The 461,373-nt window shown below is 48.0% G+C and carries 379 protein-coding genes, 6 tRNA genes, 4 pseudogenes and 2 riboswitches (2 of these 391 running past the window's edge); of the genes and pseudogenes, 181 read left to right on the forward strand and 208 right to left on the reverse strand.

The genetic code is table 11. The features are described 5' to 3' along the window. Nucleotides 1-159: the 3' end of a threonine/serine ThrE exporter family protein gene (locus tag ACO6V5_RS15925; protein WP_422136793.1), read on the forward strand. 630 nt of this gene lie to the left of the window's left edge; the window shows 159 of its 789 coding nt (coding positions 631-789); its start codon lies off the left edge, out of view; its stop codon occupies nt 157-159. Beyond that, a complete protein-coding gene (locus tag ACO6V5_RS15930; protein WP_422411417.1) occupies nt 159-653 on the forward strand; it encodes a threonine/serine exporter family protein in 495 nt (164 codons plus the stop codon). The genes ACO6V5_RS15925 and ACO6V5_RS15930 overlap by 1 nt, the downstream gene beginning before the upstream one ends. Before the next feature lie 18 nt (nt 654-671). Here the strand turns inward: ACO6V5_RS15930 and ACO6V5_RS15935 are convergent, their stop codons facing one another. Next, entirely contained in the window at nt 672-935 is a 264-nt protein-coding gene (locus ACO6V5_RS15935; RefSeq protein WP_422136791.1) for a hypothetical protein, read from the reverse strand. 65 nt (nt 936-1,000) lie between these two features. Between ACO6V5_RS15935 and ACO6V5_RS15940 the strand changes: the two genes are divergently transcribed. Continuing rightward, nucleotides 1,001-2,617: a VRR-NUC domain-containing protein gene (locus ACO6V5_RS15940; RefSeq protein WP_422411419.1), complete on the forward strand. Its 1,617-nt coding sequence runs from the start codon at nt 1,001-1,003 to the stop codon at nt 2,615-2,617. Nucleotides 2,618-3,386: 769 nt separating this feature from the next. Here the strand turns inward: ACO6V5_RS15940 and ACO6V5_RS15945 are convergent. Then, nucleotides 3,387-3,611, reverse strand: coding sequence for a hypothetical protein (locus tag ACO6V5_RS15945; RefSeq protein WP_422411421.1), 225 nt, complete (start codon nt 3,609-3,611; stop codon nt 3,387-3,389). A 539-nt stretch (nt 3,612-4,150) separates the two neighbouring features. Beyond that, nucleotides 4,151-4,225 (reverse strand) — tRNA-Arg (locus ACO6V5_RS15950). A gap of 534 nt (nt 4,226-4,759) precedes the next feature. Here ACO6V5_RS15950 and ACO6V5_RS15955 point away from each other — a divergent pair. Next, nucleotides 4,760-5,419, forward strand: coding sequence for an RING finger domain-containing protein (locus tag ACO6V5_RS15955; RefSeq protein ID WP_422411423.1), 660 nt, complete (start codon nt 4,760-4,762; stop codon nt 5,417-5,419). 370 nt (nt 5,420-5,789) lie between these two features. Beyond that, nucleotides 5,790-6,239, forward strand: a complete 450-nt coding sequence (locus ACO6V5_RS15960) for a c-type cytochrome (RefSeq protein ID WP_422411425.1) — start codon at nt 5,790-5,792, stop codon at nt 6,237-6,239. Between the two features lie 31 nt (nt 6,240-6,270). On the opposite strand, the gene ACO6V5_RS15965 is transcribed toward ACO6V5_RS15960, so the two are convergent. The 3 genes from ACO6V5_RS15965 to ACO6V5_RS15975 all read right to left on the reverse strand — a co-directional run bounded on the left by ACO6V5_RS15965 (nt 6,271) and on the right by ACO6V5_RS15975 (nt 8,175). Continuing rightward, a complete protein-coding gene (locus ACO6V5_RS15965; protein ID WP_422411427.1) occupies nt 6,271-7,209 on the reverse strand; it encodes a universal stress protein in 939 nt (312 codons plus the stop codon). Between the two features lie 127 nt (nt 7,210-7,336). After that, nucleotides 7,337-7,951 (reverse strand): LysE family translocator, encoded by a 615-nt coding sequence (locus ACO6V5_RS15970; protein WP_422136785.1) that lies wholly within the window; start codon nt 7,949-7,951, stop codon nt 7,337-7,339. Then, the gene (locus tag ACO6V5_RS15975) at nt 7,951-8,175 is read right to left on the reverse strand and encodes a PhzF family phenazine biosynthesis protein (RefSeq protein ID WP_422136784.1); all 225 of its coding nucleotides are present in this window, start codon (nt 8,173-8,175) and stop codon (nt 7,951-7,953) included. Before ACO6V5_RS15975 ends, ACO6V5_RS15970 begins: the two co-directional genes overlap by 1 nt. A gap of 202 nt (nt 8,176-8,377) precedes the next feature. On the opposite strand from ACO6V5_RS15975, the gene ACO6V5_RS15980 reads away from it, so the two are divergent. The 5 genes from ACO6V5_RS15980 to selD all read left to right on the forward strand — a co-directional run bounded on the left by ACO6V5_RS15980 (nt 8,378) and on the right by selD (nt 12,795). Further along, nucleotides 8,378-9,775: a PLP-dependent aminotransferase family protein gene (locus ACO6V5_RS15980; protein WP_422136783.1), complete on the forward strand. Its 1,398-nt coding sequence runs from the start codon at nt 8,378-8,380 to the stop codon at nt 9,773-9,775. A 12-nt stretch (nt 9,776-9,787) separates the two neighbouring features. Continuing rightward, on the forward strand, nt 9,788-10,312 hold the full coding sequence (locus ACO6V5_RS15985) for a DUF2878 domain-containing protein (RefSeq protein WP_422136782.1): 525 nt from the start codon (nt 9,788-9,790) through the stop codon (nt 10,310-10,312). A 217-nt stretch (nt 10,313-10,529) separates the two neighbouring features. Continuing rightward, complete coding sequence (locus ACO6V5_RS15990; protein ID WP_422136781.1) at nt 10,530-11,015, forward strand: hypothetical protein; 486 nt, start codon at nt 10,530-10,532, stop codon at nt 11,013-11,015. A 216-nt stretch (nt 11,016-11,231) separates the two neighbouring features. Then, nucleotides 11,232-11,558, forward strand: a complete 327-nt coding sequence (locus tag ACO6V5_RS15995) for a hypothetical protein (protein WP_422139818.1) — start codon at nt 11,232-11,234, stop codon at nt 11,556-11,558. A gap of 184 nt (nt 11,559-11,742) precedes the next feature. After that, entirely contained in the window at nt 11,743-12,795 is a 1,053-nt protein-coding gene (selD, locus tag ACO6V5_RS16000; RefSeq protein WP_422411431.1) for a selenide, water dikinase SelD, read from the forward strand. A 694-nt stretch (nt 12,796-13,489) separates the two neighbouring features. Here the strand turns inward: selD and ACO6V5_RS16005 are convergent. Then, the gene (locus ACO6V5_RS16005; RefSeq protein ID WP_422136778.1) at nt 13,490-13,735 is read right to left on the reverse strand and encodes a hypothetical protein; all 246 of its coding nucleotides are present in this window, start codon (nt 13,733-13,735) and stop codon (nt 13,490-13,492) included. 167 nt (nt 13,736-13,902) lie between these two features. Further along, complete coding sequence (locus ACO6V5_RS16010; RefSeq protein ID WP_422136777.1) at nt 13,903-14,334, reverse strand: secondary thiamine-phosphate synthase enzyme YjbQ; 432 nt, start codon at nt 14,332-14,334, stop codon at nt 13,903-13,905. A gap of 73 nt (nt 14,335-14,407) precedes the next feature. Here ACO6V5_RS16010 and ACO6V5_RS16015 point away from each other — a divergent pair, with 73 nt between their 5' ends. The 3 genes from ACO6V5_RS16015 to ACO6V5_RS16025 all read left to right on the forward strand — a co-directional run bounded on the left by ACO6V5_RS16015 (nt 14,408) and on the right by ACO6V5_RS16025 (nt 15,694). After that, nucleotides 14,408-14,860, forward strand: coding sequence for a hypothetical protein (locus tag ACO6V5_RS16015; RefSeq protein ID WP_422136776.1), 453 nt, complete (start codon nt 14,408-14,410; stop codon nt 14,858-14,860). Between the two features lie 142 nt (nt 14,861-15,002). After that, nucleotides 15,003-15,242 (forward strand): type II toxin-antitoxin system VapB family antitoxin, encoded by a 240-nt coding sequence (gene vapB / locus ACO6V5_RS16020; protein ID WP_317143578.1) that lies wholly within the window; start codon nt 15,003-15,005, stop codon nt 15,240-15,242. Then, nucleotides 15,239-15,694 carry a PIN domain-containing protein gene (locus ACO6V5_RS16025; RefSeq protein ID WP_422136775.1) on the forward strand — a complete coding sequence of 152 codons (456 nt, stop codon included), beginning with the start codon at nt 15,239-15,241 and terminating at the stop codon, nt 15,692-15,694. Before vapB ends, ACO6V5_RS16025 begins: the two co-directional genes overlap by 4 nt. Before the next feature lie 66 nt (nt 15,695-15,760). Here the strand turns inward: ACO6V5_RS16025 and ACO6V5_RS16030 are convergent, their stop codons facing one another. The 7 genes from ACO6V5_RS16030 to ACO6V5_RS16060 all read right to left on the reverse strand — a co-directional run bounded on the left by ACO6V5_RS16030 (nt 15,761) and on the right by ACO6V5_RS16060 (nt 29,870). Beyond that, complete coding sequence (locus tag ACO6V5_RS16030) at nt 15,761-16,987, reverse strand: hypothetical protein (RefSeq protein WP_422136774.1); 1,227 nt, start codon at nt 16,985-16,987, stop codon at nt 15,761-15,763. Nucleotides 16,988-17,178: 191 nt separating this feature from the next. After that, nucleotides 17,179-18,459 carry a hypothetical protein gene (locus ACO6V5_RS16035; protein WP_422136773.1) on the reverse strand — a complete coding sequence of 427 codons (1,281 nt, stop codon included), beginning with the start codon at nt 18,457-18,459 and terminating at the stop codon, nt 17,179-17,181. Nucleotides 18,460-18,667: 208 nt separating this feature from the next. After that, on the reverse strand, nt 18,668-19,891 hold the full coding sequence (locus tag ACO6V5_RS16040) for a hypothetical protein (RefSeq protein WP_422411435.1): 1,224 nt from the start codon (nt 19,889-19,891) through the stop codon (nt 18,668-18,670). A gap of 202 nt (nt 19,892-20,093) precedes the next feature. After that, nucleotides 20,094-21,314 carry a hypothetical protein gene (locus ACO6V5_RS16045; RefSeq protein WP_422136771.1) on the reverse strand — a complete coding sequence of 407 codons (1,221 nt, stop codon included), beginning with the start codon at nt 21,312-21,314 and terminating at the stop codon, nt 20,094-20,096. 185 nt (nt 21,315-21,499) lie between these two features. Beyond that, nucleotides 21,500-22,708, reverse strand: a complete 1,209-nt coding sequence (locus ACO6V5_RS16050) for a hypothetical protein (RefSeq protein ID WP_422411437.1) — start codon at nt 22,706-22,708, stop codon at nt 21,500-21,502. Nucleotides 22,709-22,895: 187 nt separating this feature from the next. Further along, complete coding sequence (locus ACO6V5_RS16055; protein WP_422411439.1) at nt 22,896-25,478, reverse strand: WD40 repeat domain-containing protein; 2,583 nt, start codon at nt 25,476-25,478, stop codon at nt 22,896-22,898. Between the two features lie 516 nt (nt 25,479-25,994). Beyond that, complete coding sequence (locus ACO6V5_RS16060; protein ID WP_422442147.1) at nt 25,995-29,870, reverse strand: WD40 domain-containing protein; 3,876 nt, start codon at nt 29,868-29,870, stop codon at nt 25,995-25,997. A gap of 104 nt (nt 29,871-29,974) precedes the next feature. On the opposite strand from ACO6V5_RS16060, the pseudogene ACO6V5_RS16065 reads away from it, so the two are divergent. The 4 genes and pseudogenes from ACO6V5_RS16065 to dinD form a co-directional block, all read left to right on the forward strand. Further along, nucleotides 29,975-30,179: pseudogene (locus ACO6V5_RS16065) on the forward strand (IS3 family transposase); the annotation flags it as partial. A 229-nt stretch (nt 30,180-30,408) separates the two neighbouring features. Then, nucleotides 30,409-30,771, forward strand: a pseudogene (locus ACO6V5_RS16070) (transposase); the annotation flags it as partial. Between the two features lie 810 nt (nt 30,772-31,581). Further along, nucleotides 31,582-31,725 (forward strand): hypothetical protein, encoded by a 144-nt coding sequence (locus ACO6V5_RS16075; protein WP_422413508.1) that lies wholly within the window; start codon nt 31,582-31,584, stop codon nt 31,723-31,725. Between the two features lie 41 nt (nt 31,726-31,766). Then, complete coding sequence (gene dinD / locus ACO6V5_RS16080) at nt 31,767-32,636, forward strand: DNA damage-inducible protein D (RefSeq protein ID WP_422413510.1); 870 nt, start codon at nt 31,767-31,769, stop codon at nt 32,634-32,636. Between the two features lie 290 nt (nt 32,637-32,926). Here the strand turns inward: dinD and ACO6V5_RS16085 are convergent, their stop codons facing one another. From ACO6V5_RS16085 to ACO6V5_RS16105, 5 genes are all read right to left on the reverse strand, one after another. Further along, entirely contained in the window at nt 32,927-34,177 is a 1,251-nt protein-coding gene (locus tag ACO6V5_RS16085; protein WP_422136741.1) for an ammonium transporter, read from the reverse strand. A gap of 232 nt (nt 34,178-34,409) precedes the next feature. After that, complete coding sequence (gene glnK, locus ACO6V5_RS16090) at nt 34,410-34,748, reverse strand: P-II family nitrogen regulator (protein ID WP_422136740.1); 339 nt, start codon at nt 34,746-34,748, stop codon at nt 34,410-34,412. Nucleotides 34,749-35,222: 474 nt separating this feature from the next. Continuing rightward, the gene (locus ACO6V5_RS16095) at nt 35,223-35,585 is read right to left on the reverse strand and encodes a hypothetical protein (protein ID WP_422136739.1); all 363 of its coding nucleotides are present in this window, start codon (nt 35,583-35,585) and stop codon (nt 35,223-35,225) included. Between the two features lie 25 nt (nt 35,586-35,610). Next, on the reverse strand, nt 35,611-35,874 hold the full coding sequence (locus ACO6V5_RS16100) for a hypothetical protein (RefSeq protein WP_422136738.1): 264 nt from the start codon (nt 35,872-35,874) through the stop codon (nt 35,611-35,613). Nucleotides 35,875-35,922: 48 nt separating this feature from the next. Next, nucleotides 35,923-36,948 (reverse strand): serine hydrolase domain-containing protein, encoded by a 1,026-nt coding sequence (locus ACO6V5_RS16105; protein WP_422136737.1) that lies wholly within the window; start codon nt 36,946-36,948, stop codon nt 35,923-35,925. Nucleotides 36,949-37,086: 138 nt separating this feature from the next. Between ACO6V5_RS16105 and ACO6V5_RS16110 the strand changes: the two genes are divergently transcribed. From ACO6V5_RS16110 to ACO6V5_RS16125, 4 genes are all read left to right on the forward strand, one after another. Then, nucleotides 37,087-37,350, forward strand: a complete 264-nt coding sequence (locus ACO6V5_RS16110; RefSeq protein WP_422413513.1) for an accessory factor UbiK family protein — start codon at nt 37,087-37,089, stop codon at nt 37,348-37,350. A gap of 290 nt (nt 37,351-37,640) precedes the next feature. Then, nucleotides 37,641-38,042 carry a hypothetical protein gene (locus tag ACO6V5_RS16115; RefSeq protein ID WP_422136735.1) on the forward strand — a complete coding sequence of 134 codons (402 nt, stop codon included), beginning with the start codon at nt 37,641-37,643 and terminating at the stop codon, nt 38,040-38,042. 87 nt (nt 38,043-38,129) lie between these two features. After that, nucleotides 38,130-38,849 (forward strand): hypothetical protein, encoded by a 720-nt coding sequence (locus ACO6V5_RS16120; RefSeq protein ID WP_422413182.1) that lies wholly within the window; start codon nt 38,130-38,132, stop codon nt 38,847-38,849. A 145-nt stretch (nt 38,850-38,994) separates the two neighbouring features. Next, nucleotides 38,995-40,506 (forward strand): YifB family Mg chelatase-like AAA ATPase, encoded by a 1,512-nt coding sequence (locus ACO6V5_RS16125; protein WP_422136733.1) that lies wholly within the window; start codon nt 38,995-38,997, stop codon nt 40,504-40,506. A gap of 115 nt (nt 40,507-40,621) precedes the next feature. On the opposite strand, the gene phnW is transcribed toward ACO6V5_RS16125, so the two are convergent. Next, nucleotides 40,622-41,764 (reverse strand): 2-aminoethylphosphonate--pyruvate transaminase, encoded by a 1,143-nt coding sequence (gene phnW, locus ACO6V5_RS16130; RefSeq protein ID WP_422413184.1) that lies wholly within the window; start codon nt 41,762-41,764, stop codon nt 40,622-40,624. Between the two features lie 284 nt (nt 41,765-42,048). Between phnW and phnR the strand changes: the two genes are divergently transcribed. The 8 genes from phnR to ACO6V5_RS16170 all read left to right on the forward strand — a co-directional run bounded on the left by phnR (nt 42,049) and on the right by ACO6V5_RS16170 (nt 50,101). After that, the gene (phnR, locus tag ACO6V5_RS16135) at nt 42,049-42,774 is read left to right on the forward strand and encodes a phosphonate utilization transcriptional regulator PhnR (protein WP_422136731.1); all 726 of its coding nucleotides are present in this window, start codon (nt 42,049-42,051) and stop codon (nt 42,772-42,774) included. Between the two features lie 99 nt (nt 42,775-42,873). After that, entirely contained in the window at nt 42,874-43,542 is a 669-nt protein-coding gene (locus ACO6V5_RS16140; protein ID WP_422136730.1) for a phosphonatase-like hydrolase, read from the forward strand. A gap of 16 nt (nt 43,543-43,558) precedes the next feature. Next, nucleotides 43,559-44,692, forward strand: a complete 1,134-nt coding sequence (locus ACO6V5_RS16145) for a TIGR03364 family FAD-dependent oxidoreductase (protein ID WP_422413187.1) — start codon at nt 43,559-43,561, stop codon at nt 44,690-44,692. Between the two features lie 298 nt (nt 44,693-44,990). Next, a complete protein-coding gene (locus ACO6V5_RS16150) occupies nt 44,991-45,458 on the forward strand; it encodes a DUF29 domain-containing protein (protein WP_422136728.1) in 468 nt (155 codons plus the stop codon). Continuing rightward, nucleotides 45,451-45,939 carry a DUF29 domain-containing protein gene (locus ACO6V5_RS16155; RefSeq protein WP_422442145.1) on the forward strand — a complete coding sequence of 163 codons (489 nt, stop codon included), beginning with the start codon at nt 45,451-45,453 and terminating at the stop codon, nt 45,937-45,939. The genes ACO6V5_RS16150 and ACO6V5_RS16155 overlap by 8 nt, the downstream gene beginning before the upstream one ends. A 249-nt stretch (nt 45,940-46,188) precedes the next feature. Beyond that, nucleotides 46,189-47,211 carry a putative 2-aminoethylphosphonate ABC transporter substrate-binding protein gene (locus ACO6V5_RS16160; protein WP_422139794.1) on the forward strand — a complete coding sequence of 341 codons (1,023 nt, stop codon included), beginning with the start codon at nt 46,189-46,191 and terminating at the stop codon, nt 47,209-47,211. 87 nt (nt 47,212-47,298) lie between these two features. After that, on the forward strand, nt 47,299-48,357 hold the full coding sequence (locus tag ACO6V5_RS16165; protein WP_422413190.1) for a putative 2-aminoethylphosphonate ABC transporter ATP-binding protein: 1,059 nt from the start codon (nt 47,299-47,301) through the stop codon (nt 48,355-48,357). Next, on the forward strand, nt 48,323-50,101 hold the full coding sequence (locus ACO6V5_RS16170) for a putative 2-aminoethylphosphonate ABC transporter permease subunit (protein ID WP_422473648.1): 1,779 nt from the start codon (nt 48,323-48,325) through the stop codon (nt 50,099-50,101). Before ACO6V5_RS16165 ends, ACO6V5_RS16170 begins: the two co-directional genes overlap by 35 nt. Before the next feature lie 92 nt (nt 50,102-50,193). Here ACO6V5_RS16170 and ACO6V5_RS16175 read toward each other — a convergent pair whose 3' ends face one another. Further along, nucleotides 50,194-50,988, reverse strand: a complete 795-nt coding sequence (locus ACO6V5_RS16175) for a DUF1028 domain-containing protein (RefSeq protein ID WP_422413194.1) — start codon at nt 50,986-50,988, stop codon at nt 50,194-50,196. A gap of 131 nt (nt 50,989-51,119) precedes the next feature. Here ACO6V5_RS16175 and rep point away from each other — a divergent pair, with 131 nt between their 5' ends. The 4 genes from rep to ACO6V5_RS16195 all read left to right on the forward strand — a co-directional run bounded on the left by rep (nt 51,120) and on the right by ACO6V5_RS16195 (nt 62,414). After that, on the forward strand, nt 51,120-53,132 hold the full coding sequence (gene rep / locus ACO6V5_RS16180; RefSeq protein ID WP_422136722.1) for a DNA helicase Rep: 2,013 nt from the start codon (nt 51,120-51,122) through the stop codon (nt 53,130-53,132). Between the two features lie 170 nt (nt 53,133-53,302). Further along, complete coding sequence (locus ACO6V5_RS16185) at nt 53,303-56,077, forward strand: hypothetical protein (RefSeq protein ID WP_422136721.1); 2,775 nt, start codon at nt 53,303-53,305, stop codon at nt 56,075-56,077. A 292-nt stretch (nt 56,078-56,369) separates the two neighbouring features. Then, entirely contained in the window at nt 56,370-58,979 is a 2,610-nt protein-coding gene (locus ACO6V5_RS16190) for a hypothetical protein (protein ID WP_422492127.1), read from the forward strand. A 39-nt stretch (nt 58,980-59,018) separates the two neighbouring features. Continuing rightward, on the forward strand, nt 59,019-62,414 hold the full coding sequence (locus ACO6V5_RS16195; protein WP_422492128.1) for a hypothetical protein: 3,396 nt from the start codon (nt 59,019-59,021) through the stop codon (nt 62,412-62,414). 184 nt (nt 62,415-62,598) lie between these two features. On the opposite strand, the gene ACO6V5_RS16200 is transcribed toward ACO6V5_RS16195, so the two are convergent. Further along, nucleotides 62,599-62,811: a hypothetical protein gene (locus ACO6V5_RS16200; protein WP_422136718.1), complete on the reverse strand. Its 213-nt coding sequence runs from the start codon at nt 62,809-62,811 to the stop codon at nt 62,599-62,601. Nucleotides 62,812-63,009: 198 nt separating this feature from the next. Here ACO6V5_RS16200 and ACO6V5_RS16205 point away from each other — a divergent pair, with 198 nt between their 5' ends. Beyond that, nucleotides 63,010-68,730, forward strand: a complete 5,721-nt coding sequence (locus tag ACO6V5_RS16205; protein ID WP_422413204.1) for a hypothetical protein — start codon at nt 63,010-63,012, stop codon at nt 68,728-68,730. Between the two features lie 185 nt (nt 68,731-68,915). On the opposite strand, the gene ACO6V5_RS16210 is transcribed toward ACO6V5_RS16205, so the two are convergent. The 6 genes from ACO6V5_RS16210 to ACO6V5_RS16235 form a co-directional block, all read right to left on the reverse strand. Continuing rightward, complete coding sequence (locus tag ACO6V5_RS16210; RefSeq protein ID WP_422413202.1) at nt 68,916-70,295, reverse strand: hypothetical protein; 1,380 nt, start codon at nt 70,293-70,295, stop codon at nt 68,916-68,918. Nucleotides 70,296-70,449: 154 nt separating this feature from the next. Continuing rightward, nucleotides 70,450-71,067: a LysE/ArgO family amino acid transporter gene (locus tag ACO6V5_RS16215; protein WP_422136715.1), complete on the reverse strand. Its 618-nt coding sequence runs from the start codon at nt 71,065-71,067 to the stop codon at nt 70,450-70,452. A 208-nt stretch (nt 71,068-71,275) separates the two neighbouring features. Beyond that, a complete protein-coding gene (locus ACO6V5_RS16220) occupies nt 71,276-72,118 on the reverse strand; it encodes a DUF547 domain-containing protein (protein ID WP_422413200.1) in 843 nt (280 codons plus the stop codon). 498 nt (nt 72,119-72,616) lie between these two features. Continuing rightward, nucleotides 72,617-73,201, reverse strand: a complete 585-nt coding sequence (locus ACO6V5_RS16225) for a 5-formyltetrahydrofolate cyclo-ligase (RefSeq protein ID WP_422413198.1) — start codon at nt 73,199-73,201, stop codon at nt 72,617-72,619. A 492-nt stretch (nt 73,202-73,693) separates the two neighbouring features. After that, on the reverse strand, nt 73,694-74,317 hold the full coding sequence (ssb, locus tag ACO6V5_RS16230) for a single-stranded DNA-binding protein (RefSeq protein ID WP_422136712.1): 624 nt from the start codon (nt 74,315-74,317) through the stop codon (nt 73,694-73,696). 90 nt (nt 74,318-74,407) lie between these two features. After that, on the reverse strand, nt 74,408-75,748 hold the full coding sequence (locus ACO6V5_RS16235; RefSeq protein ID WP_422412935.1) for an MFS transporter: 1,341 nt from the start codon (nt 75,746-75,748) through the stop codon (nt 74,408-74,410). 252 nt (nt 75,749-76,000) lie between these two features. Between ACO6V5_RS16235 and ACO6V5_RS16240 the strand changes: the two genes are divergently transcribed. Further along, complete coding sequence (locus ACO6V5_RS16240) at nt 76,001-76,951, forward strand: hypothetical protein (protein WP_422136710.1); 951 nt, start codon at nt 76,001-76,003, stop codon at nt 76,949-76,951. Nucleotides 76,952-77,229: 278 nt separating this feature from the next. Here the strand turns inward: ACO6V5_RS16240 and ACO6V5_RS16245 are convergent, their stop codons facing one another. Both ACO6V5_RS16245 and ACO6V5_RS16250 read right to left on the reverse strand, forming a co-directional pair. After that, nucleotides 77,230-77,985: an SDR family NAD(P)-dependent oxidoreductase gene (locus ACO6V5_RS16245; protein ID WP_422137065.1), complete on the reverse strand. Its 756-nt coding sequence runs from the start codon at nt 77,983-77,985 to the stop codon at nt 77,230-77,232. 13 nt (nt 77,986-77,998) lie between these two features. After that, a complete protein-coding gene (locus ACO6V5_RS16250) occupies nt 77,999-78,706 on the reverse strand; it encodes a TSUP family transporter (protein ID WP_422136709.1) in 708 nt (235 codons plus the stop codon). Nucleotides 78,707-78,931: 225 nt separating this feature from the next. On the opposite strand from ACO6V5_RS16250, the gene ACO6V5_RS16255 reads away from it, so the two are divergent. Beyond that, nucleotides 78,932-80,245: an aspartate aminotransferase family protein gene (locus ACO6V5_RS16255; RefSeq protein WP_422412933.1), complete on the forward strand. Its 1,314-nt coding sequence runs from the start codon at nt 78,932-78,934 to the stop codon at nt 80,243-80,245. Nucleotides 80,246-80,316: 71 nt separating this feature from the next. On the opposite strand, the gene ACO6V5_RS16260 is transcribed toward ACO6V5_RS16255, so the two are convergent. Continuing rightward, entirely contained in the window at nt 80,317-81,837 is a 1,521-nt protein-coding gene (locus ACO6V5_RS16260) for a PLP-dependent aminotransferase family protein (RefSeq protein ID WP_422412931.1), read from the reverse strand. 165 nt (nt 81,838-82,002) lie between these two features. Between ACO6V5_RS16260 and ACO6V5_RS16265 the strand changes: the two genes are divergently transcribed. The 4 genes from ACO6V5_RS16265 (at nt 82,003) to ACO6V5_RS16280 (ending at nt 85,157) form a co-directional block, all read left to right on the forward strand. Then, complete coding sequence (locus ACO6V5_RS16265) at nt 82,003-82,866, forward strand: transporter substrate-binding domain-containing protein (RefSeq protein WP_422136706.1); 864 nt, start codon at nt 82,003-82,005, stop codon at nt 82,864-82,866. A gap of 109 nt (nt 82,867-82,975) precedes the next feature. Further along, nucleotides 82,976-83,617: an amino acid ABC transporter permease gene (locus ACO6V5_RS16270; protein ID WP_422136705.1), complete on the forward strand. Its 642-nt coding sequence runs from the start codon at nt 82,976-82,978 to the stop codon at nt 83,615-83,617. 15 nt (nt 83,618-83,632) lie between these two features. Beyond that, nucleotides 83,633-84,298 carry an amino acid ABC transporter permease gene (locus tag ACO6V5_RS16275; RefSeq protein WP_422136704.1) on the forward strand — a complete coding sequence of 222 codons (666 nt, stop codon included), beginning with the start codon at nt 83,633-83,635 and terminating at the stop codon, nt 84,296-84,298. Beyond that, nucleotides 84,291-85,157 carry an amino acid ABC transporter ATP-binding protein gene (locus ACO6V5_RS16280; RefSeq protein WP_422136703.1) on the forward strand — a complete coding sequence of 289 codons (867 nt, stop codon included), beginning with the start codon at nt 84,291-84,293 and terminating at the stop codon, nt 85,155-85,157. The genes ACO6V5_RS16275 and ACO6V5_RS16280 overlap by 8 nt, the downstream gene beginning before the upstream one ends. 109 nt (nt 85,158-85,266) lie before the next feature. Here the strand turns inward: ACO6V5_RS16280 and ACO6V5_RS16285 are convergent, their stop codons facing one another. Further along, the gene (locus ACO6V5_RS16285; RefSeq protein ID WP_422136702.1) at nt 85,267-85,986 is read right to left on the reverse strand and encodes a riboflavin synthase subunit alpha; all 720 of its coding nucleotides are present in this window, start codon (nt 85,984-85,986) and stop codon (nt 85,267-85,269) included. Nucleotides 85,987-86,263: 277 nt separating this feature from the next. On the opposite strand from ACO6V5_RS16285, the gene uvrA reads away from it, so the two are divergent. Together uvrA and ACO6V5_RS16295 are read left to right on the forward strand one after the other, a co-directional pair. Further along, nucleotides 86,264-89,098: an excinuclease ABC subunit UvrA gene (uvrA, locus tag ACO6V5_RS16290; protein ID WP_422136701.1), complete on the forward strand. Its 2,835-nt coding sequence runs from the start codon at nt 86,264-86,266 to the stop codon at nt 89,096-89,098. A 236-nt stretch (nt 89,099-89,334) separates the two neighbouring features. Next, the gene (locus tag ACO6V5_RS16295) at nt 89,335-89,778 is read left to right on the forward strand and encodes a bactofilin family protein (RefSeq protein WP_422136700.1); all 444 of its coding nucleotides are present in this window, start codon (nt 89,335-89,337) and stop codon (nt 89,776-89,778) included. A gap of 136 nt (nt 89,779-89,914) precedes the next feature. On the opposite strand, the gene ACO6V5_RS16300 is transcribed toward ACO6V5_RS16295, so the two are convergent. From ACO6V5_RS16300 to rpsL, 42 genes are all read right to left on the reverse strand, one after another. Next, nucleotides 89,915-90,439: a zinc ribbon domain-containing protein gene (locus ACO6V5_RS16300; protein WP_422136699.1), complete on the reverse strand. Its 525-nt coding sequence runs from the start codon at nt 90,437-90,439 to the stop codon at nt 89,915-89,917. Between the two features lie 41 nt (nt 90,440-90,480). Next, nucleotides 90,481-90,933: a hypothetical protein gene (locus ACO6V5_RS16305; protein ID WP_422136698.1), complete on the reverse strand. Its 453-nt coding sequence runs from the start codon at nt 90,931-90,933 to the stop codon at nt 90,481-90,483. Between the two features lie 106 nt (nt 90,934-91,039). After that, nucleotides 91,040-91,615, reverse strand: a complete 576-nt coding sequence (locus tag ACO6V5_RS16310; RefSeq protein WP_422136697.1) for an IS607 family transposase — start codon at nt 91,613-91,615, stop codon at nt 91,040-91,042. 369 nt (nt 91,616-91,984) lie between these two features. After that, nucleotides 91,985-93,283, reverse strand: coding sequence for an amino acid permease (locus tag ACO6V5_RS16315; RefSeq protein ID WP_422136696.1), 1,299 nt, complete (start codon nt 93,281-93,283; stop codon nt 91,985-91,987). 168 nt (nt 93,284-93,451) lie between these two features. Then, complete coding sequence (gene rplQ / locus ACO6V5_RS16320) at nt 93,452-93,838, reverse strand: 50S ribosomal protein L17 (protein WP_422136695.1); 387 nt, start codon at nt 93,836-93,838, stop codon at nt 93,452-93,454. A 73-nt stretch (nt 93,839-93,911) separates the two neighbouring features. Beyond that, the gene (locus ACO6V5_RS16325) at nt 93,912-94,913 is read right to left on the reverse strand and encodes a DNA-directed RNA polymerase subunit alpha (protein ID WP_422136694.1); all 1,002 of its coding nucleotides are present in this window, start codon (nt 94,911-94,913) and stop codon (nt 93,912-93,914) included. A gap of 31 nt (nt 94,914-94,944) precedes the next feature. Continuing rightward, on the reverse strand, nt 94,945-95,565 hold the full coding sequence (gene rpsD, locus ACO6V5_RS16330; protein ID WP_257254923.1) for a 30S ribosomal protein S4: 621 nt from the start codon (nt 95,563-95,565) through the stop codon (nt 94,945-94,947). A 16-nt stretch (nt 95,566-95,581) separates the two neighbouring features. Then, a complete protein-coding gene (gene rpsK / locus ACO6V5_RS16335; protein WP_034841784.1) occupies nt 95,582-95,971 on the reverse strand; it encodes a 30S ribosomal protein S11 in 390 nt (129 codons plus the stop codon). Between the two features lie 52 nt (nt 95,972-96,023). Further along, entirely contained in the window at nt 96,024-96,380 is a 357-nt protein-coding gene (rpsM, locus tag ACO6V5_RS16340; RefSeq protein WP_422136693.1) for a 30S ribosomal protein S13, read from the reverse strand. Between the two features lie 381 nt (nt 96,381-96,761). Further along, nucleotides 96,762-96,875 (reverse strand): 50S ribosomal protein L36, encoded by a 114-nt coding sequence (gene rpmJ, locus ACO6V5_RS16345; RefSeq protein ID WP_079253874.1) that lies wholly within the window; start codon nt 96,873-96,875, stop codon nt 96,762-96,764. A 49-nt stretch (nt 96,876-96,924) separates the two neighbouring features. Continuing rightward, on the reverse strand, nt 96,925-98,250 hold the full coding sequence (gene secY / locus ACO6V5_RS16350) for a preprotein translocase subunit SecY (RefSeq protein ID WP_317143664.1): 1,326 nt from the start codon (nt 98,248-98,250) through the stop codon (nt 96,925-96,927). After that, the gene (gene rplO, locus ACO6V5_RS16355) at nt 98,251-98,685 is read right to left on the reverse strand and encodes a 50S ribosomal protein L15 (protein WP_422410028.1); all 435 of its coding nucleotides are present in this window, start codon (nt 98,683-98,685) and stop codon (nt 98,251-98,253) included. A gap of 1 nt (nt 98,686) precedes the next feature. Then, on the reverse strand, nt 98,687-98,869 hold the full coding sequence (gene rpmD, locus ACO6V5_RS16360) for a 50S ribosomal protein L30 (protein ID WP_252177315.1): 183 nt from the start codon (nt 98,867-98,869) through the stop codon (nt 98,687-98,689). 3 nt (nt 98,870-98,872) lie between these two features. Then, nucleotides 98,873-99,385, reverse strand: a complete 513-nt coding sequence (rpsE, locus tag ACO6V5_RS16365) for a 30S ribosomal protein S5 (protein ID WP_252177316.1) — start codon at nt 99,383-99,385, stop codon at nt 98,873-98,875. A gap of 11 nt (nt 99,386-99,396) precedes the next feature. Then, nucleotides 99,397-99,747 carry a 50S ribosomal protein L18 gene (gene rplR, locus ACO6V5_RS16370; RefSeq protein WP_257253596.1) on the reverse strand — a complete coding sequence of 117 codons (351 nt, stop codon included), beginning with the start codon at nt 99,745-99,747 and terminating at the stop codon, nt 99,397-99,399. Between the two features lie 12 nt (nt 99,748-99,759). Beyond that, complete coding sequence (rplF, locus tag ACO6V5_RS16375; protein WP_422136692.1) at nt 99,760-100,293, reverse strand: 50S ribosomal protein L6; 534 nt, start codon at nt 100,291-100,293, stop codon at nt 99,760-99,762. A 12-nt stretch (nt 100,294-100,305) separates the two neighbouring features. Next, nucleotides 100,306-100,698, reverse strand: coding sequence for a 30S ribosomal protein S8 (gene rpsH / locus ACO6V5_RS16380; protein ID WP_422136691.1), 393 nt, complete (start codon nt 100,696-100,698; stop codon nt 100,306-100,308). A 29-nt stretch (nt 100,699-100,727) separates the two neighbouring features. After that, entirely contained in the window at nt 100,728-101,033 is a 306-nt protein-coding gene (gene rpsN / locus ACO6V5_RS16385) for a 30S ribosomal protein S14 (RefSeq protein ID WP_422136690.1), read from the reverse strand. A 15-nt stretch (nt 101,034-101,048) separates the two neighbouring features. Then, nucleotides 101,049-101,588, reverse strand: coding sequence for a 50S ribosomal protein L5 (gene rplE / locus ACO6V5_RS16390; protein ID WP_257253585.1), 540 nt, complete (start codon nt 101,586-101,588; stop codon nt 101,049-101,051). An 11-nt stretch (nt 101,589-101,599) separates the two neighbouring features. Beyond that, nucleotides 101,600-101,917 carry a 50S ribosomal protein L24 gene (gene rplX / locus ACO6V5_RS16395; protein WP_257253580.1) on the reverse strand — a complete coding sequence of 106 codons (318 nt, stop codon included), beginning with the start codon at nt 101,915-101,917 and terminating at the stop codon, nt 101,600-101,602. 11 nt (nt 101,918-101,928) lie between these two features. Beyond that, a complete protein-coding gene (rplN, locus tag ACO6V5_RS16400) occupies nt 101,929-102,297 on the reverse strand; it encodes a 50S ribosomal protein L14 (protein WP_062268071.1) in 369 nt (122 codons plus the stop codon). Nucleotides 102,298-102,401: 104 nt separating this feature from the next. Further along, a complete protein-coding gene (gene rpsQ, locus ACO6V5_RS16405) occupies nt 102,402-102,665 on the reverse strand; it encodes a 30S ribosomal protein S17 (protein ID WP_422136689.1) in 264 nt (87 codons plus the stop codon). A 2-nt stretch (nt 102,666-102,667) separates the two neighbouring features. Beyond that, nucleotides 102,668-102,859 carry a 50S ribosomal protein L29 gene (gene rpmC / locus ACO6V5_RS16410; RefSeq protein WP_252177324.1) on the reverse strand — a complete coding sequence of 64 codons (192 nt, stop codon included), beginning with the start codon at nt 102,857-102,859 and terminating at the stop codon, nt 102,668-102,670. After that, a complete protein-coding gene (rplP, locus tag ACO6V5_RS16415) occupies nt 102,859-103,272 on the reverse strand; it encodes a 50S ribosomal protein L16 (RefSeq protein ID WP_034841748.1) in 414 nt (137 codons plus the stop codon). The genes rpmC and rplP overlap by 1 nt, the downstream gene beginning before the upstream one ends. Nucleotides 103,273-103,283: 11 nt before the next feature. Beyond that, nucleotides 103,284-103,985 carry a 30S ribosomal protein S3 gene (gene rpsC / locus ACO6V5_RS16420; protein ID WP_422136688.1) on the reverse strand — a complete coding sequence of 234 codons (702 nt, stop codon included), beginning with the start codon at nt 103,983-103,985 and terminating at the stop codon, nt 103,284-103,286. Between the two features lie 11 nt (nt 103,986-103,996). Continuing rightward, complete coding sequence (rplV, locus tag ACO6V5_RS16425) at nt 103,997-104,332, reverse strand: 50S ribosomal protein L22 (RefSeq protein WP_317143670.1); 336 nt, start codon at nt 104,330-104,332, stop codon at nt 103,997-103,999. 11 nt (nt 104,333-104,343) lie between these two features. Then, complete coding sequence (gene rpsS, locus ACO6V5_RS16430; protein ID WP_252177327.1) at nt 104,344-104,622, reverse strand: 30S ribosomal protein S19; 279 nt, start codon at nt 104,620-104,622, stop codon at nt 104,344-104,346. Between the two features lie 21 nt (nt 104,623-104,643). Further along, the gene (gene rplB / locus ACO6V5_RS16435) at nt 104,644-105,471 is read right to left on the reverse strand and encodes a 50S ribosomal protein L2 (RefSeq protein WP_252177328.1); all 828 of its coding nucleotides are present in this window, start codon (nt 105,469-105,471) and stop codon (nt 104,644-104,646) included. Between the two features lie 11 nt (nt 105,472-105,482). Next, entirely contained in the window at nt 105,483-105,779 is a 297-nt protein-coding gene (rplW, locus tag ACO6V5_RS16440) for a 50S ribosomal protein L23 (RefSeq protein WP_422136686.1), read from the reverse strand. Continuing rightward, the gene (gene rplD / locus ACO6V5_RS16445; protein WP_252177330.1) at nt 105,776-106,378 is read right to left on the reverse strand and encodes a 50S ribosomal protein L4; all 603 of its coding nucleotides are present in this window, start codon (nt 106,376-106,378) and stop codon (nt 105,776-105,778) included. Before rplD ends, rplW begins: the two co-directional genes overlap by 4 nt. A 12-nt stretch (nt 106,379-106,390) precedes the next feature. Further along, nucleotides 106,391-107,029, reverse strand: a complete 639-nt coding sequence (rplC, locus tag ACO6V5_RS16450; RefSeq protein WP_422136685.1) for a 50S ribosomal protein L3 — start codon at nt 107,027-107,029, stop codon at nt 106,391-106,393. Nucleotides 107,030-107,130: 101 nt separating this feature from the next. Beyond that, on the reverse strand, nt 107,131-107,445 hold the full coding sequence (gene rpsJ, locus ACO6V5_RS16455) for a 30S ribosomal protein S10 (protein WP_034841731.1): 315 nt from the start codon (nt 107,443-107,445) through the stop codon (nt 107,131-107,133). Nucleotides 107,446-107,997: 552 nt separating this feature from the next. Further along, nucleotides 107,998-108,534: a hypothetical protein gene (locus ACO6V5_RS16460; RefSeq protein WP_422410018.1), complete on the reverse strand. Its 537-nt coding sequence runs from the start codon at nt 108,532-108,534 to the stop codon at nt 107,998-108,000. Between the two features lie 600 nt (nt 108,535-109,134). Then, the gene (locus tag ACO6V5_RS16465; RefSeq protein ID WP_422410016.1) at nt 109,135-109,713 is read right to left on the reverse strand and encodes an HD domain-containing protein; all 579 of its coding nucleotides are present in this window, start codon (nt 109,711-109,713) and stop codon (nt 109,135-109,137) included. 22 nt (nt 109,714-109,735) lie between these two features. Then, complete coding sequence (locus ACO6V5_RS16470; RefSeq protein ID WP_422410014.1) at nt 109,736-110,794, reverse strand: TauD/TfdA family dioxygenase; 1,059 nt, start codon at nt 110,792-110,794, stop codon at nt 109,736-109,738. A 57-nt stretch (nt 110,795-110,851) separates the two neighbouring features. Beyond that, complete coding sequence (locus ACO6V5_RS16475) at nt 110,852-111,856, reverse strand: putative 2-aminoethylphosphonate ABC transporter substrate-binding protein (protein ID WP_422136681.1); 1,005 nt, start codon at nt 111,854-111,856, stop codon at nt 110,852-110,854. Between the two features lie 251 nt (nt 111,857-112,107). Beyond that, nucleotides 112,108-112,398, reverse strand: coding sequence for a helix-turn-helix domain-containing protein (locus ACO6V5_RS16480; protein WP_422136680.1), 291 nt, complete (start codon nt 112,396-112,398; stop codon nt 112,108-112,110). Then, nucleotides 112,379-112,726, reverse strand: coding sequence for a type II toxin-antitoxin system RelE/ParE family toxin (locus ACO6V5_RS16485; RefSeq protein ID WP_422136679.1), 348 nt, complete (start codon nt 112,724-112,726; stop codon nt 112,379-112,381). Before ACO6V5_RS16485 ends, ACO6V5_RS16480 begins: the two co-directional genes overlap by 20 nt. 240 nt (nt 112,727-112,966) lie before the next feature. Then, nucleotides 112,967-114,160, reverse strand: coding sequence for an elongation factor Tu (gene tuf / locus ACO6V5_RS16490; protein WP_257254328.1), 1,194 nt, complete (start codon nt 114,158-114,160; stop codon nt 112,967-112,969). 100 nt (nt 114,161-114,260) lie between these two features. Next, on the reverse strand, nt 114,261-116,363 hold the full coding sequence (fusA, locus tag ACO6V5_RS16495; protein WP_422136678.1) for an elongation factor G: 2,103 nt from the start codon (nt 116,361-116,363) through the stop codon (nt 114,261-114,263). An 18-nt stretch (nt 116,364-116,381) separates the two neighbouring features. Then, nucleotides 116,382-116,852 (reverse strand): 30S ribosomal protein S7, encoded by a 471-nt coding sequence (gene rpsG, locus ACO6V5_RS16500; RefSeq protein ID WP_252177337.1) that lies wholly within the window; start codon nt 116,850-116,852, stop codon nt 116,382-116,384. A 136-nt stretch (nt 116,853-116,988) separates the two neighbouring features. Further along, a complete protein-coding gene (rpsL, locus tag ACO6V5_RS16505; RefSeq protein ID WP_034841716.1) occupies nt 116,989-117,363 on the reverse strand; it encodes a 30S ribosomal protein S12 in 375 nt (124 codons plus the stop codon). 308 nt (nt 117,364-117,671) lie between these two features. Between rpsL and glpX the strand changes: the two genes are divergently transcribed. Continuing rightward, entirely contained in the window at nt 117,672-118,682 is a 1,011-nt protein-coding gene (gene glpX / locus ACO6V5_RS16510; protein ID WP_422136677.1) for a class II fructose-bisphosphatase, read from the forward strand. Between the two features lie 148 nt (nt 118,683-118,830). Here glpX and ACO6V5_RS16515 read toward each other — a convergent pair whose 3' ends face one another. Then, complete coding sequence (locus tag ACO6V5_RS16515) at nt 118,831-119,415, reverse strand: RING finger domain-containing protein (protein ID WP_422410009.1); 585 nt, start codon at nt 119,413-119,415, stop codon at nt 118,831-118,833. Between the two features lie 210 nt (nt 119,416-119,625). Between ACO6V5_RS16515 and ACO6V5_RS16520 the strand changes: the two genes are divergently transcribed. Further along, the gene (locus tag ACO6V5_RS16520; protein WP_422492207.1) at nt 119,626-119,784 is read left to right on the forward strand and encodes a fructose-bisphosphatase class II; all 159 of its coding nucleotides are present in this window, start codon (nt 119,626-119,628) and stop codon (nt 119,782-119,784) included. Nucleotides 119,785-119,930: 146 nt separating this feature from the next. Here ACO6V5_RS16520 and ACO6V5_RS16525 read toward each other — a convergent pair whose 3' ends face one another. After that, complete coding sequence (locus tag ACO6V5_RS16525; RefSeq protein ID WP_422136675.1) at nt 119,931-120,509, reverse strand: RING finger domain-containing protein; 579 nt, start codon at nt 120,507-120,509, stop codon at nt 119,931-119,933. Between the two features lie 145 nt (nt 120,510-120,654). Between ACO6V5_RS16525 and ACO6V5_RS16530 the strand changes: the two genes are divergently transcribed. Beyond that, nucleotides 120,655-120,879, forward strand: coding sequence for a fructose-bisphosphatase class II (locus ACO6V5_RS16530; RefSeq protein WP_422410007.1), 225 nt, complete (start codon nt 120,655-120,657; stop codon nt 120,877-120,879). Nucleotides 120,880-121,024: 145 nt separating this feature from the next. Here ACO6V5_RS16530 and ACO6V5_RS16535 read toward each other — a convergent pair whose 3' ends face one another. Then, entirely contained in the window at nt 121,025-121,600 is a 576-nt protein-coding gene (locus tag ACO6V5_RS16535; protein ID WP_422410005.1) for a hypothetical protein, read from the reverse strand. 177 nt (nt 121,601-121,777) lie between these two features. On the opposite strand from ACO6V5_RS16535, the gene ACO6V5_RS16540 reads away from it, so the two are divergent. Together ACO6V5_RS16540 and ACO6V5_RS16545 are read left to right on the forward strand one after the other, a co-directional pair. Then, complete coding sequence (locus ACO6V5_RS16540; RefSeq protein WP_422410003.1) at nt 121,778-122,191, forward strand: hypothetical protein; 414 nt, start codon at nt 121,778-121,780, stop codon at nt 122,189-122,191. A gap of 128 nt (nt 122,192-122,319) precedes the next feature. Then, the gene (locus ACO6V5_RS16545) at nt 122,320-122,676 is read left to right on the forward strand and encodes a YgiW/YdeI family stress tolerance OB fold protein (RefSeq protein ID WP_422136672.1); all 357 of its coding nucleotides are present in this window, start codon (nt 122,320-122,322) and stop codon (nt 122,674-122,676) included. Between the two features lie 99 nt (nt 122,677-122,775). On the opposite strand, the gene ACO6V5_RS16550 is transcribed toward ACO6V5_RS16545, so the two are convergent. Beyond that, entirely contained in the window at nt 122,776-124,488 is a 1,713-nt protein-coding gene (locus ACO6V5_RS16550) for a choice-of-anchor I family protein (RefSeq protein ID WP_422410001.1), read from the reverse strand. Between the two features lie 528 nt (nt 124,489-125,016). On the opposite strand from ACO6V5_RS16550, the gene ACO6V5_RS16555 reads away from it, so the two are divergent. Next, nucleotides 125,017-125,331, forward strand: a complete 315-nt coding sequence (locus ACO6V5_RS16555) for a helix-turn-helix domain-containing protein (RefSeq protein WP_422136670.1) — start codon at nt 125,017-125,019, stop codon at nt 125,329-125,331. A 109-nt stretch (nt 125,332-125,440) separates the two neighbouring features. On the opposite strand, the gene nhaA is transcribed toward ACO6V5_RS16555, so the two are convergent. Next, nucleotides 125,441-126,844: a Na+/H+ antiporter NhaA gene (nhaA, locus tag ACO6V5_RS16560; RefSeq protein ID WP_422409998.1), complete on the reverse strand. Its 1,404-nt coding sequence runs from the start codon at nt 126,842-126,844 to the stop codon at nt 125,441-125,443. Nucleotides 126,845-127,266: 422 nt separating this feature from the next. Between nhaA and ACO6V5_RS16565 the strand changes: the two genes are divergently transcribed. After that, on the forward strand, nt 127,267-127,794 hold the full coding sequence (locus ACO6V5_RS16565; RefSeq protein ID WP_422139766.1) for a hypothetical protein: 528 nt from the start codon (nt 127,267-127,269) through the stop codon (nt 127,792-127,794). A gap of 116 nt (nt 127,795-127,910) precedes the next feature. After that, nucleotides 127,911-129,278, forward strand: coding sequence for a Fic family protein (locus tag ACO6V5_RS16570; RefSeq protein WP_422442139.1), 1,368 nt, complete (start codon nt 127,911-127,913; stop codon nt 129,276-129,278). Between the two features lie 228 nt (nt 129,279-129,506). Here ACO6V5_RS16570 and rpoC read toward each other — a convergent pair whose 3' ends face one another. From rpoC to birA, 15 genes are all read right to left on the reverse strand, one after another. After that, nucleotides 129,507-133,718 (reverse strand): DNA-directed RNA polymerase subunit beta', encoded by a 4,212-nt coding sequence (rpoC, locus tag ACO6V5_RS16575; RefSeq protein WP_422136666.1) that lies wholly within the window; start codon nt 133,716-133,718, stop codon nt 129,507-129,509. A gap of 64 nt (nt 133,719-133,782) precedes the next feature. Continuing rightward, nucleotides 133,783-137,859 carry a DNA-directed RNA polymerase subunit beta gene (rpoB, locus tag ACO6V5_RS16580; protein ID WP_422136665.1) on the reverse strand — a complete coding sequence of 1,359 codons (4,077 nt, stop codon included), beginning with the start codon at nt 137,857-137,859 and terminating at the stop codon, nt 133,783-133,785. A 477-nt stretch (nt 137,860-138,336) separates the two neighbouring features. Beyond that, entirely contained in the window at nt 138,337-138,714 is a 378-nt protein-coding gene (gene rplL / locus ACO6V5_RS16585; protein ID WP_422136664.1) for a 50S ribosomal protein L7/L12, read from the reverse strand. Nucleotides 138,715-138,846: 132 nt separating this feature from the next. Then, entirely contained in the window at nt 138,847-139,377 is a 531-nt protein-coding gene (rplJ, locus tag ACO6V5_RS16590) for a 50S ribosomal protein L10 (protein ID WP_317143700.1), read from the reverse strand. A gap of 345 nt (nt 139,378-139,722) precedes the next feature. Beyond that, a complete protein-coding gene (rplA, locus tag ACO6V5_RS16595) occupies nt 139,723-140,418 on the reverse strand; it encodes a 50S ribosomal protein L1 (RefSeq protein WP_422136663.1) in 696 nt (231 codons plus the stop codon). Continuing rightward, nucleotides 140,418-140,852, reverse strand: coding sequence for a 50S ribosomal protein L11 (gene rplK, locus ACO6V5_RS16600; RefSeq protein WP_252177357.1), 435 nt, complete (start codon nt 140,850-140,852; stop codon nt 140,418-140,420). Before rplK ends, rplA begins: the two co-directional genes overlap by 1 nt. 173 nt (nt 140,853-141,025) lie before the next feature. Beyond that, nucleotides 141,026-141,559: a transcription termination/antitermination protein NusG gene (gene nusG, locus ACO6V5_RS16605; RefSeq protein WP_317143703.1), complete on the reverse strand. Its 534-nt coding sequence runs from the start codon at nt 141,557-141,559 to the stop codon at nt 141,026-141,028. A gap of 9 nt (nt 141,560-141,568) precedes the next feature. Beyond that, nucleotides 141,569-141,940: a preprotein translocase subunit SecE gene (gene secE / locus ACO6V5_RS16610; RefSeq protein ID WP_422136662.1), complete on the reverse strand. Its 372-nt coding sequence runs from the start codon at nt 141,938-141,940 to the stop codon at nt 141,569-141,571. Between the two features lie 60 nt (nt 141,941-142,000). Further along, nucleotides 142,001-142,076 (reverse strand) — tRNA-Trp (locus ACO6V5_RS16615). Nucleotides 142,077-142,224: 148 nt separating this feature from the next. Next, nucleotides 142,225-142,300, reverse strand: a tRNA-Thr gene (locus ACO6V5_RS16620). 17 nt (nt 142,301-142,317) lie between these two features. Further along, nucleotides 142,318-142,391: transfer RNA gene (locus ACO6V5_RS16625), tRNA-Gly, on the reverse strand. Nucleotides 142,392-142,461: 70 nt separating this feature from the next. Further along, nucleotides 142,462-142,545 (reverse strand) — tRNA-Tyr (locus tag ACO6V5_RS16630). A gap of 105 nt (nt 142,546-142,650) precedes the next feature. Then, entirely contained in the window at nt 142,651-143,349 is a 699-nt protein-coding gene (locus ACO6V5_RS16635; protein ID WP_422139761.1) for an SPOR domain-containing protein, read from the reverse strand. Between the two features lie 107 nt (nt 143,350-143,456). Continuing rightward, nucleotides 143,457-144,209, reverse strand: coding sequence for a type III pantothenate kinase (locus tag ACO6V5_RS16640; RefSeq protein WP_422409992.1), 753 nt, complete (start codon nt 144,207-144,209; stop codon nt 143,457-143,459). Then, nucleotides 144,206-145,168, reverse strand: coding sequence for a bifunctional biotin--[acetyl-CoA-carboxylase] ligase/biotin operon repressor BirA (gene birA, locus ACO6V5_RS16645; RefSeq protein ID WP_422409990.1), 963 nt, complete (start codon nt 145,166-145,168; stop codon nt 144,206-144,208). The genes ACO6V5_RS16640 and birA overlap by 4 nt, the downstream gene beginning before the upstream one ends. 470 nt (nt 145,169-145,638) lie before the next feature. On the opposite strand from birA, the gene ACO6V5_RS16650 reads away from it, so the two are divergent. Both ACO6V5_RS16650 and ACO6V5_RS16655 read left to right on the forward strand, forming a co-directional pair. Then, entirely contained in the window at nt 145,639-147,006 is a 1,368-nt protein-coding gene (locus tag ACO6V5_RS16650) for a WD40 repeat domain-containing protein (RefSeq protein WP_422409988.1), read from the forward strand. Nucleotides 147,007-147,199: 193 nt separating this feature from the next. After that, on the forward strand, nt 147,200-148,252 hold the full coding sequence (locus tag ACO6V5_RS16655) for a pyridoxal phosphate-dependent aminotransferase (RefSeq protein ID WP_422136656.1): 1,053 nt from the start codon (nt 147,200-147,202) through the stop codon (nt 148,250-148,252). On the opposite strand, the gene ACO6V5_RS16660 is transcribed toward ACO6V5_RS16655, so the two are convergent. The 5 genes from ACO6V5_RS16660 to ACO6V5_RS16680 form a co-directional block, all read right to left on the reverse strand. Further along, nucleotides 148,253-152,812 (reverse strand): HAD family hydrolase, encoded by a 4,560-nt coding sequence (locus ACO6V5_RS16660; RefSeq protein WP_422442137.1) that lies wholly within the window; start codon nt 152,810-152,812, stop codon nt 148,253-148,255. It lies immediately after the preceding gene. Between the two features lie 87 nt (nt 152,813-152,899). Continuing rightward, nucleotides 152,900-154,627 carry a phosphomethylpyrimidine synthase ThiC gene (gene thiC, locus ACO6V5_RS16665; RefSeq protein ID WP_422136654.1) on the reverse strand — a complete coding sequence of 576 codons (1,728 nt, stop codon included), beginning with the start codon at nt 154,625-154,627 and terminating at the stop codon, nt 152,900-152,902. Between the two features lie 50 nt (nt 154,628-154,677). After that, a riboswitch (TPP riboswitch) is annotated at nt 154,678-154,782 on the reverse strand. Between the two features lie 65 nt (nt 154,783-154,847). After that, nucleotides 154,848-155,516: a phosphohydrolase gene (locus tag ACO6V5_RS16670; RefSeq protein WP_422411806.1), complete on the reverse strand. Its 669-nt coding sequence runs from the start codon at nt 155,514-155,516 to the stop codon at nt 154,848-154,850. Then, complete coding sequence (locus ACO6V5_RS16675; RefSeq protein WP_422136652.1) at nt 155,513-156,343, reverse strand: phosphodiesterase; 831 nt, start codon at nt 156,341-156,343, stop codon at nt 155,513-155,515. Before ACO6V5_RS16675 ends, ACO6V5_RS16670 begins: the two co-directional genes overlap by 4 nt. A gap of 97 nt (nt 156,344-156,440) precedes the next feature. Continuing rightward, entirely contained in the window at nt 156,441-156,956 is a 516-nt protein-coding gene (locus ACO6V5_RS16680) for a GNAT family N-acetyltransferase (protein ID WP_422136651.1), read from the reverse strand. 250 nt (nt 156,957-157,206) lie between these two features. Here ACO6V5_RS16680 and ACO6V5_RS16685 point away from each other — a divergent pair, with 250 nt between their 5' ends. Beyond that, entirely contained in the window at nt 157,207-158,553 is a 1,347-nt protein-coding gene (locus tag ACO6V5_RS16685) for a PhoPQ-activated protein PqaA family protein (RefSeq protein WP_422411804.1), read from the forward strand. Between the two features lie 95 nt (nt 158,554-158,648). Here the strand turns inward: ACO6V5_RS16685 and ACO6V5_RS16690 are convergent, their stop codons facing one another. Beyond that, nucleotides 158,649-159,074 carry a hypothetical protein gene (locus ACO6V5_RS16690; RefSeq protein WP_422136649.1) on the reverse strand — a complete coding sequence of 142 codons (426 nt, stop codon included), beginning with the start codon at nt 159,072-159,074 and terminating at the stop codon, nt 158,649-158,651. Between the two features lie 84 nt (nt 159,075-159,158). On the opposite strand from ACO6V5_RS16690, the gene ACO6V5_RS16695 reads away from it, so the two are divergent. Continuing rightward, entirely contained in the window at nt 159,159-159,578 is a 420-nt protein-coding gene (locus ACO6V5_RS16695; RefSeq protein WP_422136648.1) for a hotdog fold thioesterase, read from the forward strand. 78 nt (nt 159,579-159,656) lie between these two features. Here the strand turns inward: ACO6V5_RS16695 and tal are convergent, their stop codons facing one another. From tal to ACO6V5_RS16715, 4 genes are all read right to left on the reverse strand, one after another. Beyond that, on the reverse strand, nt 159,657-160,607 hold the full coding sequence (gene tal / locus ACO6V5_RS16700; protein WP_422411801.1) for a transaldolase: 951 nt from the start codon (nt 160,605-160,607) through the stop codon (nt 159,657-159,659). A 221-nt stretch (nt 160,608-160,828) separates the two neighbouring features. After that, on the reverse strand, nt 160,829-161,392 hold the full coding sequence (locus ACO6V5_RS16705; RefSeq protein ID WP_422139754.1) for a hypothetical protein: 564 nt from the start codon (nt 161,390-161,392) through the stop codon (nt 160,829-160,831). Between the two features lie 122 nt (nt 161,393-161,514). After that, nucleotides 161,515-161,958 (reverse strand): YbaN family protein, encoded by a 444-nt coding sequence (locus ACO6V5_RS16710; protein WP_422136645.1) that lies wholly within the window; start codon nt 161,956-161,958, stop codon nt 161,515-161,517. Beyond that, entirely contained in the window at nt 161,951-162,331 is a 381-nt protein-coding gene (locus ACO6V5_RS16715; RefSeq protein ID WP_422136644.1) for a hypothetical protein, read from the reverse strand. Before ACO6V5_RS16715 ends, ACO6V5_RS16710 begins: the two co-directional genes overlap by 8 nt. Nucleotides 162,332-162,503: 172 nt before the next feature. Here ACO6V5_RS16715 and ACO6V5_RS16720 point away from each other — a divergent pair, with 172 nt between their 5' ends. From ACO6V5_RS16720 to ACO6V5_RS16730, 3 genes are all read left to right on the forward strand, one after another. Next, a complete protein-coding gene (locus ACO6V5_RS16720; RefSeq protein WP_422139753.1) occupies nt 162,504-164,159 on the forward strand; it encodes a hypothetical protein in 1,656 nt (551 codons plus the stop codon). Nucleotides 164,160-164,209: 50 nt separating this feature from the next. Beyond that, a complete protein-coding gene (locus tag ACO6V5_RS16725) occupies nt 164,210-164,731 on the forward strand; it encodes a hypothetical protein (RefSeq protein WP_422411798.1) in 522 nt (173 codons plus the stop codon). A gap of 179 nt (nt 164,732-164,910) precedes the next feature. Next, the gene (locus ACO6V5_RS16730) at nt 164,911-166,443 is read left to right on the forward strand and encodes a PhoPQ-activated pathogenicity-related family protein (RefSeq protein ID WP_422411796.1); all 1,533 of its coding nucleotides are present in this window, start codon (nt 164,911-164,913) and stop codon (nt 166,441-166,443) included. Here ACO6V5_RS16730 and ACO6V5_RS16735 read toward each other — a convergent pair. The 5 genes from ACO6V5_RS16735 to ACO6V5_RS16755 all read right to left on the reverse strand — a co-directional run bounded on the left by ACO6V5_RS16735 (nt 166,428) and on the right by ACO6V5_RS16755 (nt 171,359). Then, entirely contained in the window at nt 166,428-167,012 is a 585-nt protein-coding gene (locus ACO6V5_RS16735; protein WP_422411794.1) for a disulfide bond formation protein B, read from the reverse strand. The two genes, ACO6V5_RS16730 and ACO6V5_RS16735, sit on opposite strands and share 16 nt — an antisense overlap. Nucleotides 167,013-167,032: 20 nt before the next feature. After that, a complete protein-coding gene (locus ACO6V5_RS16740) occupies nt 167,033-167,308 on the reverse strand; it encodes a DUF5993 family protein (protein WP_422492129.1) in 276 nt (91 codons plus the stop codon). Between the two features lie 93 nt (nt 167,309-167,401). Continuing rightward, nucleotides 167,402-168,412 carry a tryptophan--tRNA ligase gene (locus ACO6V5_RS16745; RefSeq protein WP_422136639.1) on the reverse strand — a complete coding sequence of 337 codons (1,011 nt, stop codon included), beginning with the start codon at nt 168,410-168,412 and terminating at the stop codon, nt 167,402-167,404. Between the two features lie 181 nt (nt 168,413-168,593). Then, nucleotides 168,594-169,517 (reverse strand): hypothetical protein, encoded by a 924-nt coding sequence (locus ACO6V5_RS16750; RefSeq protein ID WP_422442135.1) that lies wholly within the window; start codon nt 169,515-169,517, stop codon nt 168,594-168,596. Nucleotides 169,518-169,985: 468 nt separating this feature from the next. Further along, nucleotides 169,986-171,359 (reverse strand): MATE family efflux transporter, encoded by a 1,374-nt coding sequence (locus tag ACO6V5_RS16755; RefSeq protein ID WP_422411789.1) that lies wholly within the window; start codon nt 171,357-171,359, stop codon nt 169,986-169,988. A gap of 191 nt (nt 171,360-171,550) precedes the next feature. On the opposite strand from ACO6V5_RS16755, the gene mutM reads away from it, so the two are divergent. The 5 genes from mutM to ACO6V5_RS16780 all read left to right on the forward strand — a co-directional run bounded on the left by mutM (nt 171,551) and on the right by ACO6V5_RS16780 (nt 175,955). Further along, complete coding sequence (gene mutM / locus ACO6V5_RS16760) at nt 171,551-172,366, forward strand: bifunctional DNA-formamidopyrimidine glycosylase/DNA-(apurinic or apyrimidinic site) lyase (RefSeq protein WP_422139747.1); 816 nt, start codon at nt 171,551-171,553, stop codon at nt 172,364-172,366. 64 nt (nt 172,367-172,430) lie between these two features. Beyond that, nucleotides 172,431-172,533, forward strand: a riboswitch (TPP riboswitch). Between the two features lie 80 nt (nt 172,534-172,613). Next, a complete protein-coding gene (gene thiD / locus ACO6V5_RS16765) occupies nt 172,614-173,432 on the forward strand; it encodes a bifunctional hydroxymethylpyrimidine kinase/phosphomethylpyrimidine kinase (protein WP_422411787.1) in 819 nt (272 codons plus the stop codon). Between the two features lie 10 nt (nt 173,433-173,442). After that, nucleotides 173,443-174,228: an ABC transporter ATP-binding protein gene (locus ACO6V5_RS16770; RefSeq protein WP_422411785.1), complete on the forward strand. Its 786-nt coding sequence runs from the start codon at nt 173,443-173,445 to the stop codon at nt 174,226-174,228. Next, complete coding sequence (locus tag ACO6V5_RS16775; RefSeq protein ID WP_422411783.1) at nt 174,225-174,977, forward strand: ABC transporter permease; 753 nt, start codon at nt 174,225-174,227, stop codon at nt 174,975-174,977. Before ACO6V5_RS16770 ends, ACO6V5_RS16775 begins: the two co-directional genes overlap by 4 nt. Nucleotides 174,978-174,998: 21 nt before the next feature. Continuing rightward, nucleotides 174,999-175,955 (forward strand): ABC transporter substrate-binding protein, encoded by a 957-nt coding sequence (locus tag ACO6V5_RS16780; RefSeq protein WP_422136632.1) that lies wholly within the window; start codon nt 174,999-175,001, stop codon nt 175,953-175,955. A 62-nt stretch (nt 175,956-176,017) separates the two neighbouring features. On the opposite strand, the gene ACO6V5_RS16785 is transcribed toward ACO6V5_RS16780, so the two are convergent. From ACO6V5_RS16785 to xerC, 4 genes are all read right to left on the reverse strand, one after another. Then, on the reverse strand, nt 176,018-176,614 hold the full coding sequence (locus ACO6V5_RS16785; RefSeq protein ID WP_422136631.1) for a hypothetical protein: 597 nt from the start codon (nt 176,612-176,614) through the stop codon (nt 176,018-176,020). A gap of 102 nt (nt 176,615-176,716) precedes the next feature. Further along, nucleotides 176,717-177,334, reverse strand: a complete 618-nt coding sequence (locus ACO6V5_RS16790; protein WP_422136630.1) for a hypothetical protein — start codon at nt 177,332-177,334, stop codon at nt 176,717-176,719. Between the two features lie 155 nt (nt 177,335-177,489). After that, nucleotides 177,490-178,197: an HAD family hydrolase gene (locus ACO6V5_RS16795; RefSeq protein ID WP_422136629.1), complete on the reverse strand. Its 708-nt coding sequence runs from the start codon at nt 178,195-178,197 to the stop codon at nt 177,490-177,492. Continuing rightward, on the reverse strand, nt 178,197-179,210 hold the full coding sequence (gene xerC, locus ACO6V5_RS16800) for a tyrosine recombinase XerC (protein WP_422136628.1): 1,014 nt from the start codon (nt 179,208-179,210) through the stop codon (nt 178,197-178,199). The genes ACO6V5_RS16795 and xerC overlap by 1 nt, the downstream gene beginning before the upstream one ends. Before the next feature lie 159 nt (nt 179,211-179,369). Here xerC and ACO6V5_RS16805 point away from each other — a divergent pair. The 10 genes and pseudogenes from ACO6V5_RS16805 to ACO6V5_RS16850 form a co-directional block, all read left to right on the forward strand. Continuing rightward, a pseudogene (locus ACO6V5_RS16805) lies at nt 179,370-179,507 on the forward strand (RING finger domain-containing protein); the annotation flags it as partial. A 3-nt stretch (nt 179,508-179,510) separates the two neighbouring features. Beyond that, nucleotides 179,511-179,942, forward strand: a complete 432-nt coding sequence (locus ACO6V5_RS16810) for a hypothetical protein (protein ID WP_422137151.1) — start codon at nt 179,511-179,513, stop codon at nt 179,940-179,942. A 292-nt stretch (nt 179,943-180,234) separates the two neighbouring features. Continuing rightward, entirely contained in the window at nt 180,235-182,196 is a 1,962-nt protein-coding gene (locus ACO6V5_RS16815) for an RING finger and CHY zinc finger domain-containing protein (protein WP_422442134.1), read from the forward strand. 239 nt (nt 182,197-182,435) lie between these two features. Then, complete coding sequence (locus ACO6V5_RS16820; protein WP_422413519.1) at nt 182,436-185,300, forward strand: RING finger domain-containing protein; 2,865 nt, start codon at nt 182,436-182,438, stop codon at nt 185,298-185,300. Nucleotides 185,301-185,471: 171 nt separating this feature from the next. After that, nucleotides 185,472-188,822, forward strand: a complete 3,351-nt coding sequence (locus tag ACO6V5_RS16825) for an RING finger domain-containing protein (RefSeq protein WP_422413517.1) — start codon at nt 185,472-185,474, stop codon at nt 188,820-188,822. Nucleotides 188,823-189,180: 358 nt separating this feature from the next. After that, complete coding sequence (locus tag ACO6V5_RS16830) at nt 189,181-192,471, forward strand: hypothetical protein (protein ID WP_422473584.1); 3,291 nt, start codon at nt 189,181-189,183, stop codon at nt 192,469-192,471. Nucleotides 192,472-192,739: 268 nt separating this feature from the next. Then, the gene (locus ACO6V5_RS16835) at nt 192,740-195,565 is read left to right on the forward strand and encodes a CHY zinc finger protein (protein ID WP_422492130.1); all 2,826 of its coding nucleotides are present in this window, start codon (nt 192,740-192,742) and stop codon (nt 195,563-195,565) included. Nucleotides 195,566-196,099: 534 nt separating this feature from the next. Beyond that, entirely contained in the window at nt 196,100-198,955 is a 2,856-nt protein-coding gene (locus tag ACO6V5_RS16840) for a CHY zinc finger protein (RefSeq protein ID WP_422492131.1), read from the forward strand. 267 nt (nt 198,956-199,222) lie between these two features. Beyond that, on the forward strand, nt 199,223-202,960 hold the full coding sequence (locus tag ACO6V5_RS16845; RefSeq protein ID WP_422413760.1) for an RING finger domain-containing protein: 3,738 nt from the start codon (nt 199,223-199,225) through the stop codon (nt 202,958-202,960). A 241-nt stretch (nt 202,961-203,201) separates the two neighbouring features. After that, entirely contained in the window at nt 203,202-206,495 is a 3,294-nt protein-coding gene (locus tag ACO6V5_RS16850) for an RING finger domain-containing protein (protein ID WP_422442131.1), read from the forward strand. A gap of 309 nt (nt 206,496-206,804) precedes the next feature. On the opposite strand, the gene ACO6V5_RS16855 is transcribed toward ACO6V5_RS16850, so the two are convergent. After that, nucleotides 206,805-206,933, reverse strand: a complete 129-nt coding sequence (locus ACO6V5_RS16855; protein ID WP_422139738.1) for a hypothetical protein — start codon at nt 206,931-206,933, stop codon at nt 206,805-206,807. A gap of 75 nt (nt 206,934-207,008) precedes the next feature. Here ACO6V5_RS16855 and ACO6V5_RS16860 point away from each other — a divergent pair, with 75 nt between their 5' ends. The 3 genes from ACO6V5_RS16860 (at nt 207,009) to ACO6V5_RS16870 (ending at nt 214,430) form a co-directional block, all read left to right on the forward strand. Next, nucleotides 207,009-209,042, forward strand: coding sequence for a hypothetical protein (locus ACO6V5_RS16860; RefSeq protein ID WP_422412596.1), 2,034 nt, complete (start codon nt 207,009-207,011; stop codon nt 209,040-209,042). 214 nt (nt 209,043-209,256) lie between these two features. Further along, nucleotides 209,257-209,979: a CHY zinc finger protein gene (locus ACO6V5_RS16865; RefSeq protein ID WP_422412598.1), complete on the forward strand. Its 723-nt coding sequence runs from the start codon at nt 209,257-209,259 to the stop codon at nt 209,977-209,979. 314 nt (nt 209,980-210,293) lie between these two features. Then, nucleotides 210,294-214,430, forward strand: a complete 4,137-nt coding sequence (locus ACO6V5_RS16870; protein WP_422412600.1) for a CHY zinc finger protein — start codon at nt 210,294-210,296, stop codon at nt 214,428-214,430. Nucleotides 214,431-214,472: 42 nt separating this feature from the next. Here the strand turns inward: ACO6V5_RS16870 and ACO6V5_RS16875 are convergent, their stop codons facing one another. The 4 genes from ACO6V5_RS16875 to lptM all read right to left on the reverse strand — a co-directional run bounded on the left by ACO6V5_RS16875 (nt 214,473) and on the right by lptM (nt 217,568). After that, a complete protein-coding gene (locus tag ACO6V5_RS16875; RefSeq protein WP_422136615.1) occupies nt 214,473-215,216 on the reverse strand; it encodes a DUF484 family protein in 744 nt (247 codons plus the stop codon). Continuing rightward, a complete protein-coding gene (gene dapF, locus ACO6V5_RS16880; protein WP_422136614.1) occupies nt 215,213-216,043 on the reverse strand; it encodes a diaminopimelate epimerase in 831 nt (276 codons plus the stop codon). Before dapF ends, ACO6V5_RS16875 begins: the two co-directional genes overlap by 4 nt. Before the next feature lie 10 nt (nt 216,044-216,053). Further along, nucleotides 216,054-217,322: a diaminopimelate decarboxylase gene (lysA, locus tag ACO6V5_RS16885; protein ID WP_422412603.1), complete on the reverse strand. Its 1,269-nt coding sequence runs from the start codon at nt 217,320-217,322 to the stop codon at nt 216,054-216,056. 123 nt (nt 217,323-217,445) lie between these two features. Then, nucleotides 217,446-217,568, reverse strand: coding sequence for an LPS translocon maturation chaperone LptM (gene lptM / locus ACO6V5_RS16890; protein WP_422136612.1), 123 nt, complete (start codon nt 217,566-217,568; stop codon nt 217,446-217,448). A 168-nt stretch (nt 217,569-217,736) separates the two neighbouring features. On the opposite strand from lptM, the gene cyaY reads away from it, so the two are divergent. Further along, complete coding sequence (gene cyaY, locus ACO6V5_RS16895) at nt 217,737-218,060, forward strand: iron donor protein CyaY (RefSeq protein ID WP_422136611.1); 324 nt, start codon at nt 217,737-217,739, stop codon at nt 218,058-218,060. Between the two features lie 152 nt (nt 218,061-218,212). On the opposite strand, the gene ACO6V5_RS16900 is transcribed toward cyaY, so the two are convergent. Both ACO6V5_RS16900 and tenA read right to left on the reverse strand, forming a co-directional pair. Continuing rightward, nucleotides 218,213-219,343: a porin gene (locus ACO6V5_RS16900; protein WP_422412605.1), complete on the reverse strand. Its 1,131-nt coding sequence runs from the start codon at nt 219,341-219,343 to the stop codon at nt 218,213-218,215. A gap of 585 nt (nt 219,344-219,928) precedes the next feature. Continuing rightward, nucleotides 219,929-220,615 (reverse strand): thiaminase II, encoded by a 687-nt coding sequence (tenA, locus tag ACO6V5_RS16905; RefSeq protein ID WP_422136609.1) that lies wholly within the window; start codon nt 220,613-220,615, stop codon nt 219,929-219,931. 105 nt (nt 220,616-220,720) lie between these two features. Here tenA and ftnA point away from each other — a divergent pair, with 105 nt between their 5' ends. Next, nucleotides 220,721-221,236, forward strand: coding sequence for a non-heme ferritin (gene ftnA / locus ACO6V5_RS16910; RefSeq protein WP_422139730.1), 516 nt, complete (start codon nt 220,721-220,723; stop codon nt 221,234-221,236). A 69-nt stretch (nt 221,237-221,305) separates the two neighbouring features. On the opposite strand, the gene ACO6V5_RS16915 is transcribed toward ftnA, so the two are convergent. Continuing rightward, nucleotides 221,306-221,740 carry a sensor histidine kinase gene (locus ACO6V5_RS16915; protein WP_422136607.1) on the reverse strand — a complete coding sequence of 145 codons (435 nt, stop codon included), beginning with the start codon at nt 221,738-221,740 and terminating at the stop codon, nt 221,306-221,308. A 136-nt stretch (nt 221,741-221,876) separates the two neighbouring features. Between ACO6V5_RS16915 and ACO6V5_RS16920 the strand changes: the two genes are divergently transcribed. Both ACO6V5_RS16920 and ACO6V5_RS16925 read left to right on the forward strand, forming a co-directional pair. Then, nucleotides 221,877-222,452 carry an IS607 family transposase gene (locus tag ACO6V5_RS16920; RefSeq protein WP_422136606.1) on the forward strand — a complete coding sequence of 192 codons (576 nt, stop codon included), beginning with the start codon at nt 221,877-221,879 and terminating at the stop codon, nt 222,450-222,452. Nucleotides 222,453-222,474: 22 nt separating this feature from the next. Further along, nucleotides 222,475-223,578, forward strand: coding sequence for an RNA-guided endonuclease InsQ/TnpB family protein (locus ACO6V5_RS16925; protein ID WP_422492208.1), 1,104 nt, complete (start codon nt 222,475-222,477; stop codon nt 223,576-223,578). 48 nt (nt 223,579-223,626) lie between these two features. Here the strand turns inward: ACO6V5_RS16925 and ACO6V5_RS16930 are convergent, their stop codons facing one another. Then, nucleotides 223,627-225,156: an amino acid adenylation domain-containing protein gene (locus tag ACO6V5_RS16930; RefSeq protein ID WP_422413333.1), complete on the reverse strand. Its 1,530-nt coding sequence runs from the start codon at nt 225,154-225,156 to the stop codon at nt 223,627-223,629. A gap of 421 nt (nt 225,157-225,577) precedes the next feature. Here ACO6V5_RS16930 and ACO6V5_RS16935 point away from each other — a divergent pair, with 421 nt between their 5' ends. Together ACO6V5_RS16935 and ACO6V5_RS16940 are read left to right on the forward strand one after the other, a co-directional pair. After that, nucleotides 225,578-227,080 carry a catalase gene (locus ACO6V5_RS16935; RefSeq protein ID WP_422413331.1) on the forward strand — a complete coding sequence of 501 codons (1,503 nt, stop codon included), beginning with the start codon at nt 225,578-225,580 and terminating at the stop codon, nt 227,078-227,080. A gap of 59 nt (nt 227,081-227,139) precedes the next feature. Beyond that, nucleotides 227,140-227,661, forward strand: coding sequence for an ankyrin repeat domain-containing protein (locus tag ACO6V5_RS16940; protein WP_422413329.1), 522 nt, complete (start codon nt 227,140-227,142; stop codon nt 227,659-227,661). Nucleotides 227,662-227,797: 136 nt separating this feature from the next. Here ACO6V5_RS16940 and ACO6V5_RS16945 read toward each other — a convergent pair whose 3' ends face one another. Continuing rightward, entirely contained in the window at nt 227,798-228,493 is a 696-nt protein-coding gene (locus ACO6V5_RS16945) for an RING finger domain-containing protein (protein ID WP_422136602.1), read from the reverse strand. 107 nt (nt 228,494-228,600) lie between these two features. Continuing rightward, entirely contained in the window at nt 228,601-229,254 is a 654-nt protein-coding gene (gene elbB / locus ACO6V5_RS16950) for an isoprenoid biosynthesis glyoxalase ElbB (RefSeq protein WP_422136601.1), read from the reverse strand. A 188-nt stretch (nt 229,255-229,442) separates the two neighbouring features. Here elbB and ACO6V5_RS16955 point away from each other — a divergent pair, with 188 nt between their 5' ends. The 7 genes from ACO6V5_RS16955 (at nt 229,443) to pgi (ending at nt 237,717) form a co-directional block, all read left to right on the forward strand. After that, a complete protein-coding gene (locus tag ACO6V5_RS16955) occupies nt 229,443-230,645 on the forward strand; it encodes a retroviral-like aspartic protease family protein (protein ID WP_422136600.1) in 1,203 nt (400 codons plus the stop codon). 547 nt (nt 230,646-231,192) lie between these two features. After that, nucleotides 231,193-232,674, forward strand: coding sequence for a polynucleotide adenylyltransferase PcnB (gene pcnB, locus ACO6V5_RS16960; protein WP_422136599.1), 1,482 nt, complete (start codon nt 231,193-231,195; stop codon nt 232,672-232,674). A gap of 20 nt (nt 232,675-232,694) precedes the next feature. Further along, nucleotides 232,695-233,192 carry a 2-amino-4-hydroxy-6-hydroxymethyldihydropteridine diphosphokinase gene (folK, locus tag ACO6V5_RS16965; protein ID WP_422136598.1) on the forward strand — a complete coding sequence of 166 codons (498 nt, stop codon included), beginning with the start codon at nt 232,695-232,697 and terminating at the stop codon, nt 233,190-233,192. 220 nt (nt 233,193-233,412) lie between these two features. Further along, complete coding sequence (gene panB / locus ACO6V5_RS16970; protein ID WP_422136597.1) at nt 233,413-234,207, forward strand: 3-methyl-2-oxobutanoate hydroxymethyltransferase; 795 nt, start codon at nt 233,413-233,415, stop codon at nt 234,205-234,207. Between the two features lie 122 nt (nt 234,208-234,329). After that, nucleotides 234,330-235,190, forward strand: a complete 861-nt coding sequence (gene panC, locus ACO6V5_RS16975; RefSeq protein ID WP_422413323.1) for a pantoate--beta-alanine ligase — start codon at nt 234,330-234,332, stop codon at nt 235,188-235,190. 81 nt (nt 235,191-235,271) lie between these two features. Further along, nucleotides 235,272-235,799 (forward strand): hypothetical protein, encoded by a 528-nt coding sequence (locus tag ACO6V5_RS16980; RefSeq protein WP_422413321.1) that lies wholly within the window; start codon nt 235,272-235,274, stop codon nt 235,797-235,799. Between the two features lie 274 nt (nt 235,800-236,073). Continuing rightward, nucleotides 236,074-237,717, forward strand: a complete 1,644-nt coding sequence (gene pgi / locus ACO6V5_RS16985; RefSeq protein ID WP_422414117.1) for a glucose-6-phosphate isomerase — start codon at nt 236,074-236,076, stop codon at nt 237,715-237,717. Between the two features lie 624 nt (nt 237,718-238,341). Here pgi and ACO6V5_RS16990 read toward each other — a convergent pair. After that, nucleotides 238,342-239,325: a transposase gene (locus ACO6V5_RS16990; protein ID WP_422442127.1), complete on the reverse strand. Its 984-nt coding sequence runs from the start codon at nt 239,323-239,325 to the stop codon at nt 238,342-238,344. Between the two features lie 264 nt (nt 239,326-239,589). Here ACO6V5_RS16990 and ACO6V5_RS16995 point away from each other — a divergent pair, with 264 nt between their 5' ends. Further along, nucleotides 239,590-241,404, forward strand: coding sequence for an F-box/WD repeat-containing protein (locus ACO6V5_RS16995; RefSeq protein WP_422412239.1), 1,815 nt, complete (start codon nt 239,590-239,592; stop codon nt 241,402-241,404). Between the two features lie 126 nt (nt 241,405-241,530). Here ACO6V5_RS16995 and ACO6V5_RS17000 read toward each other — a convergent pair whose 3' ends face one another. After that, nucleotides 241,531-242,397, reverse strand: a complete 867-nt coding sequence (locus ACO6V5_RS17000) for a hypothetical protein (RefSeq protein ID WP_422412241.1) — start codon at nt 242,395-242,397, stop codon at nt 241,531-241,533. A gap of 92 nt (nt 242,398-242,489) precedes the next feature. Beyond that, a complete protein-coding gene (locus ACO6V5_RS17005; RefSeq protein ID WP_422412243.1) occupies nt 242,490-242,639 on the reverse strand; it encodes a hypothetical protein in 150 nt (49 codons plus the stop codon). A gap of 558 nt (nt 242,640-243,197) precedes the next feature. Here ACO6V5_RS17005 and ACO6V5_RS17010 point away from each other — a divergent pair. From ACO6V5_RS17010 to ACO6V5_RS17025, 4 genes are all read left to right on the forward strand, one after another. Continuing rightward, a complete protein-coding gene (locus ACO6V5_RS17010) occupies nt 243,198-243,899 on the forward strand; it encodes a hypothetical protein (RefSeq protein WP_422412245.1) in 702 nt (233 codons plus the stop codon). A 19-nt stretch (nt 243,900-243,918) separates the two neighbouring features. Then, complete coding sequence (locus ACO6V5_RS17015) at nt 243,919-244,950, forward strand: hypothetical protein (RefSeq protein WP_422412247.1); 1,032 nt, start codon at nt 243,919-243,921, stop codon at nt 244,948-244,950. Nucleotides 244,951-245,053: 103 nt separating this feature from the next. Continuing rightward, a complete protein-coding gene (locus tag ACO6V5_RS17020; RefSeq protein ID WP_422412249.1) occupies nt 245,054-246,055 on the forward strand; it encodes a 5'/3'-nucleotidase SurE in 1,002 nt (333 codons plus the stop codon). A gap of 9 nt (nt 246,056-246,064) precedes the next feature. After that, nucleotides 246,065-246,700: a hypothetical protein gene (locus tag ACO6V5_RS17025; protein WP_422412251.1), complete on the forward strand. Its 636-nt coding sequence runs from the start codon at nt 246,065-246,067 to the stop codon at nt 246,698-246,700. A gap of 101 nt (nt 246,701-246,801) precedes the next feature. Here ACO6V5_RS17025 and ACO6V5_RS17030 read toward each other — a convergent pair whose 3' ends face one another. The 7 genes from ACO6V5_RS17030 to ACO6V5_RS17060 form a co-directional block, all read right to left on the reverse strand. Continuing rightward, nucleotides 246,802-250,425, reverse strand: a complete 3,624-nt coding sequence (locus ACO6V5_RS17030) for a hypothetical protein (RefSeq protein WP_422412253.1) — start codon at nt 250,423-250,425, stop codon at nt 246,802-246,804. 32 nt (nt 250,426-250,457) lie between these two features. After that, complete coding sequence (locus ACO6V5_RS17035) at nt 250,458-252,236, reverse strand: hypothetical protein (protein WP_422412255.1); 1,779 nt, start codon at nt 252,234-252,236, stop codon at nt 250,458-250,460. Between the two features lie 48 nt (nt 252,237-252,284). Continuing rightward, a complete protein-coding gene (locus ACO6V5_RS17040; RefSeq protein ID WP_422412257.1) occupies nt 252,285-253,562 on the reverse strand; it encodes a hypothetical protein in 1,278 nt (425 codons plus the stop codon). 41 nt (nt 253,563-253,603) lie between these two features. After that, nucleotides 253,604-255,148: a hypothetical protein gene (locus ACO6V5_RS17045; RefSeq protein ID WP_422492132.1), complete on the reverse strand. Its 1,545-nt coding sequence runs from the start codon at nt 255,146-255,148 to the stop codon at nt 253,604-253,606. A 116-nt stretch (nt 255,149-255,264) separates the two neighbouring features. Next, nucleotides 255,265-256,680, reverse strand: coding sequence for a hypothetical protein (locus ACO6V5_RS17050; RefSeq protein ID WP_422136586.1), 1,416 nt, complete (start codon nt 256,678-256,680; stop codon nt 255,265-255,267). A gap of 48 nt (nt 256,681-256,728) precedes the next feature. Next, nucleotides 256,729-257,592: a hypothetical protein gene (locus tag ACO6V5_RS17055; RefSeq protein ID WP_422136585.1), complete on the reverse strand. Its 864-nt coding sequence runs from the start codon at nt 257,590-257,592 to the stop codon at nt 256,729-256,731. A gap of 47 nt (nt 257,593-257,639) precedes the next feature. Then, nucleotides 257,640-258,734, reverse strand: a complete 1,095-nt coding sequence (locus ACO6V5_RS17060; RefSeq protein WP_422412261.1) for a hypothetical protein — start codon at nt 258,732-258,734, stop codon at nt 257,640-257,642. Between the two features lie 264 nt (nt 258,735-258,998). Here ACO6V5_RS17060 and add point away from each other — a divergent pair, with 264 nt between their 5' ends. Further along, nucleotides 258,999-259,994, forward strand: a complete 996-nt coding sequence (gene add / locus ACO6V5_RS17065) for an adenosine deaminase (RefSeq protein WP_422136583.1) — start codon at nt 258,999-259,001, stop codon at nt 259,992-259,994. 30 nt (nt 259,995-260,024) lie between these two features. Here add and ACO6V5_RS17070 read toward each other — a convergent pair whose 3' ends face one another. Beyond that, the gene (locus tag ACO6V5_RS17070; RefSeq protein ID WP_422412264.1) at nt 260,025-261,035 is read right to left on the reverse strand and encodes a 2-hydroxyacid dehydrogenase; all 1,011 of its coding nucleotides are present in this window, start codon (nt 261,033-261,035) and stop codon (nt 260,025-260,027) included. Nucleotides 261,036-261,488: 453 nt separating this feature from the next. On the opposite strand from ACO6V5_RS17070, the gene ACO6V5_RS17075 reads away from it, so the two are divergent. Continuing rightward, nucleotides 261,489-262,076, forward strand: coding sequence for a hypothetical protein (locus tag ACO6V5_RS17075; protein WP_422412266.1), 588 nt, complete (start codon nt 261,489-261,491; stop codon nt 262,074-262,076). A 109-nt stretch (nt 262,077-262,185) separates the two neighbouring features. Here the strand turns inward: ACO6V5_RS17075 and ACO6V5_RS17080 are convergent, their stop codons facing one another. Next, entirely contained in the window at nt 262,186-262,398 is a 213-nt protein-coding gene (locus ACO6V5_RS17080) for a hypothetical protein (protein ID WP_422136580.1), read from the reverse strand. A gap of 546 nt (nt 262,399-262,944) precedes the next feature. After that, nucleotides 262,945-263,136: pseudogene (locus ACO6V5_RS17085) on the reverse strand (2-hydroxyacid dehydrogenase); the annotation flags it as partial. A 153-nt stretch (nt 263,137-263,289) separates the two neighbouring features. Here ACO6V5_RS17085 and ACO6V5_RS17090 point away from each other — a divergent pair. Both ACO6V5_RS17090 and ACO6V5_RS17095 read left to right on the forward strand, forming a co-directional pair. Then, nucleotides 263,290-263,667 carry a CidA/LrgA family protein gene (locus ACO6V5_RS17090; RefSeq protein WP_422136579.1) on the forward strand — a complete coding sequence of 126 codons (378 nt, stop codon included), beginning with the start codon at nt 263,290-263,292 and terminating at the stop codon, nt 263,665-263,667. Then, a complete protein-coding gene (locus ACO6V5_RS17095; protein WP_422410435.1) occupies nt 263,643-264,386 on the forward strand; it encodes an LrgB family protein in 744 nt (247 codons plus the stop codon). Before ACO6V5_RS17090 ends, ACO6V5_RS17095 begins: the two co-directional genes overlap by 25 nt. A 36-nt stretch (nt 264,387-264,422) precedes the next feature. Here ACO6V5_RS17095 and ACO6V5_RS17100 read toward each other — a convergent pair whose 3' ends face one another. The 6 genes from ACO6V5_RS17100 to ACO6V5_RS17125 all read right to left on the reverse strand — a co-directional run bounded on the left by ACO6V5_RS17100 (nt 264,423) and on the right by ACO6V5_RS17125 (nt 272,412). Continuing rightward, a complete protein-coding gene (locus ACO6V5_RS17100) occupies nt 264,423-266,654 on the reverse strand; it encodes a TonB-dependent receptor (protein WP_422410433.1) in 2,232 nt (743 codons plus the stop codon). Nucleotides 266,655-266,753: 99 nt separating this feature from the next. Continuing rightward, on the reverse strand, nt 266,754-268,760 hold the full coding sequence (locus ACO6V5_RS17105) for an iron ABC transporter permease (RefSeq protein ID WP_422410431.1): 2,007 nt from the start codon (nt 268,758-268,760) through the stop codon (nt 266,754-266,756). Beyond that, complete coding sequence (locus ACO6V5_RS17110) at nt 268,760-269,665, reverse strand: iron-siderophore ABC transporter substrate-binding protein (protein ID WP_422410429.1); 906 nt, start codon at nt 269,663-269,665, stop codon at nt 268,760-268,762. The genes ACO6V5_RS17105 and ACO6V5_RS17110 overlap by 1 nt, the downstream gene beginning before the upstream one ends. Next, on the reverse strand, nt 269,665-270,495 hold the full coding sequence (locus tag ACO6V5_RS17115) for an ABC transporter ATP-binding protein (protein WP_422139700.1): 831 nt from the start codon (nt 270,493-270,495) through the stop codon (nt 269,665-269,667). The genes ACO6V5_RS17110 and ACO6V5_RS17115 overlap by 1 nt, the downstream gene beginning before the upstream one ends. Nucleotides 270,496-270,723: 228 nt before the next feature. Further along, a complete protein-coding gene (locus tag ACO6V5_RS17120; protein WP_422410426.1) occupies nt 270,724-271,110 on the reverse strand; it encodes a hypothetical protein in 387 nt (128 codons plus the stop codon). A 6-nt stretch (nt 271,111-271,116) separates the two neighbouring features. After that, on the reverse strand, nt 271,117-272,412 hold the full coding sequence (locus ACO6V5_RS17125; protein ID WP_422410424.1) for an MFS transporter: 1,296 nt from the start codon (nt 272,410-272,412) through the stop codon (nt 271,117-271,119). Nucleotides 272,413-272,522: 110 nt separating this feature from the next. On the opposite strand from ACO6V5_RS17125, the gene ACO6V5_RS17130 reads away from it, so the two are divergent. From ACO6V5_RS17130 to ACO6V5_RS17150, 5 genes are all read left to right on the forward strand, one after another. Continuing rightward, nucleotides 272,523-274,436 carry an IucA/IucC family protein gene (locus tag ACO6V5_RS17130; RefSeq protein ID WP_422442122.1) on the forward strand — a complete coding sequence of 638 codons (1,914 nt, stop codon included), beginning with the start codon at nt 272,523-272,525 and terminating at the stop codon, nt 274,434-274,436. A 117-nt stretch (nt 274,437-274,553) separates the two neighbouring features. After that, entirely contained in the window at nt 274,554-275,573 is a 1,020-nt protein-coding gene (locus tag ACO6V5_RS17135) for a GNAT family N-acetyltransferase (RefSeq protein ID WP_422136570.1), read from the forward strand. Next, on the forward strand, nt 275,570-277,378 hold the full coding sequence (locus tag ACO6V5_RS17140) for an IucA/IucC family protein (RefSeq protein ID WP_422139696.1): 1,809 nt from the start codon (nt 275,570-275,572) through the stop codon (nt 277,376-277,378). Before ACO6V5_RS17135 ends, ACO6V5_RS17140 begins: the two co-directional genes overlap by 4 nt. Further along, a complete protein-coding gene (locus ACO6V5_RS17145) occupies nt 277,375-278,667 on the forward strand; it encodes a lysine N(6)-hydroxylase/L-ornithine N(5)-oxygenase family protein (RefSeq protein WP_422139695.1) in 1,293 nt (430 codons plus the stop codon). Before ACO6V5_RS17140 ends, ACO6V5_RS17145 begins: the two co-directional genes overlap by 4 nt. Before the next feature lie 2 nt (nt 278,668-278,669). Continuing rightward, nucleotides 278,670-278,930: a hypothetical protein gene (locus tag ACO6V5_RS17150; RefSeq protein WP_422136567.1), complete on the forward strand. Its 261-nt coding sequence runs from the start codon at nt 278,670-278,672 to the stop codon at nt 278,928-278,930. Nucleotides 278,931-279,108: 178 nt separating this feature from the next. Here the strand turns inward: ACO6V5_RS17150 and ACO6V5_RS17155 are convergent, their stop codons facing one another. After that, a complete protein-coding gene (locus tag ACO6V5_RS17155; RefSeq protein WP_422442118.1) occupies nt 279,109-280,677 on the reverse strand; it encodes a hypothetical protein in 1,569 nt (522 codons plus the stop codon). 327 nt (nt 280,678-281,004) lie between these two features. Here ACO6V5_RS17155 and ACO6V5_RS17160 point away from each other — a divergent pair, with 327 nt between their 5' ends. Then, complete coding sequence (locus ACO6V5_RS17160) at nt 281,005-281,259, forward strand: hypothetical protein (RefSeq protein ID WP_422136565.1); 255 nt, start codon at nt 281,005-281,007, stop codon at nt 281,257-281,259. An 11-nt stretch (nt 281,260-281,270) separates the two neighbouring features. Here the strand turns inward: ACO6V5_RS17160 and ACO6V5_RS17165 are convergent, their stop codons facing one another. Beyond that, nucleotides 281,271-282,149, reverse strand: a complete 879-nt coding sequence (locus tag ACO6V5_RS17165; RefSeq protein ID WP_422136564.1) for a hypothetical protein — start codon at nt 282,147-282,149, stop codon at nt 281,271-281,273. Nucleotides 282,150-282,233: 84 nt separating this feature from the next. Next, nucleotides 282,234-283,610 (reverse strand): aspartate/glutamate racemase family protein, encoded by a 1,377-nt coding sequence (locus tag ACO6V5_RS17170; protein WP_422442116.1) that lies wholly within the window; start codon nt 283,608-283,610, stop codon nt 282,234-282,236. A gap of 404 nt (nt 283,611-284,014) precedes the next feature. On the opposite strand from ACO6V5_RS17170, the gene ACO6V5_RS17175 reads away from it, so the two are divergent. The 3 genes from ACO6V5_RS17175 (at nt 284,015) to ACO6V5_RS17185 (ending at nt 287,574) form a co-directional block, all read left to right on the forward strand. Continuing rightward, nucleotides 284,015-284,614 carry an outer membrane protein gene (locus tag ACO6V5_RS17175; RefSeq protein WP_422410414.1) on the forward strand — a complete coding sequence of 200 codons (600 nt, stop codon included), beginning with the start codon at nt 284,015-284,017 and terminating at the stop codon, nt 284,612-284,614. Between the two features lie 420 nt (nt 284,615-285,034). Beyond that, complete coding sequence (acs, locus tag ACO6V5_RS17180) at nt 285,035-286,960, forward strand: acetate--CoA ligase (protein ID WP_422410412.1); 1,926 nt, start codon at nt 285,035-285,037, stop codon at nt 286,958-286,960. 257 nt (nt 286,961-287,217) lie between these two features. Continuing rightward, entirely contained in the window at nt 287,218-287,574 is a 357-nt protein-coding gene (locus ACO6V5_RS17185) for an AAA family ATPase (protein ID WP_422492209.1), read from the forward strand. 316 nt (nt 287,575-287,890) lie between these two features. On the opposite strand, the gene ACO6V5_RS17190 is transcribed toward ACO6V5_RS17185, so the two are convergent. The 5 genes from ACO6V5_RS17190 to ACO6V5_RS17210 all read right to left on the reverse strand — a co-directional run bounded on the left by ACO6V5_RS17190 (nt 287,891) and on the right by ACO6V5_RS17210 (nt 294,271). Then, the gene (locus tag ACO6V5_RS17190; protein WP_422136559.1) at nt 287,891-288,340 is read right to left on the reverse strand and encodes a YaiI/YqxD family protein; all 450 of its coding nucleotides are present in this window, start codon (nt 288,338-288,340) and stop codon (nt 287,891-287,893) included. A 74-nt stretch (nt 288,341-288,414) separates the two neighbouring features. Continuing rightward, nucleotides 288,415-289,791 carry a sodium-dependent transporter gene (locus tag ACO6V5_RS17195; protein WP_422139690.1) on the reverse strand — a complete coding sequence of 459 codons (1,377 nt, stop codon included), beginning with the start codon at nt 289,789-289,791 and terminating at the stop codon, nt 288,415-288,417. Nucleotides 289,792-290,104: 313 nt separating this feature from the next. Continuing rightward, a complete protein-coding gene (gene yciH, locus ACO6V5_RS17200) occupies nt 290,105-290,416 on the reverse strand; it encodes a stress response translation initiation inhibitor YciH (RefSeq protein ID WP_422136557.1) in 312 nt (103 codons plus the stop codon). Nucleotides 290,417-290,715: 299 nt separating this feature from the next. Then, the gene (locus ACO6V5_RS17205) at nt 290,716-292,731 is read right to left on the reverse strand and encodes a GMC family oxidoreductase (protein ID WP_422410409.1); all 2,016 of its coding nucleotides are present in this window, start codon (nt 292,729-292,731) and stop codon (nt 290,716-290,718) included. A gap of 487 nt (nt 292,732-293,218) precedes the next feature. Beyond that, the gene (locus ACO6V5_RS17210) at nt 293,219-294,271 is read right to left on the reverse strand and encodes a DUF2333 family protein (RefSeq protein WP_422136555.1); all 1,053 of its coding nucleotides are present in this window, start codon (nt 294,269-294,271) and stop codon (nt 293,219-293,221) included. 463 nt (nt 294,272-294,734) lie between these two features. On the opposite strand from ACO6V5_RS17210, the gene ACO6V5_RS17215 reads away from it, so the two are divergent. Beyond that, nucleotides 294,735-294,811: transfer RNA gene (locus ACO6V5_RS17215), tRNA-Ile, on the forward strand. Between the two features lie 340 nt (nt 294,812-295,151). Next, complete coding sequence (locus ACO6V5_RS17220; RefSeq protein WP_422136543.1) at nt 295,152-295,565, forward strand: hypothetical protein; 414 nt, start codon at nt 295,152-295,154, stop codon at nt 295,563-295,565. A gap of 64 nt (nt 295,566-295,629) precedes the next feature. Here ACO6V5_RS17220 and ACO6V5_RS17225 read toward each other — a convergent pair whose 3' ends face one another. After that, nucleotides 295,630-295,893, reverse strand: coding sequence for a hypothetical protein (locus tag ACO6V5_RS17225; RefSeq protein WP_422410407.1), 264 nt, complete (start codon nt 295,891-295,893; stop codon nt 295,630-295,632). Nucleotides 295,894-296,209: 316 nt separating this feature from the next. On the opposite strand from ACO6V5_RS17225, the gene ACO6V5_RS17230 reads away from it, so the two are divergent. Beyond that, complete coding sequence (locus tag ACO6V5_RS17230; RefSeq protein WP_422139673.1) at nt 296,210-296,470, forward strand: type II toxin-antitoxin system RelB/DinJ family antitoxin; 261 nt, start codon at nt 296,210-296,212, stop codon at nt 296,468-296,470. Between the two features lie 2 nt (nt 296,471-296,472). Further along, nucleotides 296,473-296,742, forward strand: coding sequence for a type II toxin-antitoxin system YafQ family toxin (locus ACO6V5_RS17235; protein ID WP_422139672.1), 270 nt, complete (start codon nt 296,473-296,475; stop codon nt 296,740-296,742). Between the two features lie 51 nt (nt 296,743-296,793). Here ACO6V5_RS17235 and ACO6V5_RS17240 read toward each other — a convergent pair whose 3' ends face one another. After that, complete coding sequence (locus ACO6V5_RS17240) at nt 296,794-296,988, reverse strand: hypothetical protein (RefSeq protein WP_422139671.1); 195 nt, start codon at nt 296,986-296,988, stop codon at nt 296,794-296,796. Nucleotides 296,989-297,579: 591 nt separating this feature from the next. On the opposite strand from ACO6V5_RS17240, the gene ACO6V5_RS17245 reads away from it, so the two are divergent. Beyond that, the gene (locus ACO6V5_RS17245) at nt 297,580-299,274 is read left to right on the forward strand and encodes a hypothetical protein (RefSeq protein ID WP_422410404.1); all 1,695 of its coding nucleotides are present in this window, start codon (nt 297,580-297,582) and stop codon (nt 299,272-299,274) included. Further along, nucleotides 299,271-299,639, forward strand: a complete 369-nt coding sequence (locus tag ACO6V5_RS17250; RefSeq protein WP_422410402.1) for a nuclear transport factor 2 family protein — start codon at nt 299,271-299,273, stop codon at nt 299,637-299,639. Before ACO6V5_RS17245 ends, ACO6V5_RS17250 begins: the two co-directional genes overlap by 4 nt. 10 nt (nt 299,640-299,649) lie before the next feature. On the opposite strand, the gene ACO6V5_RS17255 is transcribed toward ACO6V5_RS17250, so the two are convergent. Both ACO6V5_RS17255 and ACO6V5_RS17260 read right to left on the reverse strand, forming a co-directional pair. Further along, on the reverse strand, nt 299,650-301,929 hold the full coding sequence (locus ACO6V5_RS17255; protein WP_422410400.1) for a TonB-dependent hemoglobin/transferrin/lactoferrin family receptor: 2,280 nt from the start codon (nt 301,927-301,929) through the stop codon (nt 299,650-299,652). Nucleotides 301,930-302,055: 126 nt separating this feature from the next. After that, on the reverse strand, nt 302,056-303,099 hold the full coding sequence (locus ACO6V5_RS17260) for an endonuclease/exonuclease/phosphatase family protein (protein ID WP_422410398.1): 1,044 nt from the start codon (nt 303,097-303,099) through the stop codon (nt 302,056-302,058). Between the two features lie 313 nt (nt 303,100-303,412). On the opposite strand from ACO6V5_RS17260, the gene ACO6V5_RS17265 reads away from it, so the two are divergent. Further along, the gene (locus ACO6V5_RS17265; RefSeq protein ID WP_422136539.1) at nt 303,413-304,498 is read left to right on the forward strand and encodes an outer membrane beta-barrel protein; all 1,086 of its coding nucleotides are present in this window, start codon (nt 303,413-303,415) and stop codon (nt 304,496-304,498) included. A gap of 48 nt (nt 304,499-304,546) precedes the next feature. On the opposite strand, the gene ACO6V5_RS17270 is transcribed toward ACO6V5_RS17265, so the two are convergent. Beyond that, nucleotides 304,547-305,056 (reverse strand): copper resistance protein NlpE, encoded by a 510-nt coding sequence (locus ACO6V5_RS17270; protein WP_422136538.1) that lies wholly within the window; start codon nt 305,054-305,056, stop codon nt 304,547-304,549. A gap of 795 nt (nt 305,057-305,851) precedes the next feature. On the opposite strand from ACO6V5_RS17270, the gene ACO6V5_RS17275 reads away from it, so the two are divergent. The 7 genes from ACO6V5_RS17275 to ACO6V5_RS17305 all read left to right on the forward strand — a co-directional run bounded on the left by ACO6V5_RS17275 (nt 305,852) and on the right by ACO6V5_RS17305 (nt 312,621). Continuing rightward, nucleotides 305,852-307,903 (forward strand): TonB-dependent hemoglobin/transferrin/lactoferrin family receptor, encoded by a 2,052-nt coding sequence (locus ACO6V5_RS17275; RefSeq protein ID WP_422410396.1) that lies wholly within the window; start codon nt 305,852-305,854, stop codon nt 307,901-307,903. A 122-nt stretch (nt 307,904-308,025) separates the two neighbouring features. Continuing rightward, on the forward strand, nt 308,026-308,718 hold the full coding sequence (locus tag ACO6V5_RS17280) for an energy transducer TonB (protein ID WP_422136536.1): 693 nt from the start codon (nt 308,026-308,028) through the stop codon (nt 308,716-308,718). 57 nt (nt 308,719-308,775) lie between these two features. After that, entirely contained in the window at nt 308,776-309,462 is a 687-nt protein-coding gene (locus tag ACO6V5_RS17285) for a MotA/TolQ/ExbB proton channel family protein (protein ID WP_422136535.1), read from the forward strand. Then, nucleotides 309,459-309,887 (forward strand): ExbD/TolR family protein, encoded by a 429-nt coding sequence (locus ACO6V5_RS17290; protein WP_422136534.1) that lies wholly within the window; start codon nt 309,459-309,461, stop codon nt 309,885-309,887. Before ACO6V5_RS17285 ends, ACO6V5_RS17290 begins: the two co-directional genes overlap by 4 nt. Next, nucleotides 309,884-310,777 carry a heme/hemin ABC transporter substrate-binding protein gene (locus ACO6V5_RS17295; RefSeq protein WP_422136533.1) on the forward strand — a complete coding sequence of 298 codons (894 nt, stop codon included), beginning with the start codon at nt 309,884-309,886 and terminating at the stop codon, nt 310,775-310,777. The genes ACO6V5_RS17290 and ACO6V5_RS17295 overlap by 4 nt, the downstream gene beginning before the upstream one ends. A 21-nt stretch (nt 310,778-310,798) precedes the next feature. Then, nucleotides 310,799-311,848: a FecCD family ABC transporter permease gene (locus ACO6V5_RS17300; RefSeq protein ID WP_422136532.1), complete on the forward strand. Its 1,050-nt coding sequence runs from the start codon at nt 310,799-310,801 to the stop codon at nt 311,846-311,848. Beyond that, nucleotides 311,848-312,621 carry a heme ABC transporter ATP-binding protein gene (locus ACO6V5_RS17305; RefSeq protein WP_422136531.1) on the forward strand — a complete coding sequence of 258 codons (774 nt, stop codon included), beginning with the start codon at nt 311,848-311,850 and terminating at the stop codon, nt 312,619-312,621. Before ACO6V5_RS17300 ends, ACO6V5_RS17305 begins: the two co-directional genes overlap by 1 nt. Before the next feature lie 506 nt (nt 312,622-313,127). Here the strand turns inward: ACO6V5_RS17305 and ACO6V5_RS17310 are convergent. The 8 genes from ACO6V5_RS17310 to ACO6V5_RS17345 form a co-directional block, all read right to left on the reverse strand. Beyond that, a complete protein-coding gene (locus ACO6V5_RS17310; RefSeq protein WP_422442114.1) occupies nt 313,128-313,370 on the reverse strand; it encodes a hypothetical protein in 243 nt (80 codons plus the stop codon). Nucleotides 313,371-313,491: 121 nt separating this feature from the next. Then, a complete protein-coding gene (locus ACO6V5_RS17315) occupies nt 313,492-316,524 on the reverse strand; it encodes a hypothetical protein (protein ID WP_422411986.1) in 3,033 nt (1,010 codons plus the stop codon). A gap of 162 nt (nt 316,525-316,686) precedes the next feature. After that, a complete protein-coding gene (locus ACO6V5_RS17320) occupies nt 316,687-321,609 on the reverse strand; it encodes a hypothetical protein (protein ID WP_422411984.1) in 4,923 nt (1,640 codons plus the stop codon). Between the two features lie 326 nt (nt 321,610-321,935). After that, nucleotides 321,936-326,861, reverse strand: a complete 4,926-nt coding sequence (locus ACO6V5_RS17325) for a hypothetical protein (protein ID WP_422411982.1) — start codon at nt 326,859-326,861, stop codon at nt 321,936-321,938. A gap of 210 nt (nt 326,862-327,071) precedes the next feature. Further along, on the reverse strand, nt 327,072-331,964 hold the full coding sequence (locus ACO6V5_RS17330; protein ID WP_422411980.1) for a hypothetical protein: 4,893 nt from the start codon (nt 331,962-331,964) through the stop codon (nt 327,072-327,074). Between the two features lie 220 nt (nt 331,965-332,184). Beyond that, nucleotides 332,185-337,050 (reverse strand): hypothetical protein, encoded by a 4,866-nt coding sequence (locus tag ACO6V5_RS17335; protein ID WP_422442112.1) that lies wholly within the window; start codon nt 337,048-337,050, stop codon nt 332,185-332,187. Between the two features lie 185 nt (nt 337,051-337,235). Next, nucleotides 337,236-342,170, reverse strand: a complete 4,935-nt coding sequence (locus ACO6V5_RS17340) for a hypothetical protein (protein ID WP_422442110.1) — start codon at nt 342,168-342,170, stop codon at nt 337,236-337,238. A 211-nt stretch (nt 342,171-342,381) separates the two neighbouring features. Beyond that, nucleotides 342,382-347,283, reverse strand: coding sequence for a hypothetical protein (locus ACO6V5_RS17345; RefSeq protein ID WP_422442109.1), 4,902 nt, complete (start codon nt 347,281-347,283; stop codon nt 342,382-342,384). 374 nt (nt 347,284-347,657) lie between these two features. On the opposite strand from ACO6V5_RS17345, the gene ACO6V5_RS17350 reads away from it, so the two are divergent. After that, entirely contained in the window at nt 347,658-348,320 is a 663-nt protein-coding gene (locus ACO6V5_RS17350; protein WP_422136522.1) for a hypothetical protein, read from the forward strand. 40 nt (nt 348,321-348,360) lie between these two features. Here the strand turns inward: ACO6V5_RS17350 and ACO6V5_RS17355 are convergent, their stop codons facing one another. Next, on the reverse strand, nt 348,361-350,925 hold the full coding sequence (locus ACO6V5_RS17355; protein ID WP_422413662.1) for a hypothetical protein: 2,565 nt from the start codon (nt 350,923-350,925) through the stop codon (nt 348,361-348,363). A 754-nt stretch (nt 350,926-351,679) separates the two neighbouring features. Between ACO6V5_RS17355 and ACO6V5_RS17360 the strand changes: the two genes are divergently transcribed. Then, nucleotides 351,680-353,221, forward strand: a complete 1,542-nt coding sequence (locus ACO6V5_RS17360) for an ankyrin repeat domain-containing protein (protein WP_422413664.1) — start codon at nt 351,680-351,682, stop codon at nt 353,219-353,221. 133 nt (nt 353,222-353,354) lie between these two features. Then, a protein-coding gene (locus ACO6V5_RS17365; RefSeq protein ID WP_422136519.1) for an IS630 family transposase occupies nt 353,355-354,415 on the forward strand; the annotation gives its coding sequence in 2 pieces (ribosomal slippage) (nt 353,355-353,775 and nt 353,775-354,415; 1,062 coding nt in all). Nucleotides 354,416-354,438: 23 nt separating this feature from the next. Here ACO6V5_RS17365 and ACO6V5_RS17370 read toward each other — a convergent pair. Then, nucleotides 354,439-355,017 carry a hypothetical protein gene (locus ACO6V5_RS17370; protein WP_422413666.1) on the reverse strand — a complete coding sequence of 193 codons (579 nt, stop codon included), beginning with the start codon at nt 355,015-355,017 and terminating at the stop codon, nt 354,439-354,441. A 222-nt stretch (nt 355,018-355,239) separates the two neighbouring features. On the opposite strand from ACO6V5_RS17370, the gene istA reads away from it, so the two are divergent. Together istA and istB are read left to right on the forward strand one after the other, a co-directional pair. Next, entirely contained in the window at nt 355,240-356,793 is a 1,554-nt protein-coding gene (istA, locus tag ACO6V5_RS17375) for an IS21 family transposase (protein WP_422441836.1), read from the forward strand. A gap of 10 nt (nt 356,794-356,803) precedes the next feature. Next, complete coding sequence (istB, locus tag ACO6V5_RS17380) at nt 356,804-357,562, forward strand: IS21-like element helper ATPase IstB (protein ID WP_422414320.1); 759 nt, start codon at nt 356,804-356,806, stop codon at nt 357,560-357,562. 3 nt (nt 357,563-357,565) lie between these two features. Here the strand turns inward: istB and ACO6V5_RS17385 are convergent, their stop codons facing one another. From ACO6V5_RS17385 to ACO6V5_RS17400, 4 genes are all read right to left on the reverse strand, one after another. Next, nucleotides 357,566-358,972 carry a hypothetical protein gene (locus ACO6V5_RS17385; RefSeq protein WP_422442107.1) on the reverse strand — a complete coding sequence of 469 codons (1,407 nt, stop codon included), beginning with the start codon at nt 358,970-358,972 and terminating at the stop codon, nt 357,566-357,568. 179 nt (nt 358,973-359,151) lie between these two features. Beyond that, complete coding sequence (locus ACO6V5_RS17390) at nt 359,152-360,669, reverse strand: IS1182 family transposase (RefSeq protein WP_422132798.1); 1,518 nt, start codon at nt 360,667-360,669, stop codon at nt 359,152-359,154. 192 nt (nt 360,670-360,861) lie between these two features. Beyond that, entirely contained in the window at nt 360,862-362,379 is a 1,518-nt protein-coding gene (locus ACO6V5_RS17395) for an IS1182 family transposase (RefSeq protein ID WP_422137198.1), read from the reverse strand. A gap of 55 nt (nt 362,380-362,434) precedes the next feature. After that, complete coding sequence (locus ACO6V5_RS17400; RefSeq protein WP_422442105.1) at nt 362,435-363,187, reverse strand: hypothetical protein; 753 nt, start codon at nt 363,185-363,187, stop codon at nt 362,435-362,437. Between the two features lie 345 nt (nt 363,188-363,532). On the opposite strand from ACO6V5_RS17400, the gene ACO6V5_RS17405 reads away from it, so the two are divergent. From ACO6V5_RS17405 to ACO6V5_RS17420, 4 genes are all read left to right on the forward strand, one after another. Beyond that, nucleotides 363,533-363,766, forward strand: a complete 234-nt coding sequence (locus tag ACO6V5_RS17405; protein WP_422136516.1) for a TA system antitoxin ParD family protein — start codon at nt 363,533-363,535, stop codon at nt 363,764-363,766. Between the two features lie 153 nt (nt 363,767-363,919). Continuing rightward, nucleotides 363,920-364,315, forward strand: coding sequence for an IS607 family transposase (locus tag ACO6V5_RS17410; protein WP_422136515.1), 396 nt, complete (start codon nt 363,920-363,922; stop codon nt 364,313-364,315). Between the two features lie 106 nt (nt 364,316-364,421). Continuing rightward, nucleotides 364,422-365,360: a zinc ribbon domain-containing protein gene (locus ACO6V5_RS17415; RefSeq protein WP_422136514.1), complete on the forward strand. Its 939-nt coding sequence runs from the start codon at nt 364,422-364,424 to the stop codon at nt 365,358-365,360. Nucleotides 365,361-365,403: 43 nt separating this feature from the next. Continuing rightward, on the forward strand, nt 365,404-367,038 hold the full coding sequence (locus tag ACO6V5_RS17420; protein WP_422442104.1) for an IS1634 family transposase: 1,635 nt from the start codon (nt 365,404-365,406) through the stop codon (nt 367,036-367,038). A gap of 223 nt (nt 367,039-367,261) precedes the next feature. Here the strand turns inward: ACO6V5_RS17420 and ACO6V5_RS17425 are convergent, their stop codons facing one another. The 5 genes from ACO6V5_RS17425 to ACO6V5_RS17445 all read right to left on the reverse strand — a co-directional run bounded on the left by ACO6V5_RS17425 (nt 367,262) and on the right by ACO6V5_RS17445 (nt 373,929). Continuing rightward, nucleotides 367,262-369,949, reverse strand: a complete 2,688-nt coding sequence (locus ACO6V5_RS17425; RefSeq protein ID WP_422442102.1) for a hypothetical protein — start codon at nt 369,947-369,949, stop codon at nt 367,262-367,264. 215 nt (nt 369,950-370,164) lie between these two features. Continuing rightward, nucleotides 370,165-370,629, reverse strand: coding sequence for a coiled-coil domain-containing protein (locus ACO6V5_RS17430; protein WP_422136511.1), 465 nt, complete (start codon nt 370,627-370,629; stop codon nt 370,165-370,167). Between the two features lie 301 nt (nt 370,630-370,930). Further along, nucleotides 370,931-372,892: a BCCT family transporter gene (locus tag ACO6V5_RS17435; protein ID WP_422136510.1), complete on the reverse strand. Its 1,962-nt coding sequence runs from the start codon at nt 372,890-372,892 to the stop codon at nt 370,931-370,933. A 411-nt stretch (nt 372,893-373,303) separates the two neighbouring features. Continuing rightward, nucleotides 373,304-373,747, reverse strand: a complete 444-nt coding sequence (locus ACO6V5_RS17440) for an RING finger domain-containing protein (RefSeq protein ID WP_422413605.1) — start codon at nt 373,745-373,747, stop codon at nt 373,304-373,306. A 53-nt stretch (nt 373,748-373,800) separates the two neighbouring features. Beyond that, on the reverse strand, nt 373,801-373,929 hold the full coding sequence (locus ACO6V5_RS17445; RefSeq protein ID WP_422136508.1) for a hypothetical protein: 129 nt from the start codon (nt 373,927-373,929) through the stop codon (nt 373,801-373,803). An 80-nt stretch (nt 373,930-374,009) separates the two neighbouring features. Here ACO6V5_RS17445 and ACO6V5_RS17450 point away from each other — a divergent pair, with 80 nt between their 5' ends. Both ACO6V5_RS17450 and ACO6V5_RS17455 read left to right on the forward strand, forming a co-directional pair. Next, on the forward strand, nt 374,010-374,516 hold the full coding sequence (locus ACO6V5_RS17450; protein ID WP_422136507.1) for a DUF29 domain-containing protein: 507 nt from the start codon (nt 374,010-374,012) through the stop codon (nt 374,514-374,516). Further along, entirely contained in the window at nt 374,509-375,003 is a 495-nt protein-coding gene (locus ACO6V5_RS17455) for a DUF29 domain-containing protein (protein WP_422413608.1), read from the forward strand. The genes ACO6V5_RS17450 and ACO6V5_RS17455 overlap by 8 nt, the downstream gene beginning before the upstream one ends. A gap of 37 nt (nt 375,004-375,040) precedes the next feature. Here the strand turns inward: ACO6V5_RS17455 and ACO6V5_RS17460 are convergent, their stop codons facing one another. Then, on the reverse strand, nt 375,041-375,943 hold the full coding sequence (locus ACO6V5_RS17460) for a hypothetical protein (protein ID WP_422136505.1): 903 nt from the start codon (nt 375,941-375,943) through the stop codon (nt 375,041-375,043). Nucleotides 375,944-376,162: 219 nt separating this feature from the next. On the opposite strand from ACO6V5_RS17460, the gene ACO6V5_RS17465 reads away from it, so the two are divergent. After that, entirely contained in the window at nt 376,163-376,552 is a 390-nt protein-coding gene (locus tag ACO6V5_RS17465; protein ID WP_422413610.1) for a hypothetical protein, read from the forward strand. Between the two features lie 600 nt (nt 376,553-377,152). Here ACO6V5_RS17465 and ACO6V5_RS17470 read toward each other — a convergent pair. After that, nucleotides 377,153-377,599, reverse strand: a complete 447-nt coding sequence (locus ACO6V5_RS17470) for a hypothetical protein (protein WP_422413612.1) — start codon at nt 377,597-377,599, stop codon at nt 377,153-377,155. Nucleotides 377,600-378,047: 448 nt separating this feature from the next. Between ACO6V5_RS17470 and ACO6V5_RS17475 the strand changes: the two genes are divergently transcribed. Next, nucleotides 378,048-378,596, forward strand: a complete 549-nt coding sequence (locus tag ACO6V5_RS17475) for a hypothetical protein (RefSeq protein ID WP_422412161.1) — start codon at nt 378,048-378,050, stop codon at nt 378,594-378,596. A 155-nt stretch (nt 378,597-378,751) separates the two neighbouring features. Continuing rightward, the gene (locus ACO6V5_RS17480) at nt 378,752-379,369 is read left to right on the forward strand and encodes a hypothetical protein (protein WP_422412163.1); all 618 of its coding nucleotides are present in this window, start codon (nt 378,752-378,754) and stop codon (nt 379,367-379,369) included. A gap of 197 nt (nt 379,370-379,566) precedes the next feature. Here the strand turns inward: ACO6V5_RS17480 and ACO6V5_RS17485 are convergent, their stop codons facing one another. The 4 genes from ACO6V5_RS17485 to sfsA form a co-directional block, all read right to left on the reverse strand. After that, nucleotides 379,567-380,754 (reverse strand): FAD-dependent oxidoreductase, encoded by a 1,188-nt coding sequence (locus ACO6V5_RS17485; RefSeq protein WP_422412165.1) that lies wholly within the window; start codon nt 380,752-380,754, stop codon nt 379,567-379,569. A 26-nt stretch (nt 380,755-380,780) separates the two neighbouring features. Further along, nucleotides 380,781-381,926, reverse strand: coding sequence for a DegT/DnrJ/EryC1/StrS family aminotransferase (locus tag ACO6V5_RS17490; RefSeq protein ID WP_422136496.1), 1,146 nt, complete (start codon nt 381,924-381,926; stop codon nt 380,781-380,783). Next, on the reverse strand, nt 381,923-382,861 hold the full coding sequence (locus ACO6V5_RS17495; RefSeq protein WP_422136495.1) for a Gfo/Idh/MocA family protein: 939 nt from the start codon (nt 382,859-382,861) through the stop codon (nt 381,923-381,925). Before ACO6V5_RS17495 ends, ACO6V5_RS17490 begins: the two co-directional genes overlap by 4 nt. A gap of 153 nt (nt 382,862-383,014) precedes the next feature. Next, on the reverse strand, nt 383,015-383,749 hold the full coding sequence (gene sfsA / locus ACO6V5_RS17500; RefSeq protein ID WP_422139644.1) for a DNA/RNA nuclease SfsA: 735 nt from the start codon (nt 383,747-383,749) through the stop codon (nt 383,015-383,017). A gap of 346 nt (nt 383,750-384,095) precedes the next feature. Between sfsA and dksA the strand changes: the two genes are divergently transcribed. The 3 genes from dksA (at nt 384,096) to ACO6V5_RS17515 (ending at nt 386,428) form a co-directional block, all read left to right on the forward strand. Beyond that, entirely contained in the window at nt 384,096-384,539 is a 444-nt protein-coding gene (dksA, locus tag ACO6V5_RS17505; protein ID WP_422136493.1) for an RNA polymerase-binding protein DksA, read from the forward strand. A gap of 134 nt (nt 384,540-384,673) precedes the next feature. Further along, entirely contained in the window at nt 384,674-385,591 is a 918-nt protein-coding gene (gluQRS, locus tag ACO6V5_RS17510) for a tRNA glutamyl-Q(34) synthetase GluQRS (RefSeq protein WP_422139643.1), read from the forward strand. Nucleotides 385,592-385,654: 63 nt separating this feature from the next. Continuing rightward, nucleotides 385,655-386,428 (forward strand): hypothetical protein, encoded by a 774-nt coding sequence (locus tag ACO6V5_RS17515; protein ID WP_422136491.1) that lies wholly within the window; start codon nt 385,655-385,657, stop codon nt 386,426-386,428. A gap of 13 nt (nt 386,429-386,441) precedes the next feature. On the opposite strand, the gene ACO6V5_RS17520 is transcribed toward ACO6V5_RS17515, so the two are convergent. Both ACO6V5_RS17520 and ACO6V5_RS17525 read right to left on the reverse strand, forming a co-directional pair. Continuing rightward, the gene (locus ACO6V5_RS17520; protein WP_422412169.1) at nt 386,442-386,762 is read right to left on the reverse strand and encodes a type II toxin-antitoxin system RelE/ParE family toxin; all 321 of its coding nucleotides are present in this window, start codon (nt 386,760-386,762) and stop codon (nt 386,442-386,444) included. Next, a complete protein-coding gene (locus ACO6V5_RS17525) occupies nt 386,759-387,001 on the reverse strand; it encodes a type II toxin-antitoxin system ParD family antitoxin (RefSeq protein ID WP_422136489.1) in 243 nt (80 codons plus the stop codon). Before ACO6V5_RS17525 ends, ACO6V5_RS17520 begins: the two co-directional genes overlap by 4 nt. Before the next feature lie 139 nt (nt 387,002-387,140). On the opposite strand from ACO6V5_RS17525, the gene ACO6V5_RS17530 reads away from it, so the two are divergent. The 4 genes from ACO6V5_RS17530 to ACO6V5_RS17545 all read left to right on the forward strand — a co-directional run bounded on the left by ACO6V5_RS17530 (nt 387,141) and on the right by ACO6V5_RS17545 (nt 392,548). Further along, a complete protein-coding gene (locus tag ACO6V5_RS17530) occupies nt 387,141-387,317 on the forward strand; it encodes a hypothetical protein (protein WP_317143910.1) in 177 nt (58 codons plus the stop codon). Beyond that, nucleotides 387,307-390,318 (forward strand): ATP-binding protein, encoded by a 3,012-nt coding sequence (locus tag ACO6V5_RS17535; RefSeq protein WP_422412172.1) that lies wholly within the window; start codon nt 387,307-387,309, stop codon nt 390,316-390,318. Before ACO6V5_RS17530 ends, ACO6V5_RS17535 begins: the two co-directional genes overlap by 11 nt. Next, nucleotides 390,315-391,697 carry a sigma-54-dependent transcriptional regulator gene (locus ACO6V5_RS17540; RefSeq protein ID WP_422136487.1) on the forward strand — a complete coding sequence of 461 codons (1,383 nt, stop codon included), beginning with the start codon at nt 390,315-390,317 and terminating at the stop codon, nt 391,695-391,697. The genes ACO6V5_RS17535 and ACO6V5_RS17540 overlap by 4 nt, the downstream gene beginning before the upstream one ends. A gap of 257 nt (nt 391,698-391,954) precedes the next feature. Continuing rightward, nucleotides 391,955-392,548, forward strand: a complete 594-nt coding sequence (locus ACO6V5_RS17545; RefSeq protein ID WP_422136486.1) for a hypothetical protein — start codon at nt 391,955-391,957, stop codon at nt 392,546-392,548. Between the two features lie 8 nt (nt 392,549-392,556). Here ACO6V5_RS17545 and ACO6V5_RS17550 read toward each other — a convergent pair whose 3' ends face one another. The 4 genes from ACO6V5_RS17550 to ACO6V5_RS17565 form a co-directional block, all read right to left on the reverse strand. Continuing rightward, entirely contained in the window at nt 392,557-392,907 is a 351-nt protein-coding gene (locus ACO6V5_RS17550) for a hypothetical protein (protein WP_422136485.1), read from the reverse strand. An 8-nt stretch (nt 392,908-392,915) separates the two neighbouring features. Then, nucleotides 392,916-394,502 (reverse strand): hypothetical protein, encoded by a 1,587-nt coding sequence (locus ACO6V5_RS17555; RefSeq protein ID WP_422412175.1) that lies wholly within the window; start codon nt 394,500-394,502, stop codon nt 392,916-392,918. Between the two features lie 238 nt (nt 394,503-394,740). Next, the gene (locus ACO6V5_RS17560) at nt 394,741-396,219 is read right to left on the reverse strand and encodes a dihydrolipoyl dehydrogenase family protein (RefSeq protein WP_422136483.1); all 1,479 of its coding nucleotides are present in this window, start codon (nt 396,217-396,219) and stop codon (nt 394,741-394,743) included. A 2-nt stretch (nt 396,220-396,221) separates the two neighbouring features. Then, nucleotides 396,222-396,908, reverse strand: coding sequence for a TVP38/TMEM64 family protein (locus ACO6V5_RS17565; RefSeq protein ID WP_422136482.1), 687 nt, complete (start codon nt 396,906-396,908; stop codon nt 396,222-396,224). A gap of 208 nt (nt 396,909-397,116) precedes the next feature. On the opposite strand from ACO6V5_RS17565, the gene hemB reads away from it, so the two are divergent. Beyond that, the gene (gene hemB, locus ACO6V5_RS17570) at nt 397,117-398,115 is read left to right on the forward strand and encodes a porphobilinogen synthase (RefSeq protein WP_422136481.1); all 999 of its coding nucleotides are present in this window, start codon (nt 397,117-397,119) and stop codon (nt 398,113-398,115) included. Between the two features lie 121 nt (nt 398,116-398,236). Continuing rightward, nucleotides 398,237-400,411: a polyphosphate kinase 1 gene (ppk1, locus tag ACO6V5_RS17575; protein ID WP_422136480.1), complete on the forward strand. Its 2,175-nt coding sequence runs from the start codon at nt 398,237-398,239 to the stop codon at nt 400,409-400,411. 76 nt (nt 400,412-400,487) lie between these two features. Here ppk1 and ACO6V5_RS17580 read toward each other — a convergent pair whose 3' ends face one another. Next, complete coding sequence (locus ACO6V5_RS17580) at nt 400,488-401,288, reverse strand: carbon-nitrogen hydrolase family protein (RefSeq protein WP_422139636.1); 801 nt, start codon at nt 401,286-401,288, stop codon at nt 400,488-400,490. Between the two features lie 428 nt (nt 401,289-401,716). Next, a complete protein-coding gene (locus ACO6V5_RS17585; protein ID WP_422132667.1) occupies nt 401,717-402,730 on the reverse strand; it encodes an IS110 family transposase in 1,014 nt (337 codons plus the stop codon). Nucleotides 402,731-403,222: 492 nt separating this feature from the next. On the opposite strand from ACO6V5_RS17585, the gene ACO6V5_RS17590 reads away from it, so the two are divergent. Both ACO6V5_RS17590 and ACO6V5_RS17595 read left to right on the forward strand, forming a co-directional pair. Then, on the forward strand, nt 403,223-403,996 hold the full coding sequence (locus ACO6V5_RS17590) for an NRDE family protein (protein ID WP_422136478.1): 774 nt from the start codon (nt 403,223-403,225) through the stop codon (nt 403,994-403,996). A gap of 205 nt (nt 403,997-404,201) precedes the next feature. Next, nucleotides 404,202-404,633, forward strand: a complete 432-nt coding sequence (locus ACO6V5_RS17595) for a hypothetical protein (protein WP_422136477.1) — start codon at nt 404,202-404,204, stop codon at nt 404,631-404,633. A gap of 82 nt (nt 404,634-404,715) precedes the next feature. Here ACO6V5_RS17595 and ptsP read toward each other — a convergent pair whose 3' ends face one another. Together ptsP and rppH are read right to left on the reverse strand one after the other, a co-directional pair. After that, nucleotides 404,716-406,992, reverse strand: coding sequence for a phosphoenolpyruvate--protein phosphotransferase (gene ptsP / locus ACO6V5_RS17600; RefSeq protein ID WP_422411714.1), 2,277 nt, complete (start codon nt 406,990-406,992; stop codon nt 404,716-404,718). A gap of 220 nt (nt 406,993-407,212) precedes the next feature. Continuing rightward, nucleotides 407,213-407,713: an RNA pyrophosphohydrolase gene (gene rppH, locus ACO6V5_RS17605; protein ID WP_422136475.1), complete on the reverse strand. Its 501-nt coding sequence runs from the start codon at nt 407,711-407,713 to the stop codon at nt 407,213-407,215. Nucleotides 407,714-407,973: 260 nt separating this feature from the next. Between rppH and ACO6V5_RS17610 the strand changes: the two genes are divergently transcribed. The 3 genes from ACO6V5_RS17610 to ACO6V5_RS17620 all read left to right on the forward strand — a co-directional run bounded on the left by ACO6V5_RS17610 (nt 407,974) and on the right by ACO6V5_RS17620 (nt 410,646). Beyond that, nucleotides 407,974-408,630 (forward strand): HAD family hydrolase, encoded by a 657-nt coding sequence (locus ACO6V5_RS17610; RefSeq protein ID WP_422411716.1) that lies wholly within the window; start codon nt 407,974-407,976, stop codon nt 408,628-408,630. A gap of 146 nt (nt 408,631-408,776) precedes the next feature. Beyond that, nucleotides 408,777-409,535: a tryptophan 2,3-dioxygenase family protein gene (locus tag ACO6V5_RS17615; protein ID WP_422139632.1), complete on the forward strand. Its 759-nt coding sequence runs from the start codon at nt 408,777-408,779 to the stop codon at nt 409,533-409,535. Next, nucleotides 409,525-410,646 (forward strand): aminotransferase class V-fold PLP-dependent enzyme, encoded by a 1,122-nt coding sequence (locus ACO6V5_RS17620; RefSeq protein ID WP_422139631.1) that lies wholly within the window; start codon nt 409,525-409,527, stop codon nt 410,644-410,646. Before ACO6V5_RS17615 ends, ACO6V5_RS17620 begins: the two co-directional genes overlap by 11 nt. Here the strand turns inward: ACO6V5_RS17620 and ACO6V5_RS17625 are convergent, their stop codons facing one another. Beyond that, nucleotides 410,647-411,840: a class I SAM-dependent rRNA methyltransferase gene (locus ACO6V5_RS17625; RefSeq protein ID WP_422411719.1), complete on the reverse strand. Its 1,194-nt coding sequence runs from the start codon at nt 411,838-411,840 to the stop codon at nt 410,647-410,649. Between the two features lie 333 nt (nt 411,841-412,173). Between ACO6V5_RS17625 and ACO6V5_RS17630 the strand changes: the two genes are divergently transcribed. The 8 genes from ACO6V5_RS17630 (at nt 412,174) to ACO6V5_RS17665 (ending at nt 417,050) form a co-directional block, all read left to right on the forward strand. Further along, nucleotides 412,174-412,494: a hypothetical protein gene (locus ACO6V5_RS17630; protein WP_422136470.1), complete on the forward strand. Its 321-nt coding sequence runs from the start codon at nt 412,174-412,176 to the stop codon at nt 412,492-412,494. Nucleotides 412,495-412,594: 100 nt separating this feature from the next. Further along, on the forward strand, nt 412,595-413,407 hold the full coding sequence (locus ACO6V5_RS17635) for a phytanoyl-CoA dioxygenase family protein (RefSeq protein ID WP_422411721.1): 813 nt from the start codon (nt 412,595-412,597) through the stop codon (nt 413,405-413,407). 86 nt (nt 413,408-413,493) lie between these two features. Next, nucleotides 413,494-415,071 carry a hypothetical protein gene (locus ACO6V5_RS17640; RefSeq protein WP_422411723.1) on the forward strand — a complete coding sequence of 526 codons (1,578 nt, stop codon included), beginning with the start codon at nt 413,494-413,496 and terminating at the stop codon, nt 415,069-415,071. Nucleotides 415,072-415,314: 243 nt separating this feature from the next. Continuing rightward, nucleotides 415,315-415,665 (forward strand): hypothetical protein, encoded by a 351-nt coding sequence (locus tag ACO6V5_RS17645; RefSeq protein ID WP_422136467.1) that lies wholly within the window; start codon nt 415,315-415,317, stop codon nt 415,663-415,665. Nucleotides 415,666-415,692: 27 nt separating this feature from the next. Then, nucleotides 415,693-415,905, forward strand: a complete 213-nt coding sequence (locus ACO6V5_RS17650) for a hypothetical protein (RefSeq protein WP_422139627.1) — start codon at nt 415,693-415,695, stop codon at nt 415,903-415,905. A 106-nt stretch (nt 415,906-416,011) separates the two neighbouring features. Beyond that, a complete protein-coding gene (locus ACO6V5_RS17655; protein WP_422136466.1) occupies nt 416,012-416,194 on the forward strand; it encodes a HipA family kinase in 183 nt (60 codons plus the stop codon). A 228-nt stretch (nt 416,195-416,422) separates the two neighbouring features. Then, nucleotides 416,423-416,815, forward strand: a complete 393-nt coding sequence (locus ACO6V5_RS17660; protein ID WP_422411726.1) for a hypothetical protein — start codon at nt 416,423-416,425, stop codon at nt 416,813-416,815. After that, a complete protein-coding gene (locus ACO6V5_RS17665) occupies nt 416,808-417,050 on the forward strand; it encodes a DUF6364 family protein (protein ID WP_422411728.1) in 243 nt (80 codons plus the stop codon). The genes ACO6V5_RS17660 and ACO6V5_RS17665 overlap by 8 nt, the downstream gene beginning before the upstream one ends. A 157-nt stretch (nt 417,051-417,207) precedes the next feature. On the opposite strand, the gene ACO6V5_RS17670 is transcribed toward ACO6V5_RS17665, so the two are convergent. Together ACO6V5_RS17670 and ACO6V5_RS17675 are read right to left on the reverse strand one after the other, a co-directional pair. Then, the gene (locus ACO6V5_RS17670; RefSeq protein WP_422411729.1) at nt 417,208-417,876 is read right to left on the reverse strand and encodes an N-acetylmuramoyl-L-alanine amidase; all 669 of its coding nucleotides are present in this window, start codon (nt 417,874-417,876) and stop codon (nt 417,208-417,210) included. A 138-nt stretch (nt 417,877-418,014) separates the two neighbouring features. Then, the gene (locus ACO6V5_RS17675) at nt 418,015-418,326 is read right to left on the reverse strand and encodes a hypothetical protein (protein WP_422136462.1); all 312 of its coding nucleotides are present in this window, start codon (nt 418,324-418,326) and stop codon (nt 418,015-418,017) included. 175 nt (nt 418,327-418,501) lie between these two features. Here ACO6V5_RS17675 and ACO6V5_RS17680 point away from each other — a divergent pair, with 175 nt between their 5' ends. Together ACO6V5_RS17680 and fliO are read left to right on the forward strand one after the other, a co-directional pair. Then, the gene (locus ACO6V5_RS17680) at nt 418,502-418,663 is read left to right on the forward strand and encodes a hypothetical protein (RefSeq protein WP_422136461.1); all 162 of its coding nucleotides are present in this window, start codon (nt 418,502-418,504) and stop codon (nt 418,661-418,663) included. Then, on the forward strand, nt 418,660-419,124 hold the full coding sequence (fliO, locus tag ACO6V5_RS17685) for a flagellar biosynthetic protein FliO (protein ID WP_422136460.1): 465 nt from the start codon (nt 418,660-418,662) through the stop codon (nt 419,122-419,124). Before ACO6V5_RS17680 ends, fliO begins: the two co-directional genes overlap by 4 nt. Nucleotides 419,125-419,149: 25 nt before the next feature. Here the strand turns inward: fliO and ACO6V5_RS17690 are convergent, their stop codons facing one another. The 4 genes from ACO6V5_RS17690 to ACO6V5_RS17705 form a co-directional block, all read right to left on the reverse strand. Then, nucleotides 419,150-421,246 (reverse strand): neutral/alkaline non-lysosomal ceramidase N-terminal domain-containing protein, encoded by a 2,097-nt coding sequence (locus ACO6V5_RS17690; protein WP_422136459.1) that lies wholly within the window; start codon nt 421,244-421,246, stop codon nt 419,150-419,152. A 321-nt stretch (nt 421,247-421,567) separates the two neighbouring features. Then, a complete protein-coding gene (locus ACO6V5_RS17695) occupies nt 421,568-421,912 on the reverse strand; it encodes a hypothetical protein (RefSeq protein WP_422136458.1) in 345 nt (114 codons plus the stop codon). Nucleotides 421,913-422,398: 486 nt separating this feature from the next. Then, the gene (locus ACO6V5_RS17700; protein WP_422136457.1) at nt 422,399-424,885 is read right to left on the reverse strand and encodes an ABC transporter permease; all 2,487 of its coding nucleotides are present in this window, start codon (nt 424,883-424,885) and stop codon (nt 422,399-422,401) included. Continuing rightward, nucleotides 424,882-425,625: an ABC transporter ATP-binding protein gene (locus ACO6V5_RS17705; protein WP_422136456.1), complete on the reverse strand. Its 744-nt coding sequence runs from the start codon at nt 425,623-425,625 to the stop codon at nt 424,882-424,884. Before ACO6V5_RS17705 ends, ACO6V5_RS17700 begins: the two co-directional genes overlap by 4 nt. A gap of 139 nt (nt 425,626-425,764) precedes the next feature. Here ACO6V5_RS17705 and ACO6V5_RS17710 point away from each other — a divergent pair, with 139 nt between their 5' ends. The 12 genes from ACO6V5_RS17710 (at nt 425,765) to ACO6V5_RS17765 (ending at nt 442,205) form a co-directional block, all read left to right on the forward strand. Beyond that, a complete protein-coding gene (locus ACO6V5_RS17710; protein ID WP_422136455.1) occupies nt 425,765-426,361 on the forward strand; it encodes an arylesterase in 597 nt (198 codons plus the stop codon). Nucleotides 426,362-426,593: 232 nt separating this feature from the next. Next, nucleotides 426,594-427,763, forward strand: coding sequence for a hypothetical protein (locus ACO6V5_RS17715; RefSeq protein WP_422411730.1), 1,170 nt, complete (start codon nt 426,594-426,596; stop codon nt 427,761-427,763). A gap of 356 nt (nt 427,764-428,119) precedes the next feature. Beyond that, on the forward strand, nt 428,120-429,100 hold the full coding sequence (locus ACO6V5_RS17720; protein ID WP_422136453.1) for a hypothetical protein: 981 nt from the start codon (nt 428,120-428,122) through the stop codon (nt 429,098-429,100). Nucleotides 429,101-429,554: 454 nt separating this feature from the next. After that, nucleotides 429,555-430,562, forward strand: a complete 1,008-nt coding sequence (locus ACO6V5_RS17725) for a hypothetical protein (RefSeq protein WP_422411731.1) — start codon at nt 429,555-429,557, stop codon at nt 430,560-430,562. A gap of 72 nt (nt 430,563-430,634) precedes the next feature. Next, a complete protein-coding gene (locus ACO6V5_RS17730; protein ID WP_422136451.1) occupies nt 430,635-432,110 on the forward strand; it encodes a hypothetical protein in 1,476 nt (491 codons plus the stop codon). Between the two features lie 216 nt (nt 432,111-432,326). Beyond that, nucleotides 432,327-433,613, forward strand: coding sequence for a hypothetical protein (locus tag ACO6V5_RS17735; protein WP_422411732.1), 1,287 nt, complete (start codon nt 432,327-432,329; stop codon nt 433,611-433,613). A 218-nt stretch (nt 433,614-433,831) separates the two neighbouring features. Continuing rightward, nucleotides 433,832-434,800: a hypothetical protein gene (locus tag ACO6V5_RS17740; protein WP_422136449.1), complete on the forward strand. Its 969-nt coding sequence runs from the start codon at nt 433,832-433,834 to the stop codon at nt 434,798-434,800. Nucleotides 434,801-435,025: 225 nt separating this feature from the next. Beyond that, a complete protein-coding gene (locus ACO6V5_RS17745) occupies nt 435,026-436,174 on the forward strand; it encodes a hypothetical protein (protein WP_422492134.1) in 1,149 nt (382 codons plus the stop codon). A gap of 234 nt (nt 436,175-436,408) precedes the next feature. Further along, a complete protein-coding gene (locus ACO6V5_RS17750) occupies nt 436,409-437,602 on the forward strand; it encodes a hypothetical protein (protein ID WP_422411573.1) in 1,194 nt (397 codons plus the stop codon). A 565-nt stretch (nt 437,603-438,167) separates the two neighbouring features. Then, a complete protein-coding gene (locus ACO6V5_RS17755; RefSeq protein ID WP_422411575.1) occupies nt 438,168-439,184 on the forward strand; it encodes a hypothetical protein in 1,017 nt (338 codons plus the stop codon). 226 nt (nt 439,185-439,410) lie between these two features. Further along, entirely contained in the window at nt 439,411-440,601 is a 1,191-nt protein-coding gene (locus tag ACO6V5_RS17760; protein WP_422136445.1) for a hypothetical protein, read from the forward strand. Between the two features lie 389 nt (nt 440,602-440,990). Further along, nucleotides 440,991-442,205, forward strand: a complete 1,215-nt coding sequence (locus ACO6V5_RS17765; RefSeq protein WP_422136444.1) for a hypothetical protein — start codon at nt 440,991-440,993, stop codon at nt 442,203-442,205. Nucleotides 442,206-442,302: 97 nt separating this feature from the next. On the opposite strand, the gene ACO6V5_RS17770 is transcribed toward ACO6V5_RS17765, so the two are convergent. From ACO6V5_RS17770 to ACO6V5_RS17790, 5 genes are all read right to left on the reverse strand, one after another. Beyond that, the gene (locus tag ACO6V5_RS17770; RefSeq protein ID WP_422139614.1) at nt 442,303-443,364 is read right to left on the reverse strand and encodes a patatin-like phospholipase family protein; all 1,062 of its coding nucleotides are present in this window, start codon (nt 443,362-443,364) and stop codon (nt 442,303-442,305) included. Continuing rightward, entirely contained in the window at nt 443,364-443,753 is a 390-nt protein-coding gene (locus ACO6V5_RS17775) for an acyl-CoA thioesterase (RefSeq protein WP_422139613.1), read from the reverse strand. Before ACO6V5_RS17775 ends, ACO6V5_RS17770 begins: the two co-directional genes overlap by 1 nt. Before the next feature lie 130 nt (nt 443,754-443,883). Then, complete coding sequence (locus ACO6V5_RS17780) at nt 443,884-446,187, reverse strand: MlaD family protein (protein WP_422136441.1); 2,304 nt, start codon at nt 446,185-446,187, stop codon at nt 443,884-443,886. Further along, complete coding sequence (locus tag ACO6V5_RS17785; RefSeq protein WP_422136440.1) at nt 446,184-446,837, reverse strand: paraquat-inducible protein A; 654 nt, start codon at nt 446,835-446,837, stop codon at nt 446,184-446,186. The genes ACO6V5_RS17780 and ACO6V5_RS17785 overlap by 4 nt, the downstream gene beginning before the upstream one ends. Beyond that, entirely contained in the window at nt 446,834-447,472 is a 639-nt protein-coding gene (locus tag ACO6V5_RS17790; RefSeq protein ID WP_422136439.1) for a paraquat-inducible protein A, read from the reverse strand. The genes ACO6V5_RS17785 and ACO6V5_RS17790 overlap by 4 nt, the downstream gene beginning before the upstream one ends. 170 nt (nt 447,473-447,642) lie before the next feature. Here ACO6V5_RS17790 and ACO6V5_RS17795 point away from each other — a divergent pair, with 170 nt between their 5' ends. Next, entirely contained in the window at nt 447,643-448,401 is a 759-nt protein-coding gene (locus ACO6V5_RS17795; protein ID WP_422136438.1) for a DeoR/GlpR family DNA-binding transcription regulator, read from the forward strand. A gap of 112 nt (nt 448,402-448,513) precedes the next feature. Next, entirely contained in the window at nt 448,514-449,518 is a 1,005-nt protein-coding gene (gene pdxA / locus ACO6V5_RS17800; protein WP_422136437.1) for a 4-hydroxythreonine-4-phosphate dehydrogenase PdxA, read from the forward strand. Here pdxA and ACO6V5_RS17805 read toward each other — a convergent pair. Both ACO6V5_RS17805 and ACO6V5_RS17810 read right to left on the reverse strand, forming a co-directional pair. Further along, a complete protein-coding gene (locus ACO6V5_RS17805; RefSeq protein ID WP_422411580.1) occupies nt 449,413-449,868 on the reverse strand; it encodes a hypothetical protein in 456 nt (151 codons plus the stop codon). The two genes, pdxA and ACO6V5_RS17805, sit on opposite strands and share 106 nt — an antisense overlap. Continuing rightward, on the reverse strand, nt 449,852-450,235 hold the full coding sequence (locus ACO6V5_RS17810; protein ID WP_422136435.1) for a hypothetical protein: 384 nt from the start codon (nt 450,233-450,235) through the stop codon (nt 449,852-449,854). The genes ACO6V5_RS17805 and ACO6V5_RS17810 overlap by 17 nt, the downstream gene beginning before the upstream one ends. A gap of 181 nt (nt 450,236-450,416) precedes the next feature. Here ACO6V5_RS17810 and ACO6V5_RS17815 point away from each other — a divergent pair, with 181 nt between their 5' ends. After that, entirely contained in the window at nt 450,417-452,771 is a 2,355-nt protein-coding gene (locus ACO6V5_RS17815; RefSeq protein WP_422411582.1) for an autotransporter domain-containing protein, read from the forward strand. A gap of 160 nt (nt 452,772-452,931) precedes the next feature. After that, on the forward strand, nt 452,932-453,504 hold the full coding sequence (locus tag ACO6V5_RS17820; protein ID WP_422136433.1) for a BPSL1445 family SYLF domain-containing lipoprotein: 573 nt from the start codon (nt 452,932-452,934) through the stop codon (nt 453,502-453,504). On the opposite strand, the gene ACO6V5_RS17825 is transcribed toward ACO6V5_RS17820, so the two are convergent. Next, nucleotides 453,485-454,363 carry an SMP-30/gluconolactonase/LRE family protein gene (locus ACO6V5_RS17825; RefSeq protein ID WP_422136432.1) on the reverse strand — a complete coding sequence of 293 codons (879 nt, stop codon included), beginning with the start codon at nt 454,361-454,363 and terminating at the stop codon, nt 453,485-453,487. The two genes, ACO6V5_RS17820 and ACO6V5_RS17825, sit on opposite strands and share 20 nt — an antisense overlap. Nucleotides 454,364-454,714: 351 nt before the next feature. Here ACO6V5_RS17825 and alr point away from each other — a divergent pair, with 351 nt between their 5' ends. Beyond that, a complete protein-coding gene (gene alr / locus ACO6V5_RS17830; RefSeq protein WP_422136431.1) occupies nt 454,715-455,812 on the forward strand; it encodes an alanine racemase in 1,098 nt (365 codons plus the stop codon). 254 nt (nt 455,813-456,066) lie between these two features. Continuing rightward, nucleotides 456,067-456,555: a winged helix-turn-helix transcriptional regulator gene (locus ACO6V5_RS17835; RefSeq protein ID WP_422136430.1), complete on the forward strand. Its 489-nt coding sequence runs from the start codon at nt 456,067-456,069 to the stop codon at nt 456,553-456,555. Here the strand turns inward: ACO6V5_RS17835 and ACO6V5_RS17840 are convergent, their stop codons facing one another. Then, entirely contained in the window at nt 456,556-456,912 is a 357-nt protein-coding gene (locus tag ACO6V5_RS17840; protein WP_422139607.1) for a PilZ domain-containing protein, read from the reverse strand. A 502-nt stretch (nt 456,913-457,414) separates the two neighbouring features. Here ACO6V5_RS17840 and ACO6V5_RS17845 point away from each other — a divergent pair. The 5 genes from ACO6V5_RS17845 to ACO6V5_RS17865 all read left to right on the forward strand — a co-directional run. After that, nucleotides 457,415-457,759 carry a DMT family transporter gene (locus tag ACO6V5_RS17845; RefSeq protein WP_422411586.1) on the forward strand — a complete coding sequence of 115 codons (345 nt, stop codon included), beginning with the start codon at nt 457,415-457,417 and terminating at the stop codon, nt 457,757-457,759. Nucleotides 457,760-457,852: 93 nt separating this feature from the next. After that, nucleotides 457,853-458,737: a LysR substrate-binding domain-containing protein gene (locus tag ACO6V5_RS17850; RefSeq protein WP_422411588.1), complete on the forward strand. Its 885-nt coding sequence runs from the start codon at nt 457,853-457,855 to the stop codon at nt 458,735-458,737. Nucleotides 458,738-458,843: 106 nt separating this feature from the next. Beyond that, a complete protein-coding gene (locus ACO6V5_RS17855; RefSeq protein ID WP_422411590.1) occupies nt 458,844-459,728 on the forward strand; it encodes a carbohydrate ABC transporter permease in 885 nt (294 codons plus the stop codon). A gap of 10 nt (nt 459,729-459,738) precedes the next feature. Next, the gene (locus tag ACO6V5_RS17860; protein WP_422139605.1) at nt 459,739-460,659 is read left to right on the forward strand and encodes a carbohydrate ABC transporter permease; all 921 of its coding nucleotides are present in this window, start codon (nt 459,739-459,741) and stop codon (nt 460,657-460,659) included. Nucleotides 460,660-460,665: 6 nt separating this feature from the next. Further along, a protein-coding gene (locus ACO6V5_RS17865) for an extracellular solute-binding protein (RefSeq protein ID WP_422411592.1) crosses the window boundary here: on the forward strand, nt 460,666-461,373 show its 5' portion. 573 nt of this gene lie beyond the right edge of the window; the window shows 708 of its 1,281 coding nt (coding positions 1-708); it begins with the start codon at nt 460,666-460,668; its stop codon lies off the right edge, out of view.

Consider the following 461,373-nt stretch of genomic DNA (forward strand, 5'->3'; position numbering starts at 1 on the left):
TTTTTGATTCCGGGCGTGCCGCTGATCAACAGTATTATTGATCTCATGCATGGCTATATTATTGTCGGACAGGCACGCGCCACGCAGGGCATTGTTATCGCATTTGCCATTGCCACAGGTATCGTCATCAGCTCCGCACTGTTGGGAGTTCATCAATAATGAGCGGCTTGCTGTTAGAAAAGTGTCTTTGGGCTGCTCTGGTCGCCATGGGCTATGCTGCGCTGTTCACTTCGCCTATTCGGGCATTCTGGGCTTCAGCTTTTCTGGCTGCCCTGGGATACGGGCTGAGAGGTGTAGCCCTGCAGTTTGGTCTCGATTTACTGACATCCACACTGCTGGCATCATGCACCATGGGCTTGCTGTCGATTCAGTTAGCACATTGGGTGCACACGCCTACTACTGTTTTTATGGCACCCGCTGTTATTCCGATGGTGCCGGGCGTCTATGCCTATAGAAGCATTATGGGGCTTATGGAGATGAGCCAGGCCACCACCTTCTCAAGCGATCTTTTAATGCAAACCGTCAGCTATGGGTTGAATACACTATTTATTCTTTTATCCCTCGCCGTCGGCGTCACCATTCCATCTCTGCTCTTTAAGAATCGCAGTGTCAAAGACATCCGTTTCCTGAAATCCCGTCGCACAAGAGTCTAATTTCTCATAAGTAGCTGGTTAAGTTGTCATCCAGGGAGTGTCAGGCAGTTTATCGAGATTCTGCTCATATCTGTTCAGATTGAAAGTCGCATCATTTTGAATCACATCGATAATCTCGACCGAAAGGGCGCAGGCAATATAGTCCATGGCTTCCTGTCTATCCATACCCGTCATGGTCAGCCTGAGCAGTGTCTCTTTAACCCTTGTGGGGTTATTCCCGGTCAGCTGGTTTTCTACGATTTCCAGCAAATGCGCCTCAGTGACCAGATCATCATCAATCATGGCAGTTTTCCGATTATTAAATGGGGTAATCTTAGCGTTTTACCTTATCGATTGGCAGCCTGACGATGACTGAAATGGTTGAAATTCGGGAAGACTATTATCTAACCAACTTCCTGTCACTGCTGGATTTTGTTAATCATCATTATGAAGACCTGTTGGTGGATGATGAAAATAGTTTTCTCAGCTGTTTCCATGCTGCCTCTGAACCTGCCCGGCGTCTCTATGTACGTCTGATTTGCAGAAAGGGCCCCTTGTTCCGCTCAGACTTATTGAAGTATCCGGAAATATTGGCCATAACCCCGGCAGCCCGTGAGCTTGAGAAGCTGGGGCTACTGGCTGTTAATCCTGATATTAACGTCTCGGAACTGGTTCAACTTGGCACCAAGCCAGAGCTCTTGAAGTGGTTCAGCTCAGTCAGTGGCATTGCTTCGAAGTTGAAAAGACCTGAACTTGTTGAACGGATTGTGGCTGAAGTCTCTCAGTCACCCGATCTGCCTTTTGATATTTATAAGCCTCTTTTCGCCGAACAGGTTCAGAATCTACAATTCCTGTTTTTTGGTAATCTCCATCAGAATCTGACCGAATTTGTGCTGCAAGACCTGGGACTTTATAAGTTTGAAAATTACCCTCTGGAAAAAAGCAATCGACTATTCAAAACCCGGCAGGAATTAAACGACGCTTTACAACTATCTAAGTTAGGCATTCTCGCTTATGAAGCAGAGTTTGATAAAGACTCTCAAGCCCTTTGCCATTTACAAAATGAACTCCCCGCCCCACCTGCCAGCCCCATTCTAAAAAGACGCTTCAGCCGCCTGGTCAACCGGATCGCCAGAGAATTGGAGCGTAAAGAACGGTTCGATGAAGCTCTGAGCCTGTTTGCACAATCAAACCTGCCGCCAGCTCTGGAAAGAATGGCTCGTATCCACCAAAAGCTTGGAGAGATAAAGGCCAGCGAAACGATTTGCACCCATATTCTGAAACAACCTGCCAGCGATATGGAGCTGGAGTTTGCCAAACGATTCATCAGAAAATTAAGGGGGGAGAAAACCTTACGAAAACAATCCCGTTTTTCTGAAAAACGCCTTTCCCTACCTGATAGCAGCGAAAGGGTTGAATTTCAGGTGCAAAAACACTTTCAGAATAATGGCTGGAAAACATTCTATGTAGAAAATACTCTGATCTGTGGGCTGGCAGGTCTGCTGTTCTGGGACATTCTGTTTGCCGATATTCCAGATGCCTTTTTTCATCCTTTCCAGAGTGCGCCTGCTGACTTATCGACCCCCGACTTTTACCGTAAACGACAGAATTTGTTTGAAAAAAGATTCAGACAACTGAAAACGTCTGATGTGACCCGGGAGGCTCTGACTATTTATCAACAAAAGCGGGTCATTTCCAACCGTTTAATCTATTGGCCCGGGCTTTCAGAAGAGTTAATCACGCTTGCCTGCGACCTGATACCCTGGCCTCACCTGAAAGCCATGCTGGAAAAACTGGTTTTCGACTTTGCCCATAATCGTACTGGCTTTCCCGACTTGATTCTTTTTCAGCCAGAAACCCGGGAGTATCGATGGGTAGAAGTAAAAGGCCCTGGTGACCGACTTCAGGACAATCAGAAACGCTGGCTTTCATTTTTTTCCGAACACGATATACCGGCTGAAGTTATGTATTTGGATTGGCAGTAGTCAGAATGGTGTCATGACCATCGCCGAGATCAGCCTCTTTGGCTACAGCACACTAACACTTGACCGACTTTCCTTTTATCGTGGTCAGGCTTAAATGCTTTTTCAGAGTCCGGTTTCTGAAAAGATTTCCTCTTCCCCGTCCGACGCTGAGGTATTTCTTTGATAAGCTGGTGGAGGGTTTGCAGGTGCAGTTAGGGTGGATCGACTGTCTCTTTCTTCATAGGGTGGCGGTTGCATTGAAATAATGGGCGGATAAGAATGGCTACCGGCATCTTCATCAGCCCGGAGTAAACCCTGAAGCACGGGAGTACTTCCAGGCTGGTCTGTTACTGGCAAATGTCTGCGACAAACATCATCTGCCTCAGTTATACGACGACACCGGATACTGCAGCCATCGTTCCGATATGCACTGACAGCTAGGTAAGTCAGGCAACCAATACTGGAGCCAGTAATGCCACCGATAATAAGTCCTGTGGGACTGGTTACGCTTCCAATAGTGGCAATACTCCCTATAAGGCAACCAACAGCACCTCCAAGGCCTGTAGAAATTCCAGTACAAATCCCGTGTCTTCGAGCACTTTGCAACGTCGGGTCCTGGCAAATACATTCTACTATTGTTGCACTTCCTGCTACCTGCATAACATCCTACCCCCATTAATGGTCTGTGTTGTCATTATTTATTAGGCAAAAGTGTCTGAAAAAAGTTCCTCAGTTTTTGTCAGAAAACATCCAGAGCCTGTGAGAGTGAGTTAATACTTTAAATGCTTTTTCAAACCGTAGTTTCTGAAGAAGTTTCCTCTTGCCCATCCGACGCTGAATCATGTCTTTGGTAGGGTGGCGGAGGATCTGCAGGTGTGGTCAGGGTGGCTCGACTGTCTCTTTCTTCATAGGGTGGCGGTTGCGTTGAAACAATGGGCGGATAAGAATGGCTACCGGCGTCTTCATCAGCACGGAATGACCCCTGAAGCATGGGGTTACTTCCGGGTTGGTTCATTACTGGCAGGTGTCTGTGACAGGCGACGTTTGTCTCAGTTATACGACGGCAGCGGATAGTGCAGCCTTCAGTCCTGTATGCACCAAAAGCCGCAGAAGACAGGCAACCAACACAGCAACCAGTACAGCCTCCGATAAGACATCCTGAGATTGCGCGAGCCACCGCACCCCCAGCCAAGCCAGCAATCAGACCTCCAAAACATCCAGAAGTTACACCAAGAATGCCGTGTTTTCGAGCAGTTTCCGGCGTTGGGTCTGGGCAAATACATTCTAATATTGTTGCACTTCCTGATACCTGCATAACACCCTACCTCCATTAATGATTTATGTTGTTAATACTTTATTGGACTAAGGTGCATTAAAAAAGTTCCACAGTTTTTGTCAGAAAAATGAATTTTTCTCTCTGTCAACAATCACGGAGCAGCGGGGATCATTGCTTAGTGCCAGACAGGCACAGTCTCTGATATGTGATGCATGGGAATAGCGTGACGGAACCCGGAAAGGTTCATTATTCGGTGTCAACAAGGACAATCAATGAAATGGCGCTCTCGTAGGGAATCGAACCCCAATCTCAGCCTCCGGAGGGCCGCGTGTTATCCGTTACACCACGAGAGCATCGTCTGGCGTAGCCTCGACGGGGCTGAGGCAGGTTAGAATCCCTGTCCAGCTGAGCTACGACTGTTTGAAAGCCAATTGACTTCAGGGCTTTCAGCGGAGGCCAATATTACTGATCAGCTTCCTGCCTGTCTATGGCTTTTTGCCGCAAATACGGTTTTAGACACTGGTATCTCAAGCTGAACAGGTTTTGGCGGATTCGTCAACTGTCAGCTAATAACCTTTCCTGGCAGCCGGGGTCCTGCATGCATAAGCGTGTCTTGTCTGGTGGAAATACCTGTGACCAACCTTTTTTGCTTTTTCAAACGCCCTATCCGAGGTGACGTAAGATTCAGCATTTGCCATGAACTCAGGGAACTGATGGGAAAAGATGAAATCTGATCTGGACGAACATGACACTGCCTTCTATACATCAAGCACAAATCTCAAAGCAGCACTTAATCACAAATTCAGGGACTGCCAAGTAGATGCATTCCTGTGGATTTTTTTGTGACGCTTGCTCTCTTTATTAAAATCAAAATGGTGTAGCTGTTTATGCGCTTGTTTATTTTTTTAGTTTTCAACTTAATTTTAACAATAGGGTACGCTGACGTATGTCCAATTTGTCTGCATGAAATTATCAGTGGTCAGCAAAGTACCAGCCTTTGTTGCGGACATGATTTTCATAAGGATTGTATAGAGACATTGCGATCAAATCATCGTGATCTGTTATGCCCGGTTTGCAGGCAGCGATCCCGAGTACACCATGGTGCAAGTTCGGGAGATCATAGTGTTTGTTTTGGGCAAGAACCTGCGGTTGAGGCACTTTCCAGACCAGAGCTTCAGGCAAATATGATTGTCGAGCTACAAAACAAACCGGCTAGTCCTAAGTTATTATCTGCAGCAGCTCTATTTGTACAATCACAACTCCATTGTCCACCAAGAGACGATAATGACAGAAGATTATACAAAACATTACTTGATTTGTTCTTTCAGCGTTTTTCAGAGTTAAGCGAAGCCGATCGGTGGAAATCAGTAGAAGCTTTTCGAATGATAATGGATATAACATGCAAGCCAGAGACACAGACTCAGACAGAGAATCAGACAGAGACAGAGACTCGGACAGAAACTCAGACTCAGACAATGACAGTGACAGTGACAGAGACAGAGACAGTGACAGAGGCAGAGACAGAGACAGAGTCAGAGACACAATGACAGCTGATTTTATTTAGCAAAATCGCCGTCAACCCTCGCCCAATCGAGGGTGTCGCAAATAAAGAAGCACCAATGTTTATATTTCGACAAATAGTTCAATACAATCAATCTGTTAAACAATTAGCTGATATGACAAACGTTTTGTTCTATAATCCGCGTTGCTTAAAAACAATTCGGTTGCTGGCGGTGCCCTGAGCACACAATAATAAGATCATCTCAATGGTTTATTCAGGTCCACCAGATCTAACCATAAGCAGCATAAGCGTTGAGATGCCTGACGTAGCCAAGTGCCACTGGCCAATTACAGTAAATTGTGCCACTGACTCATTACATGGTGCCGCAGGCCTTTGTCGATATAGGGGATAAGTGAGTGTCTCGGGTAACTCAAATACGTACGTTAATTGCCTTGGTCGGAGGCCTGTTTTCCGTCCTGGCGTTCGCCAAGCCTGTTGAGCTGGATGATATTTCCCGTAAAGAAGTAGCCGAGCGCATCGCTCCTCTTGGCTCTGTGTGTCTTGAAGGTGAAGAGTGTGCTGCCAATGTCGGCGCCACTGCCAGCACCGCCAGTGGTCCTCGTTCCGGTGAGCAGATCTTCAACCAGTTCTGTACTGCCTGCCATACTTCCGGTCTGCTTGGCGCTCCCAAGAAAGGCGACAAGGCTGTCTGGGAAACCAAACTGGCTGCAGCGGGTGATTTCAGCAAGCTGCTGGGTAATGCCATCAAAGGTGTCGGCAGCATGCCTCCAAAAGGAACCTGCGGAGATTGCTCTGACGAAGAGATCAGCAACGCCATTGAATTCATGAGTGGTCTCAAGCCCTGATACGCTTCAGTGTTGTCAGCTTCGCTGGCTCTCAGGCCAGTGGACTGACAAAGCCTTCCGGCTTAACAGCCAGAATTGAACAGTAGATATTGTTCAGAATATTCTCAGCCGTATTCCCCATCAGTACTCCACGGGCATGACGGCTCAGAGTTCCCATAACGATCAGATCCACATTAATTTCGTTGGCCAAATTCTCTATTTCTCTGGCAGCGTTGCCTTTCAACAGGTGTACTTTTACCCTGTCAGATTCAGGATCAATGCCCGCATCAACCAGAGTCTTATCCAGTCTCTGCTGATAGCGCTGATGAGTGCTCTCCTGAAGATCATAGATCTCCTCATCACCCAACATCCTCAATGCAGGCTGGTTCAACGGCAGGTTCCAGACTGTCACTATATGCAGCTCAGCGTCTTCCTGACTGCTGAGATAGTGACCATGAAGGAGCAGATTTCTATTCAGGGCCACCGCATCAGAGTCCGGGTCACCGACATCGACCGCTACCAGAATCTTGCCGGTGAAATCAGGTAGCTGATCCCTGCAGGCCATCATCAATACAGGGACCGGACATTTTCTTAGCAGCGCCAGGTCATTACCTGTTAACTGATTACGAACCAATGCCCCAGAGGGATCTGCAAGCTTGATAACCAGGTCTACACCAAATTCTTCAATTAAACCCGCAATAAGTTGTCTTGGCTTGCCAGCAACAATATGAACTTCGGCTTCGATGCCTTCTTCCCACGCCAGTTGCCTGAACTTCTCGGCATCCAGTTCCAACTGCTTTCTCATGGCAGCCTCCAGCTTGCTTTCCAGAGGTATGAACTGAAGCTTGCGCATAATTTCCAGGCTTTGATCAAAAAAGACCATGATAAGTCTGGCGTGGTTATCAGCCACCAGCCTGAAGGCCTGTCTTAACTCGAGCTCGCTGGTATGACTTCTGGTAATGGCCACCATAACGGTCTTGAAAGCATGCATAGTCAACCCCATACAGTTCGCATCGGGCTTGTCGAATTACGTGCCGCCATCCTGCGACAAGCTCAGAACGAACGAAGTGTGTATATCAGTTCCTGGCTGCACCGGAAGCAAGACTCCAGAAAACGCCTCAGATCATCTCACCAATAACCGGAATAATAGACAGCACCAGTAAAAGCGCCATAGTGATGTTAAATGCCCTTTGATAAGACGGCTGTTGCAACACCTTTTTCAGACGAACACCAAAAAATAACCAGACGCCTACGCAGGGAATCGCAGCGACCAGAAAGGCCAGGGCAATGACAATCACTTGCAGAAATACATCTCCGGACACTGTTGTATAAGCAGCCACGGCACCTGTCGCCATAATCCATGCCTTCGGGTTTACCCACTGAAACAGGGCTGACTGTATAAAAGTCAGTGGTCTGGACTTGCCGCCATTTAAATCGGCAGGTGCAGACTTTGCGATGAGCCAGGCAAGGTATAGAAGATAAGCGACACCCAGAACCTTGATAATATCGTGAAGCACTGGAAAAAGATCAAACACCGCCCCCAGCCCCAAACCCACAAACAACACCATCAGAGGAAAGCCAAGACAGATGCCCAAAAAATGGGGGATGCTCTGTCGGGTGCCATAATTCATCCCCGAGGTCATGATCATGACATTATTGGGTCCCGGAGTAATCGTACTGGAAAAAGCAAAAGCCAGCAGGGGCCACAAAACGATGCTCAACTCGCCACTCATTATGAAACTCCCGATACTGTTATCTGGCCTTTGAGGAAGAGTACAGCGGCTCCACGCAGCAACACCCTGTCCTCAACCCATTCACACCCCAGCTCCCCCGTTCTTCGGGAAATCTGTTCAGCTTTGAGTGTTCTTTTGCCCAATAGTCCAGACCAATAAGGAGTTAGCATAGTATGAGCTGAACCGGTGACCGGATCTTCTTTATGAATGGGAAGCACTTTCATTATTTGTTCCTTTCTTCGGTTGTCCGATCAAAAACGATTTGGACTCTCTTGTTTTTTTTGCCTTTACTTTCAACCGGCATAAATTGTCACCATACAATTTTATTTTTATTTTGCTTTTTTCATTTGATTGCAGTTTATAGGCTGCTTAAAATGGTTCAATCCTTTTATTGTCACCATGACAATCATGTAAATAGCTGAATCTATGATCGACTGGCAACCTGATCTGGATCGTTTTTCCGGTCCCAAATACAAAGCGCTGGCTGACGCTATAGAAGAAGCCATAAAGGAGGGCAAGCTAAACAATGGCGACCGGCTGCCCACACATCGCTCTCTATCTGAGCAACTGGGTGTCACCATCGGGACAATTACACGTGGCTACGCTGAAGCTGAACGACGGCGGCTTATCATCGCAAGAGTGGGAAGTGGTACATTTGTTCTTGGCAAGGTCTGGGAAAAAAGAGATTTCTCTATTCCAGAGCCCCGGGAATCCGACCTGATCGACCTTAGCCTCAGCTTGCCCGTCCCGGCCAACCGAGAGCAAACCCTGGCCAGGAGCCTAAGTTCAATAGCCGAAAAATGGCAACAATTGTCGCCTTTACTGGATTACCATCCGGAAACGGGCATCCCCCGGCACCGTGAGACCATAGTTCGCTGGATGGGCTATCACGGAATGAAAGCGGCGCCAGACAATATTCTGATAACATCCGGTGGCCAGAACGCTAACATGCTTACCCTCCAGGGTCTCATGAGGCCCGGAGATGTTATCGCGTCAGAATATCTGACCTACCGCGGATTTATTAATGCCGCCAGACACTGGCAGCTTCGCCATATGGGTTTGGCCATGGATCGGCACGGTCTGACGCCTGAGGCGCTGGAGCAATGTTGTGATCAATTCAAACTCCGTCTTCTCTACCTGACGCCAAACCTTCAGAACCCGACGGCCACTTTAATGCCACTGGCCAGGCGTCAGGAAATTCTGGACGTTGCTGCTGCGCACAACCTTGTGATTCTTGAAGACGATGTGCAGTTTATTCCACCTGAAAACCGCTTACCGTCTCTCTATAGCCTTGCGCCGGAACGAGTGGTGTACACTTCAAGTTTTTCCAAATTCCTGGCGGGAGGGCTGAGAGTCGGTTTTATTTGCAGCCCGAAAGACTTGAACCTCAAAATCAGAATTGCCATGCAAAACAATTATTGGAGCGCACCGCCACTGATGTCAGAAGTGGTAACGGAATGGATTGACTCCGGGGAAGCCCGGCAACTGACAGACTGGCAGCGGGAAGAAATCCTGCACCGGCAGGACATTCTGAAAGAAACTATCGGGCACCTTGATATTCAGTCACAGCCTTATAGTTTTTATGCCTGGCTGAGACTGCCAGAACCCTGGCGGGCAGAAACATTTGTCCAACAGCTGGAAAGTAAAAATGTTAAAGTGTTGCACTCTGAAGTTTTTGCGGTTGGCAGCTCGGCTGCGCCTCAGGCCGTGAGAATCTGTATCAGTAGTCCATCATCAAGAGATCAACTCAAAAGAGGACTGGAAACCATCAGCGAACTTCTGGCCTCTGACCCCAAACCTGTTTTCAGACCCATTGTCTTTTAAATGGTTTTTTAGATGAAACAACTGAATACTTTCTGGCTTAACAGTGGCCTGGCTTTGGCAGGCTGGCTGGTGTGCATGACAACCCGATCAACCTGGGCTGTTGCCGCAGCAGTCATCATTCTGATAGTACACTTCTCTACCTACGGCTCATGGAAAAAAGAGCGGGAGATTATGTTTATTACCCTGATTCTCGGTAGCGCCCTGGACAGTGTGATGAGCAATATAAGCGTTCTTCAATTTGCCGGTGAGAGTCGAATTCTTCCGCCATGGCTGGCTTGTATCTGGATAATGCTGGGACTGACCATCCGTCATAGTCTGAGCTGGTTAGGTAAAAGCAGACTGACAGGCAATCTGTTTCTTATTATTTTGAGTGCAGCACATTACTTCCTGTTGTTACAGTTTACCTATGTATCTTCCTGTCTGCCCACATGGCAGGCAGTGGCTATTCTTTCAATATCCGCAACAATAATTATTAATATTATTCTGACATTCTCTGATGTCTGGTGGGAAAAATATCGTCTCCAGAACCCGAAATAATCTCACCTGTTATTGAGTCTGAAAAATCACTGCTATCGAATTGCTGCCACAGAAACAGGCTCAAAAAGAGTCTGCTCTCAAATACGCTTACATAAAAGTATCACTTTAGTTACATAAACTATTGTAATATGCCGTCATTTCTGTGTAGCCTGACAACATTTCCGGGCGATGAGCTCTAGATGACATAGTGCGCGAAAATAAAAAAGGAAAGTATTTGATGACCGTCTCAGCCCCCCCTGTTAATGCCAGCAACTTTCTGACTCAAAAGGCAGCTGATATGAAGTCCTGGTTCGAGTCCGGGACCCAACCCATAGAAGGCCTGAATGTTCGTAAAATGCCGGCCCGTGCAGAGCCTCTTGAATACATAGCGAGCGCGGGAAAAACCAAAAACAAGGCTCGCTTCAAACTGATTGTCAGTAAGAACTTTAAGCTTTGGTCGATGGATCTTGAAATGAGTTTTTTCTGCCAGCCCTGGCTAAGCAATGACGGCATAGCCAACCCACCTGGTTTACTTTTCTCAGTCATTGATGACGAAGGTACGATTCACCCCATTGAATACCTGCCGACAGTGTTCGATTATGAAGAAGAGGATATGAATGCACCACAATGGTTCAGCTTCTGGATTCAAAAAATTCTGAAAAGACCTTCAATCAAAATTGTCTTTGCCTATAAACAACTGATTTTCTCTGAGCTTGATGACTAAAGCGCCCTTTCATTTACCATGATACGCCCAGAAACAATAATAAGAACCGGAGCCTGCTTTGAATAATTCATAACAAAAGGCTCCTTTCTTTTTATTTCCGGACGGGTGAAAAATATCTGCTATTACTTAATAAAAACAGGCAGAGCCTTCTTACTCCGAAAATACTGGATTAGTAACATACGTTTTTCTGCCATCTAACTTTTTGGAAGGAAAATAATGAATCGTTTACTCCTGCTTTTCTTCACTGCTTCACTATCACTCTTCTCATATTCAGAATTCAGTCACTACACTCATCGCTGGGTTGCCGTATTTGACTCAGGTATTGTTAAAAGCTGCGATGCAGAACTACTGATCGAAAAGCTGGACAAACTCTCTTCAGAGGTGACGATATCACTGGTACGCCCCTTCGGATCCTGCGGTATTGTTTTTCTTTCCGATTCATCGCTGGATATTGAAAGCCTGACTCAGCAGGACCCATCCATTCGATATATTGAACCAGATGGCCTTAACCAAATTCTGCCGGAAATGACACCCATTAATTAGCAACAAAACATAAGAGAACGATAATTAAAACAATTCCCTTCTAAAGAGTGATGACAGCACTAACAACCTGGTAGCCTGTTATCTGGCATTGATTCCCTGGACTCCGGCTCTCCCACTGCTTGCTTCTACTTCTATTAGTGCTAAAGTGCATGATTTTTCCATTTTATCCCTCTTGAGCATTTTAATGACCTCCCAGTACACCAACAACATCAAGCTGACTGAATACAGCCATGGTGCAGGATGCGGCTGCAAAATTTCGCCACAAATTCTCGATGGCATTCTAAAAACCAACCTTCAGCTGCCTGACTTCCCCGGACTGATTGTCGGTAACTCCAGCAAGGACGATGCCGCTGTTTTTGACCTCGGAAATGGTGAAGGCGTGATCAGCACCACTGACTTTTTCATGCCTATTGTTGATGATCCCTTCGATTTTGGACGAATCGCTGCCACCAATGCGATCAGTGATATCTACGCCATGGGAGGTAAGCCCATGATGGCTATTGCCATTCTGGGCTGGCCAGTGAATAGGCTGCCCCCTGAAATTGCCGCAAAAGTTGTCGATGGCGGTCGTCGGGCTTGTGCTGATGCCGGTATTCCTTTGGCAGGTGGGCACAGCATTGATGCACCGGAGCCTATTTTCGGACTGGCGGTCACTGGCAAAGTACCGCTAGAGCAGCTCAAGCGCAATGACCAGGCCCGGGCAGGTAGCAAGCTTTACCTTACCAAGCCTCTTGGTGTCGGTATTCTCACCACAGCCCAGAAGAAAAAGCTGCTCAGGGACGAACACAGCCACCTGGCTCGTGATGCCATGTGCACACTTAACAAAATTGGCTCAGAGCTGGCGCAATTACCGGGTATCAGTGCCATGACCGATGTCACAGGATTTGGTCTGCTGGGTCATCTGATTGAAGTCTGTGAAGGCAGCGAAGTAGCGGCCAATATCAGAATGAGCGCTCTACCACTACTCCCCCACGTCAGTGAATACCAACTACAAGGTTGCATTCCGGGCGGTACTGTACGCAATTTTGACAGTTATGGGCATAAAGCCGGGATCATCATAGAAGAGCAAAAACAACTCCTGTGTGATCCACAGACCAGTGGTGGCTTACTGGTCGCTGTGGACAGGGAAAGCGAAGAAGCGTTTCTGGCCATCACCCGGCAGCATGGTCTTTCACTGGAGTCTATTGGTGAGCTGGAAGAATATTCAGAGGGCCCTTTAGTGAGGGTTCAGATATAAGAGGATCGAGTAGGAGGCGGGGTTGCCCCCGCCGTCCTTTCACACCACCGGGCATACGGTTCCGTACCACGGCGGTTCCTGTAAACTCAGCTTTCGTTGTAATACGTCGCCTGCTGTCCAATAAACACCCAACCCAAGCTTCAGATACTGTCTTCCACTCTTTCGGATTTAAAGGCCTCTTTCGAGCATCTGTTCTAAACAGGCAGAGATCGCTTACTTCACATCATTTACAGGTTCAGCCCTTCAGTTTGCGGCAACAAACCTACTATGGAGTCTGCTGACTTCTGTTTTCCCATCCCAACACCTCACGATGCCGGTAGCCTGAGGCAGGAGAACAGATCTCCCGAGGTAATGCGCGTGACCTTCCCACTTATACCCGCCGCATCTACGTCCGCAGTTTCCATGCAAGTATTGGGCTTTGAAGATAATGGCCTTCTTACCCACTACGACCGCCTACTATGCGATTCCTGTTCGTCGGGTCAGTGTTTTGCCTTCAGCTTTCTTCAGATTCCACCTCACGATGGACACCCTTGCCGTTCGGCTAATCATTCCCCTTGCCGGGCTGATAGAGGACTTTCACCTCCAAGTCATCCAGCCGCCACCACGCGTACTGGAACAGCGCCGTTTGGCGCTACGCGCCATACTCGGCGCACCGCCAAAAAAAAGCCCGACAATGTCGGGCTTAAAAATCGGTTTAAATTGTACGGTTACCGTATTCGCTCGAAGGTTTTTTGGGCGGATCAGCAGTAACGTTTGATGGGACCTCTTCTATTTCACCACCGGACTTAAGAAAGGCCTCTACCTGAGCGTTAAGACTCTCTCTGAGTTTTTTCCGGGATTCAACTGTGCGTTGATCAGCGGGTTCGTCTCGACTCCCCAGATAACTGATATCAACCCCGTCAAAACCAGCAGCAGCTTTTTTCGGCGTTTTCCGTGCCATAGCTATTTCCTCTTGGATACTGGTCAATGGAGCAATCTGTGCTCCAACCCATATTTTAAGACTTTAGTTCCGATTTTTTTTAGTTATAGTCCAGCGTTGGTAAAACGCCAGTCGGTTCGAGTCCTCCATTGATATACTGCTGTTAAAAAAGACCAATGAAATTATAATTACCTATATAGACGGCCTTGTAAAGTCGCAATCAAGCGACGTTTTCCGCCGCGCTTTTTGTGCTCTCCTAACCAGAGTCCCTGCCAGGTCCCGAGATTAAATCGGCCCCCGGTAACAGGTATCATCACACTGGCACCCCACAAGCTTGATTTTATATGGGCCGGCATATCATCAGCCCCCTCAAGAACATGGCGATAGTAGTCGGCACTATCCGGAATAGCTTGAAGGGAAAATGTTTCCATATCATGACGAACATCCGGATCTGTATTCTCATTCAGAGTAAGGGACGCGGATGTGTGCTGAATAAAGATATGAGCCAGACCCACCTGATAGAGTGAAAGCTCGGGAAGCTTTGACTCCAGCTCATCAGTGATAAGATGGAAGCCCCTGTCTTTTTCCGACAGTTGAATCAGTTTCTGAAACCAACTCATATCAAGTCTTCTCCTGTTTTGCCGAACTGCATTGGGCATTAAGCCCTTTTGGATAGCTTAACAGGCCTGTTTAATGATTCAGAGATTTTGGTTTGCTTTCATACTGCCTCTTTCTTTTCTGACAGCACTGTCTCACGCCAACGATTTGAATAACTTTGGCTGTGACTTTCTTGCTATGCAGGCTTTCTATATGGAAGAACTGGGAGTCAGTGGTGTCACTATTGTTCATCTGACACAAAAAATGGATAAGCCCGAAATAAAGGGCTTTACCAAACAGCTCGGGCCGAAAAAGTACCTGATAGCCTTGGCAGAAGGACTCGAACCCAGTGAAATAAGAGTCACCATGGCTCATGAACTGGTGCATGTCCGGCAGCTGGAAGAAGGCTCAATCGAAAACAGTGAGTTTAAAAAGCATTATCTGGACCGAAGCTTCGAAGATGAAGCCTTCCGGCTAAGCCTGCCATTAGCTGCCCAATTCTACACCAGCCATTCATGTAATGATGAAAATCAGGCAAAGCAACACTGAACGAAGGGGTAGTAGAGTATTTTCCAGCTCAGGGGCGTCGATAGTTGCGCCGTCTATTGATGACAACCTCTCCGAACTTATTGATCTACCCGCTGTTATAGTCTACTTTTTGGATATACAAAATATATATACAGGACTAAACATGGAAACCAGTGTATTTAGAAACAACCGTTCACAGGCGGTCAGAATCCCCAAAGAGCTTGAGCTGCCAGAAGGCACAAATCGTGTCAGGATCTCCAAACGTGGAGAATCTATACTGATCACTCCGATAAAAGGAGACTGGGACTCATTCTTTCAGATGGTTGATGAAAACGCTGTTGAGTTTGAGCGTCAGCCTCAACCCGACATGCAGGCCAGAGATCTGGGGGATTGGGGCGAATGAAATATATGCTGGATACCAACATGGTTATCTTCGCTATGCAAAAAGACGACCCCAGGCAAGTACGCCAAAAGATAACCAGCCACAATGGTGATATGTTCATTTCCTCAATCACCTATGATGAGCTGATGTTCGGTGTTTATAACTCAGACAGCGAAAAACGAAAGCAGACCAAAATCATTATACTAAACGAGTTTCTCATGAGGGTGTCCATTTTGCCCTTTGATGAAAAAGCCGCCGATCACTCAGCCAATATCCGGCAACACCTTTGCTCAAAAGGCCAGCAAGTCGGCGTATACGACAATCTCATTGCGGGTCATGCCCGAAGTCTTGGCATGACATGCATCACCAACAATACCCGTGAATTCGCCAGGGTACCCTCTCTGCTCGTGGAAGACTGGACCAATGTAAAAACACAAAAAACCAGCAGAAAAAGGTCATTGAGTTCAAACTGATCTACGAAAGAGCCTTGTGTAACTGCCAGAGTTCACCGCTGATTCAATTGCTAAAAGTTGAGTCTGTCAGTTGAACAGGGTCGAGAGATAATCCAGAGGCGCATAGAACTTTTTCCACTGAGTCCAGCCGGTCTCTGAAAAGCCTTCTTCCATTGGATAGCCATAAACGACGTAGTTTGAAAGACTGTTGATGAGAGCGAAGGTCAATGCAGGCACCAGAGTGACACCGGCTCTGATAAATGGGTTGTTTGAGGTTATCTTCGAACTGCCGAACATAAGCAGGACTCCAACTCCGCCCACAGCTGAGGATCCGAGTCCGACTCCGAATCCGGCTCCTAATCTGGCCAAGGCTCCGGCTGAGGTCGTGGCACTGGCTATGGCTCCAGCTACGGCCCCGGCTTCGGCTCCAGCGCCGGCTCCGGTTATAGCTCCGACTTCTGCTCCGGCTCCTGCTATGGCTCCGGCTCCGGCAAAAGTTCCTGCTAAAGCTGCGATTCCGACTCCGGCTAAGGCTAAGGCTCCAGCTTCAGCCTTTAACTGTTCCCCCGCATCAATTGTTAACAATGAAAAAATTCCCGAGAGGCTACCCGCAATTGCTGCGCTGACAGCGGAAGCAAGAGTCGCTTTTGCCGGACTGAAGCCTTTATAGATCATGGCTTCATAGGCGACAGCGCCTGCCATAATCCCATTGACCACAGACAATGTCGTGTACCCTCCAGCCGCATACCATTCAGTTGTAGTATTTCTCACGCTCATTTTTCTTAGAATTACCGCCGAAAAAGCGCTGGCTCCAGTTCTTAATAATGCTTCGGACGCAAGGTAGATCAGGACTGTAACAGGTATCTTCCCACTCGTTTTCGTTATAGCCGCATAAGCTGCCATTACAGCACCGGCAAAATATAGGGGTTTCCACCAGCGCTGCTCCAGGGGCCAGGGAGACACATGCCCAGCCAGCGCCACTTCGGTGCTGGTCATCAGGGGGGCCAGCTGCAAACAAAAATCCGTTTTCAACTTCTCCAGCTCCTTTGTATCCGATTCAGCCAGATCATATTTACTAGAAAGCCCCGAGACTATTCCCGCTGTTTTACACACACCCCACCAGATACCCAGGTTGAGCAGGGTAGACAGAGAGAATCCAGCAATGTTTACCGTTAACTCAAGCCCGTTTGCCACCAGTGCGGTGTCATTTAAAGGCTCAAGAAAATCAAAATCATTTTGTAAGGGGGGACTGGCCTGTGCTGTCGTATAAAGCAAACACAAAACTAATGGACACAGGTTGAATGGCTTTCTCATGGTGATTTACCAGATGCAGCTACTGAACCGGAAATATAGACCTTTATCAGAGCTATGGATGACAAAATTCTTAACTCCAACGTGCGCTGCAGATAAGGCAACTAACACATAATGAGGCTCTTTTACCGTGTTCTTCTCACCAAGGCTGATGGTTTAATTCCTGTCAACCTCAGGGGCACTTCAAGCGTCTGTCATCTAAACAGGGTCGAGAGATAATCCAGAGGCGCATAGAACTTTTTCCACTGAGTCCAGCCGGTCTCTGAAAAACCTTCTTCCAGTGGATAGCCATAAACGACGTAGTTTGAAAGACTATTAATAACAGCGAAGGTCAATGCAGGCACCAGGGTGACACCGGCTTTGATGAACGGGTTGTTTGAGGATATCTTCCAATTGCCGAACATTAGCAAGGCTGCGACTCCACTTAAGGTAAGGGTTCCGGCTCCGATTCCGCCTGAGATTCCATTACTAACTTCTGCTGAGGCTCCAGCTCCGAGTCCGGCTACGGCTCCGGCTCCGGCTCCGATTCCGGCCAGGGTTCCTGCACATGCTCCTCCACCGGCAACAGCTCTGACTACAGATTCGATTGTGGCTGTGGGTATAACTTCAGCTCCGAATCTGGCTAAGGCCAAGGCTAAGACTCCAGCCCCGAGTCCGGCTATGGCTCCAGCTTCGATTCCGGCTAAGGCTCCAGCTACGATTATGGTCAGGGCCTGCGTCTGTCCGTCCACATCAATTGATAGCATTGAAATAACTCCCGAGAGGGTACCCCCAATCGCTGAGCTGACAACAGAAGCAAGAGCCGCTTTTGCTGGACTGAAGCCTTTATGGATGATGACTTCATAGGCGACAGAGCCCGCCATAACCCCATTCATCGCAGAAAATATCATGTATTCCCAAGCGGCATACCTTTCAGCTTTAATATCCCTCACGTTCATTTTCCTTAGAATTAGCGTCGAAATAGCGCTGGTTCCAGTTCTTGATATCGCTTCGGACGCAAGGTAGGTCAAAACTGCGACAGGTATGTGCTTCCTCGTTTTCGTAACACTGGCGTAAGCTGCCATTCCTGCACCGGCAAAATACAGGGGTTTCCACCAGCGCTGCTCCAGGGGCCAGGGAGATACACGCCCGGCCAACGCCACTTCGGTGATGGTCACCAGGGGGGCCAGCTGCAAACAGAAATCCGTTTTCAACTTCTCCAGCTCCTTTGTATCCGATTCAGCCAGATCATATGTGCTTGAAAGCCCGGAGACTATTCCCACTGTTTTGCATACACCCCACCATATACCCACATTGAGCAGGGTAGACAAAGAGACTCCGGCAATGCTTGCCGTTAACTCAAGTCCGTTTGCCACCAGTGCGGTGTTATTTAAAGGCCCAAGAAAATCAAAATCATTTTTTAAGGGGAGACTGGCCTGTGCCGTCGTATAAAGCAAACACAAAAGCAAAGGAAACAGTTTGAATGACTTTCTCATGGTGACCTGCCAGATACAGTTACTGAACGGGAAATATAGACTCTTAACACAGCTACGGATGACAAAATCCTTAACTACAACGTGCGGTGCAGATAAGGCAGCAAACACATATTGAGGCTCTGCTAATGAGGTCTCACCACAGCCTGATGGTCTACTTCCTGTTAACCTCAGGGGCGCTTCGAGTAAATGGATTTGAAGGTTGAATCTGTCAGTTAAACAGAGTCGAGAGATAATCCAGGGGCGCATAGAACTTTTTCCACTGAGTCCAGGCGGTCTCTGAAAAACCTTCTTCCAGTGGATAGCCATAAACGGCGAGGTTCGAAAGACTATTGATAACAGCGAAAGTCAACGCGGGCACCAGAGTGACACCGGCTTTGATAAACGGGTTGTTTGAGGTTATCTTCCAATTGCCGAACATAAGCAAAGCTGCGACTCCGCTAAAGGTAAAGGCTCCGGCTGTGACTCCGGCTCCGATTATGCCTCTGATTACTGCTGAAGCTGAAGCCCCACCTCCGATTCCGGCTATGGCACCCGCACATGCTCCTGCTCCGGCTATAACTGCGACTACAGCTTTGATTCCGGCTGCATCTCCGGCTATGGCTCCAGCTCCGGCTATGGCTGTGGCTCCAGCTCCGGCTATGGCTCCAGCTACAATTCCGGCTAAGGCCTGTGCCTGTGCGTCTACCTCAATGGTTAATACTGAAATAACTCCCGAGAGGGCACCTGCAATCGCTGAGCTGACAACAGAAGCAAGAGCCGCTTTTGCTGGCCCAAAGCCTTTATGGATGATGGCTTCATAGACGACAGCGCCTGTCATAATCCCATTGATCAAAGACAACAATGAGTATTCCCAGGAGGCATACGTTTCAGTTGTAATATTCCTCACATTCACTTTTCTTAGAATTAACGCCGAAATAGCGCTGCCTCCAGTTCCAGATACCGCTCCGGACGCGAGGTAGGTCAAGACTGCGACGGGTAAGTGCTCCCTGGTTTTCGAAGCAATAGTGGCGTAAGCTGCCATTCCTGCACCGGCAAAATACAGGGGTTTCCACCAGCGCTGCTCCATGGGCCAGGGAGACACATGCCCGGCCAGCGCCACCTCGGTGGTGGTCACCAGCGGGGCCAGCTGCAAACAGAAATCTGTTTTCAACTTCTCCAGCTCTTTTGTATCCGGTTCAGCCAGATCATATGTGCTTGAAAGCCCGGAGACTATTCCCACTGTTTTGCATACACCCCACCATATACCCACATTGAGCAGGGTAGACAAAGAGACTCCGGCAATGCTTGCAGTTAACTCAAGTCCGTTTGCCACCAGTGCGGTGTTATTTAAAGGCCCAAGAAAATCAAAATCATTTTTTAAGGGGAGACTGGCCTGTGCCGTCGTATAAAGCAAACAGAAAAGTAAAGGAAACAGTTTGAATGACTTTCTCATGGTGACCTGCCAGATACAGTTACTGAACGGGAAATATAGACTCTTAACAGAGCTAAGGATGACAAAATCCTTAACGTGCGGTGCAGATAAGGCAGCAAACACATATTGAGGCTCTGTTAATGAGGTCTCACCACAGCCTGATGGTCTACTTCCTGTTAACCTGAGGGGCGCTTCGAGTAAATGGATTTGAAGGTTGAATCTGTCAGTTAAAGAGAGTCGAGAGATAATCCAGAGGCGCATAGAACTTTTTCCACTGAGTCCAGGCGGTCTCTGAAAAACCTTCTTGCAGTGGATAGCCATAAACGGCGAGGTTCGAAAGACTATTGATAAAAGCGAAAGTCAACGCGGGCACCAGAGTGACACCGGCTTTAAAAAGTGGGTTGTTTGAGGTTATCCTGGAACTTTCCAACATAAGCAAGGCTGCGAATCCGGCAAAGGTAAAAGATCCAACTTCGGCTCCAACTAAGGCTACTAATCTCTCTCTGAACCCGGCAGGAGCTGCGGCTGGAACTGCGCCTGTGGCTGTGGCTGTCGCTGCGGCTGAAGCTGCAGCTGTGACTGTGAGTAAAGCTGCGGCTCCGGCTCCTAATCCTGCTCCTGCTCCGAGTCCGATTCCTGCTCCGGCTACAGCTCCGGCTAAAACTCCAATCCCGGCTTTGGCTAATGTCTCTCCGCCCACATCAATTGTTAACAATGAAATAATTCCCGAGAGGCTACCCGTAATCGCTGCGCCAACAACAGAAGCAAACATTGCTTTTGCTGGCCTGATACCTTTATGGATCATGGCTTCATAGACGACAGCGCCTGCCATAACCCCATTAATCAGAGACAATATTGCGTATTCCCCAGCCGCATACCATTCAGTCACCATATCCCTTACGCTCATTTTTCTTAGAACTAATGTCGAAATAGCGCTGGCTCCAGTTCTTGATGCCGCTTCGGATGCAAGGTAGATCAAGACTGCGACAGGTACGTGCTTCCTCGTTTTCGTACTACCGGCGTAAGCTGCCATTCCTGCACCGGCAAAATACAGGGGTTTCCACCAGCGCCGTTCCAGGGGCCAGGGAGACACATGCCCGGCCAGCGCCACTTCGGCGGTAGTCACCAGGGGGGCCAGCTGCAAACAGAAATCCGTTTTCAACTTCTCCAGCTCCTTTGTATCCGATTCAGCCAGATCATATGTGCTTGAAAGCCCCGAGACTATTCCCGCTGTTTTGCATACACCCCACCATATGCCCACATTGAGCAGGGTAGATAAAGAGACTCCGGCAATGCTTCCCGTTAACTCAAGCCCTTTTGCAACCAGTGCGGTGTCATTAAAAGGCTTAAGAAAATCAAAATCATTTTGTGAGTGGGGGCTGGCCTGTGCCGTCGCATAAAGCAAACATAAAAGCAATGGAAACAGGTTGAATGACTTTTTCATGGTAATTTTCCCAGTACAGCTAATGAACGGGAAATATAGACCCTAAACGGAGCTATGGATGACAAAATCCTAAGGCAGCAGACACATAGCGAGGCTCTGTTACTGAAGTCTCATCACGGCCTGATGGTCTGCTTCCTGTTAGCCTCAGGGGCACTTCGGGTAAATGGAATTGAAAGTTGATTCTGTCAGTTAAACAGAGTCGAGAGATAATCCAGGGGCGCATAGAACTTTTTCCACTGGGTCCAAGCTGTCTCTGAAAAGCTTTCTTCCATTGGATAGCCATAAACGGCGTAGTTTGAAAGACTGTTGATAACAGCGAAAGTCAACGCAGGCAACAGAGTGACACCGGCTTTAATAAGCGGGTTGTTTGAGGTTATCCTGAAACTGCCCAACATAAGCAAGGCTGCAACTCCGCCAAAGGCAAAAGCTCCAGCTATGGCTCCAGCTGCGGCTTCGACTCCTGCTCTGAAATCGGCTTTGGCTATGACTGTAGCCGTTGCTGTGGCTTTGGCTATGGCTGCGGCTATGATTGTGGCTTTGGCTGCGGCTGCGGCTACAGCTCCGACATCTGCTCCGATTCCGACTACTACTCCGGCCAGAGCTCCAACTAGAACTCCGGTCCCGGCTTTGGTCTCTGTCTGTCCGCCCACATCAATTGTTAATAATGAAATAAAACCCGAGAGGGTACCGGCAATCGCTGCGCTGACAACAGAAGCAAGAATCGCTTTTGCTGGCCTGAAACCTTTATGGATCATAGCTTCATAGGCGACAGTACCTGCCATAACCCCATTAATCACAGACAATATTGGGTATTCCCCAGCCGCATACCAATCAGTTACCACTTCCCTCAGGCTCATTTTTCTTAGAGCTAACGCCGAAATAGCACTGGCTCCAGTTCTTGATACCGCTTCGGACGCAAGGTAAATCAAGACTGCAACAGGTATGTACTCCCTCCTTTTCGAACTGGCAGCATAAGCTGCCATTCCTGCACCGGCAAAATACAGGGGTTTCCACCAGCGCTGTTCCAGGGGTGAGGGAGATACATGCCCGGCCAGCGCCACCTCTGCGATAGTCACCAAGGGGGCCAGCTGCAAACAGAAATTCGTTTTCAACTTCTCCAACTCCTTTGCATCCGATTCAGTCAGACTGTGTGTGCTTGAATGCCCGAAAGCTATTCCTGCTCTTTTACATACACTCCACCATATACCCACATTGAGCAGGGTAGACAAAGAGACTCCGGCAATGCTTTCTGTTAACTCAAGCCCGTTTGCCACCAGTGCGTTGTCATTAAGAGGCTTAAGAAAATCAAAATCATTTTGTGAGGGGGGGCTGGCCTGTGCCGTCGTATAAAGCAAGCACAAAAGTAACGGAAACAGGTTGAATGACTTTCTCATTCTGATTTGCCAGATACAGTTCCTGAACGGGAAATATAGACTCTAAACGGAACTATGGATGACAAAATAGACATTCAGGGCCAGTCGTTTTATACGCCTTCTGTAGTTTTTATTATCCGGTGATGTCGAGTTAGGTAGCCGACTCAGTGTCTGTGGAGACTTTTTATGTCTCAAACACCGGAAATGATCATAATTCGGGGAACAAATCCGTGACATTCTTCACGGGAACTGGTTGTCTGCTTTTGAGCTTCTTAACGAACACGGTAGCTGAAACCGCTGCAACGAAGACAACACCCACCGCGATAAGCCCAATACCCCAGTCCGGGATTTCTGCTCGTGATAAAGGGGGAAGGTTCTTTGGGTTGTAGTTTTGAAGACCCAGAGAAAGCACCTGCATACGGACATGCCGGATACCCTTCTCAATATCAGCGTCTGCAATTGCCAGATAGGCGTTATTGCCCACAAAAATCGGGCGCATCGACTTTGTTGCCGGGGTCTTGAATGCGGTGTCAAAATGATGGACATTGACCTGATTTTCATAAGTAATGACAGACAGTTGTCCATTACTGTTGTAAATAATAGCGTGCAAATAATGGTCTGAAGTCACCAGTCTGACGATTAAAAACGAACCAGGTTTTCCTGAAGGAAAACGAATCACATCGTCTATAATATGAGCACTGTCCATCACTCCAGTGTCAGTCGCCACCCGGCGAATGGAGAGTTTCTCTTTCTCAGGGCTGAATACAGCAACGTAAACATGGTCCTTTTGAATCAGAATGTCCTGCCGGATGTTGTCACTTTCAATGTTTGTGTCAATTACTATCTCTTTGCCATTGTATCCAAAAGAGAAAGCGGGATTGAGTTGTTTTTTTTCGAACTGTCTTATAAATACAGGATAGGGCGCATTTTTACCGCCACTGATGCCCGTTACATAAAGGTGCTTGCCATCTGGAGAAACCCTCAAAAAAAGTCCTCGTTCCTCATCGCTCTTAAAACATTTTTTAGGAAACGTGAGTCCTTGTTGATGATAACTGCTCATCAACAGTTTGTTATTAATTTTTCCTGTTAAATACATGACACCCTGATGATGAGCGGTATCATTAATTTGAACCCCTTCAGGAAATACCTTGTCGTGTACGCTGAATCGTGCCCGGTATCCCTGGCCAGCAATTAACGGAAACTCCAATAGAACCGTTTTTCCAGACGTTGGCGTTGCAATAATGTCAAGGTGAGAACCTGTAGTTTCGTGAATAACCTGTCCAGCCAGAGACTGATAGGAAGCCAACCTTCTGAAACTGCTGGCAGAGGTTGTGTAAGTCACAATACCACACAGACCAAATTGTTTATCCAGTTCAGAGCCTTTATAACGTGCCAGAATAATCCTTTTGGGATCCGACTCAGGCTGAATAACAACGTATATCTGCTGATTTGCAGCATCATACGCTTGAAACTGGGGTATTCCTCCTGGCGGTGAGCAGCCAGCCGAAAGGCTGGGTGCATTTGTATTGTGAGGCAGAGTTGTATTCGACGATAAAGTTTTGTTCAGCAGTGAATTTGCTGACGGAGATTCCGAAATGATCGTAGAAGTCGTGGTCAGTTTTCTGGTTGACAGACGTGTAGAGGGTGATGTTTTCGCTGATGCTCTTATACCGACCTGATAAATCCAGACCTTTTGGTCTTCCCCACCGGCTGCCAGCAGGGTACCGTCGTGGTTGTAGGCAACGCTCTGTATATCGCTTTTCGCATCGGAGATGGTGTGCAGGAGGCGAGCTGGTTTCGACACGTCATATATCCTAACCTTTCGATCACCTGACCCAACTGCGAGTCGGGTGCCGTCGTGATTGAAGTCGATGCTCATGATCCAGTCTCTCGCAACGGACAGAACTTGCGGCGGAATGGTCAGGTTATTCGGGTTATAAATCCTGACCTTATTCCAGACCTTTCTATCACTTCCCCCAGTTGCCATCTGAGTGCCGTCGTAGTTGTATTTAACGCTCCGTACCTGACCATTTGACTCGTGCAGAGTATGGGGGAGAATGGACAGATTCCTCGGATAATAAACCCTGACCTTTTGATCTTTCCCTCCCACTGCCAGCTGGGTGCCATCGTGGTTGTAGTCAACACTCATTACCCAATCATTTGCATATGGCAGTATTTTCGGGGAAATGGACAGGTCATTCGGGTCATAAATCCTGACCTTGTGATCTTGCCCACCCACTGCCAGCTCGGTGCCGTCGTGGTTGTATTTAACACTGCGTACCGCTTTTGTCGCATCGGACAGGGTAGCAAGGGGGGAGGACGGGGACACTGGGTCATAAATCCTGACCTTTTTATCATTCCCCCCGGCTGCCAGCCGGGTGCCGTCGTGGTTGAAGGCAACAGTCCTGACCCAGTCTTTAAAATCGTGCAGGGTATGCAGCAGTCTGGGCCTCGCCGGGTCACTCATATCAAAGATTTGTACGGGGCCTGAAGAAGGGCATTTGGGATCAGCACTGCCGGAACCCATTCCCACAGCCATGAGCGTACTGTTCTTATTCCATGAGACACTCATAACCCTGTGGGGCCCACAATAACTTGGTGGGACAACGCCTCCTGTGGGTGTTGGAGCGGTCGTTACCGGCAACATGTTCGGATCTATATTAATCTCGTGGATCAGTAAAGGTTGCATTGTTGGCCGGGCAATAACGGCCGTTTGAGCAACTGCCTGCATACAGCTTGTTGCCAATAAGATAACCAAACCCGCAATAGAACAGCTCTTTGCAATGCCCATAACCACTCTCCAGAATTCCAGCTTGGTGATCTGAGGCAATGAAAATGGACACAAAATTCACTGCCGCCCGGTTAAAAAACAGGGAAAGATGTGAGGTGCCTGACGCTGTCGGTCAGCGGTAAAATAACAGTTGCCGAGACAGCTATTTCAGAAAACAGGAACAATAGACGTGAGTCTCAGTGGGTGTTGGCGCTTCAATCAGCTCTTCAACATCTTCTGCTAAACGCTGTATCTTACGACGACTTTCAGATAGGTAGCTATCAATCCATTCATTTCCAGATGTTAATGTTGCTGTACTGTGATTACTGGATCCTCGTAAGCACATCCTTCAAAAAAAATCACCATTATCGGTATGGATAAATATATACGATTTCATGCGGAAGCGTTGCTGACCCTATTTGCTGATAATGGGCTTTGATACGCTGTACAGGAATGTCAGGTGTCTTCTCGTTAATCCCAGAGGATCATCAGCGGGTTGATCTGGTTGCCAGAGTGTTTGGTGGTTATTAATGATCATCACTCTTGGAGCGCATTCGTGGCATCACTTACTGGAACGGGTGGTTTCCTCCTGTACTTCTTATGGACTAAGACTGAAACCGCGACAACCAGGACCACAACAACCACTGTAATAAGCCCAATACCCCACTCTGGGAATTCTCCGGGGGGTGAAGGCGACAGGTTCTCAAGATGCAGAGAAATCACCTGCATCCGGACATGCCGGGTACCCTTCTCAATATCGGCGTATGCAGCTGCCAGATAGGCGTTATTGCCCACAAAAACCGGGCGCATTGACCTTGTTGCCGGGATCTTGAATGCGGTGTCAAAATGATGGACATTGACCTGATTTTCATAAGTAATAACAGACAGTTGCCCATTACTGTTGTAAATAATGGCTTGCAAACAATTTTTCGCAGTCACCAGTCTAACGGTTAAAAACCTACCAGATGTGCCTGAAGAACAACGAATCGTATCGTCAATAATAAAAGCGCTATCCATTTGTCCATTGTCAGTGGCGAACCGACAAATGGAGAGTTTCTCTGATGCTGGGTTGAATACGGCAACATAAACATGGTTCTTTTGAATCAGAATGTCCTGCAGACTGTTGTCACTTTCAATGTTTGTGTCAATTACTATCTCTTTGCCATTGTATCCAAAAGAGAAAGCGGGATTGAGTTGTTTTTTTTCGAACTGTCTTATAAATACAGAATAGGGCGCATTTTTACCGCCACTGATGCCTGTTACATAAAGGTGCTTGCCATCTGGGGAAACCCTCAAAAAAAGTCCTCGTTCCCCATCGCTCTTAAAACATTTTTTAGGAAACGTGAGTCGTTGTTGATGATAACTGCTCATCAACAGTTTGTTATTGATTTTTCCTGTTAAATACATGACACCCTGATGATGAGCAGTATCATTAATTTGAACCCCTTCAGGAAATACCTTGTCGTGTACGCTGAATCGTGCCCGGTATCCCTGGCCGACAATTAACGGAAACTCCAACAGAACCGTTTTTCCAGACGTTGGCGTTGCAATAAGGTCAAGGTGAGAGCCTGTAGTTTCGTGAATAACCTGTCCAGCCAGAGACTGATAGGAAGCCAACCTTCTGAAACTGCTGGCAGAGGTTGTGTAAGTCACAATGCCACACAGACCAAATTGTTCATCCAGTTCAGAGCCTTTATAACGTGCCAGATTAACCTTTTTGGTATGCGACTCAGGCTGAATGACAACGTATATCTGCTCATTTTTTGCATCATACGCTTGAAACAGGGGTATTCCTTCTGGCTGCGGGCAACTACCCGGCAGGCTTGGCGCTTTTGTATTGTGAGGCAGGGCTGTATACGACGATGAATGCGTGATCAGCGTTGAATTTTCTGATGGAACTCCCGAAATGGTTGTAGAAGCAGTGGCGAGTTTACTGGTTGAGTGACTTGCAAAGAACGAAGCAGTGGTTAGTTTACTGGTTGAGAGACGTGTAGATGACGATGTTGTAGCTGACGCTCTTATATCGAAACGATAAATCCTGACCTTTTCATCTTCCCCCCCAACTGCCAGCAGGGTGCCGTCGTGATTATACTCAACGCTCCGTACATCGTTTTTCGCATCAGAGATGATGTACAGGGGGCGTGTTGGATTTATTGCCTTGGACGCAATGGGCGGGGGCAGTTTGGTGTGCAGGAGGTCAGATGTATTCGACATGTCATATATCCTAACCCTTCGATCACCCGACCCAACTGCGAGCTGGGTGCCGTCGTGATTGAAGTCGATGCTCATGATCCAGTCTCTCGCATCGGACAGAACTTGCGGCGCAAAGGTCAGGTCATTCGGGTTATAAATCCTGACCCTATTCCGTGCCTTATTATCACTTCCCCCAGTTGCCAGCTGAGTGCCGTCGTGATTGTATTTAACGCTCCGTACCTGACCGTTTGAATCCTGCAGAATGCGCGGGAAAATGGACAGATCCCTCGGGTCATAAACCCTGACCTTTTTATCTCTCCCTCCCACTGCCAGCTGGGTGCCGTCGTAGTTGTAGTCAACACTCATTACCCAATCACTTGCATCGGACAGAGTGTGCGGGGAAATGGACAGGTCATTCGAGTCATAAATCCTGACCTTTTGATCTTGCCCACCCACTGCCAGCTGGGTGCTGTCGTGGTTGTATTTAACGCTGCGTACCGCTCCTGTCGCATCAGACAGGGTAGCAAGGGGGGTGGACGGGGACACTGGGTCATAAATCCTGACCTTTTTATCATCCCCACCGACTGCCAGCCGGGTGCCGTCGTGGTTGAATGCAACGGACCTCACCCAGTCTTTAAAATCGTGCAGGGTATGCAGCATTCTGGGCCTCGCCGGGTCACTCATATCAAAGATTTGTACGGGGCCTGAAATAGGGCATCCGGAACCGCCGGAACCCATTCCCACAGCCATGAGCATACTGTTCATATTCCATGAGACACCCATAACCCTGTGAGGCCCACAATATCTTGGTGGGACAACGCCTCCTGTGGGTGTTGGAGCAGTCGTTACCGGCAAAACGTTCGGATCTATATTAATCACATGGATCAATAGAGGGCGCATGTTTGTAGTACCAGACGTTGTTGGCTGGGTTGTATACGACGATGAAGGTCTGGTCAGCGTTGAATTTCCTAATGGAGATCTCGAAATGGTTGTAGAAGCAGTGGTAGGTATACTGGTTGAGGGACGTGCAGATGGCGAAGCAGTTGTGAGTTGACTGGTTGAGGGACGCGCAGATGACGATGTTGTCGCTGGCGCTCCTGTAGCGACCTGATAAATCCTCACCTTTCCATCTTCCGCCCCAACTGCCAGCAGGGTGCCGTCGTGGTTGTATTCAACGCTCCGTACAACATCTGTCGCATCAGAGAGGGTGTACAAAACGCCAGGCAGATTCAACATGTCATATATCCTGACCTTATGATCAGCCGACCCGGCGGCGATTCGGGTGCTGTCGTAATTGAAGTCAATGCTCATGACCTTGTCTGTCGCACCCAACAAAGTATACTTCGTGCTGGCCAGGTTCTTTGTGTCATAAACCCCAACCCTTTTTTCCGGCCTTCCAAGATCACTTCCCCCAATTGCCAGCAGCGTCCCATCGTGGTTGAATTTAACGCTCCGCATTTGACCAAGCCAAGGGATCTTAGCTTGCGGGGCAATGGACAGATCCCTCGGGTCATAAACCCTGAGTCTGTAGTCTCTTGATACCGTTGCCAGTTCGGTGTCGTCGTGGTTGTAGTCAATGTCCATTACCCAGCCTCGTGAATCGGTCAGAATTGTCGGGCGAATGGACAGGTCCCTTGGGTCATAAATCCTGACCTTTTGATCGTTCCCACCCACTGCCAGCTGAGTGCCGCCGTGATTGTATTTAACGCTGCGAATCGGGCCTGTCGCATCGGACAGGGTAGCAAGGGGGGCGGACGGGGACACTGGGTCATAAATCCTGACCTTTTTATCATCTCCCCCGACTGCCAGCCGGGTGCCGTCGTGGTTGAAGGCAACAGCCCTCACCCGGTCTTTAAAATCGTGCAGGGTATGCAGCAGTCTGGGCCTCGCCGGGTCACTCATATCAAAGATTTGTACGGGACCTGAAAAAGGGCATCCGGAACCGCCGGAACCCATTCCCACAGCCATGAGTGTACTGTCCTTATTCCATGAGACACTCATAACCCTGTGGGGCCCACAATGTCTTGGTGGGACAACGCCTCCTGTGGGTGTTGGAGCGGTCGTTACCGGCAACATGTTCGGATCTATATTAATCCCGTGGATCAGTTGAGGTTGCATTGTTGGCCGGGCAGTAACGGCCGTTTGAGCAAATGCCTGCATACAGCTTGATGCCAATAAGAGAACCAAACCCGCAATAGACAAGCTCTTTGCAATACCCATTGCCATTCTCCAGAGTTCTGTCTACCGACACTTCACTTCGTGGTCGAGGAAGCCAGTAGGGTTTAAAAACCTTTAGAAACATCCTCTACAAAAACGAATGAGAGCAAAGTAAGAGTCGTAAAGTTGATTGCTGAAATAATGCTTGCGTTGAAAGCTACTTTCATTCTTTGAAAGTAGAAACGCAGCTTTGTATGCCTATGATGAATGGGGCAGCAGATGCGTCAGGCGGTGTTTGAATATATTGAAATTGATTATAGTCGGACGCGTCAACACAGTTTTAACGGGTATGTGAGCTCTGAAAAATATTAATAGCCAGAAGCAGTTTAATCCGGCGTCACTTATATACTGTCTCAGATCAAGTGTTCTCCGGAACATAAAAAAAGACCTCGGTCGCACAACACCTGAAGTATTGTTGCCGAGGTCTTGTTTGTCAGAGTTGTGCTGGATTAATAGGATAAGTGCAATCGACTGAAATTTCAGATTTGAGTCAGCTGCTGGTACATTTCGTAGCTCTCACACTCAGAAATGGAAGTCACGAATGAGTACACAAACCAGACAATACAAGCAGCTGACTCTTGGTCAACGATACCAGATTCAAGCACTCCGTGGAAAAGGCCATTTGCAAAAAGAAATCGCAATGGCAGTTGGCATCAGTGAGGGCGCTCTGTCGCGGGAGCTCAGCCGTAATTCTTCTACTCACGGCTACTGTGCTGAGAGTGCTCATGCACTGGCTTGTAAAAGAAAAAAATCAGCCAGAAAGTTCAGCAAAACAGATGAACGATATATGCCCATCATCGAGAAAGGATTGCTCCTTGGCTGGTCACCTGAAAACATCAGCAAGCGGATGCACGTCGAACTGCCTGAGATTGCCCTGAGTCATACGACTGTTTATAGCCGTATCGCGAACGCCTCTTGAAGTCTACACCGGGCAGTCGATTGCACTTATTGCTTGAATCCAGCGTTAACCTTGGATTTCCCTGGTTTTCTACGGTACATAAAAGAGACCTCGGTCACACAACACCTGAAGCATTGTTGCCGAGGTCTTTTTTGTCAAAGTAGCTGTTTTATGTCATTACTACTTTTTTTGTCAGGACATGGTTGCACCCACATGCACTGTCGGTACTACCATATCGTGACAAAAGCAGCCCCCATAAACTAAGGACTGCAGCAGGGATAAAACTTCATTTGTCATAAGAATAACAGCCATCTCATGACAAATAATTCACTTTACAGCCATAGCACGACAATTGCTTACCCCGATAGCGATCTACCTGCACGGTAGGTTATGTGAAATCAGGGTAAGCTTCGATACCTCATTCTTTGCCAACTGCCTGACCGGCAGGTCACACAAAGACGAAGTTTACGAGGTCACCGACAACTTTGCCAACTGCCTGACCGGCAGGTCACTGGAGGGAAAATGCAGATAACCCTCACAGCTCAAGAGGATAGGCCAATAATCCACAAAACACCCTTTTTTAGTCCGATCAAAAAAATTCTAAATAAAACAACCAGCTACAAGCCTTGTTTATTTTTGGTAAAAGTCAGATCCGGCACCGTCCCTCATGCACACTCATGATTTGCTAACCCATAACTGGTATAACCATCACAACATATATTTGATTCTTGTTCGTTCAGCATTAGCCAGCATTAACCGAACCCTCTGAGTGAACAGAAAATAATCGTCAATTATCTTGATGCTGAAAATAAAAAGATGAAAAAACAGCTGAGGCTGGCAGAAAAAACCATCGCTCAGTTGACAGAATACCGCACAGCCCTGGTTACCGCTGCCGTCACTGGGAAAATCGACTTGCGAAACGTCAAGATTGAAAGCACTGTAGACTCTGCTGAGCAATAATACCCAAAGCATTTTTTATAACTTAATCGAAGGTTACCACTATGAACAAAGCGCTGATTTCCCAGCTAACCAACCGATTCGAGGAAATTACCCACACATTAGCCGATGCAACCATAGAGTTCTGGTATGCACGGGAGCTGATGTCTGAGCTGGGGTATGACCGCTGGGAAAACTTCACCAAGGTTGTAGATAAGGCCAGAGCTGCCTGTGAAAACTCAGGAAATCCTCAAGACGACCATTTTCTTGACGTCACGAAAATGGTTCAGTTGGGCTCCAGTGCACAGCGCCCTGTTGCTGATGTTATGCTGACCCGCTATGCCTGCTATCTGGTTGCCCAGAATGGCGACCCCCGTAAAGAATCCATTGCCTTTGCCCAAACCTATTTTGCTCTTCAGACCCGAAAACAGGAGGTTCTGGAAGAACGTTTACGGCTTCAGGATCGACTGGATGCCCGGCAAAAGCTCAGGGAATCTGAAACCGAGCTTTCGAGAAATATCTATGAGCGGGGCGTTGATGAACGGGGTTTTGGTCGTATTCGGTCAAAAGGTGATGCCGCCCTGTTTGGAGGCAACAACACCAGAAACATGAAACAAAAGCTGGGTATGCCTGAGAAGCGGCCACTGGCTGATTTCCTGCCTACGGTGACCATTGCAGCGAAGAATCTGGCCACCGAAATTACCAACCACAATGTCACTGAGCATGACTTGCAGGGAGAGCGCCCCATTACGCAAGAACATGTTCAGAACAACCGAAGCGTTCGCACAATGTTGCAGGAACGTGGCATTACACCAGAAGAGTTGCCACCAGAAGAAGATATCAACAAATTGTCTCGTCGCGTGAAAAGCAATGAACGTAAGTTAATCAAGGAAAATCGGCTGCCCAAACCTGCCCGGCAGACTGATAAAAGCTGAATTTGATATTAAGAGAGTGTTTTGCGACACCCACATTTCTAATGGGTATGTTAGTTCTGAAAAAGATGAGTAGACAGAAGCAGTTTAATCCGGCGTCACTTTTATACTTTCTCAAATCAAGTGTTCTCCTGTACATAAAAAAGACCCCAGCTAAACAACACTGAAAGTATTGTTGCTGGGGTCTGGTATGTCAAAGTTGCTTGTATCTATGTCATTTTTATCTGTTTTATGTCATGAGATGCTTGTAGCGACACACACGGCGACAGCTTTTTTTAATCACCTGCATCTTATCACTGTTTACCCATAAACTCGGGATAAGCTTCCATACCACATTCGGTCAGGTCAGCACCTTCATACTCTTCTTCTTCAGTAATACGCAGACCAAGTATCTGCTTGATAGCAGCCCAGACGATCAGGGAAGAGAGGAATACCCAGGCGAAGATTGAACCGATACCCAACAGCTGGGCGCCGAAAGTTGCACCGTCGTTGGTCAGCGGTACTGCCAGCAGACCCCAGATACCTACAACACCGTGTACTGAAATGGCACCCACTGGATCGTCGATGCGCAGTTTATCCAGTGCCAGGATGGCCAGAACAACCAGAGAACCACCAACGCCACCGATCAGAGTCGCAGATACTGCGGTTGGTGTCAGCGGCTCAGCGGTAATGGATACCAGACCGGCCAGAGCACCGTTCAGAGCCATAGTCAGATCAGCCTTACCGAACAGGACACGGGCTATGATCAGAGCAGCAATGACACCACCAGCAGCACCAGCGTTAGTGTTGACAAAGATCTGGGCGACAGCGTTCGCACTTTCAACATCAGACAGTTTCAGCTGAGAACCACCATTGAAACCGAACCATCCCAGCCACAGAATAAAGGTACCCAGAGTAGCGAGTGGCAGGTTGGCACCGGGGATCGCATTAACAGCACCGTCTTTACCGTACTTGCCTTTGCGTGCACCCAGAAGCAGCACACCTGCCAGAGCGGCAGCAGCACCAGCCATGTGCACAACACCGGAACCTGCGAAGTCCTGGAAGTTAGCTTCGTTCAGGAATCCACCGCCCCATTTCCAGAAGCCCTGAACGGGATAGATGAAGCCAGTCATGAAGACCGCAAACAGCAGGAAAGACCAGAGTTTCATGCGCTCTGCAACCGCACCGGAAACGATCGACATTGCAGTCGCTACAAAGACCACCTGGAAGAAGAAGTCTGAACGTACAGAGTAGTATGGCGCATCATCACCACCCGCAGTTACCGCTGCAACCGTGTTTTCAGTACCAATCAAAGAGCCAAGGACCGGCAGGATACCGCCTTCATTGGTTCCAGGGTACATAATGGCGTAACCACAGAGCAGGTACATGGTAGAGGCAATCGCAAACAGGGCGATATTCTTTGTTAGAATTTCAACGGTGTTTTTAGAACGGACCAGACCGGCTTCGAGCATGGCAAAACCGGCTGCCATCCACATTACCAGCGCACCGGACATCAGAAAGTAGAAAGTATCGAGTGCGTACGACACTTGAGCCAGATTTTCCACAGGGCTCCTCCCAAAAAAGTTCAGCAGATAAGTAGTCTTTTGCTACGGCATTTGTGCCCTGAAAACAGTCTCCTCAACTCGGAAACTGTTTCCACATTAGCTATTTTTATTCTTGCGAATGTCGTCTGGTGCTTTTAGTGTATCTGCAACAAACGACGAAGTTTTTTTATTGTTGTGCATGCACCCTGAGAACCATCAATTTCCTGACTATGGTCTCTTGCTGCTCTGCACATCAAACAGCGTCTTCGCCAGTTTCGTTAGTTCTGATCCGAATCGCCTGCTCCAGATTAGTAACGAAGATCTTCCCGTCACCAATCTTTCCTGTGTTGGCAGCTGAAGAAATGGCTTCGATCACCTGATCCAGCAAGTCATCTGCAATGCCGACCTCCAGCTTAACCTTGGGCAGAAAATCAACCACATATTCAGCTCCACGATAAAGCTCAGTATGTCCTTTCTGTCGACCGAACCCCTTAACTTCGGTGACAGTGATACCCTGAACACCAATCTCGGACAAAGCCTCTCGCACGTCGTCCAGTTTGAATGGCTTAATGATGGCTGATACCAACTTCATAAAAGCTCTCCTGAGTGAATCCTGTTGGCCAACAGGGAAAATCCGGACATTGTTATTGTGATCCGCGCTCCCAGCCCTGAATATTCAGCTGATCTAGATTCCAACTGAGTTTGGTGGCTTACATGCAGACAATGTGCCAAATTTTGAAAATAACCTGATAAACGGGTCTTTAGAGTAAAAAAGGCCCATTTCCGTTCACTTGTTAAATTTCATGCACCAACAAAGCCCATCTCTAACAATTCTCGCACTTAAATCGCGCACTCTTCTGATGCAATGGATCAGCCTCTGTCTCTCATACAAAGCCTGGCTAGCTACTTGGGGAACATCGCCGTAACCGCAAAGCGGAACCCCCAACCTTCAGCGCCCTGTTCTGGCGCATCAGCCCAGTAACGCACACCAGCTGCAAAGCTCACCGGTAGCTGGCCTATGCGAACTACTTTTGACAGCACAGCATTTACTGGAATATTCCATTGACTATTCTCCCAATCGTAAGTGCTTTCGGATTGTAGCGTATATGTCCAGCCTTTTTGGGTGCAGGAGAGAAGTACCCGATTGCGAACCGCTGTTACCTGCCACATCATTTTGTTCGATCAAAGGTAGAATGGTTCTGGACACGATATTCCAATTATCATTCATCTCGATGGGTATAACAGGCTGTATATTAACAGTTACTCTGTGCCCGTCTTGAGGACCAAAGCCCGTATCATAATTGGCTTGCACGGGCACACTGATCAAATCAGCGACAGGGTTGGTTAATTTTTTTGCCAGCTCATTGTCGTCACAATAACCTGACAGGCAGAGAATCAGGCTTAAACACGATGACAGAAACTTAAACATAACGACAGTAGACTTTTAAATTACTCTAATCCAGGTACAGGCTGACTCTTCGGCTGAAAGCTTCCATCGGAATTTCCGTAAAGTCGGTAGCAAACCAGACTACTACATTATCTCTGGAAGGTGACACATATAAGCCCTGGCCATTCATACCACTCTTATAGAGGTCACTATCAGCGAATACAGCATCCCACTGATAACTATTAAATAGTGGTGCATCTCTGAACTCTTCTGCCAGCCTGGGCCCAAGTGCGCCTTTCAAATAGTTATCGCGTTCTCCTGATGTTTGCATACGTTTCAGCATTTTTTCTGAAACAATGCGTCTATCGCAAAGCTTCTTCTAACTCGGGGTAAACAACATGCCAAAACGTGCCATATCATCTAAACGAGAGCTGACCAGGCCATGAATAATGGCATTACCCTGCGGACTTAAACCAACTGTTGCATCGCCCGCCATGCTCGCTTTGGACCAAATCCGCTCAGCAACAACCTCTGCCAATCTTTTTTGTGTGATTTCCTCAATTACCAAACCCAACATCTGTGTATTAGCGGATGAATACTCAAAAGCCGTGCCCGGCTTTTTCAGATAAGGAATCGCGAATAAGGCATCGTCGTGGGTGTAAACTTTTCCGTCATCAGCGGGCAAACCAACCTCTGCTCTCACAAAGGCGTTGTAAGGGGTATCACCGCTACGTGTTGCGGGACTTTCCTCTAAATTGAGGCCCGACTGCATATTCAACACATCAAATAGTTTCACTTTCCCCCAAGCTGTACTTTTTGCTTTGGGTAGATAGTCTGCCACGGTTTTCTGTAGATCAATACGCCCTTCCTCTTCCAGCAAAGCGATGAGCGTGCCGACGATCAGTTTTAAATTCGACATCCACACATGGCGGTCGTTCTCTCTAATGCCGGGGTATTGCTGGTAGACAATTTCGCCGTTTTTGACAACCAGAACGCCCTGAACCGGTGAATGCTTATCCAGGATCACTTGCTCGAATGTAGTGGATTCGCCGTCTTTTTTGAGTGCGATTTCAGCAATTGATTTCCTGGCATTTTCATTAAGCCTGACCACCCCTCCATCATGGTAAATCATGGCTTGCGGAAGAAACTCACCCAAGTGCAAATAAGAGTAAGCACCCGATTCGGTAATATTTAGAAACTTGCTCAAGCTCCACTCATTATGCAACCGTCGTGCATCGGTCAGGCTATAACCATGTTTGATTGCGTGCACCGAGAAATCTTCGGTTGGCGTGGCGTAGGCGTCGTCTCTGTTACCCGCTGCGCTGACACTGTTTGAGAGGATAAGGCTTACGAACAGAGAGAACCAGCCGAGGGCAGATACAAGTTTGATTTGAGTCTTTGGCATAAGCCAAATCCATGAGTTCACCAAGTCAATGTTCATGAATTAACCAACAATTTAGCACATAAAAGCAGACACGGCGAAATAGCTGCTTGTGGTATCATCACTGCCGGTTTTAAATCACAGCAATTGCAGGAATAATCGATGATCGATAAAGCCTCCCTTATCGGTAGTATTGCCGGCAAAGCAGGACAGGTTCTGGGTGGGCAGAAAAGCCAGACCCGGGAAGATATTGAGCACAACATCAAGGCAATGGTGAGCAGTGCTCTGGCCAAATTTGAACTGGTCAGCCGTGACGAGTTTGATGCCCAGGTCGCGGTTCTGAAGCATACCCGTGAAAGACTGGAAGCCCTCGAAAAGAAAGTGGCCGAATTGGAAAAAGCTGGATCGTCCGACGGTTGCTGCTGATGTCATTGGCCGTTCTTGCCCTGAGAACGGCTGCCCCACGCACTGCCAGATTTTACTCTTCACTGACACTTTTCATTGTATAAAAAAATAATTTAAATCAATAAGTTAACTCGAAATCAAAATTATCCCCCTCGGTAGTTATCCCTATAGAGATACTACTTTCTTCGCTATAGCATTGCTCTACAAATTAAGATGACTGCCTCAACTCCATTTGGTAGCAATGGCCATATCCCTACAAAGACAGGATGGCCTCAAGGACAAATAGTGAAAATTTCAGGAGAACAATCACTATGAAACGCGCACTTTCAATGTTTACTCTGCTGATGACCATGGTGATGTCTGGCTTTGCACAGACTGCATCTGCGGCTGGCTGGGAGCTTCTGGGCGAAAAGAAAGTCAGTCGTCGTGCAGAAGTAGACACCATCCGTGTTGGTCTGAGAGACGGTGCTTTCAAGCGTCTGCAGTTCAAGGTCAAAGGTGCAGACGTGGATTTCGACAAAGTGATTGTTCACTACGAGAACGGTCAGAGCCGTGAAGTAGCCATCCGCAGCAAAGTCAGAAAAGGCGGTAGCTCCCGCGTCATTGACCTGCCCGGCAAAGCAAGGGCCATTGAAAAAGTAAGATTCTATTACGACACCGAAGGAACCGGACGCGTTCAGGCCAGTGTTCTGCTGATGGGTAAGTCTGCCTGATAACAGACAACCGAGAAGTGGCAGCTGAACGACTAAGCTTCCGGGTCTGGAGCCATTGAGCTTCAGACCTCTCTGGAGAGAACCCATATGATAAAACGACTGTTTACGTTTTTAGTTTTACTCACCACTTTTTCACCGGTCTCAACAATGATCCATGCAAGCCCGGACAATAATGATCGGGATGAAATCCGTGAAGAGCGCCGTGACGACCGTCAGGATAATCGTGAAGAGCGTCGAGACGACCGTAAGGACAATCGCGAAGAACGTCATGACGACCGTCAGGATAATCGTGAAGAGCGTCGAGACGACCGCCAGGATAACAGAGAAGACAGAAGAGATGATCGTCAAGACCACCGTCATAATGGCTGGGATGGCCCAAAGGTCATTAAGAACAACCTGGTCGTTGTAGCCCCTAGAAAAAGGGTGATCAGAAACAATATTGTCGTGGTAAGAAACTATGGTAACTCATACTACGGCTATGGCCATTACCACGATGACAACGATGCCTACAAATGGCTGGCGTTTACGGCCATCACGCTGAAAATTCTCGACAACATCAATGAAGCGGCGCAGCGTGCTCACGAAGAAGCACAGATCAAAGCCACTACAGCGCCTGTCGGTGAAAAAATCATCTGGGATGAAGGCGATGCCTCCGGCTATGTTGTTACTACCAAAGAAGGCAAAAGTGCCTCCAGCGGTCTGGTTTGCCGTGAATTTCAACAGTCCATTACAGTAGGTGGTCAAACTGAGGATGCCTGGGGTCAGGCTTGCCTGCAGGAAGACGGTTCCTGGAAAATCATTAACTGACCTCTGCACCGGCCAGCCTGCTGGCCGGGCAATTCTGCCAGCAAATCTCTGAATCACTGCTATTCTCAACCCTTCAGCTTTGCAAAGGCATTCCATTCCGGTGTGCCAAAACAACAAAAACAAGCACAAAAAGAAGGGAGTGTTTATGTCGCGGCTCGCTGTTGTTCAAACCCGCGCCAAAACTGGTCTGGACGCACCTGCGGTATCGGTTGAAGTGCATTTGTCGGCAGGTCTGCCAGCTCTGAATATGGTCGGTCTTCCGGAAGCTGCTGTTCGTGAAAGTAAAGACAGGGTAAGAAGTGCCATCCTCAACAGTGGCTTTGAGTTTCCGGTTTCCCGTATTACCGTTAATCTGGCACCCGCTGATCTTCCCAAAGAAGGCGGTCGCTTTGATCTGCCTATCGCTCTGGGTATTCTGGCGGCATCGGGCCAGCTCAAACCTGAGTCTCTGGAAGGTTACGAGTTTCTTGGTGAACTGGCCCTCTCAGGCGCGCTGAGACCGATCACCGGCTCACTGCCAGCATCCATAGCCTGCAGCCAATCGGCTCACACACTGCTGCTTCCCCAAATGAATGCACAAGCGGCAGCCCTTTGCCCTGATGCCAGAGTGTTGGGAGCAGAAAACCTGCTGGGCGTCTGCGCTCATCTCACCGGTAATCAACATCTTACAGAAGCCACCTGCAACAGGAATGAATCCCCTGTCGATTATCCCGACCTGCTGGATGTAAAGGGGCAACAACAGGCTAAACGAGGTTTGATGACGGCGGCCGCTGGTGCTCACCATCTGATTTTCTACGGTCCTCCGGGAACCGGCAAAACCATGCTGGCCAGTCGCCTGCCCGGGATTCTTCCCGAGATGAATGACCAGGAAGCTCTGGAAGTGGCCGCCATACATACTTTGTCTTCCTACAGCCAGCCCCCTTCATGGAAGCAGCGACCCTTTCGCAACCCCCATCATACCGCTTCAGCCGTCGCCCTGGTGGGTGGTGGCAGTCAGCCCCGACCAGGAGAGATTTCCTTTGCTCACAATGGTGTCCTGTTTCTGGATGAACTGCCGGAGTTTCAAAAGGTAGCCCTGGAAGTACTGAGAGAGCCCCTGGAAACCCGGGAAGTGGTTATTTCCCGAGCCAAAGGTCAGGCCAGCTTCCCTGCCGGCTTTCAGTTGATTGCCGCCATGAACCCCTGCCCCTGCGGATATCTTGGAGACCCACAGAAAGCCTGCCAGTGTTCTGCCGAGCAGGTCAGACGTTATAAACGAAAACTGTCAGGTCCTTTACTGGATCGCATTGATTTACAGATAGAGGTTTCCAGTCAGAAAACGGAGCGACTTTTTGAAAACCCGCCCGAAGATGAAAACCTGTCAACTGAAAAAATACGTCAACAGGTGATTCAGGCAAGGTCTATCCAGCAGCACAGGCAGGGGAAACCCAACGCCCGATTGTCTGCCAGCGAGATGGATGAATACTGTTCACTGAATAAGCAAGAACAGGATTTTATGACCCGGCTGTGTGACAAACTGGGTTACTCAGCCAGAGCCGTACACCGAATACTGAGAGTGGCCCGAACTCTGGCGGATATTGATGAGGACAAAGACATTCAACAGAAGCATCTTGCTGAAGCGGTGCATTACAGAAAGCTGGATCGTGAACCAGGTTAACCGATAACCTCTCTTTGTTATGAAGCTGTTTTTTCAATCTCTGGCTATCAGCTCAGCGGCTCAGGCAGATCATCTATCAGTCAGCGCTTACTTTCAGGTTCACACCCTGACAGTATTACTGTTCCTGCCAGTACATGCTTTCGGAAACGGCTTTAATCAATCGGCTGATGTCTTCCGGATACACTTCCCCGATATTGCCAATTCTGAAACAGTCAGCATCAGAGACTTTACCGGGATAAATGACGAAACCTTTCCCTTTCAGCTGCTCATAAAAGCGGAGGAATTCATAATCGGGGTGCTCGGGGGAGTAAAATGAAGTTATAAACGGAGAGTGCAGTTCAGTGTCTAACAGGCACCGGAAGCCCAGCTCACTCATACCCTGGACGAGCAAACGCTGATTGCTGGCGTAGCGCTTGTGACGGGCAGCAATGCCCCCCTCTTCAATCAACTCTGCCAGGGCTTGATGGAAAGCCCTTACGGTGTGGGTGGGAGAAGTAAAACGCCACTTACCGTGATTCTTTTCCATGCATTGCCACTGATCATAGAGGTCCAGAGACAGAGAGCGGGCCAGGCCTTTGCATTGGGACAAAAGAGTACGACGAGCTATAACAAAGCCAAAACCGGGTACGCCCTGAATACACTTGTTGGCAGAGCTGATCAGAAAATCAATACCCAGCCCGGCAAGGTCAATCGGCACACCGCCGAAGCTGCTCATGGCATCAACAATCAGAATACAGTCGTGTTTCTTCACCACCTGTGCGACTGCTTCAACAGGGTTCAGCATGCCTGTTGTGGTTTCACAATGAACAATGGCGACATGAGTGATGGCTTTATCTTCAGAGAGTACCTGATCAATTTCCCCCGGCGTCGGCGGATTAATCTCACCACAATTCAGAACACTGTGGGGAATATTCAGATACTCGGCAATCTGGGCAATACGGGCACCGTAAGCCCCATTGTTAATGACCAGTAATTTCCCTTCATCAGAGATAACCGACCCGACGGTTGCTTCTACCGAAGCAGTACCACTACCCTGCATGAGAACGGCGGTGTAGTCATCAGTATCCGAGGCCAGTTTAATCAGCTGACTGCGGATCTCTTCAACCACGCCAAGGTTGTAATCATCGTCCCAGGTACACCAGTCACGCAGCATCGCTTCTCGGACACTGGCAGAGGTTGAGAGGGGTCCCGGAGTCAACAGAAGATAAGGATTTTCCAGGCTCTTTTCTTTCACAGTGGGCACTTCTTTTGTAGACATGACTTTAATGAGACACCTGTAGAAACAGAAATTTCAATCGTCTGGTATATACCAATTGGTACAAAATCATGATGGAGACACTTTTTTCTGTAAATACCCAGCGACCACTCTTCATAAAAATTTCACATTCATACCAGTCTGGAAACAACAGCTAAAAGAGCTCCCCCCAACGTCAGTCAAGCAAATAGTTAATTGTCATAAAAGCGATCATTTAATTGTCATAAAAGTCGTTTAGTATGGTCTATACCAGTTGAAAATCCATTGACCCTTAGAGAATAGTATTTATGGGACAGGGAAAAAATCAGTATCAAATCATTCGCACGGCCCTGAACGAGCAGATAGAAAGCGGGGCATTAAAACCGGGAAGCAAGCTACCCTCGGAGCGATTGCTGAGTGAAAAATTCGGTACCACCCGCATTACTCTCAGAGAGTCATTGTCATCACTGGAAGCCGACGGACTGGTCTATCGAGAAGATCGCAGAGGCTGGTTTGTTTCTCCGCAAAGAGTGACCTATGACCCTACGGTGAATGCTAACTTTCATACCATCGTTACCCGCCAGGGCAGAGTACCCGGTACCCGGATGATCCATGCTGAACGGGTACCAGCACCGCCCAGGGTTCAAAAGCTACTTCAGATCCCAGCTCTGACCCCTGTGTATCGGCTGCAACGCCTTCGTTCAGTGGATGGGCGAAATGTCCTCTACGTTGAAAATTACATGAACCCTGCCTACTTCCCGGATCTGCTCAAGCATGATCTGTCTCGATCACTCTCCGATATCTATCAGGAGCATTATAACCGCCAGTATGCCCGGGTCAGTTTCAGGTTGTACCCGGTAGGCCTGAATGCCGAGGCTTCTTTGCACCTCAAGGTCACCACGGGCAGTTCCGGTTTGTTGGTTGAGCGAACAAACTACGATCAATCGAATGTCTTGATTGACTGTGACTTTGAGTATTGGCGGCAGGATGCGGTGGTTATAGCCGCTGACACCACTGTGAGCCCCATGACTTGAGAGTCATTAATACCTGCTGGTGCCAATGGTATGAGCCATTTTCTTACTGAACGTCCAAACCCTTTAATTTCCGAATCTGAAAAATGAGAAGAGGTCACAATGAACAAAATTCAACTCGCGGTTTTTGATATGGCTGGTACCACGGTCAATGAACACAACGTCGTTTACAAAACCGTTCAGAAGAGTCTTGTCGACGCAGGCTACGATTTCACTCTGGACGAAGTCCTTGAGCATGGCGCAGGCAAAGAGAAGCATCAGGCCATAAAAGATACCCTGTCGTCCAAAGGCTTTGACCACTCGGACTCGGAACAAATCTTCCAGTCCTTTAAAAAACAACTGACACGGGCCTATGAAGAACTGGCAGTCACCTCTTTTGACGGCGTCCCCGAACTTTTGAAAGAGCTGCGGGCAAGAGGCATCAAGGTCGCACTCAACACCGGCTATAGCCGACAGGTAGCAACAGGCCTGCTGAAAAAGATGAACTGGCTGCCCGGGGTCGAATTCGACACCCTGATCACTGCGGATGATGTAACAAACGGCAGACCAGCACCGGACATGATTGAGCTGGCCATGGAGAAAACCGGTATTCACGACAGTTCACAGGTACTTAAAGCCGGAGATTCAGCCATTGACATCGAGGAAGGAAAAAACGCCCACTGCGGTATCACGGTTGGCGTGACTACAGGCGCCCAGACCCGGGAGCAACTGGCAACAGCCGCTCCAACGCTGGTGCTCGACAGCCTGGCCGATATCCTTAAGCACATTTGAACACAGGGAGACACCTTTGAAATACGATTTAATGGTTGTCGGTGCAGGTATTCTTGGCACTTTTCACGCCTTCGCTGCTGCGAAGCGGGGGTATAAGGTACTGCTGGTTGAAAAAGACAGTCAACCGGTACAGGCCACCGTCAGAAACTTTGGCATGGTTGTTCCATCCGGCATGACAGCAGACCTGCTGCCGACCGCCCTGGACTCTCTGAGCATTTATCAGACCCTGCAAGATCAGTTTGATATTTCAGCCCGAAGAAATGGCAGCTGGTATATAGCCTCCGATGACCAGGAGTTGGCCATGTTGCAGGAGCTACACCAACGAAATCAGCAAACGGGCTACCCTTCATCGCTGCAAAGTATAGACGAGGTTATACGTGCCAATCCTGCCGTCAAGAAAAGTTATGCAAAAGGTGCCTTGTACTTCCCGGAGGAATTCAGTGTTAACCCCCTGCAACTGATTTACCGCATCATTGAGTTTATTCAGCAGGAATACACCGTTGAATACCGACCCAACACCCAAATCATCAGCATGGAAACCGGGCAGGATGAAGTCATCAGTATGGATTCAGCTGGTGAGCAATACCGGGCTTCAAAAGCGATAGTCTGTAACGGGCATGATTTCAAAACCCTGTTTCCATCACGCTTTCTCAACAGTGATATTGAGCTGGTCAAGCTCCAAATGATGCGTACCAAACCACTGAAGAGCGTCAGTCTCAATGGCAATTTGCTTTCGGGCAGGACTATCAGACGCTATGAGAGCTTTCGCAACTTGCCTTCCTGGAGTGCCGGAGAAAAAGACCCAGAGCTGGATAAGTACGGGATACATATTCTGTTCAAACAGGAGCTTGACGGGTCCATCATCATTGGCGACTCACACGAGTACGCCGATGCCCGCGAGGCAGAGAAACTCTCCTTCACAATGAATCAATCCATCAATGAACGGATGCTGACAGAAGCCAGAAACATTGTTGAGCTTCCTTGCTGGGATATCGCGGAATATTGGGCAGGTTATTATTGCCAGAGTAAAACCGATCACTACTACCAGGATCATATAGACGACAAAATTCATTTTCTCACGGCCATCGGTGGCAAGGGCATGACCCTGGCTCCCGGCATTGCAGAAAAGAATATTGAAAACATCCTTTGACATCCTCCCTGTCGTAAAGAGGGTGTCGCACAACTCCAAAAACTCGTTCCCGTGCTGGTCCGTGGGAACCAGAGTTTTGCGACACCCTATTAAAGTACGGGGTTTTACGCTCATTCGATAAATCTTTCAGCAAACCCATCATTTCTTTGTGATATTGACGGTTCTCCCTGGCATCAATGACCAAATTGACCAGCCCAAAACCACGGGCAAAGCCCCGGCAAAAGCATCTGTGCTTTAGCAATTCATTTTGATTCCCCTATGTTATTTGCCTACAGTGGTAGGGCAATGGAGGTGATTTATGGAAAACTTGTATGACACTGATTTCTACACATGGTCTTATCGACAAGCCGAGCTTATCAGGCAAGGCCGTTTCGATGAACTTGATATGGACAACCTGGTCGAGGAAGTTGAGGACATGGGTAGAGCCCGTTATCGTTCAGTACAGAGCCGTTTGTCTCAATTACTCATGCACTCGCTTAAATGGCAGATGCAGCGTAAAAAAAATGATTTGCATGAGATGGATCAATGGTTCCGAAGCTGGTCAACCAGTATCAGTAAACAACGTATTGCCATTGAGCATGAGCTTGAAGAAAATCCCGCTCTCAATAGTAAACTGGACGAGATTTTGCCAAAAGCCTATCAGTACGCCCGAAAGCTTGCTGCCAACGAGATGCAGTGCAGACCCGACGCTTTCCCGTCTGAGTGCCCATGGACCTATGACGAAATCATGGAAGATGGCTGGCTGCCGGAGGCTGATGATGACTGATTTATACAAAACCGACTACACCGCCTGGCTAAGCCAGCAACGGGAGCTGCTGGCTCAGCGACAATTTCACAAACTCGACATTGACAATCTGTTGGAGGCGATGGAGTACGAAATGGGCAGTACCAGAGATACTCTTGAGTCTCATTTATCGGTATTGGTTTTACATCTTCTCAAATACGATTATCAGAAACGGATTCTGAAAGATTTGTGGGTAGAGGATAAGGTTGTCCAGACGTGGATGCCAAGTATCTACAATTCCAGAGCAGCGATTGAAAAGCAAATTTCAAAACACCCTCATTTACAGCCCATGATCGTGGAGTTATTGGCGGGTGCATATTCCGATGCTTGTCGGCAAGCAGTTAAGCAGATGAATAATTACGCTCGCAGTGAAAGCCAGAAGCTGAGCAAAAAAAGCTTTCCCGGCCAATGCCCATGGACCTTTGAACAGATCACAGATGACGACTGGCTGCCCGGCGACTAAAGCAGCGCAGCAGCCCCAATCCCCGCCACCGTAATAATGGTGCCAAAGACCCCGCCCTGGTTCTGGGCACTCTGCCGAACCGCCGCCTGATTGCACAGCCTCCGACGACCAGGAGTTGGCCATGTTGCAGGAAGCTGTCACAGAGTCGAAAAAGATCTGTAATATTTTAGTCATTTCTCTCTCGTAGAATCGCGATATCCCTTCTGGTCTTAGCCAGAACAAAATGATTATCCGACTGGAGAGAGCTCCATGAAAAAACACCTGACAGCCCTGACCCTGGCAACAACTTCAATTTTCAGCGCTTCATCTTTCGCTGCATCTCCTGTGGAATTGACGGTTTATACTGCTTTTGAGACCGACATTCTGAATCGCTACAAGAAAGCCTTTGAGCAGGATAATCCCGATATCAGCATCAAATGGGTACGGGACTCTACCGGTATCATGACCGCTAAACTGCTGGCAGAAAAAGATAACAGCAGGGCAGACGTCGTATGGGGTCTGGCCGGTTCCAGCATGGCACTGCTGAAGGACGAAGGCGTACTGGGCACCTACAAGCCCAGAGGTCTGGATCAAATCAAGACTCAGCTGGTTGATCCTGATGCCGCTAAAGCCTGGTTTGGCAACCAGGCCTATTTCAATGTCATTTGCTACAACGAAGCGGTAGCCGCAGCCAAAAAACTGCCCAAGCCTCAATCCTGGCAAGACCTGCTTGATCCGGTCTATCAGGGCCAGATTGCCATGCCTAACCCGGCCTCTTCCGGCACTGGCTATATGCAGGTTTCCGCCTGGCTGCAGAGCATGGGTGAAGACAAAGGCTGGGCCTATATGGATAAGCTGAACAACAACATGTCCCAATACACTCACTCAGGTTCCAAGCCCTGTGTTCAGGCTGCCATGGGTGAAGTGGCTATTGGTATTTCCATGGCAGTTCGTGGAGCTCAACTGAAAAGCCAGGGCGCGCCACTGGATCTGATTCTGCCAAAAGGTGGCATTGGCTGGGATGTGGAGTCAGTGGGTCTGGTTGCAGGTACCGACAAGGCTGCAGCTGCAAAAAAACTGATCGACTGGTCTCTCAGCCAGGAAGCGAATGAGCATTATGTAGAGGCTTACCCCGTTGTCGGTCACAAAGACGTCCGTAAAGAAGTACCTAACTATCCAGATGTAGAAAGCGCCATGGTGGATCTGGACTTTGGTGAAATGGCCAGTGAGCGTGAGACTGTACTTGCTGAGTGGTCCAAGCGTTTCGATCATATGTCCGAACCCAAGTCGTGATATCACACTAGTTACACAGAAAGTGCCGTTTATTCCCCAACGGGAATAAACGGCTTTTCAGGTTTGGAGCTTTAGGAAGTTAACGCTATGAAACCCTTTCTCACCATCGAAAACCTGGGGAAACGCTTCGGCGATTTCACCGCTCTCAAAGAGATTTCCCTGTCCGTTAATAAGGGTGAATTCATCTGTTTTCTCGGCCCCTCGGGTTGCGGAAAGACGACGCTGTTGAGAATGATTGCCGGATTGGAAGCCTGTAAACAGGGAGAGATCTGGCAGGATGGCACCAACATAACAGCACTCCCACCTGAACAAAGAGACTTCGGCATTGTCTTTCAATCCTATGCCCTGTTCCCCAACCTGAGTGTTTCAGAAAATATCGGTTTTGGTTTGAAAAACCAGGGTCAATCCAAACGTGAAGTTGAGGGCAGCGTGAACCAATGGCTGGATATTATCGGCCTGCAGGATTCCGGCCCCAAATTTCCCTCTCAGCTTTCTGGCGGTCAACAACAGCGTGTAGCACTAGCAAGGGCTCTGGCACTCTCTCCGGGGTTGTTGTTGCTCGATGAACCCCTCTCGGCCCTGGATGCCAAAGTCAGAATCAAGTTGCGGGAAACGATCTGTAAGCTGCAAAGAAAACTGGGCATTACCACCATTATGGTGACCCATGACCAGGAAGAAGCCATGGCTATGGCTGATCGCATCGTGGTGATGAATCACGGAAACATAGAACAGATAGGCACACCGGAAGAAATTTACAAACAGCCAGCCTCTCGCTTCGTTGCTGAATTTGTTGGCGCCATGAACTTTCTGGAAGGTGATACCAACAAAAAGAATCAGGTCGTACTGGCCAACCAGCCACTCTCTCTGCCAGTGACTGAGTCAACAACGAGAAAAGTGATTCTGGGGATTCGTCCGGAAGACCTGAGCTTCAGTGAAGGTCAGTCTGCTTTGCCAGTCAGTGTTGAAAGTCTGGAGTTTCAGGGCTCCTTTGTTCGTGCAGAGTGCAGCCCTGTTGGCTGGAGCAGTGAGCGACTGATTAAAGTCGATGTACCTGTCCACCAGCTGGCTGGCCTTAAGCTGGAACCGGGGAGCCAGAATCGGTTGTCCCTGAGTGAAAAACATATCCATGTCTTCCCTGCAGCATGATGAGCCCGCTTTAAATATGAGTCTATCTACACACACCCCAGCGGATGCAAACTCTCCAGCACTGGGCCGGAAGCCTCTGCTGCCAGCCATCAGCAGGGATCAATGGATTCTTGGGCTGGTCATCGGAGCGGTTGCTCTCTATCTGATCATTTCACTGCTTCTGCCACTCCTGGCCATGCTGGCAAGAAGCGTTCAGGACAGCAGTGGGACGTTTATTGGTCTGAGTTACTTTGCTGAGTATCTTGGCAACCCGGCCCTGAGTCATTCCATTGGCAACACGCTGAAAGTCGGTGTTATTGTTACGACAATAGTCGTTAGCTTGTCATTCCTGTTTGCTTACGGACTGACACGAACCCAGATGCCTTTGAAACCGCTCTTCAAAGTAATGGGCATGTTACCCATACTGGCACCTTCCCTATTGCCTGCCATCAGTATGATTTATCTGTTTGGTAATCAGGGGGTGGCTGTAGACCTGCTGTTTGGTCACTCTATTTATGGTCTGCCCGGTATTGTTATGGGTCTGGCTTTCTGGACCTTTCCCCATGCACTGCTAATTCTTACCACGGCGCTTTCAACATCCGACGCCAGACTCTATGAAGCAGCTCGCTCCATGGGTACCTCTCCATTCAGAACGTTTACAACAGTCACGCTTCCAGCTGCCAAGTTTGGTTTGATCAGCACGGTCACTGTCGTATTCACCCTGGTCGTAACCGACTTTGGTGTCCCGAAAGTGATTGGTGGCCAATATAACGTACTGGCTACCGACATCTATAAACAGGTCGCCGGTCAGCAGAACTTTGCCATGGGCGCTGTCATCAGTGTGCTTTTGCTGATACCCGCTCTATTGGCTTTTGTGATTGATCACAGAGTGCAGAAAAAACAGAAGGAATTGTTTGGCGCTCGCTCAGTCAATTTCCAGCCCGAGCGAAACCCCGTGAAGGACAGCATTTTCTTCCTGCTCTGTAGCCTGGTCTCTCTGGCCATTTTGGCCGTGGTGGGCATGGCGATTTATGGCTCATTGGTCACTTTCTGGCCCTGGAATATGGAGCTATCCTGGAACAACTATCAGTTTGAAAGGTTCAGTGCCAATGGCTGGGAACCCTATTTCAACTCTCTGGAAATGGCGTTCTATACGGCTATTGCCGGAACCCTGATTATTTTCATTACCGCTTACAATGTGGAAAAAAGTAAGTTACCCCCCATACTAAGGCACTTTATCCACATTATGGCCATGTTGCCGATGGCAGTACCCGGTATGGTGCTGGGTCTGGGTTATATCTTCTTCTTTAATCAGGCCGGTAATCCGCTGGGTATACTCTATGGAACCATGGCTATTCTGGTTATCAACACCGTGGCCCACTATTTCACTGTCGGGCACCTGACGGCATTGACCGCTCTGAAGAAGTTACCCGCCGAGATCGAACAGGTAGCCGCATCACTCAAGATTCCACAGTATAAAGCTTTCCTGAAAGTATCCCTGCCGGTCTGCACGCCTGCTTTGCTGGATATAGCGATCTACCTTTTCGTCAACGCCCTGACCACCACGTCGGCTGTTGTTTTCCTTTACTCCACGGATACTATGCTGGCTTCCGTTTCTGTAATGAATATGGAAGATGCCGGACAAACAGGCCCGGCCGCAGCCATGGCGGTTTTGATTCTGGCAACCGCAGCCTGCGTCAAGATAGCTCATATGACGTTGGGTAAATTGCTATTGAACAGAACCCAGAAGTGGAAGCACTCCTGAAGCACTCAAAACTCGCTGGTCTGTGGGAACGTGATTGATTCGTTCCCACGATGAAGCATGGGAAGCAGAATATTTTTACGACGGGGAGGATATCAAAGGTCTTGATGCACCTGCTTCCCGGAAATAGATGCTTTCCATTTGTCAAACTGAGCCTGAAGCTCATTGATCGGATCGACACCTGCGGGAACGGACGCTACGCCCAAATCGACGTAGTAGTTCTCTTCGGTGTCATCAGGTCGGGCAACCACCAAAAAAGAGAATAATGAGGAAACCCCTTTAGAAGAACAGCGGCGATCGGCACCAGCAAAATTAGCGCCCTGTATGGCGGCCATGAGTTTATCAGCCAGACTGCCCTGGGTACCGTTAAAACTATCTTCCATATTATCCAATACTGCTTCATGTAATAGAGAATTTCCCAGAATCACATAATGGTTTCCCGTACGATGTCCATCTGCAATAAAGACATCTTCTCCCGTAAAAGCAGCAGACCGTGGATGATTGGCAGCATCAAAATCGACAATGCCGTACTGCCGGGCGGATGGGAATTGATCCACGTCATTGGCCTTTAGCCAGCGAATGATTTGCTCGGGACTCATACCCTCATCCATCTTTTTGCTGGCATTTTGCTGATTGACTTCGTGGTAAAAAGCCTGGCTGACGATGACACCTTTGCCCGGATGCAGTCGTGATAAAAAATCGGCTTCCGTACGCTGGAAGGCGCTTAGAGGAGAACAGGTTGCCCCGGCAGCCCCAACTTCTCTGGTAACAGGGTCAACGGCAACAATAGAAAAAGTACCCTGAGCAGTTAAAGAGACTGACAGCAGTGACAGCACACTGAAAATAAAACGAAATTTCATAGGCTCAAAAACCACTTGAATTTTTGTCATTGTTATATTGATCCTGTGACCAGAATGGTGCCAGAGAGCCTTTATGTCAATTTTAAAACAGACAACGGTACAGCCAGATTCCTGATATACTGATCCTCTCAGCTCAAGACACAACACCAAAGCGACCCCCCGTGCACAGACTCAACGACCGACAGGCCGAAGCCGTGAAATACATTGATACCCCTTTGCTGGTTCTGGCCGGTGCGGGCAGTGGCAAAACCAGTGTGATCACCACCAAAATCGCTTACCTGATTCAGGAATGTGGTATCAATGCCCGCAATATCATTGCCGTGACCTTCACCAACAAGGCCGCACGGGAAATGAAAGAGCGTGTCGGCAAACTGGTCAAGGGCAGGGCCTCCTACGGTTTGACGGTTTCAACCTTTCACAACCTGGGGCTCAACCTGATCCGCAAAGAATGCAAGACGCTGGGATACAAGCCGGGCTTTTCCATTTTTGATGCCCAGGATGCCCACGCTCTGATAGGCGAATTGATGCAGCGGGAAATGGGATCAGACGAAGAGAGCGTTGATGCCGTCCAGCACATGATCTCCAACTGGAAGAATGACCTGATTCTGCCCCCACAGGCCATGGCCAATGCCCGTCAGCCCAACGAGCAACTCGCTGCTCGGGTTTATGAACATTATAACCGCACGTTAAAAGCCTTTAATGCGGTCGATTTTGATGATTTGATTCTGCAACCGGTCATGTTGTTCCGTGAGCATCCGGAAGTTCTGGAGCGCTGGCAGAACAAAACCCACTATGTGCTGGTCGACGAATATCAGGATACCAATGGTGCTCAGTATGAGTTGATCAGTCGACTGGTAGGAGACCGGGGCAAACTCACCGTGGTAGGTGACGATGATCAGTCCATTTACGCCTGGCGTGGTGCCCGTCCTGAAAACCTGGCACTGCTCAAGGACGATTATCCTTCGTTAAGAGTTATCAAGCTCGAGCAGAATTACCGCTCCACCAGCCGTATCCTGAAAGCGGCCAATACCCTGATTGCCAATAATCCCCACGTGTTTGAAAAAACGCTGTGGAGCGAACTGGGCATGGGGGAGACTATTCGGGTTATTCGATGCCGTAATGACGAGATGGAATGTGAACGCATTGCTACCGAAATACTGACCCAGAAACTAAAAAACGGTACCCACTGGAAAGATTACGCGGTGCTGTATCGAGGCAACTTCCAGTCTCGCTTGCTGGAAATGAAGCTTCAGCATCATCAAATTCCTTACCGCATCAATGGCGGCACTTCATTCTTCGCCCGCGCTGAAGTCAAAGACATGATGGCTTATCTCCGACTGCTGGTGAATCAGGATGATGACAACGCCTTCCTGCGTGTTGTCAACATCCCCCGTCGGGAGATAGGCCCTGCTACGTTGGAAAAACTGGGCAATTACGCCGGTACTCACAACCTGAGTTTGTACGCTGCTTCGCAGGAAATGGGTCTTCAGGAAGACCTGTCGCCCAAGTATGTCGAGAAGCTACGCAACTTTACCCAGTGGCTGGATTCGGTATCCCGCCGCTGCCAGACCGATGAAGACCCCATTGCCGCCATCCGTGAAATGATTAACGACTGCGACTATGAAAACTGGCTGATGCAGACCACAGCAACGCCTGCAGGGGCAGAGAAACGCATGGGCAATGTCTGGTTCCTGATTGACTCACTGCAACAGACTCTCGAAAGAGGCGACGAAGATGCTACGGTTGAAGATGCCATCGCCCGACTGATTCTCAGAGATATGATGGAACGGCAGGAAGAGGAAGAAGATAACGACAAGGTACAACTGTTAACGCTTCATGCTTCCAAGGGGCTTGAGTACCCCTATGTATTCATGATGGGTATGGAAGAGGACCTTCTGCCCCACCGTACCAGCATTGAAGAAGACAATATTGAAGAAGAACGACGACTGACTTACGTCGGCATCACCCGCGCCAGAAAGACTTTGACCATGACGCTGGCAGGGCAGCGAAAGCAGTACGGTGAAATCATTGATACCACACCCAGTCGTTTCCTCGACGAACTGCCACAGGAAGACCTGGAATATACAGGATTCGGCGAGAAGGCCAGTAAGGAACAGAATGCCCTGACCGGTAATGCAGCTCTGGCGATGTTACGCAGCCGGTTGAGCGACTGAATAGCAACAGCAGCCCGCCTTAAAAACCATTCGGATTTTTCTTCTGCCAGCTTCAAGGCGACTCTGACCCAGTCAATGGGGTGCCTGGAATCTTTCTGCATGATGACGCCCCGTAGTCTATACATACAGACTCGAGTGGTTGTTATCATTATTCTTATCGCAGTACCCGTATGAATAGAAGCCTGACTGTCGGTGAAAGATCGTCTTTGCTATTAGTGTCGCTTGTCGCCTGTTTTCCGGACTGCAGCAGTTGGGCTGACACTGTCGAGCTGAACAATAATAATTTCAATCAATACCTGAATGCTGACCATCCGGTCAAAGGTGACTATCAGTTAACCAGTAATATTGACCTGAGCCAATTTCTCTGGAAACCCATCGGCAATGCGTCCGTTCCGTTTTCTCTCACTCTGAATGGCAACGGCCACGTTATTTCCGGACTCAAGGTTTCAACTTCAACCGATAACACGACCTCAGGCTTTTTCGGGTCACTGCAAAACAGCACCATCAGGCAGATCCTGCTTAAAGAGCCAAAAGTGACCAGTACCGGATTTACAAGCCCGGCAGGTGCCCTTGTGGGAGAGTTGAAAGGCAGCAGGATTGAAGAAGTAGTCAATTATGACGGAGCCGTCAAAACCATTGGTTCTCTCAGTCATGCCGGAGGTGTAGCGGGCAGTGTTACTGATAGCATTATACACGACAGCGTAAACACCGGAACCGTTATCACGACCGCAGATGCCAGCGCAGGCGGTATCGCCGGATTGGCGGTTCAGGCATCGTCCCTGTCAAATAACCTGAATACCGGAAAAATAGCCTCCAGAAATTTATATGCCTCACCTGCCGGTGGCATTGTCGGAGCTCTGAGAAACAACAGCATTGCTAACAACAATGTCAATACCGGTGAAGTTAATGTTGGCTTTAGCCAATTTTCCGGGGGGGTTGCAGGAGAAGCACAAACAGCCAAGGTATTACATAACCTCAACACTGGAAAAATATCTTCAGATTATTCGAGAGCCTACTCCAGGTTAGTTGGAAGCGTAAGTGGAAGCAGTGGCGGAATAGTGGGGCATGCTTGCGGGCAAACCCTGGTCAGCAAAAATCTCAATACGGGTAGCATTTCTACAAAGCGTTGGCGTACCTACGCAGGTGGAATAGCAGGAGACGTGATCAACGCGCCTGTTGTTCAAAATGTCAATGTCGGAACTGTCAGGACTCACGGCAATCAGGCATCTGCCGGAGGAATTACCGGGGAAGCGATTGGTACAAGCGTTCAGGACAACCTGAATGCCGGAGCAGTCATAACGAAAGGCGTTAATGGCCACGTAGGTGGTATTACCGGGGCTGCGGCCCACTTGGCCTCAGTTTACAATAATGTCAATACGGGGCGGGTTGAGGCACAACAGGGAGCGTGGTCCTATGTCAGTCCTGCAGCCGCAAGAGTGTACCGGGCAGGTCCTATTGAGCATAACCTGGATACTTTCACAAAGTACCAATGGACCAGTGAGACATTCAGTGGACGTAATAAAGGTGTCGTAAGACTATCGAAAAGTGCTCTCAAATCAAACCTGACCGGATTGAACAGCACGCTCTGGAATGCCGGTAATGAATCGCAGCTGCCGATGCTCAAAGGCATTAACATCCCCTACCGTGAGCTGGCCCGAATAAGTGGTAACAAATTCCCAACAGCTCTGAGTGAGTTTGCAGACCCCGGTGGTCTTTCAAATGCCACCTCTTTTAATCCTGATGTCTGGAACGCTCGGGATGGTTACTTACCCTTTCTACACGTTTTCTCCAAATCACAAGCCTTATTAGCCGGGATTGACTGCACACAAGAAGGATTTGACTGCAGTACAGACAATGACATCTCGCAGACTCCAACATCCACACAGCCTTTGCCACCCCATTCGCCCGGCCTCTCAAGTCAATGCCCGCCACCAGAAGGCACACCGCTCTTGCAAGCCTATGACCCGGAAAACCAGCATATATACGTTGTGATTAAGGCTGAACCGTCTTCTGAATCGGCTCCTGGAGGTATAATTCTGGCACGCTATAAGGGCCCTGAACTGGATCAACAATTTGGTTTGTGCGGCATTGTGACTTATACAACCTCTAGCCCCCACGCCAAAATACTGAGCTCATACCCGTCTCTGTCAGCAAAGGTTATTCACAAAACCACAGGCTCTTCCCTCAATATTATTGCAACAACAAAGTCAGGAAAAACGACCCTGTTCGAGTTCCCGTTAACGGCCAACCAGAGATACCGATTGCAATTCAACGTAAAACTAAATCCCGCTGCTGCTTCTGAAAACGATGATAAAAAGTTGATAACCGCCAGTAACATTGACACGGTCAACTCTCGGCTGGACATCCTGATACAAAAAGACCAGACCTACGTTGCCACATTCAGTCCCGGAGAAGAGAAACTTTCTATTCGTCGGTTTGCCGCTGACAGTGGAGAAATGGATAGTACTTTTATTATTGATGACTGGATTGATTTTTCTTCCCGCTCCCCGGATTCACCTACAACCGTCAGGCTGATGACAACGGAAGATTATCTGCACGCCATTATTTACAACAGCGATGGACAACTGTCTGTATTTACTTATGAAGATCAGGTCAACGTCCATCGTTTTGACACCAGATTTAAACCTGCGGCAGCAGAGTCTATGCGCCTGGTATTTGTAGGCAATAAAGCTTACCTGGCCATTGAAAACCCTGATACTGAGGAAGGCGGTCGGCAGGTTCAGATGCAAGAAATCTCTCTGGGCATTGAAAACTTCAATCGTCAAAAACCCTGTGTCGCATTACGGTCTTCGGAATCGTCTGCGGTGATTTCTGACTGGCGGACTGAGCTTATTGCAGCAGGCGCTGTAGTGGCTACTACGGCGGTTGCAGTCATCCTTATCATTAACAAGTTTAAAAGGTCAGGAATGCGAACACGTAAGTAGCGACCCTGAGAAAACGGGCAAATACAAAGTCAGTCGGCATGATGACTCTGAATAGTCTACATTAACGTACTTATTATCATTATCTCTATGGTAGTTCTGCAATGAATAAAAGCCTGATAAGAGATCAAAATCGGCAAAGCCTGACTATAAAAAAAAATCCTTTGCACTATTACTGTCACTTGTCGTCTGTTTCTCAAACGGAAACAATTGGGCCAGCACTATTGAGCTGAACAATAATAATTTCAGAGAACATCTGAATGCCGACCACCCGGTCGAAGGTCACTATCAGCTAGTGAGTGATATTGACTTGAGCCAATTCACTCCCTGGAAACCCATCGGCAACACCTCCATTCCGTTTTCTCTCACACTGTATGGCAACGGCCACGTTATTTCCGGACTCAAGGTTTCAACGTCAGCCGATAACACAGCCTCAGGCTTGTTCGGGTCACTGCAGAACAGCACCATCAGGCAGATCCTGTTTAAAGAGCCAAAAGTGAGCACTGTCGGATTTACAAGCCCGGCAGGTGCCCTTGTGGGAGAATTGAAAGGCAGCAGGATTGAAGAGGTGGTCAATTATGCCGGAATCGTCAGAGCGAGCGGTCCTGGTAGTCATAGCGGAGGTTTGGCGGGCAGTGTTTCTGATAGCGTTATACACGACAGTGTAAATACTGGCACCGTCCTGACGATCAGAGCTGCCAGCGCAGGTGGTATCGCTGGCTGGGCCGATCAGACATCTTCCATATCTAATAACCTGAATACCGGAAAAATAACCTCCAGAATTTTATATTCCTCCTCGCCTGCCGGTGGCATTGTCGGAACCCTGAAAAACAACAGTACTGCTAACAACAATATAAACACCGGTGAAATTAATGTTGGCTATACCGAATATTCCGGTGGGATAGCAGGACAAGCAGAAGCATCGGAGGTATTACATAACCTGAATACCGGAAAAGTTGCCTCGGATTATTTGCGAAGCTTCTGCTTCTGCTGCGGGGAAGGTGGTAGCAGTGGTGGAATAGTGGGACATGCCTCCGGGCAAACTCTGGTCAGCAAAAATCTCAATACGGGTAGCATTTCTACAAAGTATTGGCGTACCTATGCAGGTGGAATAGCCGGGGATGTGGTCAAGGCTCCTGTTGCTCAAAATGTCAATGCCGGAACTGTCACTACTCAAGGCCCTCAGGCATCCGCCGGGGGTATTACCGGAGAAGCTGAAGGTTCTAGCGTAAGGGACAACCTGAATGTCGGAGCAATCACAACGAAAGGTGTTAGTGGTCATATAGGTGCTATTTCCGGGGCAGCCACCCTTTCAGCCACAGTGTGCAACAATGTCAACACAGGGTCCGTTGAAGCCCAGCGAAACTTCAGCTACGTAAGCGGGGCCGCAGCAAGAGTTTGGAAGGCAGGTCGTATTGAGCATAATCTGGATACTTTCACAAAGTACCAATGGACCAGTGAGAGAGGCAGTGGACGTAATAAAGGTGTCGTAAGACTATCGAAAAGTGATCTCAAATCAAACCTGACCGGATTGAATAGCACGCTCTGGAATGCCGGTAATGAATCGCAGCTGCCTATGCTCAGAGGCATTAACATCCCCTACCGTGAACTGGTCCGAATAAGTGGTAACAAATTGCCGACAGTTCTGAGTGAGTTTGCAGACCCCGGTGGTGTTTCAAATGCCACCTCTTTTAATCCTGATGTCTGGAACGCTCGGGATGGTTACTTACCCTTTCTACACGTTTTCTCCAAATCACAAGCCTTATTAGCCGGGATTGACTGCACACAAGAAGGATTTGACTGCAGTACAGACAATGACATCTCGCAGACTCCAACATCCACACAGCCTTTGCCACCCCATTCGCCCGGCCTCTCAAGTCAATGCCCGCCACCAGAAGGCATACCACTCTTGCAAACCTATGACCCGGAAAACCAGCATATATACGTTGTGATTAAAGCTGAACCGTCTTCTGAATCGGCTCCTGGAGGTATAATTCTGGCACGCTATAAGGGCCCTGAACTGGATCAACAATTTGGTTTGTGCGGCATTGTGACTTATACAACCTCTAGCCCCCACGCCAAAATACTGAGCTCATACCCGTCTCTGTCAGCAAAGGTTATTCACAAAACCACAGGCTCTTCCCTCAATATTATTGCAACAACAAAGTCAGGAAAAACGACCCTGTTCGAGTTCCCGTTAACGGCCAACCAGAGATACCGATTGCAATTCAACGTAAAACTAAATCCCGCTGCTGCTTCTGAAAACGATGATAAAAAGTTGATAACCGCCAGTAACATTGACACGGTCAACTCTCGGCTGGACATCCTGATACAAAAAGACCAGACCTACGTTGCCACATTCAGTCCCGGAGAAGAGAAACTTTCTATTCGTCGGTTTGCCGCTGACAGTGGAGAAATGGATAGTACTTTTATTATTGATGACTGGATTGATTTTTCTTCCCGCTCCCCGGATTCACCTACAACCGTCAGGCTGATGACAACGGAAGATTATCTGCACGCCATTATTTACAACAGCGATGGACAACTGTCTGTATTTACTTATGAAGATCAGGTCAACGTCCATCGTTTTGACACCAGATTTAAGCCTGCGGCGGTAGAATCTATGCGCCTGGTATTTGTAGGCAATAAAGCTTACCTGGCCATTGAAAACCCTGATACTGAGGAGGGCGGTCGGCAGGTTCGGATGCAAGAAATCTCTCTGGGTCTTGAAAACTACAATCGTCAAAAACCCTCTGTCGCTTTATGGTCTGCAGAATCGTCTGCGGTGATTTCTGACTGGCGAACTGAGCTTATTGCAGGAAGCGCTGCAGTCGCTACAACGGCGGTTGCAGTCGTCCTGGCCATCAACAAGTTTAAAAGGTCAGGAATGAAAACCCGTAAGTAGCGACCCTGAAGAAACGGGCAAATAACAAGGCCAGTCGGCATGATGACTCTGAGTAGTCTATATAAACCTACCTATTATCATTATCTCCATGGTATTGCCGCAATGGATAAAAGCCTGATAAAAGATCAAAATCAGGCAAAGCCTGACTATCAAAAAAAATTCTCTGTACTATTACTGTCACTTGTCGTCTGTTTCTCAAACGGAAGCAATTGGGCCAGCACTATTGAGCTGGACAATAATAATTTCAGGCAATATCTGAATGCTGACCACCCGGTCAAAGGTTGCTATCGGTTAATCAGTGATATTGACCTGAGCCAAATTGTCTGGAAACCCGTCGGCAATAAATCCGTTCCGTTTTCCCTCACTCTGGAAGGCAACGGACATGTTATTTCCGGCCTCAAGGTTTCAACTTCACATTATGGCACTGCCACTGGCTTGTTCGGGTCACTACAGAACAGTGTCATCAGGCAGATCCTGATTAAACGGCCAAAAGTAAGGAGTTCCAGATTTGTGAGCCCGACAGGTGCGCTTGTGGGAGACTTGAAAGGCAGCATAATTGAAGAGGTGGTTAATTATGCCGGAACGATCAAAACGACCGGTTACGGCAGTGACGCCGGCGGTTTGGCGGGCAGTGTTTCTGACAGCGTCATACGCGATAGTGTAAACACCGGCACCGTCACCACAATTTTTGGAGGCAGCACAGGCGGAATCGCCGGATTGGCCAATCAGACATCATCTGTTTCAAATAACCTGAATACCGGAAAAATAATCTCCGGATTTTGGCATTCCTCACCCGCAGGTGGCATTGTTGGAACACTGAAAAATAACAGTACTGCTAACAATAATATGAATACCGGCGGGGTCACTGTCAGATATACCGAAAATTCCGGGGGAATTGCAGGAAAGGCAGAAACGGCCAGGGTATTAGATAATCTTAACACCGGAAAAATGTCCATAAATTCGAGATTAGTCGACGCTATAAAAACAGGAGGCAAGGGCGGAATAGTGGGGCAGGCCTCCGGGCAAACCATGGTCAGCAGAAACCTCAATACTGGCAACATTTTTTCAGAGTATGTTCCAACACATGTGGGTGGAATAGCGGGGCAAGTGGACGAGAGTTCTGTTGTTGAAAATGTAAATGCCGGGACTGTCAGTGCTGGCGGCTCAGTGGGAGGTATTGCCGGAGGTACTGAAGGTGGAATCATTCGGGACAACCTTAATGCCGGAGCAATTAAATTATCTGATATTGGTGGCTATGTCGGTGGTATTGCCGGAAAGGCCAGCTTTTATTCGACCTCGCTTTACAACAATGTCAATACGGGGCCGGTTGAAGCTCAGGAAGGAAGTCTCTATCTGAGCGGGGCAGTGGCAAGAATCTGGATGACAGATCGTATTGAGAATAACCTGGATACTTTCACAAAGAATCAATCGGCTAGTTTAGGTGATGATGGACGAAATACAGGAATCAAAAGACTGTCAAAAACTGCTCTCAAATCAGACCTGAGTGGTTTGAACAGCACACTCTGGAATGCCGGTGATGCAACACAGCTGCCGATGCTCAAAAGCGTTAACACCCCTTACCGTGACCTTGCCCGAATAGATGGTACCCAACAGACAAATAACCAGTTTCCCACCGTCCTGAATGAGTTTGCTGATCCTGGTGGTGAGACAGATGCTACCTCTTTCAATCGTACTATCTGGAACGGACGGGATGGTTATTTACCGTTTCCAAAAGTTTTCTACAAACCACAAACACTACTGGCTGGAATTGATTGCACACAAGGAGGATTTGACTGCCGCGAGGATAAGAACATAGTGACAACTCCGTCGGTTACACCATCGTCGTCTGCTCGGCTCTCAACCCTTTCGTTAGGCACTGCTTCCAAACCCCATAGCTTATCGGATTCGGAGTCAGCGTCAGAAGCTTCATCTCCAGCCCAATCGTCATCTGCACAGCAGTCAATCAGCGAATTGGACACTACACTTGAGGCTCGTACTTTACCTGATTCGGAGTCACCATCAGAAAAATTATTGCATACAGCCTTACCTGATAGTACATCCTCCACAACCCATTCAGCCAATCCGCTGGATAACTGTCCGCCACTGAAGGGCACACCTCTCTACCAGGCGTACGACCCGGTAACCCAGCGGATATACGTTGTCATCCAGCCTGGAACACATTATGAAGAACTTTCGGAAGGGGTTATTCTGGCACGCTATAAAGGCACCGAACTGGATAAACAATTTGGTTTGTGCGGCGTTATGAAATACACCCCCTCTGACAACCACGCCATAATGCTGGATCCCTCCCGGTCATTGGTAGGACAGGTTATTCAGGAAACAACTGGTTCCTTCCTTAACCTTGTTGCAACAACAGATTCAGGAAAAACGACTCTGCTCGAGTTCCCGTTAAGTGCTATCCAGGGATACCGGGCGCAATTCACCGTTAATAACGACTTATTCCCTGAAAATCTGCAAATTAATGATGCTACTCATCATCAGGGTTTCATGTATTTAACTGGAACAGTCGATGACAACATATTTATTGGCCATTACCACCAGCAGCAGCTCTTTTATCCTATAGATTATGCCGAAAGCAGTGGCCAATATGATGAGGAACAAGGGCTTAGTCTAAGGCTTTCCCCGGATGGTGAACGCCTTTATGTAACGGGCAAAAGTGATAGAGATACATCCTATCAACTGTTTATCAGGCAGTTCGATAGTAGTCAACTAAGCCCCATTGCCACTTTTGGAGACAGCGGGAAAGAGATAATACCCACCAATAACATCGACAGAGTCAATATTCAGCAGGATATCCTGATACAAAAGGACCAGGTCTACGTTGCAACATTTAGCCCTGAGAAAGAGCAACTGTCTATTCGCCGGTTCGCCACTGAAAATGGCCAGATGGATAGTGCTTTTATGATTGACGATAGCGTTGGCTTTCCTTCCCGCACATCGGGTTCGTTTGCAACTGTCAGGTTGGTGACAACGGAAGATTATTTGCACGCCATTATCTACACCAGTGATGGACAAATGTCTGTAGTTACTTATAAAGATCAGGCCAACATTAATCGTTTCGATACCACATTCAAACCGGCAGCAGTAAAGTCTATGCGACCGGTTTTTGTGGGCAATAAAGTCTATTTGTCCGTTCAGGATTATGAGAGTGAGAAGGGGAGTCGGCATGTTCAGATGCAGGAAATTTTTCTGCATCCTGGAAACTACAACCATCAAAAAACCCCTGCCGCTATATTGTATAAGGAATCGCCATCGTCCTCCGGATTGTCCAGAAAATCATCCGGAAAACTTTCTGCAGCAGTTTTTGGTTTGGGAATCGGGCTTATTACAGCGAGCACTGTGATGACTGTAACGATTGCAATTGTGATAGCCATTAAGACCCTCAAGAAACAACTGCCTCCATCAGCAATATAAATGCAACTTCCAGACGCTTTTATCAAGGATCATCCGTATAACAAAAGCTGCCTGATATGTTCCTGCATAATGACTCCTCTTAGCAAAATCGTCGTAAACCCTCGCCCAATCGAGGGTGTCGCAAAAGCCCAACAACTCGTTTCCACGCTCTGTGTGGGTGTCGCAAAACTTCAACAGCTCGTTCTCATGCTCTGAAGTCGTCATTCCCGCGAAGGCGGGAATCCAGCGCCAACGGTGGATCTCTGGCTTCTCGGGGATGACAAGGCCAGGGGGACACCGGGCAGTATGGTTCTGGTGGAGAGTCAGTGTGGATTCCCGCCTTCGCGGGAATGACGAGAATGAAGTCGGCAATGACGGGAGTCAGCGAGTTCCCACGCCGGAGAGAGTTTTGCGACACCCTCGATTGGGCGAGGGTTTACGACGATTTTGCTAACATTGGCATGAACCGTGACTGATGAGCTGAACAGGATTTTATTACGGATCGTCTGGATAACAAAATCTGCTTGCCATGCTTGCTCATGATGACCCCTTATAGTCTATAAATACAAATGAGAATACGAGTAGTTATCATCATTATTTTTATGGTAATGCTTCCATGAGTACCAACCTGATAGAAAATCAGAATTGGCGTAGCCTGCCTATCAACAAAAAGCCATCTTTATTATTACTGTCACTTGTCGTCTGTTTTCCAGACTGGAACAGTTGGGCCGGCACGATTGAGCTGGACAATAATAATTTCAATCGATATCTGAACGCCGACCACCCGGTCGAAGGTCGCTATCGGTTAATCAGTGATATTGACTTGCGCCGATTCAGGCCCTGGGAACCCGTCGGCAATAAATCCATTCCGTTTTCTCTCATTCTGGATGGCAAAGGCCACGTAATTTCCGGCCTCGAAGTTTCAACCTCGTTAGATAACACGGCCTCAGGCTTGTTCGGGTCGTTGCAGAATAGCGTTATAAAACAGATCCTGCTTAATCAGCCAAAAGTGACCAGTTCCGGAACGAACAGTCCGTCAGGTGCGCTTGTGGGAGAGTTGAAAAGCAGCAGGATTGAAGAGGTGGTTAATTATGCCGGAACCATCCAAACGGGGGGTCTTCACAGTCATAGCGGAGGTATAGCGGGCAGTATTTCTGATAGCGTCATAAGGGATAGTGTCAACACCGGCACCATTTTCACAACCGGAAGCGCTATCTCAGGGGGTATCGCTGGATTGGCCGATCAGGCATCTTCTGTTTCAAATGACCTGAACACCGGAAAAATAGCCTCCAGAAACCTCTATTCTTCTCCCGCCGGTGGCATTGTCGGAATGCTGAAAAGGAATAGCTTTGCTAATAACAATGTGAATACCGGTGAGGTTAATGCTGGCCATACTGAAGATTCCGGAGGGATTGCAGGGCAGGCAATAGCGGCCAGTGTCTTACAAAACCTGAACACCGGAAAAATTGCCTCCGACTACCTGGACGGCACCTCCTACCGGGGAGGTGGTAATGTGGGTGGAATAGTAGGGCAGGCCTCAAGCCATACCCGCGTCAGCAAAAACCTTAATACAGGCAGTATTTCTGGAAAATATTACTCCAAGGTGGGAGGAATAACCGGCCAGGTAATAAACGCTCCGGTTGTTCAAAATGTCAATGTCGGCCCTGTCACTACTGATGGCAAATATGCCTATAGCGGAGGTATTGCTGGAAAAGCCAGAGGTACAAGCATTCACGACAACCTAAATGCCGGAGCTGTTATAGGGAAAGATTATTACAGTCCAGTCGCTGGTATTTCAGGGACGGCCCAACGGGCCTCAGTTTACAATAATGTTAATACGGGTCTGATTAAAACACATTATGAACGCAATAAAAGTGCGGCAGTCGCAACCAATTACGACGCAGCCCGTATTCAGAATAATCTGGATACTTATACAAAGTATCACCCGGCTTCCGAATGGAGTGGATATAACACGGGTGTCGAGAGGATATCAAAAGCTGATCTTAAAGCAAACCTGAGCGGTTTGAGCAGCGAGCTCTGGAATGCCGGTGATGCAACACAGCTGCCGATGCTCAAAGGCGTTAACACCCCCTACCGAGACCTTGCCCGAATCAATGGGACCCGACAGGCAAACAACCAGTTTCCTCCCGTCCTGAATGAGTTTGCCGACCCTGGTGATGTCGCCAATGCTACCTCTTTCAATCGTACTGTCTGGAACGGTCAGGATGGCTATTTACCGTTTCCAAAAGCTTTCTTTGAACCGCAAACACTACTGGCCGGAGTTGATTGCACACAAGGGGGATTTGACTGCAGCAAAGAAATGCTTACTCAATCACCCACGGACAGTACTCTGAGTTCTGAGTCACCATCAGAAGCTTCAAACGCTATACCCTTGTCATCCGCGCAGACGTCAACCGGAACATTGATCACGGCTTCTGTGGCTCGTACTTCCCCTACTTCTGAGTCACCGTCAGAAGAAGCTTCATCTACTATCCCACCGTCAACGGCACAGCCAACAACCAGCGAAATGACCATGGCTTCTGTGGCTCGTACTTCCCCCACTTCTGAGTTACCGTCAGAAGCTTCATCCACTGCCCCACCGACAACGGCACAACCAACAACCGGCAAACTGACCACAGCTTCTGTCGCTCGTACTTCACCTACTTCTGAGTCACCATCGGAAGAAGCTTCATCCACTGTCGCACCGTCAACGGCACAGCAAACAACCGGCGAATTGACCACAGCTTATGTCGCTCGAACTTCATTCACATCTGAATCACCGTCGGAAGAAGCTTCATCCACAGTTCCATCGTCAACGGCGCAGCCAACAACCAGCGAACTGACCACGGCTTTTGTCGCTCGTACTTTGCCCACATCTGAGTCACCGTCGGAAGAAGCTTCATTTACCGTCCCATCGTCAACGGTACAAACAACAACCGACGAACTAAACACGGCTTCTGTCGCTCGTACTTCGTCCACTTCTGAGTCACCGTCAGAAAAAGCTTCATCGACTGTTCCTTCGTCAACGGCACAACCAACAACTGGCGAATTGACCACAGCTTCTGCCGCTCGTACTTCGTCCACTTCTGAGTCACCATCAGAAGAAGCTTCGTCCACTGTTCCATCGTCAACAGCAGAGCCAACAACCAGCGAACTGAGCACGTCTTTTGTAGTTCGTACTTCACCCACTTCTGAGTCATCATTGGAAGCTTCATCCGCTGTACCATCGTCATCGGCACAGCCGAAAACCAGGGAACTGACAACGGCTTCTGTAACTGGTACTTCACCAACTTCTGGGTCATCTTTGGAAGCATCATCCGCTGTCCCTGCATCATCGTCACAGCCATCAACCAGCGTGGCCAGGACTATTCAGCTAGACAATAATAATTTCAATCAATATCTAAATGCCGACCATCCGGTCAAAGGTCACTATGAGTTAATCAGTAATATTGACCTGAGCCGATTCACTCACTGGGAGCCCGTTGGCAATAAATCCGTTCCGTTTACTCTCACTCTCATTGGCAACGGCCACGTGATTTCCGGCCTTGAAGTTTCAACATCAGCAGATAACACTACAGCAGGCTTGTTCGGGTCACTGGAGAACAGCACCATAAGACAGATCCTGCTTAACCAGCCAAAAGTTACCAGCTCCGGAGATGCAAGCCCGACCGGCGCACTGGTGGGAGAGATGAAACAGAGCCGGATTGAAGAAGTGGCCAGTTCTGCCGGAGTCATCAAAACGAGCGGTTCCGGCAGTCATGCCGGTGGGATAGCGGGCAGTGTTTCTGATAACAGCATCATACGCGACAGCCTCAACACCGGAACCGTAATCACAACCGGAATTGCCTGCGCTGGCGGCATCACTGGACTCGCCGAACAGGCATCCGTCATTTCAAACAACCTGAATACCGGAAAAATAACGCCCAGAAACTTACATGACTCACCTGCCGGCGGCATTGTCGGCAGACTTAAAATCAGTAGCCTTGCTTATAACAATTTGAATACCGGTGAGGTTAATGTCGGCCATACCGAAAATTCCGGAGGCATTGCCGGAGAAGCCGAGGCAGCCAGAGTCGTACAAAACCTGAACACTGGAAAAATTGCTTCCGATTATTTGGACGGCACTTCCCAACGGGGGGGTGGTAATGTTGGCGGAATAGTGGGGGAGGCCTCGAGCCATAGCCTCGTCAGCAACAACCTCAATACAGGGAGTATTTCTGGAAAATATGGCTCCCACGTGGGTGGCATAACAGGGCGAGTAGTCAAGACTCCTGCTGTTCAAAACGTCAATGTAGGACCTGTCACTACTGACGGCAAATTTGCCTATAGCGGAGGTATTGCCGGAAAAGCCAGAGGTGAAAACATTTATGACAACCTAAATGCTGGAGCGGTCGTAGGAAGAGGCAGGAGCAGCCCAGTCGCTGGTATTTCAGGAACAGCCCGCGGGGCCAACGTTTACAATAATGTAAACACCGGGTTGATTAAAACATATTATTATGACAACCGAAAAAGTGCGGCAGTAGCAAACATTCGCAAAGCCGGACGTATTGAGAATAACCTGGATACTTTCACAAAGAATCGCAGTGTTCTTACTTTCGTCGAATGGGATGGATATAATACAGGCGTCGTGAGAGTACCGAGAGACGTCCTAAAATCAAACCTGAGTGGTTTGAGCAGCGAGCTCTGGAATTCCGGTGATTCATCACAGCTGCCGATGCTCAAAGGCATTAACGCCCCCTACAACGAACTTGTCCGAATAAACGGTACCAAACAGGCAAACAACCAGTTTCCCAGGGCCCTGAATGAGTTTGCAGACCCTGGTGGTAACTCAAATGCCACCTTTTTCAGTCGTACTATCTGGAACAGTCAGGATGGCTATTTACCTTTCTTAAAAGCTTTTTTCGGAGCACAAACATTATTGGCCGGAATTGATTGCACACCAGGTGGGTTTGACTGCAGCGAGAAAAAGGAGACAACTCCGTCGGCTTCATCATCGTCATCAGAAAAGCCATCAGCCAGCCTGTCGGATAACTGCCCGCTACCGGAAGGCACACCTCTCTTTCAGACCTATGACCGGGAGAACCAGCGCATATACGTTGTCATTCAGCCTGAGTCACATGAGCCTTCCGGGATTATTCTGGCACGCTACCAGGGCACTGAACTGGATAAACAATTTGGTTCATGCGGCACTGTGAAATACACAACCTCTGTCAACCAGGCCAAAATACTGGATTCTTACCAGTCTCTGACAGGGCAGGTTATTCATGAAACCACAGGTCCTCATCTTGACATTGTTGCAACGACAACGTCAGGAAAAGCGACTCTGCTTGAGTTCCCGTTAACTGCGGCCCAGAGAGACCAGGCACGACTCAGGGTCCGCAAGAACCTGTTCCCCGACAATGTTCAAATTAATGATACCGCTTATCATGAGGGTGTCATGTATTTAACAGGAAGCATCGATAACAGCCTGTTTGTTGGCCGTTACCTCCAGCGACGGCTCTATTTGCATGAAAAGTATCCTGAAGATAAGGAAGAAGGACTTTTTTTAAGACTCTCCCCAGATGGCAAACGTCTTTATGTTGCTGGAAAAAGTGATCAGGATGCGCCCCATCCTCTGTTTATCAGAGAGTACGACAGTAACCAACTAAACCCCGCTGCCTCTTTTGGAAACAATGGCAAAGAGATAATGGCCACCAATGACATTGACACGTTCAACAGTCAGTACATCCTGATACAAAAAGACCAGTCCTACGTTGCCGTATTCAGCCATGAGGGAGAGAAACTTTCTATTCGCCGGTTCACCACCGAAAATGGACAGATGGACAGTGCTTTTATTATTGACGACAGGATTGATTTTTCTTCCCGCACAAAGGGCTCAACAACAACTGTCAGGCTGATACCAAGAGACGATTTATTACATGCCATTATTTACAACAGTGATGGACAAGCGTACGTAGTTACTTATCAAAATCAGGTTAACGTCCATCGTTTCGACACCACCTTCACACCTGCAGCAGCAAAGTCTATGCGCCCGGTTTTTGTGCGCAATAACGCCTATCTGGCCGTTGAAAATACCAATATTGAGGAGGGTAGACGGCTTGTGCGTATGCAAGAGATTTCTCTGGAGATAGAAAACTACAACTACCAAGTATCCCCTATCGCTTTCTCGTCTGAGAGATCGACTGAAGGAATGAGTGGCCTGGGAATCGGGTTTATTGCAGCCGGCAGTGTGACTGTTGCAACAATTGCAATCATCCTGGCCATTAAGAAGTTCAAAAGGCAGAGATTTGGATCAGGGACAGAAACTCACGAATTACTATCTTTGGATAAATTTTAGATAATTGACAGACAGGACGGCCCCGTAACGAGGATGGCAGAAAACTGATAATTAAAATCCGGTTTTGCAAGCAGAACAGCGAACTATTTGACGAACAAAAGCAGATTTTCACCAATTTACTGCCACCACACGACTGCATGAACACGGAGCCAGAGCAACGCAGGAGCAGTTGCCGGGTAAGGCAGCTATTCCTGGCCAAGCTCCAAATTGCCCTCCTTGTAGACATACTTCCCGGCCAGCTTGATGCCCGCTTTCGCCAGAAGCTGACGGTATTCCAAAGGTTTCAACCAGACAATCCGCTTAAAATCCTCCTCGCCCAGAATCTCATCAAGTGCCTCTTTCATCCGCACAGTCTGACCCAACGGAAACTCTCCTACCATCAACAGAGGCAAATTGGCGCCTTCCTTGTCCTTGCCAATTCCCAGTTCACCCAGCCCGTCTACCACTCTTTTGATGGCTGGAATAAAGGTATCCCTGGCACATCGGGTTAATGCGTTTTGACCGGCATACCAGTCTTTTTCATTGACACCCTCTGGCACTGTATTCTGTTGCAGCACCCAGAAGCCGACATAGCCGGCTTCATTTTTCTTATCTTTCAAGCGAACAAACAGGTGATTAAACTTTCTGGTTGGCAGGGTGGTATTCAATCGCTCCTGTTCCTTTTTGCTATAGCCCAGAACAGGATAGGCCAGATAATCACCTTTAGGTGCCCGTCCATAAACGTCAACGGTTGGCATAGCATTCATGGCTTTCAGAACCGGTACATGTTTCAAATCCAGTGTGTCAAAATCACTGGCTGTGCAGGCTGCTGGCAGCTGATCGAGGAAGAACACCTGGATGGCTACGCCATACTCATAACCCCCACCCTCACTGTCGTAGCTCACCCGATCATAGCGCATAACACCATCCCGAATTTTGTAACCAATGGCGTAGGTGGTCAGTTGAATAAAATCCAGATCCCTTAGCTCTGTCTTTTCACCCACTTTCTGTCTGGCCAGTTTCGCCATCAGACGGGTATCTGAATCCATTTGTAAATGCTTATCGGGGGGCATCTGGAAATGACGAAGCTTCAGAACTTCTTCCATGTTCTCGCGAATGTACTGCTCTTTCAGAACTAACCTGCCACCGACCACAACGGCTCTTTTGTGATGGTCATTATATCCGGCAATACCGACGTAAACGGCATCAAGCCCGATTTCGTCGTCATCTTTCAGCTCAGGCCAGTGGAAGCGAGCCGATTTCCTGAGATTATCAAGAGCATTAGCGAACAGAACTGTTTCCGAGTCACGGAACGCCAGATTGCCCGGATGACCCATACCGGTGAGTGAAGCCTCATAAAAGTCTTCTTTACCAGATGACTCGCTGTAACTGACATGGACCGGAGAGGCCACAGAGCTGGCCAGTACCTTCTCTGGATTATTTGCCGAAGCCAACACCATGTTGACCTCGGCATTGCTTTCATAGACCACCAGCACCAGATTGTCTGAATAGGTCTTGGCAAAGGATAGTGAAGAGAACAAACTGAGAGAGATCAAGACAACACTGCCTATAAGCCTGAGCTTCATCGGATCAACCCCTTTTTTAGCAAACCTTACAGCAGGGACACTGCTGTATCAGCGAACCGCAGCACTTCTGTGCAAACGTCATTAAAAAAAGCACCTGATCATCAAAATAGCCAATGAAATGAAACCCGGAAGCATAATTGTTTAGACAGAAACGTTATAAAATATTGGTCAGATCCATTTGCAGCAGACTGAGGGCAATGCTGAACATGATCAGACAAATCACCAGATCAATGATTTTCCATGCTTTTGGACGGGCTAACAGGGGTGCCAGCTTCACAGCACCAAACCCAAGACCATAGAACCAGATAAGCGATGCGGTGATAGCTCCCAGTACAAAATAACCACGCTGATCACCGTATTGAGCACCAATACTGCCCAACAAAATGACCGTATCAAGATAAACGTGCGGATTCAGCAGAGTGACCGCCAGAGTCGAAAACACAATACCCCGAATAGACTTTTGCACCTGCCCTTCTGCTTTGAGTTGCCCGGTTTTGAAACTACGCTTCAGTGACATCAGGCCAAATCCAGTCAAATAAGCAACACCCGCCCAGCGGGCTACTTCAAGCAGTGTGTTATTACTTTGGATAAGTGTACCAAGACCCATGACACCGGCCAGTATCAATAAGGCATCGCAGACTGCACAAATTGTGGCAACCAGGATAGGTGACTCTCGACGTAAGCCCTGAGCCAGCAAAAATGCATTCTGACTGCCAATAGCTATGATCAAGCCGCCGCTTAATAGCAACCCATTCAGATAAATTTCCAGCATTGCCTACTTTCTTAAAGCGCGTTAAGTACCTAACCAGTTGGTTTTGCATATTCTGGACGGCGGCTTTTTCCATCCTTCTGCGTTCCAACTCTGGTTGCGTAGCTATGGCTACGCGCCCGTCGTTGCGCCTTGAAGGATGAAAAAATCCACTCGCCAGAATATGCAAAACCAACTGGCCAGGTACTTGTACATTCAACAGAGCGACCCACTATGGCCCATTCAAACCCCAATCATAGTGATGATCTAAATCCCCTTTGTACTGCTGAAGCCTGGTGCGCAGATCAGGTTTGGCGTATTTCACCAAGTGGGCGATCAAAGATTGGTCATTCCCACCGAAGTCGACTTTATACCAATGATAGATACTTGAGACGAGCAGTTCGCCATCGTCAAAGGTCACGCCGCGTTCGTGGTTGACGTAATCGGTTGCGGCGGCTTCAAGCAGTGTTTCTGTGTTTTCTGAGGTGAAAGCTTTTGCGGCAATATTCGGGCAACTGTAGCTGGCGCAGTTGACAGCGTAATGGATGCGTGCTTCGCTCCAGATGGGTCTCAGGATATTGTGCTCAATGTTGTTGAGCGTGAGTTTTTTACCTTGAATTTGGGTGATATCGTCGTTCCAGGGGCCAAAGCCGAAGAAACTTTTGCCAAGCTCAGTAATACTATCCACGGGGTAGTTTTCAAGAATCAATTCCACCGTGAGCGCATTGTAGAGGTTCACCCAGTAAGCGAACTGCTCTTGCTTTGAATAGCTGCGGGGGTCAAGCGCGGTCATTTTTTTCAGGTAGTTTTGCAACCGCGATCTGTCGGCTTTGGAGACTTTGCCGTAATTGAACAGGTTCACGCCGGAGGCATGTTTGATGTCCAAGTATGTGTCGAGGGTATGTTGCCAGTCGCTGTGATCGATGACAGCTTTATTGCTTTCGTCGCTTTTATTCCAGAAAGGAATCAACTCAGATTCAGGGGCCGCATGCACGACACTGACGCTCATGAGCATGCCAAGAAAGCCGAACAAACTCAGCAAAACGAGTTTGGTAGATTGGGTAAAAAATTTCATTGAGATGCTCCTTTTGCCTCAGCATAACATTTGATTTATCAGGCGGACAAAACCCTCACTCGCGCCATTATAAAGTGGTGAATAACAACTCAGTGTCACGCAGTGCTCCGAAGGTCTGCCCATGGCAAGCGTTGAGAGACAGGCTAAGTTTTGAGACATACGACTCAATACCAATACTAAGATGAAGCCCCTGTCTATCATTCGCTTGCAGTTAACACCTCTTTATGCGAAATTCACCAACGCTTGAAAAAAGCAATTGATGCCCATAGCGATTAAAATAAAAGTCGCTTTTGATGGCAAATCAATGACTGGCTGGCTTCCCCGTGTTCAAGACGGCCAAGAATAATAATTAAAATAAAGTGGAGTTCTGAAGAAAATGGTTAACCCAAAACCCAGTTCAATCAGCCTTTTATTAGCTGTCTTTATCGTCGCCGTGTTAACAACAGCAGCGACTTCGACTCTGATCTGACAAGCTGATGGCTTAGGCCAGGGAGTGGCTTACTGAACTTTCTCACCATATAGCTGCTTTTCTGTTGCAATGCTCTTCATTGGAACATCCCAGTCCGCCGCCGGAATTGAACTGACTTTCTGACACTCATGCGCTAACCCCATCAGTATCGGTTTACTGCGGTTTTCCAGAAAGGCAAAAGTCCGGTCGTAATAACCCGCTCCCATGCCAAGACGATTGCCCTGCTCATCAAACCCGGTGAGCGGCATAAGCACCAGATCCAGTGCTTCTGCCTTAACGGTTTTTTCAAGATCCAGTTCCGGTTCGGCAATCCCGTAACGGTTCTCTACCATCCGGGTATTGGGTCTGTAGAGCTGGAAATACATCTTTTCAGGCTGCTCCTGATCCAGAACCGGAAGATAGCAGAACTTATCCTGCTCCCAGATCGCTTCGGCGATAAATCCGGGATCAATTTCACCATCATTAGCCAGATACAGAGCGATATGCTGACTGTGCCGAAAAGCCTCACTGTTACACACGACAGAGGATAATTTCTTTGCCGCAGTAAGTTGCTGTTCAGCCGACAGGGATTGACGACTGCTTCGTAACTGCTTGCGCAGGCTGGCTCGATCCATCTGAGATGACACCCGACATTGTTCTGTTGGAGCAATATTGTCTACTGCTGAAAGGAAATACTCAATGATTGAAATGGATGATGCCTGTCAGAAATCAGCGACTGCCTCTCCAGAAAAGGCAAAAGGCCGCTGATTTCAGCGGCCTTTTGCTATGTTCAGTTCCTGACTAGGAGCCTGACCGAGAATAGCGCCCGTAGCGAGGACGGCAGAAAATTGAGGATGAAAATTCGGTTTTGTGAGGAGAATAGCGAGCTATTTGACGAACAAAAGCGGATTTTCAGACCAATTTGCTGCCGCCGCAGTAGGGCAGTCTATTCTCGGTCAGGCTCCTAGCAGCCTGTCGGACTTAAGCGTCCGTAGCGAGGATTGCAAGAAATTGAGGATAAAAATCTCTGTTTCTGAGGAGAATAGCGAGCTATTTGACGAAGAAACAGGGATTTTTAGACCAATTTATTGCAACCACAGTAGGACAGTCTTAAGTCCGACAGGCTGCTAGAACGGAATATCATCATCAAAGTCGTCAAAGCCACCTGCTGGCGCAGTCTGAGGCTGTTGCTGAGGTTGCTGCTGCGGAGCAGGACGCTGTTGAGGCTGATGTTGCTGAGGCTGATGTTGCTGAGGCTGATGCTGCGGCTGCTGTGGAGCGGCTGCAGGCGCCTGCTGTTGCATCGGCTGCTGGGGTGCATTGTATTGTTGCTGAGGAGCAGGCTGTTGTGCAGCTCTTGGCTGGAACTCGCCACCACCCGCAGGCATAGCCATTCCGTCCTGACGGCCATCCAGCATTTGCAGCTGGCCACTGAAACCGTCAACAACAACTTCTGTCGTGTACTTATCCTGCCCGGACTGATCCTGCCACTTACGGGTCTGCAGTTTACCTTCAATGTAAACCTTGGAACCCTTGCGCAGGTATTGCTGAGCAATTTCAGCCAGCTTGCCGAAAATGACCACCCGGTGCCATTCGGTTTTTTCCTGTGGCTGGCCGGTGTTACGATCTTTCCAGGACTCACTGGTCGCAACACTCAGGTTGGCTACAGCGCTGCCATTCGGGGTAAAACGGACATCCGGATCATTGCCCAGGTTGCCGATCAGAATGACCTTGTTAACACCTCGTGCCATCAGTTTCTCCAGTAATTTTTAACATGAACCCTTTTCATCCTCACAGGAATGAAAACAGGCTCCTGGTTGTCGCTTTCTCATTCATTTATGTCAGCACTCACCGTATTGGCGCAGCGCGGTCATATCCACTATTTTTCTGTCCACCTTAAGATAGGCGGTTCTCTCACTGTCCAGGACAGTCACTTCCTCAACCCCGGGAATAATGGCCAGTTCCCTGCCAATAGCACGGGCATCCAGGCTCATGGAGGAGTCGAGGGCCATCACCATACTGCTGACATAAGGAGGTTGCTTCATGGTAACAGACAATAACCACCAGAGTGCAGTAGGGATTGCACAAACCATCATGACACCGGTCGCTCCCCAGTACTGAAAGGCGAGTCCACCAAGGCTTCCACCCAGAGCAGCCCCCAGGAACTGACTGGTTGAATATACGCCCATGGAGGTTCCCCGGGTGCCTGCCGACGATAATTTACTGACCAGAGAAGGTAGTGTAGCTTCCAGAAAATTGAATGCAGCAAAAAACAGGAATATTCCCAGCAAAACACTTTCGGCACGCCACATACCGGCAATGGCTGCCAGCAGGACAGTGACAGCGCCAACAAAGCACTGTTTCAGGCGACGTTTGGCTTCACTGAAAATAATCACCGGTACAATCATCACAAAAGAGACCGAGAGTGCCACCACGTAAATCCAGCCATGATTTTCCCGGGCCATCCCAAGGGTGTCTTCCAGCATCTGAGGCAGGAATACGAACAGGGCCATCAAGGTGAAATGCAGGGTAAAGATACCGGCCATCAACCTGAGCATTTCCCGATTACCTATAACATTGCCCACATCTTTGATACTGACTTTGGTGTTCAGATCAGTCCGGGTCACTACCGGAGTTGGCACCATGAACAATAGAATCAGAATGCTCAATCCGGCCATTACAGCATTACTGCCAAAAAGCCCCTCCAGCCCCCACCAGTCGGCAAAAAGAGGGCCCAGTAACATGGCGATGCAGAATGAGAATCCGATACTGATACCAAATACCGCCATGGCCCGGGTACGGTACTGCTCACGGGTCAAATCAGCCAGAAGTGCGGTGACAGCCCCGGATACCGCACCAGCACCCTGAAGAATCCGACCGAAAATGACTCCGTGAATAGAGTCGGCCTGAGCGGCAACCAGACTGCCCAGCATAAAGATCATCATACCGGCTATGATAACCGGCTTGCGCCCGAACCGGTCTGACATCCAGCCAAAGGGAATTTGCAGAGCCGCCTGGGTTAATCCATAAGCACCAATCGCAAAGCCGGCCAGGGCTGGAGTGGCCCCCTGCAGGTCTTCGGAATAAAGGACCAGAACAGGCAGTACCATAAACAGGCCAAACATCCTGAATACAAACACCAGTGACAGTGAGACCGTTGATTTCAGTTCCTGCGGAGACATTCCTGACTTCTTATATAACATTGCAAGCGGCTTATTTTATCAGGAAAAACTTTTGAAGAAAGGAGTCGCCGAAAGACAATATGCCCATTGGATTTAAAAATAGAAAAAAAAACTTACATTTACCTGCAACTTCCCGAAAATCAGCTATTTTTAATCGTTCCGGTGGAATCATTACAACCATGAACAAGAAGTCTGCCAGACCTGAGGCCGCTTACAGGTAGCCCAAGCAATAAAAAAAGAGGATTGATCAACATGATATACCCTGCCCGACGCTTCGGTCATTTACCACTTTTCATGATGGCGGTAATTGCTTTCACATTGGCAACTCCCAAGCCAGCAGAGGCCGCTAACGACAGAACGCTTCGCTATGCGCTTCTTTCCTCTGGAGTGGTTTTTGTGGGCGGTTTGCTGCTGTTAATTGAGACTTCCTATTCAGGTGGTTCAAACTACTCCGGGGATGTTGAAAATCAGGAGCACTCGTTGCAATTGCCCGTCATCACCTACAAAAAGGAGGCGGCGTTAAAAAACCATCACTCCGTTGATGTCAGGCTTGCCCCTTCGGTAGACCCGAAAGGCGAAATAATCGAATTTAAAGGGACCCTCTTGCAACTGAAGGGCACAAAAAAAGCGGCTGTCTGTAACCCCATCCTGGAAGTCAAAGAGGTGAATAAAAACCTATTAAAAGATATTCACGACCAATGCAACGCCTGGTTCAGCAGAAACAATATGGTATTTCCCCATGAAGTCAGTGGTATTGATCTGGCAGAAGCCTTTAATGTTGCGCTTCCGGAAATGGTATACAGAGCCAACATTCTGACCCTCACTCCCTATCAGGTAGCGCTGAAACCCAATCACAAAGAAGCTACCAAAGAAGATATGAGTTATTTCAGCATAGCGATGAGCGACTTCGAGCCTAACCAGTACTTTAAAACCTGTTATCACTATCCAAGAAACGCCGGCATGAACCCTCCGATGATCGACTCTGCAGGCGAACTGGTTTTCAAACTGCCAAAACAGGGCGTTACTCATCTGCATCATGACGGACACAACGAGTATTTCATAGCGACTCGCCTGTCCAGCAGCCAGGCTAAATTTGCCTATGCCTGGAAGCTTGGCTCTCCCTGGCCACCTATGCCCAGACCAGTCAGATTAACTCCGGCAACCAAAGACATTCTGCCCATTCATGTCCTTGATCACGAGTAACCCGAAAACAAAGTCAGTTCAGTTTAAGTGCATGCACGGTATTGTCATAGACAGTCTTCAGCCCCGATCATCAAGAAGGTGTCGCAAAAGCCTCATCAATATTGGGGGCTTTTTTATCCCCCCCTACTGAGGGTGTCGCAAAAGGGTATGGTCAGCAGGATATATCAAGATCGTCGTTCCCGCGCAGGCGGGAACCCACCACGAACAGTGGATCTCCGCCTTCGCGGAGATGACGGTTTGAAGCTTGAAGCGTTTTAATTGACCTTTTGCGACACCCTCTACTGATCACGGTCGATAGCAAATGGAGACCAGGCCTGACGTGTTGGCATCACCTCAACACGGTTGATATTGATGTGTTCCGGCAAGGTTGCGATGTAGAACATTTGCTCGGCAATATCTTCTGCGCTCAAAGGCGTGGTGCCACGGTACAGGTTATCAGATGCCTCCTGGTTTCCCTTGGTACGAACCAGGGTGAATTCGGTCTCTGCAATGCCTGGCGACAGGTCCGTAACACGCACACCTGTCCCCTGCAGATCACACCTCAGGTTATAACTGAACTGCTTAACAAATGCCTTACTTGCACCATAAACATGGCTTCCCGGATAGGGCCATTGACCTGCAATCGAACCTACATTGATGATAGTAGCGCCTGCCCCAGACTTGATTAAGGCAGGCAGCAGTGCATGCGTGACATTGACCAGGCCAGTAACGTTGGTGTCTATCATGGTATGCCAGTCATTAAGATCAACCTCGGGTGCTCCCTGGGGAGCCAGTGCCAGTCCTGCGTTGTTGACCAAAGCCGTTACTGCTGAAAATTCCTCTGGCAACGACGCTACTGCTTTCTTGACGGCTTCTGAATCGCGTACATCCAGTTGCATCACATGCACAGGAACATCCAGTGTCTCCCTGAGGTCCAAAAGTCTCTCTAAACGACGCCCCGAAAGAACCAGCGACCACCCCTCTTTGGCAAATCTGTGTGCAGCAGCTTTACCAAAACCAGAGGTCGCGCCAGTAATAAATGCGATTTTCTTCATCATGTTTTCCTTGTTAAATCATGATTGTGAGCAGTGCCAACATCATCAAAATGGGCGCTACCGTGTTTTTTGGTGATGAATCCGGGTATAAATCAAACAACTTCTTTCCCAATAAACTGCCCAGCATGGCAACAGGAAAAAGAACCAGGCTGAACTGAACAGACCGGGCCGAGATAGCATCGACATAAAGCAAACCCAACAGTGATGTCGCTGAACTCAGGATAAAAAACAGTATCGCCGTTGCTCTGATTTCACTGGCCTTTAACGACAGGTTTAACAGATACAAAACCAGTGGTGGACCGCCCGCTGAAGCCGTTGTCATGCCAAAACCTGACAATGCACCAGCAAGCATGGCATAGCGATGGTTAAGCCAGGTGAACCGCAGATCAAACATGATCAAAGTACCGGCAATCAATGAGAAGCCTGCAATCATCATCTTCAGTTCATGTGCAGATATGACCGAAATAAACAAAAGCGAGACCGGTATTGCGCCTAGCATGCCCAGTGAAAGCATGGTCAGCAGACGTCGATTAACCTGCTTCCTGGCGCCCGGCAACAGACACAGACTACTGAGCAGATCGAGTGTCAGAGCAATAGCAATGGCATCAAAGGGGGAATAGACAAGACTCAGGCACAGGGCAGCAATAATGGCAAATCCAAAGCCACTGTAACCCCTTACCAACCCGGCAAACAAAACAAATACCGTTGCTAAGCCCATCATCAATTCCGTTAAACATTACACATTGCTTCTGAAGGCCATCAATGTAATCAGCCCACGACCTATCCTATAGAGCCAGTTTTTCAGATTGTCTGAGTCAGTAGCGCCAACAGCCGCCCTGACACAAGGCTTTTTTTAAACTGTCCCTACATCCTTTTTTATGTTTCTCGCCAAGATAACTGCAAATCACAAACAAAGACTCAATCCTTACCCCACTGGAGAATTAAAATGGATGTATTGGGATCAGATGTATCAAATCATCATGTCGTGGAATTGGATAAACATGTATTCCACTCTTGGTCGGTACAAGAGTCAGCAACACCGGTAGCCATTGCCGGTGCACAGGGATCTAGCCTTTGGGATTTCGAAGGAAAGCAGTACCTGGATTTTAGTAGCCAGTTGGTGAACACCAATATTGGGCATCAGCACCCAAAGGTGATTGATGCCATCAAGGCCCAGGCTGAATCTCTGGTGACCATAGCTCCGGCAACAGCAAACCTTGCCCGGGGTGAAGCAGCCAGGCGCATACTGGATAGAGCACCGGCTAAGTTCAATAAGGTGTTTTTTACTAACGCTGGTGCTGATGCCAATGAAAATGCGATTCGCATGGCAAGACAATTTACCGGTCGTGACAAGGTGCTTTCTGCCTACCGCTCATACCATGGCAATACCGGCTCAGCGATCGCTGCCACAGGTGATTTTCGTCGTGTACCCAATGAATACAGCCGCGGGCATGTACACTTTTTTAACCCTTATCTTTATCGCACCGAGTTCAATGCAAAGACGCAAGAACAGGAATGTGAGCGAGCTCTGCAGCACCTGAAACGAGTGATTGAATGCGAAGGACCAGATTCCATTGCCGCCATTCTTCTGGAGACAATCCCGGGCACAGCAGGCTTTCTTTTACCACCGGAAGGCTATCTACAAGGGGTTAGAGATCTGGCCACCGAACATGGTATACAACTGATCTTCGACGAAGTGATGGTGGGATTTGGTCGCACTGGCCGCTGGTTTGCTTTTGAGCACTTTAACGTTATTCCGGATCTGATCACCTTTGCCAAAGGGGTTAACTCAGGCTACGTTCCTGCTGGCGGCGTTGTTGTAAGCGAGCCAATATCCGAATATTTCAAGAGCCACTTCTTTATGGGCGGCCTCACCTATTCTGGCCACCCACTGGCCATGTCCGCCATTGTCGCAACTCTGGATGCAATGGAAGAGGAAGGCATTGTTCGCTATGCCGATGAGGTAGGAAACACGGTTTTGGGACCCGCATTAATCGACCTGATGGAAAAACACAACAGCATTGGCGACATTCGTGGCAAGGGCATGTTCTGGGCTCTGGAGCTGGTCGAAGACAGGACAACACGAGAGCCTTTAAGCAATGAGAAAATGGCCTCCATTAAAGCCAGATTAACCGACAAGGGCCTACTTTCTTTTATAGTGAACAACCGTATTCACGTAGCGCCGCCTCTTATCATTAAACCCAATGAGATTGCCCAGGGTGTGGCCATTATTAGCCAGGTACTCTCGGACTTTGATTAAAACCTGAACAAAAAACGCCAGGACAATGGTCTTGGCGTTGACACCTCCAAAAGGAAAAATCTATATAAAGCCTAACCTTCCAGGGCGCTTGCCAGTTGTTCAACCCCGGGGGTAATGAGCGCCTTATCGATGGCATGAAAGCCAAGCCTGAAAAAACTATTGGTTTCAGGGTTAGCTTGTTCCTGCCCCATGAAATGCGAATATCCTGTTTCTATCAGAACCCCCCGTTGAGATGCTCTGGACGCCAGTCGCTGACTGCTTATTCGGTCGGGTGTTTCTAACCACAACGCATTGCAATAGTTACCCTTGGCCAATCGCTTACAATCGGGAAGATAGCGCTCAACCGCTTCATTAATCTCGTGCCAGCGCTGGCGTGTATTGTCTTTGAAACGTCGCAGGAAGCTATCGTAATAACCCTGTGAGATAAAATGCGCCATTTCCATTTGCACCCGGCTTGGCGGGTGGCGATACATTAAACGACGCAGTGTTCGTAACTCATAGATCAACTCTTCCGGAGCAACGATATAACCAAGGCGTAGACCAGGTGCCAATGTCTTGGAAAAACTACTGACGTAGACAACACGGTTGTCTTTATCCAATGCCTTTAGTGCAGGCAAGGGGTTCCATTCGGAGTTGCTGTCTGAGTCGTAATCATCTTCTATAATGATGGCGTCACTCTTTTGCGCTAATTGCAAAAGGTCATGTCGGCGTTGCTTACTCATGGTCACGCCCGTTGGAGCCTGATGACTCGGTGTAACATAGAAATAATCACACTTGGATGACAGCTCGTTAAGCACCAGCCCGCTCTGGTCAACAGTATGCGGATGAAGCTGTGCCCGGGCCAAACTAAAAATATTGTTAGCTTCTTTATAGCCAGGGTTTTCCACCCCTACTCGAGTGTGTTTATCCATTAACATCCTGGATAGCAAATAGAGCGCGTTCTGTGAGCCAACGGTAATGAGAATCTCATCGCTCCTGGCGTGAATGCCTCGCTGTGGGAGTACCCGGGTTCGGATCTGCTCTACCAATAACTCTACATCCTTATCAACTTTGTCACACAGCCAGCTATGATCTTTCGGGTCTGCTATCACCTTACGAGTGGATTCTCGCCACTGCGCCAGAGGAAAATCTTGAATGCTTGGTTGCCCATAGATAAAGGGATATTGATAACAGCTCCAGTGGGAGGGTTTAACTATACGGGGGAAAGCATCTGTAGAAACCTTGAATCGACGGCTCCAGTTTGCGGCATTGGCAGGGTTGTCTGCCTCAAAATGGTTCAACTCCTGTTCCACCTCTTCAAGTCTGGTGGAATATTTTTCCGACAGGTAATAACCGCTTCTTGGCTTACTTATCAGGTAACCGTCATCTGACAGTGCTTCGTAGACCAGTGACACAGTATTGCGTGACACCTTCAATTGACTTGAAAGCTTACGGCAGGAAGGCAGCGCCTCATCGGCAGAGAACACACCTTCGAGTATTGCTTTAACAAGATACTCTCTTACCTGCTCCTGCAAACTTCTCTTCGAATCAAACTCAATGAAACAGCTGTAATTTATCCCCATGGAGTCAACCTTTTGGATATTTTTATTCATTGCATTCGATTCACCACAGCAAAAAGCAAGCCAATATACTTAATTAGTCGTATTTATCTTATATTCTAACCACTGTCCCAATCAGCACGGAAAATTGGCTCTAACCCAACTATCTATCTCATCTCTAAAGTGAAGGCGTTCACAAATCACAGCAAGTAACAAATTATGAGACATGGAATAAAACTTAGAAAATGGGTAGCCGTTGCCGCAGCAACGATGACTATAGGCATGTCCAGTATGGTTGTTGCCGATGAGTCGCCATCTTTTGCCAGCAAGGGAATAAAGGTTGCGACAGAGGATAACTACTCTCCGTTCAACTTTATCGATAAAGGCAAGCCAACCGGGATAAATAAAGATCTTCTGGATGAACTGCGCGACTACTCCGACTTTAAAGTAAAGCAGGAGATTCTGCCCTGGACAGGTCTTCTGGCATCCGTTTCCGCAGGTCAGTATGACCTTGCCCTTACCGGTGCAATCATTACTGACGCTCGCCTCAAAGCATTCGATTTCACCCCACCCATCGCCTCCGCACAGCACTATTTCGTCGCCCGGGCAAAAGACGACAGCGTAAACACGATTGCAGATCTGGATGGAAAAACAGTTGGCTTGCAGGCAGGCAGCGCACTACTGGAAAGGCTTCCCGAATTGAAAACCATGCTTGAAGCCCAGGATAAGAAACTAGGAAAAGTGGTTGAGTATCAATCATACCCTGAAGCCTACGCCGACCTGGCAAATGGTCGCATCGATTACGTGATCAACAGTATCGTCAATATAAATGAGTTGGTAAAAACCAAGCCCAAGGTATTCAAGAAAGGTGAAGCTGTATCCGGCCCCGGCTTTGTAAGCTGGCCTGTACCCAAAGACAACCCTGAACTGCTGGCCTATCTGACCGACTTCTTTGCACACTTAAAAGAGACAGGTCGTATGGCTGAGTTGCAGGAAAAATGGTTCGGTGAATCCTTTGATGAACTGCCAACCAACGCCATCGTTTCAGTTGAACAGTACCATAAATTGACTGCAGTCCGGTAAACCACTCCTCACAGTTCAGTAATGACCAGGGCTTAAAAACGACTACTCCTATCGCCCTGGTCTTACTTAAAAAATCAACGTTAATACTGCTGCAGACAGGTAGGTATTTATGGATCACTACGGATGGATGCAATTGCTTCAGGGGGCATGGACCACGGCATGGATATCAATGGTATCCATCGCCCTGGGGGTGGTTTTCGGGCTCGTGATAGCGCTTATTCGTATGGCGAAACTGCCAATTGTCGATCAGATATTAGGTGTCTATGTCAGCTGGGCAAGAGCCACACCACTGGTGACATTAGCCTTGTTCATCTTCCTCTCTTTTCCGTCTTTTGGCATCAATCTCGATAAACACTTCTCGGCCATCTTGTGTTTAACCCTGAATACCTCTGCCTTTAATGCCGAGATCTGGAGAAATGCATTCCTTAACTTCTCCAGTGGGCAGAAAGAGGCCGCTGAAGCTCTGGGTATGCGACGACTGATCTATTTTAGGCGCATCATGTTCCCTCAAATGGTGGTCATGAGCCTGCCCGCACTGGTCAACGAGATGTCTTTCTTAATCAAAGGCAGCCCGGCGATTGCCGTGATTGGCGTTGTTGATCTGACTCGTGTTACCAACCGAATCGCAGCCGTCACCTATGAACCTCTACTTCCTATTCTGTGTGCTGGCATTCTCTATATGTGCATCATAGGTGTGCTAATCAAATTACAACAAATGGCCGAGAAAAAGGCTAACTACCTGGCTGGCTGATAATAAGGAGTAATCATGGCTGAATGGGAAATAATCTGGCAGCAAAGAGACATCTTTATTTCAGGTTTTGGTAATACTTTTATACTGTTTTTGGCGGGATCAATCGCAAGTTTCATCCTGGGTGTGACCCTTCTCTACACCTTGGAAAATGGCTCAAAAGGTGTTAAAGGCAGCGTAATCCTGATCATCAATATGATGCGCACCCTGCCCTTCCTGATTTTGGCTTATCTGCTGTATTACGGGTTGCCAGAGGTCGGAATCCGCATGGATGCCTTTACTGCGGGGCTGATCTCTTTATGCCTTTATCATGGCACCTATTTCTGCGAGATCTTCAGAGGTATTCGCAAAGGACTGGATTCAGGCTTGACGGAAGCAGCCCAGGCTTGTGGCTTCTCCAGATTCAAGACCTTTACCCGCATTATCATGCCCAATGTGCTGTTTCGATCCGTGCCGCTCATTGCCAATCAGCTGATCATCTGCCTGAAAGACACCGCCTTTCTGTGCATTATTACCGTTGGTGAGATCACAGCGGCCGCTAACAGTATTCAATCAACCTACTTTATTCCGCTTAACGCATTTATTGTGGCTATTGCCCTGTACTGGATTATCAGTATCGCCATCGAACAGGTCAGCAAAATCACACTTAATAAAGTTCAGGATAGAGGGCTAAGCCATGCTTAATGAAAAGATTCTCACCAAGCCAGTTGAAACCCCGAAAACCGCTCAGGAAAGCGCACCTGTGGTAGAACTGCCTGTCCAGTACCCAAAAACCGAATCCAATGCCCGGGATATTGTAAGGGTGGTGAACCTGTCCAAACAGTTTGATGGCATCGAGGTGCTGAGAGACATTAACCTCACCATCAAAAAGGGCGACGTTGTCAGTATTCTGGGTTCTTCCGGTTCAGGTAAGTCGACCCTGCTTCGTTGTATGAACTGGCTTGAACAACCGGAACGAGGCAGCATCCATTTGGGTGATGAGCGCATAGGTATCAATCCTGTTACCAGGAAACCGCTCAAATACAAAGAGCTCGCCAGGATTCGCGAGCGTATCGGTATGGTGTTTCAAAGCTTCAATCTCTGGCCTCATCTCACTGTGCTCAAGAATGTCATGGAAGCCCTGTTACATGTTAAGAAAATGCCAAAAGCGGAGGCGGAAAAAATCGCCAGAGTGCAGTTAGAAAAAGTTGGTATGTCCCATAAACTCGACAGCTATCCAAATATGCTATCGGGCGGTCAAAAACAGAGGGTCGCTATCGCCCGTGCACTGGCTATGGAACCAGAGGTATTGCTGTTTGATGAACCCACCTCAGCCCTTGATCCTGAATTGGTTGATGAGGTTCTGACCGTGATGCAGGCGTTATCGAAAGAGGGTTACACCATGGTGGTGGTCACACACGAAATGGAGTTTGCCAGAAACGTTTCAAGCCAGGTGGTGTTCCTGGAGAAAGGTATTCTGATTGAAAAATGTCCGCCAGAGAAGTTCTTTACCAATCCGGATTCACCTCGGGTAAGACAGTTTTTGAAGCTCGATGGCGCCTGACTCAACTTCAGCACTGAGAACAGAAAGCCCTGGATTGCAGGGCTCTCTGGCTGCTGCAAATCACTGGTTCCTCTGTTTTCAGGCCCTTTCCGGGTAGAAGTGAGCTGAATCAGCGCCGGACGTGATCTGTTTGCGCAAGGCTCGTGGTCAGTGACTCTGTTAAGTTAATATTTTTTTCTTCCATTAATGCTTCCAGTAAAGGATAAAGAGCGCCCAGTTGCTTTTCGAGCGTGTCTTTAATGGTGTCGACGATCACCTGCGTACCACGCTCAATTTCAATGTTGACCCAATCATCTGCTTTTTTAGCATTGAATGTTGTGACTCTTCGGGTCTCAGGAATCAACCAGACTTCAAAACAGTCTTTCTTCTTGTCGACATCGGATAAGGTTAGGCTGCATCCATTAATCGCTATATACCCTTTAGGGAAAATGTATTGCCCCCATTCATTGCTGTATGCAAACCGCATACGGCAGTTTCCCTCGATCTCTTCAACTTCAAGAATCTGAGCCCGAAAGTCGATGTGTCCAGAAAGAGGGTGTCCGCCAATTTCCGCCCCATCCATTGCTGCTCGCTCGACATTCACGGCCTGACCAGTGACATGATCTCCTAATGTCGTTACACGTAAGCTTTGCAAAATAACATCAAATCTGGCCAGAGTCGGACTGATAATTTCTGTTACCGTAAGACAAACGCCGTCCACCGCAACACTGGCCCCTACATTCAGCCCCTGGCAAAAGCCTTCCGGGAACTCAATGTCAAAGGTTCGGATGCCATCGTGGTCATCCACACGGCCAATTTTGGCCATGCCTTGAACAATGCCTGTAAACATTCAAATTGCTCCATTACTTTCGAATTAGTGTCAGGGTATACGTGTAAGGACTGTCAGCAGGATCTTCAACGATGTTTCTTCAGGCGAACAATATAATATCTGCAGCCAAAATATCACACGATTTTAGCTTAAAGTGCTCTGGTTTAAACTCGTAAGGATAGAAAAAGCCACCGTCCAGACAGGTGAAACCAGCTAGCCATTTACTTAACATGGGTTTGCGCAAGCAAAGCCTATATAATTGCTCCTTTGCCTGACAGATGGTACTGAGGGACTGGCTTTGGACACAATCACCGTAAGGGGTGCAAGAACCCATAACCTGAAGAACATCGATCTCGATATGCCCCGGGACAGCCTGATTGTCATTACCGGTCTTTCCGGATCAGGAAAGTCGTCCCTGGCCTTCGATACCCTTTATGCCGAGGGTCAGCGTCGCTATGTGGAATCTCTGTCTGCCTATGCACGACAGTTTCTCTCGATGATGGAAAAGCCGGATGTCGATCACATCGAGGGTTTGTCTCCTGCCATTTCCATTGAGCAGAAGTCCACCAGCCATAACCCTCGTTCGACAGTCGGCACCATTACTGAAATATACGACTATCTTCGTTTGCTTTTTGCCAGAACCGGTACACCCCGCTGCCCAGAGCATCACTTACCCCTGGAAGCCCAGACCGTCAGCCAGATGGTGGATCAGGTACTGGCATTGCCAAAAGGTACCAAACTGATGTTGCTGGCACCTGTGGTCAGGGATCGAAAAGGTGAACACCTCCATGTCTTCAGCGAACTGAGAGCCCAGGGTTTTATTCGAGCCCGCATTGATGGCATTGTCACCGACCTCGATAACCCACCTGAGCTGGACAAAAAGAAGAAGCACACTATCGAAGTGGTGGTTGATCGCTTCAAGGTAAGAGAAGATCTGCAGTTGCGTCTGGCAGAATCTTTCGAAACAGCTCTCGAACTGACCGACGGGCTGGCAGCAGTCAGCTTTATGGACGCGGAGGAGCAGGACATTGTGTATTCAGCCCGCTTTGCCTGCCCGTCTTGCGGCTACAGCATCAATGAACTGGAGCCCCGCATGTTCTCGTTCAATAACCCGGCGGGGGCCTGCACCACCTGTGATGGTCTGGGGGTCAAGCAGTTTTTTGATGAAGACCGTATTGTCCAGCACCCGGAATTAACCCTGGCGGAAGGCGCCATTCGTGGTTGGGATCGCCGCAGCGTCTATTACTTTCACCTCTTAAAGTCACTGGCTGCACACTTCGGCTTTGATATTGATACCGCTTTTGATGATCTTACTGCGGAGCAACAGACGATTATTCTTCATGGCTCCGGCGAAGAGCAGATTGATTTCAGTTACGTCAACGATCGGGGCGATGTTTATAAAAAGCGCCATCGTTTTGAAGGCATTATCCCCAACTTTGAACGCCGTTTCCGTGAGACAGAATCCCAGTCTGTGCGTGAAGAGCTTTCCAAGTATTTGAGTACCCAGCACTGCCCAAGCTGTAAAGGCACTCGTCTCCGTCAGGAATCAAGACACGTCTTTATCGAAGATGAAACACTGCCCGATCTGGTGAAACTACCGGTAGAACGTGCGCTTGCTTATTTCGAACAACTCAGTCTTCCCGGCCAGAAAGGTGAGATTGCAGAAAAAATTCTGAAAGAGATCTGTGATCGTCTGAGCTTCCTGGTGAACGTGGGTCTTAACTACCTGACACTAGATCGCAGTGCGGATACCCTCTCAGGAGGTGAAGCCCAGCGCATTCGACTGGCCAGTCAGATTGGTGCTGGCCTGGTTGGCGTTATGTATATTCTGGACGAGCCCAGTATTGGTTTGCACCAGCGAGATAACGAACGTCTACTGAATACACTGACCCGTCTCCGCGACCTGGGTAATACAGTGATTGTTGTAGAACATGACGAGGACGCCATTCGCACTGCCGACCACGTGATTGATATCGGTCCGGGTGCCGGAGTTCATGGCGGTGAAATTATTGCCCAGGGCACACCTGCCCAGATTATGGACAACGAAAAATCGGTCACAGGCCAATATTTGACTGGCACTAAAAAAATCGCGATACCTGAACAGCGTACACCAGCGGATAAAAAGAAACGACTTAAACTCACGGGCTGCACCGGCAACAACCTGAAAAATGTCACCCTGGAAATCCCGGTGGGGCTGATGACTTGTGTAACAGGCGTTTCCGGCTCAGGAAAGTCCACCCTCATCAACAGTACTCTTTATCCTATTGCTGCCCAGGTCTTGAATGCTGCCACTACTTTAACGGCATCAAAGCACAGGAAAATCAGCGGTCTGGACCACTTCGATAAATGCATCGACATTGACCAAAGCCCTATTGGTCGGACTCCAAGGTCCAACCCAGCTACCTACACAGGCATTTTTACCGCGATTCGTGAACTGTTTGCCGGAACCCAGGAAGCCCGTTCCCGTGGCTACAAGCCCGGACGTTTCAGCTTTAACGTTAAAGGGGGTCGCTGTGAAGCCTGTCAGGGCGACGGTGTCATAAAGGTAGAGATGCATTTCCTGCCTGACATTTATGTGCCCTGTGACGTCTGTAAGGGCAAACGATACAACCGTGAAACGCTGGACGTTAAATACAAAGGCAAGAATATTCATGAAGTTCTGGAAATGACCGTCGAGGAAGCTCTGGAATACTTTGAACCGATTCCTGCCGTTAAACGTAAACTGCAAACTCTGATGGATGTTGGTTTGTCGTATATTCATCTGGGACAAAATGCTACCACACTCTCCGGCGGTGAGGCACAGCGGGTGAAACTGGCCAAGGAACTTTCCAAAAGGGATACCGGCAAGACCCTGTACATTCTTGATGAGCCAACTACAGGCCTGCACTTTCACGATATTGAACAGTTACTGGCAGTGTTGCACAGGCTAAGAGATCGCGGGAATACCGTGGTAGTGATTGAGCACAATCTCGATGTCATCAAAACAGCAGACTGGATCGTCGATCTGGGACCCGAGGGAGGTGATGGTGGAGGTCAGATCATTGCCGAGGGCACGCCTGAAGTTGTGGCTGACAACGAATTTTCCCATACCGGTCGCTTCCTGAAGCTGATGCTAAAGTCACCTGATCAATAACAGAGAACCAATATCAGCCCTGACGGGCTAATGGAATTCACTCCCGTCGGATTCGACGGGAGCACTCTTTCGGATATCGATAGCGTTTACAGATTGAAGCTGAAGGCGCAATGAAGGATGATTCTCCCCTTAAAGTTTTGCCTTGAAAAAGGGTCTTCCGTTTTCAGTCAGCTGGACGCATACCACTTTTTCTTTCGTTTCGGGCATCTCGGGTTAAGCACTCTAAGGAGTTCACTATGTGGGGCAAGAACAGCTCAGAAAACAGTTTGGTCAGCAGCACCAGAAATGATGACACCATCACTCTGATAGCTGCAGGCACAGAAGTTGAAGGAGACATCCGTTTCCGTGGCATCGTTCATGTTGAAGGTAAGATCAAGGGCAATGTCAGCTCCAACGATGGCAAACTTCAACTGATTGCCGGCAGTCGTGTAGAGGGTAATATTACTGCCGCCCAAATAGTCATCAATGGTCGTGTAACTGGTGACGTTTATGCTACTGAAAAGCTTGAGCTATCAGCCGAGGCCCATGTGGAAGGCAACGTATATTACGATGTGATGGAAATCGCGGCCGGAGCTGCCATAAATGGCAAGATGGAACGTATGCACAAAAGTGGCGAACTGTTGCCCAACCCCTCTGAAGAAGAAAATGAAGTCAAGGTCAAGAAACTTGGATCTACCTGATCCTCCGAGAGGAAAGAAGACACTCTTTCCTCTTTATGAATAACCGGTGATCAACTCATCCGTTATTGCAATGAATACCACCTCTTGATTAAAACCGCAACGAGCGCAACGCTCGCTGTTATGGCTAAGGTTCAAGCTACCTTGTCAAACACTTAAGAAAGACATTTCTGGCACCGTTGATGTCACGATCAACGGTGAAGCCCTCACCCTTAATAACCTTGGAAGAACCTAATTTTTCGTCAATGGTCCCGCTCCATGATCGAGTCTTGGATGTATAGGCTTCGTTGCAATCAACTACATGCTTTCCATACTTTTTTGCGTACCACTTAAGCCGCTTTTTGAATTGGTAGTGATTGAGGTCAAGCATCTGGCGGCAGGTGTTACGGCGAATGGTGCGAACCTTCTTATCTTTGCGTGTGACCATACCTCTTGTCTCAAAGGTTGGCAAAAATACAACATCGTAGTTCGACACCAGCTCGAACGCCAGCCGGTTATGCAGATCAAGAACAATGTCATCCTTTTTGCATTTCAGCCGGTCAATTTCCCTGTTGAAATGAATAATCCGATCTCTTGCCCACTGGGGCATGTCGGGGAACTCAACGCCCTTCTGAGTGTTCAGGATTTTTTGCTTTTGACTGATCAAGCTGTCCACTTGCTTCATCAGTGGGAACAGCTTTGTTTTTGCAACCTTATCACCCGCTATCAACGCCTCTTTTTCGCTGTAGCAAGTGGCAAAGGGCGAACTCCGGGGTCAACTCCAACGCATCTAACCTTCCCTTGGATTTCGGGATTTAGCTCAATATGTTGTTGAACCTGAATGAACCAGCGACCTTTGTCGTAGGTTACGACACAAGACTTGCCAATCGCTTCTGCTGGCACATCTTCTGTCAGGTGAATCTTGCCAAGAGCCTGTACGCAGGGATTTAACCCCTTTGGCAAACGGTCAATAGAGAATGAGTGCCTGCTACCTTTGCGGCTTTTGAAACTGATTTCTGCAAAGCCCTCTTTAGCTCCCTTGAGCTTCTTGTTGTGCTTGCAGACCGCTTTGAATGTAGCCGCTGCCGCCAGTGTTCCATTATCAGAAACAATCGAGTTATAAGCCCTGCCACTTTCTTTTTGCTCCTGCTCCACTTGAGCTTTAATGGCAGGTCGCATGTTGATGAATTTTCCGCTGGCATCTTTATAGTCATCGTTGCGGAAACGCTCAACAGCAAGGTTGTACGACCTGCGATAGAGTATCAGGGCATCGTGATAGGCTTGCTTATTCTCTGGGTAAAACCTGATCTTTTTTGACGCTACTATCTTTGCGTCCTTTGCGTCTTTTAGCAGATCGCTTCCCGTAGTGGCTATTGCAGAATGAGGTAATGAAACCGATAAGCTCTTGGGTGTCGAATGACTTACTGGCGTTATCCGGGTCATCCAAAACCTCGATGTGTCCTCCCGATAATTCAACAAGCCATTTGATGAGTCCAAACCCTGATCGGGCAAGGCGATCTTTTGTGGCAACCACAATATGGGTTGGATTTCCGCACACCGCTGATTCCAGAATGGTTTGCAGTCCTTTTCGCTTAAAGTTGAAAGCACTGGCAATGTCGCTGATAAATTCTGCATCAGGGTGCTCTTTGAGTAAGATACGCTTTTGCGTGTCAATGCTGGATTTTTGCTTTCCAGAACTCACTCTTGTATAGCATATCTTCCTCTGCTGGTTAATGAATATGCGGAAGTGACCACCACTGGTTTGCTTCACTTTTTCGTAGTGACCGCTTTCGATCTTGCGCCTCATAGTTTGACTGGTTACGCCTTCAATCTTGGCTAGCTTTGTAGTTGAACCCCACAAGATAAATTCACCTTTTGACGATTTATCTTGTGTCTGGCGTAATTGATTTTGCGATTATTGCAATTTTATTTGACTGTTTATTTCGCAGCCTTTTAGGGACTGATAAAGCTTGCCGTGTCGAAGCTTAAATTCGCAGTACGAACCAATTTTTTATGGAAAAACACCTACCTGAAAAGAAAAGTATTGATCCAGATCAATTCTCTTGTAAGCGTTAATACGTATAGTACGAACCATAGGAGCAAGGGCAAACACACAATAAGAACGATTTCACAATAAGAAAAAATAATACAAGGGACCAAGTATAAAAATCATAACACTTGATATAGCCTGTTAGTATATAAAGCCAAGTTTGAGAGAACCTGGTTTTTTTTATTTTATTAGCTGTGAAACCAGAAATCCTGCCACAACAATCACACCAAAAATCACCACAAAAAAATCGTTCAAAGGCTTGCGATATCGTTTCAGAGCAGCAGACCTGTAGAGCCCTATGACCGGAATAAAGAACAGGATAATCGCCATTATGGGGGCTACTATGGCATCCATGATCATAAGAATACTCCAATCACCAACACCTGCAATCCAGCATCCCAGGGCCACCAGAAAAATACTCAAGCGTCTGGGTCTGGCAGAAGGGGTTGTTAACTCACCCGGCCTGAACCGTTCCAGCCCCACACCAATAAAGCCATTGATCACTTCAATAGTGCCGAGAAAAAAACCATAGTAAGAAGTTAAAATCGCCACAAAAGCGATAACAGGTGCCAGACTGGAAAATAAACGATTACCGGGTTGATTAGCCAGGATGGAAAGAATTGGTAGATTTTGAACTTTCGCAAGCTCAATCTGTTCTGGCGCCAGAGCCAATACACACGAAAGCACGAAGAACAATGTGATAAGCAGTAAAACCAGAGAGCTTCTGAAGTGAATCTGGTCGGTCTTGGCGATGCACTGATGAAGCTCAGGCATTTGACGCCGGTACGATCGGGCAAAGGATGGACAAACAGCCGCATGGTAGAAAGAAAATACCAGCACGGGTAACGTCAGAAGAAAGGTTTTAACGATATCCACCATGGGCACTTCCTGACGGAGAAAATCCATTCGCCATTGAGGTATCAAATACAGACTTACGCACAGAAGCACCACAGTCAGAGGAAAAACCAGACTGCTGATCAGCTTCAACATTTTCTGCTCTGAGCCACTAAACAGCGCGATCATGCCCGTGACAAGCAAAAAAACAAGCAAAGGTCTGTTTATTAGGCCTTCCCATTTGAGCTGATTTATCAGAAAACTCTCACTAACATTCGCAATGCCAATGGTATAAAGCAGCAGGACAGGAAACATCGACAAAAAACAGAGCAGCATCAACCACTGACCGACTTTATCACCAAAGTTCTCTCTAACAATACTGCTGATATCCCCATCAGGTTTCCGGGAAGACAAACAGAAACGGGTTAACCCTCTATGGGTGAGAAATATGATGGGACCACTGACCAGGGCCATGAAGAAAAGAGGCCATATACCACCACTACCGGCGACTATGGGGAGGTAAAGCAGCCCTGCACCTATGCCTGTACCTATGTGACTGAACATCCAACCTGTGTCCCTGGCGGTCCATTCTGATTTGGCGTATTTTTCTATGGAACGTTTTGCTTCAATACCCTGATTTGACATAGACCCCCCCCATTCGCAAAACTGCAATGCCTTTACAATTTAGACAATGAAAAGATGGCCTGGTTCCCCTGTGATTTTCTGCTGAATCGATTCAAAGTTGGCTTGTCATTAGGAGCCTCAAAAAAAAACCGGACACAAGGTCCGGTTTTTTTTGAAGGAGTAAAAATCTTACTCTTCAGTAGCTTCCACTTCAGCAGCTGGACGATCCAGCAGCTCGACGATAGCCATAGGTGCATTGTCACCCTTACGGAATCCGCACTTCAGGATGCGGATATAGCCGCCTGGACGCTCTTTGAAGCGAGGGCCCAGTTCGGAGAACAGCTTGCCAACAGTCTCTTTGTTACGGAGACGATCAAACGCCAGACGACGGTTGGCTACGCTGTCTTCCTTAGCCAGGGTGATCAGCGGTTCTGCAACACGGCGCAGCTCTTTAGCCTTAGGCAGTGTTGTTTTGATTACTTCGTGCTCTACCAGGGAAGCAGTCATGTTCTTGAACATCGCCTTGCGATGTGAACTGTTCCGGTTGAGCTTGCGGCCACTCTTACGATGACGCATGGCACAAACTTCCTCATTCTACCATTTGCCTTACACCCACTCTTTTGGAGTGAGTGAAAAAGCCAATGGCTGCTTAAGCAGAAATCTTGTCGTCGCCCTTCAGGCTGGCCGGTGGCCAGTTGTCGAGACGCATACCCAGGCTCAAACCACGAGAGGCCAGAACGTCCTTGATCTCGGTCAGGGACTTCTTACCCAGGTTCGGGGTCTTGAGCAGTTCAACCTCAGTGCGCTGAATCAGGTCACCGATGTAGTAGATGTTTTCTGCCTTCAGACAGTTAGCACTACGAACAGTCAGTTCGAGGTCATCCACAGGGCGCAGCAGGATAGGATCAACTTCATCCTCTTCCTTAACTGGCTCAGGCTCTGGCTCACCTTCCAGATCAACAAATACAGCCAGCTGCTGCTGCAGAATGGTTGCAGCACGACGGATGGCTTCATCCGGGTCCAGAGTACCGTCGGTTTCCAGATCAAGAACCAGCTTGTCCAGGTCGGTACGCTGCTCGACACGGGCACTTTCAACGACATAGGAGACGCGGTAAACAGGGCTATAGGTGGCATCCAGTTGCAGACGGCCAATAGCACGGGTCTCATCTTCATCCTGATGACGGCTGTCAGCAGACTCATAACCGCGGCCACGAGCTATCCTCAGCTGCATGTTCAGGTCGCCTTTCTCATTCAGATTGGCGATCACATGATCCGGGTTAACGATTTCAACATCGTGGTCCAACTGGATATCCGCAGCAGTCACAGGGCCAGCACCTTTCTTGGTCAGACTCAGTGTTGCTTCGTCACGGCCGGTCATGCGAATGGCAAGACCTTTGAGGTTCAGCAGGATGTCAATAACATCTTCCTGAACACCTTCAATCGCACTGTATTCATGCTGTACGCCGTCAATCTCAACTTCTGTCACGGCACAGCCGGGCATGGAAGAGAGAAGGATACGACGCAGAGCATTGCCCAAGGTATGTCCAAAACCACGCTCAAGCGGTTCCAGAGTTACCTTAGCGCGCGTCAGGCTAATTTCCTCGACATCAATGTGTCTAGGAGTAAGAAATTCAGTAACCGAATTCTGCATGGATGTTACACCCCACCTAACTGTCTATCCCTTACTTGGAGTACAGCTCGACGATCAAGTTTTCGTTGATGTCAGCTGACAGGTCACTCCGCTCGGGCAGCACCTTGAAGGTACCTTCCTTTTTGCTGGCATCAACCTCAACCCAGGTAGAAAACCCACGCTGAGCGGCCAGTTCAAGGGCTGCGTTGATACGCAGCTGGTTTTTAGCCTTTTCGCGGATGGCGACAACATCGCCAGGCTGAACCTGGTAGGAAGGAATGTTTACAGTCTTTCCATTCACCAGGATGGCTTTGTGGCTTACCAGCTGACGTGCTTCGGCACGGGTGGAACCGAATCCCATGCGGTAAACTACATTATCAAGGCGAGACTCAAGCAGTTGCAAGAGGTTTGCACCCGTTGCACCTTTCTTGCGATCAGCGGCCTTGTAGTAGTTACGGAACTGCTTCTCCAGTACGCCGTAGATACGACGAACTTTCTGCTTTTCACGAAGCTGTACACCGTAGTCAGAAAGACGGCCACGACGCTGACCGTGCTGACCTGGAGCAATTTCTGCTTTGCACTTTGACTCGAGTGCACGAACACCACTCTTCAGAAAGAGATCGGTGCCTTCACGACGAGACAGTTTGCACTTTGGACCAATGTATCTAGCCATTTATACCGACTCCTGCTTATACACGACGCTTTTTAGGCGGACGACAACCGTTGTGGGGGATCGGAGTAACATCAGTGATGTTAGTGATCTTGTAACCACAAGCGTTCAGTGCGCGTACAGCGGATTCGCGGCCAGGACCAGGTCCTTTCACGCAGACATCCAGATTCTTCAGACCGTATTCAGCGGCAGCCTGACCTGCACGCTCAGCAGCAACCTGCGCTGCAAACGGCGTGCTCTTACGAGAACCACGAAAACCGGAACCGCCGGCTGTGGCCCAGGCCAGAGCGTTGCCCTGACGATCGGTAATGGTCACGATAGTGTTGTTAAAAGAAGCGTGGATGTGAGCAACACCGTCAACAACCTGCTTTTTAACCTTCTTACGTGAACGAGTACCTGGCTTTGCCATATCAGAATAAATCCTGTTTCATAAGAACGGTATAACCATTCTTAATTGATACTTACTTACGAATAGGCTTGCGAGGACCCTTTCGGGTGCGAGCATTCGTCTTGGAACGCTGACCACGAACCGGCAGACTGCGACGGTGGCGGATACCACGGTAGCAACCCAGGTCCATGAGGCGTTTGATGTTCATACTGATTTCACGACGCAGATCACCTTCAACGTCCAGCTTGGCGATTTCACCACGCAGGGACTCAAGTTGCTCTTCGCTCAGATCAGCGATTTTGGCTTCTGGCTTAACGCCAGTGGTCTCACACAGCTTTTTAGCTGTGGTCTTGCCGATGCCGAATATGTAGGTCAACGAGATAACAGCATGTTTGTTATCCGGAATGTTGACGCCAGCAATACGGGCCATTCAATCGTCTCCGTTTGTTTTCTCCGTGAGTTCATCCTTGCCTGTACAGACAGGGACATTTTGAGTTCACGGTTATTTTCGCCTGTAGACTTATCAACCAACTTTGCAGCCAGTCATGCGATGTTTATCTACTTCGCCATCTATAGGCAGATAACACGGACCGGATCAGCACCTGAAGATACTGTCGGGAATGCTATAAAGCATGCCCTCCCAATCCATTGTTAGATGCTTACACAACTAACAGGTCGAAAAGCGGAAATTTTAATCCCACCAACGACAAAATACAACCGCTCATGATGCTCATGAACGGTTGTATTTATCTGTAGCCTTATGAGGTCAAGCCATAACGGCCCGGGACAACCCGAAAGACCTCATGCACAATCAACCTTGGCGTTGCTTGTGACGTGGCTCAACGCAGATGACACGAACAGTGCCCTTGCGCTTGATAATCTTGCAGTTACGGCAGATTTTCTTAACCGATGCACGTACTTTCATTATTCACTCCACCATTTCAGAGCTAGTGGCATTCGATGCAGAACCGGTGTTAGCGGATCAGGCCACCACCACCGTAGCCCTTAAGATTGGATTTCTTCAGCAGTGACTCGTACTGATGTGACATCAGGTGTGACTGCACCTGAGCCATCGTATCCATGACGACCACTACTACGATCAGCAGACTGGTACCACCCAGATAGAAAGGCACGTTAGCCGAAACTACCAGGAACTGTGGCAGCAGACATACTGCTGTCATATAGATAGCGCCAAACATGGTCAAACGAGTCAGGACACCATCAATGTAACGGGCAGACTGCTCACCAGGACGAATACCCGGGATGAATGCCCCTGACTTCTTCAGGTTGTCTGCAACATCCTTCGGATTGAAGACCAGCGCAGTGTAGAAGAAGCAGAAAAAGATGATACCTGCAGAGAACAAGACTATGTTCAGCGGCTGACCCGGACCCAGTGCCAGTGCGATATCCTGGAGCCATTCCCAGCCCTCGCCCTGACCAAACCATTGTGCAATGGATGCAGGGAAGAGCAGAAGGCTGGAAGCAAAAATGGCTGGAATAACACCAGCCATATTTACTTTCAGGGGCAAATGGCTGCTCTGTGCCGCAAACACTTTACGACCTTGCTGACGCTTGGCGTAATTGACAGTTATACGGCGCTGACCGCGTTCGATGAATACAACGAATGCAATAATTGCAATGGCCAGCAGAGCAATTGCGAGCAATGCCAGAATATTGATGTCACCCTGACGGGCGGACTCGAATGACCGCCCGATCGCACTGGGAAGGCCAGCGACAATACCTGCAAAGATCAGGATAGAGATGCCGTTACCAATCCCGCGTTCAGTCACCTGCTCACCCAGCCACATCATAAAGACGGCACCGGTTACGAAGGTGACTACAGCTACTACATAAAAGCTGATATCAGGATTGAACGCCACGCCCTGGTTAGCAAGACCTACGGTCATGCCAGTACCCTGGACGAACGCCAGCAACACTGTCAGGTAGCGGGTATACTGACTGATCTTGCGTCGACCCGATTCACCTTCCTTCTTGAGCTGTTCCAACTGGGGGCTGACCACGGTCATCAACTGAATGATGATGGACGCCGAAATGTAGGGCATGATTCCCAGTGCCAGCACCGACATACGCTCCAATGCACCACCGGAGAACATGTTGAACAGGCCAAGAATGGTCCCTTCATTTTGTTGAAACATCCGAGCCAGGGCATCAGGGTTGATGCCAGGCACAGGAATATGAGCACCGATCCGATATACCAGGATCGCCAGAAATACGAACTTGAGGCGAGAAATTAACTCGCCCAAACCGCTTTGATTCCCAACAGGTAGTGTCTTAGCCATTTAGTCCTCGATCTTACCACCAGCAGCTTCGATCGCGGCGCGAGCGCCTTTGGTAGCTGCCAGACCTTTTAGTATTACGGCCTTGTTCAGTTCGCCGGACAGTATCACTTTCGCTCGCAGGATGCTACCGTTGATGAGGTCTGCAGCCTTCAGAGCCGCCAGATCGATCACTTCGGATTCAACCTTGGCCAACTCATGCAGACGAATTTCAGCAGTGAAACGCGCCTTGCGGGAAGTAAAACCATACTTGGGCAGACGGCGTTGCAGTGGCTGCTGGCCGCCTTCAAAACCTGGTCTTACAGAACCACCGGAACGTGACTTCTGACCTTTGTGACCACGACCACCAGTCTTACCCAGACCGGAACCGATACCACGGCCAACGCGCTTGCGCTCTTTACGACTGCCTTCGGCAGGACTCAGAGTATTCAGACGCATGTTATTCTCCTTCGACCTTAACGAGGTAAGATACCTTGTTGATCATGCCGCGAACGGAAGGAGTATCTTCCACTTCAACCGTGTGGTTGATGCGACGCAGACCCAGGCCACGGACGCAAGCCTTGTGGCTTTCGAGGCGACCGTTAGTGCTCTTTACGAGCGTCACTTTGATCTTCTCAGCCATGACTTACCCCAGAATGTCTTCAACAGACTTGCCACGCTTGGCAGCAATGTCATCAGGAGAACGCATGTCGCGCAGACCCTTGAAGGTTGCGTTAACAACGTTCACAGGGTTGGTGGAACCGTAGCACTTGGCCAGTACGTTGTGTACGCCAGCCACTTCCAGAACAGCACGCATTGCACCACCGGCAATAACACCGGTACCTGCAGAAGCAGGCTGCATGTAGACCTTGGAAGCACCGTGACGGGCTTTTACAGGGTACTGCAGGGTATCACCGTTCAGGTCTACCTGGATCATGTTCCGACGGGCAGCTTCCATAGCCTTCTGAATAGCGACAGGCACTTCACGCGCCTTGCCACGACCGAAGCCTACTTTACCTTTACCATCACCAACAACGGTCAGGGCTGTGAAACCGAAGATACGGCCACCTTTCACCACTTTGGCTACACGGTTAACCTGCACCAGTTTTTCGATCAGGCCTTCGTCATTGTTTTGCGGTTTACGCTCATCTTTCGCCATGATGCCTACCCTCAGAATTCCAGACCGGCTTCACGGGCTGCATCGGCGAGAGCCTTAACACGACCGTGATACTTAAAACCGGAGCGGTCGAAAGCGACCTTGGCAACACCAGCAGCTTTAGCTCGCTCAGCAATCAGAGCGCCCACTTTTTTAGCAGCTTCAACGTTACCGGTAGCTTCGCCACGCAGCTCCTTCTCAACGGTGGAGGCAGAGGCCAGCACCTTGTCACCCTCAGGGGCAACCACCTGCGCATAGATATGACGCGGTGTGCGATGAACGCTCAGACGGTTAGCGCCCAATTCACGCATCTTCATCCGTGCACGTCGGGCACGACGCAGGCGAGCAGAATTTTTATCAATCATGATCACCTTACCTTACTTTTTCTTGGCTTCTTTACGACGAACGTGTTCGTCGGCGTAGCGGACACCCTTGCCTTTGTATGGCTCTGGGCGACGGAATTCGCGGATTTCCGCTGCAACCTGTCCAACCAGCTGCTTGTCGATACCCTTGATCAGGATCTCTGTCTGGCTTGGAGTTTCCGCAGTGACGCCTTCCGGCAAACTGTAGTCAACCGGATGAGAGAAGCCAAGGTTCAGATTCAGGCTCTTGCCCTTGGCCTGCGCACGATAACCTACACCCACCAGCTGCAGTTTCTTTTCGAAACCAGCGGTCACACCGGTCACCATGTTGTTAACCAGCGCACGGGTAGTACCAGCCAATGCACGAGAGTGCTTGGCACCGTCACGGGCTTCGAAAGTCAGGACGTTTTCTTCCTGCTTTACTTCAACGTTGGAGTGAATGCTCAGCTCCAGTTGACCTTTACCACCCTTGATGGAGATATGCTGACCATTCAACTTGATCTCAACACCGGCAGGGACTTCTACAGGGCTTTTTGCTACTCGAGACATCTGACCCCTCCCTTAGAATACGGTGCAAAGAATTTCGCCACCAACACCGGCTGCACGGGCAGCACGATCGGTCATTACACCTTTGTTGGTAGAAACAATGGCAATACCAAGACCGCCTTTCACTTTGGGCAGACCTTCTTTGCCTGCGTAAGAACGAAGACCCGGACGGCTTGCGCGCTTCAGGTTTTCAATAACAGGTTTGCCTTCATAGTATTTCAGGTCGATGATCAGAGTTTTCTGAACTTCGCCTTCTACACGTGCATCGGTTATATAACCTTCTTCCTTCAGTACTTTGGCTACAGCAGCCTTTACCTTGGAAGATGGCATTTCGACAGATGCATGTTCTGCCATTTGGGCATTACGGATACGAGTTAGCATATCTGCTAACGGGTCCTGCATACTCATTATCTATCTCTCCAGAAGATCAATCGCGCTTACCAGCTGGCCTTAACCAGACCTGGAACATCACCACGCATGGCCGCTTCACGCAGCTTGATGCGGCTCAGGCCGAATTTACGCAGGTAGCCGTGAGGGCGACCTGTTACACGACAGCGATTACGCAGACGAGATGAGCTGGCATCACGTGGCTGCTTCTGCAGTGCTACCTGAGCGTCCCACTTCTCATCTTCTGAGCTGTCAGGACTGATGATGATCGCTTTCAGCGCAGCGCGCTTCTCTGCATACTTGGCAACGGTGCGCTGACGCTTCAACTCCCGCTGCTTCATGGATACTTTTGCCATGGGCTCGTACCTTAATCAGTTACGGAACGGGAAGTTGAAGGCTTTCAGCAGTGCACGGCCTTCGTCGTCAGTCTTAGCTGTGGTAGTCAGGGTAATATCCAGACCACGCAGAGCGTCGACTTTATCGTAATCGATTTCCGGGAAAATGATCTGCTCTTTGACACCCATGCTGTAGTTGCCACGGCCGTCGAAAGACTTCGGGCTGATACCACGGAAGTCACGAACACGAGGCAGAGCAATGTCAACCAGACGCTCCAGGAATTCGTACATACGTTCGTCACGCAGGGTCACTTTAACACCGATTGGCCAGCCTTCACGAACCTTGAAGCCTGCAACGGATTTACGTGCCTTGGTAACGACTGCTTTCTGACCGGCGATTTTTTCCATGTCAGCAACAGCGTTCTCGATGACTTTCTTGTCACCGATCGCCTCACCCACACCCATGTTCAGGGTGATTTTAGTGATACGAGGAACTTCGTGAACGTTGCTCACGCCCAGCTCTTCTCTGAGCTTGGGCAGGATCTCTTCACGATATTTAGTCTTGAAGTTTGCCATTATGCCACCCCTTACGCGTCAACCGGTTGACCGGTAGACTTGAACACGCGCTGTTTCTTGCCATCTTCAGAGATAGCAATGCCAACACGGTCAGCCTTGTCGGTTTCTGTGTTCAGGATTGCAACGTTGGAAGCCTGAATTGGAGCTTCTTTTTCAACGATGCCACCAGGGGTGCCCAGTGTCGGGTTAGGCTTCTGATGCTTCTTGATCATGTTGATACCAGAAACAATCAGTTTGCCATCGGCACGAACGGTCTGCACTTTGCCGCGCTTACCTTTGTCCTTGCCAGCAATGACAATTACTTCGTCGTCACGACGGATCTTTTTCATTTCCTGCTCCCTTACAGTACTTCTGGTGCCAGGGAAATGATCTTCATAAACTGCTCACCACGCAGTTCACGAGTCACTGGCCCAAAGATACGGGTACCGATTGGCTGATTGCTTGCGTTCAGCAGAACGGCAGCATTGCCATCGAAGCGGATTACGGAACCGTCTGGACGACGAACGCCTTTTTTGGTACGCACAACAACGGCGTTCATCACCTGGCCTTTTTTGACCTTACCGCGTGGAATCGCTTCCTTAACGGTGACTTTGATGATGTCGCCAATGTGGGCGTAGCGGCGGTGGGATCCACCCAACACCTTGATACACTGTACTCGACGAGCGCCGGAGTTATCGGCTACTTCGAGTTGAGATTCTGTCTGGATCATGCTTATTCTCCAAGCCCAAACTGCAGACGGGTACCCGCCGGTCGTTGTACAACTGGCCGACCACAAGGCCAGCCACTTCCACTCAGACCCAGGGCACCGTGGCCTTATATTTGAGTAGCACGCTCATCAATGGAAACCAGTTCAAATGTCTTGGACTTAGACAAAGGACGTGTTTGCTTGATTGTGACAATGTCGCCCATACGGCAATCATTGTTTTCGTCGTGAGCGTGCAACTTGGTGGACCGCTTAACGATCTTACCGTAGAGCGGATGTTTAACACGGCGCTCAATAAGAACGGTGACGGTCTTGTCCATCTTGTCACTCACAACCTTACCGGTCAGAGTACGGACTTTCTTGTCTTCAGCCATTGTTAAATACCTGCCTTCTCATTCAACGCCGTCTTAATACGGGCGATGTCGCGTCGGGTCTGCTTCAGCAGATGAGTCTGACTCAGCTGACCCGTCGCTTTCTGCATGCGGTAGTTAAACTGGTCCCGCAGCAGTGTGACCAGCTCTTCGTTGAGCTGTTCAACCGTTTTTTCACGCAATTCAGCAGCTTTCATCACATCACGCTCCGCTTAACGAAGGCAGTTTCCACTGGCAGCTTGGCTGCAGCCAAGGCAAATGCCTCGCGAGCCAGCTCTTCGGACACACCTTCCATTTCGTACAGGACACGACCCGGCTGGATCTGTGCTACCCAGTACTCGACACTACCCTTACCTTTACCCATACGAACCTCGAGAGGTTTCTTGGAGATCGGCTTGTCAGGGAAGACGCGAATCCAGATTTTACCACCACGCTTGATATGACGGGTCATGGCACGACGTGCTGCTTCGATCTGACGAGCAGTTATGCGTCCACGGCCTGTTGCTTTCAATGCGTATTCACCGAAGCTAACAGTGGAGCCGCGGTGTGCCAGGCCGCGATTGCGACCCTTTTGCTGCTTACGAAATTTCGTACGCTTTGGCTGTAACATTACCGCGCTCCTTACTTCTTAGCCTGTCTCTTCTTAGGACGTTTGGCTGGCTCTTTAGGCTGCTTTTCAGCTTCAGCTGCCATTCCGCCAATCACTTCGCCTTTGAAGATCCATACTTTAACGCCCAGGATACCGTAGGTAGTCAGGGCTTCATAAGTTGCGTAATCGATGTCTGCACGCAGAGTGTGCAGAGGTACGCGACCCTCACGGTACCATTCGGTACGGGCAATCTCGGCGCCGCCGAGACGACCACTGATTTGCACCTTGATGCCCTTCGCGCCCAGACGCATAGCATTCTGTACAGAACGCTTCATGGCACGACGGAACATTACACGACGCTCCAGCTGACCAGCGATGGACTGTGCAACCAGCATTGCGTCCAGTTCGGGCTTGCGAACTTCTTCAATGTTGATGTGAACAGGTACGCCCATCATATTGGTAACAGCCTGGCGCAGCTTCTCAACGTCTTCGCCTTTTTTACCAATTACGATGCCTGGACGGGCAGTGTAGATGGTAACGCGAGCGCTCTGTGCTGGACGCTGGATGTCGATGCGGCTTACAGAAGCATTTTTCAGCTTCTTCTGCAGGAAATCACGAACTTCCAGATCCGTAATCAGCTTGTCAGCGTATTGCTGACCTTCAGCAAACCATACAGATCTGTGGGGCTTTACGATGCCCAGTCGGATCCCATTTGGATGTACTTTCTGACCCATGTGATCGCTCCTTAGACCTCTGCAACCTTAACCGTGATATGGCAAGACCGCTTAAGAATGCGATCAGCACGGCCCTTGGCACGTGGACGAATGCGCTTCATGGTCATACCTTCGTCAACGAAGATAGTAGACACTGTCAGCTCATCGATATCCATGCCTTCGTTGTGCTCTGCGTTAGCAATCGCAGATTCCAACACTTTCTTGACCAGCTCTGCAGCCTTTTTAGGGCTGAATGCCAGCAGGTCCAGGGCTTCACCAACAGCTTTGCCTCGGATCTGGTCAGCAACCAGGCGCGCTTTCTGGGCGGAAATGCGAGCGCCTTTGTGTATAGCAGCTACTTCTTTCATTTCTTACCCTCTTAGCGCTTCTTGGCCTTTTTGTCTGCAGCGTGACCGCGGTAGGTGCGGGTAGCAGCAAACTCGCCCAGCTTGAGGCCTACCATGTCTTCGCTAACGAAAACAGGCACATGCTGGCGACCGTTATGAACGGCGATAGTCAGACCCACCATGTTTGGCAGGATCATTGAGCGGCGTGACCAGGTCTTGATCGGACGCTTGTTGCCGCTTTCAACCGCATCTTCGACTTTCTTCAGCAGGTGAAGGTCGATAAATGGGCCTTTCTTCAAAGAACGTGGCACTGTCGTATCCTCTCTCTAGGCTTACTTCGCGCTGCGACGACGTACGATCATTTTATCCGTACGCTTGTTGGAACGAGTCTTACGACCCTTGGTCGGAACACCCCATGGTGTCACTGGGTGACGACCACCGGAGGTACGACCTTCACCACCACCGTGTGGGTGATCAACCGGGTTCATGGCAACACCACGAACGGTCGGACGCACGCCTCTCCAACGCTTGGCACCCGCCTTACCCAGAGAGCGCAGGTTGTGCTCGCTGTTAGAGGCTTCACCCAGAGTTGCACGACAGTCAGCCAGTACTTTACGCATTTCACCGGAACGCAGACGCAGGGTTACGTAAGCACCATCACGCGCTACGACCTGAGCGGAAGTACCGGCACTGCGCATCATCTGCGCACCTTTACCTGGCTTGAGCTCAACACAGTGAACTACAGAACCCTGCGGAATATTACGCAGAGGCAGTGTGTTGCCTGGCTTGATAGGAGCATCAACACCAGAGTAAAGCTCGTCACCAGCTTTCACACCTTTAGGTGCGATAATGTAACGACGCTCACCGTCCATGTACTTCAGCAGGGCGATATGAGCGGTACGATTTGGATCGTATTCCAGACGCTCAACGATAGCCGGGATGCCATCCTTGTTGCGACGAAAGTCTACGATACGGTAGTGCTGCTTGTGACCACCACCACGATGACGGGTAGTGATGCGACCAGCGTTGTTACGACCACCAGACTTGCTCTTCTTTTCCACCAGAGGCGCGTGTGGGCGACCCTTGTGAAGGTCAGGGTTTACAACCTTGACAACAAAGCGACGACCCGGAGAAGTCGGCTTGCACTTAATTACGGCCATCCTGTAACTCCTTATTCCGCGTCGGCAAAGTCAATCTCTTGACCCTGCGCCAGACTGACGTACGCTTTTTTCCAGTCTGAGCGCTTGCCCATACCGAAACGAGTACGTTTGGTCTTACCTTTAACAACCACTGTACGAACAGCATCAACGCTGACTTCGAACAGTTGCTCTACCGCTTTTTTGATTTCAAGCTTGGTTGCGTCCTTGGCTACCTTGAAGACGTACTGGCCATGCTCTTCAGCCACCACTGTCGCCTTCTCGGAAATGTGCGGACCAAGCAGAACTTTATAAATACGTTCCTGGTTCATCCCAGCATCTCCTCGAATTTCTTGATGGCTGCAACAGTCATCACGACTTTCTCATGAGCGATCAGGCTGACGGGGTCAACGCCTTGTACGTCACGTGTATCCACATGGGGAATGTTGCGAGTCGCCAGATACAGGTTCTGATCTACTTCATCAGAAACAATCAGACCCCTCTCGACATTCAGCTCCTTCAGTCTGGCTACCATCAGCTTGGTCTTTGGCGTTTCGGCACCAAGGCTTTCAACCACCACCAGACGTTCCTGACGAACCAGCTCAGACAAGATAGAACGCAGAGCACCACGATACATTTTCTTGTTCAGCTTTTGAGCGTGATCCTGTGGTTTAGCAGCAAAAGATTTACCGCCCCCGCGCCACAGTGGGCTACGGATTGTACCGGCGCGTGCACGGCCAGTACCTTTTTGACGCCAGGGTTTGCGTCCACCGCCGCTTACTTCGCTGCGGGTTTTCTGAGCACGGGTACCTTGACGAGCACCGGCCATGAAAGCAACGACAGTCTGGTGAACCAGGCTTTCGTTGAATTCAGTACCGAAGGTCACGTCAGAGACTTGAACCGTACCAGCACCTGTTACATTCAATTCCATCGTCTAATCCCCTCAGGCGCGCGCTTTAACTGCAGCTTTAACGATAACGTCAGCACCAGTAGCACCAGGTACTGCACCCTTTACCAGCAGCAGGTTACGTTCAGCATCAACGCGAACGATTTCCAGGGACTGAACAGTCACTTTCTCAGCACCCATATGCCCAGCCATCTTCTTACCCTTGAAGACACGACCCGGGGTCTGACACTGACCGATGGAACCAGGAGCACGGTGAGACAGAGAGTTACCGTGTGTAGCGTCCTGCATATGGAAGTTCCAACGCTTTACGCCACCCTGGAAGCCCTTACCTTTGGACTGACCAGTTACGTCTACTTTCTGACCCTGCTCGAACAGGTCAACTCCGATCAACTGACCCAGCTCGTAAGAAGCAGAATCGTCAACACGGAATTCCCAAAGACCATGGCCAGCCTCTACTTTTGCTTTCGCAAAGTGGCCAGCCTCTGGCTTGCGAACACGGCTGCTTTTTTTAGTACCCGTAGTCACCTGAACTGCGCTGTAACCATCAACATCCAGGCTTTTAACCTGAGTGATGCGGTTAGGATCAACCTCAATTACAGTGACTGGTACAGAAGCACCGTCTTCTGTGAAGATACGGGTCATACCGCACTTCTTACCGACTAATCCAATAGTCATTTCAACCTCTCTCGTGTACGGGGCTTTCACCCACTATGGCCGCTCATTCCAGAGCGTTACACAAAAGTTTTGTGCACACTGAATGGCTGCCCGTGCCGCTATTAACCGAGACTGATTTGCACTTCAACGCCAGCTGCCAGGTCTAGCTTCATCAGTGCGTCAACGGTCTTTTCGGTGGGCTCAATAATGTCGAGAAGACGTTTATGAGTACGAATCTCATACTGATCACGCGCATCTTTGTTTACGTGTGGAGAGATGAGAACCGTAAAACGTTCTTTTCGGGTTGGCAGAGGGATTGGACCACGCACCTGAGCACCAGTACGCTTCGCAGTATCAACGATTTCCTGCGTGGACTGGTCAATCAGACGATGATCAAAAGCCTTCAAACGAATGCGAATCTGCTGAGCTTGACTCATCTTGTTGTAACCATCTATCAATAAAGAACTAAGTCCGGTGAACAATGCCACCCAGACAAAAGAGGACGCGGAATTCTACTAAGCACAAAACTTAAAGTCAACACAAGTGCCTGACGAAAAATAATTCGACACTTGTTTCAGCCACCGCACGCGTAGTTAAGACGGCATGATAACCTAATAGAACGAGTAATGAGATAAGGAAAACTGCTAAGGAGTGTTGAGCAAGTTGCCCACCTGGCCTTTACGATCACGCTAAAAATATGTACGACAGCACTAAAGTGCTAAGGCTATATCGGACGTTAGAACTTAACTTAGCTAGCTGCCCAATTGACTGACATCTACTATTCTGCCCTCTGGAAGTGCCAGGTTCATATTTTTATTGGTTACTTTTGATCCTGGGCACAACCCATCAGTGTTTCGAAATCAGGCTCAAACAAAACTGATTTAGTTAATTAAGTGTACCCGGCAAGAGAAAACTGGAAAAACGGCGGATAAAAAAATCACTGCGGGGATCGCAGTGATTTTTGGTTTATGGTTTAGGTCGCATCAGGCTTATGCCTTTGATGTTGAAGCTTCCCCCTCATAATAAGCCACAACCCTGTCAGCAAGCTTTGATCGTTCAAAGCCATTGCCATTCGTTACATCCAGGACCGCATTGTAAACCTTTGCCATCAAATAGGGGGTAAAAAAGGCTGTCACGCTTAATCCTATAAAAGATCCAACAGTGACACCAGCAACAGCACCAGCAAACAGACCTTGTGGCCCCGCTAACGCTCCAACCGCCGCACCAATGGAACCCGCTGTGAAAGCCCCAACGGACGTGGCAGTTGGCATAACGTGTAACACTGATGCAACGCCCAGCGCCAGCGCTGACAATGCGGCCAGAGCACGATTGGTTTTTCTGGCTTGCAATGGCTGACCCTCATATCCCTTATCCCCTACAGGCACATGAGAACCCTCATTAAAGGGTGCTACGATAGCTACTTTCTTACCAGAAAGACTTGCTTCATTTTTGTCTGTTAAAGTGGCTTGAAATGGCGCTTGATACTGCCCCGCTACATCAGAATAATCGATTGTACCTAAATGCATATTACACCTCCATTTGTACAGATTTATGAGTATTTATTCCGTAATAGTTCTTTCCTCAATGAACTTGTACTGAATGATATTGGTCTGTAGCAATCTACTCAATTACATAAATGTTAGGATTACTAACATCTTAAGGGTGCAATATGGAATTAGGCTGAAACAAAACCGCTTTAGTTAATAAAGAGTACCAAGCAAAAGAGAATCAGAAGAATGAGGCACAAAAAGCAACCGCTAAAGCCAAGGGCATTCACCCCAACTTGTCGAGACCGGATTTTAACGGACTCGACTCGAATTTCTCTTTCCAGGATCACGGGATCACGGGATCAGCTCTCGAATATCTCGAGCTGATTGAAAAATGATGCGCTGAAGGACATCGATGAAGTACTGAGATGAATCAATACCTGTAAGAAGAAAACTGACAATTACGTCTAGAACACAGTGTCATTATCCCCTTCCCTCTTCTGTCCAGCAAAAAAACCAGTTCTTTCTCCGCGATGGGACACAGCGAAGGCTACACGTCAGATGCTTGGCCCTCCGTTGGCGGTATTCCTTTTTTCTTCACCTTGCAGCTCGGCTTTACGAATTTCGTCTTCGACTTTATTATATGCTCAATGTGTTATCGGGAGCAGGCATCTTAGTCATCACCAAACACTCTTCAGTCAGCTTCAGGTAGTAATCCAGATCAGGATGTTCCAGCTCGGCTTGCTTGCCCATATCATCATAAACCCGAACTCGCATAGCTTCTTTGTAATAAGGTTCCGCTTCAAAGGCAGTGACCTCCTGATCACTCATCAGACCACCTTGTACAGCAAGTGACTCCCGCGAAGCCTCGGTAAGCTTGTCGTAATAGGCAGGCTTGAGTGTGCACATGTATCGCTTTGCCTGAACATGAAGTCGAATACAGTCTGTGACCAGTGTTGGCAGATAACCTTTTAAACAACGCTCACCAATATCTTCATGAAAGCCATCAATGCCATGATCGGAAATATCTTCCGGGAGACCATGCAACAAATGACCAATATCATGAAGGAAAGCAGCAACGACTACTTCCTTTGAGCTGCCACTCTGTTCAGCGTAAAAGGCTGACTGCAACATATGATTGGCCATTGAGATATGCTCACCATAAGCAACATGACCATTCTCGATATATTGTGTGCGGATAAAATCAATAACTCTCATTTCAATAATCTTTTCTTCTGGATCAATTCATTCGCTTAAGTTCACTGCGCAGGGAATCAATATCCGCATAAGCACCCTGAAGATGTCGTTTACCCCGGGCTGGCAATTCACGACCATGCAGAACCCGCTGATTGTTGAACATCATCAATTCGCCCGGAGCCAGCTTACAGGTATATTTACAGGCTTCACTGTGAAGAAGATTCATAAAACACTGATAGGCTTCGTAGAAGTCTCTGGCTTTTTCAAATGGCAGGCGCACCGGCTGGACCGAACGGTTGTTAATACGAATACCGATGATTTCACCCTCGCAACCCAACTCAATCACCGGACCACTGCTCGACAAACTGGCGCTATCACTACTGAAGTTGTAATGCAGGGTAATTGTCGAAAGCAGAGCGAAGTATTCAGGGTGCTGCTGTCTCAGCAACTGTGCCGCATAAAAACCATCCGCCAGAGCAGTGATGCCACCCTCCGGCGCAGCCTCAAGGCAATGCAGCAATTGCAGTGTTGGCACTGGATGACGGTAAGGATTATCCGTATGAAGGCTCAGCGGCCTGGGCGTAAAGGCGAGATTTTCCGGCTCTTCTTTGCTTATTACTTCAAAATAACGGCCATAGTTGGTTTCACGGACGTAGCCAAAATGATCGACAACCTTGAGCACCTGCCCTGCCTGAGCTGGCACATTGTAGAGAAATGACAGACCGTGGGTTTCAATGGCTTGCAGCCACTGTCGTTTAATCTCAGGATCGTCTATGGCGTTGTAGTCAAAACGAATACTGTCAGCCTGCAAAGCCCCTCCCCACAAACTTGGTGTTTCAGGGACAAACGCCTCAGCGATAAGCAGACTTGCTGGATAGATTGACCGGTGACCATCCTGCCAGAGAATCTGCAAGCTTTTATCAACACCAATATCAACGACAGCTGCCGCTTCTGGCCTGATATTCATAGGCACGTCCATGACCTCAATCAGCCTTTGCCCCGACTCATGTCGGCATTGATCACAAGGACAGTTATCGCGAAGCCAGAAGTAATGAAATGGCTTATCGTGGAAAAACAGGTGATCGTTGAACAGCTCAAGCATGGCATCCCCTTAAAACCACAGCCTTACTTTTATTAAGTGTTTTGGCGATGGGTATTATTATTCTGACTTAAACTCAAACTTAGCGGACCATTCTTTAAGAACGGCATCGCGCTCATTGGCCATACGACCAAAATCAACGTCAGCCATGACAGCTTCAACATCGGGGTAATTTTTGACTTCGCCTTTCACATCCTTGTGAGCGACAACCGGGTAAACCGTGTTGTAAAGCTCATTGGCTTCTTCAGATACCGACCAGTCAGCCAGTGCTTTTGCTGCATCGGAGCTTGTATTGACCAGACCAACTGCCTCTAGATCCCAGCCAACACCCTGAGGCATCACAAGATCTATTGGTGCGCCCTGAGTTTTCAATTTAGCGCCACGCAGAGCAAATGAAATACCAATCACCGTTTCTCCCTGGGCTGCTTCAACACAAGGCTTGGAACCAGAGTGAGTGTATTTGGCAATATTTTTATCCAGAGCCTCCATATACGCCCAGCCCTTTTCTTCACCCATGGTTTGCAGCCAGGCAGCCACCTGAGTGTAACCCGTGCCGGAAGAGGCTGGATTAGGCATGATAATATGCCCTTTGTAAACCGGGTTCAGAAGGTCATCCCATTTTTCAGGTTTTGGCAGACCCAGTTTTTCAGCCTCTACGCTGTTGAAACAGATCGCATTAAAAAAAGCATCATGTCCGTACCAGGCTTTATCGCTTTCCGGATCCACCATGCCGGATTTAAGCTCGGAGACACCTTCCGGGGTATAGGCTTTAATAATGCCCTGATTTTTCAGAAGAGCCTGAGACGAAGCAGCCAGCCCCCATACCACATCAGCAGGAGTTCCTTTGCCTTCTGCCAGTATTCTGGCAGTGATTACTCCGGTAGAATCACGAACCCAGTTGATTGTGATATTCGGATGCTCTTTCTCAAAAGCCTCTTCGAATGTTGATAGCAGATCTGTTTCAAAGGCCGTGTAAACAGTCAACTCCTCAGGAGAATTAGCCAAAGAAGTGTTACTAACAACAGATACTGACGCCAGAGCCAGACCAGTCATCCATTTTTTCATAAGGTCATCTCCAACTAGAATCGACCTGAACCAACGACATTTTCTGGCATCACCTTACTCCGGATATGTTTCAATCAAATGAAACCTTTTTATCCATGCCTTAGTTATTACTCTCGAGGTTGGAAAAACGCAAGAAAGGAAGATCACAAGGAGTACCTGTGACTGAAAACGACAAAAAAACCAGATAAATGGACACCTGAAAACCAGTTGGCTGTCATCATTAAAACGACAGCATTAAACCAAGGGAAGTGTCACAAAGGAGAAAAAGTGATGTTGAGCTTGTGTCCGGTGGCTTGTGCATATTTTTTCAGCATACCCAGACTCGGGAGCGTTTTACTGTTGGCACTTTCGAGACGGCAGATACTGGTTTTCTGTGTACCTATCGCCCGGGCAATGTCTTCCTGAGTCATTCCAGCTTCCTGCCGCATTCGAATCAGTTCACGGCGGAGTGCAAAGAACTCTGCTTTTTCTTCCATCGCAGCTTGAACATCTTCGCGCTCAAGCGCCTTCTTGCGAAATGCTTTATAACTTAAGTTTGCCATGCTGCACCTCCTTCATCCGCTTATATCCAAGATCTAAGTCTCTTTTAGATGTTTTTTGAGTTTTTTTCTGAAACACATGCAAAATAACAACATGGTTTCCTTTCACACTGCAAAAAAGACCCCTGCCTATTCCTTCAGATCCATTAGCCCTAAGTTCATATAACCCACGCCCCATTGGTTTGGTATGAGGTTCACCAAGGTTTGGACCGTGAACTTCAACCTGATCAAGAAGATCAATGAAATCAGCCAGTATCCCGGCAGGCAGCTTATCCATGTCCTTGGCGACTCGATCACTGTAGAAATGGATGTGCCAAGTTAATTTTTTCATAAGGTGAGGTTAGCAATATTGTTAACCTTGTCAAGTTCAACCATTGGCAGGGACGGTCGGCAAATCGAGATAAACTAGAGGCCCGGTTGAGTTTTTTCTTCAGACAGGTGCGCCATGGTTTCGCAATTCGTTGAGATGGTTTTCACCCATCCACCAGGAAAGCCAGCGGCTTAAAGACAAAAAAACCCCGGACAAGTCCGGGGTTTTTATAGGGTGGTCTAGATTACCAGCGATTCAATATCACTCGATGATCTTGGCAACAACACCAGCACCTACAGTACGACCACCTTCACGGATAGCGAAGCGCAGACCGTCTTCCATCGCTACTGGAGCGATCAGGGTAGCTACGAAGTTAATGTTGTCACCAGGCATTACCATTTCAACGCCTTCTGGCAGTTCTACAGCACCGGTCACGTCAGTGGTACGGAAGTAAAACTGAGGACGGTAGCCCTTGAAGAATGGAGTGTGACGACCACCTTCGTCCTTGGACAGAATGTAAACTTCTGCTTCGAACTTGGTGTGAGGCGTTACAGTTCCTGGCTTGATCAGACACTGACCACGCTCAACTTCTTCACGCTTGGTACCACGCAGCAGCGCACCAATGTTCTCACCTGCACGACCTTCGTCCAGCAGCTTACGGAACATTTCAACACCGGTAACAGTAGTCTTGGTAGTCTCTTTGATACCAATGATTTCTACTTCTTCACCAACGGTGATGATACCACGCTCAACACGGCCAGTTACTACGGTACCACGACCAGCGATGGAGAATACGTCCTCGATAGGCATCAGGAACGGCTGATCGATAGCACGCTCTGGCTCAGGGATGTACTCGTCCAGGGTTTCAACCAGCTTCTTAACAGCGGAAGTACCCATTTCGTTGTCGTCTTTACCTTCCAGAGCCATCAGGGCAGAACCAGTGATGATTGGCGTGTCGTCACCCGGGAACTCGTAAGTGTCCAGCAGTTCACGAACTTCCATTTCAACCAGTTCCAGCAGCTCTTCGTCGTCTACCATGTCAGCTTTGTTCAGGAATACCACGATGTAAGGTACGCCAACCTGACGAGACAGCAGGATGTGCTCACGAGTCTGAGGCATGGGGCCGTCAGCAGCGGAACATACCAGGATAGCGCCGTCCATCTGAGCAGCACCGGTGATCATGTTCTTAACGTAGTCGGCGTGTCCTGGGCAGTCTACGTGAGCGTAGTGACGGCTAGGAGAGTCGTACTCTACGTGAGCAGTAGAGATGGTGATACCACGCTCACGCTCTTCAGGAGCGTTATCGATCTGAGAGAAGTCTTTAGCTTCGCCACCCCATACTTCTGCACATACGCGAGTCAGTGCAGCCGTCAGAGTAGTTTTACCGTGGTCAACGTGACCGATGGTGCCGACGTTTACGTGCGGCTTCGAACGTTCAAATTTTTCCTTAGCCATTTCTCTTGACCCTTAGATAAATATCAATGGTTCGGGGTAGTGATTCTCGTGCAGCATTCTAACAGCCCTTTATGCCTGTTAGAACACCGCAGATACACTATTAACCCTGATTTTTAATGACCGCTTCAGCAATGCTGGCGGGAGCTTCGGCATACTCGCTGAATTCCATCGAGTATGTAGCACGCCCCTGAGTTGCTGAACGCAGATCTGTGGCGTAGCCGAACATTTCACCCAGTGGCACCTGAGCGTTAATAACCTTACCGGAAGGTGTATCTTCCATACCCTGAACAATACCACGACGACGATTCAGGTCACCCATAACGTCACCCATGTAGTCTTCAGGTGTTACCACCTCAACCTTCATCATGGGCTCCATCAGAACAGGGTTAGCCTGTGGCGCGTATTTCTTCAGACATTGAGAAGCAGCGATTTTAAACGCCATTTCGTTGGAGTCAACATCGTGGTAAGAACCATCGTACAGACGAGCTTTCAGACCCAGCAGAGGGTAGCCGGCAATAACACCGTTCTGCATCTGCTCTTCCAGACCCTTCTGAACAGCCGGGATGTATTCTTTCGGAATAACACCACCAACAATCTCGTTGACGAACTGAAGACCTTCTTCACCTTCTTCAGCCGGAGAGAACTCAATCACAACGTGACCGTACTGACCACGACCACCAGACTGCTTGGCAAACTTGTGGTTAGCATCAACGGTAGCTTTCAGCTTCTCACGATAAGCAACCTGTGGCTTACCAATGTTCGCTTCAACCTTGAACTCGCGACGCATACGGTCAACGATGATGTCCAGATGCAGCTCACCCATACCGGAGATGATGGTCTGACCGCTCTCTTCGTCGGTATGAACACGGAAAGAAGGATCTTCCTGGGCCAGTTTACCCAGAGCGATACCCATCTTCTCCTGGTCGGCCTTGGTCTTTGGCTCAACCGCAACAGAGATTACAGGCTCCGGGAATTCCATACGCTCAAGAGTAATAACGCTGTTCATGGCGCACAGAGTGTCGCCAGTGGTCACGTCCTTCATACCGATCAGAGCAACGATATCACCCGCCAGACACTCTTTGAGTTCTTCACGGTTGTTAGAGTGCATCTGAACCATACGACCTACACGCTCACGCTTGCCCTTAACAGGGTTGTAAACGGTGTCGCCGGAATTCAGGGTACCGGAGTAACTACGGATGAAGGTCAGGGTACCCACGAATGGGTCGGTAGCAATTTTGAACGCCAGCGCAGCAAACGGAGCATTGTCGTCAGCTTCACGGGTTTCTACCGTGTCTTTACCGTCGTCCAGAATACCTTCAATGGCCTTAACTTCTTTCGGAGAAGGCATGTATTCGATAACAGCATCCAGAACGGCCTGTACGCCCTTGTTCTTGAATGCGGAGCCACCGAATACCGGAATAATTTCGTTAGCCAGGGTGCGAGCACGGATACCGGCCTTGATTTCTTCCTCAGAGAGTTCACCTTCTTCAAGGTACTTCTCCATCAGCTCTTCAGTGGACTCGGCAGCTGCTTCAACCATGTATTCGTGCATTTCTGCACAGACATCGGCCATCTCGGCAGGAATGTCTTCATAGTTGAAGGTCATACCCTGGTCAGCTTCGTTCCAGATGATCGCCTTCATCTTAACCAGATCGACAACACCTTTGAACTCGTCTTCAGAGCCAATCGTCATCTGCATCGGAACAGCATTTGCGTTCAGACGATCGCGCAGCTGATCGACTACCATCTGGTAATTAGCACCGGTACGGTCCATCTTGTTGACGAAGACCATACGAGGTACTTCATACTTGTCAGCCTGACGCCATACGGTCTCAGTCTGAGGCTGAACACCAGAGGAACCACACAGAACAACGACAGCTCCGTCCAGTACACGCAGGGAACGCTCAACCTCAATGGTGAAGTCAACGTGTCCGGGAGTATCGATAATGTTTACACGATGCTCATCAAACTGAGCATCCATACCACGCCAGAAACATGTAGTAGCAGCAGAAGTAATGGTAATACCACGCTCCTGCTCCTGCTCCATCCAGTCCATAGTAGCTGCACCGTCGTGCACCTCACCAATTTTGTGGCTCAGACCGGTGTAGAACAATACACGTTCAGTGGTCGTTGTCTTACCCGCGTCAACATGGGCACAAATACCAATATTGCGATAGCGGTCAATAGGGGTTTTACGGGCCACGACTCAATCCTCTGATACTTAGAAACGGTAGTGAGAGAACGCTTTGTTAGCTTCAGCCATGCGATGCACGTCTTCACGCTTCTTGACAGCGGCACCCTTGTTCTCGGCAGCATCCATCAGTTCGCCGGCCAGGCGAAGATCCATAGACTTCTCGCCACGCTTACGCGCAGCGTCAACCAGCCAGCGCATAGCCAGTGCTGTGCGACGGCTTGGACGAACTTCTACAGGTACCTGGTAGGTAGCACCACCGACGCGGCGGGACTTTACCTCTACCACAGGAGCGATGGACTCGAGCGCTTTTTCAAACTGCTCCAGAGGGTCCTTGCTGGTACGCTCCTGAACTTTGTCCAGTGCGCCATAGACGATTTTCTCGGCAACAGATTTTTTACCGGAAACCATCACATGGTTAATGAATTTTGCCAGAGTCTTGTTATGAAACTTTGGATCTGGCAGTACTTCGCGCTTGGCGACTACGCGTCTTCTTGGCATTGATAAGCCCTCTTTTCGGCCTTCAGGTAGCTCAGGAAAAAACTCCTGACCTTACTCTTATCAACCTACTGTTAAATTCTTGCTCTACTGAGCGTTCTCAAGTCTAGTCTCTGGACACTGGTTTCAAGCAACCAGTTCAAGACTTAGGCTTTTTGGTACCGTACTTGGAACGGCCCTGCTTACGGTCGTTAACACCCTGAGTATCCAGGCTACCGCGAACGGTGTGGTAACGAACACCGGGCAAGTCTTTTACACGACCGCCACGGATCAGAACAACACTGTGCTCCTGCAGGTTGTGACCTTCACCACCAATGTAGGAAGTCACTTCGAAGCCGTTGGTCAGACGCACACGACAAACTTTACGCAGCGCAGAGTTTGGCTTCTTGGGGGTAGTAGTGTAAACACGGGTGCATACACCGCGACGCTGTGGGCAGGCCTGCAGCGCAGGAACGTCGGTCTTTTTGACCTTACGCTTGCGAGGCTTGCGAACCAGCTGGTTAATTGTTGCCATTGGCGAACTCCAGTCGTTTCTAAGTAAGTAAGAATCAGCTGCGTCAGAGGAGTGCGCAGAAGATTCTTTGCTTCAACGGCAAAAGCCGGCGTAAAAACCGGCATCTACCAACCCCTTTCAAATACAGCTAGGGGCAATATAAAGCGGCGAAATTTTACGGAATGCTGGGAATTGCGTCAAGTCTGTGGATAACACAAATCGTGTAAAAGTGAAGCTCGCGGAGTAAAATCCCGATTATTGCGATTCACTCCGGATGTCAGAGTTGTGATAAAGTCCCGCCCATACCCTAGATCACCCTCAGGATTACCATGAAACGCGAACTGGCGATTGAATTCTCACGTGTGACCGAAGCGGCAGCCCTGGCTGGTTATAAGTGGCTTGGCAGAGGCGATAAGAATGCGGCTGACGGTGCAGCAGTTGAAGCCATGAGAGCCATGCTCAACAAAGTTCAGATGGATGGCGAGATTGTCATTGGTGAAGGCGAAATCGACGAAGCCCCCATGCTCTACATCGGAGAAAAAGTCGGCAAGGGTCAGGGCGAGAGTATTGATATTGCCGTTGATCCTATTGAAGGTACCCGCATGACTGCAATGGGTCAGAACAATGCTGTGGCCGTTCTGGCTGCTGGCGATAAAGGTTCCTTCCTGAAAGCGCCCGACATGTATATGGAAAAGCTGGTTGCCGGTCCTGGCGCGAAAAACGCCATCGACCTGAACCTTAGCCTTGAAGAGAACATCCATAATGTCGCCAAAGCACTGCACAAGCCCATAGAAAATCTGACCGTTATCACACTGGCCAAGCCTCGTCACGACAGCGCCATTGAGATGATGCAAAAAATGGGCGTAAAGGTTTTTGCCCTTCCTGATGGTGATGTAGCCGCCTCTATTCTGACCTGTATGCCCGACAGCGAAGTCGACATGATGTACTGCATCGGCGGTGCACCCGAAGGCGTAGTATCGGCAGCTGTGATTCGTGCATTGGGTGGCGATATGCAAGGTCGTCTGATGACCCGCGATCAAGCCAAAGGCGATACGCCTGAAAACAGGGCTGCCGGTGATGTTGAACGCAGCCGCTGTAAAGAAATGGGTATTGAGCCCGGCATTCTCTTGCGTCTGGATGATATGGCCAGTTCTGATAACGTGGTGTTCTCGGCAACCGGTATTACCAAGGGCGACCTGCTGGAAGGTGTTTCCCGCCAGGGTAACATCGCAGAAACCGAAACACTGGTGATTCGTGGTAAATCCCGTACGATCCGTCGTATCAAGTCTATCCACTATCTGGATCGTAAAGACGACGACATTAAGGGTGTCATCCTTTAACTTTGTTTTCCTCCGAGCCATTGTCTATTGAAAACAGAAATGGCTCCCCCTTCTTTCTATTCGCAACTGTTGTCAATTAAATCTGAGCAGCGGTGCTTGAGGGATCAGCCAGGAGAATATGCTTCAAAAAATATCTCAGCAAATCATTTTAATGATTTTTTACGAGATAATTGGCAGCAACCCCGACAACAGACACGGCAGCTAAACAGAAAACTCCAGGGATTCCCAGAACGGCATAAGTAGCAACACCACTAGCAATACCGGTAGCAACACCAGTAGCAACATCGACAGTCTTTCCACGCAGCTGAGTAGCCAAGAAAGTGTTGATAGCACCACCAACCATGGCAGCGGCGAGTGCCCCGGAAGAACGGACGTCATCTGCAATTACTCCACCTGCAACTCCTACAGTCCCGCCAGCAGCCGAAATAAAAAACGAGGGAGTTGGGTGAGCAAACGTGTAACTAATCTTGCGAATAAATTTAAGAGTTCTTTTCGAAATAGTTACCATGCGTTCCTGCAATGGAATTTTTTTTATCTGTTTTATATCACTATCAGTTAATTTTTTTAGACAGATACGGCAGCTTTGTTGTTTATTCCTTTCCAACCATTGCTGCATGCATGATTTACCAAAAGCATGTCCGCATTCTAGTTTGATACTTTTGCAATTTGTTGTGTCAAAACATATTGTGCACTTAATCTCAATAATACCATTAACTCTGCAATCACCATCCATAGCAAACCCCCCTATTATACTTTTGGCTTATTACATTATTAGATACTTATATTTGGTTTTAGTTCCTTATAAATACTTGGATTTTTAACTCGTTCTGTCATCAAGGTGTTTTTTCTCTCCCGAAAGGCGATAGATAATCCCCTTTAGGGCGATGAGGCAGAACATCAACAGGATCTTGCTTCACTGGCTGACGACACCCCGGCCACCGGTATTACCAAGGGCGACCTGCTGGAAGGTGTTTCCCGCCAAGGTAATATCGCAGAAACCGAAACACTGGTGATTCGTGGTAAATCACGTACGATCCGTCGTATCAAGTCTATCCACTATCTGGATCGTAAAGACGACGACATTAAGGGTGTCATCCTTTAACTTTGTTTTCCTCGGAGCCATTGTCTATTGAAAAACAGAAATGGCTCCTTCCTTCTTTTGTTCATGGCTCTTGTCAATTAAATCTGGCACCAGTGACTGAGGGATCAGCCAGGAGAATATGCTTCAAAATAGCTCAGCAAATCATTTTAATGATTTCTTACAAGATAATTGGCAGCAAGCTTGACAACAGACACGGCAGCTAAACTGAAAGCTGCGGGCTTTCCCATAGAGACAAAAGTAGCAACACCAGTAGCAAAACCAGTAGCAAGTTCGACAGTCAATTGACGCTCCCATTCATGAATACTCACGAAACCGCCGATAGTACAACTAATAAAAATAGAAGCGCCAATCCCAGCATCGTTCTCATCTGCAACTACTGCAGCTAAAGTTGCGGTAGCCCCGCCAGCAATCCCAACAAGAAGCGAGGGATTTGGGTGAACAAACATGTCAACAGTCATGTCAACAGTCTCGCGAATAAATTTAATAGTTCTTTCCAAAATAACTACCATGCGTTCATGCAATGGAATTTTCCCTATCTTTTTTAAATCAATATCAGTTAATTCTTTTCGACAGAAGTGGCAGTTTTTTTTGTCATTCCTTGCCAACCATTTCTGCATGCATGATTTACCAAAAGCATGCCCGCATTTTAGTTCGATGCTGTCGCATTTTGCTGTGTCAAAACATATTGCGCACTTAATATCATCAACTCTGCAATCACCATTCATAGCAAAACCCCCTATTATACTTTTTCGCTTATTACATTATTAGATACTTATTTTTGGTTTTAGTTCCTTATAAATACTTGGATTTTTAACTCGTTCTGTCATCAAGGTGTTTTTTCTCTCCCGGAAGGCGATAGATAATCCCCTTTTGGGCGATGAGGCAGGACATCAACAGGATCTTGCTTTACTGGCTGACGACACCCCGGCCACCGGTATTACCAGGGGCGACCTGCTGGAAGGTGTTTCCCGCCAAGGTAATATCGCAGAAACCGAAACACTGGTGATTCGTGGTAAATCCCGTACGATCCATCGTATCAAGTCTATCCACTATCTGGATCGTAAAGATGACGACATCAAGGGTGTCATCCTTTAACTTTGTTTTCCTCCGAGCCATTGTCTATTGAAAACAGAAATGATTCCTTCCTTCTTTTGTTCATGGCTCTTGTCAATTAAATCTGGCACCAGTGACTGAGGGATGAGCCAGGAGAATATGCTTCAAAATTGCTCAGCAAATCATTTTAATGATTTCTTACGAGATAATTGGCAGCAACCTTGACAACAGACACGGTAGCTAAACAGACAGCTGCGGGCTTTCCCATAAAGACAGAAGTAGCAATACCAGAAGCAACACCAGTAGCAATACCAGTAGCAAGTTCGACAGTCAATTGACGCTCCCATTCAAGAATACTCACGGAAACGCCGGTAGTACAAGTAATAAACATAGAAGCGCCAATCCCACCATTGTACTCATCTGCAACTAATGCAGCTACAGCTGCGGTAGCCCCGCCAGCAATCCCAACAAGAAGCGAGGGAGTTGGGTGAGCAAACATGTCAACAGTCTCGCGAATAAATTTAGTAGTTCGTTCCAAAATAGTTACCATGCGTTTCTGCAATGGAATTTGTTCTATCTCTATATCATCACCAGATAATTGTTCTCGACAGAGATGGCAGTTTATTTGGTTACTTCTTTCCAGCCCTGCCTGCGTGCATGATCTACCAGAAGCATTTCCACAATTTAGAGTGCTTGGAGTGTTGCTTTCACAATGTTTTGTATCTTGACATATTGTTCTTATATCACCGTTAAGACTATTCATATCAAAGACCTCCTATTATATTTTCAGTTGCTTTCAACAATATTAGATACTTAAATTTGGTTTTAGTTCCGTATGAATACTTGGATTTTTAACTCGTTCTGTCATCAAGGTGCTTTTCCTCTCCCGGAAGGCGATAGATAATTCCCTTTGGGTCTTAAAGCATTGCACTGAGCAGCCGTGACAGGTAGCGTTAAAACATTGACTCAATGGATTGAGCACATGTTAACGACACTGCCGCGCCTCCTTACGATTTTTTTATCGCTTCTGCTTGTCAATCTGGCCTGGGCATCGGAACCCGAGCTCTGGTATCAGAAGGTCTGGTGCGAAGGTAGAGGCGGAGAAGTTGAAGCCAGACTCGACGACGGTAGACGTGTCGATTGCATAACTGACCTTCACGCCATCGAAATGGATTTTGCCAACAAATGGCCTGAAGCCATCGGCCAGTCTCTTGCCTATGGAATGCTGACCAAAAAACAGGCTGGGATTGTGTTGATTCTGAGAAAACCATCCGACCATGAATATTGGGAACGCTTACAACAGGTTCTGGAGCACTATAAACTGCCGGTTACTACCTGGAAGCTTGGCCCCTGAAGCCACAGTTTTTTCTTTTATGAAAAAAGTTTAATGATTCACTCATCTTCCGGTTAACTGCTTTCGATTAATCTAAGCCCACCTTTTACACAAATACCCATTTCGAAAGAAAACCGGAGATTGAAACCATGAATAAGACACTATCTGCTTTCCTCGCTGCTTCAACGATCGCACTGACCACTGGCAACGCATTTGCTGAATACACCGGGCCCAGCAGCACACCCAGGATCAATGATGTTGCTTCCATCATCGAAAACCCGGTTGATGACTCCCAGGTGGAACTTACCGGTTACCTGACCAACAAAATCGACGATGAAACCTACACCTTTTCAGATGGCAACGACAGCATTCAGGTAGAGATTGAATCCAGAGACATGCCTCAGGTGCAGATCAATGAAAAGACCAAAGTTAAGATTTTGGGCGAAGTAGAAAGCGGTGCTTTTGAAACAACCGAGATAGAAGTCGAAAAAATCACCGTCATCTGAACAGAGCTTCACTTTAAACAAGGGTTGCCGGAAATTCTCTGGCAACCCTCAACCCTTTGAAGACAAAAACGATAATAATCTACCGAAAGGCACGTCTAATCAATCTACCTGATATACCAGTGTAGAACCAGAGACTTCATGACCGATTATCAATAAAGGCTTTCCAGTTGGACTGTCAGTGGCTTCTACAAACTTCATACCCTCCGGAGAAACATCCCCCGCTTTTTCTGGTTCTTTCTCAGTATCAACTGAAAAATCACGGTTGTAGACATAGCTGACAAACTTGGCTTTTTCAGGATGAGTCACGTCGTACATCAGGACACCGCCGGTTCGTTCCAGACCAATAAACGCATATTGACGTCCATCAATCTCACCCACAGCCAATGCCTCTGGCTCAGGGCCTTTGTCGTCACTGCGGTTATCACCTTTGGTTTCTTCGTCATTATTGTTGAAGTGTTTACCCAGCACAGCAGCCGTCACTTCTTCAAAGTCGCTGCCTGAGTCATAGACCAGCTCACCTGTTTCGTTCCAGATAGAAAATGAGCGTGCTCCGTAGGAGTAAAGTTCTTCAAACTTGCCGTCGTTATCCGAATCACCCAGAGTGTTGGTAATTTTCAGACGAGCCAGCTTTTTCTGGTCTTTGGCTGCTTCAGCGTTAGGATGCTCCAGGGCCACCTTAACCTTTTTGGTACGAACTTCTTCTGTGAACCCCAGGCAACCGTCTTCATCATCGTATTTCAGACCACCAGAAGCCAGACATTGAGCTTCAGAAGCAGCTTTGTACCAATAATCTCTGGCATCACCTTCGTTGGCTGTTACAACATAGGTTTTACCTTCTACGGAATAGGTAGCAATGGTATCTGGCTGATACATACCATAGACACCACTCCATTTTTGCAGATTCACACCACCGTCTTTATTGCTGGCATCCATCGCAAACTGACCATAATCCTTGTAACCAAGGGGAACAATAGAATCAATGCGAGCATTGGCAATATCAACCAATGCCAGGGCATTGTTTTCCTGCAGAGAGACGTACGCTGTTCTGGAATCATCAGAAACGGCTATGTACTCGGGCTCAAGATCCTGAGCCACAGAAGCATCACGACCAAAAACCCTGACATCCTCTGGCAGCTCACTGTTTCTGGAGTACCCCTTGTTGAAAGCAGTGAAAGTAGCATGACGTGGTTCTTCCAGTTTGCCTTCAGAGGTAACCTTGACGACACTGACTGAACCTTCCGGGTCAATTTTGTAATCCGATGAGGGTTCACCTTCGTTTGCTGTCAGCAGGTATTTTCCATCGGGCGTAAAGGTCACCATATCAGGCAGTGCACCTACAACCTTATAGTCACTGAATACAGCGCCACCTTCAGAATCGAGCTTATAAACAATGACAACGCCTTTCTTTTGTTTGTCACTATTTTCAACAGCAACAGCCAGCAGATCGCCATGAACAGAAACGCTGTTGGCGGTGCCCAGCTTCATGCCGTCAATACTGGATTCAAGATTGATCTTGCCAATTTTGAGTATATTGGAATCCATGGTCGGATTAGCCAGTGGCTGCCCCTTGAGTGATTTACCGCTGAGAATATCTACGGTTTTATCCAGGGCGTTGACAACATAGATAGATTGACTGGCTTTATGCCAGGCCACAATCTCTGCAGCCCCTTTATGGTAACTGCCAGAAGCATATCGAGCGATCGGCTCCATGGTGGGATGGGAAACTTCAACGTTTTCCTGAACCATTGAACAGCCAGCCAAAATGAAGGGAGCTGCCAGAGTGATAGCGTTGCGAGCGAGTTTCAGTTCCATTGAGATTCCTGATTTTATTCAATTTGATCAGGGCTTTTTATAACGGTTACAAATGACTATTTAATGACATTGTTGACACAAAGACGACAAAAACTGGCTTTTCTCGTCCCACCACTGGAGAGGCTATAGCATAAAGGAATACCCCGCTGTCATATTTCTCAAAAAAAATGCTACCTTGAAACGCTCTGACCATCGATAAAGGCAGTTTATGATGAGGAAGTTATTAACATTACTTTTTCTTTACTTCGTAGCATCTGCATCAGCGGCAAATGCAAATCCTAAAATATTTCAAGCAGCTGAGAAATTTATACTTTTGTGTAACGTGTTAGCATTAAAAATTATGCCTCCGGGGTAAGATGCGCTTTGCTGGCAAGGGTAAAGGCAGACGCGGTGGTTTACGAGTCATTTATTATTATCTGGATGAACATCAGCGCTTTTATCTGCTGACCCTGTACAGCAAAAATGAAATGACAGACCTGACTGCCAGTCAGAGGAAAAAGTTAAGACTATTTATGGTGGCATGGCGTAATGAGCAATCGTGATTTATTCTCGGAACTCAGCTCTGCTCTTGCTGAAGCCAGGGAGCACTCAGAAGGTAAGTTGACGCTGAGAAGCCATCAGGTAGACGATAAAGGCGAGTTGAGCATCTCACCAGATGAGATTGTCGGTATTCGTGAAACGTTTAATATGTCCAGAGGCGTGTTTGCACGCTTGCTGCATACCTCTGTCCGCACCCTGGAGAACTGGGAGCAAGGGCGCAGTGTACCCAATGGTCAGGTCGTTACCCTGCTTAGGCTGGTCCAGCGCCATCCAGAAACTCTTTCGTATATTGCGAGTCTTTGAACAACACTTTCAAGGAATTATGTTGCAATGGCGAGAGCCGTAACTATATCCCTAAAAAACAAACCCGGAGCCAACTCCGGGTTATTCGTTCTCAGATAATAGTCTGACTTCAAGCCTGCTCAGCAGTAGCCTTTTCATCAGCCTTTGGAGAAGCTTTAGTCAAACAGATAAAGCCTGCAATACCCGCGATCAGGGAGGCAATCAGAACCCCTGCTTTTGCCAGTACCAGATCATTGGGGCTGCCAGCAAATGCCAGCTCTGATATGAAGATAGACATGGTGAAACCAATTCCGCCCAGGAAGGCAACACCGACAATATGCAGGAAGTTACATTCATGTGGCAAATCACCCCATCCCAGTTTCCAGCCTACCCAGGTAGCACCGGCAATACCAATTAACTTCCCTAATACCAGACCCAGAGTAACACCCAGAGTGACGTTATTGAAAATCTCGGTATCCCCGGAGAATACATTAAAGGGTATACCGGCGTTAGCCAAGGCAAAAATAGGAATGACGATATAGGTAACAGGCAGGTGCAGACCCGTTTCTATTTTCTGCAGTGGAGCTTCTGCAAGGCGGGCACCATTACCCAGAGCCCGAACGTAAGCCAGCACTTTTTCATTTCGCAGAACATCTTCACCAGGGCGGTAACTCCGGTCAAATCGTCGAATCAGATTTTTTACCTGAAAGCTGAATGCAACTGGATCGTATTTGGGTTTTGCCGGTATGGCAAAAGCGGTAATAACACCAGCCAATGTCGCATGAATACCTGCTTCGTAGAGCTGAAACCAGAGGCCCGCACCTATTAGCAGATAAGGCAATGGACTACGAATACCGGAAGCATTGAGACCCCATAATAATGCAGTAAATCCTGCAGCCCATAGCAAAGCAAGCTGATTGATTTCGTTGGTATAGAAGACGGCAATGATCATGATAGCGCCCAGGTCATCCACAATGGCCAGGGCCACCAGGAAGGTAATCAGGCTTTTAGGAACACGACCACCCAGCAGCGCACAAGTACCAACAGCAAAAGCAATATCCGTTGCCATTGGAATGCCCCAGCCGTCTGCAGCAACACCGCTCGGGTTGATACCGGCATAGATCAGTGCGGGCACCACCATACCACCAATCGCCGCCATGATAGGCAATACGGCATGCTTGAGGTCGGAAAGCTCACCGACAAGGAATTCACGCTTGAGTTCGAGACCAACATGGAAAAAGAAAAAAGCCATCAAGCCATCATTGACCCAATGGTGAACAGACATCTTCAGACCACCGTCGCCGAATGAGACTCCGGCGTAGGTTTTCAGGATCTGTTCATAGAGGGGGTACAGATTACTGTTCGCGATCACCAGAGCGATGACAGCGCAGATCATCAGAAGGATACCGCTGGTCGTTTGACGATGGATAAATTCTTCAAAAGGCGTGAGGATGCGGTCAAATGCCACCTCCCAGCGAGCGTTATAAACCTTGCCTTTTCGACCTATAAATTTTGTGAAATTATTTCCCGCCACAGCAACTCCTCAAGAGCATCAAGCTTGACACCGTAGACTACATCATGAGGTTGTTGATGTCTCGTGAATGTTCAGTGAGTCTTTTATTGCCTGTAGTCAGTCGTCTGTTGAAGGTTTTATCTCTAAACCTCTCAAGTTTAAAAAAGAGGGCTTTTCTCCTGAGCCGGTTGCTGTTTAACACAGACATAGCAAGCTGTTTCCATCAACTCGTTCCTCAAAAAAGCATTTCTTCATATTATTACCTTTCTCGATAATTGGTAGAAAAATATAATGCCTGCTTCAGCCGCCTTATACGATCGGCTGGGCGCAGCGAATGAGCAGATAGCATTTACTATGTGACTGCTTGAATAGTGTATTTGTGCTAATGTTGATTAACTGTGATCGAGGCCGAATCAAAGTAAAATTTTCAAGAGAGAATCACAGTGAAAAGATCAATGATAATATTTTTATTTATCTCGTTTATTTCTACTGCTGCTGAAATAAAAAAGATTTCTAACAATCAATTTGAATACAAAAACAATCAAGGTGAAATAAGAAAAATTCTAATAGATAAGCCAATAGGAATGGTGAACTATATAGCTGTCATCAGGCAGGCTATATTCACAAGGTTTCTGATACGAACAAACGATGGGAACCACTATCTACACCATGAAGCCTTCGAAGTACCAGACTCTCCATTAGCTGCATATTATAAGCAGCTCAGTGACAATCAACGAACACCATTTGTTACCACGGAGGGATTATATAACCTCGCAAGTGCAGGAACATTTCTTAACTCACAACAGCCTGCAACAGAGCCCAGGCACGTAATGATCACAACCGCTCTTAGCGATGTGCAAAGAAGCAGTTCTGGCGATAAGTTATACATTCGTCCAATGCATGAAAATGACGCATTTGTCAGAGTGACGGGAGGCGTTTATTCCATTGTCTTTCAGGCTCATTTCAAATGAAATTTGCGGTCTAAGGTCAGTCTGCCTTTAAACGTCCCAGAATCTCCTTTATTTGTCCTTTACATGTCCTATAATTGTCCGAATAGGATTTTAAGGGACACATTTAAGAGACAATGATGACGTTAAGTATTGGCGATCAACTTCATGAAATCATTAAAGTTATAGAGCTGAATTCAAGTGGTCTGGCTCGAAAGGAGATCTCAGATCTACTTTCTTTTTCTATAAATAACAAGACATTACAGAGACGGTTAAACAGCCTTTGTGCTAACGGAGTTATTGCAAAAGAAGGAAACAAAAGAACAACAAAGTACTATCCGACTCATCTTTCCCGAACCGATAGTAAGAGACAAAATAAGGACAAATCGAGCTTAATTTTCAGCCCCAATAGCCAGAATGCTCTTTATTTGCTGGAAACACCGCTGCATGCCCGGACGAGAGTGTCCTATAACAGGGAATTTATCGAAGCTTATGTCCCTAACGAAACAAGTTATGTCCCTTATGACATTCGCAGACAACTATTCCTGAAAGGTAAACGCTTTGATCAACAGTTAGCCGCTGGCACCTACGCCCGTCAGATATGTCAGAGACTTCTGATTGACCTGTCTTACAACTCAAGTCGACTTGAGGGAAATACTTACTCAAAACTTGACACTCAGAAGCTGATTGAAAATGGCATTACGGCTGATGGAAAAATTCATGAAGAAACCGTGATGATTATGAATCACAAAGAAGCAATTCTGTTTCTCATTGAAAATGCAGAATTGATCAAACTCGACAGTTTTACTCTATTCAACCTGCACAACCTCCTCTCCCAGGACTTACTGGCAAATCCACAGAGTTGCGGTAACATCCGAACAGTAACCGTCGAAATAGGAAAATCAAGTTACACGCCTCTCGAAAACCCTCATATCCTTAGAGAAATGCTGGAACTGATAATGGTCAAAGCCAATAAAATAGAAGACCCATTCGAACAGAGCTTCTTTCTTCTGGTGCATCTTTCATACTTGCAGGCATTTGAAGATGTCAATAAGCGCACCTCTCGCCTGACTTGTAATATCCCATTTATCAAGCAGAATCTATGCCCTCTAAGCTTTACCGATGTCCCCCGCGATGACTATATTGCCGCACTGCTGGCAATTTATGAATTTAATGACATCAGCCCTATGCTGGATCTATTTGCCTGGGCTTATCTTCGCTCCTGCAATCAGTACGAAGTTGTCAAAAAGTCACTGGGAGAGATCGATGCCTTCCGAGTCCAACACCGACAGTTGAGAAAACAGGTCATGGGTCAGGTCATCCGCGATAATTTACACCGTCAAGATGCGGCTCAACTTATCGAACAATTCTGCCTGAACAATGGCATCGGAGATGTTGAGAGGTTTATGGCTATGACAATGACCGACCTTAACAATCTCCACGCTGGCGCTATCATTGGCCTTGGAATATCAGAAAGCCAATTTTATATCTGGCTGGCTGGGAAATAAGCAGCAGCACTCGTTCAACCAACCTGCCCTTGCTATTGGTTGTCACGAAATTGCGTTACATAGAAATAGCTTACCGTGTCTGCGTCAGAGCGTACCAAACTACAGGTAAATAAAAGCCATCGTTGAACATTTACGAGACAGCAACTGGCTCTGTGAAAATAAGAAAGGCCACTCGAAGGCAGCCTCTCTCATTTAGCTCACTGTATAAAAACAGGCGTCAGCCTATTTTTACACCTCGCCGAAGTTAAGAGCTTCAGACAGAGCCGCTTCAACTTCAGAAGCAGATACCTTGCTCGGTACTTCAAACTCAGGCTCTTCACGACCCTTACGACGTTCTTCGTGGTAAGTCAGACCTGTACCTGCAGGAATCAGACGACCCACGACTACGTTCTCCTTCAGACCACGCAGGTAGTCACGCTTACCGGTAACAGCTGCTTCGGTCAGAACTCTTGTGGTTTCCTGGAAGGAAGCCGCAGAGATGAAGGACTCAGTGGCCAGAGATGCCTTGGTGATACCTAGCAGAACCCTGTCGTACTTGGCAAGAATCTGATCCTGATCGCCCAGCTTCTCGTTTTCTTCCAGAACAGTGGTCAGTTCTAACTGGTCACCGCGGATCAGAGAAGAATCACCGGTGTCGGTCACTTCAACTTTACGCAGCATCTGACGCAGAATGGTTTCGATGTGCTTGTCGTTAATCTTAACGCCCTGCAGACGGTATACATCCTGGATTTCGTTAACGATGTAACGGGCCAGCTCACCAACGCCAAGTAGACGCAGAATGTCGTGGGGGTTCGTAGGACCGTCAGAAATAACTTCACCCTTGGTCACCTGTTCACCTTCGAACACGTTCAGGTGACGCCACTTCGGAATCAGCTCCTCATAAGGATCGCTGCCATCGTTCGGGGTGATGACCAGACGCTTCTTGCCCTTGGTCTCTTTACCAAAACCGATGGTACCAGTGATTTCCGCAAGGATAGAGTGCTCTTTGGGCTTACGGGCTTCAAACAGGTCGGCCACTCGTGGTAGACCACCGGTGATGTCCTTGTTACCGCCGGACTGCTGCGGAATACGAGCAACTACGTCACCAATTTCTACCGTCGCGCCGTCGGCCAGGTTCACCAGAGCGTTCGCAGGCAGGAAGTACTGTGCTGTTACATCAGTATTTGGCAGCTTCAGTTCTTTGCCATTAGCATCCAGCAACTGGATAGCAGGACGGATATCCTTTCCAGCAGAAGGACGATCCTTAGGATCCAGAACTTCGATGTTGGACAAACCGGTCAACTCATCCGTCTGAGTCTTGACGGTAATGCCTTCTTCCATGCCCAGAAACTTAACGGTACCGGACAGTTCGGTCACGATGGGGTGGGTGTGTGGGTCCCACTTGGCCACTATCTGACCGGCTTCTACTTCAATACCGTCCTTGACAGACAGAACCGCACCGTATGGCAGCTTGTAACGCTCACGCTCACGTCCGAATTCATCTGCGATAGCGAGCTGACCAGAACGGCTTACAGCAACTAGCGCACCGTCTTTACGCTCAACGTGCTTCAGGTTCAGCAGACGGGCGGTACCCTTGTTCTTAACAGAGATGTTGTCCTGTGCAGATGCACGGGATGCAGCACCACCGATGTGGAAGGTACGCATGGTCAGCTGGGTACCGGGCTCACCGATTGACTGGGCAGCGATAACGCCGACCGCTTCCCCTTTGTTAACCAGGTGTCCACGACCCAGGTCACGGCCATAACACTTGGAACAGATGCCGTAGCGGGTTTCACAGGTAATTGGAGAACGAACCCTGACTTCGTCAACGTTCATCAGCTCCAGGCGCTTAACCCAGGCCTCATCGATCAGGGTACCGGCAGGTACAGCGATTTCATTCTCTGCACCCGGCTTGAGTACATCTTCAGCAACCACACGACCCAGGATACGTTCACCCAGAGGTTCTACGACTTCACCACCTTCGATGTGCGGAGTCATCTGCAGACCACGGACAGTGCCACAGTCGTCTTCAGTCACTACCAAATCCTGGGCAACGTCTACCAGACGACGGGTCAGGTAACCGGAGTTCGCTGTTTTCAGAGCGGTGTCTGCCAGACCTTTACGAGCACCGTGAGTAGAGATGAAGTACTGCAGTACGTTCAGACCTTCACGGAAGTTTGCGGTAATCGGCGTTTCGATGATGGAGCCATCCGGCTTGGCCATCAGACCACGCATACCGGCCAGCTGACGAATCTGTGCAGCACTACCACGAGCACCGGAGTCGGCCATCATGTAAACGCTGTTGAAGGATTCCTGTTCTTCCTCTTCACCCTGACGGTTGATCACGGTGTCGGACTTCAGGTTGTCCATCATGCGCTTGGCCAGCAATTCGTTGGCACGGGACCAGATGTCGATCACCTTGTTGTACTTCTCACCCTGTGTCACCAGACCGGAAGCAAACTGGTTTTCAATCTCACGCACTTCTTCGTTAGCGTCATCAATGATACGGCTCTTGTCGCCCGGGATAACAAAGTCGTTAACACCGATTGAGGAACCGGAAATCGTCGCATAATGGAAGCCCATATACAGCATCTGGTCAGCGAAGATAACGGTTTCCTTGAGACCCACGTTGCGATAACAGGTATTCAGCAGACGGGAGATCGCCTTCTTCTTCATGGTCTGGTTGACCAGTTCGAAAGGCAGACCTTCAGGTACGATTTCCCATAACAGGATACGACCAATGGTAGTATCTGCCAGGAAAGCGTTGCTGTGCTCTACGCCGTCGTCGTCTTTGTACTTTTCAGCAACACGTACCTTGATACGGGCATGGAGATCAGCATGACCGGTACGGTAGGCACGCAGGGCTTCGTTTACGTCAACGAAGGCCATGCCTTCACCCCTGGCGTTAATACGGTCACGGGTGATGTAATAAAGACCCAGTACTACGTCCTGGGAAGGTACGATAATAGGTTCGCCACTTGCTGGTGCCAGAATGTTGTTGGTAGACATCATCAGGGCACGGGCTTCCAGTTGAGCTTCCAGAGTCAGAGGTACGTGTACCGCCATCTGGTCACCATCAAAGTCAGCGTTATAAGCCGCACACACCAGCGGATGCAGTTGAATCGCCTTACCTTCGATCAGAACCGGTTCGAACGCCTGGATACCGAGACGGTGCAGTGTAGGTGCACGGTTCAGCATCACCGGGTGTTCTCGGATTACATCAGCCAGAACGTCCCAAACCTCAGGGGTTTCACGCTCTACCATCTTCTTGGCAGCTTTGATGGTGGTCGCCAGACCTTTGGCTTCCAACTTGCCGAAAATGAATGGCTTGAAGAGCTCCAGAGCCATTTTCTTGGGCAGACCACACTGGTGCAGACGCAGGGTAGGACCTACGGTGATTACAGAACGGCCAGAGTAGTCAACACGCTTACCGAGCAGGTTCTGACGGAAACGGCCCTGTTTACCCTTGATCATGTCAGCCAGGGATTTCAGGGGACGCTTATTGGAACCGGTGATAGCACGACCGCGACGACCATTATCCAGCAGCGCGTCTACAGATTCCTGCAGCATACGCTTTTCATTGCGGACAATGATGTCTGGAGCATTAAGATCGAGCAGACGCTTCAGACGGTTGTTACGGTTGATTACACGACGGTAAAGGTCATTCAGGTCAGACGTCGCAAAGCGACCACCATCCAACGGCACCAGAGGACGCAGATCGGGTGGCAGAACCGGCAGAACAGTCAGAATCATCCACTCAGGGTTGTTACCTGATTTGTGGAAAGCTTCCAGCAGTTTCAGACGTTTGCTCAGTTTCTTCAGTTTGGTTTCGGAATTGGTCTGCGGAATTTCTTCACGCAGCATGTCAACTTCTTCACCCAGCTCGATGTCAGCCAACAGAGCTTTGATGGCTTCAGCACCCATACGGGCATCAAAGTCGTCACCAAACTCTTCCAGAGCCTCGTAGTACTGCTCATCGTTCAGCAGCTGGTTTTTCTCCAGGGTCGTCATACCCGGATCAATCACTACGTAAGACTCAAAGTACAGTACCCGCTCGATATCACGCAGGGTCATGTCCAATAACAGACCGATACGGGATGGCAGAGACTTCAGGAACCAGATGTGAGCAACAGGGCTGGCCAGTTCGATGTGACCCATACGGTCACGACGCACTTTCGCCAGCGCAACTTCTACACCACATTTTTCACAGATGACACCACGGTGCTTAAGACGCTTGTATTTACCGCACAAGCACTCGTAGTCCTTGACCGGACCAAAGATCTTGGCACAGAAAAGGCCGTCACGCTCAGGCTTGAACGTACGGTAGTTGATTGTTTCCGGCTTTTTAACTTCACCGTAAGACCAGGAACGTACCATTTCTGGGGAAGCCAGACCGATACGAATCGAGTCAAACTCTTCGGTTTGACCCTGGGTCTTGAGTAGATTCAGTAGGTCTTTCAAGATCGCATCTCCTCGATCCACCTGCTGGCCAGACTATGCCTGACCGGCGGATTTCACGTATTCGTTATTCGGTGTCCAGCTCAATGTCGATACCCAGAGAGCGAATCTCTTTCAACAGTACGTTGAAGGATTCGGGCATCCCGGCTTCCATTCGATGATCACCATCGACAATGTTTTTATACATCTTGGTACGCCCGGTCACATCATCAGACTTAACAGTCAGCATTTCCTGCAGGGTGTAGGCAGCACCGTAGGCTTCCAGTGCCCATACCTCCATCTCACCGAAACGCTGACCACCGAACTGGGCCTTACCACCCAGCGGTTGCTGAGTAACCAGAGAGTAGGAGCCTGTAGAACGTGCGTGCATTTTATCATCAACCAAGTGGTTGAGCTTCAGCATGTACATGTAGCCCACAGTGACAGGACGGTCAAAGGCATCGCCAGTACGGCCGTCGTGCAATTTTACCTGTCCCGTGTCGCTCAGGTCTGCCAGACGCAGCAGTTCCTTAACTTCAGACTCTTTGGCTCCATCAAATACTGAAGTAGCCATCGGTACACCGCCGCGCAGGTTGTTGGCCAGTTCCATGACTTCTTCGTCAGTGAACTTGTCCAACTCCTCAACACGTCCGCCACCCACTCCGTTATAGACCTGATCCAGGAATTCACGGATTTCAGCGACTTTCTTCTGAGACTCGATCATGCGGTTGATCTTGTGACCCAGACCGCGAGCCGCAGCTCCCAAGTGAGTTTCCAGAACCTGCCCTACGTTCATCCGAGACGGTACACCCAGCGGGTTAAGTACGATATCAACCGGATTACCTTCTTCATCATAGGGCATGTCCTCGACAGGCATGATGATGGAGATAACCCCCTTGTTACCGTGACGACCCGCCATTTTGTCACCTGGCTGAATGCGACGCTTGATAGCCAGATAAACCTTGACAATTTTCAGGACGCCAGGCGCCATGTCATCACCGGTCTGCAGCTTTTTCTTCTTGTCTTCGAAGCGCTCGTCGAGCTGTGCACGACGTTCTTTCAGCTGTTCTTTAGCCAGATCCAGCTGTTCGTTCAGGGCCTCGTCAGACATGGACAGACGGAACCACTGTTCGTGTTCCAGATCATTCAGGAATTCGTCAGTGATGGTGTTGCCCTTGCTCAGGCCAGGACCACGGTCGACAGGCTGACCACGCAGAGCTTCACGCAGACGATCGAAGGTATCTTCTTCAACGATACGGAACTCTTCGTTCAAGTCCTTGCGGTATTCGTCCAGAGCCGCCTTTTCGATGCCCTGGGCACGACTGTCTTTTTCAACGCCGTCGCGGGTGAATACCTGTACGTCGATGACGGTACCCTTAACAGAAGTTGGCACACGCAAGGAAGTATCTTTAACGTCGGAAGCCTTCTCACCGAAGATCGCACGCAGCAGTTTTTCTTCCGGAGTCAGCTGGGTTTCGCCTTTAGGAGTTACCTTACCGACCAGAATGTCACCGGCACCTACTTCAGCACCAACATGAACAATACCAGCTTCATCCAGTTTGTTCAGTGCAGACTCACCGACATTAGGAATATCAGAAGTAATTTCTTCCGGTCCCAGCTTGGTGTCACGAGCCACACAGGTCAGTTCCTGAATATGGATCGTGGTGAAGCGGTCTTCCTGTACAACGCGCTCGGAAATAAGGATCGAGTCCTCAAAGTTGTAACCGTTCCATGGCATGAAGGCTACGCGCATGTTCTGACCCAGAGCCAGCTCACCCATGTCTACAGATGGGCCGTCAGCCAGAATATCACCACGAGCGATGGTTTCACCGGCACGAACCAGAGAACGCTGGTTAATACAGGTATTCTGGTTAGAACGGGTATACTTGGTCAGGTTGTAGATATCGACACCGGCCTCACCTGGTTGCAACTCGTCGTTGTTGACACGAACAACGATCTTGGCAGCGTCAACGGTATCAATCACACCGCCACGCTGGGCAACAACGCAAACACCGGAGTCAGAAGCTACGTTACGCTCCATGCCAGTACCTACCAGAGGCTTGTCGGCACGCAGGGTTGGAACGGCCTGACGTTGCATGTTCGATCCCATCAAAGCACGGTTAGCATCGTCGTGCTCGAGGAATGGAATAAGGGATGCCGCAACGGATACCACCTGCTTGGTCGAAACGTCCATGTACTGGACTTTTTCAGGACCCATCAGAGTAAATTCGTTACGGTGACGGACGTTAACCAGCTCTTCAGTCAGGTTATTACTGTCGTCCATTTTCGCAGAAGCCTGAGCGATAACATACTCACCTTCTTCGATGGCAGAGAGGTAATCAATATCATCAGTTACCTTGCCATCTACTACCTTGCGGTAAGGAGACTCCAGGAAACCATAATCGTTAGTACGGGCATAGGTCGCCAAAGAGTTGATCAGACCGATGTTCGGACCTTCAGGCGTTTCAATAGGGCATACACGACCGTAGTGAGTCGGGTGTACGTCCCGAACTTCAAAGCCGGCACGCTCACGGGTCAAACCACCCGGGCCGAGTGCTGATACACGACGCTTGTGAGTCACCTCGGACAGCGGGTTGTTCTGATCCATAAACTGGGACAACTGGCTGGAGCCGAAGAATTCCTTGATAGCCGCTGCAACAGGCTTGGCGTTAATCAGATCCTGAGGCATCAGGCCTTCAGACTCTGCCAGACTCAGACGTTCCTTAACGGCACGCTCAACACGAACCAGGCCGACACGGAACTGGTTTTCAGCCATTTCACCCACAGAACGGACGCGACGGTTACCCAGATGGTCAATATCGTCACAGATACCCTGACCATTTCGGATGTCTACCAACGTCTTCAGAACATCAACAATATCGGTGTTGTCCAGAACACCGGAACCGATGTCTTCTTCACGACCCAGACGACGATTGAATTTCATACGACCTACAGCTGAGAGGTCATAACGCTCTGCAGAGAAGAACAGGTTACCAAACAGGGTTTCTGCTGCTTCTTGAGTGGGTGGCTCGCCAGGACGCATCATGCGGTAGATTTCTACCAGAGCTTCCAGACGGTTTGTAGTAGTGTCACTGCGCAGCGTATCGGAAATATATGAACCGCAATCCAGTTCATTGATGTACAGGGTTTCAACCTGCTTGATACCAGCTGCCAGCAGCTTTTCGTATACTTCCAGGGTAATTTCAGTGTTGCAATCAACAATGATCTCACCGGTCGCGGAATCTATAACGGTTTTGGCCAGGACTTTTCCGTAAATGTACTCAACGGGAGCTTCCAGCTGTTCAATATTGGCTTTTTTCAGCTGACGGATGTGACGTGCAGTAACACGACGCCCCTGTTCAACCAGAACATTGCCTTCACCGTCTTTAATATCAAAGCTTGCAGCTTCACCACGCAGACGCTCGGCGGCAAACTCGGTACTGACACTTTCAGCACCGATGCTGAAATCTACAGTATCGAAGAAGTAGTTCAGGATCTCTTCATTACTCATGCCCAGAGCACGCAGAAGGATCGTAGCAGGCAGCTTACGACGACGGTCGATACGCACGTAAAGCATGTCCTTGGGATCGAACTCGAAGTCCAGCCATGAGCCACGGTAAGGAATAACACGAGCGGAGTATAGCAGCTTGCCTGAAGAGTGTGTTTTACCACGATCGTGGTCAAAGAATACACCAGGAGAACGATGAAGCTGAGATACGATAACACGCTCAGTACCATTGATTACAAAGGTACCGTTCTCAGTCATGAGCGGAATTTCGCCCATGTAAACTTCCTGTTCCTTGATATCTTTGATTGCCTTGTTGGCAGAGTCTTTGTCATAAATGATAAGGCGCACTTTCACCCGCAGAGGTACTGCGTAAGTTACACCTCGAAGTTGACATTCCTTGACATCAAACGCAGGAGTACCGAGCCTGTAGCTCACGTATTCCAGCGCCGCATTTCCAGAGTAGCTTACGATTGGAAATACGGATTTGAATGCAGCATGAAGACCAATGTCTTCACGTGCGGTCGGCTCTTTTCCGGACTGCAGCAGCTTGTGATAAGAATCAAGCTGAATAGCCAGAAGATAGGGCACATTCATGACATGCGGCAGTTTGCCGAAGTCTTTGCGGATGCGTTTTTTCTCTGTATACGAGTATGCCATCAGCGTTCCCCAGCTTGGTCACCTGGTTCTGGCTTCAGACCGTCTGGCCTGGCCATCTAGGTTTATTGAGGGCGGGTGGCCCCCTTTTGATACCCAATTAAAAAACGGTGATTTCAACCGTTACCGTTGCATGAGCTTTAGCGTCCAGAATGAAAGCAGGGCTTTCATTCTGAGAATCTGACCGGAAATTGCGCTCCAACGGATCATGATCCGAGCTGTCGATTTCCGGTAAGGCTCCCACTCTGCCAATGACACTGCAACTTTCTCAGATTGATGGAGATTTACTTCGGCGGTAACACACAGTTCAGCCTGTGCCAATACCGATCTGAATCCCATCAATTTAATAAGCCATCGAACACTGCCATCCAGCATGGAACGATATAGCTCATACAACGGAAAAAGGCCGGTACCATAGAGGCACCAGCCACCTGAGTCTATTATGCAATAGGCTCTGGATATTTCAACGCTGTCGTAGAATTACTTAACTTCTACGGAAGCGCCAGCTTCTTCCAGCTGCTTCTTCAGGTCTTCAGCTTCTTCCTTGCTCACGCCTTCTTTCAGAGGAGCAGGAGCGCCATCTACAACAGCTTTAGCTTCTTTCAGACCCAAGCCAGTCGCGCCGCGAACAACCTTAATTACGTTTACTTTCTTGTCGCCAGCAGCAGTCAGAATTACGTCGAATTCAGTCTGTTCGGCAGCCGCAGCGCCAGCGTCGCCAGCAGCAGCAGGGGCAGCAGCAACTGCAGCAGCAGCAGAAACGCCGAACTTCTCTTCCATAGCTTCAACCAGCTCAACAACGTCCATTACGGACATTTCAGCGATTGCATTCAGGATATCTTCTTTAGACAGAGCCATTGTATGTCTCCAAAAATCTTTTTTGGGGTAAAACCCCGGAATTCATTAAATAAGAGAAAAAATCAGCCAGCTGGAGAGCACCCGGATTAAAGGCCTCCCACGCACTAAGGGCTTTAATGCCTGCCAAGAGGCTTAGGCGGCTTTCTTTTTCTCGTCGGCAACAGCTGCCATTACACGTGTAATGCTGCTTGGGAACTCGTTCAGAGTTCTGGCCAGCTTGGTTACAGGTGCAATCATTACACTCATCAGCATCGCGCGAGCCTGATCCAGAGTAGGCATCTTGGCCAGAACATCAATCTGTTCTGCTCCCAGAAGCTGTCCAGAGATGGACAGAGCCTTAACTTCCAGAGCATCGTTCTCTTTAGCGAAGTCCTTAATCAGACGCGCAGCAGCGCCCGGATCTTCCTGAGAGAAGGCCAGCACAGTTGGACCAACCAGAGAGTCTTGCAGGCACTCAAAATCAGTACCTTCAACAGCGCGCCTGGCCAAGGTATTACGTACAACCTTCAGGTATACGTTACCTTCACGAGCCTGCTTACGCAGTTGAGTCATCTGGTCAACCGTGAGACCACGGTAGTCCGCGATTACAGCCGACAGAGCGCTTTGTGCAGCCTCGCTGACTTCGGCGACAATCGCCTTCTTGTCTTCGAGTCCTAACGCCATTGGCTTTACTCCAAATTATGAAGTTAACACCCGGCTATTCAGCCACTGAGTAACCGGGCAGTTACAATACGGTGAAGGGTTAATAACAAAATACTGAAACAGTCTTTTGTATTGCTCACCGTCTACGCAGGAAATTAAGCGTCGATCTTTTTGTCAGGCCTCCTGGCCCAACCCTGATTTAACAGGCACAGATCTTCACACCTACGATCTTTGACGGCCTCCGAAAACCGGAGACCCCAAAGTCTTTCGGATACTGCAGATATCCTGCCTGCAGCTTTCCACTATTCGTTAACCAGCTCAGGGCTGACTCTCAGCTCCGGGCTGTTTTCAGCAAAGCTGTGAATATTAGATATTCAGGGAGCTCATGTCGATAGTCAGACCCGGGCCCATGGTAGAGGACAGAGTGACTTTCTTCATGTAAACACCCTTACTGGAAGAAGGCTTCAGCTTCTTCAATTCAGCCAGCAGTGCTTCAGCGTTCTCTTGAAGGGAGCCCGCTTCAAAATCGATTTTACCGATGCCCGCATGGATAATACCGTTCTTGTCAGTACGGAAACGTACCTGACCGGCCTTGGCGTTTTTAACCGCTTCAGCAACATTTGGAGTAACAGTACCAACTTTCGGGTTAGGCATCAGGCCGCGCGGACCCAGAATCTGGCCAAGCTGACCTACAACGCGCATCGCATCCGGAGAAGCAATAACTACGTCAAAGTTCATTTCGCCCGCTTTGACCTGAGCAGCCAGATCATCCATACCAACGATGTCAGCACCGGCTTCTTTAGCTGCTTCAGCGTTAGCGCCCTGTGTGAATACAGCAACACGAACGTCTTTACCAGTTCCTGCAGGCAGAACGGTAGAACCACGAACTACCTGATCGGATTTACGAGGATCCACACCCAGATTTACAGAAATCTCAACGGATTCTTTGAACTTAACGCTGGATACTTCCTTCAGGACGTTAGCAGCTTCTTCGAAGGAGTATGCCTTTTCAGCTACAACCTTCTCAGCTATCATCTTGGCGCGCTTGGTCATCTTAGCCATTATTCCACACCCTCCACGTTGACACCCATGGAACGAGCAGAACCAGCAATGGTGCGAATTGCCGCGTCCTCGTCTGCTGCAGTCAGATCAGGCTCTTTGATCTTGGCCACTTCCAGAAGCTGCTCACGAGTAGCAGTACCCACTTTTTCAGTGTTAGGGCGACCGGAGCCTTTCTTCAATTTCAGAACTTTCTTCAGCAGAACAGATGCAGGCGGAGTCTTGGTCTCAAAGGTGAAGCTTCGATCGCCGTATACGGTAATTATTACCGGAATCGGCATACCAGCATCCATCTCTTGAGTCTTTGCGTTGAACGCCTTACAAAACTCCATGATGTTCACGCCGTGTTGACCCAGAGCAGGACCTACAGGTGGTGAAGGATTAGCTTTACCTGCAGGCACCTGCAGTTTGATGTAAGCTTCGACTTTTTTAGCCATATCAACCTCAATAGTGGGTCTTCGCTTTAACAGTCACTTTCGGCTTCCACCAGACTGCCTCAGCTACCCGTTCAGGGCTTGCGCCCTTCAGATAAAAACCCTGCACTACTTACGCAGCACAGGGTCTTGAATTTTTTAAAGTCTGTTATGCCTCAAGACCCGCTCAAGACTGATCAAACTTTTTCAACCTGGACAAACTCCAGCTCAACCGGTGTAGAGCGACCGAAGATCATTACCGCAACATGCAGACGGCTCTTCTCGTAGTTCACTTCTTCCACCACACCATTGAAGTCCGCAAACGGCCCATCAATGACTCTAACCATCTCACCAGGTTCAAACAGCGTCTTGGGACGTGGTTTCTCAACACCTTCCTGAACACGCTGCAGTATGGCATCCGCCTCTTTTTCGGTGATTGGTGCAGGCTTGTCCGCCGTACCACCAATAAAACCCATGACCCGAGGGGTATCTTTAATAAGATGCCAGCTATCTTCGTTCATTTCCATCTGGACTAATACATATCCAGGGAAGAATTTACGCTCACTTTTACGCTTCTGACCGTTTCTGATTTCAACCACTTCTTCGGTAGGCACCAAAATCTCACCAAAGAGGTCCTCCATACCGTGAAGCTTTACGCGCTCAATCAGCGAACGCATCACCTGCTTTTCGTAGCCGGAGTAGGCATGAACCACATACCAACGTTTCGCCATTATTTATCCCTATCCAATCAGGCTGCTGATAATCCAGCCTAGCAGAGAATCAAGCGCCCACAAAATGAGCCCCATAATTACAACCACAGCTACAACAATCAGCGTGGTCTGAACAGTTTCCTGACGAGTCGGCCAGACTACTTTGCGAATCTCAACCTTAGCTTCCTTGACCAGCGTCCAAAAAGCATCACCTTTTACGGTTTGAAGCGCAACAAACCCGGCCACTGCAGCCAAGGCCACCAAAGCCAGCGCCCTGTAGAGAACAGAATACTCACCAAAGTAAACATTCCCACCAACACCAGCGGCCATCAGAACCGCAACAAGGGCCCACATGAGGCCATCCAGTCGTCCTTTAGGTGCTACTTCAGGTTTTCCACTCATCGGTTGACTATCTCTATTCGGAAAAGCTTTGCCAGAAATTATACTGACATAATATAGAAATGGCAGGCCAGGAGGGAATCGAACCCCCAACCCCCGGTTTTGGAGACCGGTGCTCTACCAATTGAACTACTGGCCTGTATCTTTGAGCAGTCTTGTGATACCTACCCCGATACAAGGACCGATCAATTATAATCGACCCCAATCAAGCTGAAAAGTCTTATTCTTTTTTAAACCCCATAAACAGAGGCAACCAACAGGAGGAATCCACCCCCCTTTACACCATATGGAGCTCTTGAGCAGATTTGAACTGCCGACCTCACCCTTACCAAGGGTGCGCTCTACCAACTGAGCTACAAGAGCACTTAAATCAGAATTAATGGAGCGGGTAGCGGGGATCGAACCCGCATCATCAGCTTGGAAGGCTGAGGTTCTACCATTGAACTATACCCGCAAAGCAGGACCTACATCATGCAGTATGCCCACTTATCAAGCCAACTTACAAGAAAGAAGACTTAGAAATCTGGTGGTGGGGGCTGGATTCGAACCAGCGAAGCTTTCGCGTCAGATTTACAGTCTGATCCCTTTGGCCGCTCGGGAACCCCACCAAGTGCTGCGCCATTCTATTCAGGAGCATTTCAATGTCAAGCCCGTTCCCTGCCAACTATGCAGAAAGCTTGTCTTGTCTAGCCGCCCTGAAGCGCAGGCGTATATTAGTGAATCGAATCGTCGGATGCAACGCTTTTGCAGTTTTTTTCCAGCATTTTCAGATCATTGTATTCGTCAGCCTGCCTCTCCCAGAAACCGACGCTTAACTTCTTTGCTTCTGAATCTGTCATCTCCAGCCAGAATGTTTCAGGCTCACGGGGTAGCCTTTTAATAGCGGGTTCATAACCCGCCTCTTGTACACGACGACTGACTTCATTCGCCGAAACTTCCTTGCTGAATAACCCCAGAGATATGCCATTAGCCAGCTCACCCTGGGTAATCACAAAACTGTCTATTCCCTGCCCCTGCAACTCTCTTAACAACCTTATTGCCGACTGCCGATTACTTCGGGGAGGAATATGCACCCAGTAGTCAGCAAGTACTGCCTCGTTGTCAGAACGCTCCCTGCTCGAAATACCCAGAGAAAAGAGTTTCTGCTGCAGATGGTCTGCTTTTGCAGAGGATTCAAAAGGCCCCACTACAAGACACTGGGCTTCAGCGACTTTCTTTGTCGTTTTTTTCTCCCGCGTTTGCACAGGGAGTTCTGATGCTACCTCAGAGAGCAGCATCAATCTTTTACCTGCCTGTACAGAAACTTCGGCACCTACGTTTACAGCCCGGTAGGGCTTATGGGACTGATGATAATAGCCCCAGACAAAATAGCCGGCATTGGCAAAGAGAAGTACCAGGACGATCCAGCGCATACTAAAAACCGAATTTTGGAAGTTAAACTCTATAAATAGCTTCTATAAACAGCTTTTATAAACAGTATGACTTCCCATTAATTTTAAATCTGGGTGATTAAAAAACATTATTGTCTTTCAAAGGCAATCGAGAGTCCATCCAGAACCAGCTCTTCAATCAGCACCTGCTCTATTTCTTCCTTTATGTGAGTTTGCAACAAAGAAGCATCGCCGCCGGTCAGAAACAAACGGGCGCCCGGCCATTTAAGACAGGTCTCATGAATGAAAGATACTGCCATAGCCAGAACACCATGGTTAATACATTCTGAAGTGACGGTTCCCAATGCTGTTGCTTCTGCAGGATGCTCAATGTTATCGAGATTGGCCGTATTGACGGCCAGAGCTTTTTTCATCAAGCGGATACCCGGAACAATGAATCCTCCCTGATGGTTTCCGTGACCATCAATCACATCCACTGTAATAGCTGTACCACAACTGACAACGATTTTAGTATTGTGCAGAGAATGAGCATGTGCCGCCAGCATGGCCAGCCACCGATCTACACCCAACCTTTCTACTTCTTTATAGATAACTGTAAGACCAGCAAAGCTTTTTCGGGTTTTAGCAATAAATGGCTCCACGCCGGTAGCTTCTGACAAAATGCGCACTAACTGCTCTAATCTTGCGTTCCCTGAGACTGTTGAAATAGCAATGGAGTCAAGAGTTCCCAACTCTTCCAGAAGCAGGGACAAGATAATCTGCCAGTCAGCATCATTATGAATGAAGCCCGATTGAGCGGAAGCACCACCGACCATCAGACGCCATTTAAGCCGGGTATTTCCGGCATCCAGCTGCAACTGTCTATCGATGAGCTCGTTCATGATTGACGTAATGACACTTCTCCACCATTAAAAATATGAAGACCAGAAACTGTCTCGAGCAGCAGCCCCCCCTGATCATCCACTCCCATATAACGCCCTGTTACGGATCGGTTAGAAGCCATTAACGTAACTTCCTTGCCACGATAGGCATCGTATTCGCACCATTGCTCCCTGAACAGTCTAAAGCCACCTTGTCCAAATCCATCGAGCAAATGAGTCAGGGTATTGATTAACTGCCCTGCGACCGCATTTCGGCTCACCGTCTTGCCACATACCCGGAAAAGATCAACAGCCGGCTGACTCACGGACTCCAGCTGCCCATCACTTAAACGGACATTAATGCCTATTCCGATCACCACATCACACTCACCCATGGGATCTCCATGGACTTCCAGTAACACACCACAGAGTTTTTTACCCTGCCAGAGAACGTCATTGGGCCATTTAAGCTTTAATTCTCTGGCTCCCAATGTTTCCAGTGCTTTTACAACGGCCAGACCTACCGCAAGACTGAGCCCTTCCAGCGAAGCCGTTCCCTCACCACTCTGCCAAAGGGCAGACAAGCTTATTGTTGACCCAAAAGGACTGCTCCATACCCGACCCCGTCGCCCTCGCCCTCTTGCTTGATACTCTGCCAGACAAAAACGGGTGACTCCGGCAGGAACCGAGCCCAGGTTACGAACAAGATCATTGGTTGATTCCGTAATAAAGCAGGTATGGACTTCAGATTTATTTCGAACGTCTACATCTATATTGCTCTGAATCTTTTTATTATCAAGAAGATCAATACCACTGCCGAGGCGGTAACCTTTACCTCGCACAGAATCCACTGCCAGGCCAAGCTCTTCAATCGCTTTCAGTTTTTTCCAGACAGCGGCCCGACTGATCCCAAGCTGCTCACCCAGATCTTCACCGGAATGAAACTGCCCGTCTGCCAACAAGCCCAGTAATTTATCCATCAACCACTCCCAACAACTGAGAGCAAATAATATGCGCTTCATTCCTGCTGCTCAAATCATTCAGACATTCAGTCTGTCTCAACAGATTCCATAAGAAGCGTCATTAAAGATGATGAAAAATTCCCACTCATAAGACGAGCCCCACAAAAGCTGTTACAGAAGTGCATTACGCTACGATTCCCGCAAACCTCTTACCAGTCACATTATTCTCAGCGGTTCTTCAGGAAATGATATTACAGAGATGTTTTTGGTGTTCTTTCATCCAGACGCTTATACTCAATCGTAAACGATCAACCCAGATACTCTTTGTTCCAATCCTGAATGAACAGCAGTTTTTTCTTCCAGAAGCCCGGAAGCGCTGCCCGCTTCTGAAGCAGCCTCGTCTCTCTATTTTCACTGTTTTCTGTCATGGCCACACCGGTTGAGGAAACTGTCCGAATTATTCAAAGCTGGAGTTCTGGAGGAAGGTAATGAACTTTGGGAAGCATCTGGCTATTGCAAGTCTTATTATCTCACTTCCGGTAAGCTGCATACAGGCTCAAAATCCGCGCTCAATTGGGCCAGGAGAAATACCTCCTCAATTATTCTATGTAATTGACATAGGTCCGAACCAGCCACAGGCAATACCCACTTCAACGCCCACTGCCACCCTGCCAACACCTTGTGGACCCCACAGCGCTTTGAGTATTGCATGGAATAAAAACAGTACGCTCATGGCTGTGGGAGTACGTTCCGGCACTAACTCCTGCGGTCTTTCAGGAAGCCTGCAAATCTTTGATATGAGTTCAGGATACCCCAGGCTCCTGCGTTTCGTGCGCGCAACAGACTTTATAGGAAGCGTTACTTTCAGTCCCGACGGCACTCTGCTGGTAACCGGAGGGGATGATGATACGGTCAATGTTTTTGAAGGAGTGAGCCCGTTCAAACACCTGCAAACCCTGATCGAAGGGCAAAGCGATATAGAAACTGTTGCCATTAACTCCAACGGCACACTGCTGGCAGCCGGGGGGAAAGATACAGATGTCAGGCTCTATGTTAAAAACAGGAGAAATCTGTTCACTTACGTGAAAACCCTGACCGATGCAAGAAACTATATACAAACAGTTGACTTCCACCCCATCAACGGCCAGCTGGCAGTCGCCGAGAGTGGCAACAGGGTAAGAATTTACAGCGGGACCAATCCTTATAACCTCCTGAAGAACTTCTTTATTCCAGGCGCCCGGTTATTAACTGTTGCCTACAGCCACGACGGCACCCTGCTGGCATCTGCGGATGATCGAAAAAAAATCAATCTTTATAATGGGACGAACCCGGGCAACCCTCTACAAACCCTTACCGCACCGAGGCGGATATTGAGCATTGCCTTCAACCGAAAAGCTACCCAACTGCTGGTTGGGCATATAAATGGATATGTGAGTATTTATGTGATCACACCGTTATCCAACGTGTTCACGGACACTCTGCCGTTCGTAAAGTCACCGCTCCCGGCACACGCTCTTGCATTCAGCCCCGACGGTAAATGGCTGTCAGTCGGTAGAACAGAGGTCGCGATATACAGGGTCGATGGTGTAAGAACGCCTACAACTCAAGCCAGCACAACTGAAACGATTACAACAGTTGTCATCACAACAGCAGTCAATACAACAGCAGTCAATACAACAGCAGTCAATACAACAGCAGTCAATACAACAGAGGCCACTACAACAGAATACTGTGAAGAACCCAGCCCGGTAACCAGAATAAAAAGTAACACCGAAATGGGTAATTCTTCGACACTCACAGCCCTTTCGCTAATCGCATTACTAACCGCCGTTCTTCAGGGCATAATACTGCAATGATGTTTTTGGAAAGCCATCTGGCCAATTAAGCCTCTGTCATGGTTGATCTTTTGGCTTGATCCGACCTTCCAGAAAACAAACAGCAAACTCATGTTATTCGGCCTGCATCCAGCTACTCGCATTATTTTCCTTGGCTTGCCAGACACGCTCTGCATATACTTGCGCCCTGAAAGAACAGGCAGGAACCTTCGTCATGAGTATTTTCAAATCCCACATTGTCCAAATGGGAGCCTACACCCCCCCTCTGGAAGGCCGGGACCCTCATGACCATCTGTTGCTGGACTTTAATGAACGTACCCTGCCCGTCTGCCCTTCAGTGAAAGAGGCCATGATTGATTTCATTCGGGCTGATCGCCTGCAGTGCTACCCATCCTATGGGAACATTGCTGCAAAGATTGCCAGATACTGCCATGTTGATACTGATCAGCTGATGATCACCAACGGCTCCGACCAGGGTATCGAACTGATCATCCGCTCAGCCTGCCGTGAAGGTGAAGAAGCCATTATTCCCCGCCCCTCATTCGCCATGTATCAGCAGGTGGCCAGGGTAGAAAACCTCAACATTATTGAGCCCTCATATTCCAGAGACAATGGTTTCCCCAGACAGGCTGTGCTTGATGCTATTTCCGATAAAACCCGGCTTATAGTGATTTCCAATCCCAACAACCCAAGCGGCACTATTGTGGCCAGGGAAGACATTCTTGAAATTGCCGCCGCTGCCCCCAACGCCGCTATTCTTGTGGATGAATGTTATTTTGAATACACGCAGAAAACAGTGGCAGATGTCGTTGAACAATACCCCAATCTGCTGATTACCCGCACCTTCTCAAAAACCTGGGGCTTACCTTCTGTTCGACTTGGTTATGTCATCAGTAATAGTGAGAATATACGAGCACTGCTGAATGTTCGCGGCCCGTACGACGTTAATCAGCTGGCAGTGGTTGCGATAGATGCAGCGCTTTCCAACCCTGGCTATACCGAACAGTATGTTAAAGAAGTGATGGAAGTCTCCAAACCCATGTTTGAAGATTTTCTGAACAGCAAAGGAATTGATTACTGGCCCAGTGTCGCCAACTTTATCTGGACATTCCCGAACAACCCGGATGAGATCGAAAAATACCTCCGGTCTCACCATATACTGGTTCGACCGAAGGCCGATGAAAGTGGTAAAACAGGCTTGAGAATTAATCTGGGCAACAAAGCCCAGACTGAGTCTCTTATCCAAACCTGGTCCCGGATAATCTGATTATTGATAGTTAATCACAGGTTTCCCCAAATGCGCAGGAGGCTGATAGCCTGTTGGTAATTTATAGTCTCGCCAATCAAAACTAGGGTTGAACTCTCTCTGCCCATCAATCATATCTCTCATTGAAGGCGATTCGTTGATATAGATCGCTGTCAAATCACCAGAATTCCAACCGTTATCATCAGCTAGCTCCTGCAGCTCGATAAATCGCTCAAAACTGATATCAGGACCTCTTCCATCTCCAGACGTGAACATTTCCCGGTCGGCAGCAAAGTCGACCCTGTAAATCATCGGTTTAGCGCCATAGAAGTGGAATGTCGTATAGGGTATGCCTCGGTCATCAGCGGCTTTTTCAACAGACTTCAGCATGTCCTGCAAGTCGTCCACCATGACGATGTGTTGTGCCGGATGCCCGGATTTGTCGAGGTAGTGATGCAAGCCCTGCTCCTTGGTTTTCAGTGGCCCCGTTTGGATTTTGATCGAGATTGCATCATCAAACAGATTTCTATCGAGTTGTGTTTCCTCAATTTTTTTTCTCAAAGAGTCTTCGTCATTGGCAGTAAGCAGAATAATTCTGGCATTGCCCGGACCCGCCTTTGTTCGGATATCCTGAATGATTTTGGCCGTATCAGGATTGACCAGACGTCTCTCTTGACGACCCTCGGCCACTAAATCTTTGGCGATCAGCGTCTCATCCAAATCGAAACAGACCAGGACCGGTTCACCGGGCTTGATATGTGCCAGCACTTCCCTGATGTCTTGTGATTTCGGCACTCTAACTGACTCACGGACTTTCAGAGCTTCTGGTAAAGCACTCGCTGCTTCAGGTACTGTGACCTCGCCAGGTGGAACCGTGACTGCCTGAGCAGCTGGAAGCTCATTCTGCCCCCAGGTCATGACCCGACGTCCCCGGCCCATCAAATTCAGCTTGATATCATCTTTGACTTCTTTAGCCCTCCCCCTGAGCGCGCGGTTTTCTGTTTTCCAGTCATTATTCGGGAATGCCTGTTTCAGGTTTCTTTCAATCTCCAGAGGATCAAGACCTAAATCGGGTCGTATCTGAGCCAGTTCCTGCGAAGCAAGCTCTATGTTATTGGCAGCAGGATCAGAAAGCCTCAACATCTCAGGCATCAATGCTTTCATGTCTTCTGCTCTGGAAACTTGCGCCTGGTCCATTCTCACCTGCAGAGAGATCAGCTGGCTGCGTTTGAGGTTCAATCCCCCCCAGAGGAAATCCCAACCCGCTTCAGAGAAACATCTGGATAGATTCGCTTCTACCTCCGCTGGACTCAATTGGAGTTCAGGTCGAATCTGTACCAATTCTCTGGCAGCCTGCTTTCGACTTTGTGATGCCGCGGGAGATAACTTCCATAAGTCGTCCATTAGTTGTTTCATTGCAGTCGACTTACTTATCGGTTGAGCATTAATCACCTGTTGCTCAGCCTTGTCGATATTAGCCTGTAGCCTCATATCGACATCGGGACCACAATACTCATTCCACTCCCGTTCCGTTGGAAAAGCTGCATTAAAGTTGGTTTCCTGAACATCCCTCATTGCCTGATCAATCTGTATATATCTGCCTCTGAGCTGTTGAAATGCCTCATAAGCCGTACGACGACTGCTTCTTTGCTCAGGTGACAGAAGCACCAGATTCTTTATCAGATCACGGCACGACTCTCGCCCTTTGTTTGGATCGAAGGCATCAAAACGATGCTTCAAAGGTTCGACTTCAGCGGGTCTTCTCAGCTGGTAGGTGCCATCCCACAAAGAAGGCCACAGCTCACGTCCCGGAGCTCTCTCCAGACCTTTGATAATTTCAACCCTGGCAGGCGCCCCATTGACATGGCTGGATAACCAGTCAGCAGCTGCTTCAATGCTGACCTGCCACTGTTCAGGTACCTTATCCAGCTGCTCAAACACGCCTATCAGATGGCCATAATTTCGATCACTGGCCAGACAGAGGTTGGTGCTGTCAATCTCCCTGTCATATTGCTCATCAGTGACAAACTCTGGAGAGTACGCCTGGACGGAGACAGTGTTGAAGTAATCTCTGGCTTCATCCGTCGGTGTTCCATCGGGATTAAGCACAGGGAACATCTGTCGGTTTTGCGCGTCCACTACGATAAATCGCCCGGATGACTTCAGTCTTTGCAGAAAGGTGTAATGACCGGCACCACCGCTTTCGCCTGATTTCAGGACAACATACCGGTCACTATCAAACGCCTCGGCTAATGGCCTTTTGGCGGCACCGGGCTGTCTCTGCTGACCTTTTTTGATGGCTTCGAAAAACTCACCGACATGATTCTGAAATTGATGGTGATGCTGTTTTTCTTCAATACCGTCGATCTGGGCCCAACCCACAATAGGCGTCGTCTCACTGTTATCAAAAGGAATCTCTATTGGCGTTGAAATGGCATGGACCTGGTTATACCCCTTGCCTCTGGCAAAATGCTCCAGAGAGTTGGCAAAGCCCTGACAATTTGAATTACCCGCTGCCTGTCTCTTATAGAGTTCGGATACAACGTTATTGAGGAGTTCAAATTCAACTTCTTCATCGGCTGAAATCAGGGTCTGCCTGTGGATTGTCAATTTATCCAGATCGGCGAGGCGATTGACTCTATCAGCGCCAAAAGTTCCAGCCGTTATCTGTCGTGTGGCTTCATCCTTATCAATCCGTCCGTACTGGTATTCAAGATCAATTTTGGAACGGTTATAACCACGGTCAATATCTTCCTTAATCTGGTTAAATGCTTCTGCCTCCGTATTCGGTTGGACATTAATGAGCATCTGTCGACGCTCTTTTTCCAGATCACGCACAGCATCCTCAAAAGAAACTGCATGAACCCTATGCTGATTAAACCGGCCACTGACAACCCGGTCGGGTTGCTGGCCGGATGGCTGTATACGATCCCACTGAGCTTTCATGGTCAGGAATTGTTGTTGAGCGTCGTCCATTTCCGGCAACTGCCATGAAGACTGCTCAGAGGGCATAGTATTCGCAGCAGAAGCTTCTGGCTGTTTTTCAGAAACAGGAGGCGGTATCGTGACTGTCTGCGGAACAACAGACGCTCCATCCGTTGTTGCAATCACCTTTTTGGCTGTTACCACAATTTTCCCGGAAAACTCACGGATGTAGTCCTGCTGACGAGGGCTTCTGTTCAAAACTCCCCGGGCCAGCCTCTCATCGGTATTTAAAAGATGAATAGCCACTGCAAGGTCTGCATCCTTTATATCCGGGTTGAATGCCCTGGCTTTTTTAAAGGCTTCCAGCTGTTCCCTAGTTGCTGGTTGCTGAGGGCCAACAAACTCCTCGCCCAATGGGCTAAAACCCATTTGCCTATAATCGTCGTCCAGCTCGTCACTGATGTCATGGGGCTTTGCAGAAGACTGTCTCAGGTAGCTATAGAATTTCTCAAGGCTGGTAAACACAGGTATTGCGTTGTCGTCCTCTACGGTCTTTGAAGCAGCCTCTGAAGCTGCCTGAACATCTTCTGCGGGGAGAACGCCGTACAGGAACTTACCCTCATTAACCGTGCGCCCCAATTCGTTGAGCAGAGGATCATTAAATTTCATATTATCCAGGCAGGCATTGACCATTTCATCGGTCATCACTTTATCCCGATAAGCCTGTTTCATATCCTGAACGGTCAAACTGTATTGTCTGTCTCCGAGAATATCCACAAATATCTGACATGCCCTGTGAACCAGCTTCTCTCTGATTTGCGGCGGAGTAATCGCAGACAGGCGCTGAGTATCAAGTGCATCACTACGGCGGGCATTCGCCCGCTCCCGTCTGGTACATCGAAGCTCTCTGGGAGGGTTTGTCTTGAAATAATCAATAGCCTGATCCATGACGTAAAAATATTGGTCCAGATCGCCAGTATGCCGGGAAGTGAACACATTTTTGCGAGTTGTATCCGTTGTTGATTGAAGTAATGTAACCCTATAAGGCTTCTCTTCATCAGGAGCCCGATGTTTCGCACATTGAATCCGGATATCGACTTTCTCGGATTCCATAAAGTCCTTTAAATGAGATTCCCAGTCATCTTTGTCTCGGGCTTTAGTGGTCAAACAGAACTTTGAGATCAGGTTTTCGACGGCTGCCACTATTTCATTGTCTGGTGCTTTTTTCAGGAGTAGCTGAACCAGCTCAACCTCAGCCTCATGCAGAACGGTCAGACTGGCCTGGTTTAAGGCTACACATTCATCATTCCAGACACTGGCCTTTCTTGGCGTAGCCGGATCTGTGATGGATACATCTCTTTTTAACAGCGGGGTTCTGGCCCCGGTGGCCGTCCGTACTTCACGACTAACGCCCACCAGCTCCGGTTTATCCATAAGCTCATTGTGTCGCTGGTAATAAATGCTTACGGAGCGACAAAAGGCATTGTACTTATCGGACGGCCCCAGAACCCAGCCGACTTTTTCCGATGACAAGCGACCATTATCAAGAATGGGGTATTTGCCTTGAACGTCTTTATTGGATTTATAGAAATCAAGAAATGATAGGGGAGAAAACGGAACCACTATGACCTCCTTGTCATTGGCATAGCTAAGCATTCCCAAAAGCTTAGCAAGCTGTGGTTACGTCACTTATTCGACAGGCGACAGAGAGTCAGCCAGAGGACTGACTCCCGAAGTTTATTTTCAGGCAGTTTCTTCCAGTTCACGGACGTCCTGGGTCATGCGCATAGGGCAGAAATCGGGTCCGCACATGGAACAGAACTCAGACTCTTTCGCACCTTCCTGAGGTAATGTCTGATCGTGATAGGCTTTGGCCGTATCAGGGTCCAGAGCCAGGTTAAACTGATCCAGCCAGCGGAATTCGAAGCGCGCCTTGGACAGGGCATTATCCCGAACCTGGGCAGCGGGATGACCTTTGGCCAAATCAGCAGCATGAGCGGCAATTTTATAAGCAATCAGACCGGCTTTTACATCATCTCTGTCAGGCAGGCCCAGATGCTCTTTGGGTGTGACATAACAGAGCATGGCGCAGCCATACCAGCCAATCATGGCAGCACCAATGCCCGAAGTAATATGGTCATAGCCGGGTGCCACATCGGTAGTCAGAGGTCCAAGGGTATAGAAAGGCGCTTCATGACAATGCTCCAGTTGCATCTCCATGTTTTCCTTAATGAGGTGCATGGGTACATGACCCGGTCCTTCTATCATGACCTGAACATCGTATTCCCAGGCAATCTTTGTCAGTTCCCCAAGGGTTTTCAGTTCGCCAAATTGCGCTTCATCGTTGGCATCGGCGATAGAGCCGGGACGCAATCCATCCCCCAGAGACAGGCTGATATCATACGCCTGACAGATCTGACACAGCTCCCGAAAATTGTCGTAGAGGAAATTCTCAGCATCATGCATCTCTGCCCACTGGCCCAGAATACCTCCACCCCGGGAAACAATGCCTGTTACCCTGTTTCTGGTTTTAGCAACATGTTCCCTGAGAACACCGGCATGGATCGTCATGTAATCCACACCCTGCTCTGCCTGTTCAATAATGGTGTCTTTCATGACCTCCCAGCTCAGGTCTTTCACCTTGCCCCTGACCTTTTCCAGAGCCTGATAGATAGGCACAGTACCGATAGGCACAGGCGAGTTCCTGATAATCCATTCACGGGTTTCATGGATGTTCTTGCCTGTGGATAGGTCCATCACCGTATCGCCACCCCAGCGAACCGACCAGAGCATCTTTTCAACTTCTTCTTCAATGGAAGAGGTCACCGCAGAATTGCCAATATTGGCATTGATCTTCACCAGAAAGTTACGCCCGATGATCATGGGCTCGGACTCAGGGTGATTAATGTTGGCCGGGATAATGGCACGCCCTTCAGCGACTTCTTTTCTGACAAACTCCGGGGTGATATGGGAGCCATCAGTGCGCCCCATACTCTCGCGAATCGCAATAAACTCCATTTCCGGAGTAATTATCCCCTTTCTGGCGTAATGCAGCTGGGAGACATTTTGGCCAGCCCTGGCCCTGCGTGGCGTTCTCAGTGCTTTGAAGCGAATATCTTGCAAGCGCAGGTCGAACTGACGGGAGCGGGCAAATTCCGAGGAGCGATCGTCGAGCAGCTCAGTATCCGCTCTCTCTTCAATCCACTGTGAGCGCAAACCAGGCAGGCCCTGATTCAAATCATGAGGAACGCCGGTCTCTGTGTAACTGCCCGAAGTGTCATAAATACGCACCGGTTCATTCTTGCCGCCACCAAAACGTTCGGGGGTATCGTGCAGGCGAACTTCCCTCATACCCACACGAATGTCTTCGCGACTGCCTGTTACATAGGTTTTTTGAGAGTTGGGAAAAGGGCGACAGGCGTCCATTAGCAACTGCCGGTCAAACCCGGACGCATTTTTCTCGCAAGCCATCGTTTCTGTATCCTTCACGTTGAGTTCATGACGGTTTCGATATAGCTTGCCGGATAGGCCATCTTGTTCCCTTCGCAGGTGTTAACCTGAGCAGGTTCTACGGATTCCGAAAAACAGCAATTCGGTCTCAGCCTGTGGCGCTCCGACAAGATTGCCGGAAAGTATAAGTAGATTTCTAAAAGGTTAATAGTATAAAGACACAAAAAAACCAAGGGTTTATTCAGCTGTAGTCGCCTGAAAGCTCCTTACACAGCTGGGTTCTGAAGGTCTGCAAAAAATCACTGTGACGTGCCGCCATTTTACGCCCGGGCTCTGTTTTCATGGTCTTTTGAATCTGTAAAAGCTTGATTTCAAAATGGTCCAGCGAGTATTGACGATCGTTCAGCGCCCTGTTTTTCCCCATGGGATCTTCGGGATCGAACAGTTTCTGGCCCAGCTTGCCGCCCGTATAAAAACAGCGGGCAATACCAATCGCGCCCAAAGCTTCCATCCTGTCGGCATCCTGAACCACTTCAGCTTCCAGTGTTTCAGGAGTGATATTAGCGGAATAACTGTGAGTTTTTACTGCATGACACACGGCAGCCGTCAGCTCTTCTGGAAAGGCCAGAGATTTCAGGCAGACTTGGGTCTTTTCAGCCGCCAGGGTGGAAGCCCTGGAGCGCTCCGGATGGTTTTTTGGCAACACCACAATGTCGTGAAAATAACAGGCAGCAAGAACCACCAGCCGGTTAATGTCAAAACGCCCCTCATCCATCAATTGTTGAGCGGTTTTCCAGACCCGCTGAAAATGGGAAATGTCGTGCGAGGCATCATCGCAGTCCCTGTCTTGCAGGTATTCGACAAAACGTTCTTCCCAGCTTTTCAGCAGTGCAGGTTCATTAAAGTTCATGATTCGGGATCCACAGGCCTTTGGTAACGTTGACAGGTTCTGCTGTTAATAGCCGGAAAATCATGCAAAAAATTGTGAGTGTGGACAACCACTCTGTCCGGGTGAATATCCACCAGATTATAAACCGGAGGCTCTGGCGAAACAGAGTCTGGCCTGGGGTTATCAAAATCAAAAGGTGTCTGGTGTACCAGTGAAGGTGGGCATGAAAAGCTGATCCCCTGCCAACTGCCTGAAACAGAGCGGTGCAAATGCCCCAGGAACAAATGCCTGATCCGTTCCTTATGGGGCTTGATCGCTGACCAGAGTGCTGCTGAGTTGATCAGATTGTCCCTGTCCATACTCGCCAACCCCGTTTCAAAAGGAGGATGGTGCATAAACAGGCAAACCGGTTTGTCTGATGCCTTCAGTTCATCTCTAAGCCATGCCAGTCTTTGCTCACAAAGAATCCCGCTGCGCTTTCTGTCATCCAGAGTATCCAAACAGATCAGGTTGACCCCTTCTGTTTCGAGCTTAAACTGGATAAAACCTTCCTGCTGCCTTGGGTGACTCGAAAAAACATCCAGAAAATTCTGCCTGTGATCATGATTGCCCATCAGGCAGTAAACCGGAAAAGGCAACCTGTCCAACTCTTCTTTCAGGGCTCTATAAGCCTCTTTCTCGCCCCAGTGTGTCAGGTCACCGGTAATAATGCAGGCGCTGGATTCCGGCACTTGCTGCACAAGTGTATCGACACAGTTTTTCAACCTTGCCTGTGGGTCAATGTCGTAATTCAACATGCCCGCCGGAACCAACTGGGGATCAGAAAAGTGTACAAATCGATAGACCATAAAATGCAATCCCGTCATTATTCTCAAGCTAAATGATCGCACGGAAAAGGTATCGCTTTAGAGGAAGTTTGTTTACTTTTTTGATGGTCTATTCAGACTAATGAGAGTGACTGAGAGCTTCTGCCGAACTCAGAGAAAACCGGGCAACCGTTAAATTACACCATCCCTCATAACCGGCCAGACTCATACCCAGTGACTCGATCACATCAAGGGCAAACTCGTTTTGGGGTGAAGCAAAAGAGATGATTTCCTTGAAGCCCAATCTTTTGAACCCCAGATCGGTCACAGCTTCAGCCGCTTCGATGACCAGCCCACGACCGCGATACTCCTGACTGAACCGCCAGCTCATCTCTATGGTATCGCCATAGGCCGAAAATCCACAGTTGCCAATCAGCCTGTTACTCTCTTTTAGAACAACTGCCCAACGAGACCAGCCTTTATGGTCAAGTTCGATCTGAAAACGCCAGAGATCGGTTTCTGCTTCGCTGGCGGGGGAGTGAATACTGTAATGCAGTTCTTGGTGAACTGCTCCAATGATATCGGCATACGGCTTTAAGTCAGCTTCTTGCCAGGTTCGCAGGATCAGTCGGGGTGTTTCGGCAACAATCAGCACATGAGACTCCAGAAACTTCATGACCAGGCAAGATAAGGTTTAGTCGATTTTTTCGCTTTAACCAGAATCTGTACCCAATTAATAAAAAGAGTACTGCTCTCTTCGACCCTGAACCGATAAAAAAAGTTCGCCAGATCGAACGTTTTTTTCCCAGACACGATAGACTGACTGCAAAGTGACTCCCGGCTGTTATTCACTCCAGAACCGCCGATGAAACTTAAAGGAACTTGAGTAACTATGAGGTCTGGCATTGAACCCTATATTTCTGGACTACCTGAATAGAAAAGACGAAAGCTTCAGCTGGCGCTGCCTTGAAACTTCTCATTGCGAAGAGTTTCCGGTCGTCTCCGTTAGCCATTTAGAACTGATTTCCCAGACTTGGCAGGAAGGCTCAGGGTTTGGCATCCTTCAGCCGGAATGGCAACACCGCCTCACACTTTACTGGCCTGAAGGAGGTTCAGAGAGTCCCTGTCTGTTAATGATTAATGGTGGATCAAGGCACGATCCATCCCTTGAACTCACTCCCTCGCATAATGTCGATGGCGCACATTTATGCCAACTCACCAAAGCCCCGGTAGCCGTTCTCAAAGATGTTCCCAACCAGCCTTTGACCTTTCGGGATGGTGTTCCCAGGTCGGAAGATGATCTTGTTGCTTTTTCCTGGCAAGCCTTTCTGGAAGATCCTGAACACAATGGTCTTATGCCCATTCAATGGCCCATGGTGAAAAGTGTTATCCGGGCCATGGATGCATTGTGCGAGTTCAGTGAAGAGATCAGTGAAAAAAAATGCTCCCGAATAAATGACTTCATTATCGCCGGGGCTTCCAAACGGGGCTGGATTTCATGGTTGACGGCAGCCGCTGACCAAAGGGTCATGGCTCTTATTCCAATGGTGATCGATACATTGAACGTACAAGCCTGCATGAATCATCATCTGAATGTTTATGGCGGCTTTGCCAGCGCTATCAGCGATTATGCAGACAGTGATCATGACATTCTGTCAAGCCTGGAATCCAAGGGTATGCAGCAATTGCTCAATGATATTGACCCCTTTGTCTACAGAAGTCAGCTTCATCTGCCTGCATTTATTGTCAACGCCAGTTGCGACGAGTTCTTTCCACCAGACTCTGCCCGTTTCTATTACCCGAAGTTATCCGAATTAACCTGGCTGAGGTATTTACCGAATGCCAGCCATTACCTGGGCCGGGACAGTGACGTAAACACCGATGAGATCATGGCTTCTGTCTTTGGTGCGCTGATCTCGGAGCAGGATATGCCCGCCATGAACTGGCAACTGCTGGATGAAGGTGGTTTGGAAATCAGAACCAGCCTTGAACCTAAATTAGCCCGTGCCTGGGTTTGCCATAACCCTGAGGCCAGAGACTTCCGAAAAGATGTACTGCAACAGGCAGGTATCCGCTATAAAGCAACCCGTATAGAACCTGTCGTCTCAATGCCCTGGACTTATCAGTTTTACCCTGCAACGCCCGAGAATGGGTGGACTGCCTTCTTTATCGAGCTGGTCTTCAACAATGCGCCTTATCCGGATCTGATCCTGACATCAGGCGTTCGGGTGACTCCTGACGTTTATCCTTAGAGCAGCCCTGACTGTTTATCCACTCGACAAAAAAGGATAACCGGACAGCCCATCAGAGATCATATATCGCAATAGCACTGAGCGATATCAGGGGGCTACTCAGACTTTTTCATATCCCGATATTCTTTCAGTTTATCCCGTAGTTCCTTGCGTGACTCTCGATAGGTTTGCATCTGCTGATCGTTGAGTACCGTCGCCAGTCTCTTATTGGTTTCATCCCTGTTTGCCTTGAGAGCCCTGGCTTTTGCAAGCCGGTCCTGATCGGTGGCCTGAATCTTTTTCACATTCTCCCTACTCTCCTTCAGGATGGCCTTTACATTGGGCTTTTGTTCATCCGTGAGATTGAGTTTTTGCTCCAGCTGACTGTATGCTTCTTCCATATTCACGGGCGCTTTGCTCGGAGCCGCTTCTACTTCGACAGAGCAAAACACCAGCAGAATGGAAACCACCGATAGACAGAAGATTATGCTTCCTGGTATCGAATGATTGTCCAGAGAATAAAAAGATGCCCCGGTTTTCATAGCAATTCCTCCAGTGAAATTGACTGCTCATACACCTTGAAGAGCAAAAAAGGTGTGTGATACATAACATGAAAGGTGCCTGCCATGTCGATATGGAAGACCCAAGCTACTCCAGAAAGCCTGAATCAGAGATGTGAAGGCAGTATGTGCAGTCATGTGGGTATCAATATAGTAGAAATAGGCGACGACTTTCTTCGTGGCACCATGCCGGTAGACGAGAGAACCAAACAGCCCCTTGGATTTTTACACGGTGGCGCATCGATGGTTCTGGCTGAGACCCTTGGCAGCATTGCAGCCAACCTCTGCTGCGCAAAAGATCAATACTGTGTCGGCCTTGAGATCAATGCCAATCATCTTAAGTCAGTCACTTCCGGACGGGTGACTGGTACCGCCAGAGCCGTTCACATTGGCAAAAGCACACAGGTCTGGGAAATCAGGATCGAAAATGAACAGGGGCGGCTCACCTGTATTTCGAGAATTACCATGGCCGCAGTCGGCAGATAAAAGTTCTGATGAAAAGCAGATACCGGGCGTTTCTGTATCTGCTTCAGGGTCTGATGTCGTGTTGTTTTGGGAAAAAAATCACAGTCTGGATTCGATCAGGCTCTCCAACTTCACCTGATCTCTGGCAAAATTACGAATGCCTTCGGCGAGTTTTTCTGTGGCCATCGCATCTTCATTCATTGCCCAGCGGAAAGCCTGTTCGTTCAGTACCACTTTTTCATGACTGGATGTGGCACTCTCCGGAGACAGCTTCCGAACAACCGTCGCTTCTGTCTTCTCCAGATCATCCAGCAGACCCGGGCCGATCGTCAGACAATCACAACCCGCCAACTCAATAATCTCAGCTGTGTTACGGAAGCTGGCACCCATGACCACAGTATTGTAGCCATGCTGCTTGTAGTAGTTGTATATGCGGGTCACAGAAACCACACCCGGATCCTCAGCCGCTTCAAAGTCACGACCTTCAGCTTTTTTGTACCAGTCAAGAATACGGCCAACGAATGGAGAAATCAGGAATACACCAGCTTCAGCACAAGCCTGAGCCTGGGCAAAATTGAACAACAGGGTCAAATTGCAACGGATGCCTTCCTGCTCCAGAACCTTCGCAGCTTGAATGCCTTCCCAGGTAGAAGCAATCTTGATGAGCAGACGTTCAGGGTCCGCGCCCTGCTCGCGGTAAAGGGCAACCAGCTCCCGAGCCTTGCCAATGGTGGCATCCTTATCAAATGATAAACGAGCATCGACTTCTGTTGAGACAACACCCGGTACGACCTGCTGGACTTCCTTACCAATCGCTACGGCCAGCCAATCACAGGCATGCCTGACCTGAGCCACTCCATCATCAGTTTTGGATTTGCCATACTCCAGAGCACTATTGAAAAGTGGCTCATAAGCAGGAAGTTCAGCCGCTTTCAGAATGAGGGATGGATTGGTTGTAGCATCTACAGGCTGATATCGACGAATGGCTTCGATATCGCCGGTGTCTGCCACTACTTTCGTCATTCCCTTGAGTTGCTCTAACTGATTCATTGGACTCTCAATCCTCACTTTTTTTTATGGCAATCGATTTCGTCAAAATAGTCAAGAACTACTCAGGGCCGTGTCTGCATTCAAGAAAAGTTCATAACAATAACGATAGGCACTCTAACAAAGCCCAATGGCCAGAGCTGATAACGCAGCCTTTCGGGCTTCCACAACTTCCTCATTGCATCCTGCGAGATGAAATGAATCCGGCACCCGGAATTTATAAATCAATTATTCTGTGAGGTGTTCTGGTGCATCATCTGGTTAACCCTGAGCTCCTGCAGCAACAGTTCAATTTGAAACTGTTCCGCTTCAATCAGAGTTTTATAACGGGCTACCACCGCATTCATCTGATCAGACAAGGTTCCTTTGGTCTTCTGATCAACACTGTTTGCAATAGACTTCGATTGAGTATTGATGTCTTTTTCCTTAACACTGTTTCGGGGCTGGCTTTTATTCTGAGGGGTCTTTTTATTGATTTTGGCCTGCAGCTGTTTCAGCTCGCTCTGCATGCGATCACGGTAGGTCCGAATGCGCTTTTGTCTCAGAGCAATACGATCTTCGATCATCCGGGCGCGGACCTTTTCGTCCATTCCCCGCAGTTTATCCATATCAAATGGCTCAAGGGGTGCCGCCAACCCCTTAAGTTCAATAGGTTTGGCATTGCTATCGCACTTTTCTTCTGTAAAAACCACAGCGCCATTTACCTGACATTTGTAAATTGGCTTCGCGTACCCTGTAACCGGAATCAATAAAATGCCGACGCCCAGCAAAAGTTTTCTCAAATCCATGATGATGCCCTGACTTAATACCTTTTCTTCACTATAGTCAGAGCCTGGAAAATGAATATCAAAACGACCTGCTCCCTTATTCTTGCCCGTGGCATGATTACAAAGATCAGTGTGCTATTGACTCACTGTTTTTGGTATCTGCGCATTAGTACCCACAGATAACTGCTCACCGCCAGTGCAATCAGTCCCAGCAATATTTTCAGAACAACCTGGGGAACCAGCCAGACTGAAATCCCTATGCCCAGCCATAATAATGCCAGAGCCCGATACCCTATTTTGGGTGAGAGTGCCCTGTCATGCAGATATTCTTTCAGGACCGGACCGAACCTTGGGTGCCCCAGCAGCCACTGATTCAATTTTGGTGAAGAGCGAACGCTGAGCCACAATGCCATCAACAGAAACACCGTCGTTGGCATCAGAGGCAACACAGCACCTATAATGCCGAGCACAATGCAAAGTACTGCCAACCCCTGATACAAGAGTCGCAACAATGGATTTCTGACCAGAAGGTTGCCTTTTTCTGTTGCTACCTGATCAGCCAAACGGGGCTCTTTACACTTACTCAAATGTCGCTTCCTGAATACGCTTAACGTACTCCAGCTCTGTGAGTTTTTTCAGAACTTCATAGTAATCCTGCTGATGGGTGTCACCGACGGCCAGATACTCGCCTGAGCGGCACTGTATTTTTCCCGGCGAAACCCGGTAAACAACCAGCGTTGGATCAATCGCCATAACCTGATCAACATACTCGATATTGTCAGGAATACAGAATTCATAGGACACTGCCGTCAAGCTGTCATCTTTACCACGCAGACCCTCCCTGTTGAGTTCATTGAGATCAAACTGGATCTTGGCCATATCCCCCGCTTTCCAACCCAGCGTGGAGCAACCACTCATAAACAGAGCCAGCAGGAGTAAAGCAGGAGTTTTCAATGACATAAGCAAAACCTTTAAAGATTAACTGCTTGACTATAGTAACTCTTTTCTCTGCTTCATGGTGGTTAATCACGAAAAGGATGCACATACGACTAACAACAGAAATAATCCACATTAGAATGATCACACAAAATATATCTATACTGATATCCTCTGCACTCAGCATCGTTAAATTATGCATTCCAATATTCTTGTTCGAGCCGCTCTGGTGATACTGATCCTGACGGCCAACAGCAGTTTTTCAGCCTCTGACTTTGAGATTTCCGAGTTAACCAGAGGGCATCAGCGGACCAGTGACTATCTGGACAGTATTCGTGACAATCGTCCACTACTCGAGACGTTCATGAATCAATTGCCAAAAGGCGGCAATCTCCATCATCGCTTCATGGGGGCCATTGAACCCAAAGAGGTCATTGATATTGCGATAGAACGAGGGTTCTGCATGTATAACAACCAGTACATGGCCCCGTGTGACTGCTGCGCACAGTCCGTGAAGGATTATGTCAGTAATGAAGAAAACCATGCAGCTCTGATCAAGCAACTTATGCTTCCAGACGGTCATGATCCCGACGAGGTTCGCAACTACTTTCTTATGGTTAAAGCCTTGTTCGATGGGATAGATGCCCGTTTCATTTCATATGTACGAAAAAAGGCCGCTGTTGATGGACTTTCCTACATTGAATCAACTGTCTACTTCGATGAAGCAAACGGGCCAGACAAGTTATTTTCTCTTATCACTCATCTTCCCACACCGAACCCTGACAGCACCCAAAGTCTGGAAGACTTTCGTGCCAGACTGAGTTCCCAGTCAGATTTTCAAACCCAGTTAAAGACCGCTGCCGGAAAGATAGCCAACGCCTTGAAAGCTTCTGACGATCATTTGAACTGCTCTCATAGTCACTCTCACCCTGCGTGTTCTGTTAGCGTCCGGTTTCTACACGAAGTACACCGGGCTGATCCCCTGCCCCAGGTTTACGCCCAGATGATCTTTGCCTTTGAACTGGCTCAATTGAGTCTCTCCGGCAACGACCATCAGGTGCTGGGCATCAACATAGCCGGATCTGAAAATAGTGATAGGGCACTGAATGATTACCTCAGTCACATGAAAATGCTGAGTTTTCTGAAAAACCACAAACAATACCCTCTGGTGAAAGAGCGTATCAGTCTTAATGCAGGAGAACTGGCCAAGGCCACGGTTGAAGATTTTTACTATCGAACCACCATGGCAGATGCTGTTCAGATCGTTCAGCCCAAACGTGTAGGTCACGGATTAAGCTTTATGGCACAGAACTGTCTGAAGCAATCTGACTCCGGTAATGAAGAATACGCCAACTGCAGTGCCGAACTGCTCAAAACCATGCTGGATAATGACATTGCTGTTGAAATTCCACTCACCAGTAACCGGCGATTGAGCGGTATCGGGGCCAACAGCGGTCACCCCTTTCCTGTTTATGTCAGCAGTAATATTGCAGTGACGCTGGCTACTGACTATCCGGGTATTCTGAAAGTCGATTTGACCAGTCAGTTTGTAGAGGCCGTCTCCAGTTTCAGTCCTGATCAGACCGGCAACAGTATTCACCTGTCCCTTGACCAGATTATTGATTTTGCACGCAACAGCCTGGAGTACAGTTTTCTGCCCGGTCAGAGCCTTTGGCTGAAGAGTGAAAGCCACGTCAGATATCAAAAAAGGGTTCCGGCCTGCCTGGATCTTGAATCAGAAGCCTGCAAGAAATTTGTTAGTGGTAATACCAAGGCGAGATTCCAGAGAGATCATGAATCAAGGCTGAAAGACTTCATGTTAACAGTACCTGTTTTGAGTAAGAAACCATAATTTAACACCCTTGAGAACTACCAGGAAACTTGCAAAACGAGAGTAACAAAATGGCAAAAGAATTCGCCTCCAGATCTCGGTTCGGCTTACTGACGCAACTGAAATTAATAACGACATTAGTGATCCTGCTGTTCAACGCAAACGCAGTAGCAAAACGTAGCTGGATAGCTTTTGTGACACCTGAAGACGGCGATCACAGACAAATCTACAGCGTTTCTTATGATAGGAATGGTGAAACTCGATGTATGCTTTATCCTCCTATGATTGACGACGGTTTCACCTTCACATGGCAAGAAGGTCAGAATCCATCATCATCACAACCCCTGGCAATCATGAACCTAAACGCCTCACCATTCAGTAAATGCGGTTGGTCGCAATCTTATCAAGACATCATCATACAGGATTCCCACAATCGCGTGGTAAAAGCCCGGTGGTACAAACAGGTAGATAAAGCTCCTTATCTATGGGTACGAGAAGACTTGGGTGATTTAATATCCAGCACTAAGTGGAGAGAGTTTGATGAAGATCATACTGACATCTACCCCGCGATAGTTGTTCAACTCCGTCATTGAAACACTACACGATCCTGTTGTTAACAGTTTTCGTCCCCCCATTCCCTTTGTCGCTAATGCTCGGCGACAAATGGAACGTTTACATTTCTGAAGATATAAACATTATTCAGAAAATAAAATGAGATTCGATCGACCCCCCTTGCGGACGACCAGGAAACTTGCAAAACAAGAGTAACAAAATGGCAAAAGAATTCATCCCCAGATCTCGGTTCGGCTTACTGACATTGCTCTGCTTCTGTCTTCTGATTCTGAGGCATCAGGTTCATGCCAGAGATCACCTGAAAGTCTCTCCCGGAAACTGTACCCCTTCTTACCTGGGTAAGCACTTTCATGACGTGCTGCCCTGCTACCTGAAGCAGAAAGATAAGAATTATCAGTGGAGTGTTTCACCAGCAACTGAAGAGCGCGTTGAGCTGGATGGAAAAGTGCTGAAGGTCAAAGTATACCCTGTCAATATGAAGTCTCTGCGCTGGACTGTTGGCGAGCAGGAAAAAGTCTCTGACCCCGTCTGGGAGCACCGGGTCATGGTTTATGTACCGGAAAAGGTCAGCGCCGACACAGCGCTGCTCAATATCAATGGCGGCACCATCCACTGGCCTGAAGGTCAGCCCGATAACAACAAGAGGTTCACCGATGCCCTGCATTTTTCCCATATAGCTGCCAGAACACGGTCAGTCGTCGTTGACCTGAAAGATATTCCAAACCAGTTCCTGCAATTTGGAGACAAAAAACCACTGAAGGAGGATGCTCTGATTGCCTATACCTGGCAAAAATTCCTCGATAACCCGAAGAAAAACTATAACTGGCCACTCCGACTGCCCATGGTCAAGGCTTCCGTCAGAGCCATGGATACAGTTCAGGCACTGATGAAAGAAAAACATATAAAAATTGACCGTTTTGTATTAGCCGGGGGGTCAAAACGAGGCTGGACAGTCTGGCTGACTGCAGCAATGGACAAAAGGGTCTCCGCCATTATACCCATGGTCATTGATGTGCTTAACCTGCAAGACAGTATGCGCCACCATTTCAATAGCTACCAGGGCTGGGCTCCGGCTATCAAAGACTATTATTCTCTGATGCACACACTCGGTACCCAACCTCTGACTCAGTTAATGGAAGTGATCGACCCCTATTCCTACCTTCCTCAGCTGGCCATGCCAAAATACATCATCAATGCCACGGGCGATGATTTTTTCTTACCCGATTCCAGCCGCTATTACTTTAATGATCTGAAAGGCGAAAAATGGTTGAGATTTCTTCCTGACCTGCGGCATTACATTCTCAGAATGGATCAAACACTGGTCAGTGAAACCATCGAATCCTTTTACGGAGCCACCATTGAAGATCGTCCCATGCCCAGGATCAACTGGGATGTCTCTAAGCAAAACCTGAAAGTGGAAGCCTCAATGCCCCCCAAAGCCATGAAACTCTGGACTGCAGAAAATCCTGAAACCAAAGATTTCCGAACCAGCCCTGACAACCCCACAGTCACCCGGTTTAAATCCGAAACACTCAAATTCCATTGCCATAAAAGCTGTCGGGCCGATGTTGCGTTAAAAGCTCCCGAAAAAGGTTGGAAAGCCAGCTTTGTAGAACTGATCTATCCCAATCCACCTTATCGTGACCTGTCATTTACTACCCGGGTGTTTGTCACTCCGGATGTTTATCCTGAGCACGGCAGCAATGCGTCTCATGGTCAGAGCCATCCATAAAACATATAACGCAGCGGATTGTCCGGGCACTGCTCAAGGCCACACTCAAAGAAGACTGAAACGATATTGGCAACAACCAGAAACACTAGAAACGCAAAGGCCAAATGGGAAAACCTTCGAATTCTTGGGTCTCTCGCTTCTGAAACCTCGTTCCTGTATGCATACAATTCAAATTGTCTGGAGTAGCCTATGACCAGTGCGATGTACACGATTAAAGCAGAGCACAGAATATACAACCAGGTATACATATGCAGCCCCAGGATAGCTTCACCATATCCTTGAGGTGTTGTCAGATGCAGTGCAATTTGCCTAAGAGAAATAAAGCTCGTCAAGACGGCTGCCAGCAGCGACAGACTGTAATGACCAGGTCGAATATGATACCTCATATTGAGCAGAAACCCTGAGGCAATGATTAGTATTCCCTGCCGCTGCAATATACAGAGAGGGCAGGGTAACTCCCCCATCACAAATTGAAACCAGAAAGCGACAACCAGAAGAAGGCAGGTGATTGTCAATTCAAAAACACTGGCAAATTTCACAAAATCATTGATCTCACTGCGAGAGTTCATGACCGATCTCCGACAGGTGTCTATAGATAAATTTCCAGGTGCTCAGAAATATGATGCATAAAAATCAATGCAATCAGAACGAGAGAAATGCTGAACAAAACGATGCCCCATCTTCGATTGAACCAGGCGACAAGCATCGCAAATAATATGAAGATAAAAGACAACAAAGCGTAAGGCATTAACCGTGCTCCCCGGCCCGACGAGACTGTTTCAGCAATGCCGCGCTGCACTGATAAGGCGTTAAAAAGTGACTTCGGGCACCAATCTCGGCAGGCTCCTGAACATGAAAGTTTCATAAGAGCATAGCTTTGTCATTCTTTATTGTCAGATAAGAAGCGTCTGTTGAAAGGACGCTCTTAAGAAAGCAAATGTCTGGCGTGGGAAAAAAATCAGGCAAAAGGACGGATACCCACCTTATTGCGAATATCCTGCAGGAACGGCACTGCTTCAGCACGGGCTTTTTCTGCACCTTTTTGCAACTCAGCTTCAATAAATGCCGGGTCAGCCATCAACGCGTTATAGCGTTCACGAGGCTCCCTGAGTACATTGTTGATGTATTCAAAGAGTTCATTTTTCAGGTCACCCCAGCCAGCACCGGCTTCGTACTGCTGCCGTTTTTCAGCCACCTCCTGTTCCGTCGCAAAGGCTGAAAAGATCTGAAACAGAGTGCAGGTTTGCGGGTCTTTAGGTTCACCGGGCTCCAGAGAGTTGGTTTTGATCTTGCGGATCAGCTTGAGCAGCTTTTTCTCTGGCACAAACAACGGGATGGTGTTGTCGTAGCTCTTGCTCATCTTGCGACCGTCAAGACCATTGAGAACCGCAGTGTTTTCACCCACCACGGCTTCTGGCAGCACAAACCTGGTTTTGTAGTGGTGGTTCATTCGACCGGCAATATCCCTGGCCATTTCCAGATGCTGAACCTGATCACGACCCACTGGAACACGGTTGGCATTGAACATCAGGATATCCGCCGCCATCAGGATCGGGTAATTGAACAACCCCATCAGCACGCCCTTGTCCGGGTCAGACTCGCCCGCTTCCTGATTGCTCTGGGTAGCTGCTTTATAGGCATGAGCACGATTCATCAGACCTTTGGCGGTCATGCAACCGACAATCCAGTTCAGTTCCATAATTTCCGGAATATCAGACTGACGATAAAAAGTGACACGATCGGTATCCAGACCCAAAGCCAGCCATGTCGCGGCAATTTCCAGCCCGGACTGGTGAATACGCTTGGGGTCACGCCCCTTGATCAGGGCATGGTAATCCGCCAGAAAAAGGTAGGACTGAATGTTTTCGTCACGGCTTTCTTCAATCGCAGGACGGATAGCACCCACATAATTGCCCAGATGCGGCGTGCCTGTGGTGGTAATACCGGTTAATACTTTGGTCTTTGTCATGGGGTCACTCATAGGCCTCACGAAGTGGCAATGGGCACTTTACTGGAAACGGGAAGGCGGCATTATAGAAGAGGCAAGGCAGGCATCTCAACCACAGGCGGCACTGCTGTCCGGTTAAACACATTCAAGCTCCATAATCAGGGGCGTCTGAAGCTTGAATATTTTTAACCGGACGAGAAGACTATTCTGATTTCTTGTGACAGCGCTTCCTACTACAAACAGGTTTTTTTGGGCAGCTCAAACCGAAGCAGAGGATATTTTCATAGAAGGTGGAACCTGAAGGGCAAGAATCCCAGGTTGTAAAAATAGAGCAACGAAAAGGATTGCAGCCATCACCATTACATAAATGGCAAGCAGGAGAAAACTGTTCAACAGTGCATGTACATCTGGGGCAGTCACCATGGAACGATGGGCTCTCGCATTTGGAGCAAAAATCGTCTTCATCGTTAGCTGCATAGCTAACTTCATTGCTACCCTCATTGCTACCTTCATCACTCTCGCTCTGGTCGTTCAAAGCTGGTCGGAAGAAGGGCGAGAAATACAAGGCACCAACAAACAACCCACATGAGTTCTCACCATTATCCGATAGCGTTTCATATCCAAATTCAAATCCTTTGCCAACGGTAGACTGCACACAGATGTCCAGGTGACCTGCGTTCTGATTTCTGTTTTTGAATACGTAATAGCTCCTGGATACGTAATAATAACCATTGTCGTTTTTTTCAATATGGGCAAATGAAGTAAGCCAGGTGGCAAGCTGCTCATAGTTTGCATCGAGCCAATCGAAGTTAGCGGTGTACTGTGTGTCCTGGACGACAACACCAAGTAGTCGCGGGTATGCACAGACAAACGAATCAGGTTCAGTTCCGGGGATGACCTTACCAATCAAATCGCCAGCATCGGCTCGAGTGTCGGAAGGCATGCACATCAGGACATCGGGATGAGCAGCCTCAAAGATATCTGTCGTTAATTCGCCAGCACCTTTCATCATGCCAGAGCTGAAATCAGCTTGCGTGTTCCCGGGACAGGTATCGGCACGAACATTGAGGGTAATTGTGGACAATAAAAGCAGCGTGAAAAAAAGCCTATGCATGAGGGGTTTCATAAATAACTCTTTTTTCATTGTTCAGTGAAACGGATGCAGGGAAAGAGTAAAAAACGTCAAGCGACTTTTTTATAGAATCAAAGTACAAGTGAACAACAAAAGTCACTTTAACCATGCACTGAAAGTCTGGGGAGTAAGAGCCTTGCTCTCGTGTTTTCGATTGGATCAGAATTCGTCAGCTTGATTCTGAGCAGCCAAGACTACGCATGCACCGACTGATAATAGCAAACCCCTGATAAGTCTGCCCAAATAGAGACATTCTCATGATGTGTCGTACTTATTCTTATTGGTTTTATCTCATCCGGCATCACACTGCCAACCCTGACAGAACAGGTGTGCACTGATTGGTAAAATTGAGACATTGTCCATATAGCTCTCAAGGCACCGGATACTGACAAGAGCCGACATTCGTCGGCCCTTTCTGACACTCAGATTGCACATTTTTCAATCAATATTCATGGCAAACGATTACGTCACAATGGCTCTCTTGCTCAGCGATCTGAAACGCAGCAGCAGGAATACAGCAGAAAGCGTCAGTGCCAGCACTAATCCGATCCAGAGACCATGGGGACCCATAGGTTCATCGGCGATAAAATCCGTCAGTCCCAGCGTATAACCCAGTGGCAGAGCTATACCCCAGCAGGCAATCAGAATAATGATCATAGGTACCCGGGTGTCTTTGTAACCCCTTAATGCACCATTGGAAGCGACCTGAATACCATCGGCGTACTGGAACAGTGCAGCAAAGATCAACAGCTGGGCAGCCAAAGCTTTAACCGCAGTATTCCGGGTATAAAGCGATGTCAGAGCATCGGCAAACGCCCACATAACAGCAGCAATCAGGGTGGCTGTCAGCAGGGTCGCTACGATACCCGAATACCCCGAGAACCTCGCGGCCTGAGGATCACCAGCCCCAAGAGCCTGACCGACCCGTATGGTGATTCCCATGGATAGACTCAACGGCACCATAAAGGCCATGCTGGCGAGATTCAATGCAATCTGGTGACCCGCGACGGTCACTGCGCCCAGTTTGCCGATAACCAGAGCGACCGCCGAAAAGATACTGGCTTCAAAAAAGATGGCCAGACCGATGGGAACGCCGAGTTTCAGGTGAGCAGCTATTCGCCCCATGTCGGGCGATTCAAAACGGTCGAACAGATTCACTTCTGTATGCTTTTGATTGAACCGGGTGTAGCAGAACATCAACAGGCACATCACCCAGAAACAGATGGCTGTTGCATAGCCACAACCTACGCTACCCATTTCCGGAAAGCCGAACTTGCCATAAATCAACACATAATTAAGCGGAATATTGATCAGCAAACCGACAAAGCTGATAAGCATGGCCGGCTTGGTAATGGAGCGCCCTTCGCAATAGCTGACCATGGTTTGATATAAACAGATCCCGGGCACACCCCAGGCCAATGCATCCAGATAAGCATCCGTCCTGGCAGCCATTTCGGCATTGACTTCCAGAACATTGAGCAATGGCATGGCATTGATCATCAACACCATACCGACCACACTTAACACCAGAGACAGCCACATGGCCTGACGAACCGGTGAAGCAATCTGGTCAATTTTTAGGGCACCAAACAGATGGGCGACAGTCGGTGTTGTCGCCATCAGGATACCTCTGATTAACAGATAAATCGGAACCCAGATACTGGAGCCAATAGCCACCGCTGCCAGATCTTCTGCAGAGTATTGACCCGCCATACTGGTATCCACAAAGCCCATACCGGTAGTTGCCAGCTGTGCACCCAGAATCGGGGCAGATAAATAAATAAGCTCTTTAAGTTCCTTGGAATATCGTTGGTATAACGTTGGGCTGGCTGTCATTTTTACTCACTGTTCTGATGTGCTTTTACCAATACTGAATCGGGGTAAAAGTTAAACCATCTTACCAGTCACATAACAACATTTGATATGGCTAATTTGCCGTGACTTTTTGGGGCCCTGCGCGGGATTTTTACCTATTTCCTTTAGCCGGTTACATCGCCTTTTGATGACATATTTGCTACTGTCGGCGGATGCCTGAATTACCTGAAGTTGAAACGACCCGAAGAGGTATTGCACCTCATATTATTGGTCACACCGTATCGGATGTTATTGTTCGCAATCCACAACTGCGCTGGCCGGTTCCGGAACATTTGCAACAGCATTTGTCCGGGCAGGTTATCCGTGCAGTCACCCGACGGGCGAAGTATCTCCTGATCAAAACCGACGCCGGAACCTTATTGGTTCACCTGGGGATGTCCGGAAGCCTGCGCATACTGAAAGAACCGCAGGAAGCCCGAAAGCATGATCATGTCGATCTGGTTTTCAGTCACGGGATAAGGCTGAGATACACCGACCCAAGAAGGTTCGGAGCGGTTCTGTGGATCGACGACGATGTTATGAAACATGACTTGTTAAGCAAACTCGGCCCGGAGCCACTCGGTGATGAATTTACAGCCCAGAGGCTTTATCTCAAATCCAGGGGGAAAAAACAGCCGGTAAAAACGTTCATCATGGACAGCCATGTTGTTGTTGGGGTCGGGAATATTTACGCCAATGAAGCCCTGTTCAAAGCAGGCATCCGGCCTGACAGGCCCTGCGGAAAAATTTCCAAAGCCCGTTACGAGCGACTAACCGAAAGCATCAAAGAGATTCTGGAAAAAGCCGTTAAACAGGGTGGCACAACACTGAGGGATTTTGTCGGAGGCGACGGCAAGCCAGGTTACTTCAAGCAGGAACTGGCTGTCTATGGACGCAAGGGTGAAGCCTGCGTGCACTGTTCAACACCTATAGTAGAGATCCGGCTGGGTAATCGCAGTACCTGTTACTGTAAAAAATGCCAGCGTTAATCTGAACCGGGATTTAACCGACCTTTTGAGGATTAGACATAGTTACAGAAACAAAATAGACTCGCACCGTTGGTTGGGGTGTTCGGAATGAATGTTTTCCGGACTGAGAGAGACCCATTGAACCTGAACCGGATTATACTGGCGTAGGAAACCGACGATTGAACGGGCTCGCTATCCCCGACAGGATTTCCCCGGCACCGTTCTTCAGATACCTTTTCTACGTCAGTTCGAAGAAGTAAACCGAACGATGACTAATGAAACACCAATTGCCCTTACCATTGCCGGATCGGACAGTGGTGGTGGCGCCGGTATACAGGCAGACCTGAAAGCCTTTTCAGCATTGGGTGCCTACGGCTGCAGTGTTATTACCGCTCTGACCGCCCAGAATACTCAGGGCGTGCAGGGTATTTTTGACGTTGAGCCTACCTTTATCCGCCAACAACTGGATTCAGTCTTTTCCGACCTTTCTATCAAGGCCGTAAAAGTGGGCATGTTGAGCCAACCAGACGTTATCACAACGGTAGCGGATAGTCTGGCTCACTACCGCCCGGCCTATCTTGTGCTTGACCCTGTGATGGTGGCTACCAGTGGTGACGTTCTGCTGCACCAGAGTGCTATTGAGACTCTCAGGCAATCACTGATTCCCAAAGCCAGTCTGATCACCCCTAATCTGCATGAAGCTGCGGTGCTTCTTGACTGCCCGGTGCCCAGAAATCCGGACCAGATGATCGATATGATTGAGCCTCTGCTGGCGCTTGGCTCCCGGGCAGTTCTTCTTAAAGGTGGTCACCTGAGTGCTAGTAATAGTGATGATAAAGCCACTGATTTTTATCACGACGGGAGCTCTTTGCACCGACTGGAATCCGACTGGATACAAACCGGTAACACCCACGGCACAGGCTGCACACTCTCCTCAGCGATCACCGCATTGCTGGCTCGTGGCTACTCCATGAGTGAAGCCATTCCGGAGGCCAAAAAGTACATTGCCCAGGCCATTGCCCATGCCGATCAGCTGAACATCGGTCAGGGTAGCGGACCTGTTCACCACTTTTACAACATCTGGTGATCCGGTCTGAATGTTTGATGTTTTAGTAAAAAATGCTGCTCTGGCTTATGGTGAAAAGGTTATTTTTAATGGTCTTGACCTGACTCTCGCAGGAGGCGAGTGGACCTGTCTGCTCGGTGGCAGCGGGGTTGGCAAGACCAGCCTGTTGCGGTTGATTGCCGGTTTATCCACAGGCCAGCCCTCTACCCCCCAAAAAAATGTCTTAACCACAGCCGGCACTGTGCTCTGCCAGGATGGCTTTTCCCTTGAAGGTCGCATTGCCTGGATGGCCCAGCAGGATCTGCTGCTGCCCTGGTTCTCAGTCATTGACAATATTACGCTGGGTGAACGGCTCAGAGGCTCTTTCTTTAGACGAACAAAAGTCCCTGCCGAAGAAATGGCAAGAGCCAGTCATATTCTCGAGCAGGTTGGCCTTGTGGATAAGTCTGACGAATTACCCCAGAACCTTTCCGGTGGACAGCGACAGCGCGTTGCCCTGGCCAGAACCCTGATGGAAAATCGCCCCCTGGTATTAATGGACGAGCCCTTCGGCGCCCTGGACGCCATCACCCGACTGAATCTTCAGGACCTTGCCTGTGAGCTACTGGCTCATCGAACGGTACTGTTGATCACCCATGACCCTCTGGAAGCCCTGAGGCTGGGCCATCGTATTTATCACCTTCAGGGACACCCCGCAAAATTAACCGAAGCCATTATGCCACCCGGTACCCCACCCAGATCATTGGCAAACAGAACCTTGCTGAGCCTGCAGGGTGAACTGCTGGAACGACTGAGACATGAGGAAGAGCATAAATGAAATTCTGGATGCCGCTGCTCAAGCCTTTTCTGGTAGTTCTCGGCCTGTTAGTCATTTGGGAAGCCATTGTCTTACTGTTTTCTATGCCGAACTATATATTACCGGGTCCGCTGGCAGTGCTGAGCAGTATGTACGACAATGCCTCTTTGCTGTGGGAACACACACTCGTCACCCTGACAGAGATGCTGCTGGGTCTGGTTCTGGGGGTTCTGTCGGGCATCCTGCTGGCTATGATTCTGGTTTATTTCGTAACACTTCGACCATGGCTTCTACCACTGCTGCTCATTACCCAGGCGGTTCCGGTCTTTGCACTGGCTCCCATACTGATGCTCTGGTTTGGCTACGGCCTGGCTTCCAAAGTAGTCATGACCATTCTGGTGATTTTCTTCCCGGTAGCCACCTGCTGCTATGACGGCTTGCGCCACACTCATCAGGGCTGGCTGGACATGGCAAAGACCATGGGCGGGAACCGTTTTTCCACACTGCGTCATATCCGCTGGCCGGCAGCCCTTCCTGCCCTCGCCTCCGGCTTGAGGGTTGCGGTTGTCGTGGCTCCCATAGGAGCTGTAGTCGGTGAATGGGTTGGCTCCAGCGCCGGGTTGGGCTACCTCATGTTGCAAGCCAATGCGCGCCTGTGGGTAGACCAGATGTTCGCAGCGCTGACGGTACTGGCTATCTGCTCTGTCGGTCTTTACTTCATGACCGATCTGGCTCTGAAAAAACTTATCCCCTGGCAACCTGCCACCTGACTCTGCTGAGGACTCATAATTTTGCTCGCACAAAAACTATTCAGAAAAGTGTCTGTTCTGCTGTCGCTTCTGTTGGCCAGCTCACTTTCATTTGCCCAACCTGTTAAAGAGCTGAACCTGATGCTGGAGTGGTTCGTCAATCCAGATCATGGGCCTATCGTGATTGCCCGGCAAAACGGCTACTTCAGGGATCAGGGGTTGAAAGTAAATATACAGGAGCCTGCTGATCCTAACCTGCCTCCCAAGCTGGTTGCCGCCGGTGATGTTGACCTCGCCGTCTATTATCAACCCAGCCTGACTCGCGGCGTCGCCAACGGCCTGCCTCTGGCCTGGGCGGGCACCCTGGTTGCGACACCTCTGGATGGACTGATTGTTCTGGAAGATGGGCCGATCCAATCCCTGAAAGACATGAAAGGGAAAACCATTGGCCTGAATATTGGCGGCAATGAGAACGCTTTTCTGGATACGCTGTTCAAACCTTACGGGTTTTCTTCAAAAGACATCAAGATGGTGAATGTTGGCTGGAACCTCTCTTCTTCCCTGATGTCAGGCCGTGTTGATGCAATTATGGGTGCTTACCGGAACTTTGAGCTGAACCAGCTGGCCATCGAAGGTCGACAGGGCAAGATGTTCTATTACGAAGAAAATGGTATCCCTCCCTACGACGAGCTGATTTTTATTGCCAACAGCAAGAAGCATGACAAGCAGGTGATCAGGAAATTCCTGCGAGCCATCGAACTGGGCACCCAGTTTATTGTCAACAATCCGCAAGCCTCCTGGGAAATTTTCAGGGATTACAGTCCCAAAAAGCTGGATAACGAGCTTAACCAACGGGCATGGTTTGATACGGTGTCACGCTTTGCTCTCAGACCCTCGGCCAGAGACACAGGGCGCTATGACCGTTTTGCCCGATTTCTCGAGGCCCATGGCGATCTGAAAAACATTCCAGAAGCTAAAGACTACATGCTGAATCTCTGATGAGCAGAGGGCAAAGCAGCTTCAGGTCAGCTGCCCTGCCTGACAGGCATCAGATAAAACAATCAAAATTCATCGTAATACCGTAATTTCCCTATCTGTTCCGGTGACTGCACCGGAACTTTAACGGCGTTGAATCTGTCGAATGCATTATTTTCTGGATTGAATACTTCATAGACAAATTCGTTACCATCAACTTTAATAACTTTGGTAATATCCAAACCACCTTTCGGGTTAATAATATTGGCTTTCGATTTAAAGTCATTTAGATCAACGTCTTTATATTTAAAATCGAATTCCAATCTTTCCCAGGTGTCTTTGGGGGAAATATGTCTAAGATCGAAGATCAACCTTTCCCCCGTGTCTTCAGGGGAAAACCATACACCAGAATAAGCTATTAATTTAAGATTCTGTTCCGGGATTTCTATAACCGTATCATATCTACCGTACAATATATCCTCACTGTAGTGTTCACCATACCCTGTAATAATGAACTTTACCGGACCTTTATAGCGCTGAGGTGGGTGGTAAGTAATATATTCGTTAAAAGGTAAATCATCTTCAGAAAGCCAAGTACCTATTATCTCGTTTTCCACTTCATCGGCGTGTAAATAAGTAAAAGACAGAAGTAGTATTATGCAAGCTGCATAGTTAATTTTCATTATCAGGTTTCTCCTATCCAAAAACATATAGACCAACGGAATATGGATTAAGTTCCAGAGATGCCTGAAAAACATTCCATCCACCAGAAACTGCATGCTGAATCACCGATGGGCAGAGGACGAACCGTTCTGAGGCCAACCGCTCTGCCTGTCAGGCCTCAAAAAAGTCAGTCGGATATCTTCGAGATGCGGTAGTTGCTTTATCTGCTCCATTGACTGACCCGGAAGTTTAACAGTTTTGAATTTGTCAAATCCCTTGCTATCTGGATTGTATTCTTCGTAGATAAATTCGTTAGCATCGACTTGTACAACTCTGGTAAGAGATAAACCTTGAGCTGGGTCTAAAATTTCTTTTCTGACTCTATGACGATCTAAATCAACGTTTTTGCTCTTAATATCAAGAATCATTTTTTCCTGTGAGTCTCTGGGAAAGAACCATAAACCACTGAAAGCTATTGCTTTACTACTGAGCATTGGCATTTCTACAACCACATCATATCTGCCGTATAATACATCCTCGCTAAAGCATTCACCACATCCTCTAATATTGAACAATGCCGACCCTCCAAACTGACAAGGTGGATGATAAGTTATATATCTATTAAAGGGTAAATTATCTCTGATAAGCCAAGTGCCTATTATCTGCTTTTCCACTTCATCGGCGTGTAAATAAGTAAAAGACAGAAGTAGTATTATGCAAGCTGCATAGTTAAGTTTCATTATCAGGTTCCTGGTATCCAAAAAAAATACAGTTCAGTGAAATATATATTAGGAATCCATAGATACCTGACAAAAAATTCCGAAGGACAGCACTGTCGTGCTGTCCATAAATTTGTGATAGATGGAATTAATTACCCGGTCAGTCAGGCGAAGACTTAATATTCTGGCTGAAGATCCTTGTCCAAAACCCTGAGCAGACCGGTTAGCGATCGTATCTCGTAATCAGGTCTGCGGTCGCCATTGAACGCCTTGTCAGCAGGATTAAACCAGACGGTTCCAATTCCCAGTGCTCCGGCACCAGCAACATCGGCTTTCAGGCAATCTCCCACATGAAGGGTCTCATCGGGAGTCACACCGGCACGCTCCATGGCTTTCAGGAACAGAGTCGGCTCTGGTTTCAGACTGTTGTAATCCTCTGCCTTGAGAGCAAAGTCAAAAAACTCACTGACCGACAATTTCCCAACATCGACATTGCCATTGGTGACCGCAGCCAGCGTATAGTCTGCTGACAGATGAGAAAGGACTGGCTGAACTTCGGGAAAACACTTCACATCATGACGCCACTCCATAAACTCCCGCATCAAGTCACCGGCAATTTCTTCCGCTCTTGATTCCGGGCAATCGCAGTCTTGCAGAATCTTCTGCAGAGAAAACCGGCGCAGTTCCGTAATCTGATATTTGAGCTGCGGATGATCCTCCAGGAGTTTGACCCGATACTCAAACACTTGCTTGGGGTTCATTCTATCGTGGGTTGCTGGCCAGTACTCACAGAGTTTTTTCCAGGCTTTCTGTTCTGCCCGAATCAGTACCGGCATGTTTTCCCAGAGCGTGTCATCCAGATCGAAAGTGATCAGCTTTATCATTATTTTTTCCTTTTGGGTTCTTTTATTGCTGAAGGCTCCTGATCTTCGGTAACTCTCTCTTCCCTATCAGACGGTTCATTAACAGAGGACGTCTTACTGACTCTCTGTGCTCTCGGATGAGCCTTATCATATACGTCGGCCAGATGTTGAAAATCAAGATGGGTATATATCTGGGTAGTGGCAATATCACTGTGCCCCAACAGCTCCTGAACCGCCCTGAGATCGCCACTGGACTCCAGCAGATGACTGGCGAAAGAGTGTCTCAGCAGGTGAGGATGCATACGCCCTGAGAGACCCCTGTCTCTGGATAGCTGACTCACACGGTTTTGCACCTGACGGGCACTGATACGATTACCCTGCTTTGAGAGAAACAGGGCCTGTGCATTTTTTTCCGGAAAAATAACTCTGACGGACAGCCATTTTTTTATAGCTTCACGCGCCTTTCGACCCACCGGCAGCCAGCGTTCTTTTTTGCCCTTGCCCAATACGATCACCTGCCTGTAATCATCCTGGAAACTATTGAGATTCAAGCCAACCAGTTCCGAGAGGCGCAGCCCCGAAGAATAGAACAGTTCCAGGATAGCCAGATCCCTGATCACTAATGGGTCATCATCCTCCTGATCAAGCAGCCTGGTGAGTTGATCGGCATCCATGGTGACAGGTAACTTTCTGCCCACCTTGGGTGCAGTGACTCTCTGGGCAGGGTTATCCGCAACCTTTCCCTGCCGGTTAAGGTAACGATAAAAACTGCGAACGGATGAAAGCAGGCGATGCAGACTCTTCTGCCCAAGGCCCTGGCCATGCAACTCTGCCAGCCATGTCCGGAGCTGACGTTCTTCAAGCTTTTGCCACTGAGTGATTCCAAGCACTTCGGCCTGCTTCAGTAATTTACCCAGATCTCTCTGATAGGCCGAGCAGGTGTGAACAGAGCTATTTTTTTCAAACTTCAGATAATCGAGAAAAGCATCAATATCCTGTTGCAGGAAACCCATGACAGAACCTTTGGTAAGCACATCTGTTCATCATTCACCAAGCCCTCTGTCCATGCAATATCGATAACGATGGTTCTTTTGCATTTTTGCGGGAAATATAGCTCGCGACCAACCTCCCGTTACCCGCAGGGAACCAAAACCAGATACAGGTGTCAAATGTTAAAACAGTGAGGTTTTCATATGAATGCTACCGAAGGTGTTAGATGTGCAATATGCCACGATTCAGTAGATTGCAGTCCCTTCAAACTAACATGCGGACATGCTTTTGGTAAATCGTGCGTACGGGTATGGATGGAAAGTTCTGACCAAAAGAACTGCCCGATGTGTAGAAAAGAATTAACTGATGACGAAATAACACAGATAAACGATCTCCCGTTATATGATCGAACTGTAAATGTTTTGAAAAAAGCTACCCCAATCTTTACCAAAACTGCTTCGTTTTATCTCAGGTTTTGCTGCATTTACGTTGCTGTTTCCGCAATTAAGTTAAAGTCTGAAGCTTTCTCAGTTTCATATATTACCAGTATTTTGAATCCTGCCGTGTCTATTCCAACAGGTGTTATCGGGGCTCTCGGGGCTGCTACTGGTGTCCCCAGAGTTTATTCAACTGCTGCTGGGGCTGCATTCGGGGCTAGTGTCATGGCTTTGGCTGTGTCTAATAATTCTTTCGTTAAAGCTTTCCCTGAACGGGTTATAGTAGGGGTCATTTCGGGGGCTTCAATAGCTTTTACATCATATAACAGTAGGAGGTGAGTTTCACTTTCATCCGCTTCGACCTTGCAGTGACTCGTGATTAAGGCAATGAACCGTACAATTATCCTGATTCGAGCGAGTGAGTGCGTTTAAGGCTCTGCGATTCACGGAAAGTACCCCGTCTGGCAATTCTGAAGTTCTTGTCTATTCTCTGTCTGTTCTACCAACATCAGTCAATAGCGTCCCTTTCTTTTTCCAGAGCAGAAAGTCAGCACAGATTGTTCCGGCGTTTTCCGTCAGACAAGAAGGGCCGGGTTGGTATTATTAACACCCGTTGTTTAGAAAGATTTGAATGCGTTTTTACCGTTTCTTCCTGGCATTTGTTCTTTTACTACTGGCTCTGGCGGTCCTGCCGTTGTGCTATTGTGCAACCATTATTGACCAAAACAATCACGATGGACACAGGGTTCGGATTGAAATCAATGATGATACAGATCTGCAGCGGGCGAGTCTGTGGCAAGTCAGTTTGCTGCTTCCGGAAGGCTTCAATAACCGAAAAAGCAGCCTTTGTTTTATGGCACCTGTGGTGCCAGCAGGTTCGAACAGTATCCCGCTATTGACCACGAACGACCCGGTTGACTATTGCTACCAGCTGACAGAGAAGCAAACACATGTCTTTCAGGATGTCTCAAAACATGCCTCTGAAAACGGCACACTGGTTCGTTTAAAACTCACGACGGAAGACAGACCAGAGTCGGCTTTTATCACCACCAATCAATCGCTGAAACCCCATACTACTTCTCATAGAGAGGGCTTAAAGGCAGGTAATGGTGGTGGAGAACCATCAGGCAAGGTATCAGATAAAGCTCCAAAGGACGAAAGTAACGACCACCAAAAAGAAAAAAAAGGTGAACCTGGAGATAAGGGGAGCGACTCACCGGGAGAAAGCAATTATGGCAGCGAAGAGGGTAATAACAGAAAAGACGGCAATGGAAAAGAAAGTGCAAAAAACACCTGGACTCAAGACCTTCAGCTAATTGCCAACCAACTCGTAGCCCTCATTGAAAGCGACGATCCCGATGCTGTTTTTATGCTAAGGCAAATACTGGATGAGCTGGACATGCCTCAGCGTTTGCAGGTTCTCGAAACAAAAAGCACAAACAGCTGTGGTAATACAGTCACGCCTCTTGAGGCAATATTGAAACTGCAGCGTTCTTTCTATGAGAACTCAACGCGCAACCGGTTTATCGAGCAGTTGATAGAAGCTACGAGCGACCAAACAAGGACTCTGGATGATTTTAACATTCTGTCTGAACTCCAACCGATCATTGCAACTGACCGGTCAATGCCCGAAGCAAACGACAATAACCTGATGATTTTGTATAAGATTGTTCAGGACTTCATCAACAGATTCAATCAATCTGACCAACAGCCATCAATAGGTCACTTTGAAAAATCTTGCTTTACTGAGTACTTCGTTCAATTACTCCTGCTTTATTCAAACCCAGTTGAATCCATTCGTGAGCTGTTAGGGAAAATGTCAGATTCAGTTATCAGACATGATATTATGAATTCTGCACAATCATTAACATTCTCCACTCCTTTTCACGCTATCCTTATACAACTTGAACAGCACCCATCGTTCCATGAATTAGAAGGCCTCTCAAATGAACTGATAAGGCAGGCGCCTGGTTCCCACTTACATAATGAGGAGGCAACCCCGTCGGGTGCAGAATTAACGACACGGGTTCAAAAAACCCGAGAGCGATTGTGCGAACATTACAACAGGCTCTGCCGTGTGAATTTTAAGTGCTGTGGTTTGTATTTCCCCTGCCACAAATGTCATAACGAGAGCGATAAATGCAAAGTGACAGATTGCAGGGCTGTTGATGCAACATGGCTTCTATGTTCTGTATGTGGATATGAAGGGACGATTACGGAGAACTCCCAGACATGTCCAAACTGTAACGAGCAAATGTCGCAATATTTCTGTGCAATATGCAAACACTTTACCGATACGGAAAAAGAACCATACCACTGCGATAAATGCGGCATTTGCCGAGTAGAAAAGGATGGAAGCTATCACTGTGATGTTTGCAATACCTGTTTACAAGACGTTCACAAATGCCGGGAAAACGCAGGCCACGATGACTGCGGCATCTGCATGGAAGATGTCTTCCGCGGTGGCAAAGTACTCCCCTGCTCCCACATAGTTCATCATGAGTGCGCCATTGCAATGATTCAAAACGAGATAAGAACCTGCCCTGTTTGCAGATACCCTCTATACAGTCCGTTGGATGAAAACAATAATTAACCGTCTGACCGGATTTAATAATCACCGTCGTGATCGCTTCATGTTTATAAGCAAGTAACCCATTTAGCAATTCAGAAATTCTTGTCTATTCTCTATTTGTTCTGCGAATAATAAGACCGGTCAATAATGTTCCTCTATTTTTCAATTGCAGAAAGTCAGCACAGATTGTCCTGACTTTTTCTATCAGACCAGAAAGTTGGTGCTGGTGTTATTAACACAAGTTATTTGGAAAGGTTTGAATGCATTTTTACCGTTTTTTCATGGCATTTGCACTTTTCTTAATGACTATGATGACTGTGCAGTTGTGCCATTCCTCCACCATCATTGAACGACACTATCCCGATGGGCGCAGAGCTCGGATTGAAATCAATAATGGCACAGATCCTCAGGGTATGAGTCAGTGGCGAATGAGTTTGCTGCTTCCGGAAGATTTCGATGACCAAAACAGCACCCTTTGCTTTAAGGCACCCGTGGTGTCAGCAGATTGGAACAGTATCGCACTATTGGTCAACAACCACTTGAGTAACTATTGCTATCAGCTGGTAATAGCCGCAAAGGAGCAAACATCCGTCTTCCAGGATGTCTCAAAACGTGCCTCTGAAAACAGCCTGCTTGTACGCTTGAAATCCAGGACGGCAGACAAACCGGAGTTGGCTTCTGTCGCCATCCACCAACTCCTGAGCGGCAAATCCCATGCTAACCCACTAACCCTTCTGGTTTACCCCGACAGGATGACTGACCCTGGGCTGGAAGTCGGCCAAACCCGAAATAGCACACTGACAATGACGGGAGACAGACTGGCTGGCAACGCAGATTTTTCCGGTGGCGGCAATGGAGGCTTCTTTTACTCGCCCCCTCCACCATGGGGAGGAGGTGGGAGACCATCAGGATTATTCGACATAGATCTGGTTGTCCTGAAACCCGTCAGCAACTGGCTAATGTCTAAGGGCAAGGACTCCAGCTCTTTTGAGAAACAGCCATACCCGGCGCGTTTGAAAATGACACGCGTTAACGCAGATGGCTCCTCCAGTGAAGCCGTTATACCCGTTGGCTGGCTTGACTTCCTGAGCACTGATCAACTGACCGATGTTAATTTCTGGAACACCCTCTTCCAGCGTGCCACCACTTCTTGCCCGGCCAGCGAAAGCCTTCAGTCGCAGCTTGGCTGTTTGAAGCGATTTCTTGAGTTCACTGTCTTGAAGACAGATCATGCTGGCGGCTTAAAGGCAGGTAATGGAGATGGAGAACCATCAGGCAAGGCAAATGATAAAGCACCAAAGGACGAAAATAACGACCATCAAAAAGAAAAAAAAGGTGAACCTGAAGATGAGAAGAGCCATTCAACCAAAGAAGGCAATGATGGCAGTGAAGAGGGTAATAACAGAAAAGACGACAACGGTAAAAAAAGTGCAAAAAACACCAGGACTCAAGATCTTCAGATAATTGCCAACCAACTCATAGCCCTCATTGCAAGCAACGATCCCGATGCCGTTTTTAAGCTGAGGCAAATACTGGATGAGCTGGACATGCCTCAGCGTTTGCAGGTGCTGGAAACAAAAGGCACAAACACCGAAGGCAACACTGCCACGCCTCTTGAGGCGATATTGGAACTGCAGCGTTCTTTCTATGAGAACTCAACGCGCAATCGGTTTATTGAGCAACTGATAGAAGCTACCAGCGAGCAAACAAGGACTTTGGATGATTTTAACATTCTGTCTGAACTCCAACCGATCATTTCACCTCACCAGACATTGCCCGAAGCTGTCAACAACAACCTGACGATTTTGTACAAGATTGTTCTGGATATAATCCACAGGGTCAATCAATCTGGCCAGCAGCCGCCCTTAGGACAATTTGAAAAATGTTGCTTTACCGAGTACCTGGTTCATTTGTTACTGTTCTATTCAAACCCAATTCAATCGATTCGTGACCTGTTAGAGAAAATACCAGACTCAGTCATGATCTGTGATATTATGTTTTTTGCAAAATCACTGACATTCTCCATCTCTTTTCGCAACGCTTTTTTACGACTTAAACAGCACCCATCGCGCGATGAATTAGAACGCCTTTCAAATGGGTTGATGTGGCGGGCGCTTACTGCTAACTCGCAACAAGTGCTTTCTATAAAGCCTGTAATCAATCACAGTGGTAATGGCTACTTACAGCAAGGAGCCAGCCCAAAACATCCCGCCCTTGCTGATGAGCAAAATCCCTCTTCCCAAAAGCGATTACAGACAAGACGTGCACATGATAATCATCAGACCAATGGGGCACAGGAACGATCCGATTTGGAAGTGTCGAGGAGAAATCAAAACGTCTTAAGTCCATATCCGATCAATGATTCCCATCTCGTCGAGCTGAAAAGACACGCTGATGAAAAAAGAGAGAAAAAAAGACAATGGATAAGACAGATAGAAAGACAACAGAAGGCAGCGGCCAGCCCGGCGATGCAGAGTAATGGCAAAGAGTGTTCTGCTTCTAACCAGCAGTCGAGCAACCATAATGAGGAGACAAACCCACCGAACGGGCAGCTAAAGACATCTGTGCAAGAAAACCGAAAGCCTTTGTGCGGTCATTACCATAGGTTATGCCGTGTAAACTTTGGTTGCTGTGCCGGGTATTTCCCCTGCCACACCTGCCATAACATGAGTGATTATTGCGAGGTTAAAGATTGCCGGGCTGATAAAGCAATAAAGCTAAAGTGTTCTATCTGTAACTACGAGGGGGACATTACGGAAGACTCCCAGACGTGCCCGGGATGCGACCAGCTGATGTCGGACTATTTCTGTGCAAAATGCAAACACTTCACCAATTTAGAAAAAAAACCGTTCCACTGTGATAAATGCGGCATTTGCCGAAAATTCAAGGATAAGTGCTTTCACTGTGATGTTTGTAATGTCTGCCTGGATAAAAGGTATCAAGACAATCACAAATGCCGGAAAAACTCAGGCCACGACGAGTGCTGCATCTGCCTGGAAGATGCCTTCTCCGGCTGCGTGATACTGCATTGCTCCCACAAAGTACATCGTGATTGCGGCGATGCAATGATTAAAAGTGGGATAACAACCTGCCCTCTTTGCAGACGCTCTCTGTACAAACCGTAATCCATATAGCAATTCTGACACACTTGACTATTCTCTGTTTCTACTACAAATAACGGGATTGACCAATGATGTTCCTTTATTTTTCAGAGCAGAACTGTTTTTGCCCATTCTGTCTATCAGATAAAGAGAACAAGTCGCAATTATTGACACAAGTTCTGTAGTGCAATTTGTATGCATTTTTACCGCCTGTTCACAGCATTTGTTCTTTCACTGCTGGCTATGGCGGTCGTGCCTTTATGCTATTGCTTAACCATCATTGACCGACACAATCCCAATGACAGGGTTCGGATTGAGATCAATGAGGGAACAGATTCTCAGGGTGTGAGTCAGTGGCAATTGAGTTTGCTGCTTCCGAAAGGCTTCAATGACCGAAAAAGCATCCTCTGCTTTAAAGCACCTGTGGTGCCAGCAGATTCGAGCAGTATCGCACTATTGGTCACGACCGACTTGAGTGACTATTGCTATCAGATAGTCATAGTGACAGGGGAGCAAACACGCGTCTTCCATGGTATCTCAAAACGGGCCTCTGAAAGCGGCACACGGGTTCGCTTAAAATCAACGACAGCAAACAGACCAGAGTTGACTTCTGTCACCAGCAATCAACCCGTCAAACCCCATACAGCTCCTCTTACCCTTCTAATCTATTCCGACAACATCACGGAAAGTGTGCTGGAAACAAGACAAACCCGAAATAACACACTGGCAATGACAGGTGACAAGCTCGCTGGCAACACAGATTTTTCCGCTGGCGGTGATGAAGGCTTCTCCTATTCACCGCCTCCACCATGGGGAGGAGATGGGAGGCCATCGGGATTATTCGACATAGACCTGGTTATCCTGAAACCCGTCATCAACTGGCTGATGTCCATGGGAAAGGATTCCAGCTCATTTGAGGAACAGCCATCTCCGGCGCGTCTGAAAATGACACGCATCAATGCAGATGGTTCTTCCAGTGATGCCGTTATAACCTTGGGTTGGCTTGACTTTCTGGACATTGAACAACTGACCGATGTTAATTTCTGGAACACCCTCTTCCAGCGTGCCGCCACTTCTTGCCCGGACAGCGAAAGCCTTCAGTGGCAGCTTGGCTGTTTGAAGCGATTTCTTGAGTACACTGCCTTGAAGACAGATCATGCTGGTGGCTTAAAGGCAGGTAATGGGGATGGAAAACCATCAGGTAAGGCATCCGATAAAGCATCAAAGGAAGAAAATAACGACCATCAAAAAGAGAAAAAAGGTGAACCTGAAGATCAGCAGAACAATTCACCGGGAGAAAGCAATCATGGCAGTGAAGAGGGTAATAACAGAAAAGACGACAATGGAAAAGAAAGTGCAAGAAACGCCAGGATTCAAGACCTTCAGGTAATTGCGAACCAACTCGTTGCCCTCATTGAAAGCGACGATCCCGATGCCGTTTTTAAGCTGAGGCAAATACTGGATGAGCTGGACATGCCTCAGCGTTTGCAGGTTATCGAAACAAAAAGCACAAACACCAGTGGAAATACTGCCACGCCTCTTGAGGCAATATTGAAACTACAGCGTTCTTTCTATGAAAACTCAACGCGCAACCGGTTTATCGAGCAGCTAATCGAAGCTACGAGCGTTCAAACAAGGACTTTGGATACTGTCAACATTCTGTCTGAACGCCAACCAATGATTCCACCTGACCGGTCAATGCCCGAAGCTGGTGACAATAACCTGATGATTTTGTATAAGATTGTTCAGGACATCATCAACAGGTTCAATCAATCTGTCCAACAGCCATCATTAGGACACTTTGAAAAATCTTGCTTGACTGAGTACTTCGTTCAATTACTCCTGCTCTATTCAAACCCACTTGAATCCATTCGTGAACTGTTGGAGAAAATATCAGATTCAGTGATAAGACGCGATATTATGATTTTTGCACAATCATTTACATTCTCCATCCCTTTTCGAGAAACCCTGATACAACTTGAACAGCACCCATCGTTCCATGAGTTAGAACGCCTCTCAAATGAACTGATGAGGCAGGCGCCCGCTTCCCGCATACTGCAAGAGCCCCCACTACTGGTGTCTTCAGTAGAGCCTGTAATCAGTAACCATGATAATACCAATGGCAGAGCCACAAACAACTCAAACAGATTCGCACACTACACCCAGCAAGTTAACAGCTACCGAAGTGACTCCGGGTCTACCGGCAGTTCCCCCGTCGTCTTGCCAGCCGATAGATACATACAGCAAGGGGCCAGGCCAAAGCTGTCTGACCCTGGTGATCAGCAAAATCCCTCTTCCCAAAAGCGATTTCAGACAGGGCCTTCTCATGGTAATCATCTCACCAACGGAGCACACAACCGATCCGATTTGGAGGCGTCTGGAATAAATCAAAACTTCTCAACTAAACATTCGACCGATGACTCCCTTCTCGTTGAGCTGAAAGGCCGCGCTCAGGAAAAAAAAGAGAAAAAAAGACAACAGACTAAAGAGTTAACTGAACAGGCTCAAGAATTACCAATAGAGAAGCAGTCTTTAACTGCAGAAGTTCAAGCGTTAAAAACAGTGATTCAGGAGCTAACTAAGTTAAAAACAATGATTCAGGAGCTAACTAAGGAGACTCAAGGATTAAGACTAGAGAATCAGGTGTTGGTTGCGATGAATGAAAACCTGATTACAAAAAATCAGGAGCTATACAAGTCTATGGACAAATCAAATACTGAAGCGCTGCATTTGAAGGAACAAATCAAAAAGTTGCACGTTGATCTCAGAAGACAACAAGAATTAGTAGACCATTTGATCCATCGATCAGATTATCAGACGGCATCGGCCAATCAGAGGGTACAAACCAATAATCTTGCGATGAACAGCAATGGCACAGTGTTTTTAGCTCCTTTCCATCCGTTGAACACCTACAATGAGAAAGCAAGCCCGCCGAAAGAGCAGTTAAAGACATCTGCACAAGAACAACGAAAGCCATTGTGCAAAGATTACCGCAGGCTCTGCTATGTAAAATTTGAGTGCTGTCAATGGTACTTCCCTTGCCATAAATGTCATAACAAAAGTGATCGATGCGAAGTTACCTCTCGAAAAGCTCTTCACACGACACTGCTTTTATGCTCTGTGTGTGGATTCAATGGGGATATTACGGAAGACTCCCAGACATGCCCGGGATGCAACGAACTAATGTCGGAGTATTTCTGTGCACAATGCAAACACTTCACCGATTTAGAAAAAAAACCATACCACTGCGATAAATGCGGAATTTGTCGAACATCTAAGGATAATGCCTTTCACTGTGATGTTTGTAATGTCTGCATGAATACAAGACTTCAAGACAGTCACAAATGCCGGGAAAACTCGAGCCACGATGAGTGCTGCATCTGCCTGGAAGATACCTTCTCCGGCGGCAGGATAATGCCTTGCAGTCACAAAGTACATCGTGAGTGCGGCGCTGCAATGTTTATAAACGGGATAAGAACCTGTCCTATTTGCAGACACCCTTTAGACGCCTGGTTTGATGAAACAATCATTAAACCATCTGACTGAATTTAATAGTCGCTACCAGCGACCGCGTCTGACTTGCATAGGGAGTTAGAACGTTCGATTGGTATAAAATGAGTTTTTAAAAATAGCAGCACCGTACTGCTACCACAGCCCGGTATCAGGCCCTGCAAGACACTTTCAGGTTGATAATGCCGAAGACTCTGATGCACATAACGAGTCACTCAAATAGCAATTCAGGAATTCTTGTCTACTCTCTGTACGTCTTACGGATAATAAAGCCGGTCAATAATGTTTCTTTATTTTTCCAGGGCAGAAAGTCAGCCCGGATTGTCCTGGCGTTTTCTGTCAGACAGGAAGGGCGGGTTGATATTAATCACACACTTAGTGCAGAAAGATTTGAATGCATTCTTACCGTTTATTCATAACATTTGTTCTTTTCCTGACGACTATGTTGGTTGTCACCTTGTGCTATTCCTCAACCATCATTGACCGACATAACCCCGGTGGGCAAAAGGTTCGGATTGAAATCAATGACGCCACAGACCCTCAGGCTGTCAATGAGTGGCAAGTGAGTTTGCTGCTTCCGGACAGTTTCAACAATCGAAACAGCACCCTCTGCTTTAAGACACCTGTCGTGTCAGCAAATCCGAACAATATTGCTATATTGATGACAAACGACCAGAGCAACTATTGCTACCAACTGTTGATACTGACAAAAGAGCAAACACCCGACTTCCAACATCTCTCTCAACAGGCCTCTAAAAATGGCACACTTATTCGCTTGAAATCCACGACGGCAGACAGACCAGAATTAACTTCTGTCACCACCAATCAACTCCTTAACGGCAAACCCCATACGACCCCATTAACCCTTTTGGTTTATTCCGACAACACGACCGGCAGTGAACTGGAAACCGGCCAAATCCGGAATAACACAGTGACATTGACAGGCGGCAAGCTCACTGGCATCGCTGATTTTCCCGGTGGCGGCAACGGTGGTTTCTTCTATTCACTCCCACCCCCACCTTGGGGAGGTGGCGGGGGGAGACCATCGGGATTATTTGAAATAGATCTGGTTATCCTGAAACCCGTCATCACCTGGCTGATGTCCATAGGCAAGGATTCTATTTCGTTTGAGGAGCAACCCACCCCGGCACATCTGAAAATGACACGGGTTAATGCCGATGGCTCTTCCAGCGAAGCCGCTATACCTGTTGGCTGGCTTGACTTCCTCAATATTGAACAACTGAACGATGTTGATTTCTGGAACACCCTCCTCCAACAGGCCGCCACTTCCTGCCCCGCCAGCGAAAGTCTCCAACGACAGCTTGGCTGTTTCAAACGATTTCTTGAGCGTAGTGCCTTGCAGACAAATCATGGCGGTGGCCTGATGGCAGCTAATGAGGAGGGGCAACCCTCTGGTAGCGCACCCAATTCGGGGCCAAAGGACGAAAATAACGATCACCAAAAAGAGAAAAAAGAAGAACCTGAAAATCAGGACAACCAGTCACCGGGAGAAGGCCATGATGGCAGCGGGAATGGCAATAACAGAAAAGACGACGATGGCGAAGAGAGTGGAAAAAATGCTACCGCTGAAGACCTTCAGGTACTTGCGAACCGGCTTGTTGCCATCATTGAAAGTAAATACCCCGGAGCAGTTTTTAGACTGAGACAAATACTGAATGAGCTGGACATGCCTCAGCGTTTGCGGGTTCTGGAAACAAAAAGTACCAACACCGCAGATACTGTCACTCCTCTTGAAGCGATACTGAAACTGCAACGTTCTTGCAACGAGAATTCATCGCGCAACCTGTTTATCGAACAGCTGATAAAGGCCACTTGCAATACAAAAAAGAATTTGAGTAAATTCAACATTCTATCTACACTCCGACCGGCCATTCCACCTGATCAGGCAGTGCTCGCAGCAGGCGACAACAACCTGTTGATTTTGAATAAAATTGTTCTGGACATAATCCACAAAGCCAATCAATCTGACCAACAGCCACCTGTGGGACAATTTGAAAAGTGTTGCTTTGTTGAGTTCTTCGCTCAATTGTTCCTGATTTATTCAAACCCGGTTGAACTGATTCGTAATCTGTTGGGGAAAATATCAGATTTAGCTTTAAGGTATGATGTTATGATTAATCCACAATCATTGACATTTCCCGCCTGTTTTTTATATAACTTCACGCAATTTCACCAACACCCATCCTTTCCTGAATTAAAGCGCCTCTTAAATGAGCTGATGAGGCAGGCACAAAACTCCCACTTACAACAAGTGCCTTCTATAGAGCCTTTCATCAGTAACAGCGATACTACCGCTAACGAAACAATTGCCAGCAGTGGAGATACAAGTACCATCCAGCGAGCTGTCTGCAACCAGAGAGCCTCTGGCTTTACCGGCAGCTCCCCTTGCTTACTGGCTGGTAGAAACCCAAAGCTGGAAGCAAGTTCAAATCAGCCTGCCCTTGTTCATCAGCAAAATGACGCTTCCCGGGAGCGATTACAAGCAGGACCTTCATCTGGTGATCTTCAAGCCACCGGGACACAGGAACGATCCGATTTGGCAGTGTTGAGGACAAATCAAAACCACTTAAGTAACCTCCTGATCGATGGACCCCTTCTCGAAGAGCTGGCAAAACACGCTCTGAAAAGACGGGTGAAAAAAAGACAACAGTTAAAACAGCTAGAAAGACAAATGAAAGCAAGGCGACAGATGTTGCCGGTCAGCTCTCCGTTGCCAAGTCATGTTCTCGCCGAGCTGGAAAGACACGCTGAGGCAAAACAAGAGCAAAAAAGACAACAGTTAAAACAGCTGGAAAGACAAATGATAGCAAGGCGACAGATGTTGCCGGTCAGCTCTCCGTTGCCAAGTCATGTTCTCGCCGAGCTGGAAAGACACGCTGAGGCAAAACAAGAGCAAAAAAGACAACAGTTAAAACAGCTGGAAAGACAAATGATAGCAAGGCTACAGATGATGGCGACCAACCCGACGTTGCAAAGCAATGGCGCAGAGCATTCTGCTTCTTTCCAGAAGTCGAGCACCCATAATGAGGAGGCAAACCCGTCGAATGAGCAGTTAAGGACGCCTTTGGAAAAAAAACAAAGGCAACTGTGCATTCATAGCCGTAGGTTATGTCGCGTAAACTTTGGGTGCTGTGAAGGTTATTTCCCATGCAACAAATGTCATAACGATAGTAAGAAATGCGACCTTACTGATCGTAAGGTTATTCATGCAATAAGGCTTCAATGTTCTCTATGTAACTATGAGGGGGATATTACGGAAGACTCCCAGACATGCCCGGGATGCAACGAACTAATGTCCGACTATTTCTGTGCACAATGCAAACACTTCACCGATTTAGAAAAAAAACCATACCACTGCGATAAATGCGGAATTTGCCGAACAGAAAAGGAGAAGTCCTTTCACTGTGATGTTTGCAATTTCTGTATGGATAAAAGTGCACAAGGCAATCACCGATGTCGGCCAGATTCAGGCCATGATGAGTGCTGCATCTGCCTGGAAGATGTTTTCCACAATTCCGTGATATTGCCCTGCACTCACAAAGTTCACCAGGATTGCGCTACGGTGATGATTACGAACAAGATAAGAACCTGCCCTGTTTGCAGATACCCTCTATCCGCTCAGTTAATTGACAGGATTTTGACCGTAATCAATAGTCGCCGCTAGCAGCCTGACCGGTACCACAACCCGGTATCAGGCTCTGCAGGATACTTTCAGGTTGATGCTGCCGAAAGCGTTGTGGCACAGAGCAATTTACCCACATAGCAATTCAGAAATTCTTGGCTATTCTCTGTTTCTACTTCGGATAACAAGAACAACCAATGGTGTTCCTTATTTTTCCATAGCGGAAAGTCAGCACAGACTGTTCTCACACACTTCATCAGGCAAAGAGGGCCGATTGGAATTGTTGTACCAGTTATATAGCGAGATTTGAATGCTTTTTTTACGCTTATTCATAGCATTTGTTCTTCCTCTACTGGCTATGGCGGTGGTGCCTTTTTGCTATTCCTCAACCATCATTCATCGACATAATCCCGGTGGGCACAAGGTTCGGATTGAAATCAATCACGGCACAGCCCCTCAGGCTGTCAGTCAGTGGCAAGTGAGTTTGCTGCTTCCGGACAGTTTCAACAATCGAAACAGCACCTTTTGCTTTAAGACACCCGTGGTGTCAGCAGATTCCAACAGTATTGCGATATTGTTGACGAACGACCAGAGCAACTATTGCTACCAACTGTTGCTAATGACAAAAGAGCAAATACCCGGCTTCCAACACCTCTCTCAACAGGCCTCTGAAAATGGCACACTTATTCGCTTGAAATCCACGACGGCAGACAGACCAGAATTAACTTCTGTCACTACCGATCAACTCCTTAACGACAATCCCCATACGACCCCATTAACCCTTTTGGTCTATTCCGACAACACGACCGGCAGTGAACTGGAAACCGGCCAAACCCGGAATAACACAGTGACATTGACAGGCAACAAGCTCACTGGCATCGACGATTTTCCCGGTAGCGGGAATGGTGGCTTCTTCTATTTACTCCCACCCCCACCCTGGGGAGGTGGCGGGGGGAGACCATCGGGATTATTTGAAATAGATCTGGTTATCCTGAAGCCCGTCATCAACTGGCTGATGTCCATTGGTAAAGATTCTATTTCGTTTCAAGAGCAACACTCCCCGGCACGTCTGAAAATGACACGGGTTAATGCCGATGGCTCTTCCAGCGAAGCCGCTATACCTGTTGGCTGGCTTGACTTCCTCAATATTGAACAACTGAACGATGTTGATTTCTGGAACACCCTCCTCCAGCAGGCCGCTACTTCCTGCCCCGTTAGCGAAAGCCTCCAATGGCAGCTTGGCTGTTGCAAACGATTTCTTGAGCGTAGTGCCTTGCAGACAAATCATGGCGGTGGCCTGATGGCAGCGAATGGGGAGGCACAACCCTCTGGTAGCGCACCCAATTCGGGGCCAAAGGACGAAAATAACGATCACCAAAAAGAGAAAAAAGAAGAACCTGAAAATCAGGAGAACCAGTCACCGGGAGAAGGCCATGATGGCAGCGGAAATGGCAACAACAGAAAAGACGACGATGGCGAAGAGAGTGAAAAAAAAACTACCACTGAAGACCTTCAGGTACTTGCGAACCGGCTTGTTGCCATCATTGAAAGTCAAGATCCCGGAGCAGTTTTTAAGCTCAGGCAAATACTGAATGAACTGGACATGCCACAGCGTTTGCGGGTTCTGGAAACAAAAAGCATCAACACCGAGGATACTGTCACTCCTCTTGAAGCCGTACTGAAACTGCAGCGTTCTTGCAACGAGAATTCACTGCGCAACCTTTTTATCGAGCAACTGATAGAGGCCACAAGCAATACAAAACATAATTTGAATAACCTTCACACTCTGTCTCTGCTTCGACCAATCATTCCACCTGACCGGGCAATGCCCGAAGAGGGCGACAACAACCTGTTGATTTTGTATAAGATTGCTCTGGACATAATCCACAAGGTCAATCAATCTGACACAGAGCCACCTATGAGTCAGTTTGAAAGATGTTGCTTTACTGAGTACTTTGCACAATTGTTCCTGGCCTATTCAAACCCGGTTGAACTGATTCGTAATCTGTTGGGGAAAATATCAGATTTGTGCTTAAGGCGTGTTGTTCTGATTAATCCACAATCATTGACATTTCCCAACCGCTTTTTAAATACCTTTATACAATTTCACCAACACCCATCGATTTCTGAATCAGAACGCCTCTCAGATGAGCTGATGGGTTATGCAAAAAATTCTCACTTACAACAGGTGCCTTCTGTAGAGCCTGTCATCGATAACAGCGATACTCTCTCTGACGAAACACTTGTCAGCAATAAAGATCCAGGTACCACCCACCAGCAAGCTGATAGCCACCAAAGAGCCTCTGGCTCTTCCGGAAGTTCCCCTTGCATACTGACTGATAGATACCCAGAGCCAGAGGCAGAGCCAGAGGCAGAGGCAGAGTCAGATCAGCCTGCACTTGCCTATCAGCAAAATAACGCTTCCCAAGAGCGATTACAGGCAGGACCTTCATCCGGTGATGATCAAACCACTAGTGCACAAGACCGATCTGCTTCTGATCAGCAGTCAAGTACCCATAATGAGGAGACAAACCCGTCGAACGAGCAATTAAAGACACCTGTGCAAGAGCGAATGCCATTGTGCAATCATTCCCATAGGTTTTGTCGTGTAAACTTTGGGTGTTGCGAAGGGTATTTCCCCTGCCCTAGATGTCATAACAATAGTAAGAAATGCGACCTTACAGATCGTAAGGATTTTCATGCAAAAAGGCTTCAATGTTCTCTATGTAACTATGAGGGGGATATTACGGAAGACTCCCAGACATGCCCGGGATGCAACGAACTAATGTCGGAGTATTTCTGTGCACAATGCAAACACTTCACCGATTTAGAAAAAAAACCATACCACTGCGATAAATGTGGAATTTGCCGAACATTTAAGGATAGGGCCTTTCACTGTGATGTTTGTGATATCTGCCTGAATACAAGGTTTCAAGACAATCACAAATGCCGAGAAAACTCAAGCCACGATGAGTGCTGTATCTGCCTGGAAGATACCTTCCACGGCTGCAAGATAATGCCTTGCTACCACAAAGTACATGGTGAGTGCAGCACTGCAATGCTTAAAAACGGGATAAGAACCTGCCCTATTTGCAGAAACCCTACAGACGCCTGGTTTGTTGGAAACAATCATTAAACCATCTGACTGAATTTAATAGTCGCTACCGGTGACCGCGTCTGACTTACATAGGGAGTTAAGTACCTAACCAGTTGGTTTCGCCTATTCTGGACGGCGGCTTTTTCCATCCTTCTGCGTTCCAACTCTGGTTGCGTAGCTAAGGCTACGCGCCCGTCGTTGCGCCTTGAAGGATGAAAAAATCCACTCGCCAGAATATGCGAAACCAACTGGCCAGGTACTTAGAACGTTCGATTGGTATAAAATGAGTTTTTAAAAATAGCAGCTCCATACTGCTACCACAGCCCGGTATCAAGTCCTGCAAGTCACTTTCAGGTTGATACTGACGAAGGCTCTGTTGCACAAAACAAGTAACACAAATAGCAATTCGGAAATTCTTGTCTACTCTCTGTTTGTCCTACGGATAATAAAACCGGTCAATAATGTTCCTTTATTTTTCCAAAGCAGAAAGTCGGCACAGATTGTCCTGGCGTTTTCTGTCAGACAGGGAAGGCGGGTTGGTATTAATAACACATTTAGTGCAGAAAGATTTGAATGCATTCTTACCGTTTATTCATAACATTTGTTCTTTTCCTGATGACTATGTTGGTTGTGACCTTGTGCTACTCCTCAACCATCATTGACCGACATAATCCCGGTGGGCAAAAGGTTCGGATTGAAATCAATCACGGCACAGCCCCTCAGGCTGTCAGTCAGTGGCAAGTGAGTTTGCTGCTTCCGGACAGTTTCAACAATCGAAACAGCACCTTTTGCTTTAAGACACCCGTGGTGTCAGCAGATTCCAACAGTATTGCGATATTGTTGACGAACGACCAGAGCAACTATTGCTACCAACTGTTGCTAATGACAAAAGAGCAAATACCCGGCTTCCAACACCTCTCTCAACAGGCCTCTGAAAATGGCACACTTATTCGCTTGAAATCCACGACGGCAGACAGACCAGAATTAACTTCTGTCACTACCGATCAACTCCTTAACGACAATCCCCATACGACCCCATTAACCCTTTTGGTCTATTCCGACAACACGACCGGCAGTGAACTGGAAACCGGCCAAACCCGGAATAACACAGTGACATTGACAGGCAACAAGCTCACTGGCATCGACGATTTTCCCGGTAGCGGGAATGGTGGCTTCTTCTATTTACTCCCACCCCCACCTTGGGGAGGTGGCGGGGGGAGACCATCGGGATTATTTGAAATAGATCTGGTTATCCTGAAGCCCGTCATCAACTGGCTGATGTCCATTGGTAAAGATTCTATTTCGTTTCAAGAGCAACACTCCCCGGCACGTCTGAAAATGACACGGGTTAATGCCGATGGCTCTTCCAGCGAAGCCGCTATACCTGTTGGCTGGCTTGACTTCCTCAATATTGAACAACTGAACGATGTTGATTTCTGGAACACCCTCCTCCAGCAGGCCGCTACTTCCTGCCCCGTTAGCGAAAGCCTCCAATGGCAGCTTGGCTGTTGCAAACGATTTCTTGAGCGTAGTGCCTTGCAGACAAATCATGGCGGTGGCCTGATGGCAGCGAATGGGGAGGCACAACCCTCTGGTAGCGCACCCAATTCGGGGCCAAAGGACGAAAATAACGATCACCAAAAAGAGAAAAAAGAAGAACCTGAAAATCAGGAGAACCAGTCACCGGGAGAAGGCCATGATGGCAGCGGAAATGGCAACAACAGAAAAGACGACGATGGCGAAGAGAGTGAAAAAAAAACTACCACTGAAGACCTTCAGGTACTTGCGAACCGGCTTGTTGCCATCATTGAAAGTCAAGATCCCGGAGCAGTTTTTAAGCTCAGGCAAATACTGAATGAACTGGACATGCCACAGCGTTTGCGGGTTCTGGAAACAAAAAGCATCAACACCGAGGATACTGTCACTCCTCTTGAAGCCGTACTGAAACTGCAGCGTTCTTGCAACGAGAATTCACTGCGCAACCTTTTTATCGAGCAGCTGATAAAGGCAACATGCAATACAAAACAGTATTTGAATAACCTTCACACTCTGTCTCTACTTCGACCAATCATTCCACCTGACCGGGCAATGCCCGAAGAGGGCAACAACAACCTGTTGATGTTGTATAAGATTGCTCTGGACATAATCCACAAGGTCAATCAATCTGACACAGAGCCACCTATGAGTCAGTTTGAAAGATGTTGCTTTGCTGAGTACTTCGCTCAATTGTTCCTTATCTACTCAAACCCGGTTGAACTGATTCGTAATCTGTTGGGGAAAATATCAGATTTGCCCACAAGGCATGTTCTTATGATTAATCCACAATCATTGACATTTCCCAACCGCTTTTTAAATACCTTTATACAATTTCACCAACACCCATCGATTTCTGAATTAGAACGCCTCTCAGATGAGCTGATGGGTTATGCAAAAAATCCCCACTTACAACAAGTGCCTTCTATAGAGCCTGTCACCGGTAAAAGCGATAATATCTCTGACGAAACAATTGTCAGCAATAAAGATACAAGTACCATCCACCAGCAAGCTGATATTAACAAAAGAGCTTCTGGCTCTTCCGGCAGTTCCCATTGCATAGTGACTGGTAGATACTCAGAGCTGGAGGCAGAGCCAAATCAGCCTGCCCTTGCCTATCAGCAAAATAACGTTTCCCAAGAGCGATTACAGGCAGGACCCTCATCTGTTGATCCAAGACCAGGGAGAGAAAAACAACAGTGGGTAGCGGCCAGCCCGGCGATGCAAAGCAATGGCGCAGAGCGTTCTGCTTCTGACCAGCAGTCGAGTGCCCATAATGAGGAGGCAAACCCGTCAAACGAGCAGTTAAAGACACCTGTGCGAAAAGAACGAATGCCATTGTGCAATCATTACCATAGGTTATGTCGTGTAAACTTTGGGTGCTGTGAAGGGTATTTTCCCTGCTATAGATGTCATAACAAAAGTAAGAAATGCGACCTTACAGATCGTCAGGCTTTTCAAGCAAAAAGGCTTCAATGTTCTCTCTGTAACTATGAGGGGGATATTACGGAAGACTCCCAGGCGTGCCCGGGATGCAACGAACTAATGTCGGAGTATTTCTGCGCACAATGCAAAGAATTCGACAATATGGAACTAAAACCATTCCACTGCCATAAATGCGGAATTTGCCGAATAAACAAGGATGAGTCCTTTCACTGTGATGTTTGTAATATCTGCCTTTATGTAAGGTATCAAAGTAATCACGAATGCCGGGAAAACTCAGGCCACGATAAGTGCTGCATCTGCCTGAAAGATTCCTTCGACGGCTGCTTGATAATGTACTGCTCTCACAAAGTACATGATGATTGCTACGCTGCAATGCTCCGTAAAGGGATAAGAACCTGCCCTGTTTGCAGACAATCTCTATACGTTCCGCCGGTTGAAAGAAATAATTAACCATCTGGCTCGATTTAATAGTCGCCGCCAGTGACCGCTTCAGTATTGCAACACGGGAAGAGGACAAGGCTCTGTGGCACAAAGCAATTAATCCATTTAGCAATTTTGACATTCTTGTCTATTATCTGTTTTTTCTACGAATAATAAGACCTTCCAGTAATGTTTCTTTATTTTTCAGGGCAGAAGGCCAGCACAGACCTTTCTGATTGTACTCTGTCAGGCAAACAGGACAGGTCCGGGTTGTTATCATAAGTTAGTGAGATTTGAATGCACCTTTACCGCTTATTCATAGCATTTGTTCTTTTCCTGGTGGCTATGGCAGTTTTGCCTTTGTGCTATTCCTCAACCATCATTGACCGACATAATCCGGGAGGGCACAAGGTTCGGATTGAGATCAATGATGGCAAAGATCCTCAGTTTGTGAGTCAGTGGCAAATGAACTTGCTGCTACCGAAGGGTTTCGATGACCAAAACAGTATCCTTTGCTTTAAGGCGCCTGTGGTGCCAGCAGATTCCAACAGTATTGCGATATTGGTGACGAACGACCCGAGCAACTATTGTTATCAACTGATGATACTGACAAAAGAACAAACACCCGACTTCCAACATATCTCTCAACATGCGTCTAAAAATGGCACGCTTGTTCACTTAAGATCCACGACGGCAGACAGACCGGAATTAACTTCTGTCACTACCGATCAACTTCACAACGATAAGCCCCATACTGCCCCTTTAACCCTTCTGACCTATACCGACAACATAAACGACAGTGGGTTGAAAACCGGCCAACCCGGGAATAACACACTGACATTAACGGGCGGCAAGCCCGCTGGCATCGGCGATTTTCCCGGTGGTGGCAACGGTGGCTTCTTCTTTTTGCCGCCCCCCCCACCCTGGGGAGGTGGCGGTGGGAGACCATCGGGATTATTTGAAATAGATCTGGTTATCCTGAAACCCGTCATCAACTGGCTGATGTCCATTGGTAAAGATTCTGCTTCGTTTGAAGAGCCACCCTCCCCGGCGCGTCTGATAATGACACGGGTTAATGCCGATGGCTCTTCCAGCGAAGCTGCTATACCTGTTGGCTGGCTCGACTTCCTCACTGTTGAACAACTGACCGATGTTGATTTCTGGAACACCCTCCTGCAACATGCCGCCACTTCATGCCCCACCAGCGAAAGCCTTATTAGGCAGCTTGGCTGTTTCAAACTATTGCTTGAGCGAACGGCCTTGAAGAGACATCATGGCGGTGGCCTGAAGGCCGCTAATGGAGATGGCCAACCCTCTGGTAGCGCACCAAATTCAAGATCAGAGGACAAAAATAACAGCCATCAAAAGGACAAAAAAGAAGCACCTGAAGATCAGAACAACAACTCACCGGGAGAAGGCAATGATGGCAGCGGGGATGGTAATAACAGAAAAGACGACAATGGCGAGGAGAGTGAAAAAAATGCCAGGACTCAAAACCTTCAGGTACTTGCCAACCAGCTTGTAGCCATCATTGAAAGTGACGATCCTGATGCTGTTTTTAAGCTGCGGCAAATACTGGATAAGCTCAACATGCCACAGCGTTTGCAGGTTTTGGAAACGAGAAGCGCAAACACCAGTGGTAATGCTGTCAGTCCTCTTGAGGCGATACTGGAACTGCAGCGTTCTTGCTATGAGAATTCATCGCGCAACCGGTTTATCGAGCAGCTGATAGAAGCCACGAGCGATAAAACACGGACTTTGAATGACCCTGACATTCTGGCTTCACTGCAACCGATAGCCCGACCACTGTCCGAAGCTGGCAACAACAACCTGATGATTTTGTACAGGATTGTTCTGGACATAATCCATAGAGTTAATCAATCTGGCCAGCAACCACCAATAGGACAATTTGAAAAAAATTGTTTTATTCAGTACTTCGTTCAATTGTTTCTGTTCTATTCAAACCCACTTGAACTTATTGGTAATCTGTTAGGGCAAATATCAGATTCAGCGGTAACCCATGAGATTATAATTGCTGCACAATCATTGACATCTGCCAGTTCTTTTTCAAATGCCTTTATACAATTTCACCAACACCCCTCGTTTCATGAATTACAACATTTCTTAAATGAACGGTTAAGAAACCCACAGCAGGGAGCAAGGCCAAAACGGCCCACCCTTTCTCATCAGTCAAATACGCCGCACCAAAAACGATTAAAAACAGAACGATCTTATGGGGATGATGACATGACTATCATTGCTTTTTGCGATGATGCATTGAAAGTGAATAAGGTGCAACATACACAAATTACTCATAATAAGTGCCCAATATGTTGTGAGCGCTTTTTACGCACAGCAGGATTAGTGAAAACACCCTGCAATCACATTTTTCACGTGCTTTGCTTGAATCTGTGGCTCCAAAAAAGGCTACCTGATCTTGCAATTAAAACTTGTCCTGTATGTCGATCAGAATTAAAAAGCTCAAAAGAAAAACTTAACAACCTTAACAGGCTATTGAATAAATACGGCAATTGTCATTTGTTAGACACTGCAGATAGAGCCGTTAAGGAATGGAATAGAACAACAAGTCATGAAGCCTTATACCATTTTGTCCAACTTTGCAGACTCAACAGTCAGGCATCAGATGATCCACGGTATGCCAATATCTTGAGAAAAATAATTTATCCCGTTATAAAAGCCAACATTCGCCATGACTCTGAGATCACGTCAGCCAGCTTCAGCCCTGATAGCCGCCAGGTGGTGACCGCCGGTGAAGATTGTACTGCGAAAATCTATGGCCATAAGGCCGATGGATCGTGGGAAGAAGAGGCCATTATTCGCCACAATGGTAAGGTCAAATCAGCCAGCTTCAGCCGCGATAGCTGTCGTGTAGTTACTGCCAGTGAGGATCACAAGGCGAAAATCCTGGGCCAAAAGGACGATGGATCATGGACAGAAGAACTCACCGTTCAACATACTGGTACGGTCAACTCAGCCAGCTTCAGCACTGATAGCCAACGTATGGTGACTGCCAGTGACGATGGTACCGCAATAATCTTTGGCCAAAAGGACGACAGGCCATGGGAAACAGAAGCCAGCATTAGCCACAATGGTCCGATCCAATCAGCCACCTTCAGCCCCGATGGTAGCCATGTGGTGACTTTCGGTAAAGATAACCTGGTGAAAATCACTGGCAGGTCGGCCAATGGAGCATGGCAAGAAAAAGTCATCATTGCCCATGATTACACGGTCAACTCAGCTACCTTCAGCACCGACAGCCGCCGTGTGGTGACCGCCAGTGGCGATGGTACGGCAATAATCTGTGCCCAACAGGACGATGGATCATGGGAAAGAGAATTGACCATTAGCCATATCGACAGCGGGGGTCCGATCATATCTGCCGAGTTCAGCCCCGATGGCCGCCATGTGATGACTGTTGCCGGGGATGACCTGGTTAAAATCTATGGCAGGCAGGACAATGGATTATGGGTAAAGAAAGCCATCATTGCCCATGAAGATCGGATCAACTCAGCCAGCTTCAGCGCCGATGGATGCCATTTGGTGACCGCCAGTTCTGATAATACGGCCAAAATCTATGGCGAAAAGACCGATGCAGCATGGGAAGAAGAAATGACTATCTGCCACAACCATAGACTCTTATCGGCCACTTTCAGCCCCGATAGCCAACATGTGGTGACTGCCAGCAGAGGCAGGACGGCAAAAATTCATAGCCACAATAATAATGGATCATGGGAAGAAAAGACCACCATCCTTCATGAAGGCTGGGTTCGTTCAGCCACCTTCAGCGCCAATAGCCGCTTTGCGGCGACCGCGAGTATCGATAGGAAGGCGAAAATCTATAGCCTGAAAGACGATGCATCATGGCAAAAAGAAATCACTATCTATCATCATGGTGCGGTATTCTTGGCCAACTTCAGCGCTGATAGCCGCTTTCTGGTGAACACCAGTTGTATTTCAGATATTGGTCGCTATCAGGAGGCTGCGATGATCACTGAACTCTGGAAGGACGAATGAAAGCAAACCGCCCTTCTCTGACTTCAAGATGTTGCGGAAGACATTGTGGCACAAGACAAGTAGTCCCTATAGCGATTCAGAAATTTTTGGCTATCCTCTGTTTGTACTGCAAATGATGAGATTGGCCAATGCCGTTCCTTTATTTTTCCAGAGCAAAAAGTCAGCACCGATTGTCCCGGCATTTTCTATCAGACAAAGAGGGCGGATTGGATATTATCGACCAGGTTACAGAGAGACTTCAGTGCAGTTTTACCGCACATTTATAGCTTTCATGGCCTTTGTCCTGTCATTACCAGCTATGGTGATTGCACCGTCAGGCTACTCTTACACCCTCATTGACCAGCATAATCCAGATGGGCACGAGGTTCGGATTCTGACCCTTCTGACCTATTCCGACAACCTGGCTGACATCGGACCGAAAACCAGCCAAACCCGCAATAACACACAGACATTGTCAGGTGGCAAGCTCGCTGGCATCGACGATTTTCCCGGTAGCGGGAGTGGCGGCTTCTCCTGCCTCGCCAGCGAAAGCTTCCAATGGCAGCCTGGTTGTTTCAAACCATGGCTTGAGCGAACGGTCTTGAAGACAAATCATAACGGTGGCCTGAAGGCAGGTAACGGCGATGGGCAGCCTTCTGGCAGAGCACCTGATCCAAAGCCAAAGGACGAAAATAATCACCATCAAAAGGAAACAAGAGAAGAACCTCAAGATCAGGAAAACCAATCACCGGGTGAAGGCCATGATGGCAATGGGAATGGCAATAACGGAAAAGACGACGATGAATCGGTGACTAAAAACAATGACTCCACTCAAGACCTTCAGGTACTTGCAAATCAGCTTATAAACATCATTGAAAGCGGCGATCCCAGTGCCGTTTTTAAACTCAGGAAAATAATGGATGAGCTGGACATGCTTCAGCGTTTGCAGGTTCTGGAAACAAAAGGCACAAACAGCAGGGATGAAAGTATCACTCCTCTTGAGACGGTACTGCAACTGCAGCGTTCTCTCGAACAGAATTCATTGCGCAACCCATTTATCGAGCAGCTGATAGAAGCCACAAGCGATAAAAAACAGACTTTGAATGACCTTGACACTCTGCCTGCACTCCAGACAATAATTCCACCGGACCCGGCAATACCCGAAGCTGGTGACAACAACCTGATGATTTTGTACAAGATTGTTCAGGACATAATCCAGAGAGTCAATCAATCTGACCAACAGCCACCTGTAGGACACTTTGAAAAACGTTGCTTTGCTGAATACTTCGTCCAGTTATTCCTGACCTACTCTAACCCACTTGAGCTTATTCATTATCTGTCAGGACAAATATCAGATTTAGCCATAAGGATTGATATTATAACCGTTGCACAATCATTTACATTTCCTGCCTCTTTTGCAGATACCTTTGCACATTTTCATCAACACCCGGCGCTTCATGAATTACAACATTTCGTAAATGAACAGTTAATTCAGCTGCGTACCGACCCTTCACCCCATGAGCCAGTAATGAGTTCTACCCCACAAGTTAATAGCTGCCAAAGTGCCTCTGGTACTGGATACTCAAAGCAGGGAGCAAGGCCAAAGCAACCCGCCCTTACTCATCAGGCAAATGGGCTGCGCCAAAAACGATTAAAGAAAAGACGATCACACGGTGGTCATTCAACTCGTCTGGCAAGTACATCATCTTTTGTCGGTGCGGATAGAGCCATGGCTGTGCCTGGCAAGAAAACAATGGATGATTATATAAATATCAATGCCTTTCGCGATAATACATTTAAAGTGGATAAGGTGAAACATGCACAAATTACTGATAATAAGTGCCCAATATGTTGTAAGCGCTTTTCACGCACAGCAAGATTAGTGAAAACGCCATGTCATCACGTTTTTCATGTGCATTGTTTAAATCTGTGGCTGCAAAAAGGGCTATCTGACCTTTCAGTTAAAACTTGTCCTGTATGTCGATCAGAATTAAATGACTTAAGAGAAAAACTTAACGACTTTATCAGTCTATTGAAAAAATACGGCAATTGTCATTCGTTAGACAGTGCAAATAGAGCCGTTAAGGAATGGAATATAACAGAAACATGTTATGAAGCCCTATACCATTTTGTCCAACTTTGCAGGCACAACAATCAGGGTCCAGATGACTCACAGTTCGTCAATATCTTGAGGACAATAATTCATCCCGTTACAAAAGCCAACATTCCCCATGACCTTGAGATCAACTCAGCCTCCTTCAGCCCTGATAGCCGCCGGATGGTGACCGCCAGTGACGACTGTACCGCGAAAATCTACGGCTATAAGGCCGACGGATCATGGGAAGAGGAGGTCACTATCCGCCACAATGGTCCGGTCAAATCAGCCAGCTTTAGCAACGACAATTGTCGCGTAGTAACTGCCAGCACAGATCACACAACGAAAATCTTTGGCCAGAAGGACGATGCATCATGGGAAGAAGAACACTGTGTTCAACATACTGGTAAGGTCAACTCAGCCACCTTCAGCGCTGATAGCCACCATGTAGTGACTGCCAGTGAAGATCGTACGGCAATAATCTTTGGCCAAAAAGACAACAGACAATGGGGACCAGAAGTCACCATTAGACACAATGGTCCGATCCAATCAGCCGCCTTCAGCCCCGATAGTAGCCATGTGATGACTGTCGGTAAAGATAACATGGTAAAAATCACTGGCAGGTTGGCCAATGGATTATGGAAAATAAAAACCATCATTACCCATGATGACGCTGTCAACTCAGCTACCTTCAGCGCTGATAGCCACCATATAGTGACTGCCAGTGACGATGCTACGGCAATAATCTATGGCCAACAGGACGATGGCTCATGGGAAAAAGAATTGACCATTAGCCATATCGACAGCGATGGCCCGATCCAATCAGCCGGGTTTAGCCCTGATGACTGCCATGTGATGACTGTTGGCAGGGATGACCTGGTTAAAATCTATGGCAGGCAGAACAATGGACCATGGGTAAAAAAAGCCATCATTGCCCATGAAGATCGGATCAACTCAGCTACCTTCAGCGCCGATGGATGCCATTTGGCGACCGCCAGTGACGATAATACGGCGAAAATCTATGGCAAAAAAACCGATGCATCATGGGAAGAAGAAATAACTATCTGCCACTACCATAAGGTCCTCTCAGCCACCTTCACCCCCAGTAGCAGACGTCTGATAACCACCAGTATCGACAGGGCAAGCAAAGAGTATTGCCAGAATGACAATGGATCATGGAATGAAGACAGCCCTACCCTTTATAAAGATTGGGTCTGTTTCCCTTCAGCCACCTTCAGCACCGATAGCCGCTTTGCGGCGACCTTCACTATCGACAGGAAGACAAAAATCCATACCCTGGAGGGCGATGCATCATCGAAAAAAGAAATCTCTACCTGTCACAGTGGTACGGTACTCTCAGCCAACTTCAGCGCCAATAGCCGTTTTCTGGTAACCACCCATTTCGTGTCATATGGTCGCCACCACTCTGCAAAAATCACTGAACTATGGAAGGAAGAATAACAGACAAGTATTTTGCCGGTTAAGAGATTGATGCTGCCGAAGGCTCTGTCGCACAAGACAAGCAATCCACATAGCAATTTAGAAATACTTGGCTATTCTCTGTTTCTACAACAAATAACAGGATTGGCTAAAGATGTTCCTTTATTTTTTCAGGGTGGAACTGTTCTGACGCACTCTATCAGGCAAAGAGTACGGGTTGGAATTGTCGACACAAGTTGTAAAGCGAGATTTGAATGGACTTTTTTCCGCTTATTCATAGCATTTGTACTTTTCCTGCTGGCTATGGCGGTTGTGCCGTTATGCTATTGCTCAACTCTCATTGACCAGCATCATCCCGATGGGCACGGGGTTCGGATTGAAATCGATGATTTCACGGATCCGCAGGGTGTGATTCAGTGGCAAATGGTTTTGCTCCTTCCGGAAGGCTTCAATGACCAAAACAGCTTCCTTTGTTTTAAAGTACCTGTGGCGCCAGCAGATTACGACAGTACCTCGATATGGGTCAGGAACAACTTGAGTGACTATTGCTATCAGCCAGTAATAGTAAGGGAAGAGCATATACCCTTCTTCCATGATGTCTCAGAACGCGCCTCTGAAAATGGCACACTGATTCGCTTAAAATCCACGACGGCAGAGAGTCCAGAGCTTATTTCTGTCACCACGGATCAACCGCTGAACGTCAAACCTCGGGCTATCCCACTGACCCTTCTGGTCTACCCCGACGAGATCACGGACAGTGGGCTGGAAACCGGACAAACCCAAAATAACACACTGTCATCAACAGGAGACAAGCTCGCTGGCAAAGCCAATTTTCCCAGTGGTGGCAACGGGGGCTTCTTCCACTTGCCTCCCCCTCCACCCGGGGGAGGAGGGAGACCAACGGGATTATTCGAAATAGATCTTGTTATCCTGAAACCCGTCATCAACTGGCTGATGTCTTTAGGCAAGGATTCTACCTCAACTGAGGAACAGCCATCCCGGGCGCGTCTGAAAATGACGCGCGTTAACGCAGATGGTTCTTCCAGTGAGGCCGTTATACCCGTCGGTTGGCTTGACTTCCTGAATATTGAACAACTGACCGATGTTTATTTCTGGAACACTCTCTTCCAACGTGCCGCCACTGCTTGCCCAGCCAACAAAAGCCTTCAGTGGCAACTTGGCTGCTTGAAACTATTTCTTGAGCAAACAGCCCTGAAAACAGATCATGCCGGTGTCTTAAAGACCGCTGATGGGGATGGAGAAGCATCGGGTGATTTACCAGATAAAACACCAAAGGACGAAAATAACGACCACCCTGAAGAGAAAAAAGGTGAACCTGAAGATCAGGAGAACAATTCACCGGGAGAAGGCAGTTATAGCAGTGGAGATGGTGACAAAAGAAAAGACAACAATGGCAAAAAAAGTGAAAAAAGCACCAGGACTCAGGACCTTCAGCTACTTGCTAACCAGCTTTTAGCCATTATTGAGAGCGACGATCCCGATGCCGTTTTCAAGCTGAGGCAGATACTGGACGAGCTGGACCTGCCCCAGCGTTTGCAGGTTCTGGAGACAAAGGGCACAAATACTGCGGGCAATACTGTCACGCCTCTTGAGGCGATATTGCACCTGCAGCGTTCTTTCGATGAGAACTCAACGCGCAACCAGTTTATCAGGCAACTGATAGAAGCTACGAGTGATCAAACAAGGATTCTGGATGATTTTAACAACCCCTCTGAACTCCAACCAATCGCCCCACCTGACTGGGCACTGCCCGAAGCAGCCGACAGTAACCTGATGATTTTGTATAAGATTGTTCTGGATATCATCCACAGGGTTAATCAATCTGACCAACAGCCACCCATAGGAAACTTTGAAAAATGTTGCTTTACCGAATACTTTGTTCAATTGTTCCTGCTCTGTTCAAACCCACTGGTACCTATTCGTGAACTGTTAGGAAAAATATCAGATTCGGGCATCAGCCGTGATATTATGATTTCTGCACAATCATTTACCTTCTCCATCTCTTTTCGCGATATCTTTATACAACTTAATCAGCACCCATCGCGCCTTGAATTAGTGCGCCTTTCAAATGAGTTGATCAAGCAGGCGCATACTATCGAGTTACTGCAAATGCCTTCACTACAAGCCTCTTCACTACAAGCCCCTTTCACAGAACCTGTAATCAGTCAGAGAGATATTGCCTTTAACACTACCACTGCAAACAATGGAAATATGCTCACCCATTCCATCCAGCAAGTTAATAGCTACCACAATGCCTCTCGCTCTACCGACAGCGCTCCTGGCTTAGCAACTGACAGATACTTACAGCAGGGAGCCAGACCAAAGCTGCCTGCCCTTGCAGGTCCCCAAAATGCCTCCTTCCAAAGGAGATCTCAGACAAGACATTCACATGGTCATCATCAATCCAACTGGGCAGACGACCGATCTGATCTGGAAGAGTTGGGAATAGATCAAAACTTCTTAATTAAACATTCGATCGATAACTCTATTCTCGTTGATCTGAAAAGACGCGCTCAGGAAAAAGAAAAAAAAAAGACAACGGATTGAAGAGTTAACTCTAGAGGTTCAAGAATTAAGAAGAGAGAATCAGGCGTTAACTTCAGAAGCTCAGGGACTAAGAAGAGAAAACCAGAATTTAACTTCAGAGTCTCAATGGTTGAGAAGAGGGCATCAGGAATTAACTGAAGAGGTTCAAGGATTAAGAAGAGAGAATCGGAGGTATTGTGATTCGCGGGCCCGTTTGGAAGAGTCAGTAGACTATGTGAACCAACAAGCACGGTATCAGACGGCAGCGGCAAGCCCGGGCTCGATAGCAAACAACGAAGCAGAGTCTCACGCATGTTACCAGCAATCAAGCCCCCTGAATGAAGAGCCAAACCCATCGAACGCGCAGTTAAATACATCTGCGCAACCAGAACGAAACTCATTATGCGGTCATTACCAGAGGTTATGCCTTGTGAACTTTGGATGCTGTGCCGGATTTTTCCCCTGCCAAAGATGTCACAACATTAGTAATGACTGCGACGTTGACGATCGCATGGCTGTTGATGGAATAAGGCTTCGGTGCTCTCTGTGTCACTATGAGGGGGACATTACAGAAGACTCACAGACGTGTCCGGGATGCAATCAGCTAATGTCGGAATATTACTGTGCAAAATGCAAACATTTCACCAGTATGAATATCACACCGTTCCACTGCAATAAATGCGGTATTTGCCGAATAAACGAGGAAGAGAACTTTCACTGCGATGTTTGCAATGTCTGTCTGGACATAAGGTTGCAAGGCAATCACAAATGCCGGGAAAACTCAGGCCACGATGAGTGCTGCATCTGCCTGGAAGATGCCTTCGGCGGCTGCCGGATACTGCCCTGCTCCCACAAAATTCATAGGGAATGCGCCATTGAGTTGGTTAAAAACGGGATAAGAACCTGCCCTGTTTGCAGAAGCCCTCTATATACTCCGTTAGTTGAAAATAGCAATTAACCCTCCGACCGGATTAAATAATCACCACCGGTAATCACTTGATGTTTATAGTGCAGGAAGGAGGGGCTATTGTGCAGTTTCTGGCGGTGCAGAGTTTGCTGCTTCCCAAGACTTTACGATAAAAGGCATGCAACCCACATAGCAATTCAGAAATTCTTGTCTATTATCTGTTTGTTCTAAGAATAATAAAACCGCTCAATAATGCTCTTTTGTTTTTCCAGAGTAGAAAGTCGGCACAGATTGTCCGGACGTTTTTATATCAGACAAGGAGGGTGGAATTGGTGTTATTAACATAATTATATAGAAAGATTTGAATGCATTTTTACCGTTTATTCATGGCGTTTGTTCTTTTCCCGCTTGCTATGGTGGTTGTGCCATTATGCTACTCCTCAACCCTCATTGACCGACATCATTTAGACGGGAGCAGGGTTCAGATTGAAATCAATGATGCTGCAGATCCGCAGGGTGTCAGTCGGTGGCAAGTAAACTTGCTGCTTCCGAAAGGTTTTAATGACCGAAAAAGCATTCTCTGCTTTAAGGCGCCTGTGACTCCAGAAGATTCGAACAGTATCGCAATATCGCTCACGAACGACTTGAGTGACTATTGCTATCAGCTACTGATAATGGAGGAAGAGCAAACACCCATCTTCCAGGATGTCTCACAGGGTACCTCTGAAAATGGCACGCTTGTTCGCTTAAAATCCACGACGGCAGACAGACCAGAGTTGACTTCTGTAACCAGCGATCAACCGCTGAAGGACGAGCCCCATATTGCTCCAATGACCCTTCTGGTCCACCCCGACAACATAGCAAACAGTGGACTGGAAACCGGCCAATCCCGAAATAACACACTGTCATCGACAGGAGGCCAGTTCACTGGCACGGGCAATTTTCCCAGTGGTGGCAATGGCGGCTTCTTCTACTTGCCTCCCCCTCCCCCCTGGGGAGGTGGTGGGGGCAGACCATCGGGATTATTCGAAATAGACCTGGTTATCCTCAACCCCATCATCAATTGGCTGATGTTTATTGGTAAGGATTCTATCTCGTTTCAGGAACAGCCGTCTCCGGCCCGTCTGAAGATGACACGCGTCAACGCAGATGGCTCTTCCAGTGAGGCCGTTATACCCATTGGTTGGCTTGACTTCCTGGATGTAAATCAACTGACCGATGTTAATTTCTGGAACACCCTTTTGCAGCGTGCCGCCAATTCTTGCCCGGCCAGCGAAAGTCTTCAGTGGCAGCTTGGCTGTTTGAAACTATTTCTTGAGCGCACAGCCCTGAAGACAAGTGGCCTGAAAGCGGGCAATGGGGATGGTGAACCTACTGGCAGGGCACCAGACAGAGAATCAAAGGACGAAAATAACTATCAACAAAAAGAACAAAGAGATGAACCTGAAGGTCAGGAGAGCAGATCACCGGGGGAAGGTGATGATAGCAGTGAAGATTGGAATAACAGAAAAGACGACAATGAAGATGAAGATGAGAATGAAGAAAACACCGGGACTCAGGACCTTCAGGTACTTGCGAACCAACTTGTCGCCATCATTAAGAGCAACGACCCCAACGCCGTTCACAAGCTAAGGCGAATACTGAATGAGCTGGACATGCCTGAGCGTTTGCAGGTTCTGGAAACCAAAAGCACAAACACCAGGGGTAATGCTGTCACTCCTCTTGAGGCGGTACTGGAACTGCAGCGTACTTACCGTGAGAACTCAGTGCGCAACCGGTTTATCAGGCAGCTGATAGAAGCCACGAGCGATGAAACACAGGCTTTGAATGACCTTGGCACCCTGTCTACAAGTGAACCGATTATTCCACCTGAGCAGGCACTGCCGGAAGCTGCCGATAACAACCTGATAATTTTGTATAAGATTGTTCAGGACATAATTGACAGGGTCAATCAATCTGACCAACAGCCACCAATAGGACAATTTGAACAATGTTGCTTTACTGAATACTTTGTTCAATTGTTCCTGTTCTATGAAAAACCGCTTGGGCCTATTCGTGAACTGTTAGGAAAAGTATCAGATATAACCACACGAAGTAATATTTTGTTCCACGCAAGGCCGTTTACATTCCCCAAGCCTTTTATAAATATTACGCAATTTGATCAGCACCCGTCGTTTCAAGAATTATTAAGCTTTTCAGATAAACTCTTGAGGCAGGTGCAATCTTACTCATCATCACAAGCGCCTTCGCCAAAAGAGTCTTCACCACAAGCGTCTTTAATCCGTAACAGAGATTATATCTCCGACGACACAACTGACGGTGCCTGCCCCGAGCCTGATGAACATCAATCCGAGTGTAACGGTGATAATACCTCCAACGAAATAATTGTCAGCAATGCAAGCCCATTCTCCGATTCAATCCAGCCTGTGGATAGCTTACAGGCAAGTTCATTCACTGATTCAGTCCAACCAGCTGATAGCTTCCAGGCAAGTTCATTGACCGATTCAGTCCAACCAGTTGATAGCTTGCAGGCAAATTCACTCACCGATTCAGTCCAACCAGTTGATAGCTTCCAGGCCAGTGCAAACACTCATTCAATCCAGCCTGCTGATAGCTTCCAGGCAAGTTCATTCACCGATTCAGTCCGACCAGTTGATAGCTTCCAGGCCAGTGCAAACACTCATTCAATCCGGACTGTTGATAGCTTTAAGGCAAGTGCAAACACTTATTTAATCCGACCCGTTGATAGCTTCCAGGCAAGCGCAAACACACATTCAATCTGGTCTGTTGACGGCTTCAAGGCCAGTTCAAACACTCTTTCACTCCGGCCCGTTGGTAGCCTCCAAAGTGCCTCTGGCGCCACCGGCAGCACCCCTAACGTACCAACAAACAGATATTTACAGCAGGGAGCAAGGCCAAAGCAGACTGCACTTACCAATCAGCGAATCGGCCCTTTCGAAAGGCGATTACAGGCAGGACGTTCACACGGTGCTTATCACGCCAGTAGGGCACGTGACCGATCCGATATGGAAGTGTCAGGGATAAATCAAGACTTCTTAAGTAAACATACGACCGATGCTTCTCTTCTCGTCGCCCAAACTTATCCCCAACCTTCTTTGCCTGCACAGATGTGGGATAGCAACGGACTGCCTTCAAATCCTTCACCGATTGCTCCGGAAAATGCATTTAATGCATTCGAAAACCCTGCCCTTTATGAACTTGGAAACTTGAATAGCAGTTTAAGAGAGTTAGAACATGCTACAAATCAATACCACTGGCTTACAGAAATGATTGAGCTGCAAAGATGCGATCAGGAGAAAGATAAAGAAAAGATTGCAAAGTTAACTGGACAAAACGAACAGTTAAGAGAATTGAACCAAATGTTAAGAACAGAGAACCAAAGATTAAGAATAGAAAATCAAAATTCAGATATAGAGAATCGAAACTTAAATGTAGAAAATCATGAATTAACGATAAAGAATCAAGAATTAAATGCAGATATTGAGGGGTTGCGAGGCTGCGTAACTTATTTTGAAGATCAAAACAGAAGCTTGAATAACCAATATTCAATATTGATGCGTGAGCTTCGTCAGCTACGATCAGCAAACCGCATGAATGATCGAACAGATCAACCTATGGCAGAGGTCTGGCCGACGATGCGAATCTCAGCCGATTTTGTTTCTCACGATCACTCGATCACTCACAATGAGCTGGAAAACTCGTCTGACTCCTCCGATTCAGGGCCACCATCTGTAAGCGATATGCCTCATGGAGAAAATCAACAGATGGCCGCAGCCAACACTTTGCAGATCATTGACTCATATTCTGCCCCTTACCAGCAGCCGTGCACCCAAAGCGGGCATGCAAACCCGCCCGATGAGCAGGCAGGCTGTTCAAACGTAGATTTACAACGGCTTCCACTGCAAGAGTCTCACGGAGCAGGGTGCCAGCATTACCGGAGATTCTGCTCTGTGGGTTTTCCTTGCTGTCCGGGGTATTTCCCCTGCCATAGATGTCATAACGAAAACAAGGATCCTTCATGTACAGCTACACATAAGGCTCTCAATGCAGTACGGCTTAAGTGTTCTCTGTGTGGATATGAGGGAGAAATTAATGAAGATTCCCAGACATGCCCCGGATGTGGAGAGCAAATGTCGGAATATTACTGCGCAATTTGCAAACACTTCACCACAGCACATAATAAACCGCATCACTGCGATAAATGTGGTATTTGCCGAATAAACTCAGATAATTCCTTTCACTGTGATGTTTGCGGTGTCTGCCTTGATAACAGGCTATTGGGCAATCACAAATGTCGGGAAAACTCAGGCCACGATGAGTGCTGCATCTGTCTGGAAGATGCCTTTAGCGGCTGCCAGATATTAGCCTGCTCCCACAAAGTCCATAAGGAATGTGCCATAGCAATGATTAATAACGGGGTAAGAACCTGCCCTGTTTGCAGGCACCCCCTATTTACTCAGGAGCATGAACACAATGATTAAACGTCTGAGCGGATTTAATAGTCGCCGCTGGCTTAGCCTCCTTCAGATAAGACGACTCAAGACGCGGCTGGTCACATCACTGAGATAACCAATGAACAGGCTGCCCATGGAAGCCCGAAAATGATTTTCATCCCGGCTGCCCAGTGCCAAAACACCCACTTTATCCGGGAAATTCAATGGCGCCAGTGCCACTGAACCGATTTCCCCATGGTTGTCCGGAAACAGGAATTCCAGTTCGCGGGACTTCATTCGGCCACAGATGACCTTTTGACCGGAAGATTGTTTATCCCTGAAGCCTGAAAGCAGATCACCCAGAATTTCATCCGCTGTATCAGGATCTTCTTCCCGGATGGTCAGATTGGCTGGTTGGCGGGTAAACAGAATCAGGGAATGAAAATCGATTTCAAAATCCTGCTCCAGACCATCTTTGAGGGTTTCAGTCGCCTGCTCAAGGTCCTGACTTTCCAGCATACCAAGCACCAGTTTGCGAGTCTGTTCGAACAGGCGATCGTTATCCCGGGCAACGTCCACCAGTTTGCCAAGCCTGCGCCGCAACTCAAGATTGTGTTTCCTGAGCAGTTGTAACTGACGTTCAACCAGTGAAATAGCTTCCCCTCTTTCATGGGGAATCTTGAGATCCAACAGCAGTTCATCCTGATTCAAAAAAAAGTCAGGATGGTTCTTCAGATACTGAATCACCTGATCTGCCGTCATAGCAGTGATCTGGTTTTCTCTGCCAGCGTTTTTCTTGTTTGAGGCTTTATCACTGGTGGCCGAGTCTGTCATATCCTTGTTTGTCCTTCGAATACCCTGGTGGCACTCCCTGTCATCATAACCGGGTGACCTTCTCCCCGCCAACGAATCAGAAGACTGCCACCGGTAAGATTAACCCGAACCTCTTCATCCAGAAGTCCTTGTAAACGACCCGCGACAACCGCCGCACAGGCACCGGAACCACAAGCCAGGGTTTCACCCACGCCTCGCTCATAAACCCGGAGGTTGATCTCTGTGGCATCCAGTACCTGCATAAAACCGGCATTACAGCGTTTTGGAAAACGACTATGGCCTTCCAGTTTGGGACCCATTGATTCAACCGGTGCCCGGTTAATATCCTCCACCTGCCATACGGCGTGAGGATTGCCCATGGAAACTGCCCCCACTATCAAACGCTCTCCGTCCACATCAAGGTCATAGGTGGTTTGCATGGATGGTGCGTTGAACGGAATCTGTTGAGGCTCCAGCACCGGAATACCCATGTCCACCGTAACATCGCCATTGTCTTCAATGGTGAGTTCCATATTGCCACCTGAAGTCTGAACACGAATGGTGTCACGTCCAATCAGTTTCTTGTCCCTGACAAAACGGGCAAAACAACGGGCACCATTGCCACATTGCTCCACTTCACTGCCGTCGGCATTGAAGATCCGATAACGGAAATCCATATCGGGATCGGTGGGCGGCTCAACCATCAGCAACTGATCAAAACCAATTCCAAAATTCCGGTCAGACAGGCTGCGGATTTTTTCCGGCGTAATGCGTATGGACTGGGTGACTCTGTCAACAACCATAAAGTCATTGCCCAGGCCGTGCATTTTTGTGAAGTGCAACAACATAGCGCAATAATTATCCTTCTGGCAGCAGTATTTCGTTGGCCCACTGGTCAGCCAGCCTTTCCCGGCGACGAACCAGATGTACCTGATCACCATCGACCATAATTTCAGCAGGGCGACAACGGGAATTATAATTGGAGCTCATTCCAAAGCCATAGGCACCGGCAGAGCGGACCGCCAGCAAATCGCCTTCAGCCACTTTCAGCTTTCTGTCTTTACCCAGAAAGTCTCCGGTCTCACAAATGGGCCCGACCACATCGCACAATAGCTCCCCTCTCTCGTCGTTGCGCACCACCGGTTCAATACCATGCCAGGCGCTGTAGATTGAAGGACGCAAAAGATCATTCATGGCCGCATCAACCACGGCGAAAGCCTTATGGTCAGACTGTTTGATCAGCTCAACTTCAGTGATCAGCATCCCTGCCTGTGCGGCAATAGATCGCCCGGGCTCAACCACAATTTTCAGGTGCTTGTGGTGCTCGTTGGCAGCCAGGTGCTCTCTCACTTGCCCCAGATATTCTGAGGGTGTCGGTGGCTGTTCGTGTTTTTCGTAGGAAATACCCAGGCCACCACCAATATCCAGATGCTTCAGAATAATACCCATTTCACGAAGCTGATCAACCAGCAGCAATAGACGATCAAGAGCATCAATAAAGGGCTCTTTGGTGGTGAGCTGAGAGCCGATATGACAGTCCACACCCACCACTTCGATATTCGCTAGCTCAGCTGCCCGCTGGTAAACGGCAGGCGCAGCCTTGATATCAATACCGAACTTGTTGTCTTTCAGACCCGTAGAAATATAAGGGTGGGTCCGGGCATCGACATCCGGATTCACCCGGACAGAAACAGCGGCCACTTTGCCCATGATTTCTGCTTCTTGCTGGATTCTTTCCAGCTCCGTTTCTGACTCAATATTGAAGCAGTGAATACCCAGTTCCAGGGCTCTTCTGATTTCATGACGCTGTTTGCCGACACCGGAAAAAACCACTTTAGAGGCTTCACCGCCGGCAGCAATAACCCGCTCCAGTTCACCAACGGAAACGATGTCAAAACCCGCTCCCAGTTTTGCCAGAACATTCAGAACCGCCAGGTTGCTGTTAGCTTTGACGGCGTAACAAATCAGGTGAGGCCACCCTTCCAGCGCCTGTTTGTAGGCTTTAAACCCTTCTTCAAACCCTTTGCGGGAATAGATGTAGGCCGGGGTACCAAACTGTTCAGCAATTTCAGTAACGGGAACCTGTTCAGCATAAAGCTCACCGTCACGGCTGGGAAACCAATCCATCAGACTGTCTTACTCTCTGTCATAAAATTTCTGGGGAGCATTATTCTACTTTTCCGGGCTTGAGGCATCCATGCACTTGAGGCATCTATGCGCTTCAGTCGCCTGTCTCTCCCCGGAGACTGATTACTCTGACCCACCATGAGTCAACTGCTGGGTGTCACCATCCTTTGGAAGATACAAATCCCCTTTCTGACCGCACCCGGCAAGCAGAAGAGTGGTGAACATGAGGGCAATAAGGGCTCTCATGAAAGGCTCCTTGTACTTTTTACCATGAGCTGAATTTGCTCAGGGCTGTGTGGATAGTCATTCACCACCAGAACAGCCCTTCTTTGAAAAGGCTGTTTCAGCAATGATCAACCGCTGAGTATAATCTGCATCAAACAGCGGCGATAGCCCTAACTGACGGATACACTGATGAACGAAAGCGAATATCATGACCTCCTGGACGACCTGATGGTCGCTATTGAAGACGCCATAGAAGAGGCAGGGCTGGATATTGATTATGAAACCGCCGCAGGCATTCTCACTCTGACCTGTGAAGACAACTCCAAGGTCATTCTGAGCCGCCAGACACCCGTGCTGCAATTATGGCTGGCCGCCAAAGGCGGCGGCTTTCACTTCGATTACGATGAAAGCAAAGAACAGTGGATTGCTGACAGCAACGGCGAAGCGTTTATGCAGGTATTGAATCGCTGTTTGAGTGAGCAGTATGGGGAGGCAGTAGAACTTACCGTTTAAGTGCTGGTGAAGCTTTAGCTTCCCTGGTTCAGGTTTCCTAAAAAACAAAAAGGCGAAACCCGGATAGAGCTTCGCCTTTTTTGACAGAGTCTGGGGAAGCAGATTGCGCCTCCTCAGATACTGCTTACTGCCAGGCTGACTGCTTCTGATGATTAGAAGTAGTAAAGAGCCTGCACAGCGTAGGTGTCGTCAAAATCTTTATTGCCAGCAGCAGCGACTTTCTCACCACGGGTGTATTCGAAAGCGAACTGCATTGGGCCAGTTTCATAGATGGCACCCACCATGTAGTCGGTGAACTGAGCGTCAGTCTTGTCACCAGTGTAGGTGTCGTCAGCAGTCAGCTGGTTGAAACCAGACTGCAGGTAGAAACCATCAACAACCTGAGGCAGGGCCAACTTACCGTACAGTTCAATACCGGTAGATTCTTTGTCCAGAGTGCCTTTGACTACAGCAGTCTTGTTTTCAAACTGACCATAGGTAGCTGCCAGGTACAGAGCTTCGTTTTCGAACTTGGCGCCAACGGTAGCAGAGGTAGACTTGTCAGAACCGCTGTAATCTGGAGAGTTAGTTGGAAGACTTGCAGGAGTATTGTCTACTTCGTTAGCGTACTTGGTTTCGTTGTAGGTAGCACCCAGAGACAGACCCATTGGCAGATCGTAGCTCAGAGCAACACCGTAGCTGGAGTCACGAGTTCCAGACTCGCCAGCCAGTGTAGTGCCACCGGTACCTTTCAGCTGGTACTGGATACCAACGTTCAGACCGCCAAAGCTGTTGCGATACTGGATTACGTCGTCAGCACGCGCAGTACCGTCAGTGTCACCATTGTCGTGTGAAGAGTCAGCATCAGTTGCCAGACCTGTACGGCCACTGTAGACACCCATAGCAGCACCACCACCGATGGCGAACTGGTCAGTCCAGCCAGATACGTCAGAGGTTACAGACCATGCTTTACCTGCAGTGAAGGCACCGTAGGTATCGTGGCTCAGGCCAACATTACCCAGACGGTTGAAGAACTGATCGTCCTGGTCGCCGTCAACAGCGTAGAAGCCCCACTCAGCAACAGCAGAACCGGTCCAGCCGCTGGAAAACTTGTGAGCGTATTTGAAGTTGATGCGTGGGCTGGCATCTTTCATCTCAGCGTCAGAACCATTGCTCTTAACGGTCTTAGCTCCGATCTTACCGCCAATTGACAGGCTGTTAACGTCATCGTTATAAACTTCCAGGGCCATTGCCTGACCGGCAACGAGGGAAGCGACTAAAGTGGCAAGCAGTTTCTTCTGCATGATCACTGGACTCCTAACTCAATGTGTTGTGTTGTGTGGATCTTTTCTGCTTTTTATATGTGATCACGAACTATTAGAAATCATTCTATGACCGAGCAGTTATATGCGGATTCTTATAAGTTATTGGACGTTCATCACATCACTAAAACTCATATACTTATTCAATTTTTGATATTGCTGAGGATTTATACTTATACGACTAAGTTCGCACGCAGTTAAAGCCACCATTAAAATAGAGATACTTACCTATTGAACTCCCCGACCTGTCTTTTTACCGTAACTATTTAGCGCAGACGGTTAAGTAAATTTTTTAAAAACCGGGTAAAAGTTGATTAAAGAAACACACTCTTTTTCGCTAAAAAAGAGACTTTACGGCTCACAAGTAAACGACAAAGATTAAATTATTAAAAAAACAGAACATTACTGCCTGTGTCAGGTATTGAATTTCGGAGAGAGTAAGGCAGATCGGCATTCAAACTAAGCAGAGCCATACAGCGGGATAAATGGATTAAAAGAAGCCTTTAGAAGCAGAAGGTTTATTTTTATCAAAGTGAACTGTTTCCAGCCCACCTTGAATAATGTTCCTTAAAAAGTCCGATTCAGCCCCATATCCCAGAAGCCAATTTCCAGACGGGTGGCCTCTCTGAAAGTACGACAGAGAGAGTCCATCCGGCCTTCAGAGAAACGGCTGGCAGCCAGTGTTTCAATCGCTTCAACCTGCCTGACAGCCCCTTGCACAAACTCCTCTCCCCCATAGGTTTGGATCCATTTCCAATAGGGGTTTCCTTCTCTTTTAGTTGCCGGGTCATTGATCAGTCTCAGACCAATCTCTGCATAGCCTACTGCACAGGGGGCGAGGGCAGTTTCCAGATCCAGAATATCACCTGCCATTCCTCGCTCCAGCACATAGCGGGTATAAGCCATATTAGCCCTGGCTTCTGGCTGACTGACCACATCCTGCTCAGTCATTCCCCACTCGGCACAGTAGTCTAGATGAAGATTCATCTCTGAGAGAATCCCGGCCACGGAGCCGGAAGCTGCCCTCATATCCTCAAGATTATCAGCCTTGTAGACCGCCAGCGCATAAGCTCTGGCGAAGTGAATCAGAAACAGATAGTCCTGCTGCAAATAATGCTTGAAGCTTTCCAGAGGCAGTGTGCCGTCCGCAATACCCTGAACAAACTCATGGTGACAATAGCGGTGCCAGTCATCAGCACAGGCTGTTTTCATTTTGCAGTAAAGCGTATCGGAATGAACAAAAGGAGAAGTCATGACTCAGTCCAGAAGCGTGTGAAAAAAGGCGAAATCATACCCTGAATGTTTAACTGGAGCACCAAGCCGTTATACTTCAGTTTTTGGCACGAACAGGTTAAAACCATGCTGACTCAAACCATGATCGACAAGCTCAACGATCAGATCAATCTTGAGTTCTACTCCTCCAACCTTTACCTGCAAATGGCTTCCTGGTGCGAAGCCCAGGGGCTTGATGGCTGCAACGAGTTTCTGCGTCGGCATGCCCGGGAAGAAATGGAGCATATGCAAAAGCTCTTTGACTATGTTAATGAGACTGGGGCAATGGCTATCATCGGTGCAATCAATGCACCTCCCCACCAGTATGAATCGGTAAGAGATATCTTCCAGCGGACTTACGAGCACGAGTGCGAAGTGACCCGTTGTATCAACGAGCTGGCGCACACTGCATTTACTGAAAAGGACTATAGTACTTTCAACTTTCTGCAGTGGTATGTAGCCGAGCAGCACGAAGAAGAAAAGCTGTTCAAAGGTATTCTGGATAAAATCGATATGATTGGCTTTGAGGGCAAGGGTCTCTACTACATCGACAATGAAGTATTGAAACTGGTAGCCTCCATGCCTCCTGTAACGGCAGCATAGACAGTGCTTTCACAGGGCAGCTTTATGGCCACGGAGGTTCCTTCATCCAATGCCTTAAGCTTGCTCTGTCTAAACAGGCAAAGTAAACCGGAAACTGGTCCCCTTTCTCAATCGGCTGGTCACCTCTATATGACTGCCATGCAACTCCAGAATTCTTTTCACGATGGCCAGCCCCAGGCCAATACCTCCGGCTTTGTTGCGATGCTCTGCGGCCAGTGATGCCTGGTAGAAACGATTGAATATTCTTGGCAGATCCTCCTCATCAATGCCTCTGCCTGTATCTTCAACCGTTACATTAACGCCCCTTGCTGTGGTACTCAGACGGATCAGGATCGAGCCATTCTGCGGAGTGTGGGTAATAGCATTTTTCAGAAGATTATCAAACACCCTCTGAATCATTCCGATATCAGCAAAAACCTGTGTCTGACTTTCATTACACTCTATGGACAGGGAAATCCCCCGTTCTTTCAGAGTCAGCCTGAAGCTCTGAACCGTGTCGTACATCAGCTCAGCCAGAAGAAAGTGCTCAAAGTCAGGCTTTTTGCTGCCTGACTCCAGCTTTGACAGTCAAATAAAATTGCAACAATCGCAAAATCAATTACGCCAGACACAAGATAAATCGTCAAAAGGTGAATTTATCTTGTGGGGTTCAACTACAAAGCTAGCCAAGATTGAAGGCGTAACCAGCCAAACTATGAGGCGCAAGATCGAAAGCGGTCACTACGAAAAAGTGAAGCAAACCAGTGGTGGTCACTTCCGCATATTCATCAACCAGCAGAGGAAGATATGCTATACAAGAGTGAGTTCTGGAAAGCAAAAATCCAGCATTGACACGCAAAAGCGTATCTTACTCAAAGAGCGCCCTGATGCAGAATTTATCAGCGACATTGCCAGTGCTTTCAACTTTAAGCGAAAAGGACTGCAAACCATTCTGGAATCAGCGGTGTGCGGAAATCCAACCCGTACTGTGGTTGCCACAAAAGATCGCCTTGCCCGATCAGGGTTTGGACTCATCAAATGGCTTGTTGAATTATCGGGAGGACACATCGAGGTTTTGGATGACCCGGATAACGCCTGTGGGCCATTCGACACCCAAGAGCTTATCGGTTTCATTACCTCATTCTGCAATAGCCACTACGGGAAGCGATCTGCTAAAAGACGCAAAGGACGCAAAGATAGTAGCGTCAAAAAAGATCAGGTTTTACCCAGAGAATAAGCAAGCCTATCACGATGCCCTGATACTCTATCGCAGGTCGTACAACCTTGCTGTTGAGCGTTTCCGCAACGATGACTATAAAGATGCCAGCGGAAAATTCATCAACATGCGACCTGCCATTAAAGCTCAAGTGAAGCAAGAGCAAAAAGAAAGTGGCAGGGCTTATAACTCGCTTGTTTCTGATAATGGAACACTGGCGGCAGCGACCACATTCAAAGCGGTCTGCGAGCACAACAAGAAGCTCAAGGGAGCTAAAGAGGGCTTTGCAGAAATCAGTTTCAAAAGCCGCAAAGGTAGCAGGCACTCATTCTCTATTGACCGTTTGCCAAAGGGGTTAAATCCCTGCGTACAAGCTCTTGGCAAGATTCACCTGACAGAAGATGTGCCAGCAGAAGCGATTGGTAAATCTTGTGTCGTAACCTACGACAAAGGTCGCTGGTACATTCAGGTTCAACAACATATTGAGCTAAATCCCGAAATCCAAGGGAAGGTTAGATGCGTTGGAGTTGACCCCGGAGTTCGCACCTTTGCCACTTGCTACAGCGAAAAAGAGGCGTTGATAGCGGGTGATAAGGTTGCAAAAACAAAGCTGTTTCCACTGATGAAGCAAGTGGACAGCTTGATCAGTCAAAAGCAAAAAATCCTGAACACGCAGAAGGGCGTTAAGTTCCTCGACATGCCCCAGTGGGCAAGAGATCGGATTATTCATTTCAACAGGGAAATTGACCGGCTGAAATGCAAAAAGGATGACATTGTTCTTGATCTGCATAATCGGCTGGCGTTCGAGCTGGTGTCGAACTACGACGTTGTATTTTTGCCAACCTTTGAGACAAGAGGTATGGTCACACGCAAAGATAAGAAGGTTCGCACCATTCGCCGTAACACCTGCCGCCAGATGCTTGACCTCAATCACTACCAATTCAAAATTCGGCTTAAGTGGTACGCAAAAAAGTATGGAAAGCATGTGGTTGATTGCAACGAAGCCTATACATCCAAGACTCGATCATGGAGCGGGACCATTGACGAAAAATTAGGTTCTTCCAAGGTTATTAAGGGTGAGGGCTTCACCGTTGATCGTGATATCAACGGTGCCAGAAATGTCTTTCTTAAGTGTTTGACAAGGTAGCTTGAACCTTAGCCATAACAGCGAGTGTTGCGCTCGTTGCGGATTTAATCAAGAGTAATAGGGCAATCTGTCTTCTATAGCTTTCAGACATTTTTCAATGCTGCTATTAGCGGGTCTGACAAATGTCACCAGTTCTTTGTCGTTTAGCTTCATGGTCACAGCCTGTTGACATAGACCCGCTGACTCGATGACGTTTGAAATAGCGTCGAGCTCTACCCTGAAGCCTTTAACCTTGACCTGATCATCAGTGCGCCCAAAGTGTTCCAGCTCGCCCTCTTCATTCCAGCGTGCCAGATCTCGCGTTCTGAACATCAGGCTACCATCGGCCATAAAAGGATCAGGCTGATAACGCTCACGGGTCAGACGGGCATTATTGATGTATCCTGCTGAAACACCTTTACCCCCGGCCCAGATCTCACCCACTTCTCCCATCGCACAGGGCTGCATATGCTCGTCCAGCACATACACCGTATTATTGGGTGTCGGTTTGCCAATAGTGAGAGCCATTGAGTGTGGGCGAAAGTGCTGGGCCGTATTGATGATGGTGGTTTCGGTTGGGCCGCAGCTGTTAATGAAGCGACATCTGCCAGCCCAGTTTTCTGCCAGTGATCTTGGGCATGGCTCGCCTGCAACAGCAACACTTTTGATTCTTTGACACTGGTCAGCATCAACTTTTGCAAGAATACTGGGAGTAGCGATGATGACATCGCACTGCTTGGCTGCTTCAGTGAAATCGTTTTCCCGGATCACCAAGGTTCCGCCATGGGCAAGACAACCCAGAATTTCCCAGGCCGCCATATCGAAAGCAATGTTCAGCAGTTGCGACACTTTATAGCCGGGCTTTATTCCCAAATTACCTGGCGCTGTCAGCAGAATATTGCAGACATTGCCATGAGTAACCCGGACACCATTAGGCTTACCGGTGGTTCCCGACGTGAAAAGAATAAAGCAATTGTCACCGTGGCTTGCAGCAGAGCGAGGCACTGTCATGGACCAGGATTGCTGATCCTCTGACTTTGGAAAATCCAGACTATCAATAGCCAGAACTCTCTGGTGGTCCCTGACAGGAATTTTCTCCACCAGATGTGACAGTGTCAGAACAATATGGATATCTGCAGAATCCATCACGTCGATCAGGGTGGATTCCGGCGTAATTCTGACATCCTGAGGCACATAGGCGGCTCCTGTCTTCAGAATACCCACCAGCCCCACCAGCATGTGAATGGATCGCTCAAGAAACAGCCCAACATTATTTCCCTGACCTATTCCCATAGTGGCCAGTTGCACAGCCAACCAACTGGCTTTTCGATTGAGTTCACCGTAGGAAATATTTTCCTGTTTGTGCTGGGCAGCAATGGCTTTCTCCTGCTTCAACGCCTGCAGCTCAAAAGCCTGATGAATAGCATGGTGCGAGATTTGTCGTTCAGGGCCCCGGCCAAAAGCCTCAAATTTCTTCTGATCAGCGGGACTCAGTCCTGCCAGCGCCTGCCGGTTAAACCTCCTATTCTGAACTGCATCTTCCAGAGATTGGTTTAGTGATAGCGAGGTCACCGGGTTGTTGTGACTTTCCATCCTCATTGTTTTTGTCTCCAGTCAAATAACACGATATTGAAAAGTGACAACGGAAAGCCTTTTGGGCTCATGGTACTTTTCACCTTTACTGCGGTTGACTGAAAACATCACAGGAAATTCTCACAGAATTATCACAGGCTTCTCACTTATTTTTAAAATTCGCTCCAATGCTCTTTTCAGATCAAAATAAGCATGGTTAAACAACCATAGATAACAATTACACAACAGACTTAAAGCCATTAACTTTCTCTATTGTCCAGATAGAGAGAAGTAACTGTCTCCTTACTCTCCCGCTTGATTCAATAAATCCAAGCTTGGTTATGATCGACTGACTCGGCTAACCATAAAAAAATCACATTTAAAAAATTCCTTTTGAAAGCATCTTCGCTGTTACAAATGCTTGCATGGAGGTTAGGAGATAAAAGCGATGAAACCGCTTGCATATTGCACATTACTTGCCCTTGCCATATCCGCCACCCTTCAGGCCGCTCCTCTGACCCGGGATAACGGAGCAGTAGTGGGTGACAACCAGAATTCATACACCGCCGGGGAGAACGGTGGTGTTCTACTCCAGGATGTTCAACTCATTCAGAAGCTCCAGCGTTTTGCCCGGGAGAGAATTCCTGAGCGTGTTGTCCACGCCCGTGGAACCGGTGTTTATGGTGAATTTAAAGCCAGTCGTGATATTTCCGATTTAACCCGCGCCGCTGTTTTCACAAAAGATGAAGTCACTCCGGTATTTGTTCGTTTTTCTACCGTAATCCATAGCAAAGGATCACCAGAAACTTTGCGTGACCCGCGAGGTTTTGCGACCAAGTTTTATACTCGTGAGGGTAACTGGGATCTGGTAGGCAACAATCTTCCGGTGTTTTTTATCCGCGATGCCATCAAATTTCCGGATATGGTCCATTCACTAAAACCGTCTCCAGTGACGAATCAGCAAGACCCGAATCGATTCTTTGATTTCTTCAGCCATGTTCCTGAATCCACTCACATGCTGACCTGGGTCTATTCCGACTTTGGCACACCGGCCAACCTGCGTCAGATGGACGGCTTTGGTGTGCATGCCTACAAATTCATTGATGCTGGCGGTGATGTTTCCTACGTGAAATTTCACTGGAAAAGTCGCCAGGGCATCAAGAACCTGACAGCCGAAGAAGCGGCAGAAATACAAAGCAGGGACTTCAGCCATGCGACACGTGATATGTATGAAGCCATTGCCAGAGGCGACTACCCGAAGTGGGATCTTTTCATAAAAGTACTCAAGCCATCACAACTGGATGACTTTGACTACAACCCACTGGATGCCACAAAGATGTGGCTCGATATCGAAGAGACCAGAGTAGGTACGATGACGCTGAACCGAACACCGGACAACTTCTTCCAGGAAACGGAACAGTCCGCTTTTGCCCCGGCCAATATTGTACTAGGGATTGAACCTTCTGAAGATCGCCTGCTACAGGGTCGGGTGTTTTCCTATGCCGATACTCAAATGTATCGTCTGGGCACCAACCATCAGCAAATTCCTGTTAACCGTGCCAAAGCAACGGTCAGCAACTGGAATCAGGACGGCGCCTCCAACCATGGCAATCAGACTTCTGACGTTAACTATCAACCCAGTCGTTTAGACCCAAGAAAGGAAGTGGCCAAAGGCCGCTACAGCTCTTTACCTGTTGAAGGCGAGTATCTGCAGCGAGCTATCGGGAAACAGTTGCCGTTTGCTCAGGCAGGTGTCCTCTATCGCAGCTTCAACAAACAGGAGCGCAAAAATCTTGTTAGCAATCTGGCTGCAGATCTTGGCAAGGTTGAAAACGAAGATGTGAAATACATCATGCTCAGTCACTTCTATCAGGCTGACAGCGAATTTGGTGAACAACTGGCAAAAGCCGTTGGCGGCAACCTGAAAACCGTCAAGAGCATGTCCAGATAACGCCACTGCAGTGGCGCTCACAAAGTGTGTGCCACTGTCTTCAAAATGAAGGTGGATCTATGCGCTTGGTTATTTTGTTTTCATGGTTTTTAGGACTCGCTGCCACTGTTCAACAGTTACAGGCTGATACTCCTGATTATCCTGTTGAAGTCAGACCATCAGCTTCTGAAAAAGTCGTTAAAGATCAGACTGCACGACAACTTACGGACTTTTTTCTGGCAGCAGCCCGTATCAACGATACAGAAGTGATTAGCACATTTGTGAAAGCTGGCTTTCCGGTAAACGCTAAAAACCAAAAGGGCTACACAGCCCTGATGGTGGCTACCTATAACGGACAGCCCGATGCTTTTAACCTGCTTTTATCAGAGGGTTCAGACCCTTGCCTTAAGGACAACAGGGGAAATACCGCATTAATGGCAGCCATCTTCCGTGGCGAGTTGAAGATGGCTTACCGGTTAATGAAAAGTGAGTGCGACCCTCGACAGCAGAACAATGTCGGCCAGACAGCAGAAGAGTTTGCCCGTGTTTTTGGGCAACAGGATATTCTTCAGGCGCTGACATCCACCAAAAACACGGAATGATTTTTTAAGGTTGAGCGGAACTGCAGGACATAGTCTGTCATTAGCTTATCGGACCATTACCAGAACCCGATCAACCAGCTTGTCGATCCCCCGGTCGGCTTGACTGATGCGCCTGACAATAGCGCATCGGAGGGTACTAACGCTCGCATAAAGGGCAGAAAGGTGATTGCTTCGCCCATTCATCAATGCATGCCTGGCAATACCAGTGTTTTGCACAGGACGCAGCTGCAGGGTCTTTCAAGGAATCTAAACAAATAAGACATAATCCTGGAAAAAGCTGTCTTGCCAAGCAGCAGAAAGCTTCTATAGATAATTCGTGCTCTGCTATTTTCGCAATGAGTCTGAAAATGGCTAATAACGAGCTTTCATTACTATTAAAAAATACGCTTAGGTCATAAGCAGTATTAACCAAAAAACCTGATAATAGGCTTATTGATAAAATAGCAATATATATATAATTATGATTACTAGCGCTTTTAGATATAAGGAAACGTAATAAAGCAACATTTACCATTTCAGATAATCGTAAAGGCAGCCTTAGATGATCGTAATATAATGACAGATAGGTTAATAAATCCAAAAGACCAGTGTAAAAACTCTGTACGTAATCTTCATATGACGCAGAATGGTCGGAACTTACATATTCATCATAATATAACGAGAAAGCAGTTAATAAATTCAACAGACCACTGGAAAAACTCTTGTCGTAATCTTCATAGGAAACATTATGGTTGAAACTTATATGCACTTCATAAGTATCAACTTGATACCCGTAAGAAGCAGCACACAATATTAGAAAGATAAATATCACTAATTTGCGTAGATGAGGCATATTCATCACCCAAGGGAGGGCAAGCCAACTGACCACTGTCCACTGTCCACTGACAACTGAACAGCAGCCTTGCCATCCCAGACAAAGGAGGACAAGGCTTCGGGAAATCAGACCATAGACAGAACCCGATCAACCAGCTTGTCGATCCCGACAGCGGCTTCACTGATACTCTTGGCAATCATATAGGCCGGAGTGGTCACCAGCTTGTGCCGTTCATCAACCACAATATCATCCACAGCACACTCCACGTGCCTGACGCCTGTCTGCTCCAGTGCAGCAGCGGTCTCAGCGTCATTGCCGATGGTGGCCAGAACCCCTTCACCAAATATGCGACCGGCAATAGCCGGTGAAATGCACATCATCCCGACCGGTTTTCCGGCGTCTGCGAAAGACTTGACCGCCAGGCTGACGCCACTCTGAACCTTGAGTTCACTGCCCCTGAAGGCAAAATCCGATAAATTTTTTGCCGCTCCGAAACCACCGGGCAGAATCAGGGCATCAAAATCTTCCGCCTTCAACTCTTCAAGCGGCCTGATCTCACCCCGGGCAATCCTGGCCGCTTCTACCAATACGTTGCGGCCTTCTTCCATTTCTTCACCCGTTACATGATTAATAACGTGATGTTGAGGTATATCGGGGGCAAAGCACTGGTAACTGGCTCCGCAGCGATCAAGGCTGAGCAGGGTCAAAACAGCCTCATGGATTTCGCTACCATCAAAAACACCGGACCCGGAAAGAATAACAGCTACTTTTTTACTCATGGATAGTCTCCATTTCATGCCATCACGAAAGAGCGGCAGACTACAGATTCTGAAAATCATCAGCCACAGGCGAAAAAATCTCTTCAATACTATAGAGCAAAGAAGGATGAAATAATTTGCACAATTAACACGCAGATGGATTGCGTCGACGATCCCTTTGGAGTCAAGCTAGACTGAAGAAAAAATACTTGAATGGAGTCCCTGTCCTGTTGAAAAAAATTCTGGCTCTAAGACTTCTAACATTATCCATCATGATGTTTGCCACTGGCCTGATTACCGGTTGGTGGTGGCATGAAGTGTTGGCTGTTAAGGGCAAAAAGACTTACTTCGAAAATCAGGACTTCAGGAATTGGCTGCCTCTTGGAGATTTCACTAACACGCTAGAGTGGCCTGACATACCTCAGGAAATCATTGATTTTGAGCGGGCACTGGAAGAACACAGGTACGATGACGCCCTGATCATTTTTCAACGGCAGGAGCGACAGAATTCGGAACTTAGTCAACGACTGGAAACAGTCCTGCTGCAAAAAATAGATGAATGGTATGAACACAGGGAGTACAGTATTGCTGCACTGGAACGTTTTACCCAACATTATTATCAAAACCCGGTTTTTCTGAAAAAGCTGGCCCAGCTCTACACCGAGGAGCAGGAGCTGGAGAAAGCCATTGAAGTGTTGATCAGCGTCCGCTCGTTCATCAGCCTGCCTGATCAGCTGGAAAACACAGCCGACAGTATTCACAAGCTCAGCCGCATGATCTATGAAAACAGGCAGAAAAACCAACAACTCCAGGAAACCCTGCCCCTCTTCCAGAAACTGGCAACCATGGAACCCGAGCGTGCCTTTTACCGGTTTGCAATGGCTCAGGGTTACCTGTCTGCCGAGGATTCCAACAATGCCATTCGCGAACTCGAGTTATTGCAGACCGATGAAGAGTTTGGCCGAATGGCTTTCAAACAACTGTCTGACCTGTTGCCCCCTGTTCAGGAAGAACCCGAGGAAATGCCAACCTCAGCCATTTCTCTCGTTAATGAAGGCAATCACTACATCGTAGTAGCGTCAACTCAGGATAAAAGCCAGCCAAGATTGCTGATTGACACCGGAGCCAGCCTGACAACTTTGCCCAATACTTTATTGAAAGAGCTTAAACGCAAGAAAATGGCCCATCGGGTGAATCATACCCAGTTGAAAACAGCCAGTGGGTTTGTCTTTGCTCCTATTTATCGGGTGAAGGAGCTACACCTCGGTCAATACATTGTCAAAGACCTGGAGGTGGCCGGATTAGAGCTGGACTACGCCTCTGCAGAAGGGTTGCTGGGTATGAATGTACTGGGTCAGTTTCACTTTCAGATCGACCAGGACCGTAACTACCTGATTCTGTCACCTCGTTAACACCGAAGTGTTACCCCCACCTGTTACGCATTAATACCTATTCTCTGCGAAAGTAACAAAGTCTCGTAACCTTTTCTTCATTTGCCCCCTTCGAATAATTTAATTATTGTTAAAAATCAACAAGTTAAAAAAACTGGCACAACCTATGCTAAAGACTGACAAAACAATAACAATAAGCACAAATAATAAAAATAATAACCCTGCCCAAATAACAACAATAAGGGCAAAAGTAAGTTGATTATTTTGCAGTATGCCCTCCGGGTTCACCATGGAAAAGGTAGCCAGCAAAATCATCCGTTTACAGTCTCCGGCGATACAATAAAAATAATAATGATTCGCCAACTAAGGGGGGGAGGTTTGCCTTTCCCCCTTTTTTCTTTTCTATCTAACACCTGTCTGATGTCCTGATATGAGCTCCTAAAGACTATAAACCTGTGTCAACATCCCCCACTGGAATGCTATGATGTACGCCAGACCGGAGCAGTACATCTGATCCACCGCGACGATATTACTGACTAACCAACAAAGATTTCATGCAAAACTCATCATGACAGGCATCATTATTACAGTATTAGTGGTGCTGGGCATATCGCTTGCTGCTTACTTCCTGCTTAAGCCATCCACAGAAAAAGACTCTGCACCCCCTGAATCGCAGCTTCCTGAACCCGACTCTGTTTGGGAGCCTGACCAATCCCAGTCTGAAGACCAGACTCGCATTCCTCAAGAAAACCACCCTGTTTCACGGCGTGAAATCAGTGAAAATGCTCTGAAAGTACTTCACCGACTGAACAATAATGGCTATGAAGCCTACCTGGTAGGGGGCTGTATCCGGGACCTTTACCTGGACCTGCACCCCAAGGATTTTGACGTTGCCACCAATGCAACGCCTGAACAGGTCCGCAGACTGTTTCGTAACTCACGGATCATTGGTCGAAGATTCAGGCTGGTGCATATTCTGTTTGGTCGCGAAATGATTGAGGTCGCCACCTTCAGGGCCGGTCATGATGATGCCCGCAATGATAGCCACAGCAAGGACAAGTCCGATCACTCTGATTCCGGACGGATTCTCAGAGACAACGTCTATGGCTCAATGAAAGACGACGCTATTCGTCGAGACTTTACCGTCAATGCACTCTATTACGACGTCCGTGATCACTCTGTCATAGATTACTGCGGCGGTCTTCAAGATCTTGAAGATCAGACCTTGAGGTTGATCGGTGATCCGGTTAAACGATACCACGAAGATCCGGTCCGAATGATACGGGCGCTGCGCTTTATGGCCAAGCTGGATTTCGATATGGACCCTGCAACTGCGGACCCCATCTATGATCTGGGTCATTTGCTGAGTGACATACCATCGGCCAGGCTGTTTGACGAGGTGCTGAAACTACTGCAATCAGGCAAAGGGGTAAGAACTTTCCACCTTCTGCGTGAATACAGTCTGCTTCAGTACCTGTTCCCGGCAACACATCACAGCCTTGAAGCTCAGGATGAATTTGCTGAAGCACTGATTATCAGGGCGCTGGAAAGTACCGATTCACGCATTGCCCGTGGCAAACCCGTCACTCCCGCCTTTTTATTTGCTGCCTTCCTCTGGACGCCGCTGCAAAGACTGGCCGGAGATCTCCGTGAGCAGGGCATTCCTCCCATACCCGCTCTGCAACAGGCAGCCATGGTCGTGCTGGACAATCAGTGTACTCACACTGCGGTTCCAAAACGTTTCACCATGGTAGTACGGGATATATGGGAAATGCAGCACAGACTGGAACGCCGTCAGCCAAGAGCCATTGAGTCCTTGATGGCGCACCCTAAATTCAGGGCCGCCTACGATTTTCTGGTACTCAGGGAAGCCGCCGGTGAAGCACTGGACGGAGCGGGGGAGTGGTGGACCGACATCCAGGACTCTGCTGACCAGGACAGAAACAGCATGATTCGCGACCTTCATTCCCGTCCCGGTGGTAAGGGAGGCCAGAAACGAAGAAGACGCCGCCCACGCAAGCGTCCTCCTGTTACGAACAAACCGCAATAAACCAGCGAAGCTGAAGCATTATGACCAGCGTCTATATAGCCCTGGGCAGCAATCTGGACAATCCCGGTCTGCAATTGCAAAGAGCCGTGGACGACATCGATTCCCTGTCCAAAGTTGAATTATCAGGCTGTTCAAAGCTCTACATCAGTGAACCGGTGGGGCCTGCAGGACAGCCTGACTATTACAACGCTGCCGTTCGGATTGAAACCACATTCGCACCACTGCCGTTACTGGACGCCTTACAAGCCATTGAAAATAACCATGGCAGAATCAGAACCGTGCACTGGGGGCCGAGAACACTCGATCTTGATATTATCCTGTACGGTGATGAAATCATTGATTCCGATCGTCTGACAGTGCCCCACTATCAGATGCATCTGAGAAACTTTGTGCTCTGTCCACTTCTGGATATAGACCCTGACCTGACCCTGCCTGATGGCCGCAAGGCAGCCACACTTCTGGCAGAAGTCGGAACCGCAGGTATTGAAGTCATGGCAACAAAGTATCCCTGGCTTTGACATCCTCCCCGACATGAAAGAGGGTGTCGCGAAAGCAAGTAACGAAAGCAAGTAACGAAAGCACTTAGCGAAAGCACGTAACGAAAGTACGGAGGTTTACGCTCATTCGATAAACTTCCGAATCACGCTTCCCCAGAAGCACTGACACACCTGACTGCTTTGCGTATAATCCGCCACAAAGCACTTTCCAGTTAACGCTAAAGGCTCAAGGTCCTGATAGATGGCTAAAGTAACCCTGAAAACCCTGGCCGACATGAAACAATCCGGCGAGAAATTTGCCAGCCTGACGGCCTATGACGCGACGCTCGCCCATCTGGTCAACACTCAGGGGGTTGAAGTCATTCTGGTGGGGGACTCTCTTGGCAATGTCATACAGGGCAATAGCAGCACGGTTCCCGTCACCGTCGATGACATGTGCTACCACACCCGCTGTGTAGCCAGGGCAGCTCATGACTCCATGGTCATGACAGACCTTCCTTTTGCTTCCTACGCCACCGAAGAACAGGCAGTCATCAGTGCCGCCAAAATCATGCAGGCCGGTGCCGAAGTGGTGAAACTGGAGGGTGAAGGCTGGTTGCCTCCTACCGTGACCTGCCTCAGGCAGCAGGGCATTCCTGTCTGTGTCCATATGGGACTCACCCCACAATTTGTTAATGTTTTTGGCGGCTACAAGGTTCAAGGTCGGGAAGAGGAAAGAGCCAACAGCATGATCCAGGCTGCCATTGATCTGCAGGCTGCCGGTGCGGCCATGCTGCTTCTGGAATGCGTACCCAATGACCTGGCTCGGGAAATCACCAAAGCCGTTGACATCCCGGTTATCGGCATTGGTGCCGGAGACGCAACCGATGGCCAGATTCTGGTCCTCCATGACATGCTCCATCTAACAGCAGGCCGCAAGCCCAAGTTTGTAAAAAACTACATGCAAGACAGTGCCACCCCACAGGAAGCTGTGGCTCGGTATGTTGCAGAAGTTAAAGATGGCACTTTCCCGGGTCCGGAACACAGCTTCAATTGAGTCTCTCCATTCAGTCAGGTTTCTGAATGATCTGGCTGAATGGTATAAACAGAATCTCTTACAACCGCCAAAAGCCAGAAATACTGGCTTTTTTAAATTCACTGATCGTCTAGTTATTCGCTATGAAAACACTTCATACCATCGCTGAAATCCAGGCTGGGGTAGCAGCTTGCAGAGTCGAAGGCAAAACCGTAGCTTTCGTGCCGACCATGGGTAATCTGCATGGCGGTCACCTGACTTTGGTCGAAAAAGCCCAGAAACTCTGCGATGTGGTCGTTGTCAGCATTTATGTCAACCCACTGCAGTTTGGCCCGAATGAAGACTACGACTCTTACCCTCGCACCATGGAGCAGGACCAGCAGCTCCTGATCGAGCAGGGAGTAGATCTGCTCTACACTGCCCAGACGACAGAAATTTATCCTGAAGGCAGCGAACATCACACCCACGTCAGTGTCGAAGAGCTGGATGGCATGCACTGTGGCAAAAGCCGTCCGGGCTTTTTCACAGGTATAGCCACAGTGGTCAGCAAACTGTTTAATATTGTTCGTCCCGATGTGGCTGTCTTCGGAGAAAAAGACTTCCAGCAGCTGGCCATTATTCGCAAAATGGCCAAAGACATGTGCATACCTGTTGAGATTGTCGGTGCACCTATCGCCCGCGAAGATACCGGACTGGCCATGAGTTCCCGCAACGGTTATCTGACACCGGAAGAACGTGAAGAAATAGCCCCCACGCTTTATCGCTGTCTGCGGGCCGCACGTGAAGCTATTCTGGCGGGCGAGTGTGATTATGACCTGCTGCGCCGTGACGCTTTTGCAAAAATGGCACAGGCTGGATTCAAGCCGGACTATTTCAACATCAGCAGTACTACCACGCTTCTGCCAGCGGGTCCCGATGACCAGAACCTGGTGATTCTGGCAGCCGCCTACCTCGGCAAGGCCCGATTGATTGACAACATCACGATAACACGTCAGAAAGATTAGCAATGGTTGAATTAACCGGGAGCTAAACAGGGAAGGAGTGTCTTATACTGAACCAGACTCAACGATACGAAGGTAGACTCTATGGAAGACAGGACACGACAGGTTTCACACTGGTTTAGCCGGTGCATGAGTGTTTTGAGTATAGGATTACTGACACTCATCAGCTACAGTCCTCCTGCTTTGACTGCCCAGGAAGCTCCCTATGGCATGTGGTTGTTACTATACCCTGAAGTGCTGGGGAAGAAAGTGACAGCGGGTGCATTGATAATTTGCTCGGGAAATGCTTCCAGCGATTCTGATTGTGGAGAAAAAAATCATTTCACTCTGGTTTTTCTTGAAGATAACGGAATCCATGGCTGTTTAGACTTCGTGTCTACAGGATCAGCCAAAAAAGAAGCAGAGAAGCCCTGGCAACTGTTTGCCAGGGATGACGACGATGAAGAGAAGGAAACTTTATTGGCTAACGTTGAGCGGTCAGGTGAGCATTTGACATTGATTGATCAAGAGCAGCGCCACTTATTGAAATTTAAAAAAGATACCTACAAAAATATAGAAAAAAAAATTGATGATATATGCAGTCAAAAATATAAGGAGCAGAAACCTCATTAAATCAACAAAGCATTCGTAAGTACTCAGCCATACGGAATCGAATATTTCTGGCTTATTGGGCAGGTGCTCTGCAAGGCGCAACGACGGGAACATAGCAAGCTATGTGACCAGAGTTGCAACGCATCACGACTGCATGGATGCAGGAGCTAGAGCAACGCAGGAGCAGTTGCCGCGAGTGCCTGAACAATAAGTCAGAAAATATGATTTCGTATGGTTGAGTACTTACCATTCATAAATTCTACTTTCTATCACAACACTCCGAGGCTGTACTCACATGAGTCCTATTCAACACTTGCCTGAATCCTCATCGCTGGAAACCCTGCAACAAAAGATGGCAGGCACGCACCTGCGAGAAATGTTTGCAGCTGACAAGGACCGATTTGAACGCTATAGCCTGGAAGCGGCTGGCCTGTTTCTGGATTACTCCAAAAATCTGATAAACGACGATGTAATGTCTTCCCTGATGACGATGGCTAAACAAGCCAGACTGCCAGAGGCCATTCAGGCCATGTTCCGTGGTGACAAAATCAATTACACCGAGAATCGTGCCGTTCTGCACACAGCCCTGCGTAACTCTGGCACAGATCCGGTCATGGTCGACGGTGAAGATGTCATGCCTAAAATTCGTGATACCCACAAGCGCATGAAAGGCATTACCGACTCAGTGCATTCTGGCGAGTGGCAAGGCTTCACCGGCAAAGCCATCAAACACATTGTCAATATTGGTATTGGCGGCTCCTATCTGGGTCTGAAGACAGTCATCAATGCTCTGACGCCTTATCATGTTGAAGGGCTCGAACATCACTATGTAGCCAATATTGATCCGAACGAAATTTCAGAAGTTTTCCGCAGGATTGATCCAGAAACCACCCTGTTTATCGTGGCTTCCAAGTCCTTTGGCACACTGGAAACCTTGCAGAATGCCCAGGCTGCCCGTGCCTGGATGCTGGAAAAAGGTTGTGCCGAGTCCGACATTCGCAAACACTTCGTGGCTATTTCCACCAATCTGAAAGCCATTGATGAGTTTGGTATCGCCCAGGAAAACACCCTGCCACTCTGGGACTGGGTCGGTGGCCGTTACTCTCTTTGGTCCACCATTGGACTGATGATCAGCCTGGTAGTGGGCTTTGAGAACTTCCAGAAACTGCTGAAAGGTGCCTGGGAGATGGACAGGCACTTTGCCCAGGCACCTCTGGAAAAGAACATGCCGGTTATCCTGGGTATGCTGGGCGTCTGGTACCAGAACTACTTTGGCTCAGAGTCTCACGCCGTTATTTCCTACGATTACTTCCTGCGTGACTTCCCGGGCCATTTACAACAGATGGATATGGAAAGTAACGGCAAGCAGACCCGCAGAGATGGCAGCACCGTTAATTACCAGACAGGTGCCGTTATCTGGGGTGGCACAGGCACTAATGACCAGCACGCCTATCACCAGTTGCTGCATCAGGGTACACGACTGATTCCTGTGGACTTCATTGCTCCGGCCACCAGCCATAATCCACTGGGCGAACAGCATCCATGGCTATTTGCCAACGCCCTGGCCCAGAGTCAGGCCATGATGCAGGGTAAGAATCTGGATGAGGTTCGTGAAGAGTTAACGAAGGCGGGCATAAGCAGTGCCGATATTGACGCTCTGGCGCCTCATAAGGTGATTCCCGGCAACCGTCCCAACAATATGATTGTGCCTGAGAAAATCACTCCGGAGGTGGTGGGTGCTCTGGTGGCACTCTATGAACAGAAAGTCTTTGTGCAGGGAACCCTCTGGCAGATCAACTCTTTTGATCAATGGGGTGTAGAACTGGGCAAGGTTCTGGGCAACCGGGTTTATGACCGCCTGAAAGAGTCCGGTACGACTTCCGATCAGGACAGTTCCACTAATGGACTGGCTAATCGTTTCAAGCGTTTTAATGCCTGATTGAGGTTGAATTAAACGGCATCTGTTCAAAGAGTTGATAACTCTACGATTTCATCATCACCTGACGAGAAAGAAATCTCTTTGTAACGTTTTGGCTGGTTTCTCTCCAGCCAAACTGCAAAACAAAAAAAGAGCCGCGATAGCCTCAGTGGATATTGCGGCTCCTCATTCTGTCGTGTGAATCAAGAAGTTATTTTATCGATCATTGCAATCCAAGCACTAAGTCGAACATCTACATCAACAGAAAAAAAAAATAAAAAAAATAAAATAAAAAAAATAAGACACCCATAAAAAAACAGCCTCGTCAAAAAATTAAAATAATAAAATAAAAATAAAATAAAAAAATAAAATAAGACACCCATAAAAAAACAAGACATTCAAAAACAATAAAATAAGACACCCATGATAAAAAAAAATAAGACACCCATAAAAAAACAAGACATTCAAAAACTGTATTCCCAAAAAGGATCAGAAAATCTATCCTCAAGTAGCGTATCAATGAGACACACAGCGCCATCCAACGAACAAAGGCTGTCCAAGCCATAATTCAGACAATGCAAATCCATTCCGACATAAGTCGAAGAGATAAAGAGAGGGTCTTTGACGTCTTAACTGACTTCTACACTAACCTGTCAGGTACAAACGACTGCAGGCGTTTAAACCTCGAAGCCACTTCTGTCCGGCTTCAAGTGCAAAGGCCTTCATCGCCTCCAGACGGCCAACTGCCCGATAAAAACGATTATTCCATTGCATGGTTTTCAGCCACTCATCCGGATCAATTTCCAGTCTTTGAAGAATAGGAGGGGTACACGACGGGATGGAACCTTTCTTGTCTGTCCTGACAATGCGGCCACTCCAGTCAACCAGTTCCAGATAGTCGTGAAGAAGGTAGGGAAGGGCAACGTCCGCTTCCTGTCCCTGCAAACAGAAAGGTTTCAGGGTCAGCGGCTGTTTTTTAGTCTCAGAATGTTTAACCTGCTCCACTCGTTCCTGAATCGACGTGTAGTTCGACTCTTCCGGTATTTCTGCCTTTCCTGCCCGAATCGGATTCAAGTCAACATAGGCCATGCAGGTCAGTAACGCTGCTTCGTCCAGCAATGCCTGGCTTTTAAAGCGACCTTCCCAGAAGCGTCCTTTACACTCATCTTCTTTGTTGGCCTCACGAGCAAGATATTCATTCAGGCAGCGCATAAACCAGCTGATATCCGTTAAACGACGTCGGTATTCCTCAGCATATTCATCAATATGGGCCAATTCAGCGCTGCCCAGTTTGTCAGCAGCCAAATGCCTTTGTACCAGAAGTGGGCCTGTAAACAAGGTCGTCCAACGGTGAAGCACTTCGTCCCGTGACCAGCCTCTGGCAGATGACTGATTGATGTGCAAAACCACATGATAATGATTCGACATGACAGCGTAAGCGCAGACTTCGATAGCAAAGACTGAAACCAGTTCCCGGAGTTTATCCACCACCCACTGGCGGCGATGCTCGTAGTTCTTGCCAGTCAGGTGGTTCTCTCCACAGAGGTAAGCCTGACGAACACATCTTGCTATGCAGTGGTAATAGGGCGTTGAACCGGGGTCAATCAGAGTATTGCGGGCCTGAGCCATGAACTCACCTGTCTGGGTAAAAAATCAGTGATGGGTGAAAAAGTAGACTAGGTGGATGGTAAAGCAAATTTATGGGTGTCTTTTTAAATGATGGGTGAAAAAGTAGACCAGGTGGATGGTAAAGCAAATTTATGGGTGTCTTTTTAAATGTTTGCTCAAAAAATTTTTATGAACTTTTATTCCAAAACCCAATCTAATTACCAAAATCAATTTTTAAATGTCGTAACTGGTCGAAAGGAAATCCTGACTTAAGTAAAAAACACTATGAATTCTATAAATAACAAGCTCGAAATTACAGATTTACCCTCACCACCACCCGAGCAAGCTCAATCGGCAACAACCACTGCTATCCATGCCGACAGGTCCGTCACTGTACCTGACAGGCAGATACAATCTTTGCTGCATTTATTATCCACAACATCATATTCCCTCATCTTCAGATATTTGTCGCTCCGGGATATTCACCGCTTAAAACAGGTATGCACCCACTTTCGCGATGCTATTAAAAGCGATAACGCCCTGGCAAAAGCGTGGTTTCGTCGGTTTCCTTTATCACACCAGTATCAACTGAGAAAAACCATCACTACAAAAAGTAATCAACAAGTCCATGATTGGCTTGGGTCGTTTACGAACGATAAGGCCTTATTGACGTCACTTACCCATCTCCAAAAGACGGGTGCTTCTGTACCTGCTCTGCTATTTTTCACCAAGACTGTACTTATGTCTCAATACAAAACATTCAAGTTGGATACAAAAACCATCATTGAAAGAAATTACCAATCCCGTTCAGCCACCCTGAGTAATGATGGCCGTCATCTGATGGTGTTCAATTCTCATAGGACGGTGAAAATCTTCGGTCATGAGGATGATGGATCATGGCCAGAAAAAAAACACATCATTCATGATCATCCTATCAGTTCAGCCACCTTCAGCCCCGATAGTCAGCATGCAGTGACTGCCAGTCAGGACAACACGGCAACAATTTTTGGCTTGGGGAGCGATGGATCATGGGAGCTAAAAACCACCATTAAACATCGACGTAATCTGATGTCGCCCACCTTCAGTCCCGATGGACGCCATTTGGTGACCAACTTTAACGAAAGGACGGCGCAGGTCCATAGCCGGAAAGACACCGGATTATGGGAACAAAAAGTCATCATTCGCCATCACGATAAGGTCACATCAGCCATCTTCAGCTTCGATGGCCGCCATTTGGTGACCATCAGTCACGATAGGACGGCGCACATCCATAGTCTGAGTAACACTGGATCATGGGAACAAAAAGCCATCATTCGCCATCACAATATAGTCACATCAGCCACCTTCAGCTCCGATGGCCGCCATTTGGTGACCGCCAGTTGGGGTCACGAGATAAAAATTCATAGCCTGAAAGACGATGAATCATGGGAAGAAACAGGTTCCAGTCGCCAGAGAAGTCCTCAAGTGAAAGCCAGCTTCAGCGCTGATAGCCGCCATCTGGTAATAACCGCTGGATATGACAAGCCAAAAATCTATGGCAAGGCAGCTGATGGATCATGGGTACAGATTTCCCACAGGGCTGATGTCGAATCAGCCACCGTCTCCTTCAGCCCCGATGGCCGCCATTGGGTTACCCTCAATCGTTATGGAGAGTCAGAAATCTATAGCGAGAATGCCGATGAATCATGGAGGCAACAAATCATCTTTCGCAATATTAGCCGGGTCGTCTCTGTCAGCTTCAGCCCGGATGGCCGCTATGTGGTGGGCGCCGGAAGTACCTCGTCTCACTCAACCTTTGGTACGGTATGCATTTATGGTCTGGGAGCCCATGGATTTTGGATTCGTCAAGCCATACTTTTTCATGAACAGGAGGTCTTTTTGGCCAGTTTCAGCCCTGATGGCCGCCACGTGCTAACTATCAGCAAGGACAAAACCACTAAAATCATTGGTCAGCAGACCCGTGGGACATGGGTCGAAAAAGCTATCATTTCCCATGATAGTCGTCTTGTCACAGCCAGCTTCAGCCGCGATGGCAGCCATGTGTTCACTGTTACTGAAGAGGGTACGGTGCAAATAACCGAACTACGGAAGAAAGATTGATTGTTTGCTGTCACTGAATGACGCCATTGCGTCGGCAATCCGGGTGGTTAGAAAGTTCGATTGGTATTAGAGCTGAAAAAAACGACATCTGTTCAATAGATGCCGTTTAACCTCAAAGGCAGTATTTTACTGCTGTGGCGGCAACAGCAGTGACTGTATCTTCAAAAGCCTGTCTTCAAGTTGTTGCTGATCCGCTTCAGACAGCTTCTCTCTGAATAAACCAACCACATCAAGAAGTGCCGTCTTGAAGGCTTCATTTTGCAGAGTCAGATTCTCATTTTCCTGCATAACAGTAGGCATTTCTTTTTCCAGACGGTATTCCAGATCCTCCAACCGGGTTCTCAAGTACCCCGCCTCTGTCTCCAGTTCAGCATTTCGAAGCACGGTTTTATCGGCAAATTCAAGAGATTCATCCACCTGAGTCTGTTTCTCAAGCTCAATCTGCGCCTTTGCTCTGGTCAGTTTACCGACCTCTTCACGCCACTTTTTCTCTTCTTCTGCCCGATCGCTGGCAATGTGCGCAAATTGCTCACTTTCTGCCTTAACCTCTTTCAGCTGTTTTTTGATATCTGCCACTTCCAGGGCGGCCTCACTGACTCGTTTTTTATAGTCTCTCTTTTGATCCTGAGCCATTTTGAGTTCCTCCCTGAGGTCTGACATCTGCTGCTCCAACTCATTTTTCTTCCTCATAAGCTCCTGATACTGAAAGCGAGAAACACCTCGAGGACCCTGAGCCTGAAGATCGGTCAACCTTGTTTCACCGGTCACAGAAAGAGGTTGAAGTAAAGAATTGGGTTGATGTGTGGCGGTACTGAGACTGACATAGGCTCCCTGATCGTCAAACTCGACGCCGGACTCCCGGAAATCAAAACCAGGGTCAGCCCCTGGCGCCTGCCCACTGTTTTCCGACAAAACTTTCAACCTGTCAATTTCAGCCATGGCCTCGGCGTGCTTTTGCTGCAACTGCTCAAACTGGCTTACCCTGGTTCCCATGCTCCAACATGGGAACCCATACCTGTCTCACGCTTTAGAGTCCGCTTTTCAGGAGAGATATGCATTCCCGCGCAGAGCGTGGGAACGAGTTGTTAGAGTTTTGCGACAGCCTCCTTCGCATGAATGACGACCTCCTGCTCAGCGACCATCATGGTGTTGATTTTGAACTGGCCAAAGTCCCATTTGGTGCGATCCAGACAGACAACCCAGCTCCCTTCGGGCACCATCCAATCAACGACCATGCAATATCGTCAAGCTCCATGCCATTCCGGGCGAAGAAGCGCCTGAGACGCTTACGCCTGGAGACGATCTCGGTACCGTGCCCCATAGTTCGGGCAATACGAGACAGGTTGACTGAACCCATCTGGATGAGGCCAAAAATAACCAGCGCAATAAGGTCAATACGGGATTGATGCCAGCCAAGAGAGGTTTTAAGAGGCTTTGCAAGTGAATGGGTGCGTTGCACGAAAGGTGAGTGCTTGAGGTAATGGGCTTGCAGAATACCTGCTATCGGCCACCTATTCACCCTTTCATCAAGCTTTGTCTCGATATTGTCCCCCACAGAGGACCGCGCGTTAGGTCTGGCGCTTGGTTCTTAGTCACTCAGACGTAACATTTGTCGTCTACTCTTCCCTGACACTCAAGGGAGAACTATGCACAGGAATACCTTTTTTCGTTCGGCCCAATGGGGCTCCTTCGTTGTCTCATTGTTCTTAGGCACATTGCTTGTGCTACCGCTTTCTATTTTGCAGACAGGCCCTATCAATCTCAACCAGCTGAGTTGCCAGGTAGATGCATCTGTGGGTGACAAGACATTTCGTATTTATACCCCTTCAGATTGGCAAGCGGAAGCTATGGCGGCTTTTTTCTGTGAATCAGTGTTATCGGGAAGCGACTTCGCTCGGGTTGAATTATCTTGGAAGCCGAGAGAGCATTTTACGTCTGATGATCTAATATCCCAACGTTTTGATCTCCTATTCAGCCGACCTCGAGTGCTCAATGGCCTTGCTCCCGACACGCAATCTCTCTATGAAGAAACCTTAGTGCTGCCAGCCTATACCATCTATCTATACGGCCACATACCCATTTATCAACTATCTTCCGCGACACTATACAAACGCAGTATTGGATTGCTGGATGATAAACGCAGTCAGTCTGGTTTTCTCGTACCTGAAATCGAGCTCAAAAAACACGGCGTTGTCCTTAATAACAGTGAAACAAAGTTGTTCAACCATCGAGCTGACCTGGTTGAAGCATTTGTCGAAAAACAAGTCGATTTTATTCCCGCTATCGGCATTGAGCCTGAACTCACCGACTGGCCAACTGAACAGCGTTTTGAACTGAAAACCATCCCTTCTGCGGGAAGCTGGTACCTCTCCAAAGCATTGAATCAAACTCTTAGATGTGAAGCCAGTCAATCTTTACTCAAGAGACACCAAGAGTCTCCTGTCATGGGTAATCTGCTAAACAAAACTACTATGGCAACAGATGCCTGCTCATAGCGGCACATTATTTACGACTATGAATACATATCTCGCCATCTCAAATCAATACCGCTCAGTTGCACTTTCACTGGTCATCACCTGTCTAATATTCGCATTGCTATGCCATGCTAACCAGCTAGCACTTAAATATGTGGTTGAGTCTGCTCTTGAACAGTATTTGTCGGACGCACTCAACGCCGCCCTGATAAATAGTTACAATAAGGAGGAACTTTTAAAACGCAGTGCGATGATATTGAAAACATGGATAGAGAACGCGAATATAGTGTCGCTGGCGAATATCTCGATGTTTAGTGATATTGAGGTTTTAGAGATATCTCTAACTCCAAAACCCTCCCCGGAAGGCTCAGATTTATCATTCTATTTAAATAAGCAGGCTTTTGGTCTGAATTGGCAAATTGCTGTCGTGCACTCTCGGGTAGCTCTGACAATAATGGCAACGCTTAGTGCTTTTGCAGGGCTCTTTTTCTATCTCCAATTGCATCGGACAGGCAAACCGGCCCGGATTAACTCAATATCCAATACAGTACCAGAGGATAAGCCTATTAGCCGGGAGCAGGAAATAACAGCAGATAGCAGTGAGACGAGTGGCCCACTCACGAAAAACACTGAGCCAGCACTGCCTCATGTTTCTTCCGATACCGAAGCCACGCTCAACCTTACCAGACACACTGTTACTATCGGTAACGATACCCTTGAAATGTCTAAAACCCCGTTTTTCTATTACTACTGGTATGCCAGGCGCAGTTTGGATGGACTGCCTGCTTATATCAACCCGTGCGGTAGCAAGCCCGATACATATAAAGGACGCGAATTAGCGCAGATCATGCGTTGCTATGGTGGACATGCGCGAGCAATCAATGAGCTGGAGCAACACGGTCTGAAAGCCAGGACGCTTGACCAAAACCGGAACAAGATTAAAGACGAAATGAAGGCACACTTTGGTGATTTGGCTCAGGCCTACTTGTTCGTAAAAAGCAGAGACCCAAAAACTGGTCGCTATCAACACATGCTGATTAATAATAAATTTTCAATAAAAACAATCGATTAATTTTATAGATATCTCTAAAAGTATAGAAACCTTGTTTTAACATAACCGTCATCTATCCCTTTTAGCTTGGTTGTCGACTTTCAAGCACACAAAGGGAAATACGATGAAAACTAAATTTGCTGCGTTGACATTCGCAATCGGTTTAGGGGTCAGTGCTCAGGCAAACGCACTGAATATTGTTTTAAGCAACGATGACAGCTGGTCCACAACCAATATTCAGACGCTTCATATTGCACTCAAAGCGGCAGGCCATGACGTTATTATGTCGGCACCGTGCACGGGGCAAAGTGGTAAAGGTGGTGCCATCCACTTTATGAAGTCTGTCTCGGTAGATCGCACGCAAATCGATAATGATCAGGTTTGTGTCGGTGACACAGACACAAGCGTTGCATTTGAAGAATATGTCGAGGGCACACCGGCTATGGCTGCGCTGTACGGCATTGATGTGTTCGCTAACGAACGCTGGGGTAAACAGCCTGACCTGGTTATTTCCGGTCCCAATGAGGGTAACAATGTTGGCTTTTCGACCAACATGTCCGGCACGCTGGGTGCAACAAACGCAGCTATCGCACGTGGTATTCCTGCCATCGCCGTCAGCGCTTATGACGGTGAGGCAGAGAAAGCGCCTCATGTTGCTAACGTTGTTATAGAACTGCTTGATAAGCTGGTTAGCCAAACAAAAGATGGGGCGCCTATACTCCCAAAATTCACTGGCCTGAATGTTAACATTCCTGAAGATCCTGCCAATCATCGCGGATTCAAAGACACACAAGTAGGCTGGAATGCAGGCCACGATAACATGATCGTCAAGTTCACTGACGACTTGTCATCAAGTGACATGCTCATGGGTTATGTGGCTATGGAATTGATAGAAAATGATCCAAGCCTGACCATGGAAGAAGCCATGTCCATCGCCAAAGAATTGTATAAGGACAAAGCAGGTATCAGCATGGACTCTGACGCTGACTACGCCGATCAGTCTGAAAACAGTGAGGGCATTGCTGTCGGTCAGGGTTATGTCACCATCAGCACGATTCAAGCCAATGTTCAAGGCTCTGTTGCCAAGTCTGAGTGGGTTCGATACATGCTAAACGAACTGTTTTAAGGAGACAGCATGAAAAAGCTTATACTGCTGAGTGCTGCCACTTCAGTCCTGGCGGGCTGTAACGATAGCACGGACGGGACCTCGACTATGAGTCAAAGCGACTTTGTGTCCGAATATCAGGGTCAATATGTGGGCAGCCAGCTAGTCGATCAGGAACCCGTGCATCTCGGGCTCACTGTAAACGAAGGCGCGTTCTATCTCACTGTAACTGAAGCTGATGAGTCGTCTACAGTTTACACAGGAGACTATGACGAACAAACGACTAGTCTGAGCTTCAATCAAGGTAATATTCAGTGTCAGCTCGGTGATGTATACCGTTGCGAGTCTAATGAAGACTCGTTTGAACTCAGAATGCACAGTCCGAGTGACTGGATCGCAATTGAAAATGTGAGCGGCACATACAGTAATTCCACTGGTGGTACCTTGACCATTGTTCAATCTGGAGAGCAGGTCTATTTTGAGCTGCCAGACTGCATGCAGTCAGGACAAAAAATGGGACCCAATGAAATCAAATTCGACGCTGGCTCCTGCTTTAATCAAGACGAAATGGCGATGATAGAACCAGAAACTCTTGAGGCGAATGGCGACACACTCAAGGTGACATCAGCTAACCCCTTGCTTGCGGGTTACTGGTTTCAAGGCTAGTCGACATTTGCGCGTCTACCGCTTCGAAAAAGCCGCCCATATAGCCCTGTTTTGGCGGCTTTGGTTTTCGTCGATGGCTTTTTGACCTCAAAGGCAGTATTTTACTGCTGTGGCGGCAACAGCAGTGACTGTATCTTCAAAAGCTTGTCTTCAAGTTGTTGCTGATCCGCTTCAGACAGCTTCTCTCTGAATAAACCAACCACATCAAGAAGTGCCGTCTTGAAGGCTTCATTTTGCAGAGTCAGATTCTCATTTTCCTGCATAACAGTAGGCATTTCTTTTTCCAGACGGTATTCCAGATCCTCCAACCGGGTTCTCAAGTACCCCGCCTCTGTCTCCAGTTCAGCATTTCGAAGCACGGTTTTATCGGCAAATTCAAGAGATTCATCCACCTGAGTCTGTTTCTCAAGCTCAATCTGCGCCTTTGCTCTGGTCAGTTTACCGACCTCTTCACGCCACTTTTTCTCTTCTTCTGCCCGATCGCTGGCAATGTGCGCAAATTGCTCACTTTCTGCCTTAACCTCTTTCAGCTGTTTTTTGATATCTGCCACTTCCAGGGCGGCCTCACTGACTCGTTTTTTATAGTCTCTCTTTTGATCCTGAGCCATTTTGAGTTCCTCCCTGAGGTCTGACATCTGCTGCTCCAACTCATTTTTCTTCCTCATAAGCTCCTGATACTGAAAGCGAGAAACACCTCGAGGACCCTGAGCCTGAAGATCGGTCAACCTTGTTTCACCGGTCACAGAAAGAGGTTGAAGTAAAGAATTGGGTTGATGTGTGGCGGTACTGAGACTGACATAGGCTCCCTGATCGTCGAACTCGACGCCGGACTCCCGGAAATCAAAACCGGTACCAGTCCTTGGCACCTGCCCACTGTTTTCTAACAAGACTTTCAACCTGTCAATTTCAGCCATGGCCTCAGCGTGCTCTTGCTGCAACTGTTCCAAATGGCTTTTGGCAGAATTGTAATCCAGCTGAAAGCCTAATTTAGCCGCCTCTTCTTCATGAAGCTTTTGATTGGACTCGTCCAGATCCTGCCTGAGCCGCTCAAGCTGAGCCTTGCGTGCACTTTCCGTCTGGGAAAACTGAGCTTTTTGATCGGAGAAGGCCTTTTGCTTAAGCTGCAGCTCCTGCTCAATAATATCCGCTTTTGAAGCTTTCTCCCTCAGCGTTGCTACCTCACTTCTCAACTCAAGCCGTTCTTTCCCGAGTTCTATTTTGGCCTTCTTCTGCTCATCCCTGAGTCGATAGACCTCTCTGGTGAGCCTGTCTACCTGTTGCTCAAGACGAACAGCATCACTCCTGAACTTTTTGCAGTCTGACTTCGCCTGCGCTACTTCACCGATCGCTCTCTGCTCCGCTTCGGAAACGTTGCTCAGCTGAGCTTTCAAGGCAATGAGCTGTTGATTCAATTCACTCACACTGCGCTCAGACTGGCTATAGTCCTCCTTGAACCGGGTCTCGAATGTCAGCAATGCATCTTCAGCTTTCTCTTTGAGACGCCTCAGTTCAGAGACCTCAACAGTCAGCGATTCAATCTGCTGGGTTTGAGAGCTCCGGGCTGACTGAGCCTCTCTGGAAGCCAGTTTCAGCTTTGTTTCTGATGCCAGCAGCGACTTTGCCAGATCCTCAAGGCTCCTGGCCTGCTGGGCGAATTCTACTTCCGCTCTACGCTGCTCTTGTAAGATTGTTTGCAATCCGGCTTTCAGGGCAGCTACCTCTCCTTCCAGAGCTGCCCTGGCGGTATTCCACTCCCTGGATTGAGCGATCCAGGTTCTCACTTCATGCTCTTTCTTTTGCAGTGCTTCTCTGGCACTTGTCTCTTCCGAAGAAGCCTTTTGCAATAGAGACCGGGTCTGTCGCAGGTCAGTCTGAACCTGAGCGAGCGTCTCTTTGTTGGCTTTCTGTTCAACTCCCTTGGCTCTGAGTTGCTCCAGTTCCGTGTTTTGCTGACCCAGCTGAACTTCCAGGGCTGAAACACGACCGTTAGAGCCTTTAAGCTGAATTTGGGTATCCTTTAACTGTTTTTTCAGCTGCGTTTTTTGAGATTCAAGCTCGGTTAACCGCTCTTTACCCAGTCTGAATTTCTCTTCCAGCCTTTGACTTTTTTCAAAATACCCGGATGCTTTTTCATTCTCCTTTTTCATGGCACCGTTCAGGAACTCAAGCTGAGCCGACAGCTCGTGGTAATGAGCTCTTTCTTTCTCAAGCTGCTTCTTCTTCTCTTTTAACTCCATATTAAGCTGGATATTGGCCTGGCTGGCCTTGATTCGTGCATCAGAGACCTGACTGGCGAAACGTGTTCTGAGTTGACGCACCTCAGTGTCAGAAGACAGCTTGTCGGCCTGCAATTTTTCATTGTGCTCTCGTGCTTCGACGAGCTGGGCTTGCAGCCGTTGAATCTGAGATTGCAGCTGGTTCAGGCCTTTTTCGGCTTTCTTTGTCTCATCCATGACTTGCTTCATTTCTGCGTGGTGGCTTTTCAACTGTTCTTCAATAGCCACAACTCTCGAATGGGCCTGATCTCGCTCACCCCTGATTCTCTGCAAATCTTGCGTCTGATTTTTTGTCAGCGTCTCTAACTGTTCACTTCTGAGTTGCAACGCTGCAAAATTCTCTAAAGGTTCTGATACTGATTTAAGGCTGCTTTGTGCATTATCCAACTGCCTCCTCAAGCGAATGTTTTCAAGCTCTGTTTCAGACTGTTGCCCTTCCTTCCTGGTCCTTTCCCGTAACTGGGCTGTGACCTGATTTAGCTGGAATTTCAGATTGTCAGCCCTTGTGGATTCTGCATTTTTTTCTTTGTGGAGTTTATCAATGGCGTTCTGGAAAATTTTTAAACGACGACTAGCCTCATGCAAATTCGTCTCTAGTGTGCCAGCTGCCTCTTTAACACGTCCCATTCTGTCTTGCTCGGTCAGCGCCTGAATCATTTGTTTTTCACTAAACTCAGCCTGTCGTGTAAGCTCCTGATTTTTTCTATCCAGGTCATGAGCTTCCTCATCTTTATTTGTCAGCAACAGGGTCTTCTGACGCAGCTCATCTTCAAGTGAGCGAACGTGGGCAATCAAAGCCTGCGCGAAGTTAGCTTTTGAAGGATCTTGATCATAAGCTTGCAAATGTCTCTGATCTCTTTGCTGGATATCAGCAAGGAAGCTGTCTTTTAATGTTTCGAACTCATCCAGAAGTTCATTGGCCATTAGCTGTAACGATTGCTGATCCTTGCGCTGACTTTCTAACACGGTTTCATAGAAGGGAATATCGTTACCTAATGCATCTTCAGTCTGTTGCGCAGCTTTCAAAACTTCACAGTAGTCACTATGGAGCTGACAGATAAGCTGGTAATACTCATGAATGCGCTCATCCATTTTCTTCAGCTCAGCCTGAGTTTCAGCATCGCTGGCCTGGGCAGGCTGAAGCGAACAGGTTGGCAAAAAACTACCGAACCAGGATGCAGACGGCTCCAGCCCTACCGTCCGGTCCCCCAGAGATTTACCGCCATTCACAAAACGACTATGCTCGGGCCGGGCAGGCAAGGTTGATACCGTCTTTCCTGCCAGCACCATGCTTAAGTTGCCTTTAGAGGCACGACAGCGTCTCCATGCGTACTCCACAGCTTGACCTGGATTCTTGCCGGGTTTCTCTCGTGTTATCCGCCCCCCTTCTCTCCCCAAAAATTGAGATTCAGTCAATGCTCTTGCGGGATTGTGTATTGGATTGGACATAGCAATACTCCTTTTACTTCATTAAAAAATTCTTAAACCGTTTGACTATCAGCCCGCCTGATCAGGGGGCTTTCATCTCCGCTTGTCGGGTTGTTCTGTATAAACCTGCCTGGCTGGGCTCTGAGGGTTTCAATCTCCCTTTCCAAAGCTGCCCTGTCGGTCTCCCACTGTCGGGATCGGTTGACCCAGGCAGTGACTTCATCCTCTTTTTGTTGCAAAAGAGACTGGGTCCGTTGCAGGTTATTCTGAAGCTCAGTCAGTGTATTTTTGGGTACCACATCAATACCCTTGGCAGTGAGCTTTTTATGCATATTTTTTAACTTCTTCAGCATATGAGCTTTTTGACTTTCAACTTCAGACAGTTGCTCTTGTGTGGCTTTAAGCATGGTGGCCTTCTGGCGTAAGTCATTCTCAAGCTGCTCAGTCGGTCTTGATTGTTCCAATCGCTCTAAACGGGCTCTGATATCGTCATCCTGATGAGAACCTGCAGTATGTTGAGCTTTTGATATACGCCAATTTAGATGGTCAGCCTGTTCCTGGTTTATTCTTATGGTCTCTTGATAGGCACGATCAAGTAAGTCTTTTTCTTCCTGCATTCTTCTTATGATTTCTTGATAGCCACGATTAAGAACTGCATTTTCTTCCCGGATTGTTCTTATGGATTCCTGATAGTTACGGTTAGCTTCTGCTAAATCCTTTTCCAGCTTCTCAGCCCGTTTGGTTAGCGCACCTTTGTCTTCATGGATTTTTCTTTCGGAGCCAGGATTAGCTTTGGCTAATTGACTCTTCAGTTGCTCATTCTGACGGGATAGATCAGCATTTTTTGCACTGATTCTTAGTACGTAAGATTCAGACTCTTCTAAGCGCCTTCGAACTTCTAGCAAATCCCTGCTCTGATTGTTATTCAATTCTTCTAGCTGAACTATTCTTTCATTTTGATCTCGAGAAGACTTTACGATGCGATTAGCTGACTCTAAATCCTGCAACAGCTTTAGAATCTGTTGGGGATCCGAAAATTTTTTCAGCCCGATTTTGGAAAAGGCATCATCCAACTGCTTTTTTTCTTCCCGGATGGTTTTAATTTCTTTCTGAATCGATGTTGAATTACTATTAACATTTCTTATGACATTCTCTAATTTTCTGACTCTTTCATCAGCAATCGCCTTAATTGATTGCTGGTCACAAGCTCGGTTCAAATGCTCTTTGCTAATCTTAGCCTGTTCTCTAAGAAATCTGATGTCTGCACCCAGTTCATGGACTTCACGATCTTTGGCTTCAAGCATTTTAGTTTGTTTCTGCAATTTATCAGCCATTAACTGTAATTCTTGCTGCTCCTTATGCTGGCTTTTAGACGCTTCTTCATAGAAGGGAATATCGTCGCTCAATGCCGTTTCTGTCTGCAAAGCAATTTCCAGCGTTTTAGTGAGCTGGCTATGGAGCTGGCAGATGCGCTGATAATACTGCTGAAGACACTCATCCATTTTATCCAGCTCGGCCAGGATTTCAGTCTTACTGGCCTGGACAGACTTTCCTGAATCGGTTGGCGAACGTTGCCAGAATGAAGAAACTGCCACTGTCCGCGACTTCAGACTTTTAAAACGGCCAGGCACAGGGGGTTCAGGCAAGGCTTCCACGATCGTAGCTTCGCGCATCTTGCTTAATATCTCTGTAAGAGCTTTGCATTGATGCAATGAATAGATCGCAGTATGGCGCGTATGGTTGCTGGGCAACTCAGATGCCAACTCAACATCTTGATTAACCAAAATGTTAGATTCGAGCGGTCGGTTTGCTGTGCCTGCTGGTGTTGCCATTGTATTACCCCCTTTACACTATGCAAAAATTCATAAGCCGTCTGACTGTTAACGAGCCTGATCCGGTAAGGCTTCTGTCTCTGCTATGCCCTTCTGGCGTAACTCATTCTCAAGTTGCTCAATCCGTCTGGATTGCTCTATTAATTTTATCTGGGCATCGATAGCCTTTTTCTGATAATGATCTGTTGCTTGCTGAGCAATTGATAAATGCTTCTCCAGAGCTTTAAGCTGGCTGGATAGCCTGTGTTTTTCTGCATGCCCCTTTTTTACTGCGTTTGCATGCTCACTTGCGTTACGATCAGCACTTTTCAGACTCTCCTTCAGTTTCCGAAGCTGTTTGTCTTTTTGATTCATTGTATTCCTCGTACCGGCCACGAGATCTTCAGCAGCTTTCGAGCGATCCCTGGCGTCTTCTAAAAGTCTCTCCAGATCTTCAATCCGTTCGGATAGTGCAGTTTTTTCTTTAAGGATTGTGCTTAAGGTATCCTTATCAACATTTGGATCAGGTTGGTCTTTTGCTAAATCCTTATCCTGCTTGTCAGCAGGTTGCCATTTTTCAGCTTTTTCTTGCCGGAGTGTATTAAGCTCTTTCTGCATCGATGTTAGACGAAGATTAGCTTCTCTTAAACTGTTCTCTAACAGTCTGACTGATGCATCTTTACGAATGATTATGTCTTCCACATTCTGCAACTTGAACAATTTATTTCTGCTGCTTTCAAGCTCTCGTGTAAGATCCTGATTTTTTCTAACCAGTTCACCTACTTCCTCATCTTTGGTGTCAAGGATTTTGTATTGTTCTTGCAACTTACCAAACAGTGACCCTATTTTTTGCTGATCATGATGCTGCCTTTCCATCGCACTGTTGTAGAAGGGAAAAATGATCTTCAATTCCGTTTCAGTCTTTAGAGCAACATCCATAGCCTCAGAGTGCTGACTATGGAGCCTGGAGAGCTGCTGATAATCCTCCTGAGTTCGTCTGTCCATTCTCCCCAGCTCAGTCAGAATTTCAGCCTCTCTGTCTTCTAGCTTTTCTGAATCGGTTGACGAGTCATACCGCAGTGAAGAAGCTACCACTTTCCGTGACATCAGACTTTTATCACCGTAAAGAAGATGGCAATAATCAGGACGGTCAGGCAACTTTTCCGCGGTCATGCCTTCGCGCAACAGGCTTAATGTATCTATAACAGCAGAGAATCGATGCAATGAATCCACTGCAGAACTGTCCGCACATTTGCGAGGTGCTTCAGGTGACATCGCAACATCTTCATTGACCTTGGGGTCAGATACAAATGAAGGTACTGCTGGTGATTTAATTGGGTAAGTCATAGTAATACTCCTTTTACACTATTAAAAAATTTATAAACCGTTTAACTATTAAGGGAAACTTCCATCTCCTCTGACTGGTTGTTCTGTAATAGCATGCTCAGTTTATCCATCAGATTTTCAATCTCTCTTTCCATAGCCGCCCTGGCGGTGTTCCACTGTCTCGATTGATTGACCCAGGCGATCACCTCATCTTCTTTCTGTTGCAAAAGAGACCGGGTCTGTTCCAGCTCATTCTCAAGCTGAGAGCGCATTCTTTTTTCAGCTCTGAGACTTTGTTCTCTACAGGCCAACTGGCTCATCAAATGATTGTTTTCAAGTTCCAGTTCAAACAGTTCCCCCTGAATGTCGTCACGCTCTGTGGTTTTTGGATCTGACTCATTCTCACGTTGGCTCGCTCCCCTGGATTGTTGAGCTTTTTCTTTCCGCATTTTTTTTAAAAGAGCCAGATGAGCATCTGAACAACGACGAGCTTCTGCTAACTCTGCCTCCAGCCCTTCAACCCGTCTGGACAACACATTGTTTTTTTCTTGCATTGCTTTTTGCATTTTTTCTGATTCAACTTGCTGATTATTTGAGAACCTTCTAATTTCTAATAACTTCTGCTTCGTCCTGTAAAATTCTTCGTATTGTTTACCTTTTTCATCCTGCAGCGTTTTAACTATTCCGAATAGTTCATCTCTATCTTTCTTTATTATTTTTAAAATATGCTGATCGCCACGAGCTTGTGCTAAATCCGCCTTCAACTTCTTAAAATCTTCCATGCTCACATGTTTTCCAGCTTCGAAACTGCGAAGGGCAGCTTGAGCCTCTTTTCTTTCTATTCCAACTTCCTTAAGCTCTTCCCGCATCAGAGCTGAACGCTTACGAGATAGACTCAGCTGGTCATCTAATTCTTTGAATAATTCCTTAGTTTGAATGGTTCTGACTTGTTCGTCCGCTACCGAAAACGCTGTATTTTTGCTAAGTACAGTCTGCTGCGTAAGCTCCTGGATTTTTTTATCCATTTCATGAAATTGCTCATTTCGGGCTTCAAGCGTTTTCGTCTTCTGATCTAGCGCACTCTCAAGAGAACCTAAGTGTGCAGTCAAAGCCTGAGAGAATTTACTGCCCATTACCGGTAATTCTTCCTGACCCTTATGCTGACCTTGTAACACTTCGATATAAAAAGAAATATCGTTTTCTAATAAGTTTTCAACCTGTTGAGCGACATTCAGAGATTCACAGAGCTGACTGTGAAGCTGGCAGAGGCGATGGTAGTACGCCCTTCTTTGCTGATCCATATTTGCCAGTTCAGCCCAGATTCCATAGCCATTGGCTTCGTTAATCTTGTTTAAAACGCTTCTTGTGCCTACGTTAATCCTGCTTAAAACGCTTGGCATCTCCTCAGTACTATCCTCGAGGGATGGATGCGCTGACACCGTCCGACGATCCAGACATTTAAAATCACTCAAAAGATGGCACTGCGAAGGGGGTTTAGGTAACCCTTCCACAGTGATCCCTTTACGCATCTTGCTTAATGGCTCTGTAAGAGCACTGCATCGATATAATGAATATTCTGCAACGCTGGCGGGATCGTCGCCGGACATCATATCTTTGATCCGAACACTCTGGTCAATTATGTGTGCAGAGGTTGCTGCACCTGTTGGATTTGCCATTGTAATACTCCTTTTACAACGTTAAAAATTCACAACTATTTTGACTATCAACTAGCCTCATCCAATGTAGCTTTAGTATCAGTCGTCTGGTCGTCCATTGAGAGTGCTCTCAGTTTAGCCCTCAGGTTTTTAATCTTTTTATTCGTCGCTGCCCTGTCGATATCCCACTGTATGGATTCAGCATCCCTTGAGCTCAGTTCAGCCTCTTTCGCTTTCAAAAGAGACTGAGTCTCTTTCAGCTCACTCTGAAGCTGAGAGAACATCTTTTTACTCTTTATCAATTCAAGCACTCTGGTACTGTTCAATTGAGATGAACGCTTCAGCATTTTCATAAAAAGAGCATTTTGACTTACTGTATTGGAGAGTTGCTTTTGTTTGCCTTCAAGCAGTGCGGTTTGATGATGTAACTCATTCGTTAGTTCCTCAACCCGTCTGGATAGCGCATCTTTTTCATCACTGAGTTTTTTTTTGATAGCCTTATCAGTCTCGAAGCGAAGTTTATTTTGTACTGCAAGCTTCCTCAGTCTTTTAATCTTATTGGATTGTTTCTGATAGTCACTTTTATATCTTGCTATACATTTCCTCAGGTTTTTAATCCGCTCGGATTGTTTCTCAGTTTGTTCTTCATGTTCTCTAACGATCTGGTTTTCTCTATCCGAACGTCGTGCATATTCTTTTTTCAATAACGCCAGATAATAATCATTTTCTTTTGATATTTTATATTTTTCTTTCTCGGTTTCGCTAAAGATGCTAGACATCTTCGATAAACGACTATGGTATTCACTCAAAAGCTTCTCTAAATTTTTAATTTTTTCATCAACAAGCGCCTTTGCTTCTTGCTCGTCATGCAGTCGCTTCATTGGCTTTTTGCTATCTTCAAGCGGTAGTGTAAGCTTCTGGAATTTTCTAGCCGGTTCACGAACCTCCTGATCTGCGGCCTCAAACATTTTGGTTTTCTGATGCAGCTCATTAGTCGTTACCTCTAATGCTTGCTGATCCTTAGGCAGACTTAAAAACGCTTTCGTATAGAAGAGAATATCTTCTTCCAATATAGTTTCAGTCTGCCTAGCAAATTGTATAAATTCCATTAACTGCGAGCGGTACTCACAAAGGCGCTTGTAATCATTCTGAATACGTTCATTCATTTTCTCCAGTTCAGCCTCGATTTCAGCCTCACTGGCCTCGCTTACTTTTCGCAGAATAGTTGTCGGGCCCTGACAAGATGAAGATACTGCCACCTCTCGGGACTCCAGATCTTTACGACAAAAAGGGCTATTTTCCGGAGGGGCAGAAAAACCCGACATGATCGTGTCTTCTGTCGGTAATTTTCCTAATGCATCTTTACAAACATAACAACGACGCAATGCATATCTCGCAATGCTGTCCGAATGGCCCCTTGGCATCTCAGATCTAATGGGGTCATGTCCAAGCGGACTCATTGTTAAGTCGAGTGAGTTGGCCATTGTAATACTCCTTTTACAACATTCAAAAATTCATAAACCGTTTGCCTGTTAACGAGCCTCGTCCGGTCCAGCTTCTGTCCCTGCCGTCTGGTTGTCAGTTGAGAGTGCTTTCGGAGTAGCCTTTGCAACCCGGGCACTCACTTTATTCTCTCTCTCTTGCAAGAGAGCCTGAGTCTCTCGCAGATCATTCTGTAGCTGAGATAGCGCCTCTTTGGGTACCACATCAGCGCCCTCGGACGTTAGCCTTTGATGCATATCTCTTAGCCTTTGAAGCAATTGAACGTTTGTGGTTTGCATGTCAGACAGTTGTTTTTCTTTGGCATCAAGCACTGTGTTCTTCTCATGTAACTGCTTCTCTAACTGCTCATTCCGTCTGGATAGCACAGCTTTTTCATGCCGGAGTCTGTAAGAGTCATTCTCCCTCTCATCCTCTTTGAGACTGAGTAACACTCGGTCATAATAGAAATCAAAGTCTTTAATCAATGCCGATTCAGCATCCTCAACAAGGCCCATAACTTCAGTGAACTTTTTATGGAGCTTGCAGAAGCGCTGGTAATCTCCCTGAATACGTTCATGCATTCTTTCCAGCTCAGCCCGGGTTATCTCCAGCTCAGCCCGGGGTCCAGCCTCACTGTCTTCGGTAAGCTTTTGTGATGCAGTTGACTCCTGCAGGGATGAAGAAACGTCCACCGTACGTTTTTGTAGACGTTTACCACCCTCCAGAAGCGTGCAATGTTCTGGGGGGGGAGGTAAAGTCAGGCAGGTCCCGTTCAGATAAATATTGCGTAATGCTTGTCGATAATAACTGCATCGATACAATGCAAACATCGCAGTGCCTCTGTGCGTCTTAGGTAACTCCTGAGCGAGGTCAGTTTTTGCTGAAGGATTTCCTGCGCCAAATGGACCTATCATGTAATACTCCTTTTACAACATTAAAAAATTCACAACTGTTTTGACGATTAACGAGCATACGGGGAGGCTTTCGTCTTTGCCGTCGGGTTGTTAACCGAGAGTGCTCTCAGGCTAGTTCTCAGGGTTTCAATCTCTCTTTCCATAGCAGCCCTGTCGATATCCCATTGTCTGGATTGGGCATCTTTTTCTTTCCTGATTTCGAAAATGGTATTATTACATTCATCTATTTGTTGATAAGCTGCTGATAAATCTTTCTGCAGTTTGTCAGCCCGTCTGGATTGTTTCTCTTTTTCAATCCGGGTTTCTTCTTTGATATCATGATCAGCTTCAACGCGACGGATGTATGCTTCTATAGAACCTTCCCGCCACTTAATAAGCTTGGATAATGTATCTTTTTCTTTCTGCATTTTGCCAAGTTCGTACTGCATATCTTTTATACGACTGTCAGCTAATTTCAGACGTTTCTCTAAATTCATGACTTTTTCATCAACAGGCGACTTTATTTCTTGCACGGCCTGTGGTCGATTCATTGGCTTATTGCTATCTACAGGTTGTTGCATAAGGTTCAGGATTTTCATCTCCAGTTCAAGAGCCTGCATATCTTTGGCCTCATACATTTTGGGTTTCTCATTCACCGCAACAGCCTTTGATTGTAATTCTTGCTGTTCCATATGCGGACCTGCTAAAGCATTCTGATAGAAGGAGATATCGTCATCCAATGCCATTTCTATCTCTAAAGCAACAGCCAAAATTTTCCTTAACCGCTGACTATGTTCACAGAGGCGCGAGTAATTCTCCGACGTACATTCGACGATTTCCTCTCGCTCAGCCTGAATTCCAGCCTCAGTAGTCCCGCTAATCTTTTGTGGATTGGTTAACGAGCCCTGACTGGATGAAACAGCTTCTATCGACCGGGCTTCCAGATGTTTTTCAACCTTCGCAGAAGAGTGTCTAAGAGGCAGTGGAGCAATTGGCCACTCGAAATCTGTCGTTAGCTTGCTTAATTTGTCTTTATATTCACAGCATCGACGCAATGAATACATCGCAGTAGTACCCCGGGGCTTCGCGGGCATTTTAGGTGTCGTCTGAACGTTCATGCCAGCCGCTGATGGGGGGCCCACTGCGCCAGATGGATTTGCCATAGTAATACTCCTCTTACAATATTTAATTCAATAAGTCTTATAGCTTTTGACTCTGGCCAGTACGGCTTGTTCCCCTGTTTGGTCCTGAATAACTTTGTTGTTAGCCATTCTGACAAAATTTCCCCAGCCAATAGGGAAATCCGCTACTCTCGCCTTAGACTTATGACTGATTCCCTGTAATATTCATTCCCCCCGACATCGCATTTTGTAATGGTCCCGGGCTAAAGAGACGCGGACCCTGAAATTGATGAGAGCAGCATTAACATGATTGACAAGTCCATCCCCCTCACCGACATTCATCGTCATCTGGACGGTAATATTCGCCCCCGGACCATTCTGGAGCTGGGCCAGCAGCACAATCTGGAGTTACCCGCCAATAATCTGGAAGATCTGATTCCCCATGTTCGGGTTATGAGCAATGAGCCTGACCTGGTGAGTTTTCTGGCCAAGCTGGACTGGGGTGTAAAGGTTCTGGCAGATTACGACGCATGTCGTCGAGTCGCCTATGAGAATGTTGAAGACGCCCTGAATGCCCAAATTGATTACACCGAACTGCGCTTCAGCCCTTACTATATGGCCATGACTCACAACCTTGATCCTCAGGGTGTGGTCGAAGCGGTCGTGGACGGTGTTCAGGCCGGCAGCCGTGATTTTGGCGTCAAAACCAACCTCATCGGTATCATGAGTCGTACTTTTGGCCAGGAAGCCTGCCAGCAGGAACTGAATGCCTGTCTGGCCTTCAAGGACAGACTGGTTGCAATTGATCTGGCCGGTGACGAGTTCGGCAAACCGGGTGAGCTGTTTGTCGAGCACTTCAAACAGGTCCGTGATGCTGGCCTGAATGTCACAGTTCATGCGGGCGAAGCAGTGGGCGCCGAAAGCGTATGGCAGGCTATTCGTGATCTGGGTGCCACCCGAATTGGCCATGGTGTCAGAGCCATTGAGGACCCGGCGCTGATGGATTACCTGGCCGAGCACCGCATTGGTATTGAGTCCTGCCTGACGTCAAATATCCAGACCAGCACTTTCCCAAGTATTGAAAAGCACCCGCTCAGGAAATTCCTGGCACACGGCGTATTAGCCACTATCAATACCGATGATCCGGCGGTGGAAGGCATTGAGCTGCCCTATGAGTATGAAGTCGCGGCGCCTGCTGCTGGTCTCTCCCCTGAGCAGATCCGTCAGGCTCAGGAAAATGGTCTGGCCATTTCTTTTTTGAGTGACGCTGAGAAAGAAGCGCTCAAAGCTGCCAAACACTGAGTATATGGGTCGGGCCTCACTGGTCCGACCTCAATGCTGATCTGGCACATCTCTGGCTATTTCGTTGCCAGAGGCTTTTCCCTCGAAAAAAGCTCTGGCATTGCCCAGTGTGGTTTTAGCAATGGCCACCAGCGCCTCTTCGGTAAGAAAAGCCTGGTGGCCGGTAAAAATAACGTTGTGACAGGCTGAAAGGCGTCTGAAAACATCGTCCTGAATCACCTCATCGGACAGGTCTTCAAAAAACAGGTCCTGCTCGTTTTCGTAGACATCCAGCGCCAGTCCACCCAGAATCCCTTTTTTCAGAGCGTCCATTGCTGCCACTGAATTCAGCAGTTTACCTCTGCTGGTATTGACCAGTAACACTCCGGGTTGCATTTGATTAAATGCGTCCTCATTGATCATGTACTCGTTGTCTTTCGTTAAAGGGCAGTGCAGGGTGATCAGCTTGCTTTGTTGCAGCAGTTGATTCAGGGAAACATAATCCCCGCCCAGATCTTCAAAAGCCGGGTTCGGATAAGGATCGTACCCCAGCAGTTTGCAACCAAAGCCTTTCAGAATACGGGCAGCAGCCAGACCGATTTTGCCCGTGCCAATAACCCCCGCTACACGACCATGGAGGTTAAATCCTGTCAGCCCTTCCAGTGAGAAGTTGGCATCCCGGGTTCTCTGATATGCTTTATGGGTTTTGCGATTCAAGGTCATGATCAGGGCAATGGCATGCTCAGCCGTGGCCTCGGGAGAATAAGCCGGAACTCTTGCTACAGTGATACCCAACTCTTTTGCCGCATCCAGGTCAACATTGTTAAATCCGGCACAGCGCATAAGCAGAAGTCTGATACCATACTCCGCCATGACAGTCAGAACTGGCCGACTGAGATCGTCATTAACAAAAGCGCAGACGGCATCACCCGCTCTGGCCAGGTGAGCGGTTTTTTCATCCAGGTGAATATCAAAGTATTCCAGTTCAAAGCCGGTATCGGCATTGCACAGGTCAAAGAATTCACGATCGTATTTTTTGGCATTAAAGATACAGATTTTCATGATCGGTTCAGGTTCCTCTTTTCACTGGCATGAGCATTTGACAGCCATAAACTCTGGGCAACTGATAAGAATCATAGCGGAATTTTTTAGTGAAAATAGCCTTTCTATGCCAACGTATGGCAGCTCTTCCGGGCTGTGGTTTGATTTGAATCTCCCGGTTTAGCCGGGCAGGCCGGGTCTCGCTGATCAGGCCTTTAACGCCAGGAATTTTACAACACTAAACAGCAAGCAAACCCTAATGATGCGAACTGTTCTTTTGTGAATGTTTGAATGTTTAATCTTTTCTACTACCTTCGACAGAGGATTTAATTAAATGATAGGGATTTTTATGAAAACTATATTTTTTTGGGCGATGCTGATTATCGCCGTGACGGGTTTTTGTTCAGAAGAAAACGAATCTGTTTGTGTTGATAACCGATTTTTTTCCAAATCGATAACCCCGATGACTATGAAGTGAATATCAAATTTTTGGACGAAAGTTCAAATTTGCTTTATGAGCATGACTTATTCAATGGATTACATCCTGATGCTATAACGAAAAAAGTATTGATTGATTTTTCTTCTCGGGCAATAACGGTGAATTCAATTTCTCGGGTAATAACGGTGAAATCAATCTTGTTAGATGGCAATTCCAAGGTCATAGCCAAAGAAAAGGAAAGTGGTACAGATAATAGAATTGAAAAACTTTTACCATCGAACTATCTAATTACCATGACTCGCATCAGCGATCATGATACTAGATTGATCTCCAATCAATGTTATTCATCTAATGATCAGGAAAAGGTTGAGATACTACAAGCTTCTACAAATACTGCTCTAAATCAATTAAACATTTTTGAATTAAATATGAGACTTTTTGGAGTCAGTCAGATAGATGAAAATAAAAAGGAACAATTGTTTGACGAGAAAATTCGTTTTCTTGGCTTTAAAAAAGATGCCTGTGGCAGATATGTTCACATTAACAGTTCATCATTAAATCTAGACGACTGTGCCAGTATTGTTATCCCGGTCCTGTCAGAGCCCGAGTTGCGGTTAAGATAAGGTGCTCTGCAGGGGACAATTCTCTAATGGATCTTGTATAAAAGGGAGAGTGGGTGCTAGCCAGCAGGTTTAAACGCAAGCTGAATGATTCCTGCCTTTGCGAGAATGACTATCGAAGGAGTATCAATGCTACAACTCGTTCCCATGCTCTGAAGTCGTCATTCCCGCGAAGGCGGGAATCCAGCGCCAACGGTGGATCTCTGCCTTCCCGGGGATGACAAGGCCAGGGGGACACCGGGCAGTATGGTTCTGGTGGAGAGTCAGTGTGGATTCCCGCCTTCGCGGGAATGACGAGAATGAAGCCGGGAATGACGGGAGTCAACTCGTTCCCACGCTGGGACCCACAGGGCCTGAAAGCATGGGAACCAGAGTTTTGCGACACCCTCCTTCGCGGGAATGACAACTTCCTACTTAGTTTGATGAACACAACAAGCGGTTTGACAAAATCGAGGATACTCTAGCAGCCTGTCGGACTTAAGCGTCCGTAGCGAGGATTGCAAGAAATTGAGGATAAAAATCTCTGTTTCTGAGGAGAATAGCGAGCTATTTGACGAAGAAACAGAGATTTTTAGACCAATTTATTGCAACCGCACGACTGCATGGATGCAGGAGCTAGAGAAACGCAGGAGCAGTTGCCGAGTAGGACAGTCTTAAGTCCGACAGGCTGCTAGGAGCCTGACTGAGAATAGCGCCCGTAGCGAGGACGGCAGAAAATTGAGGATAAAAATTCGGTTTTGTGAGGAGAATAGCGAGCTATTTGACGAACAAAAGCGGATTTTCAGACCAATTTGCTGCCACCGCAGTAGGGCAGTCTATTCTCGGTCAGGCTCCTAGCCATCGTCGTAAATCACCTTAAGAAATAATCACGCTACCTGGGTGCCCACTCTCTTGCCGTATCCAGATCAGCATTGTTAAATCCGACACAGCGCATGGGCAGAAGTCTGATATCATATTCCGTCATTACACTTAGAACCGGCCGACTGATATCGTCATTAACAAGAGCACAGACTGCATCAGCCGTCCTGACCAGGTGTGCTTTTTTCTCATCCAGATGAATATCAAAGTATTCCCGTTCAAAGCTTTAGTCGGCATTGTACTGGCCAAAAAATTTACGATCGTATTTTTTGGCACTAAAGATACAGATTTTCATGATCGTTCAGGTACCTTCTTTACTGGCATGAGCAATGGTTAAGCATCATAGTGGAGTTTTTTAGTGAAAATAGCCTTTCTATGCCGACGTATGGCAGCCTGGCTAAGCAGTGTCATTATTCTGATGGCCTGTCTTTGGACAGGCGAGCTGTTCAGCGTCTGGATCAATCATGCTCTTCCGGGCAGTATTATCGGCATGCTGCTTCTGGCAGCCCTGCTGGGCAGTGGCCTGATTCGACTGTCCTGGGTTGAAGCCGGTGCCAGCTTTCTGGTTCGCTGGATGTCCCTGTTGTTTGTTCCCATCGGAGTTGGTGTTATCAATCAGCTGGATCTGCTGGCCAACAGTCTTGGTGCTCTATTGCTGACCAGTATTTTTGGGACAGTGGTCGTTATGGCCATTGCCGGTTGGCTGTTTCAATGGCTGGAACGTACACGACAATGACTTTGTTCCCGATGTTTTCGACCACTCCGATGAAGGGTCTGCTCTACTTCTCTCTGACAGTGGTCGTCTATCTGATCGCCTGGAAGCTTCAGAATCGTTTTAAGTATTCACTGCTTAATCCGTTACTGATCAGCATTCTGGTACTCGTGGGTATTCTTCTTGCCGGCAATATTCCCTACTCCGACTACCAACAGGGAGGTAACTGGCTAAGCAACCTGCTGGGCATCGCGGTTGTCGCTCTGGGCGTGCCTCTTTATCAACAGATGAGAGATATTCATCGGGAACTGCCCGGTGTGATTCTGGTGGTTTTTATTTCCAGCCTGTTTGCCCTTGTCAGCACGGTTATACTCGCAGTTCTGGCTGGTGCCGATGGTCAGGTCGCTATTTCCCTGGCACCCAAATCGGTCACAACACCCATTGCTGTTATGATTGTGGATAGCTTGAATGGTGTCCCTTCTCTTACGGCTATTGCCGTCATCCTGACGGGTTTGATGGGTGCTATTTTTGGCTTGCCATTACTGTCGTTGCTGAAAATCACTGATCCAAAAGCCAGAGGTATTGCTATGGGCACAGCCTGTCATGCATTGGGCACTGCAAGAATGGTTCAAAGTTCATTGAAAGAAGGCGCTTACAGTGCGCTGGCGTTAGTACTTTCTGCCAGTATCAGTGCTCTTCTGGCTCCGTGGGTGACACCCCGGGTTCTTGGCTGGTTGCCCTAAATTAGCGGCCAGTTTTTGCCTGGCCGCTTTTCCTGCTTAATACTCTACGCGATAACTCAGAGTGTAAGCACGACCTTCTGCATTATGAGCACTGATGCCATTGTAAGTGTCACCAGCCCACTGGCTGTAGACCGTTTCGTAGTCCTCATTCAACAGGTTGGTAATACCTGCTTTCAGAGTGCCCACGGGCATAGCGAAGGAAGCCAGCAGATCAACAGTGGTATAACCGTCAACCTCATAACTTACGACATTACCACCAGACACTTTCTTGCCTTTGTCGTAATCGGCAAAGGTTGTCGACTGCAGACGTATACTCATATCTTCCTGATCGTAGGTGACATAGGTCACGTACTTTTCAGGAGAGACATCGGCTGCCTGCAGGTCAAGCCATTTGCCCACTTCTTCATAGTAGCTGCGTCCTTCTGTGAAGGCATAGCTGCCACCGACACTCCAGAAATCATTGACGAAATATTCCAGAGAGCCTTCAAAGCCGTAGACTTTCTTTTGCTGGTCCAGCAGGTCCACATTGTAATCTTCATTAAAGTCTATGGTTTTATCAGACTCGTTATAAAAGACAGAGGCATTGGCCAGCAGGTTGTCAAACCGTGCACGCCAGCCCAGTTCATAGCTGTCAGTCTTGATGGCGTCCAGATTGGCTTGTGATATATCGGTAGGATTCAATGGCAGATTGGGAACTATGGCCAGAATGCTGTCTGGTGAAATCACATCCCTTAAAATCCTTGAAGCATCAGGGACTTCAAAACCCTGAGAGTAGTTAACAAACACTTCATTGCTGCCATTCAGCCGATAGACCAGACCAACGTTAAATAGAGTATCGTCATACTTTCTGACATCACCCTCTAATACAGTTACATCTGCATTAGGAAACAAAATAGGCAAAAACCAGGTTTCTGCTAACGGAGTGTAGTCAGCAATATCCAATTCAGCGCGCTCGTGACGAACACCGGCGTTCATGGTCAGCTTTTCGGTAATATCCCAGGCGGTCTGCAAGTAAAACCCGAGGGTCTTGGCATCGACATCCGGACCGTATTCATAGGAAGATCCTGTCGGTTCAATAACTGTGCCGCCACTGTCAATGTACTTTTGCAGATCGTGCAGTTGTCCTCTCTGTTCGCCTTTGTCAACATCGTAGTCAATACCGTAGGAGATTCTGAACGTATCGGTCAGAGCCCTGTCGAGAAGCAGCTTCAAGCCATAGACTTCTGAGGTAGACGTCGACTGATTAACAAAAGTAGTGCCCGGGGATATCGTGGAACCTAACATATTCGGGTAAGGGAAGAACCTTGCGTCACGCTCACGATAGTAGGTTTGCAACTGAAAATTATTGCCTAAAAAGTCAGCATCACTGTAGACCAGATCAATGGAATTTCTCTTGCTGTAAGGCTGATCTTCCAGCTGCAACCCTTTAACAGGTGGTGGTGCGTCAGCAGCATCTCCAGTGATCAGAGAGGAAATGTCGGGCGCGTAATCAGAATCCATCTGATCATCAAAATATTGCAGTGTCGTCTCCAGGCGCTGCTCCGCGTTGAAGTCATAACCCAGTTTCACCAGAACATCTTTGGTATCGGTATCGCTTCGGCTGACCTGAGAGGGGTCCGGGTTAACCCGGTCACCATCGGCATCAAAAATGCCATCACGACTCTCGTAAGTTCCGCTGAACAGGTAATCAAAATTACCGTTACTGCCACTGATACTCTGATTCAGGGTATAGCTGCTCAGCTCGTCACCAGATACCTTGATGCCGGCTTCAGAAGCAAACTGGATATCGCCTTCGGCTGGCTTACGGGTGATCAGGTTGATAACAGCGCCGGTCGCACCACCACCATAAATTGCGCTGGCACCGGAAATCACTTCAATACGTTCAATGTTTTCAGGACGAATCATGCTGAGCTGGCGACTGATCTGACGGTTCTCGGTCTGAGCAATGCCATCAATCAAAACCAGAGCCTTACGACCACGGACGCTTTGGGTTCTGTCGGTCACCGTCTGAGTGCTGGGACCAAAGCCAGGGACCAGCCGTTCAAGAATATCAGCCAGTTTCTGACCGGACACGCTCTGCTGGGCCACTGCTTCACCACTGATGACCTGTACGGTCCCGGAAACATCAGAAATACTGGCTTCAGAGCGGGAAGCGGTAACAACGACTTCTTCCAGCCGGGTCACGGAATCATTGCCTTCTGCAAAAGCATTCTGACTTCCCAACGCCATGGTTATAGCGATGGCAAGAGGCGTTTTATTTGTTTTCATAGGTTAGCTTTCCCTGTGTTTGATTATCATTCTCATTAGATCCCTGTTCTTGTTCCAAGCCCGCTTCCCGCAGGTTTGTGATTTTTTCAAAAAGGTTATTTAACGACTTTGGACGTATTTACCACTGAGCAGTAAAAGGATGAAATAAATACCACCGGCTCCTGAGACCAGAAGACCTGAAGGAATTTCAAAAGGAGCCATCAACGATCGTGATAGCCAGTCACTGATGACCAGCAGCAAAGCGCCCGTCATGGCAGTAGCCGGAATCAGATGTCTGTGGCTTGACATGCCGGTGACGCGGCAAATATGGGGCGCCATCAACCCGATAAAAGAAATACCCCCCACTGTCGCAACACTGGTTGCACTCAAAAGGGCGACCAGCAGCATCAGCAGATACACTGAAGCCTTTACTCTGATGCCCAGCAGGGAAGGCCAGGAGGCGCCCAACTGAAGAATGTCCAGCTTTCGCCACATCAGCATAAACATGGGTATCAGGATTAAGACACCAGAAGACAACAGATAAACCAACTCACTGCTGGCTGCATAGGTACTGCCTGAAAGCCATACAAGCACCTCGCTGGACTGATTACTGCCCAGCACCATCACTACGCTGATCAGCGTTGCCGAAACCGCAGAAAGACAGAGGCCAGCCAGGGCAAAAAGCTGGGGATTAAACCCGGTCATCCGACTGAGGGCCATTAAAAGAAGCAGGGCAAAACCACTGCCAAACATCGACAGCATGAGCAAGTCCAGACGCTCAAGACCAGGCACCATGACAGAGCCCAGGACCACAAACAAAACGCCCGTGGTCGTCAGACCAGAAACATCGGGACTGGCCAGAGGATTTCTCATCAGGGTCTGAAGAACCAGACCAGAGACAGCCAGTGCAGCTCCGGCAAAAGCTGCCGTTAAAACTCTGGGCCAACGCAGGTCGATCCAGGACCGGTCAAGGCCGCTGAACAGACTGAAGTAAAAAGCGACCAGCACTAAGGACAGCAGAACCCAGAGGACTTTTACCGGAGACACGTGAAACAGAGCACGTATTCCTGTCTCACCGGGTGCTCTGGCCAAATTGCTGATCCTTTTACGCTGGCTCAACAGGAAAATCACGAAAGGTGCGCCGACAACCGTTGTCATGGCTCCGGCCGGGATACTGTAATGGGCTTCGGACATCAGGAAAGGAATCATTCTGGCCAGCACATCTGCACCCAGTAGCAGCAATGCACCTGTCAGGCTGGCCGCCAGCAGACGTTTCCATGCTGAGCGATAACCAAGACCACGGGCAATGTGCGGGGCAATCAGACCAATAAAACTGATCATTCCCACCTGACTGACGACAGTGGCAGACAAAAGCAGAGCAATCACCAGCGACAAGCCAACGGTTCGTCTTACATTTATCCCCAGACTCTCGGCCTGATCTCTGCCCAACTCAATCAGGTCCAGACGTCGGGCCAGCAATGTGGCAAAGAGAATCATCAGGGTAAAGATCGGCCAGCTACTGTTGATAGCCTGATAGTCAAACTGGGCAAGATTCCCTGCCCCCCAGGTGTACAGGCCCTCCAGACGATTCTCGAAAAACATCAGAATACCGGCACTGAGAGCACCCAGTGACAGGGTAATGGCCATGCCAATCAGAACAAGGTTAACCGGTGAATCACTGATAGCTGTGGCCAGCCTGAACACCAGTAAAGTGGTAAGCGCAGCACCCGAAAAGGCGACAACAACTGGGTACTGATCGGTCAGTTCAGGCAACAGAACAGTTCCCAGCACTACGGCGAGCATGGCCCCGGAGTTCACTCCCAGTGTTGCCGGACTGGCAAAGGGATTTCTTGTCGCTCCCTGAATCAACACACCCGCCGCCCCCAGTGCGGCACCGCATAACAATGCCATCAATGTTCTTGGCAGAAGGAGCCAGGTCACTATTTCGGAGGCCATAGCATGATCGGCGGGTTGCTGCAGGAACGGCAATCCATTCAACAAATTAAGATCAATGCCGGCAGGCCCCACTGTCAGGGAAACAGTGACCAGAAGGATGAACAAAAACAATGTCACTGCCGTCTTTTTAACGCCTTCATAAAAACTGTATACAGACTCCAGAATAAACATCACACCTCCGGAGCCAGATAACGGGCAAAAGCCTTGGCCATTCGAGCAGCCGACTCAGGGCCACCATATGACCAGAGTGCGGGCAGATAATAGACCCGGCCTTCTTTAACAGCCGGAAGGGCATTCCAAACCGATGATTGCGCCATCGTTGGCAGATTTTCAGGCTGACTACCAATAATGATCAGACTGGCGTCGCCAATAGTGGTCAGTTTGAGGAGGTCAACATGGGTAAAATCCCGTCCGGGTAATGAAGAGTGCCAGCTGTTTTCCAGACCAATCCTGTTAACGATGGCACCCGCCAGAGACAAATCGCCGTAGACTCGAAGTCCCAGTCCCATACCGACAAACTTACCCACAACGACTTTCTGGCCGGAGAGTCCCGCTGCTTTGATCATATTGCGGGCCTGTTCCAGCTCAGACTCCATTTCCCTGAGTCTCTTTTCTGCCAGAGCTTCGCGCCCCAGAATATGTGCCACTGAACGAAAAATACCCTGCATTCTCAGAAAATAATCCAAAGGATCTTTCTGGCTCGGGTACTGGGAATAAAGAACGGTTGGAGCAATGCTCTTAAGCTCTGAAACTATACGACTATGACGCCATTTATAGCCAAGAATAAGATCCGGTTTGAGAGCCGCTATGGCTTCCAGACCCGGCTCAGCTCTCTGCCCGAGTTCGGTAACACTTGTCGGCATAACCGGATCATCGGACTGCCACTCCCGATAACCCTTTATGGAAGTCACCCCTGCAGGTACGACACCGAGGGTGAGCAGCATTTCAGCCTGGGTCCAGTTCAGTGCTGCAATCTTTTCCGGGGTTTCGGCCAGATCGGGTTCAGTGACTGAAGCCATCGCTGCTACCGATGTAAACAGCAGGAAATAACAGCTTTTTTTCAGGACTGCAAACATCAGGCGACTTCCTTGCTCAAAACACGATGGATCACGGGCTCAGCCTGACGCTCACCCAAGGGCAAAAAGAGCGACTCTTTTCTTCCTTCCAATTGCACTTCCCAGGTCTCTACCCCAAATACATCCGAGATAATGCGCTTATCCAGTACCTTTGTAGCTGCACCTGTTCTAATCACCTGCCCCTGATCCATCAGCACTATTTCGTCGCTGTACTGAAGGGCCTGATTCAGGTCGTGAAGTACCCAGATAATGGTGGTCTGCTTTTCATCATTGAGCTGTCTGACAATATTCAGCAGGCGCAATTGATGAGCGATATCCAGCCATGAGGTTGGCTCGTCCAGAAGTAAAATGCCGGTTTCCTGGGCCAGCACCATGGCCAGCCAGACTCTCTGCATTTCACCACCGGAGAGATGATCAACCAGTTCACCGGCATAATGATCCATACCGACTCTGGAGAGTGCCGAACTGACGGCCCTGTGATCCTCTTTTTTCAATCGCCCGAATGGACCTGCATAGGGGTATCGGCCACAAGCCACCAGATCCGTTGCCGACATACCAAGTGGAACCGGTGAGTGTTGTGGCAACAACGCCAGGCTTTTAGCCAGTTCTTTACGGTGGAGTGACTTCAACAACTGCCCTCCCAAAAGCACCCGCCCTTCACTGGGCTCAAGCAAACCGGAGAGCAATTTCAGCAGGCTACTCTTACCCGAGCCATTGGGTCCGAGAATAGCGGTTATTTTTCCTGGCGTGATGTCAAGATGGGTTGGTTGCAGAATGGTTTTTGTTCCCACCCGCAAACACGCCTGGTCAAGCGTTAGGGTCTGCTCCATGGCCTCAGTTTCTTTTGTTCTGTGGAAGTGTGATCGCTTTACTGTCAGACAACTGAAGCAAGCTCCCGGACTCTCTGCTGAGCCGGACTGACCATTCACTGAATAATTATTTTTCAATTTCAGACTGCCTGATATTGTCCTGATGCAGTCGTACAATCCTGATAGCCATTGGCTCAACCAATGGACAATGGTTGCGAATGATAATAGTTATTATTTACACCATCAAGCTTAAACTGCCGTTTGATGGCACCGCTCAATCGCCCAGTCACGAGCCTGATCAAAATCGAGACAGGACACCATGGGAAAAGGCATAGCCTTTTTCATGTTGTCACTGACCACTCTGTCACCCTCCTGTTCGGAAAGCACAACCCGGGCAATACCACGGCAAAACGCCCCCAGTTTTATCCTGTTCTCTTTAAACCAGAGCCCTAGTTCTCTTCTGGCTTCCGGTGAAAACTCACTGTTGGGCTTTGCCTGAATAATGAGACTGAATGGCTGCTCTCTTGCCAGCAGCTCAGAAAGGTCGACTAGCCATTGGCGAGCATCATCGTCGCAGGCCGGGCGATTAAAGCTGACTGTGACAATGGGCCAGCCCACCATTTGAATTGAGTTCATGTAAACCTAACAACTCCGTTTCTTTGGAGATTCAACTAATAAAAAGGAAATCATCAGAAGCAGAACAGCCAGAAAAATGCAGAAAACTTCTGCCATCTGAATGCCCAGTGATCCTCCCAGTCCGGCCAGAAGCGCTCCCATGGTATATCCGAGGGTATGAATCATAGCGAGGGTTCCTGTCAGAACGCCCTGCTGACCTACCTGTTCTGACGCCAGTGTCGTGTAAGCAGGCGTCAGTAATGCAATCGAAGCGGCACTGATGACCAGTCCGAATATCAGGCATATCAGTTGAGTGGAGGTGATCAGCAGGAAACTACCGAACAGTAATAAAACGCTGCCGACTTTTAATGACAGAATCAGCCTGCCCTGAGCAAAACGAGATACCAGCAAATGAGCAACCACCGTCGAAAAAGCAGCCACCATCATGAGCATCGAAAGTACTCTTGATGCTGATACTCCGTCGTAAGAAAAACGCTCCTGCAAAATAGGACCTATTAGGTACTGCAACAGGCCAAAGAGCGTTGTTACAGAGCAGGCCACCAGCAAAACAGGCCAGAGTGATTTCAGCATTTGCCTGAACGGGTTCTTTTCTTCGCTACCTTTTTCTTGCCTGACTTCTGAAGGCTTGTCATTGGTTAATATTGAGACCTGTATTAGCAAGGGGATAGCAAAAACTACCAGTGCTAAAACAGGAAACAGGCTGCCCTGGGAAATCAACATTGCCGGAATCACAGGACCTATGAGACGCCCGGCATTTATGCTGACTGTAATCCGGCTTAGACCAGGCAGTCTGTTAGAATGATTACTGTCGTCTATAACCCAGGCCTGAACCGCTGGATACAAACCCGATACCAATAGACCATAAATAGTCCTGGCGAAAAACATCAAACCAATGGCCAACTCTCTGCTCAGCAGACCAGAGCCCAGACCGTGAAGCGCGAATGCCAGCAGTAAAAAGCTGGCCGCAAAACCAAAGACCCCGGACTGAACCACTCGCTTGCGTCCAAAACGGTCACTTATTCTTCCCCACAGGGGCGAAGTGAAAATAAACAGACAGGTTCCCAGTGCCACCATGGCCGTCAGCAGGCCATAACCTAAACCGGTTTCTTCAGCAATGGCTGGCAGGCAGATCAATAGCGTCGTCTGCCCGGCACCGAGCATAAATACCGACCCAAACTGGCTGAACTCTTTGATGGAGTCTCCGGTCTCATAAACGGGTTTTGCTATAACAGGGCCAAGCTCATTTTGTTGCATGGTTGATGTTTGTTGTTGTGATCTGTTGCAAATGATAACAATTCTCATTTACAATTCAAGCCCTATTGAGCCAGACCTTAAATAAAATCCTCGTAACAGTAATTAAGGTCTTCCAAATTATGTGCTGAATAATAAGATCATTCTGGAGAATGAAATCAGTGTCCACACCGCTTTTAGAAACCACAACCATCAAAGCTGTATACGATTCATCCTATAAAAGGTTCGGACATGAGCTTACGTACGACTGCAATAGTCATGAGCATGCAGAAAGCCTGAGTGCTGGCTGCTTTTTTAATGCCTTGCTCAGGGAATGGAAAGACTGGTCATTAGAGCCTGTTGGTAGCCACAAGAAGTGGTTGAGCGGTCAATCAATAAGTTCAGACTGGCAGCCGCCTGTTGACGCCGAAGCCACTGCTTCAATCCCCTTGAACAAAAGCGACTGTCGGCTTTTGATTTATATTAAATATTTATCCATCAGCGGCAGGCATCAGTTCTGCAAACCCATTGCCCTGGTTAACCAAAAAAACAACACCATCACTGATTTATCCTTCACTGAAAGTGTTCAGTTAATCGTTAAAGACAATGCTTTATGGAACAGTGACGCCGGGCAGAGACAACTGTTTTTTAATCGTGTTAAAAGAAGCGTTGAGAATATGGCGTCTGTTCTTGAATTAAGAAAAAACGAACTTGATCAACTATTTTCCGGCTGCACAGATTTTCAATCTTCAGAGCAAGCCCTGCTGGCAGGTCACTCCGTTCACCCTACCCCCAAAAGTCGCGATCAATTTACCGCAGAAGACTCACAGCGCTATATTCCTGAATACGGAAACAGCTTCCAGCTGCACTGGTTTTCTATTGATGCCAACCTGCTGGAAGCAGACAGTGTTCATGAATATTCATTCCATGAACTGACTCGCCAACTGGCTTCTGAAGATCCGGAGTTCTCCGGTCGTTTTCCTGAAGACATTCCCGAACACCACACCCTGTTACCCGCTCACCCCTGGCAGGCTCAGCAATGGTTAAAGAATGCTTATATACGGCAGTTGCTCAGTGAAGGCCAAATTATTAACTATGGTCTGCATGGTAGCCAATGGCGTGCTACTTCTTCAGTACGGGCGATCCATGGAATACACGCCTCCTTGATGTTGAAGTATTCACTCAGCGTCAAACTGACTAATTCGATACGTCACCTGCTGCCCAAAGAAGTGATTCGGGGCAAGGAAATCCATCAGGTGAAATACCAGACGCCTTTAGGCAGTGATTTGAAAAGCCTTTATCCGGACTTCGAAATCATTACCGAACCGGCTCATGCCGCCATCAAGGGAGAAGACGGCCAGGTGCTGCCTGAAACCATGATGGTGCTTCGGGAAAATCCTTTCAACCGGGAAACCGTCAACCAGTGCACTGAGTTACTGGCCAGTCTTACCCAGGACAACCCGGTAGGTGAGCCCAGACTGATTGCTCTGATCCGGGAATTAGCTGTAAAGGAAAGGGCCAGGCCTGAAGCTGTCGCACAAAAGTGGTTTGGAAAATATCTTTCCAAAGTTTTAGAGCCCATGATCGTTGCTCAATCAGACTTTGGTCTGCTAATGGGCGCACATCAACAAAACCTGTTGCTCAGAATGCCAGAGGGTTACCCGGAAACCGTCTATTTCCGCGACTGTCAGGGCACGGGGTACAGCCGCCTGGCCAGAGAACTCTTGCAAGCACACCTGCCTCTGGCTGATGAAGAAAAAGAGCACCACGTCAGTGAACAGCTTGGCAACCGGCTATTTACTTACTATCTGCTGATTAATTCCACCTTTGGTGTTATCAGCGTGTTGGGAGCCAGCAATATTCTTCCGGAGAAAGAGCTTCTGTCCTCCCTCTACCGTTTTCTGGACAACCTGCGCAAGCAGGGCCGCCGGGACACCAGCTGCCTTGATTACATGCTCGATAGCAGAGAGCTCTGGTCAAAAGGTAACTTTTACTGCACCTACTGCAACATTAACGAGAACACATTAAAGAACCCGATGGATGTCTATCACTCCATGAGAAACCCCTTGCAGGCATTCAGTGAGGTTGTCCGGTAATACACCCCATTAATTTTATCGTGAAAAACATTTTGCAATGCCATTTTCATATTTGAGCATGACGCACCTTGTTTTTCTTCGCACAAGGCTACTCAGACTCACTCTTACGGAAGAGCAATGACTAAAATAACAACGATTACCCTGCCAGGGGCATCAGACTGCAAGATTTCTCTGCAATTACTGTCATCCAATAGCCTGACGGTGCATGACAACAATCAATCTCTGCTGTTAAAAATCTCGGAGCAGGATAGTGCCTTAATAACTGCAGCTAACGAATCCGATCTCCCTGAGAATGTACCCAATCACCTTATTGCAGCCAGTCTGGATTACCTGTTTTCCCGCAATCCGGATCTCTTCCAAATTCAGGTTGCAGCTTCGTTGGCTGAAAGGCTTCAAGATAATCAGCTGATACACAGCCATAAAGAAAGCTCAAAGGAAGCTACCTGTTATCGCTCAGGCCTCTATCAGGACCGAACACTCTGGCACTATCAGAGAGATCATCAGACGATACCTGAAATCTGGACTGAAAACGAAAAAGCTGTCACGCATCCACTTCGTCAGGAACAGCCTAAAGGTGTCGTTTATAAGCGTTATGACTATCAAAATGACCTCACTGTCTCCTTCAGAACCCTTGATCCGGACCAGGATCTTGATCTCTTCCATGAATGGATGAATCAGCCTCGTGTCGCAGAGTTCTGGGAGATGGCCCAGAGCCGGGAAGAACTGACAGCCTATCTTCAGTCAGCATTGAAAGACCGGAGAACCTGGCCAATGATCGGGTGCATCAACGGAGAGCCTTTCGGGTATTTCGAACTCTACTGGGCTCTGGAAGACCGTATTGCTCCCTACTACGATTGCCAGCCCTGGGATCGTGGCTTTCACCTTCTGGTAGGGAATCTGGAATTTCTGGGCGAGAGATATTCCAACAGCTGGACAAAGTGCATTACTCACTTCCTGTTCCTGGACGAGCCCCGAACGACTCGTCTGGTGGGAGAGCCCAGAGCTGACAACAAGAGATTGCTGAAGCTGTTGAGTCCCGCTGGCTGGTCATTGGTCAAAGAGTTTGACTTCCCTCACAAACGTGCGGCACTGGTCAACTGTTACCGGGAGAGTTTCTTCCAGGAGATCCGGTTATGAATCAGGCTGTTACGGCTTTACCTGTCAATCAGTGCCTTGAGTTCTGGCAGAAAGCTAACCGTCGGTTGTTAGCAAAAACACTCAGTGAGCTGAGCTGGGAAGAAGCCATCATCCCCAAAGCAATTGCTCCTGAAGAAGTGAGTGGCGGACTGTTTATCCTTGAACTGAAAAGCGGCGTGAACTATCGCTTTTATGCTTGGAGAACCATCTGGGATCAATTAATAGTGGATACTGCGTCCATTTCCCGTAGCTATCTGGACAGTTGCATCGACTCAGCGCTGGAAGTCAGTCAGTTTTTTATAGACGCCAGGGAGGAGCTGGGACTGGACTCAACAACACTGGCAAACTTCCTCGAAGAACTGGCCAATACGCTAATGGCCGAGGTACAGGTTCAGAAAAACTATCACCAGAAAAGTGCAGCCGAACTGATCGAGCTGGAGGATGACGAACTGCAATGTTATCTGGATGGCCATCCCAAAGTCACCGTCAGCAAAGGACGCCTCGGCTGGGGACAGGAGGATTATCAGGATTACGCCACTGAGTTTCTGCCCGAAATCCAACTTGAGTGGGTGGCATTGAGCCGTGAAAACTGTAGGCTCTCTCTGGCCGTCGACCTTCAGGAAAATGATCTGATCAGCGCTGTTCTTAACAGCAGGGAGCAGGCAGAGCTGTACGCCAGATGTCGTCAACTCAATATTGATTCAAGCCACTTTTTCCTTATGCCGGTGCACCCCTGGCAATGGCGCAACCGTCTGGTCAACCTGTTCGCTTCTGAAATTGCTGCAGGTCACATCGTTCATCTGGGAAGCTATGGAGACCCCATGCTTCCACAACAGTCTCTTCGAACTTTGTCCAATAAGAAGCGACCAGAGCAACTGAACATCAAACTGCCACTCTCCATTTTAAATACCTCCTGCTACCGGGGTATTCCCGGTCGATATATCCAGGCAGGTCCCATGGTTTCGAGCTGGCTCTCTGAAATAGCTGCGTCTGATCCAACCCTGTGCAACCGCAGAACCATTATTCTGGAAGAGCCTGCCGGGGCTTTTTATCCAAACCCTCAGTTCCAACAGATAGCGGATGCTCCCTACCGTTATCATGAAATGCTGGGCTGCATCTGGCGCCAGAGTGTTCACGCTAAAACCGAAGAATCGGAACGGACTATCCTGATCTCTACCCTGTTCCAGAAAGACGGCTATGGCTATCCATTGATTTGCGAGTACATTCATCGTTCGGGATTAACAACAGAACAGTGGTTATCAAAGCTTTTTGATCTGGTGGTGGTTCCTCTTTATCACCTGCTGTGTAAATACGGTGTTGGTCTGGTGGCTCATGGCCAGAATATTACTCTGGTTCTGGATAATCATCTGCCAGTCAGAGTAGCGCTGAAGGATTTTCAGGGTGACCTGAGACTGATCGATCAGGACTTCCCTGAACTTGACACTCTGAGTGATTACGCCCTTTCAGTCACTGCTCGCCTGCCTGCTGCTCACCTTATTCACGACTTGCAGACCGGTCACTTTGTGACCGTTCTTCGCTTTATCTCTGCCTGTCTGGCTGAAAAAGGCTTTTCCGAGTCCCGTTTCTACCAGTTACTGGGTGAACAACTTAAGTCGTATATAAAGGCACATCCCGAACTGGAAAATCGCTTCAAACTGTTTGATCTGTTCACACCGGAAATGGCCCGGGTTTGTCTGAACCGGGTTCGTTTCAAACTCGGCTATGGCGACACCAGCGAACGCCCTCTGCCAGAACTGGGAACCCCTCTCAAGAACCCTCTGGCAATAACACTCAGGGAAGAATGATGAAGTTTACACACTACCAAGATGAAACCGCCCCTCTGGATCTGGCCGGACTGGGATCTGGCCCGTTCAACCTGAGTCTTGCAGCACTGCTGGACAGTCTTCCCGAGCTAAAGGTCCGTTTCTTTGACAAAAGACCCGCCTTCGGCTGGCACCCGGGGCTTATGTTGCCTGGTGCTCATATGCAGACCTCCTGCCTGAAAGATCTGGTAACTGCCGTACAACCCACCAGTCGCTGGTCTTTCTTGTCATTCCTGGTGGAAAAGGGACGGTTTTATTCTTTTTTAGCCACTGAAAAGATGGTGATCAGCCGCAGCGAATTTGTCGAATACATGAACTGGGTCGCAGAAAACCTGGAGTCTTTGCAGTTTGACTCGCAGATCAGGGAAGTCAGCTTTGAAGAGGGTAGCTTCGTGCTGCGCTCGGACAAGGAGAAGGTTAAAGCTCGTAATCTATGTCTGGGAACAGGCAAAGTACCCTGCATACCTGATTGCGCTAGAGCTATGGTGGGTAGGCATTGCTTCCATGCCAGCGAACTGATGACCCGCCAGCCTGATCTTCGCAATAAAAAGGTTGCCGTTATTGGGGGCGGCCAGACGGGTGCAGAAGTCTTCCTTAACTGTCTGCGTGAACAATGGGGTAAAGCTGATGAGATTCAGTGGATTTCCCGCCGGGCCAGCTTTGAGCCTCTGGATGAAAGTCCATTTACCAATGAATATTTTACGCCCGGCTATGTTAGCCGCTTTTTATCCCTGCCTGAGGAAAAAAAAGAAACCATTGTCAAATATCAGAAGCTGGCCAGCGACGGCATTACGCCTGCATACCTGCTAGAAATCTACCGGGAACTTTATGACCGCACCTACTTGTCTCGGAGTCAGGTAAACTGGAAACTGCTGCCTGACCGGACCCTCACGGCCATGTCTGAATCTTCGAGTGGCTTTTACGACCTCAAGCTCACCAATTCGCTGTCTTCAGAGGATGAAGTGCTCTCTGCTGATATCGTCATTCTTTGTACAGGTTTTCAGAATCTACTGCCCCGCTATCTGGAGCCAATTCAGTCCAGATTGAACCTTGACGAACACCAGCGTTTCAAACTTTCTTCCAGCTTTGCCGTTGATTGGGATGGTCCGGACAACAGACGCATTTACGCACTCAACGCAGGTCTGCACAGTCATGGTATTGCGGAGCCACAACTGAGTCTGACCGCTTGGCGATCAGCAAGCATCATCAATGATCTGACAAAGCGGGAAGTTTTCTCAATCAGTCAACCAGGCAGTTTGATTGGGTGGTAAATTTGTTTTCAACGACCCTGAAAAAGACGGGTAATTATTTTGTAGGACTGGTCGGCGTCATTGCTGTTTTACTGATCGTCATCCAGTTCATTCCTGCACTCAGTAAAAACCCGTCTACCACCTCGGCTCCCGAACTCCGTCGCGCAAATGAACTTCATGACTTTGTTGAACGATTACCGGGATCTTTATGTCCGTATATCCCCTGTTACATGGCTGAAGCTGCTCCTGCGGAAGGAGGAGGCGGTGGTTCATCATTTCTATAAATTACCTCATAGTACTTGAGAGGCATTCCAATATAATTTCCGTAGGCATTAATGATTGCTTCAATCGTATGAAAGTAAAGTTTGCTATGACCAATTATGCTAAAAAAAACGCCTTCTCCTAAGTACAATTAATCTCTCTGCTCCTTTGTTATAGGCAATAACTGCGGCCATCGCTGATTTATTTTCTCTGCCCCTGGCAGTCCCTGTCCAACAACTCAATATTTAATTTCATCGACAGTAGAGTAGCAGCCAGATTCACGTTGTTACGGAGAGTTCCATCGACGGTTAACAGGCCCCGAGTTTCATCGATCACCTGCTTCACCTCCTTTTGACATTCTTCAGGAAATTGCTCCAGCAACCGATTCAGGTTCTGCTGTCCCTGGGTCAGGTATGCAAACCTCAGAGGAAACTGGCGTAACTGATACAATTGAACCAAATCTGGTTCCAACCCCGATTCCTTCCAGGTTCGGAGCGCCATAACAATAAAGAAGTCGAGGTCCAGCGCATCAAAGGCAGGTTTGTCTGCTGTTTCGATAAAGTCCTTAATCTCACCATTAATTACTAATCGACCCAATTGTTTGGCCGACTCCAGATACATTATCTGCAAAAAAAACGACATTGTAATGTCTTTAGTAAGGGGTTCTTTGTCCGCATAATAAACGTTTTGATCCAAGACAGGGAATTCCAATAATGTTTCCAAATCGTGCATCATAAATGACTCACAACCAAAGTCAGTAACCTGACGTCGAGGCAGAAAATAAAAACGGGAATCAGTGAAGCCGTGATATTTTATCGCCAGCGTCAACGCTAAACCGACAAAATGCGACATGGGTGAATAAGTTTTTTCTGCCTGGAAGCGCTTAAAAGTACTCAGACTATCAACGAAAAAAAACTGATAATGCCCTTCACTATTTCTCCTGGTAGAAACAACACAGACATGACCTGTTTTATCCTGAAAAACATAATTTTTTGGTTCTTCTACAGTAATGAATGGCAGCTGGGTTATAAACAATGCAAGTAGCTGACGAAGACACTGATGGGAACCAAGATAAACATTCATGAGTTTTATAATGTTCGGCTTGGCAGTACCCACAAGTCTGTCAGCTGGCTCATAGTTGGGCAACCCTTCAGGTAACTCAGACTCAGGGAGCACAACTTCGGTAAATAATCTGATTAAGACTGCTGGCAATGTCTTAAACGCAGGATAGTCTAATGAAATATGTGTCAATTCACCTTTTTCCAGCTTTCCGGGAAAATGAAGCTGAAGCAGCCTCAAAATCCCTTTCCAACGGTATTCCTTGTTCTCCAGGAAACCTTTTTCTTCCAAAAGATTGGGGTTTGCCCGATACAATTCCTGCAATTCTGCATAAAAGTCATCAATATTTTTTTTCTGATCCATTGTTTTCAATGACTTTTCAGCAGCCTTAAGTATTTCTTTCAGTTTTTCAAGATGCCTGACATAACTCTCATCGTTTCCGAAAGCCGATGCTGATGCTGCACCAGAGCTTGAGGAATCTGAATAGCCAGAACTACTCTGCCCTTTATTACTTTGCTTTTTACTTTGTCGCTTATGCTGCGGTGATGGTGATTTAACATCGGTTTTAGACTGTTCCCTGTTTTCGTTGCCAAAACGGTTTAATTCGAATGGATAGGCAGAAAACACCGTTCCTTTATCTGGCTGTAATCCTCCCCATTCAGAGACAGTCGAACTGACTATCGAACCTTTTTTTCCCTTCTGAAACAACAAAAGCGGAACAACCTTAGTCTTGGGCAAACGAATAGGGTCGGATAAAAAAGAGGAAAAAATCGCCTCAATGCCAACGCCAGAGATCATTGACGAAACGTAAGAAATTGCAGCCTGGCTGCCAGCTGACAAAATAATGCTGCCATAAATAAAGACACAGCACATATTCTTCATTATTGATAACCAAGCTCCAATAGAAGAAAAAGGATTATTCTAGACAAAAAGCTCAGATTTTCCTGACTCTGGGATAACTTCTTTAATTGACTCGTTCCCATGTTTAATTTCAAGTGATCTGTCAGTCTGATATGCATTCCCACGCTGGGGAGGGTGTTGCGAAACTTCAACAGCTCGTTCTCACGCTCTGAAGTCGTCATTCCCGCGAAGGCGGGAATCCACACTGACTCACCACCAGAACCGTACTGCCCGGTGCTCCCCTGGCCTTGTCCTCCCCGAGAAGGGAGAAATCCATCGTTGGCGCTGGATTCCCGCCTTCGCGGGAATGACGAACTCAGAGCATGGGAACGAGCTGTTGGAGTTTTGCGACACCCTCTGGAGCGTGGGAACGAGCCAATTCCGTATGGCTGAATACTTATAAGCTAGCGACCAGATGAACGATCTTGGCATTTCAGCCAATGGTCATTTAGTTTGCATGCAGAGGCCCGTTCTGGCGTATATTTGCTTACCAGTATTTGCGAGTTTTCAAAGTGAGCAGAGGAGTCCCAGCCCCAAACTTTCCAAGTAACCTGGAACCTCACCGGTACTCCGCTGTATTTCGAGTCAGGCAGTACATAGTAGAAGTCCTGGAAATTGCCTCCATAGTAGGGTCCGTCTCCGTGTTTGGTGTGTTGGCCGTCAATGTAAAGGTCAACATCAATTACGCGTGCTTCCTGACCACGATTATTATTCCAGAAGATGTGCACTACCTGGTTGGCACAGAATTCCCCTGCCGTTCCACTGTGGCATTTTGGTATCGACGGAAGCCCTATGGTTCCAGGATCGCCTGCGTATATGGGTCCATCTTCACCGTATCCGCCCGGATTGTGGGAATCATCTCTGGATTTAAAATATAAATCCCGGGTGACGCGTCCCAAGTGACCACTTGATTCTCTGTAGGAGTAGGTAGCCCTGAAGTAATAAGTCTTACCGGGTTTTACCCGATAGTAGAAACCATTCAAGAACGATCCGATGCTAGCCATCTGAGTGTAACCTTCCGACAGGTCATATGCGTTCTTGGCGACATGAACCATAGTATGGACCATGGTAATATCACTATGCGCACTGAAATCAGCCATGCCAATCTGCACGATATCACCAGTGCATATCTGGTTGTGGGGGCAGTCAGCACTATACACAGACAAGGGGACGCCGTCGTGCTCCTTAGCGTGACTGTTAAGCTCCGCATTAGCCACTTGCATCCCTGCGAAACACGACAGCACGAACAATAAAAGACTTTTAAAAAATTTTGCGTGATTCATGAGCTTGAACTTCTTAAACCTTAGGAGAGTTAAGCGTGTTAAGGTTAGCTTCGTTTTAACCCCCTCACACGAAAAAACATTCGGTCAGATTTCAACATATGCCTCAGTTAGCTTATCGGCGAATATTTCGGCGAATACGGCCTCCGTATTCACAAGGTTAACCTGTAACTCTGCTTCGAGTTCTTCCATTTTTTCTTTACCCAGAGCCATTGGTAGCTCTGTGCAACCTAACAGCACGTGCCCCACTTCCCTGCCCGCCTTTCTCTCACTGTTGACGTATTGACGGATCATCGAAGACAGCTCCTCCTGCTTATCGCTCCCCCCCGTTCTCTTTGTATGATCTATCAGCTGTTGCAAAACTTTCTGGTCAGTTTGTGACAGGTTAATCGAATCTACCCCCTGCTGCCTGAGAGTCAGAGAATAAAGTTTGTTTTTATAAGCTTGCGTCGTTTCCAGAACCAATGTCGTCGTGTTTTTAGAGGGCACCTGATCTTTTGCAATTCTGCTCGCTATCTGATCCACCAGATGCAAAAGTGGCTTTATGCCCAGTTTTTTTAATGTGGGGCATTTGGCATGTGCCGCATTACTGGCTATTACGTAGCTCCGGTGCCGACGGGCTGCAAATGTTCGAATGTTATCTATGAAGCTGGAACCACTGGCAATCACTTCCCACAAGGTCCGGGGTGGTGGGCAGGAAAACAGGTTCATTACCAGATGATCTTTATCTCCTCCTTTTGTGAAAAAATCATCCAAAGCTCTGGTCACTATTTTGGCATCTGACAGCGGACCCATACCGCCAAGAACCCCCAGCTGGCTACGTTGGCAATTGTTTTTTCGAGCGGATTTACCAACGATATGAAGGTCGATGGTTGGCCTTTGGCTTTCCTTAGGGATGAGCTTTGCGATGGTTTGCTGTAGATCGTTGTAATAGCTTATCTGGTCAGGCTCTATTTCAAGACTGATCCGTTGTTGACAGTATTTTTTTCTTGGCTGAATACTGTGTTCGGAAATCACTCGCCGGGTCCAGTCATGCTCAGTTTCACTCTTTTGCGGCTTAGTGGACAACAGTTGCTGATCAACCTCTTGCAGAATTGCCGCCAGTTTCTCTCCTCGCTCTCTACTGCTTTGAAAAGCCAGCAACTGTGCCTTCTGGTCAACGCTAATATATCCTTCTCTGGCCAGTTGGTTGATGCTAATGGATTGTTTGAGCTTGGTGCCATCAGGTTGAACGACCGTAATATTTCGATCTTTTATTAATCCAAAGGAAAATACCGTTCTCAATGCCTGAACGATATTTGAAGATTTTGCTTTTTCACCGAGGGATAAATATGGCGGCTTTACCAGGGCGGTTGTTGTGACGCTGCGTCCTTTGGAGTGGCCCGTGCTTGCCTTTGCTGAAGACTTTCTACTGACCTTTTCGACTGGGTTCGAAGGCATGCTTTTTTGAGAACCAATTTTCATGCTGCCTTGTGTCCCGGCTTATTTTCTCCTGTAATTTTCTCGGCTTGCAGGGAATTTTCTTTATCGGAAACGATGAGGTACTCAACCATACGAAATCATATTTTCTGACTTATTGTTCAGGCACTCGCGGCAACTGCTCCTGCGTTGCTCTAGCTCCTGCATCCATGCAGTCGTGATGCGTTGCAACTCTGGTCACATAGCTTGCTATGTGCCCGTCGTTGCGCCTTGCAGAGCACCTGCCCAATAAGCCAGAAATATTCGATTCCGTATGGCTGAGTACTTATTCCTTGAGGTTTGCTTATTGGTTTATCCAATGCTGTCTTGCAATGTAAAAAAACCACACTGAGATTCAGGTAGCACATACTTATGGCGGTGTTCAGTCAACAACACTGAGGAAGGTAATTATGAGAATAATCATGATAGCTATAGCCCTGACCTTTGCAGGTTCTGCGCTTGCATCTGAAGAGGGTTTCTATATTGGCGCTAAAGCTGGCTATGAATCAATCAGCAGTAAGATGGAGTACGGATCACTGAAGATTGATTCTTTTGGTAACCAGGGGAGTATCTATGGTGCTTTTGTCGGTTATAACTTCCCTATTAACCGTGCTATGTATGTGGGACTGGAGGCTGAATACAACCATCACACAACCAAGGCTGAGTATAAGTTGAGTTCCGAAGAAGAGGTCCGGTTTAAAGATGAATATGGTGCAAGCCTGATCATAGGCCACGCTTACAGTGAGACTGTAAACGTCTACGGTCGTTTCGGAATGAGTAAATTAAAGTCGGAAGCTAAAACCTCTGACGGGAATAAAGGGGATGACAAGGTTACCGGCTGGCATGGTGGCTTCGGTGTCGAATTTAAAAATGAAGCCGGTCTTCCCCTGTCACTCAGGGCTGAATACCGATATAGCCAGTTCGATGACATTGATTATGACTATGAAGCTGAAGTAGAAAACAAACCTGAAGCGCATTCGGTGTCTCTCAGTGCCATCTATAGTTTCTGACAGTTTCTGAATAAACAAACAACCGAAAACCAGACAAGCCGACTGTAAGTTAATATGGCAGCTTGATCATTTTCAGGACTCTGGAAAAGACGACAGGAAGCCTGGACGCTGCATTTAACGGAAAGGGTGTAATTCTCTGTCTATAACCTCTCATCGGAAGCGTAGCGACGGGGTCGCCCGAACCTTTGGAGGTCTGGATGGAGAATTTCCCGAGTTTAGTTTAAAAGTGGCCCAACATGCTCATCTACTTCCTGTAACTTACGCTTTTTACTACTTTTGCGACACCCTATTCAGGTAGGGGAGGATGTCGGTCGCTTGTCCCTGTCAAGGAGATGGTCAAAAAAGCCAGGATATAATGCCCGCAAACGCACTCACTTCTATACTGGGTTAACTTTATAAAAACGAGGCAGGTGAGAGGCCATGACCCAGGCAACGATCTACCCGGTTTCCGAGGCTTTTCAAGACTCGTGGATGAGTGAAGAAAAATATCAGGCGCTCTATCACTATTCTCTGGAGAATCCGGAAGCGTTCTGGGGTAAAAAGGCTGAACGCTATCTGGACTGGTATCGCCCCTGGGATGCGATTTATGAAGGCGACTTCAAAAACTGTGAAGTGAGCTGGTTTAAAGGTGGACAGCTGAATGCCAGCGTCAACTGCATAGACAGACACCTGGAAAATCGCGCCGACCGGGTAGCCATTATCTGGGAAGGTGATACGCCAGACCTGCAGCGTAAAATTACCTATCAAGAAATGCATGATGAGGTCTGCAGGCTGGCCAATGGCTTAAAGGCGCGAGGTGTCAACCGAGGGGACAGGGTTTGTATCTATATGCCCATGGTTCCTGAGGCCGTTTATGCCATGCTTGCCTGTGCACGCATTGGCGCTGTTCACTCCGTAGTCTTTGGCGGTTTCTCTTCAAACTCCCTCCGTGACCGTATTCTCGACTGTGGCTGCCGGGCAGTGATCACTGCTGATGAGGGCGTTCGGGGAGGGAAACATATCCCTCTCAAAAAGAATACCGATGAAGCTCTGAAAGACTGTCCTGATGTCAGTACTGTAGTGGTTTATGAGAGAACCGGAGCGAGGATTGAATGGCAGGAAGGACGCGACATTTCTTATCAGGAGCTGACAACAGACCAGCCCGTTACCTGTGAACCTGAGATCATGGAATCTGAAGATCCCCTCTTTATTCTTTATACTTCCGGCTCCACCGGAAAACCTAAAGGTGTCCTCCACAGCACAGCGGGTTATCTGCTTCATACCACGGTCACATTTCACTACGTTTTTGATTACCACGAAGGTGACATTTTCTGGTGTGGTGCTGATGTAGGCTGGATTACCGGCCACTCCTATATTGCCTATGGTCCTTTATCCAACGGTGCCACTATGGTCATGTATGAGGGGGTCCCCTTTTGGCCCGATGCTTCTAGAATCTGGGAAATTGTAGATCGTCACCGGGTGAATACACTCTATATAGCGCCTACGGCAATCCGGGCTCTGATGGCCAAGGGGGATGAATACGTTAAACGAACTTCACGAGCCAGTCTGAAAATTCTGGGAACCGTGGGCGAACCCATTAATCCGGAAGCCTGGCATTGGTACTACCAGATCGTGGGAGAAGAACGCTGTCCCATTATCGATTCCTGGTGGCAGACAGAAACGGGTGGCATGATGATTACGCCTTTGCCGGGAGCCACCGCGTTAAAACCCGGGTATGCAACACGGCCTTTCCTGGGCATCCGTACTGCCATTCTGGATAATGAGGGTAATGAGGTTGTCGGGCCCGGTCAGGGAAGTCTGGTGATCACTGGTTCCTGGCCAGGTCAGATCAGAACCGTCTATGGCAATCATCAGCGAGCAATTGACACTTACTTCAGCCAGTATCCGGGTTATTACTTCACGGGAGACGGAGCCCGCAGGGATGAAAATGGCTATTACCAGATCACAGGCAGAATGGATGATGTAATTAATGTTGCGGGTCACCGACTGGGCACGGCAGAAGTAGAAAGCGCCCTGGTATTGCATGAGGCGATTGCAGAAGCAGCCGTAGTGGGAATTCCTCATCCAGTGAAGGGTGAAACTGTTTATGCCTTCATGACACCCATGGACGGTATTGAAATCAACGATGACTTGATGGAGGAACTTTCAAATCTGGTAGCCAGTGAAATCGGCTCATTCGCTCGCCCGGAGATACTTCACCCATGCCCTGCCCTGCCCAAGACCCGCTCTGGCAAAATCATGCGACGCATCTTGCGTAAACTGGCCCAGGGCGAGAAAGATAATCTGGGTGACTTGAGTACACTGGCTGATCCGGCAGTGGTCAAGCAGCTGCTAAGTTCCACTTAAAAGCCCTGTTTCAATGCTCCCTTTTGATCGAATTAGTTTGTTTCTGAAGCGAGGCTTTATTAGATATAGTTCTAATTTCATAGAACTATATCTGTATTCCTATTCATGTAGAATTCTAAAAAAATGTCTCACTACAGTTAGAGTTCATATGCTATGGCACTTATTGAAGGTTTAAAAATCCGTAACTTCAGATCATTACGAGATGTGACTCTTGTAAAAACCTGGCAGAGGATAGACAACGAAAGTCACTTACCCCTCTGACAGTCGTAGTAGGCAAGAATGGCGTTGGAAAAAGCTCTTTGTTCGATGCTTTTGGTTTTCTTGCAGATTGCCTGAAATTCGGCGTTGATGAGGCATGTCATAGAAATGGACGAGGTGGATTTGAACGCCTCAGATCAGGAGGATCGGATAATAACATCGAGTTTGAAATCTACTATAGAGAATCCTCAAACGAACGCCCTATCACGTATGAATTATCTATTGGTACTGATCGCCATGGAAGACCTATAGCGGGCGACTCAGACAGAGACGGAGAGGCCAAAAAAACAGGCTGGCCATTCTCTTTTCTGGAGCTCAATAATGGGTCTGGCAAGGAAGCCAAGCATGCATTTTGAAATTCTGGTTGAAGGTCAAACTGAGCTAACAGCCTTGTCAGACTAAGGGCATATTCCAAAGCACCCAATGAGGATAGAGCTGTAGTTGTTCTTCCGGATCTTGATGACAAAAATCAAGCAGCTATTTCTGAAGAATTGAACAGCTTACTGGCCTGGTGTGAAAATAACTTCACTGCTGACTTTGAAGGACCACACTCTCTGGATAAAAAGAAAGAATGGTCCAAAAAGATCCCACCGCATATGGATATTGATAAAAATCAATCTCCCAGCTTCCAGAATTTTGTCAAATGCCTTCGAGCAAATTTATGATGAACGCTCAGCGCTGAACCTTTGCCAGCCACTTATCCAGCTGGTTGGCAAACTGCTGGCGATCACTCTGGCTCAGTGCCGGAGGCCCGCCGGATTCAATACCACTGGCGCGAAGTGTATCCATGAAGTCACGCATGTTCAGCCTTGCCCGAATATTGTCTTCTGTGAACAGTTCACCGCGAGGACTCAACGCAGCAGCACCTTTTTCAATCACTTCGGCGGCCAGAGGAATATCGCTGGTGATAACCAGGTCTCCGGACTCGGCTCTTTTAACAATCTCATTGTCTGCCACATCAAAGCCGGAGGCGACCTGCAGGGATTTTATAAAGCGTGACCCCGGAACCCTGAGTGGCTGGTTGGCCACCAGAGTCAGTGGGGTTTCGGTTCGGTCGGCGGCTCTGAATAGTATTTCCTTGATCACCACCGGGCAGGCATCGGCATCAACCCAAATTTTCATTCTGTGAGAAAGCTCTTAACCCGGAAACCAGGAACCTGTACTTAATACCATTTCGGTCTGAATTCCGGTTATCATCAAAAAGTGAAAAAGATCAGGACCATCACCATGAACGGGCAGAAAAACCGGATGTACCAGGGCCAGATCTTCCAGAAAAGACTGTGCTCAATATCCGGATATCCTTTCTGCAGTTCTTTCAGTTTTTGATCTCTGGACCATATCCAGGCCGCATAGATACAGACGACCAGGCTTAACAGAGGCATAGCATAGCGGGTTGTCAGGTTGACCACAAAGTCAAAGAGCACATCAAACCAGATCATCACGCAGACACTAACCCCGAAAGTAATCAGCGAGATCAGCCAGGAGCTGGCAGTCCTGCGGACATGAAGTCGTCTCTGAAAAACCGCTACCGGTACTTCCAGAATCGAAACTGCTGAGGTCAAAGCGGTAATGGTTAATAAAAGAAAGAAGGCCAGGGAAAGCAAAATACCCGGTGAACCAAACTGAAGAAAGAGCTGTGGCAAAACATCAAACACCAGCTTGTCGGCGCTTTTCAGAGCACCCTCTGCGGTGTAGATATCAATTCCGTGATTCAGCGCAACAAACATACCCGGAATAATCAGCAAACCGGCCATCACTGCGACCAGCGTATCAGTGACGGCAACACTGGCAGCCATCACCGGAATATTACAGTCGCGGGTCAGGTAGGCACCATAAACCACCATGATGCCTACCCCCAGAGACATGGAGAAAAATGACTGACCCAGGGCACTGATCAGAAGATCCTTATTCAGCAATTTGGAAAAATCAGGCAGCACAAAATACCGAAGACCTTTCAGGGCTCCTTCCTGTGTCATGGTGAAACCGATCAGCAGCAGAATCAGCAGCACCAGCATTGGCATCAGACGGCTACACCATTTCTCAATGCCATCAGCAACACCGCCGGAGACAATGGCCGCTACTATGACCATGAATGCACAGGCCGCTATCATGGTGGGCAAAGGATTAAATGAAGTCAGTGAGGTGGCCAGACTGTCCAGACCCAGAGCCACCGCTATGGGAGCCAGACCAAAACAGATGATCCAGCCGGAAATGATGGCGTAAAAGGTATAGATCAGCAGAACTGTGACTGTTGAAACCCAGCCAGTCAGCTTACCCAGCAGCTTGAAAAAATATCTGTTGCTGACACTTGCGAGGGTACTAACCGGGTCTGAGCGACCATAACGGCCAATTACCAGTTCAGCCACCAGCATCGGCCAGGCAAGGAGGAAAGAGAAACAAAGGTAGATTAGAACGAAGGCAGCACCACCATTGTCGGCAGTCTGGGCAGGGAATCCCCAAATATTGCCTATACCTACAGCGGAGCCCACAGCCGCAAGATAGAAACCCAGTCTGGATGTAAACTGTGGAGCATTCTCCGGAGTCTGTTCGTACGCAGTGTTTTCATGGTCCATTCAAGTGTACCTTTTTATGCCATGAAAAATAATGTCCTTCACTCATGGCTATTTGTACCGAGAAAATCTCATCCATCCGGGATGAAAAATTTCCTTACAAAAACGTCCTTATTCGTTGTATCTCCCCGGAGCACTGCATGAACTTAGTACACATGTACAACATAAAGCCCGAAGACCGAGTCTATATCTCAAAGAAAACATTTATCCAGTGTATACAAAACAAACAGATTGAGAGAATTATTTTTTAATTCTCCAAAAAAAGGCGCTTTCAGGAAAAAAAAGAGCGTTTTTTTCCGTGAAGTTTTTGTCGAAGTTAACCGCCAGATCGCTTGGCATCGTAGCCAGCTTTCTTGAGCACATCGACCATGACATCCACATGATCTCCCTGCAGCTCGATATTGCCGTCTTTTACAGAACCACCACCGCCGCAGCGCTTTTTCAATGTTTTGGCGTAGGCCTTGAGGTCATTACCCGCAAGAGGCAAGCCACTGATCACTGTGACCACTTTACCACCACGACCTTTCTTTTCAGGGCGGACACGGACGTTGCCATCACCCACTTCTTCCCTGGGCTTTTCTTCCTTGATGCGACCCTTATCGGTCGAATAAACCAGTTTGCTGCTCATTCTTCACCTCAATCTCTTTTCAGCCAGCCTTTTTCCGTGACTTGCTCAATCTCACCAGAAAGAGCAGAAAGCCCATCACTTTCAGAGGCTGTCGCAAAAATATAGCTGCCATGCTTTTCGGCTCTGTCGGTCCCAGCGCAAAAAACCATAGGCTATCTCAAGTTGCAGAGCCCGGTTTTCAGGATGATAAAATTCCCACGCGGAATGAAGGAAAGAGCTGTTGCAGTTTTGCGACACCCTCGAAAGGACAGCGAGGGTGTCAGATGAATCTGGACAATACAAATCTTGGTAATGCTTGTCTAGTTTGCCTTGTCGATATTGTGAGCGGCTTTTTCAGCCATTATGTAAACAGCAAGTACCGGGAAAGTACCCACATGTCTTGGGAATACTGATGCATCAACGACACGCAAATTTTCGATACCTCGCACACGAAAGTCACTATCGAGCACCGAAAAAGTATCTTCTTCTCTACCGATGGCGGCAGTACTGAATGCGTGATGGCCCCAGGCTCGATCTCTAATTGCCTGCTTGAGTTCCTCATCGGATTGCAACGATCTCCCCGGCCAGACTTCCTGGTATTGCGTTCCATAAGTAGCTTCTGCGTTCTGAACAATATCACGCACCAATTTCACGCCCGCAAGAACACCTGCCAGGTCAGTCTCACCGGAATTCGGATTTCCACCCAGTTCTAATGTGTTCTTATTACCGTCTTCGAAGGAGTTGTAATTAACTGAAGGTCGATCAAAAGGACTATCCGTTTTAAGTGTTACAACACCACCACGGTTTTCATTATGACCTTTCAATACCACCCAGGTGAATCGTTTTGGTTGAAGTCCTGCCGCACTGTAGCCATCAAAGTAACCCGTAAACTGATTAACCAGGCCAAAGATATGCAGGTCCTCTTCAGGCTTGTCGGCTGAAGACTTTGTCAGTATCGACGTAAAGCTTAGATTAGTCGATAACACCGATTTCTCGCTTTGTGTGTTCAGCGCCTTCGCACCCGTCAAATACGCTACACAGCCTTCACCAAGAATATTACTCAACAATGAAAAACAATTCTCGATCCACTCCAGTTTGGCGGGTGCCTCATATACCATGCCGACTTCATATCGATCCTGAAGATTTCTCCCTACTCCCGGTAATGCATGGCGCAGGGAAATGTTGATATCAGCTCGATTAAATACTTCAGGATCACCAATACCGGACAACATAAGCAGCTGCGGTGTATTGTAGGCACCAGCCGCCAGAATTATCTCTTTAGCAGCAAAGACTTGATCACGAGTTTGGCCCGAAGCATCCTTATGAGTTTGATCAGCTTTGTATGCACCTTCAGCCACTACATACTCAACCCCCGTCGCTTTCTTGCTATCCTGACTATCAAACAACACCTTTGTGACCAAAGAATTGTACTGGACAACTAACAGCGGACTATCATTGTCATAGTCCCAGAGACCATCACTTTTACACTTATTTTCACGCTGACCGTCCGACAATCCGTCTGGATTTAAGGGATCTTCCATACAGGCGCTTGCCAGGATTCGTTCACGAACACTCGCCCTGAAGCCATCATTGTGAGCCACAGGCAACACCCACATGCCTTCTTCCTCGTTAGCTACCGATGCTTCCAGAAGGTTATTGTCGTTCAGATTTTCAACGATGGATTTATTACTGTCAAAATTAGGAGGATTCACAACTGATACTGCAGACTCAACCATCTCTTGAACATATTGACCATGTACATCATTAACCAGCCAGTCCGCTTCATATTTTTCAATAGAAGCCCAATCGTAGAGAATAGGCAGATAAGTACTATTTATATTGCTGGCCGACCAAGAGTCATCGCCCGTCAATTGAGCCAAGGAATCCCAGTCTGAATTTTTTGGCAGCACGTTGATCATGGCATTGTTCGCTGAAGAACCACCTATCCCTGTGCCTCGAGGATAAAAAATGCCTTCTCGCGAGGTTCCGGAGGGACAGTCACAGTTGCCATTGTCCTGAACAATACAGCTCACGCGCTTCCCGGGATCATCATTGATCCGACACATCGCATTAGAGTTACGTGCAGCCTTCGCTGGGTCACTGTAATGTTCGACATAATAAGACCAACTTCTGCCCGGCTTTTCACTTGCAAAGGGGTGATTGGCAGGAATGGGGTAGGTTGGGTTTCTATCAGCCGGATCACCACCTGCATCGATGAGTAATACTGAATGCCCCAGGTGCGCCAGTCGTGATGCAACAGTTCCACCACCTGAACCAGCACCTACGACAACAAAGTCATACTCGGGTTCGGGTTCGGGTTCGCAATAAAATATCATGCAGTACAAATCAGAACTGGAAATTGCTTCAGCAGCACTGGACCAACCTGAAGTTATAATGGCCAGGAAAAATAGACTAAATCTTGTTAGCTTCACTTAAACAGCCTTTTAATAATATTTTAATTATAATTGTCAGTGCTAATCCTGAGCGAAGATGGCTCGGCTCAATAGCCTTGACTTTGCTCTTCATTCCTTTGAGAACTGCTCACCCTGTGAGGACAAAGCAACAATACCAAATAATCGCGGCTAGATCCCCTAACCTGATTACAAATAAATAGAATAGTCTGAGGGACATTCGAACAGGATCTAACCTACTCGAATTTTTTTATATTTACGGTGGGTATACCAGGCCCGTTATCGGGCGGCTCTTTGTGAATGCCCACCGCCCTGTCGAGGGTTTACGACGATTTTGCTAATTTTGTAGCATTTTTAGCCGCTTTGCGGCTTCAGGAAAAATTAAAAACAGAACTAACAATTCACAGTGCATCTACCCCTGCTCAAGCAGTCGGCGCAAGTCGATAATGCCGGCATTGGCGCGAGAGATATAATTGGCCATGACCAGTGAATGGTTGGCCAGTATGCCAAATCCGCTACCGTTAAGAATGAATGGACTCCAGACTGTTTCCTGAGTAGCTTCCAGTTCCCGAATAATTTGCTTCAGGCTGATCGTAGCGTTCTTTTTTTCCAGTACATCGGCAAAGTCGACCTCTATCGCCTTCATTAGATGAATCAGTGCCCAGGAAGAACCACGGGCTTCGTAGAAAACATCATCGATTTTGGTCCAGGGCGTTTTCACTTCCACCAGCGTCTCTGCTTCTGTGGACTGGGAAGCTTCCGCATCCCCTGCCAGATCAGTATTAATACGCGGTTTGCCGACACTGGCACTGAGTCTTTGAGAAAGACTGCCCAGACGGGTTTCAACATCGGTCAGCCAGCGGGTCAGGTTATCGGCACGGGCGTAGAACTGGGCGGGATCCTGCTTATCGGGCAGTCGACGCATATAATTGCCCAGCTTATCGATACCACGCTGGTATTCTTTTTCACTGGAAGGAAGAATCCAACTCCTGGAATCAAAGTTAAACTGAGGCTCGGCAATGGCAAGATCGCGATCTTCCTGAGACTGGGACTGCGAACGACTCATATCTTTACGAAGAGAGCGCGCCATATCACGCACCTGAACCAACACACCCAGCTCCCAGCTTGGCATATTATCCATAAACACACCGGGAGGACCGATATCATTTCGGGTATAGCCACCGGATTTGCTCAGCAGCGTGTCCGCAATACGATAAAGCGTAGCCGTAGTCGTGTAACCCACCACAACTTCCTGGTCATTGGCCTGTGCCATCTGCTCAGTATTGGCTTTTACTGAAAAACTATCCGGTTCAATACTCCAGTAAATACCTAAAGCAGTCAGGCCAATTATCAGGACACCAACAGCAACAGCAATCATTTTGGCCCCAGGTATACCACCACTCAGGGTGCTCGTGAGACCCTCAGTTACTGAAGACAGACGCTCTTTTATCTTTTCCAGAGCCATAGATTCCTCATTGCTCCAATCTGAATCCTGTTCATTATCCTCTATTCAGGGCGGGTATTAAAGACGCAGTCATTGCACTATGTGAATGACCGCTTGGCAAAACGCCGTGAGCCCTCGCCCAATACGAGGCTATCGCAAAATTGCTGCGCTTTGCTGATAGGGCGGGAAAATGCCCCTGCCACAATCCTTCATGACCTGCCGGACTTCCATCCAACAGAGGCACGGCTTTTATTTCGACAAGACACAGCAGGCGCTGACAAAAAAGCAGGTGCCAACGATGCTTCTTTTACACTTCAAGACCTGTTAAAGAACCTTTTTTGATCGATAAAAGCTTTATTAAAATCAGAGGGTTGGCGAGAGCGCCCTGATATGCTTATAATTCACCTCCACTAAGAACCAAGCCCTGAAGTCTTGTGCGTTATACGCTACCAACAGGAAAGATTACGGGGTTGGTGTCAAAATGGGGCCTTTAGCTCAGTTGGTTAGAGCATCCGACTCATAATCGGCAGGTCCTGGGTTCGAGTCCCGGAAGGCCCACCAGATACAGCAAAGCCCGTAGCGTCAGTGAACACTACGGGCTTTTTTGTGTCTCGTTTATTGTGCCTACTAATGCACCTACTTTGTGTCGGACTGTAACGGTATTAAAAAGTGAGTGTGTAAGTAAATCTCCAGAGCCCTTAAAGGCAGTGACCGCCGCCCCAGTTGACATCCTCCCCGCCGTAAAGAGGGTGTCGCAAAAGCACACTAAAGGCTCTGCACAAGTGCAGAGTCTCTTAGAGATTGCAATCTCCTGTGCATGACGGCCCTCGGGGAGGACTTAAGCCCGATGCCTAAGCAATGCGGGGACATTTGAACTATAAAAATGAGAGGGAATAAGAAAATGAAAAAGCTATTTTTTTCTACATCAGTCTTACTGGCTCTATTGCTGTCTGGCTGTGATCGTGATGCCCAACTCGCATCCAGGAATCTATCGAAAGCAGCGGATCAATTTGAAATTGATCGTAGAGTTGTTTTTTACAATGGCATTACAGGCGACTATATGCTTTCGCTCGAGGGCAAGTGTTCAATCAAAGACAGCAACAGGCAGCTAGAGGTCACCTGTAAGACGGGTCCCAATGAATTTAAAAAGCACTTCTTGGGGTTGTCCGATAATGTCACATACTTCGCTGAACAGACGAACGGTGTTGGTGTGAGTGTTTATCACAACCGAATCATCTGGAAGCCACAAAGTATCATGCCGAATATTGATATTAACGGTTCTACTGATGACCTGATGGAGAGTATGACAAAGTAGACTAACCCATAGAGCTGACGGGCAGCGTAGCTGTCTCCGTCAAGCGAGTTGCCAGGCGGCGTGGCTATTTCCGAAGGTGGTTTACGATGATGGCGAGAGTTTCTTCTATTTTGTCAAAATGTTTGCAGTTCTCAGACTGGTAAGCCTCGATCTTGTGGTCTTGCTGATCAAAACGTTTTTCTACCTGAGCGAACATGGGCCGGTTCTCTCGATGATTTTCCAGCACAATCTTCTGTGTTTCCCCGGTAATCTGGACGAAGCGATGTACAGCGTTATCCAGCGATTCAAAATGGGATTCAAGTCTCTCTACACGATGTCCCAGTGACATACTGCGTGCCGTTATCATTTGTTGTAGGAGCAGTCAGAATAGCAGGCATTGTGAGGGGGCCGCCAAGGTATTGCGCAGTGAAAAGTATGAACTGGTTTATCAATCTCTGAGTGTCCTTTTCATTTGCGTCAACCCATGGTCACAGGTTGGCAAGACTGAGCTGGTTGACGGCCAGATACTTTGCCGGGAGTGTAATCGCAGAAAGTCCAACAAGTAGTAAGCGACCTACCCACCCCATATACAGGCAGCTGAATTTTGAAATGTGTCCCAATTGGCCTACACTATAAAACACCATTCAATACCAGAGGGAACCGTCATGAGCAAAAGCGCTGTGGTCAGGGCCAGAGTGGAACCTGAGCTGAAGAAACAGGCTGAAGCGGTGTTTCGCAAGATCGGGCTGAACACAACACAGGCCATTACTCTTTTTTATACGCAGGTTGAGCTGTGCAACGGGTTGCCGTTTGATGTGCGTATTCCTAACGAAGAGACTCTGAAGGCTTTCGAGGAAAGCGACAGAGGGGAAGGGTTGGTAGAGTGCAAAGATCTGGATGACCTGTTTAAGAATCTGGATATTTAAGCATGCTGATACCCGTATTCTTAAACCGCTTTCACAAGGACGTTAAAAAAGCGAGGAAGCAGGGGAAAGATATTGACAAACTCAAGCTTATCACCCGCCAGCTGGTAGAGCAGAAGCCCCTGGCTGCCAGACACAGGGATCACCTTTTGACCGGGAATTATAATGGCAGGCGGGAATGCCATATAGAGCCAGATTGGTTGTTAATCTACAGGCTGGATGATGATCGTATTGTGTTTGAACGGCTCGGGAGTCATTCCGAGTTGTTCAGATAGCAAGGTGTCCTTATCCCACCTTCCCCAGCAACGCCTCCTGCTCTTCACGACTCATAGCTTGCCGTCTGCCTTCAGTGACTTGATAAGCTCATCATGGGATACGGTTTCCTCGCACCGGTGCTCTGCCACTGTCGCAAGATCTTCAAGGTCTTCTAACAGCTCCTGATATTGATCCACAGGCAAAACGACTGATACCCGGTTTCCCTCGTCATCGGTTATGTATTGCGGCTTTTGTTGTGCTGGCATGGTTTTATTTCCGATTTAGACCTACCTTTTTTACGTATTTCCTATTTTTAAGTACTGCTTTTGGCCTGTCGGTAAGCCTCAACAATACCGCTATTCCTTTTCTCAAATAGCAAAACTCCATCATCGCGACTCCATACCTGTTCACTAAGCCGGTATTTAATGCTCTTCACTTGAGTTGGGGCTAGTTTTGCCATTAAAACCATCTTTGGATGTTGCGCCCTCTTTGCACCTTCTATTACCCCCCCCCCCTTTCTGTCGGACTTAAGCGGAAAACAATAGTACAGCTTGGAAGCTTATGGAAATAATAAGTCCAGTAAACAAGAGGTTATAAGCAAGATAAGGGATCATTTGGAATGATACGAAAGCACAAATTGAAAGACACATACTCGGCAGGTCCCGGGCTCAAGTCCCGGAAGGCCGACTTCCGGAAAGAGCAAGCAGCAACAGTGCGGGAAGGTCTGCGCAAGCGCCCAGCCCTTTCACGTGGAATACGCAAAAGCACACTTATTATCTTGATCTATCCTTCCTCTCTGTAAACCAGAAGGCAGGGATAGAATTATTAAACACTCACTCTTTGCAGCACTGCTCTGAATGTCATTGTCTGTCATCAGCCAATCTAAACCGTTGACAAGACATTTTGTTGTCGAGCTCGAGCAGAATGCAGATTTTCCAAACCGGGACTTTTCTATAAAGCTTGACCGCCGCATGTTGTCGGGCAACCCCTCAGACAATATCGACTCAGACGGCTATGCAGAACCCGGCTCGTCACCTGATGACAAACGACACAAGCCTTACAGCTACAGGGTGAAAACGATCCTCATTGAGTCGATTTCGTGGCGGTGGCTTTGTGCTACGAATCTGCTGGTTGCTTGTGAACTATTTCTGACCATCCAAAACTCCCCTCTGGACTCGCTCCCTTGTTCATGGCCGCCTCTGGCAACAGCTATCGCTGTCGGTTGGCTTTTAAAAAGCTATTTCAACCCCGACTCACCAGTGTTTAATTCGATTGAACAAAAAGAAGCGTGTCAAAATCATCTGTTTCAAAATCATCTGTTCGTAATCACCACAACGATGCCTGGCTCTGAACATGCCCCACAACAAGGCCAGCCATCAACATCATCCGGCCAGCAAATCCCTCAGGCTACCACTTACATTAAAGGCTATTTCACCAGGCTCCTGAATTCTGACTCTGGCAATAACAACGAAGGCCCTGAACAATACCTGCATACTTTGGGTTTACATTGTTATCTCTATCCCTGTGATGGTGTTTGTCGATTCCGACAATCTTCCAATCCATCCGAGAGTGGAGCGTTGGTTTGTGAAGAAAGTTCAACAAACAACACAGAAGAAACACCCGGACAAATTTCATGCCCCCATTTGGCCAATACACAGTGTTATAGTTGCAACTCTTCCGATGGTGCTGCCCTGAACTCAGTAGTTTCAGGGGAAGCCGATGCAACCTGCCTTGCCAGTAAAGTAACTTGCAACGTGTTAGTGTTAGGGGAGGATGACCATCTTCGTCAATGCGGATCGGTCTGTAAAAATGTCAGAGCCCTGTCGTCTCACAAAAGCAGCATCCACACCGGGCAAAAAACCTGTGACTTGACCGTGCCCGGGGAGAGTGGCCAGCTGTGGCCATGTGGGAAGACCTTTAAGAATGCTCAAATCCTTTCGGCTCACAAAAGAGAGGCTCACACTGGACAACAAACATGTGACCTGACTGTGCTCGGGGAAGATAACCAGCTGCGACCATGCGGAAAAATTTTCAAAAATACACGATCATTGTCGTCTCATAAAACCAGCTTCCACACCGGGCAAAAAACCTGTTCCTTGACCGTGCCCGGGGGGGATGGTCAGCTGCGGCCATGCGGGAGGGTCTTTAAGAATTCTCAAGTCCTGTCGAATCACAAAAGAAGAGCTCACTCCGTGCAACAAACCTGTAACTTGACCGCGCTCGGACAGGATGGCCAACTGCGACCATGCAGGAAAGTCCTTAAGAACACTCGAGCAATGCTGGATCACAAAAGCAAAATCCACAGTGGGCAAAAAACCTGTGAAGTGATCGTGGTTGGAGAAGATGGACAGCAACGGCCATGCGGAAGAGTTTGCAGGCATATCACAGCCCTGGCGAATCACAAAATGAGAGACCACTCCGGGCAAAAAACCTGTAGCGAAACCGTGGTCCACGAAGATGGCCAGCAGCGAACTTGTGGGAAGGTCTGCAAAAACGCGCAAGACCTGTCGAATCACAAAAGAATACATCGAAAACGCAAGCCTTTGATGTGAACCAGGGTGACGAACTCAATACCGGCCTGGTGGGCTTCCTGAAGGAGTTTGTTGAAGACTATCCGGAATACAGTTACGACGTAAAACACATCTATGCAGATGGTGATTATGTGATCTTTCATTCCCACGCCACATTGAATAAAGATGATCGTGGTAACGATGAAAAGGGTATGAATATCATTGATAACTGGCGTTTGGAGAATGGTCGTATTGTTGAACACCGGGATTCCATTCAAGCGTTGGACGGTTTTATGCGCTTCTATTCAATGATGAGTGGCGGCAACATTCGCAACATAATGGTGTGTTTTAAAGGAAGTTTTCAGGTTGAGGCAAGGAATGGGTTCCCAAGGGAACCAGAGTTGTGACACAGCCTGGTCATATCTCCCACTTCACACTGACAGAAAAGTTCCTGCCGGTCTGGGTATAACGGTTAAGGCCCTTATAGGTGTCAGAAAGACCGCGTACATCATCCCACTTCCAGTATTTCTTGTCAGTAATGTTGAAAATACCGGCAGTGAGAATCACGTCTTTAATGGGCTTACAATAAGTGGTCATATCTACAAGACCATAGCCAGGTGTTGCAAACTGTTCGCCCCCTGCTTCACTCTCGTCTGAAGCAATATCGCTTTTAGAGATATCGTCTTTATCTTTCGCGGCGACCAGAGTCCACATCATTTCCCCGCCCCAGTTGTCATCGGGTGAATCATAGGCCAGTCCAATAACAGCGGTGAGCGGAGCAATACTGTTTAAAGGATCGTCTTTAAATAATTCTCCCTTATCATTGGAGAAAGTACCCTGACCTTTACTCCAGGCAACCGCTGTCTTAAAACTTGTTCCAATGGGCGCCCCTATGGCTTCATCCAGCCAGAGTTGGCCCTTGAACTCAAGACCCTTGATGGTTGTGTCATCCAGATTCTGATACTGGTACTGAACATCTCTCCCAACTGTTCCAAGGGGAACCATTTCAATAAAGTCGTCATACCGATTATAAAATGCAGTGATTTCTGCACTTCCAAGTCGCCCGTTCGCTCTCAATCCTACTTCAATAGAGTCACTTTTCTCGGGCTCCAGATCGGGATTAGGCATGACATGAATGTTCATTGAACCGACAGGTACGATTTCTTCAAAGTACATCGCAAATAAATCAGGTGTGCCAAAGCCCTGGCTGTATTGTACAAACCCTGAAAATACGTCTGTGAACTTGTAAACAGCGCCCAGTTTTCCAGACCAACTGTCGTATGAGTTGTCTTTATATGCTTTTTTATAATATTGATCCGTTTCAGTTTCTGGTGAAAAACTGTCATAACGAATGCCTGGTGTCACGGTCAGACGATCGTCCAACAGGGTTATTTCATCCTGAAGATAGATACCCGAAGATTCAACGGTCGCCAGCGGCGCATAACGACTAATGTCATTCTCTTCACCAGCTGGATTTTTGACGTATGTGGTCTTGTTCAGGTTATTCTGCTCTTTTCTTCCCAGCTCCAGTCCATAGCTGATAAGGTGATCGGAGGATTTGAAGTCAAGCCATTTGGTCATCTTCAGATCCAGCTGCCAGCTGGTTTCCCTGTAGATGTAATCCTTGTTTCTCGCCTGGGTTTTCCATTTCGAAGGGCCCGGGACCTCGACCAGCATTTCATCGTAGGTAATCTGATTAGTCTCGGTTTCCTGCCAGTTCAGGGTCCACTTAAGCGTATCGAAAACCGGTATGAACGCTTCCCACTCATGAAACACGCCAAGGCGTTGACGTTTTGTTGAGTCCTCTGCTTCAAATTTGCTGTAAGGAGAAGGGTTTCCAGTGGGCTGTACACCGACCATTGACAATAAATCAGTGTCAGAGTGAAGCTCCCGCCACTCAACTGTCAGCCCCATACGATGATCGTCGTTCAATTGGTACTGTAACTTGCCCAGTACGTTATTGACACCAATATCCTTGGGGTCGGCTTCTTCTCTGGCCTCACCCTTCACATCGGCGCCACCATGGGTCCGGGTTTCTTTGGCATCGCGACGGGTATAAATCAGCAGGCTTTCCAGATCATCACTGCGATTAGCTAACGTTGCTGTTTCAGTAAAGGCACTGTCAGCAGAGGAGTATCCCCCCTTCAGTGATGCGTAGGCGTCATTACCTTCGGGATGAAGAAAGTCTGCCGGGTCTTTGGTGACAAAAGCAACAACACCGCCGATAGCATCGCTACCATGTACGGTCGATGCCGGACCTTTTAAGACTTCAACGACCTTGATGGTTTCGAGGTCAATAAAATTTCGCTGGGAACGCAAAAACATTTTGGTGGAATCAAAGGCTTTGGCCTGATCCACTCCGTCTACAGTAATCTTGACCCGGTTGGCATCCATCCCACGAATATTGAAGCTGCCCGCACCGGTTCTGCCATCATTTGTGACCCTGACCCCCGGCTCGTAACGAACCAGGTCATCAATGTCATTGACCATTCTCTTTTCAATGTCATCCGCCGTGGTGACATCCACGCTGCTGGCCACCGAATCGAGATTCTGTTCAGTCAGTGTCGCTGATACAGTCACCTGGTCCAGCAGAGTGGGTTGTATAGACGGCAAAGCTTCTTCAGCCTTGACTGTGACATTTGCTACTGCCATGACGGCCAGGGCCAGATGTGTTTTTTGAATCGCGGGTAGGCTCATTGTTTAACAGCAATTCCTGAAGTTCGGGCGTCAATGCGATTGTTACAGCGTCTCCCGAGTCAGTGACCGAGTATGACGAACAGGACTGATAATTGAGAGATCAGTCAGGTTAATCCTGAAAATAAATCAGTTCTTCTGCAATCTGAACTCCGCCACTAAAGGCACATGATCCGAGAGCATTTCAGCTTTTTGGACCACTCTGGCCTTCACTAGATCCAGCTTTGCTGAGTAAAAGAGATAATCCAGCGTCCGATCCAGACCCAGATCCTGACGGGTTCGACTAGTGAACCACCGTTGCCTTTCCTCTCCAGAAGCCTGTTGAGGCGTTGGAACAACCGGAAACCTGTCGGTCAGTACGGATAACTCGGAGTCTTTCTGATACCAGAACTGCTCGGAGTCATCGAGGTGCTCATACTGTCCCTGCGGAATCAAATTGAAATCCCCTCCGGTAATCCACAGGGAGTCGGCCCCCATCCGGTCCAGCCGCTCAGCCAATTGCTTTACCTGCCTTTGCATAATATCCAGCCCTTGGGCAAAAGCATCCAGATGCGTGTTAATCACCGTCAGTGACCCGGCTCCCAGGTTGATTTCGGTCTCCAGCAGGACCCGTTGAGTGGTCGCAGGATAAAGAGACTGATCAGGTATGGCAGGAAGGTCATGCCTGACGACACTGTCAATAGCAAACCGGGATAAGGTCAGCAGGTTCACTCCACCCGGCTCTTTCCGGACATTCGGTGAGGCCCGTTCGTTCAAATAACTATAAGCGGTGAAGGCACTGCAATGAAACCTTACAGGCAGGGCGTCTTTCAACCACTGGATCTGGTTCATCCTGACTCTGGGGTCTACGTCGACTTCCTGAAGCAGAAGGATATCAGGGTTCTCTTCTTCAATCAGGTCTGCTACCTGATGAAAAACAGACAATTGCTTGTCAAGAGCCAGAGCTTCGAGTTGCTGCGGGGGCTTCCATAGTTCATAGATGCCTCCGGCCATAAACTGCACATTCCAGGTCATCACTTTGATGGATTGACCGGCTTCAAGCTTTTCCGGTGTTCCGGTGCATTGAACAGAGGGTTTGGCAAAAGCAGAACCGGCTGCCAGCCCCAGCTTGAGTAACACAGTGATCAACAATAACCACGAATGAAAAGAAGTGGTCTTCGAATCTGAAGGCATAGTTCCACCCTGACTGGATAAACGTCAGATCGGCCAGAGTCTGCTCTCAACCAGCTTCTCATTGCCGACCATGGATACCCAGTATAGACCGCAGTTTTCTGCGGCTCTTACAATTTCTTTTTGACTATCGCGTTTATACAGAACTTCAGTACAGGTTGAACGACCTGCTTTTAGATAAAGGCATTACAACATTACAAAGTCTATGTCGTTTAATATGGGTAGAAATCTCATTTAACGCCACAAAGACATTTAACAGATGCACATTAAATAGGTACACTTCGCCTACATCCCAACGACACCAAGGAATGTAGCCGTGTATAAAAAACGACAGTTACTGGCTTTTGTAATTTCCACCGGATTGGCCGCTTCGGTTTATGCTGATGAAGGACGCTGGTATATCAACCCTGCGATTGGTCTTCAGAATTTTGATTCTGATCGCAATCTGGACGATGCCACCACACTGACTCTGGGGGGTGAATATCGCTTTAACGACCAATGGGCCACAGAACTGAGATTTCTCGACAGCAATGCTGACAGCAGAATTGGGGATACCGATGTCAACCAGTATTACCTGGATGCTCTCTACTACTTCAAACCCATGACAGCCAGGTGGCAACCTTTTGCCATTCTGGGTGTGGGCCACGGGGAATTTGAAGGCAAGCTCAATGACTCTCAGGAAACACAGGCCAACGCCGGTGTTGGTGTTCGCTATGCCATTAACGAAAACTGGTCACTGCGCGGGGATGTTCGTGGCATCCACGGAGCCGACGACAGCACCTGGGACAGTCTGGTCAACGTCGGAATCAGTTATGCCTTCGGTGGAAGTTCAGCTCCTGCCCCGGCGCCTGTTGAAGCAGATAGCGACCAGGACGGTGTACCTGACAGTCGTGATAATTGCCCAAATACACCAGCCGGTGCGACGGTTGATGCCAGTGGCTGTGCACTGGACAGCGATAAAGACGGTGTTCCGGATTATATGGATCAGTGCCCGAATACTCCCGAAGGCCGCAAAGTCGACGACAATGGCTGCAAAATCGCACTGATAAAAGACATCAGCATGAAGCTCAGCGTCAATTTTGCTACCAACTCTGCCGTGGTAACCGGCGAGATTGATAACGTCGACGAAGTGGTTCAGTTCCTGAAAGCCTACCCTGAAGTACCTGTGGAGATTGGAGGTTACACCGACAACAGAGGTGCTGAGGAATACAACAAAAACTTGTCACAGCGTCGTGCAGATGCAGTTCGCAACATTCTCATCAATGATTATGGTATTGCAGGCGACAGCATCACAGCCGTTGGTTACGGCGAAGATCAGCCTGCTGCCAGCAATGAAACAGCTGAAGGACGTGCCGCCAACCGCCGGGTTGAAGCCACTCTGAAGCATAAGATCGAGCAGTAGTTCTGGCGAGGAGAGTTCATTCGAACTCTCCTTTGCCAAGTGTCACCATCAGGGCATCTTTTTCAGATTGTAGCGTGAAGCTAAATCACCCGTTGCCTTCTCGCCGTTCACATCCAGTTTCATAAGCATGTTTTCACCAACGAAGTATTGGTTTGGACCTGACTCGTCAACCAAGGTGACGACGTTGCCCGATTTGTTCCAGGTGAATTTACCTCCAGATTTGATTGGGTCGCCTTCTTTGCCTTCATACAACTCAACCAGTGAGTAGGTGCCGTCTTCATTGAGTGTCAGCGTTGTGTCGATGCCTGCACAATCTGCACAGGGAAGTTTACCTTCGTAAATGCCAATCCAATTCAGAGCGTTTTGCGCGTTTTGACCAGAATCGACAAAAGTATCGGTGTTGGTCAGCTGCTCTTCTTCGATTGGAGCTACATCAATTGCGTTTTTCTGATGTGTTGCCTGAGGACCGTCAACCGCACTTGTCTCCGGCGGTTTCTCATCCTGACAGCCCACTGTGATAATCACCACACCAGTTAGCGCCAGTAGTGTCTTTTTCATTTCACACCTCTTTGACAAGGCAAGGAGTGTCACTAAAGCCTATTCGCCAAGCGAAAATGATGTTGGAACAGGCCTCATTTGACTTTAGAACCCATTAGAAAAGGACGCTAGTGGAATAAAATTCACTAGCCAGTCCAGTAGTACCTGCTCACGGAAAAAATATGTATCAAACCCCCAGAAAACATCACCCGTGTTCGTTGAAAATCTAATCCCGTGGATAAAAATTCCAGTGGGCCGATCCAGCCAATCAAACCTGTTACAAAAATTTATTTGCTGCTGATGATGTATTGGATAATTGCCCCAGACCAGATAGGAAGGACTGAAATATGTTGCTCGTACAACAACTCCAAACACTGGCGGAACGAGAGTTACAAACATACCGAGACCTTTGCGAGATTTGCACAGTGTATAGGCTACCACTTTAGATGCAAGACAGAATAAGGCAACCGAAAACCAGCAGCCTGTCGAACTTAAGCGTCCACCTGGACGGGGTCGCCCAGACGGGGTCGCCCAGACGGGGTCGCCCAGACGGACGCTTAAGTCCGACAGACTCCCGGCAGGAAGCAAAGCAGAATGAAAATTACAAACCTGTAAAAAAAAACCTACAGAGCAACCAAAAATATCACAATCGCAAAAACCATTTTCTTTATACAAATGATAATGATTTGCGTTTAGGTTGTGTTTTGCATATTATCCTGCAACATCATCACAAGCGCTTCGGGGTATTCAGAACACTGCGCTTGTGTTATTGATCCCTATAAAGAATCCTCTAATAGCAGTACACGTAGGCCAACAATGACGTTTACCAAAAGTAGACTGGCAATTGCTGTCATGGCAGTGTCTTCCGGTTTTGTTTACGCAGACAGCACACCTCAGACCAATGCAACCCTTCTCAATCAGGTGACAGTCACTGCCACCCGATCTGAAAAAGACATCACCGATGTAGCCCAGACGATTGAAGTCGTAGACCAGTATCAGATCCAGCAGGAACAACCTGAGTCTGTGGCTCAAGCCGTCCAGTCTCTGCCAAACGTATCCGTCAGTGGTGGCCCGCGCACTAGCTCCCAGAACATTAATATTCGCGGTCTGGAAGGCACTCGTGTTCTTCAGATCACCGATGGTGCCCGCCAAAACTTCTCCAACGGCCACCGTGGTAGTTATTTCACAGACCCGGAACTGCTGAAATCTATTGAGGTGGTTAAGGGTCCATCCAGTAACCTGTGGGGTTCAGGTGCTATCGGCGGTGTCGTTGTGCAAAACACCAAAACCGCAGAAGAAATGCTGGAACCCGGTGAAACTTTGGGTGGCTATGTATCCCAAGGCTTCCACAGTAACAATAATGAATCCCGCACCAGTGGCTCGCTTTATGGTGTGAATGACAACTTCGACTGGTTGCTCAATGGCTACTATAACGACGGTGGTAACTATGAAACAGGGACCAGCGGCGAAGGGAATGGAGACGAGGTTGAGAACTCCGGCTCCCGCGAACAGGGTGGTATGGCCAAACTGGGCTGGCAGCTGAATGACGACAGTCGTCTTGAGTTTAAAGCTCAGCAGGCTCAAACCAATGCCAAAGTTCCCAGCAATCCCGCAACGGCTGTAGATACGGACTCCCCATTGATTATTCAAGAGTCCACCAACACCAACCTGTCTGCTGCTTATCTTTTTAATCCTGACAGCGTTTTGGTGGACAGCAAGTTCCAGCTGTTTTACACCGATACTGAATTTGATGAGTATCGTATTGAAGACGAGCAGACTGATAATACCCGATACAAGACATTGGGTGCAGCGTTTACCAACGTATCAAAGCTGACTCATTTAGATTTAACCTATGGTCTTGATGCCTACAAAAACACCATTGAAACAGTTCGTGATGACTTCGGAAATGAAGGTAATCGCCCGGAAAATCTCGATGGCGAGTCCACCACTGCAGGTGCTTTTGTTCAGGCAGATGTTCCTTTGGCAGAGGCATGGACTTTGCAAACCGGGGTTCGATATGACCGCTTTGAGACCAAGGACAACCGTCCTGACTCCGACATTGAAGAAAAGAAACAGTCTGACAACGCAGTCTCCCCTTCTGTTGCCCTGATCTGGGACACCACTGATTGGCTGACTCTGACTGCCAGTTACAATGAAGCCTTCCGCGCACCGAATATGGAAGAAATGTTCTCTACAGGAACTCACTTTGCAACGCCAGTTGGCACCAACAGGTTCGTACCCAACCCGAACCTCAAACCTGAAGAAGCGAAGAATAAGGAAATTTCAGCCCGGATGAATTTTGCTGGCCTTCTGAGTGATGATGAACTGACCATCACAGCCAACGTCTTCCAGAACGATGTGGATAACTTCATTACCCAGTTCGTTTATGATCCAAACATCTTTGGTGTTCCAACCAAAACAACCTGGAAGAATGTTGATGAAGCTCAATTGAAGGGCTTTGAGTTGGCCGGCCAGTATCGTTACCAGGATATCCAGCTCGGCCTGTCCTACGGCCAGACCCGTGGCGAAGATAAAAAGACGGGTGAATATCTGGATAACATACCGGCCGACAAAGTGGTTGCAGATGCTGCCTACCTGATGCTGCAGGGTGACCTGAAAATTGGTTCACGGTACACCTATGTCAGTGCTCAGGAAGATATTCGTTCCGATTACGACGGCCAGTCCTCATACGACAGCTACGATCTGGTCGACCTTTACGCTAGTTATGAGCCAACTACCGGCGCTCTGAAAGGCATCAAGACCGATCTGACAGTCAACAACCTGATGAACGAGTACTACATTTCTGCCTGGGAAACACTCTACGAGCCGGGTCGCAATATCAAGCTGAACGTGCGCTATATGTTCTGACTTTTAACCCTGTGACGGTTACTGCAGCGCACCCAATAAATGCGAATTATTATCATTTGACTTATTGAATACGTCTTAAAGTTGCAGTAATCTTCACTCGCCAATGCACAAGTAAACCGATTATGTCTCGAACGCTGCTACTCACATTGATCATCTCCATTTCCGTACATATGGCAGCGGCTATCTACCATGGTCAGCAGGAAGTTGAGCAGACTAAAGTGGCTCAGGGCAGCATCAGGGCTCCCATCAGAATGACCTTTTCTTCAGTGCAGCAGGCTGCTCCCCAGCCGGAGCCTGTCAGGGATACCCCCAAACCTGTCGAGAAAAAACCAACGCCCATCAAGAAACCAGAGCCAAAGAAAAACGTCGTCAAGATAGCGGAACCAGAGCCGCAACCTGAAAAGCCCGAAGTTAAAAAAGAACCTGAGCCAGAAAAGGTGGTCGAGAAAAAACCGGAACCGCCCAAAAAAGAAGCAGAGACTCAGGTAGTCAAAACCGCCACAGAAAAGAGTGAAGCAGAAGGTCTCAGCAACGAGCCTGTTTTCGTCTCCAGACCTGCTATTCGCAAGTCCGTCCCTCCCAAATACCCGCGCACTGCGCAACGAAGAAACCAGCAGGGCGTCGTTATGCTGGAAGTCCTGATAGATATTGAAGGCCATGCAATGAGCATAAAAGTGCTGGAGTCGTCCGGTTTCAGGCTACTCGACCGGTCGGCTATTGCAGCGGTTGAAGACTGGGAGTTCGAACCCCAGAAGCGTAACAACCGGCTGGTGGCTTCCCGGGTCCATATTCCCGTGGCATTCCAACTGAATTAACAGCCTCTGGCTCACCCAAAATAGAAGATTTTGAAGATAAAAAACAGGTATTAATTGATGTTACTGGAACAGATCTCTTCCCTGGGACTCATGGGCTGGCCCCTGATCATTATCTCCTGCATCAGTCTGGCTCTTATCCTGGAAAGACTGATCACTTTTACGCTGCTGCCCAGCCTCAATAAAAAAAGCATGAATACCCTGCTCAATGAAGTTCGCGGCTGCTCCCACTGCAATAATAGCCAGAACAAACTCTGCAAAAACCTTGTTGCCGGAAAAGGTGTTCGCAAGGGTATCGCTATTCTGTTGAGCCACAATGACTGCGAAAAAGAGATGCGTGAAGAAGTAGCAGGCCTCTGGCTCCTGAAACAAAAAAACACCCTTCATGCCTGGCTGAAACCACTGATGCTGATTGGTATTCTGGCACCTATGTTGGGACTACTGGGCACCGTTCTTGGCCTTATTGGTATGTTCCAGGGAATTTCTGAAGTACAGGGCCCGGTAACACCGGATATTCTGGCTGGCGGCCTCTGGGAAGCGATGTTCACCACCGCCTTTGGTCTGATGGTGGCCATTCCATCCCTGGCAGCCGCTCACGGTTTTGGCATCTGGGCCAATCACTATGTGTCCAAACTGGAGTTTGCCCTGAACCATGCCAACCTGCTGCTGGAAGGCCTGAAAATGAACGACGATGGCATTGCCCTTAATCAGGAAACCGGCACCTGTCCTGAGGCCGTTCCAGCATGATTCGTATTTCCGATAGTGACGAAACAAACGCCTCTTTTTCCGCAGCGGATCTGACACCGCTGCTGGATGTTGTCTTTATTGTCATGGTTTTCCTTCTGTTCACAGCCAATGTGCAAACCCTGAGTCTGCCTGTGAATCTGCCTGAAGCCAGCCGTGAAGAAGCTGCCCTGACTGAGGAGCCTGAAACACTGACCGTAAGTATTCTGGCAAATGGTCAGCCCTGGGCACTGGCAGAGAATAAATACGACAGTTTTAAAGTGTTTAGTCAGGCGCTGCTGGCCCGCGTCAAGCAAGCGCCTGACACCACGGTCCTGATCGCGGGTGATCAGGAAGCACCTCTGGGTAACCTGGTTGAGCTAATGATGTTTTTAAGTGAGCACGAAATCACTGCCGCACAAGTCCTTATGGAGGAGAAAAGTCCATGAACACAGTGCCTGGAAAGAAGCTTCTGGCCTCTCTGGCAATGGCTTTCCTGCTGCCAGTGTCTCTCTTCACAACGGCAGCAGTGACCAACGCCCAGAACAACCGTTCAGCAGAGGAGAAACGTATTGTTTCTGCCGGCAGTGGTATTACTGAAATCATTTACGCACTGGGTGCTGGTGACCAGCTGGTAGCAGTGGATCTCACCAGTAACTACCCTCCTCAGGTTAACAAACTGCCCAAACTCGGCTATCACAAGCAGCTCTCTGCCGAAGGTATTCTGGCACTGAAGCCTGACATGCTCATTGGCACAGACGACATGGGTCCAAAAACCACCATCACTCAACTGGAAATGGCGGGTCTGGAAGTTGAATCCTACGCCACCGACAACTCTGCCGAAAGCATTCACAAGCGAATACATTCCTTGGCGAAATTGCTGGATAAAGAGAAAGAAGGCGACGCTCTCTGGCAATCCATCGAGAACGACCTGAAAGCCTCACAGCAACTGGCCGAAGGCAAAGATAAACCCAGAGTCCTGTTCCTGCTGGCCATGGAAGGCAGAAACCCCTCCGTTTCCGGTGCCGGTACCGAAGCCAATGCCCTGATCAAGCTGGCCGGTGGTTTTAATCCTGCAGAAGCTCAGTTCAACAGCTATAAACCTCTTTCCAATGAATCGCTGTTGACCCTCGCTCCTGATGTGATTATCTATTCGGATCGTGGTCGTGGCCTCACCATGGAACAGTTGTTCGACAGCCAGCCTGTTTTGAAACAGACGCCTGCGGGTAAAAATGCCCGTGTTATTCCCGTAGACGGTCGATTACTGCTGGGAGGTCTGGGTCCCAGAACCGGAGAAACAGCTTTGAGTCTGGCCAAGGCCTTTTATCCGGAATCCTGATCACCGTCACTGAGAACAACAATGAACCCTAGTCGTAAATCGGCACTGTTGCTGATAATGCTGGCCTTGGCCCTGCCAACTGTCATGGTGCTGTCCGTGGGCACCGGTCCGGTGGCCATTGCCCCTCTGGATATTATCTGCATTTTCCTGGATAGACTGGGCATCACTGACAGTCAGGTATCCGACCAGACACGTCTGATCGTAGAATCCATCCGCCTGCCAAGAACACTGATGGGTATCATGATTGGCGGCTCTCTGGCCATTGCCGGTGCTGCCATGCAGGGCTTGTTCAGAAACCCGCTGGCTGATCCCAGTATCATCGGTGTATCCAGCGGCGCGGCCCTTGGAGCGGGTATCGGTATTGTTTTAGGATCGGCGCTTTTCGCAGGATTCTCCAGCCCACTGCTTATGGATTACAGCGTTTCACTGCTGGCTTTTGGCGGCGGCGTTCTTACGACCTGGATCGTTTATAAAATGGGTACCACCAGCAACGGCACCTCTGTCGCTACCATGCTGCTGGCCGGTGTGGCGATCTCTGCACTGGCAGGCGCAGGTATGGGAATCCTGAATTACATTGCTGACGATGCCACTCTCAGAAGCCTGACCTTCTGGCAAATGGGCAGCATAGGTGGTGCCAACTGGAACTCGGTCCTGCTCTGTTTCACCCTTTTAGGTCCAGTTATTTTCTTGCTGTGTCGTTACGGACTGGTTCTCAATGCCATGTTGCTAGGCGAATCCGAAGCCCGACATCTGGGCATTGATGTTCAGAAAACCAAGCTTAAATTGATCCTGGTGACGGCCATGGCGGTCGGTGTCTCTGTATCGGTCGCCGGTATCATTGGCTTTGTCGGACTGGTAGTCCCCCATCTGATTCGTTTGCTGGCAGGACCTGATCACAAAACACTGTTACCTGCCTCAGCCATGCTGGGGGGTACCCTGTTGCTGGCAGCCGATATGATCGCCAGAACCGCTGTCGCTCCCGCTGAACTGCCCATTGGTATTGTCACCGCCCTGATGGGTGCTCCGTTCTTCATGTCCCTGCTATGGCAGCAACGCAAAAGGATCGCCTGATGAGTTGTCTCAAGGTTGAAAATGCCACAGTGCAGATTGCTGAAAAGAGACTGCTTGATGACGTCAGTCTTACAGTCGCTCCCGGTGAAATAGTCACAGTTCTGGGCCCTAACGGGGCTGGTAAAAGCACCCTGATGAAAGTCATCAGTGGAGAGCAAAAGCCTTCTTCAGGAAAGGTACTGTTAAATGACAGAACTGATTGGGGACTGCAACAACAAGCTCTTATGCTGGGCGTGTTACCTCAGTCTTCCTCACTGAGCTTTCCTTTCACGGTTGCAGAAGTGGTTATTCTGGGACGCATTCCCTGTGCTACAGACCGGACAGAAAATCTGGCCATCGTTGAGGCGGCACTGACAGAAGTCGATGGTCTGCATCTGAGAGATCGTCGGTACACCACCCTTTCCGGTGGTGAACGACAGAGGGTTCATATGGCCAGAGTGTTGGCCCAGATCTGGGACGAACCGGATTTTGGCAAACGCTACCTGTTGCTGGACGAACCCACTTCAGCACTGGATCCGGCTCATCAGCAACTGACTCTGAAAATGGCCCGCAAGCAGGCTGAGAAAGGTGTAGGTGTAATGGTTATTCTGCACGATCTTAATCTGGCAGCCCGTTACTCAGACCGTCTGATGATTCTAAAAGAAGGGGCTATAGCAGCCCAGGGAACACCCCATGAAGTGTTGACCGCAGAAACGTTACAGGCTGTGTTTGATGTGGATGTTACGATTTCGGAGCATCCAGCTCATGGCTGTCCTTTGGTTATCAATAATTAATCTCTGTTGGGATCTTTTCACAATTTCTCATCCCCCTCGAACGCCAGGATGAGAAATTGGTTCCTTTAATTTTATACCTACGCAAGTGACACTCCCCGCCTTGTCAGGCGAGGCTTCTGACTTCACAGGCTACAGCCAGCCTATAGCGACTGGACTTACACAGAAGCCTCCATCAGCAGTGACCGGGTGCCCCTCGGTTATTTATTGGTCTTTTGTTTGATTTGCCGCAGCCTTAACGGGTCACTCAGGTATGGGCTCGTCTGGTTCTTCAAGGGCGGTTGAGCAGTTGTCTCTGCCTTAATTTTTTGTTAACAGTGCTTGGTTTTCGTCACCGTGAGTCTCTGCATAGAGACAGACCGATGGAAAATATAACCAACCACGTACAAATACTCAACCGCAACGCTCTGCGTTCCCGTCTTATATCCCCGCCCGATTGAGGGTGTCGCAAAAGCCCAACAACTCGTTCCCACGCTGTGAGGGTGTCGCAAAACTTCAACAGCTCGTCCTCACGCTCTGAAGTCGTAATTCCCGCGAGGGCGGGAATCCAGCGCCAACGGTGGATCTCTGCCTTCTCGGGGATGACAAGGCCAGGGGGACAACGGGCAGTATGGTTTTGGTGGAGAGTCAGTGTGGATTCCCGCCTTCGCGGGAATGACGAGAATGAAGCCGGGAATGACGAGAATGAAGCCGGGAATGACGAGAATGAAGCCGGGAATGACGAGAATGAAGCTGGCAATGACGGGAGTCAACGCGTTCCCACGCCGGAGAGAGTTTTGCGACACCCTCGATTGGGCGAGGGTTTACGACGATTTTGCTAAAAATAAGCGTACAGATTCAAAAAACAGGCGCACCATAACAGCCAATTCGAACTCAATAATATCTGTTGTCTTCACCCCACTTTCCAAAATATTCCGATAGCAACTGGTCCCACTCATCCTGATTTTTTGTATGTTTACTCATGATAGCGAGATTGATTTCCAGCCAGTATTGCTCGTCATGGCCTTCAGGCAACGAATTAAAAAATTCAATGGTTGTTAAGGGGCTAACGGCAATGTTTTGATGAAGCAAACAGTGTTTGGCTATTCTTAATTGACTCTCTTCTGAGCATTCTTTCCAAAATTGATGAAAATATTCCCGATACACTTTGAGCTGATAATTACAAAAAAAAGCTTTGTAAGCTTCCATTTCAGCCAGAGGCAGGCCATCTATTTGCAGGGATAAGATTGAGTTGTTTTGTATACTTTCGCTACTGCCCTCAGGAATTTCCTTCAAGCAATCATCATGCTCATCCGTACTGTTGGCATTGACGCCAAAGTCTATGTATTTGTCATTGGATTCAGGGAACAGAACAAGGTTCATAACATTTAACATCAACGACAAAACTGATTCCCGGGAAAAGTCATTGTCTTTGAGGCTATTGAGGGGGCATAATTCTTCAAGTGGATTTCCACTCGTACTATTATAATCTCCTTCTTTCAGGAAGGTGGTTCTGAACTCAAAATACACATCTTTGAGATCTTTGATTTGACTATGATAGAACTCCGGATTATTCCGGACAAAATTTATTGCATTGGCAGTACTTTTAAATTCAATGGAGAAAAGTCCATAAATGATTTTATGAAGTTGCTGTGGATAAGTTCTGATAATTTCATCAATATGTTGGGACAGAATATCCCGGCTTAAATCATCCAGCGATGTTGAGAAATAGCATAAATAATCACTCTTCCCCATCACCTCCAGCCAATTTTCCAGATTGAACTCATTGTTCTCATTAACACAGGACTGATACAGGATTCGGGAAATCTGGCATGTACTTTCAAGTACCTCGCCATCCTTACCACCTGGAGTGTAAAACCGAACATTGTCTAATACCGATGATGAAAACCGCTCACCTTCAAAAGAACATCGGGCGAAAAAGCAACTGCCAACAATGGCACTGTTTAACAGCTCTGTATTGAATTTACATTGCTGAAATGTAATGGATGGCAGGATTGTACCCTTCATTGAACAGCCACTGAAATCAATGCTTTTTATACGACTCTTCCTCTTCAGCTCAAAACCATCCAGGGAATCCAGCTTGCCCTCCAACAGTTGTGGGTTTTGTTCAAACAGCAACTGTATGCGCTCTTCGCCACAAGAGCTGACGATACCTTTGATGCCTGGGTGATGCTTACTGTCTTCAGAGGTTAACTCACGGTAGAGGAGTGCCTGAGGGTTCCGCAGTTTATTCAGCAGCAAGGGCATGGAGGAAAAGTCATCCGTTTTCGAGGCGGGCTCTGGTTTTTCAGGACACGGGTAGCGAGTTGCCATCCCGGCATAATCCCAATGGAACATGACCGGCTCCCCTTCCGGGGTTAGTTCAATGCCCTCCCAGGCACTGTTCACCATGCTTTCGTTACCGACAATCACATTAATCAGCAATAATCTGGCCCACTGCTCTGAAGAAAGAGAGCGCAGCGTCGCCTCGCCGCCTTTGAGCTTGCCCTGCCATTGTTCGGGAACGGGACTGACCACATAAAAATGACCCTGCTCCTCATGAACAAAACTCTGAGGGACTGTGATGCCCAGCAGCCCGGCAAGGTTAGCCATTAGCAGCTGGTTGCGGGCGCTTAGCTCACAGCTCGCCGGTTTGACGGAATATACTTGTTGGCTAACGGGGTCGTTGTAAAGCGCCGCTGGCCAGGTGCTATGACATTCTTCCATGGCAGCACTTTTCATGGCACCAGCTTGCGGAGTCAGTTTTGCCAGAGAGAAGGACGATGCCGGTGGTTCTGTCAGCTGTCCGGTATAGGGCGTAATCAACTCCCGAACAACACCGGACTGTTCACCTATGCTAAACAGCTGATAACTAAAGGGCGAAGGATGGTGCTCCCACTGCTTCTTAGTGTTTTCACAGCGGGTGGCGGCACCGATGCTGAAGAAATGTTTGTGGTTTGCTTCACTGTCCTGCAACTTGATCGGACACCAGAGGTCACCCTGCCTGGCAATCACCCGGCAGACCTCTTCGGCCAGCAGGCGCCAGTCTTGCCTCTTGAGATCATCCTGACAGTCAGCAAAACACTCCAGCCGATCCATGTAAAAACATCTTCTGATCCGCATGACTTCCAGCGTATCTGCATCGTGGAGCAGACTGCGCAGGGTTTGTATCGCCTCGGGCAGATGCTCGCAGCCCTTCGGATTATCCTTGTGGCAAATGGCTTCACCACACTGCCAGGCCGGGGACTGATCCACGCAGATGTTGCGCAGATGTTCCCTCAGATTGTCAGCACTGGCCCGCTCCCACTCCAACGTATCGAAACCATCGCCTTCACGGCCAGTATCGTGAAACAGGCAGGTTTTGATCAGCAAGGGTATCATTTGGTCGGGAAATTCCCGCGCCAGGCGATCGCCGTGCAGTTTACGCTGTTGCAACAGGGCTACTGCCCAGATCGCCGCCCGGCAACTGTGCTGGAGACCGTGAACCTCGCGGGCAATGGTCTGGGCAGAAGGTGAGATGTGTGATGGGCGATAAGGCTGAAGCAAGGCCGTTTTTGCTACCTGAGTGGATTCAATCAACGATGGATCAATGACCGGCCAATGGGCTGGTTCAGTTTCGGTTTCGCCTATACTCGGACACTTTTCTACCGGTTCACTGGTCAGCGTTGCCAGTGATGTGCCACTGATTTTCGAAGTAATATCAGCAACGGTTACATTACGTTTATGCCCGGCCTGACAATCAATTTTGATTGCCTGATTCCACTTTTCAGAAGCAGCACCGGGGAGCATGACCTCTTCAAGTTCACTCACTTTCCTGGTGGCAAAGGCGACGCCTTTGTTAACACTATTGTCAGATGAAGGGATACAACCGGCAAAAGATAGCTGTTCTGTTGTTCCACCTACTGTTTTCCTGGGGAGCGAATCCATTTTTTTAGCCCTCACTGCTGTCCTTGTAATAAGTACCTAACCAGTTGGTTTCCTCCATTGTCAGGGCTAAAAATCCAGACGATGCGTAATATGCTCGCAGGCAGGCTGAAAAAGGTGTGGGTGTCCTGGTCATTCATAGGCTCGCAGGCAGGCAATTCGAGCTCAATAAAATTCGTTATTATTAGCCCACCCTCGAAAATATTCCGGAATCAAGCGGTTCCACTCATCCTCATTTTTTGTATGTTTACCCATGTTAGCGAGATAGATTTCCAGCCAATATTGCTCGTCCTGGTCTTTAGACAACAAATCCATAAATTCCTTGGTTGTTATAGGACTAACGGCAATATTTTGATGACGCAAACAGTGTTTGGCTATTGTTAATTGACTCTCTTCTGAGCATTCTTTCCAGAGTCGATGAAAATATTCCCGGCACTCACTAAGGTGTAATTTACAAAAATGAGCTTTGAACTCTCGCATTTTAACCAGAGGCAAGCCGTCTGTTTTCAGGGATAAAATGGAGTTATTTTCTGTACTTTCGCGATTGACCTCAGGAATATCCTTCAAGCAATCGTCATGCTCATCCGCGCTGTTGGTATTACCGCTAAAGTCTATGTATTTATCATTGTATTCAGGGAACAGAACAAGATTAATAACATTTAATATCAATGCCAAAACCGCTTGCCGGGAAGAATCATTGTGTTTCAGGCGATTCTTGGCAAATAATCTTTCCAATGGACTTAATCGCATGTTGACACAACGTACTTCTTTTAGGAAGGTCGCTCTTAAATCAAAATACCAATCTTTGAGATCTTTGATTTTGCAATCACAGAATTCCGGATTATTTTCGATAAAACTTACTGCATTGGCAGTATTTTCAAATTCAAAGAAAAAAAGTACATCAGTAATTTGACAAAGTTTTTTTGGATAAGTGCTTTTAATTTCATTAATATTTTGGGACAGCACATCACTGATTAAATTCTCCAGCGGTGTTGAGTCGTAGTGTAGAAAATCACTTTTTATCATCACATCCAGCCATTGCCCCAGATTGAACTCATTGTTTTGATTAATACACGACTGATATATGATTCGGGAAAGATGGTGTGTACTTTCAAGTACCAGGCCATCCTTACCAGCTGGAGCGTAAAAGCGAACCTTGTCTAATACCAATGATGAAAACCGCTTACCTTCAAAAGAACATTTGCTGAAAAAGCCATAGTCAACTTTGGCACTGTTTAACAACTCTGTATTAAATTTACATTTGTTAAAAAGAGTGGATTTCAGTCTTGTTCCCTCCATTGAACAGCCGCTGAAATCAATCCTTTCTATACGACCCTCACTATTTAACGTAAGACCATCCAGGGAATCCAGCTTGCCCTCCAACAGTTGTGGGTTTTGCTGAAACAGCAACTGTATTTGCTCTTTGCCACAACACTTGACGAGTCCTTTGATGCCTTCGTGATACTCGCTGCCTTCAGAGATTAACTCGTGGTAATAGATTGACCAGGATTCCCGGAAAAGCTGTTCCAGCGGACGTCCATCGGGCCAGTGGCTAAAGCGTTTCTTTAGTGTACCCAACAATTGCCGCTGTCCTTCGAGAGAACTCATCTCAAGCTTGTATAACTCGTCAAGCAGGGACACGGGATTGGAAAAACGAGTCTCTTGTAAACTACTGTGCTCAATCACACTTCGGTAGTCATAGGTCGATCGCGTAATGATTTTTTCATTACGTGTGAAGGCTTCCAAACCAGAAAATTCCTTCCCATAATGCTTTTCATCTCTATAAATTTCTGCATCCATACGACCGAGTGTTTCAGAAGTCAGGCGCAAAGACATGGCCCCACCAGGTTTGTATCTGGACTTATCCTCCAGCCCCTCCATGACTCGGAAAAATATGTATTTTGTGTCGCAATTCATCCTTGTTACCGTATGCATCGCACCGATATCATGGGGTTCCATACCGATCTGACTACGTCTTTCAAAAGAGTTCAGGGCAGCTTCATTTTCCAGGCTGAGCAAAAACTGTTCACTGTTCCGCTCCTCCTCTGCATGAAAGTTTAAATTGTGCCCAAGGCAGAAGTTCCTTGCGGGGTTTGCCGAAATGCCATGGGGAAACCCCGGAAGGAATTGCACCCAACGTCCTGCGCGAATACGAGAGTGGGTGTCCCATTTCAGTTCTTCATCACTGAGATTCAGCAACCGTTTAAGAAACGCTTTTTTGCTGGTGTTTACCGGGGTATTGATATCCGCTGCCACGGCACGGTTCATATTACCAAGGCAGCCGTGGTAGTCGGCCAGGGCGTCCAGCCATATCGCCTCCAGATCACTGGTATCCGGCCGCTCCCCGTCAATGCCCAGCTCTGCCAGCTCCCTGAACAATGCTTCAACCACCGTTTTATTGTGTCCCCCAAAGGTGAGGGTCAGTTGATTTTCATAACTCAGGGCATCAGGCAGGTTCGGAGGTGAAAACAGGATATTGCCCCCTTCACAGACGGTCGATTCAAGTAATACAGCCCGAACCGGTGGGGTGGCCAGCCGGGCTTCCTTCAGTTGTTCCGGACTCAAATAACTGACGCTCTGGCCTGTCAGTTTGGCAAAACCATGGCTGAATTCAGCCAGTTCTACTGTCGCTTCAACCTCTTCGCCAATTCTTGAACTGACTCGTGCAGGAAAGACAGGGACGGGCAGTGGTGTTTTGATGGCTGGCAGTTCTGCAATATACGGTACGTCGGCTTTTGATGATGCCCGGCACTTGTTAGCAATGTCCTGCAGAATCGTCACGGTGTTATCAATGGTATTGTGATCCTTTGCCTGCCATCGTGATTTATTTTTGGCTAACTGCCCGGCCACTCTCTCACAATCATTGGCCAGGCTGGCCAGGTCACTGCGCCAGTCGCGGTAACTGCCTTCCAGGGCATACCTGGAATCATTCAGGGCAAAGTTGGTATATTTAACCCGCATCGCCAGACGGTGCAATCCCCGATCCAGGGCCAGGTTATCAGCCAGTTTATTGCCCGCTTCCTGGGACAACTTCAGGGTCATCCGGGTAATGGGTTGGCCATTGGCATCCAGTAACTGGCTGATACCGATCTGCCCGCCGCAGATATCCCGGCCTTTGACCGGCAGCCAACCACCGCGGATACCCGCCGCCTCTATCGCCTTGTATTCCGCCATAGATACCCGCTCAACTGCCTCCAGACTGTTGGGAAAGCGAGTGGTCAGCCAGGCAATGCGATCATGAATAGTCTGTCGTAACCAGCTGCGGTCACCGGGCAGAAAACCGCTGTGTTCGATGAGCCGGTCCAGGGCCTGCCAGTCAACCTGGCGCAAGATATCTTTCAGGGTATGGCCCAGCAAGTCATCCTCTAATTGCACGAGAATATCGACGCAGGGGTTATAGATCGGCAACGAGTTCATGGAGGGCGCCTGAGGGTCCCGCAGTTTTTGCAGCAGCACGGGCATGGAGGAAAAGTCATCCGTTTTGGGGGCGGGCTCTGGTTTCTCCGGGCACGGGTAGCGAGTTGCCATCCCGGCATAATCCCAGTGAAACATGACCGGCTCCCCTTCCGGGGTCAGTTCAATGCCCTCCCAGGCACTGTTTACCATACTTTCGTTACCGACAATTACATTAATCAGCAATAATCTGGCCCACTGCTCTGGAGACAAAGAGCGCAGCGTCGCCTCGCCGCCTTTGAGCTTGCCCTGCCATTGTTTGGGGAAAGGACTGACCACATAAAAATGATCCTGCTCCTCATGAACAAAACTTTGAGGTACTGTGATGCCCAGCAGCCCGGCAAGGTTAGCCATTAGCAGCTGGTTGCGGGCGCTTAGCTCACAGCTCGCCGCTTTGACGGAATATACTTGTTGGCTGATGGGGTCGGTGTAAAGCCCCGCTGACAAGGTGCAGCTTTGGCATTCTTCCATGGTAGCAGCTTGCGGGGTCAGTTTTGCCAGGGAGAAAGACGATGCCGGTGGTTCTGTCAGCTGTCCGGTATAGGGCGTAATCAACTCCCGGACAACACCGGACTGCTCACCTATGCTAAATAGCTGATAACTGAAGGGCGAAGGGTGGTGCTCCCAATGCTTCTTAGTGTTTTGACACAGGCTGCCGGTACCGATACTGAAGAAATATTCGCAGTTTGCGTCACTGTCCTGCAACTTGATCGGAGACCAGAGGTCACCCTGCCTGGCAATCACCCGGCAGACCTCTTCGGCCAGCTCGCGCCATTCTTGCCTCTGCTGATCATCCTGACAGTCAGCGAAACATTCCAGCCGATTCATGTAAAAGCACCCTCTGACCCGCATAACATCCAGCGTATCGGCGTCATGGAGCAGGCTGCGCAGGGTCTGTATCGTCACGGGCAGATGCTCGCAGCCCTTCGGATTATCCTTGTGGCAAATGGCCTCACCACACTGCCAGGCCAGGGACTGATCCACGCCGATGTTGCGCAGATGTTCCCTAAGGTTGTCAGCACTGGCCCGCTCCCACTCGGGCGTATCGTTCCCATCGCCTTCACGACCCGTATCGTGAAACAGGCAGGTTTTGATCAGCAAGGGTATCATCTGGTCGGGAAATGCCCACGCCAGGGGATCGCCGTGCAATTTACGCTGTTGCAACAGGGCTACTGCCCAGATCGCCGCCCGGCAACTGTGCTGGAGACCATGAACCTCACGGGCAATGGTCCCGGCAGGAGGTGAGATGTGTGATGGGCGATAAGGCTGAAGCAAGGCTGTTTTCGCTACCTGAGTAGATTCAATTAACGATGGATCAATGACCGGCCAATGGGCTGTTTCGGTTGCAGCTATTTTTGGACGCTTTTTTAACGGTTCAATGGTCAGCGCTGCCAGTGATGTGCCACTGATTTTCGAGGTAATCTCAGCAACGGTTACATTACGTTTATGCCCGGCCTGACAATCAATTTTGATTGCCTGATTCCACTTTTCAGAAGCAACATCCGGGCGCATTAGCTTTTCACTTATACTTACTTTTTTGGCAAAAGCGACGCCTGTCTTAGCACTATTGCCAGAGGAACGGATACAACCAGCAAAAGCTGGCTGTTCTGTTGTTTTAATAGGAAGCGGATCCATTTTTTAGTCCTCGCATCTGCCCTTGTTACACCAGTCTGATTAAGACGAACCTGATCGAATGTGATTTTCGACTTTTTATCCAACAATTAGTTCCCTCCATTGTCAGGGCTAAAAATCCAGACGATGCGTAATATGCTCGCAGGCAGGCTGAGAAAGGTGTGGGTGTCCTGGTCATCTTCCTGGTCATCTGGTCATTCTCAGGAAGGACTGAATGAGTTTGAAACACCGCATTGCAGGCTGGCTGCTGCCCGAGATGACAATCAGATAACTTCGGCTCCAAGCCTGCCGAATGGCAGGAGGTGTTGAGGGGGGCAGGCAATTCGAACTTAATATAATTCGGGGGGGGTGGCCCATTCCCCAAATTCGTCCACCAGCAACGAAGCCCACTCTTTATGAATTTTTATATGTTTTTCCATGTTAGCTCTATAGAGCTTCAGCCAATTTTCCACATCCTGACCTTTACACAACAATGTTATAAATTCCTCGGTTGTTGAAGGGCTAACGGCAACATTTTGATGACGCAAACAGTGTTTGGCTATTGTTAATTGACTCTTTTCTGAGCATTCTTCCCAGAATTGATGAATATAGTCCCGGTACTCTTTAAGGTAACTGTCACATAGCCAAGCCTTGTAATGTCGCATTTCAACCAGAGGCAGGGCATCTTTTTTCAGGGATGAGATTGAATTGTTTTTTGTAGTTTCGCTACTTACCTCAGGAATAGCCTTCAAGCAATGGTCATCCACGCTGTTGGCATTGACGCCAAAGTCTATATATTGATCATTGGATTCCGGGAATAGAATCAGGTTAATAACATTTAACATCAACGCCAAAACCGCTTCCCGGGAAAAGTCACTGGGTTTGACGTAGTAGAGTTTGAATAATTCTTCAAATGGATCACCTTGCAGCCCCCTATAATCTCCTTTTTTCAGGAATAGGGTTCTGAACTCAAAATACAAATCTTTGAGATCTTTGATTTTGCGATCATAGAATTCCCGATTACTCCTGACAAAATTTATTGCATTGGCAGTGTTTTTAAATTCGATGGAAAAAAGCCCATAAAGAATACGACAAAGTTGCTGTGGATACGTTGCGATAATTTCATCAACATTTTGGGACAGAATATCACGACTCAAATCATCCAGCGGTGCTGAGTCCCCGCATAGACAATAGCTTTTGCCCATCAGTTCCAGCCATTGTTGCAGATTGAACTCATTGTTCTCATTAACACACGACTGATACAGGATTCGGGAAAGCTGGTGTGTGCTTTCATATACCAAGCCATCTTGATCATTTTCAACGTGAAAACGGGAATTGTCTAATATTGATGATGAAAACCGCTTACCTTCAAAAGAACATTTGGTGAAAAAGCCGTTCTCAATGGTGGCATTATTTAATAGCTCTGTCTTGAATTTACACCCCTCAAATGAAACGGATTGCAACACTGTGCCATTCATTGAACAGCCTCTGAAATCAATCCCTTTTATATTAAACCCACCCTTCAGCTTAAGACCATCCAGGGAATCCAGCTTGCCCTTCAACAGTTGTGGGTTTTGCTCAATCAGCGACTGAATGCCCTTTTCACCACAAACCTTGACGAGACTTTTGATGCTTTTGTCAAACTGGCTGCCTTCACAGATTATCTCATGGTAAAGGACTGACCAGGATTGCCGAAAAAGCTGTTCCAGCGGGCGCCCATCAGGCCAGTGGCTAAAGCGTCTCTTCAAAATAGACAACAATTGCCGCTGACTTTCGCTAGAGCTGATATCAAGCAGGTTCAACTCGTCAAACAAGGACAGAGGGTTGGAAAAACGAGTCTCCTGTGGATTAGCCGAATTATTGTGCTTAATCAAACTCTGGTAGTCACAGGTTGACTGCTTAATGATTTTCTCATTACGAGCAAAGGCGTCCAAACCAAGGGCCTTATTAAACTGACATTGATTATCATAAATTTCTGCATCCATACGGCCGAGTGTTTCAGAAGTCAATTTCATACACATGATCCCATTTTCATAAACCCGCCCTGAATAATCCGCCAGCTCCGCGTCCTCGATGATTCGGGTAAATGCATATCCGGTGTCGCATTTCATCCTGCGCAACGAAGCCCTGGGATTGATATGCCAGGTAGGTTCCATCCCGATCTGAGTACGTCGTTCAAAGGAGCTCAGGGTAGCGTCATTACTCAGGCTATCGATCATAAATCGTTCTTCGCTCCCTTCCCGATCTGCACAAAATTGTATATCGTGCGCGGGGCAGAACTTTCTGTCGGGGGTTGCCGAAATGCCTTGGGGCGAGCCCGGACGTAGTTGAACCCAACGTCCTGCGCGAATACGAGAATGGATTTCCCAATCAAGCAATTCTTCGTCACTGAAGTTCAGCACTTCTTTAAGAAAGGCTTTTTTGCCGATGTTTACCGGCGTATTGAGATCGGCTGCCACGGCAAGGTTCATATCACCAAGGCAGCCGTGGCAGTCAGCCAGGGCGTCCAGCCATTGCTCCTCCAGGTCGGTGGTATCTGGCCGCTCTCCGTCGATGCCCAGCCCTGCCAGTTCCCTGAACAATGCTTCAACCACTGTTTTACTGTGTCCCGCAAAGGTGAGGGTCAGTTGATTTTCAAAGCTCAGGGCTTCTGGCAGGTTCGGAGGAGAAAACAGAATACTGCCGCCTTCACAGACGACCGATTCGAGTTCAACGGCTCGTACCGGTGAGGCACTCAGGCGGTTAACCTTCAGTTGTTCCGGACTCAAATAACTGACCTTCTGGCCTGTCAATTTGGCAAAACCGTGGCTGAATTCAGCCAGCTCTACTTTTGCTTCAACTTCTTCGCCGATTCTTGAACTGACTCGTGCAGGAAAGACAGGGGCGGGCAATGGCGTTTTAATGACTGGCAGTTTTGCAATGGACGGCAGGTCGGCGGCTAATGACGCCCGGCACTTGTTTGCAATGTCCTGCAGAATCGTCACGGTATTATCAATAGTATCCTGATCCTTTTCGTGCCATCGTGTTTTATCTCCGGTTAACTGCCCCGCCATGCCGTCACAGTCATTGGCCAGGCTGGTCAGGTCACTGCGCCAGTCTCGGTAACGTCTGTTCAGGGCAGAGTTGGTATATCTAACCCGGCTGGCCAGACGGTGCAATCCCCGTTCCAGGGCCAGGTTATCAGCCAGTTTATTGCCCGCTTCCCGGGACAACTTGAGGGTCATCCGGGTGATGGGTTGGCCATTGGCATCCAGTAACTGGCTGATACCGATCTGCCCGCCACGGATATCCCGGCCTTTGACCGGCAGCCAACCGCCACGGATACCCGCCGCCTCTATCGCCTTGTATTCCGCCATGGATACTCTCTCACCTGCTTCCAGACTGTTGGGAAAGCGGGTGGTCAGCCAGGCAATACGATCATGAATAGTCTGCCGTAACCAGCTGCGGTCACCGGGCAGAAAACCACTGTTTTCGATCTGCCGGTCCAGGGCCTGCCAGTCAACCTGCCGCAGGATATCTTTCAGGGTATGGCCCAGTAAGTCATCCTCTAATTCTGAAAGAATATCGACGCAGGGGTTATAAATCGGCAACGAGTTCATGGGAGGCGCCTGAGGGTTCCTCAGTTTTTGCAGCAGCAAGGGCATGGAGGAAAAGTCATCCGTTTTCGAGGCGGGCTCTGGTTTTTCAGGACATGGGTAGCGAGTCGCCATCCCGGCATAATCCCAGTGGAACATGACCGGCTCTCCTTCCGGGGTCAGTTCAATGCCCTCCCAGGCACTGTTGACCATATTTTCGTTACCGACAATCACATTGACCAGCAATAATCTGGCCCACTGCTCTTGAGACAGAGAACGCAGTATTGCCTCCCCGCCTTTGAGCTCGCCCTGCCATTGTATGGGGACAGAACTGACTACATAAAAATGACCCTCTTCTTCATGGACAAAGCTCTCAGGTATTGTGATGCCGAGTAGCCCGGCAAGTTTAGCCATCAGCAGCTGGTTGCGGGCACTTAGCTCACAGCTCGCCGGTTTGATGGCATAAACCTGTTGGCTAACGGGGTCGTTGTAAAGCCCCGCCGGCCAGGTGCTCTGGCATTCTTCCATGGCAGCAGCTTGCGGGGTCAGTTTTGCCAGAGAGAAGGACGATTCCTGTGGTTCTGCCAGCTGCCCCGTATAAGGCGTAATCAACTCCCGAACAACACCGGACTGCTCACCTATGCTAAAGAGCTGATAACTGAAGGGCGAAGGGTGGTGCTCCCACTGCTTTTTGGTGTTTTCACACAGGCTGGCGTCACCGATGCTGAAGAAATGTTCGCAGCTTGCGTCACTGTCCTGCAACTTGATCGGATACCAGAGGTCCCCCTGCCTGGCAATCACCCGGCAGACCTCTTCGGCCAGCTCGCGCCATTCTTGCCTCTGCTGATCATCCTGACAGTCAGAAAAACACTCCAGCCGATCCATGTAAAAGCTTCCTCTGACCCGCATAACATCGAGCGTATCGGCGTCATGGAGCAGACTGCGCAGGGTCTGTATCGCCTCGGGCAGATGCTCGCAGCCCTTCGGATTATCCTTGTGGCAAATGGCTTCACCACACTGCCAGGCCAGAGACTGATCCACGCCAAAGTTGCGCAGGTGTTCCCTCAGGTTGTCAGCACTGGCCCGCTCCCACTCCGGCGTATCGTTCCCATCGCCTTCACGACCCGTATCGTGAAAAAGGCAGGCTTTAATCAGCAGGGGTATCATGTCGTCGGGAAATGCCCGCGCCAGACGATCGCCGTGCAGTTTACGCTGTTGTAACAGAGCTACTGCCCAGATTGCCGTTCGGCAACTGTGCTGGAGACCGTGAACCTGGCGGGCAATGGTCTGGGCAGAAGGAAAGATGTTTGATGGGCGATAAGGCTGAAGCAAGGCTGTTTTCGCTACCTGAGTGGATTCAATCAACGATGGATCAATGACCGGCCAATGGGCTGTTTCGGTTGCAGCTATTTTCCGACGTTTTTTTACCGGTTCAATGGTCAGCGTTTCCAGCCCTGTCTCAATTATTTTTGGGGGAATATCAGTGGCGGCTACTTCCTGCCCGACATTTCGCATGCAATGAATATTGGCTGCCTCATCCCGCTTTGCAGAAGCAACATCCGTGGGCATTAACTCTCTACTTATACTCACTTTTCTGGCAAAAGCGGTGCCTGTCTTATCAATATTTTCAGATAAACTTGAGCCGGCAAAAGGCGTCTCTTCTCTTGTTCCACCTACTGTTTTACCGAGGAGCGAATCCATTTTTTTAGCCCTCACTACTGTCCTTGTAATATTGACCTTCTTGAGTCAAACCGAATCCATTGAAACTTGGACAGTTTATCCAGTCAGTTAGTTCCATCCATTCTGTGAAGACTGGGCAAAACTGTGAGATTGGCTCCATACCTGCCGAATCACAACATCACCTTGTCTATTGTTAAAAGTGCCTCACTGAGGAGGGCAGGCAACTCGAACTTAATAAAATTTGGTGGATCTGCCCCATTCGCCAAATTCTTCAACAAGCAACGGAATCAACTCACTCTGAATTTCTACATGTTTTCCGATGTTAGCGAAATGGATGTTGCGCCAATTTTCCTCGCCGTGTTCTTTAGATAACAAATTAAAAAATGCCCCGGTTGTTTTGGGGCTAACGGCAACATTTTGATGACGCAAACAGTGTTTGGCTATTGTTAATTGACTCTCCTCTGAGCATTCTTCCCAGAATTGATGAATATAGTTCCGGTACTCTTGAAGGCGAAACTTGCAAAGACGAACTTTGTAACGTTGCATTTCAACCAGAGGCAGGTCATCTGTGTTACTTTGTGCACTTGTGCTACTTACCTCTGGAATGGCCTTCAGGCAATAGTCATGCACATCGGCACTATTGGTATTGACGCCAAAGTCTATGTACTGATCATTGGATTCAGGAAACAGAACAAGATTAATAACATTTAACATCAACGCCAAAACCGCTTCACGGGAATAATCACTGCGTTTGACGCTATAGAGTTTAAATAATTTATCAAATGGAGTCCCTGATTCACCCAGATATTTTCCTTCTTTCAGGAAGTTGGTTCTGAACTCAAAATACAAGTCTTTGAGATCTTTGATTTTGAGATCATAGAATTTCGGATTATTATTGGCAAAATTTATTGCATTGGCAGTACTTTTAAATTTAATGGAAAAAAGTCCATTAATAATTTTACAAAGTTGCTTTGGATAAGTGTTTTTAATTTCTTCAATGTGTTGGGACAGAATATCCCGGCTTAGATCATCCAGCGGTGTTGAGCCGAAGCGTAGAAAATCACTTTTTCCCATCACCTCCAGCCATTGTTCCAGATTAAACTCATTGTACTGATTAACACACGACTGATACAGGATTTGAGAAAGATGATGTGTACTTTCATATATCTTGCCCTCCTCATAACCTTCAGAGTGAAAACGGGCATTGTCTAATAGCGATGATGTAAACCGCTGACCTTCAAAAAAACATCCGCTGAAAAAGCCTTTTTCAACAATAGCACTGCTTAACAAATCTATATTGAACTTACACTCCTCAAATGAAACAGATTGCAACACTGTGCCGTTCATTGAACAGCCCCTGAAATCAATCCTTTTTATAAGAGCCCCACCATTCAGCTTAAGACCATCCAGGGAATCCAGCTTGCCCTCCAACAATTGTGGGTTTTGCTCAAACAGCAACTGTATGCCCTCTTCACCACAAACCTTGACGAGACTTTTGATGCCTTTGTCAAACTGGCTGCCTTTACAGGTTATCTCAAGGTAAAGGATTGACCAGGATTGCGGAAAAAGCTGTTCCAGTGGGCGCCCGTCGGGCCAGTGGCTAAAGCGTTTCTTTAGCCTGCGCAACAATGCCTGACCTTCGGGAGAACCCATCTCAAGCAGTTTCAACTCGTCAGACAAGGACACAGGATTGGAAAAACGGATCTCTTGTAAATCACTGTGCTGAATCACACTTTGGTAGTCACCTGCTGACTGCGTAATGATTTTATCATTACGGGCAAAGGCGTCCGAACCAAAGAATCCCGACGCAATTTGGCTTTGGTTGTTATAAATTTGTGCATCCAGACGGCCAAATGTTGCAGAATCCAGGCGCATACACATAAACCCACCTCTATTTTGCCTGGAATTAGCCGCCAGCTCCTCCATGACTCGGGAAAATGCATATTCGGCATCGCATTTCATCCTGAGTGCCGAAACATTCCCGGTTGGATCTATCCCGATCTGGGTACGTCGTTCAAAGGAACACAGGGTCGCTTCATTTTCTAGACTCTCGACCACAAACTTTCCACTGCTGCTTTGCTGCAATGCAGAATAGTTTAGATCGTGCGCGGGGCAGAACTTCCTGGCAGGGTTTGCCTCAATACCATGGGGTAACCCCGGGCGATAATGCACCAGACGTCCTGCGCGAATACGACAATGGATTTCCCAAACCAGTTCTTCGTCACTGAGGTTCAGAAGCTCTTTAAGAAATTTCTTTTTGCGGGTGTTTACCGGAGTATTGATCTTCGCTGCCACGTCAAGGTTCATATCACCAAGGCAGCCGTGGTAGTCGGCCAGGGCGTCCAGCCATTGCTCTTCCAGGTCAGGGATATCTGGTCGCTCCCCACCAATGCCCAGCTCTGCCAGTTCCCTGAACAATGCTTCAACCACCGCTTTAGTGTGTCCCGGAAAAGTGAGGATCAATTGATTTTCAAAGCTCAGGGCTTCAGGCAGGTTCGGAGGAGAAAACAGAATACTGCCGCCTTCACAGACGACCGATTCGAGTTCAACTGACCGAACCGGTGGGGCGATCAGGTTGGCATGATCCATTTGTTCCTGACTCAAATAACTGACGCTCTGGCCTGTCAGTTTGGCAAAACCGCGGCTGAATTCAGCCAGCTGTACTTTCGCTACATCGTTTTTGCCGGTTCTTGAACTGATTCGTGCAGGCAAGGACGTGAAAGGCAGTGGAGTGTCGATGGTTGGCAGTCTTGCAATGGAGGGCACGTCGGCAGCTAACGATGCCCGGCACTTTTTAACAATGTCCCGCAAAATCATCACGGTATTATCAATGGCGTAGTGATCCTTTTCGTACCATCGTGTTTTATCTTTGGTTAACTGCTCGGCCATTCCCTCACAGTCGTTGGCCAGGCTGGCCAGGTCACTGCGCCAGTCACGGTAATCGTGGTTCGGGAGGTTTTTGGAATTATTCAAGGCAAAGTTGGCATATTGAACCCGGATGGCCAGACGGTGCAATCCCCTTTCCAGAGCCAGGTTATCTGCCAGTTTATTGCCCGCTTCCCGGGACAACTTGAGGAACATCCGGGTGATGGGTTTGTCATTGGCATCCAGTAACTGGCTAATACCGATCTGCCCGCCCCGGACATCACGGCCTTTAACCGGCAGCCAACCGCCACGGATACCCGCTGCCTCTATCGCCTTGTATTCCGCCATGGATACCCGCTCACCCGTCTCAAGGCTGTTGGGAAAGCGAGTGGTCAGCCAGGCAATACGATCGTGAATAGTCCGCCGTAACCAGCTGCGGTCACCGGGCAGAAAACCGCTGTGTTCGATCAGCCGGTCCAGGGCCTGCCAGTCAACCTGGCGCAAGATATCTTTCAGGGTATGGCCCAGCAAGTCATCATCCAATTGCGCGAGAATATCGACGCAGGGGTTGTGGATCGGGAACGAGTTCATGGGGGGAGCCTTGGGGTCCCGCAGTTTATTCAGCAGCACCGGCATGGAGGAAAAGTCATCCGTTTTGGAGGCAGGTTCTGGCTTCTCGGGACAGGGGTAGCGAGTCGCGAGCCCGGCAAAGTCCCAGTGGAACATCACCGGCTCCCCTTCCGGGGTCAGTTCAATGCCCTCCCAGGCACTGTTAACCATATTTTCATTACCAACAATCACATTAATCAGCAATAATCTGGCCCACTGCTCTGGAGACAAAGAGCGCAGGGTCTCCTCCCCACCTTTGAGCTTACCCTGCCATTCCCCGGGGACACGACTGACCACATAAAAATGACCCTCTTCCTGATGGACAAAGCTCTGAGGTACTGTGATGCCCAGCAGTCCGGCGAGGTTGGCCATCAGTAACTGGTTGCGGGCACTTAGCTCACAGCTCGTCGGTTTGATGGAATAAACCTGTTGGTTAATGGGATCCTTGTACAGCCCCGTTGGCCAGCTGCCCGAGCAGTCTTTTATGGCAGTAGTTTGGGGGTTCAGTTGTGCCAGTGAGAAAGACGATGCCGATGGTTCTGCCAGCTGTCCGGTATAAGGCGTAATCAGCCCCCGGACAACATTGGACTGCTTGGCTATGCTGAAGAGCTGATAACTGAAGGGCGAAGGATGGTGCTCCCACTGCTTTTTGGTGCTCTCGCACTGGCTGTCGGCACCAATGAAGAAGAAATGTTCGCGGTTTGCAGGACTGTCATGCAAGGTTATCGGATAAAAGAGGTCACCCTGCCCGGCAATCACCTTACAGACCTCTTTGGCCAGCGAGCGCCACTCTTCCCTCTGGTGATCATCCCGACAGGTAGCAAAACACTCCAGCCGGTCCATGTAAAAGCATCCTCTGACTCGCATAACATCGAGCGTATCCGCATCATGGAGCAGGCTGCGCAGGGTCTGTATTGCTTCTGGCAGATGTTTGCAGCCCTTCGGGTTATCCTTGTGGCAAATCGCTTCACCACATTGCCAGGCCAGGGACTGTTCCATGCCACAGTTGCGCAGGTGTTCCCTCAGGTTGTCAGCACTGGCCCGCTCCCACTCCAGCGTATCGCGCCCATCGCCTTCACGACCAGTGTCGTGAAACAGGCAGGCTTTAATCAGCAGGGGGACCATGTGGTCGGGAAATGCTCGCGCCAGGCGATCGCCGTGCAATTTACGCTGTTGCAACAGGGCTACTGCCCAGATTGCCGTCCGGCAACTGTGCTGGACACCATGAACGGGGCGGGCAATAGCCTGTGCATGAGGCACGATAATGTTAGGACAATAATGCTGAAGCAAGGCCGATTTCGCTACCTGAGTGGATTCGATCAACGATGGATCAATGACCGGCAAATGGGCTGTTTCGGTTGCAGCTATTTTCGGACGCTTTTTTACCGGTTCAATGGTCAGCGTTTCCAGACCTGTCGCAATTATTTTCGGGGGAATATCAGTAGCGGCCAGCTTGTGCAAGGTCTTGCGCCGGAAATCATTATTGTCCGCGTCAAACCAGTTTGCAGAAGCAACATCCGTGGGCATTAACTCTCCACTTATACTCACTTTTCTGGCAAAAGCGCTGCCTGTCTTATCAATATTTTCAGATAACCTTGAGTCTTCAAAAGGCGCCTGTACTTTTCCTGCGTTGATAGGGAGCAAATCCATTTTTTTAACCCTCACTACTGTCCTTGTAATACTGACCATTTTTGAGTCAAACCGAATCCATTAAAGCTTGGACAGTTTATCCAGTCAGTTAGTTCCATCCATTCTGTGAAGACTGGGCAAAACTATAAGATTGGCTCCTGGGAGCCTGTTGTCTATTGGCAAAAGTGCAACATTGGGTAAGGCAGGCAATTCGAACTCAATAATAACTGTTGCCTTTACCCTACTTTCCAAAATATTTCTTAAGCAAGAGGTCCCACTCTTTCTTATTTTTTTTATGTTTTCTCATGTTAGCGGTATAGATTTCCTGCCAATTTTCCTCGCCATCTTCTTTAGACAACAAATTTAAAAATTCTCTGGTTGTTGAGGGGCTAACGGCAACATTTTGATGGCGCAAACAGTGTCTGGCTATTGTGAATTGACTCTTCTCTGAGCATTGTTCCCAGAATTTATGAATATAGTTCCGATACTCTTTGAGGCTAAGGTAACAAAGATGAGCTTTGTAACCTTGCATTTTAACCAAAGGCAGATCATCCATGTTGCTTTGTGTACTTTCACTACTTACCTCAGGAATGGCCTTCAGGCAATGGTCATCCGCGCTGTTGGCATTGACGCCAAAGTCTATGTATTGACCACTGGATTCCGGGAATAGAACAAGGTTAATAACATTTAACATCAACGCCAAAACCGCTTCCCGGGAAAAATCATTGTGTTCGAGGATATAGGGGGCGCATAATTCATCAAATGGATCACCTGACGAGTTCTTATAATCTCCTTCTTTCAGGAAGATGGTTCTGAATTCAAAATACAAATCTTTGAGATCTTTGATTGGGCGTTGATAGAATTCCGGATTACTCGAGACAAAATTTATTGCATTGGTAGAACTTTTAAATTTAATGGAGAAAAGTGCATAAATAATTTCACAAAGTTGCTGTGGATATGTTTTTTTAATTTCATCAATATGTTGGGACAGAATATCCCGGCTTAACTCATCCAGCGGTGTTGAGTGACCGCGTAGACAGTCACTTTCCCCCATAACCTCCAGCCATTGTTTCAGATTGAACTCATTGTTCTGATTAACACACGACTCATACAGGATTCTGGAAAGCTTCCGTGTACTTTCATACACCAGGCCTTCTATATCCCTTTCAGGGACAAAACGAACATTGTCCAATAGCGAGGATAAAAGCCGCTTGCCTTCAAAAGAACATTCGCTGAAAAAGCCATTTTCGACAGTAGCGCTGTTTAACAGCTCTGTATTGAATTTGCATTTCTGAAATACAACGGATTGCAGAACTGTACCCTCCATTGAACAGCGACTGAAATCCATCCCTTTAAAAGTATGCTGGATCCCGTCCAGCTTAATACCATCCAGGGAATCCAGCTTGCCCTCCAAGAGATGTGGATTTTGCTCAAACAGCCACTGTCTGTACTCTTCACCACAACACTTGACGAGACCTTCGATCTCTTCGGCAACTTTGCTCTCTTTGCGGGTTGACTGATGGGAACAGGGCTGCTGAAAAAGCTGTTCCAGCGGGCGCCCGTCGGGCCAGTGGCTGAAGCGTTGCTTTAGTGTACCGAACAGTTGCCGCTGTTTTTCGGGAGAACTGATCTCAATTCTGTTCAACTCGTCAAGCAAAGATAAAGGGTTGGAAAAACGAGCTTCCTGTGACTTATCGTGCTGAATCACACTTCTGTAGTCATCAGTTGATTGCGCAATGATTTTCTCATTACGGGCGAAAGCCTCCAAACCGAAGAAATCCCCAAAACATTGGCCGTCATCTCTATAAATTTGTGCATCCGTACGGCCCAGTGTTGCAGAAGTGAAACGCATGTGCATGGCCCTGCCATTTATAGACTTGGAATTATCCGCCAGCTCCTCCATGATTCGGGAAAATGTATATTCAGTGTCGCAGTTCATCCTGCGCGCCGAAGCCTTGGCAGCAATATGCCAAAGCGGTTTTATCCCGATCTGAGTTCGTCGTTCAAAGGAGTTCAGAGCCGCTTCATTTCTCAGGCTGGTCACAATCTGTTCACTTTTCTGTTGCTGCTGCGCACAAAAGTCTAACTCGTGCCCGGGGCAGAACTGCCTGACGGGATTGACCTCAATACCATGGGGCAGCCCCGGGCGGTAATACACCAGACGTCCCGCGCGAATACGATAATGGATTTCCCAATCGAGCAATTCTTCGTCACTGAAATTCAGTAATTCTCTAATAAAGGCTTTTTTGCCGGTGTTTACCAGGGTATTGATATCCGCTGCCACGGCAAGATTCATATCACCCAGACAGCCATGGTAGTCGGCCAGGGCGTCCAGCCATTGCTCCTCCAGATCAAGGATATCTGGTCGCTCCCCACCAATACCCAGCTCTGCCAGTTCCCTGAACAATGCTTCAACCACCGTTTTACTGTGTCCCCCAAAGGTGAGGGTCAGTTGATTTTCAAAACTCAGGGCTCGAGGCAGGCTTGGGGGAGAAAACAGAATACTGCCGCCTTCACAGACGGCCGATTCGAGTTCTACTGCCCGAACCGGTGGGGCGCGGAGGTGGGCAGCCTTCAGTTGTTGCGGGCTCAAATAACCGACGCTCCGGCCTGTCAATTTGGCAAAACCGTGGCTGAATTCAGCCAGTTGCACTTTCGCTTCAACGTCTTTACCGGTTCTTGAACTCACTCTTGCAGGCAAGACCGGGGCAGGCAGAGGCGTTTTGATGGCTGGCAGTTCTGCAATAAACGGCACATTGGTAGCTAACGATGCCCGGCATTTGCTAACAATGTCCTGCAGAATGATCACAGTCTTATTAATGGTCTTGCGATCCTTTGCGTGCCATCGTGTTTTATCTCTGGTTAACTGTTCCGCCATGTCGGCACAGTCATTGGCCAGGCTGGTCAGGTCACTGCGCCAGTCGCGGTAATGGTCGTTCGGGGCGTGCCTGGGATTATTCAGGGCAAAGTTGGTATATTTAACTCGGCTGGCCAGACGGTGCAATCCCCGTTCCAGGGCCAGGTTGTCAGCCAGTTTATTGCCCGCTTCCCGGGACAACTTGAGGGTCATCCGGGTGATGGGTTGGCCATTGGCATCCAGTAACTGGCTGATACCGATCTGCCCGCCCCGTATATCCCGGCCTTTGACTGGCAGCCAACCGCCACGGATACCCGCCGCCTTTATCGCCTTGTATTCCGCCATGGATACCCGCTCACCCGCTTCCAGGCTGTTGGGAAAGCGGGTGGTCAGCCAGGCAATACGATCATGAATAGTCTGCCGTAACCAGCTGCGGTCACCGGGCAGAAAGCCGCTGTGTTCGATCTGCCGGTCCAGGGCCTGCCAGTCAATCTGCCGCAAGATATCCTTCAAGGTATGGCCCAGTAAGTCATCCTCTAATTGTGCAAGAATATCGACGCAAGGGTTGTAGATTGGCAACGAGTTCATGGAAGGTGCCTGAGGGTTTCTCAGTTTTTGCAGCAGCAAGGGCATGGAAGAAAAGTCATCCGGTTTGGGGTCAGGCTCTGGTTTCTCCTGACACGGGTAGCGGGTCGCCATCCCGGCATAATCCCAGTGGAACATGACCGGCTCTCCTTCCGGGGTCAGCTCAATGCCTTCCCAGGCACTGTTCACCATATTTTCATTACCGACAATGACATTAATCAGCATTAATCTGGCCCACTGCTCTGGAGCCATAGAGCGCAGCGTCGCCTCCCCGCCTTTGAGCTTGCCCTGCCATTCCCCGGGGACAGAACTGACCACATAAAAATGGCCCTGCTCTTCATGGACAAAGCTTTGAGGAACTGTAATGCCCAGCAGCCCGGCAAGGTTAGCCATCAGCAGCTGGTTGCGGGCGCTAAGCTCACAGCTCGCCGGTTTGATGAAATACACCTGTTGGTCAACGGGGTCGCTGTAAAGCCCCGCTGGCCAGCTGTTCTGACATTCCGTATAGGTAGCAGGCAGGTTCAGTTTTGCCAGGGAGAATGATGATTTCGATGGTTCTGCCAGCTGTCCGGTATAAGGCGCAATCAGCCCCCGGACAACAGCGGACTGTTTACCTACGCTAAAGAGCTGATAACTGAAGGGAGAAGGGTGATGCTCCCACTGCTTTTTAGTTTTTTCGCACCGGCTGGCGTCACCGATACTGAAGAAATGCTCGCGGTCTGTGGGTCTGTCCTGCAATCTAATCGGGTACCAGAGGTCACCCTGCCTGACAATCACCTGGCAGACCTCTTCGGCCAGCAGGCGCCAGTCTTGCCTCTGATAGTCATCCCCAGAGGCAGCGAAACATTCCAGCCGATCCATGTAAAAGAAGTCTCTGACCCGCATAACATCCAGCGTATCTGCGTCATGGAGCAGACTGCGCAGGGTCTGTATGGCTTCTGGCAGATGCTGGCAGCCCTCTGGATTATCCTTGTGGCAAATGGCTTCACCGCACTGCCAGGCCAGGGACTGATCCACGCCGCAGTTACGCAGGTGTTCCCTAAGGTTGTCAGCACTGGCGCGCTCCCACTCCAGCGTATCGTCTCCATCGCCTTCTCGACCCGTATCGTGAAACAGGCAGACTTTAATCAGCAGGGGTATCATTTGGTCGGGAAATTCCCGCGCCAGGCGATCGCCGTGCAGTTTACGCTGTTGCAACAGGGCTACTGCCCAGATTGCCGTCCGGCAACTGTGCTGGACACCATGAACCTTGCGGGCAATTGCCTGTGCAGGAGGCGCGATGCTGTCAGGAGAATAAGGCTGAAGCAAGGCCGTTTTCGCTATCTGGGTGGATTCAATCAACGATGGATCAATGACCGGCCAATGGGCTGTTTCGGTTGCAGCTATTTTCGGACGTTTTACCGGTTCAATGGTCAGCGTTTCCAGACCTGTCTCTATTGTTTTCGGGAGAATATCAGTAGCGGCCCGTTTGTGCCCGATCTTGTGCGAGAAATCATTATTGTCTGCGTCAACCCACTTTGCAGAAGCCACATCTGTGGGCATTAACTCTTCACTTATACTCACTTTTCTGGCAAAAGCGCTGCCTGTCTTATCAATATTTTCAGATAACCTTGAGTCTTCAAAAGGCGCCCGTACTTTTCCTGCGTTGATAGGGAGCAAATCCATTTTTTTAGCCCTCACTACTGTCCTTGTAATTCTGAACTTTTGGAGTCAAACCGAATCCATTACAGTTTTGACAGTTTATCCAGTCAGTTAGTTCCATCCATTCTGTGAAGACTGGGGAAAACTATAAGATTGGCTCCATACCTGCCGAATGGCAGGAGGTGTTGAGGAGGGCAGGCCATTCGAACTTAATAAAATTTGGTGGTTTTGGCCCATTCCCCAATTTTATCCACAAGCAACATACGCCACTTATACTCAATTCCTATATGCTTACTCATGTTAGCGAGATAGATGTCGCGCCAATTTTTCTCGCAGTGTTCTTTAGACAATAACTTAAAAAATGCCCTGGTTGTTAAGGGGCTAACGACAACATTTTGATGAAGCAAACAGTGTTTGGCTATTGTTACTTGACTCTTTTCAGAGCATTCTTCCCAGAATTGATGAATATATTCCCGATACTCTGTAAGGCGATGCATACAAAGATGGGCTTTGTAACGTTTCATTCTATCCAGAGACTCATCATCTGTTTCCGGGCATGAGATTGAGTGGCTTTGTGTACTTCCGCCACTTACCTCTGGAATAGCCTTCAAGCAATGGTCATCCGCGCTGTTGCCATTGATGCCAAAGTCTATGTATTTATCATTGGCTTCAGGAAATAGAACAAGGTTAATAACATTTAACATCAACGCCAAAACCGCTTCCCGGGAATAATCATCGCGTTTAACATTATGGAGGCCAAATAAGTGTGCAAATGGACTACCTTGACTACAATATTCTCCTTCTTTCAGGAAGATGGTTCTGAACTCAAAATACAAGTCTTTAAGATCTTTGATCTTGCGATCATAGAATTTCGGGTTATTTTCAACAAAACTTATTGCATTGGCAGCATTTTCAAATCTAATGGAAAAAACCCCATAAATAATATCAGAAAGTTGCTGTGGATAACTTTTTTTAATTATTTCAATATGTTGGGATAGAATATCCCGACTCAAATCGTCCAATGGTGTTGGACCGCAGCGCAGACAATGACTTTTCCCCATCACTTCCAGCCATTGTTTCAGATTGAACTTATTGTCATCATTAACACACGATTGATACAGGATTTGGGAAAGCCGGTGTGTACTTTCACATACCCGGCCATCCTTATTACTTTCAACGTCAAAACGGGCATTGTCTAATATCGATGATGAAAACCGCTTACCTTCAAAAGAACAGTTGGTGAAAGCACCATCTTCAATAATGGCACTGTTTAACAGCTCTGTATTGAATTTACACTCGTCAAATGAAACGGATTTCAACACCGTGCCGTTCATTGAACAGCGGCTGAAATCAATCCCGGTTAATTCACGCTTGATCCATCCCTTACACAGGCTCCCTTTCGGCTCTATACCATCCAGGGAATCCAATCTTCCCTCCAACAGTTTTGGGTTTTGCTCAAGCAGCGACTGAATACCCTTTTCACCAAAGACCTTGATGAGATTTTTAATGTTTTCGTCAACCGAACTGTCTTCGGAGATTAACTCATGGTAGTGGGCTGACCAGGATTTCCGAAAAAGCTTTTCCAGCGGACGCCCATCAGGCCAGTGGCTAAAGCGTTTCTTCAAAATAGACAGCAATTGCCGTCTACTTTCGCTAGAGCTGATATCAAGCAGATTCAACTCGTCAAACAAGGACAGAGGGTTGGAAAAACGAGTCTCCTGTGGATTAGCTGGATTATTGAGCTGAATCAAACTCTGGTAGTCACAGTTTGACTGCTTGATGATTTTCTCATTACGAGCAAAGGCGTCCAAACCAAGAGCCTCATTAAACTGGCATTGATTATCATAAACTTCTGCATCCATACGGCCGAGTGTTTCAGAAGTCAATTTCATACACATGATCCCATCTTCATGAATCCGCTCTGAATAATCCGCCAGCTCGCCGTCCTCGATGATTCGGGTAAATGCATAACCGGTGTCGCATTTCATCCTGGCCAACGAAGCGCTGGGATGGATATGCCAAGTGGGTTCTATCCCGATCTGAGTACGTCGTTCAAAGGAACTCAGGGTAGCGTCATTTTTCAGGCTATCGGTCACAAATCGTTCTTCTTTTCCTTCCCGATCTGCACAAAATTTTGTATCGTGCGCGGGGCAGAACTTTCTGGCGGGGGTCGCCGAAATGCCATGGAGAAACCCCGGACGCAATTGCACCCAACGTCCTGCGCGAATACGAGAATGGATTTCCCAATCAAGCAGTTCTTCGTCACTGAAGTTCAGCAATTCTTTAAGAAACGCTTTTTTGCCGATGTTTACCGGCGTATTGAGATCCGCTGCCACGGCAAGGTTCATATCACCAAGGCAGCCATGGCAGTCAGCCAGGGCGTCCAGCCATTGCTCCTCCAGGTCGGTGGTATCCGGTCGCTCCGCACCAAGGCCCAGCCCTGCCAGTTCCCTGAACAATGCTTCAACCACCGATTTACTGTGTCCCCCAAAGGTGAGGGTCAGTTGATTTTCAAAGCTCAGGGCTTCTGGCAGGTTCGGAGCAGAAAACAGAATACTGCCGCCTTCACAGACGACCGATTCGAGCTCAACGGCTCGTACCAGTGAGGCACTCAGGCGAGTAACCTTCAGTTGTTCCGGACTCAAATAACTGACCTTCTGGCCTGTCAATTTGGCAAAACCGTGGCTGAATTCAGCCAGCTCTACTTTTGCTTCAACTTCTTCGCCGATTCTTGAACTGACTCGTGCCGGTAAGGCCGGGAAAGGCAGAGGCGTTTCGATGGTTGGCAGTTTTGCAATGGACGGCAGGTCGGCGGCTAACGACGCCCGGCATTTGTTTGCAATGTCCTGCAGAATTGTCACGGTATTAGCAATGCTATCCTGATCCTTTTCGTGCCATCGTGTTTTATCTCTGGTTAACTGCTCCGCCATGCCGTCACAGTCTTTGGCCAGGCTGGTCAGATCACTGCGCCAGTCGCGGTAAAATCTGTTCAGGGCAGAGTTGGTATATTTAACCCGGCTGGCCAGACGGTGCAATCCCCGTTCCAGGGCCAGGTTATCAGCCAGTTTATTGCCCGCTTCCCGGGACAACTTGAGGGTCATCCGGGTGATGGGTTGGCCATTGGCATCCAGTAACTGGCTGATACCGATCTGCCCGCCCCGTATATCCCGGCCTTTGACTGGCAGCCAACCGCCACGGATACCCGCCGCCTCGATCGCCTTGTATTCCGCCATGGATACCCGCTCACCCGCTTCCAGGCTGTTGGGAAAGCGGGTGGTCAGCCAGGCAATACGATCATGAATAGTCTGCCGTAACCAGCTGCGGTCACCGGGCAGAAAACCGCTGTGTTCGATCTGCCGGTCCAGGACCTGCCAGTCAATCTGCCGCAAGATATCCTTCAAGGTATGGCCCAGTAAGTCATCCTCTAATTGTGCAAGAATATCGACGCAAGGGTTGTAGATTAGCAAAGAGTTCATGGGAGGTGCCTGAGGGTTTCTCAGTTTTTGCAGCAGCAAAGGCATGGAAGAAAAGTCATCCGGTTTGGGGTCAGGCTCTGGTTTCTCCGGGCACGGGTAGCGGGTCGCCATCCCGGCATAATCCCAGTGGAACATGACCGGCTCCCCTTCCGGGGTCAGTTCAATGCCTTCCCAGGCACTGTTGACCATATTTTCGTTACCGACTATCACATTAATCAGCAATAATCTGGCCCACTGTTCTTGAGACAGAGAGCGCAGCGTTGCCTCCCCGCCTTTGAGCTTGCCCTGCCATTGTTTGGGAACAGGACTGACTACATAAAAATGACCCTCTTCCTGATGGACAAAGCTTTGCGGAACTGTGATGCCCAGCAGCCCGGCGAGGTTGGCCATAAGTAGCTGGTTGCGGGCGCTTAGCTCACAGCTCGCCGGTTTGATGGAATAAACCTGTTGGCTAACGGGATCGCTGTAAAGCCCTGCTGGCCAGGTGCTGCTCCGGCATTCTTCCATGGCCACACTTTGCTGGGTCAGTTTTGCCAGAGAGAAGGACGATTCCTGTGGTTCTGTCAGCTGTCCGGTATAAGGCGTAATCAACTCCCGGACAACACCGGACTGCTCACCTATGCTAAACAACTGGTAACTAAAGGGTGAAGGGTGGTGCTCCCATTGCTTTTTGGTGTTTTCACACAAGCTGGGGTCACCGATGCTGAAGAAATGCTCGAGGTCTGTATTGCTGTCCTGCAACTTGGTCGGGTACCAGAGGTCACCCTGCCTGGCAATCACCTGACAGACCTCTTCGGCCAGCAGGCGCCATTCTTGCCTCTGCTGATCATCCTTACAAGTAGCAAAACACTCCAGCCGATCCATGTAAAAACTTTCTCTGACCCGCATAACATCCAGCGTATCTGCATCGTGGAGCAGACTGCGCAGGGTCTGTATCGCCTCGGGCAGATGCTCGCAGCCCTTCGGATTATCCTTGTGGCAAATGGCTTCACCACACTGCCAGGCCAAGGACTGATCCACGCCGAAGTTGCGCAGGTGTTCCCTCAGGTTGTCAGCACTGGCCCGCTCCCACTCCAACGTATCGAACCCATCGCCTTCACGGCCCGTGTCGTGAAACAGGCAGATTTTGATTAGCAGGGGTATCATTTGGTCGGGAAATTCCCGCGCCAGGCGATCGCCGTGCAGTTTACGCTGTTGCAACAGGGCTACTGCCCAGATTGCCGTCCGGCAACTGTGCTGGACACCATGAACCTCGCGGGCAATTGCCTGTGCAGGAGGCGCAATGCCTTCAGGACAATAAGGCTGAAGCAAGGCCGTTTTCGCTACCTGAGTAGATTCAATCAACGATTGATCAATGACCGGCCAATGGGCTGTTTCGGTTGCAGCTATTTTCGGACGTTTTACCGGTTCAATGGTCAGCGCTTCCAGCTTTGTCTCTATTATTTTCGGGAGAATATCAGTAGCGGCCCGTTTGTGCCCGGTCTTGTGCGAGAAATCATTATTGTCCGCGTCAACCCACTTTGCAGAAGCCACATCCGTGGGCATTAACTCTTCACTTATACTCACTTTTCTGGCAAAAGCGCTGCCTGTCTTATCAATATTTTCAGATAACCTTGAGTCGTTAAAAGGCGCCTGTACTTTTCCTGCGTTGATAGGGAGCAAATCCATTTTTTTAGCCCTCACTACTGTCCTTGTAATTCTGAACTTTTGGAGTCAAACCGAATCCATTATTGATTTAGACAGTTTATCCAGTCAGTTAGTTCCATCCATTCTGTGAAGACTGGGCAAAACTGTGAGATTGGCTCCACACCTGCCGAATCGCAACATCACCTTGCCTATTGTTAAAAATGCCACATTGAGGAAGGCAGGCAATTCAAGCTCAATAAGTACCTAACCAGTTGGTTTGGTCCTGCTCTCCAAAATTTTCCAAAAGCAAACGATTCAATTCATCCTCATTTTTTTTATGTTTATCCATGTTAGCGCGATAGATTTCCTGCCAATATTGCTCGTCGTGGTCTTGAGACAACAAATCTCTAAATTGCTTGGTTGTTTTGGGGCTAACAACAACATTTTGATGAAGCAAACAGTGTTTGGCTATTGTTAATTGACTCTTTTCTGAGCATTCTTTCCAGAGCCGATGAATACGGTTCCGGTATTCTTTAAGCTGAGATTTACAGAGAAGAGCTTTATAACGTTGCATTTCAACCAGAGGCAGGCCATCTGTGTTGCTTTGTGTACCTTCGCTACCTACCTCAGGAATGGCCTTCAAGCAACCGTCATGCTCATCCGCACTGTTGGCATTGACGTCAAAGTCTATGTATTTATCATTGGATTCAGGAAACAGAACAAGGTTAATAACATTTAACATAAGCGCCAAAAGCGCTTCCCGGGAATAACTTTTGTCTGGTCCATAATCGGACCTAAAAAATCTTCCAAATGGATCACCTGATAACCCTATTTTAGAATCTCCTTCTTTCAGGAAGATGGTTCTGAAATCAAAATAAAAATCTTTGAGATCTTTGATTTTGTGATCATAGAATCCAGGATTATTCCAGACAAAATTTATCGCATTGGCAGTATTTTGAAAATTAATGAAAAAAAGTTCATAAATAATTTTACAAAGTTGCTTTGGATAGATTCTGGAAATTTCATCCATATGTTGGGACAGAATATCCTGGGTTAAATCATCCAGTGGTGCAGAACCGGATTGTAGAAAACTACTTTTAAGCATCACCTTCAGCCATTGTTCCAGATTAAACTTATTGTGCTGATTAACACACGACTGATATAAGATCCGGGAAAGCTGGCGTGTTCTTTCACACGCCAGGTCATCCCTCCCAGATTCAGGGTTAAAACGGACATTGTCTAATATCGATGATGAAAACCGCTTACCCTCAAAAGAGCATTCGGTGAAAAAGCAACCTTTAACAATGGCTCTGTTTAACAGCTCTGTATTGAATTTACATTCCCAAAAAAGAAAGGATTGCAACACTGTGCCATTCATTGAACAGCCGCTGCAATCAAACCCTTCAAGAGCACACATCCACCCATTCAGATTAAAGCCATCCAGGGAATCCAGCCTGCCCTTCAACAGTTGTGGGTTTTGCTCAAACAACAACTGTATGCGCTCTTCGCCGCAAGCCTTGACGAGACTTTTGATGCCTTCGTCAAACTGGCTGCCTTTACGGGTTATCTCATGATAAAAGGCTGACCAGGATTGCGGAAAAATCTGTTCCAGCCGACGCCCGTCGGGCCAGTGGCTAAAGCGTTTCTTTAGTGTACCCAGCAATTGCCGGTGTCTTTCAGGAGAACTAATCTCAAGTTTGTGCAACTCGTCAAACAAGGAGAGAGGATTGGCAAAACGGGTTTCCTGTGTCTCATCGTCCTGAATCACACGTCTGTAGTCATCGGTTGACTGAGCGATAATTTTCTCGTTACGGGCGAAGGACTCCAAACCAGAGAAATCCGCCAGGTATTGGCTTTGATCGGCATAAATTTGTGCATCCATACGGCCGAGTGTTGCAGAAGTCAGGAGCAAACACGTAACCCCACCACAACGGTACCCGGAATTATCCACCAGCACCGCTATGACTCGGGAAAATGTGTATTCGGTGTTGCATTTCATCCTGCGTGCCGAAGCCACGGCACTTTCATGCCCAAGCGGTTCCATCCCAATCTGGGTACGTCGTTCAAAGGAGCTCAGGGTAGCATCATTCTCCAGGCTACCGGCCACAACCTCTTCACTGTTCCTTTGCCGCTGCGCATGAAAGTTTGTATCGTGTACGGAGCAGAACTTCCCGGCAGGGTTTGTCTCAATGCCATGGGGCAACCCTGGGCGGTAGAACACCAGACGCCCTGCACGAATACGACAGTGGTTTTCCCAATTGAGCAATTCTTCATCACTGAAGTTCAGTAATTCTTTAAGAAAGGCTTTTTTGCGGGTTTTTACCGGGGTATTGATATCCACTGCCACATCAAGGTTCATATCACCAAGGCAGCCGTGGTAATCGGCCAGGGCGTCCAGCCATTGTTCTTCCAAGTCGTTGATATCCGGCCGCTCTCCACCAATACCCAGCTCTGCCAGTTCCCTGAACATTGCTTCAACCACTGCTTTGCTGTGTCCCCTAAAGGTGAGGGTCAGCTGATTTTCAAAGCTCATGGCCTCAGGCAGGCTCGGGGGAGAAAACAGAATACTGCCGCCTCCACAGACGGTCGATTCGAGTTCTACTGCCCGAACCGGTGGGTCACTGAGGTAGGCAGCATCCAGTTGTTCCGGACTCAAATAACCGACACTCTTGCCTGTCAGTTTGGCAAAGCCGTGGCTGAATTCCGCCAGTTGCACTTTTGCTTCAACGTTTTTGCCGGTTCTTGAACTGACTCTTGCAGGTAAGGCCGGGAAAGGCAGAGGAGTTTCGATGGTTGGCAGTTTTGCAATGGAAGGCCGGTCGGCGGCTAACGACGCCCGGCACTTGTTAGCAATGTCCTGCAGAATCCTCACGGTATTATCAATTGTATCCTGGTTCCTTTCGTGCCATCGTGTTTTATCTCCGGTTAACTGCTCCGCCAAGCCCTCACAGTCATTGGCCAGGCTGATCAGGTCGCTGCGCCAGTCGCGGTAATGTCTGTTCAGGGCAGAGTTGGTATATTTAACCCGGCTGGCCAGACGGTGCAATCCCCGTTCCAGGGCCAGGTTATCAGCCAGTTTATTGCCCGCTTCCCGGGACAGCTTGAGGGTCATCCGGGTGATGGGTTGGCCATTGGCATCCAGTAACTGGCTGATACCGATCTGCCCGCCCCGGATATCGCGGCCTTTGACCGGCAGCCAACCGCCACGGATACCTGCCGCCTCTATCGCCTTGTATTCCGCCATGGATACCCGCTCACCCGCTTCCAGGCTGTTGGGAAAGCGGGTGGTCAGCCAGGCAATACGATCATGAATAGTCTGCCGTAACCAGCTGCGGTCACCGGGCAGAAAACCGCTGTGTTCGATCTGCCGGTCCAGGACCTGCCAGTCAATCTGCCGCAAGATATCCTTCAAGGTATGGCCCAGTAAGTCATCCTCTAATTGTGCAAGAATATCGACGCAAGGGTTGTAGATTAGCAAAGAGTTCATGGGAGGTGCCTGAGGGTTTCTCAGTTTTTGCAGCAGCAAAGGCATGGAAGAAAAGTCATCCGGTTTGGGGTCAGGCTCTGGTTTCTCCGTGCACGGGTAGCGGGTCGCCATCCCGGCATAATCCCAGTGGAACATGACCGGCTCCCCTTCCGGGGTCAGTTCAATGCCCTCCCAGGCACTGTTGACCATATTTTCGTTACCGACTATCACATTAATCAGCAATAATCTGGCCCACTGTTCTTGAGACAGAGAGCGCAGCGTTGCCTCCCCGCCTTTGAGCTTGCCCTGCCATTGTTTGGGGACAGGGCTGGCCACATAAAAATGACCCTGCTCTTCATGGACAAAACTCTGAGGTACTGCGATGCCCAGCAGCCCGGCGAGGTTGGCCATCAGTAGCTGGTTGCGGGCACTTAACTCACAGCTCGCCGGTTTGATGGAATAAACCTGTTGGCTAACAGGATCGCTGTAAAGCCCTGCTGGCCAGGTGCTGCTCTGGCATTCTTCCATGGCCACACTCTGCGGGGTCAGTTTTGACAGGGAGAAGGATGATTCCAGAGGTTCTGTCAGCTGTCCGGTATAGGGCCTAATCAACTCCCGGACAACACCGGACTGCTCACCTATGCTAAACAGCTCATAACTGAAGGGCGAAGGGTGGTGCTCCCACTGCTTTTTGGTGTTTTCACACTGGCTGGCGGCACCGATGCTGAAGAAGTGTTCGCAGCTTGCGTCACTGTCCTGCAACTTGATCGGATACCAGAGGTCCCCCTGCCTGGCAATCACCCGGCAGACCTCTTCGGCCAGCTCGCGCCATTCTTGCCTCTGCTGATCATCCTGACAGTCAGAAAAACACTCCAGCCGATCCATGTAAAAGCTTCCTCTGACCCGCATAACATCGAGCGTATCGGCGTCATGGAGCAGACTGCGCAGGGTCTGTATCGCCTCGGGCAGATGCTCGCAGCCCTTCGGATTATCCTTGTGGCAAATGGCTTCACCACACTGCCAGGCCAAGGACTGATCCACGCCAAAGTTGCGCAGGTGTTCCCTCAGGTTGTCAGCACTGGCCCGCTCCCACTCGGGCGTATCGTTCCCATCGCCTTCACGACCCGTATCGTGAAACAGGCAGGTTTTGATCAGCAGGGGTATCATTTGGTCGGGAAATTCCCGCGCCAGGCGATCGCCGTGCAGTTTACGCTGTTGCAACAGGGCTACTGCCCAGATTGCCGTCCGGCAACTGTGCTGGACACCATGAACCTCGCGGGCAATTGCCTGTGCAGGAGGCGCAATGCCTTCAGGACAATAAGGCTGAAGCAAGGCCGTTTTCGCTACCTGAGTAGATTCAATCAACGATTGATCAATGACCGGCCAATGGGCTGTTTCGGTTGCAGCTATTTTCGGACGTTTTACCGGTTCAATGGTCAGCGTTTCCAGCTCTGTCTCTATTATTTTCGGGAGAATATCAGTAGCGGCCCGTTTGTGCCCGGTCTTGTGCGAGAAATCATTATTGTCCGCGTCAACCCACTTTGCAGAAGCCACATCTGTGGGCATTAACTCTCCACTTATTCTCACTTTTCTGGCAAAAGCGCTGCCTGTCTTATCAATATTTTCAGATAACCTTGAGTCTTCAAAAGGCGCCCGTACTTTTCCTGCGTTGATAGGGAACAAATCCATTTTTTTAGCCCTCACTACTGTCCTTGTAATTCTGAACTTTTGGAGTCAAACCGAATCCATTATTGATTTAGACAGTTTATCCAATAATTAGTTTCAGCCATTATCAGGGCTAATTTACTGACTTTTTATATCCTCGGGCTCAATAAAGCCCAGATAGAGATTAAAGAATTTTTTCCAAAATTTATCGGTTTAGTTTAGCCGCGACCTGTGTTGCAGATTTGCCATGACACATCTCATTATTTGAAAATTGTTAAGATTACATTTACGAAAAATAATGCATCAATAGAAAATTTTCAGGAGAATCTGGCCTTAGGTTGAAAACTGGCAAATGATGCATATCCTTAAAGGCAATCAACTTTAAGGAGTATTCAAAAATGTTAAAAACACTGACTCAAATGTTATGTGCATGGACCATATTATCGTGCAATGCTTTGTATGCTAATGAGGAGCTGAATAAATTATATTACCGATTTTCAACTCAAAAAATGCCCGAATTGTTTGACTCTATCCAAAGTGCATTGAATGAGTCACCCGAAATCTCTCAAAGAGCAAAAGTTAAAGACTTGGCGCTGGTTACCAAAAAAGCCTATAAAACCTGGTATAAAAGTCTGGAAACACTTACTCCGGTTGAAGCAGGGACTGCAGCAAATCTAATAAGGAATAATTTATCAACAGTATACTTTGAGCAAAAAGTTGATGAGTTTCTATCCTCTAAAAGCCATATGATTAGTTGGGAAATCCCTGTTTATCATCAGATAATTAACATAATGATCGGCGTATGGGGCGGAGTGTTTTTCGAAAATGAGAACCTGGCCAAAATAAGAAAAGAAATTTATCATTTATTCACTTGTGATGATCATGATTGCTCTGAAATTGCTGAAAAATTTTCTTCCCAACATGATGAAGATGTAACTCTTGCAATACAAAGGTATTTTGAGTGCAAAAAAACAAAAGGTTCAGCTTATGGTCCCCATCTGGCTGAATTATGCGAATTGATTAATAACGATAACTTTTATAAGTCGACATACTTTGCATAAGTACTGTAAGCAACCATTTTTGGACAGGCATCCGTTATGGCTACCTTACATCATATTGTACATTGGTAATCGTAACTTCCTGTCTCTCCTTCGATACCATGAATGCGTCAAAATAATCAAAAGGTGCCCTTCCTTCCAGAAGTTTCACTTCTTCACCTGTTTCACCTTTTTTAGGATCCGCGCGGTGATAAAGCGGTAGCTCCATCTCGTCGGCAATGTCCCGTGCGGCATCAATGAATAATAAATCACTCTTATCGGGGTAGGCCTTCTCAAGAAATAACGCAGGGCGATCATCCCGATCAAACACCAGACGAATAACGCTTCTGCTGAGGATATCTCCTTTGGCGCTCTTTCTGACAATCATGGCATTGCGTCCATCCATCACGTAGCTCATTAGTCCTCTGCTGTAATCCTGAGCGCCGTCCGGTGTCAGGCAAGTGCGAACTTCAAGACCACTGATAAAAAGATCCCAGGGGTCTTCCGTCAGCCTCAGGGTTTCTCCCGGGGACAGCAGCTTGTTTCGGGTTTCCACACTGAAGTCACTGAAGTTCGCGCCCCAACCTGCTTTAAATTGGGGGTATTTCCGGTAAACGGCCTGCAAGTGTGGATTGTTCAGCGGTGACTGCCTGCTCACAGTAAAAGTATTGCTGGCACTGGCCTCTATAAACTGATGGATAAGATCTGTAACTTCTCTATTTCCATATTCTTCCATTGCTGCCATGTAAAAAGGCAGGAGATGATAATGTCGTTGTTTCCATAGCCATTGTGAGACCTCCTTACTTTTTCCCACTAAAGCGTCAGCCCCTTTTTCGGCGATCAACAATGGCAATCCTTCTTTCTGACAGCTTAAGCCCATGCTGTCCAGAAATTGATTAAACCTGTCTCCCATGTTGAATATCATGTAGAGCAAACCCAGTTTTTCATACGTCAGGCTTTGGGTGAGTTTTTTCAGGGTCTGTATTACCATTGCCTTATTCATATCATTGCTGGCCAATAGCCGTTCCAGAGTAACCAGCCACTGATGGAAAACCTTGCCATCTTTCATCTGTCGCCTGCTCCTGCTGGCGCTGGGAGCCTGCAAAGATTCACAGAGTTCCTGAATGTCATCTTCTGAGAGGATATCGGGCACAAATGCCAGCCATTGCAGCGGGGCCATGCGCAAATGATCGCCACCTTTGATTCCGGGCTCACCCAGTATTTGCTGTATTTTCGGGGTACTCTGAACCAGACGGGCCAACCCACCGATGAGATAGGGAATATTTTTTTTATTGCCATGTTTCATAATGGCCCTGACAAAATGATCAAATACTGAAGCAGCCATTATTTCTTTGGATGATTTGCAGGCGGCAATGATCATTAAAAGTCGATGCACTTTCGCTTTGATATCGGGTTTGCCTTCAGGCAATGATAGAGCAGCCAATCTGCTTTCCAGATCGTCAACTGCACGGAGCAATACCTGTGAATAGTCCGGGGTCGTTTTATCAATATTTGTTCTGAGTACCCTCAGATAACTGGCCAGCGGTTTGCCTTCAAGTAGAACAAACCCATTGATATCACTGAGTTGTTTGAGTTCTTCAAACTGTAAGGCAACAGGAGCAGGTGCTTTCAAGATATTTGCCACAGTATCAATATAGTGGTGATAATCAATGGAATCAGGTTGTTTCGACAAATAGGCCAGCTCTTTAGCAATATGCCAGATGCTATTTGAATCAGCGGTATACAAAACCGATCTAATGTACGACGTTAACTCAGTAATATCAGCCTCTTTTGAAAAACCGGAGCAGGCTGCATACAGATACAACAATCTTCTTGTGTAGAATTTGAAATCATCATCAACAAAAATGCTTGGTAAATAGCCATCCGCATCAACTCTTGGAAGAAATTCTTTTTCAATATTGTCAACTTCACTCAGCAACTGTCTGGAAAGTTCGTTATTTTCCGATTCAAGGATTTGCCTTATCTGCAGAAGTCCGTCCTTGACCAGTTTGTCATCCTCTACAGGGTTTAGTGCTGTCAGCTTTTCATTGATTTCATTGTCCTCCCTTGCCAGAGAAGGCTTATCAGGAAGGCGTTGAAACAGGTTCTTTGCCTCTTCTAATCGGATGGACAAAGGAATTCTCTCAAGGTACCGGGCGACCATTTCCGCTGGCAATTCAAACTTTTCTTTAGCAGCCAACATAATCCGGAGTTTTTCAGCCGCGCTTAAAAATTTTTTTTCGAATAACTTTTTTACCGTCTTCGAAGCATCCAATCTCATGCACTCATTAATAACAGCCCGTTGCACCTCTTTGGTTGGAGACTTTTCTATTGCCCCATCATGAAATTTTTCCACCAGATTGCTGGCAGCTCTTTTTATAGCTTCTACTTTTGAACCGGGTAATTGATTGACAAGATCAGGGTGAAGATTAACCAGCCGTTCAAACAGCTGTTTACTGCCATCGGTATTGAGGGTTTGTTCAGACAGTAAGGTAATGCCATCATGCAGCTGTACCTGCCAGCCAAGATACTGAACGGAGTCACCTTCTGCTGAAAAGCCAATGGATGACTCCATGATTAATGCATGCAGCTGCTGTAGTGTCAGACCATTTAAACGATAAAAATTCATTTTACCTCAGCGGTACGGTAGGCATAAGTACTCAGCCATACGGAATCGAATATTTCTGGCTTATTAGGCAGCTGCTCTGCAAGGCGCAACAACGGGAACATAGCAAGGCTATGTGACCAGAGTTGCAACGCATCACGACTGCATGGATGCAGGAGCTAGAGCAACGCAGGAGCAGTTGCCGCGAGTGCCTGAACAATAAGTCAGAAAATATGATTTCGTATGGTTGAGTACTTATTCACTGGACAAGCATCTGGCTACCTTACATCACGTTTTACATTGGTAAACGTCACTGCCTGTCTCTCCTTTGATCGAGTCAAAGTGAGAGCGCTTTATTTTCTCCCTCCAGAACACTCCCCCCCTTTTTCGGCGATCAACAATGGTAATCCTTCCTTCTGACAGCTGAAGCCCATGCTGTGCAAAAAATAATTTTTCGTAAGTCAGACTTTGGAAGCATTGCCCAATCGAGCCGGGCAGGCGGAGATATAAGACGATTGAGTCGAGACTCATAATAATTCAGACATTTTAGCTAATAATTAGTTCCATCCATTATCAGGCTGTGCTCAGTTTAAGTATTGGCGCACTCCCCGAAGCCAGAAAAATCAGGAGATTATGAAAATACCTCGCTGTGAAACAGGAGAACCTTTTGTCCTCAATTTAAATCGAACTGAATCAGGGAACTTTTTGATGCATTTTCGAGTCAAAATCTTAGGATCAATATAATTAATGCGATTAATCAGGAAGGGAGGAACGAATAATGCAGCCAGCCACAAACTTAAAAGCGGGTACTGTCCTTAGCCCAGTCTCTGGTGCAAACAGTAAACGTAATCAACCGGGTAATTTTCAGGGTCGTGCCAGCACCTGCGTCGGCGCTGGCAGCTCTGGCTACTCACCACCCGTTGTTGGAAGGCATCCTTCATACCCAGCGGCAGTTCCACTTGCTGATCGAATGACGACTGAAGGCAGGAATATGTCCCCCCGGTTCGCAAATGCAATGGAATACACCAGCTGTGCAACAACTAACAGAGACAAATTTCATTCAGAGTCTGACAGTAGATTGCGCGAACAGCTCGAAGAATTATCATTACCAGATCCCTCACTTTTGCATGGCGATAGAGTTCAGCAGACTGGAGGAAGAAAAGGATCTCACAATGATAAAGCTAAAGCACTGCTGGAAACGATACTGCTTCAAAAAGCTCTCAGCCCGGAAATTAAGCCCGATGGTGGTTCTGGCAAAAGTCCTGGTTTCTTCAAGAGGCGCAAGCTGAATGGATTGGTAACAAAAGCAGTTGATAATTTCTTCAAAAAATCAACTCATAATTTTTCGCCTGCGAGTTTGGTGAGCAGTCAAGCGCAACGAGTTGAACAGCTGCTTCAATCTTTTGCCCGAACGGAATCCGGTCAAAGGCTCTACAGAAAAGCCGTTGCCAATAATCTAGTAGTCCTTGAAAGTCTGTTGAGAAAGGCGGGTGTTGATATCAACCATCAAAGCCCTAAAAGTGGCGACACGCCAATAATTGCAGCCGCCAAGGCGAATCATTGGTCAATGGTTAGTTTACTGCTTGAGGAAAAAGCCACTGTGCATCAACAAAACAAATCTGATTTTCATTTGTTGATGCTGATTTTTAGCGCCTGGGGGGATTACAAGATTACCGATCAGCAACAGAGGGAACTTACTTTAAAAGCCCTCGAAAATCAGCCTGAAGCTCAGATTAAGTTGGCAAACGGTCAGACAAAGTTACTTGCCGTTTATGCCTTTCAACATGCAGTCTTGAGAAATTGTCAGTTATTTTGCAATCAGTTGCTGAAAAACTCTCATCTGGTCAGCGCATTAAAACAAGAACAGATAGGTTCCAAGCTTATGATAGATGTAGTGATGAACTATCGTGACCCGGCAGCAGCAACGAAGTATCTGGTGAATTTGAAAGATTCTGCCGGGCGGCGACTTTTTGATCTTAACTGTAGGACACAGTCAGGTAAAACGCTCCTGATACTGGCAGCAAAAAAAGGTAACACCCATACCATGGAAACCCTTCTTAACACCCCGGGTGCTGTAGAAAATATTAATGCTTACACCACCACCTCCCTACCGTGCCCCCCCTCTCGGTGGACGGCATACACTTATGCTCACTACTACAGTGAAGCCCATCAGAACCGCTATATCCTCGAAAAGCTGGTGAAACGTGGTGCCTGGCGGGTGCCTGCATACAAGGTGAAAGAAAAGGAACCAGATAGTATCTATGGTCATTCCTACCATTTCGGTAGCTATGGCGGCGATGACGGTCCAGATGGTGAGTGATACGGGCAGTGGTTTTGGGGATAGCGGTTGACACCTGAGGAGCCTAGTACATAACTCAAATTTCTTTGTCCTGCAGCAATGCCGGAATTTTCCATTCTGGCATTATTCTCCCTGATTCAGATCAGGGTGACCTATGCCAGCTCAATACCGTATCCGCCTGTCCATAGACGAACAGCAGCAATTAAAAGACCTCATTCACCAAACCAAGGTGGCCAAGCATAAACGTATTCATGCACAGATCCTCCTGTGTCTCGATGAAAACGGGCCAAAACTGACGGAGCTCCAGACCAGCCAAACCTGTGGTGTTTCAACGAAAACGGTTCAGAGAACACGCAAACGCTGTGTACTTGAAGGGCTGGATATTGCTGTTAATAGCAAGTTCAATGGCATTGCCCGCCCAAGAAAACTCCAGGGGGAGCAGCAGGCGGCATTGACAGCTCTGGCTTGCTCAACACCACCAGAAGGTCATAGCCGCTGGACGCTACAGCTTCTCGCTGACCGTATAGTTGAGTTGGAGCATGTCGATTTCATCTCGCATCAAACCATTGGCCGAGAGTTAAAAAAAACGAGTTGAAGCCTTGGCAGAAAAAGGAGTGGTGTATTCCAAAAAAAGCGAACGCAGAATTTGTTTGCGCTATGGAACGTGTTTTGGATGTTTATCAACAACCACATGATCCGAATCGACCACTGATCTGTATGGATGAGAGCAGTAAGCAGCATACTTTGGAGGTCAGGACTCCACTCCCTATGAAGCCTGGCCAACCCCTAAAATATGACAATGAGTATGAGCGCAATGGTGTGAGTTCTCTCTTCATGTTTTTTGCGCCACTGGAAGGTTGGCGACATATCGAGGTGACTGATAGCCGAACTGCCTGCGACTGGGCTCACCAGATCAAACAGCTGGTTGATGTTCACTTCCCAAAAGCTGATGTCATCCGTCTTGTCATGGATAACCTGAACACACATACACCTGCATCTCTTTATAAAGCCTTTGAACCAGGAGAGGCTCATCGGTTGGCCAGTAAGTTGGAAATCATCTATACACCCAAGCATGGAAGCTGGCTCAACATGGCAGAGATTGAAGCGTGGGAGTCCCAGCGTAATGGTGTAGAAAGCAAAATGGAATGGCGATTTACGACCGAGGATGCTCGGGTAAAACTCAAGAAGCTTTACCCGACGATCAAATCGGAGTGATGTACTAGAAGCATCCGTTGTGACTACCTTACATCACGTTGTACTTTGGTAATCGTAAGTTCCTGCCTCTCTTTTGTTGACAGAAACTCGTCAAAGTAATCGAAAGGCGCCCTTCCTTCCAGAACTTTCACTTTTTCACCTTTTTTTGCATCCACGCAGCGGTAAAGAGGAAGCTCCATCTCGTCAGCAATGTCCCGTGCGGCATCGATGAACAATAAATTACTCTGATCGGGATAGCCTTTTTCAAGCAATAACGCAGGGCTATCATCTTGGTCCAGCACCATGCGAATAACACTTCTGCTGAGGATATTTCCTTTTTGGTTCTTTATGACAATCATGGCATTGCGTCCATCCATCACATAGCTCATCAGTCCACGTCTATAACTATGTAGGCCGTCTGGTGATATGCAGCTTTTAACTTCAAGCCCACTGATAAAAAGATCCCAGGGGTCTTCTGTCAGCTTCAGGGTTTCCCCCTGGGACAAGAGCTTGTTTCGGGTTTCCTCGCTGAAGCCACTGAAGTTCGCTCCCCAACCTGCTTCAAATCGGGGGTATTTCTTGTAAACGGCCTGCAAGTGCATATTCTGGCATCGCTTGAACACTCATTCTGCTAACTCTTGAACACCGATTCTGGCGGCGCTTGAACACCCATTCTGTTAACTCTTGAACACTTTTTGGCGATTTCCAGAATCGCTGTTCAACTGCCCAGAATCCGTGTTCAAGCCTCCAGAATCTGAAAACTCTTCTTTCGGTAGATTATCTCTTACGCATTGATTTCCATGAACTTTAGCCGCTGACCTTTCTAAACAGAAAGGACAGCAGCCATGCCAGATAACAGGATTTCCATGCGAAAACTTCAAGAAATACTCCGGATGCGCTTTGAGTACCGACTCAGTATCCGGCAAATAGCTCGCAGCACGCGGGTCAGTGTTGGCACTGTGTCCAACTACGTTCAGGCCTTTGAACGGTCGCCACTGAGCTGGCCTCTGCCCTCGGACTGCTCTGAGGCTACTTTGGTGCAGACACTGTTCCCTGAGACCCCACTGTCGAGCCGCCAGGGTCTGGTCGACCCGGACTGGGGCGTTATTCACCAGTCACTCAAGCGCAAGGAGGTGACCAAGCAAACACTCTGGGAGGAGTACTGCCAAGAGAGCACTCTCAATGCCTACAGCTATTCGCAGTTTTGTCACCGCTACAACCAGTGGCTGGGCTGCCAGAAACGTTCCATGCGACAGCATCACAAGGCGGGTGAAAAACTGTTTGTAGACTACGCCGGTCTTACGGTCCCTGTCGTTAATCCAAAGACCGGTGAGATCGCCCATAACGCCCAGATTTTCGTAGCGGTGATGGGAGCCTCTAACTACACCTACGCAGAAGCCACCCTGTCCCAGAAGTCCGAAGACTGGCTGGGGTCTCATGTTCGGGCCTTTGAGTTCTTTGGAGGTATTCCAGCTGTCGTGGTACCAGACAACCTCAGGAGCGGTGTCAGTAAGGCTTGCCGTTATGAACCGGACCTGAACCCGGCTTACCAACACCTGGCCAACCACTACCAGGTGGCGGTCATTCCAGCTCGGCCCTACAAGCCCAAGGACAAGGCGAAAGCCGAAGTGGGTGTGCAGTTGGTTGAACGCTGGATACTGGCCAGACTTCGTCATGAGACCTTCTTTACCCTGGCAGAACTGAACAGTCGTATACGGGAGCTATTGACTGAACTCAACCTTAAGCCCTTTCAAAAACTGCCAGGTACACGACGAAGTACCTTTGAGCAACTGGATGAACCCGCTTTGCGACCTTTGCCCAAACAGGCCTTTGAGTACGCTGAGTTCAGCAAAGCCAGGGTGAACATTGACTATCACATTCACTGTAAAGGCCATTACTACTCAGTGCCTCATCAGCTGGTCAAGAAAGAGGTGGAAGTTCAGGCAACAGAACATACGGTCACTGTCTTCTGCAAAGGTGAAGTTGTGGCCTGTCACCCCCGTAAGTTCACAACCGGTTTTACCACTCAATCAGGCCATATGCCTGAACGACATAGCAAGCACCAGGAGTGGACACCGGAACGACTGCTGGAGTGGGCAAAACAGCTGGGCCCCGATGTTCACTGGATAACTCAGTATCTGTTGAACAGTCGTGAGCATCCGGAGCAGGCTTATCGGTCTTGCCTGGGGTTATTGAACCTCAAACGGGATTACGGAGCTGACCGGTTAAACAATGCTTGCGCCCATGCCCGGAAAATCAAAGGTTACCGACTCAAGAATATCCGGGCGATCCTGCAATCAGGTAAAGACAAACAGGCTCTTCAACCTGAGGTGAAACAAACGACACTACCTCTTCATGACAGCCACGAAAATATTCGTGGTGCAGCCAGCTATCAGTAACCGGAGACGTATCATGATGAATCAAACTCTGACCCGTCTGCGGTCACTGCGCCTGACAGGCATGGCCGATGCCCTGGCTCAGCAACTGGAGCAGCCCGGCACCTACGACAGCCTGAGCTTTGTGGAGCGGCTGGCCCTCCTGACAGAACAGGAAGAGACCGAGCGCAATAACAAACGTCTTGCCCGGTTACTGAGGGCGGCCAGGTTTAAGCTGGCTGCACGGGTAGACGACATTGACTACGAACATCCCCGGGGGTTGAAGAAAGTCCAAATAGCCACACTGTCCAGCGAGGACTGGTTAAACAGGCACAGGAACCTGCTGATTACCGGACCTTGTGGCAGTGGTAAAAGTTACCTGGCTTGCGCACTGGGACACTGGGCCTGCATACAGGGTTACAGTGTCCGCTATTACCGACTCTCGCGCTTACTGGAAGAGCTGAGCCTTGCCCATGGTGATGGCAGCTACAGCAGGCAACTCAAGCAACTGGCGAAGGTGGATTTGTTGATACTGGATGACTGGGGGCTGGAACCTCTGACCCAGCAGCAACGCAACGATTTACTGGAAGTGATGGATGACCGTCACGAACAAAGTTCAACGTTGGTTACCAGCCAGCTACCGACCCGGCAATGGCATGGCAGCATCGGTGATGAGACTCTGGCAGATGCCATTCTGGATCGCCTGATGCACAACGCCCACAGGATTACGCTGAAAGGAGAATCCATGCGCAAGAAGCTGGGAAAACTGGAAACACTTGAACACTTGGACTAAAAATCAGACTGGGTGATGCGTAGGAGATCCAGGGTGTTCAAATGAACCAGAATGGGTGTTCAAGCTGACCAGAATATGCAGCAAGTGTGGATTGTTCAATGTTGACTGCCTGCTCTGAATAAAAGTACTGTTAACACTGGTCTCTATAAACTGATGCGTAAGGTCTATAACTGCTGCATTCCCCTGTTCTATCATTGATGCCATGTAAAAAGGCAGGAGATGGTGATGTCGTTGTTTCATTAGCCATTTTGAGAACTTTTTATTCACTCCCACCAAAGCGTCAGCCCCCTTTTCAGCGATCATCAAGGGTAATCCTTCCTTCTGACAGCTCAAGCCCATTCTGTCCAGAAATGCAGTAAACCTGTCTCCCATGTTGAATAACATATAAAGCCAGCCCAGTTTTTCATAAGTCAGACTTTGGGTAAGCTTTTTCAGGATCGGCATTACCATGGCCTTATTCATAACCTCGCTGGCCAGCATCTGCTCAAGGGTAGACAGCCATTGGTGGAAAATCTTGCCATCTTTCATCCGTCGCCTGCTCTTGCTGGCGCTGGGAGCTTGCAAAGATTGACAGAGTTCCTTGATGTCATCTTCTGAGAGTCTATCGGGTACAAATGCCAGCCATTGCAGCGGCGCCATTCGCAAATGCGGTCCGCCACTGATTCCGGGGGCACCCAGTATTTTCTGTATTTTCGGGGTACTCTGAACCAGACGGGCCAGCCCAGCGATCAGATAAGGTATATTTTTTTTATTGCCATGTTCCATGATGGCCCTGACAAAATGAACCAATACTGAAGTATCCATTATTTCTTTGGATGATTTGCAGGCGGCAATAATCATTAAAAGTCGATGCACTTTCGCTTTGATATCAGACTTGCCTTCAGGTAGTGATATACCGGCACATTCTTTTTCCAGAACGTCAACTGCATCGAGCAATACCCGCGAATATTCCGGGGCTATCTTATCAATGTTTGCTCTGAGTACGGTTAGATACTTGTCCAGCGGTTTGCTTTCAAGTAAAGCGAACCCTTTGATATCACTGAGCTGTTTGAGATTTTTAAACTGTAAGGCGACAGGTGCCGGTGTTTTCAAACAATGGGCCAGGGTACTAATATAGTGGCAATAATCGATGGAGCCGGGTTGTTTCGACAAATAGGCCAGCTCTTTAGCAATATGCCAGATGTTATCTGGAAAGGAGTTACTTGGTTCGATGATATAAAGAACAGATTTAATGTACGACATTAACTCAGCAATATCACCCTGCTGTGAAAAACCGTAACAGGCTGCATAGAGATACAGCAATCTTCTTGAATAGATTTTGAATTCGACATAATCATCATGGTCTGATAAATTGCCATCCCATCCAACTCTTGGGATATATTTTTCTTCAATACTGTCAACTTCACTCAACAATCCTCTAGAAAGCTCGTTATTTTCGGATGTTAGGGTTTGCCGGATCTCTAGGAGCCTGACCGAGAATAGCGCAACCAGACCAACAGAAGTTTTCCCAAATCTTAAAATGAGCAAAAAATATCCAATTATTAGTGGGATTTTGCTCATTTTTGCATATTTATGCCTTCTCACAGCCTCTATGCTGCCTTTTTAGCCTCTTTCAAATCTTCAAGACGGATTGACCTCGTGGAAGCCGCTTTTACAAATTTTTTGATATTATGCGCAGTGCATACCAGTGAAAATTCCGCTGAAACTTTTTCTTTGCCGCGGAGACTGAACCCTCGGAAACCAGATTCTTTTATCTGTCCAAATGGTGGCTCCGCAATAACTTTACGACGCTCATATATGGCTTTCGCACCGGCTGTCTCCATTTTCTTATTCATAGCCTGACGTGCTTTTTCAAACTTATCGGTACGGATAACCCTGCCAGCCTCTTTCTTTGAATCACTGCAATTCCGACGATAAGGGCATTCCCTGCATACCGTCTTGTTTGCCCGGTAGCTTTTTCTTTTGCTTTTGCTGGCCGGGTTCGTTACCAGCTTTTCCCCTGCCGGACAGATAAATACATCAGCTTCGGAATCATACGCAAAATCCGCTTTGACAAACTTCCTGTCAGAGCTTTCAAGGTCGTCAGCGGCAGGCTTCTCCGCCTTGTCGGTTGCGATATAGGCATCAATCTCATGTCGCTCGACTGTATGTAAGTTTGACCCTGAGAAGTAACCATTATCCATACTCCACTTATCTACAGCCGCGCCATCAGTGGCTCCTGATAATGCCCTCAGCGCCGGCTCCACTTCCTGTACATCGTTGGCGTGTTGGCTGACATGCTGGCCAACAATGATCTGGTTATCGGAATCAACTGTAATTTGAGCATTGTAGCTGTACTCACAATACCCCTTCTTGCTCATCACGCGGGCATCGTGATCTGCAAAACTGATCTGCTTTTTGTCGTCTATTGGTTTGTCTGGATTTAAAGCTTTTTCACGTTCTTCAAGTGCTTTCTTGGCCTCTTTGATTTTTTTCAGGCGCTCTTCTTTAAACTGGAGGTCTTCAGGAATGCTGTAACCATTGGTTGCTTTGTAGGCGTCATCTTCTTCCTGATCACACTGACTGGCTTTTTTGATCAGCTCATCCACTTCGGCACTGAGTTCTGCCTCTTTCGCTTTGAGCCTCCCGTAGCTCATGGCCTTGTGTTTTGAGCTGTTGGCTTTGAACTTGGAGCCGTCCAGGCTGATATGACCCAGTGATGCCATTTTGAGTTCAATGGCCAGTTTGACTGACTGTTTGAAGCAGTCATGGAAAAACGACAGATTATCCTTACGAAAGTCACCAAGAACCCTGAAATTCGGGCAGTTCATTTGTGAGATATACATGAACGCCAAGTCTTGTCGACACCGTCGCTCAATCTCACGGGAACTGAAAACACCATGGCTGTATGCGTAGATCAGAATAGCGACAATGAGCTTTGGAGGGTATGCGTGCTGACCAAGGTGGTGATATTTTTTTTCGACTTCAGACGTATTAATGTTCTGAAAAATGCTTTCATAAATAAAACAATCATGATCTTTGGGAAGCAAATCGAAAACGTTGGTTGGGAACAGCAGATGCTGATCAAACTCAACAGGACTGTCCTTAAACTTTGGTGGTGGTGACATTTGGCATAATCAGAGTTGGTTTAAGGCTTATCATAACAGATAAGCCTATTCTCGGTCAGGCTCCTAGGAGCCTGACCGAGAATAGCGCAACCAGACCAACAGAAGTTTTCCCAAATCTTAAAATGAGCAAAAAATATCCAATTATTAGTGGGATTTTGCTCATTTTTGCATATTTATGCCTTCTCACAGCCTCTATGCTGCCTTTTTAGCCTCTTTCAAATCTTCAAGACGGATTGACCTCGTGGAAGCCGCTTTTACAAATTTTTTGATATTATGCGCAGTGCATACCAGTGAAAATTCCGCTGAAACTTTTTCTTTGCCGCGGAGACTGAACCCTCGGAAACCAGATTCTTTTATCTGTCCAAATGGTGGCTCCGCAATAACTTTACGACGCTCATATATGGCTTTCGCACCGGCTGTCTCCATTTTCTTATTCATAGCCTGACGTGCTTTTTCAAACTTATCGGTACGGATAACCCTGCCAGCCTCTTTCTTTGAATCACTGCAATTCCGACGATAAGGGCATTCCCTGCATACCGTCTTGTTTGCCCGGTAGCTTTTTCTTTTGCTTTTGCTGGCCGGGTTCGTTACCAGCTTTTCCCCTGCCGGACAGATAAATACATCAGCTTCGGAATCATACGCAAAATCCGCTTTGACAAACTTCCTGTCAGAGCTTTCAAGGTCGTCAGCGGCAGGCTTCTCCGCCTTGTCGGTTGCGATATAGGCATCAATCTCATGTCGCTCGACTGTATGTAAGTTTGACCCTGAAAAGTAACCATTATCCATACTCCACTTATCTACAGCCGCGCCATCAGTGGCTCCTGATAATGCCCTCAGCGCCGGCTCCACTTCCTGTACATCGTTGGCGTGTTGGCTGACATGCTGGCCAACAATGATCTGGTTATCGGAATCAACTGTAATTTGAGCATTGTAGCTGTACTCACAATACCCCTTCTTGCTCATCATGCGGGCATCGTGATCTGCAAAACTGATCTGCTTTTTGTCGTCTATTGGTTTGTCTGGATTTAAAGCTTTTTCACGTTCTTCAAGTGCTTTCTTGGCCTCTTTGATTTTTTTCAGGCGCTCTTCTTTAAACTGGAGGTCTTCAGGAATGCTGTAACCATTGGTTGCTTTGTAGGCGTCATCTTCTTCCTGATCACACTGACTGGCTTTTTTGATCAGCTCATCCACTTCGGCACTGAGTTCTGCCTCTTTCGCTTTGAGCCTCCCGTAGCTCATGGCCTTGTGTTTTGAGCTGTTGGCTTTGAACTTGGAGCCGTCCAGGCTGATATGACCCAGTGATGCCATTTTGAGTTCAATGGCCAGTTTGACTGACTGTTTGAAGCAGTCATGGAAAAACGACAGATTATCCTTACGAAAGTCACCAAGAACCCTGAAATTCGGGCAGTTCATTTGTGAGATATACATGAACGCCAAGTCTTGTCGACACCGTCGCTCAATCTCACGGGAACTGAAAACACCATGGCTGTATGCGTAGATCAGAATAGCGACAATGAGCTTTGGAGGGTATGCGTGCTGACCAAGGTGGTGATATTTTTTTTCGACTTCAGACGTATTAATGTTCTGAAAAATGCTTTCATAAATAAAACAATCATGATCTTTGGGAAGCAAATCGAAAACGTTGGTTGGGAACAGCAGATGCTGATCAAACTCAACAGGACTGTCCTTAAACTTTGGTGGTGGTGACATTTGGCATAATCAGAGTTGGTTTAAGGCTTATCATAACAGATAAGCCTATTCTCGGTCAGGCTCCTAGAAGTCTGTCCCTGACCTTTATTTGAGGGTCTAATGCTGTCAACTGTTCATTAATTAGATTGTGCACCTCTGACAGAGAAGGCGTATCAGGAAGACTTTGAAAGAGGTTCTTTGCCTTCTCAAATCCGATGGATAAAGGAATCCTCAAAAGTGTCCAATAAACCTCGTGAAGTGGTCCTTTATGTTCTTCTTCAGCAGCCAACATAATCCGAAGTTTTTCAGCCCCGTTTAGAGTTTTTGTTTTGTTCAGCTTTAATACCGTTTTCTCAACATCAAGTTTCAGGCACTCAAGGAAAACGGCACATTGCACTTCATTGGTTGGTGACTTTTCTATTGCCTCAAGTTGAAATTGACTCACCAGATTCCTGGCGGCCATCTGTATAGCTACAGCTCTTGAATCAAAGGGTTGTGTCTCAAGATTAACCTGCCGTTCAGATAGCGGTTTACTCCCGGTAGCAATGAAGAATCCCTCTGACATTAATTGCTCATTTTTCATAGGTAAAACTTCAGTTTCTGGCATTCTTTTACGAAATTTACCGGGCAGTAAAGGGTCGTCTGTTGTATTTGCCGTTCTTTTTCGAGCAGTTTTTTCTGTCTGTGCGGTGGTGCCATCCTGTCGCTTTACCTGCCTGCCGAGGAACTGGGTGGAGTCATCTTCTGCTTCTGTTGAAAAGCCATTGGGTTGCACCACCTTCAATTCATGCAGCTGTTGAGTCAAACCTTTTAACTGATAAAAATCCATTTTACCTACCTCCATTGTGGGCGTACGTTGGAACCATTACAGGACAGCCAAATACCATATGTTCTGGAAAATCAGCGTTCAGATCTTTAATACAAAGAAAAACCCTGAAGCTGATTTTCTCATTCCTGTCTTTGCAGTACCGACCTGACTGAATAAAGACGAATCTCTATAACATTTGACTGTTAATCCAATAATTAGTTCCATCCATTGCTCTGTTAAGTGTTGGAAGACTACCCGGTTAAAACTGTGGGTCTGTTGCCAGTCTCGGGGATTTTTTGTAGCTATTTGCTACTTTTATTGTACTCTGCTACATATCACGAATGATCATCAGTTGGAGAATTTGTCATGCCTTCTGCACCATTGAGACTTAATGATGAATTAGTCCGAAAGGCTACTATCGTAGATTCGGCTCTGAGTAGAACCCCACCCAAGCAAATAGAGCACTGGGCTAAGATTGGAAAAATATTAGAGGAAAACCCCGATTTAACCTATTCCTTTGTTGAAAGGATACTTATTGCAAAGGCGGAAATGGACTCAGGGGAAGTGGTTGATTATGAATTTCTGGAAGATGAGAAATGAAGGTAGTAGCAACAATAACCTTCATGAAAACAAAGAAAAAACTTCACAAGAACCAGATTATTGATTTAGATCGGGCAGTCAAATAAAATTGCAACAATCGCAAAATTAATTACGCCAGACACAAGATAAATCGTCAAAAGGTGAATTTATCTTGTGGGGTTCAACTACAAAGCTAGCCAAAAGCGTATCTTACTCAAAGAGCACCCTGATGCAGAATTTATCAGCGACATTGCCAGTGCTTTCAACTTTAAGCGAAAAGGACTGCAAACCATTCTGGAATCAGCGGTGTGCGGAAATCCAACCCATATTGTGGTTGCCACGAAAGATCGCCTTGCCCGATCAGGGTTTGGACTCATCAAATGGCTTGTTGAATTATCGGGAGGATACATCGAGGTTTTGGATGACCCGGATAACGCCTGTGAGCCATTCGACACCCAAGAGCTTATCGGTTTCATTACCTCATTCTGCAATAGCCACTACGGGAAGCGATCTGCTAAAAGACGCAAAGATAGTAGCGTCAAAAAAGATCAGGTTTTACCCAGAGAATAAGCAAGCCTATCACGATGCCCTGATACTCTATCGCAGGTCGTACAACCTTGCTGTTGAGCGTTTCCGCAATGATGACTATAAAGATGCCAGCGGAAAATTCATCAACATGCGACCTGCCATTAAAGCTCAAGTGAAGCAAGAGCAAAAAGAAAGTGGCAGGGCTTATAACTCGCTTGTTTCTGATAATGGAACACTGGCGGCAGCGACCACATTCAAAGCGGTCTGCGAGCACAACAAGAAGCTCAAGGGAGCTAAAGAGGGCTTTGCAGAAATCAGTTTCAAAAGCCGCAAAGGTAGCAGGCACTCATTCTCTATTGACCGTTTGCCAAAGGGGTTAAATCCCTGCGTACAGGCTCTTGGCAAGATTCACCTGACAGAAGATGTGCCAGCAGAAGCGATTGGCAAGTCTTGTGTCATAACCTACGACAAAGGTCGCTGGTTCATTCAGGTTCAACAACATATTGAACTAAATCCCGAAATCCAAGGGAAGGTTAGATGCGTTGGAGTTGACCCCGGAGTTCGCACCTTTGCCACTTGCTACAGCGAAAAAGAGGCGTTGATAGCGGGTGATAAGGTTGCAAAAACAAAGCTGTTCCCACTGATGAAGCAAGTGGACAGCTTGATCAGTCAAAAGCAAAAAATCCTGAACACTCAGAAGGGCGTTAAGTTCCCCGACATGCCCCAGTGGGCAAGAGATCGGATTATTCATTTCAAGAGGGAAATTGACCGGCTGAAATGCAAAAAGGATGACATTGTTCTTGATCTGCATAACCGGCTGGCGTTCGAGCTGGTGTCGAACTACGACGTTGTATTTTTGCCAACCTTTGAGACAAGAGGTATGGTCACACGCAAAGATAAGAAGGTTCGCACCATTCGCCGTAACACCTGCCGCCAGATGCTTGACCTCAATCACTACCAATTCAAAATTCGGCTTAAGTGGTGCGCAAAAAAGTATGGAAAGCATGTAGTTGATTGCAACGAAGCCTATACATCCAAGACTCAATCATGGAACTGCCTTTCACCACACCGATTGATATTTGCCTAAAATCTGTTGTCAAAGAAATAAACAGACATTCAGGTGCACCAACATGCCTCAAGCTCAATACCAGTCTAAGAACCTCAACCACCTTGGCTTGGTTGCCGCTATGTGTCGGGAGTTAAAGATAGCCGAATACATTGATGCCCGTATCACAAATGACTCCGATGTCCGTAATGTCACTATTGGACAAGCTGTAGTTGCAATGATCATCAATGGCTTGGGCTTTACGGGGCAAACTCTGTACATGCTCCCTGAGTTTTTTGAGGATAAGCCGATTGACCGCCTTATCGGGGAAGGTATACAGGCTGAACACTTGAACGACAAGGTACTTGGTCGGGCTCTCGACAGTTTGTACGACGCTGGTGTTAGCGACTTGTATCTCAATCTGGCCGTCAAGGTCGTCAATCATCTGAAACTTCCTTGCAAGGCATTAAATCTGGATGGCACCAGCTTTCATGTGGATGGAGTCTATAACAGTCATGACAATCCAGACGACTTAAATTGTATTCATATCTGCCAAGGTTACAGCCGTGACCACCGGCCTGACCTGAATCAGGTAGTCTTGCAGTTAATGACTGAAAATCAGGCGGGCATCCCTGTGTTTATGGCCCCTGCCAGCGGTAATGTAAACGACAAAACCTGTTTTCAGGAAATTATCAAAAATCATCTGTCATGTTTTAAGGCCGCTTTGAATAGCCGCTATCTGGTTGCTGATGCTGCCATGTATGTTGCAGAAACCCTTCAGTTGCTTGATGAGCAAAAGCAGCTGTTTATCTCCCGGGTGCCCCTGAACATCAAGGAGGCAAAGGAGCTGGTCTGCAAAGCGCCAACCATGTCGCTGGAGCCTGTTGAAGGCTATGAAGATTATTACTCAGCTGAAGTGCCTTCCTGCTACGGAGGGGTTCAACAACGATGGTTCCTGTTTCTCAACAAAAAGCGCGGGCTTAGTGAACGGAAAACACTGACCCGAAAGATGCAAAAACAGTCATTGAAAGAGGCCCGTGATCTGGAGAAGCTGAGCAAAAAGGCCTTTTTGTGCCGGGACGATGCATTGAAGGCTTTTGCCTTGTGGCAGAAACAATCGAAACTTTGCCAAAGCGAAACAGAGCCTGAGGTTATCTGTAAACCCTGCTATTCGGGCAAAGGAAGACCATCGCCGGATAGCAAGCCTGATCACTTCGAGTACTTTGTGCAGGCTGAATGCTTTGTTTCCTGCGAGAAGAGGGAGCATGCAGAGGCCTCACTGGGTTGTTTTATCCTAAGCACCAATGAGCTGGATAAAAATAGTTTGAATGCCTCTGAGCTGTTGTCTATCTATAAGTCGCAACAAAAAGTTGAAGGCGGCTTTCGGTTCCTGAAGAGCCCGGACTTTCTGGTCTCTTCGCTCTATTTGAAGAAAGCGGAACGTATTGAAGCCCTGTTAATGGTGATGACTCTGTGCCTGATGGTCTATGCTGCTATCCAGCACAGAATCAGGCAGGAACTGAAAAAGCAAAGTCGTGTATTTCCAGACCAGAAAAAAAAGCCCTGCCAGAACCCAACAGCAAGATGGGTATTTTTCTGTTTTCAGGGGCTTAGTGTATTAACGGTCAATAATCAGGAGGAACATGTGGTTGGTTTGAAGGAAAGGCAGTGGACGATCATTCAAATTTTGGGCATTTTTTACGAGTCCATGTATTCCTGATAGGGGTGGTGAAAGGCGGATGGAACGATACCATTGACGAAAAATTAGGTTCTTTCAAGGTTATTAAGGGTGAGGGCTTCACCGTTGATCGTGACATCAACGGTGCCAGAAATGTCTTTCTTAAGTGTTTGACAAGGTAGCTTGAACCTTAGCCATAACAGCGAGTGTTGCGCTCGTTGCGGTTTTAATCAAGAGCTGAGGAGCCTGCAAGCATCCGTTATGACTACCTTACATCACGTTGTACGTCGGTAATCGTAAGTTTCTGTCTCTCCTTTAATAAAGGAAAAGCGTCAAAATAATCGAGAGGTGCTCTCCCTTCCAGAAGTTTTATCATACCTTTTGTACCTGTTTTAGCATCCAGGTAGTGGTAAAGGGGCAGGCCCATCTCGTCAGCAATGTCCCGTGCGGCATCAATGAACAATAAATTACGCTTATCGGGATAGCCTTTTTCAAGCAATAACACAGGGCAATCATCCTGATCCAGCACCATGCGAATCACACTTCTGCTGAGGATATTTCCTTTTTGGTTCTTTATGACAATCATGGCATTGCGTCCATCCATCACATAACTCATCAGTCCAATTTTAAAACTCAGGGCGTCAGGTGATAGACAGCTTTTAACTTCAAGCCCACTGATAAAAAGATCCCAGGGGTCCTCTGTCAGCTTCAGGGTTTCCCCCTGGGACAAGAGCTTGTTTCGGGTTTCCTCGCTGAAACCACTGAAGTTCGCTCCCCAACCTGCTTCCAATCGGGGATATTTCTTGTAAATGGCTTGCAGGTGTGGATTGTGCAGCGGTGACTGCCTGCTCTGAACAAAAGTGTTGTTAACACTGGTCTCTATAAACTGATGGGTAAGGTCTACAACTTCTGCATTCCCCTGTTCTATCATTGATGCCATGTAAAAAGGCAGGAGATGGTGATGTCGTTGTTTCATTAGCCATTTTGAGAACTTTTTATTCACTCCCACCAAAGCGTCAGCCCCTTTTTCAGCGATCATCAATGGTAATCCTTCCTTCTGACAGCTCAAGCCCATTCTGTCCAGAAATGCAGTAAACCTGTATCCCATGTTGAATAACATATAAAGCCAGCCCAGTTTTTCATAAGTCAGACTTTGGGTAAGCTTTTTCAGGATCGGCATTACCATGGCCTTATTCATAACCTCGCTGGCCAACATCTGCTCAAGGGTAGACAGCCATTGGTGGAAAATCTTGCCATCTTTCATCCGTCGCCTGCTCTTGCTGGCGCTGGGAGCTTGCAAAGATTGACAGAGTTCCTCGATGTCATCTTCTGAGAGTCTATCGGGTACAAATGCCAGCCATTGCAGCGGCGCCATTCGCAAATGCGGTCCGCCACTGATTCCGGGGGCACCCAGTATTTTCTGTATTTTCGGGGTACTCTGAACCAGACGGGCCAGCCCAGCGATTAGATAAGGTATATTTTTTTTATTGCCATGTTCCATGATGGCCGTGACAAAATGAACCAATACTGAAGTATCCATTATTTCTTTGGATGATTTGCAGGCGGCAATAATCATTAAAAGTCGATGCACTTTCGCTTTGATATCAGACTTGCCTTCAGGTAGTGATATACCGGCACATTCTTTTTCCAGAACGTCAACTGCATCGAGCAATACCCGCGAATATTCCGGGGCTATCTTATCAATGTTTGCTCTGAGTACGGTTAGATACTTGTCCAGCGGTTTGCTTTCAAGTAAAGCGAACCCTTTGATATCACTGAGCTGTTTGAGATTTTTAAACTGTAAGGCGACAGGTGCCGGTGTTTTCAAACAATGGGCCAGGGTACTAATATAGTGGCAATAATCGATGGAGCCGGGTTGTTTCGACAAATAGGCCAGCTCTTTAGCAATATGCCAGATGTTATCTGGTATACGGTTATTTGGCTCGATGATGTAAAGAACGGATCTAATGTACGACGTTAACTCAGCAATATCAGCCTGCTGTGAAAAACCGGAACAGGATGCATAGAGATACAACAATCTTCTTGTATAGACCTTGAAATTTCTATAATCCTCAGCGTCTGATAAACGGCCGTTCCATCCAACTTTTGGGATAAATTTTTTTTCAATATTGTCAACTTCACACAACAGCTGTCTGGAAAGTTCGTTGTTTTCCGATTTAAGGGGTTGTCTGACCTCCAAAAGTCTGTCCCTGAGCATTTTATCAGGTCTTAATGCTGTCAACTGCTCATTAATGACATTGTCCACCTCTGGCAGAGAAGGCGTATCAGGTAGGCGCTGAAACAGGTTCTTTGCCTTCTCAAAACCGATGGATAACGGAATCCTCGCAAGTATCCAGTAGCCCTCAGGAAGTGGACATTTATTCTGTTGTTTCTGCTCTTCTTCAGCTGCCAACAAAATCAGGAGCTTTTGAGCCCCATTTAAAGATGTTGTTGTGTTTAGCCTTATCAGCGTATTATCAACATCAAGTTTCAGGCACTCAAGGAAAACGGCACATTGCACTTCATTGGTTGGTGACTTTTCTATTGCCTCAAGTTGAAATTGACTCACCAGATTCCTGGCGGCCATCTGTATAGCTTCAGCTCTTGAATCAAAGGGTTGTGTCTCAAGATTAACCTGCCGTTCAGATAGCGGTTTACTTCCAGCAGTAATGAATAATCCCTCTGACATTAACTGCTCATTTTTCATAGGTAAAAGTTCAGTTTCTGGCATTATTTTACGAAGTTTACCGGGCAGTAAAGGGTCGTCTGTTGCATTTGCCGGTCTTTTTTGAGCAGTTTTCTCAGTCTGTGCGGTGGTGCCATCCTGTCGCTTTACCTGCCTGCCGAGGAACTGGGTGGAGCCATCTTCTGCTTCTGTTGAAAAGCCATTGGGTTGCACCACCTTCAATTCATGCAGCTGTTGAGTCAAACCTTTTAACTGATAAAAATCCATTTTGCCTAACTCCATTGTGGGCGTATGTTGGAACCATTACAGGACAGCCAAATACCATAAGTTCTGGAAAATCAGCATTCCGATCTTTAATACAAAGAAAAACCCTGAAGCTGATTTTCTCATTCCTGTCCTTGCAGTACCAATCTGACTGAATAAAGACGAATCACATTAACATTTGACTGTTAATCCAATAATTAGTTCCATCCATTGCTCTGTTAAGTGTTGTCCATGATGTTTTTTACGCAGTCGAGTATTAGTTCCAGTTTTACGTCGTGTTCCTCCAGCTTGGTTACTATTTTTCTATGGTCACTGACGAGTATTTCCTGACTGCATTCCAGTTTGTCCATTCTGGAGTCCAGTTTTTTCTGCCCGTCTTCCAGCCTGTCTACTTTGGTTTCCAGCTTGTCTACTTTTGTTTCCAGCTTGTCCATTCTGGAGTCCAGTTTTTTCTGCCCGTCTTCCAGCCTGTCTACTTTGGCTTCCAGCTTGTCCATTCTGGAGTCCAGTTTTTTCTGCCCGTCTTTCAGTGCGGCAGTGTCGCTGCCGACGATTGACAGATTTTTTTCTATTCTGTCCAGTCGGCTCTCTGTAACGTGCCATTCTATTTGCGCTCCTGCTTTGGCGGTTTCATCGGATACACCGGCTTCCAGCAAAGCGGTATACAAAGGTTGGTGAAGCATTATTTTTACCGTAGGTTATTGTTTGGGTGGGCTGAGTATAGTCGGGTTTGACTATCGCGGCGGTACGATACAAGGTAAAACGATAATAACAGGTACAACAACCAAGAAGAGATGCAAAAGGCTAAGTGCTAGAGGGTGTCGCAGAACTCCAACAGCTCGTTCCCACGCTGGGACCCACAGGGCCTAAGAGCATGGGAACCAGAGTTTTGCGACAACCTCTAAAGCGAGGGGGTTTTACGCAAAATTTTAAGCCCGAAAGCCTGCCAAACGACAACTTTCCAGCAGAGCGAGCGCCGTTGATTCAGCGAACCATATGCAGGAAGTGCATATGTTTCTCGTACTGATCAATAATATCGCCAATGACCTGTTCCCGGGTCCAGCCCATAATGTCGTAATCCTGACCACCCTCCCTCAGGAAGACTTCTGCCCGGTAATACTTGCTCTCTTCTTCGTCATCAATGACAAAACTGGGTTGAACATAGGAACGAGGGCTGACCCTGTAGAGAAAGTCCTGTTCCTCACCATGAAAAACATTGAGAGAGGCAATACTTTTGTTGCGATCAAAATCAATTCCGGTTTCCACTCCCTGCTCTTCCAGCTCTCTGGACAGGGACTTCATTGCCGGTAACACGACACTTCTCATGAAGACCCTGACACTTTTGCGCGCCGGGAAGTGGGTAATATTCTGCAATCGACTCTGCCATGGAATTGAAACATTGGCATGGCTCGGAGCCAGGGTGGTTTGGGTCAGACTTTCTTTCTTGGCAGCATCCAGTGCCAGCGCTTTTAACAACCCATAACCGGAAACCAGCAACACCACAGCGAATGGCAAAGCCGTTGCAATAGTGGCTGTCTGGAGCGCCTTGAGACCTCCGGCAAGCATCAGTACCAGGGCAACCAGACCAATCAGGGTAGACCAGAATACCCGCTGCCAGACCGGTGTTTTCCCTTCACCCTTAGAAGCCAGCATATCAATCACCATGGCACTGGAATCGGAAGAGGTTACAAAGAACACCACGACCATGATAATGGCGATTCCTGACAGGAACTCAGTGGCCGGGAAATACTCCAGAAACTTGAAGAGCGCCAGTGAAACATCGACCTGAACAATGTCAGCGAGATCTTCCGCACCATGATTCATAATCAGATCAATGGAAGTGTTTCCGAATACGGTCATCCAGATAAAGGTCAGACAGGCCGGTACAAACAGCACGCCACAGATAAACTCGCGAATGGTTCTGCCTCTGGAGATACGGGCAATAAACATGCCGACAAAAGGCGACCAGGACAACCACCATGCCCAGTAAAACAGAGTCCAGCCACCCATCCAGTCGGTCGGTTCATAGGCATAGAGATTAAATGTTTTGTCGACGATATCGGACAGATAACTGCCAATATTCTGCACCAGTATCTGCAACAGCAGGATAGTAGGCCCGAGAATAATGACCATGGCCATCAGCAACAGTGCCAGCAGCAGATTGATCTCGGATAAACGACGAATTCCCTTATCAAGCCCTGAAGCAACAGAGAGCGTGGCCAGAGCGGTAATCACTACGATCAAAACCACCTGAACATGAGTGCTTACATCAACATCAAACAGGTAATTCAGGCCCGAGTTGACCTGAAGCACGCCATAACCCAAAGCTGTAGCCACACCAAAGGTCGTACCCAGAATGGCAAAGATATCAATAATATGACCAATAACACCGTGAATACGATCACCCACAATCGGGAAAAGCGCTGAACGGAGGGTTAACGGCAGATTATGACGATAGCCAAAGAACGCCAGAATCAGAGCCACAATGGCGTAGATGGCCCAGGCATGAAACCCCCAGTGAAAAAAGGTAATTCTCATGGACTCCCGGGCGGACTCGATGGATGCAGGATCGCCCACAGGGGGAGTGAGAAAGTGCATAACGGGTTCCGCCACGCCAAAGAACATCAGGCCAATCCCCATACCGGCTGAAAACAGCATGGCAAACCAGGAGCCGAAGCTGAAGTCCGGCTCGGAATGGTCAGGGCCTAACTTAATATCGCCATAACGGGAGAGGCCGACAATAGCGACGCCGATAAGGATAATGGCGACTGCCGTCACATAAAACCAGCTGGCGTTGGTCATTATGGCCGTTTGCAAGAAGGTGGAATAAAGCTCGGCCTGCTTCGGAAACAGAGCCGTAGAGACTACTATCAGAAGAATGATACTGGCTGCACCGACAAAGACGGGCAAGTTAAGACTGTGACGTGATTCTGAAAGATCAGACATAAAGACGAGTGGCTCCCAAAGTCAGGTTGATTGACTGAAGCTCTTCAGGTGAAGTTGTTTAAGTGAAGGCGCTGAGACTACCTCAGTATTAAACAATTTCAGGCGAGAGGGCGGAAGATACTACAGGTCTGATATTCAGTGGTCAAATGATGTTGTTTTTTCTGATCTGTTTGTGGCAACCGGTCGAATCAAACATCTGAACAGGCCAAGAGATCACTGAGCTTGAATCCTGTTATTGGGACGATGTTCTTGTTTCTTTACAACAAATCATCAGGCCACAGACGTGCATTCTAATGGGAATCCCTCGCTGGCTTCTTTGAATCGGTTGTGACGAAACTGACCAACTCACTGGGCAGAACGCTTGCTCTGGCAGCAGGTAATGATGTTAAAGTGCCTGCAAAGGCAACTGAATCAGAGCATTATATAACTTAAATCTGAACTCGTTGGCTCCTGCCTGTCTGTCTCACCCCGCATAGCCATATAGCTCGATGCTATGGCTTCTCTAGCCTGCCGGTCCAATCTCTGCCTGTCTGTAGAGGAGTTTCCATTCTCACGGGTCGCAGCAGAAAGTCTCGATAACATGGCCAAGGCTTGGGCTCGGGATTGATCACTGGGTCTTAAGGCTCGCAATAGTTCTACTTCCCTGGACACTAAAGAGGTTCTGCAAGATGGACAGGTTGAATTTTTCGATAGCCACCGTTCCAGGCAGTCTCTGTGAAACATATGTTTGCATTGTTTGAGAACCATGACTTTCTTTCCGGCAAAAGTTTCGAGACAAACAGGGCAATTATCGCTCGGCTTTTGATAAAGTGCTGACTGGCTGTCTGGGCTGCTGGGCGGTTTGATTCCGTTCATATCTCTTACTCTTCTCTCTGATTTTCAAATAACTTACGTTATTGGACCAATGTCTATCCATTGAGTTCCCTGTGCTTATGTTTGCGATACCGACGGTTCTCTTTGGCATCAATGGCCGAATTGACCAGCCCAAAACCACGGGCAAAGCCCCCGGCAAAGGCATCTGTGCTTTGGTAATTCATTTTGCTTCCCTTCTGTTATTTGCCTAAAGTGGTTGGGCAATGGAGGTATTTTTTTAAAGGTATCCAGTTAAGGTAAAACGATGAATAGCTTATATAACACTGATTATCATCAATGGCTGAGTCAGCAGGTGACCCTGTTGAGAAATCGTAATTTTGAACAATTAGACCTCGAGAATTTGTTGGAGGAGTTGGAGTTGGGGATAGAATCCAAGGTAGACAATCTGGAGAGCTATCTAATTAATCTCATACTTCATTTACTTAAAATGGATTATCAAACATCCGTTCTGAAGGATTCGGTAGCCTCTGAAAGAGTAATTAAAGGTTGGATGGATACTATCGATAACGCCAGGGATGCGATTAATAGATTAATCATAAAAAATCACAGCCTAAAACAACGGGTGAAAGATGTTTTAAGTGAGTCGTATCCTGCTGGGAAAAAAGGAGCCATTCGGGAAATGAATCGTCACATGCCGCCAAAATGCCCAAAACTGGATAACAGCAGCTTTCCCGACACCTGCCCTTGGTCTTTTGACCAAATGATGTCTGAAGACTGGTATCCACTGAACGGAGTAAGCCTTTATGAGTAGTTTATACAAAACCGATTACACCCAATGGCTGACCCAACAGCGTGAACTGCTGGCCCAGCGCCAATTTGACAAACTCGACATCGACAATCTGTTGGAGGCGATGGAACAACGTATGGGCGATACGAAAAAAGAATTAAGGTCTTATCTAAGAACATTGCTCATACATCTTTTGAAATACGCTTACCAAAAGCGAGTATTGAAAGATTCGTGGGTAGAAGACAAAGTTCTCTACACTTGGATACCCAGTATCAACAACCCGAGAGTAGATATTAAAGACCATATAAAAGAAAACCCCTGTCTTCAGCCAAAGATAGACGAAGTACTTGCAGAAGCCTACTCTCAGGCTAAAAAAGAAGCCGTCAAACAAATGAACCAATACATCAAGATCGAAAGCAAGCGCCTGAACAAAAGCAGCTTCCCCGAGTATTGTCCATGGACGTTTGAAAAGATCATGGATGACGACTGGCTACCGGAGGTTGGAAAATGAGTAGTTTATACAACACAATTACAGAACAGCCAAAGCATCACCACTCTGACCCGAGTGCAGAGTAATCGATTAATGCTTTTATCTTTATGGAGCACAGTTGCAAGACAAAAATCAGTGCACGGACACTCTGAACCTGCTCAGGCTCCGTGGGGTTGACTGATTGAAGACAGAAGTGAAGCTGATGACAAGCGTCCACCCAGTCACTACAGTACATCCGCCCTTCTTCAACGTCATAAAGAGCATGTCTGACACTCTCTAACCCTGATCGGATGGTCTGTTTCAGTGTCTCGAACCGGCTGACCAATTGCGGTAATTCTGCCCGCAATGAATTGACCACGCCTGAACCGTTGTTTCCAGCCAGCGACAAGAATAATTGGTACCCATACAACATTGTGTGAGCCCCATGAAGCAGCCGATTCACGTTGTCACTGGTCTCTGCCAGTAATTTTAATCCTTCCGGTGTCATGCTCAGTTTTTCCGGGTTTGCGAGACAATCCAGTCCGCCACCGGAGTTAAAAAATGGTTGCAGTCGGGCGTTTTGATCCCTGAGCCACTGAAAACCGCTGTCGACCTGATCGAATGTGCCTTCAGGGGGGAGAAAATCCTCCCATGATGGGACGGCTTTGGCTAACGGTAATACAGAGAAAGCAGAGGGCAGGCTTCTGTCATTGTCCGTTGTTCTTGCGAAGCAGGCTTCGCTGAGGCTCTCGCCAGAGGCAATGGCCTCTTCAGTGCTTGCCGAAGAGTACATTCCAGTTTCAGCCTCGCTTAACATTGCTTTTCGAGCCGCAAGACTTGTACCTGCTTGCGAAAGTTGACCAACACGTGGAATAGACGGCACTGCAACCGTTTTGGTATCGGAGTCCTGTGCGCCACCCTGCTGCGGTTGAAATACCGTAGCAGCTGCAGTGCTGGTTGTTTGGCTTTCTCCATAAGTCATAATCTATCCTCCATGAAAATTAATAATTTAGAATCGGCAGCGGACATAAAAGTTCTCGCCCTCCTACGAATTTGGACAGGCAACGGACATAAAAGTTCATATTTCACGTTGTCGATGAGACTGGAGAATCCCGAGGCCCGTCAAGAACCAATTTCAAAGCAGTGTCAGAGGAAACCCGGAGGCAGGCTACCTGGTAAAAGCGCAGGTGAGTGCACTGAGATGTCTGATGCAATCCAATATCTCTGGCTTTATCAATCCGGGGTTGGCTTTGCCAGTCTCGAATATGGCCTCCTTAAAGAACTTGTGGTTCAGGGGAGGCCATTTTTTACCCTGCACGATGGTTTCGCCAGAGTTCTTTCGAGTCACACCGCAGAGGCGGGTTTACCAGGGTTTGGTTCTTTGAGTAACCTTAGTGGCGAGCCCAACCATTCTTATATAGCTCCTTATCTTTGTCTGCCTGGTGGTAAGCTTGGGCTACAGCCCGATCGGCCTATTGCTTTCCGTAGAGCGCGAATGAGCTTTAGTCACGACATCATTTTCCACACGACTACCTGCATCAATAAGACTTTGCACCAGAGTCGCATCATCCTGACTGACTTCTATTGTTAAGCATGTCTCCTGCAGCATAGTGTTAGCCTCGAAGAGAGATGCTGCCCGGTCTGCTTTGAGGCTTTTGCCCGTTTCCGAATGATCTGCAGGTGGAATAGACGTTACAACAGTAACCGTTTTGGTCTTGGACTCTGGTGCGCTATTCTGCGACGGTTGAAATACCGTACTAGCTGCAGGACTGGTTGTTGTGGTTACTCCGTAAGTCATAATGAATCCTCCATGAATAGTTAAGAATGGGCAATGGACATTAAAATCCTTGTCCACCTAAATACTTAGACAGGCAGAGGGGTATAAAAGTTCATATTTCACGTTGTCGATGAGACCGGGGAATTTCGGTGCGAGTTTTTTAAGAACCAATCTTAAAGCAGTGTCAGGCGAAACCAGGAGGCAGGTTGCCAGGTGAGAGCGCAGGTGAGTGCATTGAGATGTCAGTCAGAATATTACTCGCTGAATCAATCCGCATTTGCTCTGCCAGTCTCGATAACGGCCTCCTTAAAGAACTTGTGGTCCAGAGGAGGCCATATTTGCACCCTGTACGATGGTTTCGTCAGAGTTCTTTTGAGTCGCACCGTCAGAGACGGTGGTTTACCACTAAAATGCCTATTTGTCTTTCAGACGCTCAAGCTTCGACTTAACCTCTATATCAAGCTCCTTCGCTGCATTCCAAACAGCTTGTGCAATAGCCTCGTCATCCTTAGAGATTTCGGAATCGCTGTAAGTGTATATGCCATGAACGTTTAGCATAAGCTCATGAAATGGCCCAACCAATTTTTGATTTTCAGTCATCGCTTCATTGACCATCCGCTGGTAGCATTGCGCCAAGGCAGTGTCATCCTTATCGACTTTGGTTTTATTGCTTTGAAGATTCAGCAAAAAAGCTTCAGCCTTTCGGTCTGTCAGGCTTGTGCCCGTTTTCGGATGACCTGCAGGTGGAATAGACGGTACAGTGTCCGTTTTGGCCTTGGATTCTGGGGCGCTATTCTGCGACGGTTGAAATACCGCACCTGTTGCGGTGCTGGTTGTTGTTGTGGTTACTCCGTAAGTCATAATATTTCCTCCTTGGGAATTAAAATTAAGAAAAGGCAACGGACATTAAAGTTCACGTTAACCTTAATCCTTGGACAGGCAACGGACATTAAAGTTCACGTTAACCTTAATCCTTGGACAGGCAACGGACATTAAAGTTCACGTTAACCTTAATCCTTGGACAGGCAACGGACATTAAAGTTCAAGTTTTCCCTTTAAGACCTCGAAGTTTTTCCAGCGCAGCCAATTCATTACTTCGCCATTAGTGGGCTTTACCCTTCTTGCGAAGGCTTCTTAGTAACATCCCCGTTAGCCCTTACAAGAGCCTTTAGCCTGAATTGTGGCAATTCTGGAGGAACTTTTGCGGCATGATTCGATCTAAATATTTAATGCCAGTGATTACAGCCAGCATTAACACAGTGGTAAATCCTGGGGTGTAAACAACTTATTTTCTAAGGAGAGAAGAAATATGAATGCATCAGATTCTACGTTCCCACCGGTGATAACACAGCCGCAAACGACGGCTCAGATAGCACCGGATAATAACTGTAAGTGTCCGGATGGCGTTGTTTCAAATCGTGTTGTACCGGTTGGCGGCTGTTCCCTGCTCGGTGCCGTTGGCGGTACTCTGTTTGGTGCTGTTATAGCCTGCTGCAACCCCGTAGGTGCCTATTTCAGCTCAGCCAGCGCTGCCGTTGGTGCTTCTGTTGTCTGCTGTCTTGCTACTGGCACTGTTGCCGGAGCCGCTGTTGGCACTTATGTTGCATGCAAATCCCCCAGCCGCACCGGGCTTAAGGAACGAGCAATCACAGGATCTACGATGACGAACACCCTCACCGCTGAGCAGCAACAGTGTCAGGGGCTACCATCGGCATTGACTTCATTGGCCGCAGGCAATAGTTCTGGCAGTACCGGTCCTGTTCGGTCCCAGCCAACTGCTGCTGGCTGTCCCCGGATAGGAGCTGCTGTTCGTTATCAGCCAAATGCGGGTGTGATCCTTCCTTATCTCTTAACTTAAAGATCTATCCGTAGAAGCGCTACTCCCGGCGCAACTCCGGAGGAACTTTTGCAGCATGATTCAGTCTCAGAATTTAATCCACCGGGTACAGTCAGCATTAATGCAATGGAAAATCCCGGGGTGTAAATAACTTATTTTCTGAGGAGAAAAGAAATATGAATGGAGCAAATTCTGCGTTCCCACCGGTGATAAAACAGCCACAACTGACGGCTGACAGAGCATCGGATTCTACTTTTAAGTGTCCGGATGGCGTTGTTTCAAAATGGGTTTTACCGGTTGGCGGCGCTACCTTGTTGAGTGGTGCTGTCTCAGCTCTGGGTTGTTATTGTGTAGCCGGTTTCAAGCCCGTAGGTGCCTACCTCGGCGGTCCTGTTGGCGCTATTGTTGGCGCTGGTATTAGCTGCCTTTGTGTTTCTGGCAATGACTTCAGGGGCACTGATATTCGGGAACGAGAGATCACCAACTCTATCAGGATGGACACCCTTTCCAATGCGCTGCAACCGTCTCAGGAGCGACTATTGACAGTGTCTTCATCAGACACAGGAAATAGTTATGGCTCTTGCAATCCTGTTCAGTCTCAGCCAAGGAGGACCGCTGTTCAGTCCGATTCTGATGATAGCTCTTCGTCCAGTTCATCAGACGACGACCTGTTTGACAGCGCCATTCCTTCTGTTTTCAGAGCCAGGGATGGGGCCGACGTTGCCTCCGGATTACTCACGAATATGGCCCTCAGTGCCGGCAGGCTGGCTGCTGTGCGTTCATCTCTCCGGTAATTGTTCAGGTGACAAAGTTGAGAGTTGGGTTTACCGTTTGGAGGAATTTCCGGGCTCGGAGCGGTTGTCAATTCTTTGGCTGGTTTAGCTGTAGCCATCGGCAGCCCCATAGTTGGTCATTATGCTTCTTTGGCGCTGCTGCTTTTTTTGACTGCGGCTGGGTTCATCTGTCCGTTCTTTGATACCTGCTCAGCGTCTCAATGAGGATTAATTGGATAGCCAAAAAACTGCTTGTTTTCCCTTAGTATTTTTGTAAATAAGGCTTCATTCAGAGCCTTATCCGAGCCGTCATTGTGGTCGACAAAAGTGGCTCCCAGTAACCCTCCCCCTCTGGGCATAAAATAGATGTCCGCTTTATCCGCAGGGCTGGTTCGTTTCGGTGCTCCCGGCGGCTGGTAGCGAGTGTAAATAATGTAGTCGAGCTTTTTCAGGGGTTGATGAGCCAGATCCAGCAACAATCCCATGTTTGGGTAGACCCTGTCATCGTGATTCAGTTTGCCGGCCCCGAGCCCGGAACAGTTAAAAACAACATCGGTTTTAATATCATCCAGACTGTCCACTGTCTTATGGATCACGGGAATCTTTCTGGTTCTGAGTTCACGATCAAAGGCTGCCATAATGACAGCAGTATCCATAAAGTAAGTCCGGAATTTTTGCATCGGGTAACTCACACCGGTCGAAAACTCAACCACGCCTTTCTCTGGTTTGGGTAACAATCCTGCCTCGGCAAAGGGCTCAATACCGGTATAAGTTTCCAGGGGACCTTCCTCGTCTTCTTTGCCCAGACCACTGTAAACATCAATAAGATGAACCCCTTCATTGATGATGGGATGGGTTCCGCTGTCTACCCTTTGGTAACCCTTGAGCGTCTCAATGGCCAGCTGTTCAGCCTCTTTTTTCTCTGTTTCATTTTCTGTTGCCAGAGACACCATGGCCAGATAGCCGGTTGAGTTCAGAGAAGCAATACGGTTGTCTTGCTCGGCGACAATACGAATGCTCCGGTAGCCTGCATGATGGAGTGATAAAGCCAAGGCTTTTCCCATACAGCCCGCGCCAATGACCGTAATGGGGACCTGGTCGTTGAATTTATGCTCTCTGGCCTTCTTCTCAAACAGGGCCATAGCCTTGTCGACACTCCCCCAGAGAAGCGTCCAGCCACTGCCTCCATGACCGTATAAATGGACTCTTAACTGTTCACCCAGACTCTCGGCACTAATCTCTGGCAACCCTTTTCGCATAGGGCGAAGACAGACAACCTTGCGATCAATATTGCCGATCATCACCACTCGCCCCTGAGCATCAAAGTGGGCATCGTCCAGCTGAACCGCCTCAAGCTGATCATAAAACGGGGCTGAATGGACCACTTGAGAGGCAAAAAGGGCCATTACCAATACCGCGCAGTGCCAGTTATTCAGGGTGCGACTCCGGCGAACCAGTACGCAAATTCTGCACTGTCATCCGAGAAGAAACGGGAAACCGACTCAGCGACCCGATTCACTTGTGTCTCCGTCATCCCCGGAAAAACAGGCAGGGAAAGACAATGCCGGGACACCTGCTCGGCAACAAAAAGATCCTGTGTCATTGGCAAACCCTCAAACACCGGCTGCTGATGCAGTGGCATCGGATAATACAGGGCTGATGCAACGCCCTGGCTGGCCAGATGCTCCCTCAGTTGATCTCGCTGATCGGTCAATACCGTAAACTGGTGGTAAACATGCTCCTGTCCTGTCGGCAACAGAACATCCATCCCCTGCAGACAGGAGCGGTAGTCTTCTGCTATTTTTTTTCGCTCTTCGTTATAACGTGCAATATGCTTTAGCTTGACCCTGAGCAGCGCCGCCTGCATTTCATCCAGTCGACTGTTGAAACCCATGCGTTCATGTCGGTATTGGGCGCTACTGCCGTGGTTTCTCAATAGCTTAAGCTGCTCCGCCACAGACTCCGTCTTTGCGGTGATTAGACCGCCATCACCAAAACCACCGAGGTTCTTGCTGGGGAAAAAACTGAAACAACCAAGGTCACCCCAGGTTCCCATCATTCTGCCGTTGACTGAAGCACCAAAAGACTGGGCGCAATCCTCAATCAGCAGCAGAGATCGCTCCTCACAGAGCCTCTGAATTTCCTGAATACGGGCAGGCAAACCAAACAGATGAACCACCAGCACTGCACGAGTGTGTTCAGTAATCGCTTCCTTTACCCGAAGCGGATCAATATTAAACGTCTCTGGTTCTATATCCGCAAACACTGGTGTTGCTCCCACCCGAACGATGGCCTCAGCGGTGGCAAAAAAAGTAAAGGGCGTCGTGATGACTTCGTCACCAGGCCCCAGACCCGCTGCTGAGAGTGCAAGCACCAGGGCATCGGTGCCATTAGCGCAGCTGACTGTATGATTAGCCTGGAGAAAGGTTCCGACTTCCTGCTCAAAAGCCATCACCTCCTCTCCCATCAGAAAACGACCTGAGTCGAGTACCCGTGTGGCCGCCGACCTGAGTTCCTGCTGAACAGGCTTGTGCCAGGCGAGTGTATCCACCATCGGGATCAGTGGTTCCGAGCTCACTGGATGCCTCCTTCAATGATGTCGGAAATCCGGGTAGCTAACTCCAGGGCACGCTGGCCATCTTCACCGCTGACCCTGGGTGCTTTTGAGTGACGAACACAGTTTAGGAAATCTTCTATTTCCCTGCGCAGGGAGTCGCTGTCTTTATAATTCAGTGCATCACACTCAATATTTGGAATGCCGGGAAACATCTCACCTTTGCCTTTGTAAAAGTGCGACAGATTCAGAGACTGAAAGTCGATACAAATGCACGACTTCTCCTGAAAGATGTGCATTTTTCGCTTGGCTTTCTGACTGATCCGGCTTGCGGTCACATTGGCTACGCAGCCACCGCTGAATGTCAGCCGTGCCTGGGCAATATCCACCGAGTCAGACAGAACAGCGGTACCGTTGGCAGCGACATCCACCAGTGGTTGGTTGACCATGCTGAGAATAATATCCAGGTCATGGATCATAAGATCCATAACCACATTGATATCCATGGAACGTGGCTTGAATCCGGCCAGCCGGTGGGACTCAATAAAGCGGGGTCTGTTCAACAGCGGGCCTACCCCGGAAAGTGCTTCGTTAAAGCGCTCCAGGCAACCTACCTGCAGAACCAGCTTCTGGTGTCTGGCTATCTGAACCAGCTCATGGGCCTCATTCAGGCTGGAGGTTATGGGCTTTTCGACCAGTACATGCACACCAGCCCTGAGAAAATCCCTGGAAATCTTATGATGAAGCAACGTAGGTACCGCAATACTGACAGCATCCACCTTATCTAACAGTTGTTGGTAATCAGCGAAGAACTCTGTAGCACAGTCTCTGGCAACAAGACGACCACTGTCTTCATCAATGTCTGCCACCCCGACCAGCTGAGATCCAGGTAACATGGCGTACTTATGGGCGTGAAACTTTCCCAGATATCCCGTCCCGACTACTGCGGTTCTGAGCATTAAAAGGTTCCATAACGTAATGATGTCACGCCCTTAAAAATAGACGTAATTTCGCAGGCTACACGAACCATCATGCAAAAAGAGGAATGAAATATAGCCACTGGATCTGGAAATCAGGGCAGGCGACTTATCAATGGTTGTTGAATCAGCCGATTATTGAATATCAAAAACGGGCAATGTCCGGGTCAGAGTAATTTCCTGCGTCGATATATCAGCGCCCAGAGCCATAATTTCAACCCCTGCTGCTGCAGCTTCTTTAATGGCCCGACCGTATTCCGGGTCAATATCATGAGCCGGAGCAACACGTTCAATTCCCGTGTGTTGAACACAAAACAGCAGCACCGCCCTATAGCCTGACTCAACCACGGCCATCAACTCCCTGAGATGCTTTGTCCCTCGTGTGGTGACAGCATCAGGAAACAAGCCCAGACCATCACCCACTGCCAGAGTGACACTTTTCACTTCAACATAACAATCTGGCAAACCTTCTTGCTGCAGCAAAAAGTCGATACGGCTTTTTTCTTCACCGTAAGGTACCTCTCTGCGAACCTTATCGTATTCTGTCAGCCCGGAAATCTGTTTCAGGTTCAGCGCTTCTGCCACCAGTTTGTTGGCTCTGCCGGTATTCAATCCGGCCAGGGTGTTTTTCTCCTCTGATCCGAACATAACGGGGATCTCGGCCAACTCCCAGGTGCAGGGATATTTCCGTTTGGGATTGCCGGAATCGAGATACCAGACCTGTTTACCCGGATAGAGACAATTTTTCATGGAACCGGTATTCGGACAGTGAAGGGTAATGCTACTGCCATCCTCCAGCTCAACATCTGCCATGAACCGTTTATAGCGACGAAGCAGGCGGGCTGACTGAAGATTTTTTTCAAATTTCATATCAATATTTTATTAAATCGGACGTTAATATTCTAAATCTGAATTCTATGATACTCAGTTGACGGTTTCCTCCGACAGTATTTTGTGATTACTATGTAATATGTGGATGATCACTTGTCGACAGCGGCAGAAGCATTTTTTTATGGCGCATTGCCATAGGTTTTGGTAGTTTCATCGCTTCTGTGAGGAAGGCAAGAGGCATAGGGGCCAGATTTAGCAGCTGATTCTGGCAACCCGTAGTGTTGACCTCAGCTTTCAAGGAAGCCGGTCTTATCCGGCGTTCGGATGGAAAGCTTGGCAAGAAGTATGTCGAGCTACTTAATGAGAAGGTGATGAGGCTGTAATCATGTCAGCACAGAAAAAAGCCGATCAAGGTAATTTGCTTCGCTCTTTCACTCCGTATGTGGAGAAAGAAGGCGAAGAATACATGAATGAAAAGCAGGTCGAACATTTCACCAACATCCTAAGGCAATGGAAGCAGGAGTTGATGGAAGAAGTGGATCGCACCGTAAACCATATGCAGGATGAAGCAGCTAACTTCCCTGACCCGGCTGACCGTGCCAGTCAGGAAGAAGAGTTCAGCCTGGAGCTACGCACCCGGGATCGCGAGCGCAAACTGATCAGAAAAATCGATAAAACTCTGACTCGTATTGAGGAAGAAGATTACGGTTTCTGCGACTCTTGCGGTGTCGAGATTGGTGTGCGCCGTCTGGAAGCTCGACCTACAGCCACTCTTTGCATCGATTGCAAAACCCTGGCTGAAATCAAGGAGAAGCAGCTGGGTCAATAATACCCGGTCATTGCTGACTTCACACAAAGCCGCGAATCATATCGCGGCTTTGCTGTTTTTGCGTTTATCAAACTGTATTGCCGAAGCATCGACAATACTCCCTTTCATCTGCTTATGGTCTGATGAGCCTGAACATGCCGACAGCAAAAAAACCTGCTCTCAGTCAAGAAAAGTCAAACTACATTGGCCGCTTCGCACCTTCTCCTTCCGGTCCACTACACTTTGGCTCACTGGTCGCCGCGCTGGCCAGTTTTCTTGATGCCCGCTCGCAAAACGGAATCTGGCGGGTCCGCATGGAAGATATTGATCCTCCCAGAGAACAACCTGGCGCAGCCCATCAGATTCTGAAGTCGCTGGAAGTCTATGGCTTGCTCTGGGATGACCAGGTGCTCTACCAAAGCGAACGTTACGAGGCGTACCAGGACATCATCAGTGACCTTAAGGTCAGAGGTTTCGTATACCCCTGCACCTGTACACGCAAAGATCTTCATGGAACAGGAGGCGTCTATCCGGGTATCTGTCGAGACAAAACAGTCAACACAAAATCCCCACACTCCCTGAGGGTCAGATGCCCTGACACAATCATTGCGTTTCAGGATCAGATTCAGGGAACGATCGAATATGCGCTGCCAGATCTGGGTGACTTTATCATTCAACGCAAGGATGGTCTCTTTGCCTATCAACTGGCCGTCTGTGCAGACGACGCTTACCAGGGAATCACACACATCGTCAGGGGTCATGATCTTCTCAATGCCACGCCCTGGCAGATCCATCTGTTGTCTCTGCTTAACACTGCTGCGCCTGTTTATGCTCACGTTCCTGTTATCACCCTTGCAAACGGCGACAAGCTCAGCAAGCAGAACCATGCTCCCGGGATTCCTCTTGATCGACCTGAACAACAGTTAATTAAAGCGCTGAGGGCATTGGGACAAAATCCGGATGCCGAACTGGATGGCAGCAGTGTTTCCGAGATTCTGCAGTGGGGTATAGCGCACTGGCAGATAGAAAAGGTCGCAAAACAGCCTATTGTGCCACTGGCGACTTTATCCTGAAGATCGGGAGTGGTATACATAGACTATTAACCTTGTCGAGAAAGATGTGTCTAAGGAGTGGATATGTCCGTCATCAACACCGTTATTAAAAAAATTGTACGTCGTTGGCTGCCTGCTGCCACATTGCTTGTTATCCCCCATTCTCTGGCGTTTACCTCTCAGGAAATCGAGCCCGTCCCGGGAGCTACATTCGATGTTACCGACTCTGAGTTCTGTCAAAAAGCTCGTTTTGAACGCGAAAAGGCTGTTGGCAAAGAGCCGGATCTTTCGAAAATTGAGGTGGTCACCGCACAGGATGCTGCACTCTGCTTTACCCCGGATGAAAACCTGTTTTTCGTTGCTAACCAGGAAGCACAGAACATCCTTGGTCCTCACGCTCCCTGGTATTTGCAGATCAGCCGTGAGTTTCGTGAACGGGTGAAAGAAGCCTGCAAGATTATGGGCTACCAGAACGACGATGTCAGCCGGGCTTACGATCACTGCCTGGAGGACCGCTATGAAGAGCTGATGGGCCCTTACGAAGATAAGTATCGCAGGGAAGCAGGAAACTACCTCAGCAAAAGAAGACAGGTGGCAGAGAGTCTGGTGGTTCGTTGCGATGCCGCGTTGAGTATCAAACGCTCTCGCCTGCCAAGAGACCTCAAATTCCCTCTGGCTTATTACGATAAGCACATCAACGCCCTGCCCAGCTGGTTTCTGGAAGAAAAACTGGACGACACTGACTGGATCAGGAAAATGGCTGACCTGAAAGCCAACGAACTAATGAGCGACGTACTGGGCGACGACTGCCCGGGCAATATGGTTTACTGGGTGACCTACGATCCACCGGGTGTTTGATGTGGACATTTCCTCAGGGTAGAAACTTTTCTTTCGGGCTTCCAACTCTACTTGAAATGTCTGCTTTTTGATGTGTGACACTTACAATGTCTGGCTGATGACGGGTCAATTTATAAAAAATAAGATGAGATCCCGCTAGAGCGCTTAGATATCCTGATTTGATCTCATGCCTTGGTTGACCCGCCTTGGGATTTTCAGCCAACCATTCAAATTTATCCGTTATCAAGCGTACGTAGTCGTCGGCTTGTTCCACACCCCAATGATTGAATGTATAAAGCCAGATTTTCTCAAGATCCATCAGAGCTTTTTTACGAATTTTATATTTACTACTCACAAATGTTTCCTGTGCAGTTCAGCCAATAAACCATCCGTACTGAAGTCTTCTGCAACCTGGCTATTTTCTCCCTCTTCCAACTCTTTTCTGAGAGCCTCAAGTTTTACTTCATCCTCTTCTAACTTCCGCAATCCTGCCCTGACCACTTCACTGACCGACTGATAACGGCCTTCCTTGATTTTTGCAGCCACAAACTGCTCAAAGTGATGCCCAAGTGTCACAGATGTATTTCTGCCCATTAACAAGCTCCTGTATTAGTTTGTCGTTACATATTAATACAAACTTCAGCACCTCCCGAGATAAATTCACCCTCTTTTGCGGTTTATCTCAACACTGGTTAACATGGACAGTCCGATTTAAAGCTCGTACTGAAGTTTCATGTACATCTATCGTCTGGTTTTGCTTCTGGTTATCAGTATCTACCTTTTCTCTCCCGCCATCATGGGATGGTGGATTACGACTGGCGATAGCTGGTACCAACCCTGGATTCTCTGGTTTTTCGTGATTCTGGCAGGCTTCCTGCTCCAGCCGAGAGGGAAGTCCGATGAGTTTTGAGCTCGAAGAACTCCTGCTGGTCAGTGTCGCCTATTTGCTGGCCTTATTCTTTTGTGCCTGGGCGACCGAGAAAGGTCTGATTCCCGAAAAAATCACCCGCCACCCTGCTGTCTATGTTCTGTCTCTGGGAGTCTACGCCTCCAGCTGGGCCTATTTCGGCAGCCTGGGCTTCGCGAATGAGCACGGTTATGTTTTTCTCGCCTTCTATCTGGGTGTGAGTGGTGCTTTCCTGCTGTCTCCGGTTTTGCTCCATCCGATTCTTAAGATTACCCGAACTTACCAGCTCAGCTCACTGGCAGACCTTTTTGCGTTCCGGTTCCGTAGCCCTGTCGCCGGAACCCTGGCCACTGTATTGATGCTGACCGCAACCATGCCTCTGCTATCACTGCAAATTCAGGCGGTATCCGACAGTATTCACCTGATCAGCAAGGAGTACTCTCCGGAACGACTGGCCATCGTTTTCTGTGTCATGGTAGCCCTGTTTGCGGCTCTGTTCGGGACTCGTAATCCCTCAACCCGTGACAGACATCAGGGTCTGGTCATGGCAATAGCGGTTGAGTCAGTGGTCAAACTGGTGGTTATGGCAACCCTGGGCCTGGTAATTTTGTTTGAAGTTTTTCATGGTCTTGATGGCGTGGAAGTCTGGCTTGCTGTCCATCAGGATTCACTGATAGAAATGCAAACACCGCTTGAGGACGGTCCCTGGCGCAGCATGCTGCTGATGTTTTTTGCTTCAGCGATTGTCATGCCACATATGTTCCATATGACTTTTGCCGAGAATCGTAGCCAGCGTTCTCTTCATATTGCCAGTTGGGCACTTCCCCTTTTTCTGCTGATACTGAGTCTGCCCACACTGCTGATTCTCTGGGCCGGTATCAAGCTGGACAGCCCGGTAGCGGCTGACTACTTCACGCTGTTCATTGGTCAGGCTCTGGATATGCCATGGCTAACCATTGTCGCCTACATAGGAGGGCTGGCGGCTGCCAGTGGCTTGACGATTGTCACAATACTGGCCCTGTCTTCAATGATCATGAACCATATAGTGTTACCCTATCACCCGCCTCGCCTTCAGATTGAGGTGAACATCTATCGCTGGCTGATCTGGTTCAAGCGATGCATTATTGTGGCACTGATTGTCAGTTCCTACGGCTTCTATCGCATGCTCGAAGCCGAGCGCGCACTCTATAATCTGGGGGTTATTGCCTACGTAGGCGCCCTGCAACTTCTGCCGGGAGCGCTCTGCGTACTCTATTGGCCCAAAGCCAATCATAAAGGATTTATTGTCGGCCTGATCGGCGGTACCACCTTCTGGTTCTTCACTATGATGTTGCCCCAGATGGTCGATTTCAGCCTCTTCAGTTCGACCATGAATGAAGTTTCGACCTATCTTTACCAACAGTGGCATCTGTTGGGTATGACTGCCTTGTCGGTCAATGCAGTACTTATCTATCTGGTCTCGAAGTTTACCCGTATGTCCCCCGAAGAGCGTTCAGCCGCCAGTGCCTGTCTGGTGGAAAGCGATAGCCGAAACGAGCAGAAAGTACCTGAAGCCAAGTCCGCCCATGATTTCCATGAAATGCTGAGCAAACCTCTGGGGGAACTGGTAGCCCAAAAGGAAGTATCCAGAGCACTCAGCGATCTCAACATGAGCGAAGAGGAAAATCGCCCCCATGCGCTTCGTCGGCTAAGGGAGCGGATCGAGAAAAACCTTTCGGGCCTGATGGGACCGACTGTGGCCCACGATATCGTTGACACTTTCTTGCCCTGGGATGAAAACAAGGGTTACGTTACCCGGGACATTCATTTCATGGAATCCCGACTGGAGGCCTATCACAGCCGATTGAGCGGACTGGCCGGAGAGCTTGACGATCTGAGGCGATATCATCGGGACACTCTGAATAATCTTCCCATGGCTCTTTGCTCCGTGGATGCGGCAGGAGAGATTATGCTCTGGAACCAGGCTATGAGTCATATGACCGATATTCCCGCCTCGGATGTCCTGGGCAGCCCTATGAACCAGATTCCAGAGCCCTGGAATAAGATTCTCGGCAACTTTGCCCGGATAGACAGTCACCACCTTCCTAAACATGGTGTAGAAATTAATGGGCAGTTGCGTTATTTCAATCTTCATAAGGCTAACCTTGAAGCACCATTATCCGGTGTCAGTGGCAACAAAGTGATGCTGCTGGAAGATCATACTGAAAACCAGATGCTGGAAGATCAACTGTTTCATAGTGAACGACTGGCTTCCATTGGACAGCTGGCGGCCGGTGTTGCCCACGAGATTGGCAACCCGGTCACGGCTATTGATTGTCTGGCCCAAGAGCTGAAAGCCCTTTCAGAAGAAGACGATACCCGGCAAGTGGCGGGTCAGGTACTGGAACAAACCAAAAGAGTTTCCAGAATTGTGCAAATGCTCATGAGCTACTCCCATAACGGTAAGAATCGATCAGAAACGAGCACTCATGAACCCGTCGATCTTTTTACCAGCGTTCAGGAGTCTATCAGCCTGTTGCAACTTGGACGAAAGAGCAGCAATATCAGCTTTCTTAACTTATGTGATCCAGATCACAGGGTGGCGGGTGACCCACAAAAACTGCAACAGGTTTTCATCAACCTGCTGAATAATGCTGTGGATGCTTCCGATGAGAACAGCACAATCACTATAAGAACATCGGCCTCTGACCATACCATCAAAGTCGACGTCGAAGACCAGGGTCATGGCATTCCTGCCAGCATTCAGGAGCGTCTGTTTGAACCCTTCTTCACCACCAAAGAGACGGGTAAAGGTACCGGCCTCGGTCTGGCACTGACCTGGAATATCATTGAAGAGCACTTTGGTACCATCAGAGTCATCAGCCCAACCGATAAAAATCTGGATAAAGGTACACGTTTTGAAATTTCCCTGCCGCGTCATGAGCCGCAGAGCATCAGGCAGCAGCATGGTTATATGACTTATCGGCCCCATGATTCATGGGAGCAGGAGGGGGAAACCGTATGAACCCGGGTAATATTCTCATTGTTGAGGACGAAGAGATTATTCGTGCCTCCCTGAGAAGATTGTTGGAAAGAAACGACTACAGCGTCAGCGAAGCGGGTTCTGTCCACGAAGCTGAGTTGTCCTACAGATTAAAAGACTTTGACCTGATCATCAGTGATTTGCGCCTGCCTGACTCACCCGGTACCGAGATGATCAACCTTGCTGAGGACGTACCGGTCCTGATTATGACCAGTTATGCCAGCTTGAACTCAGCCGTGAACACCATGAAAATGGGCGCTGTTGACTATATTGCCAAACCCTTTGATCACTCTGAAATGCTGGAACGTGTTGCCGCTATTATGGCAAACAAACCGGCTTTACCTGACAGATCAACTGAAGACGTGCTTAGTGACACACATACAGGATACAGCGGTATTCTGGGGCATTGTGACGCCATGAAGCTGCTCTTCAAACGCATCCGAAAAGTTGCCCCGACCGATGCCACTGTTCTGATTCAGGGTGAGTCAGGTACGGGTAAAGAACTGGTCGCCAGAGCCCTCCATGAGAACAGCCGCCGTGCCAATGGCCCAATGATCTCGGTTAATTGTGCGGCCATTCCGGAGACCCTCATTGAATCAGAACTATTTGGTCACGAGAAGGGTTCCTTTACCGGAGCCACTGCTGCCCGGACGGGCCTGATTGAAGCAGCCAATACCGGCACCCTTTTCCTTGATGAAATCGGTGAACTTCCCCTGGAGGCCCAGGCTCGATTGCTTCGGGTTCTGCAAGAAGGAGAAATCAGAAGAGTGGGCTCCGTGCAATCCCAGAAAGTCGATGTACGACTGATTGCTGCTACCCACAGAAATCTGCGCCAGCTCTCTGCAAGTGGTGACTTCCGTGAAGATCTCTATTATCGATTGAAAGTGGTAGAACTGAGAATTCCGGCTCTGCGTGAGCGAGGCAACGATGTCCTGATGCTTGCAGAGAAGCTGCTGGAAAAAGTCTGCAGCAAGATGGAGCTGGAAGTGTATTCTTACTCTCCTGAAGCCATGGCAGCTATCTGTCAACATCAGTGGCCGGGGAATGTGCGAGAGCTGGAACATGCCATTGAGCGGGCTGTCATTCTCTGTGACGATGACATCATTACGCCTGAAACTCTGGATCTGGATGTTCACGTCAAATCGACTTTCTTCAGGACTGACATCGGCAATACTGACAATAACAACGTGGTTGAGACTCAGGATGGTTTGTCACTGGAAGATTACTTCCAACGCTTCGTGCTTGAACACCAGAATCAAATGACCGAAACCGAGCTGGCTCAGAAACTCGGCATTAGTCGTAAAACACTTTGGGAGAGACGACAACGACTGGGGATTCCCAGGAAAAAAACCACAGCCTGAAACTGTCTGAAGATTAATCAATCTGATCAGGTCATCTTTCTGATTGCTCATCAAGACCCCCAGTTCGATGGGGGCGTTTTAAGCAAATTAAGGATAAATTATTTTTATAAATAAATAACGGCTCTTTCATAATGGATCGAGCTATCAAATCAATGGGAAGATACCTGAACACTGCCTATAATTTTTTTTGTTGCTTTCGCAACACCTCAGCATCTCTATTTTCATTTTCATTTTCATTTTCATTGAGAATATCTATTATGAATCTGCTACAACCAGACGGCTTATGTCGCAGGGCTTCCCTTGTTGCTTTGTCAGGCCTGTTCATCGGCTTCACTCCTCTCAGCCATGGGGATTTCGCAGACGATGCAACGAAACACGTAGAAGCTATTTTTAATGAGGGCATTGGCTTGAATGGAAACGTTGATCTCGGCAAATGTATAATGCGAGTTGATCCCAACAGTCAGGCAGAAATGAAAAATCCAGCACAAAGTGTTTTTAATCATCCGGGTAGTATCAAGGATGTGGGTATCAGCCTCAATAACTCTCACCTTGTGAGAGTAACCTTTGATGACATGCCAAATCCTACCTACCTGGTGCGCTCTGAAGACCTCATAATCACGTCAGACACCGGCAACAAGCCGGGTTGGGTAATCAGAGAGTTCAGGTTTACCAAGGGGGCGGCTATGGAAGCAAAAGTGCAGCTCAATGACAGCGTGGCATGGACCTGGGACTGCAATGACGCCGCTGTTAACATAACTAATGTACTGTTTCGGGACGACCTTCAATCTGCTCAACCCGATCAACCCTCTCAACCCGATCAACCTGACAAAAAGCCACCAGCAGAGTTGTAATGGTATCTTCAGGAGCCGGACTTGAGCTGGGCTATTTTCAGCTCATTTCTGGCCACCTTGAGATGGCTGATGGCGTCCAGGCCCATTTTCTTTAATCTTGACTCCTGGGCAGTCTGTTCACGATAGGCTGCCTCGGCGTCATCCCGCTGGGATTTGAGCACATCCATTTTCTTCGCCAGTTCTTCATCGGCTTCATGACTGGCCTCCAGCAACGCCATCTGCCCATTAAGCCGGGTCAGTTTTTCGGAGCACTCTCCAACCCGGTGCCGGGTTTCTTCAAGATTTCTCAAAATAGAAGTTTCAAAGGCTTCTGCATCACTTACCCGCTGCTGGAGCTGCTGAAGATGTTCAGATTCCATGAATGCTGTTATTTCCTCGCTGCTTCTTTATCAATTCTTTCCAGGTCTTTTTTCATTGACACAGGATATTGCTGCTGGATTTCATCCATACTATCGCCAAACATAATATGTTCAATAAACTCCCTATTAAAGAGCTTGAATTTTTCGGGATCTTTCATGGCTCCCAACAGGCAAGCGCTGAGATTGGACCTGAGCCTGACTTTTTCACCAAAAACCAGTCCTGAAGCCAAAATATCGGCCAACACCTGTCGATAATCACTGGGGTTGCGCAGGTTATCCATGGACTTCTCCAATGCCTGGATACTCATTGCTTTGTGAGGCGTTATACCTTTGAGAAAAGCTCTCATCTGGGTTCCGGAAGGCTTCAAAGGAGGTTGTTCTGACGACTTGAAACTGACCTTGTCGGACAGTGTTCTGGTAATCGCTGGCTTCTGCTCTCCAATTATTGGCTCTGCAACTTTTGATGCTTCATGTTTCTTTAGCGGCTCTTCTCGACTTTGCGTTTTCTCAGGCGGTCCGGTTTTCTTCCGGGAAGCCTGTTTTTCTGCTTTCTTCTGTTGCCTGAGACTTCTATCGATTTCTCTTTGCTCTTGCTTCTTTGCTTTTTCGGATTCTCGCGCTGACTTCACTTTTTCTTTTAACAAGGCCACTTCGAGCTGCAACTGTTTTGCTTCAGCCCTGGCGTCCGAAATGTGTTGCTTGATCAAGCTTTTTACGGCCTCTGCATCAATGCCATGCTTAACCTGCTTTTCATCGGCTTTGGCCAGTAACTTCTCGCCATGGACCGTCAGAGCGTTCGCTTTCTTCTGAGCCCTTTGCAAAGACTTGAGCGCTTCTCCCAATCTTTTGCTGGACTGATCTTTGGCTGCTATCACCTTACTGCGAATTTTAGGTACCGACTTCCCCAGGGATAGTAACTCTTTTTGCAATCTTTCAAGCGCCTGACGCGCTTTCTTACCAGCCTTTGCAGCCTTCTTTTGCTCTGCTTTCAGATCCTTCTGTGCCCGCTCCAGATCCTTCACTTCGTGCTTTCGTGTACTCACCAACTGGTCAGACTCCCGGGCTGCGTAAAATGCCTCACTTTCAGCCCCGGTCATTCTCTTACCGCCCAGTCCTAATTCCAGCAAGTTCTCCTCCAGTACTCCCTGTCTGGCCAGACTGTGAGCCTCGGACTTAAGTTTCCTGGCTTCTTTCAATGATTCATTGGCCTCTTTCAGAGCCGCTGTCAGGGCATCTTTGCTGCTTCTGTCGACTTTGGGTCTTGCTTTCGAGCCTTCCCAAGAAATTTTTTCCCGAACATTACTGACTTTGGATAAAAGTTGCTCTTCGCGGGAAGGTCCTGAAGGCAATTTCTTCTTCACATCATCGGGCGAAGCCGCCTGAATATCGAATTCTGACAGGCTTTTGCCAGACAGTCCGGAAGGCTCAAGGCTGCCATTATTCAGACTGACACTCAGATCAACCCCGATGATAGAGTCACGACTAAGACGAGCAGGATTTTCAGCTTCTTGCCGGATGAGAGGCGCTGAGTCCGTTCCTGAAGTTTTGGGGAGGGTTGGGGATATCCCTGCCTGTGAAATGCTGGATTGAGACATCGGGTTCCTGATCATTTTGTAAACAGGCCTCGGAGAAGAGACCCTTTATTTTTAATCTAGCAGCCTGTCGGAATTGAGCGTCCGTAGCGAGGATTGCGAGAAATTGAGGATAAAAATTTCTGATTCCGAGGAGAATAGCGAGCTATTTGACGAGGGAGCAGGAATTTTTAGACCAATTTATCGCAACCGCAGTAGGACAGTCTTAAATCCGACAGGCTGCTAGCAGCCAGGATCTGAGTCAGCGTCTCATCCAGTCATGATACTTCTTGACCCACTTCAACAAACCTTCCGGCGCATGGGCCCGTTTCCACTCACCTGCAGCAAACTTGTTGGATTCGCTGAGCGTAGGGTAAATGTGAATAGTGCCAAGAATCTTGTTCATTCCCAGACCGTGTTTCATGGCGGTGATGTATTCGGTGATCAGTTCACCGGCATGGTAACCCACGATAGTGCACCCCAGAATCTTGTCACTGCCCGGCCTGGTAAGAACCTTGATAAACCCTCTGGCTTCCTCATCGGCAATAGCCCTGTCCAGATCATCAATACCGTAGCGGGTGATTTCGTAGGGAACTCCCTGTTCTTTGGCTTCCGTTTCATTAAGGCCTACTCTGGCCACTTCCGGATCAGTAAACGTACACCAGGGCATGACCGAGTAATCCACTTTGAACTTCCTGAAGCGTCCGAAGAGTGCGTTCACAGAGGCATACCAGGCCTGGTGCGCTGCTGCATGTGTGAATTGATAAGGTCCCGCCACATCACCGCAGGCGTAGATATTCGGGAATCGTGTCTGCAAATATTCGTTCACAGCAATGGTTCCACGCTCTGTGGTTTCTAGCCCGAGCGCTTCCAGCCCCAGGCTGCCGGTGTTGGCTTTGCGACCTGTGGCAAACAGGACAGCATCGAAATCAATGTCAACGGTTTGGCCTTCATGCTCAGCTACCAGCCATTGTTTATCACCGTCTTTGTGAAAGGATCGGGTTTCGTGCTTCAGCTTAAGATCAACCCCGTCTTTGCGAAACTGGGACATCACCTCCAAAGAAACATCCGGATCTTCCCGGTGCAGCAGGCGGGGACCATGATCGAGCAGAGTCACATTGACACCCAGTCGGGTAAAAGCCTGAGTCAATTCACAACCGATCGGTCCGCCGCCGACGACCAGCAGCTTTTGTGGTTTTTCACGAATATCCCAGAGAGTATCTGATGTGTAATGGGTAATCTGATCAACACCGGGCAAAGGCGGCACAAAGGGTCTGCCGCCACTGGCGATAATAATATTTCGGCTGGAAATCCGCTGACCGTCCACCTCAATTTCCCAGGGACTGACCAGCCTGGCTTCACCCGTAACGCAGTTTACGCCCAGACCGGTATAACGTTCGACCGAATCATGGGGCTCAACCTGCTTAATGACCGATTGCACTCGTTCCATTACAGCGGTGAAATTGACATCAGCCTGCACATTCTCCAGGCCAAATTCGTCGGCTCGCTTCATGTAATGGGCCATCTTGGCAGATCGAATCAAAGCCTTGCTGGGAACACAGCCGGTATTAAGACAATCGCCACCCATTCTATGCTTTTCAATCAAAGTGACTCTGGCTTTCACGGCCGCTGCAATGTAGCTGCTTACCAGTCCGGCAGAACCCGCTCCTATCACAGTCAGGTTATTATCGAACCTGCGGGGTTTTCTGAAGCCCTTGTAAACACCGGAATGACCCAACATGCTTACTCCTCCTTATTTTCTTCACTGATTGAAGGCTTTTTGATCAGGCTGATAGCTTTACGTGCCAGCCATGGGAAAATCCCCAATAATACAAAGGAACCAATAAGCCCCGGTGTTAAAATACCACTGACGGATAATTCCTGAACCTGTCCCAGCTGAGCACCGGCATTCACATACACAGCCGTTCCCGGCAGCATGCCAAGCTGACTGACCCAGTAAAACGTTCTGGCTTTCATGGGCGTCAGCCCCATAACCAGGTTAATCACAAAGAAAGGAACTGCAGGAATCAATCTCAAGGTCAGAAGATAAAACAGACCGTCTTTCTCAATACCCTTGTTAATGGTTGCCAGATATTGGCCAAACTTACCCTGGACCCATTCCCGCAACAGCGTTCTGGAAATGAGGAAAGCCAGGGTGGCCCCTATCGTGCTGGCAAAAGAGATCACTATCAGGCCCGTCGTAAACCCGAAAATAGCACCACCAACCAGAGTAAGAATAACAGCGCCCGGAAGCGAAAGCGCCGTTACAGCCACATAAATGGCAAAGAATACGGCAATGGTAAGTGCAGGATTATCGCTGTAAAGCGACTGAAAATAATCACGAGTCAGATATTGTTGTGCATCCAGTGCAAAAAATGCAGTAATGGCTGCCATAACAGCCACCAGTAGAATGATTTTACTTTTATTCATACAAGGAATCTTCCTGCGGAACGGTTGCAACATCCTGTCGGGAAAGCGCATAACGCATCTTTTTCGTATAATGCCTGTCAGACTATACGTTAGCTACACCCATAAGGTTTCACACTTCATGAACCGGACATTTCGCTCTATCCCCTCATAACGAACAGGGTTGACGAGCGAAACAAATACTTTTAACCACCCTCTTCAGAGTGTAATTATGATCCAGCGACCCTTCCCGGCAAGCCGTCCCAGACGCATGCGTTTTGACGATTTTTCCCGCCGTCTGATGAGAGAAAACCGCCTCACTGCGGATGATCTGATCTACCCGGTATTCATTCTTGAAGGCTCTCGTCACCGGGAAGCTATTCCTTCAATGCCGGGCATAGAACGAATGACGGTCGATGAGCTGATTCGTGAAGGTGAAGAGCTTCTGGAGCTGGGTATTCCGGCCATTGCCCTGTTTCCAGTCACACCGGCTGAGAAAAAGTCTGATGATGCCGCCGAAGCCTGGAATCCGGAAGGCCTGGTTCAGCGGGCCGTTCGTGAGTTAAAACAAAAACTGCCGGAGCTGGGCATTATTACTGATGTGGCCCTGGACCCATTCACCAGTCATGGACTGGACGGTCTGATTGATGAATCAGGTTATGTCGTAAACGACCCAACCGTTGATGTCCTGGTTAAACAAGCTCTGTCTCATGCCGAAGCAGGAGCTGATATTGTCGCACCCTCCGACATGATGGATGGCCGAATTTCTGCCATTCGCACCCGACTCGAAGAGACCGGTCACCTGAACACCCGGATTCTCGCCTACTCTGCCAAATACGCATCCAGCTACTACGGCCCATTTCGCGATGCTGTCGGCTCTGCGGGCAATCTGGGCAAAAGCAACAAGCATAACTTCCAGATGGATGTAGCCAATATTGATGAAGCTCTGCATGAGATCGCAGCTGACCTCAATGAAGGAGCCGACATGATTATGGTTAAACCCGGTATGCCTTATCTGGATGTTGTCAGAAGAGCCAAGGATGAATTCAAGGCACCCACCTTTGTTTACCAGGTCAGTGGCGAGTACGCCATGCATCAGGCGGCCATTGCCAACGGCTGGCTGGACCGAAATGCCATCATGATGGAGTCTCTGCTCTGTTTCAAACGAGCCGGAGCCGATGCCATTCTGACCTACTATGCCAGAGAAGCGGCTCGCCTGATCAGGCAATAACGCCTTAGCACTCAACTCAGTCATCAAAACGTCGTACAATTACGTTATAACAAGAGCCCATTGTCAGTCCGGCTTATACATGAATTCGTATACTGCCACTACCGATGCTGTAAGAGGTCCCATGGATAATTCAAAAGACCGGGAACTCCCTGAACCCGGAGTCAGCACAAAAGAGAGCCAGGAGCCTGTTGCTCCAACGCCTCGTATTACAGACCTTAGCAACCCGGACTACTACATCAACAGGGAGCTGAGCCATTTACAGTTCAACCGCCGTGTGCTTGAGCAGGCGATGAACGACGACCACCCCCTGATTGAACGTCTGCGGTTTCTGTTGATTTATAGCTCAAACATGGATGAGTTTTTTGAAATCCGAGTTGCCGGCCTGATGCAGCAGGTAGAATTTGCCCGTGAACAAGTGGGTTTGGATGGCCTGGGTCCTCAGGCGGTGCTGAAAGAGATCAGCCATCAGGCCAAGCAAAATGTTCAGCTTCAATACGAAATCCTGAACGACAAACTGCTGCCTCGTCTGGCCAGGCAAGGCATTCGATTTATTCGGCGTCATCAGCTGAACGACAAACAGAAAGCCTGGATCAAGCGCTTCTTCTATAACGAAGTCATGCCCATCATCAGTCCCATTGGACTGGATCCGGCTCACCCCTTCCCGAGACTGGCCAACAAACTGCTCTGTTTTATTGTGGCAATGGAAGGCAAAGACGCATTTGGCCGTGAAACGGGTATGGCTGTTATTCCTGCGCCAAGATCGTTACCTCGGGTCGTTGAACTGCCCGATGACGTCTGTGACAAGGGCGGTAGAAATTATGTCTTTCTGTCATCTATCATCCACTTGCATATGCAGGACCTGTTCCCGGGTATGACCATCAAAGGGTGTTACCAGTTCCGATTGACCCGAAACAGTGATCTGGACCTTGAAGACGAAGTAGAAGATCTGGCCAAGGCCCTGCAGGGTGAGTTGCTCTCCCGCCGCTACGGAGAGGCAGTGCGCCTTGAAGTGGTCGATAACTGCCCAGAGCCACTGGTTGACTTCCTGCTGAAAGAATTTGGCCTGACGGAGGATGAGCTCTACCGGGTCAATGGTCCGGTGAACCTGATCCGAATGATGTCGGTATGCAACGAGGCATCACCCGAGTTTGAGCACATGACCTTCCCCAGCTTTACACCCAGTTACCCCAAGGCGTTGCAAGCCCGAAGCTCACGGTCTGTTAATATGCTGGATGCCATTCGCAAGTCCGATATTCTGCTGCATCATCCCTTCGAGTCCTTCACTCCGGTTGTAGATATGCTGCGCCAGGCGGCTACTGATCCTAATGTTCTGGCAATACGTCAGACTTTATATCGTACCGGAGCTCGCTCCGAGATGGTCGATGCTCTTGTGGAAGCGGCCAGGAAAGGTAAAGAAGTCACGGTTATCGTGGAAATCCGGGCACGTTTTGACGAAGAAGAAAATCTGGCACTGGCAAGAAGACTTCAGGAAGCCGGAGCGGTTGTCGTGTATGGAGTGGTTGCCTACAAAACCCACGCCAAACTGATTCTGATTGTTCGTCGGGAAGGAAAAAAGATTCAGCGTTACGCACACCTGGGTACCGGAAACTATCACGCGGGTAATGCACGACTCTATACCGACTATAGCTTGCTGACCTGCGACAAGGATATCACCAACGATGTGCGCAAAATCTTTCAACAGCTGACGGGGATGGGTAAAGCGGTGCGCGTGCGTAAGCTTTTCCATGCGCCCTTCACACTCAAGAAAAGCCTGATCGAACTGATCAATCAGGAAGCCGTTAATGCCAGAGAAGGTAAACCGGCTCGTGTGATCATCAAGGTAAACTCACTGACTGAAAGCCATTTGATAAAGGCTCTTTTCCGGGCTTCACAGGCCGGTGTCGAGATTCACCTGATCATTCGGGGTATTTGCTGCCTTAGGCCCGGTATTGCCGGATTGTCAGAAAATATTCAGGTGCGCTCTATTGTCGGCCGTTTTCTTGAACACACCCGGGTTTTCTACTTTGAGAACGATGGGAAATTCAGAGTCTACTGCTCCAGTGCTGATGGTATGGTTCGTAATCTGGATATGCGTGTTGAGACCTGCTTTCCCATTGAAGAGCCGAAGCTGGCTGCACGAGTGAAGAAAGAGCTGGAACTGTATCTGTCAGATAATACCCTTAGCTGGCAACTACAAAGTGATGGTCAGTATCTGCAGAACAAGCCATCACGGGGCCATCGCCGCAGGAATGCCCAGAGAAGGTTGCTGGAAACACTTGCAAACTACACTCACTGATTTGCAGAGAGGGATTCAGGACAAAGTTGATTTTTTGCCTGAATCCATCGACCGCACAATTACAGGAACAGTTCTTTCACAGTACGCGATGTTCAAAACAAGGCATTTGCTTTCTGATCTCCTGCAGTGCTTTTATGTTCAGCTCGGTGGTCAGTACACAGGGAGTGTTATCGGCCTCTGCAAGCACTTCACCCCAGGGCGAAACAATCATGCTGTGTCCCCAGGTTTCTCTCTTGTTGGGATGAGTCCCGCCCTGGTTAGCCGCCAGAACATAGCAATGGTTCTCGATAGCGCGGGCTCTTAATAACGGCTCCCAGTGGGCCTGACCAGTCACCCTGGTAAATGCGGAAGGTACAGTAATGATTTCTGACTCCCTGACTCTCAGTTCTCGATAGAGCTCTGGAAAACGAACGTCATAGCAGATGGTCAGGCCTGTTCTGGCAAATTCCATATCCACTACATTCAGATCATTCCCCGGCGAATAGTCATCGGATTCCCTGTAACGGCGAGTGCCGTCCGATATATCGGCATTAAAGAGATGGATCTTGTCGTAGCGGGTGACTTCATTACCCTTGGGGTCATAAACAAAGCAGGACGCCCTGCTGTTCTCTCCTTCATTGACGACACAGGGTATAGACCCCCCTACCAGCCAGGCACCGAATTGTCGGGCAATGCGGGACATCCAGTTTCTGACCACGCTGGTATTGTTGCCCAGAGCGGGAATATCCCCCCCCAACTGAGCAAAACATTCAGGCAGCACAATTATGTCAGCTGAAGACTCCATGCTTGAAAAAAGATCTTCTGCCTGCTTAAGATTGGCTTGAACATCAGGTCCGGAACACATCTGGACCACAGCAGCGGTTACCGCTTTACTCATAGGCTTTCCCCTCTGCCATAGGTTAACCTCTCCAGTTTAATAGATCTGATAATACCAATCGAACTTTCTAACTCGCTATTGCGCTGAAGATTTGAGCCTTAATCCTGCGTTGGCGATCGTCGCCATAGCCTAGGAGCCTTATATGGTCCGCCCCGTTTTGCAAGAGCCTGTTTTGTTAATTAGCAAACAAAGATAACTGCAATCATATATACGGCCTATTCATGAGGTCTAACCCTCTGGCCCTGATGGGTATCCGCGCAACCTGGCCTTATCAGTCCGACGGCCTCAAGGGCCAAGACTCCTATCAGGTTTCAGGTTGCCGGTTTTTACCTGTTTGCCATCAACTGTACATGCTCATCGCAATCTGCGGGGGGGGTTCCCCTTTGATTAAGCTTATGCTTTACTTTGCCGCTGCCGCCTTTACCTCATTATGCAGCCTTGTAAACTTCATTTCGGGTCATGATGACCCAGACAATCCGAGCCATTTTATTAGCCAGACCAACGGCGGCAACGTTGTGATTGCTGCGCTCATTAAGTTGGCTAACCCATTTTTTACAGCGGTCATCCTTATTTTTGAGGCAGTGGAGTACCGAACGTGCGCCGTGTATCAATAATGTGCGCAGGTATTTATCACCCCGTTTACTGATGCCCAGCAGGACTGACTTACCGCCTGTGGAATGCTGTCTTGGAACTAATCCCAACCATGCGGCAAGGTGTCGACCAGATTTAAAATACGTCGCATCACCAACGGCTGCCTTCAATGCTGTGGCAGTGATGGCTCCGATACCCGGCATAGTCATCATTCGACGACATTCGTCGTCGTTTTCAGCCAGCTCCTGAATTTTCTGGTCATACTGTTGAATACGCTTGTCAAGACTGGCCAACTCTTCTGATAAACCATGTAGCAGCTCACGAGTCAGCGAATGGAGTCCATTTTCAGCATCTTCCAGAATTCGTGGAAGCTGTGCACGAACTTTACCAATACCCTGGGCAACCACAATACCTTCTTCCAATAGTGACCCCCGGATCTGGTTAACCAGGGCAGTTCTCTGATCAACCGCTTGTTGACGATAGCGGTGCAGAAGTTGCCAGGCCTGCTGCTCTGACGTTTTAACAGGTACAAAACGCATGCTGGGCCGTGAAGCTGCTTCTGCAATCGCTTCAGCATCGTTGTAGTCATTTTTGTTGGTCTTGACATAAGGCTTGACAAATTGAGGTGAAATCAGCTTGACGGTATGCCCATAGTTCTTGAATAACCGAGCCAAATAGTGAGCACCACCACAAGCTTCCATAGCGATAATGCATGGCTCCAGATTTGCCACGTACTCCAAAAGGTTCTTCCTGGACAACTTCTTTCTGATGACTTTGCTACCCTGGTCATCAACACCAAACAGGTGAAAGTTGTTCTTGCCAATATCGATACCAAGTACTGAAATAGTCATGGGTGGTTCGCTCCGGTTAATCCTGTTTAAATGGTTAACTACATTTTGGCTCATTTGAAGCCGTTTAGGAGGGGCGGACCATCCCATTAGACCGAGAATAGACTGCCCTACTGTGGCGGCAGCAAATTGGTCTGAAAATCCGCTTTTGTTCGTCAAATAGCTCGCTATTCTCCTCACAAAACCGAATTTTCATCCTCAATTTTCTGCCGTCCTCGCTACGGGGTCGCCTAGACGGGCGCTATTCTCGGTCAGGCTCCTAGGCGCAAATCTCCATGCTCATCACGGGAGTTAGAAAGCACAATTGGTATTAGACCCGTCTCTCAAGAAGCCGATTTACACCAGCATTCAGATCAGATTGAGCAAAGTTTACTTTAGATAATGTTGTTACTTGTTAACCTAATCTCGTTTATTGTTATCGTCAGACAACATCCCGACTCGCAGCGGTTTGTTGAATTTCAGCAATGTTTATAAAAAAAGAGATGATCTCAATCTATGTGTCTGATTACCCTGCACTGGCAACCAGAGGCTCAGTACCCGCTGATTCTGGCCGCCAACCGCGATGAGTTCTATGAGCGGCCAGCAAGAACCATTCACTTCTGGGAAGACAATCCGGAGATTTTTGGTGGCCGGGATTTAGAAGCTGGAGGCAGCTGGCTGGCCCTGAGTCGCAAAGGCAGAATGGCCGCAGTCACCAACTATCGGGAATCGCCTGTTTACCCGGGAACCCTGTCCCGTGGTCACCTGGTAAGTGATTTTTTAAATAGTGATCTGTCACCCAAAGAATTCCTGAACCAGATTCATCTTAAAGCGGATCATTACTCCGGCTTTAACCTGTTGGTCGGTGATTCCAGCGGTCTTTACTACTACTCCAATCGTATGGGTCGTGTTGTTTCACTGAAGCCTGGCTTCCATGCCCTTAGCAATCACCTCTTGAACAGCCCCTGGCCCAAGCTGGAGAAAGTCAGGCAGGGACTGGCGCTGCATGTCAAGCATCATCAGAAACCCGAACCTGAAGGCTTGATTTTTATGATGCACGACAGTTCAAAAGCGCCCGATGACCAACTTCCCGATACCGGTGTAAGCCAGGAGCAGGAAAAGTTTCTATCCAGCTGCTTTATGGCCAGTGAACATTATGGAACCCGAAACACCAGTGTCCTGATTCTCGACAAACAGGGTTCTCTCAGCTGGACCGAGCAAATCTATCTGCCCTACGGAGAAACTGGAAAAAAACTCCGGTTCTCAATGTCATTTCCAGTGTCATGGTAGCCAGCCACCTGATTGGTCGACCTAAAAAAAGACCACAAAGCAGCCAAAAGCAGCTAACTTTCATAGCATGTAGTTTGTCTCTATTCCTATTAGAAGGTCTGAAACATCGCTTTCAGCATCTTCCGAAAAGTGCACGTTTTCGCAGTCAATACGAAGTCACTGAACCCCGCACTAGAAATACGGGGTATCCTGTTGAGGTAAAACGATGAGATCACAAGCTCTGATCCGACTTTATCAGTCCCTGCTGGCCGCGCTGGTGCTGTTGTTCTCCATGACCCTGCAAGCCGCTGGAGGTTGGCAGCAAATTGGCGAAAAGCATATAATCCCTTCTCAAGACACGGCAACCATCAAAATATCTTCTGCAGACGAAGATACTTCCTACAAAACCATCAAATTTCATATCACTCAGGGCAGCTTGAAGATTCGTTCTGCCAAGGTGCATATGAGTGACGGACAAGTGATTGACCTGAGTGTCCAGAAGTTAGTGCTGCCAGGACTGGAAACACGCGGATTCCCGATTCCTGACCATGGCCGCTCTATTAAAAAAATTGTACTTTATATTCAGGCTCCCCTCGATCACTCATCCAATGTGGTGGTCTATGGAATCAAAGCTGACACTTCCGAGAAGAAATCCTAGCTCTGATACAAAGTTTCTGTCGTGTTATCCTTTTCAAAGCTCAGGATCTTCTGTCAGCGACTCAGACCATGGAAGGTCTGCACTACTGGCTGGAGAAGCGCTTGCTTTTGATACCCATGACTTTACCAAGTCCCTCACGACAAAGAGCCAACTCCAGCGAACTCCTGATCAAATGAGAATTGTCCAGCATCATCACGTCATCAAGAATCTCTCTGGCTCTTTCCAGAGTGATTTTCCTGAGCGCCCATTTCACCTTGAGCAAGTTGGTGGCACTCATGGAAAGCATGTCAAACCCCATGGCCATAAGAAGAACAGAAGCGACTGGATCACCGGCCATTTCACCACAAATACCGACGGTTCGGCCTTCTTTATGACAATCTTCGACCACTTTTCGAAGCGCCTGCAAAACAGCCGGATGGAAAGAGTGATATAAGTCAGCCACCCTGGGATTATTTCGATCCACTGCCAGAAGATATTGCGTGAGATCATTGGAACCGATAGACATGAAGTCTACACTCTGCGCCAGTTCACGGACCTGATAGACCGCAGCAGGAACCTCAATCATAACTCCGACGGGAGGCATCACAACCGATAAACCTTCAGCTGACACTTCGCCATGCGCTCTGTGGATAAGATGCAGTGCATCTTCTACTTCATAAACACTGGTCACCATTGGCAACATGATTCGAAGATTATCCAGTCCAACACTGGCTTTAAGCATCGCCCGGATTTGAACCAAAAATATTTCCGGATGATCCAGGGTTACACGGATACCTCGCCACCCCAGGAAGGGGTTGTCTTCCTGAATGGGAAAGTAAGACAGAGCCTTGTCCCCGCCCACATCCAGCGTACGCATGGTGACTGGTCTGGGGGCAAAGGCTTCAAGCTGCTGACGATAAATTTTTTCCTGCTCTGCTTCACTGGGGAATCGTTCCTTGAGCATAAAAGGAACTTCGGTACGATAAAGACCGACACCTTCTGCTCCACGATCCAGTGAACGAACCGTGTCAGTCATAAGACCGGTATTAACCCACAGTGGTAAACGGTGATTGTCCGGGGTAACACAGGGCAGGTCACTGATTGCTTCAAGCCCTTCGCTGAATTCTTTTTCTTCTTCGACAACGGCCTGATAGTGTTCCAGCAGTTCTCTGGAAGGCGAGGCATAAACCAGCCCAAGGTTGCCATCGACAATCAGTTGCTTGCTGGACATCTTGTGATAGGGCAGATCGACTGCCCCCATTACGGTAGGAATGCCCAGAGCCCTGGCCAGAATGGCCGCGTGGGAATTGCTCGAACCCTGAATAGAGACAAGGCCCACCAGCTTCTCCTGGGGAACATCTGCCAGCATACTGGCCGTCAGTTCTTCACTAATCAGTATGGTTTGATCGGGGTAGGTTATGCATTCATGATCGTGTTGCTGGATACTGGCAAGAACCCGACGACCCAAGTCTTTTACATCAACCGCACGCTCACGCATGTAGGGATCGTCCATCATTTCAAAAGTACGTACGTGCTCGTCTATTACCTGCCTGAGCGCTCCCGGTGCCCAGTTACCCTGCTTCACCCGGTTCCTGATTTCCAACCCCAGAGCATTGTCGTCCAGCATCCGAAGATAGACATCAAATAATGCTTGCTCTTCTGCCGGCAGATGGCCAGAAAGTTTTTCGGCTGTGGCCTTCATTTCCGAACGAACCGACTCCAGAGCCAGATCCAGAGAGTCCAGTTCTCTTTTGATGTCGTGACAGGTACGATCAGGAACGGCCCCCAAATCCGCCACCGGAGAAGCGACAACGGCTTCACCAATGGAAACACCGCTCGCGCCAGGCGTCCCCTGAAAGCGAGCTGTCTTGCGGGTATTGACCGTAACATGCAGGGAACCTGTGGCCTCAGCATGGGCAATGACACCTGCAAGCTGGGCAGACATGGTGACCAGAAAAGCCTCTTCATGCTCGTCAAACCGGCGTTGTTCTTTTTGTTGAACCACCAGCACACCCAGAATCATCCGATGATGAATGATGGGAACCCCAAGAAAAGCATGAAACTTTTCTTCACCGGTTTCTTTAATGTAACGATATTTAGGATGAGAGGAAGCTGCTTTCAGATTAATGGGCTCTTCTCTGAGACCGACCTGACCGATAAGACCTTCAGACTGGAATAAACGAGCGACACCGACAGCCTTTTTATTGAGGCCCTCTGTCGCCATAAGCGTATAGGTAGCCTGTTCAGCATCGTAGAGATAGACTGAGCAGACTTCGGTATTCATCGCATCCCGAACCCGCCGCACGATAATATTTAGCGCAGCCTGCAAATCCGAGGCGGCACTGACTTCCTGTACAATCGTACGCAGGGTGTTCAGCATGGTGACTTAGTCCAGTCTGCTTATCTGTCTCCTGTGTCTGCTATCTAAAAATAACAGACGCCCGTCTCTGTTGTTTACCATGAAATGGTTTCTGTGTGATGACTGTCAGAAACAGGCTTTCATCACGCAAGTGCAAGGATAGCACCTCAGTGAATATTATCTGTGCCTTTCAGGCTGATGTCAGCATTGGCAACAGTCTCAGTGTCAAAAGTCATGACAATTACACATTGTTAGCTTGATTAGCTTGCAGGCGTCCTATTCGGGGAACCAGCTCGCGCAAAGCACGGCGATAGACCTCCCTTTTAAATGAAACGACCTGCCCCAGGGGATACCAGTAGCTGACCCATCGCCAGCCATCAAACTCCGGTGATCCCGTATGATCCACACTAACCCGGTCATCACTGCTTAGCAGCTCCAGCAAAAACCATTTCTGTTTCTGCCCAATGCAAAGCGGATGCTGATCCCTTCGAACCAGTCTTCTGGGCAGGCGATAACGCAGCCAGCCACGAGTGCACGCCAGAACGTTTACGTCGTCCGGCTGAAGCCCAATTTCTTCATACAGCTCGCGATACATGGCATCTTCGGGGGTTTCATCATCGTTTATGCCCCCCTGGGGAAACTGCCATGCTTCCTGTCTGATTCGCCTGGCCCACAGGACCTGTCCGTGATGATTAGCGAGGATTATGCCCACATTGGGCCTGAATCCATCTGTGTCAATCACGTAAGCGACTACCTTAAACTATCTATTGCTTTGCATTGTTTCATAAACCGCTGCACAACGGCAATCAAGATATTTGCAATCAGGATGCCACTTTTGATAATTAATCAATTATTACTCTTCAAAACTGTGACAAGAGTATTAACATGAGAAACAATTTCTCGCCGTTTTCGCTTTCCTAAGAAATCATGAACAGCCTCTCAGAAGATTTTCATAGTACAATCAGCAAACATTTATAGCAGCGCAGTCTGGCAGGAGGATTTGTGGCTCTGGCAATCTTTGATCTTGATAACACCCTGATAGCCGGTGACAGTGACTATCTCTGGGGACAATTCATGTCCCATCAAGGCATGGTGGATGCAGCCAGCTTTCATGATGGCAATGAATATTTCTATCGTCAGTATGAAGCGGGTACGTTGGTACTTAGCGAATACCTCGACTTTTGCCTTGAACCACTGACCCGTTACACTCTGGACGAACTTAAAGTCCGACATGACCAGTTCATGGAACAGACCATTCGCCCCATCATGCTGGAAAAAGCTGCGAACCTCCTGAAAAAACACCGCCAGCAGGGTGATCACCTGATGATCATAACCGCCACCAGCCGATTTGTTACCGAGCCCATTGCCAAAGCCTTTGATGTCGATACGCTACTGGCCATTGAGCTTGAGATTAAAGATAACCGCTATACAGGCAAAGTGGTCGGCACACCGACTTTTCAGGAGGGAAAGGTGATCCGCCTTAAGCAATGGTTGCAGGAAAATCCGGCATATTCTCTGGAAGGCAGTTACTTCTACAGTGATTCAAAAAATGACCTGCCCTTGCTGGGTCAGGTAGATCACCCGTTCGCGGTTGATCCTGACCCTGAATTGACCACAGTTGCTCATGAGAAAGGATGGCCCGTCATCAGCCTCAGATAAATCTATTTTACTCTTTAAGAACCGTCCGTTTCTGTGCTTTATTTATGAGGTACCAGCGAATTCTCTATTCATTGCTGGTACCTCCATTGCAGCAGATTGGCCTTACCCGGACCTCTGCTCACAATCATCAAAAAAGCGGAGAAACAATGGACAGATCCCACTTCTACGCATTAATGGAAGGTGAAGGTAAGCTGGACTACGAAGTCTATCTCAATACCTCACAGATTCTGAAAGCCCAGAAGCCCATGGCTGATCTTTGTAATAAAGATGAACTGATGTTTCAGGTCGTTCACCAGATCGAGGAACTCTGGATGAAACTGATCGGTTACACACTTCTGGACATCGATGATTACATTCAAGAAACCAATACTCACCGAATCATCAGCCTGTTCCAGAGAGTACAGCAAACACTTACCCTGATGACCAGCCAGCTGCGTCTGCTGGAAAGCATGTCGCCAAAAGAATATCAGGAAATCCGGTTGCAACTGGGTAATGGCAGCGGGCAGGAATCCCCCGGATTCAGAACCTTGCTGAAAATGCCCCCCTTCCTCTGGGAGAGTTATCAAAAGCATTACCTCGACCAGAAAGGGCTGACGGTAGAAAAGATCTATAACTCACAATACAGTCACTGCGAGGCCTATGTTGTGGCAGAAGCCCTCACCGAATTTGATGAACAGTTTCAGGCTTTCCGTATTCATCATCTCAAGCTGATCTACAGAACCATTGGCATAGGTGCAAAATCCTTAAAAGGCCGCTCTGTTGAACTTCTGCAAAAAGGCATTCAACAGCGTTTTTTTCCCGAACTCTGGGATATCCGTGGCGCAATGACCGATGCCTGGGGCGGAGAATACGGCGTAAAAAGAGACGCCCTGGGCAACACCAAAAATGCCGCTCATGACAACTGATATTCAAGCGCGTTTCCATCGGCCCGAACGAAGCGTCTATCTTCTGAATCACTCGGTTGGCTGTCTGCCCGCTTCCGCCAGTGATGCCTTTCAGAGTCATTTTCTGGAACTCTGGAAACAACAGGGCAGTCACGCATGGGGACAATGGCTCGAAAACCTGACCCGATTCAATGCTGCTCTGGCCAATCTGCTTAACGCTAAAACCCAACAGTTCTGCCCGCAGACCAACCTGTCCAGTGCACTGACCAAAATAGTGGGTTCGCTGCCACCGGCTGCTGCTGGCCAGCATATTTTGATGTCAGAACGAGACTTTCCTTCCATGGGGTTTGTGATCCAGACCCTGTGTAAACGTTTTGGACTGAAGCCCCGCTTCATACCTCACGAAACGAACCTTACAGACCTGAACTGCTGGGATGACATGCTGTCCGACGATGTCTGGCTGGCTTTTATCACTCACGTTCAGTCCAATGACAGTCTGCGCTTGCCCGTAGCTGACATCACAGGACTGACCAAAAAGAAGTCGATAATTTCTATCGTGGATATCGCCCAGTCAGCCGGAGTTGTCCCCATTGACCTTAATACCTGGCAAGCCGATTTCGTCATTGGTTCCAGTGTTAAATGGTTGTGTGGCGGTCCCGGCAGCGGCTATCTCTGGGCCAGTGATGACATCATCGAATGCTGTCAGCCCATGGATGTCGGTTGGTTCTCTCATCAGAACCCCATGGCGTTTGATATTCATCACTTTGACTATGCGGCTGACGCAGGGCGTTTTATGGGAGGAACCCCTTCCATTATGCCTTTTACCGTCTCCGCAGAGAGTATCCGGACTCTGGATCGTATCGGTACGGAAAATATTTTTCAGCATAACCAGAAGCTGATTAATCATATTATCGCTCAAATTAATCAGGGAGAGATTCGTTCTCCAATGCAGGAAAACCGTCGAGGAGGCACTCTGGCCATCTCATTCAAGGATAACCAGAAAGCGATGCAAGCCATGGATCATGCTGGCATATTCTGCGATCAAAGATCCGAAGGTCTGCGTTTTTCACCTCATATTTATAATACGGAAGAAGACGCAGACCAACTGGTTCAGGTTATTAACCGGCTCTGATCAGGCCCGGGTCACTCGAGCAATAATGGCCTTGATGTATTCTGTCTCCGGTATGGCAGGCAGAACGGGATGATCGGGGCCCTGATGACCCTGCTCGATAATTTGCAAATTACGGTCAATATGGCGGCTGCCCGCTCTCAGGGCATCGAACAGTGAATCTTTCTGAAGATGCATGGAGCAGGAACAGGACACCAGAATGCCATCCTTTTCCAGCAACCTCATGGCCAGCTCATTAATCCGGCGATAGGCCTGTTCACCCGCTTTGGTGTCCTTGCGTTTCTTGATAAAGGCCGGTGGATCAACAATCACAACATCGAACTTTTCACCTTCATCCCTGAGAGCTTTCAGGACTGTGAAAGCATCCCCCCGGATAGACTCAACACGATCCCCAAGGCCGTTAAGCCCGGCATTCTCATGGACCAGCTCCACCGCCTGCTCAGAAGCATCAACACAAGTCACCTGACTCGCACCAAAGGCCGCGCATTGAACGCCCCAGCCACCGACATAACTGAAAACATCCAGTACTTTCTTACCGCTGACGTAGTGACGCAAACGCTCGCGGTTCAGGCGATGATCGTAGAACCAGCCTGTTTTCTGGCCTTTAATGACCGGCGCCCTGAAGGTTACACCGTTCTCTTCCAGCTCCACTTTTTCCGGCACTTCGCCATAAGCGACTTCTACATACTCAGGCAGCTTTTCCAGCTGGCGGCCAGTTCCATCATTTTTTAAAAGAATGCCTGAAGGCCTGATCACCTTGACCAGAGCATCAACAATGTCATCCCTGACCGCTTCCATACCGGCAGTGGACATCTGAGCAACAACAATATCGCCAAAACGATCAACCACCAGTCCCGGCAAACCATCGCTGTCGCCAAAGACCAGACGGTAGAAAGGTTTGTCGAATATCCTCTCCCTGAGACTCAGGGCTACCTGAATACGATGCACCAGCAGTGAACGATCCAGGACATATTTGCTGTCCCGACTGACCAGCCGGGCACAGATCAGACTATTCGGGTTGATATAACCTGTCCCCAGAGGTTTACCTTCAGCACTTTCGATATTGATCAATTCCCCTGTTTTGAAATCTCTCAGGGGAGAAGTCCGGGTATCGACTTCGTTGCTGTAGATCCAGAGGTGGCCAGCTTTCAATCGACGATCAGCCCGATTCTTCAGGCGGAGAGTTTTTAACGTCATGGAGTTACTACCAGAGCGGCAAGGAGGAAACAGGAAAAGAGCCATTATAAGGGTTCAGGGCGCTTCGGTCATGCCGGGATGTTTATCACTCTGTGCTGACCCTTATCAGTGATTGACCTACCAGTGCTTTTCGACACCTGAAAAAAAGAGGCTCTCGTTAAGTGTTTTTCTCTGAAAAAGCACTAAAAAGCTAACCAACATTCTGGTAAGTCGCAAAAAATCGACAGACATACGAATTGGTTACAAGATAATCCGTCTTTACTCTGCAAGTTATTAACTTGCCTGGAGCCTGACGGGTCATAATTCCGGCGGACTCCTGTAGGAGTAATGACTATGAGAGCGCGTCTTCAAGAGAGTCTGGCTGAAATGCTTCTGGGATTTAATGACCTGGAAGATCTTGAGCAGATTATGTCTCTGGTAGAATCTGCCAATAAAGGGTCAGCCTCCGGTGCCAATCACTTTGTCGAGAATGCCGGCCAGGCTATTCAGCCACACGATTTGAAAAACTTCCTTCGTCTCTATCCGATGGCGCAGGCCATGGTGGCCATGGTTCGCCATTATGAACTCAACAAAGAAACCGATACCCTCAAGATCGTTCTCGAATCCCTGCTGGAAGGTTTGGAAGAAAGAGAAGCCGACGAAACAATCCACTGAAAAGAGTCTCAAAGGCTGCTTATTCAGCTCAGGGCTGTTTATTCAGTTCAGGACTGTTTATTCTGAAAGAACACCTGAACTGAATCAGTGAGGCATAAGCATGTTGACTCTGTCAAAGGAAAACAGGCGCCAACTCAACGAGAACGGATACACAGTCATTCCTGATGCCATCCCCCTGCCCCTCTGTGATGACGCAATTGATTTAATCACACAGTTTCTTGAAATTGACCTCGGCGAGCCGGAAAGCTGGTACAAAAAAGACCTGGGTTACAACGGACTTGTTCCCGTTCACCAGCACCAGAGCCTCTGGAATATAAGACAACATCCCAATATTCACACACTCTTCTCTCAGTTCCTCGGCACTGAAAAACTCTGGGTTCGAATGGATAGACTGTCTTTCAAGCCTCCCTCTCTTGACCCCGAAGCAGATCAGCTAAAACGTCATATCCATCTCGACTTTCCGGCTGAAAAACTGACATCGTTGCGCTTGCAGGGCATTCTCTATCTGACCGACACCAAAAAAGACCAGGGGGCATTCTGCTGTGTACCCAGCCTTTTCAAAAAAGATGAGGTTCTTAAGCACCGTGAAAGTCTCTGGTTCTCTGAAGAGGAACTCAGTCAATATCCGATAGAACCTATAGAAGGCGAGGCCGGTTCACTGGTTATCTGGGACTCAGGACTCCCCCATTCTGGCATGCTGAATGTTTCGGGCAGACCCAGACTGGCCGTCTACATCTCAATGTTTCCGGTAGGCCTGGAAGAAACGGCTGAAGAACGCATACAACTCTGGCAGGAAAAAAGAGCACCAGAAAAGTGGCGGGGCCTAAACTATCAACAAGATCCGGAACCGGGAGAGCCCGCCCGGCTCACTGAGCTGGGTAAAAAACTGTTGGGGCTGGAGGAATATAACTGACACCCTCTGAACGACCCGGCTTTCAGGTGGCTAAACATAAACGCAACGTCCAGGCTTCCTATTCACTTTTCTATGGAATCCAGAACATGAGTAGCCTGCAGCTTTATCTGGCACTGTTTGTCGGCCCGCTATTCTTGTTGCACGCTCTGTGTTCACAGGCTCAGTCGGCAACTCAACTTGCCCCGGTGTTGTGCAACTCTCTCACAGGACAAACGGCGGGTGTTCAGCGACGGCTAAAGCAGTATAGTGAGCTTCACCGACGACACTGTCTTGTTCTCAGTGCCAACCAGAAAGAAAATTTAGATGAATTGATCCATCAGGCTCCTGAAAATACGGTGATACTGCTCTCTTCCAAAACGGTTCCTGTCAGAGGTAGAAACCCGGTTGAGTACCTTTTGAAAGATCCGATAGTTTTAAAGGATGGCCAGAGCATTATTGGAGCCGCTGATGACGGTTTTGAAATCGTTATCAAGTTCAGAGGTCACGGAGACTACTATATGGTCAAGGTAGGAACCACTAAAAATTTCCGGTTTGGAGAAAAAAGAGACAGCCATATCAGACACCTTACTTTCCGGCCACTTGGATACACTGCTGGTCACCCAGACGGTGCCCACCCCATACCTAACTCTATTGTTTTCGCAGAATGTTACAACCGGAGACTGATTGTAGAAGACAACATATTCCATCTTCCCAAGAGGTCCGCAATTAATCTTGATTGCAAAGAACCACTGGATGCAACGGCCGATCTCGATCGTCCTGGCCCGGGCCTGCAGTTTGCCAATAACACGGTCAGGGGTTACCTCATCAAGACCTGGTACCTGAACTATATGCCCGAAGATGGGATATTTGTAAATCTTCCTGCTATCAGGAACCAGTTACAGAGAATCACTGTTACTGATAATAGATTCCGGGGCAGAATGGCAGAGGCAGGTGAATTTACTCTCGGGTCCGGAACCCATCTGGATATCTTCAGAAATACCGTAGACATTATCAATGATGGCGTTACTAACACACTTCGCGACGCTCGTGCCCAACGATCGCCCCGGGTGGGAGGCTTTACTCTTATAGGTCATACCGATGCCAATGCAGAGCCTCCTCTCTTTAACCTGGCAGGCAACCGGATCCGGGTAACAGCGCCCGCTATAAACGTCAGCCCCCCTCTTAAGCTGGCCCTGGCCTGTAACCAACTGCAAGCCACCAGTCCATGGCAACAACTGCAACAACACTTCAGCCTGAAAGCTGATGATCCATTACGACTGGGAAGTAAGTGCAAAAAACCGACGACTCCACCCAATGACATGTCAACACCAAGTTCAACGGTTGCCATGCCATCGGCTGGCTCAAGCGTTTCCGTGCCAACAACCATTCCCTATACCATCAGCCAGATTCTAAATACCTGGACGGCCATTAACTCGTCTGCCACGGCCTGTGACGGACTGACCAACTTCGAAGGTCGTTTCTTCTTTGAATCAGCAGTCTGCCCGACAGTCGCTACGACCTCTGCTTTTATTACCGATAGGGCTTTTAGAAGCAACACGATATCTAATAACAGCTTGACCTCCACTTCATCTGGCAGCTTGGCCACCACTTCATCAGCGGATTCAAAAAGAATGACTTGGGGTTTAGGTTTTATAACCATTCTGGCCATATTGCTGGCTCTATAATTGGATGAGGCTCTGATATAAAACAAACTTGGCTCGTCCCAAGCTTGTTAAAGGCAAGGTGACAGCGCACTTAAAAAAACTGCGTGCGTAGGACAGGGAGTATTTCCATAGAATTCTTCAGCATCTCGAAATGACGTATGCTTTTTAGCAAGTATCTCTTTGGTACACCTTGGTTTTCCCTCAACCATCGAATAAACTCCCGCATCGGCCTTAAATTACTTTATAAAAAGTACTTTACCAACCATGAAAACCCGCGACCTGCTCAAACTCCCTGACCTCAAACTAGCTCAGGCCATCAACACCATGAAAGGCAAAGAGTGCGAGAAGCACGCCAGAAACTACACCAGAATTCTGGGCGTAGAGTTTGATAAAGCGGTTATGCACGCCACTTACGCCGCCATGTTCAGTCAGAGTGACGAGCCAGTCGATCTGCGTACTTATAAAGCCATAGTGGATCTGGTGGACAGTGATACTGAATATGGCGAAAAGGAAGCAACAATTCTTACAGCACTGCTGTTAGCTCATATCAACCAAAAAATGAAACGGGTTCAATCCGTTGTTTCGCAAACACCTCCAACATTACCCCTGTCGTAAGAAACTACGGGGAAAAGGAAACCGACGATGCTAATGCAGCTATCGGAGTTTACCAGCACCTTACAAAGGCAAGGAGAGGAAGAGCAAGAATCTTCACAGAAATTCTGGGTAGAGAGTCCGAAAAAGCGACTGTGCAAGCCAACCACGCCACCCTGTTCAGTGAGAACGACAAACCTGCCAAGCCATGCAGCTAAAACCACCTTAGATAGAGTGGTTTTCAACACCGATAGATACGATTAAAAGATAGCCAGAACCGGTTCTTTTGAATTTTAAGTGGGTAAGCAGGCTTCATTCACTCCACTGAAGTCGAGCTTTCCTGTCAGCAAGTACACCATCATCTTGAAGTGTGGCTTCTTATATCCTCTTGCCTATTGACCACAATCTTGCATTTGACCCTGACTTCACCAGGGAATCTTTTTTCAAATATCATGTCTTTAATTCAGAACAGGGCCGAATTTTCAGTGATCTGGCAACCATCGCTGAGTGTAAAGAAAGGATGGAGGTCGCATTAACTGACTTTCATAAATGAGCTGAAACGGCTCAAAATGAGTGGCCTTGGCGGGATCTTGAGGAAAGCATGGTGTTTGACCTAGGAGCCTGACCGAGAATAGACTGCCCTACTGAGGCGGCAGCAAATTGGTCTGAAAATCCGCTTTTGTTCGTCAAATAGCTCGCTATTCTCCTCACAAAACCGAATTTTCATCCTCAATTTTCTGCCGTCCTCGCTACGGGCGCTATTCTCGGTCAGGCTCCTAGGGTGGGACACTTTCTCCGCAGCTTAAATCTGCGCCATCAATTCAAGAAGGAAAAAATCGGTACTCTGTACCCTGTTACTATGCCGTTAGTGCAGATTACGGAAGAGAATCGGTTAAGAGCGATTCAGCCTCTGCATTTTGAACGTACTGAGCCGGAAAAAATTATTGAGCACGGAAACCTCTGGATTGGCAAACTGAGCACTTTACAAGAGCTTAATGAACTGCCGGAAGACATTCTGATTCCAGTAGAAAAGCCCGTGCATAAAGGCGATGTTCAAAAAGCCTGGACAATGGTTCAGAAAAGGTTAAAAGATTTTGGTGATATTGCTGATGCCAGCAATGAGACAGCAATAGAAAAATTTGCCAAAGGTACGTCAAGAAACCATTATGCATAAACTTACCTTATGGATGAAAGCCAAGCTTGTTGAGCCAGCCGAAGAATATGCTGCCAACCAGGGTAAATCTCTGTCTCAACGGGTAGCTGATTATTTTAATGCGCTAATCCTTGGGGAATCTGATGCCACCAAAAAGCTCACCCCTCTCACACAGAGTCTCAGGGGTGTTATGGCGGATTCTGAAGTATCAAACGAGGAGGATTACAAAAAATACCTTGAGGATAAGTATCTGTAAACATTCTGGTCGAGACCAATATTATCCTGAACGTACTTCTTGACCGCTCTCCCTTTTTAGCCAGCTCTTTTAGCGATTACGAAGACAGTGTGCTTCATGCTTCTGCAATTCAGGCTGGCGCAGAAGCTATTATCACTCGTAATGCCAAAGACTTTACTTATGAACGAGACCCGGCCTCCTTCTGAATCAGTCTGACCGACGTTTCTGTTAACTCGTTAATACTTTGCCAGAAGAGCACTCGCTGCTCTCTATCGTCAGGTTCCAGTGGCTGAAGTCTTTTAAGCGAAGCCTGAAGCTCCTTCGGGCAAACTGATTCGCGTACGGGTCGGGGTTGGTCAGGATAGCTATCGCTAAAAAAACGATCCCAATCAAAGTAACAACCCGGATCAGCCTTTCCCCTGAAACCGGCTATCTGTTCATGGCCAAGAATCCGTTGTGGATCATTCAAACTCGGGTAGTGCTTCTGCAAGTGTTGAATCACATCTTTCAGAGCAGAATATTGTGCATCGGTGAAAGGGAAAACATTCCCATTGAAGTTAACCAACTCTATTCCAATGGCAAAATCGTTGAATGTTTCTTTTTCCTGCCAGCGGCTGACGCCTGCATGCCAGGCTCTGTGAGCCGTACCATTCAGGCAACTGACCAGCTCGAAGACGGTACCGTCCAGATCAATTACCAGGTGAGCTGAAACCTCACACCCCTTACTCGAGACGATGTCCAGCGTACCCTGGAGATCCACAGCCGTATAATGCAAGATCAGAAACTCTACTGGAATTTCCCGGTCATCAAAGTTAGGGCTGGGATGTGAAGTGAAACTTAGAACCATTAATTTGCCTGTAAAAAACCTGGAGTCCGTTGAATTTATAGACTAACCAGCCCACTGCTCTGAGATCAAGGGCGCATTTTAATTGAGCCATGGCCAGTTTTTCAAATGAATGTTTGCAGGATTCAGAACCGATCAACTTCATCTCTTGTTACTTTTCTGATAGCCCTCAATGGCTTCCTGACGACGTTTGCTGACCGCCAGCTGTTCCTGTACACGATCTCGTTCCAGCTGGCAGGCCAATATCATTTCCCGGTAGAGCGCTTGGAGCTCTTTGAGAAGCGCCTTCACCTCTTCGGAGGGGGCTGAGCCACTTTCCAGAGCTTCTTCAATTACCTGACGGGCTTCAGTATCCAGAGCTTCCAGCGTTGTCCAGTCCCGGTTACGGATAGCCTCCCCGAGATTAAAAATGGACTCCCGGAGTTTCCCTTTGGTAATGTCAGGTTTTTTCATCGGTAACCTCTTTACCATCAGCGATGCCAGCCTGAGCCTGAGTGTAGACAGTCATGCCAATGCCATCTGTCATGTGGATTATCCAGAACGATGATCACTCCCATTTATATCGTTGAGTTACTACTATTGTTTATCTTCGGCACATTATTGGTCAACAAGACTTAATACAGTAGACATGACAGCATTACCCTTCAATGATGTGCCTGCACACAAAGCTGTACTGCTTTGGATTATGCAGGCTCTCTCCTGGAATTTTCGCTTCATGCTTTCCCGTGAATATGATAAGAATGGAATGAAGGTGCGTGGACCATTCAAGCGCGAGCAGGAGGCTGCGTGAAAAAACTGTTTTTTTATCTGAAAAGTCTTTCTTTGCTCTCAGGATTTAAAAAATATCCTTATGGGCTCAATCTGCTTTTACTGTCCGGTTTTTCAGCGATTGCTTTTGCAGAAGTAACAACAGACAAGCCAGCCGACCTGAGTCTCACTCAGGTTATTGCGCCTCTGTTTTTTGTCATTGTGCTGATATTTGCCCTGGCCTGGATCGTAAAGAAATTGAACATAGGCACACCCGCCGTTGGCCAGGGAATAAAAGTAGTCTCAAGCGTTCCGGTTTCCAGCCAGGCCAGGGTCTGTCTGATTCGTATAGGCGAAAAAGATATATTGCTGGGAGTCACCAACCAGCAAGTCAATTTGATTCACAGGTTTGATGAATCCCCCCTGCCGCCTGATAACAGGCAAAACCAGCAGGATTTTGCCGTTCAGTTCAAAAACCTGCTAAAAGGTGGAAACTCAAAGTAAGCCGCTACCTTATTTCCTGCTCATTTTATCTTTCACAGGAACGACCTCTTTCCAATCCTGAAAAAGTATTGAGTAAAGATCTCGAGTGGGCGTCAGGATCATGAGCAGAATAATAGAATTCCCCTGATATCGACTCATAGTGTTTTTTCAGTAAACGTCCTCTGGGAATGACCGTGTAATATTCACCGCGAATGACAATGCGATATAAACCTTCTTTGTCGTACATATCGGGTATCCACTCGACGGTAGCCACTCCCGCCTGCCATTGGAACCGGGTAGTCCAGTCATCATCTGTGGCAACTGTATCCCATGATCCTGTGCAGTCATTCTTCCTCTGCACATAAAAAAAACTATCGAGATCCATGCCTGATCTTGGGTGTGATGCAATATATTGAAGCTTCACTGACTGGCCTGAGTGAATATTATCCTGACTGTCAGTTATTATACTTCCGTATTGGCTATGTTCTTTTTCCGGGATGTTATCCATACGAACATCGTCGTACAGATAACTCAAATCCAACGGCATTGCTTCATCCGAAGGAGGCTGCTCCTCTTTACTCAATTGCCTGGAAAGACTTGAAAAAGCCTGAATCATGGCACTGAGCTCCCATGGACCGAATAAGGTGGATGCTCCCTCATAGTGCTGTTTGTAGAACTCCTCTGCTGTGGTCAAATAGCTGGCATAATCGTTGGAATACCCGGCGATGACAATATGCCTGTCAGGAATCCCTGAAAGTTTTGACAATCTTTTTCGAAGCCGTCTTCCAGCCATAACTGTCGGCTCAACAGGCAAGGCAGCAATCTGAAAATTGCCCAGCCGAGCCAGCATCAAGGGCAGGACTTCGGGGACCCAGGGCTGGTTAATGACTTCCCGGTGCATATTGCCTGAGGGAAACACATCATTGAAATAGTGAAAGTTTTTCCGACTTCCCAATGACAGCATGACCGGCTTGGGCTTCTGACATATCAGTTCTTGTTCGGACGGCGAGGTCAGAAAATCGGTTACCATTCTGATCCACCATTGCTCATTCTTGCGGCCTTCATAGGCCCCAAGTAACAACCTCACAAAATAGGGCGGCCGACCATCTTCCGTGCCTGCGGCAAAACTGTATCCCATAGCTGGATTGCAGGTTGTTACTTGCTTCTGCTGCCCTGAATATTCTTGCCGGACTTCGTAGTTGGAAAAGTCCACCCAGTTATGCACCGACTCAATGGGTCCATAAACTCTGTTGCCTCTGGCATTAAAAAGTTCCAGGGCTTTTTTAAACTGTCTTTGACCGATCTCCCTGACATTTTCTTCGGGCGTTTTGCCGGGCCCGGTGCCATCAAGATTCAGGTTAGGTGTCATGTCCCCGGCATTGGTTTGTGGAAAGGCTGCAATGAAAGAATCCACTCCCCAGTTGTACTTTGCATAGCGTTCAAAAGCCCAGCTGGCATAGCCTTTGTTGTCACTGCTCAACAGGAGATTACTGCGGGGATAGGAGACTGCATGGGTTGCAAACCAGGTGATAGCACCTAATGGCCTACCGCCCCGGGCAAACCTGAGTTGCTGAACAAACCGGTCAATAGAACCTCGCCGGCTGGCATCTACATTGTTTTCATAGGCAGACAGGGACCGATTGCGGCTGGCATTGTCCAATAACCCCGTTTTCATCCGGATCTCAGAAGGAGCAAGGTCTTCATGGGCCATCCTGATGGCCTGGATAATGCCCGACACCATCTTTTCAAAAGCCCGGTCATCGAATACGCCATAGGGCATATTGTATAGAAAATGGTGAGACTGACCGGCTGCGGCACTGTGGGTATGAGTCGCTGACAGGATGACGTTGTGGCGGTTATAAAGAGAACCAAACTCTTGTTCCAACCGAGTTAGAACCGCCTGATAAACACTGGCAAAAACCGCTCCCGCATCAATGACCACAATAGCAAGACGATGGCTCTCTCTTCCCTGACTCACTATAAAGGCTCTGGCCCACTGCCGATCATTGATTCCAGCACTTATCTGGCTGCTGTCGGCATATCCCATCATGCCACTGCCTACTGCCGAGCCTGTGATGTCTGCTTTACTGACCCCGACCCAATAGGAAGCATTGACCCAGGTTGCCAAAAAGAGAAGTATCAAAAAAAGACTGCCGGAAGAAAAAGTAAACCGGTTCATAAAATTCCCTATCCGTTCAGAAGAGCGGAGTATAGCTAGCTCTCAGATCAGACAAAGCCCATGGGACAGTCAATTGGGGAAAACTACCATAAAAAACCACAACAAAGACACAGTTATCCAACAAGTTATCCACAGGTTGCAGGTAAAACTCTGGTACCCATCCGCTATCTCAAACTCTAGAGGCCGGTTTTCGGGGGGATGCGTTCCCACGCCTGGCGGGAACGAGTTGCAGGAGCTTTGCGAAACGCTCTTTAAGGTGGGAAGAATATCAATTCCACTGGATCGCTATTGCTTCATCATCATGCCGACCAGTTGCAGCATCTGCATTTCTGTCTGGCAAATTCTCTGAAGATCTTCCTGGGTCTCCCGGCTCATATCACCCAATCGATCATTCATTTCATCCTGTCCATGCCATTTTTCAACGGCCATATCTTCCGGGTAAGCCGCCAGCAGTCTGTTATGGAGTCCCTGCTGCTTTTCCCAGAGGACACTCAGCATAATGATAAGAATGGGAGGAGCCTGCCCCGTCAGGGAACGAAGCTTGATATAGGTCCAATACAACTGAGCAATCCGAAAAGTGCTGTTGCGCAGACACAAAAGGGATAGATAAGCTTCTTCCTGATCAGTCATGGAGTGTCTCCTCAGTCCATATAGAACACCCGGAACTCGTTATCAGAAGACTTACGGCTGTCTTCAGGCTTGAGCAATACTGCGGATGAAGATCACTTCGACAGCGTTCAGAAAGTGATCCGTAAAATCACTGTAACATGGACATCATAAATGCCCATAGAGAAAATCGACCCGTTTTCCAGCATCTGAACAGAAGGCACAGATGACCGGAAAAACCACTGCTTCAAAAAAGTTATCCACTTTTCCACAAAAACCCTGATCAAACCCCTGAATGAACTGTGGATAAGTGAGAAACTTCCTCTGAATCTGGCTTCATTGAAGAACTGATCAAAAAACAACCAGCTCATCAATGAATCACTCCCTGCCAACCAGTGGGTGTCGCAAAACTCTAACAGCAAAACTCTAACAACTCGTTCTCACGCTCTGAGGGTGTCGCGAAACTCTCTTCGCCGTGGGAACGAGCTGTTGAAGTTTTGCAACATAAAACTACTTGAGAACAACGCCAGGCGACTGCCTTAGCACACGTCTGATGCCAAGCCAGCCCGATAGGCCAATCAGCAAGGCACTGACAATGGGAAGCGTAAACCAGAGCCAGATAGCTGGCTGCCAGGATAGCTCAAAGACCTGCACATTCAACCACCCGCTACAGATTTCTGTGCCCACCACAGCCATCATGCCGGAGAATGCCCCCAGAATGAAAAACTCGCCTACCTGCATGATCACAAGTTGCTTTCTGCTGCCACCCAGAGATCGAATCAGAGCCCCTTCACGCAGTCGGGTATCAAGACTGGCTTCTATGGCCGATGCCAGAACCAGTAAACCCGCCAGTAATAGCGCCAGAAGCATGGCTTCCACCGCAAGAATGGATTGCTCAAGCATCACCTGCACCTGACTGATAACAGCGTCCATATCCAGCAGACTGATGGTTGGAAACTGTCGAACCAGTTCATTCAACACCAGCCGATCCTGCTGTGGCAGATAAAAACTGTTCAGCCAGGTCGCTGGCAAACCTTTCAGCGAGGCTTCTGGCAAAATCATGTAAAAGTTGGGTTGGAAAGACTCCCACTGAACTTCCCTGATACTGGTGACTTTGGCAGTCACTTTAGTACCTGCAATCATAAACGTCAGTTCATCACCCAACCCAACCCCCAGATGCTCAACAATAGACCTCTCAATGGAAATCTCACCGGTATCACCCGGTTGCCACCACTCCCCTGCCACTACCTCGACTTCAGATGAGGGCTGGTCTGACCAGGTCATGTTCAGCTCACGATGCAGGGAGTTATGATTCCTCTGCTCTTCTGAAACAGCCTCTTTGGCCGAGAGTCCATTGATTTCAATCAGTCGACCCCGAACCATAGGATAGAGAGTGGTTCCGTTTATATCATTGCTCTGCAAGAAGTTCTGAAAGGATTTCACTTCTGCTGGCTGAATATTGATCGCAAAGTAGTTGGGGGTTTTCTCAGGTAATTGTTGTTGCCAGCGTTCCAGCAAATCCGTTCTTACCAAAAGCACCAGAGCCATAGCCATGAACGTCAGGGTGAAAGCTGTTAACTGGGCAGACGTTTGTCCCTGTTCCTGAAGCAGACGTTTCAGACCAAGCCGCCAGGGCATGGGTACGGGTTGCCCAGACAAGCGACGATGAACGCTTGTTAGTCCGGCTTTGATCGCCAGCGTGATGAGTAATATGACGGCGCTGACTCCAAGAATCATTCCCACTGTCATCAACAACTGGCCTGTGTGATACCAGAGCAGCATCAGCATGGTAATCAGAGACAACCCATACACCGACCAGACGCTTGCGGCGGCTGGTGTCAGCTCACGCCTGAGTACCCTCAGTGGCGTAACGTCCCTCAGTCTCAGTAATGGCGCCAGGCCAAATCCGACCAGTGTAATAATGCCGGTCAAACCACCCACTATCATGGGCACAGGACCGGCCTCAGGGAGCCATGGGGGCAAAACATTCGCCAGCAGTTTGACCACCCCCGCCTGTAACAGCCAGCCAATGATGACACCGGGTATTGAAACCAGAACAGCCATCCAGAGCAGTTCTCCGACAAAAATCTGCATAAGCTGATTCTGCTGTGCGCCCATGCACCGCATCACTGCGATACCATCAAAGCGTCGTTCAGCAAATCGACGGCTGGACATAGCAACCGCAATACCGGCCAGAAGCATGGCCGCAATACTGCCCAGTCCCAGAAACTGCTTTAACAGGACGACAGAACCGCGCAGGTCTTCACGATCGTCTTCTGCCAGATTCAGTTTTTCGCTGTCGGATAAAAGGGGCTCAACCTTACTTTTAAATATGGCCAGCTGTTCTGCTTCACCTGCAATCAATGTTTTCCAGTGAACCCGACTTCCCGGCTGAATAATTCCAGTCGCATCCAGATCGTTGATGTTAAACATCAGACGGGGTGACAGACTGTAAAAGCCACTGCCACGATCGGTTTCCAGAGTGATCGCTCGCGCGACTTTGAACTCTGCTTCCCCTAGCAGAAGGGTGTCGCCCACTTCCACTTCCAATAGTGGAAACAGTCTGGGTTCCAACCAGACTTCTCCTTCTCCGGGCGTATCCTCAGTCACTTCATCCGCTACAAAAGGCTGATCAGCCGTTCGCATGTGTCCACGCAGAGGATAATTAAGGGTGACTGCTTTTGCTGACACCAGCTGCATCTGGTCTCCAGCCATAACCACCGACGGAAATTCCAGAACAGTGGCTTGTTCAACAGGTTCGTTCTCTATGGCCTGACTGACCTGTTCAGACAGCTTTTTGGAACTGCTGATGACCAGATCCGCACCCATCACTTCGGCTACCTGTCGACCCAATGAAAGCTGAAGCCTGTCACTGAAAATCGCAATAGAGGTGCTGACGCTCACGGCCATCAGAAGGGATAACATCAACAGCCAGAGTTCACCGGATCGCCAGTCCCTCAGCAGAAAACGCCACGAAAGCAAAAGACTTTGACTCATTTCAGTGCTCCGGGATGTTCAACTTGCTTTTCTTCAGCCTTCGCTTTGGCTATCTCTTCTTCCAGATGCCCCCGGGTCAACTTTAAAACTCGTTGACAGCGGTGGGCCAACTGCAAATCGTGAGTCACCAGAACCAGTGTCGTTTTGTTCTCACGGTTCACCTCGAAGAGCAAGTCGATAATGCTTTCCCCGGTTTTCTCATCCAAGTTGCCCGTCGGTTCGTCAGCAAACAATATCTCCGGCTGCCCGGCAAAAGCTCTGGCAATGGCAACCCGCTGCTGCTCTCCGCCGGATAGCTGTTTTGGGTAGTGGCTCAGCCTTTCAGATAAACCCACCCTGTCGAGTAACGTTCTGGCATCTGCCTCTGCGTTCTCTTTTCCTGCCAGTTCCAGGGGTAACATGACGTTTTCCAGAGCCGTCAGATTAGGCAGAAGATGGAAAGACTGAAAAACAAAACCGGTGTGATCGGCCCTGACCCGGGCTCTGCCGTCTTCATCGAGATGATCAATCCGGTTACCAGCCAGAGCCACCTCGCCTTCAGTAGGCCGATCAAGACCGGCAAGAATGCCCAACAGAGTGGATTTTCCGGACCCTGAAGTCCCGATGATGGCGACAGACTCTCCGGACTTGATCTTGAGATCGAGTCCGGACAAGATGGTGAGCGAACCACTCTGGGCTGTCACTGTTTTACTCAGGGATTGTGCCGAAACGGCAATGGAGGATTCTGTGCTAATGGTCATACGCAGTTGTTTGCCGATGTTTAAATTAATTGTTATTGGGCGGTTGTGTTCCGTGAAAAATAGTTTTCGTTGCCCGCGTTCATATTCGAAGATGACACAACATAGTTTTCTTCGCTTGTGCCTTTTAATACGTTCATGGTTGCTTATCGGATGTTTTGCACTGAGCTGGAGCGCATCCGCTGCCACTGAGAAAACACTGCTGGTTTATGGCGACAGTCTCAGTGCGGCTTACGGTATTGAAATTAATCAAGGCTGGGTTTATTTATTACAGCAAAAAATGCAACAAACCAACCCCGACTGGAAAGTGGTCAATGTCAGTATCAGTGGTGAGACAACAGCAGGAGGCTTGAGTCGGATAAAAACGACACTGGATAAATATAAGCCTGACCTCGTGCTATTGGAATTAGGGGCAAACGACGGACTGCGGGGTACTTCTCTAAAGAGTACGAAACAGAATCTTGAAAAAATGATTAAAATGGCTCAGGCCAAGAAAGTCAGAACCGTCCTTTTTGAGATGCAGATCCCTCCCAATTATGGTCCGCTCTATACCCGTAAATTTACAAATATTTTTCAGGAACTGGGCAAAACCTATAACCTGACTGTTGTGCCTTTCTTTCTGGCAGGAGTAGCGGGTAATAGTGACTTGAATCAGCCTGATGGAATTCACCCAACTGCCGAAGCACAGCCAAAACTGCTCGAAAATGTCTGGACTAGTCTCCAGCCACTCCTGGAGTAAAATTAAATCGCCCGATCTTCTGCCAGCAGGCCTGGGAAAAAGCTGACGCCGGCAAACTCCGATCCTGGACGAGCTCTTCATATCACCGGGTTGGGCGGGACTTAACTTTATTTGAACAAATTTACGGGCTGACAGTTCAAATTTTTAGTCTATGCTCACATTCGTTTTTTTATTAAAGACGGATTCAGACGTGTGTCGTTATTTTATTCATCAATCGAGATGGCTTCTTTCATTGGTTTTGTTATTTAGCCTGCAAGTGCTGGCTGCACCCTGTAAAAATTGCGGCAAAGAGAGCGAGCCCGGTAAGGAAGGGCAAATGTTGTGCCAAACCTGTGACTCCGGAAAACTTACTGCTCCTCCTCCCAGTCCGTCATCCCCCGCTAATGAAGCTTTGCAAGGCTCGGCTGCTATAAAGAACGCCATTGAGCCAACGACCGATGAGATACCTGCGCCCCCGTCATCACCCTTCAGGATTTTGTTGGTGAATGATGAAAATGAAGATGTGTTGAATGCCCGGATTCAACTCAGCGACGAGACTTTCGATGCTTTTGATCACAAAGATGACAATGCATATACAACACTTTCCAAATTGCTTGCTCGGTATATGACAAAGATTGCCGGGAAAATGAATCTGAATGAACTGGAAATGACTTTCCAGGAAGAGCATCACAATCGTAAGAAAAAGGAGGGGCTGGATTATCAACACCGGCATGATTGTCTGGTATTTTTCATCCGTCAATTTCATAAGCAAATAAGGGGGCGGTTTAAGGAAGAGCAAACGGGGATGATGCAAAAACTGTATCAGGCAGCGCTTGGTGCAGGAGCTGCAGAAACAGAAAAGAGGCCAATCCATGAAAAGGCAAGAGCTTTGACTCGTGAGAGCGCCACGAAAATAGAACCACCTGAATGGCCTGACCTGTCAGGTATGGGAATGACTCTCCTGCTAAGTACTGAATTTCAGAACGAGCAACTGATGATGGATCTTACTTCTGTTTTTCAGGCTATTCAGGAAGGAAATATGATACAGCTGATTATTACTCTAACGGTGGCAGCAGATGGGGGTAATCAGGCTGCCGCAGGCATACCTACCTGGTTGATGCTTGGTGCTATTATTCCCGACCCTGCTATGAACGGTGATACAGAGTCTGCGGACATGCACCTGTTAATCGGAACCCAGCAGCCACTGCATGTTAATCAACAAAATTTAATGAACGTACTCATAGCTACAATAGAGATAGTGGGTCAAAACGAGCAAAATGCTGATTTATCTTTACACTTTTTTCAGAGCCTTCAAATGAATATTCAAGATAACGAAGATCCTCTATCATCAATCCCCAATATCGAGAATTCGATTAATCCTAATCTTCCCGTTAGCGGATTTGCCACCAAGCAAGGTCTTTAGAAGAGTCCCTCACATCATCGGGTCGGACGGGACTCAACTTTATTTGAACAAATTTTCGGGCTGGCAGTTCAAAATTTTAGTCTATGCTCACATTCGTTTCTTTATTAAGGAAGGGTTTAGATGTGCATCATTATTTTATTCATCAATTGAGATGGCTTCTTTCATTTATTTTGTTATTTAGCATACAAGTGTCGGCTAACCCCTGTAAAAATTGTGGCGAAGAGAGCGAGCCCGGTAAGGATGGGCAAATGTTTTGCCAAACCTGTGATTCCGGAAAACTTACTTATCCAGCCCTCAGTCGGTCATCCCACACTAATAAACGTTTGAAACGCTCCGCAGCTAAAAAGAGCGCCACCATGACAACGAACGATGAGATACCTGCCCCCTCATGTTTAGATCCGTTACCCTTCAGGATCTTGTTAGCGAAAGATGAAAATGAAGACGTGTTGATGGCTCGAGTTCAAGTCACTGATAAGACTATGGATGCTTTTGAGCGGAAAGATGGCAAAGCATATACTAAGGCTCTTGCCAAGTTGCTCGCTATGATTATGGACAAGATTGCCAGAAACATGAAGGTGGATCAACTGGACATGAGTTTCGAGGATGAGCATCACGGTCATAAGAGAAAGGAGCAGTGGGATCATCGACACTGGCATAAGTCCCTGGCATATTTTATCTATCAATGTGAAAAGCAAATGAAGCGTCGGGGTGAGGAAGAGCAAACAGGGATGATGCAAAAGCTGCATCAGGCAGCGCTTGGTGCAGGAGCTGCAGAGACAGAAAAGAGACCAATCCATGAAAAGGCAAGAGCTTTGACTCGTGAGAGCGTCATGAAAATAGAACCACCTCAATGGCCTGACCTGTCAGCTATGGGAATGACTCTCTTGCTTAGTACTGAGTTTCAGAACGACCAACTGATGATGGATCTCAGTTCTGTTTTTCAGGCTATTCAGGAAGGAAATATGATACAGCTGATTATTACTCAAAACGTGGCAGCAGATGAGGGCAATCAGGCTGCCGCAGTCATACCTACCTGGTTGATGCTTGGCGCTATTATTCCCGACCCTGCTATGAACGTTGATACAGAGTCTGCGGATATGCACCTGTTAATCGGAACCCAGCAGCCACTGCTTGTTAATCAACAAAATTTAATGAACGTACTCGTAGCCACAATAGAGATAGCGGGTCAAAACGAGCAAAATGCTGATTTATCTTTACACTTTTTTCAGAGCCCTCAAATCAATATTCAGGTTAACGAAGATCCTCTATCATCAATCCCCAACATCGAGAATTCGATTAATCCTAATCTTCCCGTTAGCGGATTTACCACCAAGTAAAGCCTTTTGACGTCGGAATAAGACAATAACGGCAATCATCAGACACTTAGGAGTCAGAAGACGTTTGTTCTGCTGACTCTTCTCTACGCTGACAGCGATTAAACCGTCTGCCAGACTGACGCGCAACCTCTGGTCAGTTACAGAGTCTTCAAAGCAATTTTTTTTCGCCGTTCGCCGGTAATGGTTTCTGCGGAAGTTTCCTGCTTTTTCAAATTGGAAATCGGGTTCACCTCCAAGCTCATTTCATATTGGAGGAGACTTTTTGGCTGGCAGTGCAAAATTTTAATCTAAGCTCAAGTTCGGTCTTTCATTAAGAGCGAATTGAGATATGCATTATTATTTTATTCATCAATCGAGATGGCTTTCTTTATTCGTTTTGTTATCCAGCCTGCAAGTGCTGGCTACACCCTGTAAAAATTGCGGCAAAGAAATTGAGCACGGGAAGGACGAACAAATGTTCTGTCGAACCTGTGATTCCGGCAAGTCTGTTTCTCCGCCTCTTGATCCGTCATCCTCCGCTGATCAAAGTTTGAAAAGCTCTGCAGCTAAAAACGCCACCGGAGCAACGAACTCCGAGAAACCTTTTCCCGAGTTTTTACCTTTCAGGATCTTGTCGTTTGACGCGGATGAAAATGATGATGTGCTTGTTGTTGAAGCTCAATTGAGTGGCTTGGCTATCGATGCTTTTGAGCGAGGAAATGGCGATGCATTGGCTGAGTATATTGCTCAAAGTCAGATAAATCTTGCTGGTCATATGAAGGTGGATCATCTGAAAATCAAGTTTGTGGAGGGGACTCGACTGCAACAAATATCGAAGATGGTGGAGCAAAAGCAAAAGCAGTTGGAGCTCGCGCAAAAAATTCACCAGGCAGTGCTCAGTGCAGGAGCTGCTGAAGGAACAAAAATAGTAAAGATGCCAATCCATGAAAGGGTAGAAAATCTGACTAGTGAAAGAGCCGCGAAAATAGACCCATCTCAATGGCCGGACCTGTCAGATATGGGAATGGTCCACCTGCTCACTGCTGAGTTTCAGAATTCCCCACTGATGATGGATCTTACTTCTGTTTTTCAAGCTATTCAGCAAGGAAACATGATACAGCTGATCATTACTCGAATGGCGGTAGCAGATGAGGGCAATAAGACTGCCGAAGGCACAGTTACGCCTCTGATATTCGCCGCTATTATTCCAAACCCTTTTATGGCAGGTCAAACAAAGTCTGCAGATATGCATCTGTTATTGGGAAGCCCGCCACTGCATGTTAATCAAGATAATTTAATGAACGCACTCACAGCCGTTATGAATGTAGTCAGTGAACACGAGCACAATGCTGATTTATCTTTACACTTTTTTCTTAGCCCTCAAATCAACATTCAGGATAACGGAGATCCACTGTCATCAATCCCCAATATTGAGAATTCTATTAATCCTAATTTTCCTGTTAGCGGATTTGCCACTAAGTAAGGCCTTTTGACGTCGGAATAAGACAATAACTGCCATCATCACACATTTAGGAGTCAGAAGACGTTTGTTCTGATGACTCTGTTCTATACTGACGGGATGGTTGGGCGGGACTGGCCTTTCTTTAAGCGATTTTCTGGCTGGAAAGGCGAAATTTTAGTCTATGCTCACATTCGTTTCTTATTAAGGACTGATTGGGATATGCATCCTTATTTTATTCATCAATCGAGATGGCTCTTTTTATCTGTTTTATTATTTAGCCTGCAAGTGCTGGCTACCCCCTGCAGGAATTGCGGCAAAGAAAGTGAGCCCGGTAAGGATGGGCAAATGTTCTGCCAAACCTGTGATTCCTGGAAGTCTGCTTTTCCACCACCTGATCCGTCATCCTCCGCTGATGAAGGTCTGAAAAGCTCTGCAGCTCAAAATACCAGCGGAGCAACGAACTCTGAGATACCTGCTCCCGAGTTATATCCGGTAAACTATAATTTCCTGTTCTTAGAGAAGGACGACAATGATGAGTTAATTGCCCGAGTTCAAATCGGTAGCATGCTTGTTTATGCCGCTGAGCGGGAAGATAGCGATTTGCATGCCACATTAGCTGAGCTAATTGCTCTGGATCTCATAAATCTTTACGATCTCATTAAGTTGGATATTCTGAAATTTGAGCGGGAAGATGACGATTACGATGTGTATGCCACATTGGCAGATCTAATTGCTCTGAATCTCATAGATCTTTACGATCTCATTAAGTTGGATGTTCTGAAAGTTGAGCGGGAAGAGGGAGGCTCCCCAACGTTATTGGATAAGCGGGAGGATAGGGACCGTCTGCAAAACCTGTTGGGAATAGTGGAGCAAGCACAAAAGCTATTGGAGGTAGCGGGGCAAGGGCAAAAGCAATTGGGGAGGTTAAAGCTGAGGCAAACGCAGTTGAAGTTCTTGTTAAAACTGCATCAGGCGTTGCTTAGTGAAGATACTGTTTCAGTGAGACTAATAAAGACACCAATCCATGAAAAGGCAGAATCTCTGAGTCGTAAAATAGCTGCGGAAATAGACCCATCTCAATGGCCGGACTTGTCAGATATGGGAATGGCTCACCTGCTCAGTGCTGAGTTTCAGAATTCACCACTGACGATCGATCTTACTTCTGTTTTTAACGCTATTCAGCAAGGAAATATGGTACAGCTGATCGTTACTCAAACGACGGTAGCAGATGAAGGCAATCAGGCTGAAGCAGGCACAGTGATGCCCGTGATGCCCGTGATGCATGGCGCTATTATTCCAAACCCTTTTATGAACGCTCAAACAGTGCCTATAAATATGCATCTGTTATTGGGAACCCTGCCACTGCATGTTAATCAAGATAATTTAATAAACACACTTACAGCCATTATGAATATACTCGCTGAAAACGAGCACAATTTATCCTTACACTTTTTTCTGCCCCCCCAAGCGTATATTCAGGATAACGAAGATCTTCTATTATCAATCCCCGATATCGAACATTCGATTAATCGTAATCTTCCCGATAGCGCATTGTCGCCGAAGCTGTAACAAGACTATCAGTGCAATCATCACAGACTCAGGAGTCAGAAGACGTTTGTTCTGATGACTCTGTTCTATGCTGACGGGATGGTTGGGCGGGACTGGCCTTTCTGCAAGTTGCAACGTAGTCAGAGTGCCTGAACAATAATTCAGAAAATATGATTTCGTATGGTTGAATACTTAGTCTATGCTCACATTCGTTTCTTATTAAGGGCTGATTGAGATATGCATCCTTATTTTATTCATCAATCGAGATGGCTCTTTTTATCTGTTTTATTATTTAGCCTGCAAGTGCTGGCTACCCCCTGCAGGAATTGCGGCAAAGAGAGTGAACCCGGTAAGGATGGGCAAATGTTCTGCCGAACCTGTGATTCCGGGAAACTTACTTCTCCACCTCCCAGTCCGTTATCCACTATTGATAAAGGTTTGAAAAGATCCGCAGCCAGAATGAATGCCACTGAGGCGACGAACGATGAGTTATCTGCTCACTCAGAGTCAGATTCGTCACCCTTCGGGATCTGGGTAATGAGTGATGAAAATGAAGATCTGTTGAATGTTCAAGTTGAAGTCAGTGACAGGACTGTAGATGCTTTTGAGCGAAAAGATGGCAATGCATATGCCAAGTCACTTGCTAAAGTACTTGCTCAGAATATGGCAAAGATTGCCAGAAACCTGAAGGTGAATCAGCTGGACATCAGTTTCAAGGAGGAGCATCACTGTCATCAGAAAAAGGAGAGGCGAGATCATCAACATCTGCATAAGTCCCTGGCATTTTTTATACGTCACTTTCAAAAGCAGTTAGAGGTGCAGGATAATCAAGAACTGCATAACTCCCTGGCATTTTTTATACGTGACTTCAAGCAGATGGAGGTGCGGGATCAGCTGCAAGAGCAGCAGGAGATGATGCAAAAACTGCATCAGGCAGCGCTTGGTTCAGGCGCTATAGAGAAAGAAAAGATGCCAATCCATGAAAAGGCAATAGCTTTGACTCGCGAAAGAGCCACGAAAATAGACCCATCTCAATGGCCAGACCTGTCAGATGCGGGAATGACTCTCCTGCTCAGTATTAAGTATCAGAATGACCTGCTGATGATGGATCTTACTTCTGTTTTTCGGGCTATCCAGGAAGGAAATATGATACAGCTTATCGTTACTCAAAGGGTGGCAGCAGATGAGGGTAATCAGGCTGCCGCAGGCACAACCAGGCTGTTCATGCTTGGCGCAATTATGCCAGCTCCTGCTACAGACGATGATACAGTGTCTATGGATATGCACGTGTTAATCGGGACCCAGCAGCCACTGCATGTTAATCAACAAAATTTAATGAACATACTCATAGCCGCTAAGGAGGTGGCTGGTGAATACGAGCACGGTGCCGATTTATCTTTATACTTTTTTCTAAGCCCTCAAATCAATATTCAGATTAACGAAGATCCTCTATCATCAATCCCCGATATCGAACATTCGATTAATCGTAATCTTCCTGATAGCGCATTGTCACCGAAGCTGTGAGAGGACAATAAGTGCAATCATCACAGACTCAGGAATCAGAAGACGTTTGTTCTGATGACGTGATTTGACCACATCATGAATTAACCTTCGCTCCCGGAAGAGCCCCTCAAATCATCGGGCCGGACGGGACGAGCCTTTCTTTAAGAAATTTTCCGGCTGTGAAGGAAAATTTTTAGTCTAAGCTCAGATTCGTTTTTCTATTAAAGGCGGATTGAGATATGCATCATGATTTTATTCATCAATCGCGATGGCTCTTTTTATCTGTTTTGTTATTTAGCCTGCAAGTGTCGGCTACCCACTGTAAGCTTTGCGGCAAAGAGAGCGAGCCCGGTAAAGATGGGCAAATGTTCTGCCAAACCTGTGATTCCGGAAAGTCTGCTTCTCCACCCCATGATCCGCCATCCTTCTCTGATGAAGGTTTGAAAAGCTCTGCCGCCGAAAAGAAGGCCACCGAAGCAACAAACGATGAGATACCTGCTCAGGACAAGACGAACATTTTAGAGTTCAGGGAGCTGTGGAAAGAGTTGATGGACTCGTGGGCTCCGCTGCAAGCACAGCCGGAGATGATGCAAAGGCTGCATCAGGCAGAACTTAGTGCAGGAGCTACAGAGACAGAAAGGATGCCAATCCATGAAAAGGTAAGAGCTTTGATCCGTAAGAGACACTCGAAAGAAAACCGATTTAAATCGTCGAACATGTCATATATGAAAAAGGTTTATCTGCTCAGTGTCGGGTTTCAGAATTCACAACTGGCGATGGATCCTGCTTCTGTTTTTCAGGTTATTCAGAGAGGAGATATGATACAACTGAGCATTTCTGCTCAAATGGTGGCAGCAGATGCGGGCAATCAGGTTGCCGCAGCCGCCACAACCAGGCTGCTGGAGATTCATGGAGCTATTATTCCAGACCCTGCTACGGAGGGTGATGCAGAGTCTACAGATATGCACCTGTTCATCGGAACCCAGCAGCCGCTGCGTGTAAATCAACAAAACCTAATGAGCGTACTCACAGCCACCATGGAGGTAGTTGCTGAAAACTCGCACAATAATGATGCATCTCTACACTTTCATTTGATCCCACAAACGTCTATTCCACCCGACGAAGATCCTCTACTGCCATCCTCCAATATCGAAGATTGGATCAATCGTAATCTTCCCGATAGCGGATCTGCCACTGATCAGTTGTGACGCTGGAATAAGACAATAACTGCAACCATCACAGACTCAGGAGTCAGAAGATGTTTGTTCTGATGACGCGATTTGACCACATCATAAATTGACCTCAGATCCCGGAAGCGCCCTCATATCATCGGGTTAGGCAGGACTAGCCTTTCTTTAAGAAGCTTTCTGACTGGAAAAGAAAAATTTTAGTCTAAGCCCAGATTCGTTTTTCTATTAAAGGCAGATTGAGATATGCATCATAATTTTATTCATCTATCGCAATGGCTCTTTTTATCTGTTTTGTTGTTTAGCCTGCAAGTGTCGGCTACCCCCTGTAAGAATTGCGGCAAAGAGAGCGAGCCCGGTGAAGATGGGCAAATGTTCTGTCAAAACTGTGATTCCGGAAAGTCTGCGTCTGCGCCTTCTGGTCCGTCATCCTCCGCTGATGAAGATTTAAAAAGCTCTGCAGCCGGAAAGAACGCCACCGGAGCAACGAACGATGAGATACCTGATTCCCCTGATTTGAATACGTCGAGGTATAGCGTCTTGTTATTGAAGGAAGGAAATGCGTTGATGAGTCAAGTTGAAATCAGTGAAGCGGCTGTGGCTGCTGCCGAGGGGGAAGGAGGCAATGCATTTGCCAGGGAATTTGCCAAGACAATTGCTGAGAATCTGTTAACCATTGCTCGCAGCACCAATACCGATCATATGATAGTTGATACCGTGGAGATGCGTGATCAAATGCAAGAGCGAATGGTGTTGCGGGATCAGCAGAAAAATAAGATGACGATTTTTCCAAGACTACATCAGGCACAGCTTTGTGCAGGAGCTGAAGAAACAAAAAGGATACCAATCCATGAGAGGGCAGAGGCTTTGACTCATCAGAGAGCGGGGAAAATAGCGCTATCTCAATGGCCAATCCCGTCAGATACGGGAATGATTCACCTGCTCAGTGCTGGGTTTCAGAATTCCCGACTGATGATGGATCTTACTTCTGTTTTTAAGGCTATTCAGGAAGGAGATATGGTACAGCTGATCATTACTCGAACAGTGACAGATGAGAGCAACCAGGCTGCCGCAGGCAAAGCCAGACCTACGATGCTTGGATCTATTATTCCAGCCCCCACTATGAACGATCATACAGAGTCTTCGGATATGCACCTGTTAATGGGGCCCCGGCCAGTGCGTGTTAGTCAACATAATTTAATGAACGTACTCATAGCTATTATGAAAGTGCTTGATGAAAACGAGCACAATGCTCATTTATCCTTGCACTTTTTTCTGATCCCTCAAACGTATATTCAGGATAACGAAGATCCTCTGACATCAATCTCCGATATCGAAAGTTCGATTAATCCTAATCTTCCTGTTGCCGGATTTGCCAATGATAAGCCACTGTGACGCTGGAATAAGACAATCAGTGTCAACATCACAGACTCAGAAGTCAGAAGACGTTTGTTCTGCTGATTCTGACAGTGCGGTTTGACCGCATCATAAACTGATCTCTGATCCCGGGCGAGCTGTCATATTATCGGTTTGGGCTGAGCTTGCCTTTCTTTAAGACATTCCCTAGCTTGCAGTGCAAAATTTTAGTCTATGCTCAAATTCGTTTTTTTATTAAAGGCGAATTAGTGTATGCATCATTATTTTATTCATCAATCGAGATGGCTTTCTTTATTTGTTTTGTTACTTAGCGCACAGGTGCTGGCTGCACCTTTTACCTGTGAGAGGTGCGGCAAAGAGTTTTTCTGCCGAACCTGTGATTCCGGGAACTCTACTTCTACACCTTCTGGTCCGTCATCCTGTGCTTATAAAGATATGAAAAGCTCTGCAGCTAAAAACACCAGCGGAGCAACGAACTCTGAGAGACCTGATCTCGAAGAGTTTTATCTGCCAGCCTACAGATTCTCGTCGGTAGAGAAAGGTGAAAATGGTGATTCGTTGATTGTTCAAGTTAAAGTCCGAGAGAGTGTTATTGATGCTATCGAGCGGGCAGCAGTAGAGAAAGAAGGCGATGCATGTACCAAGTCATTGGCTGAGCTAATTGCTTCTAAGCTTGTAGCTATTGGCAATCACAGCAAGATAGATCATGTGAATTTTAAGTTGGATGAGGGGGATCAGGAACGTCTGCCAAAGCTATTTGAGATGGTGGGGCAAAAGCAAAAGCAGATCGAGTTCTCGAAAAAAATGTTTATGGCAGCGCATGGTTCAGAAGTCGAACGGACAATAATGCGAAGGAGTACAATCCATAAAAGATTAGAGGCTCTGACTCGTGAAAGAGCCGCGAATATAGACCCATCTCAATGGCCAAACCTGTCGTATATGGGAATGACTCACCTGCTCACTGCTGAGTTTCAGAACGCCTCACTGATGTTCGATCTTACTGCTGCTTTTCAAGCTATTCAGGAAGGAAATATGATACAGCTGATCATTACCCGAATGGCGGCTGCAGATGAGGGCAATCAGGCTGCCGCTGGCACAGTCACGCCGGTGATGCTTGCAGCTCTTATTCCAGAAGCCCTCTTTTGGCGCCGTGAACAAACAGAGTCTTCGAATATTCATCTGGTATGGGGAACCCCGCCAATGATTTATAATGATATGAACCTGCCCCCGCCACTGCGCTTTAATCAACATGATTTAATGGATGCACTCACAGCCATTATGAATGTGGTCAGTGAATACGAGCAAAATGCTGATTTATCTTTACACTTTTTTACGACGCCTCAAACGTATATTCAGAATAACGAAGATCCTCTATTATCAATCCCCAATATCGAACATTCGATTAATCGTAATCTTCCCGATAGCGCATTTTCAGCGAAGATGTAATAAGACTAAGTACCTGGCCAGTTGGTTTCGCATATTCTGGCGAGTGGATTTTTTCATCCTTCAAGGCGCAACGACGGGCGCGTAGCCGTAGCTACGCAACCAGAGTTGGAACGCAGAAGGATGGAAAAAGCCGCCGTCCAGAATATGTGAAACCAACTGGTTAGGTACTTACTAAATGCAATCCTCACAGACTCAGGAGTCAGGAGACGTTTGTTCTGCTGAGTCTGACAGTGCGGTTTGACCGCATACTAACCTCTGATCCTGGGCGAGCTGTCGTATTATCGGTTCGGGCTGAGCTTGCCTTTCTTTATGAAATGCCCTGGCTTGCAGTGCAAAATTTTAGTCTATGCTCATATTCGTTTTTTTATTAAGGGCGCATTGGTATATGCATCTTTATTTTATTCATCAATCGAGATGGCTTTCTTTATTTGTTTTGTTACTTAGCGTGCAAGTGCTGGCTTCCCCCTGTACCTGTGAGAGGTGCGGCAAAGAGCTTTTCTGCCGAACCTGTGATTCCGGGAACTCTACTTCACCTTCTGGTCCGTCATCCTCTGCTGATGAAGATATGAAAAGCTCTGCAGCTAAAAACACCACCGGAGCAACGAACTCTGAGATACCTGATCCCGAGGCGTTTGATCCGATACCCTATAGATTCTCGGCGGTAGAGAAGGGTGAAAATGGTGATTCGTTGATTGTCCAGGTTAAAGTCCAAAGTAGGGTTATTGATGCTATCCAGCGTGCAGAAACACAAGAAGATGGCAATGCATCTTCCAAGGGATTGGCTGAGCTAATTGCTTCTAATCTTGTAGATATGAGCAATATCAGAGGGATAGATCATGTCAATTTTAAGTTAGATGAGGGGGATCAGGAACGTCTGCCAAAGCTATTTGAGATGGTGGAGCAAAAGCAAAAGCAGATGGAGTTCCTGGAAAAAATGTATCTGGCAGCGTGCAGTGCGGGAGCCGGACAGACACTAATGTTAAAGACGCCAATCCATTTTAGGGTAGAGGCTCTGTCTCGTGAAAGAGCGGCGAAAATAGACCCATCTCAATGGCCAGACCTGTCATATATGGGAATGACTCACCTGCTCACTGCTGAGTTTCAGAACGCCTCACTGATGATCGATCTTACTGCTGTTTTTCAAACTATTCAGGAAGGAAATATGATACAGCTGATCATTACTCAAACGGTTGCAGCAGATGAGGGCAATCAGGCTGCCGCTGGCACAGTCACGCCGGTGATGCTTGCAGCTATTATTCCAGAAGCCTTCAATCGTTACAGCAGCTGTTCAGAGTCCACGAATATTCATCTGGTATGGGGAACCCCAGCAATGCTTTTTAATGATATACACCTGCCTCTGCCACTGCATTTTAATAATCAACATAGTAATTTAATGAATGCACTCACAGCCATTATGAATGTGGTCAGTGAATACGAGCAAAATGCTGATTTATCTTTACACTTTTTTGTGGCTCCTCAAACGTATATTCAGAATAACGAAGATCCTCTATTATCAATCCTCAATATCGAACATTCGATTAATCGTAATCTTCCCGATAGTGCATTTTCAGCGAAGATGTAACAAGACTATAAATGCAATCATCACAGACTCAGGCGTCAGAAGACGTTTGTTCTGCTGATTCTGACAGTGCGGTTTGACCGCATCATAAACTGACCTCTGATCCTGGGCGAGCTGTCATATTATCGGTTTGGTCTGAGCTTGCCTTTCTTTAAGAAATTCCCTGGCTTGCAGTGCAAAATTTTAGTCTATGCTCATATTCGTTTTTTTATTAAGGGCGAATTGAGATATGCATCATTATTTTATTCATCAATCGAGATGGCTTTCTTTATTTGTTTTGTTACTTAGCGTGCAAGTGCTGGCTGCACCCGGTACCTGTAAGAGGTGCGGCAAAGAGGTGTTCTGCCGAACCTGTGATTCCGGGAACTCTACTTCTCCACCTTCTGGTCCGTCATCCTCTGCTGATGAGGACATGAAAAGCTCTGCAGCTAAAACCACCGGAGCAACGAACTCTGAGACACCTAATTCCGTGGAGTTATATCTGAAACCCTATAGATTCTTGTCGGTAAAGAGGGAAAATGATGACACGTTGATAGTTCAATTTAAAATCAGAGACTGGGCTATTGATGATATCGAAAGGGCGGAAACAGAAGAAGATGGCGATGCATGTGCCATGGCATTTGCTGAGCAAATGGCTTCTAATCTTGTAGATATGCGCAATATCATCAAAGGGATAAATCATGTCAATTTTGAGTTGGAGGAGGGGGATCAGGAACGTCTGCCAAAGCTATTTAAGATGGTGGAGCAAAAGCAAAAGCAGATCGAGTTCTTGCAAAAAATGTATCTGGCAGCGCTTGGTGCAGAAGACGAACGAGCAATAACGTTTAGAAGGTGGACAATCCATGAAAGAGTAGATGCTCTGACTCGTGAAAGAGCCGCGAATATAGACCCATCTCAATGGCCGGACCTGTCGTATATGGGAATGACTCACCTGCTCACTGCTGAGTTTCAGAACGCCTCACTGATGTTCGACCTTACTGCTGTTTTTCAGGCTATTCAGGAGGGAAATATGATACAGCTGATCATTACCCGAATGGCGGCTGCAGATGAGGGCAATCAGGCTGCCGCTGGCACAGTCACGCCCGTGATGCTTGCAGCTCTTATTGAAGACCCCACTCAGCGCCGTGATCAAGCAGAGTCTCCGAATGTTCATCTGGTATGGGGAGCCCTGCCAATGATTTATCATGATGAGAACCTGCCCCCGCCACTGCGTTTTAATCAACATGATTTAATGGATGCACTCACAGCGATTATGAATGTGGCCAGTGAATACGAGCAAAATGCTGATTTATCTTTACACTTTTTTGTGGCTCCTCAAACGTATATTCAGAATAACGAAGATCCTCTATCATCAATCCCCGATATCGAACATTCGATTAATCGTAATCTTCCCGATAGTGCATTTTCAGCGAAGATGTAACAAGACTAAGTACCTGGCCAGTTGGTTTCGCATATTCTTGCGAGTGGATTTTTTCATCCTTCAAGGCGCAACGGCGGGCGCGTAGCCATAGCTACGCAACCAGAGTTGGAACGCAGAAGGATGGAAAAAGCCGCCGTCCAGAATATGTGAAACCAACTGGTTAGGTACTTATAAATGCAATCATCACAGACTCAGGCGTCAGAAGACGTTTGTTCTGCTGATTCTGACAGTGCGGTTTGACCGCATCATAAACTGACCTCTGATCCTGGGCGAGCTGTCATATTATCGGTTTGGTCTGAGCTTGCCTTTCTTTAAGAAATGCCCTGGCTTGCAGTGCAAAATTTTAGTCTATGCTCATATTCGTTTTTTTATTAAGGGCGAATTGGGATATGCATCATTATTTTATTCATCAATCGAGATGGCTTTCTTTATTTGTTTTGTTACTTAGCGCGCAAGTGCTGGCTTCCCCCTGTACCTGTAAGAGGTGCGGCAAAGAGCTTTTCTGCCGAACCTGTGATTCCGGGAACTCTACTTCTCCTCCTTCCGGTCCGTCATCCTCTGCTGATGAAGATATAAAAAGCTCTGCAGCTAAAAACACCACCGGAGCAACGAACTCTGAGATACCTGATCCCGAGGCGTTTGATCCGATACCCTATAGATTCTCGTCAGTAGAGAAGGGTGAAAATGGTGATTCGTTGATTGTCAAGGTTAAAGTCCGAGGCAGGGTTATTGATGCTATCCAGCGTGCAGAAACAGAAGAAGATGGCGATGCATCTACCAAGGGATTGGCTGAGCTAATTGCTTCTAATCTTGTAGATATGAGCAATCTCAGAGAGATAGATCATGTCAATTTTACGTTGGATGAGGGGGATCAGGAACGTCTGCCAAAGCTATTTGAAATGGTGGAGCAGAAGCAAAAGCAGATGAAGTTCCTGGAAAAAATGTATCTGGCAGCGCGTAGTGCGGGAGCCGGACAGACAGTAATGTTAAAGACGCCAATCCATGTCAGGGTAGAAGCATTGTCTCGTGAAAGAGCGGCGAAAATAGACCCATCTCAATGGCCGGACCTGTCATATATGGGAATGACTCACCTACTCACTGCTGAGTTTCAGAACGCCTCACTGATGTTCGATCTTACTGCTGTTTTTCAAGCTATTCAGGAAGGAAATATGATACAGCTGATCGTTACTCGAATGGCGGTGGCCGATGCGGGTAATCAGGCTGCCGCTGGCACAGTCACGCCGGTGATGCTTGCAGCTATTATTCCAGAAGCCTTCAATCCTTGCAGCAGCTGTTCAGAGTCTACCAATGTTCATCTGGTATGGGGAACCCCAGCAATGCTTTTTAATGATCTACACCTGCCTCTGCCACTGCATTTTAATAATCAACACAGTAATTTAACGAATGCACTCACAGCCATTATGAATGTAGTCAGTGAAAACGAGCACAATGCAGATTTATCTTTACACTTTTTTATGAGCCCTCAATCGTATATTCAGAATGACGGAGATCGCCCTGTATCGTGTGAAATCTATCACAACCCTTCGCTTTATCTTGGTCTTCCCGTCAGTGAAGTTGCCGTTGATAGTGGAATAAAACAATAAGCGCAATCATCACAGGTTCGGGAGCCAGAAGACGTTTGTTCTGCTGATTCCTTTGAATGGTAAACTATGACTTTCGGTGCCATTCTGACCTCTCTTCTTAAAGAGGTTTCACTTTCTGTCGAATCTTTCCTGTTTCGATAGCTTCCAGAAAAGCGTCTCCCAATCTGTCACTTTCTTTAATGACTTTTTGCCAGTACTTAACCCTTTCATCAAAAGAAAAGGTTTTAAAATCGGTTCTGTCCGGAATTTTGCCATAGGGAAGTTTGCTGACAAAGGATTCAGAAGGGTACACCAAAACCAGCTTGTCACAGTGTTCAATGGCCGGTTTTCGCCACCTCAGGCTTTTATCAAACCAGCCAGGCACGATTCGTTGATAGAAGTGAGGGTAAAGAATCAGGCCCTCTCCCTTCGGAAATGCCATGTCAAAATGGTAGTCTGTGATGCCGCCATCCCGATACACACCTTTCGGGGCACCGGCAATATTCCGCACCCCTTCCATCGCCAGAGGAATTGATCCGGAAGCCATAATGACATCCAGCATATTCTCTTCGGATAAAGAAACCCTCTCTGTTGGCAGGTTGTCCATTTTGTAGAACGGAGCATTGGCATCAGGATGATGGAAAAGCGTTCTGGTAAAAAAAGCCCCCAGTGTTTTGCGGCTGAATGTATTGCCGATTGCTGCAAGGCTGAGTCCCGAGAGCTGTTTCAGGTTCACATCGCTTTTGATAAGCCCCCGGCTCTTGGCTGCAATCAGGTTAAATCTTATGACCCCATTGGCAAGAATCTCGTTTGCTCCATTCTCACCCAACATGTCCCGGGCCAGAACCCGGCACTTTCGGCTGACCTCCGCAGCATCTGGCTCTATTGAATACTCTGTCAGCAAGTAACCCTGTTCAAGCCGGTGGTGAGCTTCGAGGGCATTTTCCTGAGCATAACAACTGAGGCGCCACGCTCCCGCAGACGTGCCTAAGAGGTTCAGGGGCTGCTGTCTGTCTTTAAAATATTCACCGATCAGACACTTGTCCAGACCTGTTAACACGAACCATTTGGGGCCGCCTGAAGCCCCCAGCATGATATCAATACCGGACTGGGGAAGACCTTCATCTCGTATTTTTTCCAGAGCTGTGGAACCGGCCCTGATTTCAAAGACATCAGTCATTACTGAACGTGCTCTAACAACGCTTGCCGGATATCTTCAGGAATGGAAGTCGCTTTTCCGGCTGCAAAATCATAATGAATCACCACCGCCTTGCCACGTGCCGCCAGAACGTTGTTCTGCCAGGCTTCATGATGGATATGCATGGATGAATTACCCACCTTTTCAAGACAGGTTCTGATCTCGACGTCAGCCCCGTACTTTAGCTCTGCAGTATAATCCACTTCAATTCTGGCAATAATCAGTCGCCAGCTTTCTGTATCGAGACCGGGAGTAAACAGACGACAAATCGGCTCTCTGGCCTGTTCAAACCAGACGGGCAGAACCGTGTTATTGATATGCCCGAGGGCATCTGTCTCACAAAACCGGGGAGCAAGGGTATGCAGGTACATCAGTGTTCTTCTTTATAATTGGAAACCTGGCTATGAATAGACTGCAATGGCTTCCTGCTGTCAGTATTATTGTTTAAACAGTTTTCTATGATGCCTGCATGAGAAAAAGATGCAAATAATCGTTCTGGAGCTATTCAGGGTAGACGATGGCAGGAGCCCATTTCAGCCATTCAGCTTGCGGTTCATCCGCCAGCTCGAACGAAGTTTCAGGAGCAACCCTGTGTCCCTGCTCCGGCGTCGCAAAGGCAACGCCACCCGCCAGAACCGCTTCGAGGGATTCCGTTCGAAGCCTGGCACCACTGAACAAACCAAAATTGAAATCCACGCCACTGGCATTCCAGAATCGGCTTTTATGGGTTACCAGCGGCGCGTAGCGATCTTCGATGTTGAGAAAAATAATGACTTTGTTGGCAGGGTTACCCAACTTGAATCCGGTAACCACGCCTACCGGAATCTCCCGGTAATAAACGGGATTACCCGGTTTAATGGAACCCAGCTGAGCACTGACCAAGCGAATACGCAGACCACCAGAACGAGGCTGATCATCAGGCGCTCTTGGGTCTGCAACAAAAACATCACGCTTGGCAGCAGCCTGGGAGCGTGCTGGCGACACGTCGATATAAAGACCTGTCAACAAGGTTTCCAGGTGAGCTGTGTTGGTGAGACCCAGTTTAGGTTTAACCAGCCAGAACCTGGAACCTTTGCGAGCCAGCCAATCAGCGCCTCCATTGAGTAAGACGCTGGCTTTTATGGCTTTTTTGGCATCATCCAGATTAAGTTCTGTCACCTTTCCCATCTCCAGACCCTTGTACTTCAGTCGTGTACCTACCTGAAGGCCATCCGCCGATTCAAATTGAATATGTATCACCTTGCCGGTTTCACTTGCCCGGTTAATATCGTCATACAAAACAAACCTGGTTTTATTGGCAACTTTGGCTGCATCAGGGTTTGGGGTTTTAAATGCAATGCCTCCTGAAATCATAGAGTTGAGTGTTCCTGTCCTGACTTTGAATCCCTGCAACCCACCTTCCAGAGTTACACCGCTGATATTCCAGAAAAGCGTGCTTTTATTCACGAGATGTTGATATTTGGGCTTGATCAATATTTTGATCACCACTTCCTGTTTTCCCAGCGTGTAGGACTCCACTTCACCAACAGGCATTTTTCTGTAGAGGACAGGGCTACCCTGATTCAGACCTTCAAGTGAGTCAGCCCTGAGCTCAAGGTGTAAGCCCGGAGAAGATGGTGAAGCCGGAGGCTTGGTGGCCAGACCCATAAAATCTGTTTCCGGTTCGGCATTTTTCATATCAACCTGACTGACATCCATAGCGATATAGCGGCCAGCCAATAAGGTCTCCAGGCCGGTGATGCCTTTGAGGTTTATTTGTGGTGCCACCATCCAGAAACGGGCACCTTTTACCAGAATGCTCCTGGCTTCAGGACGAATAACGGCCTCGGCAATAATGGCTGAGTAATCCTCATTAAACGACGTATTCTTGATAACGCCCACTTCCATACCATGAAACAGTATTTTTGATTTTTCCTGGCCAAGAGCGACATCCAGAGGGAACTTAATAGAAATACGAATTCCCGCTTCCGCTGCGTCATAATCGTCGTACAAAGGAAAGCGGGTGCCATCGGATGCTTTCGGTTCTTTTTCCTCCCATTCCGGAGTGTAAAGAGCGACCCCGCCCTGGATAATGGAAATCAACGACTGGGTTCTGACCTTCAGGTGCGTCAGACCTCCGGAAATATCCACCCCTCCCGCATTCCAGAAACGGGTATTTTTTCTTACCAGATGAGTGAACATCGGTTTGATGTAAACATGGACATCGACTCTTTCGTTATCCGGGGAGAGAGCGTAACGAGTCACTTCGCCAACCTTCAGACGGCGATAATAGACCGGACTTCCCTCCTGCACAGAGGACAACTCCTCAGCCTGAAGTACCAGGCTCAGCCCACCTTCTTCTATGCCCGGCGTGGGTGGTGAATTCAGCGCCAGGAAGGATAGCTGCCTTTCCCCCTTCTCGGAGGGCTTAAAAGCGATGTAGTTGCCAGAGACCAGAGTATCCAGACCGGACACGCCCGCTACAGAAAGTTGGGGCTGAACCAGCCAGAACTGACTGTTATCTCTGAGATATTTCTGCATCTGCCGATCCATTTCCAGCTCGACATCGACACCTTCAAGGTCTTTCGTCATGGTCATTCGAGCAACTTTACCTACCGCCAAACCGTTGTACCTGACTTCTGTTTTGCCTACTTGCATGCCTTTGGCACTGTCAAAATGAACGTGAACTTCCAGACCGTGTTGATAAAGTGTTCTCCAGATCAGAAAGGCAACTATCATCAGAGCAATCAGGGGCAGCAGCCAGATAGCCGGAACACGACGACGCTCTTTCAGATCAGCGTTCACAGCGATCTTTTCATCGCTCATTGTTGATCTCCTTTCAGACTGAACGGCCTTGACCGGTCCCAAAGCAATCTGGGGTCAAAACTCATTGCCGCGCACATGGTCAACACCACCACTGCAGCAAACGCAAAAGCCGCAGGACCCGCCGTGACAGTGCCCAGGTGCCCGAACTGCACCAGTGCGACGAGAAGGGAAATAATAAAAATATCCAGCATGGACCAGCGGCCAATCCAGATAATCAATCGATACAAGGCAGTCTGACGACCCGGGTTGATCCTTCTTGTATGCACACAAACCAGCAGCCATACCATGCCCAAAAGTTTCATCAAAGGGACCAGGATACTCGCTGTAAAAACCAGCAGCGCAATGGGTGCCATACCATGATGTATCAGTTCCATAACCCCCGACATGATCGTATCCGGCCTGCTGCGCCCAAAACGACTTACGATCATTATCGGCAGCATGTTTGCAGGTATGTAGAGCAGCGCGGCGGTGAGGGTTAGAGCCCAACAACGGGACAGGCTGTCTTTTTTTCTGGATCGCACTTTACTGCCACAACGGGGACACCGGACATCTTCTGCCTGACAAACCCTGTGGCAATCCAGACAGAGTTTTATCCCACAATCAGCACCGCTGGACATCGGGCCAGGTTGCTCCGAATCCGATGCAGTCATTCATCCTCTCCCAGCATTGTCCAGATCTCATGCTCGTTCAGGTTCTGGGCAATAATCAGTTCGCAGAGCATTAGTCCGGCAAAGCAATATAACCCTGTACCTATCTGCACGCTGGCCATATCTGCCAGTTTGATGACCGCGACCAGCGCACCCAGAAAATAGATTTCCGTCATGCCCCACTCTTGCAGGCGTGTATAAAGTCTCAGCAAACTTCTGGATATTCTGCGCCCCCGGCTAGTGATGGCAGATACAATGATTTTAAGCAGAATCAAAAGGCGAAACAGAGGGATCAGTATGGCAGACAGGAGCACCAGCAAAGCTATAGCACCATAATCCCCTTGATAGAGAGCAGCAACACCTCCGCAAATCGTGCTTTGCTGCTCATTTCCCAGAATATCCATGGATAGAACAGGGTAATAATTGGCCGGTATAAACAGAATTAAGCCAGTCACAACCAGAGCCAGACAACTCTGGATACCTGCAGGGCGGTGAGACTCCAGCACACAGCCGCATCGGGGGCATACAGCCTGCTGCCGACAGGCCGGGTCATGATTGAAGACCGGGGTATTTATCATCAGATCACAGTCAGGACAAAGCCTGATGCCTGAATCAAAACTCGTCTCTTTTTTAACCATATAGGTATATCTGGGGAAGAAACTGAACAAATTCTGCCATATAATCTGCCAGTGAATTTTAGCTGTTCTGATTGCCTTGTCTCTATATCGGCAGCACGAACCAGTACTACGCCCCAGAGCTCCCTGAGAGGCGTTAATAACAGATACACAATGATTCAAGAGGTCCAGGTATGCTTCCCGTTGAGCGTCGAGAGCACATTTTGTCTTATGTTGAAGAGAAAGGCTGTGCCAACATCGAAGAGATGGCGGAGAAATTCGATGTTTCCCAGATGACTATTCGTCGCGACATACGAACCCTGGAGCAGGAAGACAAATTGCGCGTCACCTATGGCGGTGCGGTATCTAAAAGCTTCCTTATGGAGGATATCCCCTACGAAAAGAAGAACGCCGTCAACATTGAAGAGAAAAAGTCCATTGCTCACGAGGCCCTCAATCTGGTTAAGGAAGGACAGATCATTCTGCTGGATGCTGGCACAAGTACCATGGCCCTGGCCAAGCTGTTGATGCGCATGAAGGTCACCATTATTACGCCCGACCTGAAAATTGCTCTGCAATTGTCAGACTCTTCAACCGCCAAGGTCTACACGACGGGGGGACTGGTCAGTGCCATTACCAAGGCTCACTGTGACACAACGGCCCTGTCCTTCCTGGACAGCATTAATGCTGACGTTGCCTTTCTGGCAACCAACAGCTGGAGTCTGCAACACGGTATGACTACTGCGTCTACCGACCATTACTTTATTCGTCGCAAGATGCTGGAACGTGCAGCCCGCAGTGTACTGCTGGCAGACTCCAGCAAGTTTGGCGCTTCCAGCATGAAAACCATCTGTCAGCTGAATGAGCTGGATACCATTATCACAGACAGCCGTTTCGATGATGAGAGCCTGGCGGCCATCAGCGAGGCAGGTGGTAATATCATCCGCTCCTGACTGCACGACAATGCAATTATACTTTGAATAGGATGGCATGTTCTTCCTGATTGCATGGACTAAACTCACAGCTATCAATCAGACTGAGTCCAGCCAGACGTTGCTGTGAGTGATGAAACCCCTTATCTGTATTCCAATGGGTGACCCGGCCGGAATTGGCCCGGAAATCCTGATAAAGGCACTTTTAACCAATGACTTCTCCAATACCTGTCGATTGCTGGTCGTCGGCTACGTGGAGATTCTTCAGCAAGCCATTTCGATCAGCGCTTCGCCTCTTACTATCAACTCTGTTGAGGCCTGTTCGGATATTGATCCACGGACAGGTATTCTCAATGTCCTTGAGCCACCTGCCCCTCCTCAAAGTGTCGAGCCGGGCAGAGTTTCCCCAGCCGCAGGAAAGATGGCCTACGACTGTATTCAACTGGCAACACAACTGGCTCTGGAGAGGCAGGCCCAGGCTCTGGTAACGCCCCCTGTTAATAAGATGTCCCTGGACGCGGCTAATATCAGACAGGCAGGACACACCGAGATTCTTGCCGAGCTGACAAACAGCAAGAACCCACTCACTTTATTTGAGGTTGCGGGCTTGAAAGTCTTTTTTCTTTCACGACATCTGTCTCTCAAGCTGGCCTGTGACTACGTCACCCGACATCACCTGATTCAATGTGCTCAAAAAGCGGTTGATGCCATGAAATCTCTGGGTATTGAGACCCCCCATCTGGCTATAGCCGGGTTAAATCCTCATTGTGGAGATAACGGACTGTTTGGACATGAAGAGCAGGAAGAAATCAGGCCTGCTGTTCTTGAACTACAGCAGCTTGGGTTGAACGTGTCCGGTCCCCTGCCTGCTGACTCGGTGTTTTATCAGGCTCTGAATGGAAAGTTTGATGCTGTCATCTCGCTCTATCATGATCAGGGACACATTGCGACCAAAATGGTGGACTTCCATAAAACCATTTCAATCACCTGCGGCTTACCCTTCCTGAGAACTTCAGTAGATCATGGCACTGCCTACGACATTGCCGGGAAAGGCGTTGCTTCTGCCATCAGTATGGCCGAGGCCATCGCAGTGGCAATCCGATATCTGACAAAGGTTTCACCAGTGGGAACAACCTGAATAGCGGGCGAACTACCAAAATCAACCTGCCCGGTGACCACAACAGGGGCGCTTGTCTCTGCATTTTCAGGTAAAGAAATAATCAAACGTCCATTGCCTGATTGCTGAATATCCACATCCAGCGTCTGTGCAGTGGTGGCATCATTAACAATCTTCAACGGCCCTTCTATGAACAAATCGGGACGCTCGATACTGGAGCCTTGCAGGATATTGCCTTTCAGAACAGGTGCATCATCCACGTCTCTGCCATGATCATAAACAATGATCTGCTCTACTCCCGAGATATCACTGACTGCTCCTCCTCTCAGTCCAATGAGGATTTTCAGAGTCGGGCTACTGACCCGCGTCAATCAGAATGCCGTCTGACTGTCCTTCCCCTCTTATCTCGCCTTTTGGGCCCAGCCAGAGCAGAAAACCGGAACTCGGGCCAATGTATCGAACAGCAGACTGTGCATTGCCATCGGTATCCGGATTCAAAACCAGTCCCTCAATCAGAAGCACGCTTTTGCCAGAAGGATTGCGAATTTCAATAGCGGTTTCATCTTCAGGCAAGGCCTGAATGATCTGGTTAGGCTCAATGGTTTCGCTGCTGGTCACAATCTGTCTGGAATAGGCTATTTCACAGGTCAGAGCCATCACCGCCGATATGGCCGTTGCCAGGCGTTTTTTGCAGACACTTAGCCCCGAAAATACCTCACCCTTCCTGTCTTGATTCATCCGGTCTGATTCCATTCATGGGTAAAGGACCAGAGAAATATCGACCTCCTGACCTGTCAATTGACCAAAGTCCGGTTTTTTTCTCTTCAGCCCTGAAGTATTCCCAGCCGTCTGCCGATAGTGGATTCAGCCGGATTTCAAATTTGAAAAAATCGCAGTCATCTACTGCAAGGAAGAAAGGATGAACAAGAGCCTGTTCAGGAAGAAGACTCTCGCTGCAGTGATTGCTGCAACAATTCCATTTGCCGCCACCCAGTCCAGCGCAGTGACAGAAATCACCAGTGACGGCGATAGTTACGCCGCCAGCGGGCTATTCGGTGCAGTAACACGCAATGTTAATGCTGATGCAACCGACACCAATGCATTCATTCTGGATGCTGACAACGGTACTTTCTACGTCCAGGGCTCGTTACTTCAGCCAGTCAATATCAATCTCGATAACCCGAATGGCGAAGCCATTCTGCTCTATCGCCAGGCTAATACCAGCTACGCCGTGAATATGCCTTCGCTCAGCGGCCTGTATGGTAAAGGTACAACCCACGGTATCCTGTTGAGTAACGGCGAAGCCAGCGTCATTCAAATCAATGTTGGAGAAACCAATCTGGGCGGCACTATTCAGGTAGAAGACGGAGATGCTTTCAGAATTGAAGAAGAGCTGTCGGGCATCGTCACCATAACCGGGACACTGCAAGGTAACACAGCCATCACAGCAGCAGAAGGTGGGAAGCTCGGAACAAATGCTACGATCTTAGTTAATGGCGGTGTACTGAAAACAAACGGAGATACTTCTATTGACTTCAGCGATGCCGGTGGAGCTCTTGTCATGGGGGTCGTTGACGGTACGGTAGAGGGCAAAGTGCTGGGTTATACCGGCTCCGGTGATATTCTGACGATAGGTGGTAACTCGACATTTGGTGGCGATATTGAGGATATTGAATCCATCTTGGTCGTAAGGTCAGATTCACACGTCGTCAGTTTCCGAGGTGATATCAAGAAGAATTCCGGCGCAACACACGTCAAAATCTCTGGTATTGCCAGCTTTGACAAACCCGGAGCACAGACCATTGATGGTGATCTGACTGTTTATTCAACAGGGGTCATTACAACAGAGCTGGGTACCGGCTCCGACGCCAATGCAGCTCTGATTGTCACCGGTACTGCCAATATTAACCCAGGTTCAACGCTGAAAATTGTTCCTACCCTGGAAGTCGTAGAAGCTGGTAACACCGTAGAAGATGCAAAAATTATTGAAGCCAACACCAGCCTGAATGCATCCGATCTGACGATTGAGCACTCTGTGTTGATTGATACTACCGAGGTCACACAGAACGGCAATGCTCTGACCACAGATCTGACACCAAGAACCCTCGAAGCACTGAAGAATCTGATTGCACAGGAAGGTGCCGGGGCCACCACTGAAGAAGCTCTGGCGGCTACGATGACAGTGATCACCCGGGACTCCACCAACTCCACGAGTTTCAATAACTTTTACCAGACCGTTTCCAATATTACTGATGTAAAGAAACTGGCTGAGTTCGCCAGAGAGAGTAAATTCAACAACTCTGACGCCGTCCAGATGACCAACGTAACGGCAGAAACCAAGGTTAAGACCAACGTTCTGGCCCACGTCAGGGCGGTTCAGGAAGATGACCTGTCTGACAGCGGACTGTCATACGGTGGCAGTTACACCAATCAGGGTTTCTGGTTGCAGGTTCTTGGCTCGGACGTCACTCAGGATGATCGCAGAAACGATGGTGGAGACAGACTTTTCGGTTTCGATGCCGATCTGAGTGGTCTGACACTGGGCGCAGAAACCACCATCAACGATGACTACCTGGTAGGAGCTGCATTCACTTTAGCCAATGCCGAAATAAACAAACACGACTCTAATGACAACACTACCATCAAAAACTACCAGGTCAGCCTCTACGGCTCCTGGGAGCAGGAGAACTGGTTCCTGGATGGTGTCATTAACATTGGTCGCAGTAACAACGAGCGTAGCCGTTATATCGATGGCTTTGTCGATGCGCCGATTACTTCGGACTATATCAGTCATCAGTACGGCCTGACCACCATGCTGGGCATGAACCAGAGCTTTGGTGAGATGAAGATAGTGCCAATGGTCGGTTTCAACTACACCATGGTCAAAAGTAAAGCCTTTAAGGAAGATGACAAGTATGCGACCGGTTTTGCCCTGAATGTGGACAGCCAGAAATATCAAAAGGTCGAGCTGGGTGCTGGCGTTGAAATCAGTCAGGCTTTCAAAGTCGACCAGGGTGAACTCGAACCTTCTCTGAAACTGATGGCCTGGCATGACTTTAAGGGTGATGTCGTAGAAACCACCACACGTTACGTGCTCGGTGGACCCGAGTTCACCTCAAAAGGGGCCGACGCTGTCAAGAACAGCTATCAGGCTTCAGCCAGTGTGACCTACCGTCGCAACGATAACATGAGCTTCGTTGTGGGTTATGAACTGAACCAGAGTTCAGATTACAAAGCTCAGAACTACTACCTGAGAATGAAGTACGACTTCTAACTTTGACGCTTTCGAGAGGACTCTGTTTCAGGGTGTTGTACTCTCGTTTTCCCTCTCTCCCTCCCTCCCGGTATTAAAGTCTTCAACCCACTCATTTATCTGGTACTATTCGCCCGGAAAAGCAGGTACTCTCGTTTTACATACCCTGCAAGATCCCACATTGACCAACACTATTTACCGGAATCGCACCGATATGGCTTCTCTCAGACACCTCCTGGTAACGGCTTTTATCCTTTTCTTGTCACTTTCTGCCCATGCTGCTTCCAGCACTGAACTCAATGCTACCGTCCATGAAGCGTTGAAAAATCTTTATGCACAGAGCAGTGCTGCAAAATCTCTGGGCAGCAGAGCGAAAGGAATCCTGGTCTTCCCCAAGGTACTGAAAGGCGGGCTGGTTGTGGGTGGTGAATACGGTGAAGGCGCACTTTTAAAGAATGGAGCAATACAGGACTATTACAATACCGTATCGGCCTCTATCGGTTTCCAGCTGGGCGCACAGGCTCGCTCCCAGATTGTCATGTTCATGACCAGCGAGGCTCTGAACAACTTCGTGAACAGCGAAGGTTGGGAAGCGGGTATCGATGGAAGTATTGCTATTGCTGAGTTTGGTGCCGGAGAAGGTATAGACACTAAAACCGCTAGAGCTCCCATCATTGGCTTTATCAGCAATAACAAGGGATTGATGTATAACCTGACTCTGGAAGGTTCCAAAATCACAAAAATTGAAAAGTAAAACCCTCGTCAGGTACTTCGGTGATTTCAACTCTACCCCGCTGATATTCGGTGATGTAAAGTCTTTTGCTACCTTTGCCACCGAAAACAACATCGGTGGGGCATGAGCCTCTGGTCACAATGGTTCGATGAATCTCGCCATCGGGAGTGACAGTGGCCACATGCCCCTGACCAAACATGGCCACATAAAGGTTACCCTCTTTGTCAAAAGAGATTCCATCGGGCCCCACAACCCGGCATGGGCCGGCAGTATCGGTGACCGACACAAACTGTTCACGGCTGCTAACCTCCAGTCTGTCTGTAAACGGATAACGATAGATATTCCCTGTTGCCGACTCACTGAGATAGAGCTTCCCATCAGGAGCAAAGGCAATACCATTGGCGAAACGAAACCCGTCATCAAGGCAATCCACCTGTTTACTGACGGGATCAATGCGAAACAATTTTCCCTGCATTGGCCCCTCCCAGACTTCCGGATCAGGCCCTTCCCGAGTGATCAGGTCAGCGACGCGGATACCAGAATCTGTCAGGTAAATGGCCCCTTCAGGCCCCAGAGTCATATCATTGGGCCAAAGAAAGGGGTTCTCACCGTCTCCGTAAAGTCTCTCCGCCAGTGAGCCATCGGGGTTGAGCCTGAGCAGAGATGGCTCACGGGTCTCGGCAACCCAGATACTGCCATCATGGTTGTCCTGTAAAATACCATTGGGCCTGTCGACCTGCGCAAAAACATGGCGGTGCTTTCCTGAGGCTGAAACCCGGGTCAGACGACCTCTCTCCTCACCGACTTCTGAAACAACTAAACTTCCGTCGTTTAATATCAAAGCGGACACTGGATACTCCAGCCCATCAACAAAAATCATACTGCCCCTCTTGAGTGTGACCGAAAAAACGCTACCTCTGACGGTCTAATGAAAAAATAGCTGCCATCGCAGGTGAATGTTCATTTGGAGAGACAGTTTAGATACAGATGACGACCAACTGTTTAGAACAATAAGAAACAAAATATAGGGAGAATTAGCTATAAAGGGTATTATTTAGTCACTAATAGAATTAATAAAAACACTTAAAGAGCAATAACTTATTAACTGATAGCATCCAGATAACTTTGAAAATGCAGCGCTATCAGACTCTGCTGCCATTTTCAGACTTCAGCCTGAGCTGTATTTTCGGCTCATGGCTGTTTGATTTGACTCGGGGGAAATGCGACTACTATGAGTCGTCCGGCCAGGGCCGTCATTCATCTTGACGCTCTAAAGCATAACTATCGATTGGCTAAATCACTGGCGGGCGGGGGCAATGTTCTGGCCGTTGTAAAAGCCGACGCTTATGGCCATGGTGCTATCAGATGTGCCCACTCCCTGTCAGAGGAAGCCGACGGGTTTGCAGTGGCCTGTATTGAAGAAGCCCTGGAGCTCAGGGCAGCCGGTATCAGAAACCGTCTGCTTATTCTCGAAGGATTCTTTGAACATTCCGAACTCACCAATATTGCCTCAGAAAATATTGACATTGTTGTACAAAGTCCGGAACAGGTAAAACAGCTTGAACAAACCCCACTGGAGAAGCCTGTCAGGGTCTGGCTGAAAATGGACTCCGGCATGCACAGAGTGGGTATTCTTCCCGGCGATTATCGCGATGCCTGGGCAAGGCTTGAGCAACTGCCCTGGATCGACGAGATTCTCATGATGACTCACCTTGCCTGTGCCGACGAAACTGACAATGGCTACACCCTGCAGCAGCTTGAAGTCTTTGAGCAACATACCCTTGGATTGCCGGGTAAAAGAAGCATTGCCAATTCGGCCGGTCTCATTCATTGTGCCGCTGCCAGGGCAGACTGGAGCCGCCCCGGTCTTATGCTTTACGGAGCCTCTCCTTTTGATCAGGCTCATAACATTGAATCCAGGCTCAAGCCTGTCATGGAGCTCCACTCAGCCATTATCAATATCAAGGAAATCCCTGCTGGCAGCCCGGTAGGCTATTCCGGTACCGCAGTGACCAACAAGACGACGCGTTTAGGCGTCATCGCCATGGGTTATGCCGATGGCTATCCCCTGGCTCCCAATGGTACGCCGGTACTCGTCAATGGTCAGCCAGTACCACTGACAGGTCGGGTCTCCATGGATATGTTAACGGTTGATTTGTCAGAAATAGGTGATGTGAACGTGGGAGATCCTGCTTTACTCTGGGGTAAAGACTTGTCGGTGAATGAAGTAGCACGACATGCGGGCACAATTCCCTATCAGCTGTTGTGTAATATAAACCGGTTTCCCATTTCGTACTCTCAGCAAGTTACCTGCAAAGAGAGAGTATGAATCCACCTGAAAAATTGTCCGATTGCCGGGAACGCTTTAATAACCAGCGCATCTGTCAAATCCTTTACATTGCAGAACCGTTTCAGCACTTGTATATTCTCTGCACGTGCCATACTCTTCTCAGTCCGTGACTGAAGCCTTCTTATGACGGTCAGGAGCCACGGGGAAAAAGGCGTCCCGGTGTACATCGACACCTGGAGCAATGCGGTAATTTATACCATGCCCAAAACTACCTGAATCAGACGATTGCTGAAATGAGAAGTCGAAAAGAAGTCGTCCGGCAACTGGACAGGATCGATCGTAATATTCTTCGCACACTCCAGGAAAACGGTCGAATTTCCTATGTGGATCTGGCAGATCGGGTGGGCTTGAGTACCACACCCTGCATGGAAAGGGTCAAACGCCTTGAGCGGGAAGGCATCATTCAGGGCTATAGTGCCCGGTTAAAACCCCAGTACCTTCAAGCAGGCTTGCTGGTGTATGTTGAAATCAGCCTCTATACCAAATCGGCCGATATCTTTGACGAGTTTCGACGGGCAGTTGTCGCTCTTCCAAACGTGCTGGAATGCCACCTGGTTTCCGGTAACTTTGACTACCTGATCAAGGCCCGTATTTCAGAAATGGCTTCTTACCGGGAGTTGCTGGGCGACATATTACTGAAGCTTCCGGGAGTGAGGGAATCCAAAAGCTACATTGTCATGGAAGAACTGAAAGAAACACTGAATCTCCCAATTCCTGACTAATCAGTAATCCCTGATAAAATAATTCAGGGCGACTGCATCCTGCTCTTCAATATCATGAAGCTGGAATCCAGCGGCAAAGTCCCTGCTGTGATCGCCCTGTTTATTACCAGACTGACACCAGACGCATTTGGCCACCAGTGTTACGTGGTGCGCTGTGTCATTAAGACCAGGCAGTACCATGGTAACATTCCTGACGTCTTCCAACCGAATGGGTTGATCCGTAGTAATACTGAACCCTCCTCTGGATACATCTTCCAAAACCCCCAGTAGTTGACCACTGTCATTGTCCACGACCTGGGCGGGCTCAGCCAGAACCTTGCGTGGATAGCGCCGCTTCTCAAGTACAGTATCCGTCATAACAACTCCTCTCTTTCATAAAGCGAAATTTCAAGATACCGACTTTTTAGCAAGATGACAAAATTCTGCTGCATTTGGCAACCCAATTCTGTTATAAGTTACCTTAAGTACTCTGCCATACGAAATCGAATATGTCTGGCTTATTGGGCAGGTGCTCTGCAAGGCGAAACGACGGGAACATAGCAAGCTATTTGACCAGAGTTGCAACGCAGTCAGAGTGCCTGAACAATAAGTCAGAAAATACGATTTCGTATGGTTGAGTACTTATATCCATCTGCCGGGACGCTGTGTATCAGACCGACTCAGATGGACCAGTAGAGTCAATCTATCAATTTTAATAAGCTCCAGATGGGGAATATTGCTGACATCTTATTACCCAGGGAGCCCTATATGGTCCGCCCCGTTTTACAAGAGCCTGTTTCGTTAATTTGCAAACAAAGATAACTGCAATTTTACAAGGCTCGCAGAATTCGGGAATTTGAAAGTTTAAATACGGCTTGATATGTTGCTATCCAATACGCCTGCTCTGACTTTGACCTTAGCGATTGTATTAGAGGTCTTTGCAACGTCCTGGTTGCCCAGAACCCATCAATTTACCGCCCCCATACCGACAACAGCGGTATTGATGGCCTATGGCCTGGCATTTTACCTGTTGTCGATTACGGTTCAAACCATGTCACTGGGTGTGGTTTATGCGATCTGGTGTGGTGCAGGTATTGTCTTGGTCGCAGCTTTGTCATGGCTGATATATGGGCAAAAGCTGGATATTTATGCATTGATTGGTATTGGCTTTATTCTAACCGGAACCGTTATCATTAATCTCTTCTCATCTTCTTTGAGTCATTAATCTTTCATCTGGGTGTCAAAATCTTGTAACCTGCCTGAAGTAGCTTGAATAAGCGCCTAACCAGGTACTTATTTATTTCAGTCAGGTGAATTCATGCTACCCCCACTAAGAGCCCTGGTGGCCTTTGAAGCAGTGGCCAGGCTTGGCTCTATTGGTGCCGCAGCGCGGGAATTGTGTGTAACACAAGCCGCAGTGAGCCAACAGCTCAAGAGTCTGGAAGCATTTCTTGATACCACATTGTTTGAACGAACCAGGAGAGGCGTCAAGCTCACCTCTTCGGCACTGCAATATCAACCCATAGTCTCTGGCTCTCTGGCTCATTTAAAGTTGCAGACTCAGCTTCTTTTTGGTGAGCCAAAAGCGGATGTGTTGAGGCTGAGAGCCAATCAAACATTTTGCCACAACTGGTTACTCCCCCGATTAGACAGCTTTTATCAGAAATACCCTTTCATTCGCCTCGATATCCAACTCGTGGACTGGCCTTCCACAACTCCTTGTCAAAATGTTGATATAGAGCTTACTAACGGCAAAGTAGATAGCGAAGAAACGCATGCAGAAAAACTGTTTCAGGAACACTGGCAGTTGGTATGCAGTCCGCAATTCAAACGAGATTATCAACAATCATTAAAAGATGAAGACTTCTCTCAATTACCTGCGGTACAGGTTAAGGGCTATCAGGAGAACTGGCTGCAGTGGCTGAGCCACAATCAAATTGAGACCACCTTACCCAGAGTGCAATTGGAAATCAGCAACTCACTCCATGCTCTGGAAGCAGTAAAGCACGGCGTTGGGGTTATGTTAGTTCGCTCACTGGCAGCATCCGAGTTACTAAACAAAAACGAAATTGTGCTGGCACATCAAGCGTCAATGCCTGCGGAGTCTGGCCACTATATGATTACTAACAATAATCGCAACGCAAAGGTGAATTTCTTCTGTGACTGGCTGCACCATCAGATTAAAAGGGATGGCCTTATCTAAAGATTTTCTTATGAGCACCCATAAAAAAAATGAGGTGCTTTTCAACATAATTGTCATATATCCCGTTTAAATTATCGACAATTATTAAAAGTGCCAGGGTTAAGCCATGCGTACCTTCTCTCAACATTTTTCGAACCGGTTAAAGGTGCTGTTTTTTACTGCACCTTTACTGATACCGCTCGTAACGTTCTGGTTGGTGCCATTTGGTTACTCCGTCTATATCAGCTTTACCGATTGGGACTACATTTCGCCAGAATACAATTTCGTTGGTCTGGAGAATTACCAGTATATCGTAGAGGACTTTGAGTTCACTCAAGCTTTACTCAATACCTTTTGGTTCTCGCTCGCTGTGGTCATTCCTACCTTTGTGCTTGGTCTTGTGTTTGCTTTGCTGTTACACCGCAATTTTGTCGGCAGTCAGTTTTATCGAGCGGTGATCTTTTCTCCGTGGATTACCCCGACGGTTGCTGTCTCCATCGTCTGGTCCTGGGTCTTTGAGTCTAAATCGGGCCTTGCGAATCAACTTTTAATGTCTATGGGCTTTGACAAAATCCCGTGGCTGGAACAAGGGGATACCGCTATGGTGGCCGTGGTCATCGTGACTATCTGGCAAGCTATTGGCTGGACAATGCTGTTTTACATCAGCGCCTTAAATAAGATTCCCGAATCTTTATATGAAGCCTCTTTAATTGACGGATGCAGTCGTCTGACCCGTTTTCTGAGGATAACACTACCACTGGTTTCACCGACCACATTTTTTCTGGTGGTGGTCAATATCATCACGGCTGTGCAGGCATTCGATCAGTTTCAGATTCTGACTCAGGGTGGCCCCGGCGGGGAAACACGGACCTTGTTGTATCTTTTCTATCAACAGGCATTTGAGCGGTATGAAATGGGCCCGGCAGCAGCAACCTCGCTGGTCATTTTAGCGATCACAGGTTTGCTTGCCCTGATCAATACCTGCATCGGTAAGCGCTGGGTTTACTACTAAGGACAGGGTTATGACGACACAAGCTATTGATAGTTCAATCACGTTAGGTCAGATAAAAGCCGTTAGCCGTAAGAGAATTGCCATTAAAGAACGTTTAGTGGCAAGACAGGCTTTTCTTGCGCTGGCTAAGCATATTTTTCTGATGGCCTGCGGAACCATGATGGTGTTTCCATTCTTATGGATGATATCGGGCTCTTTGAAGTCGAATGATGAAATTTTTTCCAGCCCACTTAATTTAATCCCGGAGACATTCCGTTGGGAAACATTTGTTGAAACATTCCACAGTGCGCCATTTGGTTTGTACATCTTTAACAGTTTTAGTGTGGCGTTATTGACAACTCTGCTGGTGATCATCAACTCAGCCATGTTTGCCTATGCACTGACTCAACTGAGATTCCGCTCCAAAACTGTGCTCTACTTCGTTGTGATGGGTTGCTACATGTTGCCCGGTGCGGTGACCTATATTCCCTCCTACATCACGCTGGCCAGACTGGGTTTGCTCGACTCTCACACTGGATTGGTTATCTCTAATGCGGCCTCTGTTTTTGGTGTTTTCTACCTTCGTCAGGTGTTTATAAAAATACACCCTTCACTGATCGAAGCGGCACGCATTGACGGAGCTGGAGAATTCAGGATTTTGTGGGCCATTATGCTTCCCCAGTGTCGGGCTGCGGTTGCCACATTGTTCCTTATTACGTTCATCACTAACTACAACAGTTACATGTGGCCAAGCCTGGTGATTACTTCACAAGAGTTGAACCTGATCGCAACGGGTATTCGCCAATATTTTATCGCTGAAGGTAACTACGGCTTGAATTGGTCGCAGATTATGGCTGCGAGCACAATTGCTGTGTTGCCTTTATTGATTCTATTCGTCGTGTGTCAAAAGACGATTCTTTCAGGCATCGCCGATAACGGCGTAAAAGAGTAAACGGACATGAAACTGAACAGTCTCGCACTTATGCTTACCGGCGCAGTGAGTGCGTCTTTATTCTCAGGCAGTGTACTGGCAAAAACCGAAGTGGACTTCTGGTATTCAGGCGGTACAAAGCCTCAGAAAATGATGACTGAACTTATTACAGAGTTCAACGCGAGTCAGGATGAATATGTGATTAAACCTGCTCTGCAGGGAAATTACACCGAGACTTACCAGAAACTTCAGGCAGGTTTAGCGTCAAAAACTGCGCCAGAGTTAGTACTTTTGGACCCGGTTTACGCTGATGCCATGCGACAGCGTGGTTTAAGCCGTGACTTGAATACTTACATGGATGCACAATTCAACTTTGATGACTTTGTCACTGCCTTTAGAGACCAGGTAACGGCAGAAGATGGGCAAGTATTTGGTTTACCCGCTTACGGCACCACACAGGTTTTCTATTACAACAAACAAGTGTTGGCAGAGAATGGCTTTAAAGAAGAGGATTTAAACACCTGGCAAGGTGTTGCAAAAGTTGCAGAAAAAGTGACTAAGCGTGACGAGAAAGGCAACACAGTGTTTTACGGCTGGGAACCAATGTGGGGCGCTGATAATTTGATCGATGCCGCTTTTTCTAACGGCGCCCGTGTGATCAGTAATGATGGCAAGAAGGTGCTGATCGATTCACAGGAGTGGGTTGAGGTTTGGGATAGTTTCCGCACGTGGATT

The sequence above is a fragment of the Endozoicomonas sp. ALD068 genome (genome assembly GCF_049310145.1).
Taxonomy (GTDB): Bacteria; Pseudomonadota; Gammaproteobacteria; order Pseudomonadales; family Endozoicomonadaceae; genus Endozoicomonas_A.

Bases quoted from the DNA above. Each gene is read 5' to 3' on its own strand.
- alr (WP_422136431.1), top strand. From the start codon at position 454,715: ATGAGTCGTCCGGCCAGGGCCGTCATTCATCTTGACGCTCTAAAGCAT.
- ACO6V5_RS16790 (WP_422136630.1), bottom strand. From the start codon at position 177,334: ATGAAACTTAACTATGCAGCTTGCATAATACTACTTCTGTCTTTTACT.
- ACO6V5_RS17665 (WP_422411728.1), top strand. From the start codon at position 416,808: ATGCATAAACTTACCTTATGGATGAAAGCCAAGCTTGTTGAGCCAGCC.
- ACO6V5_RS17540 (WP_422136487.1), top strand. From the start codon at position 390,315: ATGAACCCGGGTAATATTCTCATTGTTGAGGACGAAGAGATTATTCGT.
- hemB (WP_422136481.1), top strand. From the start codon at position 397,117: ATGATCCAGCGACCCTTCCCGGCAAGCCGTCCCAGACGCATGCGTTTT.
- ACO6V5_RS17025 (WP_422412251.1), top strand. From the start codon at position 246,065: ATGAAAAAGCTTATACTGCTGAGTGCTGCCACTTCAGTCCTGGCGGGC.
- ACO6V5_RS17530 (WP_317143910.1), top strand. From the start codon at position 387,141: ATGTACATCTATCGTCTGGTTTTGCTTCTGGTTATCAGTATCTACCTT.
- rpsC (WP_422136688.1), bottom strand. From the start codon at position 103,985: ATGGGTCAGAAAGTACATCCAAATGGGATCCGACTGGGCATCGTAAAG.
- ACO6V5_RS17415 (WP_422136514.1), top strand. From the start codon at position 364,422: ATGCGACCTGCCATTAAAGCTCAAGTGAAGCAAGAGCAAAAAGAAAGT.
- ACO6V5_RS16810 (WP_422137151.1), top strand. From the start codon at position 179,511: ATGTGTAGAAAAGAATTAACTGATGACGAAATAACACAGATAAACGAT.
- ppk1 (WP_422136480.1), top strand. From the start codon at position 398,237: ATGGATAATTCAAAAGACCGGGAACTCCCTGAACCCGGAGTCAGCACA.
- nusG (WP_317143703.1), bottom strand. From the start codon at position 141,559: ATGGCGAAACGTTGGTATGTGGTTCATGCCTACTCCGGCTACGAAAAG.
- ACO6V5_RS17270 (WP_422136538.1), bottom strand. From the start codon at position 305,056: ATGAAAAAGACACTACTGGCGCTAACTGGTGTGGTGATTATCACAGTG.
- ACO6V5_RS17040 (WP_422412257.1), bottom strand. From the start codon at position 253,562: ATGACTTACCCAATTAAATCACCAGCAGTACCTTCATTTGTATCTGAC.
- ACO6V5_RS17330 (WP_422411980.1), bottom strand. From the start codon at position 331,964: ATGGATTTGCTCCCTATCAACGCAGGAAAAGTACAGGCGCCTTTTGAA.
- ACO6V5_RS16260 (WP_422412931.1), bottom strand. From the start codon at position 81,837: ATGAATAAAAATATCCAAAAGGTTGACTCCATGGGGATAAATTACAGC.
- ACO6V5_RS16175 (WP_422413194.1), bottom strand. From the start codon at position 50,988: ATGACAAAAATTCAAGTGGTTTTTGAGCCTATGAAATTTCGTTTTATT.
- rpsK (WP_034841784.1), bottom strand. From the start codon at position 95,971: ATGGCAAAGCCAGGTACTCGTTCACGTAAGAAGGTTAAAAAGCAGGTT.
- ACO6V5_RS17645 (WP_422136467.1), top strand. From the start codon at position 415,315: ATGAAAACCCGCGACCTGCTCAAACTCCCTGACCTCAAACTAGCTCAG.
- ACO6V5_RS16055 (WP_422411439.1), bottom strand. From the start codon at position 25,478: ATGGGCATTGCAAAGAGCTGTTCTATTGCGGGTTTGGTTATCTTATTG.
- ACO6V5_RS17825 (WP_422136432.1), bottom strand. From the start codon at position 454,363: ATGATTTTTGTTGATGGGCTGGAGTATCCAGTGTCCGCTTTGATATTA.
- ACO6V5_RS15985 (WP_422136782.1), top strand. From the start codon at position 9,788: ATGAAACAACTGAATACTTTCTGGCTTAACAGTGGCCTGGCTTTGGCA.
- ACO6V5_RS16035 (WP_422136773.1), bottom strand. From the start codon at position 18,459: ATGAGAAAGTCATTCAAACTGTTTCCTTTGCTTTTGTGTTTGCTTTAT.
- rpsG (WP_252177337.1), bottom strand. From the start codon at position 116,852: ATGCCAAGAAGACGCGTAGTCGCCAAGCGCGAAGTACTGCCAGATCCA.
- ACO6V5_RS16705 (WP_422139754.1), bottom strand. From the start codon at position 161,392: ATGGATTTGAGAAAACTTTTGCTGGGCGTCGGCATTTTATTGATTCCG.
- ACO6V5_RS17165 (WP_422136564.1), bottom strand. From the start codon at position 282,149: ATGAATCACGCAAAATTTTTTAAAAGTCTTTTATTGTTCGTGCTGTCG.
- ACO6V5_RS16945 (WP_422136602.1), bottom strand. From the start codon at position 228,493: ATGCCTCATCTACGCAAATTAGTGATATTTATCTTTCTAATATTGTGT.
- tenA (WP_422136609.1), bottom strand. From the start codon at position 220,615: ATGACTTCTCCTTTTGTTCATTCCGATACGCTTTACTGCAAAATGAAA.
- ACO6V5_RS17740 (WP_422136449.1), top strand. From the start codon at position 433,832: ATGCATCATGATTTTATTCATCAATCGCGATGGCTCTTTTTATCTGTT.
- ACO6V5_RS17470 (WP_422413612.1), bottom strand. From the start codon at position 377,599: ATGACTTACGGAGTAACCACAACAACAACCAGCACCGCAACAGGTGCG.
- ACO6V5_RS17145 (WP_422139695.1), top strand. From the start codon at position 277,375: ATGATGAAGTTTACACACTACCAAGATGAAACCGCCCCTCTGGATCTG.
- thiD (WP_422411787.1), top strand. From the start codon at position 172,614: ATGACTAATGAAACACCAATTGCCCTTACCATTGCCGGATCGGACAGT.
- ACO6V5_RS17705 (WP_422136456.1), bottom strand. From the start codon at position 425,625: ATGACCATTAGCACAGAATCCTCCATTGCCGTTTCGGCACAATCCCTG.
- ACO6V5_RS17845 (WP_422411586.1), top strand. From the start codon at position 457,415: ATGTTGCTATCCAATACGCCTGCTCTGACTTTGACCTTAGCGATTGTA.
- ACO6V5_RS16165 (WP_422413190.1), top strand. From the start codon at position 47,299: ATGAAACCCTTTCTCACCATCGAAAACCTGGGGAAACGCTTCGGCGAT.
- ACO6V5_RS17760 (WP_422136445.1), top strand. From the start codon at position 439,411: ATGCATCATTATTTTATTCATCAATCGAGATGGCTTTCTTTATTTGTT.
- rplJ (WP_317143700.1), bottom strand. From the start codon at position 139,377: ATGGCGTTAGGACTCGAAGACAAGAAGGCGATTGTCGCCGAAGTCAGC.
- ACO6V5_RS17675 (WP_422136462.1), bottom strand. From the start codon at position 418,326: ATGAAAAAACCTGACATTACCAAAGGGAAACTCCGGGAGTCCATTTTT.
- ACO6V5_RS17515 (WP_422136491.1), top strand. From the start codon at position 385,655: ATGTCCGTCATCAACACCGTTATTAAAAAAATTGTACGTCGTTGGCTG.
- ACO6V5_RS17725 (WP_422411731.1), top strand. From the start codon at position 429,555: ATGTTCTGTCGAACCTGTGATTCCGGCAAGTCTGTTTCTCCGCCTCTT.
- ACO6V5_RS17240 (WP_422139671.1), bottom strand. From the start codon at position 296,988: ATGCCAGCACAACAAAAGCCGCAATACATAACCGATGACGAGGGAAAC.
- ACO6V5_RS15975 (WP_422136784.1), bottom strand. From the start codon at position 8,175: ATGAAAGTGCTTCCCATTCATAAAGAAGATCCGGTCACCGGTTCAGCT.
- ACO6V5_RS17630 (WP_422136470.1), top strand. From the start codon at position 412,174: ATGAGAGCGCGTCTTCAAGAGAGTCTGGCTGAAATGCTTCTGGGATTT.
- ACO6V5_RS17485 (WP_422412165.1), bottom strand. From the start codon at position 380,754: ATGGCCCTTTTTGCCTCTCAAGTGGTCCATTCAGCCCCGTTTTATGAT.
- ACO6V5_RS17360 (WP_422413664.1), top strand. From the start codon at position 351,680: ATGCAGCCAGCCACAAACTTAAAAGCGGGTACTGTCCTTAGCCCAGTC.
- ACO6V5_RS16650 (WP_422409988.1), top strand. From the start codon at position 145,639: ATGAACTTTGGGAAGCATCTGGCTATTGCAAGTCTTATTATCTCACTT.
- vapB (WP_317143578.1), top strand. From the start codon at position 15,003: ATGGAAACCAGTGTATTTAGAAACAACCGTTCACAGGCGGTCAGAATC.
- ACO6V5_RS17840 (WP_422139607.1), bottom strand. From the start codon at position 456,912: ATGACGGATACTGTACTTGAGAAGCGGCGCTATCCACGCAAGGTTCTG.
- ACO6V5_RS17235 (WP_422139672.1), top strand. From the start codon at position 296,473: ATGCTGATACCCGTATTCTTAAACCGCTTTCACAAGGACGTTAAAAAA.
- ACO6V5_RS17125 (WP_422410424.1), bottom strand. From the start codon at position 272,412: ATGAGAATTGTTATCATTTGCAACAGATCACAACAACAAACATCAACC.
- ACO6V5_RS17295 (WP_422136533.1), top strand. From the start codon at position 309,884: ATGAACACAGTGCCTGGAAAGAAGCTTCTGGCCTCTCTGGCAATGGCT.
- ACO6V5_RS17425 (WP_422442102.1), bottom strand. From the start codon at position 369,949: ATGGATTTTTATCAGTTAAAAGGTTTGACTCAACAGCTGCATGAATTG.
- ACO6V5_RS15965 (WP_422411427.1), bottom strand. From the start codon at position 7,209: ATGCATGCTTTCAAGACCGTTATGGTGGCCATTACCAGAAGTCATACC.
- ACO6V5_RS17015 (WP_422412247.1), top strand. From the start codon at position 243,919: ATGAATACATATCTCGCCATCTCAAATCAATACCGCTCAGTTGCACTT.
- rplC (WP_422136685.1), bottom strand. From the start codon at position 107,029: ATGACTATTGGATTAGTCGGTAAGAAGTGCGGTATGACCCGTATCTTC.
- ptsP (WP_422411714.1), bottom strand. From the start codon at position 406,992: ATGCTGAACACCCTGCGTACGATTGTACAGGAAGTCAGTGCCGCCTCG.
- ACO6V5_RS16525 (WP_422136675.1), bottom strand. From the start codon at position 120,509: ATGAATGGTGATTGCAGAGTTGATGATATTAAGTGCGCAATATGTTTT.
- ACO6V5_RS17590 (WP_422136478.1), top strand. From the start codon at position 403,223: ATGTGTCTGATTACCCTGCACTGGCAACCAGAGGCTCAGTACCCGCTG.
- ACO6V5_RS17195 (WP_422139690.1), bottom strand. From the start codon at position 289,791: ATGGACCATGAAAACACTGCGTACGAACAGACTCCGGAGAATGCTCCA.
- ACO6V5_RS17755 (WP_422411575.1), top strand. From the start codon at position 438,168: ATGAAAAGCTCTGCAGCTAAAAACACCACCGGAGCAACGAACTCTGAG.
- ACO6V5_RS17860 (WP_422139605.1), top strand. From the start codon at position 459,739: ATGACGACACAAGCTATTGATAGTTCAATCACGTTAGGTCAGATAAAA.
- ACO6V5_RS16795 (WP_422136629.1), bottom strand. From the start codon at position 178,197: ATGATAAAGCTGATCACTTTCGATCTGGATGACACGCTCTGGGAAAAC.
- ACO6V5_RS17115 (WP_422139700.1), bottom strand. From the start codon at position 270,495: ATGGAGCAGACCCTAACGCTTGACCAGGCGTGTTTGCGGGTGGGAACA.
- cyaY (WP_422136611.1), top strand. From the start codon at position 217,737: ATGAACGAAAGCGAATATCATGACCTCCTGGACGACCTGATGGTCGCT.
- ACO6V5_RS16240 (WP_422136710.1), top strand. From the start codon at position 76,001: ATGATATACCCTGCCCGACGCTTCGGTCATTTACCACTTTTCATGATG.
- rplW (WP_422136686.1), bottom strand. From the start codon at position 105,779: ATGAACCAGGAACGTATTTATAAAGTTCTGCTTGGTCCGCACATTTCC.
- ACO6V5_RS17585 (WP_422132667.1), bottom strand. From the start codon at position 402,730: ATGACTATTTCAGTACTTGGTATCGATATTGGCAAGAACAACTTTCAC.
- ACO6V5_RS16485 (WP_422136679.1), bottom strand. From the start codon at position 112,726: ATGAAAAAATTAACTTGGCACATCCATTTCTACAGTGATCGAGTCGCC.
- ACO6V5_RS17335 (WP_422442112.1), bottom strand. From the start codon at position 337,050: ATGGATTTGCTCCCTATCAACGCAGGAAAAGTACGGGCGCCTTTTGAA.
- pcnB (WP_422136599.1), top strand. From the start codon at position 231,193: ATGACAGGCATCATTATTACAGTATTAGTGGTGCTGGGCATATCGCTT.
- ACO6V5_RS16245 (WP_422137065.1), bottom strand. From the start codon at position 77,985: ATGAAGAAAATCGCATTTATTACTGGCGCGACCTCTGGTTTTGGTAAA.
- rpmC (WP_252177324.1), bottom strand. From the start codon at position 102,859: ATGAAAGCTGCTGAATTGCGTGAAAAAACGGTTGAACAGCTCAACGAA.
- lysA (WP_422412603.1), bottom strand. From the start codon at position 217,322: ATGGATTGGTTTCCCAGCCGTGACGGTGAGCTTTATGCTGAACAGGTT.
- ACO6V5_RS16045 (WP_422136771.1), bottom strand. From the start codon at position 21,314: ATGAAAAAGTCATTCAACCTGTTTCCATTGCTTTTATGTTTGCTTTAT.
- ACO6V5_RS17110 (WP_422410429.1), bottom strand. From the start codon at position 269,665: ATGTTTGCAGTCCTGAAAAAAAGCTGTTATTTCCTGCTGTTTACATCG.
- ACO6V5_RS17750 (WP_422411573.1), top strand. From the start codon at position 436,409: ATGCATCATTATTTTATTCATCAATCGAGATGGCTTTCTTTATTTGTT.
- ACO6V5_RS17580 (WP_422139636.1), bottom strand. From the start codon at position 401,288: ATGAGTAAAGCGGTAACCGCTGCTGTGGTCCAGATGTGTTCCGGACCT.
- ACO6V5_RS16775 (WP_422411783.1), top strand. From the start codon at position 174,225: ATGAAATTCTGGATGCCGCTGCTCAAGCCTTTTCTGGTAGTTCTCGGC.
- ACO6V5_RS17095 (WP_422410435.1), top strand. From the start codon at position 263,643: ATGGCTGGAACGTACACGACAATGACTTTGTTCCCGATGTTTTCGACC.
- ACO6V5_RS16325 (WP_422136694.1), bottom strand. From the start codon at position 94,913: ATGCAGAATTCGGTTACTGAATTTCTTACTCCTAGACACATTGATGTC.
- secE (WP_422136662.1), bottom strand. From the start codon at position 141,940: ATGAGTGGAAAACCTGAAGTAGCACCTAAAGGACGACTGGATGGCCTC.
- ACO6V5_RS16900 (WP_422412605.1), bottom strand. From the start codon at position 219,343: ATGCAGAAGAAACTGCTTGCCACTTTAGTCGCTTCCCTCGTTGCCGGT.
- ACO6V5_RS16300 (WP_422136699.1), bottom strand. From the start codon at position 90,439: ATGAAGCAAGTGGACAGCTTGATCAGTCAAAAGCAAAAAATCCTGAAC.
- ACO6V5_RS17225 (WP_422410407.1), bottom strand. From the start codon at position 295,893: ATGTCACTGGGACATCGTGTAGAGAGACTTGAATCCCATTTTGAATCG.
- ACO6V5_RS16030 (WP_422136774.1), bottom strand. From the start codon at position 16,987: ATGAGAAAGCCATTCAACCTGTGTCCATTAGTTTTGTGTTTGCTTTAT.
- pdxA (WP_422136437.1), top strand. From the start codon at position 448,514: ATGAAACCCCTTATCTGTATTCCAATGGGTGACCCGGCCGGAATTGGC.
- ACO6V5_RS16110 (WP_422413513.1), top strand. From the start codon at position 37,087: ATGATCGATAAAGCCTCCCTTATCGGTAGTATTGCCGGCAAAGCAGGA.
- ACO6V5_RS16270 (WP_422136705.1), top strand. From the start codon at position 82,976: ATGGATCACTACGGATGGATGCAATTGCTTCAGGGGGCATGGACCACG.
- rplR (WP_257253596.1), bottom strand. From the start codon at position 99,747: ATGATTGATAAAAATTCTGCTCGCCTGCGTCGTGCCCGACGTGCACGG.
- ACO6V5_RS16010 (WP_422136777.1), bottom strand. From the start codon at position 14,334: ATGAGTTGGTTTCAGAAACTGATTCAACTGTCGGAAAAAGACAGGGGC.
- rplN (WP_062268071.1), bottom strand. From the start codon at position 102,297: ATGATCCAGACAGAATCTCAACTCGAAGTAGCCGATAACTCCGGCGCT.
- ACO6V5_RS16285 (WP_422136702.1), bottom strand. From the start codon at position 85,986: ATGTTTACAGGCATTGTTCAAGGCATGGCCAAAATTGGCCGTGTGGAT.
- ACO6V5_RS17120 (WP_422410426.1), bottom strand. From the start codon at position 271,110: ATGAACTCAATTCAAATGGTGGGCTGGCCCATTGTCACAGTCAGCTTT.
- ACO6V5_RS17790 (WP_422136439.1), bottom strand. From the start codon at position 447,472: ATGGTTAAAAAAGAGACGAGTTTTGATTCAGGCATCAGGCTTTGTCCT.
- ACO6V5_RS17640 (WP_422411723.1), top strand. From the start codon at position 413,494: ATGAGTAGCCTGCAGCTTTATCTGGCACTGTTTGTCGGCCCGCTATTC.
- ACO6V5_RS15995 (WP_422139818.1), top strand. From the start codon at position 11,232: ATGAATCGTTTACTCCTGCTTTTCTTCACTGCTTCACTATCACTCTTC.
- ACO6V5_RS17635 (WP_422411721.1), top strand. From the start codon at position 412,595: ATGTTGACTCTGTCAAAGGAAAACAGGCGCCAACTCAACGAGAACGGA.
- ACO6V5_RS16870 (WP_422412600.1), top strand. From the start codon at position 210,294: ATGCATTTTTACCGTTTATTCATGGCGTTTGTTCTTTTCCCGCTTGCT.
- ACO6V5_RS16265 (WP_422136706.1), top strand. From the start codon at position 82,003: ATGAGACATGGAATAAAACTTAGAAAATGGGTAGCCGTTGCCGCAGCA.
- ACO6V5_RS16555 (WP_422136670.1), top strand. From the start codon at position 125,017: ATGAGCAATCGTGATTTATTCTCGGAACTCAGCTCTGCTCTTGCTGAA.
- ACO6V5_RS17700 (WP_422136457.1), bottom strand. From the start codon at position 424,885: ATGAGTCAAAGTCTTTTGCTTTCGTGGCGTTTTCTGCTGAGGGACTGG.
- ACO6V5_RS16820 (WP_422413519.1), top strand. From the start codon at position 182,436: ATGCATTTTTACCGTTTTTTCATGGCATTTGCACTTTTCTTAATGACT.
- rpsH (WP_422136691.1), bottom strand. From the start codon at position 100,698: ATGAGTATGCAGGACCCGTTAGCAGATATGCTAACTCGTATCCGTAAT.
- ACO6V5_RS16755 (WP_422411789.1), bottom strand. From the start codon at position 171,359: ATGACAGCCAGCCCAACGTTATACCAACGATATTCCAAGGAACTTAAA.
- ACO6V5_RS17560 (WP_422136483.1), bottom strand. From the start codon at position 396,219: ATGTTGGGTCATTCCGGTGTTTACAAGGGCTTCAGAAAACCCCGCAGG.
- ACO6V5_RS16840 (WP_422492131.1), top strand. From the start codon at position 196,100: ATGCATTCTTACCGTTTATTCATAACATTTGTTCTTTTCCTGATGACT.
- ACO6V5_RS16640 (WP_422409992.1), bottom strand. From the start codon at position 144,209: ATGAACGAGCTCATCGATAGACAGTTGCAGCTGGATGCCGGAAATACC.
- rpsQ (WP_422136689.1), bottom strand. From the start codon at position 102,665: ATGGCTGAAGACAAGAAAGTCCGTACTCTGACCGGTAAGGTTGTGAGT.
- ACO6V5_RS17255 (WP_422410400.1), bottom strand. From the start codon at position 301,929: ATGAGCCTACCCGCGATTCAAAAAACACATCTGGCCCTGGCCGTCATG.
- ACO6V5_RS17220 (WP_422136543.1), top strand. From the start codon at position 295,152: ATGAAAAAGCTATTTTTTTCTACATCAGTCTTACTGGCTCTATTGCTG.
- ACO6V5_RS16995 (WP_422412239.1), top strand. From the start codon at position 239,590: ATGAATTCTATAAATAACAAGCTCGAAATTACAGATTTACCCTCACCA.
- ACO6V5_RS17810 (WP_422136435.1), bottom strand. From the start codon at position 450,235: ATGAATCAAGACAGGAAGGGTGAGGTATTTTCGGGGCTAAGTGTCTGC.
- ACO6V5_RS16280 (WP_422136703.1), top strand. From the start codon at position 84,291: ATGCTTAATGAAAAGATTCTCACCAAGCCAGTTGAAACCCCGAAAACC.
- ACO6V5_RS16235 (WP_422412935.1), bottom strand. From the start codon at position 75,748: ATGTCTCCGCAGGAACTGAAATCAACGGTCTCACTGTCACTGGTGTTT.
- ACO6V5_RS17205 (WP_422410409.1), bottom strand. From the start codon at position 292,731: ATGATATTTTATTGCGAACCCGAACCCGAACCCGAGTATGACTTTGTT.
- rpoB (WP_422136665.1), bottom strand. From the start codon at position 137,859: ATGGCATACTCGTATACAGAGAAAAAACGCATCCGCAAAGACTTCGGC.
- ACO6V5_RS15980 (WP_422136783.1), top strand. From the start codon at position 8,378: ATGATCGACTGGCAACCTGATCTGGATCGTTTTTCCGGTCCCAAATAC.
- ACO6V5_RS16550 (WP_422410001.1), bottom strand. From the start codon at position 124,488: ATGGAACTGAAACTCGCTCGCAACGCTATCACTCTGGCAGCTCCCTTC.
- ACO6V5_RS17105 (WP_422410431.1), bottom strand. From the start codon at position 268,760: ATGTTTATTCTGGAGTCTGTATACAGTTTTTATGAAGGCGTTAAAAAG.
- ACO6V5_RS17320 (WP_422411984.1), bottom strand. From the start codon at position 321,609: ATGGATCCGCTTCCTATTAAAACAACAGAACAGCCAGCTTTTGCTGGT.
- ACO6V5_RS16475 (WP_422136681.1), bottom strand. From the start codon at position 111,856: ATGAAAAAATGGATGACTGGTCTGGCTCTGGCGTCAGTATCTGTTGTT.
- ACO6V5_RS17445 (WP_422136508.1), bottom strand. From the start codon at position 373,929: ATGAATTACCAAAGCACAGATGCCTTTGCCGGGGGCTTTGCCCGTGGT.
- yciH (WP_422136557.1), bottom strand. From the start codon at position 290,416: ATGAGCAGCAAACTGGTTTATTCGACCGATAAGGGTCGCATCAAGGAA.
- ACO6V5_RS17650 (WP_422139627.1), top strand. From the start codon at position 415,693: ATGCTAATGCAGCTATCGGAGTTTACCAGCACCTTACAAAGGCAAGGA.
- ACO6V5_RS17405 (WP_422136516.1), top strand. From the start codon at position 363,533: ATGCCTTCTGCACCATTGAGACTTAATGATGAATTAGTCCGAAAGGCT.
- ACO6V5_RS15940 (WP_422411419.1), top strand. From the start codon at position 1,001: ATGACTGAAATGGTTGAAATTCGGGAAGACTATTATCTAACCAACTTC.
- ACO6V5_RS16785 (WP_422136631.1), bottom strand. From the start codon at position 176,614: ATGAAAATTAACTATGCAGCTTGCATAATACTACTTCTGTCTTTTACT.
- rplQ (WP_422136695.1), bottom strand. From the start codon at position 93,838: ATGCGTCATCGTAAGAGTGGCCGCAAGCTCAACCGGAACAGTTCACAT.
- sfsA (WP_422139644.1), bottom strand. From the start codon at position 383,749: ATGAAATTTGAAAAAAATCTTCAGTCAGCCCGCCTGCTTCGTCGCTAT.
- ACO6V5_RS16980 (WP_422413321.1), top strand. From the start codon at position 235,272: ATGGAAGACAGGACACGACAGGTTTCACACTGGTTTAGCCGGTGCATG.
- rplA (WP_422136663.1), bottom strand. From the start codon at position 140,418: ATGGCTAAGATGACCAAGCGCGCCAAGATGATAGCTGAGAAGGTTGTA.
- ACO6V5_RS17435 (WP_422136510.1), bottom strand. From the start codon at position 372,892: ATGTCTGATCTTTCAGAATCACGTCACAGTCTTAACTTGCCCGTCTTT.
- ACO6V5_RS17735 (WP_422411732.1), top strand. From the start codon at position 432,327: ATGCATCCTTATTTTATTCATCAATCGAGATGGCTCTTTTTATCTGTT.
- ACO6V5_RS16215 (WP_422136715.1), bottom strand. From the start codon at position 71,067: ATGCTGGAAATTTATCTGAATGGGTTGCTATTAAGCGGCGGCTTGATC.
- ACO6V5_RS17565 (WP_422136482.1), bottom strand. From the start codon at position 396,908: ATGAATAAAAGTAAAATCATTCTACTGGTGGCTGTTATGGCAGCCATT.
- rpsD (WP_257254923.1), bottom strand. From the start codon at position 95,565: ATGGCTAGATACATTGGTCCAAAGTGCAAACTGTCTCGTCGTGAAGGC.
- ACO6V5_RS16150 (WP_422136728.1), top strand. From the start codon at position 44,991: ATGGAAAACTTGTATGACACTGATTTCTACACATGGTCTTATCGACAA.
- ACO6V5_RS16940 (WP_422413329.1), top strand. From the start codon at position 227,140: ATGCGCTTGGTTATTTTGTTTTCATGGTTTTTAGGACTCGCTGCCACT.
- ACO6V5_RS17305 (WP_422136531.1), top strand. From the start codon at position 311,848: ATGAGTTGTCTCAAGGTTGAAAATGCCACAGTGCAGATTGCTGAAAAG.
- rpsM (WP_422136693.1), bottom strand. From the start codon at position 96,380: ATGGCCCGTATTGCTGGCGTCAACATTCCGGATAACAAACATGCTGTT.
- ACO6V5_RS16915 (WP_422136607.1), bottom strand. From the start codon at position 221,740: ATGTACGACACGGTTCAGAGCTTCAGGCTGACTCTGAAAGAACGGGGG.
- rplO (WP_422410028.1), bottom strand. From the start codon at position 98,685: ATGCGTCTGAATACTCTGAGTCCTGCCGAAGGCAGTCGTAAAGAGCGC.
- ACO6V5_RS16545 (WP_422136672.1), top strand. From the start codon at position 122,320: ATGAATAAGACACTATCTGCTTTCCTCGCTGCTTCAACGATCGCACTG.
- ACO6V5_RS17785 (WP_422136440.1), bottom strand. From the start codon at position 446,837: ATGACTGCATCGGATTCGGAGCAACCTGGCCCGATGTCCAGCGGTGCT.
- ACO6V5_RS17315 (WP_422411986.1), bottom strand. From the start codon at position 316,524: ATGGATTCGCTCCCCAGGAAAACAGTAGGTGGAACAACAGAACAGCTA.
- ACO6V5_RS16295 (WP_422136700.1), top strand. From the start codon at position 89,335: ATGTGGGGCAAGAACAGCTCAGAAAACAGTTTGGTCAGCAGCACCAGA.
- ACO6V5_RS16715 (WP_422136644.1), bottom strand. From the start codon at position 162,331: ATGTCATTGAAAACTCCTGCTTTACTCCTGCTGGCTCTGTTTATGAGT.
- ACO6V5_RS16470 (WP_422410014.1), bottom strand. From the start codon at position 110,794: ATGCTTGAGCTGTTCAACGATCACCTGTTTTTCCACGATAAGCCATTT.
- ACO6V5_RS17170 (WP_422442116.1), bottom strand. From the start codon at position 283,610: ATGAAAATTGGTTCTCAAAAAAGCATGCCTTCGAACCCAGTCGAAAAG.
- rpmD (WP_252177315.1), bottom strand. From the start codon at position 98,869: ATGGCTGAGAAGATCAAAGTGACGCTCGTAAAGAGCACTAACGGTCGC.
- ACO6V5_RS17055 (WP_422136585.1), bottom strand. From the start codon at position 257,592: ATGATAGGTCCATTTGGCGCAGGAAATCCTTCAGCAAAAACTGACCTC.
- phnW (WP_422413184.1), bottom strand. From the start codon at position 41,764: ATGTCTACAAAAGAAGTGCCCACTGTGAAAGAAAAGAGCCTGGAAAAT.
- rplV (WP_317143670.1), bottom strand. From the start codon at position 104,332: ATGAAAGAAGTAGCTGCTATACACAAAGGCGCTCGCATTTCCGCCCAG.
- secY (WP_317143664.1), bottom strand. From the start codon at position 98,250: ATGGCTAAGACACTACCTGTTGGGAATCAAAGCGGTTTGGGCGAGTTA.
- ACO6V5_RS17465 (WP_422413610.1), top strand. From the start codon at position 376,163: ATGTCTGATGCAATCCAATATCTCTGGCTTTATCAATCCGGGGTTGGC.
- ACO6V5_RS17175 (WP_422410414.1), top strand. From the start codon at position 284,015: ATGAGAATAATCATGATAGCTATAGCCCTGACCTTTGCAGGTTCTGCG.
- ACO6V5_RS16015 (WP_422136776.1), top strand. From the start codon at position 14,408: ATGATTCAGAGATTTTGGTTTGCTTTCATACTGCCTCTTTCTTTTCTG.
- tuf (WP_257254328.1), bottom strand. From the start codon at position 114,160: ATGGCTAAGGAAAAATTTGAACGTTCGAAGCCGCACGTAAACGTCGGC.
- rpsE (WP_252177316.1), bottom strand. From the start codon at position 99,385: ATGGCGAAAGATGAGCGTAAACCGCAAAACAATGACGAAGGCCTGATC.
- rpsJ (WP_034841731.1), bottom strand. From the start codon at position 107,445: ATGAGTCAAGCTCAGCAGATTCGCATTCGTTTGAAGGCTTTTGATCAT.
- ACO6V5_RS16125 (WP_422136733.1), top strand. From the start codon at position 38,995: ATGTCGCGGCTCGCTGTTGTTCAAACCCGCGCCAAAACTGGTCTGGAC.
- ACO6V5_RS16655 (WP_422136656.1), top strand. From the start codon at position 147,200: ATGAGTATTTTCAAATCCCACATTGTCCAAATGGGAGCCTACACCCCC.
- rpsN (WP_422136690.1), bottom strand. From the start codon at position 101,033: ATGGCAAAAGTATCCATGAAGCAGCGGGAGTTGAAGCGTCAGCGCACC.
- ACO6V5_RS17775 (WP_422139613.1), bottom strand. From the start codon at position 443,753: ATGTACCTGCATACCCTTGCTCCCCGGTTTTGTGAGACAGATGCCCTC.
- ACO6V5_RS16720 (WP_422139753.1), top strand. From the start codon at position 162,504: ATGCATTCCAATATTCTTGTTCGAGCCGCTCTGGTGATACTGATCCTG.
- ACO6V5_RS16465 (WP_422410016.1), bottom strand. From the start codon at position 109,713: ATGAGAGTTATTGATTTTATCCGCACACAATATATCGAGAATGGTCAT.
- ACO6V5_RS17765 (WP_422136444.1), top strand. From the start codon at position 440,991: ATGCATCATTATTTTATTCATCAATCGAGATGGCTTTCTTTATTTGTT.
- panC (WP_422413323.1), top strand. From the start codon at position 234,330: ATGAAAACACTTCATACCATCGCTGAAATCCAGGCTGGGGTAGCAGCT.
- ACO6V5_RS15945 (WP_422411421.1), bottom strand. From the start codon at position 3,611: ATGAACCAACCCGGAAGTAACCCCATGCTTCAGGGGTCATTCCGTGCT.
- ACO6V5_RS17835 (WP_422136430.1), top strand. From the start codon at position 456,067: ATGAGAAGTCGAAAAGAAGTCGTCCGGCAACTGGACAGGATCGATCGT.
- ACO6V5_RS16535 (WP_422410005.1), bottom strand. From the start codon at position 121,600: ATGAATAGTCTTAACGGTGATATAAGAACAATATGTCAAGATACAAAA.
- ACO6V5_RS17455 (WP_422413608.1), top strand. From the start codon at position 374,509: ATGAGTAGTTTATACAAAACCGATTACACCCAATGGCTGACCCAACAG.
- ACO6V5_RS17480 (WP_422412163.1), top strand. From the start codon at position 378,752: ATGAATGGAGCAAATTCTGCGTTCCCACCGGTGATAAAACAGCCACAA.
- ACO6V5_RS16255 (WP_422412933.1), top strand. From the start codon at position 78,932: ATGGATGTATTGGGATCAGATGTATCAAATCATCATGTCGTGGAATTG.
- ACO6V5_RS17300 (WP_422136532.1), top strand. From the start codon at position 310,799: ATGAACCCTAGTCGTAAATCGGCACTGTTGCTGATAATGCTGGCCTTG.
- folK (WP_422136598.1), top strand. From the start codon at position 232,695: ATGACCAGCGTCTATATAGCCCTGGGCAGCAATCTGGACAATCCCGGT.
- ACO6V5_RS16050 (WP_422411437.1), bottom strand. From the start codon at position 22,708: ATGAGAAAGTCATTCAACCTGTTTCCGTTACTTTTGTGCTTGCTTTAT.
- ACO6V5_RS16835 (WP_422492130.1), top strand. From the start codon at position 192,740: ATGCTTTTTTTACGCTTATTCATAGCATTTGTTCTTCCTCTACTGGCT.
- add (WP_422136583.1), top strand. From the start codon at position 258,999: ATGATTGACAAGTCCATCCCCCTCACCGACATTCATCGTCATCTGGAC.
- rplL (WP_422136664.1), bottom strand. From the start codon at position 138,714: ATGGCTCTGTCTAAAGAAGATATCCTGAATGCAATCGCTGAAATGTCC.
- selD (WP_422411431.1), top strand. From the start codon at position 11,743: ATGACCTCCCAGTACACCAACAACATCAAGCTGACTGAATACAGCCAT.
- ACO6V5_RS16675 (WP_422136652.1), bottom strand. From the start codon at position 156,343: ATGGTCTATCGATTTGTACACTTTTCTGATCCCCAGTTGGTTCCGGCG.
- ACO6V5_RS17390 (WP_422132798.1), bottom strand. From the start codon at position 360,669: ATGTCACCACCACCAAAGTTTAAGGACAGTCCTGTTGAGTTTGATCAG.
- ACO6V5_RS17545 (WP_422136486.1), top strand. From the start codon at position 391,955: ATGAATCTGCTACAACCAGACGGCTTATGTCGCAGGGCTTCCCTTGTT.
- rplE (WP_257253585.1), bottom strand. From the start codon at position 101,588: ATGGCAAACTTCAAGACTAAATATCGTGAAGAGATCCTGCCCAAGCTC.
- ACO6V5_RS17695 (WP_422136458.1), bottom strand. From the start codon at position 421,912: ATGACTGATCAGGAAGAAGCTTATCTATCCCTTTTGTGTCTGCGCAAC.
- ACO6V5_RS16460 (WP_422410018.1), bottom strand. From the start codon at position 108,534: ATGCATTTAGGTACAATCGATTATTCTGATGTAGCGGGGCAGTATCAA.
- dinD (WP_422413510.1), top strand. From the start codon at position 31,767: ATGAACAAAGCGCTGATTTCCCAGCTAACCAACCGATTCGAGGAAATT.
- ACO6V5_RS16210 (WP_422413202.1), bottom strand. From the start codon at position 70,295: ATGAAGCTCAGGCTTATAGGCAGTGTTGTCTTGATCTCTCTCAGTTTG.
- ACO6V5_RS17245 (WP_422410404.1), top strand. From the start codon at position 297,580: ATGTCATTGTCTGTCATCAGCCAATCTAAACCGTTGACAAGACATTTT.
- ACO6V5_RS17440 (WP_422413605.1), bottom strand. From the start codon at position 373,747: ATGAACGGAATCAAACCGCCCAGCAGCCCAGACAGCCAGTCAGCACTT.
- glnK (WP_422136740.1), bottom strand. From the start codon at position 34,748: ATGAAGTTGGTATCAGCCATCATTAAGCCATTCAAACTGGACGACGTG.
- ACO6V5_RS16075 (WP_422413508.1), top strand. From the start codon at position 31,582: ATGAAAAAACAGCTGAGGCTGGCAGAAAAAACCATCGCTCAGTTGACA.
- ACO6V5_RS16140 (WP_422136730.1), top strand. From the start codon at position 42,874: ATGAACAAAATTCAACTCGCGGTTTTTGATATGGCTGGTACCACGGTC.
- ACO6V5_RS17850 (WP_422411588.1), top strand. From the start codon at position 457,853: ATGCTACCCCCACTAAGAGCCCTGGTGGCCTTTGAAGCAGTGGCCAGG.
- lptM (WP_422136612.1), bottom strand. From the start codon at position 217,568: ATGAGAGCCCTTATTGCCCTCATGTTCACCACTCTTCTGCTTGCCGGG.
- ACO6V5_RS16695 (WP_422136648.1), top strand. From the start codon at position 159,159: ATGTCGATATGGAAGACCCAAGCTACTCCAGAAAGCCTGAATCAGAGA.
- rplX (WP_257253580.1), bottom strand. From the start codon at position 101,917: ATGAAAAAGATCCGTCGTGACGACGAAGTAATTGTCATTGCTGGCAAG.
- ACO6V5_RS17260 (WP_422410398.1), bottom strand. From the start codon at position 303,099: ATGCCTTCAGATTCGAAGACCACTTCTTTTCATTCGTGGTTATTGTTG.
- ACO6V5_RS16935 (WP_422413331.1), top strand. From the start codon at position 225,578: ATGAAACCGCTTGCATATTGCACATTACTTGCCCTTGCCATATCCGCC.
- ACO6V5_RS17625 (WP_422411719.1), bottom strand. From the start codon at position 411,840: ATGACGTTAAAAACTCTCCGCCTGAAGAATCGGGCTGATCGTCGATTG.
- ACO6V5_RS16185 (WP_422136721.1), top strand. From the start codon at position 53,303: ATGAATAGAAGCCTGACTGTCGGTGAAAGATCGTCTTTGCTATTAGTG.
- ACO6V5_RS16845 (WP_422413760.1), top strand. From the start codon at position 199,223: ATGCACCTTTACCGCTTATTCATAGCATTTGTTCTTTTCCTGGTGGCT.
- ACO6V5_RS17780 (WP_422136441.1), bottom strand. From the start codon at position 446,187: ATGAGCGATGAAAAGATCGCTGTGAACGCTGATCTGAAAGAGCGTCGT.
- ACO6V5_RS16735 (WP_422411794.1), bottom strand. From the start codon at position 167,012: ATGAACTCTCGCAGTGAGATCAATGATTTTGTGAAATTTGCCAGTGTT.
- ACO6V5_RS17070 (WP_422412264.1), bottom strand. From the start codon at position 261,035: ATGAAAATCTGTATCTTTAATGCCAAAAAATACGATCGTGAATTCTTT.
- ACO6V5_RS16635 (WP_422139761.1), bottom strand. From the start codon at position 143,349: ATGCGCTGGATCGTCCTGGTACTTCTCTTTGCCAATGCCGGCTATTTT.
- ACO6V5_RS16825 (WP_422413517.1), top strand. From the start codon at position 185,472: ATGCATTTTTACCGCCTGTTCACAGCATTTGTTCTTTCACTGCTGGCT.
- ACO6V5_RS17020 (WP_422412249.1), top strand. From the start codon at position 245,054: ATGAAAACTAAATTTGCTGCGTTGACATTCGCAATCGGTTTAGGGGTC.
- dapF (WP_422136614.1), bottom strand. From the start codon at position 216,043: ATGTTGTTGCACTTCACAAAAATGCACGGCCTGGGCAATGACTTTATG.
- rplF (WP_422136692.1), bottom strand. From the start codon at position 100,293: ATGTCTCGAGTAGCAAAAAGCCCTGTAGAAGTCCCTGCCGGTGTTGAG.
- ACO6V5_RS17450 (WP_422136507.1), top strand. From the start codon at position 374,010: ATGAATAGCTTATATAACACTGATTATCATCAATGGCTGAGTCAGCAG.
- ACO6V5_RS16830 (WP_422473584.1), top strand. From the start codon at position 189,181: ATGCATTCTTACCGTTTATTCATAACATTTGTTCTTTTCCTGACGACT.
- ACO6V5_RS17815 (WP_422411582.1), top strand. From the start codon at position 450,417: ATGAACAAGAGCCTGTTCAGGAAGAAGACTCTCGCTGCAGTGATTGCT.
- ACO6V5_RS17615 (WP_422139632.1), top strand. From the start codon at position 408,777: ATGGACAGATCCCACTTCTACGCATTAATGGAAGGTGAAGGTAAGCTG.
- ACO6V5_RS16205 (WP_422413204.1), top strand. From the start codon at position 63,010: ATGAGTACCAACCTGATAGAAAATCAGAATTGGCGTAGCCTGCCTATC.
- ACO6V5_RS16730 (WP_422411796.1), top strand. From the start codon at position 164,911: ATGGCAAAAGAATTCATCCCCAGATCTCGGTTCGGCTTACTGACATTG.
- ACO6V5_RS17720 (WP_422136453.1), top strand. From the start codon at position 428,120: ATGACAACGAACGATGAGATACCTGCCCCCTCATGTTTAGATCCGTTA.
- ACO6V5_RS17730 (WP_422136451.1), top strand. From the start codon at position 430,635: ATGACTCTGTTCTATACTGACGGGATGGTTGGGCGGGACTGGCCTTTC.
- ACO6V5_RS17620 (WP_422139631.1), top strand. From the start codon at position 409,525: ATGACAACTGATATTCAAGCGCGTTTCCATCGGCCCGAACGAAGCGTC.
- thiC (WP_422136654.1), bottom strand. From the start codon at position 154,627: ATGGCTTGCGAGAAAAATGCGTCCGGGTTTGACCGGCAGTTGCTAATG.
- ACO6V5_RS15930 (WP_422411417.1), top strand. From the start codon at position 159: ATGAGCGGCTTGCTGTTAGAAAAGTGTCTTTGGGCTGCTCTGGTCGCC.
- ACO6V5_RS17770 (WP_422139614.1), bottom strand. From the start codon at position 443,364: ATGACTGATGTCTTTGAAATCAGGGCCGGTTCCACAGCTCTGGAAAAA.
- ACO6V5_RS17345 (WP_422442109.1), bottom strand. From the start codon at position 347,283: ATGGATTTGTTCCCTATCAACGCAGGAAAAGTACGGGCGCCTTTTGAA.
- gluQRS (WP_422139643.1), top strand. From the start codon at position 384,674: ATGCCGACAGCAAAAAAACCTGCTCTCAGTCAAGAAAAGTCAAACTAC.
- ACO6V5_RS17430 (WP_422136511.1), bottom strand. From the start codon at position 370,629: ATGCTTCACCAACCTTTGTATACCGCTTTGCTGGAAGCCGGTGTATCC.
- ACO6V5_RS17060 (WP_422412261.1), bottom strand. From the start codon at position 258,734: ATGGCAAATCCATCTGGCGCAGTGGGCCCCCCATCAGCGGCTGGCATG.
- ACO6V5_RS17140 (WP_422139696.1), top strand. From the start codon at position 275,570: ATGAATCAGGCTGTTACGGCTTTACCTGTCAATCAGTGCCTTGAGTTC.
- ACO6V5_RS17670 (WP_422411729.1), bottom strand. From the start codon at position 417,876: ATGGTTCTAAGTTTCACTTCACATCCCAGCCCTAACTTTGATGACCGG.
- ACO6V5_RS16480 (WP_422136680.1), bottom strand. From the start codon at position 112,398: ATGGCAAACTTAAGTTATAAAGCATTTCGCAAGAAGGCGCTTGAGCGC.
- rplD (WP_252177330.1), bottom strand. From the start codon at position 106,378: ATGGAATTGAATGTAACAGGTGCTGGTACGGTTCAAGTCTCTGACGTG.
- ACO6V5_RS17745 (WP_422492134.1), top strand. From the start codon at position 435,026: ATGCATCATAATTTTATTCATCTATCGCAATGGCTCTTTTTATCTGTT.
- ACO6V5_RS16770 (WP_422411785.1), top strand. From the start codon at position 173,443: ATGTTTGATGTTTTAGTAAAAAATGCTGCTCTGGCTTATGGTGAAAAG.
- ACO6V5_RS16095 (WP_422136739.1), bottom strand. From the start codon at position 35,585: ATGTTTAAGTTTCTGTCATCGTGTTTAAGCCTGATTCTCTGCCTGTCA.
- ACO6V5_RS17525 (WP_422136489.1), bottom strand. From the start codon at position 387,001: ATGGGCAGAAATACATCTGTGACACTTGGGCATCACTTTGAGCAGTTT.
- birA (WP_422409990.1), bottom strand. From the start codon at position 145,168: ATGGATAAATTACTGGGCTTGTTGGCAGACGGGCAGTTTCATTCCGGT.
- ACO6V5_RS17230 (WP_422139673.1), top strand. From the start codon at position 296,210: ATGAGCAAAAGCGCTGTGGTCAGGGCCAGAGTGGAACCTGAGCTGAAG.
- rplK (WP_252177357.1), bottom strand. From the start codon at position 140,852: ATGGCTAAAAAAGTCGAAGCTTACATCAAACTGCAGGTGCCTGCAGGT.
- ACO6V5_RS17285 (WP_422136535.1), top strand. From the start codon at position 308,776: ATGTTACTGGAACAGATCTCTTCCCTGGGACTCATGGGCTGGCCCCTG.
- ACO6V5_RS15990 (WP_422136781.1), top strand. From the start codon at position 10,530: ATGACCGTCTCAGCCCCCCCTGTTAATGCCAGCAACTTTCTGACTCAA.
- ACO6V5_RS16740 (WP_422492129.1), bottom strand. From the start codon at position 167,308: ATGAAACTTTCATGTTCAGGAGCCTGCCGAGATTGGTGCCCGAAGTCA.
- ACO6V5_RS17340 (WP_422442110.1), bottom strand. From the start codon at position 342,170: ATGGATTTGCTCCCTATCAACGCAGGAAAAGTACAGGCGCCTTTTAAC.
- ACO6V5_RS17550 (WP_422136485.1), bottom strand. From the start codon at position 392,907: ATGGAATCTGAACATCTTCAGCAGCTCCAGCAGCGGGTAAGTGATGCA.
- pgi (WP_422414117.1), top strand. From the start codon at position 236,074: ATGAGTCCTATTCAACACTTGCCTGAATCCTCATCGCTGGAAACCCTG.
- ACO6V5_RS17400 (WP_422442105.1), bottom strand. From the start codon at position 363,187: ATGGATTTTTATCAGTTAAAAGGTTTGACTCAACAGCTGCATGAATTG.
- glpX (WP_422136677.1), top strand. From the start codon at position 117,672: ATGAAACGCGAACTGGCGATTGAATTCTCACGTGTGACCGAAGCGGCA.
- ACO6V5_RS16930 (WP_422413333.1), bottom strand. From the start codon at position 225,156: ATGAGGATGGAAAGTCACAACAACCCGGTGACCTCGCTATCACTAAAC.
- mutM (WP_422139747.1), top strand. From the start codon at position 171,551: ATGCCTGAATTACCTGAAGTTGAAACGACCCGAAGAGGTATTGCACCT.
- ACO6V5_RS16060 (WP_422442147.1), bottom strand. From the start codon at position 29,870: ATGGGTATTGCAAAGAGCTTGTCTATTGCGGGTTTGGTTCTCTTATTG.
- acs (WP_422410412.1), top strand. From the start codon at position 285,035: ATGACCCAGGCAACGATCTACCCGGTTTCCGAGGCTTTTCAAGACTCG.
- ACO6V5_RS16305 (WP_422136698.1), bottom strand. From the start codon at position 90,933: ATGCGACCTGCCATTAAAGCTCAAGTGGAGCAGGAGCAAAAAGAAAGT.
- ACO6V5_RS15935 (WP_422136791.1), bottom strand. From the start codon at position 935: ATGATTGATGATGATCTGGTCACTGAGGCGCATTTGCTGGAAATCGTA.
- ACO6V5_RS17135 (WP_422136570.1), top strand. From the start codon at position 274,554: ATGACTAAAATAACAACGATTACCCTGCCAGGGGCATCAGACTGCAAG.
- panB (WP_422136597.1), top strand. From the start codon at position 233,413: ATGGCTAAAGTAACCCTGAAAACCCTGGCCGACATGAAACAATCCGGC.
- ACO6V5_RS17355 (WP_422413662.1), bottom strand. From the start codon at position 350,925: ATGAATTTTTATCGTTTAAATGGTCTGACACTACAGCAGCTGCATGCA.
- elbB (WP_422136601.1), bottom strand. From the start codon at position 229,254: ATGAGTAAAAAAGTAGCTGTTATTCTTTCCGGGTCCGGTGTTTTTGAT.
- ACO6V5_RS17190 (WP_422136559.1), bottom strand. From the start codon at position 288,340: ATGAAAATTTGGGTTGATGCCGATGCCTGCCCGGTGGTGATCAAGGAA.
- rplB (WP_252177328.1), bottom strand. From the start codon at position 105,471: ATGGCCGTAATTAAGTGCAAGCCGACTTCTCCGGGTCGTCGCTTTGTT.
- ACO6V5_RS17100 (WP_422410433.1), bottom strand. From the start codon at position 266,654: ATGAAAACAAATAAAACGCCTCTTGCCATCGCTATAACCATGGCGTTG.
- ACO6V5_RS16990 (WP_422442127.1), bottom strand. From the start codon at position 239,325: ATGGCTCAGGCCCGCAATACTCTGATTGACCCCGGTTCAACGCCCTAT.
- ACO6V5_RS17325 (WP_422411982.1), bottom strand. From the start codon at position 326,861: ATGGATTCGCTCCTCGGTAAAACAGTAGGTGGAACAAGAGAAGAGACG.
- ACO6V5_RS17420 (WP_422442104.1), top strand. From the start codon at position 365,404: ATGCCTCAAGCTCAATACCAGTCTAAGAACCTCAACCACCTTGGCTTG.
- ACO6V5_RS17050 (WP_422136586.1), bottom strand. From the start codon at position 256,680: ATGGCCAACTCACTCGACTTAACAATGAGTCCGCTTGGACATGACCCC.
- ACO6V5_RS17275 (WP_422410396.1), top strand. From the start codon at position 305,852: ATGACGTTTACCAAAAGTAGACTGGCAATTGCTGTCATGGCAGTGTCT.
- rplP (WP_034841748.1), bottom strand. From the start codon at position 103,272: ATGTTACAGCCAAAGCGTACGAAATTTCGTAAGCAGCAAAAGGGTCGC.
- ACO6V5_RS16040 (WP_422411435.1), bottom strand. From the start codon at position 19,891: ATGAGAAAGTCATTCAAACTGTTTCCTTTACTTTTCTGTTTGCTTTAT.
- ACO6V5_RS17045 (WP_422492132.1), bottom strand. From the start codon at position 255,148: ATGTCCGGCGACGATCCCGCCAGCGTTGCAGAATATTCATTATATCGA.
- ACO6V5_RS17210 (WP_422136555.1), bottom strand. From the start codon at position 294,271: ATGGCTCTGGAAAAGATAAAAGAGCGTCTGTCTTCAGTAACTGAGGGT.
- ACO6V5_RS16570 (WP_422442139.1), top strand. From the start codon at position 127,911: ATGACGTTAAGTATTGGCGATCAACTTCATGAAATCATTAAAGTTATA.
- ACO6V5_RS17030 (WP_422412253.1), bottom strand. From the start codon at position 250,425: ATGTCCAATCCAATACACAATCCCGCAAGAGCATTGACTGAATCTCAA.
- ACO6V5_RS16690 (WP_422136649.1), bottom strand. From the start codon at position 159,074: ATGAAAACCGGGGCATCTTTTTATTCTCTGGACAATCATTCGATACCA.
- ACO6V5_RS16875 (WP_422136615.1), bottom strand. From the start codon at position 215,216: ATGACAGACTCGGCCACCAGTGATAAAGCCTCAAACAAGAAAAACGCT.
- ACO6V5_RS16745 (WP_422136639.1), bottom strand. From the start codon at position 168,412: ATGACAAAGACCAAAGTATTAACCGGTATTACCACCACAGGCACGCCG.
- ACO6V5_RS16105 (WP_422136737.1), bottom strand. From the start codon at position 36,948: ATGCCAAAGACTCAAATCAAACTTGTATCTGCCCTCGGCTGGTTCTCT.
- ACO6V5_RS16815 (WP_422442134.1), top strand. From the start codon at position 180,235: ATGCGTTTTTACCGTTTCTTCCTGGCATTTGTTCTTTTACTACTGGCT.
- ACO6V5_RS16660 (WP_422442137.1), bottom strand. From the start codon at position 152,812: ATGCTTAGCTATGCCAATGACAAGGAGGTCATAGTGGTTCCGTTTTCT.
- ACO6V5_RS17795 (WP_422136438.1), top strand. From the start codon at position 447,643: ATGCTTCCCGTTGAGCGTCGAGAGCACATTTTGTCTTATGTTGAAGAG.
- ACO6V5_RS16120 (WP_422413182.1), top strand. From the start codon at position 38,130: ATGATAAAACGACTGTTTACGTTTTTAGTTTTACTCACCACTTTTTCA.
- ACO6V5_RS17035 (WP_422412255.1), bottom strand. From the start codon at position 252,236: ATGGCAACACCAGCAGGCACAGCAAACCGACCGCTCGAATCTAACATT.
- ACO6V5_RS16220 (WP_422413200.1), bottom strand. From the start codon at position 72,118: ATGAAATTTTTTACCCAATCTACCAAACTCGTTTTGCTGAGTTTGTTC.
- ACO6V5_RS17280 (WP_422136536.1), top strand. From the start codon at position 308,026: ATGTCTCGAACGCTGCTACTCACATTGATCATCTCCATTTCCGTACAT.
- ACO6V5_RS16155 (WP_422442145.1), top strand. From the start codon at position 45,451: ATGACTGATTTATACAAAACCGACTACACCGCCTGGCTAAGCCAGCAA.
- ACO6V5_RS16100 (WP_422136738.1), bottom strand. From the start codon at position 35,874: ATGCAAACATCAGGAGAACGCGATAACTATTTGAAAGGCGCACTTGGG.
- ACO6V5_RS17495 (WP_422136495.1), bottom strand. From the start codon at position 382,861: ATGCTCAGAACCGCAGTAGTCGGGACGGGATATCTGGGAAAGTTTCAC.
- ACO6V5_RS17535 (WP_422412172.1), top strand. From the start codon at position 387,307: ATGAGTTTTGAGCTCGAAGAACTCCTGCTGGTCAGTGTCGCCTATTTG.
- tal (WP_422411801.1), bottom strand. From the start codon at position 160,607: ATGAATCAGTTAGAGCAACTCAAGGGAATGACGAAAGTAGTGGCAGAC.
- ACO6V5_RS16670 (WP_422411806.1), bottom strand. From the start codon at position 155,516: ATGAACTTTAATGAACCTGCACTGCTGAAAAGCTGGGAAGAACGTTTT.
- ACO6V5_RS16515 (WP_422410009.1), bottom strand. From the start codon at position 119,415: ATGGATGGTGATTGCAGAGTTAATGGTATTATTGAGATTAAGTGCACA.
- istA (WP_422441836.1), top strand. From the start codon at position 355,240: ATGCCAGATAACAGGATTTCCATGCGAAAACTTCAAGAAATACTCCGG.
- ACO6V5_RS16725 (WP_422411798.1), top strand. From the start codon at position 164,210: ATGGCAAAAGAATTCGCCTCCAGATCTCGGTTCGGCTTACTGACGCAA.
- ACO6V5_RS16005 (WP_422136778.1), bottom strand. From the start codon at position 13,735: ATGGCACGGAAAACGCCGAAAAAAGCTGCTGCTGGTTTTGACGGGGTT.
- ACO6V5_RS17595 (WP_422136477.1), top strand. From the start codon at position 404,202: ATGAGATCACAAGCTCTGATCCGACTTTATCAGTCCCTGCTGGCCGCG.
- ACO6V5_RS16195 (WP_422492128.1), top strand. From the start codon at position 59,019: ATGATGACTCTGAGTAGTCTATATAAACCTACCTATTATCATTATCTC.
- ACO6V5_RS16315 (WP_422136696.1), bottom strand. From the start codon at position 93,283: ATGTCAAATCAGGGTATTGAAGCAAAACGTTCCATAGAAAAATACGCC.
- ssb (WP_422136712.1), bottom strand. From the start codon at position 74,317: ATGGCACGAGGTGTTAACAAGGTCATTCTGATCGGCAACCTGGGCAAT.
- rpsL (WP_034841716.1), bottom strand. From the start codon at position 117,363: ATGGCAACAATTAACCAGCTGGTTCGCAAGCCTCGCAAGCGTAAGGTC.
- ACO6V5_RS15955 (WP_422411423.1), top strand. From the start codon at position 4,760: ATGCGCTTGTTTATTTTTTTAGTTTTCAACTTAATTTTAACAATAGGG.
- ACO6V5_RS16225 (WP_422413198.1), bottom strand. From the start codon at position 73,201: ATGGATCGAGCCAGCCTGCGCAAGCAGTTACGAAGCAGTCGTCAATCC.
- ACO6V5_RS16750 (WP_422442135.1), bottom strand. From the start codon at position 169,517: ATGAAACCCCTCATGCATAGGCTTTTTTTCACGCTGCTTTTATTGTCC.
- ACO6V5_RS16115 (WP_422136735.1), top strand. From the start codon at position 37,641: ATGAAACGCGCACTTTCAATGTTTACTCTGCTGATGACCATGGTGATG.
- ACO6V5_RS17350 (WP_422136522.1), top strand. From the start codon at position 347,658: ATGTTAAAAACACTGACTCAAATGTTATGTGCATGGACCATATTATCG.
- ACO6V5_RS17680 (WP_422136461.1), top strand. From the start codon at position 418,502: ATGACAGCATTACCCTTCAATGATGTGCCTGCACACAAAGCTGTACTG.
- ACO6V5_RS16025 (WP_422136775.1), top strand. From the start codon at position 15,239: ATGAAATATATGCTGGATACCAACATGGTTATCTTCGCTATGCAAAAA.
- dksA (WP_422136493.1), top strand. From the start codon at position 384,096: ATGTCAGCACAGAAAAAAGCCGATCAAGGTAATTTGCTTCGCTCTTTC.
- phnR (WP_422136731.1), top strand. From the start codon at position 42,049: ATGGGACAGGGAAAAAATCAGTATCAAATCATTCGCACGGCCCTGAAC.
- ACO6V5_RS17395 (WP_422137198.1), bottom strand. From the start codon at position 362,379: ATGTCACCACCACCAAAGTTTAAGGACAGTCCTGTTGAGTTTGATCAG.
- rpmJ (WP_079253874.1), bottom strand. From the start codon at position 96,875: ATGAAAGTACGTGCATCGGTTAAGAAAATCTGCCGTAACTGCAAGATT.
- ACO6V5_RS17290 (WP_422136534.1), top strand. From the start codon at position 309,459: ATGATTCGTATTTCCGATAGTGACGAAACAAACGCCTCTTTTTCCGCA.
- ACO6V5_RS17475 (WP_422412161.1), top strand. From the start codon at position 378,048: ATGAATGCATCAGATTCTACGTTCCCACCGGTGATAACACAGCCGCAA.
- ACO6V5_RS17000 (WP_422412241.1), bottom strand. From the start codon at position 242,397: ATGGGAACCAGGGTAAGCCAGTTTGAGCAGTTGCAGCAAAAGCACGCC.
- ACO6V5_RS17005 (WP_422412243.1), bottom strand. From the start codon at position 242,639: ATGGTCGTTGATTGGATGGTGCCCGAAGGGAGCTGGGTTGTCTGTCTG.
- ACO6V5_RS17555 (WP_422412175.1), bottom strand. From the start codon at position 394,502: ATGTCTCAATCCAGCATTTCACAGGCAGGGATATCCCCAACCCTCCCC.
- ftnA (WP_422139730.1), top strand. From the start codon at position 220,721: ATGCTGACTCAAACCATGATCGACAAGCTCAACGATCAGATCAATCTT.
- ACO6V5_RS17855 (WP_422411590.1), top strand. From the start codon at position 458,844: ATGCGTACCTTCTCTCAACATTTTTCGAACCGGTTAAAGGTGCTGTTT.
- ACO6V5_RS16250 (WP_422136709.1), bottom strand. From the start codon at position 78,706: ATGATGGGCTTAGCAACGGTATTTGTTTTGTTTGCCGGGTTGGTAAGG.
- ACO6V5_RS15970 (WP_422136785.1), bottom strand. From the start codon at position 7,951: ATGAGTGGCGAGTTGAGCATCGTTTTGTGGCCCCTGCTGGCTTTTGCT.
- ACO6V5_RS16275 (WP_422136704.1), top strand. From the start codon at position 83,633: ATGGCTGAATGGGAAATAATCTGGCAGCAAAGAGACATCTTTATTTCA.
- ACO6V5_RS17460 (WP_422136505.1), bottom strand. From the start codon at position 375,943: ATGACTTATGGAGAAAGCCAAACAACCAGCACTGCAGCTGCTACGGTA.
- ACO6V5_RS16160 (WP_422139794.1), top strand. From the start codon at position 46,189: ATGAAAAAACACCTGACAGCCCTGACCCTGGCAACAACTTCAATTTTC.